The sequence below is a fragment of the Serratia sp. Tan611 genome, from assembly GCF_905188235.1.
Taxonomy (GTDB): Bacteria; Pseudomonadota; Gammaproteobacteria; order Enterobacterales; family Enterobacteriaceae; genus Serratia_B; species Serratia_B rhizosphaerae.
Genome location: NZ_LR994655.1, coordinates 1546234 through 2007606, shown reverse-complemented (window position 1 = coordinate 2007606; position 461373 = coordinate 1546234). Strand labels below are relative to the sequence as shown.

General features: G+C 56.9%; 420 protein-coding genes, 4 tRNA genes, 2 pseudogenes and 1 other annotated feature. Of the genes and pseudogenes, 188 read left to right on the top strand and 238 right to left on the bottom strand.

The features are described 5' to 3' along the window. Positions 1-29: 29 nt before the first annotated feature. Complete coding sequence (locus tag TAN611_RS09475) at positions 30-791, bottom strand: nucleotidyltransferase domain-containing protein (protein WP_234008638.1); 762 nt, start codon at positions 789-791, stop codon at positions 30-32. 262 nt (positions 792-1053) lie between these two features. Here TAN611_RS09475 and TAN611_RS09470 point away from each other — a divergent pair, with 262 nt between their 5' ends. The 4 genes from TAN611_RS09470 (at position 1054) to TAN611_RS09455 (ending at position 3347) form a co-directional block, all read left to right on the top strand. Continuing rightward, positions 1054-1398, top strand: coding sequence for a hypothetical protein (locus TAN611_RS09470; RefSeq protein WP_158684794.1), 345 nt, complete (start codon positions 1054-1056; stop codon positions 1396-1398). Positions 1399-1438: 40 nt separating this feature from the next. Next, complete coding sequence (locus TAN611_RS09465) at positions 1439-1810, top strand: hypothetical protein (RefSeq protein WP_145961138.1); 372 nt, start codon at positions 1439-1441, stop codon at positions 1808-1810. Between the two features lie 1035 nt (positions 1811-2845). Further along, the gene (locus tag TAN611_RS09460) at positions 2846-3034 is read left to right on the top strand and encodes a hypothetical protein (RefSeq protein ID WP_105230689.1); all 189 of its coding nucleotides are present in this window, start codon (positions 2846-2848) and stop codon (positions 3032-3034) included. 97 nt (positions 3035-3131) lie between these two features. Further along, the gene (locus TAN611_RS09455) at positions 3132-3347 is read left to right on the top strand and encodes a hypothetical protein (protein WP_197951788.1); all 216 of its coding nucleotides are present in this window, start codon (positions 3132-3134) and stop codon (positions 3345-3347) included. 384 nt (positions 3348-3731) lie between these two features. Here the strand turns inward: TAN611_RS09455 and TAN611_RS09450 are convergent, their stop codons facing one another. The 6 genes from TAN611_RS09450 to TAN611_RS09425 form a co-directional block, all read right to left on the bottom strand. Next, on the bottom strand, positions 3732-3938 hold the full coding sequence (locus TAN611_RS09450; RefSeq protein WP_203067619.1) for a hypothetical protein: 207 nt from the start codon (positions 3936-3938) through the stop codon (positions 3732-3734). After that, positions 3931-4167, bottom strand: coding sequence for a hypothetical protein (locus TAN611_RS09445; protein WP_203067618.1), 237 nt, complete (start codon positions 4165-4167; stop codon positions 3931-3933). Before TAN611_RS09445 ends, TAN611_RS09450 begins: the two co-directional genes overlap by 8 nt. A 5-nt stretch (positions 4168-4172) precedes the next feature. Next, positions 4173-5177 carry a tyrosine-type recombinase/integrase gene (locus TAN611_RS09440; RefSeq protein WP_203067617.1) on the bottom strand — a complete coding sequence of 335 codons (1005 nt, stop codon included), beginning with the start codon at positions 5175-5177 and terminating at the stop codon, positions 4173-4175. After that, positions 5164-5583 carry a hypothetical protein gene (locus TAN611_RS09435; RefSeq protein ID WP_203067616.1) on the bottom strand — a complete coding sequence of 140 codons (420 nt, stop codon included), beginning with the start codon at positions 5581-5583 and terminating at the stop codon, positions 5164-5166. Before TAN611_RS09435 ends, TAN611_RS09440 begins: the two co-directional genes overlap by 14 nt. Before the next feature lie 254 nt (positions 5584-5837). Then, positions 5838-6482, bottom strand: a complete 645-nt coding sequence (locus TAN611_RS09430) for a hypothetical protein (protein ID WP_203067615.1) — start codon at positions 6480-6482, stop codon at positions 5838-5840. A gap of 16 nt (positions 6483-6498) precedes the next feature. Then, positions 6499-6903, bottom strand: coding sequence for an XRE family transcriptional regulator (locus TAN611_RS09425; RefSeq protein WP_203067614.1), 405 nt, complete (start codon positions 6901-6903; stop codon positions 6499-6501). Between the two features lie 277 nt (positions 6904-7180). Here TAN611_RS09425 and TAN611_RS09420 point away from each other — a divergent pair, with 277 nt between their 5' ends. The 3 genes from TAN611_RS09420 to TAN611_RS09410 are packed head-to-tail and all read left to right on the top strand — an operon-like array spanning position 7181 to position 7854. After that, positions 7181-7384, top strand: coding sequence for a DNA-binding protein (locus tag TAN611_RS09420; protein WP_203067613.1), 204 nt, complete (start codon positions 7181-7183; stop codon positions 7382-7384). 9 nt (positions 7385-7393) lie between these two features. Then, entirely contained in the window at positions 7394-7597 is a 204-nt protein-coding gene (locus TAN611_RS09415) for a DUF4761 family protein (protein ID WP_203067612.1), read from the top strand. Then, the gene (locus tag TAN611_RS09410) at positions 7594-7854 is read left to right on the top strand and encodes a hypothetical protein (protein ID WP_203067611.1); all 261 of its coding nucleotides are present in this window, start codon (positions 7594-7596) and stop codon (positions 7852-7854) included. Before TAN611_RS09415 ends, TAN611_RS09410 begins: the two co-directional genes overlap by 4 nt. A gap of 35 nt (positions 7855-7889) precedes the next feature. Here TAN611_RS09410 and TAN611_RS09405 read toward each other — a convergent pair whose 3' ends face one another. Further along, entirely contained in the window at positions 7890-8360 is a 471-nt protein-coding gene (locus tag TAN611_RS09405) for a hypothetical protein (protein WP_203067610.1), read from the bottom strand. 429 nt (positions 8361-8789) lie between these two features. Here TAN611_RS09405 and TAN611_RS09400 point away from each other — a divergent pair, with 429 nt between their 5' ends. The 8 genes from TAN611_RS09400 to TAN611_RS23645 all read left to right on the top strand — a co-directional run bounded on the left by TAN611_RS09400 (position 8790) and on the right by TAN611_RS23645 (position 13883). After that, positions 8790-8975 carry a hypothetical protein gene (locus TAN611_RS09400; RefSeq protein WP_203067609.1) on the top strand — a complete coding sequence of 62 codons (186 nt, stop codon included), beginning with the start codon at positions 8790-8792 and terminating at the stop codon, positions 8973-8975. Then, entirely contained in the window at positions 8972-9196 is a 225-nt protein-coding gene (locus TAN611_RS09395) for a hypothetical protein (RefSeq protein WP_203067608.1), read from the top strand. Before TAN611_RS09400 ends, TAN611_RS09395 begins: the two co-directional genes overlap by 4 nt. 141 nt (positions 9197-9337) lie before the next feature. After that, positions 9338-9556 (top strand): TraR/DksA family transcriptional regulator, encoded by a 219-nt coding sequence (locus TAN611_RS09390; protein WP_203067607.1) that lies wholly within the window; start codon positions 9338-9340, stop codon positions 9554-9556. Positions 9557-9559: 3 nt separating this feature from the next. Next, positions 9560-10381: a Dam family site-specific DNA-(adenine-N6)-methyltransferase gene (locus tag TAN611_RS09385; protein WP_203067606.1), complete on the top strand. Its 822-nt coding sequence runs from the start codon at positions 9560-9562 to the stop codon at positions 10379-10381. Further along, on the top strand, positions 10378-10665 hold the full coding sequence (locus TAN611_RS09380; RefSeq protein ID WP_203067605.1) for a hypothetical protein: 288 nt from the start codon (positions 10378-10380) through the stop codon (positions 10663-10665). The genes TAN611_RS09385 and TAN611_RS09380 overlap by 4 nt, the downstream gene beginning before the upstream one ends. Before the next feature lie 15 nt (positions 10666-10680). After that, positions 10681-13287 carry a replication endonuclease gene (locus tag TAN611_RS09375; protein WP_203067604.1) on the top strand — a complete coding sequence of 869 codons (2607 nt, stop codon included), beginning with the start codon at positions 10681-10683 and terminating at the stop codon, positions 13285-13287. A 1-nt stretch (position 13288) separates the two neighbouring features. Next, on the top strand, positions 13289-13513 hold the full coding sequence (locus TAN611_RS09370; RefSeq protein ID WP_203067603.1) for a hypothetical protein: 225 nt from the start codon (positions 13289-13291) through the stop codon (positions 13511-13513). Positions 13514-13523: 10 nt separating this feature from the next. Further along, positions 13524-13883 carry a ClpX C4-type zinc finger protein gene (locus TAN611_RS23645; protein WP_304621753.1) on the top strand — a complete coding sequence of 120 codons (360 nt, stop codon included), beginning with the start codon at positions 13524-13526 and terminating at the stop codon, positions 13881-13883. Positions 13884-13940: 57 nt separating this feature from the next. Here TAN611_RS23645 and TAN611_RS09360 read toward each other — a convergent pair whose 3' ends face one another. From TAN611_RS09360 to TAN611_RS09350, 3 genes are all read right to left on the bottom strand, one after another. Further along, entirely contained in the window at positions 13941-15290 is a 1350-nt protein-coding gene (locus TAN611_RS09360) for a P-loop NTPase fold protein (RefSeq protein WP_203067602.1), read from the bottom strand. A 496-nt stretch (positions 15291-15786) separates the two neighbouring features. After that, positions 15787-16836 (bottom strand): phage portal protein, encoded by a 1050-nt coding sequence (locus tag TAN611_RS09355; RefSeq protein ID WP_203067601.1) that lies wholly within the window; start codon positions 16834-16836, stop codon positions 15787-15789. 1 nt (position 16837) lies between these two features. Further along, positions 16838-18559, bottom strand: a complete 1722-nt coding sequence (locus TAN611_RS09350) for a terminase large subunit domain-containing protein (RefSeq protein ID WP_203067600.1) — start codon at positions 18557-18559, stop codon at positions 16838-16840. A 158-nt stretch (positions 18560-18717) separates the two neighbouring features. On the opposite strand from TAN611_RS09350, the gene TAN611_RS09345 reads away from it, so the two are divergent. From TAN611_RS09345 to TAN611_RS09265, 17 genes are all read left to right on the top strand, one after another. Then, on the top strand, positions 18718-19542 hold the full coding sequence (locus TAN611_RS09345; RefSeq protein WP_203067599.1) for a GPO family capsid scaffolding protein: 825 nt from the start codon (positions 18718-18720) through the stop codon (positions 19540-19542). Positions 19543-19566: 24 nt separating this feature from the next. Continuing rightward, positions 19567-20616 carry a phage major capsid protein, P2 family gene (locus TAN611_RS09340; RefSeq protein WP_203067598.1) on the top strand — a complete coding sequence of 350 codons (1050 nt, stop codon included), beginning with the start codon at positions 19567-19569 and terminating at the stop codon, positions 20614-20616. Positions 20617-20658: 42 nt separating this feature from the next. Next, positions 20659-21492, top strand: a complete 834-nt coding sequence (gene gpM / locus TAN611_RS09335; RefSeq protein ID WP_203067597.1) for a phage terminase small subunit — start codon at positions 20659-20661, stop codon at positions 21490-21492. A 102-nt stretch (positions 21493-21594) separates the two neighbouring features. Then, entirely contained in the window at positions 21595-22092 is a 498-nt protein-coding gene (locus TAN611_RS09330; protein WP_203067596.1) for a head completion/stabilization protein, read from the top strand. Next, positions 22092-22292: a tail protein X gene (locus tag TAN611_RS09325; RefSeq protein ID WP_203067595.1), complete on the top strand. Its 201-nt coding sequence runs from the start codon at positions 22092-22094 to the stop codon at positions 22290-22292. Before TAN611_RS09330 ends, TAN611_RS09325 begins: the two co-directional genes overlap by 1 nt. Continuing rightward, positions 22283-22564, top strand: a complete 282-nt coding sequence (locus TAN611_RS09320; protein WP_203067594.1) for a hypothetical protein — start codon at positions 22283-22285, stop codon at positions 22562-22564. The genes TAN611_RS09325 and TAN611_RS09320 overlap by 10 nt, the downstream gene beginning before the upstream one ends. Continuing rightward, on the top strand, positions 22561-23112 hold the full coding sequence (locus TAN611_RS09315; RefSeq protein ID WP_203067593.1) for a lysozyme: 552 nt from the start codon (positions 22561-22563) through the stop codon (positions 23110-23112). Before TAN611_RS09320 ends, TAN611_RS09315 begins: the two co-directional genes overlap by 4 nt. Continuing rightward, positions 23109-23492 (top strand): DUF2570 family protein, encoded by a 384-nt coding sequence (locus TAN611_RS09310; protein WP_203067592.1) that lies wholly within the window; start codon positions 23109-23111, stop codon positions 23490-23492. The genes TAN611_RS09315 and TAN611_RS09310 overlap by 4 nt, the downstream gene beginning before the upstream one ends. A gap of 141 nt (positions 23493-23633) precedes the next feature. After that, a complete protein-coding gene (locus TAN611_RS09305; RefSeq protein WP_203067591.1) occupies positions 23634-24095 on the top strand; it encodes a phage tail protein in 462 nt (153 codons plus the stop codon). Next, complete coding sequence (locus TAN611_RS09300) at positions 24092-24748, top strand: phage virion morphogenesis protein (protein ID WP_203067590.1); 657 nt, start codon at positions 24092-24094, stop codon at positions 24746-24748. Before TAN611_RS09305 ends, TAN611_RS09300 begins: the two co-directional genes overlap by 4 nt. Before the next feature lie 26 nt (positions 24749-24774). Next, on the top strand, positions 24775-25332 hold the full coding sequence (locus TAN611_RS09295) for a phage baseplate assembly protein V (RefSeq protein ID WP_238404530.1): 558 nt from the start codon (positions 24775-24777) through the stop codon (positions 25330-25332). Beyond that, on the top strand, positions 25329-25697 hold the full coding sequence (locus TAN611_RS09290; RefSeq protein ID WP_203067588.1) for a GPW/gp25 family protein: 369 nt from the start codon (positions 25329-25331) through the stop codon (positions 25695-25697). The genes TAN611_RS09295 and TAN611_RS09290 overlap by 4 nt, the downstream gene beginning before the upstream one ends. Further along, complete coding sequence (locus tag TAN611_RS09285; protein WP_203067587.1) at positions 25684-26583, top strand: baseplate J/gp47 family protein; 900 nt, start codon at positions 25684-25686, stop codon at positions 26581-26583. The genes TAN611_RS09290 and TAN611_RS09285 overlap by 14 nt, the downstream gene beginning before the upstream one ends. Continuing rightward, complete coding sequence (locus tag TAN611_RS09280) at positions 26576-27178, top strand: phage tail protein I (RefSeq protein WP_203067586.1); 603 nt, start codon at positions 26576-26578, stop codon at positions 27176-27178. The genes TAN611_RS09285 and TAN611_RS09280 overlap by 8 nt, the downstream gene beginning before the upstream one ends. Positions 27179-27180: 2 nt before the next feature. Beyond that, the gene (locus TAN611_RS23490; protein WP_238404529.1) at positions 27181-30138 is read left to right on the top strand and encodes a hypothetical protein; all 2958 of its coding nucleotides are present in this window, start codon (positions 27181-27183) and stop codon (positions 30136-30138) included. 12 nt (positions 30139-30150) lie between these two features. Continuing rightward, on the top strand, positions 30151-30894 hold the full coding sequence (locus TAN611_RS09270) for a LamG-like jellyroll fold domain-containing protein (protein WP_203067585.1): 744 nt from the start codon (positions 30151-30153) through the stop codon (positions 30892-30894). A 10-nt stretch (positions 30895-30904) separates the two neighbouring features. Further along, positions 30905-31984: a phage tail protein gene (locus TAN611_RS09265; RefSeq protein WP_203067584.1), complete on the top strand. Its 1080-nt coding sequence runs from the start codon at positions 30905-30907 to the stop codon at positions 31982-31984. 72 nt (positions 31985-32056) lie between these two features. Here the strand turns inward: TAN611_RS09265 and TAN611_RS09260 are convergent, their stop codons facing one another. From TAN611_RS09260 to TAN611_RS09235, 6 genes are all read right to left on the bottom strand, one after another. Beyond that, positions 32057-32548 (bottom strand): phage tail protein, encoded by a 492-nt coding sequence (locus TAN611_RS09260; RefSeq protein ID WP_203067583.1) that lies wholly within the window; start codon positions 32546-32548, stop codon positions 32057-32059. 11 nt (positions 32549-32559) lie between these two features. Beyond that, the gene (locus TAN611_RS09255; protein WP_203067582.1) at positions 32560-35256 is read right to left on the bottom strand and encodes a phage tail tape measure protein; all 2697 of its coding nucleotides are present in this window, start codon (positions 35254-35256) and stop codon (positions 32560-32562) included. Then, positions 35246-35332: a GpE family phage tail protein gene (locus TAN611_RS23485; protein WP_235082808.1), complete on the bottom strand. Its 87-nt coding sequence runs from the start codon at positions 35330-35332 to the stop codon at positions 35246-35248. The genes TAN611_RS09255 and TAN611_RS23485 overlap by 11 nt, the downstream gene beginning before the upstream one ends. Positions 35333-35415: 83 nt before the next feature. Continuing rightward, on the bottom strand, positions 35416-35715 hold the full coding sequence (locus TAN611_RS09245; RefSeq protein ID WP_203067581.1) for a phage tail assembly protein: 300 nt from the start codon (positions 35713-35715) through the stop codon (positions 35416-35418). 59 nt (positions 35716-35774) lie between these two features. Then, on the bottom strand, positions 35775-36290 hold the full coding sequence (locus tag TAN611_RS09240; RefSeq protein WP_203067580.1) for a phage major tail tube protein: 516 nt from the start codon (positions 36288-36290) through the stop codon (positions 35775-35777). Beyond that, positions 36291-37472 carry a phage tail sheath subtilisin-like domain-containing protein gene (locus tag TAN611_RS09235; protein WP_203067579.1) on the bottom strand — a complete coding sequence of 394 codons (1182 nt, stop codon included), beginning with the start codon at positions 37470-37472 and terminating at the stop codon, positions 36291-36293. It abuts the gene before it with no gap. 154 nt (positions 37473-37626) lie between these two features. On the opposite strand from TAN611_RS09235, the gene TAN611_RS09230 reads away from it, so the two are divergent. The 3 genes from TAN611_RS09230 to TAN611_RS09220 all read left to right on the top strand — a co-directional run bounded on the left by TAN611_RS09230 (position 37627) and on the right by TAN611_RS09220 (position 39715). Next, entirely contained in the window at positions 37627-38781 is a 1155-nt protein-coding gene (locus TAN611_RS09230) for a phage late control D family protein (protein ID WP_203067578.1), read from the top strand. Between the two features lie 45 nt (positions 38782-38826). Next, positions 38827-39075, top strand: coding sequence for an ogr/Delta-like zinc finger family protein (locus tag TAN611_RS09225; RefSeq protein WP_203067577.1), 249 nt, complete (start codon positions 38827-38829; stop codon positions 39073-39075). A 325-nt stretch (positions 39076-39400) separates the two neighbouring features. After that, positions 39401-39715 carry a YlcI/YnfO family protein gene (locus TAN611_RS09220; RefSeq protein ID WP_203067576.1) on the top strand — a complete coding sequence of 105 codons (315 nt, stop codon included), beginning with the start codon at positions 39401-39403 and terminating at the stop codon, positions 39713-39715. A 269-nt stretch (positions 39716-39984) separates the two neighbouring features. Here the strand turns inward: TAN611_RS09220 and TAN611_RS09215 are convergent. The 6 genes from TAN611_RS09215 to uvrY form a co-directional block, all read right to left on the bottom strand. Further along, a tRNA-Leu gene (locus TAN611_RS09215) sits at positions 39985-40070 on the bottom strand. Positions 40071-40080: 10 nt separating this feature from the next. Then, a tRNA-Cys gene (locus TAN611_RS09210) sits at positions 40081-40154 on the bottom strand. A gap of 55 nt (positions 40155-40209) precedes the next feature. Then, positions 40210-40285, bottom strand: a tRNA-Gly gene (locus TAN611_RS09205). Between the two features lie 144 nt (positions 40286-40429). Next, positions 40430-40978: a CDP-diacylglycerol--glycerol-3-phosphate 3-phosphatidyltransferase gene (gene pgsA / locus TAN611_RS09200; RefSeq protein ID WP_105230637.1), complete on the bottom strand. Its 549-nt coding sequence runs from the start codon at positions 40976-40978 to the stop codon at positions 40430-40432. Positions 40979-41035: 57 nt separating this feature from the next. Then, positions 41036-42868, bottom strand: a complete 1833-nt coding sequence (gene uvrC, locus TAN611_RS09195) for an excinuclease ABC subunit UvrC (RefSeq protein ID WP_105230636.1) — start codon at positions 42866-42868, stop codon at positions 41036-41038. After that, complete coding sequence (gene uvrY / locus TAN611_RS09190; protein ID WP_111737327.1) at positions 42861-43517, bottom strand: UvrY/SirA/GacA family response regulator transcription factor; 657 nt, start codon at positions 43515-43517, stop codon at positions 42861-42863. Before uvrY ends, uvrC begins: the two co-directional genes overlap by 8 nt. A 718-nt stretch (positions 43518-44235) precedes the next feature. Here uvrY and TAN611_RS09185 point away from each other — a divergent pair. Beyond that, entirely contained in the window at positions 44236-44460 is a 225-nt protein-coding gene (locus TAN611_RS09185; protein WP_105230634.1) for a DUF2594 family protein, read from the top strand. A gap of 46 nt (positions 44461-44506) precedes the next feature. On the opposite strand, the gene TAN611_RS09180 is transcribed toward TAN611_RS09185, so the two are convergent. After that, positions 44507-44938 (bottom strand): hypothetical protein, encoded by a 432-nt coding sequence (locus TAN611_RS09180; RefSeq protein ID WP_105230633.1) that lies wholly within the window; start codon positions 44936-44938, stop codon positions 44507-44509. A 636-nt stretch (positions 44939-45574) separates the two neighbouring features. Between TAN611_RS09180 and TAN611_RS09175 the strand changes: the two genes are divergently transcribed. Then, the gene (locus TAN611_RS09175) at positions 45575-45913 is read left to right on the top strand and encodes a hypothetical protein (RefSeq protein ID WP_370446984.1); all 339 of its coding nucleotides are present in this window, start codon (positions 45575-45577) and stop codon (positions 45911-45913) included. 13 nt (positions 45914-45926) lie between these two features. Here the strand turns inward: TAN611_RS09175 and TAN611_RS09170 are convergent, their stop codons facing one another. Genes TAN611_RS09170 through TAN611_RS09150 form a run of 5 tightly spaced genes read right to left on the bottom strand, consistent with a single transcriptional unit; the run spans position 45927 to position 49686 of the window. Further along, positions 45927-46079, bottom strand: a complete 153-nt coding sequence (locus tag TAN611_RS09170; protein ID WP_172606292.1) for a hypothetical protein — start codon at positions 46077-46079, stop codon at positions 45927-45929. A 47-nt stretch (positions 46080-46126) separates the two neighbouring features. Further along, positions 46127-47386, bottom strand: coding sequence for an FAD/NAD(P)-binding oxidoreductase (locus tag TAN611_RS09165; protein WP_187043301.1), 1260 nt, complete (start codon positions 47384-47386; stop codon positions 46127-46129). After that, entirely contained in the window at positions 47379-47627 is a 249-nt protein-coding gene (locus TAN611_RS09160) for a 2Fe-2S iron-sulfur cluster-binding protein (protein ID WP_105230630.1), read from the bottom strand. The genes TAN611_RS09165 and TAN611_RS09160 overlap by 8 nt, the downstream gene beginning before the upstream one ends. Then, complete coding sequence (locus TAN611_RS09155) at positions 47624-48739, bottom strand: FAD-binding oxidoreductase (RefSeq protein ID WP_203067575.1); 1116 nt, start codon at positions 48737-48739, stop codon at positions 47624-47626. Before TAN611_RS09155 ends, TAN611_RS09160 begins: the two co-directional genes overlap by 4 nt. Continuing rightward, complete coding sequence (locus tag TAN611_RS09150) at positions 48736-49686, bottom strand: 4-hydroxyproline epimerase (protein ID WP_105230628.1); 951 nt, start codon at positions 49684-49686, stop codon at positions 48736-48738. Before TAN611_RS09150 ends, TAN611_RS09155 begins: the two co-directional genes overlap by 4 nt. 326 nt (positions 49687-50012) lie before the next feature. On the opposite strand from TAN611_RS09150, the gene TAN611_RS09145 reads away from it, so the two are divergent. The 5 genes from TAN611_RS09145 to TAN611_RS09125 all read left to right on the top strand — a co-directional run bounded on the left by TAN611_RS09145 (position 50013) and on the right by TAN611_RS09125 (position 56242). Next, positions 50013-50849 carry an AraC family transcriptional regulator gene (locus TAN611_RS09145; RefSeq protein ID WP_105230627.1) on the top strand — a complete coding sequence of 279 codons (837 nt, stop codon included), beginning with the start codon at positions 50013-50015 and terminating at the stop codon, positions 50847-50849. A 194-nt stretch (positions 50850-51043) separates the two neighbouring features. After that, positions 51044-51964 (top strand): dihydrodipicolinate synthase family protein, encoded by a 921-nt coding sequence (locus tag TAN611_RS09140; protein WP_111737331.1) that lies wholly within the window; start codon positions 51044-51046, stop codon positions 51962-51964. A 55-nt stretch (positions 51965-52019) separates the two neighbouring features. Continuing rightward, positions 52020-53609 (top strand): aldehyde dehydrogenase (NADP(+)), encoded by a 1590-nt coding sequence (locus TAN611_RS09135; RefSeq protein ID WP_203067574.1) that lies wholly within the window; start codon positions 52020-52022, stop codon positions 53607-53609. A 37-nt stretch (positions 53610-53646) separates the two neighbouring features. Next, positions 53647-55212, top strand: coding sequence for an APC family permease (locus tag TAN611_RS09130; protein WP_203067573.1), 1566 nt, complete (start codon positions 53647-53649; stop codon positions 55210-55212). A gap of 16 nt (positions 55213-55228) precedes the next feature. Next, positions 55229-56242, top strand: coding sequence for an Ldh family oxidoreductase (locus TAN611_RS09125; protein WP_197951778.1), 1014 nt, complete (start codon positions 55229-55231; stop codon positions 56240-56242). Between the two features lie 36 nt (positions 56243-56278). Here TAN611_RS09125 and TAN611_RS09120 read toward each other — a convergent pair whose 3' ends face one another. Both TAN611_RS09120 and TAN611_RS09115 read right to left on the bottom strand, forming a co-directional pair. Then, positions 56279-56707, bottom strand: coding sequence for a universal stress protein (locus TAN611_RS09120; protein ID WP_105230622.1), 429 nt, complete (start codon positions 56705-56707; stop codon positions 56279-56281). Positions 56708-56892: 185 nt separating this feature from the next. Further along, positions 56893-57240: a DUF4377 domain-containing protein gene (locus TAN611_RS09115; protein ID WP_203067572.1), complete on the bottom strand. Its 348-nt coding sequence runs from the start codon at positions 57238-57240 to the stop codon at positions 56893-56895. An 800-nt stretch (positions 57241-58040) separates the two neighbouring features. Between TAN611_RS09115 and cycA the strand changes: the two genes are divergently transcribed. Next, positions 58041-59441 carry a D-serine/D-alanine/glycine transporter gene (gene cycA, locus TAN611_RS09110; RefSeq protein ID WP_105230620.1) on the top strand — a complete coding sequence of 467 codons (1401 nt, stop codon included), beginning with the start codon at positions 58041-58043 and terminating at the stop codon, positions 59439-59441. 48 nt (positions 59442-59489) lie between these two features. Here the strand turns inward: cycA and TAN611_RS09105 are convergent, their stop codons facing one another. Continuing rightward, complete coding sequence (locus tag TAN611_RS09105) at positions 59490-60404, bottom strand: DMT family transporter (RefSeq protein WP_203067571.1); 915 nt, start codon at positions 60402-60404, stop codon at positions 59490-59492. Positions 60405-60481: 77 nt separating this feature from the next. Between TAN611_RS09105 and TAN611_RS09100 the strand changes: the two genes are divergently transcribed. Next, positions 60482-61057, top strand: coding sequence for a helix-turn-helix domain-containing protein (locus TAN611_RS09100; RefSeq protein WP_105230618.1), 576 nt, complete (start codon positions 60482-60484; stop codon positions 61055-61057). Here TAN611_RS09100 and TAN611_RS09095 read toward each other — a convergent pair. Beyond that, the gene (locus TAN611_RS09095; RefSeq protein WP_105230617.1) at positions 61054-61980 is read right to left on the bottom strand and encodes a LysR family transcriptional regulator; all 927 of its coding nucleotides are present in this window, start codon (positions 61978-61980) and stop codon (positions 61054-61056) included. The genes TAN611_RS09100 and TAN611_RS09095 overlap by 4 nt on opposite strands. Before the next feature lie 69 nt (positions 61981-62049). Between TAN611_RS09095 and TAN611_RS09090 the strand changes: the two genes are divergently transcribed. The 4 genes from TAN611_RS09090 to TAN611_RS09075 all read left to right on the top strand — a co-directional run bounded on the left by TAN611_RS09090 (position 62050) and on the right by TAN611_RS09075 (position 67557). Beyond that, a complete protein-coding gene (locus TAN611_RS09090) occupies positions 62050-62670 on the top strand; it encodes a LysE family translocator (RefSeq protein ID WP_187043308.1) in 621 nt (206 codons plus the stop codon). Positions 62671-62796: 126 nt separating this feature from the next. Beyond that, a complete protein-coding gene (locus TAN611_RS09085; RefSeq protein WP_203067570.1) occupies positions 62797-64257 on the top strand; it encodes a TrkH family potassium uptake protein in 1461 nt (486 codons plus the stop codon). Between the two features lie 325 nt (positions 64258-64582). Then, positions 64583-66577 (top strand): choline BCCT transporter BetT, encoded by a 1995-nt coding sequence (locus tag TAN611_RS09080; protein WP_105230614.1) that lies wholly within the window; start codon positions 64583-64585, stop codon positions 66575-66577. Positions 66578-66759: 182 nt separating this feature from the next. Continuing rightward, complete coding sequence (locus TAN611_RS09075) at positions 66760-67557, top strand: DNA/RNA non-specific endonuclease (protein WP_203067569.1); 798 nt, start codon at positions 66760-66762, stop codon at positions 67555-67557. Between the two features lie 47 nt (positions 67558-67604). Here the strand turns inward: TAN611_RS09075 and cbl are convergent, their stop codons facing one another. Beyond that, positions 67605-68558 carry an HTH-type transcriptional regulator Cbl gene (gene cbl / locus TAN611_RS09070; protein ID WP_105230612.1) on the bottom strand — a complete coding sequence of 318 codons (954 nt, stop codon included), beginning with the start codon at positions 68556-68558 and terminating at the stop codon, positions 67605-67607. A 260-nt stretch (positions 68559-68818) separates the two neighbouring features. Further along, positions 68819-69496 (bottom strand): gamma-glutamylcyclotransferase, encoded by a 678-nt coding sequence (locus TAN611_RS09065; protein WP_105230611.1) that lies wholly within the window; start codon positions 69494-69496, stop codon positions 68819-68821. A gap of 375 nt (positions 69497-69871) precedes the next feature. On the opposite strand from TAN611_RS09065, the gene TAN611_RS09060 reads away from it, so the two are divergent. Together TAN611_RS09060 and chaA are read left to right on the top strand one after the other, a co-directional pair. Next, positions 69872-70690 carry a siderophore-interacting protein gene (locus TAN611_RS09060; RefSeq protein ID WP_111737336.1) on the top strand — a complete coding sequence of 273 codons (819 nt, stop codon included), beginning with the start codon at positions 69872-69874 and terminating at the stop codon, positions 70688-70690. 314 nt (positions 70691-71004) lie between these two features. Next, a complete protein-coding gene (gene chaA, locus TAN611_RS09055; RefSeq protein ID WP_105230608.1) occupies positions 71005-72105 on the top strand; it encodes a sodium-potassium/proton antiporter ChaA in 1101 nt (366 codons plus the stop codon). A 65-nt stretch (positions 72106-72170) separates the two neighbouring features. Here the strand turns inward: chaA and lpxO are convergent, their stop codons facing one another. The 5 genes from lpxO to TAN611_RS09030 form a co-directional block, all read right to left on the bottom strand. Then, positions 72171-73073: a lipid A hydroxylase LpxO gene (lpxO, locus tag TAN611_RS09050; protein ID WP_203067568.1), complete on the bottom strand. Its 903-nt coding sequence runs from the start codon at positions 73071-73073 to the stop codon at positions 72171-72173. 228 nt (positions 73074-73301) lie between these two features. Further along, entirely contained in the window at positions 73302-74090 is a 789-nt protein-coding gene (phoH, locus tag TAN611_RS09045; protein WP_105230606.1) for a phosphate starvation-inducible protein PhoH, read from the bottom strand. Between the two features lie 561 nt (positions 74091-74651). Continuing rightward, positions 74652-76802, bottom strand: coding sequence for a TonB-dependent receptor PqqU (pqqU, locus tag TAN611_RS09040; RefSeq protein WP_105230605.1), 2151 nt, complete (start codon positions 76800-76802; stop codon positions 74652-74654). A gap of 122 nt (positions 76803-76924) precedes the next feature. After that, entirely contained in the window at positions 76925-79201 is a 2277-nt protein-coding gene (locus TAN611_RS09035) for an AAA family ATPase (RefSeq protein ID WP_105230604.1), read from the bottom strand. Between the two features lie 910 nt (positions 79202-80111). Further along, the gene (locus TAN611_RS09030) at positions 80112-80867 is read right to left on the bottom strand and encodes an A24 family peptidase (protein ID WP_203067567.1); all 756 of its coding nucleotides are present in this window, start codon (positions 80865-80867) and stop codon (positions 80112-80114) included. A 274-nt stretch (positions 80868-81141) separates the two neighbouring features. Here TAN611_RS09030 and TAN611_RS09025 point away from each other — a divergent pair, with 274 nt between their 5' ends. The 5 genes from TAN611_RS09025 to TAN611_RS09005 all read left to right on the top strand — a co-directional run bounded on the left by TAN611_RS09025 (position 81142) and on the right by TAN611_RS09005 (position 88154). Further along, positions 81142-83361 (top strand): DUF2157 domain-containing protein, encoded by a 2220-nt coding sequence (locus TAN611_RS09025; RefSeq protein WP_203067566.1) that lies wholly within the window; start codon positions 81142-81144, stop codon positions 83359-83361. Next, positions 83351-83884 (top strand): GDYXXLXY domain-containing protein, encoded by a 534-nt coding sequence (locus TAN611_RS09020; protein ID WP_105230601.1) that lies wholly within the window; start codon positions 83351-83353, stop codon positions 83882-83884. Before TAN611_RS09025 ends, TAN611_RS09020 begins: the two co-directional genes overlap by 11 nt. A 225-nt stretch (positions 83885-84109) precedes the next feature. Next, complete coding sequence (locus TAN611_RS09015; RefSeq protein WP_105230600.1) at positions 84110-84583, top strand: (2Fe-2S)-binding protein; 474 nt, start codon at positions 84110-84112, stop codon at positions 84581-84583. Further along, complete coding sequence (locus tag TAN611_RS09010) at positions 84583-86835, top strand: molybdopterin cofactor-binding domain-containing protein (protein WP_203067772.1); 2253 nt, start codon at positions 84583-84585, stop codon at positions 86833-86835. Before TAN611_RS09015 ends, TAN611_RS09010 begins: the two co-directional genes overlap by 1 nt. 23 nt (positions 86836-86858) lie before the next feature. After that, complete coding sequence (locus TAN611_RS09005) at positions 86859-88154, top strand: cytochrome c (RefSeq protein ID WP_203067565.1); 1296 nt, start codon at positions 86859-86861, stop codon at positions 88152-88154. A gap of 33 nt (positions 88155-88187) precedes the next feature. Here TAN611_RS09005 and hpxK read toward each other — a convergent pair whose 3' ends face one another. From hpxK to hpxU, 7 genes are all read right to left on the bottom strand, one after another. Continuing rightward, complete coding sequence (gene hpxK, locus TAN611_RS09000; RefSeq protein WP_105230597.1) at positions 88188-89450, bottom strand: allantoate amidohydrolase; 1263 nt, start codon at positions 89448-89450, stop codon at positions 88188-88190. Next, positions 89447-90688, bottom strand: a complete 1242-nt coding sequence (locus tag TAN611_RS08995; RefSeq protein ID WP_203067564.1) for an alanine--glyoxylate aminotransferase family protein — start codon at positions 90686-90688, stop codon at positions 89447-89449. The genes hpxK and TAN611_RS08995 overlap by 4 nt, the downstream gene beginning before the upstream one ends. A 15-nt stretch (positions 90689-90703) precedes the next feature. Further along, on the bottom strand, positions 90704-91441 hold the full coding sequence (locus tag TAN611_RS08990; RefSeq protein ID WP_105230595.1) for an amino acid ABC transporter ATP-binding protein: 738 nt from the start codon (positions 91439-91441) through the stop codon (positions 90704-90706). Then, on the bottom strand, positions 91422-92078 hold the full coding sequence (locus tag TAN611_RS08985) for an amino acid ABC transporter permease (RefSeq protein WP_203067771.1): 657 nt from the start codon (positions 92076-92078) through the stop codon (positions 91422-91424). The genes TAN611_RS08990 and TAN611_RS08985 overlap by 20 nt, the downstream gene beginning before the upstream one ends. Next, positions 92078-92743: an amino acid ABC transporter permease gene (locus tag TAN611_RS08980; RefSeq protein ID WP_105230593.1), complete on the bottom strand. Its 666-nt coding sequence runs from the start codon at positions 92741-92743 to the stop codon at positions 92078-92080. The genes TAN611_RS08985 and TAN611_RS08980 overlap by 1 nt, the downstream gene beginning before the upstream one ends. A gap of 11 nt (positions 92744-92754) precedes the next feature. Beyond that, a complete protein-coding gene (locus TAN611_RS08975; protein ID WP_111737344.1) occupies positions 92755-93540 on the bottom strand; it encodes a transporter substrate-binding domain-containing protein in 786 nt (261 codons plus the stop codon). Between the two features lie 236 nt (positions 93541-93776). Beyond that, complete coding sequence (gene hpxU / locus TAN611_RS08970; protein WP_203067563.1) at positions 93777-94616, bottom strand: MurR/RpiR family transcriptional regulator HpxU; 840 nt, start codon at positions 94614-94616, stop codon at positions 93777-93779. Positions 94617-94772: 156 nt separating this feature from the next. Here hpxU and hpxW point away from each other — a divergent pair, with 156 nt between their 5' ends. Genes hpxW through hpxZ form a run of 4 tightly spaced genes read left to right on the top strand, consistent with a single transcriptional unit; the run spans position 94773 to position 98332 of the window. Further along, complete coding sequence (hpxW, locus tag TAN611_RS08965; RefSeq protein WP_203067562.1) at positions 94773-96356, top strand: oxamate amidohydrolase; 1584 nt, start codon at positions 94773-94775, stop codon at positions 96354-96356. A 10-nt stretch (positions 96357-96366) separates the two neighbouring features. Further along, entirely contained in the window at positions 96367-96555 is a 189-nt protein-coding gene (gene hpxX / locus TAN611_RS08960) for an oxalurate catabolism protein HpxX (protein WP_105230589.1), read from the top strand. Beyond that, on the top strand, positions 96552-97949 hold the full coding sequence (locus TAN611_RS08955) for an AtzE family amidohydrolase (RefSeq protein ID WP_203067561.1): 1398 nt from the start codon (positions 96552-96554) through the stop codon (positions 97947-97949). Before hpxX ends, TAN611_RS08955 begins: the two co-directional genes overlap by 4 nt. Beyond that, positions 97946-98332 carry an oxalurate catabolism protein HpxZ gene (gene hpxZ, locus TAN611_RS08950; RefSeq protein ID WP_203067560.1) on the top strand — a complete coding sequence of 129 codons (387 nt, stop codon included), beginning with the start codon at positions 97946-97948 and terminating at the stop codon, positions 98330-98332. Before TAN611_RS08955 ends, hpxZ begins: the two co-directional genes overlap by 4 nt. Positions 98333-98728: 396 nt before the next feature. On the opposite strand, the gene puuE is transcribed toward hpxZ, so the two are convergent. From puuE to TAN611_RS08935, 3 genes are read right to left on the bottom strand one after another with little or no spacing between them, the layout of a single operon-like run. Then, complete coding sequence (puuE, locus tag TAN611_RS08945) at positions 98729-99673, bottom strand: allantoinase PuuE (protein ID WP_105230586.1); 945 nt, start codon at positions 99671-99673, stop codon at positions 98729-98731. A gap of 26 nt (positions 99674-99699) precedes the next feature. Further along, positions 99700-100443: an allantoin racemase gene (gene hpxA / locus TAN611_RS08940; protein WP_105230585.1), complete on the bottom strand. Its 744-nt coding sequence runs from the start codon at positions 100441-100443 to the stop codon at positions 99700-99702. Then, a complete protein-coding gene (locus TAN611_RS08935) occupies positions 100443-101159 on the bottom strand; it encodes a GntR family transcriptional regulator (protein ID WP_203067559.1) in 717 nt (238 codons plus the stop codon). The genes hpxA and TAN611_RS08935 overlap by 1 nt, the downstream gene beginning before the upstream one ends. Positions 101160-101301: 142 nt before the next feature. On the opposite strand from TAN611_RS08935, the gene TAN611_RS08930 reads away from it, so the two are divergent. Next, positions 101302-102771: an NCS1 family nucleobase:cation symporter-1 gene (locus TAN611_RS08930; RefSeq protein WP_160027332.1), complete on the top strand. Its 1470-nt coding sequence runs from the start codon at positions 101302-101304 to the stop codon at positions 102769-102771. Positions 102772-103023: 252 nt separating this feature from the next. Here TAN611_RS08930 and TAN611_RS08925 read toward each other — a convergent pair whose 3' ends face one another. The 5 genes from TAN611_RS08925 to TAN611_RS08905 all read right to left on the bottom strand — a co-directional run bounded on the left by TAN611_RS08925 (position 103024) and on the right by TAN611_RS08905 (position 106583). Next, positions 103024-103452, bottom strand: a complete 429-nt coding sequence (locus TAN611_RS08925; protein ID WP_111737349.1) for a hypothetical protein — start codon at positions 103450-103452, stop codon at positions 103024-103026. Between the two features lie 8 nt (positions 103453-103460). Beyond that, entirely contained in the window at positions 103461-104135 is a 675-nt protein-coding gene (locus tag TAN611_RS08920) for a hypothetical protein (protein WP_238404528.1), read from the bottom strand. 258 nt (positions 104136-104393) lie between these two features. After that, on the bottom strand, positions 104394-104726 hold the full coding sequence (gene uraH / locus TAN611_RS08915) for a hydroxyisourate hydrolase (protein ID WP_203067558.1): 333 nt from the start codon (positions 104724-104726) through the stop codon (positions 104394-104396). After that, on the bottom strand, positions 104723-105223 hold the full coding sequence (gene uraD / locus TAN611_RS08910) for a 2-oxo-4-hydroxy-4-carboxy-5-ureidoimidazoline decarboxylase (RefSeq protein WP_160027334.1): 501 nt from the start codon (positions 105221-105223) through the stop codon (positions 104723-104725). The genes uraH and uraD overlap by 4 nt, the downstream gene beginning before the upstream one ends. Further along, entirely contained in the window at positions 105201-106583 is a 1383-nt protein-coding gene (locus TAN611_RS08905; protein WP_187043322.1) for a nucleobase:cation symporter-2 family protein, read from the bottom strand. Before TAN611_RS08905 ends, uraD begins: the two co-directional genes overlap by 23 nt. 345 nt (positions 106584-106928) lie before the next feature. Here TAN611_RS08905 and hpxO point away from each other — a divergent pair, with 345 nt between their 5' ends. Then, positions 106929-108083, top strand: coding sequence for an FAD-dependent urate hydroxylase HpxO (hpxO, locus tag TAN611_RS08900; RefSeq protein WP_105230578.1), 1155 nt, complete (start codon positions 106929-106931; stop codon positions 108081-108083). Between the two features lie 32 nt (positions 108084-108115). Here hpxO and TAN611_RS08895 read toward each other — a convergent pair whose 3' ends face one another. The 24 genes and pseudogenes from TAN611_RS08895 to TAN611_RS08780 form a co-directional block, all read right to left on the bottom strand. Further along, the gene (locus TAN611_RS08895; protein WP_238404527.1) at positions 108116-109468 is read right to left on the bottom strand and encodes a VasL domain-containing protein; all 1353 of its coding nucleotides are present in this window, start codon (positions 109466-109468) and stop codon (positions 108116-108118) included. A gap of 35 nt (positions 109469-109503) precedes the next feature. After that, positions 109504-109959 (bottom strand): type VI secretion system baseplate subunit TssE, encoded by a 456-nt coding sequence (tssE, locus tag TAN611_RS08890; protein WP_105230576.1) that lies wholly within the window; start codon positions 109957-109959, stop codon positions 109504-109506. Between the two features lie 24 nt (positions 109960-109983). Continuing rightward, positions 109984-110169 (bottom strand): annotated as a pseudogene (locus TAN611_RS08885) (phosphatidate cytidylyltransferase); the annotation flags it as partial. 72 nt (positions 110170-110241) lie between these two features. Then, positions 110242-110787: a type VI secretion system lipoprotein TssJ gene (tssJ, locus tag TAN611_RS08880; protein WP_105230575.1), complete on the bottom strand. Its 546-nt coding sequence runs from the start codon at positions 110785-110787 to the stop codon at positions 110242-110244. Next, entirely contained in the window at positions 110765-111850 is a 1086-nt protein-coding gene (gene tssG, locus TAN611_RS08875) for a type VI secretion system baseplate subunit TssG (protein WP_203067557.1), read from the bottom strand. The genes tssJ and tssG overlap by 23 nt, the downstream gene beginning before the upstream one ends. Beyond that, positions 111814-113568 (bottom strand): type VI secretion system baseplate subunit TssF, encoded by a 1755-nt coding sequence (tssF, locus tag TAN611_RS08870; protein ID WP_203067556.1) that lies wholly within the window; start codon positions 113566-113568, stop codon positions 111814-111816. Before tssF ends, tssG begins: the two co-directional genes overlap by 37 nt. A gap of 43 nt (positions 113569-113611) precedes the next feature. After that, complete coding sequence (gene tssA, locus TAN611_RS08865) at positions 113612-115204, bottom strand: type VI secretion system protein TssA (protein ID WP_203067555.1); 1593 nt, start codon at positions 115202-115204, stop codon at positions 113612-113614. Beyond that, complete coding sequence (locus TAN611_RS08860) at positions 115204-118614, bottom strand: ImcF-related family protein (protein WP_203067554.1); 3411 nt, start codon at positions 118612-118614, stop codon at positions 115204-115206. The genes tssA and TAN611_RS08860 overlap by 1 nt, the downstream gene beginning before the upstream one ends. Beyond that, positions 118598-119737 (bottom strand): hypothetical protein, encoded by a 1140-nt coding sequence (locus TAN611_RS08855; protein WP_238404526.1) that lies wholly within the window; start codon positions 119735-119737, stop codon positions 118598-118600. The genes TAN611_RS08860 and TAN611_RS08855 overlap by 17 nt, the downstream gene beginning before the upstream one ends. Then, positions 119734-119991, bottom strand: coding sequence for a PAAR domain-containing protein (locus TAN611_RS08850; protein WP_015671830.1), 258 nt, complete (start codon positions 119989-119991; stop codon positions 119734-119736). Before TAN611_RS08850 ends, TAN611_RS08855 begins: the two co-directional genes overlap by 4 nt. Positions 119992-120004: 13 nt before the next feature. Next, the gene (locus tag TAN611_RS08845; protein ID WP_203067553.1) at positions 120005-122446 is read right to left on the bottom strand and encodes a DUF2235 domain-containing protein; all 2442 of its coding nucleotides are present in this window, start codon (positions 122444-122446) and stop codon (positions 120005-120007) included. Further along, the gene (gene tli1 / locus TAN611_RS08840) at positions 122434-122961 is read right to left on the bottom strand and encodes a T6SS immunity phospholipase A1-binding lipoprotein Tli1-KP (protein ID WP_203067552.1); all 528 of its coding nucleotides are present in this window, start codon (positions 122959-122961) and stop codon (positions 122434-122436) included. Before tli1 (TAN611_RS08840) ends, TAN611_RS08845 begins: the two co-directional genes overlap by 13 nt. A 71-nt stretch (positions 122962-123032) precedes the next feature. Next, complete coding sequence (locus TAN611_RS08835; protein ID WP_187043331.1) at positions 123033-123560, bottom strand: DUF3304 domain-containing protein; 528 nt, start codon at positions 123558-123560, stop codon at positions 123033-123035. Between the two features lie 71 nt (positions 123561-123631). Next, positions 123632-124159: a T6SS immunity phospholipase A1-binding lipoprotein Tli1-KP gene (gene tli1 / locus TAN611_RS08830; protein WP_203067551.1), complete on the bottom strand. Its 528-nt coding sequence runs from the start codon at positions 124157-124159 to the stop codon at positions 123632-123634. A gap of 78 nt (positions 124160-124237) precedes the next feature. Continuing rightward, complete coding sequence (locus TAN611_RS08825) at positions 124238-125002, bottom strand: DUF4123 domain-containing protein (protein ID WP_187043333.1); 765 nt, start codon at positions 125000-125002, stop codon at positions 124238-124240. Next, positions 125003-127381: a type VI secretion system Vgr family protein gene (locus tag TAN611_RS08820; RefSeq protein WP_203067768.1), complete on the bottom strand. Its 2379-nt coding sequence runs from the start codon at positions 127379-127381 to the stop codon at positions 125003-125005. It lies immediately after the preceding gene. Between the two features lie 2 nt (positions 127382-127383). After that, on the bottom strand, positions 127384-130023 hold the full coding sequence (gene tssH, locus TAN611_RS08815) for a type VI secretion system ATPase TssH (RefSeq protein ID WP_203067550.1): 2640 nt from the start codon (positions 130021-130023) through the stop codon (positions 127384-127386). Between the two features lie 275 nt (positions 130024-130298). Beyond that, entirely contained in the window at positions 130299-130790 is a 492-nt protein-coding gene (gene hcp / locus TAN611_RS08810) for a type VI secretion system effector Hcp (protein ID WP_105230571.1), read from the bottom strand. 1 nt (position 130791) lies between these two features. Continuing rightward, entirely contained in the window at positions 130792-132510 is a 1719-nt protein-coding gene (locus TAN611_RS08805; RefSeq protein ID WP_203067549.1) for an OmpA family protein, read from the bottom strand. Further along, positions 132507-133181, bottom strand: coding sequence for a type VI secretion system protein TssL, short form (gene tssL / locus TAN611_RS08800; RefSeq protein WP_111737378.1), 675 nt, complete (start codon positions 133179-133181; stop codon positions 132507-132509). Before tssL ends, TAN611_RS08805 begins: the two co-directional genes overlap by 4 nt. Further along, on the bottom strand, positions 133178-134482 hold the full coding sequence (gene tssK / locus TAN611_RS08795; protein ID WP_238404525.1) for a type VI secretion system baseplate subunit TssK: 1305 nt from the start codon (positions 134480-134482) through the stop codon (positions 133178-133180). The genes tssL and tssK overlap by 4 nt, the downstream gene beginning before the upstream one ends. 48 nt (positions 134483-134530) lie before the next feature. Beyond that, positions 134531-136078: a type VI secretion system contractile sheath large subunit gene (tssC, locus tag TAN611_RS08790; RefSeq protein WP_187043336.1), complete on the bottom strand. Its 1548-nt coding sequence runs from the start codon at positions 136076-136078 to the stop codon at positions 134531-134533. 33 nt (positions 136079-136111) lie between these two features. Next, positions 136112-136609 (bottom strand): type VI secretion system contractile sheath small subunit, encoded by a 498-nt coding sequence (gene tssB / locus TAN611_RS08785; RefSeq protein WP_197951716.1) that lies wholly within the window; start codon positions 136607-136609, stop codon positions 136112-136114. Positions 136610-137493: 884 nt separating this feature from the next. Beyond that, positions 137494-137581 (bottom strand) — tRNA-Ser (locus TAN611_RS08780). Positions 137582-137809: 228 nt separating this feature from the next. Here TAN611_RS08780 and yccA point away from each other — a divergent pair. Next, entirely contained in the window at positions 137810-138466 is a 657-nt protein-coding gene (yccA, locus tag TAN611_RS08775; RefSeq protein WP_015671816.1) for an FtsH protease modulator YccA, read from the top strand. 68 nt (positions 138467-138534) lie between these two features. Here the strand turns inward: yccA and TAN611_RS08770 are convergent, their stop codons facing one another. Beyond that, positions 138535-139620: an NAD(P)-dependent alcohol dehydrogenase gene (locus TAN611_RS08770; protein WP_111737380.1), complete on the bottom strand. Its 1086-nt coding sequence runs from the start codon at positions 139618-139620 to the stop codon at positions 138535-138537. A gap of 145 nt (positions 139621-139765) precedes the next feature. Between TAN611_RS08770 and tusE the strand changes: the two genes are divergently transcribed. Beyond that, positions 139766-140095, top strand: a complete 330-nt coding sequence (gene tusE, locus TAN611_RS08765) for a sulfurtransferase TusE (protein WP_054305514.1) — start codon at positions 139766-139768, stop codon at positions 140093-140095. A gap of 11 nt (positions 140096-140106) precedes the next feature. Here tusE and yccX read toward each other — a convergent pair whose 3' ends face one another. Next, the gene (yccX, locus tag TAN611_RS08760; RefSeq protein ID WP_105230565.1) at positions 140107-140385 is read right to left on the bottom strand and encodes an acylphosphatase; all 279 of its coding nucleotides are present in this window, start codon (positions 140383-140385) and stop codon (positions 140107-140109) included. A 243-nt stretch (positions 140386-140628) separates the two neighbouring features. On the opposite strand from yccX, the gene rlmI reads away from it, so the two are divergent. Both rlmI and hspQ read left to right on the top strand, forming a co-directional pair. Further along, complete coding sequence (gene rlmI / locus TAN611_RS08755; RefSeq protein ID WP_203067767.1) at positions 140629-141819, top strand: 23S rRNA (cytosine(1962)-C(5))-methyltransferase RlmI; 1191 nt, start codon at positions 140629-140631, stop codon at positions 141817-141819. 78 nt (positions 141820-141897) lie between these two features. Beyond that, positions 141898-142215 carry a heat shock protein HspQ gene (hspQ, locus tag TAN611_RS08750; RefSeq protein ID WP_054305511.1) on the top strand — a complete coding sequence of 106 codons (318 nt, stop codon included), beginning with the start codon at positions 141898-141900 and terminating at the stop codon, positions 142213-142215. A 54-nt stretch (positions 142216-142269) separates the two neighbouring features. On the opposite strand, the gene TAN611_RS08745 is transcribed toward hspQ, so the two are convergent. Beyond that, a complete protein-coding gene (locus TAN611_RS08745) occupies positions 142270-142683 on the bottom strand; it encodes a CoA-binding protein (protein WP_105230563.1) in 414 nt (137 codons plus the stop codon). 291 nt (positions 142684-142974) lie between these two features. Between TAN611_RS08745 and TAN611_RS08740 the strand changes: the two genes are divergently transcribed. Both TAN611_RS08740 and TAN611_RS08735 read left to right on the top strand, forming a co-directional pair. Further along, a complete protein-coding gene (locus TAN611_RS08740) occupies positions 142975-143529 on the top strand; it encodes a DUF2057 family protein (protein WP_203067548.1) in 555 nt (184 codons plus the stop codon). A gap of 138 nt (positions 143530-143667) precedes the next feature. Next, complete coding sequence (locus tag TAN611_RS08735; protein WP_105230561.1) at positions 143668-144126, top strand: methylglyoxal synthase; 459 nt, start codon at positions 143668-143670, stop codon at positions 144124-144126. A gap of 36 nt (positions 144127-144162) precedes the next feature. On the opposite strand, the gene helD is transcribed toward TAN611_RS08735, so the two are convergent. After that, positions 144163-146217: a DNA helicase IV gene (gene helD, locus TAN611_RS08730; RefSeq protein WP_187043340.1), complete on the bottom strand. Its 2055-nt coding sequence runs from the start codon at positions 146215-146217 to the stop codon at positions 144163-144165. Between the two features lie 159 nt (positions 146218-146376). On the opposite strand from helD, the gene TAN611_RS08725 reads away from it, so the two are divergent. Then, positions 146377-146829, top strand: coding sequence for a YccF domain-containing protein (locus TAN611_RS08725; RefSeq protein WP_105230559.1), 453 nt, complete (start codon positions 146377-146379; stop codon positions 146827-146829). 26 nt (positions 146830-146855) lie between these two features. Continuing rightward, complete coding sequence (yccS, locus tag TAN611_RS08720) at positions 146856-148991, top strand: YccS family putative transporter (RefSeq protein WP_105230558.1); 2136 nt, start codon at positions 146856-146858, stop codon at positions 148989-148991. A 42-nt stretch (positions 148992-149033) separates the two neighbouring features. Here the strand turns inward: yccS and TAN611_RS08715 are convergent, their stop codons facing one another. Next, entirely contained in the window at positions 149034-149639 is a 606-nt protein-coding gene (locus TAN611_RS08715; protein WP_105230557.1) for a TfoX/Sxy family DNA transformation protein, read from the bottom strand. A gap of 230 nt (positions 149640-149869) precedes the next feature. Between TAN611_RS08715 and sulA the strand changes: the two genes are divergently transcribed. Beyond that, a complete protein-coding gene (gene sulA / locus TAN611_RS08710; protein ID WP_105230556.1) occupies positions 149870-150382 on the top strand; it encodes an SOS-induced cell division inhibitor SulA in 513 nt (170 codons plus the stop codon). Between the two features lie 361 nt (positions 150383-150743). After that, on the top strand, positions 150744-151811 hold the full coding sequence (gene ompA / locus TAN611_RS08705) for a porin OmpA (RefSeq protein ID WP_105230555.1): 1068 nt from the start codon (positions 150744-150746) through the stop codon (positions 151809-151811). A 110-nt stretch (positions 151812-151921) separates the two neighbouring features. On the opposite strand, the gene matP is transcribed toward ompA, so the two are convergent. After that, positions 151922-152380, bottom strand: a complete 459-nt coding sequence (gene matP, locus TAN611_RS08700; protein WP_105230554.1) for a macrodomain Ter protein MatP — start codon at positions 152378-152380, stop codon at positions 151922-151924. A 208-nt stretch (positions 152381-152588) separates the two neighbouring features. Here matP and TAN611_RS08695 point away from each other — a divergent pair, with 208 nt between their 5' ends. Together TAN611_RS08695 and fabA are read left to right on the top strand one after the other, a co-directional pair. Continuing rightward, complete coding sequence (locus TAN611_RS08695) at positions 152589-154337, top strand: Lon protease family protein (protein ID WP_172606294.1); 1749 nt, start codon at positions 152589-152591, stop codon at positions 154335-154337. Positions 154338-154405: 68 nt separating this feature from the next. Continuing rightward, positions 154406-154924, top strand: coding sequence for a bifunctional 3-hydroxydecanoyl-ACP dehydratase/trans-2-decenoyl-ACP isomerase (gene fabA / locus TAN611_RS08690; protein ID WP_015671798.1), 519 nt, complete (start codon positions 154406-154408; stop codon positions 154922-154924). Between the two features lie 98 nt (positions 154925-155022). On the opposite strand, the gene TAN611_RS08685 is transcribed toward fabA, so the two are convergent. The 7 genes from TAN611_RS08685 to rlmKL form a co-directional block, all read right to left on the bottom strand. Continuing rightward, on the bottom strand, positions 155023-155490 hold the full coding sequence (locus TAN611_RS08685) for a hypothetical protein (protein WP_203067547.1): 468 nt from the start codon (positions 155488-155490) through the stop codon (positions 155023-155025). Positions 155491-155889: 399 nt separating this feature from the next. Next, positions 155890-156057 (bottom strand): ribosome modulation factor, encoded by a 168-nt coding sequence (gene rmf, locus TAN611_RS08680; RefSeq protein ID WP_004964703.1) that lies wholly within the window; start codon positions 156055-156057, stop codon positions 155890-155892. Positions 156058-156330: 273 nt separating this feature from the next. Beyond that, entirely contained in the window at positions 156331-156891 is a 561-nt protein-coding gene (gene pqiC / locus TAN611_RS08675) for a membrane integrity-associated transporter subunit PqiC (RefSeq protein ID WP_105230551.1), read from the bottom strand. Next, positions 156888-158534: an intermembrane transport protein PqiB gene (gene pqiB / locus TAN611_RS08670; protein ID WP_111737389.1), complete on the bottom strand. Its 1647-nt coding sequence runs from the start codon at positions 158532-158534 to the stop codon at positions 156888-156890. Before pqiB ends, pqiC begins: the two co-directional genes overlap by 4 nt. After that, entirely contained in the window at positions 158521-159831 is a 1311-nt protein-coding gene (pqiA, locus tag TAN611_RS08665) for a membrane integrity-associated transporter subunit PqiA (protein WP_370576263.1), read from the bottom strand. Before pqiA ends, pqiB begins: the two co-directional genes overlap by 14 nt. A gap of 76 nt (positions 159832-159907) precedes the next feature. Further along, on the bottom strand, positions 159908-161812 hold the full coding sequence (locus TAN611_RS08660) for an ABC transporter ATP-binding protein (RefSeq protein WP_203067546.1): 1905 nt from the start codon (positions 161810-161812) through the stop codon (positions 159908-159910). Positions 161813-161817: 5 nt separating this feature from the next. Then, positions 161818-163938, bottom strand: a complete 2121-nt coding sequence (gene rlmKL, locus TAN611_RS08655) for a bifunctional 23S rRNA (guanine(2069)-N(7))-methyltransferase RlmK/23S rRNA (guanine(2445)-N(2))-methyltransferase RlmL (RefSeq protein WP_203067545.1) — start codon at positions 163936-163938, stop codon at positions 161818-161820. 103 nt (positions 163939-164041) lie between these two features. Here rlmKL and TAN611_RS08650 point away from each other — a divergent pair, with 103 nt between their 5' ends. Next, positions 164042-165145: a YcbX family protein gene (locus TAN611_RS08650; protein WP_105230548.1), complete on the top strand. Its 1104-nt coding sequence runs from the start codon at positions 164042-164044 to the stop codon at positions 165143-165145. Positions 165146-165147: 2 nt separating this feature from the next. Here TAN611_RS08650 and TAN611_RS08645 read toward each other — a convergent pair whose 3' ends face one another. Continuing rightward, positions 165148-165696 carry a cell division protein ZapC gene (locus TAN611_RS08645; RefSeq protein ID WP_105230547.1) on the bottom strand — a complete coding sequence of 183 codons (549 nt, stop codon included), beginning with the start codon at positions 165694-165696 and terminating at the stop codon, positions 165148-165150. A gap of 235 nt (positions 165697-165931) precedes the next feature. After that, entirely contained in the window at positions 165932-166942 is a 1011-nt protein-coding gene (pyrD, locus tag TAN611_RS08640; RefSeq protein ID WP_111737392.1) for a quinone-dependent dihydroorotate dehydrogenase, read from the bottom strand. Between the two features lie 310 nt (positions 166943-167252). Here pyrD and ssuE point away from each other — a divergent pair, with 310 nt between their 5' ends. The 5 genes from ssuE to ssuB are packed head-to-tail and all read left to right on the top strand — an operon-like array spanning position 167253 to position 171572. Continuing rightward, positions 167253-167825: an NADPH-dependent FMN reductase gene (gene ssuE / locus TAN611_RS08635; protein WP_203067544.1), complete on the top strand. Its 573-nt coding sequence runs from the start codon at positions 167253-167255 to the stop codon at positions 167823-167825. 32 nt (positions 167826-167857) lie between these two features. Beyond that, positions 167858-168832 carry a sulfonate ABC transporter substrate-binding protein gene (locus tag TAN611_RS08630; protein WP_370446979.1) on the top strand — a complete coding sequence of 325 codons (975 nt, stop codon included), beginning with the start codon at positions 167858-167860 and terminating at the stop codon, positions 168830-168832. A gap of 16 nt (positions 168833-168848) precedes the next feature. After that, on the top strand, positions 168849-169997 hold the full coding sequence (gene ssuD / locus TAN611_RS08625; RefSeq protein ID WP_105230543.1) for an FMNH2-dependent alkanesulfonate monooxygenase: 1149 nt from the start codon (positions 168849-168851) through the stop codon (positions 169995-169997). A gap of 10 nt (positions 169998-170007) precedes the next feature. Continuing rightward, positions 170008-170799: an aliphatic sulfonate ABC transporter permease SsuC gene (gene ssuC, locus TAN611_RS08620; protein ID WP_105230542.1), complete on the top strand. Its 792-nt coding sequence runs from the start codon at positions 170008-170010 to the stop codon at positions 170797-170799. Then, positions 170799-171572, top strand: coding sequence for an aliphatic sulfonates ABC transporter ATP-binding protein (gene ssuB / locus TAN611_RS08615; RefSeq protein ID WP_105230541.1), 774 nt, complete (start codon positions 170799-170801; stop codon positions 171570-171572). The genes ssuC and ssuB overlap by 1 nt, the downstream gene beginning before the upstream one ends. A gap of 77 nt (positions 171573-171649) precedes the next feature. Here the strand turns inward: ssuB and pepN are convergent, their stop codons facing one another. After that, on the bottom strand, positions 171650-174265 hold the full coding sequence (gene pepN, locus TAN611_RS08610) for an aminopeptidase N (protein ID WP_111737395.1): 2616 nt from the start codon (positions 174263-174265) through the stop codon (positions 171650-171652). A 423-nt stretch (positions 174266-174688) separates the two neighbouring features. On the opposite strand from pepN, the gene TAN611_RS08605 reads away from it, so the two are divergent. From TAN611_RS08605 to TAN611_RS08585, 5 genes are all read left to right on the top strand, one after another. After that, positions 174689-176389 (top strand): GGDEF domain-containing protein, encoded by a 1701-nt coding sequence (locus TAN611_RS08605; protein WP_111737396.1) that lies wholly within the window; start codon positions 174689-174691, stop codon positions 176387-176389. A 256-nt stretch (positions 176390-176645) separates the two neighbouring features. Next, positions 176646-177851, top strand: coding sequence for a nicotinate phosphoribosyltransferase (pncB, locus tag TAN611_RS08600; protein ID WP_111737397.1), 1206 nt, complete (start codon positions 176646-176648; stop codon positions 177849-177851). 203 nt (positions 177852-178054) lie between these two features. Continuing rightward, positions 178055-179455, top strand: coding sequence for an asparagine--tRNA ligase (gene asnS, locus TAN611_RS08595; protein WP_105230538.1), 1401 nt, complete (start codon positions 178055-178057; stop codon positions 179453-179455). Between the two features lie 302 nt (positions 179456-179757). Further along, positions 179758-180858: a porin OmpF gene (gene ompF, locus TAN611_RS08590; RefSeq protein WP_277871614.1), complete on the top strand. Its 1101-nt coding sequence runs from the start codon at positions 179758-179760 to the stop codon at positions 180856-180858. Positions 180859-181104: 246 nt separating this feature from the next. Beyond that, positions 181105-182295 (top strand): amino acid aminotransferase, encoded by a 1191-nt coding sequence (locus TAN611_RS08585; RefSeq protein ID WP_105230537.1) that lies wholly within the window; start codon positions 181105-181107, stop codon positions 182293-182295. A gap of 78 nt (positions 182296-182373) precedes the next feature. Here the strand turns inward: TAN611_RS08585 and TAN611_RS08580 are convergent, their stop codons facing one another. From TAN611_RS08580 to cmoM, 7 genes are all read right to left on the bottom strand, one after another. Further along, positions 182374-183021, bottom strand: a complete 648-nt coding sequence (locus TAN611_RS08580) for an MBL fold metallo-hydrolase (RefSeq protein WP_203067543.1) — start codon at positions 183019-183021, stop codon at positions 182374-182376. A 65-nt stretch (positions 183022-183086) separates the two neighbouring features. Beyond that, a complete protein-coding gene (locus tag TAN611_RS08575; RefSeq protein ID WP_105230535.1) occupies positions 183087-183635 on the bottom strand; it encodes a YcbK family protein in 549 nt (182 codons plus the stop codon). Between the two features lie 185 nt (positions 183636-183820). Further along, positions 183821-185632 (bottom strand): L,D-transpeptidase, encoded by a 1812-nt coding sequence (gene ldtD / locus TAN611_RS08570; RefSeq protein ID WP_203067542.1) that lies wholly within the window; start codon positions 185630-185632, stop codon positions 183821-183823. Between the two features lie 211 nt (positions 185633-185843). Next, positions 185844-190298: a chromosome partition protein MukB gene (gene mukB, locus TAN611_RS08565; RefSeq protein WP_105230533.1), complete on the bottom strand. Its 4455-nt coding sequence runs from the start codon at positions 190296-190298 to the stop codon at positions 185844-185846. Continuing rightward, the gene (gene mukE, locus TAN611_RS08560; RefSeq protein ID WP_203067541.1) at positions 190295-191023 is read right to left on the bottom strand and encodes a chromosome partition protein MukE; all 729 of its coding nucleotides are present in this window, start codon (positions 191021-191023) and stop codon (positions 190295-190297) included. Before mukE ends, mukB begins: the two co-directional genes overlap by 4 nt. Further along, positions 191004-192326 (bottom strand): chromosome partition protein MukF, encoded by a 1323-nt coding sequence (gene mukF, locus TAN611_RS08555; RefSeq protein WP_105230531.1) that lies wholly within the window; start codon positions 192324-192326, stop codon positions 191004-191006. The genes mukE and mukF overlap by 20 nt, the downstream gene beginning before the upstream one ends. Continuing rightward, positions 192323-193108 (bottom strand): tRNA uridine 5-oxyacetic acid(34) methyltransferase CmoM, encoded by a 786-nt coding sequence (gene cmoM, locus TAN611_RS08550; protein WP_015671771.1) that lies wholly within the window; start codon positions 193106-193108, stop codon positions 192323-192325. Before cmoM ends, mukF begins: the two co-directional genes overlap by 4 nt. Before the next feature lie 150 nt (positions 193109-193258). Between cmoM and elyC the strand changes: the two genes are divergently transcribed. Beyond that, complete coding sequence (elyC, locus tag TAN611_RS08545; protein WP_105230530.1) at positions 193259-194032, top strand: envelope biogenesis factor ElyC; 774 nt, start codon at positions 193259-193261, stop codon at positions 194030-194032. A gap of 92 nt (positions 194033-194124) precedes the next feature. Here elyC and kdsB read toward each other — a convergent pair whose 3' ends face one another. The 3 genes from kdsB to TAN611_RS08530 form a co-directional block, all read right to left on the bottom strand. Then, complete coding sequence (kdsB, locus tag TAN611_RS08540) at positions 194125-194874, bottom strand: 3-deoxy-manno-octulosonate cytidylyltransferase (RefSeq protein ID WP_105230529.1); 750 nt, start codon at positions 194872-194874, stop codon at positions 194125-194127. Then, entirely contained in the window at positions 194871-195053 is a 183-nt protein-coding gene (locus tag TAN611_RS08535) for a Trm112 family protein (RefSeq protein WP_105230528.1), read from the bottom strand. The genes kdsB and TAN611_RS08535 overlap by 4 nt, the downstream gene beginning before the upstream one ends. 305 nt (positions 195054-195358) lie before the next feature. Next, a complete protein-coding gene (locus TAN611_RS08530) occupies positions 195359-196585 on the bottom strand; it encodes a winged helix-turn-helix domain-containing protein (protein ID WP_203067540.1) in 1227 nt (408 codons plus the stop codon). Between TAN611_RS08530 and TAN611_RS08525 the strand changes: the two genes are divergently transcribed. After that, positions 196586-196729 carry a hypothetical protein gene (locus TAN611_RS08525; RefSeq protein ID WP_158684790.1) on the top strand — a complete coding sequence of 48 codons (144 nt, stop codon included), beginning with the start codon at positions 196586-196588 and terminating at the stop codon, positions 196727-196729. A gap of 80 nt (positions 196730-196809) precedes the next feature. Here TAN611_RS08525 and TAN611_RS08520 read toward each other — a convergent pair whose 3' ends face one another. Both TAN611_RS08520 and TAN611_RS08515 read right to left on the bottom strand, forming a co-directional pair. Further along, on the bottom strand, positions 196810-197031 hold the full coding sequence (locus TAN611_RS08520; RefSeq protein WP_105230526.1) for a cold-shock protein: 222 nt from the start codon (positions 197029-197031) through the stop codon (positions 196810-196812). 220 nt (positions 197032-197251) lie between these two features. Next, on the bottom strand, positions 197252-197461 hold the full coding sequence (locus TAN611_RS08515; RefSeq protein ID WP_015671765.1) for a cold shock domain-containing protein: 210 nt from the start codon (positions 197459-197461) through the stop codon (positions 197252-197254). Between the two features lie 541 nt (positions 197462-198002). Here TAN611_RS08515 and TAN611_RS08510 point away from each other — a divergent pair. Beyond that, positions 198003-199409, top strand: a complete 1407-nt coding sequence (locus TAN611_RS08510) for a VOC family protein (RefSeq protein WP_203067539.1) — start codon at positions 198003-198005, stop codon at positions 199407-199409. 1 nt (position 199410) lies between these two features. Here the strand turns inward: TAN611_RS08510 and lpxK are convergent, their stop codons facing one another. The 10 genes from lpxK to TAN611_RS08460 form a co-directional block, all read right to left on the bottom strand. Then, positions 199411-200391 carry a tetraacyldisaccharide 4'-kinase gene (lpxK, locus tag TAN611_RS08505; RefSeq protein WP_105230525.1) on the bottom strand — a complete coding sequence of 327 codons (981 nt, stop codon included), beginning with the start codon at positions 200389-200391 and terminating at the stop codon, positions 199411-199413. After that, complete coding sequence (msbA, locus tag TAN611_RS08500) at positions 200391-202139, bottom strand: lipid A ABC transporter ATP-binding protein/permease MsbA (protein WP_203067538.1); 1749 nt, start codon at positions 202137-202139, stop codon at positions 200391-200393. The genes lpxK and msbA overlap by 1 nt, the downstream gene beginning before the upstream one ends. 35 nt (positions 202140-202174) lie before the next feature. Continuing rightward, positions 202175-204229 carry a DNA internalization-related competence protein ComEC/Rec2 gene (locus TAN611_RS08495; RefSeq protein WP_203067537.1) on the bottom strand — a complete coding sequence of 685 codons (2055 nt, stop codon included), beginning with the start codon at positions 204227-204229 and terminating at the stop codon, positions 202175-202177. A 321-nt stretch (positions 204230-204550) separates the two neighbouring features. After that, positions 204551-204835: an integration host factor subunit beta gene (gene ihfB / locus TAN611_RS08490; RefSeq protein ID WP_015671760.1), complete on the bottom strand. Its 285-nt coding sequence runs from the start codon at positions 204833-204835 to the stop codon at positions 204551-204553. A gap of 63 nt (positions 204836-204898) precedes the next feature. Further along, positions 204899-206572, bottom strand: a complete 1674-nt coding sequence (rpsA, locus tag TAN611_RS08485; RefSeq protein ID WP_041411759.1) for a 30S ribosomal protein S1 — start codon at positions 206570-206572, stop codon at positions 204899-204901. A 193-nt stretch (positions 206573-206765) separates the two neighbouring features. Next, positions 206766-207455, bottom strand: coding sequence for a (d)CMP kinase (gene cmk, locus TAN611_RS08480; RefSeq protein ID WP_105230522.1), 690 nt, complete (start codon positions 207453-207455; stop codon positions 206766-206768). 265 nt (positions 207456-207720) lie between these two features. After that, a complete protein-coding gene (gene aroA / locus TAN611_RS08475) occupies positions 207721-209007 on the bottom strand; it encodes a 3-phosphoshikimate 1-carboxyvinyltransferase (protein ID WP_187043354.1) in 1287 nt (428 codons plus the stop codon). A 109-nt stretch (positions 209008-209116) separates the two neighbouring features. Next, complete coding sequence (gene serC / locus TAN611_RS08470; RefSeq protein ID WP_105230520.1) at positions 209117-210202, bottom strand: 3-phosphoserine/phosphohydroxythreonine transaminase; 1086 nt, start codon at positions 210200-210202, stop codon at positions 209117-209119. 342 nt (positions 210203-210544) lie between these two features. After that, positions 210545-211591 carry an L-asparaginase 2 gene (gene ansB / locus TAN611_RS08465; RefSeq protein WP_203067536.1) on the bottom strand — a complete coding sequence of 349 codons (1047 nt, stop codon included), beginning with the start codon at positions 211589-211591 and terminating at the stop codon, positions 210545-210547. Positions 211592-211831: 240 nt separating this feature from the next. Continuing rightward, positions 211832-214249, bottom strand: coding sequence for a membrane-bound PQQ-dependent dehydrogenase, glucose/quinate/shikimate family (locus TAN611_RS08460; RefSeq protein WP_197951694.1), 2418 nt, complete (start codon positions 214247-214249; stop codon positions 211832-211834). Positions 214250-214798: 549 nt separating this feature from the next. Here TAN611_RS08460 and ycaO point away from each other — a divergent pair. The 4 genes from ycaO (at position 214799) to pflA (ending at position 221201) form a co-directional block, all read left to right on the top strand. Further along, positions 214799-216562 (top strand): 30S ribosomal protein S12 methylthiotransferase accessory factor YcaO, encoded by a 1764-nt coding sequence (gene ycaO / locus TAN611_RS08455; RefSeq protein ID WP_105230518.1) that lies wholly within the window; start codon positions 214799-214801, stop codon positions 216560-216562. 422 nt (positions 216563-216984) lie between these two features. Then, positions 216985-217842: a formate transporter FocA gene (focA, locus tag TAN611_RS08450; protein ID WP_105230517.1), complete on the top strand. Its 858-nt coding sequence runs from the start codon at positions 216985-216987 to the stop codon at positions 217840-217842. A gap of 51 nt (positions 217843-217893) precedes the next feature. After that, positions 217894-220176, top strand: a complete 2283-nt coding sequence (gene pflB / locus TAN611_RS08445; RefSeq protein ID WP_203067535.1) for a formate C-acetyltransferase — start codon at positions 217894-217896, stop codon at positions 220174-220176. A 284-nt stretch (positions 220177-220460) separates the two neighbouring features. Then, the gene (pflA, locus tag TAN611_RS08440; RefSeq protein ID WP_203067534.1) at positions 220461-221201 is read left to right on the top strand and encodes a pyruvate formate lyase 1-activating protein; all 741 of its coding nucleotides are present in this window, start codon (positions 220461-220463) and stop codon (positions 221199-221201) included. 50 nt (positions 221202-221251) lie between these two features. Here the strand turns inward: pflA and TAN611_RS08435 are convergent, their stop codons facing one another. From TAN611_RS08435 to lrp, 7 genes are all read right to left on the bottom strand, one after another. Continuing rightward, positions 221252-222403, bottom strand: coding sequence for an MFS transporter (locus TAN611_RS08435; protein WP_105230514.1), 1152 nt, complete (start codon positions 222401-222403; stop codon positions 221252-221254). Positions 222404-222697: 294 nt separating this feature from the next. Further along, positions 222698-223114: an NUDIX domain-containing protein gene (locus TAN611_RS08430; RefSeq protein WP_203067533.1), complete on the bottom strand. Its 417-nt coding sequence runs from the start codon at positions 223112-223114 to the stop codon at positions 222698-222700. Positions 223115-223389: 275 nt separating this feature from the next. Continuing rightward, entirely contained in the window at positions 223390-224682 is a 1293-nt protein-coding gene (gene serS, locus TAN611_RS08425) for a serine--tRNA ligase (protein WP_203067532.1), read from the bottom strand. Positions 224683-224791: 109 nt separating this feature from the next. Further along, positions 224792-226078 carry a replication-associated recombination protein A gene (locus TAN611_RS08420; RefSeq protein WP_158684859.1) on the bottom strand — a complete coding sequence of 429 codons (1287 nt, stop codon included), beginning with the start codon at positions 226076-226078 and terminating at the stop codon, positions 224792-224794. Positions 226079-226145: 67 nt separating this feature from the next. Next, on the bottom strand, positions 226146-226757 hold the full coding sequence (gene lolA / locus TAN611_RS08415) for an outer membrane lipoprotein chaperone LolA (protein WP_015671745.1): 612 nt from the start codon (positions 226755-226757) through the stop codon (positions 226146-226148). 186 nt (positions 226758-226943) lie between these two features. Then, complete coding sequence (locus tag TAN611_RS08410; protein WP_203067531.1) at positions 226944-230573, bottom strand: DNA translocase FtsK 4TM domain-containing protein; 3630 nt, start codon at positions 230571-230573, stop codon at positions 226944-226946. A gap of 120 nt (positions 230574-230693) precedes the next feature. Beyond that, a complete protein-coding gene (gene lrp / locus TAN611_RS08405; protein ID WP_004928318.1) occupies positions 230694-231188 on the bottom strand; it encodes a leucine-responsive transcriptional regulator Lrp in 495 nt (164 codons plus the stop codon). A gap of 660 nt (positions 231189-231848) precedes the next feature. Between lrp and trxB the strand changes: the two genes are divergently transcribed. The 5 genes from trxB (at position 231849) to infA (ending at position 237582) form a co-directional block, all read left to right on the top strand. Beyond that, a complete protein-coding gene (gene trxB / locus TAN611_RS08400; protein WP_203067530.1) occupies positions 231849-232820 on the top strand; it encodes a thioredoxin-disulfide reductase in 972 nt (323 codons plus the stop codon). A gap of 187 nt (positions 232821-233007) precedes the next feature. Beyond that, entirely contained in the window at positions 233008-234774 is a 1767-nt protein-coding gene (cydD, locus tag TAN611_RS08395; protein WP_105230508.1) for a cysteine/glutathione ABC transporter permease/ATP-binding protein CydD, read from the top strand. 2 nt (positions 234775-234776) lie between these two features. After that, entirely contained in the window at positions 234777-236513 is a 1737-nt protein-coding gene (gene cydC / locus TAN611_RS08390) for a cysteine/glutathione ABC transporter ATP-binding protein/permease CydC (protein WP_203067529.1), read from the top strand. 19 nt (positions 236514-236532) lie between these two features. Next, positions 236533-237237: a leucyl/phenylalanyl-tRNA--protein transferase gene (aat, locus tag TAN611_RS08385; protein ID WP_105230506.1), complete on the top strand. Its 705-nt coding sequence runs from the start codon at positions 236533-236535 to the stop codon at positions 237235-237237. 126 nt (positions 237238-237363) lie between these two features. Further along, a complete protein-coding gene (gene infA / locus TAN611_RS08380; protein ID WP_002211347.1) occupies positions 237364-237582 on the top strand; it encodes a translation initiation factor IF-1 in 219 nt (72 codons plus the stop codon). A 213-nt stretch (positions 237583-237795) separates the two neighbouring features. Here infA and clpA read toward each other — a convergent pair whose 3' ends face one another. Both clpA and clpS read right to left on the bottom strand, forming a co-directional pair. Beyond that, positions 237796-240075, bottom strand: a complete 2280-nt coding sequence (gene clpA, locus TAN611_RS08375) for an ATP-dependent Clp protease ATP-binding subunit ClpA (RefSeq protein ID WP_105230505.1) — start codon at positions 240073-240075, stop codon at positions 237796-237798. Between the two features lie 27 nt (positions 240076-240102). Continuing rightward, a complete protein-coding gene (clpS, locus tag TAN611_RS08370) occupies positions 240103-240423 on the bottom strand; it encodes an ATP-dependent Clp protease adapter ClpS (RefSeq protein ID WP_105230504.1) in 321 nt (106 codons plus the stop codon). A gap of 335 nt (positions 240424-240758) precedes the next feature. On the opposite strand from clpS, the gene cspD reads away from it, so the two are divergent. Continuing rightward, positions 240759-240980: a cold shock-like protein CspD gene (gene cspD, locus TAN611_RS08365; protein ID WP_015671737.1), complete on the top strand. Its 222-nt coding sequence runs from the start codon at positions 240759-240761 to the stop codon at positions 240978-240980. A gap of 77 nt (positions 240981-241057) precedes the next feature. On the opposite strand, the gene macB is transcribed toward cspD, so the two are convergent. The 3 genes from macB to TAN611_RS08350 all read right to left on the bottom strand — a co-directional run bounded on the left by macB (position 241058) and on the right by TAN611_RS08350 (position 246326). Next, positions 241058-243004: a macrolide ABC transporter ATP-binding protein/permease MacB gene (gene macB / locus TAN611_RS08360; RefSeq protein WP_105230503.1), complete on the bottom strand. Its 1947-nt coding sequence runs from the start codon at positions 243002-243004 to the stop codon at positions 241058-241060. Continuing rightward, positions 243004-244116 carry a macrolide transporter subunit MacA gene (macA, locus tag TAN611_RS08355; protein WP_203067528.1) on the bottom strand — a complete coding sequence of 371 codons (1113 nt, stop codon included), beginning with the start codon at positions 244114-244116 and terminating at the stop codon, positions 243004-243006. Before macA ends, macB begins: the two co-directional genes overlap by 1 nt. A gap of 221 nt (positions 244117-244337) precedes the next feature. Next, complete coding sequence (locus tag TAN611_RS08350) at positions 244338-246326, bottom strand: hypothetical protein (protein ID WP_238404524.1); 1989 nt, start codon at positions 246324-246326, stop codon at positions 244338-244340. A gap of 23 nt (positions 246327-246349) precedes the next feature. Between TAN611_RS08350 and TAN611_RS08345 the strand changes: the two genes are divergently transcribed. Then, positions 246350-247300 (top strand): VirK/YbjX family protein, encoded by a 951-nt coding sequence (locus tag TAN611_RS08345; protein ID WP_105230500.1) that lies wholly within the window; start codon positions 246350-246352, stop codon positions 247298-247300. A gap of 22 nt (positions 247301-247322) precedes the next feature. Here TAN611_RS08345 and TAN611_RS08340 read toward each other — a convergent pair whose 3' ends face one another. Further along, positions 247323-248981 carry an ATP-dependent endonuclease gene (locus TAN611_RS08340; protein ID WP_111737409.1) on the bottom strand — a complete coding sequence of 553 codons (1659 nt, stop codon included), beginning with the start codon at positions 248979-248981 and terminating at the stop codon, positions 247323-247325. A gap of 187 nt (positions 248982-249168) precedes the next feature. On the opposite strand from TAN611_RS08340, the gene TAN611_RS08335 reads away from it, so the two are divergent. The 5 genes from TAN611_RS08335 (at position 249169) to ltaE (ending at position 255878) form a co-directional block, all read left to right on the top strand. Next, a complete protein-coding gene (locus tag TAN611_RS08335; protein WP_105230498.1) occupies positions 249169-250065 on the top strand; it encodes a lysine exporter LysO family protein in 897 nt (298 codons plus the stop codon). Positions 250066-250227: 162 nt separating this feature from the next. Beyond that, on the top strand, positions 250228-251877 hold the full coding sequence (gene hcp / locus TAN611_RS08330) for a hydroxylamine reductase (RefSeq protein WP_203067527.1): 1650 nt from the start codon (positions 250228-250230) through the stop codon (positions 251875-251877). A 54-nt stretch (positions 251878-251931) separates the two neighbouring features. After that, positions 251932-252936 (top strand): NADH oxidoreductase, encoded by a 1005-nt coding sequence (gene hcr / locus TAN611_RS08325; RefSeq protein ID WP_203067526.1) that lies wholly within the window; start codon positions 251932-251934, stop codon positions 252934-252936. 146 nt (positions 252937-253082) lie between these two features. Next, the gene (gene poxB, locus TAN611_RS08320; RefSeq protein ID WP_105230496.1) at positions 253083-254804 is read left to right on the top strand and encodes a ubiquinone-dependent pyruvate dehydrogenase; all 1722 of its coding nucleotides are present in this window, start codon (positions 253083-253085) and stop codon (positions 254802-254804) included. 57 nt (positions 254805-254861) lie between these two features. Beyond that, entirely contained in the window at positions 254862-255878 is a 1017-nt protein-coding gene (gene ltaE, locus TAN611_RS08315; protein WP_197951680.1) for a low-specificity L-threonine aldolase, read from the top strand. A gap of 10 nt (positions 255879-255888) precedes the next feature. On the opposite strand, the gene TAN611_RS08310 is transcribed toward ltaE, so the two are convergent. Continuing rightward, entirely contained in the window at positions 255889-256233 is a 345-nt protein-coding gene (locus tag TAN611_RS08310) for a DUF1294 domain-containing protein (RefSeq protein ID WP_105230494.1), read from the bottom strand. Between the two features lie 166 nt (positions 256234-256399). Between TAN611_RS08310 and TAN611_RS08305 the strand changes: the two genes are divergently transcribed. Next, complete coding sequence (locus tag TAN611_RS08305; protein ID WP_203067525.1) at positions 256400-257839, top strand: DUF2867 domain-containing protein; 1440 nt, start codon at positions 256400-256402, stop codon at positions 257837-257839. Between the two features lie 154 nt (positions 257840-257993). Next, the gene (locus TAN611_RS08300; RefSeq protein ID WP_187043365.1) at positions 257994-259004 is read left to right on the top strand and encodes an NAD(P)-dependent oxidoreductase; all 1011 of its coding nucleotides are present in this window, start codon (positions 257994-257996) and stop codon (positions 259002-259004) included. Here TAN611_RS08300 and TAN611_RS08295 read toward each other — a convergent pair. Beyond that, positions 258999-259829, bottom strand: a complete 831-nt coding sequence (locus TAN611_RS08295) for an N-acetylmuramoyl-L-alanine amidase (protein ID WP_203067524.1) — start codon at positions 259827-259829, stop codon at positions 258999-259001. The two genes, TAN611_RS08300 and TAN611_RS08295, sit on opposite strands and share 6 nt — an antisense overlap. Before the next feature lie 53 nt (positions 259830-259882). Continuing rightward, positions 259883-260206: a heavy metal-binding domain-containing protein gene (locus TAN611_RS08290; RefSeq protein ID WP_105230491.1), complete on the bottom strand. Its 324-nt coding sequence runs from the start codon at positions 260204-260206 to the stop codon at positions 259883-259885. 250 nt (positions 260207-260456) lie between these two features. Here TAN611_RS08290 and TAN611_RS08285 point away from each other — a divergent pair, with 250 nt between their 5' ends. From TAN611_RS08285 to TAN611_RS08260, 6 genes are all read left to right on the top strand, one after another. Next, on the top strand, positions 260457-261005 hold the full coding sequence (locus tag TAN611_RS08285; RefSeq protein ID WP_111737413.1) for a lipoprotein: 549 nt from the start codon (positions 260457-260459) through the stop codon (positions 261003-261005). A gap of 257 nt (positions 261006-261262) precedes the next feature. Next, positions 261263-261991, top strand: a complete 729-nt coding sequence (gene artP, locus TAN611_RS08280) for an arginine ABC transporter ATP-binding protein ArtP (protein WP_160031330.1) — start codon at positions 261263-261265, stop codon at positions 261989-261991. 36 nt (positions 261992-262027) lie between these two features. Continuing rightward, positions 262028-262759 carry an arginine ABC transporter substrate-binding protein gene (gene artJ / locus TAN611_RS08275; protein WP_105230489.1) on the top strand — a complete coding sequence of 244 codons (732 nt, stop codon included), beginning with the start codon at positions 262028-262030 and terminating at the stop codon, positions 262757-262759. A gap of 9 nt (positions 262760-262768) precedes the next feature. Beyond that, positions 262769-263485: an arginine ABC transporter permease ArtQ gene (artQ, locus tag TAN611_RS08270; protein WP_105230488.1), complete on the top strand. Its 717-nt coding sequence runs from the start codon at positions 262769-262771 to the stop codon at positions 263483-263485. Then, a complete protein-coding gene (gene artM / locus TAN611_RS08265) occupies positions 263485-264153 on the top strand; it encodes an arginine ABC transporter permease ArtM (RefSeq protein WP_105230487.1) in 669 nt (222 codons plus the stop codon). Before artQ ends, artM begins: the two co-directional genes overlap by 1 nt. Before the next feature lie 201 nt (positions 264154-264354). Then, positions 264355-265089: an arginine ABC transporter substrate-binding protein gene (locus TAN611_RS08260; protein ID WP_111737414.1), complete on the top strand. Its 735-nt coding sequence runs from the start codon at positions 264355-264357 to the stop codon at positions 265087-265089. 40 nt (positions 265090-265129) lie between these two features. On the opposite strand, the gene rlmC is transcribed toward TAN611_RS08260, so the two are convergent. The 5 genes from rlmC to TAN611_RS08235 all read right to left on the bottom strand — a co-directional run bounded on the left by rlmC (position 265130) and on the right by TAN611_RS08235 (position 268936). Next, a complete protein-coding gene (rlmC, locus tag TAN611_RS08255; protein ID WP_203067523.1) occupies positions 265130-266260 on the bottom strand; it encodes a 23S rRNA (uracil(747)-C(5))-methyltransferase RlmC in 1131 nt (376 codons plus the stop codon). 98 nt (positions 266261-266358) lie between these two features. Beyond that, complete coding sequence (locus TAN611_RS08250) at positions 266359-266838, bottom strand: YbjO family protein (RefSeq protein WP_111737416.1); 480 nt, start codon at positions 266836-266838, stop codon at positions 266359-266361. 219 nt (positions 266839-267057) lie between these two features. Further along, on the bottom strand, positions 267058-267543 hold the full coding sequence (locus TAN611_RS08245) for a YbjN domain-containing protein (RefSeq protein WP_111737417.1): 486 nt from the start codon (positions 267541-267543) through the stop codon (positions 267058-267060). Between the two features lie 143 nt (positions 267544-267686). Then, a complete protein-coding gene (gene rimK, locus TAN611_RS08240; RefSeq protein ID WP_197951672.1) occupies positions 267687-268604 on the bottom strand; it encodes a 30S ribosomal protein S6--L-glutamate ligase in 918 nt (305 codons plus the stop codon). Between the two features lie 32 nt (positions 268605-268636). Then, positions 268637-268936, bottom strand: coding sequence for a YbjC family protein (locus TAN611_RS08235; RefSeq protein WP_111737419.1), 300 nt, complete (start codon positions 268934-268936; stop codon positions 268637-268639). 230 nt (positions 268937-269166) lie between these two features. Here TAN611_RS08235 and TAN611_RS08230 point away from each other — a divergent pair, with 230 nt between their 5' ends. Continuing rightward, entirely contained in the window at positions 269167-269430 is a 264-nt protein-coding gene (locus tag TAN611_RS08230; protein ID WP_105230480.1) for a GrxA family glutaredoxin, read from the top strand. 28 nt (positions 269431-269458) lie between these two features. Here TAN611_RS08230 and TAN611_RS08225 read toward each other — a convergent pair whose 3' ends face one another. After that, the gene (locus tag TAN611_RS08225) at positions 269459-269848 is read right to left on the bottom strand and encodes an inner membrane protein YbjM (RefSeq protein ID WP_203067522.1); all 390 of its coding nucleotides are present in this window, start codon (positions 269846-269848) and stop codon (positions 269459-269461) included. A 167-nt stretch (positions 269849-270015) separates the two neighbouring features. On the opposite strand from TAN611_RS08225, the gene TAN611_RS23610 reads away from it, so the two are divergent. Further along, positions 270016-270144: a hypothetical protein gene (locus tag TAN611_RS23610; RefSeq protein WP_255414271.1), complete on the top strand. Its 129-nt coding sequence runs from the start codon at positions 270016-270018 to the stop codon at positions 270142-270144. A gap of 10 nt (positions 270145-270154) precedes the next feature. Beyond that, positions 270155-271843, top strand: a complete 1689-nt coding sequence (locus tag TAN611_RS08220) for an aspartate:alanine antiporter (RefSeq protein ID WP_105233250.1) — start codon at positions 270155-270157, stop codon at positions 271841-271843. Between the two features lie 344 nt (positions 271844-272187). Here TAN611_RS08220 and TAN611_RS08215 read toward each other — a convergent pair whose 3' ends face one another. After that, positions 272188-272628, bottom strand: coding sequence for a hypothetical protein (locus tag TAN611_RS08215; protein WP_187043374.1), 441 nt, complete (start codon positions 272626-272628; stop codon positions 272188-272190). A 313-nt stretch (positions 272629-272941) separates the two neighbouring features. Here TAN611_RS08215 and TAN611_RS08210 point away from each other — a divergent pair, with 313 nt between their 5' ends. The 4 genes from TAN611_RS08210 (at position 272942) to idi (ending at position 276142) form a co-directional block, all read left to right on the top strand. Next, positions 272942-273322: a DUF4354 family protein gene (locus TAN611_RS08210; protein ID WP_105230475.1), complete on the top strand. Its 381-nt coding sequence runs from the start codon at positions 272942-272944 to the stop codon at positions 273320-273322. Between the two features lie 219 nt (positions 273323-273541). After that, a complete protein-coding gene (locus tag TAN611_RS08205) occupies positions 273542-274447 on the top strand; it encodes a UbiA family prenyltransferase (RefSeq protein WP_111737424.1) in 906 nt (301 codons plus the stop codon). Between the two features lie 217 nt (positions 274448-274664). Further along, positions 274665-275573, top strand: coding sequence for a UbiA family prenyltransferase (locus tag TAN611_RS08200; protein ID WP_111737425.1), 909 nt, complete (start codon positions 274665-274667; stop codon positions 275571-275573). A gap of 23 nt (positions 275574-275596) precedes the next feature. Further along, positions 275597-276142, top strand: a complete 546-nt coding sequence (idi, locus tag TAN611_RS08195) for an isopentenyl-diphosphate Delta-isomerase (RefSeq protein ID WP_105230472.1) — start codon at positions 275597-275599, stop codon at positions 276140-276142. A gap of 81 nt (positions 276143-276223) precedes the next feature. Here the strand turns inward: idi and eco are convergent, their stop codons facing one another. After that, a complete protein-coding gene (gene eco, locus TAN611_RS08190) occupies positions 276224-276733 on the bottom strand; it encodes a serine protease inhibitor ecotin (protein ID WP_105230471.1) in 510 nt (169 codons plus the stop codon). Between the two features lie 231 nt (positions 276734-276964). Between eco and TAN611_RS08185 the strand changes: the two genes are divergently transcribed. The 6 genes from TAN611_RS08185 to TAN611_RS08160 all read left to right on the top strand — a co-directional run bounded on the left by TAN611_RS08185 (position 276965) and on the right by TAN611_RS08160 (position 283786). Further along, a complete protein-coding gene (locus TAN611_RS08185) occupies positions 276965-277711 on the top strand; it encodes a phosphatase PAP2 family protein (protein ID WP_111737427.1) in 747 nt (248 codons plus the stop codon). 5 nt (positions 277712-277716) lie between these two features. After that, on the top strand, positions 277717-278322 hold the full coding sequence (gene ybjG / locus TAN611_RS08180) for an undecaprenyl-diphosphate phosphatase (RefSeq protein ID WP_197951662.1): 606 nt from the start codon (positions 277717-277719) through the stop codon (positions 278320-278322). Positions 278323-278507: 185 nt separating this feature from the next. Next, entirely contained in the window at positions 278508-279188 is a 681-nt protein-coding gene (deoC, locus tag TAN611_RS08175; RefSeq protein ID WP_105230468.1) for a deoxyribose-phosphate aldolase, read from the top strand. A 147-nt stretch (positions 279189-279335) separates the two neighbouring features. Continuing rightward, positions 279336-280100 carry a DNA-binding transcriptional repressor DeoR gene (gene deoR, locus TAN611_RS08170; RefSeq protein ID WP_105230467.1) on the top strand — a complete coding sequence of 255 codons (765 nt, stop codon included), beginning with the start codon at positions 279336-279338 and terminating at the stop codon, positions 280098-280100. Between the two features lie 930 nt (positions 280101-281030). Beyond that, the gene (locus TAN611_RS08165) at positions 281031-282329 is read left to right on the top strand and encodes an HAAAP family serine/threonine permease (RefSeq protein WP_203067521.1); all 1299 of its coding nucleotides are present in this window, start codon (positions 281031-281033) and stop codon (positions 282327-282329) included. 89 nt (positions 282330-282418) lie between these two features. Then, complete coding sequence (locus tag TAN611_RS08160) at positions 282419-283786, top strand: L-serine ammonia-lyase (RefSeq protein WP_203067520.1); 1368 nt, start codon at positions 282419-282421, stop codon at positions 283784-283786. 46 nt (positions 283787-283832) lie between these two features. On the opposite strand, the gene TAN611_RS08155 is transcribed toward TAN611_RS08160, so the two are convergent. After that, positions 283833-285038: a serine hydrolase gene (locus tag TAN611_RS08155; RefSeq protein WP_203067519.1), complete on the bottom strand. Its 1206-nt coding sequence runs from the start codon at positions 285036-285038 to the stop codon at positions 283833-283835. A gap of 444 nt (positions 285039-285482) precedes the next feature. Between TAN611_RS08155 and TAN611_RS08150 the strand changes: the two genes are divergently transcribed. From TAN611_RS08150 to TAN611_RS08135, 4 genes are all read left to right on the top strand, one after another. After that, positions 285483-286850, top strand: a complete 1368-nt coding sequence (locus TAN611_RS08150; RefSeq protein WP_203067518.1) for a cystathionine beta-synthase — start codon at positions 285483-285485, stop codon at positions 286848-286850. Positions 286851-286864: 14 nt separating this feature from the next. Further along, positions 286865-288010: a PLP-dependent aspartate aminotransferase family protein gene (locus tag TAN611_RS08145; RefSeq protein WP_203067517.1), complete on the top strand. Its 1146-nt coding sequence runs from the start codon at positions 286865-286867 to the stop codon at positions 288008-288010. Between the two features lie 158 nt (positions 288011-288168). Then, entirely contained in the window at positions 288169-288825 is a 657-nt protein-coding gene (locus TAN611_RS08140) for an HAD family phosphatase (protein ID WP_105230461.1), read from the top strand. Positions 288826-288904: 79 nt separating this feature from the next. Then, positions 288905-289525, top strand: a complete 621-nt coding sequence (locus TAN611_RS08135; protein ID WP_203067516.1) for a glutathione S-transferase family protein — start codon at positions 288905-288907, stop codon at positions 289523-289525. Here TAN611_RS08135 and TAN611_RS08130 read toward each other — a convergent pair. Next, positions 289517-290632, bottom strand: a complete 1116-nt coding sequence (locus TAN611_RS08130; RefSeq protein ID WP_370576248.1) for a PQQ-dependent sugar dehydrogenase — start codon at positions 290630-290632, stop codon at positions 289517-289519. The two genes, TAN611_RS08135 and TAN611_RS08130, sit on opposite strands and share 9 nt — an antisense overlap. Before the next feature lie 120 nt (positions 290633-290752). Between TAN611_RS08130 and TAN611_RS08125 the strand changes: the two genes are divergently transcribed. From TAN611_RS08125 to rimO, 3 genes and pseudogenes are all read left to right on the top strand, one after another. Continuing rightward, the gene (locus TAN611_RS08125; RefSeq protein ID WP_203067515.1) at positions 290753-291172 is read left to right on the top strand and encodes a GNAT family N-acetyltransferase; all 420 of its coding nucleotides are present in this window, start codon (positions 290753-290755) and stop codon (positions 291170-291172) included. Positions 291173-291251: 79 nt separating this feature from the next. Beyond that, a pseudogene (locus tag TAN611_RS08120) lies at positions 291252-291350 on the top strand (magnesium transporter); the annotation flags it as partial. A gap of 288 nt (positions 291351-291638) precedes the next feature. Beyond that, positions 291639-292967, top strand: a complete 1329-nt coding sequence (rimO, locus tag TAN611_RS08115) for a 30S ribosomal protein S12 methylthiotransferase RimO (RefSeq protein ID WP_203067514.1) — start codon at positions 291639-291641, stop codon at positions 292965-292967. A gap of 48 nt (positions 292968-293015) precedes the next feature. Here the strand turns inward: rimO and TAN611_RS08110 are convergent, their stop codons facing one another. Both TAN611_RS08110 and speB read right to left on the bottom strand, forming a co-directional pair. Next, on the bottom strand, positions 293016-294404 hold the full coding sequence (locus TAN611_RS08110; protein WP_203067513.1) for a sodium:solute symporter: 1389 nt from the start codon (positions 294402-294404) through the stop codon (positions 293016-293018). A 56-nt stretch (positions 294405-294460) separates the two neighbouring features. Further along, on the bottom strand, positions 294461-295393 hold the full coding sequence (speB, locus tag TAN611_RS08105) for an agmatinase (RefSeq protein ID WP_105230455.1): 933 nt from the start codon (positions 295391-295393) through the stop codon (positions 294461-294463). A gap of 238 nt (positions 295394-295631) precedes the next feature. Here speB and TAN611_RS08100 point away from each other — a divergent pair, with 238 nt between their 5' ends. After that, the gene (locus TAN611_RS08100; protein WP_105230454.1) at positions 295632-296531 is read left to right on the top strand and encodes a LysR family transcriptional regulator; all 900 of its coding nucleotides are present in this window, start codon (positions 295632-295634) and stop codon (positions 296529-296531) included. Here the strand turns inward: TAN611_RS08100 and TAN611_RS08095 are convergent. Beyond that, entirely contained in the window at positions 296524-297348 is an 825-nt protein-coding gene (locus TAN611_RS08095) for an SDR family oxidoreductase (protein WP_197951633.1), read from the bottom strand. The two genes, TAN611_RS08100 and TAN611_RS08095, sit on opposite strands and share 8 nt — an antisense overlap. 228 nt (positions 297349-297576) lie before the next feature. Between TAN611_RS08095 and hisL the strand changes: the two genes are divergently transcribed. The 10 genes from hisL (at position 297577) to TAN611_RS08045 (ending at position 305647) form a co-directional block, all read left to right on the top strand. After that, positions 297577-297624 (top strand): his operon leader peptide, encoded by a 48-nt coding sequence (gene hisL, locus TAN611_RS08090; RefSeq protein WP_101495319.1) that lies wholly within the window; start codon positions 297577-297579, stop codon positions 297622-297624. Further along, positions 297600-297726, top strand: a sequence feature (His leader region). It overlaps the preceding gene by 25 nt. A 69-nt stretch (positions 297727-297795) precedes the next feature. Further along, on the top strand, positions 297796-298695 hold the full coding sequence (gene hisG / locus TAN611_RS08085) for an ATP phosphoribosyltransferase (protein ID WP_105230452.1): 900 nt from the start codon (positions 297796-297798) through the stop codon (positions 298693-298695). A 4-nt stretch (positions 298696-298699) separates the two neighbouring features. Then, positions 298700-300007 (top strand): histidinol dehydrogenase, encoded by a 1308-nt coding sequence (gene hisD / locus TAN611_RS08080; RefSeq protein WP_105230451.1) that lies wholly within the window; start codon positions 298700-298702, stop codon positions 300005-300007. Further along, positions 300004-301092 carry a histidinol-phosphate transaminase gene (hisC, locus tag TAN611_RS08075; protein WP_203067512.1) on the top strand — a complete coding sequence of 363 codons (1089 nt, stop codon included), beginning with the start codon at positions 300004-300006 and terminating at the stop codon, positions 301090-301092. Before hisD ends, hisC begins: the two co-directional genes overlap by 4 nt. Continuing rightward, positions 301089-302156: a bifunctional histidinol-phosphatase/imidazoleglycerol-phosphate dehydratase HisB gene (gene hisB / locus TAN611_RS08070; protein WP_105230449.1), complete on the top strand. Its 1068-nt coding sequence runs from the start codon at positions 301089-301091 to the stop codon at positions 302154-302156. Before hisC ends, hisB begins: the two co-directional genes overlap by 4 nt. Continuing rightward, positions 302156-302746: an imidazole glycerol phosphate synthase subunit HisH gene (gene hisH, locus TAN611_RS08065; protein WP_203067511.1), complete on the top strand. Its 591-nt coding sequence runs from the start codon at positions 302156-302158 to the stop codon at positions 302744-302746. The genes hisB and hisH overlap by 1 nt, the downstream gene beginning before the upstream one ends. A 5-nt stretch (positions 302747-302751) precedes the next feature. After that, complete coding sequence (hisA, locus tag TAN611_RS08060) at positions 302752-303489, top strand: 1-(5-phosphoribosyl)-5-[(5-phosphoribosylamino)methylideneamino]imidazole-4-carboxamide isomerase (RefSeq protein ID WP_203067510.1); 738 nt, start codon at positions 302752-302754, stop codon at positions 303487-303489. Next, positions 303471-304247, top strand: coding sequence for an imidazole glycerol phosphate synthase subunit HisF (hisF, locus tag TAN611_RS08055; protein ID WP_105230446.1), 777 nt, complete (start codon positions 303471-303473; stop codon positions 304245-304247). The genes hisA and hisF overlap by 19 nt, the downstream gene beginning before the upstream one ends. After that, positions 304241-304855 carry a bifunctional phosphoribosyl-AMP cyclohydrolase/phosphoribosyl-ATP diphosphatase HisIE gene (gene hisIE / locus TAN611_RS08050; RefSeq protein WP_203067509.1) on the top strand — a complete coding sequence of 205 codons (615 nt, stop codon included), beginning with the start codon at positions 304241-304243 and terminating at the stop codon, positions 304853-304855. The genes hisF and hisIE overlap by 7 nt, the downstream gene beginning before the upstream one ends. Before the next feature lie 150 nt (positions 304856-305005). Beyond that, a complete protein-coding gene (locus TAN611_RS08045) occupies positions 305006-305647 on the top strand; it encodes a hypothetical protein (protein WP_203067508.1) in 642 nt (213 codons plus the stop codon). 183 nt (positions 305648-305830) lie between these two features. Here the strand turns inward: TAN611_RS08045 and TAN611_RS08040 are convergent, their stop codons facing one another. Next, a complete protein-coding gene (locus TAN611_RS08040; protein ID WP_203067507.1) occupies positions 305831-308032 on the bottom strand; it encodes a glycosyltransferase in 2202 nt (733 codons plus the stop codon). Between the two features lie 169 nt (positions 308033-308201). On the opposite strand from TAN611_RS08040, the gene TAN611_RS08035 reads away from it, so the two are divergent. Beyond that, positions 308202-309008, top strand: coding sequence for a polysaccharide pyruvyl transferase family protein (locus TAN611_RS08035; protein ID WP_203067506.1), 807 nt, complete (start codon positions 308202-308204; stop codon positions 309006-309008). A 64-nt stretch (positions 309009-309072) separates the two neighbouring features. On the opposite strand, the gene gndA is transcribed toward TAN611_RS08035, so the two are convergent. The 30 genes from gndA to galU (TAN611_RS07885) all read right to left on the bottom strand — a co-directional run bounded on the left by gndA (position 309073) and on the right by galU (TAN611_RS07885) (position 345302). Further along, on the bottom strand, positions 309073-310479 hold the full coding sequence (gene gndA, locus TAN611_RS08030) for an NADP-dependent phosphogluconate dehydrogenase (protein WP_111737439.1): 1407 nt from the start codon (positions 310477-310479) through the stop codon (positions 309073-309075). Between the two features lie 137 nt (positions 310480-310616). After that, on the bottom strand, positions 310617-311828 hold the full coding sequence (locus TAN611_RS08025; RefSeq protein ID WP_203067505.1) for a polysaccharide pyruvyl transferase family protein: 1212 nt from the start codon (positions 311826-311828) through the stop codon (positions 310617-310619). After that, positions 311828-312970 carry a glycosyltransferase family 4 protein gene (locus TAN611_RS08020; RefSeq protein ID WP_203067504.1) on the bottom strand — a complete coding sequence of 381 codons (1143 nt, stop codon included), beginning with the start codon at positions 312968-312970 and terminating at the stop codon, positions 311828-311830. The genes TAN611_RS08025 and TAN611_RS08020 overlap by 1 nt, the downstream gene beginning before the upstream one ends. Positions 312971-312984: 14 nt before the next feature. Next, positions 312985-313881: a glycosyltransferase gene (locus tag TAN611_RS08015; RefSeq protein ID WP_203067503.1), complete on the bottom strand. Its 897-nt coding sequence runs from the start codon at positions 313879-313881 to the stop codon at positions 312985-312987. Continuing rightward, positions 313878-315032: a UDP-galactopyranose mutase gene (gene glf / locus TAN611_RS08010; protein ID WP_203067502.1), complete on the bottom strand. Its 1155-nt coding sequence runs from the start codon at positions 315030-315032 to the stop codon at positions 313878-313880. The genes TAN611_RS08015 and glf overlap by 4 nt, the downstream gene beginning before the upstream one ends. Before the next feature lie 5 nt (positions 315033-315037). Continuing rightward, positions 315038-316936, bottom strand: coding sequence for a DUF4422 domain-containing protein (locus TAN611_RS08005; RefSeq protein ID WP_203067766.1), 1899 nt, complete (start codon positions 316934-316936; stop codon positions 315038-315040). A 34-nt stretch (positions 316937-316970) separates the two neighbouring features. Next, positions 316971-317711: an ABC transporter ATP-binding protein gene (locus TAN611_RS08000; RefSeq protein WP_203067501.1), complete on the bottom strand. Its 741-nt coding sequence runs from the start codon at positions 317709-317711 to the stop codon at positions 316971-316973. Further along, on the bottom strand, positions 317711-318478 hold the full coding sequence (locus tag TAN611_RS07995) for an ABC transporter permease (protein WP_203067500.1): 768 nt from the start codon (positions 318476-318478) through the stop codon (positions 317711-317713). The genes TAN611_RS08000 and TAN611_RS07995 overlap by 1 nt, the downstream gene beginning before the upstream one ends. Positions 318479-318799: 321 nt before the next feature. Then, a complete protein-coding gene (galU, locus tag TAN611_RS07990) occupies positions 318800-319681 on the bottom strand; it encodes a UTP--glucose-1-phosphate uridylyltransferase GalU (RefSeq protein WP_203067499.1) in 882 nt (293 codons plus the stop codon). Between the two features lie 451 nt (positions 319682-320132). After that, positions 320133-321155 (bottom strand): UDP-glucose 4-epimerase GalE, encoded by a 1023-nt coding sequence (gene galE / locus TAN611_RS07985; RefSeq protein WP_203067498.1) that lies wholly within the window; start codon positions 321153-321155, stop codon positions 320133-320135. A 206-nt stretch (positions 321156-321361) separates the two neighbouring features. Beyond that, entirely contained in the window at positions 321362-322681 is a 1320-nt protein-coding gene (locus TAN611_RS07980; RefSeq protein WP_370446999.1) for a TolC family outer membrane protein, read from the bottom strand. 59 nt (positions 322682-322740) lie between these two features. Then, a complete protein-coding gene (locus tag TAN611_RS07975; protein WP_105230434.1) occupies positions 322741-324072 on the bottom strand; it encodes an HlyD family type I secretion periplasmic adaptor subunit in 1332 nt (443 codons plus the stop codon). A gap of 48 nt (positions 324073-324120) precedes the next feature. Next, on the bottom strand, positions 324121-325782 hold the full coding sequence (locus TAN611_RS07970) for a type I secretion system permease/ATPase (RefSeq protein WP_370576247.1): 1662 nt from the start codon (positions 325780-325782) through the stop codon (positions 324121-324123). A gap of 445 nt (positions 325783-326227) precedes the next feature. Further along, positions 326228-327625, bottom strand: coding sequence for a hypothetical protein (locus tag TAN611_RS07965; protein ID WP_238404523.1), 1398 nt, complete (start codon positions 327623-327625; stop codon positions 326228-326230). A gap of 226 nt (positions 327626-327851) precedes the next feature. Continuing rightward, a complete protein-coding gene (locus TAN611_RS07960; protein ID WP_203067495.1) occupies positions 327852-328841 on the bottom strand; it encodes a glycosyltransferase in 990 nt (329 codons plus the stop codon). Beyond that, positions 328838-329794, bottom strand: coding sequence for a polysaccharide pyruvyl transferase family protein (locus TAN611_RS07955; protein ID WP_203067494.1), 957 nt, complete (start codon positions 329792-329794; stop codon positions 328838-328840). The genes TAN611_RS07960 and TAN611_RS07955 overlap by 4 nt, the downstream gene beginning before the upstream one ends. Positions 329795-329796: 2 nt before the next feature. Next, complete coding sequence (locus TAN611_RS07950; RefSeq protein WP_203067493.1) at positions 329797-331278, bottom strand: MOP flippase family protein; 1482 nt, start codon at positions 331276-331278, stop codon at positions 329797-329799. 201 nt (positions 331279-331479) lie between these two features. Continuing rightward, positions 331480-332313 carry a glycosyltransferase gene (locus TAN611_RS07945; protein WP_203067492.1) on the bottom strand — a complete coding sequence of 278 codons (834 nt, stop codon included), beginning with the start codon at positions 332311-332313 and terminating at the stop codon, positions 331480-331482. Positions 332314-332455: 142 nt separating this feature from the next. Next, the gene (locus TAN611_RS07940; protein ID WP_203067491.1) at positions 332456-333352 is read right to left on the bottom strand and encodes a glycosyltransferase; all 897 of its coding nucleotides are present in this window, start codon (positions 333350-333352) and stop codon (positions 332456-332458) included. A 161-nt stretch (positions 333353-333513) separates the two neighbouring features. Beyond that, on the bottom strand, positions 333514-334380 hold the full coding sequence (gene rfbD, locus TAN611_RS07935) for a dTDP-4-dehydrorhamnose reductase (protein WP_203067490.1): 867 nt from the start codon (positions 334378-334380) through the stop codon (positions 333514-333516). After that, entirely contained in the window at positions 334377-334913 is a 537-nt protein-coding gene (gene rfbC / locus TAN611_RS07930) for a dTDP-4-dehydrorhamnose 3,5-epimerase (protein WP_203067489.1), read from the bottom strand. The genes rfbD and rfbC overlap by 4 nt, the downstream gene beginning before the upstream one ends. A 1-nt stretch (position 334914) precedes the next feature. Beyond that, positions 334915-335784 carry a glucose-1-phosphate thymidylyltransferase RfbA gene (rfbA, locus tag TAN611_RS07925; protein ID WP_203067488.1) on the bottom strand — a complete coding sequence of 290 codons (870 nt, stop codon included), beginning with the start codon at positions 335782-335784 and terminating at the stop codon, positions 334915-334917. Positions 335785-335806: 22 nt separating this feature from the next. Further along, on the bottom strand, positions 335807-336874 hold the full coding sequence (rffG, locus tag TAN611_RS07920) for a dTDP-glucose 4,6-dehydratase (RefSeq protein WP_203067765.1): 1068 nt from the start codon (positions 336872-336874) through the stop codon (positions 335807-335809). A gap of 22 nt (positions 336875-336896) precedes the next feature. Then, entirely contained in the window at positions 336897-338300 is a 1404-nt protein-coding gene (gene wcaJ, locus TAN611_RS07915; RefSeq protein WP_203067487.1) for an undecaprenyl-phosphate glucose phosphotransferase, read from the bottom strand. A gap of 61 nt (positions 338301-338361) precedes the next feature. Next, entirely contained in the window at positions 338362-339270 is a 909-nt protein-coding gene (locus TAN611_RS07910) for a glycosyltransferase family 2 protein (RefSeq protein ID WP_203067486.1), read from the bottom strand. A 145-nt stretch (positions 339271-339415) separates the two neighbouring features. Continuing rightward, complete coding sequence (gene wzc, locus TAN611_RS07905; protein ID WP_203067485.1) at positions 339416-341590, bottom strand: tyrosine-protein kinase Wzc; 2175 nt, start codon at positions 341588-341590, stop codon at positions 339416-339418. A 17-nt stretch (positions 341591-341607) separates the two neighbouring features. After that, positions 341608-342042, bottom strand: a complete 435-nt coding sequence (locus TAN611_RS07900; protein ID WP_061324536.1) for a protein tyrosine phosphatase — start codon at positions 342040-342042, stop codon at positions 341608-341610. A 20-nt stretch (positions 342043-342062) separates the two neighbouring features. Continuing rightward, a complete protein-coding gene (locus tag TAN611_RS07895; protein ID WP_203067484.1) occupies positions 342063-343199 on the bottom strand; it encodes a polysaccharide export protein in 1137 nt (378 codons plus the stop codon). 262 nt (positions 343200-343461) lie between these two features. Beyond that, positions 343462-344355 (bottom strand): UTP--glucose-1-phosphate uridylyltransferase, encoded by an 894-nt coding sequence (locus tag TAN611_RS07890; RefSeq protein ID WP_203067483.1) that lies wholly within the window; start codon positions 344353-344355, stop codon positions 343462-343464. 47 nt (positions 344356-344402) lie between these two features. Continuing rightward, a complete protein-coding gene (galU, locus tag TAN611_RS07885) occupies positions 344403-345302 on the bottom strand; it encodes a UTP--glucose-1-phosphate uridylyltransferase GalU (protein WP_203067482.1) in 900 nt (299 codons plus the stop codon). A 672-nt stretch (positions 345303-345974) separates the two neighbouring features. Between galU (TAN611_RS07885) and TAN611_RS07880 the strand changes: the two genes are divergently transcribed. After that, positions 345975-347558: a TerC family protein gene (locus TAN611_RS07880; RefSeq protein ID WP_111737447.1), complete on the top strand. Its 1584-nt coding sequence runs from the start codon at positions 345975-345977 to the stop codon at positions 347556-347558. Between the two features lie 33 nt (positions 347559-347591). On the opposite strand, the gene dcuC is transcribed toward TAN611_RS07880, so the two are convergent. The 4 genes from dcuC to udk form a co-directional block, all read right to left on the bottom strand. Next, positions 347592-348950 (bottom strand): anaerobic C4-dicarboxylate transporter DcuC, encoded by a 1359-nt coding sequence (gene dcuC, locus TAN611_RS07875; protein WP_105230413.1) that lies wholly within the window; start codon positions 348948-348950, stop codon positions 347592-347594. A gap of 190 nt (positions 348951-349140) precedes the next feature. Next, positions 349141-350982 carry an outer membrane assembly protein AsmA gene (gene asmA / locus TAN611_RS07870; protein ID WP_203067481.1) on the bottom strand — a complete coding sequence of 614 codons (1842 nt, stop codon included), beginning with the start codon at positions 350980-350982 and terminating at the stop codon, positions 349141-349143. A 34-nt stretch (positions 350983-351016) separates the two neighbouring features. Beyond that, positions 351017-351598 carry a dCTP deaminase gene (gene dcd / locus TAN611_RS07865; protein ID WP_105230411.1) on the bottom strand — a complete coding sequence of 194 codons (582 nt, stop codon included), beginning with the start codon at positions 351596-351598 and terminating at the stop codon, positions 351017-351019. Between the two features lie 125 nt (positions 351599-351723). Further along, positions 351724-352365 (bottom strand): uridine kinase, encoded by a 642-nt coding sequence (gene udk / locus TAN611_RS07860; RefSeq protein WP_015671637.1) that lies wholly within the window; start codon positions 352363-352365, stop codon positions 351724-351726. A gap of 219 nt (positions 352366-352584) precedes the next feature. Between udk and TAN611_RS07855 the strand changes: the two genes are divergently transcribed. Continuing rightward, complete coding sequence (locus TAN611_RS07855; RefSeq protein WP_203067480.1) at positions 352585-353220, top strand: phosphatase PAP2 family protein; 636 nt, start codon at positions 352585-352587, stop codon at positions 353218-353220. Between the two features lie 54 nt (positions 353221-353274). Here the strand turns inward: TAN611_RS07855 and apbC are convergent, their stop codons facing one another. Continuing rightward, the gene (apbC, locus tag TAN611_RS07850) at positions 353275-354387 is read right to left on the bottom strand and encodes an iron-sulfur cluster carrier protein ApbC (RefSeq protein WP_105230409.1); all 1113 of its coding nucleotides are present in this window, start codon (positions 354385-354387) and stop codon (positions 353275-353277) included. A gap of 178 nt (positions 354388-354565) precedes the next feature. Here apbC and metG point away from each other — a divergent pair, with 178 nt between their 5' ends. The 7 genes from metG (at position 354566) to sanA (ending at position 363129) form a co-directional block, all read left to right on the top strand. Next, the gene (gene metG / locus TAN611_RS07845; RefSeq protein ID WP_111737449.1) at positions 354566-356599 is read left to right on the top strand and encodes a methionine--tRNA ligase; all 2034 of its coding nucleotides are present in this window, start codon (positions 354566-354568) and stop codon (positions 356597-356599) included. Between the two features lie 225 nt (positions 356600-356824). After that, positions 356825-358060 carry an MFS transporter gene (locus TAN611_RS07840; protein WP_203067479.1) on the top strand — a complete coding sequence of 412 codons (1236 nt, stop codon included), beginning with the start codon at positions 356825-356827 and terminating at the stop codon, positions 358058-358060. A 111-nt stretch (positions 358061-358171) separates the two neighbouring features. Beyond that, on the top strand, positions 358172-358579 hold the full coding sequence (locus tag TAN611_RS07835; RefSeq protein WP_105230406.1) for a CidA/LrgA family protein: 408 nt from the start codon (positions 358172-358174) through the stop codon (positions 358577-358579). Then, complete coding sequence (locus TAN611_RS07830) at positions 358579-359274, top strand: CidB/LrgB family autolysis modulator (RefSeq protein ID WP_105230405.1); 696 nt, start codon at positions 358579-358581, stop codon at positions 359272-359274. The genes TAN611_RS07835 and TAN611_RS07830 overlap by 1 nt, the downstream gene beginning before the upstream one ends. Before the next feature lie 133 nt (positions 359275-359407). After that, positions 359408-360292, top strand: coding sequence for a cytidine deaminase (gene cdd, locus TAN611_RS07825; RefSeq protein ID WP_105230404.1), 885 nt, complete (start codon positions 359408-359410; stop codon positions 360290-360292). A 221-nt stretch (positions 360293-360513) separates the two neighbouring features. After that, positions 360514-362211, top strand: coding sequence for an NAD-dependent malic enzyme (locus tag TAN611_RS07820; RefSeq protein ID WP_105230403.1), 1698 nt, complete (start codon positions 360514-360516; stop codon positions 362209-362211). 174 nt (positions 362212-362385) lie between these two features. Next, positions 362386-363129 (top strand): outer membrane permeability protein SanA, encoded by a 744-nt coding sequence (gene sanA, locus TAN611_RS07815; protein ID WP_105230402.1) that lies wholly within the window; start codon positions 362386-362388, stop codon positions 363127-363129. Positions 363130-363167: 38 nt separating this feature from the next. Here sanA and yeiB read toward each other — a convergent pair whose 3' ends face one another. From yeiB to TAN611_RS07780, 7 genes are all read right to left on the bottom strand, one after another. Next, positions 363168-364349: a DUF418 domain-containing protein YeiB gene (gene yeiB / locus TAN611_RS07810; RefSeq protein ID WP_111737453.1), complete on the bottom strand. Its 1182-nt coding sequence runs from the start codon at positions 364347-364349 to the stop codon at positions 363168-363170. 149 nt (positions 364350-364498) lie between these two features. Next, complete coding sequence (lhgO, locus tag TAN611_RS07805) at positions 364499-365689, bottom strand: L-2-hydroxyglutarate oxidase (RefSeq protein WP_203067478.1); 1191 nt, start codon at positions 365687-365689, stop codon at positions 364499-364501. A gap of 2 nt (positions 365690-365691) precedes the next feature. Further along, positions 365692-366408 carry a FadR/GntR family transcriptional regulator gene (locus TAN611_RS07800; protein ID WP_187043415.1) on the bottom strand — a complete coding sequence of 239 codons (717 nt, stop codon included), beginning with the start codon at positions 366406-366408 and terminating at the stop codon, positions 365692-365694. Positions 366409-366423: 15 nt separating this feature from the next. Then, a complete protein-coding gene (locus TAN611_RS07795; protein WP_111737454.1) occupies positions 366424-368379 on the bottom strand; it encodes a TRAP transporter permease in 1956 nt (651 codons plus the stop codon). After that, positions 368376-369416 carry a TAXI family TRAP transporter solute-binding subunit gene (locus TAN611_RS07790; protein ID WP_105230397.1) on the bottom strand — a complete coding sequence of 347 codons (1041 nt, stop codon included), beginning with the start codon at positions 369414-369416 and terminating at the stop codon, positions 368376-368378. Before TAN611_RS07790 ends, TAN611_RS07795 begins: the two co-directional genes overlap by 4 nt. A 238-nt stretch (positions 369417-369654) precedes the next feature. Beyond that, complete coding sequence (gene folE, locus TAN611_RS07785; RefSeq protein WP_105230396.1) at positions 369655-370317, bottom strand: GTP cyclohydrolase I FolE; 663 nt, start codon at positions 370315-370317, stop codon at positions 369655-369657. 347 nt (positions 370318-370664) lie between these two features. After that, entirely contained in the window at positions 370665-371822 is a 1158-nt protein-coding gene (locus TAN611_RS07780) for a YbfB/YjiJ family MFS transporter (RefSeq protein ID WP_111737455.1), read from the bottom strand. Positions 371823-371927: 105 nt separating this feature from the next. On the opposite strand from TAN611_RS07780, the gene TAN611_RS07775 reads away from it, so the two are divergent. The 3 genes from TAN611_RS07775 to fghA are packed head-to-tail and all read left to right on the top strand — an operon-like array spanning position 371928 to position 374838. Then, a complete protein-coding gene (locus TAN611_RS07775) occupies positions 371928-372818 on the top strand; it encodes a LysR family transcriptional regulator (RefSeq protein ID WP_105230394.1) in 891 nt (296 codons plus the stop codon). 30 nt (positions 372819-372848) lie between these two features. After that, positions 372849-373976 carry an S-(hydroxymethyl)glutathione dehydrogenase/class III alcohol dehydrogenase gene (locus TAN611_RS07770; protein ID WP_105230393.1) on the top strand — a complete coding sequence of 376 codons (1128 nt, stop codon included), beginning with the start codon at positions 372849-372851 and terminating at the stop codon, positions 373974-373976. 19 nt (positions 373977-373995) lie between these two features. Then, positions 373996-374838, top strand: a complete 843-nt coding sequence (fghA, locus tag TAN611_RS07765) for an S-formylglutathione hydrolase (RefSeq protein ID WP_105233247.1) — start codon at positions 373996-373998, stop codon at positions 374836-374838. Between the two features lie 45 nt (positions 374839-374883). Here the strand turns inward: fghA and gsiD are convergent, their stop codons facing one another. The 6 genes from gsiD to TAN611_RS07735 form a co-directional block, all read right to left on the bottom strand. Continuing rightward, entirely contained in the window at positions 374884-375795 is a 912-nt protein-coding gene (gene gsiD / locus TAN611_RS07760) for a glutathione ABC transporter permease GsiD (RefSeq protein ID WP_105230392.1), read from the bottom strand. A 2-nt stretch (positions 375796-375797) separates the two neighbouring features. Beyond that, positions 375798-376718, bottom strand: coding sequence for a glutathione ABC transporter permease GsiC (gene gsiC / locus TAN611_RS07755; RefSeq protein ID WP_105230391.1), 921 nt, complete (start codon positions 376716-376718; stop codon positions 375798-375800). 56 nt (positions 376719-376774) lie between these two features. After that, the gene (gsiB, locus tag TAN611_RS07750; RefSeq protein ID WP_203067477.1) at positions 376775-378307 is read right to left on the bottom strand and encodes a glutathione ABC transporter substrate-binding protein GsiB; all 1533 of its coding nucleotides are present in this window, start codon (positions 378305-378307) and stop codon (positions 376775-376777) included. A gap of 19 nt (positions 378308-378326) precedes the next feature. Next, positions 378327-380204, bottom strand: a complete 1878-nt coding sequence (locus tag TAN611_RS07745; RefSeq protein WP_203067476.1) for a dipeptide ABC transporter ATP-binding protein — start codon at positions 380202-380204, stop codon at positions 378327-378329. Positions 380205-380219: 15 nt separating this feature from the next. Next, positions 380220-381179, bottom strand: a complete 960-nt coding sequence (locus tag TAN611_RS07740; protein ID WP_105230388.1) for an isoaspartyl peptidase/L-asparaginase family protein — start codon at positions 381177-381179, stop codon at positions 380220-380222. Positions 381180-381501: 322 nt separating this feature from the next. Beyond that, positions 381502-382038, bottom strand: a complete 537-nt coding sequence (locus TAN611_RS07735) for a DUF924 family protein (RefSeq protein WP_105230387.1) — start codon at positions 382036-382038, stop codon at positions 381502-381504. A gap of 113 nt (positions 382039-382151) precedes the next feature. Here TAN611_RS07735 and moeA point away from each other — a divergent pair, with 113 nt between their 5' ends. Then, positions 382152-383390, top strand: a complete 1239-nt coding sequence (gene moeA, locus TAN611_RS07730) for a molybdopterin molybdotransferase MoeA (RefSeq protein ID WP_160027632.1) — start codon at positions 382152-382154, stop codon at positions 383388-383390. A 2-nt stretch (positions 383391-383392) separates the two neighbouring features. Then, a complete protein-coding gene (gene moeB, locus TAN611_RS07725; RefSeq protein ID WP_203067475.1) occupies positions 383393-384154 on the top strand; it encodes a molybdopterin-synthase adenylyltransferase MoeB in 762 nt (253 codons plus the stop codon). A 71-nt stretch (positions 384155-384225) separates the two neighbouring features. Here moeB and TAN611_RS07720 read toward each other — a convergent pair whose 3' ends face one another. The 10 genes from TAN611_RS07720 to TAN611_RS07675 form a co-directional block, all read right to left on the bottom strand. Continuing rightward, a complete protein-coding gene (locus TAN611_RS07720) occupies positions 384226-385857 on the bottom strand; it encodes an ABC-F family ATPase (RefSeq protein WP_370446976.1) in 1632 nt (543 codons plus the stop codon). A 210-nt stretch (positions 385858-386067) separates the two neighbouring features. After that, complete coding sequence (locus TAN611_RS07715; RefSeq protein WP_203067474.1) at positions 386068-386541, bottom strand: DUF943 family protein; 474 nt, start codon at positions 386539-386541, stop codon at positions 386068-386070. Between the two features lie 49 nt (positions 386542-386590). Next, positions 386591-387061 carry a DUF943 family protein gene (locus TAN611_RS07710; protein ID WP_203067473.1) on the bottom strand — a complete coding sequence of 157 codons (471 nt, stop codon included), beginning with the start codon at positions 387059-387061 and terminating at the stop codon, positions 386591-386593. A 49-nt stretch (positions 387062-387110) separates the two neighbouring features. Beyond that, the gene (locus tag TAN611_RS07705; protein WP_203067472.1) at positions 387111-387572 is read right to left on the bottom strand and encodes a DUF943 family protein; all 462 of its coding nucleotides are present in this window, start codon (positions 387570-387572) and stop codon (positions 387111-387113) included. A gap of 61 nt (positions 387573-387633) precedes the next feature. Beyond that, positions 387634-388104, bottom strand: coding sequence for a DUF943 family protein (locus tag TAN611_RS07700; protein WP_203067471.1), 471 nt, complete (start codon positions 388102-388104; stop codon positions 387634-387636). Positions 388105-388153: 49 nt separating this feature from the next. Next, positions 388154-388618 (bottom strand): DUF943 family protein, encoded by a 465-nt coding sequence (locus TAN611_RS07695; protein ID WP_203067470.1) that lies wholly within the window; start codon positions 388616-388618, stop codon positions 388154-388156. 86 nt (positions 388619-388704) lie between these two features. Then, positions 388705-389157, bottom strand: coding sequence for a DUF943 family protein (locus TAN611_RS07690; protein ID WP_203067469.1), 453 nt, complete (start codon positions 389155-389157; stop codon positions 388705-388707). Positions 389158-389207: 50 nt separating this feature from the next. Then, positions 389208-389675: a DUF943 family protein gene (locus TAN611_RS07685; protein WP_197951601.1), complete on the bottom strand. Its 468-nt coding sequence runs from the start codon at positions 389673-389675 to the stop codon at positions 389208-389210. After that, on the bottom strand, positions 389659-390516 hold the full coding sequence (locus TAN611_RS07680) for a YPO3983 family protein (protein WP_197952219.1): 858 nt from the start codon (positions 390514-390516) through the stop codon (positions 389659-389661). Before TAN611_RS07680 ends, TAN611_RS07685 begins: the two co-directional genes overlap by 17 nt. 371 nt (positions 390517-390887) lie before the next feature. Further along, positions 390888-391232 carry an antibiotic biosynthesis monooxygenase gene (locus tag TAN611_RS07675; protein ID WP_203067468.1) on the bottom strand — a complete coding sequence of 115 codons (345 nt, stop codon included), beginning with the start codon at positions 391230-391232 and terminating at the stop codon, positions 390888-390890. Between the two features lie 88 nt (positions 391233-391320). Between TAN611_RS07675 and TAN611_RS07670 the strand changes: the two genes are divergently transcribed. The 4 genes from TAN611_RS07670 to TAN611_RS07655 all read left to right on the top strand — a co-directional run bounded on the left by TAN611_RS07670 (position 391321) and on the right by TAN611_RS07655 (position 395611). After that, a complete protein-coding gene (locus TAN611_RS07670) occupies positions 391321-392001 on the top strand; it encodes a helix-turn-helix transcriptional regulator (RefSeq protein ID WP_203067467.1) in 681 nt (226 codons plus the stop codon). A gap of 75 nt (positions 392002-392076) precedes the next feature. Next, positions 392077-392781: a glutathione S-transferase N-terminal domain-containing protein gene (locus TAN611_RS07665; RefSeq protein ID WP_203067466.1), complete on the top strand. Its 705-nt coding sequence runs from the start codon at positions 392077-392079 to the stop codon at positions 392779-392781. Between the two features lie 445 nt (positions 392782-393226). Then, entirely contained in the window at positions 393227-394813 is a 1587-nt protein-coding gene (locus TAN611_RS07660) for a malate:quinone oxidoreductase (protein ID WP_105230377.1), read from the top strand. Between the two features lie 342 nt (positions 394814-395155). Continuing rightward, a complete protein-coding gene (locus tag TAN611_RS07655) occupies positions 395156-395611 on the top strand; it encodes a helix-turn-helix domain-containing protein (RefSeq protein WP_111737463.1) in 456 nt (151 codons plus the stop codon). Between the two features lie 88 nt (positions 395612-395699). Here TAN611_RS07655 and TAN611_RS07650 read toward each other — a convergent pair whose 3' ends face one another. The 5 genes from TAN611_RS07650 to TAN611_RS07630 all read right to left on the bottom strand — a co-directional run bounded on the left by TAN611_RS07650 (position 395700) and on the right by TAN611_RS07630 (position 401227). Continuing rightward, positions 395700-396314, bottom strand: a complete 615-nt coding sequence (locus TAN611_RS07650) for a fimbrial protein (RefSeq protein ID WP_197951595.1) — start codon at positions 396312-396314, stop codon at positions 395700-395702. Between the two features lie 69 nt (positions 396315-396383). Continuing rightward, positions 396384-397373: a fimbrial protein gene (locus TAN611_RS07645; protein WP_203067465.1), complete on the bottom strand. Its 990-nt coding sequence runs from the start codon at positions 397371-397373 to the stop codon at positions 396384-396386. Further along, positions 397364-399859, bottom strand: a complete 2496-nt coding sequence (locus TAN611_RS07640) for a fimbria/pilus outer membrane usher protein (RefSeq protein ID WP_105230373.1) — start codon at positions 399857-399859, stop codon at positions 397364-397366. Before TAN611_RS07640 ends, TAN611_RS07645 begins: the two co-directional genes overlap by 10 nt. Before the next feature lie 11 nt (positions 399860-399870). Further along, positions 399871-400572 (bottom strand): molecular chaperone, encoded by a 702-nt coding sequence (locus tag TAN611_RS07635; RefSeq protein WP_105233244.1) that lies wholly within the window; start codon positions 400570-400572, stop codon positions 399871-399873. 58 nt (positions 400573-400630) lie between these two features. Then, complete coding sequence (locus TAN611_RS07630; RefSeq protein WP_015671592.1) at positions 400631-401227, bottom strand: fimbrial protein; 597 nt, start codon at positions 401225-401227, stop codon at positions 400631-400633. Positions 401228-401866: 639 nt separating this feature from the next. Between TAN611_RS07630 and TAN611_RS07625 the strand changes: the two genes are divergently transcribed. The 3 genes from TAN611_RS07625 (at position 401867) to TAN611_RS07615 (ending at position 405075) form a co-directional block, all read left to right on the top strand. Next, a complete protein-coding gene (locus TAN611_RS07625) occupies positions 401867-402583 on the top strand; it encodes an EAL domain-containing protein (protein WP_203067464.1) in 717 nt (238 codons plus the stop codon). 22 nt (positions 402584-402605) lie between these two features. Then, positions 402606-403196, top strand: a complete 591-nt coding sequence (locus tag TAN611_RS07620) for a LuxR family transcriptional regulator (RefSeq protein WP_105230370.1) — start codon at positions 402606-402608, stop codon at positions 403194-403196. A gap of 256 nt (positions 403197-403452) precedes the next feature. Next, positions 403453-405075 (top strand): FMN-binding glutamate synthase family protein, encoded by a 1623-nt coding sequence (locus TAN611_RS07615; RefSeq protein ID WP_105230369.1) that lies wholly within the window; start codon positions 403453-403455, stop codon positions 405073-405075. A gap of 99 nt (positions 405076-405174) precedes the next feature. Here TAN611_RS07615 and betA read toward each other — a convergent pair whose 3' ends face one another. The 3 genes from betA to betI all read right to left on the bottom strand — a co-directional run bounded on the left by betA (position 405175) and on the right by betI (position 409093). Then, positions 405175-406842: a choline dehydrogenase gene (gene betA / locus TAN611_RS07610; protein WP_105230368.1), complete on the bottom strand. Its 1668-nt coding sequence runs from the start codon at positions 406840-406842 to the stop codon at positions 405175-405177. A 159-nt stretch (positions 406843-407001) separates the two neighbouring features. Continuing rightward, complete coding sequence (gene betB / locus TAN611_RS07605) at positions 407002-408474, bottom strand: betaine-aldehyde dehydrogenase (protein ID WP_203067463.1); 1473 nt, start codon at positions 408472-408474, stop codon at positions 407002-407004. Between the two features lie 22 nt (positions 408475-408496). Next, positions 408497-409093 carry a transcriptional regulator BetI gene (betI, locus tag TAN611_RS07600; protein WP_105230366.1) on the bottom strand — a complete coding sequence of 199 codons (597 nt, stop codon included), beginning with the start codon at positions 409091-409093 and terminating at the stop codon, positions 408497-408499. A gap of 403 nt (positions 409094-409496) precedes the next feature. On the opposite strand from betI, the gene TAN611_RS07595 reads away from it, so the two are divergent. Beyond that, positions 409497-411536 carry a choline transporter gene (locus TAN611_RS07595; protein WP_105230364.1) on the top strand — a complete coding sequence of 680 codons (2040 nt, stop codon included), beginning with the start codon at positions 409497-409499 and terminating at the stop codon, positions 411534-411536. A 53-nt stretch (positions 411537-411589) separates the two neighbouring features. Here the strand turns inward: TAN611_RS07595 and TAN611_RS07590 are convergent, their stop codons facing one another. From TAN611_RS07590 to ygbI, 8 genes are all read right to left on the bottom strand, one after another. After that, positions 411590-412321, bottom strand: coding sequence for a molecular chaperone (locus TAN611_RS07590; RefSeq protein ID WP_197951589.1), 732 nt, complete (start codon positions 412319-412321; stop codon positions 411590-411592). Further along, positions 412321-413676, bottom strand: coding sequence for a fimbrial protein (locus TAN611_RS07585; RefSeq protein WP_238404522.1), 1356 nt, complete (start codon positions 413674-413676; stop codon positions 412321-412323). The genes TAN611_RS07590 and TAN611_RS07585 overlap by 1 nt, the downstream gene beginning before the upstream one ends. 10 nt (positions 413677-413686) lie before the next feature. Further along, on the bottom strand, positions 413687-416227 hold the full coding sequence (locus tag TAN611_RS07580) for a fimbria/pilus outer membrane usher protein (protein WP_370576261.1): 2541 nt from the start codon (positions 416225-416227) through the stop codon (positions 413687-413689). Between the two features lie 94 nt (positions 416228-416321). Beyond that, on the bottom strand, positions 416322-417056 hold the full coding sequence (locus TAN611_RS07575) for a molecular chaperone (RefSeq protein ID WP_187043428.1): 735 nt from the start codon (positions 417054-417056) through the stop codon (positions 416322-416324). Positions 417057-417107: 51 nt separating this feature from the next. Continuing rightward, complete coding sequence (locus tag TAN611_RS07570) at positions 417108-417641, bottom strand: fimbrial protein (RefSeq protein ID WP_203067461.1); 534 nt, start codon at positions 417639-417641, stop codon at positions 417108-417110. A 613-nt stretch (positions 417642-418254) separates the two neighbouring features. Further along, on the bottom strand, positions 418255-418899 hold the full coding sequence (locus tag TAN611_RS07565) for a response regulator transcription factor (protein ID WP_105230359.1): 645 nt from the start codon (positions 418897-418899) through the stop codon (positions 418255-418257). A gap of 187 nt (positions 418900-419086) precedes the next feature. Further along, positions 419087-419869: a winged helix-turn-helix domain-containing protein gene (locus tag TAN611_RS07560; protein ID WP_187044760.1), complete on the bottom strand. Its 783-nt coding sequence runs from the start codon at positions 419867-419869 to the stop codon at positions 419087-419089. A 453-nt stretch (positions 419870-420322) separates the two neighbouring features. Next, positions 420323-421087, bottom strand: coding sequence for a DNA-binding transcriptional repressor YgbI (gene ygbI, locus TAN611_RS07555; protein WP_105230357.1), 765 nt, complete (start codon positions 421085-421087; stop codon positions 420323-420325). 266 nt (positions 421088-421353) lie between these two features. On the opposite strand from ygbI, the gene ltnD reads away from it, so the two are divergent. The 6 genes from ltnD to TAN611_RS07525 all read left to right on the top strand — a co-directional run bounded on the left by ltnD (position 421354) and on the right by TAN611_RS07525 (position 427028). Continuing rightward, positions 421354-422268 (top strand): L-threonate dehydrogenase, encoded by a 915-nt coding sequence (gene ltnD, locus TAN611_RS07550; protein WP_203067460.1) that lies wholly within the window; start codon positions 421354-421356, stop codon positions 422266-422268. Then, entirely contained in the window at positions 422268-423527 is a 1260-nt protein-coding gene (otnK, locus tag TAN611_RS07545; protein WP_304573722.1) for a 3-oxo-tetronate kinase, read from the top strand. The genes ltnD and otnK overlap by 1 nt, the downstream gene beginning before the upstream one ends. Beyond that, the gene (locus tag TAN611_RS07540; protein ID WP_105230354.1) at positions 423524-424156 is read left to right on the top strand and encodes an aldolase; all 633 of its coding nucleotides are present in this window, start codon (positions 423524-423526) and stop codon (positions 424154-424156) included. Before otnK ends, TAN611_RS07540 begins: the two co-directional genes overlap by 4 nt. A gap of 2 nt (positions 424157-424158) precedes the next feature. Continuing rightward, entirely contained in the window at positions 424159-424935 is a 777-nt protein-coding gene (locus TAN611_RS07535) for an HPr family phosphocarrier protein (protein WP_197951581.1), read from the top strand. A gap of 119 nt (positions 424936-425054) precedes the next feature. Then, positions 425055-426413, top strand: a complete 1359-nt coding sequence (locus TAN611_RS07530) for a GntP family transporter (RefSeq protein WP_111737474.1) — start codon at positions 425055-425057, stop codon at positions 426411-426413. 75 nt (positions 426414-426488) lie between these two features. Next, entirely contained in the window at positions 426489-427028 is a 540-nt protein-coding gene (locus TAN611_RS07525; protein ID WP_111737475.1) for a GNAT family N-acetyltransferase, read from the top strand. A gap of 85 nt (positions 427029-427113) precedes the next feature. Here the strand turns inward: TAN611_RS07525 and ompX are convergent, their stop codons facing one another. Then, positions 427114-427632: an outer membrane protein OmpX gene (ompX, locus tag TAN611_RS07520; RefSeq protein ID WP_105230350.1), complete on the bottom strand. Its 519-nt coding sequence runs from the start codon at positions 427630-427632 to the stop codon at positions 427114-427116. A gap of 398 nt (positions 427633-428030) precedes the next feature. On the opposite strand from ompX, the gene rhtA reads away from it, so the two are divergent. Then, the gene (gene rhtA, locus TAN611_RS07515; RefSeq protein ID WP_111737476.1) at positions 428031-428918 is read left to right on the top strand and encodes a threonine/homoserine exporter RhtA; all 888 of its coding nucleotides are present in this window, start codon (positions 428031-428033) and stop codon (positions 428916-428918) included. Positions 428919-429008: 90 nt separating this feature from the next. After that, positions 429009-429482, top strand: a complete 474-nt coding sequence (nanQ, locus tag TAN611_RS07510; protein WP_105230348.1) for an N-acetylneuraminate anomerase — start codon at positions 429009-429011, stop codon at positions 429480-429482. Positions 429483-429529: 47 nt separating this feature from the next. On the opposite strand, the gene TAN611_RS07505 is transcribed toward nanQ, so the two are convergent. Continuing rightward, complete coding sequence (locus tag TAN611_RS07505) at positions 429530-430738, bottom strand: aldose 1-epimerase family protein (RefSeq protein WP_187043432.1); 1209 nt, start codon at positions 430736-430738, stop codon at positions 429530-429532. A gap of 603 nt (positions 430739-431341) precedes the next feature. On the opposite strand from TAN611_RS07505, the gene dps reads away from it, so the two are divergent. The 5 genes from dps to glnQ all read left to right on the top strand — a co-directional run bounded on the left by dps (position 431342) and on the right by glnQ (position 434797). After that, complete coding sequence (gene dps / locus TAN611_RS07500) at positions 431342-431845, top strand: DNA starvation/stationary phase protection protein Dps (protein WP_105230346.1); 504 nt, start codon at positions 431342-431344, stop codon at positions 431843-431845. Positions 431846-431964: 119 nt separating this feature from the next. Continuing rightward, positions 431965-432231 carry a DksA/TraR family C4-type zinc finger protein gene (locus TAN611_RS07495; protein WP_105230345.1) on the top strand — a complete coding sequence of 89 codons (267 nt, stop codon included), beginning with the start codon at positions 431965-431967 and terminating at the stop codon, positions 432229-432231. Positions 432232-432574: 343 nt separating this feature from the next. Continuing rightward, a complete protein-coding gene (glnH, locus tag TAN611_RS07490) occupies positions 432575-433315 on the top strand; it encodes a glutamine ABC transporter substrate-binding protein GlnH (RefSeq protein WP_105230344.1) in 741 nt (246 codons plus the stop codon). Positions 433316-433418: 103 nt separating this feature from the next. Beyond that, entirely contained in the window at positions 433419-434078 is a 660-nt protein-coding gene (gene glnP / locus TAN611_RS07485; RefSeq protein WP_105230343.1) for a glutamine ABC transporter permease GlnP, read from the top strand. After that, positions 434075-434797: a glutamine ABC transporter ATP-binding protein GlnQ gene (gene glnQ / locus TAN611_RS07480; protein WP_105230342.1), complete on the top strand. Its 723-nt coding sequence runs from the start codon at positions 434075-434077 to the stop codon at positions 434795-434797. The genes glnP and glnQ overlap by 4 nt, the downstream gene beginning before the upstream one ends. Positions 434798-434833: 36 nt before the next feature. Here the strand turns inward: glnQ and TAN611_RS07475 are convergent, their stop codons facing one another. Further along, positions 434834-435721 (bottom strand): LysR family transcriptional regulator, encoded by an 888-nt coding sequence (locus TAN611_RS07475; protein WP_111737477.1) that lies wholly within the window; start codon positions 435719-435721, stop codon positions 434834-434836. Between the two features lie 89 nt (positions 435722-435810). Here TAN611_RS07475 and TAN611_RS07470 point away from each other — a divergent pair, with 89 nt between their 5' ends. Next, positions 435811-436869 (top strand): nitronate monooxygenase family protein, encoded by a 1059-nt coding sequence (locus tag TAN611_RS07470; protein ID WP_187043435.1) that lies wholly within the window; start codon positions 435811-435813, stop codon positions 436867-436869. A gap of 84 nt (positions 436870-436953) precedes the next feature. On the opposite strand, the gene rlmF is transcribed toward TAN611_RS07470, so the two are convergent. Continuing rightward, positions 436954-437919, bottom strand: a complete 966-nt coding sequence (gene rlmF / locus TAN611_RS07465) for a 23S rRNA (adenine(1618)-N(6))-methyltransferase RlmF (protein ID WP_203067459.1) — start codon at positions 437917-437919, stop codon at positions 436954-436956. A gap of 142 nt (positions 437920-438061) precedes the next feature. Between rlmF and TAN611_RS07460 the strand changes: the two genes are divergently transcribed. Beyond that, positions 438062-438697 carry a flavin reductase family protein gene (locus TAN611_RS07460; RefSeq protein WP_105230338.1) on the top strand — a complete coding sequence of 212 codons (636 nt, stop codon included), beginning with the start codon at positions 438062-438064 and terminating at the stop codon, positions 438695-438697. 16 nt (positions 438698-438713) lie between these two features. On the opposite strand, the gene TAN611_RS07455 is transcribed toward TAN611_RS07460, so the two are convergent. Together TAN611_RS07455 and ybiB are read right to left on the bottom strand one after the other, a co-directional pair. Then, positions 438714-440567: a M3 family metallopeptidase gene (locus TAN611_RS07455; RefSeq protein WP_203067458.1), complete on the bottom strand. Its 1854-nt coding sequence runs from the start codon at positions 440565-440567 to the stop codon at positions 438714-438716. 62 nt (positions 440568-440629) lie between these two features. Then, positions 440630-441583 (bottom strand): DNA-binding protein YbiB, encoded by a 954-nt coding sequence (ybiB, locus tag TAN611_RS07450; RefSeq protein ID WP_203067457.1) that lies wholly within the window; start codon positions 441581-441583, stop codon positions 440630-440632. Between the two features lie 167 nt (positions 441584-441750). Between ybiB and TAN611_RS07445 the strand changes: the two genes are divergently transcribed. The 3 genes from TAN611_RS07445 (at position 441751) to TAN611_RS07435 (ending at position 445227) form a co-directional block, all read left to right on the top strand. After that, positions 441751-442680 (top strand): LysR family transcriptional regulator, encoded by a 930-nt coding sequence (locus TAN611_RS07445; protein ID WP_203067456.1) that lies wholly within the window; start codon positions 441751-441753, stop codon positions 442678-442680. A 166-nt stretch (positions 442681-442846) separates the two neighbouring features. Then, on the top strand, positions 442847-444016 hold the full coding sequence (locus tag TAN611_RS07440; protein ID WP_105230334.1) for an MFS transporter: 1170 nt from the start codon (positions 442847-442849) through the stop codon (positions 444014-444016). 410 nt (positions 444017-444426) lie between these two features. Beyond that, positions 444427-445227, top strand: coding sequence for a histidine phosphatase family protein (locus TAN611_RS07435; protein WP_238404521.1), 801 nt, complete (start codon positions 444427-444429; stop codon positions 445225-445227). A 165-nt stretch (positions 445228-445392) separates the two neighbouring features. Here TAN611_RS07435 and TAN611_RS07430 read toward each other — a convergent pair whose 3' ends face one another. Beyond that, entirely contained in the window at positions 445393-446274 is an 882-nt protein-coding gene (locus TAN611_RS07430) for a LysR family transcriptional regulator (protein ID WP_238404520.1), read from the bottom strand. Between the two features lie 90 nt (positions 446275-446364). On the opposite strand from TAN611_RS07430, the gene TAN611_RS07425 reads away from it, so the two are divergent. Beyond that, positions 446365-447321: a nitronate monooxygenase family protein gene (locus tag TAN611_RS07425; protein WP_197951573.1), complete on the top strand. Its 957-nt coding sequence runs from the start codon at positions 446365-446367 to the stop codon at positions 447319-447321. Between the two features lie 106 nt (positions 447322-447427). On the opposite strand, the gene trpS is transcribed toward TAN611_RS07425, so the two are convergent. Both trpS and TAN611_RS07415 read right to left on the bottom strand, forming a co-directional pair. Continuing rightward, positions 447428-448432: a tryptophan--tRNA ligase gene (gene trpS / locus TAN611_RS07420; RefSeq protein WP_197951571.1), complete on the bottom strand. Its 1005-nt coding sequence runs from the start codon at positions 448430-448432 to the stop codon at positions 447428-447430. A 302-nt stretch (positions 448433-448734) separates the two neighbouring features. After that, a complete protein-coding gene (locus tag TAN611_RS07415; protein ID WP_105230329.1) occupies positions 448735-449667 on the bottom strand; it encodes a LysR family transcriptional regulator in 933 nt (310 codons plus the stop codon). Between the two features lie 87 nt (positions 449668-449754). Here TAN611_RS07415 and TAN611_RS07410 point away from each other — a divergent pair, with 87 nt between their 5' ends. Then, on the top strand, positions 449755-450234 hold the full coding sequence (locus tag TAN611_RS07410) for a GNAT family N-acetyltransferase (protein ID WP_105230328.1): 480 nt from the start codon (positions 449755-449757) through the stop codon (positions 450232-450234). A 146-nt stretch (positions 450235-450380) separates the two neighbouring features. Here the strand turns inward: TAN611_RS07410 and TAN611_RS07405 are convergent, their stop codons facing one another. The 3 genes from TAN611_RS07405 to TAN611_RS07395 all read right to left on the bottom strand — a co-directional run bounded on the left by TAN611_RS07405 (position 450381) and on the right by TAN611_RS07395 (position 454524). Next, the gene (locus TAN611_RS07405) at positions 450381-451742 is read right to left on the bottom strand and encodes a NosD domain-containing protein (RefSeq protein WP_203067455.1); all 1362 of its coding nucleotides are present in this window, start codon (positions 451740-451742) and stop codon (positions 450381-450383) included. Between the two features lie 241 nt (positions 451743-451983). After that, entirely contained in the window at positions 451984-453405 is a 1422-nt protein-coding gene (locus TAN611_RS07400) for a glycoside-pentoside-hexuronide (GPH):cation symporter (protein ID WP_203067454.1), read from the bottom strand. Between the two features lie 108 nt (positions 453406-453513). Continuing rightward, positions 453514-454524 (bottom strand): LacI family DNA-binding transcriptional regulator, encoded by a 1011-nt coding sequence (locus TAN611_RS07395; protein ID WP_203067453.1) that lies wholly within the window; start codon positions 454522-454524, stop codon positions 453514-453516. A gap of 842 nt (positions 454525-455366) precedes the next feature. On the opposite strand from TAN611_RS07395, the gene TAN611_RS07390 reads away from it, so the two are divergent. Both TAN611_RS07390 and TAN611_RS07385 read left to right on the top strand, forming a co-directional pair. After that, the gene (locus TAN611_RS07390) at positions 455367-456113 is read left to right on the top strand and encodes an SDR family NAD(P)-dependent oxidoreductase (protein ID WP_004958655.1); all 747 of its coding nucleotides are present in this window, start codon (positions 455367-455369) and stop codon (positions 456111-456113) included. 209 nt (positions 456114-456322) lie between these two features. After that, positions 456323-456814: a nuclear transport factor 2 family protein gene (locus tag TAN611_RS07385; protein ID WP_004958653.1), complete on the top strand. Its 492-nt coding sequence runs from the start codon at positions 456323-456325 to the stop codon at positions 456812-456814. A 98-nt stretch (positions 456815-456912) separates the two neighbouring features. Here the strand turns inward: TAN611_RS07385 and TAN611_RS07380 are convergent, their stop codons facing one another. Genes TAN611_RS07380 through TAN611_RS07370 form a run of 3 tightly spaced genes read right to left on the bottom strand, consistent with a single transcriptional unit; the run spans position 456913 to position 459058 of the window. After that, on the bottom strand, positions 456913-457896 hold the full coding sequence (locus TAN611_RS07380; protein ID WP_004958650.1) for a trans-acting enoyl reductase family protein: 984 nt from the start codon (positions 457894-457896) through the stop codon (positions 456913-456915). Continuing rightward, positions 457893-458297: a VOC family protein gene (locus TAN611_RS07375; RefSeq protein WP_004958648.1), complete on the bottom strand. Its 405-nt coding sequence runs from the start codon at positions 458295-458297 to the stop codon at positions 457893-457895. The genes TAN611_RS07380 and TAN611_RS07375 overlap by 4 nt, the downstream gene beginning before the upstream one ends. Positions 458298-458314: 17 nt before the next feature. Then, on the bottom strand, positions 458315-459058 hold the full coding sequence (locus tag TAN611_RS07370; protein WP_004958644.1) for an SDR family NAD(P)-dependent oxidoreductase: 744 nt from the start codon (positions 459056-459058) through the stop codon (positions 458315-458317). Between the two features lie 95 nt (positions 459059-459153). Between TAN611_RS07370 and TAN611_RS07365 the strand changes: the two genes are divergently transcribed. Next, positions 459154-460104 (top strand): AraC family transcriptional regulator, encoded by a 951-nt coding sequence (locus TAN611_RS07365; RefSeq protein WP_004958642.1) that lies wholly within the window; start codon positions 459154-459156, stop codon positions 460102-460104. 140 nt (positions 460105-460244) lie between these two features. Here the strand turns inward: TAN611_RS07365 and TAN611_RS07360 are convergent, their stop codons facing one another. Together TAN611_RS07360 and TAN611_RS07355 are read right to left on the bottom strand one after the other, a co-directional pair. Further along, on the bottom strand, positions 460245-460637 hold the full coding sequence (locus TAN611_RS07360; protein WP_004958640.1) for a VOC family protein: 393 nt from the start codon (positions 460635-460637) through the stop codon (positions 460245-460247). Between the two features lie 16 nt (positions 460638-460653). After that, complete coding sequence (locus tag TAN611_RS07355) at positions 460654-461253, bottom strand: TetR/AcrR family transcriptional regulator (RefSeq protein ID WP_102991033.1); 600 nt, start codon at positions 461251-461253, stop codon at positions 460654-460656. Positions 461254-461373: the final 120 nt, after the last annotated feature.

The following is a 461373-nucleotide window of genomic DNA, read 5'->3' as shown; positions in this document are numbered from 1 at the left end:
ATGAGTAATATCGCACGTTGAGCATTTCCCTAATTTTCCAACTGAACCAGTTGCCTCATTACCGCCCGCAACCGAGCGATAAATTCACCGTCTCGCCCTGCTGTATTTTTACTTTGCTTAAGGAAGTAATCGATCTCGTCCGTTAGCTCCGGGTATTGACGGATAAACTTTATCGCATGCTCTTCAAGCGTGTCCGGCCAGTCGCTATCACACTCGCCGCGAAACAAACTTGTGGCGCGGATCAGTTTCTTCGCCGCCGACTGCCGTAAGCGCGCGTACTGATTAACATCGTCCGCATGTTCAATACGCGCGATATAGCCGTTCAACACGTTGATATAGTCCCCGTTTACCGCCATGGCAATGGCTCGTGAAGGTTTAAAACGAGGAAACTGCTCGGTCAGATCCACACCATACACACAGCGACAATGATGTTTTAGCCAATAACCCCAACTGTGCCGGTACTCTGCCGCCAATGCCTCTGACAGGATGCCGCAGTCAAAATCAATCTTGCTGACAACGGGGTGCGCCTTCTCAAGCTTCACACGGACAGACGCCAGCGCAGTGTCCTGATCCGGCAGGACCGGGCGATGAAATATGATGCAGAGATCCAGATCCGAGCTCCCCACCGTCGCTTTCCCCCGTGCAACGCTGCCATACACATAGATGCTATGGATAACGCCGCCCAGCGTTTTCGTCAGCTGACGTACCGCGTCATCAATAACGCATCCAAACGCAGGTTGGAAGGTGACCGCACAGGGCGTGGTGATATATCCATTATGATCGACAGCCATTATCATCTTCCGGAAAGGCGTCCGGCGCCTATGGGGAGAAAACGCGTATCCCAATGACTGTATTACAAAGAAGACGAATCATAAACCCAAAACGCTGCCGGGCGCTCACAAAGCAATAGCGGGGTCTTACCTGCGTGGTCTGTCCAGAGCAAGCGCATACCATGAGATAGACTCGGAGAGCCTTCACATTCAAGGCTGCTACTTCTTTTTGATTTTTATATCCTTTATCCAATAACCGACAATACCAGAAGGATCTCCGGCCATGCCGCGCAGCAAAGCGACGCTTATACTCACCTGCATTTTCCTCTCCTCAACCCTCGCCGCCTGCGCCAGGGAGGAAAGCGCCCCCTTCACCCCCGATCCTCAATGCCAATTCACCCACTTGGCAGGCAAACATATCACGGCCGTTCAGCTATGCGCCGATGCAAAAACGGGAAATACGGTTACCGTAATCAAAGACGGGCAAGCCTACGATGTTGCGCACATCGCCTATACCCGCTTCCAACGCTTCAAATTCAGCGCCGATCCCGATGCCTTCTTCAGCAAGGTGATTGAGCCGAACCATACGGTGACGCCTTACCAGGGAAGCACGCGTCCACACGGCTGACCCACCAAGCCATCATCTATTTATTCTGTACGGGGGAAACGTGTTAAAAACATTGAATATCGCCACAGCCAGCCTGATTTGCATCCTGACACCCGTTTTGGGACACACTGCAAGCGTATTACGCCTAGATTGCCCAGAACGGGCCTTGATGACGGTCACGCGCTTTAACTATGGCCTGACCACGTTGGAATGGGCTGAACGCCACTTTCAGGTTGCGGCGGGTGTAAAACGCAATAAAACGGCGGAAGGCTCGCCTTTTCGGGTAATCAGCTTTCGCAATGGCGATGACCTTGTGTACTTCCCCGAGAAGCATCTGCATGTCTTTTTTTATGCCGGCAGCACTAACCCCGTGGTCTGCAAAGACATAGACACCTTTACGACACATGCCATCAAGCTTCCGCGTTATCACTAACATGCCATAGACCAGGAACGACCTTTATTCAACATACAATACGGCATAAAACCTCATACTGCCGATGCATTTTTGCAACAGATTCATTGACATAAATCAAATTCGAAAATATAGACTCCCGTATCATCGTCAGTGAAAGATTTTCCCTGGTGTTGATGCCTTTCCCCTCCTTGCGAGGGGATTTTTTTGCCTCAGACGTTCCACAGACAATAAAAAACGCCTCATGGCACCATCTCTAACGCATTATTACCCATGTTACTGGTTGGCCTGCGATGCCGTTACCCTTTATAAAAAGTTAAGCCACGTTATCACATTCACAAATAATTATTATCGCTATGGATTCAAAGGCTGACCACATAGGCAATCCGAGATAAAAACACGTCGTAATAGGATAGCCAGTAAAGCATAAGGGTGATATATTTTTTATTTATTCAATCAATGTTAATGGATGACAAATGAACTTTAGGATTATAGTTATATTGCTGATGACTGTATTACTCAATGCCTGTTCCAGTGATGGAATATCACTATCATCGCCCTCGCTTTGCCAAGGTTTTGGATGCGAGAAAAAGCCGGGTGAACAACCAGACCAGGCGGCAACGCATAAGCCGACCAAGGATGAAAAAATCCGAGCACGTAGGGGCGAAAACCCTAACTTTGGTTCGGATAACATCACTCTCAGCGGCCCAGGAATATCATTCTGAATGTTGACCCAGCAGGCAAAGACACCGAGGTTTATCGGTATCTCCGCTTGATATAATCCACGCTGGGAACGGCGAGTAAAAAGACTCGGCGTTGACGCCGCGGATCCCCCTGCGGCCACCATCAATCAAGAAATTTTAAACTCACGGCCTATAGACTTAATAACTACACAGGCGATAAGTAACCTATTGAAATAACATTGTTATAAGCCACCTTTGATAACCCGACAGCCCCTCGTACAATAACCAACCATTGAAACCTCCGGCATGGTTGATTATGTTACCACCATACCAATCGCTCAGAATCTCCATCACCCAACCTGGAGTATCAGCAATGATTGGAAGCCTGCTCGGGTTTGTTCTGCTGGTCAGCCCTTGTGGTTATGATGCGTGCGACGCACTATTGGCTACTGAAACGGTTTACCCGACCCGCTCGGAATGCGTGGCGGTCAAAGACGCTATCCAACGGCGTCTTCCTGACGTCGTGCTGTTTTGCACCGAAGCCTATCGATATGAAAACTGATTACAGCCAAGTGAGCTGGCAACCAGATCAAACGCGGCAGATTGAACAATATCACGCTTATCGCTACCCGTGCAGGGAGCGCTAACCTGAGGACTATATGGTCAAGCTTTACTACTCCCTGTGCGGCATCGTTTTTATCATCGGCATCGCCATGTCTATTCTCAGCGTAGAGTTCCCCGGCAGCACCGATAGTGGCGAGATGCCATTAGCTTTTGGTGCCGGCCTGTATATCGCATTTATCGGCATTATCGGCTTTGCCGTAGGCCTGATAGCAAAATGCCTCTCGACGATGGTAAGAAAGAGAAACAGATAACCGCACTCCCGGCGTTGTAAACACGCAGCCGTAGTTCCATGCGCTTTTTAACATCCTGTTCCTATGATGTGGAAGCGAGCTTAAGGCAAACGGCACGATCATCCGGGATACTGACAGCATTTTCTGAATGATGTTTTAAGGGCACAAAAAAACCGCCTTTCGGCGGCTTACGACACTGCTTATTGCTTTGATTATTCTGATGTTTCCCATGGTACCCGGGGCGGGACTTGAACCCGCACAGCCATAAGCCGAGGGATTTTAAAAACTACGACAGACTTTTTAAAATCATAAGGTTATGATTTTTATCATAATAAAATTGCGCATGGTTGCTATTTCTAGCGCTTAGTTGGTTTTTCATCGCCACGGCTCACAGCCAAATTCAGCCTACACACCATCATAAAAACGCATTGCCAGTCGGTATACTAAATAAGCAGGTACAAGTCCTACGCAAGATAGAAAAGCCAAGGTGTATTTGTGTTCAGAGTCGGAGACGAACGCAAAATATCCAGCAATGACTAATGCCATAGCACCAATGGCGTTAGCCACCCCAACAAATGTTTTTGATACAAGTTTGTTTGTCAGGTTAGCCATTCTCCCTTGCCCCCTCATTCATCACTTTTTCAGTAGGTTTCATTGGAATTTTCCAGTATAAAAAACAACCACAAATGAACACACCAACAGGTATCAGAAACGACCAAAAGCCATAGCCGTATGAAAAAATAATAGAGACCAGGACAGCATTAAACGTCAGTATCCAAATCAAAAATCGAAGGAAACCATACAAAAGATGACGGAAGTTAGCTAATTTGCTAGCTTGCATAATAATCAGTCCTTTTGAATGCTGTCGAAAGGATTTAGGGATACAGCCGCATCCAAGTGTTCAGGTGCAAAATGCGCATATCGCATAGTCATCGTGATAGAGCTGTGCCCCAGTATTTGCTGCAGTACCAAAATATTGCCGCCCCGCATCATGAAATGGCTGGCGAATGTGTGCCGTAATACGTGCGTTCGCTGGCCTGCAGGCAGCTCTATATCGGCACGCTTTAACGCATGCTCGAAGGCTTCGTAACACGGCGAGAACAGATTGCCCCGTTTCTTCGGCAGCAACGCCTGCAGCTTCGCCGAAATAGGGATAGTCCGGTTCTTTTTGCTTTTCGTCTGCGTGAACGTCACTCTGCCCGGCATAACCTGAGATTGCTTCAACCCTTGAGCCTCGCCCCAGCGGGCACCAGTGGCCAGACAAACACGCACAACCTTTCCGAGATCTTTATTTGCTGACGCATCACAGGCGTCGAGCAGCCTTCTGATTTCATCGTCATACAGAAATGCCAGCTCCTGTTCGCCCTCTCTAAACTGGCGAATACCATCAAGGGGGTTGTCTCGCTCCCATTCTCCCAGGCGCTTCAGCTCAGAAAAAACAGCGTGCAGGTAGGAATATTCACGGTTAACCGTAGCCTCTTTGAGCTGCTTCTTGCCCTTCTGGTTCCACTCACCACGCAGCCGGCGTTCGCGGTAGACCGCAAACATGTTTTTATCGAAAAGGTCGACATAGGGATCTTCGAGGCGCTCACAAATAGCCTCGAGCTTGTTTTTCCGCTCTTCCCCCGACGTCAGGGATTTACCGTGCATTTCATACCAACGGGAAACCAGATCAGAGAGGCGCTGGGTGCTGCCTTGAACACCGGCACTATTGACGCTATTCATAATGCGTCGTTCGTACGATAACGCCTCTCCTTTGGTCGCTCGCGTCACGCGGATGCGTTTGCCGGATGCTCCATAGGGATAACACTCACACAGCCACTTCCCGTTGGGTAACTTACGAACGGTCACGTTCAGTTACCCTTATGTACATATTCTCCGCTTTATCGAGCAATCTCAGCACATCTTCAGCATTATTTGCTTTAACATCAGCTTTTAACCAAGAGCCATCCTTGGTTTGTATGTCAATGTGAACCTCTTTTTTATGCAAACTGACTAATTTTTGTAATGCACCAATAACAGCTCTAGCCTTTGGGATAATGTTCTCGGCAAGAATTAAAAATTTCTCAAAGCTGGTCGGTGAAAACGTCATGACGCTGCCGACCTCAATAGACTCACTTTTAAGTACGGTGTTAAAATCTTCTACGCTGACATTCTCGACAAAAAACTGGATCTCTTTTATGCGACTCATCTTAGGGCTGTCTCCAAATTTTTGCAGCAAAGTAAACAGTGCTTTTTTCTTCCTTGGGTTGGCCATTAAACAGCTGTTCCCAGGTAACAATACTGTTGTAAGGGTTCAAGTTAATCATCCAGGAACAGGGACAAATTCCATTAGTTCGAACATTAATATGCTCATGATCGATAACGATAAGGGGGAATGGATATCAGTTTGCAGCAAGCAAACCTCACGCTCAGGAGAGCCCATTCCACAGGCCCCATCAGAGTCCGCAGATAGAGCTGCTGCGTTTATTGATATCCTCGGTGAACCACCAAGACTTGAAGAACTAGCCATTAATGACCCAGATAAAAATAATCAATAATAATTTGAACAGCGACACCAGCGAGGAAAGCCAAACCGGTGAATACCGGATATTCCCACGCTACGCGCCACCATGGCATTGCCGGGGCTGGCTCTGCGGAGGCTGGTTCTTCTTTGTGACGCTCGTCATCCAGCCACAATAGAGCCTGCTGCAGATCAGAGCGTCTGAGTGTCTTTAAATGACTGGAGCCAAAACTTTTCCGGCAGTATTGGGTTAGCTTAAAGCGGAGATCACTGCTTGTACTGATCTTCAGCAGAGCGGATATCAACTCTTTTTTATGGGCTCTTTCACGGATCAAATCCATTTGCGCCTGAAGATAACTGCAGGCTGGCTGGTATTGGCCGACCGTCATTTTTTCAATGTTCTCAACACCAATTTCAGCATGTACGCGCCGCCATACCTCGAAGGCCTCTTCATCTCCAGCCTCGGCTACGGATGCAACAAGCTGGTTTAGCTGCTTACGCTGCGCAGGAACTAATGGCCGCGTATCTTTCTCAGCAGCAGGAAAGGCGATGTTGACCTGATGCCCGTCCACAAAATGCTCTGCTGTTACATGTTTCTCATTGAAATCACGCCCAGCAATCCGGTTATCCCTGCCACCAGAGTCATTCCCCATAAAACCCCCATCTACCTCATTTTTTATGCTCGTTGTAGTCCCTGCCGGCAATACGATGGCCGCTGCCGCTAACATTGATTGCCTTCGAATCGGTTTGTTTGCCATCCACTGCGGAAGTTCCAGCGGTTAAAGCAGCAAGGGCCGCAGCTTTAACCGCAAGGGGCGCTTTTCTGAAATAGCCAAGTAACTCTTGTTCGTCATCGCTTAAGTTTTCTGTTGAACGAACTCCGGTCACAACATACAGAGCATCCAAACCGAATTTGGACAACGCAGCCAGATAGGCAGCGTCAGGGCTATGGTCCCCTTTCTCGTACTTGAGCTGGGCCAATTTCTTGACACCGCCAATCTCTCCCATTGCTGTCTGACTCAGCCCCAGGCGCTCTCTTTCCTCTCGCAAACGCAAGCCTATATCTATTTTCATACAAATCTCTTGACTGGTATTTATTTTGATACCAGAATGTAAGTCACAGACACTTAGCAGATCACAATATACCACTATGAAACAAGAACTCCATGAACGGCGCTCACGTTTGCCTCGTGGGATTGCTGCCAAAAACCCGGTTCCAATGCGCCTATCAGAGGTAGAGCGCGCCGAACTGGACGCCATTGCCACACGCGAAAGCCGCTCCAGTTCAAGCATGGCTCGACTGATCTACCTCCGTGGTCTTGAACACTTCACAGCTGAATAAGGCGCAGGGATGGGAAACGTAACTATCAATATTTCTGTTCAAACAGCCTACGTTTCGCTGGAAAGGTATTCAGAGCTGGCGAACATTCCGATCGGCACTTGCCGCCGGATGGTCAGAGATGGGCGCATCATTATCCGCCCGAAAAAGAACGCGAAAGACAAGGTTGAGGTAAACCTCGTCGCGATGCTGAAAGACGCAATCGACAATAGCTGAGGAAGCCGTATGCAACACAACGCCCTGATACAGCTATCAAAGCACACGTTTGTTTACCGCGGGTTCACTATCCAGAAGTGTCCACGCCATAGCGCGACCGAACGCACGGCGTATCAGTTGATGAGCAACGGGGATTATTTCGGTCGGGATTTCGCGCTGGCGGAAGCCATGCGCACCATAGACACAATGCTCAACAGCCGGGGGAAAGCATGAAACAGGCGTATAAAACTCTCATTGAAGAGCTGCTGCAGCAGTACCACACCAAAGCAAAAAATTTGCAGCAAGCATCAGCGGTTGCCGATGCCGTTCGCCAGGTATCAATGAACGATTACGCGTTCCGCCTGAGCATTGGCCTGACTGGATTATTGAGCACTGCGGAGGCCGCCGGCGATGGCGCCACTGCGTTAGTTATCGATCACCTAATATCACGTTGTAGTAACGGGGATATTCCAATAGTTGAGGTTGGCTAAATAAATCAGACCAGTTCCCCGGCCTGATTATTGAATTAACGCGGCACACCGCCAGCTAAACAAGAAACCATGCGTTCTTTAATGGAGAGTTTTTCATGGTGTTTTTTCTTACCAAGAGAAATCATTGCTCTATTCCTCGCCGGATTGAAAAGGCTGGAAAGAGCATTACTGTCAAACTCTTCAAGCATATTCACGCGAGAAATCATCTCGTCAACACTGAGATTATGCATTTCGTTAATCAACGAAAGGTATCGTTTACTTTGCTGACGAGCGGCTTCGGCTTTTTTTCCATGCTGACAAGCCACTCGAATGCCACTAATAACGGCGACAATAGCACCAAACAACTGACTGAGATCACTATTAACAAAAATACCTGCGCCAAGAATAAGCATTACAGCATTACTCGAAATATCAATTCGGCGATTAATTGTTTCCGTCATAACTTCCAACCAATAGCCGTACCAAATACGGAAACGCAAATCATACTCAGTCGGTTGTTTTGTCATGAACCTTACTCCTCGTCGTCATCTTCCGGTGGCGCAGGTTTATGCAGCACATGGAAGTCATCAGATTTATCGCGGGACTGTGAATTATCGTTGTCGCTCATAGCGGCTCCTCATTGTGGTGGGATGGTCGTTATGCCCGTGTTCGGTCAGGAACTTGGCGGGCATAACGAAGATACCACAACGCGGCCGGGCGCGTAATCCCGGCATCTTATTACGTGACAATCGGCAGTATTCGGTCGCGCCCTTATAAAAGAATGGGCTGCATTAGAGCGGATAGGTTGTCACCACCATGAGCCGGCATGGCTAAAAACCGGCATCTATTTCAGTAAGCGCTATGCAGTGCTTACTGAAATAGAGCGACAGAAAGTAATTAAAACTCCGCCTTTCAGGTGGCGGACTTCTTACACCCCAAAACCGAGGGATGATTATATGCATGACGATGAATTGCACGCTGCATTTATAAAAGCCCGCCGCTCTGAGCGGGTCCAGCTTCTCGACCTTTTGAGCAGCAAACTCGATCGCCTGGCTGTCGGAAACATGACCAAAGAACAGATTATCAGCACGCTGAAAGACTGGATCGACAGCCATCAAAGCACCAGCGGAGGTAACCAGTGATTACCCTCGCCGGCACCGCCGCACGTCCTGACATATACCGCAAGGCAATAGCCATGCTGAAGCAATTTCGCCTTGGCCGCCGCGTGTTCACCCGAATCAAGCCTTACGGCTATCTGAAAATCAATATCGGCCACCGCTGGCGCCTGTTGAGTAAGAACGACGGCAGGGACTGGAGGCTAATGACGCACGAAACCTACAACGTGGAGAGCAAAAAACGATGAGCACTCTTCTCATCATATTCGCGTTCTGGGCAACCAGTTCGCTCATCGCCTCAACTCTACTCGTCTGTATTTGTATCAGACGTTACATCGACAACGGTGACAAAACGACCACACCCAACACGGCTAATGAGGAAGGGAGAAATGCCTGATCTTCTCGACGCTGCACAAGAACTCAGTGAGCTGACACTCGCTAACCAAATCGCCAAAGCCCGCCCGCATCAATACGGGCCTTCTGCATATTTCTGCGAAGCATGTGGCGACCTGATACCGGACGCGCGCCGCGTACTTATTCCCGGCGTAACACGCTGTGTTACCTGCCAGGAGATTCACGAAGCCAAAGCACGGCATATCAAGGGGTAATCCATGATCCGCACTCCACTTAAATGGCTCGGTAGCAAAGCCGGCATTATTGACACACTGCATCAGCACCTCCCCGAGGGTAAGCGCCTGGTTGAGCCGTTCGTCGGTTCCGGCTCGGTGTTCCTTAACACCGACTACGACAGCTATCTGTTATGCGATATCAACAGCGACCTGATCAACTTCCACAACGTCGCCAAAGAGCTGCCGGAACCACTGATCCGCGAGACGCGCAATCTGTTCAGCGAACACGGCGACGAACTGGGCTACTACACTGTCCGTGCTGACTTCAATCTGCGCTGCGACAGTAACTTCCTCTATCGCGCTGCGCAGTTCCTTTACCTGAACCGCCACGGGTTCAACGGTATGTGCCGCTATAACCTGAGCGGCAGCTTTAATGTGCCGTTCGGTCATCGAAAATCACCATACTTCCCCGAAGATGAGATCCGCGCATTCTCGGAAAAAGCCAAGGCGAAAAAAGCCGTATTCCTGTGCTGCACCTTTCAAGAGGCAATCAGGATGGCTCGGGCCGGTGACGTAATTTATTGCGATCCGCCGTACGTTCCAGCCAGCACCACCGCCAATTTCACCAGCTATCACACCGACGGCTTTACCAGCGAACAGCAGCAGAAGCTGGCGCGCATGTTGCGCATCGCCGCAAAGCGAGGCCGCCACGTCGTGGCATCAAATAGCGAAACCACCGCAGCGCTGGAGCTGTATTCCGATTTCGATATCACCACCACGACCGCCCGCCGGTCTGTCAGTGCAGCAGCTGCTGGACGAGCTCGCGCCGGGGAGATTATCGCAACTATGAGGGCCTTAGCATGAAACGATGGAGCAGCGCAGAAGATAAGACCTTAAAAGACCATGCCAGCACACTGACAGCAAAACAGATCGGCCATTTGCTCGGCAGAACGGCAAGAGCCATCAGCCAGCGTGCGGCCAGGATTGGAGTTGAGATGAGGAAGCACGGTGACGCATACCACGGCCGAAAATATCCAGAAGCAGATATTGAGACGGCTCGCCAGCTATACAGCTCAGGGATGAGTTTGAAACTGGTGGCGGAAAAAATGGAGATCCCATTCGCATCACTGAAAAATTATTTTTACTAATAACGGCAACGGTACATGACGAAACACACCCGAAGCCGCACAGCCCCTTCCCCGCCGCCGTCCTTCCCGGGCAGCGGCGTAGTTGCTTTTGACTGGCCTTATTCATGGAACGCCCCAAAGAAAGGCATTAACCCATACACCGAAGAGGCCAAAGAAAAGCCGCAACTGACCGCCGCCCAAAAGCGCCGCCAGCGCTGGATAGAGATCACCACTGACAGGGAGCGCGATCGGGAATCGCAGTTATCCTTGCTGGCGCAGCAGCGCCGCGGGGAAGACAAAGCGCAATCTGTACTGGATACGCTTATGGTACAGCCTGATTTCATCCGTTCGCCGCTGCTGGCGAGGATTAACGCTATCCGCAATAGCAAAAAAGGCAACGGTGAGAAGCTGTCGCGCAACTACATTCTGCGCACTATCAAGACGGTTATGACCCGCATAGAAAGAATGCGGGACAAACATCTGACATTTGGTCTGAAGCTGGTCGCGCGCCGCGAACGCCTTGACGACCTGCTGCGCCTGCCGGAACTGGACAAACGCGCGGTGCAGCTGCTTGCCACGTTTACCGCTGCGCACTTTGAATCACTGCTCGATCAGCAGTGCAAAAGCCAACTTTCCTGCGACGCCACCCAGAACAAAATCCTGCGCGTTTACGTCACGCTCGGAACAGAAGCGGAACGCTTCGGCGTGATCCCGCCCAGTTGGCAATCACTGAACCCATACCTGCGCCGCCGCGGGGAACCGCCATACGACAAGATCCCCGGCGCTATCTCCCGTCTGTGCTGCGCCAATTGGTGGTTCAGTAAATTGTGGTCACTTCGGTGCCGCTGGCGTGAGGAGTTGTTGCGCGCGGCGGGCCTGGTGCGCAAACAGGACTCAGCCTACATCAGCGCCGACGCACTGGCGCATTTCCGCGAACAACGCCGCCGTACTCGCGAATTCTTGAAGGCGTTTGAATTAACCAATGATGACGGCTTCTCTATCGATCTCGAAGACGCCTTCTATGCCGGCCCCAGCAATCCGCGCCACCGCCGCATTGAAATGATGACCACCGTCAAAGGTATGCAGGAGATCGCTGAAATGCGTGGTGATTGCGCTGTCTGGTGCACCATCACCACCCCTTCACGCTTTCACGCCACCAAATCCAACGGGCGGCTAAACCCGAAATGGACGGCGCAGACCGTGCGCGACAGCAATGATTACCTGGTCAATCGCTTCTTTGCCAGCGTGCGAAAGAAACTGAACCGCAACGACTTGCGTTGGTACGGCATTCGTGTTGCAGAGCCACACCACGACGGAACGGTTCACTGGCACATGATGGTATTTTGCCGCCCCGATGACCGTGACGACATTATCGGCATCATGCAGACGTTCGCCATTCGTGATGATCGGGCAGAACTGGGGAACGACATCACCCCGCGCTTTAAAACCGAATTGATAACAGCAGAGAAAGGCTCGCCGATCAGCTATATCGCCACCTATATCGGCAAGAACTTGGACGCCGAGCCGTTGCGCAAACCCAACAAAGACACCGGCGCGCCACCGGTCGATCACGAAAGCGGCAAAAGCATGGCCGACACTGTCGAGCATGCACTCGGCTGGGCCAGCCTGCACCGCATCCACCAATTCCAGTTTTTCGGCATCCCGTCACGCCAGGTTTACCGGGAGTTGCGCCGACTAGCGACGCAGCTAGACCGCCAGGGCGTCGACGCCAGGAAAAACCAACGCCTGACCGACAAGGCTATGGATGACGTCATGAGCGCCGCTGATGCCGGTTGTATTGCCACCTACATCATGAAACAGGGCGGCGTCCTGACGCCACGCCGCGATCACGTTGTGCACACCGCCTACCTGCAGGCAGAGAAGCCGAACGACTACGGCGAACACGGCATTCAGATCTTTGGTGTCTGGTCGCCTGTATTGGGTGAGGCATCACGCATTTGCACCCACCCCGACACCTGGACACTTAAGCGCAAACGTAAACCGGCGAGCGGCGAAGCCGAACGCCAGGGGGTTGACCTTGAAGGCGAAGGCGCAGCCGCCGCCCCTTGGACTCGTGGCAATAACTGTCCGGCTGCGCGAAATCCGAGCGATATACTGGAGAATTGCACCACTGAGGAAGGACAGGAATACAAGAGCTTTGAAACAATGCAACCACGTGAACGACGCCAGTTATTAAGGCGCATTAGGTCGCAGTTGCCAGAAACAGGTGCAGCAATACCGACACCGTTCGTTGACTGCTCAACACTCCCGAAAGTTAACCCACGACTGATGAAGCTGCTGACACTTGAAGGGATTGAGTACACGGCCGGAGCAAGTATCCTATTGCAAGGATCCAGGTTGAAAGTCGGCGATCGAACGCTATTCCTGACGCCATCAGGCCAACTTAAGGAACAGCTAACACAACAATATTGCCAGGGTGAAATGTGTTGCGCGCCGTTACATGACGCAGATCTCATCTTTGGTGACGTTGGTCTTTGCCTCAAATGTACAGAAAAACGCTGGGGACGCGAGGAAATTGAACTACGTCAGCGCGAGGTGCAACAGGTAACAAAAGATGTTCAACGCAAAAATGAGGAAGCACTGCTTGGCCGTCTGAAAAGAGCAGTCATGAGAAAGGGGTAAAATGGTGAAAAGTGACAGAAATTACCGTAACAGTGAGTATGAATACCAACAATGGCTGAAATATCGTGAATCTTCGTGGGAAGAGCGAAGCGAACCGGTAGAGCCTATAGATCCTCCGGTGAATGAATCCACCGAAGGTGTGTTCAGAGAATATCCAAAGCATCAAGAAATGATAGAAAAAGCAGAACGTGACTATCTAGAATCAAAAAAGGATATTGAGGAATAAGAGGTTTTTTATGGCACATGAAATTTACCGGCACTGGCTCCCGGAAGAAGAACATCATTCTGATCATGCCAAAAAGCTGGCAGGCATCACCAGCCGCCTTCAGAACGTCATGCTAACAGAGAATATTACCGCCGATGAGCTGGTAGGCTGCGCTCGCGTTGTACGCAGAAATCACGCGAGCTTTAAGGCAATGGAAAAGAACGAACGGCCTCCTGCGGTCTCCCCATCAGAGAACAATGATTACTTCTGCAGCTTCTGTGGCAAAGGCAACAACGAAGTAAGCAAGATGGTTACTGCACCAAAGGTATATATCTGCAATGAATGCGTGGAGCTTTGCGAAGATATCATTACAGGATTCAGAGACAACTAGGCTCAGATTGAGCAACATATATTTTAGCCCCGCTTCTCATGGCGGGGCATAAATGTGTTAACCAACAGTAAAGCCTTCAACTTGCTCATACATAGTATCGAGCCATCTCACTCGTCTGCCAGTCACTCCTGATATATAAGAAAATCTTTCTCTATTCTCAGAAGATGCTAATTCAGAATCATCAAGATAGTGGTAATCCAGAATATCTTTCAAATAGTAAAATTCATGTATGTCATGCATGCTTTCGTTTATCGAAAGTTGGGATAGTACGTCATCAACATTTATCACTTTATTTTTAATATCAATAAGGAGAGATGGATTGTGTACTTTCAGAAAAACAACCAGACCAATGGCCACAAAAAGAAACTCATGCCGATATCTATTTATTTCCCCGGGATCTATCATAACTGCAAACACTGAGTAACAGCGTTCGGCCTCACGTAATGACCCCCCATTAAGCTCCAAAAGATATGAAATAGTTTTAACAAGACAACCACTTCTAGAAAATAGATTATTCCCTACATCCAGAGAGAAGAGGTGCCTCATTATTGTTGATTTCTCATAACCTAACAATCGGCTTGATGAAATTAAGTTCTCTTTAGGAAGAGTAAACCAATAATGAATAAATTTGTTGAGGTAAAGCCTAGAGTTTATATTTCCATACCGGCACTCAATACTCTTTTCGAACTGCTCACGATTAATAACAAGGAGGAATACGAAGCCTTCCACAGAGAATATATGCTTAACTTTCTCCAATAGTTCCAAAGAAAAGTCAGGTCGAGCACGATCAAGCTCGTCAATTATAAATATAATCTTCCTCCCACTCTCTTTATGTATTTCTGTTAGCAAGGAACCAAAGTTTTCAATTGTAGCTAGTTCATTTTCACTGTTCTTTATTTTTTCTTCCACATAAGATTCAATCGGTGCGGTAATGGAGTCAACGATAGCATCCTTTGCTTTCTCAACCGAGGTCCCCGACACTAAACCGCCTGTCAACGCACTGACAGTAAGTTTGGCGCCATTAATAGCAAAAGATGCACCTAATTTTTTACCAAGTGATATTAACCTCTCACCCAAGCTTTTTAGCTTCCCTTCATCTTTTTTTATTAATTCATATATTTTTGAAGTTAGAGCAACAAAAGGATCTGATTGGTAGTCGCTTTCAAATGCATCAAAATAAATAACATCAAGTTGTTCCGAGTGATTTTTATTTATTTCTGAACACATCATTTTTACAAAAGAAGTCTTCCCATTACCCCACTTGTCATCAAGCGCCAAGACTAGGCTTTTATCCGGAGCATTCGTTGCCACTCTAATAATTATGTCATGAAGTTTTTTTCGGTGGAACGTATCATGTTCCTCACTAAAACCATCATTAAATTTTTTTTCAGGAGCAGTCAATCTCATTGCTATTCTACCTCTTCGGTTAAAATAAAAATTCACACCATGAATATTAACAACAATTATTCGTAACAACGGAGTACGAATAGTTACCGTTATTGAATTATGATATCACGACAAAATTTTGTTTCATCATTTGTACAAACATGCACGATTTTGCACAACTTTTCGATCTATGATAATGCGAACCCGCACCAGCAGCGGTGCGGGTTCGATCCCTTTCGATCCTTGCACAAAAACAAACATGTTTTGCGCGCAGGCGAGGCGGGGGAGCAAGCGCGCGGAATGGGGTGCAGGTAGGGTGGCATATACCGCCTGAACAGGTCGCTGAGCGCCCTCACGCTGAAATGGCCGCAGCAGAGCATCACGCAGCAAAAAACGCGGCAGGCGGCCGCTGAGAGCCACTACCGGCGGGTAAAAGATTAATGTTGTGAAGAGATTGCGAGTGAAGGTGCGAGAAGTGGCCGCCATAGATAGCGACGGCCATACTGCAGAGAGAGGATCAATCGACGTCGAGTAAGGCGTAAGGGTTAAAGCGGATCACCTCTTCCCCCATCCAGTCGTTAACATGCTTCATGGCTTCCATGATCGGCGTCAGCTCATTGATGGCAAACACCTTCGCCGCCTTCTCTACGTCACCAAACGAGCCGTTGCCCTCCGGCATTGCCCCCATCAGCTGCGGCGGCACACGGTGTGCAGCAAGGATATCGTCACGCGTTGCGGACTTAACCCCCAGGAATTCATCCTTGGCTGAGATCTGACTAAACGGCAGGATCTGCACCGAGTCTTTACCGCCGTTCGGAGCATGCAGCAGGATATTTTTAAACGCCCCGCCCCGTCGTGTGTCTGTCAGCGTCTTTTGCAGCTTATCCAGACTTTCCTGGTCAGCAATGGCGCTGTTGACGTAGACGATGCAGCCGGCATGGCTGCCGTTGTCGTAATACAGTTTGCGGAACGTATCCGCCGAGTGCGACAGATTGGCAGACAGCAGGCCGGCGAAGTATTCCGGCATACCGTAGATCTCCTGGTGAATATCCGGGTTGATAACGTGACAGATAGCGCCGGTCGGGAACTGGTGATCATCAGCGCCGGCCTGGATAAACCAGTATGTGTCCAGGTCAGCGCCCCGCCGGGTGTACTTGGCCAGCGTATGATGCAGCGCCAGCGGGCCGCCCAGCATGTTGCGACGCAGCTCCAGGTAGGCGTTACCGAACACCACCCAATCCATCGCAAACGCAGAGAACGCCTGGCGAGATAGCAGCTTGTGCGGGATGAAGCAGCCGGCCAGCACATTACGCTTGAAGATAAGCGCCGACTGGTGCCAGCTGGCGTGTCCGAACTGGCGGGCCAATCCGTACCAGCTGATCGGCGTTTCGTAATAACGGCCGTTGTTGGCGCAATACATCGAGTCCAGCAGATCATAGGATGACGTGACCGGCCAGGGACCATCAAAAGAGAAGGTACTGAGGCCGGGGAGCTGTTGCAGCTCGGCCGCCAGATCGGTTTTGGGTTCGCTCTGCTGCCGCGCCCGTGGTGGTTTTCGTTTGCTCACGTTAATACTCCATCACTGTCATCGAATTGCTGCCATCCTGCCCCATCGGCTCGTTCACCACGGCCAGCATCGTCGCCCAGGCCAAATCACCATGGCTGACGCCGCGGGATCGGTCTGTGTCGTAGGTAATCACCCCGCCGGGCGTCACCACTTTGCGCACAGCGCTGAAGGCCGTCACCAGGTCGCGCTCGCTGCGGTCATACTCCCAGCGACCACCGCGGACCATCTGCTGCATCTTGAGTACCAGCATGCGCTTGCTGGCCGGGTTGAACTGATAGCAGACTGCTGCCGGAAAGCGCTTTTTAACCAGTTGCCAGACGGCCTCACCGATACCCTGCCCGTCGATGCCGATGTGTTGCACGTTATAGCGATCGAGCATGCCAATGATCAGATTCGCCTGCTGTTCGAACTCCATGCCGCGAATGCGCTGGGTTTCGATGGTGCGGAACTTACCACCGCCAACCAGCGGCACGGCATTCACCGAGATCGCCCCGCTGTCGCCTTTGCCGCTGGCGCCATTCGGGTCATAACCAATCCAGACCGGGCGATCGGCCATTGGTCGGGCAGCGTACGGTTTCCAATCAAGCCAGTCGTCATAGCCATCCGCACCGCAGCCCAGCAGCATGTTGTAATCAAACGCCGAATCACCGTTGCGGATAAACTGGCAGCCGTAGAGGTTGTCGTATTCTTCCGGGCTGTTCTCGTCGCGGATCTCGTCAATGTCTGTCAAGTCCCAGCCGTGATCGATGGCATCCTGCAGGGTGACAATCTGGCGCCAGGTTTTGTCGGGACACATCAACCCGCTGTTGAGCGTTTTCCATGACGTGTCGAACTCAATACGGCTCTTGCTTGAGCGCCCCTTGTTAAAGGATTCCCCCGTCCAGAACGGGTACGCTTCATGACTTTCTGCCGACGGCGTAGAAAAGTATGTGCGCGTCAGCCCCTTGAGCGTCGCCATGGCGCCGGCAACCTTTTTCAGCTCGGCGAAACGTGCTACCCAGAAGAACTCATCAAAATACAGGTTGCCGGTATACGACTGTGCTGTAGCTGCTGACGTACCAAGAAAATGCAGCTCAGCGCCGTTGAACAGCTGGATCATGTCGCCGCCTTTCAGCTCAACGTCAACTTCAGCCGCAGCCGAGCGAATAAAGTTGCGGAACTGGTACGCCTGCCGGCGGCTGGCCGACAGAAAGATCTGGTTCAGTTGGTGCTTGTACTTCACATCGTCAGACAGCGCACGCAACAGCGCCTCGCGCGCAAAATACCAGGTAGCTCCAACCTGGCGGCTTTTCAGGATCATTCGGTTGCGGTGGTGGTGATTGTCGAGCCATCCCTGTTGATGCCAGTGCAGCGAATCAAGGATGTTGCGCCGCAGCTGCGCGATCTGTGCTTCCGAGAAGTAGTTTTGCTTCTTACGGACCTTCTTTTTCGGCTGCGTTGACGCTGTACCGTCGTCCAGCTTTTTAAGTTGGCGCGTCAGCAAGTCGATTTCTTTAAAGTCTCCGCCGGTCTTTTTGTCTTTGCCGGTCAGTTGCACCAGGCGGGCATCTATTGACGTCGTTACGCGCTGGATCGGCGCCGTGTCGTCCCACTCGTCGCGCTTCTTCCAGGCGTAAACCGTGTTCTGATTGATACCCATCAAACGCGCGATCTCGGCAGGCGGGTAGCCCTGCCAATAAAGCTGCCTGGCGCGATTCCGGGTAAATGTTTCCTGGATTGTCATCGTCTCCCCCATCTCATGCCGGGGAGATTAACCCGCGCGCGCGGAGGCTTTCTTGCAGTGCCGGCTGTCAGCGTTCTGCGACAACAACAACGCGTTGAGGCACGGGTTAACAGCCTGCCATCATCTCCGGGAACTCAACAGATCGTGAGCAAACAGACATGGCAAAAACCCGCAAAAAGTTTCGCGTAATGACTTCCGGCACCACCATTGACGGCCGAAAGGTAACCCGCGATCAGCTCCACGCGATAGCGGCATCCTATAACCCGTCGGTTTATGGTGCCCGCGTCAACGTCGAGCATATCTTGTCCCCGTTCCCAGATAGTGCCTTCTGCGCTATGGGCGATGTGACTGCCCTATCCGCTGAGGATATCTCTGAGGGGCCGTTTGCCGGTGAGGCCGCGCTCTTCGCAGAAATCGAGCCAACGGCCCGCATGACCGCACTGATCGACGACGGAAAAAAGGTTTATTCCAGCGTTGAAATCCACCCCAACCTTGACACCACGGGCGGCCCTTACCTGGTCGGCCTGGCGATGACCGATTCGCCGGCAAGCCTGGGCACGGAAAGGATTAAGTTTGCTGCCGAGAAGCGTGGGGAAATCATGCGCTTTAGCGCCGCAGACGCCGAACCGACGCTCTTTACCGAAGCGGTAGAAGCTGAGCTGATTGAGCTGCACGACCAACGCAGCGATGAGGGGAAGCAGTGGTTTAACCGCGTCATGGGGATCCTTGGAAAAGGCAAGAAGACGGACGATCAGCGCTTTACCCAGGTGCATGAAGCGGTGGAAGCCGTGGCGCAATCCCAGGCCGATATGCAGGACCAATTCAGCCGTACCGAACAGGCACAGGAAAGTAACCAGCAGGCCATTACCAAGCTGACTGCCGACCTCGCTGCGCTGCAGCAGAAGATCGCCGGCACCGACGGCAACTTCAGCCACCGACCGCCTGCCAGCGGGGGTAACAACGTGCAGATGGCCGATTACTGATATTCACAATGAGAGAAGAGAAACATGGATAACAATACCCGCGCACTGTTTGATCAGTACATCGCCCGGCAGGCACAGCTCAACGGCGTATCGCCTGCCGCTATCGCTGCAAAATTTGCAGTATCGCCGACTGCGCAGCAGAAAATGGAAGCCGCAGCCCAAGAAAGCGACTCGCTGCTGAGCAAAATCAACGTGTTCGGCGTCAATCAGCAGATCGGCCAGAAAGTGCTGATCGGCAGTAAAGGTCCGCTGGCCGGCGTCAACAACAGCACCACCACCCGGCGCAACCCTGGTGATAACAGCAAGATGGAGCCGTTCGATTACATGTGCCGCAAGGTCAACTACGACTACGGCATTGGCTACGAACAGCTGGACGCCTGGGCGCACATGCCTAACTTCCAGCCGCTGATCAGCGCGGCCATGGCGCGACAGATGTCGCTTGACCGCATCATGATCGGCTTTAACGGCGTTAAATACGCCGATCCGTCCGACCGCGCAGCCAACCCGCTGCTGCAGGATTGCGGTATCGGCTGGCTGGAAAAAATCCGCAAAGAAGCCCCGCATCGCGTGATTTCTGACGTGACCGTGACCGCTCGCGACGATGACAACAAGATCATCGCCAAAGGCACCTACGGCAACCTGACCTCCGCGGTTTATGACGCCAAAAACAGCCTGATGGACGAATGGCACAAGCGTAACCCGGACAACGTCGTGATCCTGGCTGGCGACCTGCTGACAACCAGCAATTTCCCATCCATCAACGCGATGAGCCAGACCAACCCGAACACCGAAATGCTGGCCGGTCAGCTGATCGTTGCGCAGGAGCGCGTAGGGAACATGCCGACCTTTATCGCGCCGTTCTTCCCGGTAAACGGTGTCTTGATCACGCCGTTCAAGAACCTGTCGCTGTATTACCAGCGCGGCAGCCTGCGCCGCACCATCAAGGAAGAGCCGGAATATAACCGCGTCGCGACCTATCAATCCTCCAACGATGATTTCGTGATCGAGGACTACGGCAACGTCGCGTTTATCGACGGCATCACCTTCGCGCAAGCCGCGGAAACGGGCGAGTAATCAATCGGGCGGGCGATGCCCGCCCCTTTCGGGGATAAAACAATGCTGACACCGGCACAACGTCACTTTCAAAAGGTGATGGCTGAGCGCCACGGGAAAGCCGAAGAACTGTCGGAAACCGCGCGCACGGCACACGAACAGATTTTGCACCGGCTACGCATGGATCAGAGTGCACTCAGGAAAGTGCAGTCTGACCAGGCAAAAGCCGAGATGAAAAAACAGCTGCTGCCTCACTATTCGGGCTGGATCGAGGGAACGCTCGACGGCAACAGCGGCCGCCAGGATGAGGTGATCGTCACCCTGATGATTTGGGCTATCGACGCCGGCGATTATCCGCTGGCCGTGCGCATCGGGCGCTATGTCATCGCGCATGGTCTCAAAATGCCTGACCGTTTTCACCGTACCTCTGCGACCGCACTGGTTGAAGAGTTGTGCGACCCAATCCTGGTACAGGTTAAAGCCGACGACAGTGCCGATATCACCACATATCAGCCCGTACTTGACGAGCTCGCGCAAATTGTCGAGGGGCAGGATATGCCGGATCAGGTAATGGCCAAGCTGTTCAAGGTGCGCGGTTTTGCTCTGCGCAACGGCACGGTTGCCGACCAGACGACGGCGTTGGCGCTGCTGCGCCAGGCGCTGAAACTGGACGCCGGTGCCGGTGTGAAAAAAGAGATTGAGCGCCTCAGCCGCACCGTGAAGAAGGCCAGCCAGAGCGCTGATGCGCCTCAAGATGATACTGCCGCATCGCCGCAAGCGACTGTGGTGGCCACAAAGGCACGCAAACCGCGCAGCACTACGCGTAAGGCGCCAGCCAAAAAAGCCAAGACCGGTAAGGCCGTGGCCAAAAACGCCAAGCCGGCACCGACCGAATAAACGACTTGCGCCCCGTGCGCTGGCGGCGCGGGCGGCAATCTGCAGCGCCTGGCGTCTGCTTTTCGCCGCTCGCCCACCGCCACCCTTTGAGGAGATAAGGCCATGAGTCTTGTTGCCGGGCGAACCGTCACCCCAGCCGCCGACGACGTGCCCGATACCGATGATGGCGGCGAAAAAATCAATGCCGGCAGCTTCTGGCCGGAGATTGCCCTGCGCAATATCCGCGTGGAAATGCGCATTAACGGTGCAGTGACCACCTCACGCCTGAAGCATGCAGCCATTGAGGCGCTCGCCCATGTTGTCGAGCAGTTGACAACCTGGCAGGCGCACCAGAAAGAAGCCGGTTTTGCTCGCCTTGATGAGGTGCCGGCAACGGCAATCAACGGTGAGAGCATCAAGGTGATCCGCTTTCGCCGCGCCGTGTACAGCCTGACCCGTGCCCTGCTTATTGAGAACTACCGCGACGTAGACAGCACCGGCGACGCCGGCGAGAAGCATGCTGCCGGCCTGACCCTGCAGGCGGCGGATCTTTGGCGGGATGTGCGTTGGGCGATCGCTGATATTCAAGGCAATGTGCGCTCGCTGGCGGAGGTGTTTTAGTGAAAGTAAAAGCCATGCAGGGCGACACGCTGGATCTGCTCTGTCAGCGCCATTACGGCACCACTCAGGGCGTTACTGAGGCAGTGTTGTCAGCCAATCCCGGCATTGCCGAGCAAATATTCTTAACCGTTGGCCAGGTCATTGAGCTGCCCGACATTGCGCAATCAACCGAACGGGAGGCGGTGCAGCTATGGACTTGATTGATCGCCTCTGGAGCTGGGTAACGTTCTCCTGGTCAACCTTGCTGATGGGCGTCGGCATGATGACGCAGCGCGAATGGTTGGCTGCCGGCGGTCTGGTGATTGGTGTCATCGCGGCGGTATTGGGTGAGATCCATCGCCGCCGCGTGTCTCGCAGCCAGGATAAGACCAATGCCTTGCTGGCTCAGCTGATCACCGCAGTGCGCAGCGATGCCGAGAACCGGCAGGAAGTTAAGGAGCTGATCAGCTCACTTAAAGGGGGTTCCCGGTGAAAAAACGCTTTATTGCCTGCAGCGTTGGCGCAGTCATCGCCATTGCCGGCGCAACCTGGCCGGAGAAGGTGCGCACCAGCCAGGCGGCGCAGCAGAAAATGGCCAAGTATGAAGACTGCCGTAGAACCCCCTACTACTGCCCCGCCGGCGTGTTGACGGTCGGGATCGGTTCAACAGCTGGCGTCCAAAACAGAACGTACCAGCTCGACGAGATTGCCGAACGCTGGGTAAACGACCTGGTCCGCGCCGAAAAGTGCATTAACCAGAACTTTAACGGCGCAGCTGCACCGCAGTTTGTTTTCGATGCGCTGACCGATATCAGCTTTAACGTCGGTTGCACCGGCATCAGTTGGTTTACCAACCGACAGGGTAACAAACAGAGAACCACCCTCTGGAAGCATGCGCAGGCAAAAAATTGGATCGGCGTTTGTAACCGGCTTACCGACTTCGTGAATTCGGGTGGCCGGCGCATGCAGGGGCTGGTGAACCGGCGTGAAGAGTTTCAAGCCTGGTGCCTGTCCGATCCGACACTGCAGGGGAAAAAATGAAAACGGTATCGGTACTGGTTTTACTGCTGCTGATGGCTCTGGCCGGCATCGCCTGGCAAAAGCATCAGCGGGAACTGGCCGAGCAGGCTCAGGCAAGTGCCGAGCGTCAACTCGGCGATGCCAATGCCGTGATGGCAGAGCTGCGTAGCCTGCGCGCTGACGTGAGTGCGATTGATAACGCCATAAAGACGCTGGGTGATAAGCGCAGCGCAAACGGGGAGAAACGACGTGAAACCATCAAGACCGCGCTGGATAGCGATAGATGTGCTGTTGCTCCTGTGCCTGCTGCTGTTGCTGACAGCCTGCAAAAGCGCGCCGCCGAAGTCCGTGCCGCAGATTATTCACGAGCCTTTGCCGGCCAGCCGGACGGCCAGCACTGACACGCCGGCGACGCCGGTGCCGATGACCTACGGCAGCCTGGCGCCGTGGGCGGATGCATTACTTGATGCGCTGGACAGCTGCAACGCCGACAAGGCAGCCATTCGTGAGTTGGAAATGCGGCGAGCCGCAAGGGGGAGCAAGTGAAAAAAGCCGAGTTATTACGTGAAGCGCTGGTCGCCAGCAACACCTGGTGCAAGGCCAACCCGGAACAATTCACGGTATGGGTGGAAAAAGGCCATATCGAGATCATGGCCACCGGCGAAAGCTCGTTCATGTACATCTACCCGATCCAGGTGCTGGCCATGGATTTTCCCGGCCAGGTTGATGACCTGATGCTGCCCCTGCTGGCATGGGTGTGGGAGAACCAGCCGGATCTGCTGCTGAACCCCGAGGAGAACCAGCGCATTGAGTTCGACGCCGACATTATCAGCGACGACAGCGCCGACATTCTGCTCAAGGTGCCGGTGTGGGAGCGCGTGATCGTCACTGCCGGCGAGAACGGTAAACCTATGGCGCAGCATCTGGCTGAAGATAAGCCGCGTCTGGGCGGTGGCGACTGGCAGGTAGTGTTTGATCCAGAAAGCGGGGAAATGCAGCCATGAATGGCGATGCCGCGCTGTTTCAGCAGCTGGATCAGGTTTTCGGCGCCATCCTCGGCGGCATGACGCCGGCAGGACGCATGCGCACGGCGCGTGAAGTCGGGCGTATGTTACGCCAACGCCAGTCGCGTCGCATTGCGCGCCAGGAAAACCCCGACGGATCTAAATTCGAAAAGCGCCGCAGAAAGGTTGTGAGGTCACAGGCTGGGATCAGCTTTATCTGGGCGCAGCCATACGTCCGCGGAGAGACTCGACGACTTAAAAACTGGCGAACAACAAAAGGCCGCCGAGGCCGCATGATTACCGGGTTTGATGTGGATCGGGGAGCGATTCGCTCATTCTATCGCGAGGATATCAAGCGATATCTTGATATCAATTTTTCACAAACGCGACGCGATACCAGCAAAGCCGATCCGATGTTCCGCCGGCTGCGCACGGCCCGCTACCTGAAAGCGCGCGCCGATGCCAATGGCGCCACTGTCGGTTTTTCTGGCGTCGCCGCCCGCATCGCCCGCGCTCACCAGCTCGGCCTACGCGACAAGGTGAACGAATCCGGCGCCATGGCCAAATACCCGCAGCGGCAGCTGCTGGGACTCACTAAAGCCGACCGCATGGCAATTGCGCGCCAGGTCATCGACTCATTAGGGGTGAAATAGTGGACATTGCCGAACTCATTCGACTGATGGGAAACGTGATCCGCGTTGGCATCGTGACCGAAGTCGACGAGAAAAACTGGCGGGTACGCGTCGCCAGCGGCGAACTGGATACCGCCTGGCTGCGCTGGAGCACACAGCGGGCCGGCGCCTTCAGCGTTTGGGCGCCGCCTTCCGTTGGTGAGCAAGTCTGGCTGCTATGCATCGGCGGCAATCCGGAGACCGCCATTATTGGCGGCAGCCTGTACAGCAGCGAACACCCCGCCCCCGGCACCGGCGTCAGCGAGCTGGTGATCGTCGCACCTGACGGCGCCCAGTTTCGTTATGACGCCAGCGCCGGCGCGCTGGAAGTCAGCGGCATTAAGACGGCCAGCATTGCCGCAGAGAGCAAAATCACGCTGACAACTCCGGTTGTCGAGTGCAGCGAGCTGCTCAGGGCCTCACGGCTTGAGGTCACCGAAGGCGGCGAGATGCACGGCAGCATTACCCACAGCGGCGGCGCGTTTACGTCGAATGGGGTACAGATTGATAGTCATCGCCATGGCGGCGTTCAAAGCGGCGGCTCCTGGACTGAGGGCACGCAATGACCGAGAAATATCGCGGCATGAATGCCGGTAGCACCGGCACACTGACCGATCAGGATCACGTCTGGCAATCGGCCAATGACATTTTGCTGACGCCTATCGGTTCACGCGTCATGCGCCGCAACTACGGCTCGTTGGTGCCAGACCTGCTCGACAGTCCACAAAACGACGTCACACGCATGCAGATCATGAGCGCGGCCGTGATCGCCCTGTCTGCATGGGAGCCACGCATCGCACTGGACACCATCAACATCACGTATTCGCCGACCGGCGCCGTAACAGCCGAACTCTCTGGCCTGCTGACCGAGAGCCTGGAAAAAAGCACCGGTTCGGTGACGCTAAGGAGCAACAGCCATGCCGACGATTGACCTTTCACAGCTGCCAACGCCGGAAATCATTGAAGAGCCAGACTTCGAGAGCATCCTGAGCGACAACAAGGCGATCATGATCGCCGCCTTTCCTGCTGACCAGCGGGAAGCTGTGGCGGCGGCGCTGCAGCTGGAATCAGAGCCGTTAACCGTGATCGCCCAGACCGTCGCTTATCGCGAGATGCTGCTGCGCCAGCGTATCAACGAGGGCGCAGCGGCATGCATGCTCAGCCACGCCAGGGGAACCGATCTGGATAACCTGGCTGCGAACCTGGACACACAACGGCTAACCATCAAACCCGAAACCGATACGGAAAACGCCGTGCTAGAAAGCGACGAGGCGCTGCGCCTGCGCGCGCAGGCAGCGTTTGAAGGCATGAGTGTCGCCGGACCGTCCGCCGCTTACGAATATTTCGCCCGCAGCGCCAGCGGTAAAGTCGCCGACGCCAAGGCAACCAGCCCGGCACCGGCAGAGGTTGTCGTCGCTATCTTGTCGACCGATGGAGATGGAACGGCGTCACCTGAATTGCTGGCTGCAGTTAAGGACGCCGTCAATGACGAGGAAGTGCGGCCGCTGGGTGACCGGGTGACGGTGCGCAGCGCCGATATCGTCGATTACACGATAGACGCAGAGCTTTTTCTGTACCCGGGGCCGGAGTCAGAACCCATCATCAACGCAGCCATGGCATCGCTGCAGCGTTTTCTGGCAGATAACGACAAGAAGATCGGCCGGGACGTTGCCAGATCGGCGATCTCCGCCGCATTGCACGTGCAAGGTGTTCAGCGTGTGGTGCTGCGCGCGCCTGCCGGCGACCTGCAGATCACCGATACCCAGGCTGCGCGGAACACGGGCTACAACGTAGAAAACGGCGGAACGGATGAATAGCAGCCTGTTGCCACCATCCGCCGGCGCCTGGATGCGCAACACCGAAGCGGTGACCGCCAAATTGTCGGCGATCACCGTGGCGCTGCGCACACTGTGGACGCCAACAGATTGCCCGGTTGACCTGCTGCCCTATCTGGCCTGGGCGCTGTCTGTAGACCGCTGGGACAAGAACTGGCCAGCAGAGAAAAAAATCGCGGCAATCAAGCAATCCTACTGGCTGCACCGCCGCAAAGGCACCCGCGCCGCCGTGCGACGCGTGATCGAGGGTATGGGGTTTTCGGCCACGTTTGCAGAGTGGTTCGACACCGGCGACCAGCCGGGAACCTTTCGCCTTGATGTTGACGTTAACGATGTTGGCATCAGCGATAAAACACTGAGCGAACTGGAACGACTGATCGCAGGTAGCAAGCCCGTTAGCCGGCATCTTGCGCAGTTGAACATCGCGACAAAAAGCGCCGGTGTGGTTTATTCCGCTATCGCCACACATGACGGCGACATTGTGACCATTTACCCGGCCGACCATGAGCCGATTAACCAGATTAAATACAACGGACTGCCTGATTTTGGCGGTCTTTATCAGTACACCGGGGTGTAAGCATGACGAACATTACAGAAACCGCCAGTTGGGAAGATCACGTTTACCAGATCAAGCGCGGCGACAGCGTAAGCGGCGGCCGTGATGGCATTGCCAACATTCAGGCGACGCAGCTGGCAAAGCGCACCCGCTACCTCAAACAGGCGATCGACGGTTTCCAGGCGGGCGAAATGCCCTACACCTCCATCGACGCGGCGAACGCCGCTATCGCTGAGGGAAAGCTGCCGCCCGATACGCTGTTTTCCATCCGTTCCGATGAGTCCGGCGTATGGGCGTTCGAGTGCCGTAACGTCGGCGGCGCAGCAGTACCCACCGGTAAGCGCCTGTACTCCGCCGATATGATCGACTACCTGATCGACCGCATGGCGACGCTTAACGACACGGTGCAGGCAACCGATGCCAGCCTGTTTGAAGTGGTCTCCGCAAACGGCATTCGGCCATTCAGGATACGCAACAGTGACGGCGCCTTAGAATTTGCCATGGCCGTCCGCCTGCTGACAGGCGACACCGGCATGAACTTTGCCGGCAATATGCTGGATAATCTGGCGCCACCGGGCTGGAAGTTTCTGATCCAGTCGGCAAACGGTCTGGTTATCGCCGGCGTTAAAGACGATGGCACAAAAGTCGGCTGGGGTAGTGGCAGCGGCAATGGCGGGCAGGCCGGCGGCATTACGCCAGGTGACACCGCGGCGGGCTATGATGACATTCGCAACTATACCGGTGACGCCACTGTGCGTGACGTCGTTGGCGCTCGTATCGGTGGCCGCTTCGTTGCCTACCCTGACCTGACTGATGAGGACGATGGCGGCGGTGTGCTGGTCGGTATAGATGGCCGTCGCTGGGTGCGGCTGACCGATCATGTCACTTACGATATGTTTGGCGCACCGCGCATTCAGACCGAGACATATCTGCGTTATGAAGCCCTGTCGAAGAACGGCGAGGAAGCTGCAGCACAGTCATTGCTGGCCGATATTGAACCTGCAGATGAAGCGATCGCACGCTGCCATGCCTTCGCCAACCGCTACGGCCTGCCTGTGGTGCAGAACGCAGGGGCGTTTCTCTGGGTGGGCGCTGAGTGGATTGTCCGCACGCCGTGCAACCTGACCGGCTCAATCATTGTTACCTGCAACCGCAGCGGCACCAACGAAACGCGCTGGGGCCGGGTTGACGGTGTCGATGATGGTTCACCGGAGCCGATGTATATGTATCGCATCCAGGGAAAAAGCCGCATCGACTTTACCGCCGACGAGCTGGCCGACCTCAACGCCAACTATGCGCAATACATCAAAAAAGGCAGTACATACCTGCCGATGCCTAAGCTGTATCCACACCGCGGCGGCCTGTTCGGTTACATCTCTTCCGCCGTGGAGCTCTTTCGCGGCGGTAACCATGTGAATCCTCGCACGCAGGTAAAATATCGCGACTTTTCGCGGATTGGCCGCAATGGCGCCCTGTCCGATCAGCTCGTCAAAAACACGCCCGCCGGCACGGTTTCAGAAGCCTGGATCCAACCCAAGGAAAACGCCTGGCTCGCCTTCACGCCGCCAGCGTTCTTTGAGGCCGGCAACGGCCGCAAGTTTGTCAATGTGCAGATTGAGCGCTCCATGGTCACCGTCAACGACCTGGTACTCAGCAATTGGGCGAGCGGCAACGTTGAATCGCGCGTTGTGATCGGTGCCTATGGTGTGACGGATATCCGGCTGAATAACGCCACGGCGGAATGCATGCCGAACGCGGTCGGCGGGGCCTATGCTATTTGCTTTCGTAACAGCATTGAGGCGCACGTTACCGGCTATTACGGGTTATATGGCTGGGGATTTCAGGGGCACCACGGCGTCAAACGCCTGTTTATCGATCGCAGCGTAATGAACCGCTTCGATTTCCACTCGTTCGGCTACGACGTGAACATCAGCCGCACGCTGTTCAAAGGCAAGCAAATTTACCTGCAGGGCGGTGGCAAGTACACGTTTGACGACAACACTTTCGTTGTGACGCAGTATTCCGTTGAGCAGGCTGGCGGCACGCTGGAATACCGCCAGGGCTACATGATTGCTATGCGTGAAGACTATGCCGGTGACTGCGAATGTAATCTTACCGTACGCGACCAGGTGATCCGCTTCGATAGCAACATCGATAAAGCCTGGGCTAAGGGCGTGCTGTCGTTTGATGTGGTGCTGATGAACTCCGGCGAAGCGGTAAATTATGGCGTCACGACGAAAAACCCGCATACCGTTGTCGGCGAAAATATCGTGTTCGACCTGGAAGGCTCTCAGGCGCCGCTGCCGGATAACTTTGCGTTCACGTTCTGCCGGGCGTACCGCTCACGATACAGCACCTACAACCGCACCTATTTGCCGTCACTGGTCAGCATTCGCGGAATGACCGCCATCAACGTGCCGGAAGATAAAAACGCCTGCATGGCCATCTTCCGCATCGGTGCCGATCTGGCGAGCAATCCTTATGGCAGCCGCCAGAAATTGCGGCCAGATGGCACCAACGCACGGATCATCGGCGAGAACGTGATCAGCGTTATCAACAACCCGGTGATTGCCGCAAATGCCTGTCCAATGGTGTACCTGCCAGGGAAAACCACAGACTGGGATAAAACCGTTGACGGCACGACGTACCGCCAAAGCCCTTACGCGTGGGTGCCAAAGGTGACGCTGATTAACTGCGACCCGGTGATCATCAACGCCGCCGGCGCGCGAGCAACCTTCGACATTCACGGCGGGCTGCTAGCGCGCTACGACGTCGGCGATACCGGCAACCGCTGCCGCGTCACTGGCGCAGATATCCAGCTTTACCCGGATGCTACCGGCGCAACCTACTTCAACGCGGACAGTGTGCGAACCGCAAGCTGCGACTGGCTCGACCCTGCCGCCGGCGCCACCTACGACGGCACGCTAAACGGCGTCGGTAACGTCAACCTTGGCACCAAAGAACATTCACCAAATATTTAACAGGGGAACCCTATGAGCGGCGTCCGTATTTTCTGCAATGAAATTATCCCAATCACCGATTGGAACCACGACTTTGAAATCATCAGCTCAAAGCTGCAGACCAGGTCACCATTGCCAACCATCGCCAGCCAGGATCTACTGAACCCGCTGGATAACACCGGCAGCGGCTACAATGTGCAACAAGGCGGCGCCCAGGTGCGCGCCTGGGGCGTGCATTTCGAGGATCGCGCCAAGCCGGCCCCCACTGCACTGATTAAGCCAGGGCAAGGCGCGGTGTCATTTTTGACGGCATTCCGTTTTGATGCTCTCAACCGCTACACAAATATCTTCAGCTGTCGCAACGAGGCGGCAGACAGTGGCCATGGGTTTAACCTGTACTGGAGCGGCGGCTTATTTATGGGATTTGCTTATCCATCTGGCGAAGTGCGCAGTATCAGCGGTGGTGACGTCGCTCAGCCGGAAACGGGCAAATGGTATGTGGCTGCCGGCGTATTCGACCCCGTCAACCGCAAGGCCAGCGTGCTGTTCAGCGATCTGGGGCTTCGGTTCGGCGACCTGGGCGAGAATATCGCCCCGGATCAAACACTCAGCACGGCGCTGGCTATCGGCGGCGGGCCGGATGGCAAAACCACCTCATCCATGCGTGGTGATATCGCCTTCCTGGCCATGTACGACGGCGCATTCAGTGCGGACCAACGTACGGCCATGATTGCCGTTGGCCAGGACATTTTGAAAGACCGGAAACTGATTGCTTAACGGGCGGCACATGAACGAGAAGAAATTCACCACCATCATCACTGACACTGGCGCCGAACGCCTGGCCAAAGCCGCGGTAGATGGCACGCCACTGGCGATCAAAGAAATGGGCGTTGGCGACGGCGGCGGGCAACTGCCGACACCCCGGCCAGATGCCGATAAGCTGGTAAACGAACTGTACCGGGGAGCACTGAACAAGCTGGTCATTGCCGATAACAATGCCAGTATTATCGAAGCTGAACTGATCATGCCGCCCACCGTCGGCGGTTTCTGGTTGCGCGAGATCGCCCTGTTTGCCGATGATGGCGCCTGTATCGCCATCGGCAATATGCCAGAGACCTACAAACCTAAGCTTCACGAAGGCTCGGCGCGCTTCCAGGTGATCAGAATGCAGATCAAGGTCAGCAGTACCGCCGACGTCGAGCTGATTGCCGACCCGTCGATCGTTCTTGCCACCGTGGAGGAAACCAGCAAGGCTAGGGATGAAGCGAAGGATTACACAGACCAGGTTGCTGAATCTATCGGCGAAGATACCGCGGCGGCCATCAATGCCGCCGTTGAAAAAGCGATCCGTGAGGCCTGGGAATTGGATAACCCGATCGGCACATCGCGCCTGTTTAACAGCAATATAGACCCCAACACGCGCTGGCCATGGTCAACCTGGGAATATGCCGGCGAACACGTCACGGTCCGCACCGCTGCTGCCGATGGTTCTGATGTTGGTGCGTTCGGCGGCAGTGATACGGTCAATATTGCCAGAGGGAACCTGCCCACAGAAACAATCGGCCTATCCGGCACCACCGAAGAACACGGCGCCCAGACGTTACAAACCAAGCCAGCAGGAAAACACGCCCATATGGCCGGGGTGCGGGCGCCTGGTGCTGAATACTCCACGTCAAACATCGGCACCGATGCCGATCAGCCGCACAAACTAGGTTGGACGAGCGACGAAGGGGAGCATGTTCACGAATATGATATTCCTGCGCATCGGCACCCGTTCAGTGGAAGAACTGAAAATCTTGGTAACGGACAACCACTGCAGATTGTCGAAAGGCACAAACTGCAGATGCTATGGCATCGCGTAGAATAAGCCGAAAAAAAAGCCCCTGGCGCGAGCCCGGGGCTTTTTAGTCTCTGTAGTACAGTCACTTTCGGCTACGCATCACCGGAATAAGCTATTTAACGAGCCATTCACCGAGTTAATCGCCTGGTTGGCGCTGGCGCGCAGTTCGCCGAGCACATCACTCGCAGATGTTGTTTGCAGCTTCTCACGAAAATCACCATCGACACGGCTCAGGCTGATCGTGAATTCGATTTTTTTGGGATTGCCATAGCGATCAAACTCAGATTTACCCCGCTCCAGGCGCGTCATTACGTACATGCCGTAAATACGGCCATCCCCCTCAATCAATGGCCATGGTCGACCGGTAAAGCCGATAGTCTCAAGACTGGCCAGCGACAGGTTACCGCCGGTTATCTCGGGGTAAAGCACACCATCCAGCGTTATGCTGTCCTCCCCCGCACCGATATACTGCCAGCCGGCTGACTGATTAACCCGTTCGTTTTTTACGTGCCGCCACTCCTGCGCGTGACGCAGCTGCTGATAGGGAACTGTGCGCAGCATAAAAACGAACATCCCAAATACCATCATCATGATGGGCCTCCTTAATCTCGGTCGCGGAATGAACCGCGGTTATATCTGGCTGTGCTGGCCATCGCATCACGCAGCGCGTTGCGTACCATCATTTCCAGTTCCTGATCGGTGCGCTTCCCCACGTCATTAAAAATCACCTGGACGACAGGCCCGCCCCCCGGCGCCGACACTGGCGCAGCTGTCGCCGCCGGCGTAGCTGACGGAACGGACAGCACACCGCCAGGCGATGTTGCAATACGCGACGCCGGCTGTGACATAACCCGCGCCTCCTGGTAGGCACCACGCAAAGCCAACGCCCGCGGCAGGTTTTTAAAGACAATGTCACCCGGGCCGATACGCTTGGCCGCTGCTTTGGTGTTATCCGCCGTGGTTTTGGTGTTGTCCGCAATTTGACCCAGCCGGCGCTGCGTCCCTGTATCGCCGGTCAGTATCGGCGGTGGCGGCCCGCCCAGGTTCGGGTTAACCGCTGCCGCTCCCGTAGGCAGGCCGGGGCCGGCCCAGCTCCACCCTTTTTTAACCATTTTTTTCTGCTGGGGATCCCACTCCCACATCGCCGGCTGATTACGTAAACTCTCAGCCTTGCGCCTGGCCTGCTCGATGCCGTCCGGGATCAGGCCCATCTTTTCAAGGAGCCAACCCACGCCATCCATCAATTTTGTTAGCGGATAAAGCAACACCTGTAGCGCAGAGCCAAATACCCGGCCAAACGTCTCGCCTGCGCTGGCACATTTATCCAGCGTTTCCTTGCTGGCCTGCATCGGGCTTAACAGTTTTTTGAACCACTCCCATACCCGTCCGAGCGCATCACCAATGACACCAAAGATCGGTGAAAGCCGGGAAAATGCCTCGCGCAGCGGAGCCAGCGCCTCCATGACGCCGGCACCAAACCCGATGAAAAACGCTTTAATGGGTTCCCAATAGCGCCAGATCAGCAGGCCGGCACCGACAAACGCAGCAACAATTAAACCGACCGGCGTCAGCAGCGCAGATAAAGCACCACCGATCGCCGGCAGCGCACTGGCCAACAAGGAAAAACCCAGCCGGATTTTGGCAAACGGTCCCGCCAGTAGACCCACGGCCAAACTCACAGCCCCCAATCCGGCCACCAGTGCAGTCAGCGCCCCAGCGGCCAGCAATAATGACTGTGCCAGTTTCGGGTTCTCTTTCACCCAACTACTGGTTGCCGTGATTGCGTCGCTTAGTCCCTGCGTCAGTTTGCGTAGTGAGCCGTCGGCCGTTTCTTCAACCTGAATGCGGAATCCTTCCCAGGCACTGTCCAGGTTTTTCAGGTCGCCTCCCAGGTTATCCGCCATCGTCTTAGCAACTTTTGACGCCTCTCCGTTGGCCCCCTTGAGTTCGCCGATTAACTTCTGCAGCTCACCACTGCCGGCACCGGCAACCAGTGTCTGCAGGCCGACAAATGCCTCTTCGCCGGCAATATCTTTAAAGAAGCTGACCTGATCGACCTGACCATATTTTTTCGTGGCATTGTAGAGGTCGAGCAATATTGTTTCCGCCGGCCGCATTTTCCCTGTGGCATCTGCGACCGACACGCCCAGCTCCTGCAATGCCTTGGCCGCTGCTTTTGGTGGCGATGACAGGCGCGCCAAGGATGCACGCATCGCCGTACCTGCGTCGCTACCGCGTAGACCGTTGTTGGCCAGAATCCCCGCCATACCGGCAGCCACTTCCAGACTAATGCCGAGCTTGGAAGCTACCGGGCCGGCATACTTCATCGTATCGCCGAGGTTACGTAAATCGGTGTTGCTGCGAGTAAATGCCGCGGTCAGCACATCGCTCACGCGGTCCATTTCCCCCGCGGGCAAGGTGAACTGTGAAAGGATGTTAGAGCCGATATCTGAAGATTCACCGAGTTCCATGCCGCCGGCCAGCGCCATATTCAGTACGCCAGGCAACGCCGCCTGCACCGCCTGCGGTGTAAAGCCGGCCATCGCCAGGAACGCCTGACCACTTGCCGCATCACGGCTGGTAAAGGCAGTTTCAGAGCCGAGCTTTTTCGCCTGGGCGCGCAGATTGGCCAGCTCGGGCGAGTTTTTCTCCAGGCGAGTCATTGCTTGAACACGCGCCATTTCTGTATCGAAGCCCACGGCTGGCGCCAGGAATCGCCCGCCGGCATAACCAGCAGCTGCGCCGCCGGCCATCATGCCAACGCCAGCCCCGCGCATCTTGCCCGCCATATCCTTGGTGCGGGCATAGCGAGATTGCGCCTGCGTAACCGCTGCTAGCTGGCGCCGCTCGCGTTCAAGCTGCTGGTTGTATTGCTCAGTGCGACGAATGGCACTCTGCACCGCCCCACTGCCTGCGTTTAAGTTGACCCCATGCTGCCGCAGCGCCTGCGCTGTTTCGCGCAGCTTTGTTGTCTGCTGGCCATACGTCTGCGTTAACCGTGATATTTTCCCGCGCAGGGCTTCAAGCCTTGCCGCCTGGTTTTCTGACAGCTGGCCGCCCTCGCGCATCTTCTGATTTAAACCATCAAAGGCGCGCTGTGCTTTGCTGAGTTTTTGGGCCGTATCATTGGCCTGGCTGCGTAATTTATCGAAACTGGTAGCGTGTCTATCCAGATCCTTAACAGCGTTTTGCGTTCGCTTGAGTGATTCAGACAGGCCGCCGACGGCTTTGCCGGCGGCCTTCACGGGGCGGGTAAGTTTGTCAATCGCGCTGAACGCGACGCGAATACTAAGATCCATGCTCGTCCTCGTCGTCATGGTTGCCGCTACGGATGGCGGCGCGCTGGCGCCAGTCCATCAGCTCGCGCAGCTCCATGCCGTACATCTCCGAGGGCGGCCAGTGGAAAATAACGGCTATATCCGCGATGAGATCATCAACGCTGGAAAATAACGGCTCTCTTATTTGCTCGCCGTCTCCGCCGCGCCCGTTACGGACGGCGCCGCTTTGGTCAAAAAAGGCGTGAGCTCTTCAATGAATGCCACAAAGTCGGCAGTATCCAACTGCGCCACGTCCGTCGGCGTCAGCGCTGGCGCAGTGACGCGCGTCAGCAGCGTAGAAATCGCGTCATAATCGAAGTTGAGCACATCAACCAGGCGCAGACCGCGCAGAGAGCCCGCCTGTTTAATGGTGTCAGTGATGGACACTGCAGCGATATCCTGACCGCCGCGCTTGATTGGAGTAGAGAGAGTTACAGCCATGTTTTATGCTCCTGGCGACATTGTCTGCCGCCGTTAACGTGGGTTTAGGGTTAGGTGAATCAGCCGCCCAGACCGAGGGCGGAAACAATGCGATCGGGGTACAGGTTTTTCCCGTCACGTTTGTAGATGAAGTTGAGCAGGTCGATTTCCAGCAGCGCCTTATCATCCACCGACAGTTTGTAATAGGTGTTTTTAATGGCGTAGGTGTGGTTGGTATCCTCGCCCTGCTTGGCTTCTCCCTGGTCGATCTCGGTAATACGGCCGCGCATTTCCACTTCCATCAGTGAACTGGTGCCGCCGCTGTAGATTTCCCCGACAAAGCGCAGGCGCATTTCGTCAATATCGCCGCCATACTTGAGGATCAGCTCTTCAACGACACCGCCAACCACCATCGACGCATCCAGCGCCCCGCCGTCAAGTCCGAGGTCTACCGCCACAGCCCCCTGCATGCCGCCGCCCTGATAGTCCTCCGTCTTGCGGGTAACTTTTGGCAAGGTAACACTGGGGATCTTGCCGATATGGTTGGTGCCGTCCACATACAGGGTAAACAGGCGGAGTTTTTTAGGAATAGCCACTTATGCGCCTCCCAGCGACGCAAACGCCGCTTCATAGTATTGATCGGTGAAGGTCTGAATCATGGTCAGATCCTCCAGTGGCGGCACCGGGCTGTAGTTGTAGCGCACTACCGCTTTCCCTTGGCGGATGCTGGTCGTTGGGTTGTCCACGATATCAAACCAGCATGAAGCGCCAATCAGACGGCCGGCAGTGACCAAGCCCTGCAGTTTTGCGTTGATGCCGCTAACCACATCCTTGACGTTCGCCGGCGTCAGCGGGGTATCTACCGTCGTAAACTGCGCTTCTGCGATGGTGTCCGCCAGGATCTGCGCCGTTCGGGTGTACACCTCAAAAATAAACGCCTCGGTGTCAGTGGTACGGTTACCCCAGAAGCGGAAGCCGTCCCGCTTAATCAGCGTGGTCACTTCGTTGGCGTTCAGCTCGTTAGCGTCGGAGTCTTCCGCCTGCAGCGCCCAGAAAACATCCTTTGAAATGCCGAGCACATTACTTACCGCCACGTTGGAAAGCGACTTGTGCCAGCCCTGCTCGTTATCGATCTGCGCACGCAGGCCCAGCGCATAGGCAACTGCCGGGAACTCTTCGTTCTCGCCGGTCAGCGGGTTATAGGCGATAAAATTCGGCCAGATCAGCATGCCTTCACGTTCGGCAAACTGCTTGCGATAGGCTTTTGCCTCGGAAATCGTCTCGCAGCCGTCGCAGTAGCTGTACGAAAACGCCCGCAACTGTTTGGCAATAACGCGCAGCTGCGCGGTCACCTCTTGGGTGTCGTACATCGGCACGCCGAGGATGCGCGGCCGATAGCCGACCTTTTGCTCTGCAGTCAGCAGCGCAAACATGCCGGTATAACTGCCGTCGGCCTGCGAACCGCCAATAATCAACTGTGACTGCGTTGGGGCGCCCTCTTCCGTGCCAGCGGCAGCAACACGCACCACAATAACGCGGGTGCTGACCTGATCGGAGATGGCCTTGAGTGACTTATAAAGCGAGCCGGTTTTACCGGCCTTGCCGAGTACGCTGATAACCCGCGTAATCAGCACCGGCGTGTCTAAGGGAAAGGTGGTAGCGTCTGCATCATCCGCAACGGCAACCAGGCCGATGACCGTCGAATCAACATCGTTGATCGCCGTCTGCAGCTCGGTGTTCTCTTTGACGCGCGCACCATGGAAAAAATTGTCGGACATACTGTACCGCCATCATGCTTGTGAGTTCGGTTGTGATATTCGCCGAAAATGCAGCGCCCGACACGCGCCGCTGGCTGTCAGCGTTCTGCGACAACAACGGGCAGTTTTCCCCGTCGCGCGCGCATGAAACCATCAGCGCACAAAGGGGGGGATCATGGCACTGACCACTGACGCTATCAGAGGCGCTCATTCACTGCTGAGCGCCGGAGACAACACACCACTGAACCAACTGGCAGAGCTGTCACGCGTGCCGGCATTCGGCGTAATGCTGGGGGGCAAGGCTCTGACGGTGCTGGATGACCGGCTGATCTCAATGGAGATGGTGGACAACCGCGGCTTTGAAGCGGATGAGCTAACAATCGTGGTGGACGATTGCGACGGACAGCTGCAGTTGCCGCCGCGCGGCGCTGAAATATCGGCATCGATAGGCTGGCGCGGTGAAGCGCTGGTATTCAAAGGCGTGTTTATTGTCGACGAAGTGGCACATGCAGGCCCGCCCGACCGCATGACCATCACCGCCCGCAGCGCCGATTTTCGCGACGAGTTCAACGTTAAGCGGGAAGTGTCCTGGCACGATGTCACGGTAGAGCGCGTGGTGTCAGCCATTGCGCGACGCTATGACCTGAAACCCGTGATCTCCGCGCAGCTGATGGAGCTGGAGATCGACCACGCCGATCAGACGCAGGAAAGTGATATGTCATTCCTGACCCGCATGGCCGAGATGCTTGGCGCTATTGCTACTGTAAAGAACGGCAGCCTGTTGTTTATTCTGCCAGGCGGTGGCGTCAGCGCATCGGGCAAGGCCCTGCCTTCGTTCGCTATTACGCGCAGCAGCAGTGACCGGCACGCATTTCGCATTGCCGATCGCGATGCCTATACCGGTGTGCGCGCCTACTGGCTGGATCTGGAATTTGGGAAAAAGAAAAAGGTCACGGTTAAAACCCGACGCGCCAAGAAAGATAAAAAGCCGCGCAGCAGCAACCGGGAAGGTGATTATTTAGAAGGCGAGGATGGAAATGTTTATGTGCTGCGAAAAACCTACAATAGCGAGACGGCCGCGAAGCGCGCAGCAGCTGCTAAATGGCAGCAATTAAAACGCGGTGCTGCTGAGTTTACGCTTACTCTGGCATATGGCCGCGCTGATTTATATCCGGAAATGCACGGTACTGTTTCGGGGTTTAAAACAGATATTAATAATCAGGATTGGATTATTGCCAAGGCAAGCCACACGATCGACAGTAGCGGCTTTATCACTCGCCTGGAACTTGAAGCGAAAATACCGGAATGGATTGCAGAAAGTGAGCAGTGACGGCCATAATAACGATGAGTTCAACTCCCGCCATGGGAGGCCATCATGTTTGTTTGTCCGATCTGCGGCGCCACAGCCCGCACCCGTACCAGTCGCCAGCTCAGCAATATGACAACGCGGCAATATCATCAGTGCCAGAACTTCGAATGCAGCATCACGTTCACCACGTTAAACAGCGTCGAAAAACTGGTAACAAAACGCGGAGGTCGGGAAGAGATACCGCCGGGCTTTATCCCGCAGGACGCGTTCCCCACATCCCACTACGGGCGCGATCAGCTCAATTTGTCACTGTAAAAACAGCCCGCTCGTTTGCGGGCTTTTTTGTTCGTGGCCACTTGATATATAACCCAGAATGCAAGGGGGAACTCGCTTTCGTAGTACTGATAATAAGAATTTCAATAAGTTGATTATGTTGACTAAGCTTGAGCACCATCTACACTTTCCAATGAGGGCAGCTATAGCCTGCATACATACCTACCTGATAACCCGGCTCCGTGGCCGGTTTTTTTTCTACAAAATGTGCGAACAGTATTTCTAGTACGAGGGGTAAACGCCGTTAATCCAACAACCCCAATTAGGTTTTAACTTTGCAATTTCAAAGTTAAGGAGCAGCAATCGAATGGTATCAGACGAGAAAAACACTAAATCAAAGGTTCTGGCATCACGAGTCCCGCGTGAAGTCATTGAAGAAATGGAAGCAGTCAAATTGGAAGGTGAATCGACAACACACTTCGTCGTAGCTGCTATGCGCGCAGAAATTATGCGCAGACGTACTGAAGGCGGGCAGGAAAGCCCTCTTCTGTCTTCCCTAGATGCATTGGCTCGCGTTGAAACCTTAGGGATAAAAGCTATGGGTGAAATTGAGCGCCTTATCAACATCGCTCAGAAAGAAATCGATCGCCGACAAAGCGGGACAATTGAGGGCAAGATGTAGGCCAGCATAATACGAGAAAAATACATATACATTATTACTTGAAGCAATCATTCACATTGAGTATTGTCACTGTGTGAGATAGTTCCTTATCACGCTGTCTATTGCTTTCGATGCAACTCATCATCCCGGCTGTCGTGGCCGGTTTTTTTTGCCTGTCGCCAACTCATCGCCATTTCATCGCCACTTGCCGTTTTTCAGGCACAAAAAAACCGCCTTTCGGCGGCTTACGACACTGCTTTATTGCTTTGATTATTCAGTATTTTTTCCCATGGTACCCGGGGCGGGACTTGAACCCGCACAGCCATAAGCCGAGGGATTTTAAATCCCTTGTGTCTACCGATTTCACCACCCGGGCTCGGGAAAGTTGGAGGCGCGTTCCGGAGTCGAACCGGACTAGACGGATTTGCAATCCGCTACATAACCGCTTTGTTAACGCGCCGTATTCTGTTTGCCTTTTCAGGCTGAAAGCTGGTAATAACCAACCTTCTAAAATTTGGAGCGGGAAACGAGGCTCGAACTCGCGACCTCAACCTTGGCAAGGTTGCGCTCTACCAACTGAGCTATTCCCGCGTCATCAGAACTTACTGATTTTTTTGCTAACTTTCTGCAAATCATCGCTGCCGTCTGATGCGATGCATTCTACTTACCTGACGTGATGAGTCAACAAAATTGTTCACCCACCACGGCCGTTTGCCGATTTTTGCATCGAATCGATCACGGTTCCAGCAAATCGTTACGTGCGGCGTTCAAATATTGGAACATTGACCAGAAAGTCAGCACCGCCGCGATGTACAACAGACCGATAGCCGCATACTCAACGCTACGGTCAGGGCGCCATAACAGCCCCACCAGCGACAACATCTGTGCGCTGGTTTTAACTTTGCCGATCCAGGAGACCGCTACGCTGCTGCGCTTGCCAATTTCCGCCATCCACTCGCGCAGCGAAGAAATAATGATTTCACGCGCAATCATCGTCGCCGCCGGCAGCGTAATCCACCAGGCGTGATAGTGCTCCGCCACCAGCACCAGCGCCATGGCGACCATCACCTTATCGGCCACCGGATCCAAAAAGGCGCCAAAGCGGGTCGTTTGCTTCCAGCGGCGGGCTAAAAAGCCGTCAAACCAGTCGGTTACCGCAGCAAACACAAAAATGACGGCGCAAACCATCGGGGCCCAGTTGAACGGCAGATAAAATGCCAGCACAAAGAATGGGATCAGAACTACGCGAAACAGGGTGAGCCAAGTCGGTATATTCAATTGCATAATGCTACGGTAACTATCTGGCTGGAGTGGAATTAAGAGTATGTTGCTACATTGCCTTCAGTGTTTCAATGCATTATAGATCTTTTCTGCCAATGCTTGTGAAATACCCGGCACTTTTGCAATTTCCTCAACGCTGGCGTTCATCAACGGTTGCAGGCCGCCCATAAATTTCAACAGCGTTTGCCGCCGTTTCGGCCCCACGCCCTCAATCAGCTCCAGCGCGCTGGTATTTTTGACCTTGGCGCGTTTCTGGCGGTGGCCGGTGATGGCATGATTGTGAGAATCATCGCGAATATGCTGAATCACATGCAGCGCCGGTGAATCCGCCGGCAGCGAAATTCCCTCGCCTGCCGGCACAAAGAACAGCGTTTCCAGACCGGCTTTACGATCGGCGCCTTTGGCAATGCCAATCAGCCGCGGTTTGCTTTTATCCCAGCTAACCTCCAGCGAATCGAACACCTCCAGCGCCATGCCAAGCTGCCCCTTACCGCCATCAATAAAGATCACATCGGGAACTTTTTTCTCTTCGAGCGCCTTGCCATAACGGCGCCTCAACACCTGCGCCATCGCTGCGTAATCATCTCCCGGCGTAATGCCCGTGATGTTATAGCGACGATATTCGGAACGCAGCGGGCCGTTTTCATCAAACACGACGCAGGAAGCGATAGTCTGCTCACCCATCGTATGGCTGATATCGAAACACTCCATCCGGCTAATATTATCCATCTGCAGAACCTTCGCCAGTTCCGCCAGACGCTGATGAATCGTCGACTGCTGAGACAGTTTGCTGGTTAACGCCGTCGCCGCATTGGTGCGCGCCAGCTTGAGGTAACGAGCGCGGTCGCCGCGCGGCTTGCTCTGAATGTGGATCTTACGCCCCGCCAGCTCGGACAGCGACGCGGCCAACAGATCCTTTTCCTGCAGGGTGAAGTCCAGCAGAATTTCCGTCGGCAAAGTGCGCGACTGGCTGCCCTGCAGATAAAACTGGCCGACAAAGGTCTGCACTACTTCGCTGAGGTCTGTATCGCCCGGCACTTTAGGGAAATAGCTGCGGCTGCCGAGCACCTGTCCCTGCCGGATAAACAGCACGTGCAGGCAGGCCATACCGGACTCGAAGGCGACGCCGATCACATCCATATCATCACCGTGGCCGGAGACAAACTGCCGCTCGGTCACGCGGCGCACCGCCTGAATCTGGTCGCGCACCCGCGCAGCTTCTTCAAAATTCAGCGCCTTGCTGGCGTTTTCCATCCGCTCAATCAGCTGATGCAATACCTGCTGATCCTTGCCGGATAAAAATAGCCGCACATAGTCAACCTGCTGCCGGTACTCTTCTTCACTCACCAGGCCGGCGACGCAGGGGCCAAGGCAGCGGCCAATCTGATACTGCAGACAGGGCCGAGAGCGGTTGCGATAAACGCTATTTTCACACTGGCGGACGGGAAACAGCTTTTGCAGCAGCGCCAGAGTTTCGCGCACGGCATAAGAGTTAGGGAACGGGCCGAAATATTCGCCTTTGGCGTGTTTGGCACCGCGGTGAATTGCCAGCCGCGGATGGGTATCAGCGCTCAGGAAGATCAGCGGATAAGATTTATCGTCGCGCAAAAGAACATTATATCGTGGCTGATATAGTTTAATGTAGTTATGTTCCAGCAACAGCGCTTCTGTTTCGGTATGTGTAACAGTAACGTCTATTTGCGCGATATTTTTAACCAGGGTTTCGGTTTTACGGCTGCCGACCTGCGTGCGGAAATAGCTCGCGAGGCGTTTTTTCAGGTCTTTGGCTTTACCGACATAGATAACCGTACCGCCGGCGTCATACATACGATAGACGCCGGGCTGACTGGTTACGGTTTTAAGGAATGCTTTAGCATCAAAACGATCATTCACCGCTTAACAACGTCTCCGCATTGAACAATCCATGTCGGATAGCCAGGTGAGTCAATTCCACATCGCCGCTGATGTTCAGCTTGCTGAACATCCGGTAGCGGTAGCTATTTACCGTTTTAGGGCTGAGGTTCAACTGCTCGGAAATTTCGTTGACCTTCTTTCCTTTGGTAATCATTAACATAATTTGCAATTCGCGGTCAGAAAGACAGCTGAACGGCGTTTCGGTTTCCGGCTCGAGCTGGCTTAACGCCATCTGCTGCGCAATGTCGGATGCAATATAGCGCTGCCCGGCATGCACTGAACGTATGGCGTTCACCACTTCCTGCGGCGCGGCCCCTTTGCTCAGATAGCCGGCGGCCCCCGCCTGCATCACTTTAGCAGGCAAAGGATTTTCTGTGTGGATAGTCAACATGATGACTTTGATGTCGGGTGCATAACGCACAATCTTACGGGTGGCTTCCAGCCCCCCGATACCCGGCATATTCATGTCCATCAGCACGATATCAACAACATTGTTGCGACACCATTTTACGGCGTCCTCGCCGCACTGGACTTCACCGACAACCTTTATGCCTTTGATATCTTCAAGAATGCGTCGTATCCCTGCGCGCACCAGTTCGTGGTCATCAACAAGAAGAACGCTAATCAAGGAACAATCTCCAAAAAATAGGGGAGTAACGCAATCAATCTCTGTTATCGCGATAGATATTACTTGTTTTTCAACAAAGAATGAATACAGATTAATATGTATGCTCGATTAACTCTGCGGAACAGGCCTAATTTTTCGTATTTTTACACCTGATGACGCGAGTTTGCGGCGTTGCGGACGGATAAAAATCCGACAGCGCATATACCTGACCGAAAGACCGTTGACAAAACAAAGGATACGGCAAGCGCTCCGCCTGAGTAAAAATCAACGCGGGCAATCATAACCAAGCGTAATAATAACATTCTTTCCGCTGAGAATTAACCCTTTAAAATCACGGCGCTATAATAGCACATGCCAGCCGGCAGCGTTATCACTTTAGGTTTTTGCCGCGATAGGTATCGGCAAAATGGCGCTATTTACAATAAATCCGCCCCTTCCGGCTGCAGGAACATGCATGAAAAGTGCTTATTATGCATTTGGAAATATGCCCGAACGCAACTTTCCTGACTTAATTCGACATACCTATTCACTGCCGTGCAATAAACATTGGATATAATAAATATCATTAATATTCATCAGTTGAAGAGGTGACTGGCGAAACTGCAGTTTATGTTATACTCGCCAGCAGAAAACGGCGCTAACGCCTGCATGATGCGGCGACGGCCCGGCGCAACTGCGCACCTTTTTCCGGCTATGGCCGCAGAGTTCAGGAGATAAAATGAGCAATATCGATTTCACTACGTCCGCAAACCCAGAAACACTGGCAACTGAAGTCGCCTGCCTGAAAGCCGCTTTAACGCTAATACTGAAATCGATTGGTCAGGCCGATGCGGGCAAAGTCATTATCAACCTGGAGCGCTTTATTGCCCAGATTGAAGATCCGACGCAGGCCGAAGTGTTTAAAAACAGCCTGCAGCAGATCAAACACGCATACCGCCAGTAAGCGGTATAGAGGAAACAGGCCGGTCATGCAGCACCGGCCTGAGCAATTAACCGCGTCCTGGCTTCAGGATAAAACCGCTCTGCATATCACCGCCAATCCGCAGGTAGCGGACGTCTCCGGCACGCAGGGTCATCGGTTGCTGCCCGGCGGTTTCGCGCCAGATGCACAGGTGGCTTTCGATCATATCCTGACCAATGCTGACCACATGATTGCCTACCGGCATGCGGAACTCCGCCTTCTCTTTTGTCGCCAGTGACGCGGCAAACTCACCGTCAACGTAGACACCGGTCCGGCAACTTCCGGCCAGCATGCCGCTGTCACGCACCACAACCACCGTGGCATACGGCGTAGTCGGCAGGTTTTGATAAAGCATCAGCCGGCTTGGCGGCGGGGATTTAGCCTCCTGTGGCGGTACAGCCTGGGTAGCGCAACCGGACAATAACACAGAGGAAATAAGTAACGCAGCGTAACGCTTCATCCTGAACTCCTTACAAAAATAGGCCCCGATAATAACAAGATAATCCCTCCCTGCGCTAAGCATCCCGCCCCCAGGCAAAAAAATAAGATTAATCCCTACAACATCTTGATGTTACCTACAGACTGTCGCTCATACCGCATTCAGCAAGGACTCAGAGCAATATCCCGCCCTGTCGGCCGCACCTCTCGCACGGCATTTTTCCAGCCCAGCTATTCAACCTGGAAATACGCCCCTTATTCAGTTTTATCCGAATAACCTTTAATTACCTCGATATTCAAATAGAATTATCTTAACTCCCTGCCATATTTTCGGCACGCCACGATCGGAATGAAGCGGTAAAGTATCAGCCGAATAATATAACCTCCGGTTATTTTTCCTAATAGTTTATTTCACCTATAATGCCCGGGTTTTATCAACACGATACCGGCACGGTGATGTCTGTAAACAATGACGACGGCATAGCCGCTGCCGCATCGATACAAGCTTGGTGCCCTCAGCCGGTTCGGTAACCATTTATAGCACGCCGCTTTTATCAGCGTCAGCAACCCTTGAAGAAGAATATTCTTAGTCGAGACCGGGTCCGTGCGTGATTATAAAATAACTAATAGGGATATAATGAAAACATACGGATTATTAATGATCATACCCGCACTTTTCCTCACCGGCTGCGTACAGTGGGAACGCAGCGATGCCAGCAATAAAATCTGGCAGGCCGAACATGCCAAATGCAAGGAACGCGCCTATCAACAATTTCCGCCCGACGTCGTCAGAGACGTTGAGGTCGATTACAACGATCAATACGTTCCCTGCAAGAAAAACAAGAAAACCTGTCCGGACGGACATCGCTATGAAGCACGGCCAACGCTGCGCACATTACACAGCGATAACAACAAAGATGCCCGCAACGCCGCCATAAAATCCTGCATGTACGATAAAGGCTGGTATGAAAAGGTCTACTATTGGCCGCGCGGCTAATCCCGGTCTGAGCCTATTCGTCGTCGCCGTGCGGCATACCGGTTTTCGGCTTGCTTTTGCTGTCATGCGGCTTATCTTTCGCCGCCGATAATGCCTTGCCCATCAGCCATAGCAGCAGCGGCACCAACAACAGGCATAATATCAGTGTAATCAGCGCATTAGTCATTCATCATCCGCCTGTTTCATGGAGTATTATGCCTGAGTGTAGCAGTTTTATACGTCGGATTCGCGCGCCATGCAGCACAGCAACGTTTCGATGCGCGCTGGCGTCAGCGGCGCCCGGGGCGGAGGCAGCGGCCAGTCGAACAGGTAACGCGCCGCCGTCGCGCAGACTTTCCCCTGGCAGGCGCCCATACCGCAGCGGCTGGCCAGTTTGGCGCTGCGCCAGTCCGCCTGCCCGGCCACCTGCCCCAGCATGACATCTTCACAACGGCACAGCACGGTTTGCGCCGTCGCCAGAGACTTTAGCGAGGGATCCAGGCGAAACGTCGTCGTGACCGCGGTGGCAAAACGCTGCCAGTGCTCACGCACCCGCAACGCCCGCATCGGCGCCGGCGCGCCGCTGGCTGCATAGCCGGCTATCGCCCCCTCCGCCAGCGCCAGTTCGCTGCCCCCGACGCCGGTGCATTCCCCCGCTGCATAAATATGTGCCACGCTGCTCTGCTGCTGTGCGTTAACGGCGACCGCCTGTTGTTCGATCCGACATCCCAGCAACAGCGCCAGTTCGATATTCGGCACCAATCCATAGCCGCAGGCCAGCCGATCGCAGGCCAGACGGCGCACACGTCCGTGCTCTTGCACCTCAATACTGTCCAGCCGGGATTCGCCATGGGCGGCCAGCACGCGGCTGTCGCCGCGGTAACGCGCATTAACCAGCCGCACGGACTGCCGCAGCTTGCCCGGCCAGCGCCATAATTCCCCAACAAAACGCGCCGTGCGCCGCAGCGGCGCCTGTTCAGCCAACAGCACCACCCTACCGCCGGACCTGCGCACCGTGTCCGCCACCGCCAGCAGCAGCGGGCCGCTGCCGGCAATCGCCACCCGCTGGCCGCGTACGTCCAGCCCCTGTTTGATTTGCGCCTGCAACCCGCCGGCGCCGGTCACGCCCGGCAGGGTCCAGCCGGGAAACGGCAACAGCAGTTCACGCGCGCCACAGCACAAGATGAGACGCCGATACTCAATCACCCCGCAGTGCTGCGCATCTTCATACAGCAGTCGCCGCGTGCCGCACAAAGCCACCACCTTGCAGCCGTGCAGCCAGCGGATATTCTTTTGCGCCGCCACCGCCTGGCGATAGCGCCGCGCCAGAACCGGCAGTTCAACCGCTGGTCCGGCGCGCCAGATTTGCCCGCCCGGATGTGGGTTATCGTCCAGCAGCAGCACCGATTTACCGCTTTGCGCGGCGGCCAACGCGGCGGATAATCCGGCCGGGCCGGCGCCAATCACCACAATTTCTCCGTACAAATCAGCCATTGTCGCTCCTGGTAATATGCATTTCGGGTTGGCACAGCGTCTGACAGGCCAGCCGCCGGACGCCGTTAATACTGACGCGGCACTCCTGACAAATGCCCATGCCGCAAAACGGCGTGCGCGGCTGCCCGGTCACCGAACGGCGGCAATGCGGCTGCGGCGTCATACTCAACGCCGCCGCAACGCTGATGCCCGCCCTGACCCAAAAGCGCTCTCCATCGATCGTGATGGCAATCTTGCTCATGCGGAAACCTCCTCAGCCGCCAGCAGCCGGGCCGGCAGGTAGGGCGTATCGTCAATCGCCGGGCGCTGTCGCAACAGGCGGTCAGCGATAAGCGCCGCGCTGCCGAGCGCGGTGGTTACGCCCAGGCCCTCATGCCCCAGCGCCAGCCACAGGCCGTCATGAACCGGATGAGGGCCCAACAGCGGCAGCCCGTCCGCTGACGCAGCGCGCTGGCCGGTCCAGCAGCGGATGATATTCATCTGCGCCAGCGACGGTACAAACTGCGTCGCCCGCTGCAGCATCGTCGCCAGCAGCGACATATCCAACACGTCGTCCGGCACATCAAACTGACGCGAAGAACCGATCAGCAACTGGCCGGTGGGGCGCGTCTGCAGATTAAACGCCACGGAGGTTCCGCCGCTGGCGTGCGCACTGGCGCCGTACCCCAGTTCAACCAGTTGATGACGGACCTGCGGCGGATAACGATCGGTAATCGCCAACTGCCCCTTTTTGGCCCGCAGCAGCGGCTCTGCCAGCAGCGCATTGGCCGCCAGGCCGCACGCCAGCAGCACCGCATCGGCCGTCAGCCGCGTGCCGTCGGCCAGTAGAACCGTCTGCGGCTCCAGCGCCACGGCGCTGCCGCGATAGCGCACGATCGCCTCTTTCCCCTGCTCTACCAGCCAGCGGGCCACATTCGGCGCGTATACAATGCCGTCGCCGGGAACGTGCAGCCCGCCGGCCAAGCCGTGACGCAACTGCGGCTCACGTCGCCGCAGTTCGCCGGCGCTGAGCAGATAACTCTCCGCCTCTGCGGCGGCCAACCGCTGCTGTTTTTGCTCCGCCAGCGCCAGCTCATCGTCATGTTCCGCCAGCCACAGCGTACCGCAGCCGCGCCAGGCGCAATGCTCCGGCATCTGAGCGGCCAGCTCGCGCCACAGGCGCAGCGAATAGGCACAGAGCGCCAGCTCGGCCGGGTTGTCATCCATGCAGACCAGGTGCCCCATTCCCGCCGCGGTCGCCCCCGGCCGGCCGTCATCCACCAGCGCCACCCGCAATCCCCGCCGCGCCAGTTGCCAGGCGCAGGCGCTGCCGATAATCCCGGCGCCGACCACAATCACGTCGGCGCATTTCATGCGCGGATCCCCCAGACAAAGGGATCGCGCGGGTCGAGCAACAGCCGGCTGTCGGCGCACACATAGGCTTCGCCGCGAATCGACGGCCGGATCCCGTGCGCCAACGGCTGATAACTGGCGCGGAACTCGCTGCCGATAACGCTGGCCTGACGCCAGATCTCCCCCGGCGCCAGCTTGCCGTCGGCCGCCAGGCAGGCCAGCTTGGCGCTGGTGCCGGTGCCGCAGGGCGAACGGTCATAGGCTTTGCCGGGGCACAGCACAAAATTGCGGCTGTCGGCGCGTTCGTCATCGGCAAACAGTTCGATATGATCAATCACGCCGCCGTCCTCACCGCGCACGCCCTCCAGATCCAGCGTCTGCCGCACCGCCCAGCTGAACGCGGTCAGCGCGTCAATATTGTCGCGCTCAACCGCCAGGCCATGCCCGGCAATCAAAAAGAACCAGTTGCCTCCCCAGGCGATATCGCCGCAGACGCTGCCATAGCCGGGCACCTCGATGGTCACCGCACGGCGGTAGCGGTAGGCCGGCACGTTCTGCACCGTCACGCTGCCGTCCTGATGCAGCCTGGCGCTGACCGTACCCACCGGCGTCTCAATCTGGTGGTCGCCGGGGCGGATACGGCCCAGATAGGCCAGCGACGCCATCAGGCCGATAGTGCCGTGGCCGCACATGCCGAGATAGCCCGTATTATTGAAAAAGATCACGCCGGCGCTGGCCGTCGGCGAGCAGGGCCGGCACAGCAGCGCCCCAACCAGTACGTCGTTGCCGCGCGGCTCAAGAATAATGGCGCTGCGCCAGTGGTCATGGCATTCGGCAAACAGCGCCTTACGTTCCGCCATACTGCCGTCGCCCAGATCGGGAAACCCATCAACGATCAGGCGCGTAGGTTCACCGCCGGTGTGGGAATCAATCGCCCGCAGTGCGGTGATGGATGTGGAATCGGTCATCGGAATCTCCAGCGAGTTGATGAAATCTTCACGCCAGCCTGACCGAATCTCCCGCCGCCGGCTTGATGCATTTCGGCGCGATGCATGGCGAAATCAGCACAGTCGCGCCCGGCCGACGAGAGGAAAACCATAACAATCTCTTATTTATCATGCTGTTATTTTTATGCTAAATCAGCCAGAGCGTTCGCTGAGCCGCCACAGGCAACCTGGCGACGCAAAATTATGCGGTGATCCGCAGTTTTGGCGGTCGGCGCTTGCCAAGTTAAATAAAAGTTAATATTGATCCAAAACCGTTAAATTCAGCGGCCAACAGGAAAGGTACTGCGATGCGTTTAGCCAGCAATCCCCCGCCAGCGCCCGATATGATGGCAGTAGCGGCCGACGATGATTTTGCCGTCGAAAAACTCAGCCAGCTGTGCGACGGTCTGGCGCAGCAGCGCCCCCACAGCCTGCACAGCGTTCTCAATTCCCTGGCGCTGATTGCGCCGCTGTTAAACGCCATTCCCAACGTGGTATTTTTCCTGAAAGACGCCCAGGCCCGCTATCTGCTGGCCAACCTGACGCTGGCAAAGCGCTGCGGGTTCAAAACGGTGGCGCCGCTGCTGGGAAAAACCTCCGCCGATGTGTTCCCCGCCCAGCTCGGCGCCGGCTATACCGAGCAGGATCTGCGCGTACTGCGCCACGGCGTGCACATTCAGGATCAGCTGGAGATGCACCTGTACAGCGGCCGCGAAACCGGCTGGTGCCTGACGCAAAAGCTGGCGCTGTGCGATACCCAGGGCAAAATCATCGGCATGGCGGGCATCTCGCACGACCTGCAGGAGGCCAAGGCCAACCACCCGGCCTATCAGCGGCTGGCGGCGCTGGATGACTATATCCGCCGGCATTACGCCAGACAGATTGCGCTGGAGGAACTGACCGCGTTGACCGGGCTGTCGGTGGCGCAGATCGAACGCTACTGCAAGCGTATTTTCCACCTGACGCCACGCCAGATGATCCACAAAGTACGGCTGGAAAAGGCCAGCGCGTTGCTGGCCGGCGATACGCCGATTACCGATATTGCCCTGCAGTGCGGCTATACCGACCACAGCGCCTTCAGCCGTCAGTTCAAAGCTATGACCGGCTCGACGCCGCGGGATTTCCGCACTTCATTACACGCCTGAAGCCATCAATATTAAGCCGTTTATCGGCTTTTCGCTCACCGCGACGGCCGGCGTTGTGCCCGCTTACTGTGCTGATTTCGTCATGCCCGGCGGCGAAAAACGTCAAGCCGTCGCCGCGGATTCCGGTCACTCTGTTATCGAATTTCACCAATAACTCACCATCAATTAACACATTCGACGACAGGAAAAACAGCATGAGCCAAAAAGCCATTAACTGGAGCGGCGTGTTCCCCGCGGTCAGCACCCAATTCCGCAGCGATTTTTCTCTCGATCTGGAAGCCACCCACCGGGTGGTGAGCAACCTGGTTGACGACGGCGTCTCCGGACTGGTGGTATGCGGCAGCGTCGGCGAAAACACCTCGCTCAGCGCACAGGAAAAACTGGCGGTGATCGAAGTGGCGAAAGACGCCGCCCGAGGCAAAGTGCCGGTGATTGCCGGCATCGCCGAATTCACCACCGCCTTTGCGCAGGATATGGCGCAGCAGGCCGCCAAAGCTGGCGTCGACGGTATTATGGTGATGCCGGCCCTGGTGTATTCGTCCAAACCGCACGAAACCGCCGCGCATTTCCGCAGCGTCGCCGCCGCCACCGATCTGCCGATTATGGTCTACAACAACCCGCCGATTTATAAAAACGACGTCACGCCGGAGATCCTGATCTCGCTGGCGGACTGCGACAACATCGTCTGTTTCAAAGACTCCTCCGGCGATACCAGCCGCTTTATCGATCTGCGCAACACGGTCGGCGACCGCTTTGTGCTGTTCGCCGGGCTGGACGATGTGGTGGTGGAAAGTATCGCCGTCGGCGCCGAAGGCTGGATTTCCGGTATGTCCAACGCCTTCCCGCGCGAGGGGGAAACGCTGTTCCGGCTGGCGAAGCAAAAACGTTTTGACGAGGCGCTGGCGCTGTACCGCTGGTTTATGCCGCTGCTGCACCTCGACGCCCGGCCGGATTTGGTGCAGTGCATCAAGCTGTGTGAAGAACTGGTCGGCCGCGGCAGCGCGGTCACCCGCCCGCCGCGTCTGGCGCTGGAGGGCGAAACCCGTCAGCAGGTGGTCGCCATCGTCGAACAGGCGCTGGCGCAGCGTCCGGCGCTGCCGGACGTCGGTCTGTAAATCCTGACGCGCCCCTTGCCGCATTCAGGGGCGCCGCAACCACAGCGGGGACACTATGCCTATCACCACCCTCAGCGGAAAGCAGTTTATCGGCGGCCGCCGCGTCGCCAGCGGCACGGCTGAACTTGTCAGCCTGCGTGCCGATAACGGTCAGCCCACCGGCTATCGCTTCCATCAGGCCAGTCGGCACGAGGCCGCTTGCGCCGCACTCGCGGCACAATCAGCGTTTATTGCCTACGCGCAGACCAGCAGCCAACAGCGCGCGTCCTTCCTTGACGCCATTGCCGATCAACTTGATGCGCTGGATGATGACTTTTTTACCGTCGTCCAGCAGGAAACCGCTCTGCCGCCGGCGCGCCTGCAGGGCGAACGCGCCCGCACCAGCGGCCAAATGCGGCTGTTCGCCGAACTGCTGCGCCGTGGCGACGTTATCGGCGCACGGATTGACAGCGCCCAGCCGGAACGCACGCCGCTGCCGCGCCCGGATTTACGTCAGTACCGCACCGCCATCGGCCCGGTGGCGGTATTCGGCGCCAGCAATTTCCCGCTGGCGTTCTCCACTGCCGGCGGCGATACCGCTGCCGCGCTGGCCGCCGGTTGTCCGGTGGTGTTTAAAGCGCACGGCGGCCATATGGCCACCGCAGAGCTGATCGCACAGGCGATCGAACGTGCGGTAGCACAGCAACAGATGCCCGCCGGGGTGTTCAATATGATCTTCGGCGATCGTATCGGCGCCGATCTGGTACAGCATCCGGCCATTCAGGCGGTCGGCTTTACCGGATCGCTCAGGGGGGGCCGCGCGCTGTTCGATCTGGCGCAGCAGCGCCCGCAGCCGATCCCGGTGTTCGCCGAGATGTCGAGCATCAACCCGGTGATCGTGCTGCCGCAGGCGCTGGCGCAGCGCGGACGGCAAATCGCACAGCAGCTGGCGGCGTCGGTTACTCTGGGCTGCGGCCAGTTCTGCACCAAGCCCGGTTTGATCCTCGGCGTGCGCAGTCCGGCACTTGAACAATTTATCACCGCGCTGAGTCAACAGATCGAAGCGGCCGAACCGCAGACCATGCTCAATACCGCCACTTTGCACCATTATCATCAGGGACTGAACGAACTGGAACAGCATCCAGGCATCGCGCACCTGGCCGGCCGGCGTGACGCCCCTGGCCATCAGGCCTGCGCGCAGCTGTATCAGGCGGAAGGCCGGCTGCTGTTGACGGCGGATGCGCGGCTGCAGGAAGAGGTGTTTGGCCCGGTCGCCATCGTGGCGGCGCTGGACGACGAGCAACAGCTGCAGCAGGCGCTGAACGCGCTGCAAGGGCAACTGACCGCCACGCTGCTGGCCGATGACGCCGACCTGACCGCCGCCGCGCCGCTGCTGGCCTGTTTAACGCATAAAGCCGGGCGGGTGCTGTTTAACGGCTACCCCACCGGGGTGGAAGTTTGCGACGCCATGGTGCACGGCGGGCCTTACCCCGCCACCAGCGACGCCCGCGGCACCTCGGTCGGCACGCTGGCGATCGAGCGTTTTATGCGACCGGTCTGTCTGCAAAATGCGCCGCCGTCGCTGCTGCCTCCTGCCCTGCAGGATGAAAACCCGCTTAATTTGCTGCGTCTGGTAAACGGCGTTTACCGGCGCGATCCGCTGTGAACCGCACCTGCAATGAGATAATAAAAGGGTAGCCACCATGACCACACAGGGTAAATTCAAGAAGCAGCTGACGCTCACCGATCTGACATTTATCGGCCTGGGCGCCATTTTTGGCTCCGGCTGGCTGTTCGCCGCCAGCCACGTCTCATCCATCGCCGGCCCGGCGGGGATCTATTCCTGGCTGATCGGCGGGCTGGCGGTGCTGCTGCTCGGCATTGTCTATTGCGAACTGGGCGCGGCGCTGCCGCGCGCCGGCGGCATCATCCGCTATCCGGTATTTTCTCACGGCGAGCTGATGGGCTACCTGCTCGGCTTTATCACGCTGATCGCCTTCTCCAGCCTGATCTCGATTGAAATCGTCGCCGCCCGCCAGTACGCCGCCGCCTGGTTTCCCTTCCTCAGCCAGCCGGATTCGGGCGATCCCACGCTGCTCGGCTGGCTGGTGCAGTTGCTCTTGCTGTGCCTGTTCTTCGCGCTCAACTATTACAGCGTGAAGACCTTCGCCAAATCCAACAACTTCATCAGTATTCTGAAATTCCTGGTGCCGCTGCTGGTGATAGTGGTGCTGTTTACCTTCTTTAAGCCGGAAAATCTGCACAGTCAGGGCTTCGCCCCTTACGGCGCAGCCGGCGTGGAGGCGGCAATTTCCGCCGGCGGCATTATTTTCGCCTATCTGGGGCTGACGCCGATTATCTCGGTAGCCAGCGAAGTGCAAAAGCCGCAGCGCACTATTCCCATCGCCCTGATCCTCTCCGTACTGCTCTCGACGGTGATCTATGTCCTGCTGCAGCTGGCTTTTCTCGGCAGCATTCCCTCCGAGATGCTGAGCGGCGGCTGGTCTGGCATCAGCAAGCAGTTCTCGCTGCCCTACCGCGATATCGCCATTACGCTCGGCATGGGCTGGCTGGCGTTTCTGGTGGTCAGCGACGCGATTATCTCCCCCAGCGGCACCGGCAACATCTACATGAACGCCACGCCGCGCGTAGTCTACGGCTGGGCGCGCGCCGGCACCTTTTTTAAAGTTTTTACCCGCGTCGACGGCGAATCCGGCATTCCGCGCCCGGCGCTGTGGCTGACCTTCGCGCTGTCGATCTTCTGGACGCTGCCGTTCCCGTCCTGGGAGCGGCTGATCGGCGTAGTATCCGCCGCGCTGGTGCTGAGCTATGCCATCGCGCCGGTTACCGCCGCCGGGCTGCGCCGCAACGCGCCGGATCTGCAGCGGCCGTTTTTCGTGCGCGGCTTCTGCGTGCTCGGTCCGCTGTCGTTTATTATTTCCGCGCTGATCGTCTACTGGTCCGGCTGGAACACCATTTCCTGGCTGCTTGGCCTGCAAATCCTGATGTTTCTTATCTATATCCTGTTCAAAAAGCAGGTGCCGACACACGCCGTCAGTCTGCGCCAGCAGGTTTACTCCTCACTGTGGCTGGTCGCCTTCTATGCGCTGATCATTATCATCTCCTATCTGGGCAGTTTCGGCGGCATCGGCGCCATCGGCCACCCGTGGGACACCCTGACGGTGGCGGTGATTGCATTGGCGATCTACTACTGGGGCGCCTATACCTGTTTACCTCAGGCAAATTTTGTCGGGGATGAAGAAGAGTAAATAAGGAGGGTATACCATGACGGCAAGCGTACGCCTGACGCTGGATCAGGCCTACCACTTAGCGCAGCGCGCACTACGCAGCAACGGGTTCAGCGCCGAACACGCCGACGCGGTGGCGCAGAACGTCACCGCCGGAGAGCGTGACGGCTGCGCCTCTCACGGGCTGTATCGCATTCTCGGCTGCGTACACTCGCTGCAGATGGGGAAAGTTTCCGCCGATGCCGAACCGGAGCTTATCGACAGCGCCCCCGCCATTATGCGGGTCAACGCCCACGGCGCCTTTTCGTTGGTGGCCTACCGCCGGGCGCTGCCGGCGTTTGTTGACAAAGTAAAACACAACGGCATCGCCGCGCTGGCGATCAACCACTGCGTACACTTCTCGGCGCTGTGGGCCGATATCGAACCGCTGACCGACCAAGGACTGGTGGCGCTGGCCTGTACGCCCAGCCACGCCTGGGTGACGCCGGCCGGCGGCAGCCAGCCGCTGTTCGGCACCAACCCTATCGCCTTTGGCTGGCCGCGCCCCGGGCAGCCGCCTTTTGTGTTTGATATGGCGACCAGCGCCGCGGCGCGCGGCGAGATAGAGCTGCACCGGCGCGCCGGCAAACCGCTGCCGCCTGGCTGGGGAATCGACAAAGAGGGCCGGCCATCAACCGATGCCGCCAGCGTGCTGGCCGGCGCCATGCTGACCTTTGGCGGGCATAAAGGCTCTGCGCTGGCGGCGATGGTGGAATTATTGGCCGGACCGTTAATCGGCGATATGACCAGTAAAGAGTCACTGGCGTTTGATAATCAGACCGGTTCATCGCCTTACGGCGGCGAGCTGATTATCGCCATGGATCCGCAGCGCTTTTTGGGGGAGCAGCAGGCAACCTACCTGGCCCACGCTGAAACGCTGTTCAACGATATGCGGCAACAGGGCGCACGGCTGCCCGGCGAACGACGTTTTCGCCAGCGCCCGCTGAGCGAGCAGCACGGCATCGAACTGCCGCAGGCGCTGTACGATGAGATTGAGGCGCTGTGCCGTTAAACCGTCCCCCTCTCCCGTCGGGAGAGGGGTTTACGCTTATCTGACCACCATCACCGAGGTTTTGGCATGGCGCACGATCGCCGCAGCGTTGGAGCCGAGCAGATAGGTTTTCACGCTGGGACGCCGTGAGCCGACCACGATCAGGTCAGCGCCGATCTCGTCGGCCAGCTGCAGCACTTCATCACGCGGTGAACCGAAACTGATGGTATAGGACAGACGCTCCAGCGGCAGCTCCATTTCCGAAATGATGTTCTTCAGCTTGTCGATCGCGTTAACTTCCGCCTGATTTTCAAATTCTTTAATGCCGAACGAATAGGCAGTGACAAATGCCGATGCGTCCGGCAACGCATGAAACAGGTGTACCTTGGCGCCCGAAACCTTGGCCAGATACTCCACATGCTTGATTGCGTTGTCCGTCAGTTGCGGCTCTTCAAGATCAACCGGTACTAAAATCATCTGGTACATATGTCATCCCTATTTGGTGGTAGCCCTGTGGCTTCCAGCTTACTGCTGACGACGATGCGGATGAATTGATTTGTCGGTTTTTTGTGATCGGGGGTTAATACTCTTTCACCGCCTGCGCGGCGTTAACAAAAGGCGGGCGAGAAGATCACGCCGGAGGCCGCATACCGCCGCCCCCGGCACAATATTTATGCTTTGGTTTTTTCCAGCTGTTTGACCAGTACATAACGCAACGAGGACGCATCGGCCGGGACATTCTCCAGCTCGCTGACGTTTACCTGCAGTTTATAGCGATAGCCGGGGGTAAACTCGAAACCTTCAATCTGGGTGTAAAACAGCTCCCACTGCGCATCCGGCGACTGACGCACCTGCATGCATTTCATCGGCGCGACGCCCACGCAATCCACCAGACGGCTGTTGACGTATAAGGTTTCGTTTTTGCCGGCGGCCGGCGCTGACGCTTCCGGCGACGTTGACGGCTGGCTGCAGCCGGTCAGACCGGCCAGTAATAAGAGCGCTAATGATTTGTTTTTCATTGTTTGTTTCCTCAGAGATCGAAGCGGCATGATAACAACATAGCTCGCCTGTAAACAAAATAAAAAACCATATTTAACGACATATCCAGCCAATCAGATTGATATGAAGACAAAAGGCAGATTAGCCATCTGGTCGTGCCTGATGCTTGAGTTGCTTAAAATTTCGCCACACCACCACGGGTGCCGTAAATTTTGTGCATGACAAGAAATAGGGATAAAAAGCCGCGCATGCGTTCCCCAAGGCAGTAAATTTGCGCCAGATCACCTTTCTGCATTCACGGTGAAACGCAACGGTCATTTTGCGTGGCATCGCACAAATTTGCGGCCTTCTTGCCAGCCTGATCTTAAAAGAAATTGGCTAAGCTGATGATTTGTAGCGGCCTGCCGTTCCGTAGCCAGCGCCGCCTGACGTAAGCCACATTCCGCTGTCGCCACGTCAAACATCAGCACCTGGCGGTGGAAAGGCGTCGGACATCCATTGCCGGCGATACGTTTTTACGCATTAGTTTTTCTCATGCTAGAAATTTAACCTATTGGTATATCAACAAGATAGCGCCCGCAAAGGCTGTTAATTTGCTATGCCGGAAGGTAACCTTGCGTCCTCTGAAGGTCCGATTTACCTCCTGTGTACAAGAAACAATCAACCTTTCCCCTTGGCGTTAAATGTTGTAAACATGTTGCAAAAGGGTGAATTAGTAACACTACCTTAATTCAAACCGGGCAGCCGGATAAACGTATAAGAAAGAGCCAATTTAGAGCTCATAATTTCACTCATGACAGGTAAGACAGGACATCATCAGATGGTAGACCACTCTAAAATTACCGCCGACGCCGCGGAGGCGTCAGACGATCATCTACGCAGAAACCTGACCAACCGCCATATTCAGCTGATCGCCATCGGTGGCGCTATCGGCACCGGTCTGTTTATGGGCTCGGGCAAGACCATCAGTCTGGCCGGTCCTTCCATCATCTTCGTCTATATGATCATCGGCTTTATGCTGTTCTTCGTGATGCGGGCGATGGGCGAGCTGCTGCTGTCCAACCTGCAGTACAAATCCTTCAGCGATTTCGCCGCCGATCTGCTCGGTCCGTGGGCCGGCTTCTTTACCGGCTGGACCTACTGGTTCTGCTGGGTGGTGACCGGGATTGCCGACGTGGTGGCGATCACCGCCTATGCCCAGTTCTGGTTCCCCGGCCTGTCGCAATGGATCGTCTCGCTGCTGTGCGTGCTGGTATTGCTGACGCTCAACCTGGCGACGGTGAAGATGTTCGGTGAGATGGAGTTCTGGTTTGCGATGATCAAAATCGTCGCCATTATCGGCCTGATTATCACCGGGGTAGTGATGATCGCCACCCACTTCCAGTCGCCGAACGGCAGCGTCGCGTCGCTCTCGCACCTGTGGAATGATGGCGGCATGTTCCCGAAAGGCATCAGCGGCTTCTTCGCCGGCTTCCAGATCGCGGTCTTCGCCTTTGTCGGCATCGAACTGGTCGGCACCACCGCCGCCGAAACCAAAGACCCGGAAAAATCGCTGCCGCGCGCCATTAACTCCATTCCGCTGCGCATCATCATGTTCTACGTGTTCTCACTGATCGTCATCATGTCCGTGACGCCGTGGAGTTCCGTGGTGGCTGACAAGAGCCCGTTCGTCGAGCTGTTTATGCTGGTCGGCCTGCCGGCGGCGGCCAGCGTGATTAACTTCGTGGTGCTGACCTCTGCGGCTTCATCCGCCAACAGCGGCGTCTTCTCCACCAGCCGTATGCTGTACGGCCTGGCGCAACAGGGTGACGCGCCGGAATCGTTCGCCAACCTGTCCAAGCGCGCGGTGCCGGCCAACGGCCTGACTTTCTCCTGTATCTGTCTGCTGGGCGGCGTGGTGCTGATTTACCTGATCCCGAACGTGATGACGGTATTTACCCTGGTCACCACCGTCTCCGCCATCCTGTTCATGTTTGTCTGGACGATAATCCTGTGTTCGTACCTGGTGTACCGCAAGCGACGTCCGCAACTGCACCAAAAGTCGATTTACAAAATGCCGGCCGGCAAGCTGATGTGCTGGGTATGCATGGCATTCTTTGCCTTCGTGCTGGTGCTGCTGACCCTGCAGGACGACACGCGCCAGGCGCTGATGGCCACCCCGCTGTGGTTCGTGCTGTTGGGCATCGGCTACCTGATGGCGCGCAACAAAAAAGCAGCCTGACACTGACTGAAAGGGGAGGCTTAGCCTCCCCTGGTTCTCTGTCCTGCTCTAACTCTCCGCCAGCGCCTCGCGCTTTTTCTTCCGTCGAATACGCAATTCGCTGACGATCACCCCCAGCACGATCAACGCCCCGCCCAACAGCGCCGCTCCCGGCAGACGCTCACCGGCAATGCGCCCCACCACGCCGGCCCACACCGGTTCACCGGCGTAAATGACCGTCGCCCGCGTTGGCGAAATACTGCGCTGCGCCCAGTTCATGGTGAGCTGAATCAGGGCGCTGGCGATCCCAAGACCGACGGCGCAGTACAGTAAATAATCGGAATAGGCCGGCACCTTTTCGCCGCTCGGCAGCATCATCATAAAAGAGAGCAGCGATGCGGCCGCCAGCTGAACCACGGTCACCCGTTTGACGTTCACCTTCCCGGCATAGGCGCTGATAAGTATGATTTCCGCCGCCACCGCCACGGTGCTGATCAGCGTAACGGTCTCTCCCAGGCTAAAGCTGACTTCGCTGCCGTTCGGCCCGGCCAGCAGCATCAGGCCGCTGAAGGCCAGCACAATGCCGATCCACGCCATGACGCCCGGAAAACGCTTGAGCACCAGCCACTGCAGCAGCGGCACCATCGGCACATACATCGCGGTGATAAACGCCGACTGGCTGCTGCTGATGGTCTGCAAGCCAATACTCTGCAGGCTGTAGCCCACCGCAATCGTCACCCCGATCAGCATCCCGGCCTTGCATTCATACCAGGTCAGCCCGCGCAGGCTGTTCAATGAAAACAGTATTAACGCCAGTGCGGCTGCGCCAAAACGCAGCCCGACAAAAAAGAACGGGCCGCTGACCGTCATGGCGTAATGAATCGCCAGGAACGTACCGCCCCAGATCATGGTAATAACAATCAGGATCGCTTCCTGCGGCCTGATTTTCAGCAACAGGCCTGAAGTAGAAGATGTTTTGCTCATAGATGTCGACTTGCCCTTGATCAACACAACGTGCAATATAATGCACAGATCCTGCCAGTATGAGACATCACGGAAAAATGAGCAATATAGTGCACAATGGTAAACCCGACGCTCCCCAGGTGCTGCAATACCTCAGCAGCAACGTGCGCGGTTATCGTCAGCAGGCAGGGCTGAGTCAAATGGCGCTGGCGACGCAGTCCGGCGTCAGCCGCCGTATGCTGGCAGGCATTGAATCCGGTGAGCGCAACGTCAGCCTGGCGGTGTTGGATAAGCTGGCGGCGGCGCTCGGGGTCACTTTCAGCGATCTGATTCAGGCGCCGGCGGCGCGCGGCAGCCATCTGGTCGGCGAACTGGCCTGGCAAGGCGAGCAGGCGGCCAGCCAGGCGATTTTTACCGCCAGCGTGCCGGCGCGTCAGCGGGTAGAGCTGTGGCAATGGACGCTGATGCCGCACGAGCAGTATCACTCACAGCCCGATGCCGAAGGCTGGCGCGAGATCGTTTATGTAATTGAGGGGTGCCTGACGCTGCTGCTGGAGCAGCAAACCCTGACGCTACACGCCGGCGATACCCACGTCTTCAACAGCGATCAGCAGTATACTTACGCCAACCACGGCGAAAGCCCTTTACGCTTTATCCGCAACGTAACCTTTTAGTCATCCGCCGACTGGCCCTGCAGCCAGTGCAGCAAGGTTTCCACCGCGCTGCCCGGTGCCACCGGCTGCGGCATTAGCAGGCTGTAGCCGCTGCCGTCGTGGCGAAAACCAAACGGCGCCGCCAGCAGCCCGGCGCTGATATCGTCACGTACCTGCTGCCACGGCCCGATCGCCACGCCCAGCCCGGCGACCGCCGCCTGCAGGCTGAAGTAAAAATGCTCAAAACGCTGCTGTGGCATACCCTCAATCGATATCCCCTGCGCCTGCGCCCAATCTGCCCAGGCGTTGGGACGGGTGGCGGTTTGCAACAGCGCCGCATCGTGGCGCAAACGCGGCTCTACCTGGCTGCCTTCAATAAAATGCGTCAGCATTTCCGGCTTGCACACCGGGCCAATTTTTTCACTAAACAGCGGGATGCTGTGTACATTCGCTCCCCAGTCAAAATCATTGCGCCGAATCGCCAGCGTAATGCCATCCTGAAAAGTCACCGCTCCGCCGCCGGCCACCAGCTGTATATGCATCGCCGGATGGGCGCGCAGAAACTCCGGTATGCGCGGAATCAGCCAGCGCATCAGCAGCGTCGGCTCACAGGAGAGCACAATAGGTGCGTTTTGCGCCTGCTGATACAGTTCCTGCACGCTCTGTTCAAGAATATCGAACGCCTGCTGGGTAGCCTGCCACAGTTTACGTCCGGCCGCCGTCAGATAGACCCGGCGGTGACGCCGCTCGAACAGCGCCAGCCCCAGTTCATTCTCCAGCCCCCTCACCGCCCGGCTGATGGCGCCATGGGTCAGGCTCAGGCTATGCGCCGCCAGAGTGAAGCTTTCCAGCCTGGCCGCCGCCTCAAAGCAACGCAGCCCTCCCAGCGAAATATTTCTGCCGATTTTGCGTGAGGTAGACTCACCGATATCGTCAGTTTTCATCGTTTGTCTCCCTGTCCGCGACGTTCAACAATGCAGCCCTGTCCGATCAATAACTTATACAGGCTCACTATGACTGAACTTATTGCCGTCGTCACCCTGACTTTACTCGCCGTTATCAGCCCCGGCCCGGATTTCGCCATGGTATCGCGCAACAGCCTGACCGGCTCACGCGCCTCCGGACTCTACTGCGCGCTGGGTATCGGTCTTGGCGTACTGGTCCATGTGGGATACACGCTGGTTGGCGTCGGCCTGTTGATTCAGCGTTCGCTGTGGCTATTCACCGTGCTGAAATTTATCGGCGCGGCCTACCTGATTTATCTCGGCCTGCAGATGTATCGTCATGCGGCGACGGCGCCGGCTCCCGCCGCAACGCCTGCGCACAACATCGGTGAATGGCGCGCACTGAAAACCGGGTTTCTGACCAATGTGCTGAACCCCAAAACCACCATTTTCATCGTCAGTCTGTTTATGCAGGTGGTTAACCCGCAAAGCTCACTGACGGTGCAGATCGGTTACGGGCTGTTTATCTCGGTGACGCATATACTGTGGTTTGGCGCCGTGGCGCTGTTCTTTTCCTCCCCGGCCATCAGCACGCGTTTTCTGCGCCTGCGCAGCGGCATCGACCGTCTGTTCGGCGGGCTGTTAATCACGTTCGGCGCGCTGCTGGCGCTGAGTAACCTGAGCCGCTGACGCTACCCGCGCCGGGACAAACGCAGATAACATAATTTTTATGATATTTTTATATCGTCCGCGCTATTCTATATCTACTTCTATCAATGTGTTGACGCACAGTCCTTCGGCAACCCGGGCGCAAGCATGGTTAAAACAAAACAACTGGTTATTGTTGTTCATCTTTGCAGTTTTTTGGTGGTTCTCTACAGCCTTTCCATGATTCCCCCGTTATTAATGGCGTTGCTCTACAAAGAAAAAAGCATCTTCTCTTTTTTCTATACGTTGGTGATCGCCGCATCGGTCGGCGGCCTCGGCTGGTTCAGTAGCCGCCAGTCGAAGGTGCAGTTGCGCACCCAGGACGGCTTTTTGATCATCGTGCTGTTCTGGCTGCTGTTTTCCATTATCAGCGCCCTGCCGCTGTGGCTCGACGATACGATAAACATCAGCCTGGTGGATGCGATGTTCGAGGGGATATCCGGTATCACCACTACCGGCGCGTCGGTGCTGAACGACGTCTCCTCGGTGCCGAAGTCTTTCCTTTACTATCGCGCACAGCTGAATTTTGTCGGCGGTTTGGGGATTATCGTACTGGCGGTGGCGGTGCTGCCGCTGCTGGGGATCGGCGGTGCCAAACTGTATCAGTCGGAAATGCCCGGCCCGTTTAAAGAGGAGCGTCTGACGCCACGCCTGGCCGATACGGCCAAAAATCTGTGGCTGATTTATCTCGGACTCGGGTTACTGTGCACCCTGGCGTTTCGCCTGGCCGGCATGCCCTGGTTCGATGCCCTGTGTCACGCGCTGTCCACCGTGTCGCTGGGCGGTTTTTCCACCCGTAATGAGAGCCTGGGCTATTTCGACAGCACGCCGATCGAGCTGGTCGGCGGCATTTTCTCCGTGCTGGCGGCCATCAATTTCACCCTGTTCTTCGTCGCCATCAGCCGCCGCAGCCTGAAGCCGCTCCTCCGCAATCCCGAACTGCGCTTTTTCCTGCTGGTTCTGGCCATCATCGTGGCCATTGTGGTGGCCGAACTGTACCGCTCCGGGATGTACGGCATCAAAGACGCGCTGGTGCACGGCTTTTTCCTCACCAGTTCAATGATGACCGATAACGGCCTCGCCACCGCCGACTACGCCAAAACGCCGACCAACGCCATCCTGCTGCTGCTCGGCGCCAGTTTCTTCGGCGGCTGCGTGGGCTCAACCTGCGGCGGGATTAAAGCGCTGCGCTTTCTGATTATGTATAAAGTGAGCCGTCACGAGGTCAACCAGCTGGTGCACCCCAACGCCATTTTCACCATCAAGGTTGGCGACGCCTCCGTGCACGATCGCGTACTGCGATCGGTATGGAGCTTTTTCTTTCTGTACGTGCTGTTCAGCTGTCTGTTCGTCTGGGCGCTGAACCTGATGGGCTATGACATGATGACCGCGTTCGCTACCGTCGCCGCCTGCATCAACAATATGGGCCTGGGATTTGGCGAAACGGCGGCCGGCTTCGGCACGCTCTCCGATCCCGCCAAATGGCTGATGTGCGCCGCCATGCTGCTGGGACGCCTGGAGATTTACCCGATTCTGATTTTATGCTCCCGCACCTTCTGGCGTTTCTGATGGCCACCGCCTGTCGGCATTGTCGACAGGCAACCTTCATTTCAATTTAAAAACAACAAGTTAAAAAACCTCAAAGCCCGTAAATTCAAGTTATGTCAATTTTAGTGTATACTCCTCCAGCACTATTTTTCTGGCGTACTCACGCTATTTTCTCTGGAGTTGTTATTTCCAACTACTCGCTTTATCCCAGATAATTTGGACTTGCATCACGACGGTAAGGGAGCGCATCTCAATGAAGCAATAATTTGGGTGCAACCGTCGGCAACACAGATGCAGTTTCAAGCATAAAGGGGATATCACTCCCTAACGGACTAGAAGGTATTCTATGAGCCAAAACGACACTGAAAACGTGGCACGTCGTAGCCATATCAATCCTCCGGTATTTTTCATTTCCGCCGCACTGATCATCGTCCTGGTGGCGTTTGCCGCGCTCTATCCCGAGCTGGCCGATCGTAAATTCAAAGCACTACAACAAGGAATATTCACCAACGCCAGCTGGTTCTACATCCTGGCGGTCGCGCTGATTCTGCTCAGCGTCACCTATCTGGGCCTGTCGCGTTACGGCAACATCAAGCTGGGGCCGGATCACGCCCAGCCGGACTTCAGCTATGTCTCCTGGTTCGCCATGCTGTTTTCCGCCGGTATGGGGATCGGCCTGATGTTCTTCGGCGTCGCCGAACCGGTGATGCACTACCTTTCTCCGCCGGTCGGCACGCCGGAAACGGTGGAGGCGGCAAAACAGGCCATGCGTCTGACCTTCTTCCACTGGGGCCTGCACGCCTGGGCGATTTACGCCATCGTGGCGCTGATCCTGGCGTTCTTCAGCTACCGTCACGGCCTGCCGCTGACGCTGCGCTCGGCGCTGTACCCGATTATCGGCGACCGCATCTACGGGCCGCTGGGCCATGCGGTGGATATCTTCGCCGTTATCGGTACCGTTTTCGGCGTCGCCACCTCGCTGGGCTACGGCGTGCTGCAGGTCAACGCCGGCCTGAACCATCTGTTCGGCCTGCCGATCAATGAAACGGTGCAGGTGGTGCTGATCGTGGTGATCACCGGGCTGGCGACGCTGTCGGTGGTATCCGGGCTGGACAAGGGCATCCGCATCCTGTCCGAACTGAACCTCAGCCTGGCGATCCTGCTGCTGGTGCTGGTCGGTATCCTCGGCCCGACCGTGCTGCTGCTGAAATCCTTTGTGGAAAATACCGGCGGCTACCTGTCTGAAATCGTCAGCAAAACCTTTAACCTGTACGCTTACGAACCGAAATCCAGCAACTGGCTGGGTGGCTGGACGCTGCTGTACTGGGGCTGGTGGCTCTCCTGGTCGCCGTTTGTCGGTATGTTTATCGCCCGCGTTTCCCGCGGCCGCACCATCCGCGAATTCGTTACCGGCGTGCTGTTTGTTCCGGCCGGCTTCACCCTGCTGTGGATGACCTTCTTCGGCAACAGCGCCATCCATCTGATTATGGCTGAAGGCGCGCGCGATCTGGCGACAACGGTGCAGACCGACGTCTCGCTGGCGCTGTTTAACTTCCTTGAGCACTTCCCGTTCGCCAATATCCTGTCGTTTATCGCCATGGCGATGGTGGTGGTGTTCTTCGTCACCTCGGCGGACTCCGGCGCTATGGTGGTTGATACGCTGGCTTCGGGCGGTTCCGACAAAACGCCAATCTGGCAGCGTATCTTCTGGGCCGCGCTGATGGGCGTAGTGGCGATTGCACTGCTGGTTGCCGGCGGCCTGAGCGCGCTGCAGACGGTCACCATCGCCAGCGCCCTGCCGTTCTCCATCATCCTGCTGATCTCGATTTACGGGCTGCTGAAAGCGCTGCGGGTCGACGCCCATAAGCGCGACAGCCAGACCACCACCACCATCGCACCGACCGCTGCGCGCAACCCGATCTCCTGGCAGCGACGCCTGCGCAATATCGCCTACTTCCCGAAACGCTCGCACGTGAAGCGCTTTGTCAGCGAAGTGGTGCACCCGGCGATGACGCTGGTGGAAGCCGAGCTGGTAAAACAGAGCACCGAATCCTCCATCGACGACTCGCAGGACGACCGTATTCGCTTTGAAGTGGATTTAGGCGACGACCTGAACTTTGTGTATGAAGTGCGTCTGCGCGCCTATATTCAGCCGGCCTTCGCCCTGGCGGGGCTGAACGATGAAGAGCGGGACGAAGAGCACAAGTACTACCGTGCGGAAATCCACCTGAAGGAAGGCGGCCAGGATTATGACGTGATGGGCTGGACGCAAGAACAGATCATCCACGATATTCTCGACCAGTATGAGAAGCACCTGCACTTCCTGCATCTGGTACGGTAAAACGCTACCTCAACCGCCCCTCCCGGGGCGGTTTTTTTTCGCCTCAACGCCTCTCTTTTATGTATCCCCAACAACACATCACCAATATCAATGTGTTGCATTGTTGTATTCATAACGCTGCGATAGGTTAAAAAACACTGTAAATAAATACAGTATTTCTTAACTTATTTGAGGATGCCACCATGCGTTTGAACCAACTTTTCTCCCTGTTCGCCATACTCGTCAGCGCGCAAACCTTCGCCGCTACGCCCGAATCAATCGACAACTGCGCCGTCGGCTGCCCGACCGGCAGCAGCACCAACGTGTCAATCGTGCGCCACGCCTACACGCTGAATAACAACAGCAGCACCAAATTCGCCAACTGGGTGGCCTACCACATCACCAAAGATACGCTGGCCAGCGGCAAAAGCCGCAGCTGGAAAACCGACCCCGCGCTGGAGCCGCAGGACACTCTGGCCCCGGCCGACTACACCGGCGCCAACGCCGCGCTGCAGGTGGATCGCGGCCATCAGGCGCCGCTGGCCTCGCTGGCGAACGTGTCGGACTGGGAATCGCTGAACTATCTCTCCAATATCACGCCGCAAAAATCCGCGCTCAATCAGGGATCCTGGGCGGCGCTGGAAGAACAGGAACGCAAACTGATCGCCCGCGCCGACGTCAGTTCGGTGTATACCGTCACCGGCCCGCTGTATGAGCGCGAGATCGGCAAACTGCCGGGCACCGACAAATCACACACCATTCCCAGCGGCTACTGGAAGGTGATTTTTATCAACAACAGCCCGGAGGTGAACCACTACGCCGCCTTTATCTTTGATCAGAATACCCCGCGCGACGCTGACTTCTGCCAGTTCCGCACCACCGTCAGCGAAGTGGAAAAACGCAGCGGCCTGATTTTATGGGCCGGTCTGCCGGATACGGTACAGGAAAAACTGAAGGCCAAGCCGGGCGTCCTGCCCGAACTGATGGGCTGCCAGGCCTAACCCGGCGGAACCACGGCGGGGGCACATGCTCCCGCCAATCAGAAAACTTAAATCTGGTAATCAATCACCGGTTCAAGCTGCGCGGAAAACACCTGATCTTTAATCTCCGTCAGCGTCAGCGTCGGATTGCACAGCTGAATAAAACGCCAGGCGTAGTTGCGCTGCAGCTGGCTGCGCTTAAGCCCCAGCCAGACGGTATTCGGCTCAAACAGGTGTTCGGCATTGAGGCTGACCAGCCCGCGATCGCGCTCTTTCTCGTACGACATATCGGCCAGCACTCCTACCCCCAGTCCCAGCTCCACATAGGTTTTAATTACGTCGGAATCCTGCGCGCTGAGGGCGATGTCCGGCGTCAGCCCCGCCGCCTTAAACGCCGCATCAAGGCGTGAACGCCCGGTAATCCCCTGCCGGTAGGTAATCAGCGGCTGGGTGCTTAACTGCTCCAGCGTCAGCGGCCCTGCCTGCGTCAACGGATGGTTTTCCGGCACCAGAATTGCGTGGTGCCAGCGGTAATACGGAAACGCCGCCAGCGCGTCATCGTTCATCAGACGCTCGCTGGCAATGCCGATATCCGCCTCCCCGGAAGCCAGCATGGCGACAATTTCTTCCGGCGTACCCTGATTCAGCACCACCCGTACGCGCGGATACAGCGTGCGGAACTCCTTAATCACCCGCGGCAGACTGTAGCGCGCCTGAGTATGGGTGGTGGCGATATGCAGCTGCCCGCTGTCGTTGCTGCTGAACACATCCGCCAGCCGGCGAATATTATTGGCGTCGTTCAAAATACGCTCGGCCACCACCAGCAATTCCTTGCCCGGTTCAGTCATCCCCAACAGGCGTTTTCCGCGGCGAATAAATATTTCGATGCCCAACTCTTCTTCCAGCTCGCGAATATGCCGACTGACCCCCGACTGCGAAGTAAATAAGGTATTGGCCACTTCGGTCAGATTGTAATTACGACGGGCCGATTCCCGAATAATTTTTAATTGTTGGAAATTCATCCTGTCCCCCATTGCACACGATTTCCCAATATTGATACGGGGACGGCGGCAGGCTCACAAATAAGAAATAACCTTTAGTTATGCTTTTTCACGATAAGTCGCCAAGCAAACGCCGCATCCTGTCGGTGTAAAAAACGAGGGCAATAAAAAGTCAGGAAAAATAACGAGATAGATAACCATAAATAAAGGGCGGTTTATTTACCGCCCTTGCTGATGGTTATTAAATATAGAGATTGGATATAATCAAACGCGTCGTCGCTTCAGCCGGCAACCGGCGTATGCTGCTGCAGCCACTGACGCACGCTGCTGGCCAGCTCGCCAATGGCGTCATCACGCATGCCGTGGTTTTTCAATTCGCGGTCGAGCGCAAACAGATACTGGGCGTTGGTGCCCAGCGGGCCGCTGGCGCTGGCAATCAGCGGCGTGACCACCTGATGACAGGTGTCCGCTTCAAACAGCGGATGTTGCGCGTCCATCACAAACGCCAGCGCGGTGATCTTCCGGCCGCCGTCCAGCGCCAGTTCACACCAGGTCGGCAGATAACAGCCGGTCACCATTTCACGTTTCCACAGCAGCGCCAGCTCGTCATCCAGATGCGCTTCCGGCAGGCGGAAAGCCAGGCCGCTTGTCTCCCCGCCGGCTTTCAACGCCAGCATGCGCCCGGGCTGATGCTGGGTGCCGCGCCCGGCGGTCAGGCGCAGACAGAACGCCCGGTGCCAACCCTGCAGGGTAGCGGGCTGCACCTCTTCCGCTTCAAAAATCGGGTTCCACATCAGCGAGCCGTAGCCAAAGACCCAGACCGGGCCGCTGTCCGGCCGCTGCGCCAGCGTGTGCGCCAGCGATTCTGCCCGCTGTTCCGGCGTCAGCAACAGCGTCTCTTCAATCGTACCAAATGCCGTTTTGCAATCTGCCTGTTGCAGAAAATCTCGCGTTAACACCGATCAACCTCCCGGGTAGCAGCACCAGCGCTCCCCTTCGCCACTGATTTAAACATATCGCTATCTGTACGGAATTTTATTAGTTCACTATTTGTCCGCCAGATAATGACACTATTCTTTTCCGCAGCGGCAATCAAGTCTGCGGCGCTTTTTAGCCGGCAAAAGTATTTGTACACAGCAGCAATAATATTTCCCCCCTTGCCAGCCAGACAGATAAACCGCATATATCGGCTCAACGCCACCGGGCAAAATATCCCGCAACGTTATTCGGGAAGTAAACCACGGCCTTGGCAAACGGTGCGCCATTAATTGGCAACGATTCTCATTATCAATGGTCGTGGTATACTGCCGCCACAACGACAACAGGAGAACGCCGTGACTACCGAAGCACCCCGCACCCGCGCCCCCTATTTAATCAGCGTTGCCCGCGTTCATGACGTAACGCCGCACCTGCGTCGCATCACCTTTTATGCCGACGATTTACAGTATTACCCGGCCAACGCCGCCGCGGCGCATATCAAAGTCTTTCTGCCGCGCGCCGGGCAAAGCCAGCCCGATCTACCGCGCCTGACCGAAAATGGCCCGGTCTGGGCGGCAGACGCCGTACGCCCGCTGGTGCGCACCTACTCCGTACGCGCCATTCGCCCGGAACAGGGTGAAATCGATATTGAATTCGCCATGCACGACCATAACGGCCCGGCGGTCAGCTTCGCCCGTAACGCCAAAGCCGGCGACATCATCGGCATCAGCAATCCCGGCGGGCCGAAACCGATGCTGCCGGAGGCTGACTTTTACTGTCTGGCGGGCGATCCCTCATCGCTGCCGGCCATCGCCGCCCTGCTGGAAAATCTGCCGGCGCGCAGCGAAGGACACGCCTTTATCCGCGTCGACAGCAGCGCCGATGCCCTCGACCTGCGCAAACCGGCCGGTTTTGAGCTGAGCTGGATTATCGGCGGCACCGATAAAACCGCAGCGCTGATTACCCAGTTCTGCGCGCAGCCACTGCCCGCCGGCCGCACGCATTTCTGGCTGGCCGGCGAGGATCAACTGGTGGTTACCCTGCGTCGCTACCTTCGCCGCGAGCGTCAATGTGAGCGTAATCAGCTTTATGCAGTACCTTACTGGCGTGAGGGGCTAAATGAAGAGGGTTATCATGAGACACGCCATGAAATCATGGACAATATTGATTCCTGATACGTTCAACCTGCGTGTATTGACGAGGAAATTCTTCGTTAACTGATTTTTTTAGCGGGTTAATGATAAAAAATCGCTTAGCTGCGTAAAAGTAAGTAAAAAAAACCGCATCCCCTGCGGTTTTTTTGTTACCCTATGTCACATAAAGCAAGTTTTTTCTTGCTCATAACACCACAACATCACTATTCCCACGGTGCAATCCAGTCAGCATATCCTATGATTAAGTATCTTCCGTGATACGCGAAATCGTCGGTTATACAGATGATTAGCACACAGCCGGGAACCTGCAGTTCGAGAAAGGAGACGTACCATCCATGAAGTCGCAACACGATCCTGGCCGATCTAAATCCCGCCATACCGAGTATTCCCTGATTTTTCCGATCGCTGCGCTGGTTGTCTTGAACCTGTGGAGCGACACCAGCAACTTCCCGCTGATCGTCGGCATTAATATTCTCGCTCTGTTCGGTATTCTGAGCAGCGCCTTCAGCGTCGTGCGCCATGCCGACGTGTTGGCCCACCGCCTGGGCGAACCCTACGGCTCGCTGATCCTCAGCCTGTCGGTGGTGATCCTGGAGGTCAGCCTGATCTCCGCGCTGATGGCGACCGGCGATGCTGCGCCGGCCCTGATGCGCGACACCCTATATTCCATCATCATGATCGTCACCGCCGGTCTGGTGGGCTTTGCCCTGCTGCTGGGCGGACGTAAATTCGCCACCCAGTACGTCAACCTCGGCGGCATCAAACAGTATCTGATGGCGATTTTCCCGCTGGCGGTGATCGTGCTGGTGCTGCCCAGCGCCCTGCCGGGCGGCAATTTCAGCACCGGCCAGTCGCTGCTGGTCGCCATGATCTCCGCCGCCATGTACGGCGTGTTCCTGCTGATCCAGACGAAAACGCACCAAAATCTGTTTGTCTACGAGCATGAAGACGACGATGGCGACCCGCACCACGGAAAACCGTCCTCCCACAGCAGCCTGTGGCACGCCGCCTGGCTGGTGGTGCATCTGGTGGCGGTGATCGCGGTGACCAAATTCAATGCCGGCCCGCTGGAAGGCCTGCTGACCAAAGTGAACGCGCCGGCTCAGTTCACCGGCTTCCTGGTAGCGCTGCTGATCCTGTCGCCGGAAGGCCTGGGCGCCCTGCGCGCCGTGCTGAACAACCAGGTGCAGCGCGCCATGAATCTGTTCTTCGGTTCGGTGCTGGCGACTATTTCCCTGACGGTGCCGGCGGTAACCATTATCGCCACGTTGACCGGCCAGACGCTGATCTTCGGCCTGCAGGCGCCGCATATGGTGGTAATGCTGACGGTGCTGATCCTGTGCCAGATTTCCTTCTCCACCGGCCGCACCAACGTGCTGAACGGCACCGCCCACCTGGCGCTGTTCGCCGCCTATATGCTGACCATCTTCGCCTGATCCCGACGATAACGGCATGAAAAAAGGGCTGAACGCCACGTTCAGCCCTTTTGTTTTTCCGCCGGCTACAGCGCGCAGAAAATCCCCACGGCGATACCGCCGAACAGCAGCCATTTAATGATGTAATACACCGTTTTATTCCAGGCCTTCAGCCGTTTTCCTACCCGACGGATGGCGTAGATATACTTGAAGGCTTTGTTGACGCCGCCGGTACGGTCGCCCGCTTCATTCGGCGCGGTGGCGGCGCTCATCAGATGGCGTCCCAGCCAGTGGTTCACCCGCTGCGTCCAGCGGTAGCGCATCGGCCGTTCAATATCGCAGAACAAAATCAGGCGGTTCTGCCCGCTTTTGTTTTCCGCGTAGTGCAGATAGGTTTCGTCAAACAGCACGTCCTCACCGTCGCGCCAGCTGTAGCGCTTGCCGTCCACCTCGATAAAGCAGCGGTCGTCGTTCGGCGTAATCAGCCCCAGGTGATAGCGCAGCGAGCCTGCATAAGGGTCGCGGTGACGCGGCAGGCGGCTGCCGTCCGGCAGCTCGGCAAACATCGCAGCTTTGACCGACGGCAGCGTGCGCAGCAGCGCGGTGGTCTGCGGACACAGCGTCATCGCCGAAGGATGGCTGTCCTCATACCATTTCAGATAAAAGCGCTTCCAGCCGGTTTTAAAGAAGGAGTTAAAGCCTGCGTCATTATATTTATCGGACGCTTTGATTTGCTGGATTGCCATCAGCTGGCGGCCTTCATCACGGATGGTCTGCCAATTGTCGCGCAGCGCCTGTAACTCCGGGAACAGCTCTTGCGGCAGATACGGCGTGGTAGGCACGCGGGAAAAGAGGTACATAAAAACGTTCAACGGTGCGGTGAAGGTCGAATGGTCAGCCAGTTGGCGCCAGAAACCGTAACGAACCCGACCACGATAATGCACATAAACCACGCATAAAATAAACAGAATTAAAACGATATATTTCATTGTTTTTCATCAGAATAATATACATAGCCATCCCTGAGCCAGGCCGGCGCAGGACCCGTTCCTTGCCGCGAGACGGCAAGGTGTACAGCCAATCATCATCAACAGTGTAGAAATGATTTTCTATACAATAAACCACAAAAAATTACACAATAACTCAACAAAGTGCAGATTGTTCGCCGGCAATAAAAAAGGCCGCATAGCGGCCTTTTTACTCGGGTTAGCGGGAGGTTAGCTGTAGGCGTGCAGCGTACGCTGACACAGTGCGGAACGTACGCAATCCTGTTTATCAAAGCGAATAATACCGACCATTTCATCTTCCTCGAAACGCTGCAGCGCATCATTCAGGCCCGACTCTACCCCGCGCGGCAGGTCGCACTGGGTAATATCGCCGTTGACGATCACCGTCACGTTTTCCCCCAGACGGGTAAGGAACATTTTCATCTGGCTGGTGGTAACATTCTGCGCTTCATCCAGAATCACCACCGCGTTTTCAAATGTCCGCCCGCGCATATAGGCGAAAGGTGCAATTTCAACCTTGCCGATTTCCGGCCGCAGACAATATTGCAGGAAAGACGATCCCAGCCGACGCTGCAGAATGTCGTACACCGGGCGGAAATAAGGGGCAAACTTCTCGGAAATATCCCCCGGCAAAAAGCCAAGATCCTCATCCGCCTGCAACACCGGACGGGTGACAATAATGCGATCCACTTCTTTATGAATCAGCGCTTCCGCCGCTTTCGCCGCACTGATAAAGGTTTTGCCGCACCCGGCTTCGCCGGTGGCAAAGATCAACTGTTTATTTTCTATGGCTAACAAGTAATGACCCTGAGCCTCGGTTCGCGCCTCGATGGGTGAGCTATCGCGCTTATCCCGCGCCATGCCGATAGACTCAACGCCACCCATTTGCACCAGCGAAGTCACGCTTTCTTCTTCCAACTGGCGATGACTGCGAGCGTCACGACGAATTACGCGTTTCGCTTCACGACGTGCTTTGATCACTGCTTTCTGTCTTCCCATAGTGGCACCTTACAGTTTGTTTCACCTACCGCAGCGTTATTCACGCGCGATGAATGTTTCACACACGTATTAGGTTTTGGCCTCCTTCAAGCCAATATATATCTCGGCCCTGCGGGCGACGGCCCGAAAAGAGCGGGGACAAGCCAATGGATAAAGTAAACCTGCGGCCGCGTTATTATGCCGAGATTCACCGGACGAAGAGACTAAATAAACGGAATGAGCAAGTATGGCGTTGCGCGTGACAGGGTAGAAAGTAGCGAGAAAAAGAGAGTCGGAGAGAGAACCCTCGTTACAACGAGAAATCAGGGAGGTGATGTTATTTTTTCTTTGTAGCCCCAACCAGGACTTTACCATTAGCGATCCCCGCAGTGTTATTTACAGCCTCGGGCTGTGCACCGTGTGAAAACTACCGCCAGATGATTACAGTATAATGACAATACGCCAGTCTGCGTTGCTTAAATGTAAAAAAATTTATTTTTCCAGCATTGGCCCATAGTTCCGCTTATTTTTTGAGCGGCAGTATTAATATAGCATGCCGACCGTCCGGCATGCTATCGGCTATTATTCGAACGAATAGGAAACGCTTACGCCGCCGCCCCAATTACGCCCCGGCGCCGGTTCATAGAAGCGCCCGTTGCCTTCATTAACGATCACCGAGCCCACGTAGTCACGGTCAAACAGGTTATCGACCCGGCCAAAAACGTTGACCAGCCAGTTGCCCAGCGGATAACGGTAACCGCTGTTCAGACCAACGGTAGTATAAGACGGCGCCTGGGCGCTGTTGGCGTCATTCACCTGGATATCGCTCATATAACGCACTTCAGCGCCGGCATACCAGCCCTGTTCCGGCGCCCACGCCAGCGAGGCGTAACCCATATTGCGGGCGATGCCCGGAATACGGTTGCCGCGGCCGATAAACTTATCCGCCGAGCAGGCGGCATCGCCGCAAATATCGTCGCGATAGCGCGCGTCCAGCAGCGTCCACGCCATGTTTAACCGCCACGCCTCGCCAAATTGCTGGTCCAGCGCCAACTCCAGGCCACGGCGGCGTGTCTGGCCGGCGTTTTTGTAGCTGCTGCGTCCGTTGCTGCTGTTGGCGGTGACGATCTCATTACGGGTATCGGTCTGGAACAGCGCCGCGGTCAGCAGCCCGTTGCCGATGCGGGTTTTGCTGCCCACTTCCAGCGTATCGCTGACGGCCGGCTGCAGATCGAAGTTCATGCCGGCTGTGCCATCCGGCCGGTAAGAGAGCTCATTGATGGTCGGCGTTTCAAAACCGCGTCCGGCGGCAGCATAAATATTCCAGCCGTCCGCCAGCGCATAGCGCAGTGCGCCGGCGGGCAACCACTGGTGATAGCGGGCGTTGCCGCTGTCATCGCCGTTGCCGGGGGTAATAAAGTGGTCATTGGAGTCAAAGTTGACGGTGCTGAATCGCACGCCGGCGTCCAGCGTCAGGCGCGGCGTCAGTTGCCAGGAGCTTTGCAGATACGGGTCGAGGTTCCACATCAGGTTACGCTCGTCACGGCGCAGATTGCCCTTCACACCCAGCTGCTGCACGCCGTTCACCTCGGCAAAGTTTTCATAGCCCTTGCGCTGTTCCGTCATGGTTTCGTAGTTCAGGCCGCCGGTCAGGGTATAGGGCACGGCGGCGATGGCGCCGCGGTGCGTCCAGCGCGTATCAATGCCCTGATAGTGGCGCGCCAGCACAATCACCCCGCCGGGCTGCTGGGCACTGCGCTGCTGGACAAATACCGGTATCGACTGGTACTGGGTAGTTTCCCGTTCACCGGCATACATCATCACGCTCAGATCATCGCTGTCGCCGAACTGTCGCTGATAGTGCAGGCCGCCCTGGGTCTGCGACACGGTTTTTCGCGTATTGAACTGCTCGGCGCGCGGCGCCTGGCGCGGATTATCCTGCCACTCTTCCCGCGTCAGGCCGCCGGGATCGTCGGCGTTGATATCGACGCTGTTAAACAGCAGCGTCAGGGTGCTGGCATCATCCAGACGCACGCCCAGTTTGGCGTTGCCCAGATTTTTACGCGCGCCGCTGTGCTCGCGGAAGCCTTCGGTGGTAAAACGCGTCGCGGATACGGCATAGTTGACGTCGCCGGCCTGACTGCCGTCGCCGGTGGCGCCGCTGGCCTTAAGGCCGTAACGCCAGGATCCATAGCTGCCGGCGTACATGCCCGCCTCAACGCGGTTCGGCTGGCGGCCGGTCTGCGTTTCAACGTTGAGCACCCCGCCGGAGGCGTTGCCATACAGCGCGGAGAACGGCCCGCGCAGCACTTCCACTTTATCGGCCGACGCCAAATCGATATTTGAGGTTTGCCCCTGTCCGTCCGGCATGGTGGCGGGAATTCCGTCAACATAAATCCGCACGCCGCGTACGCCGTAGGTTGAGCGCGCGCCAAAACCGCGTACCGACAGCTGCAGATCCTGCGCGTAATTCTGGCGGTTTTGCACCTGCAGTCCGGGCACGACGCCAAGGCTCTCCGACAGGTTGATTTGCGGTTTGGCGTCGCGCAACTGCTCGCCGTTAACCACGCTGACCGCCGCCGGCGTACTCAGTTCAGACAGGCCGCTGCGCTTGGCCGTAACCACCACGGTCGCCTCGTCATCGGCCCCTGACGCCGCGCCGGCGATCGCCGGCCATAAAACAGGCAGCAGCGCCACCGCAGCGGCGCAGGTATTCCCGGAAATAGGTTTCATATGTGAATGCCGTAAAAATAGAGAAGGACGCTGTAACAATCAGATGCAAACGGCAATATATACGAATATTGCCGCAGGCAGTGTACAAATCGTTATGACGCCTCCGTTTTCTCCCCGGCGCCTCAGCACTGATAGCCCGTACCAACGTCAAAATTCAGCACAACGCCCTGCCGTGCGTCATAAGCCAGTTGCAGCTGCTGCGGCTTGCGATGCTCCTCCAGGCGCTGCAGCAACTGGCGTGAGACCGTCGGCAAAATCTGCTGATTCAACACGCTGTCGATATGGCGCACGCCGCCCTCCGCCTGCAGGCCGGCCGACACCAGCGCATCACTCAGGCTGTCATCGACAACGCAGCGCAGATCGTAACGCTGCCGCAGCCGCTGCATAATCTGCTGTAGCCTGCTGGCGACAATCCGCCGCAATGCCTCGACGTCCAGCGGACGGTAGATAAGCACTTGCGCCTGAGCCAGCAGCGCCGGCTGAAAGCGCGCGCGCAGGATCGGCTGCAGCGCGGTGCTCAGCTCGGCGTCCGTCGCATCGGGCTGCGTTGCCAGTTGCTGATGCAATTGCTCGCGCCCCAGCTCGCTGCTCATCAGGAACACCGTATGGTGAAAATCAATCAGCCGCCCTTGGCCGTCACGCAGAGAACCGCGCTCAAACAGCTGACAAAGCAACTTCAACACCTCGCCATGGGCCTTTTCCACCTCTTCCAGCAGCACGACGCTGTAAGGACGCAGCCGCACCGCTTCGGTTAACGTCCCCTCCTCCTCCGCCTGCTCGCCATGCCCCCCGATCAGATGCTTCACCGCGCACGCTTCCTGATACTCCGCCATATTGAGGGTCAACAGTGAGGCATCGTCCGCGAACAGATTCTCGGCCAGCGCCCGCGCGCTCGCCATTTTGCCCACGCCAGCCGGCCCCAGCAGTAAAAATACCCCCAGCGGCCCATTCTCCAGCCGCAGCTGCGTTAAGGCGGTATACAGTCGCTGCGCCAGCGCGCTCATTGCCGACTCCTGTCCGATCACCTGCTCGGTCAGGCGCTGTTCAAGCTGCAGCAAACAGCTGCGCTCATCCTTTAACAGGCTGCTTAGCTCAATGCCGCACCAGTCGGCGATGACCGTCGCCACCATGCGGGCGTCCACATCCAGCGACAACAGAGGAACGGACGCCTGCAGCGCCGCCAACTGCTGCTGCAACACCATGCATTCATCGCTGCGCTCCGCCTGCCGGGCCGTCAGCAGTTGCCGCGCCAGCAGCTGCTCCTGCCGCAGCTGCTGCTCCAGACTTGCCTGCTGCTGCAGCAGCCACTGGCAACGGTCGCAGATATCCGCCAGCCGCGCCGGATCGACCTCGTCACTCTGCGCCTCGTCCTGTTCAATCGCCTGTTGCTCCATCGCCAGCGCCGCCAGTTCCGCGCGGATCTGCGTCAGTGGCGCAGGTTCGACCTCCAGGCTCATCCGCACCCGGGCGCTGGCGATATCCAACAGATCCACCGCCTTATCGGGCAGTTGACGGCCGCACAGATAGCGACGCGACAGCACCACCGCCGCCTTCAGCGCCGAGTCCTGGATGTAGACGCCGTGGTGTTGGGCGTAACGCTCTTTCAGCGCCCGCAGCATCAGGCAGGCGGTCTCATCATCCGGTTCATCGACGCTGACCTTCTGCAGGCAGTGCCCCAGCGCCGTGTCCCACTCGACATGCTGCTGATACTCTTGCCGGTTGGCGGTAATAATCAGGCGCAGCTCTCCCTGCATCAGCGCCGGCTTCAATATCTTGAGCACCTCTTCACTGCCGGCCGACTCGCCGACGCCCACCGGCGTATGCACCTCGTCAATCAGCAACAGTATCGGCTGCGGCGAACGGCGTATGGCGTCAACCAGCTGCAGCAGCCGCAGCGTGAAAGCAGAAAGGTCGCCAGGCCCCGCCTGCAGCAGCGCCACATCCAATCTGCGGATACGCATATTTTTCAGACCGTCCGGCACATTGCCTTCCACAATACGCTGCGCCAGCCCTTCCACCAGCGCACTTTTGCCAACGCCCGGTTCGCCAACCAGGATCGGGTTGTTTTTACGCCGGCGGGAAAGCACATCAACGATCTGACGCAGTTCGGCATCACGGCCCAATACCGGATCGAGCTGTCTGGTTTGCGCTTTCGCAGTAATATCCAGGGTGAATTGATCCAACAGCGCTGAGCACTCACATTCCGTCATATCCGTAATCCTGGCAAAAGGTGACTCCTGGGACGAAAAACCGCAGCTCTGATTACCGTCCGACTGACTATCCGGCCACGACGGTGCACACTTCAGCGGCATATCATCCAGACTCAACAGCGTCCCGGCAGCCGTCCGCATGCTATCGGGGCTCAAGCGTCGCAGCCAATAGGCTAAATGCGTTGTCATAATGCTCTTCCTTGTTTGCTGACGCCGGGCAGACTTCTCCCTACCGGCGCGTTTTGTTAGCGTATAGCGTAAATCCCATTCCATGGGGCACTCTCTGCAGGGTTAAGCGGCGCTTCCCGCGGCTTAACCCAAGACATCGCCGGCCGATCGGTTGCCTGACCCGATTAGCCCTGTGTCTGCGGTCTGAAGTTTTGCGTGGGTAGGAGGCGTGGAGAATAACGGCGGCCCGACGCCTGACCGACACCGTACTCTCGGCCGCACGCGGCGCCCTGGCGAACAGGCTGCCGTCCTGAAATAAAGCGGATACGTCAAGCCAATGGTCTCTGGCAATAAACCGTACAACATGGGCGTATTTCCCCAATCCTGTATCTGATAAACTCGTCAGCCTGCGTGCAGGCTGACTTAATTACGCCAATATGGCGTTCGCCCCAAAAAAATTATTTACCTTCGCTCGCTGGCGGCACCGATAAAAACTTTCATAAATATTATGAATACCGGAAATCCTTTCAGTCCGCCGCGAAGAAAATAATTAGGACAAATACCTATAGACATAAGTTTAAAAAGCTATGACATATGAAAGGAATTGAAAATATGTAAGGAAATATTTCAACACGCCTGCTTTGACCGTTAACACCAGCATTCTGATTATTAAGATTTTCCCCAGACGATATCAGGCAGGGCGCGTGATTACAGGCGTAAAGAGATCGCGTCAGGGTGGTGAGAATCATTAACGAATGCAGGAATAAAACGTTAAATAAGAAAAGTCCTGTTTTTCCCGACAACAATCGCCATGCGTTTTTATTGTTAACAGAAAACTAAAAAAAACGTTATGTATTTAGCCGTGAAATATATAGATCCGATGGATCTGTTTTTTTTATAATTATGCCTGATACGCATCGCCGATAATGCGTTAATAATTTATCGGCACAATAAAAAACAGCAAATTTACCAGTCCACTCATCCCCAGCCAGGGGCCAAACGCCAGCGGCTGTTGCGCGCTATGCTTATTCCAGCCGTATCGCAACAGTTTATACGCCAGGCCGCCGCCTGCCGCCAGCAGCAGCAGGTTCGGCAGGCTTTGCCAGCCGCACCAGGCGCCCAATGCCGCCGTCAGTTTAAAATCGCCGTAGCCCAGCGCCTCTTTACCGCTGCCCAGTCTGAACAGCCAAAACAGCAGCCACAGCGCCATATAGCCGGCAGCGGCGCCGATAACCGCCTGCTCCAACGGTACAAACCAGCCGTTCAGATTGCACAACAGGCCCAACCACAGCAGAGGCAGCGTCAACACATCCGGCAACAGCATTGTATTGAAATCAATAATCGACAGCGTTAATACCAGCGTGCAAAACAGCAGCAGCGCCAACAGCGGCCATCCCGGCGGCTGCCACAGTCCCACCAACATAAACAGCAGCGCATGCGCCAGCGCAGCCGGCGAGCAGCCACTTCCGGGCATACGTTTGCCCACACGCCGCCATAACGCCACCTCCTCATCCGCCGCAGGTAAATTCAACTGCCGCAGCGCAGCTTGCCGCCAGCGGTGTTCCAGTAACAGTGGCAGCTGCCGCGCCACCCGGCTCATCACGCTGCCGACGGCCCAGCCCGACAGCATCAGTAACCCCAGCCAGCATTCCGGGTAAGCAGCGGCCAGGCGAGTGAAAGTATCCATCCATCATCTCCCGTCAATCGTCCCTTCCCGTCATGCTGCCGTATTTTCTCCGCCGTAGGTACGGAGAGAACTCAGTTCAGATGCGCCTTTTACAGCAAATATCCGAGCGCCGCGTTGTCCCATCGCTCTCACCAGCCGCACGATCGTGATTAATAAGGTAAACTGGTAGTTCAGCACGGCGCTGCGAGCACGGCATCTGCAGCGCATTTTTAACCGACAGCGGCGGGGGTTTATGCTCCGCCGGGTCAATCGTCACCACGGCAAGGAAGTCTGTATGGATTCGTCGTATCACCCTGCCCGCATGCCTTCCGGCGCGGCAGAACATGTGTGCCGCACGCTCGGCGCACTGCAACGCTCATCGCCGGATGGCGACAGGCTGTCCGCTAGCGCCTATCAACGTATTCTGCTGTACTGCGGCGTGCGCCCCGATCTCCCCGGCTGGCGTCATTTTCTGCTGGGTGCGCTCACGCTGCTCGGCCTGCTGGCGCTGGTCTGCGGGATAATTTTCTTTATCGCCTGGAACTGGGCGGCCATGCCCAAGATGGCGAAATTCGCCCTGGTGGAAGGTTGGATTCTGGCACTGGCGATCGTCGTCTGCTGGCGCTGGCGACAGACGCTGGCGCGTATGGCGCTGCTGGCTGTCGGGCTGAGTTTCGGCGGGTTGCTGGCGCTGTACGGACAAACTTATCAGACCGGCGCCGACAGCTGGGAACTGTTCCGCGCCTGGGCGCTGGTGCTGCTGCCGCTGGCGCTGCTGGGGCGTCAGAACGGCCTGTGGATCTGCACCTGGGCGGTCGCCAATCTTGCCTTTCAGTTCTACTACGCCAACCAGGCGTTACTGCTGATTGGCGACAACGCCTGGCAACGCTTCCCCTGGTCAGCAGACGGCTTGCTGTACGCCTACCTCGCCGCTCAGTTGCTGTGCCTGATACTGCGCGAGGCCCTGGCCGGCGCCGCGCGCCGCCGGCAGCCGACATCGTGGTTGGCCAAGCGCTGGCCGTCGCGCCTGATGGCCGGCTACCTGCTGCTGACACTCACCTTCTGGGTGGCCGGCACGGTGCTGGACTGGAGCAGCGCGGACAACCGTCTGATAATCGTACCCTGGGCGCTGTTGCTCCTGATAGGTTACGTCTTTTACCGCCACCGCCGACCGGACCTGTGCATGCTGACCCTCGGCATGGCCAGCCTGATGGTGGTGGGCGGCGTAGTGATTCTGCAGCTGCTGTACTTCTCTTGGGAGACCGAAGCTCTGCTGCTTATCGCCTGGGGGGTCGGCCACCCGATGTTGATCTGCGGCCTGATGGCGCTGTGGCTGACGCTGTGCGGAGCGTGCCTGCTGCGCTGGCGGCGTGAGATGTACCCGCAACAGGCGCCGGATATCGCACCGGATGAGGTCGGCGCGCTGCTGCAGGCACTGCAACAGCGCCAGTTGCTGAACGCCCGGCAGGCAGCGGCCGTGGCAAATTTCGACCATTCCGAACGGCTGCCCTGGTATCTGCGCTTCGCGCTGACGCTGGGCGGCTGGCTGGCGGCGATGATTATCCTGATGCTGCTCGTTCTGGTGCTGTATGCGGTTGGCATGCTTGGATCGCTCAACGGCGCTTCACTGGCGTTCTACTCGGCATTGCTGGCCGTGCCGGCCGCTCTGTGGCTGCGCAAACCGACGATCGGTCAGCAGCAGATTGGTATGGCCTGGGCCATCGCCGCCACCTACGGCTTTTATCTGGCGATTATGTTGATCGGCGACGACTATGCGCAACCCAGCATCATGCTGAAAATGCTGTGTTTCCTGCCGGTACTGGCGGTCATGGCGTGGGCGATGCCAAACGCGCTGTATCGCCTGATGGCGGTCTGCCTCGGGGTCTTTCTGCTGGTACAGTCGCTGGGCTATTTTAGCAGCCGCTATCTGCCGTCGGCGCTGGCTATCGGCCTGACGGCGCTGCTGGTCGCACTGCTGCTGGCCGGCTGGCTGCAACAGGTTATCCGCAACGCATCGCGGCCGGCGACGGGCGACGGCGCATGGCGCTACGGCATTCCCGCCGGGCTGATGGCGCTGTGTCTGGCCGCTATCCACCACAACCTGCTGAGCGATATTTTCGGCCCGTCCTCCGGCAGCACCATGCTGGCGACCATGCTCGGCATCGGCATCGCCGTGGGGTTGATCGGCAGCGCGCTGGCCTATACGCAGCGCACCGCCGCCGACGCGGTGCCGGTCTACCTGCCTGCGGCGCTGTTCTGCGGCGTTATCGCCCTGTTCTCTCCCGGCCTGGGTCTGGGGCTGCTGCTGTTGCTGACCGCGCGTTATCTGGGCAGCCGGTTGCTGCTGGCGACGGCGGGCGGCTATCTGCTGCTGTACCTGAGCGACTGGTACTACTTCCTCGGCATCTCGCTGTTGCACAAAGCGCTGCTGCTGATGGTCAGCGGCGTCGTGCTGTTGCTGCTGGCAATGTGGGTCAAACAATGGCAGGCGCAGGGAGGTAACCATGCAGACTAAATCCGTCATCAAATGGCTGACCGCCGCCGTAGTGCTGGCGGCGCTGCTGCTGGTCAATCTGTCGATTTACCAAAAAGAACGGCTGCTCAAACAGGGCCGCGTGGTCATCCTGCAACTGGCGCCGGTCGACCCGCGCTCGCTGATGCAGGGCGACTATATGGCGTTGGACTATGCGCTGGCCGCGCCGCTACGGGCGCAGGTACGCCAGCTGCAGCAAGCCTGCTGGGTCGGTGGCTGCCAGGCGCCGGCGACCAGTGGCCAACTGGTGGTCGAACTGGATGCGCAACGGCACGCGGTCAACGCGCATTTTTATCGCGGGGAACCGCTGAAGCCACAGCAAATCCTGATGCAGTACCATTTGTCCCCCACCGGGCTGCAGATCGGCACGCCGAGCTACTTTTTCCAGGAAGGGCACGGCGATAGATTCGCTCAGGCGCGTTACGGCGAGTTTCGCGTCGATCGGGACGGCACCGCGCTGCTGACCTATCTGCGTGACGCCGACGGCCGGCGCATTCTGCCATAACCTCTCCCCGCGGCTGACGTCACGTCGGCCGCGGGCTTAACATATAAACGCGCCCTATAAAATACTCCTTAATATCCATCCGCTCCCCGTCAACTCCCCACAAATTGTTAAGTTAATTAACGATTAGTTAACGTATTATCTCAAACGCATATAACTCGATAAATCAGCTCGTTTTAGCACTGGCTGGCATTGATGCCGGCATTTTATTGACCAGGAAAATACCCAATGAACATCCAAATCAATGGACGGATGATACCGCTCGACGATAGCCTCCGCGACACTCCCCTGCTTTACATCCTGCGTAACGATCTGGCGCTGAACGGCCCGAAATACGGCTGCGGCCTGGGTGAATGCGGCGCCTGCACCGTACTGATCGACGGCGTCGCCGCCCGCTCCTGCTCCGTTAACGCCGCCAGCGTGGTCGGCAAATCGGTCACCACGCTGGAAGGCATCGGCAACGCCGAACATCTGCATCCGGTACAGCAGGGCTTTATTGATGAACAGGCGGCCCAGTGCGGCTACTGCACCAACGGCATGATCATGACGCTGGTGGCGCTGTTTGAACGCGAACCGCAGGCCGACGAACAGACCATCAAGCAAGAACTGGCCTTCAACCTTTGCCGCTGCGGCACGCATATTGAAATTCTGCGGGCGGCGGAACGCGCCAAACAGATTCTGGCCGAGCGGGGTAACGCGTGATGAACAGCATGGAAATCACCCGCCGCCGTTTACTGCAGGCCGGCGGACTGGTGATGGTCAGCAGCCTGTTGCCGGTCTCATTCGACGCCCTGTCGGCTACGCCGGCCCCACGCCCGGCCTCACCGCCGCCCGACCGCGTCGACAGTTTTATTGCGCTGTCCGCCGACGGTAAAGTCACCGCCTTTAACGGCCACGTCGATCTCGGCACCGGGGTGAAAACCGCCCTCAGCCAAATCGTCGCCGATGAGCTGGATGTCGATCTGGCCGCCGTCACCATGATTCTCGGCGATACGCGCCGCACGCCGAATCAGGGGCCGACCATCGCCAGCGCCACCATCCAGGTCACCTCGATACCGCTGCGTCAGGCGGCGGCGCAGGTACGCCAACACCTGCTGCAGCTGGCGGCGCGGGCGTTCAACCTGCCGGAAAAACAGCTGGCCGCCGAGCGCGGCTATGTGTTCGAGCGCGCCAACCGCGCGCGCCGTCTGAGCTACGGCGAACTGGCGCGCGGCCAGGATCTGCACCTGCCGCTGGATACCACGGCGCCGCTGAAGGAGCACGCCCAAAGCCGCTATGTCGGCCGGCCCGTAGCGCGCGTGGATATTCCCGCCAAAGTTACCGGCGGACTGAGCTACGTTCACGACGTGCGTGTGCCGGGCATGCTGCACGGCCGGGTGATTCGCCCGCCGTATGCCGGCGCCGACAGCAGCGCGCCGCTCGGCAAGGCGCTGGTGTCCGTCGATGCGGCATCTATCGCCCACCTGCCGGGCATCGTCAAGCTGGTGGTGATTAACGATTTTATCGGCGTGATCGCCGAGCGCGAAGAGCAGGCCATCGCGGCGATGAACCAGCTGCGGGTCACCTGGCGCGACTGGCAGGGGCTGCCCGATCTGGCCGCCGGCCTGCACGATACGCTGACGACGCACCCGAAACAGGACCGTATGCTGCAGGACGACGCCGGAATCGAGCAGATTATCAGCGCGCTGCCCACGCCGGTGAACGCCGATTATCTGTGGCCCTTCCATCTGCACGCCTCCATCGGCCCTTCCTGTGCGGTCGCCGACGTGCGCGACGGCCAGGCGGAGATCTGGTCAGGCAGCCAGAATCCGCACGACCTGCGCAAGGACATCGCCAAACTGCTGGATCTGACCGACGAACAGGTGCATATCCAGCGTCTGGACGCCTCCGGCTGCTATGGCCGCAACGGCGCTGACGACGTAAGCGCCGACGCCGCGCTGCTGTCGCAGGCGGTGGGCAAACCGGTGCGGGTGCAGCTGATGCGCGAACAGGAAAACGGCTGGGAACCAAAAGGCACCGCGCAGCTGATCCGGGTGCGCGGCGGGCTGGATGCCGCACATCAGGTGGCCGCCTATGATTTTAAAACCTGCTATCCCTCCAACAACGCCGTGACGCTGGCGCTGGTGCTCAGCGGCAAGGTCGCCAATCAGGCTGACGTCCAGCAAATGGGCGATCGCACCGCCATCCCGCAGTATCGCTACCCGCATATGCGCGTTGTGGCACAGGATGCTGCACCGATCGTGCGCGCCTCCTGGATGCGCGGCGTGTCGGCATTGCCGAACGTGTTCGCCCATGAGTCCTGGATCGATGAGCTGGCCTATCTGGCGGGCGACGATCCCATCGCCTACCGCCTGCGCTACCTTGACGATCCACGCGCGCTGGCGCTGATCGACGCGCTGAAAAAACAGGCCGACTGGCAGCCCGGCCGCGCGCACCGTCATCCGGCGCCCGCCTCGCAGGAGTGGGTCAGCGGCCGCGGCTTCGCCTACGCCCGCTATTTCCACAGCAAATTCCCCGGCTTCGGCGCCGCCTGGGCCGCCTGGGTGTGCGACGTCATGGTCAGCCGCCGCACCGGACAGGTAAAAGTGAAGAAGGTGTTTGTCGCCCATGACTGCGGCCGCATCGTCAATCCGGCCGGCGTGCGTCATCAGGTGCACGGCAACGTGATCCAGTCCACCAGCCGCGTGCTCAAGGAGTTCGCCACCTTTGACGGCGCCGGCACCACCTCACTGGAATGGGGCGGCTATCCGATTCTGCGCTTTGACGAACTGCCGGAGGTGGATGTGCAACTGCTGGATAACCCCGATCGGCCGCCGATGGGGGCCGGCGAGTCCGCCTCGGTGCCCAGCGCCGCCGCCATTGCCAATGCGCTGTTTGACGCGTTGGGCGTCCGCCTGCGGGAAGTGCCGTTCACCCCCGAACGCATTCTGCAGGCCCTGACCTCCGCTCACTGACGCCCGACGGCAAGGAAACCACCATGAAGAGTAAAAGCAAAAAAGTTCTCGGCTGGGGCGCTGCGGTTGTCGCCATCGCCGCAGTTGGCGCCGGCATCGCCAGCTGGCAGCCGTCCATCGCCCCGCTGAGGGAGACGGATCACCAGACGTTCAGCGCCGAACAGATCGCCCGCGGCGAAAAGCTCGCGGCGCTCGGCGACTGCGCCGTCTGCCATACCCGCCCCGGCGGTGAACGCAATACCGGTGGCCTGGCGATGACGATCCCGTTCGGCACCATCTACTCCACCAATATCACGCCGGATCGCGAAACCGGCATCGGCAGCTGGAGCTATCCGGCCTTTGAGCGCGCCATGCGCCACGGCGTCGATCGCGACGGCCACTATCTGTACCCGGCGTTCCCGTACAACTCCTTCACCCGCACCAGCGATGAGGATCTGCAGGCGCTGTACGCCTGGCTGATGTCGCAGCCGCCGGTGCGCTACCAGCCGCCGGAAACCAGGCTGAACTTCCCGTTCAATATCCGTCAGGGGATCGCCGCCTGGAACTGGCTGGTTCTGCAGCCCGGCGCCATGCAGCCCGATCCGGCGCACGACCAGGCCTGGAACCGCGGCGCCTACCTGACCGAAGGGCTGGGCCACTGCAGCGCCTGCCACTCGCCGCGCAATATTCTGTTTGCCGAACAGGGCGGCAAGGCGCATCTGTCCGGCGGCGTCGCCGAAGGCTGGAACGCGCCGGCGCTGACCGCGCACTCCAACGCGCCGATTAGCTGGAATTACGCCGATCTGCTGGGCTTTATGCGCAGCGGCTATTCCGCCAATCACGGCGTGGCCGCCGGCCCGATGGGCCCGGTGGTGAATGAGGGATTGTCGCAGCTGCCGGAAGAGGATCTGCAGGCGATGGCCGTCTATCTGGCCTCGTTCAATCAGCCGCAGCCGGGCGACGACGCGGCCACGGTGCAGCAGCTGCTGCACCGTGAGGCGCAGGCAAAAACGCTGGCCTCGGAGGGCGCACGCCTGTATTCCGGCGCCTGTATGGCCTGCCATGCGCAGTCGGAAGGCGCGCCGCTGGCCGGGGTGCGTCCGGCGCTGGCGCTCAATACCAACCTGAACGACGCCAGCCCCGACAACGCCATCCGCGTGGTGCTGAACGGCATTGCCGCCCCCGCCACGCCGGCGCTCGGCACCATGCCGGCGTTCGCCGGCCACCTCAGCGACCGGCAAATCGCCGTGTTGCTGAACTACCTGCGCACCGAGCAGGCGGGCAAAGCCGCCTGGCCGGATCTGCAACAGCGGGTGACCGCGCTGCGCAACGCGCAGTAATCCGCCGCTCCCGGCCCACAGCGGGCCGGGACGTTACTCTCCCTGCGCCAGATCCGTCACCACCTGACGGTAGGCAGCAATCGCCAACGCCACGTCCGGCGTCGTCACCGCTTCCGCCGGGTGATGGCTGATCCCTCCCTTGCAACGCACAAACAGCATACCGACCGGCCAGCGTTCCGCCATAGCGATGGCGTCATGCCCCGCGCCGCTCGGCAGCGACAATGAACGCCCCTGCACCTGCCGCACCGCCTGCTCCAGCGCCGTCTGCAGCCGCGCGTCGCACGGGGTGGCGCCGATGTGATAATACGCCTGGGCGTCAAAACGCAGCCGACGCCGCCCGGCAATCGCCTCGGCCTCGGCCAGCAGCGTCTGCAGCAGCGCCGCCAGCGGCGCATCCTGCGGGCCGCGAATGTCCAGCGACAGCCTGACCTCGCCGGGGATCACGTTCACCGCGCCGGGCGCGCACTGCACATCGCCGACCGTGGCCACCAGGTTGCCGCCCTGCAGGCCGGCAGTGCGCTCGACAAACACCATCCACTCGGCGGCGGCGGCCAGCGCGTCTTTACGCTGTTGCATCGGCACCGTGCCCGCATGGCCGGCCTCGCCGGTAAAGCAGCAGTTGAGACGGCGCGCGCCGTTGATCGCCTGCACCACCCCCAGCGCCAGCCCCGCCTGCTCCAGGCAGGGGCCTTGTTCGATATGCAGTTCCAGATAGGCGACGATTTCACCGGCGGCGCGCGCCGCCTGATGAATCTGCGCCGGATCCAGCCCGGCGTCGCGCATCGCCTGCGCCACGCTGACGCCCTGCGCGTCGGTCTGCGCCAGCCAATCGTCCGGCCAGCTGCCGGTCAGGCCGCGACTGCCGAGCAGCGTAATGCCAAAGCGCGTGCCCTCTTCGTCGCCAAAGCCGACAATCTCCAGCGCCAGCGGCAGACGACGCCCCTGCAGCTGCAGCGCCTGCACCACCTCGATCGCCGTCAGCACCCCCAGCATGCCGTCATAGCGCCCGGCATTGCGCACCGTGTCCAGATGCGATCCGAGCAGCAGCGCCGGCGCACCGGGCTGTTCGCCCTCGTAACGCCCGCAGATATTGCCCACGGCGTCCTGCCAGACCTGCATCCCCGCCTCCGCCATCCAGCGTCCCACCAGCCGGTTGGCCTGCAGATGCTGCGGCGAAAGGTAGACGCGCGTCAGGCCGTCCGGCGTTTCGCTGAGCGCCGCCAGCCGGTCGGCGCGCGTCATCACGCGCTCGGCGGCCTGCATGTCCGTCGTCTGCGCAGTCAGCGTTTCGCTCATGCCGCATCCCCGCTGCCGTAGTGATCCCACGCCGCCTGCAGCGCCGCGCCCTGCGTGGTGGCGAACTTCAGGTGATTGAGCACCGACTCCAGCGCGCTCAGGGTGGTCATCACGCAGTCTTTACGCGCGTTATAGCCCATGGTGCCGATGCGCCACACCTTGCCGTGCAGCGGGCCGAAGGAGGTGCCGATCTCAATGCCGAAGTCATTGAGCAGCAGCTGACGCACCCGATCGCCGTCGATCCCCGCCGGGATCACCACCCCCAGCACGTTATTCATCTTGTGGCGCAGATCGCCGAAGGTTTCCAGCCCCATCGCCTGGACGCCTTTCAGCAGCGCATCGCCGTGCAGCTTATGGCGGGCGATGCCGTTATCCAGCCCCTCTTCCAGAATCAGACGCGCGCACTCGCGGGCGGCAAACAGCGCCGAGGTGGCCTCGGTATGGTGGTTGAGCCGCTCCGGCCCCCAGTAGTCCATCACCATGCCCAGATCAAAGTAGTTGGAGTAGATCATCTCCTCCTCGCCGTCCTGGTGCGCCGCGGTGCGGATCCCCGCCTCCACGCACCTGCGGCGGCGGATCTCCGCCTCCATGCGCGGGCTGAGAGTAATCGGCGAAGTGCCGGACGGGCCGCCCAAGCACTTCTGCATGCCGGCCGACACCGCATCCAGCCCCCAGGCGTCGCTCTCCAGCGCATTGCCCGCCAGCGACGCGGTGGCGTCGGTATAAAACAGCACGTCGTAACGGCGGCAGATAGCGCCCAGCTCCTCCAGCGGCTGCAGCATGGTGGTGGAGGTATCCCCCTGCACCGTCAGCAGCAGGTGCGGACGCACGCGCTTGATGGCGTCCTCAATCTGATCCGGCGTAAACACCTCGCCCCACGGCACCTCGATGGTGTGCACCTCGGCGCGACAGCGGCGGGCGATTTCACACAGCAAATGACCAAAACGGCCAAACACCGGCACCAGCACCTTATCGCCGGGGCGGATGGCCGACACCAGCAGCGCTTCAATCCCGGCGCGCGAGGTGCCGTCCACCAGCATCGTCCAGCGGTTTTCGGTGCGGAACACGCCGCGATACAGCGCCATCACCTCATTCATATAGTGGGTCATCGCCGGATCGTACTGACCGATCAACTGGCTCGCCATGGCGCGCAGTACGCGCGGATCGGCATTGATTGGCCCCGGCCCCATCAGCAGGCGCGGCGGCGGATTGATTTGCGAATATTGAGCGATAGCCATCGTGTTTTCCTTTCGTTAGTTAAGACCGCGCACGGAGGAGATAAACTGTTTGAGCTCAGGGGTCTGCGGATTGGCGAACAGCGTGTTGCCGTCGCCCTGCTCCCAGACGCGCCCCTGATGCATAAACACCACGCGGTCGCCCACTTCGCGGGCAAAATTCATTTCATGGGTCACCAGAATCAGCGTCATGCCCTCGGCCGCCAGCTGCTCCAGCACTTTCAGCACCTCGCCGACCAGCTCCGGGTCCAGCGCCGAGGTAATTTCATCGCACAGCAGCACCTTCGGCGACATCGCCAGCGCGCGGGCGATCGCCACCCGCTGTTGCTGGCCGCCGGACAGACTGGCGGGGGAGAAATCCAGCCGGTCGCCCAGCCCGACCTTCTCCAGCATGCGGGCAGCCAGTTCGCGGCACTCCGCCGCGCTTTTCTTCAGCACCCGGCGCGGCGCCAGCATCACGTTTTCCAGCGCCGTCATATGCGGGAACAGGTTGAAGCTCTGGAACACCATGCCGACCGAGCGGCTGATTTCCCGCGCCTGCGCGTCGCGGTCGGTAATGGTCATACCGCCCAGTTTGATGCTGCCCTCCTGGTAGCCTTCCAGCCCGTTAATACAGCGCAGCAGCGTGCTTTTGCCGGAGCCGCTGCGGCCGATAATCGACACCACTTCCCCCATCGCAATATCCAGATCGACGCCCTTGAGCACGTGGTTGTCACCGTAATACTTCTGTACCTGATTAATGGTGATGAGCGGCATTGAATTTATTCTCCAGATAGCGGCTGTAGCGGGACAGCGGATAGCACAAAACAAAGTAGCCCAGCGCCACCAGCGCGAAGACCTTGAACGGCTGGTAGGTGACGTTGGTCAGCATGGTGCCGGCCTTGGTCAGCTCGACAAATCCGATGATCGACGCCAGCGCCGTGCCCTTCACCACCTGCACGGCGAAGCCCACCGTCGGCGCGATGGCGATGCGCAGCGCCTGCGGCGCCACCACCCGCCACAGCGTCTGGCCGAACGACAGGCCGAGGCATCGCGCGGCTTCCCACTGCCCCTTCGGCAGGGCGCGAATGCTGCCGTACCAGATATCCAGCAAAAATGCGCTGCTGTAAAACGTCAGCGCCAGCGCCGCCGCCGTCCACGGCGAGACGTCCACGCCGAACAGCGCAACGCCGAAGAATGCCAGAAACAGCTGCATCAGCAGCGGCGTGCCCTGAAACAGGGCGCTGTAGCCGCGGATCAGCAATCCGAGCCGGCGGCCGCCGTTCAGGCGCAGCAGCAACAGCGGCAGCGTCACCAGCGCGCCGCCGATAAACGCCGTCAGTGACAGCAGCACCGTCCAGCGGCCGGCCAGCAGCAGGTTGCGCACGATATCCCAGTCGGTAAAAGAGGCCATCATGCCGCCACCCCCAGCCATTTACGCCCCGCCGCCATCATCAGCTGACGCATGGCGACGGACAGCAACAGATAGAGGCCGGTGGTCACCAGATACACCTCGAAGCTGAGGAAGGTGCGCGACTGGATCAGGCTGGCGGCGAAGGTCAGTTCCTCATAGGAGACCTGCGACACCACCGACGACCCCAGCATCACGATAATGCACTGGCTGACCAGCGCCGGATAAATACGCTGCAGCGCGGGCGGCAGCACCACCCGCAAGAACGTCTGGCCGCGGCTCAGCCCCAGCACGCGTCCGGCCTCCCACTGTCCTTTCGCCGTCACCTGAATGCCGGCGCGGACAATCTCCGTGCTGTAGGCCCCCAGATTGACCACCATCGCCAGCAGCGCCGCCTCGCCCGCCGTCATTTTCAGCCCCAGGTTGGGCAGGCCGAAGACGATAAAGAACAGCTGCACCACAAACGGCGTATTGCGAATCAGCTCAACATAGGCGCCCCACAGGCGGCTCAGCCAGCCGGCGCGCCCGCTGCGAATGGCCGCGCCGACGATGCCGAGCGCCAGCCCGCCGCAGGTCGCCAGCAGCGTCAGCTGTACGGTAACCCACAGCCCCGCCAGCAGCTCCGGCCAGTACGGCCAGAGTGCGGAAAAATCCAATTGTTGCGTCATGACGGTGCGCCTTACAGCGTGAGGCTGGCAGGCAGCGGCGCTTTCAGCCACTTCTCGGACAGCGCATTCAGCGTGCCGTCCTTGATGCCCTGTTCAATCAGCGCGTCGACCTTGGCCTTCAGCGCCGGCTCGCCCTTTCTCAGACCGATAAAACAGGGAGAATCTTTCAGCATAAAGCTCGCCACCGGCGCTTTGGCCGCGTTTTGCCGGCTGATGGCCGCCACCACCAGGTTGCCGGTGGCGACATACTGCACCTGGCCGGACAGATACGCCGACAACGTGGTGTTATTGTCTTCATAGCGCTTAATCTGCGCCGCCGCCGGCGCAATGGCGCTCAGCACCATGTCCTCTACCGCGCCGCGCGTCACGCCGACGCTGTGACCGGCCAGCGCGGCGGCATCGCTGAGCGGTGCCGTTTTCGGGCCGAACACGCCGAGGAAAAACGGCGCATAGGCGCGGCTAAAATCCATCACCTTTTCCCGCTCGGCATTTTTACCGAGGCTGGAAATCACCAGATCGACCTTATCGGTCTGCAGATAAGGCACCCGGTTGGCGCTGCTGACCGGCACCAGCTGCAACTTCAGTTTCATCTGCTGCGCCAGATAGCGCGCCATATCGATGTCATAGCCTTGCGGCTGCAAATCGGTGCCCACCGAGCCAAACGGCGGAAAGTCCTGCGGCACCGCAATGCGGATAGCGCCGCGCTGCTCAATCCGCTGCCACTGGTCGGCCTGCGCCGCGGCAATGTTAGCCAGCAGACAGGCGGCGCCGGCCAGTGCGATGATGATTCTTCTCATTAGCGTTTCCCCGTAAAATTAGCATGAAACAAAAGGTTCCATAAAACCAATTCTGCAACTAATGTGCCAATCACGGCCGACGCGACGCTGACGCCGTAAAGAAACGACGCCCGCAAAGTAAATGGCTGTTTTTCAGTATGGAAGGAGGGTCAGTACGGCAATGCAACGGCACTCATCGTGATGTCCCCCTAACCTTTGCGCACCAAAATAAGGCAAAGCACCATGCTGGCGCCCCGTTAACGCTGTTCCAGCTCGTCCAGCTGCTGGTAAAGGGTGGCGATCTGATGAATACGCGGGCGCCCGCTGTCCAGCAGCTGATGCAACAGCGCATTCGCCAGCAGGTTGATCAGGCTGTTGGCGGCGGCATAGCTGTCATAGGCGGACACGCTGTCCAGCGGCGCGCACAGCTGCCAGCGCGTCAGCGGAAACAGGCTGTGCGCCTGCGGCTCGCACAGCAGCAGCACCGGCACGCCGTCCGCCTGCAACTGCTGCAGCAGCGGGCGGACAATGCGCGGACGGCGGCGGAACGCCACCATCACCACCAGATCCTGCGCCGAGGCGTCCACCAGTTCTTCGCTCAGGCTCTGCCCCGGCTGCGGCAGCAGCAGCACCTGCCCGCGCGCCTGCAGCAGCTGCTGGCGCAGGTGCAGGGCCGCGGGATAGGCATTGCGCATGCCGATAATAATGATGCGGCGCGCCTTCGCCAGGGCGTCGATCGCCTCGGCGAACTGCTGCGCGTCGATGGCGTTGACCCACTGGGTCAGGTTGGCCATTTCCTGCTTATAGTGGCGCGCCAGCAGCGTGTTGCCCTGCACCGCGTCGCGGTTGTCGGTCAGCGGCATGCCGCTCTGGCGCAGGGTGCGTAGCTCATCGCGCATATCTTTGTATTTGTCATAGCCGAGCCGCTTGAACAGACGGCTGACCGTCGCCTTCGACACCCCGCTCAGCCGCGCCAGCTCCGCGCTGTTATAGCTGATCAGGTCATTAAAGTGGTCAAAGATAAAATCCGCCACGCGCTGCTCCTGCGGCGACAGGGCGGCGTACTGCGCCTTTAAACGTTCATCAAGCTGTTGCATCACGGCCTCTGTAACTTTCGTTTCACCGGACTATAGCCGCAAAGGCCGCCATCGTGCACGCCGGCGCGCAAAAAAATTTCGCTGACGCCGCCCGTTGCGCAGAGATGGAACAACTTTTGCAACCTCGACGGCAGACGATAACCACGAGGACGATCCATGCAGAGTAATGTAGCGACCCGCGGGATGGCGGTTACGCCGCACCATCTGGCCAGCCAGAGCGCGCTGGCGGTACTGCGGGAAGGCGGCAGCGCTATCGAAGCGATGGTGGCCGCCGCCGCCACTATCGCGGTGGTCTACCCGCATATGAACGGGCTGGGAGGCGACGGTTTCTGGCTGATCGTGCCGCCGGACGGTGAACCGGTGGCGATCGACGCCAGCGGCGCCGCAGGATCGCTCGCCACGCCGGCGGCCTATGCCGATCTGAAACACATTCCCCATCGCGGCCCGCGCGCGGCGCTGACCGTCGCCGGCACCGTCAGCGGCTGGGATGAGGCGCTGCGCGTGTCCGCCGAGCTGTGCGGACGTTCACTGCCGCTGCCGCACCTGCTGGCGGACGCCATTGACTATGCCGCGATGGGCATTCCCGTCACCGCCTCGCAGGCCGCCGCCAGTGAGGCGAAATACGCCGAACTGTGTGACCAGCCAGGCTTTGCCGACGCCTTTTTGCCCGGCGGGATGCCGCCGAAGGCCGGCAGCCGTTTTCACCAGCCGGCGCTGGCGACCACCCTGCGGCAGCTGGCGCAGGACGGACTGGACAGCTTTTACCGCGGTGCGCTGGCCGAGCGGTTGGCGGCCGGCATGGCGCAGCTGGGTATGCCCGTCACGCTGGCGGATTTACAGCGGCACCGCGCGCGCCGCAGCCGGCCATTGCGGCTGCAGCACCGGCAGGGAGAGGTCTGGAACCTGGCGCCGCCGACCCAGGGGCTGGCGTCGCTGGCGATCCTCGGCATCAGCGATCGATTGGCAATGGCCGACGCGGACGAAGCAACAACCATCCACCGTCTGGTCGAGGCAACCAAGCTGGCCTTCGGCCTGCGCGACGCGCATATCACCGACCCCGACAGTCTGACCGGCGACAGCCAGGCGCTGCTCGCACCGGCGGCGCTGCAGGCGCTGGCGGCGCGGGTGGACGAACGGCAGGCAGCCCCGTGGGGCGCGGGCAAAGGCCCGGGCGATACGGTGTGGATGGGCGTGATCGACAACAGCGGCCTCGCCGTCTCGTTTATTCAGAGTATCTATCACGAATTCGGCAGCGGCGTGGTACTGCCGGACAGCGGCATCGTCTGGCAAAACCGCGGCGCCGCCTTCAGCCTGGATCCGCAGCATTTGCTGGCGCTGGCGCCGGGCAAGCAGCCGTTCCACACCCTCAACCCCGCCGCCGCGCGCCTGAACGACGGCCGCGTGATGGTGTACGGTTCAATGGGCGGCGACGGTCAGCCGCAGACGCAGGCGGCGCTCTTCACCCGCTACGTACTGCAAAACGCGTCGCTGCAGGAGAGCATCAGCCGGCCGCGCTGGCTGCTGGGGCGCACCTGGGGGCAAAGCTCCGAGTCGCTCAAGCTGGAAGGCCGCTTCCCGCCGGAAATCATTACGCGCCTGCGTGCGCTGGGGCATGAGGTGGAGGTGCTTGCCGACTTCACCGAGGCCATGGGGCACGCAGGCGCCATTGTCCGCCACCCGGACGGCCTGCTGGAAGGGGCATTCGACCCGCGCAGCAACGGCAGCGCCGCCGGCTTTTAAGGAGAACAGCATGACTCATTTACCCCCGGACTGGCGCGCCTACCTCGCCCAGATGGAACAGATCCTGATGCTGGAGCTGGACGATGAGCGGCGCGCAGAACTACAGCGCCAGTTTATCCGCATTGCCGCGCTGGCGGAGCCGCTGATGGCGTTTCCGCTCGATGAACGGCTGGAGGTTGCAGGAGTGTATCAGGCATGAAATTACATCAGTTAAGCATCCGCGATATTCAGCGGGCGCTCGGCAACGGCGAACTCAGCGCACAGGAGATCGCCCGCCGCACGCTTGACGATATCGCCCGCGTCAATCCGCAGATCAACGCCTGGACCACGGTCACCGCGCAGCGGATGCTGGCGGAGGCGGCGCAGATTGATACACTGCGGCGGCAACGCCAGCCGCTGCCGCCGCTGGCAGGCGTCCCTTATGCGGTGAAGAACCTGTTTGACGTGGCGGAGCACACCACGCTGGCAGGCGCGCAGCTGTTCAGCGAGCGGCCGCCGGCCGCGGCCGACAGTTGGGCGGTGCGTCAGTTGCGGCAGGCCGGCGGTCTGCTGTCCGGCATGCTGAATATGGATGCCTACGCCTACGGCTTCACCACCGAAAACAGCCACTACGGCGCCACCCGTAATCCGCACGATCTGCAGCGCATCGCCGGCGGTTCATCCGGCGGTTCAGCGGCGGCGGTCGCCGCCGGCACGGTGCACTTCTCCCTCGGCTCCGACACCAATGGCTCCATTCGCGTGCCGGCCTCGCTGTGCGGCATTTTCGGCCTGAAACCGACCTTCGGCCGGCTGTCGCGCGCGGGCACTCAGCCGTTTGTCGCCAGCCTCGACCATATCGGCCCCTTTGCCCGCCGCTGCAGCGATCTGGCGACGGTATACGATGCGCTGCAGGGCCGCGACCCGGAGGACGCCTTTCAGGCAGAACGCCCGGCGCAGTTGACCGCCATGCGGCTGACGCGCGGTATGGAGGGCCTGCGCTGCGCGGTGCTCGGCGGTTATTTCACCACCTGGTGCGATGACGACGCCCGCGACGCGCTGCGGCGTGCCGCCCGGGCGCTGGAAGCGCATGATGAGCTGATGTTCCCCGAAGCGGAACTGGCCCGCTCCGCAGCCTTTATCCTCAGCGCCTCCGAAGGCGGCAACCAGTATCTGCCCGCCCTGCGCCGCGAGCCGGCGCGCTTCGAGCCGCATTCACGCGAGCGCCTGCTCGCCGGGGCGATGATCCCCGCCGCCTGGTACGTGCAGGCGCAGCGCTTCCGCCGCCATGCGCAGCAGCAGTTTATGGCCCTGTTCCGCCATGCCGACGTGCTGCTGGCGCCAGCGACGCCGTGCTGTGCAACGCCGATCGGCGCGCAGGAGATGGACATTAACGGCCAGCCGCTGCCGATACGCGCCAGCATGGGCATGCTGACGCAGCCGATATCGTTTCTCGGGCTGCCGGTGGTCAGCGCACCGCTGCGCACCGCCGCCGGACGCCCCATCGGTTTGCAGCTGATTGCCGCGCCGTTTAACGAACAAGCCTGCCTGCGCGCCGCCGCCGCGCTGGAACAACTGGGCATTGCGGTGGCCGATGCCGCGGAGGTAGCCGCATGATCACGCCCCCAGAGATTAACCATCCCCTGACGCTGGCCGAAGTGACCGCCGCGTTTGACCGCTACGAGCAGGCGCTGGTCAGCAACGATGTCGCCGTGCTGGACGAGCTGTTCTGGCACAGCGAACGCACGGTGCGGCTGGGCGCCGGCGAGAATCTGTACGGCATCGGCGATATCCGCGCTTTCCGCGCGGCGCGCCCCGCCGCCGGGCTGGCGCGCAGGCTGCAAAATACCCGTATCGTGACGTTCGGCGAGGATTACGCGGTCTGCAGCACCGAGTTCACCCGTGAGGGCAGCACGCGCATCGGCCGTCAGCAGCAGACCTGGGTGCGTTTCCCCTGCGGCTGGCGGATTGTTGCGGCGCAGGTAAGTTTAATGGAGTAACCGGGCGGCCTTTGATGTGATGGCACCCAGCGCCAAGCTCTGCATTCTTAACGTCAAAACCCTCAGCCAAATGGCCCGGTAATAACAGATTCGGGTGTTGACCTTCGGCGCGCATCACGGGCTGCCGAACAAGGAACCCGAGCCAGGGGCAATCGGCCAGGGATGGCCGATTGAGGCGGCACAGGCAGGGATGCCTGTAGAGCCGACCCGCCCGGCGACGGTGACGCAGAGAGGGCACCTGCGAAGCAGGCAGAACGTGCCTAAGCGCGGGCGCGGGTGCAGGGGCCGCGCCTACGGCCCCTGCAATTGCCGTTCACGGAAGTCACAGAGAAATGCCGGTCGTTTACGGCAATTCCGGTTACATCAAACTCACAGAATGGAGCATAAACAGCAAAATCATCCCCGCCAGGGATGCACTCGCCGCCAGTGGTCGGCGATCTGCTGACGGGTGCAGATCCACACGCGATCGTGCTGCTGGATATAGTCCAGAAAGCGCTGCAGCGCACGGAAACGCCCCGGACGCCCCAGCAGGCGGCAGTGCATGCCGATCGACATCATCTTCGGCGAGGTCGCCCCCTCCTCATACAGCACGTCGAAGCTATCGCGCAAGTAGGTATAGAACTGCTCGGCGGTGTTAAAACCCTGCGCGGTGGCAAAGCGCATATCATTGGCATCCAGCGTATACGGCACGATCAGATGCGGCTTGCGCGTGCCGTCGCCGCACGTCACCTCGCTCCAGAACGGCAGATCGTCACCGTAGTAGTCGCTGTCATAATCAAAGCCGCCGTGCTCCGCCACCAGCCGGCGGGTATTCGGGCTGTCGCGGCCGGTATACCAGCCGGTGGGCGCTTTGCCGAACAGATCGGTCAGTACCTGCACCGCCTGCTGCAGGTGACGCCGCTCGTCGTCGATCGCCATATCCTGATAGTGGATCCAGCGCCAGCCATGGCTGACCACGTCATAGTCGGCGGCCTTGATCGCCGCGACAATCTCCGGATTGCGCGCCAGCGCCATCGCCACGCCGAACACGGTGAGCGGCAGTTCACGCCGACGGAACTCCTGATAAATACGCCAGAAACCGGCGCGGCTGCCGTACTCATACAGCGAATCCATCGACATATGGCGATCCGGATAGCTGGCGGCGCCGATGATATCGGACAGGAACTGCTCGGAACCCGCATCGCCGTGCAGCACGTGGTTTTCCGCGCCTTCTTCAAAGTTCAGCACAAACTGAACGGCGATACGCGCCTCCCCCGGCCAGGCGGCATGCGGCGGCTGGCCGGCGTAGCCGCGCATATCGCGCGGGTAGTCCGGGTGAAGGGTGTCTGGCTGTTGATTCATACGCTGAGCTGTTGCCCCCTGAATAGTTAGCATGGATGTAATGACTGAAATTTTCCGCTGAGCGCCTTGCGCTCCGGCCAGGCCAGATCGCCGTATTTACTGGTCGACAGCCCCAGCGCCGCCAGCGATTCGACCATTTTCACCGCCGCGCCGACGCCGTCGATCACCGGCATGCGCAACTCCTGCGTCAGCTCCCGCGCCAGGCTGGCCATACCGCCGCAGCCCAGCACAATCGCGCCGCAGCCGTCCTGCCGCATCGCCTGAATACAGCGTTCACGCACCATGTGCTGCGCCCGTCCGCTGCCGTCCTCCAGCGCCAGCACCGGCAGGTCGATGGCGTGCAGCGCGGCACAGTGTTCGCTGAAGCCGTACTGACGCAGCAGATGGCGGGCGATAATCAACGTGCGCGGCAACGTGGTGACGATGGAAAAACGCGTGGCGACCAGAGTCGCCATATGCATGGCGGCCTCGGCAATGCCGATCACCGGCGCCTGCGCCAGTTCACGCGCCGCCAGCAGGCCGGGGTCGCCGAAACAGGCGATCACGTGCCCGTCGACGCCGCGCTCGCGGCCGGCCTTGATCTGTTCCAGCACCCCGATCGCGGCAACCGCCTCATCAAAATGGCCTTCAATCGACGGCACGCCCTCCGCCGGACACACCGCCAGAATTTCGGTGCCCGGCGCTGCAGCGGCGCGGGCGGCCGCGCCAATGGTTTCGGTCATGCCGGGGTCGGTATTGGGGTTGATCACTTGTATACATACTGCGGACATCATTGCTCCTTATAGGCGGCGAACAGCCGGACAAAATCGGGATGGCCCAGTTCCGCGCGTTCAAAGCGCAGGCTGGCGACAATATGGTCAAAATGCTGTTCGACGGCGGCGCTGAGCGCCGGCAAATCCCGCTGCCGCAGCAGTGCAATCAGCCGTTCATGGTCATTGCAGCGGCAGCCTTGCCGCCACGGCGCGCCCCAGGCGGCAATCACCAGCGAGGAGCGCTGGCACAGCCGCGTCACCATCTCGGTCAACACCGCATTGGCGGAGATCGCCTGCAGCTGAATATGGAATGCGGCGGAGAGGCGGATAGCCGCCGGGCCGTCATGCTCCTCGTGCGCCTGCTGCTCATCGCGGATAATCGCCTCCAGCGCCGCCAGATGCGGCGGCTGACAGCGTGCCAGCACGTCCGGCAGGTTCGCCACCTCCAGCAGGGTGCGGGTGCGGAAAATATCTTTCGCCTCCTCCGCCATCGGGCTGGCGACGTATGCACCGCGCTTGGGCGCCAGCTGCACCATTTGCACCGCCGCGAGCCGCTGCAGCACCTTGCGGATGCCGGTGCGGCTGACGCCGAACACCTCGGACAGCGCCTCTTCCGGCAGTTTGCTGCCCGGCGGCAGCTGATGTTCAACGATGGCGTTCATCAACGCCTGATAGATGGACTCATCCTTGTCATGCAGGCCGGACGCCGTTTCCAGGCGGTTTTCGCTTTTCATCACCTCACTCCTGATTAACTATTGCGCATCAAATCGTATACATAAAAATAATTTTTTGTATACAAAATTACGCATTCTGGCCTGAATCCTGCTTCAGCGTAACTATCCCCTCAACAGGGTTTTCATCAGAGGAGCAGGTTTCATGCCAAACAGACAAACTACGCGTCAGGGTTACAGCCCGCGGCTGTGCAATGAGGATCTGGCGCCGACCCGCGATCAGAACTGGAGCTGGTACAATATCTTTTCGTTCTGGATGTCGGACGTGCACAGCATGGGTGGTTACGTGGTCGCCGCCAGCTTCTTTACCCTTGGGCTGGCAAGCTGGCAGGTGCTGCTGTGCCTGCTGGCGGGCATTGGCATTGTGCAGCTGTGCGCCAATCTGGTGGCGAAGCCCAGCCAGATGGCGGGCGTGCCCTATGCGGTAATCTGCCGCCAGGCGTTCGGCGTGTTCGGCGCCAATATCCCGGCGGTGATCCGCGGGCTGATCGCCTTCGCCTGGTACGGCATCCAGACCTATCTGGCGGCCAACGCGCTGATGCTGGTGGCGCTGAAGTTCTGGCCGTCGCTGGCAGCGCTCACCGCCGATTCGCTGCTCGGCCTCTCTTACCTCGGCTGGATCTGCTTTGCGCTGATGTGGCTGCTGCAGGCGATGGTGTTCTGGCACGGCATGAACGCCATCAAGCGCTTTATCGACATTGCCGGCCCGGCGGTGTACGTGGTGATGCTGGCGCTGGCGGGTTGGATTGTGTATCAGACCGGGCCGGACGGCATCTCCTTTACCCTGGCCGGCAAATCCCTGACCGCCGGCGAGCAGGCCTGGCAGATGATTACCGCCACCGCGCTGGTGGTCTCCTACTTCTCCGGCCCGCTGCTCAACTTCGGCGACTTCTCGCGCTACGCGAAGAATATGAATGAAGTGCGCCGCGGCAACCGCTGGGGTCTGCCGTTCAACTTTCTGCTGTTCTCATTGGTGACGGTGGTGATCGTCTCCGGCACCCAGTCGCTGTTCGGCCATATGATCACCGACCCGATTGAAACGGTCAGCCGCGTCGGCAACGATCTGGCGGTGGCGATCGGCCTGCTGACCATGATCACCGCAACCATCGGCATCAATATCGTCGCCAACTTCGTTTCGCCGGCGTTCGACTTTTCCAACTGCGCGCCGCAAAAAATCAGCTTCCGCACCGGCGGCATGATCGCCGCGGTGGGATCGGTGCTGCTGACCCCGTGGAACCTGTTTAACTCACCGGAGCTGATCCACTACACGCTGGACGTGCTGGGCGCATTTGTCGGCCCGCTGTTCGGCATTCTGCTGGCGGACTTCTACCTGATTAAACGTCAGCAGCTGTCGGTGGACGACCTGTTCAACGACACGCCGGCAGGTAAATACTGGTATCGCCACGGCTTTAACCCGAAAGCCATCGCCGCCCTGCTGCCTTCCGTCACCGTCGGCGTTATCCTCAGCTTTATTCCGTCGCTGCATGCGGTCGCCAATTTCAGCTGGTTTATCGGCGTGGCGCTGGGCGCGCTGGCCTACCGCTGGCTGGCGCGCGATGAGCAGCAGGCCGCCGCGCCGCGCTTCAGCGCCAAGGCGCTGCTGCCGAAGGACTAATGCCGCCGGGCCGAACGCCCGGCAATCAGGTGTAAAAAAACCACCTGCTAAGCAGGTGGTTTTTTTACTTTCGGCCCTCATCTCTGACATAACAAACAATGCGCAAAAAGATCCATCGCCTCGTCTGCCCGCTTCACGGGTCGGTTTTAATGCAGTTGCATGAGCACGCTGGATCCGCTCCAGCTCTGGCGGCACACGGCCAGAACGGGCAAACCTGACGCATGCAAAACCATGCAGGGCTAAAATTGAGAATCAACTCGGCCAATTAATGATTTCATCCAGCCCGGAAATGAGTGCGGGAAAGTAACTTTCATCCATTCCCAGACTATCACTGATAACTACACTTTCAGCAGGGTTTTCCGGCCTGAGGGTTAATGTCAGCAGCACGCCTTGCCCTGAAGGTGATGGCGTGAATATCAGATTCAACTGGTTTTCTGTGCTATCAAAAACCACCTCCTGAGCTTTACCGCCATTCACTAAATTTATATGTAACTCTGTGAGTTTATTTTTAAGGATATTAAGCTCGCCAACATTAAAAGATGCCTGATATTGAGCTTTAAGCTCAGGCAGTTCGTACTCCACGTAAGTCTGTATCCAGTCATATTGAGGTATATCGGGCGTATTCTCCCGCTCAAAGGGAGTCACCCGTAATATTTTCCTGTCGTTAACTATTTCAATCATATACCCCCCTATTCCTTGTATAAAAAGTGAGTTATTGTCCAATCCTTCTCACGCACGAGAACCTCTAACGTGTATTTTTTATGGAAATAGGTGCCTTTCTTGGCTCGATTCTCTACGAGTTTATAAAACTCTGATTTATAAAGAAAAAGACCAGGCGTGTTTTTAGGGTCAGGCATTCTTTTACCGTAGCGGATAACTTTTTCCTGTAGTTGCAAAGGAACGTATCGTGCGGGATTAAGCATATGCTTAGCCGGTGTTGCCGTCATCTTAAGGGCACGACCTGATAAGCCCATTTTCAGGCGACCACGCAAGATGCTAATGGTAGCCTGACTAAGTTTTACCGTTACAGCCGTTTTTACGCCACTCTCCAACAATGCTTTACCAACCCGAAAAAGGCGGAATGCACCAAAGGCAATTAAAGCGAGGTCTGTTGGGTCAATCAGGGGAGCTTCTAATGGCGCCTCTTCCAGTCTGACGAACACGCCATCAGCATCATAAATCCGCCACAAACCGGGAGCCTGCGCCACGGAATAGCCAATACACATCCCGCTTTCATCATCTACAATGGGCTTAGCATTCAGGGGAGGGTTACGGGGGCTGAACTCGAAGTATTCACCGGAAGGTAATTTTGACTGGAAGGTGTAAAAGCGTCCTGGCTCATCGGCAATAAATCCAACTGTCATGTCATGATTCCCTGTTGAATGTTTCCTGGGTCATCATAATGGACATTTTTACTGCAATCCACTTTGCCGGACTGTCGTTGCTCGTCTCAGGCTGCTAACGCCCCGCCGTTCTCGTTGTTCACCCCTGCCAGCACTGTTTAGGTGACTGTCGTTGCCTAACGTAATGCTTAACTTTTGTTTCATATAAATTATGCCATTCGGTGCATATAAAAGGCCGCGAAAGCGGCCTTTTTGACATCTTCTGTTTGTCGTTGACGCTCAGCTGCCGCGGTAGGTTGACCAACCGCCGGGGGCGATTAAAAACGGCAGGTGATAGTGCTGCTCCTCACTGAGCATCAGCTCGATTTGCGCGTGGACATAGGGCGTCTGCCGTCCGGCGGCCGTAAACCAGTCGCCGATGTCTGCCGTCAGGCGATAACGCCCCGCCGGCAGCGCCGCCGGAGTAAAGACGGCGATGCGGCCGTTGGCGTCGGTCAGCATGCTCGCCAGCGGCTGGTAGTCGCCGTGTTCATAACGCGCCAGATGCACGACGACGCCGGCGGCCGGCCGGCCGGTAGAAATATCCAGAATATGGCTGCTCAGATTGCTCATGCGCCGATCACTCCTTCCAGTCTGAGTAAGGTAATTTCACGCAGCTGCGCCAGCGATGCCTGCCGCTCCTGCGCCTCGTTATTGTGCAGACGCAGGCGCAACGCCTGCAGAATCTCCGCGCCGCTGCGTCCTTTGGCGCGGATCAGAAAGACCCGGCCAAAGCGCGCTTCATACTGCGTATTGGCCGTGCGCAGCGCCTCGGCAAGCTCTGCATCATGGCGATCCACCGACGCCTGCTCCTGCCGCGACAGGGCGGCGTGTGCCTGACTGCCCGTCGGCCGCTCGCCGATGCGCGGATGGGCGCTCATCGCCTGCTGCAGCTCGGCGTCGCCCCAGTGTTGCATCAGTTCCCCCGCCCGCGCCAGCAGCGCGGCGCGATCGGCATAGGGGCGCGCCTGCACCAGCGCCGACGCCCAGTCCGGGATCGCCACGCAGGGGCTGAGCAGCGCAATGGCCTCATCAAGCGGTAAACGGTTAAAGCGTTCGAGCACGTTCATCGTGACTCCTGTTGCTAACGACTGCGTCATGTTTCTCTTCCGGCATAATCAGGTTAAGGATAATCGCCACCAGACCGCCGCTGGTGGCCGCCGAGCCGAACAGGTTGCCGACCAGCGGCGGGAAATGGGTCAGAAACGCCGGCACCGCCTCAATACCGAGGCCGATGCCGAACGCCAGCCCGACGATCAGCATCGTGCGCCGCGTCAGCGGGTTCTGGGTGATGATGCGGATGCCGGCGGCAACCACACAGCCGAACATCACCATCGTCGCCCCGCCCAGCACCGGCGTGGGGATCTGGCGCAGCAGCTCGCCAAACGGCGGGAACAGCCCCAGCAGGATCAGAATAACGCCCATATAGCGCCCGACATAGCGGCTGGCGACGCCGGTCATCTGAATCACGCCGTTGTTCTGCGCAAAGGTGGTGTTCGGGAAGGCGCACAGCATCGCGGCGATCATACAGCTCACGCCGTCGGCCAGAATGCCGCCCTTCAGCCGGCTGCGGAAGGCGGCGTTATCGATCGGCTGCCGGGAGATCAGGCTGTTGGCCGTCAGATCGCCGACCGCCTCCAGAATACACACCAGCGACACCAGCGCGATAGGCAAAAAGATCGCGCTGTTGAACTGGAAGCCGAACGGGAACAGCGCCGGCAGCCGGAACCAGGTTTCACCGATCGGCGCCGGATGGAAGTTGCCGGTCAGCGCCGCCGCCAGGCAGCCCGCGGCGATGCCCACTACGATCGACGCCAGCCGCAGCCAGCGGTTACCGGCGCAGCTCAGCAGCACAATCACCCCCAGCGTCAGCCCTCCCAGACCGATATTGCTCATGCTGCCAAAATCCTTTGCCCCCTCGCCGCCGCACCAGTTGATCACGCTCACCTTAATCAGGCTGATGCCGATCAGCGCAATCACGCTGCCGGTGATCACCGGCGTAAAGATTTTCTTCAGCGGTTCAATAAAACGGCTGACGACCACCGGCACCAGCGCGGCGACAAAATTGACGCCGAACAGCATCGCCATAATGTCCTCAGGCCCGCCACCCTGCTGTTTCACCCACAGACCGCCGGCCACCGACACGCCAAGAAACGCAAAGCTGGTGCCCTGCATGCAGATCATGCCGGCGCCAATCCCCCATACCCGATTAGACTGCAGAAACGTGCCGATGCCGGAGGCCAGCAGCGACATGCTGATCAGGTAGGGCATCCACGCCTCCAGCCCCAGCGTGGCGCCGATCAGCAGCGGCGGGGTAATAATGCTGACCAGCCCGGCCAGTACGTGCTGCAACGCGCTAAAAAATGCCGGCAGCGGCGGAATGCGCTGTTCAAGACCGTAAAGCAGCGTGCTGTTTTTCTCGTCTGACATGCCATTATCCCTCAGTAAATACGCTTTCCCCTGAGGTGTGCACAAAACAGGCCAGCTTGTCGCCGGTGCAGCGGATCGGGCGTCAAAAAACCATATTTTTATTTTTTATCAATCGATTAACCTCGAAAATAGCCGTTCCCTCTCTTTTTCTCCGCCACTGAAACGTTGGATTCACAAACTAACATCAAGAAACTTATGGTTCATAAACAGGCAAAGCCTACCCCGGAATGCTGCTTTATGGTGCAACGCTGCCGCATCCGCCGCGCTGACGGCGCGCTGCGACGGCAAATGCCGATGTGGTACGCAAATTGCTCGGGCCTATGACCGGATCTACAGGAGAACATCATGAAAGCATTGGTCATTGGCGCCGGCATCGGCGGGCTCAGCGCGGCGGTCGCGCTGCAACAGGCGGGTATTGAGTGTGAGGTTTTTGAAGCCGTAACGGAGATTAAACCGGTGGGCGCGGCCATTTCCATCTGGCCCAACGGGGTGAAATGCATGCAGCATCTGGGGATGGGAGAGATTATCGAAACCTACGGCGGCCCGATGCGTTCAATGGCCTATCAGGAGTACCGCAGCGGCGCGATTATGACGCGCTTTAGCCTGGCGCCGCTGATTGAACGCGTCGCCGGCCGCCCCTGCCCGGTATCGCGCGCCGAGCTGCAGCGGGAGATGCTGGACTTCTGGGGCCGTGACCGCGTGCAGTTCGGCAAACGCGTCACCGAGGCGCAGGAAGATGCCGACGGCGTAACCGTCCGCTTCGGCGACGGCTCCAGCGCGCGCGGCGATGTGCTGATTGCCGCCGACGGCAGCCGTTCGGCGCTGCGTCCGGCGGTGCTGGGCTATGCGCCGGAGCGACGCTACGCCGGCTATGTCAACTGGAACGGACTGGTGGAGATTGATGAAGCCATTGCGCCGGCCGATCAGTGGACGACCTTTGTCGGTGAAGGCAAGCGGGTGTCGCTGATGCCGGTGGCCGACGGACGCTTCTATTTCTTCTTTGACGTGCCGCTGCCGGCCGGGCTGGCGGAAGACCGCAGTACGTTGCGCGCCGATTTACGCCGTTACTTCAGCGGCTGGGCGCCGCAGGTGCAGCGGCTGATCGCCGCGCTGGATCCGGCCACCACCAACCGCATCGAGATCCACGACATTGAACCGTTCGAGCGGCTGACGCGCGGCAGGATCGCGCTGCTGGGGGATGCCGCCCACAGCACCACGCCGGATATCGGCCAGGGCGGCTGCGCTGCCATGGAGGACGCGGTGGTGCTTGGCGACGCGTTCCGCACCCACCGCGATATCGCCGCAGCGCTGCAGCAGTACGAAAGCCGGCGCTGCGAACGGGTGCGCGATCTGGTGCTCAAGGCGCGTAAGCGCTGCGATATTACCCACGGCAAAGATATGGCGCTGACGCAGGCGTGGTATCAGGAGCTGCAGCAAGAGAGCGGCGAGCACATTATCAACGGCCTGTGCGACACCATCCAGGGCGGCCCGCTCGGCTGAGAACAGAATGCGCCCGGCGGCGTCGCGCTGCGTTACCGCACCTCGCCCGGCCTCTTTTCCGCGCCGGCGGACTGTTGTAAAAAGTAGCGCGTCTGCAGCTGCTCAAGCGCCATTGCCGCCTGTTTGCGCTGCGCCTCTGAGCGGCCGGCGCTATAGCGCCGCAGGCGTTCTTCCACCGGCGGATGGTGGTTAAACGCCTGGGTGATGGCGAACACCGACGATTTCAGCTCGCTGACGGTCATATATTTACCGTGCTTTTCATCCAGCCCGTTCAGCCGGCTGGTCAGCTGCTGCAATTTCTGCATCCCGTCGCGCCAGCCGAGGAGCGAGGTTGCCGGCAGCGCGTTGGCCTCCAGATGCTGCCGCCACGCCTGCTGCATTTCCGCCACCTCGGGATTATCCGGCCACAAGGCCTGCGCCTGTTCAATCAGTTGCTGACCATAACGCAGCGGCCAGTCCGGCGGCAGCGCCATCAGCCACTGCAGTTGCTGACGGGTTTGCTCCGTTAACGCATCGGCCTGCGGCGGCGACGTTAATGAAAGATGACGCAGCGCGCCTAGCTGCTCCCTGCTTAGCGTGCCCGGCAGCGGCGTCAGCGAGGCGGTCAGCTGTTGCTCCGCCGCTGACGGCGCGCTCAGACTGTGCCAGCCCCACAGCAGCAGCCCGCCCGCCAGCAGCGCGCTACAGGCGCCGGCCAGAAACGCCCTGACGGGGCGCACGCCGCGCGGCGCTGTTGCCACCCTCTCCTCCGCCGGCTCCGGCGGCACCACCAAGACCAGAGGCTCCGCAGCGGCCGGCTCATCGGCGTGACTGACCACCGCCTGCGGCGGCAGCGCGACGGCCGGCTGCTGCCATGCATCGCGCGGCATATTTTCCAGCCGGGCAATCGCCTGCCGGATCCGCAACTGCATCCCTTCCGTACGGCTGGCCTGTTGCAGCTCATGGCGCGCCAGCGTCTCCGCCAGCCGTTCCAGGCTCTTTTCCAGCTGATACAGCCGTTCCAACTCATCGCGGTCGTCCAGCGCCAGCGTGCGGAACACATTCTGCAGCCGCTGGTTGAGGCCGGTAATAATCTCCACCCGCGTATGCACATTGGTCGGCCACATCACCGACCACTGGTAGGCCGTCAGCACATTGACCAGCGCCAGCCCTTCCTGCATGCCCGCCAGCCCGGCAATATGCACCCGCGCCAGCGTATACCAGGCTGCGGTTTGCAGATCCACGCCGTTATGTTCAAACAGCCGTAGGCACAGCGACTCCACCGTGCGCCATTCAACGTCCGGCCGCGCCGGGTGGGACAGTTTCATCAATTCATCGCGCAGCACGGCGTAGTCCGGCAGCGCGCGCGGGTCGCCGCCGATTTTAAGGTGTTTATCCTTGTTCACGGGAATGGTTCCGTTAGAAATTAGAGAGAGGAAAATTAATAAGCGGGCGTGGTATTAATGCGTTGTTGTTGCTTCAGATGCCGCAGCAAGACTTTGCCCTCCGGCATAAATTCGGTGCCGTAGCGCACCAGCCCGAGGCCTTTCAGCTCGGCGTCGATGGCGTAGCGCAGTTCACCGGGCGCCGTCTGTTCCAGCATGACGACGCTGATGCTCTTCAGGCGCGGCTCATACTTCAGCAGCACCTCAGAGAGCGTGGTCATCAGCTGATGCGCCGTGCCGGGCATGCCCTGCAGAATTTTGCTCATATCCGGCAGGCCATAATCCGGCAGATGGGCCAGCGTACCGGCCCGGGCGTTGAGGATGCGCTGCAGATTATCCAGCACCGACAAAATCACCTGGTTTTCTTCGCTGACCAGGGGCAGGTCGAGGCCGCCGGTAAAATTGCCGTAGAGCATGTCGTATAAAGAGGGGGCGTTGTGGGCCTGTGTCATAGGTTCTCCTTACGGGTGGCCACATCAGGTGAAGTAAAATCTGACGAGGTGGAAAAATACCGGCGCGGCAAAGCACAGGGAGTCGATGCGGTCCATCATGCCACCGTGGCCTTCTATCATCGCGCCGAAATCCTTGACGCCGCGATCGCGCTTAATCGCCGACATACACAGCCCGCCGGCAAAGCCCAGCAGAGCGATCAGGATTCTCAATGTCTGGTGGCCGCCGGTGCCAACGACGGCCTTTCGTTTACTCACGGGTGATAGCCGCACGACGCGTTGCCGCTATGTCTCCCGCTCCGACAACAGCGTCAGGCTGTTGCCATCCGCCGCTAAAACGCGCGCCGTATCCGGATCCAGCGCTTCGCGTGGCAACACCAGCCGCCAGCTGTTTTTCTCCATATCCGGCTGGCGGAACAGCCCGACGACGGCCACAAATTTCGCTGCGGCATCCATTGGCATATCAAGAATGGCGGCATTGCCCGGTTTGAGCACCACATCGCGGCGGGCGAGCAGATCGCCGGTCAGCAGCGTTTCATCCTCCTTCAGCAGTTGCCGGTAGACCAGCGTGTCGAAGGCTTTACGATCCCGCAGTTGATAAACGCGAATCATCAGCGGTTGTGACGCGGAATTGCTCTCGCGCGCATCGGTATTCAGCGCCTCACGGGCAACAAAATCCAGATGCAACACCTTTATTTTTTTATAAAAAATGGACGTCACGGTCGATTTGGCGCCATCGGTAACGCTCTGGGTCAGGCCGCACCCTGCAAGGCCGAACGCCATGACGGGCAGCAGAAGACAAGCGGTTTTAGTCAAATTGGTACGCAACACGTCGGTTTCCTTGTATTGTGACTGCCGGCTGCAGGCCGCTGTAACAGCCGAGTTCCGTGGTAAAAGTCCGGGGAATATCTGCGGGAAGCGCCTCGTCTTCCACACCGAGCACGCCGTTCATTCCCAGCCAGAGCGGCGCTTCGCCCAGCGCCGGCGCCGCCAGCAGGCCGGTGCTGACGGCAAGCCGGATGCGGGCCTTAAAACGCCAGCCCAGATAAACCCGCAGCATCACCAGAAAATCCTGATAGAGCTGTCCGTCCGGCATCCAGCCCAGAACCTCCCGCTCGCAGTCGGTAGCTAGTTCAATCAACAAGTGGCTGCTGGTGTCCATCGCTTCTTCACCCAGCACCTGGTTGCCGTCCAGCAAAAAATCGTCATCATCCGCAAAGCCGAGCGGCCGCTCGACCGCCACCGCCCGCAGGCAATAAGGACTGACGCGCACGCGGGTGTGCGGCGCCAGCAGCTGCACCAGCGCCTGCAGACCCTCCTGGGTTTTCCCCGGCAGGCGCAGTACGCCCAACAGCGCCAGAAAGCGCGAGACCGGGGTGGCAATATGATGTGCCGTGCCCGGGATCCCCAGCCCCACCAGCCCCAGCAGCGACTGAGAGATGGCGTCGGCGCCGCCGGACTCAAAGGTGGCCGGGTAGGAATACTTGCGCCAGATGCGGTAAAACTGAGTCAGGATCCTGTGGTTGAAAATATCAAGGAACCCCTGCAGCGCCTCATGCCCTTCCCTGCGCTGCGTAATATCGTCCAGATAGGCGGTCGGCAGCGGTGAATCGACGCCGTACAGCCCCATAAAGGTGGTGCGCACCTTCGGCGGCGCATGCGCATCCTCTTCATGATATTCAACGGCTTTCAGTTCACTGGCCGGAAACCCCATGCCCGGATGGGGCACCAGCCGCAGCGGATCGTCACCCGGTTTACTGGTCGCCCCTAACGGCGGACGCTGCGGATGGCGCTTTTCCAGCAGCTGGCAGAAACGATAAAAATTTATTCGCGTCAGTTCGGCTTCCAGGCGGGGAGTCAGCCGGGAATGCGGCGATTGTGTTTCTCTTCCCATTCCAGACGTTCTCCGGTCGGTTGCAAAATGATGATCAGGCGGTTAAACAGATAGATATCGGTATAGAGGGCAAAAAAACGGCTCAGCATTTCACCGAACAGACAAATATCCCCGTGGCCGGCAAAGCCCTGGCTGTCAAGCGTTACCTCAATCTGCACGCCCCGCAGCAGGTGTCCCTGTTCAAAACGCGCCGTCTCGCCGTGGCGGACATCGACAATCGCCTCCAGCCGGCGGCGGTTCATCTCGCTATCGCTCCACTCATACAGCGCCAGAGTACCGCGCAGCACCTCGGCGTTATCCATCATCGACAGGAAATTGCTGCCCAGATGGCTCAGTACGCGCCAGTGAAAACGGTCCCGGTCCGGCGGATAGCAGGGCTGCGTCGGCGCACAGAGGTTGCGCACCCGAATGCTGGCCGCGGTGGTTTTCATCACCGTATCCAGCACCGTGCTCTGCAGCGCCCGCCGCGGCAGCTGGCCGTTGGTGCCGGTAAGCGCCAGCGACAGACTTTCGTTGGCCGGCACCGTATGGTTATCGAACGCCTCGCCGCCCAGGATCAGCCAGGTGTTATACAGCCCGGACGGCCCCCGGCGCACGCGGGTGTGGTAATAATATTCCGGCGCCTCATGGCGCAACATGCCGCCCTTATGGCGAAAACTGGCAAACGGCACATAGGTATGGTTGCCGGACGACACCACCGCATCCACCGAGTAAATCTCGGTATGGCCGTCCTGTACCCGCATCGGGCGCAGCAGGTATTCGGTCTGCAGCGAATCGAGCGTCAGCGGATCGGACTCCAGCGGAAACAGGTTGATCACCGGCACGCAATGTAACCGCAGGTGCTGTTCCGTAAAGGTAAAGTCGTGTTGCCAGCGCTCGGCCAGCACCACCTCGATCTCGAACCACGCCAGCTGCGCCGGAAGCGCCACGGCGTCCATCCCCTTCAGACCGGTGAACATGAACTTCTCGCGGAAGGTGAAATACTCCAACAACAGCTGATAGCCGCTGAAACTGCTGTTGCCCGCCGGCCACAGGGCGTCATCATCACCAAAGCCCAGCGCCGTAAAATGGCCTTCCAGTGGCCGGCTGTCGGTCTCACCCGGCAGCCGCAGCCGCATACGGGAGACATTCATGGTGAAAGCCTGATGCATGGCGCAGGCCAGCGGCGCGTCGGCGTTCAGGTAGAGCGGGATGCAGCGGAGGTCGATACGGCTCCAGTCCGCCAGCCTGCTGCAGTTAAAGCGCAGCCGCACCAGCGAGCGGCCGTCCGGGTCCGTGGTCAGCGTCGCCGTTTCCAGCGACAGCGGCTGCAGGCACAGCTCCTGCGTGGTGGTGTAGCGACAACGCGTGCCCTTTTCGCCAATCGGCCGGGAGAGCACCTCAAAACCTTTGGCAATGCCCATTTTCTCTTTCATTTCCCGCCAGTCCGGGGTGAACTCCACCACCGACATCGACGGGATGGTACGCAGATAATGCGGCCACAGCAGGCTGACCAGCCCTTCGGTCAGCTCCGGCAGGTCATCATCCAATTTCTCGCGCAGCCGCCCCATCAGAAAGGCAAAGCCCTCAAACAGACGCTCGACGTAAGGGTCGCGCGCGCCGGTCCTGTCCAGGCCAAGCATCGCCGCGCGTTCGGGGTGAGCCTGGGCAAACTCTTCGCCGGCTTCCAGCAGGTAGCGCATTTCGGCGTCGTAATAACGCAGGGTTAGATCGTCCATAAAAACCTGATTATCTGAGGTGAGTGTGATTGCAAAAAAGCGTTCAGCCGCACAGTACCGCGGCGCGCGCCGGGTCAATGGCGATCAGGCCGGCCAGCAGCGCGTCCATCTCCGGCTGCTGACGGACTTTATCCGCCTCGCTGCGCGCGGCCTTCTGGCGCAGCAGCTTCAGACGCCGGGCTTTAACCTCAAAGACCATGTCCGGCGACCACTGGCTCAGCGTCAGCGCCTGAGCGCTGTTGTCCAGTTCGCCCAGCAGATGCAGCGCCATCTCGTTTTTGCCGTACTGCTCCGTGACTCTGGCCATCAGCAGGCGCTGCAGCCAGCGATCGCGCGGCGACGTGACGCCCGGCCGCGCCTGCAGCCAGCCCAGCGCGGCTTCAATGCCGTCGCTGTCGGCTCTGGCCAGCACTTCCGGCTCCAGCGTCAGCAGGTCATCATCCGCCACCGCAACGCTGAGCGGCCCCTCATGCCAGCCCGTGGGATCGTCCAGCACCTGCTGGTTAATCCAGCCCAGCGTCACTTCATCGGCAAAGGGCGTGCCGTCATTAAATGCCAGCGACTCCAGCCCCGGCAAACGGCTAAGCAAGCCCCGCAAATCGCGGCTGATAATGTCCGCCCGCACCGTGTCCGCATCGGTTTTCTGCAGCGCCTGCCAGATGTACCACTGCACATCCAGCCACAGATGGTTAACTCCCTGAGCAAACAGGTTGTCCGCCAGTTCCAGCAGTTCCGCCCAGCTCTGCTGGAGGTACAGCCGCTTGAGGTGCGCACGGTGATCCGGCTTGGGCGCAGCGAGGCGCGTGCGGCCGCTGGCGTCCAGCGGCGGCAGCGCCGTTAAGGTATCCCAGCGGACGCTTTTCATCAGATGGTGGCCGGCCAGCCAGCCCCCTTCGCAATCGCGCAGATACTTCGCCAGCATTTTTGCCTGATCAAGCAGATCGCGCCCTGAATTCACGGCATGCGCCGTCGGCAGCGCCGCGCCGGCGGACGCCGGCTCCGCGTTTTCTTCACGGCTGGTCTGCGGCACCAGCGTGCCGGCGCCGCCATTTTGCGCCAGTCGCGTTTCCAGCGCCTGATACAGCGCTGACAGCCGGGGGCGGCTCGCCTCATCCCACCGTTCCATGGCCTGCTCGACCAGCAGCAGCGCGCCCGTCACGCGCCGCATCGTGGCCGGATCAACCTCCGGGTACAGGAACAGACTGTCGAGCATCCGGCCGCTGCCCAGCCACTCCAGCGCGCTTTTACGGCTGCGCTCGCGCTGCGGGTGCAGCCCGCCGTCAAACTGCTGCAGCATCGCGGCCAGCAGTTCCAGCCCCTGCGCTAGCCCCGCCTCGCCGTCCTGGTGCAGGCGCGCCCAGATGTAGAAGGTCACGACACGAATATCCTTGCAGCGCTGCGTCAGCAGCCTTTCCGCCAGTTGGCAAATCAGGCCGGTATCAATGCCAGACAGCTGATTGACCTCCTCGCGGATACGCTGAAAATCATCGTCGTAGCCAGGGTCTTCCCCCGTGGGATTTTCGGCAGAGAGCGGCAGTAGCCAGCTTTGCCACTCTTGCACATAGCGACGCGCCTGCTGTATCAGCTCACCGTCATCCGCCTGGCAGGCGGCCACTAAATTTTGCAGCTGGCTCATTACTTCACTCCGTTCATCTCAACATCATCCATAGATTCCGCCAGCGCCTGCTCAGCCACGCGGAAGATCTGCCCCGGCAGGGTAAAGTTGCGCAGTTGCAGCAGCGCCAGCGGGCCGCTGCCCAGCTGTGAGCGCAGCACCCACTGCAGCGTGCGGCCATCCGGCGCGCTGAAGCTCATCATCCACCGGCTGCGATCCAGCTGACTCCGTTTGCCCTGTTCCAGCCAGCGGATAAACCCCCAGGTGCCGCCGTAGTCACCAAACAGCCGGGCGCCGGCGTTGGTGCTGCTCCAGGTCAGCATGGTGCCCGGCTTATAGGTATCTCCCGGCCAGCGGAAAGCCTGCCATTCAGCCATCTGATTGAAGTAACGCAGTTTCTGGCCGTCAATAGTCAGCGTGGTTTCCACCACCTGAGGCGTCGGACGGGCCTGAAGCTCAAAGCCGATCCCCTGGCTGCCGTCGGTAAACAGAATGTCCGACAGCTGGCTGAGCTGGTTAACCGCTTTCAGAAACGCCGGGTTCACGTTCAGCCCCTGACTGTTGGTTTTATCCACCACCCACCGGCTGCCCTCTTTATGCAGGACGCCGCCCAGTTCCTGCGTCAGAAAACGTTCAATGCGGCCGGTGTCCTTGCGGATAAACTCCGCCAGCATCGGCAGCGAGGCTTCGCTTTTACTGGCGGCGAACGGATAGCGGCCATCGAAGGCACTCTGCCAGTTGCTGACCACCGCCCTGCGCCACTTGCCGTTCAAGCTGGCGGCGGACGGTTGCAGCACGGTTTCCCAGGCCTGCGTCAGCGGCTGGACGAACATCGTCTGCCCGAAGCCGCTCCACTCCTCGCCGAGGCTGGCGGCCATCAGGCTGCCGTACTGCTGGGTGTCGGTCAGATCGACGCTTTTGCCCTGAAATACCGTCTGCGCCAGCGTCTGCATCTTTTCCTGCGGGTCCGAGGCGCTGGCCACCTGCTGCAGCCGTAACCGCACGCGGGTGATGCGGGTCAGGTAGATTTGCAGGCTAAGGGTGCCATCGGCCGCCATCACCTGACCGGCCGGATTTTTGCCCATCAGGGTCAGCAGCGGGCCGAAAGCCTCATCCAGCGGGCCAACCGGCCCGGCCGCGCTCTGATCGATGGCCGGCCGGCTGTCGCTGTGGATCAGCTCTTTCGCCGATTTGAGCAGCGAATCGGACAGCGCCTTGCTCTTCTGCCCGGTTTGCCCCTGCCAAGCCAGCGTATTCATCAGGGCAATCAGCGGCGACTGTCGTACGTCGCCCATCAGCGTCAGTTGGTCGGTCACATCGGCAATGGTGCTGGCCGGCTGCCAGTGCAGACCGTTGAGGAAACCGAGCCAGCTGCCGGCAAAATCCGTGAAGTAACGCTGCGTCAGGCGGGCCTTCAACGCTTCCGGCGAAATATCCGCCGCGACGCCCTGGCTGCTGTCGCTCAGCACCCAGTCGATTTCATCGCGCCGGGCGTTGGCCGCCTTCTCTATCGCCTGCTGAATGCCCCCTTCCCAGGCCTGACGGGTGAACATGCCCGGCACCACCTCCCGGCTGTCGAACAGCCGCCGGGCATCGGTGCCGCCGGTCATATCTTCCAGCCGCAGATCGGCAAAGTTACGGCGCACCGATTTGAGCATATTTTCATACAGCGTACTTTCGGCGTTGCGGCGCCCGATCTGCTGTAACAGCACCTGACGACTCTGGCTGACCAGCGCCGCATCCGGGGTGATTTTCCAGCCGGGCTGATGGGCCAGTTCGGCGATATAGAACGCCCACAGATCCGGCGTCAGGCTCTGCCACAGCCCGGTGGAGATGCCCCGGGGCGCAGGCTGCACCGCCTGCAGGGTTTGCGCATAGAAAGCGGCGTCGATCTTATCCGGGCGCGCCATCATCAGCCAGGCCTTCAGCCGATCGTAGCCGGGTTTGGCCAGCGCGATGCGCTGCGGGCTGTTGGGCGGAGAATTCACCAGCTGGGTCAGCTTTTGCCGCAGCGCATCACTGGCCGGATCGCGGATCAGGCGGTTATTTGCCACGCCGTACCAGGGCAGCATCGCGGCCAGCAGCTGCGGATTGTGATCCAGACCGAAACGCTGATACCAGGGCGCGCCTGCGCGGCTATGCTGCTGCAGACGGCCGGCGTCGTTGCGCAGCGCATGCAAAGCGCCGAGCTGCTCATCCGTCACCGCCGGCCGGGCGACCAGCGCCTGCGCTTTGTCCGCCACCGTGACGATTTGCTGGCGGTTGGCAACGAAGGAAATCGTCATCCCCACGGCCCACAGCCCGATGCCGGCCATCACCGCCAGCGCCAGCGTCTGTTCCCAGGCCATGCCGACCCGGCGGCCGCGGACGCGGTCATCAAGGATGCCCTGCCAGGCGTCCGAGAAGGTAACGGCATGCGGGGGCAACGCCGTAGAGACGCTCTCCCTGCTCCCTTGAGCCTGTTCGTCAACCGCATCCGGCAGGCTGAACATCAGACCGCGCAGCGGCACGCGCTGCTGCGCGCCGTACAGCCACGGTGCCAGCGCATTTTTCCAGCGCACGCCACCGCCCTGTTCAAACCACTGCGCCAGACGCAGCAGAAAATCAAAGGCCCGGTTTCCCGCCACCTGGGATAGACCCTGTTCACGCAGCTGCGGCAGCAGCTCGGCGAGCCGGGCCGCCGCATCGTCCGTGCTGCCCCGCGCCGGCAGCGTGATGCCTACCGGCTGGGGTTTCCGGCCCGTCTGCAGCCAGTCGCTATCACACAGCTGCCACAGCCAGACCGGCGGCTGATAGCGCAGCAGGTCGCCGATTTTTTCCAAGCCGCGCAGATCGCTGTCGCTCAGCTGCGGCGTCAGCGACTGGTCTTTATTCAGCACGCGAATGATACCGTCCAGCGGGCGGCCGCGGCGCAGCGTGCGCAGGGCGGCGTATTTTTCGCGTTCGGGTTCCGATGTCAGGCTACCGCCATAAATCAGCACGGTGCGGCTACCCTCGAGCCAGCGATGGGATTGCAGGCCAGGAACCAGTTGTTCAATCGCGGCGTCATCACCGCAGATCAACAGCAGACGCACGTTACGGCGCCAGAACGGGCCGTAGCGAGAGCGGAGATGTTTTTTCAGCGCGACATACGCGGTTTCACGCTCACTTGCCGTTGTCGGTTGACGCTTGCGGGATGTCGACGGGCTAACCTTGTCCTTAATCAGCAAGCGGAAAGCCATAAAACCCAGCGTCAGCAGGCTGAGCGCCGTTCCCCAGACGATAAAACCGGCGACGATCAGCGGACGCAACGCATCCCATTGCGTAGCACGTTCGCTCCCCCATAGCCACCATGCCAGCCCGCCTAGCAGGACCAGTAGCGTGGTCACAGCAATACAGACGGCGGCCGTGGCTGCCACAGAAATGACAGCAGGTTTATTGACGTTGTCCATCAGGTTTTACAATTCCAAGTGCGAGGGTGTTGATCGGGTCGCGGGCAATCCAGCCACACGGTTGTTGGTGGTGCGCGGCGTAAATTGCCGCCAGCGATAAAACGATCAGAGCGTCCATATCGCCGATATCTCCCCAGTAGGCATCCTGCAGATGCTGGCTGACGTCCCAGCCACTGGACGCCAGCGCCTCCAGACCGGAGTGGGAAAACAACGGGCAGGCCTCGGGGGGGGCTTCCAGTTCACTCTGTTCCAGCGCACGGGCACAGACCGCGGGCAAAGCATCCCCCCTCTCGGCCGAGAAAGCTTCTCCACGCGTCATTTGCACCGGGCCGTGCCGCCCGGCCAGCCACAGGACGGCGGACTCCCCGACGGGACGTTTGCTCCCGGACTGCGCGGCGACCACCTGACAGCCGGCGATCAGCACCGTGTCTTCAGGCCCGGCGTCGGCGAGGTAGCTGGCGATAGCCATCAGGCTGGCTTCCCCTTGCCAGGGGGCTGGCCGCGCCGGCAGCTGGAGCGCCGGGAAAGCGGCAGCCATTTGGGTGCGGAATGCCTGCCAGGCAACGTCGGCTCCCTGCCAGTAGCAGCGCAGCGGCGCGGTGAGCGTGCTTTCGCCACGCTGCCTTTGCCACTCAATAACCAGCAGTTCCGCCAGCCGCTTCTCACGCATACCGGCGTCAGCGGCAAAAATTTGCGGCAGTCTCAACGTGTTACCGCCACCTTCTCTTTTTTCTTCCGGAGGACGCTGCTCACGATTAAGCACCCGCAACCAGTCGGTTGTGCGCGTACCCGCAGGCCCCAGCAATACGCCTTCCCTTAACCAGAACGGCTGGCGATGCTGCGCCCACCACCGCTGCCGTTCATAGTCCACCAGTTGGTCGTAGAAAGCGGCGTTATGCACGCTGATACGATAGTACAGCAACCGGGCCAGCCAGCCGGTACCTGCCAGCAGCAGTGCCAGCAGGATACCGGTGGCGACCAGTAAACGGTTCCCTTGCGCAGACGCCAGCAGTGCGCTGGCGCTGCCGCACAGCAGTACCAACAGCGCCGCAGCCGACAGCCAGCGGGCGGTACTGGGCGGACGCGCCATTTTGTACTGCGGATAGTCAGGAACGCGCCTCACTGGTCAATACCGCAGTCGGGAAACGAGCTGACCAGCGTACAGCCGCAGGCGCAGCGATGGCCGTGCAGCGCCACCGGCTGCCCATCGATCGTGGTGCGCGAGCTGCCTTCCGCAATGGTGGTCATACCGTGTTTATTACAGCTCACCGGATCGCCCTTACAGGCAAACCCCTGACCAAAGCACTGATAACGCCCCGCCAACACCCTGCCGCCGTATTCCCGCAGTCGGTCCCCTTTACGGATGACTTTATTCATCGACAGCTCCTTCTCAGGCGATCGAGGTCAGGACTTGTTCAAGCCAGCTGGCCGGGATCGCGGCCTGCGCCCGCGCCAGCTGCTGTTCCGCCACCCGTGCTTTTTGCTGGGCGACCACGACGCCCGGCTCCCGGGTAAATGCCCGCAACTGTTCCCCGCCCGGCAGCTGCGGCACGGGTTCCCGGGTGATCCGATCCAGTACTTCAACCTGCAGCGCCCGCACAGCCCCGGTTGCCGCCAGTCCTGACAGTTTGCCGCTCAGGCTCTTTTGTTTGAAGCTCAGCACCACGCCGGTGGTCAGGGTGGCAAACCCTACCAGGTTGCCGGCGATCACCAGCGGCGACAGCGACTTATTACACTTGTCGCTGAAGTAAATCATGCGGTAGCGGAAGTAGCCGCCCCACATCTCGCGCGAACCCAGCGCGGCGTGCATAAACCAGGCGCGCGAGTCATGCACGTGATCGTCAAACAGCGCCCTGACCAGCCCGGCAGGCTGCTCCGCGTTGCTGGCCTCACCGGCTTCGGGGAACAGGATAGCCACGCGGGCCTCCCCGGCTGCCTTCATCCGCCGGTATTCCTGCGGCTCATCATCGGTATTGAGCACGAAAATCATCGGCTGCAGCACGGTATCCAGCACCGCCTGCGCCAGATTCTCCGGAATGCGGTAGCCGTCAAAGTAATCCTTGCCAAACTCCTTCGCCGCTTCAAACAGCTGGGTCTGCGCCATGTCCGGGTCGAAATCCTTGACGCCCGGATAGAGCACCAGATCGTCCATCTGGTCGGCGGGCTGTTTTGCAATCTGATCGTTGCGTAATTCAATAATATCTTGCTGTTTTTTATTCCGTGCCTTTTCAGCCGCCTTACGTGCGGCAGGCAACGCTTCGCTGTTCGTGGCGCGCTGGTAAAATGGCGTTTTCAGCATCGTTCCTCTGGCATAGCGGTCGATGCGCCAGGCGGTGAGCCAGGCAATCTGATTTTCGACCAGGCTTTCCAGACTGCCGCTGGCGCGCGGCGGATCGTAGCTGGCAGCCTCTTCAGCCGTAATTTTTTCTGGCGTGGTCAGATTCAGGGTAAGTTCGCGCCAGGCGTTGAAGCGTTTAACAAGTGTCCCATTAGTACCAAATTGCTCAATAAGATCAGGGGGCATAGCACGCCATGCATCTTTTTTAAGGTCTTCAGGCAGCGAGTCAATAGGTACTTTTAACGGTGATCCAGCTTGGAAACTTGCCACATAGAGTTCATTTAAAACTATCTGTGAAAGTAACAAACGGTCATCAATACCACTCGCCTTCCCCTGATCCCCCGGCGGATAACCGCCGCCCAGATCCGAGTGCATCCCCGGATACACCACTTCGGTAGCATAAGGCGGGTACTTGCCGTTACCCCGGCGCACCGAGTCCATCGGAAAGCAGAGGCGCTGTTCATGGCCGGACACCAGATGCACGCATTTTTTTATCAGCCCCGGGTAAGTTTCATCGCTCGGCAGCTCCATCGTGCCGTCCGCCCAGGACATATGCCCCTCGGCAATCGGCACTACGTGCGCCACCCCGACCGAGGCCACGGTGTCCAGCAGCCCGAGAAACTCCACGCTGATGGGCAGCTGCATTTCGCCAATCTGCAGGCACTGCGGGGGATTTTCCCCTGCCGCCGCCGGCGGCGGCAGCAGCTCGCTCAGCCAGCGCACAAAGGCGCGCGCCGCCGCCGCGCCGCGGGAAAAACCATAGACGTACAGCTTGATCCCTAACAGCTTCGGTTTGCCCGGCTCCGGCTGGGTCAGCAATGGCCTCAACTGCGGGGCTAACTCATTCAGTAAACGACAAAACTCCTCATAGCGGTTATGGCTGCCGCCAAACCACAGACGGTCCCAGCTGGTGCCCATGTTGCTGATGGACCGGCGACTCTCCGCAGTGGTCAGCCATTTTTCGGTGGCAGTAAACTTCAGCACATCAATAATACGCAGCAACGCCCAGTTAATACGCTCCTCCCCCTTGGTTGCGGCCACCAGCCCGAAGAGGGAATAATCCGGGTCGTTCACTTCCGGGAACGGGGTACCCACGCCTGGCATATAGAATTTAAAATATTTCCCCTCACCGTCTTCCGCCCCATCCAACAGCGCGCTCTGATCGTCGGTCGGTACTCCGCCAGCCGTACCGGTCCCGATAGTGGTGCGAAACAGGCGGGCAATATTGGTCGGGTGCTTCGGGTTTGACAGAAAAAGATCATTATTCAGGTTATTGCCGGTGCCGTCGAAAAACAGGCTGATATGCAGCGTTTTACAGCACGGCGGCTCCACGCGCCGTCCGGCGGCCAGACACAACTCCTGCCGGTAGAGCCGCTCGGCGCTGTTCTGCTGATAGCAGTTCTGCCCGACCTGCAGCGCCTGGGTCGGCAGGCGTCCCTGCGCCGGAAACGGCGGCGGCGCCCAGGCCAGATCGGTTTCTTTCACCTCGGACATACTTTCGGCTCCTTCATCCTGATGGGCTCTTTTATCGGGTAGTTGGCATTTCTCGGTGACCAGCAACTGGTTGTCACCTTCACCTCGTCGCAGGGCAAAAAGTGCACCGTAATACCGCAGACATCCTGGCCGTTATAGTCGGGGACCGGCACGGTTTTGCTGTGCTGGCGCTTTTGCGCATCAATGTTTTTTTTCCAGGCAAGATACTTTTCCTCATCAGCAAATCCGGGAAAACCAGCAGATGAACCCTGCCCAGTTTCCCATTCAATACGCACCGTCATGCCCGGCGTCCAGCGGGCGGGTACGCTGTAACAGCAGCCGCCACCGCCGCCCTGAAACGGGCCGATAATGTCGATACCCGACTGGTTATTGACGCTGAAATGGTTAATCGCCCATTTGGTGTGGTTGATGGCTTTGATGGTGCCGCCCCCGCCGCCGGCCTGCGCGACGGGCTGTGAACAGCCGGTTAACAGCAGCAGACCCGCCAGCAGCGGGCTTAACAGTGAATGTTTCATCTGACTTTCCTTGTATCACGCGTGCAGTCACGCTGAAATGAAGACGGGCGCCCAGGCCAGATCGGTTTCTTTTACCTCGGACATACTTTCGGCTCCTTCATCCTGATGGGCGCTTTTATCGGGTAAGCGGGGCTGCCGTAGGTGTAGCAACTGGTTGTCACCTTCACCTCGTCGCAGGGCAAAAAGTGCACCGTAATACCGCAGACATCCTGGCCGTTATAGTCGGGAACCGGCACGGTTTTGCTGTGCTGGCGGTGGCTGGCTTTGATTTTTTTTTCCCATTCCAGATACCTATCCCAATGTTCATACCCTGGGAAATCATCTGTCGATGCCTCCCCGCTTTCCCAGTCAATACGCACCGTCATGCCCGGCGTCCAGCGGGCGGATACGCTGTAACAGCAGCCGCCACCGCCGCCCTGATACGGACCGATAATGTCGATACCCGACTGGTGATTGACGCTGAAATGGTTAATCGCCCATTTGGTGTGGTTGATGGCATCAATGGTGCCGCCCCCGCCGCCGGCCTGTGCGGCGGGCTGTGAGCAGCCGGTTAACAGCAGCAGACCCGCCAGCAGCGGGCTTAACAGTGAATGTTTCATCTGACTTTCCTTGTATCACGCGTGCAGTCACGCTGAAATGGGGGGAGATTCCCAGTCCGGAGCAGTTTCCGTTACCGCGGACAGACTTTCGGCTCCTTCATCCTGATGGGCTCTTTTATCGGGTAGTTGGCATTTCTCGGTGACCAGCAACTGGTTGTCACCTTCACTTCGTCGCAGGGCAAAAAGTGCACCGTAATACCGCAGACATCCTGGCCGTTATAGTCGGGGATCGGCACGGTTTTGCTGTGCTGGCGATTCTGGGCTTTCATTTTCTTAGCCCAAGCAAGATATTGTTCCCTGTTCTCATAACCGGGAGATCCATCCATATCTCCAGCCCCTGTTTCCCAGTCAATACGCACCGTCATGCCCGGCGTCCAGTGGGCGGGTACGCTGTAACAGCAGCCGCCACCGCCGCCCTGATACGGACCGATAATGTCGATGCCCGACTGGTTATTGACGCTGAAGTGGTTAATCGCCCATTTGGTGTGGTTGATGGCTTTGATCGTGCCGCCCCCGCCGCCGGCCTGCGCGGCGGGCTGTGAGCAGCCGGTTAACAGCAACAGACCCGCCAGCAGCGGGGTTAACAGTGAATGTTTCATCTGACTTTCCTTGTATCACGCGTGCAGTCACGCTGAAATGGAGACGGGTGCCCAGTCCGGAGCGGCTTCCCTTCGCCATCAGTCAGTTTCTGCTGCACCAAGCCATTTTTGCATCACCCAGGCTTCACGCGCATCATCCAGAATAATGCCCTGATTGGTAGCCTCCACCATGCCCTGGTAGCAATCAGAAAACAGCGCCTGCCGCGATGCATAAACGCCCGCTGGCGGTGCGCGGTGCGCCAACAGCACCATGACATCACAGACGCACATCAGGTACTCCAGTTGGCGATCGCTGAGATCGATTTTATGGTTTTTTTCATCGCGAGCCTGAGGCGTGCCGCAACCTTTTATGCCCCTCGGGTGACCATCCATATCCTGCCATGCCCAGAACAGGGCCGGGCGCAACAAAGGCTGCTGTTGCTCCTCACTGAGGATGTGTGTAAAAAGCAGGGGAAATATCCGCGTATCGTAAAATCGCAAAATGCCGCCCCTTCCCTCCTGCAACACGTCCATGCACTGTGTTAACCAGGCCGTCAGGGCAGAGAACGGCCAGGGTGAACACAGCAGCAGCAACGGTGCCTGTACGGCAACCTGCCGGCTAATTTCCTGCAGCCACTGCTGCTGCTGGACATTGTCAAGCGTTATGCGCGCAATCAGCGGAGCATCATCGACAATAAACGCTTCCGGCAGCCCACGGTACAGCGATTGCCACTCTATCGACAACGCGTTCAGTGCCGGGATAACACTAAAATCCAGCCCGGCCTGATCAATGATCATATCCAGATAATCGATCCCGGATGCCCGACAGGCAGCGGCCACTTCCTCAATCCATGACGTAGTCATTTATGCCTCCCTTGGCACGAAGCCCTGCGCCAGCTGCTGCGCTTTTTTCAGACACTCTTTACACACCGATGCCGGTAGCTCAGGCAAGGGAAACGTCTCACTGGCTGGCCCCTGCAGATCGTGCTGACCTTTCAGGCTGATTAATCCCGGACCGTGAATTTCCACCACGCCCTGCGGCGTGAGGCGAATATAAGCCCCACCGCAGCCCAGAGTGATGCCATTTTTAGCCGTCAATTGCAGGTGTCCCTGTGTGGACTGGACGGTAATATCTTTCAGGGAGGTCAGCGATAAAATATCGCCATGTGACTCCATCTCCAACGGACCCTTGGCGGATACCAGCCGCATACCCTCGCTCTGCGCCAGCAGCGAGACGGCCTGACTGGCGTTTGCCGACAGGCGCTGTGCGCTGGTGAGGTTTACTTCGCCAAGGCTCTGCATATACAAACCGTTACCGCTGTGCAGCAACATCGTTTCAGGGGTCATGGCGCCCAGCCCTTTCGGCGCGCTCATTAGCAGTAACGGATCTTTCAGTTTGTCTGCGCTGTCCGCCAACTGTTTCAGTCCGCTGACCGCAGGGCTGTGGCTACGGTGGATCTGCGTAATACTGCCCCACTCGGCGACCTGATGCAGCGCGCCTTTCAGCAGGCTAATCACAGGCTGCATCGCCAGCACTTCGCCCTGCGCCTTTGGCTGGCCATCGGCGCTGATGAACAGCCCCTTCTGCGCCCGGATGGCACCCCAGCTGTCGGTGCGCAGCTCAAAGCCCTCGCCGCGCTTCTGCTTTTCCGCATCGACCAAATGACCGAGGTTCAGCTGGCTCTTGCCGCCGTACTCGGTGGAGACCTTGATATGCTCCTGGCCCCGGCTGTCGTCCAGGCGGATTTTGTTGTTCGCCGGCGTGCGCAGCACGTTGCGTTTGTAGTTGCGGATGGTGACCGGGTCCGGGTGCGCCGAATCATGCAGCACGCCGGCAATGTACGGGCGGTCCGGGTTGCCGTCCTCAAAGCCGATCGCCACCTCGGTGCCCGCCAGCAGCGGCAGGTGCAGGCCGTAGGTCTCCCCGGCGTAAGGCCGCGACTGGCGCACCCACAGGCTTTCAAAGCCGGTTTCCCAGTTCGACCGGTCAAACAGCATGTTGACCCGGTAGCGGCCGTCGCGGTCGATATGCCCGTAGCTGTCGTTCTCGGTGGTGCTGGTCACCCGCGCCGGCAGCGTGCCGGCCATCACCGGCCGCAGCGGCACGCCCGGCCGGTAGGCGTAGTCCGCACCGTCCGGGATCGCCTCAAAGCCGATCTCCAGACTTTTATCACGCCGCGCCGTACTGATCGTCCGCACGATCGCCACACCCCGGCGGAATACCTCCGCCACCTCCGCGCCGCCGCTCACCCTGACCACCTCGCCCGGCACCAGCGTCACGCTGCTGCTGACGCCGAACAGCCGGGTCTGACGGTTCAGGTAGCGTTCATGACGGATGCGGGCATAAAACGCGCCGCTTTCCGCAGCCGGATGGCGTTCCTCGCCGCAGCCAGCCGTCAGGTAGTTATCCGCATAGTGATAGGCATCGCCGTAGGTAGTACCGTCGCCGGCGCCAATCTCCGCCTGCGCATCCATCGCCTCCAGCGCCTGCCGGTAGTTGTAATCCCGCAGGCTGACCTGTTTTTCCACCACCTGATGGCGACTCTCCAGCCCCCAGCACGACTCTACGCCCTCGTCATGCTGGCCGGAGGGCGGCACCGACGGCAGCGTCAGCCCCGCGCCGTAGCCCTGACGGCCATCGCAAAACTCCACCACGTCGATATTCAACCGGGTGTCGGCGGTGAAGCGAAACCAGATGCCCAGCTCCCCCAGCAGCCGGGTGATAAAACGCAGGTCGTCCTCGCCGTACTGCATCACCTGCTCGCGCCGCGGGTAGTCCTGCGTCAACGAGAACAGGAAATCCTGACCGCGCATGCCGTGGCGCTCGCGCAGGATTTTCTCCACGATCTGCGGCGCAGACATATCCTGATAGATGGCGTTCTGCCGGCTGTGGGCCAGCAGCGCCAGCCGCGGCGACAGGGTCAGAGCGTAGCGACTCTCATCGTTGGTGGTGCCCAGACGCTCGAAGCCGGTAACCACGCCCTGGATCACCCGCAGCGGCTGCTGCAGTTTAATCGCGGCGCCCTGATTGAGCGGCGCCTGCAGCGTCAGCGACGCCGCCTTCATCAGCATCGCCTCCCGATGGATGCCGTGGTCGGCGCTGGTAAATTCAATCCGGTAGCTGAACGGTTTACTTAGTTCCTCCTGCCCCTCAAAGGCCAGCACGTCCAGCAGCGCGTCGCAGTCCGCCACCTGCAGCAGGTGGTGGCTGTGGCTGAAAATCACCGCAAGCGGATTTGCCATCATCACTCTTCCTTATCGTTATCAAACGCCAGCACAATCCCGTCCTCGCCATGCCAGTCGAGCGTCAACGTCTGCGGCTTCTGCTTCGCCGCCATCTGGCTTAACAGCTGCTGGCTGAGCACCGGCAACAGCTGCTGGTTGAGCAGGCTGTCGACGTTGCGCGCGCCGGTATCCGGCAGCAGACAGGCGGCGGTCAGCGCGTCGTACAGGCCGTCGCCAATCCGGGTGGCAAGGCCGTAGTGGCGCTGCAGCCGCCGGCTGACCTGCTCCAGCTTCATCTGCACGATGGTGCGCATCGCTTCCGCCGCCAGCGGCCGGTAAATCACCGTCTGGAAACGGGCCAGCAGCGCCGGCTGGAAGTGGTCGCGCAAGATCGGGCGCAGCAGTTCCTGTAAATCACCTTCGCTGGCGTCCGGCTGTTCGTCCAACCGCTGCATAATGTGGTCGCTGCCGAGGTTGGAGGTCATCAGGATCACGGTGTTGCGGAAGTCGATTTCGCGCCCCTCGCCGTCGCGCATAAAGCCGCGATCGAACACCTGATAGAACAGGTTCATCACGTCGCGGTGCGCCTTTTCCACCTCATCCAGCAGCACCACGCTGTAAGGGCGTTTGCGCACCGCCTCGGTCAGAATTCCGCCCTGGCCGTAGCCGACGTAGCCCGGCGGCGAGCCTTTCAGTTGGGAAACGGTGTGCGGCTCCTGATATTCGGAGAGGTTGATGGTGATCAGCGATTTCTCGCCGCCGTACAGGCAGTCGGCCAGCGTGAGCGCGGTTTCGGTTTTACCGGTGCCGCTCGGCCCCACCAGCAGGAACACGCCCTGCGGCCCGTTTTCACTGGTCAGGCCGGTTTTGGACGCCCGCAGCCGCTGGGCGATGGCGTGCAGCGCCGTATCCTGCCCGACCACCCGCCGGCCGATTTCCGCCTCCAGGCTCAGCAGTTCGTTCTGTTCGTCCTTCATTAATGAGGAGAGCGGCACCCCGGTCCAGTCGGCAATCACGTTAGCCACGCTGCGGGCGTCCACATCCGCCGTGAGCAGCGCCTGCTCGTGGGGAAGCGCCGCCAGCGCCTGCTGGACAGCCGCGATCTCCCCCTGACGCGCGCCGTCCGTACGGCACGCCAGCAGTTGCTGAATCAGTTCCTGCTCCTGTCGGTACTGGCCTTCTAACTGCGCCAGACGCTGGTTCAGCTCTGCGGTCTGGGCGGCGATGGCCGTCAGCCGTCCCTCTTCTTCCGGGTTGCCGACGGCGATATCCGCCAGCAACGCCTGCTCTTCCAGCGCCAGCGCGGTAACGGCAGCCTGTGCGTGGACGATCGCTTCCGGCACGGTGTCCAGACTCATGCGCACCCGGGCGCTGGCGGTATCCAACAGATCCACCGCCTTATCCGGCAGTTGGCGGCCGGTGAGGTAGCGGCGGGAGAGCGTGACGGCGGCGCGCACCGCCTCATCGGTAATATGCACGCCGTGGTGCTGCGCATAGCGGGATTTCAGGCCGCGCAGCATCAGGCAGGCAGTGGCGTCGTCCGGTTCGTCCACTTTCACCATCTGGAAACGACGCTCCAGCGCCGCGTCGCGCTCGAAGTACTGTTTGTATTCGCTCCAGGTGGTGGCGGCGATGGTGCGCAGTTCGCCGCGCGCCAGCGCCGGCTTCAGCAGGTTGGCAGCATCGGCGCCGCCGGCCTGATTGCCGGCGCCGATAATGGTGTGGGCCTCGTCGATAAACAGCAGCACCGGCGTCGGCGACTGCTGCACCGCATCGATAATGTTTTTCAGCCGCTGTTCAAACTCGCCCTTCACGCCGGCGCCGGCCTGCAGCAGCCCGAGATCCAGCGTGCGCAGCGTGACCGGCTGCAGGCTGGCCGGCACGTTGCCCTCGGCAATGCGCAGCGCCAGCCCTTCCACCAGCGCGGTTTTCCCCACCCCCGGTTCGCCCACCAGGATCGGGTTGTTTTTACGCCGGCGGGAGAGAATGTCCACCATCTGGCGGATCTCGGTATCGCGGCCGAACACCGGGTCGATCGCGCCGGCCCGCGCCTTGGCGGTCACGTCGAGGGTGAATTTATCCAGCGCGCCCTGTAGCGCCGGGGAGAGTTCGCCCGCCTTTAGGTCGGCGTCCGCCGCAGGCTCCGCCACCTCGGCGCAAGTCTGCGCCAGCCCGGCCTCCTGCTGCACCTCCGGACGCTCTTCCGACTGCGCATCCAGCAGCGGGCGCAGGCGCTCCAGCTGGCTCTGCCCCAGCGTCAGCAGCGGCCACAGGCCGTCGCAGCGCGCCAGCGCGGGCTTGCCTACCAGCGCCGTCAGCAAGTGAACGCTGCGGATCTGCGTCTCGCCGGCCAGCGAGGCCAGCAACCAGGCCTCCTGCAACAGCGTCAGCAAACTGTCCGCCAGTTCCGGCCGCCCACGCACCGAGCGCGGCAGGCCATCGAGCCAGTTCAGCAGCGCCTGCCAGATCTCATCCATATTCCATTCGTAACGCCGCGCCAGCACCGTCAGGTCACCCTCGCCCTGCTCCAGCAGCTTCAACAGCCAGTGTTCCGGCTGGATCTGCGCATGCGCGCGGGTCTGGCACAGCGACGCCGCCCCTTCCAGGGCGCGGGCGCAATAAGGGTTAAGACGACGTAACAGAACGGCTGAATTTTCCATAATTCTCTCTCTTGATTAATCGGTTCCCGGGCACGCTACCGCCCATCGCTGTGTACCAAAGCGCATCAGGTCAGATTGCCGGATTGTGATCTCTTTGCTGAACGCCCGGATGCCGGATGCTCAGGAAAAAAAGCGGACAGGAAACCTGTCCGCACAGGCTGTTAACCTCATCATTCGTGTCGCAGGGAGACGGCAGGTTTGCCTATCCCAGGGATTCTGTGACCGGAGTCAGCAAACGCTGCCAGCACTCCTGCGGCGCGAAGTATGACGGGGCATTACGCGGTAGCGCGTTCGTTCCAAGAGTCGGAATGAATGATGTTGCCGTCTTTGTAGGTCCAGGTGATTTTTTCGTAACGCAGCTCGATCCGCTCGAGGTGGTTATGCTTTTCAAACGACGGATCCTTGATGTCGTGCATCAGCGGATTCACCTTCACCACCTTCACGTTCTCCAGTTTGGTGTTGAAGTACTCCACTTCCTGGCCGGCATCGTTAATGCGGTACCATTTGAACTCCGCCGACTTCAGGGTCTGCCCGGTGGTGACCGCCTTGTACAGGTACGGGCTGGAGGCATCGATTTCCTTGGTAAACAGGAACGGCGTATGGATGCGGGTACCGGTCAGCTTGCCGGTGTTGTTATCGGTCGGGATGTACAGGTTGTGTTCCTGCGCCACCACCTCGATGCTGCCTTCGCGATCCTGAACGTCCACCGACCCTTTGATGTCCGCGCCGCCGTCGTCTTTCAGCCAAAGATAAACAGGAATTGCCATTTCATTTTCTCCACTCGTTGTTATCAACGCCGTCACCTTCCAATGATGACGGCGGGGTTGCGTCCGGCAGCCGGCAGGCGTCCGCCTGCGGCACCAGACTGATTTCGACACGTCGGTTAAGCGCACGGCCTTGCGACGTATCGTTGTCGGCGACAGGACGGCTTGCGCCATAGCCCTGCACCGCAAAACAGCTTTCCGGCACGTCGCCGGTATCACGCATCCAGTTGCGCACCGCCTCGGCGCGCTGCAACGACAGCCGCTGGTTCAGCGTTGCCTTGCCGGTGTTGTCGGTATGGCCGCTGACCACAATCAGCCAGCCCGGTTTGGCCTTGATGTCCACCAGCGAGTTGACCAGCATTTTGGTCGAACCGGCTTTCAGCTCCGCCTTGCCGGAGTCAAACAGCGACATGCTGTCGAGGCGGACAATTTTCGGCGCCGGCGCCTCGGGCTTAACGTCTGGCGGCGGCGCCGGTGGCGGAACATACGACCGAATCGCGTCCAGCAGCGGCGTTCGCAGGCGTTCGCCGCGATACAACCCCAGCCCCAAACGCTGCGGTTCGCCGTTGCGCGCATAGTCGTCCAGCAGTGAGGCGTTCAGACGCAGCCTGGATACCGCCTCCGCCTTCGGCCCGTAATCCTCCATGGCGATGCGGTGATAGTGGCGGATATCAAAAGCCAGGCGCTTTAGCAGCTGCGCGTTACTCCAGGCGCTGCCGCACAGCGCGACGGCCACCGCCAGGGTAAACATCGCCAATCCGCTGCGCCCTGCCCGCTGGCGCGGCGTTAATCCGTCTCCTGCAGGCAGTAAAGGCAAAATAAAATCGGGCAGCGGCATTCGCGCCGGATCTGTGGCTGCCGCTGGCTGCCAGCCGTCAACCTGACTCAGCGCGGTATGGCGGCGTAACCACTCGCGCCACAGCGATGCCGGCAGCGCACCGTTAACTGACGGCCCCAGCCCCCATAAGACAGCCGTCGGCGCAACGGCGGGCGCGTCCGGGTTTTCATGGGTAAACAGCGCCGTCACAGACTGTTCAAACCATGCCATCAGGCCGTTGAGTACAATCTGCTGCCGCGCCGCCCTCTCACCGCCGCTGTTCATCCAGGTGGCGACCGAAACGGGCGCCGCCGATTCCCGCCATACGCAGACGGGTTCACCCGCCATGGCCGCCTGCCAGAGCGGCTCGGGCGACATGGCGCAGCCAGCCTGAGCATGCAGCACCAGCGGTATGGCATGGCGGCTCTTTCTGCGCAGTTGGCTTATCTGCCAGCGCAGCGCCAGCAAATGGCTGGTCAAGCGTTCCGTATCGTTATGTCTCTGCGGACACAGGGTGACCATCACCGCAAGCTGACGCCCCCAGGCCGGCCGCATCTGCAGCAGCTGGCGGGCGGTCCGCAGCAGCTCCTGATGCGACTCAATCCGGATCCAGCAGCCTTCCGCCATCGTCAGCACCGCTGATGCTGCCGGCCATTGCCGGGGCAAATCGCCGCACACCAGCACCACCGGCCGTTTCCAGCTCGCCTCAGGCAAATTTTCCAGCGAGGCGGCGATCTCCTGCTCCGGATGGCGACGCGTCAGCCAGAGCGTCGCCATCAGCGCGCCCCCGACCAGCAGCGTCAGCAGGAGCGCGACCGGCCAGGAGACGGGTAAAAAAACCAGGCTCACGCTCGCGGTCAGCAGTACGCACCACAGCGCCAGCCCCCGCCGTAGCGCGGAACTCATTGCACCGCTCCCGGCAGCAGCGTGACCAACAGCGTATCCAGCCAGCGATCAAGCCCCCACCACAGCGCGGCCAGCGCCAGCAGCGCGCAGCCGATGCGCACCGGCCAGGCGGCAAACCAGCCGCTCATCCCGCGCCCGCCTTTAACCCCGGCCAACACCGGCGTCGTCTGTGGATAGCCAAACGGCGGAACACGGTCGTGCAATGCCTGCAGCAGCTTCTCCCGCTCGGGATCGTTCAATGAACGGTATCCGCCCAGGAACCCCAGCAGCATCACCCGGTGGAAACAGGTCAGCACCGCGCTGTCGGGCGCCGGCTCACGCAGCACATCGCGCATCCGGTCACACAGCGTGTCGCCGGCATCGATGGTGCCGAGAAAATGCCCCTGCAGCGGCATGTCATACCACTGCACGCACGCATCATCCTGTACGCCGCGCCCTTTGACCGCCTCATCAATCAATGCGCACTGGGCATAGAGAATATGCCGGCGGCTTGCCTCGTCGCAGCCGCCCTCCCGCAGCGCCTGCTGGACCTGCTCAACGTCCGCCACGCAGCGCTCCCACAGCACGCGGCCGTCCCCATCATTAAACGACGGACCATGGCGCAGGCTGATGACCTGCAGCCAGGTGTTCTGCAACAGCGCATCGATGTCGCACTCTTGTTTTTCACTCATGTTCTCAGCACCGCAAATAGTTCAAGCTCAGGCTCGCCCAGCGTGCCCGGGACGTAAAACATACAGCTGCCGCTGGCCAGCATCTCCTGCGCTGCGGGGTGTGCCAGATCAAGCGAGAAGTACTGGTTCTCCAGCCGCAGCGGGATGGCCGCCGGAACATGGCTCAGCGGTTTCAGCGGGATCCCCTGACGGGAGGTATTCACCAGGCTGGTCACATAATCGGGGCTGCCCACTTTGCACTGACGCGGAAACTGCTCCTGCAGCTGCGCCGCCGGCAGTGGCGAACGCACGGAAAGGTAGTAATCCGCCCCTTCATGCAGACGCGGCTCCTGCAAGCGCGCCTGCCACTGGCGCAGCCGTTTGTCGTGCGTCAGCGCAATCGCCATCACCCGTGACGGCAGGCTGGCTTCCAGCAGCTCGCCGAGCAGCGCGAACAGCGGCGGGAACACCGCATTCAACTGCTCATGCCGCCAGGCAGGAATGGCGCTGAGCTGATGATCCAGAGAAAAAGTCAGCAGGCTGCCGGCCAGACGCGCCAGCTCCGGATAAAGCCGCTCCGGCGCGCTTTGCGGAAAATGCTGAAACTGCCCCAGCACCGGTTCCGCGCTGTTCAGGGCATTGAGCAGCCAGAACAGCGAGACGTCCGCCACGGCAAAGTCCGCCATGCGCTCGTTACTCTCCCGACGCATGGCCATCAGGCGGATCAGACGGGCGCGTAACTGCGTCATCAGCAGTTCCAGTTGGGTCATCAACCAGCGGCTGCCCCGCATCGCTAACAGCGGCGGCAGATACGCTTCGTCAATTACCCAGTTTCCCTGCGAATCCTGCAACAGGCGCGCCACCGGGCAGGTCAGGTAATCGCCGTTATTCTGATGGGCAAAGCGCAGGGTAAGCTCTGCCTGCATCACGGCGATCTGGCGATCGTCGTCGCCGTATTGGTTACGCACGTCACGCCAGCGCTGGCGGTAGCGCACCGGACGCTCCGCCGTCTCATCCGGCTTCAGGCAGTTGCCGCCATTAGCGCGCAGCAACGGCAGGGCCAGCACTACCACGGCGTCCTGACGTTCGCCGTCAAGCGCAAGCGCCGGCGGCAGCGGATCGGCCTGTGCCGTGTCAACCAGCGTGCCGTCCTGAAAGCGCAGGTGTAAATGCTGGGCCTGCAGGCGGCCCAGTTTCAGCATATCCGCGTCGAATACGGCCTCGAACACCCCCCATGGGTGATTCAGCCCCATCTGAGCGATACTTTCAGCGCTCCAGGCCGCATGCGCCGCCTGCTGTTGAAAATGCTGGGGCGAGATCATGATCCCCCGCCCCCATAGTGGCTGTTCAATCTTCACCGGTTGCCCGCCTTATGCTTTCGCCTTCGGCATCTGGGATACCAGCGACAGGTTGACGTCCATCCCTTCCACCTGGAAGTGCGGCACCGCATACAGCTTCACGCGGAAGAAGCCCGGGTTGTCTTCGATATCTTCCACCGCCACCCTGGCGTCGCGCAGCGGGTGCGAAGCCTGCAGCTCGTCGCCCGGGTCGGTCATTTCGGTCACCAGGCTGCGCACCCAGGTGTTCAGCTCCAGCTCCAGCAGACGGCGATCCTTGGTGGTGCCGATGTTTTCGCGCTGGATCAGCTTCAGGTAGTGCGCAATGCGCGACAGCAGGAAGATGTACGGCAGCCGCGCGTTGATGCGGCTGTTGGCGGTGGCGTCCGCGGTGTCGTACAGCGCCGGCTTCTGCGCGGAGTTGGCGGAGAAGAAGCACGCGTAGTCGCGGTTTTTGTAGTACGACAGCGGGATAAAGCCCAGGTTGGCGAACTCAAATTCGCGGGTTTCCGGGATCATCACTTCCGACGGGATTTTCACCTGGTTGCCGGTACCCAGATCGTAGAGATGGATTGGCAGGTCCTGCACCGCGCCGCCCGCCTGCGGGCCGCGGATTTGCACGCACCAGCCGTTGTTGATAAAGCTGCGCACCATATTGGCGGCGAACGCGAAGGAGGCGTTGGTCCACAGGTATTTATCGTGATCCGGGCCTTTTACCTCTTCCACATAGTTGAAGCTGCGCACCGGCACGGTGTCCGGGCCATACGGCAAGCGGCCCAGCACCCGCGGCATCACCAGGCCGATATAGCGCGCGTCATCGGTTTCCCGGAAGGCTTTCCACTTGAGGTATTCGGCGCGGTCAAAGTAGTTGCCGATATCCTTAATCGCGGCGACGTCTTCCATCTTGTCTTTCAGGAAGAATTTCGGCCCGGCGGAACCGATAAACGGCATATGCGCCGCGGCGGACACCTTGGAGATATTGCGCAGCAGCGCGATATCCTGGGCGGAGGCGTCGAACTCATAGGCGGAGATCAGCGCGCCGATCGGCTCGCCTCCCGGCGTGTCGTATTCGGCGACGTAGGTCTGCAGGTAAAGCCCGCTTTGCACAATTTCCGGCGCGTCTTCAAAGTCCTGGCGCAGATCGTCTTTCGACAGATCCAGCAGTTCGATTTTGACGTTCTGACGGAAATCGGTTTTGTCCACCAGCGACTTCATGCCGCGCCACAGGGATTCCACCCGCTGGAAGTCTTCGTGGTGCATCACCGCGTCCAGCTGGCGGCTGATTTGCTGATCCAGTTCGGCAATGTGGTGATCCAGCAGGGTTTTGTCCAGCTTTTCCACCCTGGTGCCGGACTGCTTCAGACGCTCCAGAAAGATCTGCATCGCGGCGGTGACGCGTTCGTCCGCCGTGGCGTCGGACATAATCTGGTTATCCTGCCAGCTGTCCAGCGCGCTCAGCGACGCCACCGGGTTCAGGTTGATTTTTTCAAACAGGGACGCATACACACCGCCCGCCTGCGGACGTTCCAACACCACGTTTTCGCCGCCGGCAGCATTTTCATTTTTTACAGACATCAGCATTTTCTCTCGTTAATCCGTTAAATATCGCGGCCGTTACGGCTGCTCCGGCGCCAGGGCGGACAGTTCATCGCGCAGTTCCGCGCTCAGGGCGGGATCCCGCAGAATGGTTTCCAGCTCTTTACGGAACGTCTGGTTATCCAGCAGGTTGGCTTTCAGGTCGCGCAACAGGTTGCGCATGGCCAGCATGGCTTTCAGCTGAGGGATCTGGCGGGCGACCTGCTCCGGGGTAAAGTCGTTCATCTCGCGGAACGTCAGGCTGATGTTTTCCTCGCTGCCGTCGCCGGCCAGGGTGTTTTCCACCGCCAGGTTGACCGACGGAGAGAATTCGGCCAGTACGCTGTCAAAATTGTTTTTGTTAACGTTGATCTTCTCGCGCTCGGACAGCGGGCGTTGTTCACTGCCGTTGCTGTAATCCCCCACCACCATCAGCTTGAGGGGCAGTTCGACTTTTTTCTGGGCGCCGCCGGTATGCAGGTCCAGCTTGATATTGACGCGGGCCTTGGGGATCTCGGACTGGTATGAGTTAGACATTGGCTATCCCTGTTCTACAAAATAAATAGAAACGCTCAATGCCGTTGATGAATAGAAAGAATAAAGCTGAGTTGCCAATATGGCATATCCCTGTAGAGGTCCTGCGGCGCAGATAAATAACCGGGCCACAGCAAGCGCATTCCATCCATGAACGACACGTGGTTACAGGCTTTTTTTTCTGAAAAACAAAATTTCAGATAATTACCTATGGGCCAGAGTTTAAAAATGTTAGAGGTATTATTGAAAATCATTATATGTAACAAGATGTTTCTTTAAGCCCCAACAACAAGAAAGGAATCATCAATTTGATTTACAAGAAAAATCTTACCATTACCCACCTAACCCCTGTGGGATAAGGGCGGAGGTAAAATGATCAATTACTCTTAACCTCACGAATTGTACAAACTATGCTTAATAAAAAAGAAATATCCTAGATTTCATTTTTTTCAAAAAATGAGACATCGATTCCTATTTTTATTGTCCTTAACGATAAAACTAAAAAAAACTATTCCATCGCCACCTCATCTCGCTATTCCATTTAATGAGATTAATCGTTTTTCATCTAAAGAAAGCTTATTATTGCTGCCGATATGATTAGCCCTATCACGAATGTAATTGCCGGCTATGGAAAGGAAAGGCTGATGCGTTTTTTATGGCAGGCAGATGCCGGTTTTAAACGGCGGGGTTTTGGTGAGGGGAAGAAATAGGCTCATTCCGCCCTGCACCAATAGCATGCATACGCAGCGGTGATATTGTTGTCTGCAGGCTATCAACGTTCGAAGATAAAGCAGCCCGGGCGGGCGTCGCGTAGAGTCTGCGCAATGGCTGGCGGCAGACCATAAAGAAAACCCCCAGGCTTATCGCTAAGCCTGGGGTCTGTAATATGGCGGAGGAGCAGAGATTCGAACTCTGGAACGGTTTCCCGTCGACGGTTTTCAAGACCGTTGCCTTCAGCCACTCGGCCACCCCTCCGTAATGAGGCGAACTATAAACACAGTATGTTGGCTTGTAAAGTCCACGTCCGTTCAACCGCGCGAAAAACCAGCACGCCGCCGCCGCCCGCCGAATAAAGCGGCAAATCGTACACCGTTGCGCCAATGATGACTAAGGGTAAAGATTGGTAAACAAACTTTAATCAATCGCTTGCACTATTTATCATCGTAACTAATTTTGTGATGACCTGATAAGAGAGATCATTATATGGACCGCACTGTCGTCTCATCCTCGCGCGATTCGTTGCTCAGCACCCACAAAGTGCTGCGCAATACCTACTTCCTGCTTTCCCTGACGCTGGGCTTCTCCGCGCTGACCGCTACCGCCAGCACCATGCTGGGGCTGCCGGCGCCGGGTCTGCTGCTGATGTTGGTCGGTTTCTACGGCCTGATGTTCCTGACGCACAAGCTGGCCAACAGCCCGGCGGGCATCCTGGCCGCCTTCGCGCTGACCGGCTTTATGGGTTATACCCTGGGCCCGATCCTCAGCTCGTTCCTGAACGCCGGCGCCGGCGACCTGATTATGCTGGCGCTGGGCGGCACCGCGCTGGTGTTCTTCTGCTGCTCGGCCTACGTGCTGACCACCCGTAAGGATATGTCGTTCCTGTCCGGGATGATGATGGCGGGCTTTGTGGTGCTGCTGGTGGCGGTGATCGCCAACCTGTTCCTGCAGATCCCTGCTCTGCACCTGGCAATCAGCGCGCTGTTTATTCTGTTCTCCGCCGGCGCCATCCTGTGGGAAACCAGCAACATCATCCACGGCGGCGAAACCAACTACATCCGCGCCACCGTTGGCCTGTATGTCTCGCTGTACAACATGTTTATCAGCCTGCTGAGCATTCTGGGCTTCGCCCGCAGCAACTGATGCGGCAGCCAGCACGATGATAAAAGCCTCCGCCTGTGCGGGGGCTTTTTTACGTTTAACGACCGGCGTCAGGCGCTAATCGCCAGCTTAATCACGCCGTCGCGTTTTTCTGCAAACAGCCGGTAGGCGTCAGCGATCTCATCAAGCGGGAAACGATGGGTGATCAGCGGCGTCAAGTCCAGGCCGCCATGCTGCACCACGTTCATCATTCGGCGCATCCGCTCTTTGCCGCCAGGGCACAGCGCGGTGCGGATGGTGTGATCCCCCAGCCCATTGGCAATGGCGCTGACCGGCAATTGCAAATCGTCACTATACACGCCCAGGCTGGACAGCGTGCCGCCCGGTTTGAGCACCCGCAGCGCCTGATTAAAGGTGCGCTGCGTGCCCAGACACTCAATGCTGGCATCCACGCCGCGCCCGCCGGTAATTTTCAGGATCTCATCCACCACGTCGACCTGTTTGTAATTCAGCAGCACATTGGCCCCCAGCCGTCCGGCCATCGCCAGCTTCTCCGGCGCGCTGCTGACGGCAATCACCAGGCTGGCGCCGCGCAGACGCGCGCCTGCTGTCGCGCACAGGCCAATCGGCCCCTGAGCAAACACCGCCACGACATCGCCTATCTTGATACCGGCGTTTTCCGCGCCCTTAAAGCCGGTGGACATCACGTCCGGACACATCAGCACCTGCTCATCGGACAGGCCGTCAGGAATCGGCGCCAGGTTTGCCTCGGCATCCGGCACCAGCACGTACTCCGCCTGGGTGCCGTCAATCACGTTGCCAAAGCGCCAGCCGGCGGTGGCCTTATAACCGTGGCAGGCGCATCCCGCCAGATGCGAGCCATCCTGCGCGGGGTAGCCGTCCTGGCAGGGATAGGAGGTAAACGAGGGGCAAATAGCGCCGGCCAGCGCCCGCTGTCCCTCGCGGTAGCCCTTCACGTTGCTGCCCAGTTTTTCGATAATCCCAACCGGCTCATGGCCCACGGTCAGCATCCTGGACACCGGATATTCCCCTTTCAGAATATGAATATCCGTGCCGCAAATGGTGGTGGTGGTAATTTTCAGCAACGCATCATTCGGACCGGGGGCAGGAATAGGCTTATCAACCAGCTCAATACGCCCTTTCTCAATAAAGGCAGCGGCTTTCATCATACTCATGTCAGCTTCCTTAACGCTCAGGTGAGTGGGAGGCAGTCGGGCACATAAGACGCCCAACCTGAGTGTAGTCAACGCCGGCGCTGGTGTTTGCTGCCGTTAAAATTTGCTAGACTGCGCAACGTGATCAGTTACCCGTTGAGGCAGTATGTTGGAGTTTGAAGGTCAGATTATTGATACCGATGCGCAGGGCTACCTGAAAAACAGCGCCGACTGGCATGAAGGCCTGGCGCCGCTGTTAGCAGCGCAGGAAGAGATTGTCCTGACGGACGCGCATTGGGAAGTGGTGCGTTTTGTACGTAATTTCTATCAGGAGTTTAATACCTCACCGGCAATTCGCATGCTGGTGAAAGCCATGGCGCAAAAGTACGGCGAAGAGAAAGGCAACAGCCGCTATTTATACCGTTTGTTCCCGAAAGGCCCGGCCAAACAGGCGACCAAAATTGCCGGCCTGCCCAAACCGGTCAAATGTATCTAATCCGCCGGTGCTCAGTAGCGAATCGTAAACCCCTGTAGGGCCTGCTCGCCGCTTGGCTCCACCAGCACGCGGTCAACGCGCGCGCTGCGTGGGCCGCCCTGCTTCAGCCAGTCGATCAGCGCCTCAACCTGCAGCTGTTCCCCGCACGCCAGCACTTCCACGCTGCCGTCATCCAGGTTGCGCGCATAGCCGTTCAGGCCCAACGCCGTCGCCTTAACCTGTGTGTTGTAACGAAAACCCACGCCCTGCACCATGCCGTAGACATACGCCACTCTACAAATCTGCGTCATCACTGCCCCCTTTGCTGCAACTTCACCGGGTTATTCCTTAGTCATTTCCCGCCGCCGCCGGCGGGATACCACAACGTAGTCGGATTATTCTAACAAATCACGTAAACTAGCCCGACATGATGGCCGTTGCGCCCTGCGCCGGACAGCCATCCAACATCGTCAGTGGCGTCCTTGCCCGGCGATGATGATGTCATTTTGACTGATAATGACCTATCCGTCGTCATCCACCGTATTGAAAGAGTAATCATAATGCGCCTGTTTCTCGCCAAAGGACGTGAAAAATCCTTACTTCGTCGTCATCCCTGGGTCTTCTCCGGAGCGGTTCAACGCATCGAAGGCAAGCCGCTTTCCGGTGAAACCATCGATATCCACGACTGTCAGGGAAAATGGCTGGCCCGCGGCGCCTATTCGCCGGAATCGCAAATCCGCGCGCGCGTCTGGACTTTCCAGCAGGATGAAGCGGTTGATATCGCGTTCTTTATCCGCCGTTTACAGCAGGCGCAAAACTGGCGTGACTGGGTCGCCAAACGCGACGGACTGGACGGCTACCGCCTGATCGCCGGCGAATCTGACGGCATGCCGGGCATTACCATTGACCGCTTCCAGAATTTCCTGGTGCTGCAGCTGCTGTCCGCCGGCGCCGAATATCAACGCGCGGCGCTGCTCTCCGCCCTGCAGCACTGCTACCCGGAATGTGCGATTTACGACCGCTCCGACGTGGCGGTGCGTAAAAAGGAAGGCCTGCCGCTGACGCAAGGCCCGGTGCTGGGCGAACTGCCACCGGCATTGCTGCCGATTACCGAACACGGAATGAAGCTGCTGGTCGATATTCAGCAGGGACACAAAACCGGTTTCTATCTCGATCAGCGCGACAGCCGCCTGGCCGCGCGTAATTTTGCCGCCGGCCGCCGCGTGCTGAACTGTTTCTCCTATACCGGCGCCTTTGCCGTCTCGGCCCTGATGGGCGGCTGCCGCCAGGTGATCAGCGTTGATACTTCGCAGGCAGCGCTGGACGTGGCCCGCCAGAACGTCGAGCTTAATCAGCTGGATGTCAGCAAGGCGGAGTTCGTGCGCGACGATGTGTTCCAACTGCTGCGCAACTATCGCAATCAGGGGGAAAAGTTCGATCTGATCATTATGGATCCGCCGAAATTCGTCGAAAATAAGAACCAGCTGGCCAGCGCCTGCCGGGGCTATAAAGATATCAATATGTTGGCACTGCAGCTGCTGAACCCAGGCGGGATCTTGCTGAGTTTCTCCTGCTCGGGGCTGATGGCAACCGATTTGTTCCAAAAAATCCTGGCTGACGCCGCTGTCGACGCCGGTTGTGATATACAATTTATAGAGCAGTATCGGCAGGCTGCCGATCACCCGGTGATCGCCACCTATCCGGAAGGGTTGTATCTGAAAGGGTTTGCATGCCGGGTGATGTAACTTGAAATAGACCGTTTTGCCCCCATATCGATGATATGCAAAGGAGCGGGCAAAAAAACTGTTTCTCAGGAGGTCACCATGATTGCCAGCAAATTCGGTATCGGACAACAGGTTCGTCATAAACTGCTGGGGTATCTGGGCGTCGTGATTGATATCGACCCGGAATACTCTTTGGAACAACCTAAAGCTGACGAAATCGCCGCCAACGACGATTTACGTTCCGCGCCGTGGTACCACGTCGTGATGGAAGATGAAGAAGGCCAGCCGGTTCATACCTATCTGGCGGAAGCGCAACTGGCGGGTGAAGAACAAGATGCGCATCCGGAGCAGCCGTCGCTCGATGAGCTGGCGGAGTCCATCCGCAGTCAACTGCAGGCGCCCCGCCTGCGCAACTAAGCATCACGGCCTGAGAAACCTGCAGGGCCCGGTACTACGCCGGGCCCTGCGTTTTTATCGCTCCAGCCCCAAACGCGGGATTTCGATTTTCGGGCAACGGTCCATCACCACCTTAAGCCCGGCCGCCTGCGCCAGCTCTTCCGCCTGGCTATTAATCACGCCAATCTGCAGCCACAGTACCTTGGCACCGATAGCGATCGCCTCCTGCGCCACGCCATAGGCCGCTTCCGCATTGCGAAAGACATCGACCATATCAATAGGATGGGGGATATCATCCAGGCTGGCATAAACCTGCTGCCCCAGCAGCGTCTGCCCGGCCAGCTTCGGGCTTACCGGCGTAACCTGATAGCCCTGCGACAACAGATAGGCCATGACGCCATAGCTCGCACGCGCGGGTTTATCACTGGCGCCGACCAGCGCAATACTTTTCACCTGCCGCAACACCTCGGCAATCTCACGATCGTCCATCTCGCTCTCCTGATTATTGGCGGGTAGTGCCTGCCGTTTAGTCTATACCCAAAAGCGCGGCTTGGCAGTCGATAAACCTGTGCGATAAGCCTCAGATAAAAATGACAAACGCTGCAACCCTGAGGATTTTTTGCGGTCTGAAGGAATCAACCGCTCGTCGGCTGCGGATTATGTGTCCAAACATCAATAAAAATGACAAAATGTAACCCGTAGCGGCTGACGGAAAAATTTTGACACACTGTGTCCGCTCCTCAACAATAGAAAGCATGCCTGCAGATAAGGAGATAACGAATGAAATTTGGTCTGGTGGTTACGGGATTGCTCGGCGTTTGCCTGAGCCTGTCGGCCGTAGCTACGACCCTGAAACTCTCCCCGGATATCGAACTGTTGGTCGTTGACGGCAAACAGATGACCGGCTCGCTGTTAAAAGGCGCTGACAGTCTCGAATTAAACGGCGGGCAGCATCAACTCCTGTTTAAGGTCAGTAAACCCCTGCACGTGGCAACGCAGCCGCCTTCGCTATACACGTCGCCATTGATGCTGGTGGCATTCAACTCGCATAACGTCAGCGCGGTGGCGATTAAACTCCCCCCGATCGACAGCCAGCAGGATGGCCAGCGCTTTGAGCAGCAGCAAAATTATCAGGTGATCGATCAACAGGGAAAGGCGCTGCCAGCAAAACGCGATATTCTGCTCATTACCCCGCCGTACGCCAATGAGCGGCTGGAAAAAACCGTCGCCGACTATAACCGCCAGCCGCACCCGGCCGCCGTCCCGGCCTTTGCCAGCCAGAGCGCCAATGACCAGGATAACTTATCCCCCGGCAAGCCCTGGCGTACCCCATAATGGCGCTTTTGCCGGACAAAATGACGGCAAAGGCTGGCGAATGTCACTTTATCATGATTTTCAACGCGTAAACGCTAGGCAGAAAAATGCAGTTTCAGTAATCTGCTGAGTATGATTCGGTAAGCCAAGGATATTGCAATGGAAGTGACTACCCGCACGATTGAGGAACGTAAACATATCGCCCTGGTGGCGCACGATCACCGCAAACAGGATTTGCTGCGGTGGGTCGAAGAACATAAATCGGCGCTGGCCCAGCATCAGCTTTACGCCACCGGCACCACCGGCAACCTGATCCAGCGCGCCAGCGGCATTCCGGTACAGAGTATGCTAAGCGGCCCGATGGGCGGCGACCAGCAGGTCGGCGCGCTGATCTCGGAAGGCAAGATTGATATGCTGATTTTCTTCTGGGATCCACTGAATGCCGTGCCGCATGACCCCGATGTCAAAGCCCTGCTGCGTCTGGCGACGGTGTGGAATATCCCGGTGGCCACCAACCGCGCCACCGCCGATTTCCTGATTGGCTCTTCACTGTTCACGCAGGCTGTGGACATCACCATTCCCGACTATCAGCGTTATCTGCAAGAACGCCTGAAATAACGGTTAACTGCCGGGCCGCCTGCCGCAGCCCGGCGATTACGGTTTTTTCTGCAGCGGCACGCCCAGCTCATGCAGCTGTTCGACAAATACCGACGGCCGCTCGCGATCCTGCAGCAGCCACACCTGATGTTTGGCGCGCGTCAGCGCCACATACAACAACCGCCGCTCTTCCGCGTCCGGGAAATCTTCCGGCTGCGGCAGCAACACGTCTTCCAGCACCGACTCACGCGCCACTGCCGGGAAGCCGTCGTTGCCGTCATGCAGCCCGACGATAATGACATACTCCGCCTGCTGACCTTTACTGGCATGAATGGTCATAAAGTCGAGATTGAGCTTCGGCCAGCGGGTGGCGGCCTTCTGCAGTACCTCCGGCTTTAAATGGTGGTAGCGCGCCAACAGCAAAATGCGCTCGTCAGGCTTAGCGTAACCGCTGAGCTTATCCAACAGATTTTCCAGTTGCTCCTGCGGCAATATTGCCACCGACTTCTTGTTGCCCTTGCTTAAGCTGTTGAGCGGCTTTTTCAGCTGATGCGGATTCTGCTGCACAAAGCGGTTGGCGATATCGCCGATACGTTCGTTGAAGCGATAGGTGGTATCCAGCGCGCACTGCGCCCCGGCGCCAAAGTTATCGGCAAATGCGGTGGTCAGGCTGAGCTCCGCCCCGCTGAAACGGTAGATAGCCTGCCAGTCGTCGCCGACGGCAAACAGACAGGTCTGCGTGTTTTGTTTACGCAGTGCGGCCAGCAGTTGCGCGCGCTGTGGCGAAATGTCCTGAAACTCGTCCACCAGAATATGCTTCCAGGGACTGACGAAGCGCCCTTTCTCCAGAATGGAGACCGCCTGATGAATCAAGCCGGAAAAATCAACCGCTCCCTCCTCCTTCAGCGCGCTTTTCCACGCTTTCAGCAGCGGCGCCATCAGCCGGATACGTTTGGAGAACAGATCGCGGTTTTCGTCATCCGCCTGCTCGATCATTTCCGCCTGGCTGCCGCCGTGCATACGCATCAGCCCCAGCCAACGCTCCAGACGTCCCGCCAAACGTGACGCCAGACGCCGATCCTGCCAGAAATCCCCTTCGGGAACTTCCCATTCCAGTTCATCCGTCAGCCATTGGCGCCAGCCTTTCGCCTGCGCTTTTTTCTCCGCGCACTGCTGCTGCCAGCTGGCGATCAGTAATTCACGCCGGGCCTTGCTGTCGGTTTCCAACTTGCTGATGACGGGGACTTTGCGGCTGCCCTGCTGGATAATCTGCAGCGCCAGCGCGTGAAAGGTTTTCGCCTGAATCGTGCTGACGCCGAGACGTTCTTCTATGCGCTGGTTCATCTCTTCGGCCGCCTGCCGGCCGAACGCCAACAGCAGGATTTGTTCCGGCGCGGCCTCCTGTCGGCGCAGCAACCACCCGGCGCGCGCCACCAGCACGGAGGTTTTGCCGCTGCCGGCCCCGGCCAGCACCAGCACCGAGTCTTCACCATTAACCACCGCCCGGCTTTGCGAGACGTTCAGCGGTGAAGTTTCCACCGTTTGGAAGAAATCAGCATGTTCCGCCAGCATCCGCTCCGTCCACTGCCGGTTACGTTCGGCGACGCTGTGCGGCCCCTGCTGCAGCCACTGTTGGCAGAGTCGGTAATCATCACGGCAGTTGTCAAAACTTTCCAGACGTGCCGCCGGCATCGGCAGCGCGCCGAAGGCTTCGCGGATCTGCTGCTGCAGTTTGCCCAGCGCCGAGCGCTTGAACCACTTATCCTGCTGCTCAATTCGCTGGATATTTTCCACCTGCTGTTGCAGCACGCCAGCGCTGATTTCGCTCATTTCGGCGCTCCAGCGCTGCCAGGCCTGCAGCATATAGTGGTAGAAACGCTGCGTTTCCTGCCATTCGGTGCCATGCAGGCGCACCACTTTTTCGTCCGGCAGTTCGAACTCCAGTTCGCCCCAGACAATGCCGCGTTTACAACGGACCTCAATCAGTTGATTGAACGGGATCAGATATTCATGCTTTTCACCGCTGACCTCAACGCCGGCATGCAACAGTCGTACTCTGTTATAAGGATGCTGAGCCAGGTGTTTTCCCAGCGATGTCGCTTTAAGTTCCATATCGGCGTGCCATGACTCTATTGAGATTGGAGAGTTGCCAGTTTACCTGTGATAAGCAGTGACACTCTAGCGCTAAAAAAAGGGTAGAATAGTTTCTACGTTTTGATAGCAAACGCAACCGCCTGGCGGTTTGACCATTATTAGAGCAGAGTCCCAACCATGCGTACTGTACTGAATATTCTGAATTTTGTGTTAGGCGGTTTTTTCACGACCCTGGCGTGGCTGTTCGCCACCCTGGTCAGTATCGTCTTAATCTTTACCCTGCCGCTGACACGCTCCTGCTGGGAGATCACCAAGCTCTCGTTCCTGCCTTACGGCAATGAGGCAATCAGCGTTAACGAACTGTACCCGGAAAAAAGCAATGCGCTGCTTTCCGCCGGCGGTTCGCTGCTCAATGTGTTCTGGCTGATCTGCTTTGGCTGGTGGCTGTGTCTGTCGCATATTACCGCCGGCATCGCCCAGTGCATCAGCATTATCGGTATCCCGGTAGGCATCGCCAACTTTAAAATCGCCGCCATTGCGCTGTGGCCGGTCGGACGCCGGGTGGTTTCCGTCGAAATGGCTCAGCAGGCCAGAAGCGAAAATGCGCGTCGCCAATATCAACAACGTTAATTTTTTCTCCGTCTGAGGAGTTTTTTGTGCTTGCTTTTGCACCGGCGCTGCGTCGTTATGCCTACAACAGCAGTCTGCTTTACAACCTGCGTATTTTTATCGCTCTGGTCGGCACTACCGCCGTTCCCTGGTGGCTGGGCGTTCCCAAGCTCACCATTCCGCTGACGCTGGGAGTGGTTGCCGCCGCCCTCGCCGATCTGGATGACCGGCTCGCCGGCAGGTTGCGTAATCTGCTGATTACGCTGGTCTGCTTTTTTATCGCCTCCGCGTCGATCGAACTGTTGTTCCCCTACCCTTGGCTGTTTATTCTGGGCCTGGCGCTGTCTACCTGCGGTTTTATTCTGCTGGGCGCGCTGGGGCAACGCTATGCCACCATCGCGTTCGGCGCCCTGTTGATCGCGGTGTACGCCATGCTCGGCACCTCGATGTACGACATCTGGTACCAGCAACCTATTCTGCTGATTGTCGGTGCGGTCTGGTATAACCTGCTGACGCTGGTAGGCCACCTGCTGTTTCCTATCCGTCCGCTGCAGGAGAACCTGGCGCGCTGCTATCAGCAACTGGCCAACTACCTGGACGCCAAGGCCAACCTGTTCGACCCGGACGCCGAGAAAGACGCCGACCTGCCGTGGATGGACGTCGCCATGGCCAACAGCAGCCTGGTCAGCACGCTGAATCAGACCAAGATGTCGCTGTTGACGCGCCTGAAAGGCGATCGCGGTCAGCGCGGCACCCGCCGCACGCTGCATTACTATTTTGTCGCGCAGGACATCCATGAGCGCGCCAGTTCATCGCACGTTCAGTACCAGGCATTGAGCAAACAGTTCCGCCACAGCGATATTCTGTTCCGCTTCCAGCGGCTGCTCAGTAAACAGGCCCGCGCCTGCCAGCAACTGGCGCAATCGATTCTGCTGCGGCAGAAATACCAGCATAACAGCCGCTTTGAGCCGGCGTTTACCCGTATTGAAGAAGCCCTGTCGCGCATCGCCGTCAATGCGGATAACCGCGAACTGACCAAGGCGCTGTCTCACCTGCTGAAAAATCTGCGGGCGATTGACGCCCAACTGGCAAATATTGAATCGGAACAGGCGCTGGCCAACGGCCAGGAGGAAGAGAACAGCCTGTCGGACGACCGACTGACCGGCTGGAGCGATATCCGCCTGCGCATCAGCCGCCACCTGACACCGCAATCGGCGCTGTTCCGCCATGCCATCCGCATGTCGGTGGTGCTGTGCATCGGTTATGCGTTTATTCAGTTGACCGGCATGCGGCACGGTTATTGGATCCTACTTACCAGTCTGTTTGTCTGCCAGCCCAACTATAATGCCACCCGGCGGCGGCTGGCTCTGCGTATTATCGGCACCCTGGCGGGGATTCTGATCGGCCTGCCGATCCTGTACTTTGTCCCGTCGATCGAAGGCCAACTGGTGCTGATCGTGATCAGCGGCGTGCTGTTCTTCGCCTTCCGCACGGTGCAGTATGCACACGCCACCATGTTTATTACCTTATTAGTGCTGCTGTGCTTCAACCTGCTTGGGGAAGGCTTCGAAGTTGCCGCCCCACGCGTTTACGACACGCTGTTGGGCTGCGCCATCGCCTGGGCGGCCGTGACCTTTATCTGGCCGGACTGGCGTTTTCGTCAGTTGCCCGCCGTCGTCAGCAAAACGCTGAATGCCGACTGCCGCTACCTGGACGCGATTCTGGTTCAGTATCACGAAGGTAAAAATAACGGTCTGCCTTACCGCATTGCCCGCCGCGACGCCCACAACAGCGATGCGGAACTGGCGTCGGTGATTTCCAATATGTCTGCGGACCCCAAAGCCGATAAAGCAACGCAGGAGGCGGCCTTCCGGCTGCTATGCCTCAACCATACGCTCCTGAGTTATATTTCGGCGCTGGGGGCTCATCGTGAACGGCTGACCAATATCGACGTGTTCAACGTGCTGAACGATGCCGTTTGCTACGTAGACGGTGCGTTGCAACACGACGCAGCCGATGCTCAGCGCATCAACCTGGCACTGGAAAAACTGTCCGCGCGCATCGCGCAACTGACGCCAGAACCAGAAAGCAAAGAGCAATTGGTACTACAGCAAATAGGACTGGTTGTTGAACTTCTGCCGGAGCTGACGTCATTGAACGCGCAGATCGGGCAATCACAATGAGCCTGTAACCATGGTAAGGCGCGTTACAGCAGCTAACGCGCCTTACGACACTTCTTTATTGAACCACTCGCTCAGTTCTCCGCGAATCTCTTCAGGCAACGCAGCGTGATGATAACCGGCAATCGCGCCGGCCAACGACAGCAGCGCCTTCAGCCCCAGGTTCTTTTGCTGCAGCATCAGCTTCAGAAACGATCCTCTGGCCCCCTGCAAACGTAAATCATAGACGTCGCGTATCCCCACCCGCCACAGCAAACGCTCCAGGCCGGCATCAATATTCGGCAAGCCCTTCAGGCGCCTGCTGCCGCGACTGCGGCTCTGTAGCTCTTTGCTCGCCTCGCGTTTCGCCTGCCAGGCGAGCGCAAACAGCGCCTGCGGCTCCCCCCACAGCTGATGGTCGACCCAGTAATAGCGCATAATGATCGGCACGCCGCGCTTTGAGTACACCATATTGACCATGCCGCGCGAGCGAAACTCGGGCTCCAGGCTTTTTGTGGCGCGCAAATACATCTCGCCGTCGGCAACGACGGCGAACATGACGCCGTCAGCCAGTAATCCATAGCCGCCAAACTGCGAGCGGGTAGTAATATTGCCCAATGCGTCAAAACAGGCTTTCGCCTGTGCGACTCTTGCTATGGTTCTTCCATGCATAACATTCTCCTATGTGGCTTCTCAGTCAATCATAATTAAAATCAATAAGATAAAACTTACGAGAACACGTAATAGAAAAATACGCATTAATGTCTGCACTGCCAATCACAAATCCATTGCGTACAAAAAGCGTTCACAAATATGCGAGGCATGACGAAAAATTGACTTGATCTCGGGATACGTTGCGGATACTGTATATACATACAGTACAACTACAGGCGGGATATCACATGCGTACTCAATCACTTCACAAAGCCCATCGCAGCCATAACGCGTTTACCCTGAATGGTGCGCCGGATGCCTCTGCGGGCAGCGCCAACGAAAATGGCCTGATCGGTGAATTTGTTTACAACGAGCATCAGCCCGCGGTCACTCAGCTTCTATTATTGCCGCTGTTGCAGCAGTTAGCCACCCAGTCGCGCTGGCTGCTATGGCTGACGCCGCAGCAGAAACTCAGCAAGCTGTGGCTACAGCGCTCTGGCCTGCCTGCAGATAAAGTCGTACAATTAAGCCAGATCAGCCCGGTTAACACGGTCGATGCGATGGAAAAAGCGTTGCTGACGGGGAACTACAGCGCCGTGCTCGGTTGGCTTCCTGAGCTAAGCGCTGAAGATCGTCTAAAATTACAGCGAGCGGCTGAACAGGGTCATGCATACGGCTTTATTATGCGTCCTCAGCGTGACACTATCCCGGCTCAGGGACAGTTTCCGACCCTAAAAATTCACTCTTCTTTGTATCATTAAGTAAATTTAGGATTTTTCCCATCATTTTTATCCCCCGAAAATGGAACCTTTGGGGGATCATGCACAAAGCGAGAGCAGACGCGGTTCCACGCCCCTGTCTGAACAAAAAATCGGCTAAAAATACGCCTAAATTTGTTAGCAAATATGACTATTTCTGCGTTTTTTTTTAGAGCTTTATCACATCACACTTGTAACTTTCGCGCCACGTTGTAGACTTTACATCGCCAAGGTTGCTCTATAACGCCAGTAAAAAACTGGAGAGTAACAAACGAGGGCACAAACCTTGGCGAAGGAATTTAACCAAGGGCTTAAAAATCAGCTTTAAAGCTCATTGCCTATTTGGATGATAACGAGGCGCAAAATGAAAAAGACAGCTATCGCATTAGCAGTGGCACTGGCCGGTTTCGCTACCGTAGCGCAAGCCGCCCCAAAAGATAACACCTGGTACACCGGTGCTAAACTGGGCTGGTCCCAGTATCATGACGTAGGTTTCTATGGCAACGGCTACACCGGTACCGGTAACGGCCCTATCCATGAAAACCAATTGGGTGCTGGTGCGTTCCTGGGTTACCAGGCGAACCAATACCTGGGCTTCGAGCTGGGCTATGACTGGCTGGGCCGTATGCCTTACAAAGGCAGCGTGAACAACGGTGCTTTCAAGGCACAGGGCGTTCAGCTGGCAGCTAAACTGAGCTACCCAATCGCTGACGATCTGGACATCTACACCCGTCTGGGTGGTATGGTATGGCGTGCAGATTCCAAAGCTAACTTTGGCAATGGCACCCGCATCAGCAACCACGACACCGGCGTTTCTCCGCTGGCTGCGATTGGTGTTGAATACGCACTGACCAAAAACTGGGCTACCCGCCTGGATTATCAGTTCGTTAGCAACATCGGCGACGCAGGCACCGTGGGCGCACGTCCAGACAACACCATGCTGAGCCTGGGCGTTTCTTACCGTTTCGGTCAGGACGAAGCAGCTCCAGCACCAGCGCCAGCTCCAGCTCCAGTTGTTGAAACCAAGCGTTTCACTCTGAAGTCTGACGTTCTGTTCAACTTCGGTAAAGCAACTCTGAAACCAGAAGGCCAGCAGGCTCTGGATCAGCTGTACAGCCAGCTGAGCTCTATGGATCCTAAAGACGGTTCCGTAGTTGTTCTGGGCTACACTGACCCAGTTGGTAAAGATGCATCCAACCAGCGTCTGTCTGAAAACCGCGCTCGCAGCGTAGTTGACTACCTGGTTTCTAAAGGCATCCCTGCAGACAAAATCTCTGCACGTGGCATGGGCGAAGCTAACCAAGTTACCGATAGCTGCGGTTACAAAAACGGCCGTGCTACCAAAGCACAGATCGAGTGCCTGGCACCGAACCGCCGTGTAGAAATCGAAGTTAAAGGCGTTAAAGACGTTGTAACTCAGCCACAGGCTTAAGTTACCTCTTCTTAATAAAAACCCCGCGCTGCGGGGTTTTTTTTCGTCTGTATCCGGTTAGCGCCACAAAAAAACCGGCGCGCGGCCGGCTTTATCGTTCGCTGCTATCCCTACTCTTCGTCTTTGCCCAGGATCGCTTTCAGATCCTGTTTTAACGACGACATCTGACTGGCATACTTCTCTTTTCGCTCGGCATCTTCAATCAGCTGCACCACCGTTTCCGACAGTGTCACGCCGCGACGACGGGCTAACGCCGCCAAACGCTGCCACACTAAAAACTCCAGATCGATGGATTTTTTACGCGTATGCTGATGCTCGGAATTAAAATGGCGCTTGCGTCTGGCGCGAATAGTCTGTTTCATCCGGTTATCAAGCGCAGGGTTCATATGTGCATGAATCCAGGCCAGGACTTTAACCGGCTCGTTTTCCAATTTCAGCAGCTCGTCAACCGCGTCCTGCGCAGCGCTGTTTTCAATGTAGCGGGTGATAAGTTCCCCTTCCCGGTGCTTCTTCACCAGGTATTTCCATTTCCAACCGCTCTCCAGGTTTTCCAGTTGCTGATATTTCATCGTGAGCTCTTCAGTGACCGCGTAACTTCAATAAGCATAACAGCTTTACGCCGAATTTCCCCGGCAATTAAAACCTCTGACAGACTGTTTTTTACACAGTCGTCGCCCGATGTCAAACTCCCGGACATCAAGCGGCACTCCACTGTATCAAGCTGACGTTATTCTTGTATAATCGCTGTTTCACTTTTTGATAATTGCATCTAACACTTTGACCAATAACCGACTTGAATGGCAATCTTTGTTGCCTGCCGTTGCGCCTTACCAGGCGATATTCGATTCTGCTGCTCAGTTGGCGCCCGTCACCTTTGCTGCGCTGCAGCCCCGGCTGGATAATGCCCTGACGTTATTCTGCCATCCACGTTCTCAACCCCGTTTTATGCTGCTTAAGGCGCAGGAAAACCGTGAATATCTGGCATTAATTGCGAGTGCGGTCACACAGCGCCAGCCACAGCAGCCAAGCTGCCCCGGCAGCCATTACACCGTGCACAACGGTCAGGTTCAGGTAGAGCCGGCCAGCCAGGGCGATGAGCCGTTTGCCGCCGGCGGCGCCTGCATTTTCCAGGAATGGGTTGAGCCTGAACAGTTGTTCGGCTGCGCGCGTCTGCAGCAAGGCAACATTACCCTGGCGCCTGGGTTGATACACCGCGCCAACGGCGGCGTACTGATCCTCTCCGCGCGTACCCTGCTGGCACAGCCCCTGATGTGGCTGCGTCTGAAGCAGATGATCGGCCAACGCCAATTCCAATGGTTCTCCCCGGATGAAACGCGTCCGCTGCCGGTCACTATTCCTCCGATGCCGTTGGAGATGCGTCTTATTGTGGTGGGCGACCGCCTTGGGCTGGCCGACTTCCATGATATGGAGCCGGAAATCAGCGAGCTGGCGATGTACGGCGAATATGAAGAAGAGCTGCAGCTCGCCGACGATGAAGATATGACGCTGTGGTGCGGCTATGTGAATACTCTGGCGGCCGAACGGCAGTTGCCGGCGCTGGCCGCCGACGTTTGGCCCCCTCTGCTGACTCAGGCGATACGCTACAGCGGCGATTGCGCCAGCCTGCCGCTCTCACCGACCTGGCTAGGCCAGCAGCTGTCTGAAGCGTCGCTCTATGCCGAAGAAGGCCTGATTACCGCCAAAGCACTCAATGCCGCCCTGACCACCCGCCAATGGCGCGAAAGCTACCTGGCCGAACGCATGCAGGATGATATCGAGCTAGGCCAGATCCTGATCCAAACCGAAGGCGAAGCGATCGGCCAGATTAATGGCCTGTCGGTGCTGGATTATCCCGGACATCCCGGCAGTTTCGGCGAACCCTCGCGTATTAGCTGTGTGGTTCACCTCGGCGACGGTGAATTCACCGACGTCGAGCGCAAGGCGGAGCTGGGCGGTAACCTGCATGCCAAGGGCATGATGATTATGCAGGCATTTTTGATTTCCGAGCTGGAATTGGATCAACAGTTGCCGTTTTCCGCTTCTATGGTGTTTGAGCAATCGTACGGTGAAGTCGACGGCGACAGCGCTACGCTGGCCGAACTGTGCGTACTGATCAGCGCCCTGTCGCAGCAGCCGATTAACCAACAGATTGCCGTCACCGGCTCCGTCGACCAGTTTGGTAACGTCCAGCCTATCGGCGGCGTCAACGAAAAAATCGAAGGTTTCTTCGACGTCTGTCAACGTCGTGGTCTGACGGGCAAGCAAGGCGTTATTTTGCCAGCGGCCAACGTCCGTCATCTGTGTCTGCGTCAGGATGTGGTCGATGCGGTGCGCGAAGAACAATTCCACCTGTGGGCGGTGGACAGCGTAGCGGAAACCTTGCCATTATTAACGGGTTGCCTCTATGCCGATGAACAGCAGCCAAATTTACTGGCGGCGATTCAGGAACGGATAGCGCAGGTGAACCCGCAGGAACGGCAACGTCCATGGTGTTTACGCTGGCTCAACTGGTTTAACCACGGCTGATCGGACTTGTTCGGCGTACACGTGTTCGCTAATCTTCGTCCTTCATTAAAATAAGGTTTACTGAGAACATGGTAGATAAACGCGACTCCTATACGAAAGAAGACCTCGAAGCATCCGGCCGTGGCGAGCTGTTTGGCGCCGGCGGCCCGCCGTTGCCGGCAGGTAACATGTTGATGATGGACCGCGTGGTCAAAATGACAGAAGAAGGCGGCACACACGGTAAAGGCTACGTTGAAGCAGAGCTGGATATCAATCCGGACCTGTGGTTCTTCGGTTGCCACTTTATCGGCGATCCGGTCATGCCAGGCTGCCTGGGTCTGGACGCCATGTGGCAGCTGGTAGGCTTCTACCTCGGCTGGCTTGGCGGCGAAGGCAAAGGCCGTGCGCTGGGCGTCGGCGAGGTGAAATTCACCGGCCAGGTTCTGCCTACCGCGAAAAAAGTGACCTACCGCATCAACTTCAAGCGCGTTATCACCCGTAAATTGATTATGGGCGTAGCCGACGGTGAAGTACTGGTCGACGGTGAAGTCATTTACACCGCCACCGATCTGAAAGTGGGCCTGTTCAAGGACACCACGGCGTTCTGATGGCCAGACGGCGGCTTCCCCAGCCGCCGCACTGCACAAACGCATGCGATACAAGAAAGCCTCGCTTAGCGAGGCTTTTTTAATGCGCAATTACCGCACTACCAATCGCTGCCGTAGTGAAACTCAATCCGCGCCTCAATCATCCCCGGCCTGACCTGGTCATTTAATGAGACCAGCATCGCCTCAAACACCAGCATATCGCCAACCAGCGGGAAGTTCTGCCCCTGTTCCGGAAAGATGGACATGCCGATACAAGAGAGTCGGATGCCGATATCCGGATGCGACGTGGCAAATAGCGTATCATCCGCCACCGCCCGCGCCCCGCTAAAGTAGCCTACCATCGTCTTACATGCCTGGCTGAACACGATCTGCCCCTGGATAGCCGCAGCGCTGCTGCCGGCCGCACTGAATATCGAGTCAGACACCTTCGCCATCATAATCTCTACGTCGGCCGGGCCAGAAACATGCGGCGGCGCCGCAAAAGGCAACAAACCGCCGCCCAATTCGGGGACGGTCAATGGACTCTCGAGTACTTCCGCGCGAAAACGAATTGATTTAATCGCCATGTTATTTTCCTATCTAAGTTTCCCTTCTCTGTATAAAGCCCCGTTCTCACCAGGCTTTACGCGTTCTCCATCAGGCCGGGGATAGCGTTGACTGCGTTAATTTTCAGCATCGCGCCCCTTACCACCGTCATCTTTTTGTTAGACATTATCACTGCATCATATAAAGCCGACACGGCAATTCACCGTGCAAATCATTGTTATATAATAACTTTGTATGACCTTGATAACATAAAAGGGGAGTTAAGTAAGGGTGGTGAAGCAAATTATTCGGCATTTTTTGCGAGGAGGTGTGGAAAGGCGGTTTAAATGACGATCGCGTACGGTAGCGTTGCCCGGAGGCAGAAACGAAAACCTCCGCGCACCGGCGGAGGTCACTCCTTCTTCATGACAGAGAGCCGCTTAAGCGGTCACAGCCCTGTCTTCCATGGCTTGTCGCCAACCTCCCAGCCAATTGGCCCGGGCGTCTAAAGACTGGTAGGGACAAAGTTCCCTGGAACGCCCTGAAAGACCTGCTTGGTAACCACGGGACTGTGCCCGTTCCAGACGATCTCGCTTCTGTCTCTTCATGCCTCGTTTCCCTCATTCTTGGTCTGCTGGAAAGAAAACAGCGGCCACTTTTTGTGCAGCCACGAATAACCAATAGCGCGATTTGACGTGAAGATCAATGCGCAAATTTCACGCCAGTGTCATATTTGTGAGCTATATACACAGAAATCGCTAAGTGGCTGATAACGCGAGAATCGCACTAATATATTGAAACTTATCAAAAAAAACGCCAGCGGGTCATCAAGCAATGAGCCGCTGGCGTTCGCTTAGAGCATTTAAGCTGCACTTATGCCATCAAAAACGACCAAGCTGGGCGGCAATGGTCTGCGCTTCCTGCTGCCAGCCGGTGGCCAGCGTACGAACTAACGCATCATAGCCATCTTCGCTCTGCGTCAGCGCCAGACTAAACGGCCGCTTGATCATCTGTCCGTGGCGGTTCAGCACCCATTCGCCGCGAATAATCGCTTTACCGTCATAGCGACCGTGAAAACCGGTGATCGTCACGTTCAGTACATCCTGATCGCTGCTCATCGGCTGCGAGGAAACCAGCCAGCCCGGCAGCGCATTGCTCAGGTTAGTGACCAATGACTGCTGCAGCTGCTGATCCAGCGGGCTGGCCCACAGGTTGTTCTGACCAATCACGTACTGCACGTCATTGGTCTGATACACCACGCCGTTCTGCGCCAGATAATCCGCCACGCCGACGTGCTCAAGCCACAGCTGGCGCGACGCCGAGGCGACGCTTCCCTGCTGCGCCGGCGCGCTCATCGCCGGCAGCTGATAGTAGGTTTTCTGTGGCGTACTGCTACAGGCGCTGAGCAACAGCGCCAGAGTTACCGGAATCCATTTCATCATTGTTTGGCCTTCTTCGGCTGAGGATCGTCGCTGCTCTTGGCTTCAAACACCAATGCATTGCTCTTGTCATTCAGGGTGCGCAGCACCGGCTGCAGTTCGCGCAATACCTGATCCAGACGCTGCATGTCGCCCACCATTTTATTGTAGGCAGGAGAACCCGGCTGGAAGCCTTTCATACTGCGGTTCAGTTCCTGCAGCGTTTTCTGCATATCCTGCGGCAGATCTTTCATCGCCTTGCTGGACATAATCTCGTTCAGCGACTTCATGGTTTCCTGCGTTTCACGCATGGTGCGTTGGCTTTCCGCCAGCGTTTTGGTCGCTTCGTTGATCATCGGGTTCAGCGGCATCGCATTGATCTTGTCCAGCGTCTGCATCAGCTTCTGCTGAATTTGCGCCAGGCCACCACTGGTGGTCGGCAACAGCGGATAACCGAACATTGTATGCGGCCCTTTCCACTCTTTTTGCTGCGGGTAGAAGTCCAGATCGATATACAGCGAACCGGTCAGCAGGTTGGCGGACTTCAGCGACGCACGCAAACCGCGGGACTCGGCGTCCTTCAGATGCTGCTCCATATCGAAGTCTTTACCCAGCTGTTTCTGGAAGCGATCCGGCTCGATGCGGATCAGCACCGGAATACGATAATCGTTGTTCAGACTCTGCTCCAGGCCTTCTTTATAGAACGGCACCTGAGCAACGGTCCCCAGACGGATACCGCGGAACTCAACCGGCGCGCCAGGCTGCAAACCACGTACCGAATCAGAGAAGAACATCAGGTAATCTTTATGCACGGTATACAGCGAATCCTGGATACTGCGCTGATTCTCGTACAGCTCGTACACGGATTTCTCTTTCGCCTTCGCGCCGCGCTCCCAGCCCTGCGGTACGTCAAAGCTGACGCCGCCGCTGAACAGCGTAGTCAGCGATCCCATCTCAACCCGCATGCCCTGCGCCGACATGTCGAACGTCACCCCGCTGTCTTTCCAGAAGCGGACATTGGTGGTCACCAACTGATCGTAAGGCGCGGAAACAAACAGCTGATAACGCATGGCGCGAATTTTCGGGTCGAAGTAGCTGGTTTCCACCGAGCCGACGCGATAGCCGCGGAACAGTACCGGATCGCCGGCGTTCAGCTGGCCGGACTTATCGCTGTCGAGCACAATACGCAGCCCTTTGGCATCCGGAGAAGCCAGCGGCGGCGCATCCAGTAATTGATACTCGTCTTTACCCGCATCGCCCTTGCTGCCAGGCTGCAGCTCAATATAGGCGCCGGAGAGCAAGGTGCCGAGGCCGGTGACCCCCTCACGGCCGATTTGCGGCTTCACCACCCAAAAGGCGGAATCCTGACGCAGCAGTTTATTCATGCCAGCGTTGAGCCGCGCCTTCACCAGCACCTTATTCAGGTCGTCGCTCAGCGTCACGCTCTCGACGGTGCCGACATCTACGCTGCGGCTTTTGATTTTGGTTTTACCCGCCTCCAGCCCTTCCGCCGTCGTGGTATATAAGGTCACCACCGGCCCCTGATGGCTGAAATGGTAAAACAGGATCCAGGCGCCGATCAGCGCGGTGACGATCGGAATAATCCACACCGGCGACCAGCGCTTAATCTTTTCAACATCCGCGATGCTATGATTACTTTCCGTCACCTTGCGGCTCCTTCTTTATTGTTTCATTTACGCGGTCCCAGCTCAGGCGGGGATCAAACGTCATGGCGGCAAACATCGTGAGGATCACCACCAGGGCGAACAGCAGTGCGCCGGTAGCAGGATAAATACTCATCAACTGTCCCATTCGTACCAACGCCGAAAGTACGGCGATGACAAACACGTCGATCATTGACCAACGGCCAACAAACTCTACGACTTCATAAATCAGGTGCATGCGTTCACTGTCCGCACGCTGTTTTCCTTTAACGTTGGCATCCCAGCACAGCCAGCCGATCGCCAGCATTTTCAGACTCGGCACCATAATACTGGCGATGAAAATCACCATGGCGACCGGATAAGAGCCGTCGCTCCACAGCAAAATCACCCCGGCCATCACGGTGGACGGCATTTTATTGCCCAGCGCTTCCGTCACCATAATCGGCATCAGCATCGCGGGGATATACAGAATAAATGAGGTGATCAGCAGCGCCATAGTCCACTGCAGGCTATTATTGCGCCGAACATGACCCTGCGAGTGGCAGCGCGGGCAACGCAGCTGCTCCGCCGGCAGAATCGCGGTGCAGCAGCGGCAGGAACGCAGCCCCTGGCGCATACCGGTCTTGCCGACCGTGACCGGCTGTGCGACAGGCGGCGCCGCTTCAATGTCCTGCCACAGCCAGCGGCGGTCCACACACTGGAAAGCGCGCACCTGCAACAGGCAGAACAGGCAATAAGGAATAAAACTGGTGCCGATGCCGATATCGCCGTACGCCATCAGTTTGACGAAACTGACCAGCACCCCCGCCAGGAAAATCTCCACCATGCACCAGGTTTTGAACTGGAACAGCACTTTCGCCATCCACACCTTCAGCCCCTGCGGCAGTCTCACCCTGCCGCACAGCAGGATAATCGCCAGCATGCAAAATGTCGGGATCAGTTGGACAAACACCATAAACAGCGTTGCCATGCTGGCGTAATCTTCCGCCACCATCACTTCAGGAATATGGATAAGTTTGATTTCGCTGACGATGCCGGCCACGCGCATATTGACGAACGGGAACAGGTTAGCCACCAGCAGCATAAACAGCGCGCTGAGCGCATAGCCGATCGGCCGTTTACGCGGTTCATCCCAGCGGGTGCTGAGCTGAGTTTTACAGCGTGGACATACCGCTTTGCTGCCATAGGGCAAAGGCGGCATAGCCACCAGCATGTCGCATTGCGGACACAAAATCAGGCCATCTTGCTGCTCGCCGTGCAACGAATGGCTATGCTGCTGGTGATTTTCGTGGGAACACACCATTTTCCTCCTTAACAACATCAACGCTCAATGCTGTAACCCGGCCCGCAGCAGCTCGCGGGCCGGATTGAGCCAATCAGCCGTTTTTCATCGCTTCCAGTTCTTCCCAGCGGGCAAACGCGCTTTCCAGCGCCTGCTCGGCGGCGGCCAAATCGCTCAGCACCTTTTGCGTCTCCTCATGGGGACGCGAGAAGAAATCAGCATCGCTGACTTCGGCCTGTAACGCCTCAATGTCCTTTTCCAGCTGTTCGAGACGCTGCGGCAATTGTTCCAGCTCACGCGTCAAGTTATAGCTCAGTTTGGTCGCAGACTTCTTCGGCTGCTCGTTTTTTTTCTCCGCCGGCTTGCTCTGAGCTACCGGCGCGGCCTGACGGATCGGTTTGGCGGTGGCGCGCTGATGGTGGGCGTCATAATAGCCGCCGACAAAGGCGTTAATCACGCCGTTGCCTTCAAAAATCCAGCACTCGGTCACCGAGTTGTCCACGAACTGACGATCGTGGCTCACCAGCAGTACGGTGCCCTGATAGCCGTCGATCAGCTCTTCCAGCAGCTCCAGCGTTTCTACATCCAGATCGTTGGTCGGTTCATCGAGGATCAGCAGGTTGCTTGGTTTCAGGAACAGCCGCGCCAGCAGCAGGCGGTTGCGTTCACCGCCCGACAGCGCCTTCACCGGCGTCATCGCCCGTTTCGGATGGAACAGGAAGTCCTGCAGATAGCCGAGCACATGGCGTGAACGACCGTTGACCATCACTTCCTGCTTGCCTTCCGCCAGGTTGTCCATCACCGTACGTTCAGGATCCAGCTCCGCGCGGTGCTGGTCGAAATAGGCCACTTCCAATTTGGTGCCGCAGTGCACGCGGCCGCTGTCGGCCTGCAACTGGCCGAGCATCAGCTTCAGCAGCGTGGTTTTGCCGCAGCCGTTCGGCCCGACCAGCGCAATTTTGTCGCCGCGCTGCACCTGGGCGGAAAAATCGCGCACCAGCACTTTATCGCCAACCTGATAGTTGACGTTCTCCAGCTCAAAGACGATTTTGCCGGAGCGCGTCGCCTCTTCCACCTGCATCTTGGCGGTGCCCATCACTTCGCGACGCTCGGCGCGCTCCATACGCAGAGCCTTCAGCGCGCGCACGCGCCCCTCATTGCGGGTACGGCGCGCCTTGATGCCCTGACGGATCCACACCTCTTCCTGCGCCAGTTTGCGGTCGAATTCGGCGTTTTGCAGCTCTTCCACCCGCAGCGCTTCCTCTTTGCCCAGCAGATACTGATCGTAATTGCCCGGCCAGGAAACCAGCTTGCCGCGGTCCAGATCGATAATGCGCGTCGCCATATTGCGGATAAACGAACGGTCGTGGGAGATAAAGATGATGCTGCCCTGGAACTCTTTCAGGAAGCCTTCCAGCCAGTCGATAGTTTCAATATCCAGGTGGTTGGTCGGCTCATCCAGCAGCAGCACGCGCGGCGAACTGACCAGCGCGCGCCCCAGCGCCGCCTTACGCAGCCAGCCGCCGGAAAGCGATGACAGCTGCGCTTCGCCGTTCAGCCCCAGCTGCGCCAGCACTTCGGCGATCCGGCTGTCCAGTTGCCACAGCCCGTGGTGATCGAGGATCTCCATGACCTTCGCCATCTTCGCCAGGTTCTTTTCGCTGGGATCCTGCTCTACCTCGTGAGAGATCGCGTGATAGGCTTTCAGGTGTTCGGCCTGTTCGGCCACCCCTTCCGCGACAAAATCAAACACCGTGCCGCCGATATTGCGCGGCGGATCCTGCTGCAGGCGCGCAACAATCAGATCCTGTTCGTAAATCACCCGGCCGTCATCCAGCGGCTGCTCTTTGCCGAGAATTTTCAGCAGGGTGGATTTACCGGCGCCGTTGCGCCCGACCAGACACACGCGCTCGTTGTCTTCGATATGAATTTCGGTGTTGTCCAGCAGCGGCGCATCGCTGAACGACAGCCAGGCGCCGGACATGCTAATTAACGACATAGTAATTATTTTCCTTCGCCGGCATGGGTGACCAGCCAGCAGTTGTGAATCTGACGGTTACGGGCAAAATCCTGCGACAGCGTCTGAGCGGTGATCTCTTTCGCTTCCAGCCCCAATGCCTGCAGCCCGTCCAGATCCATGCGGAAACCGCGCTTGTTATTCGAGAACATGATGGTGCCGTTACGGCGCAGCAACCGTTTTAAATCCGTCATCAGCGCCACATGATCGCGCTGAACGTCAAAGGTGTTCTCCATCCGCTTGGAGTTGGAGAAAGTCGGCGGATCGATAAAGATCACGTCGAACTGTTCGGCAGCATTATGCAGCCATGACAGGCAATCTGCTTGTATCAATCGGTGCTGCCGGCCGGTCAGTCCGTTGGCGCGCAGGTTTTTCTCCGCCCATTCCAGATAGGTGCGCGACATATCGACCGTGGTGGTGGAGCGTGCGCCGCCCAGGCCGGCGTGGACGCTGGCGCTGCCGGTATAGGCGAACAGGTTGAGGAAATCTTTCCCTTTGCTCATCTCACCCAGCATACGGCGCGCGATACGGTGGTCCAGGAACAGGCCGGTATCCAGATAGTCGGTCAGGTTGACCCACAGCTTGGCGTTAAACTCTTCCACCAGCAGGAACTCGCCCTTCTGCGCCAGTTTCTCATACTGGTTTTTGCCCTTCTGCCGTTCGCGGGTTTTCAGTACCAGCTGGTTGGACGGCAGATCCAATACCGCCAGCGTGGCATTGATCACGTCAAACAGTCGCTGGCGCGCTTTTTGCGCATCGACCGTTTTCGGCGGCGCATACTCCTGCACCACCACCTTGCTGCCGTAGCGATCCACCGCCACGTTATATTCCGGCAGATCGGCGTCGTACAGGCGATAGCATTCAATCCCCTGCTGCTTCGCCCATTTATCCAGCTTTTTGACGTTTTTACGCAGCCGGTTGGCGAAATCTTCCGCCACCTGAATGCCGCCGCTGCCCTGCGGGCTTTCCGCCAGCTGATAGTTTTTCTGCACGCAGTCCAGCGGGCCGTTTTTGGCCTTGTACTGGCGCTCGGCGCGCAGCTGCAGGCAGCTCAGCAGTTCCGGTGAAGCGCTGAACAGCGACAGCTGCCAGCCGCCGAATCCGCTCTTCATAACGCGCCCCAGCATGTTGTGCAGCGCAATCAGCGCCGGTTCGCTTTCCAGGCGTTCGCCATACGGCGGGTTGCTGAGTACGGTGCCTGCCGGGCCTTCCGGCAGCGGGTTGTGCAACTTGCTGACGTCATTGACGTTAAAAGTAATCAGTTCAGCGACGCCGGCGCGGCGGGCGTTGGCGCGCGCCATGTCAATCACCCGGCGATCGATATCCGAACCGAAGAAGCGCGAGGTCGTTTCCTGCAGTCCGCGGCGGGCGCGCACCTGCGCTTCCGCCACCACTTCACGCCACAGCTCGGCGTTATGGCCGTTCCAGGCGCTGAAGCCCCAGTGCTGGCGATGCAGCCCCGGCGCGCGGTCGGCGGCGATCATCGCCGCTTCGATCAGTAAAGTACCGGAACCGCACATCGGATCCAGCATCGGCGTGCCCGGCTGCCAGCCGGAGCGCTGCACGATCGCCGCCGCCAGAGTCTCTTTCAGCGGCGCCTGGCCGGTCAGATCGCGGTAGCCGCGCTGGTGCAGGCCTTCGCCGCTCAAATCGAGCGCCACGCTGGCCATATCGCGCTGCAGGAAGACGTTTATCCGGATGTCCGGCTGCTGTTTCGCCACGGTCGGGCGCTGGTCGATTTTGCGGGTAAAACTGTCGACGATGGCGTCTTTCACTTTCAGCGCGCCGTACTGGCTGTTGCGGATCTCTTCGTTCACGCCGCTGAAGTGGACGGCGAAGGTTTTATCCACGCCGAAAATCGACGTCCAGTCAATCGCCTGCACGCCAAGGTAGAGATCCAGATCGCTGTGCACGCGGAATTCATTCAGCGGCAGCAAAATGCGTGAAGCCAGGCGGCTCCACAGCAGACTTTGGTACAGAAGACGATCGTCGCCTTGAAAATGTACCCCGCCCTGCACGACTTTACAGGCGTGGGCGCCAAGCCGCTCCAGTTCGCTTTTTAACAGTTCTTCCAATCCACGCGCTGTGCTAGCAAACAAAGAGTTCATATCGTACTTATCACCAAAAAGAAAATTGTTGCGCATTATAGCTAATCCGCACCGCTTGTCATAAAGTTGCTCCTCCCTATTTACAAAACCCACGGAGGCAAGGGTGATCACGCTTTCTCGGCTTTACGTCCATCCGGTGAAATCTTTACGCGGTTTACAGCTCTCCCACGCCCAGGTGGCGAACCACGGGCTGGCGTTCGATCGCAGCTTTATGATCACCAGCCCCGACGGAACCTTTATCACCGCGCGGCAATATCCGCAGATGGTGCTGTTCACGCCGGCGCTGCTGGCGGACGGCCTGTATCTGACGGCACCCGACGGCGACAGCGCGACGATTCGCTTTGACGACTTTGCCGCCGAGCAGCAGCCGACCGAAGTGTGGGGCAACCATTTCACCGCCCGGGTAGCGCCGGCGGCCATCAACCAGTGGCTGAGCGGCTATTTCCAGCGAGACGTACAGCTGCGCTGGCTCGGGCCGGAACTGACCCGGCGCGTCAAAAAACACCCGGAGGTGCCGCTGTCTTTTGCCGACGGCTATCCGTTCCTGCTGATAAATGAAGCCTCATTCCGCGATCTGCAACAGCGTTGCCCCGCCGGCATCAAGCTGGAGCAGTTCCGTCCGAATCTGGTGGTGAGCGGCGCAGCGCCCTGGGCCGAAGACGGCTGGCAAGTGATCCGCGTGGGCGAGGTGATGTTCGATCTGGTCAAACCGTGCAGCCGCTGCGTGCTGACGACCGTCAGTACCGAACGCGGACGCAAGCACCCGAGCGGCGAGCCGCTGACAACGCTGCAGGGCTTCCGCACGGCGGATAACGGCGATGTGGATTTCGGTCAGAATATGATTGCCCGCAACAGCGGTATTATCCGCGTTGGCGACGCGGTAGAGGTCTTGTCGAATAAACCACCGCGTCCTTACCACGCCGGCAAGGTGGCCGAAAAGGTGCAGGCACCGCAGAACCAGGCGCAAAGCCTCACCATCGACTATCAGGGTCAGGTGTTTAGCGGCAACAATCAGCAGATTTTACTGGAGCAGTTGGAACAGCAAGGCATCCGCGTTCCCTACTCCTGCCGGGCGGGGATCTGCGGAACCTGCCAAATGACGCTGGTCAAAGGCGAAGTGGCACCGCTGACGAAAAGCGCGCTGGCGAATGACGGCACGATTCTGTCTTGCAGCTGTATACCCAAAAGCGATCTGACGTTAAGTTAGGCTCAGACCGCTCTGTCGTACGCCGGGGCGGTATCGGCATCGTGCGAATAGGGTTTCAGGCGGTCGTGCATCACCTTGATGGCGTCGCCGAATGCCATGGTGCGTCCTGCTACCGTCAGTTGGCCCTGCGCCAGTAAACACAGGCTGGCGTTATCGCCGGCTTCCACCACCAGCAACCGCGCGTCATGTCCGCTGTCCATCACTTTCACCGCCACCAGCTCGCCGTTTTTCGGCTGCAGCGGGAAATGCTGCTGGGCAAAATGCCAGCTCTTCGGCATCAACGGCTTGAGGAAACGGTAGGCCACCAGCGCATTCAGCACCAGCTCCGCGCGCTGCTCATGGCTGAGTTTGGTGCGTTTGCACTGCTCTTCATAGGTAAAGTACAGCGCGGCGTCCTCAACGCAAAACGCGCATTCGTCAAATGCATCCGGCGTCAGCATCTTGGCCGGAAAACGCGAACGAAAGATCATCCCGTTGGCCAAATCAAGCATCAGCCGGTCGTGTTCGGCGTCGAAATACCAACGCCAATTATCGTCAGGTTTTATCTTCATCGTTTGTCCTTTATCGCCACTCGCCAACGAATATGCCCGGCACAAAAAGAAGCCGCGCTCGCTATGCGCCGCTTCTCGCCTCAGGCATATAATTTACCCCAAAGGGTGATTCTACCACCTAAAATCTTGCCTAAACATCGGATAATTCCGCGAACGATATTTAGGCTAATGAACAAAATATAGACGAGCCGGGAGAATAAATAAACCCCCGACAAGGTCTGAAAGGAAAAAAATATTAGATATGGTTAACGATATCTTTAATCAAACGCGGACCATGGTAGATAAAGCCGGAATAAATTTGCACCAGCGTCGCCCCCGCCGCTATTTTTTCTCGCGCGGCGGTCAGAGAATCAATTCCGCCGACGCCGATAATCGGCAGCTTGCCCTGCAGTTCCTGCGACAGGCGACGGATCACCTCGGTGCTGAGCGACTGGACGGGACGGCCGCTCAGCCCGCCCATCTGTTCGCAGTAATTTAATCCCTGCACCAGTTTACGATCCAGCGTGGTATTGGTGGCGATGACCCCATCAATATTATGGCGAACCAAACTGTCGGCAATTTGGATCAACTCTTCCTCAGAAAGATCCGGCGCGATCTTTACCGCTACCGGCACATATTTGTGATGGCGCTCATGTAACTCCGCCTGCTTATTTTTAACCGCTGCCAAAAGATCGTCCAGCGCTTCACCATACTGCAGGGATCTTAATCCCGGCGTATTCGGTGAAGAGATGTTGATCGCAATATAACCGGCATACGGATAAACTTTATCCATACAGATCAGATAATCGTCTTTACCCTCTTCTACCGGCGTATCTTTATTCTTGCCGATATTAATCCCCAGGATGCCGCCAAAATGGGATTTTTTGACGTTCTCAACCAGGTTGTCCACACCGTGGTTATTAAAGCCCATGCGGTTAATAATGCCTTCCGCTTCAACAATGCGGAACAGCCGCGGCTTGTCGTTGCCCGGCTGCGGGCGCGGCGTCACGGTGCCGATTTCAATAAAACCGAAGCCCATCGCGCCCAGCGCGTCGATGCATTCGCCGTTTTTATCCAGACCGGCGGCCAGCCCTAGCGGATTCTTAAAAGACAGCCCCATACAGGTTACCGGTTTGGTCGGCACCGACTGGCGCACCAGAAATTCGAAAGGGGTGCCGGTCACACGGCGCAGTTGCTGGAAGGTCAATTCATGCGCGCGCTCTGGATCGAGCTGGAACAACGCTTTCCTGATGAGGGGGTAGTACATGTACTCTCCTGATTTCCCGGTTATCCCCAAGATGCGGAAGTGGCCGCCGCATCCCGAACGCTATTGGGTTAGTTACAAACCGGGGGCATATTATCCGGGATCCCCGACGTAATTGGAATTGATTCCGCGCAAAAAAGGCGTTTTTTACGCAACCGTTTTCCCGCCGCTCCCGCCGCGCATCGCCAATGCGTATTTCCGCATAACCAAAGCCAAAAATGAGATTTAAAAAACCGGCCGCTTTGCTGTTAGCTTTAAAACACTTACTCATCTTTTACTCATTAAACCTAACTTTTAGTTATAAGGATTGGTTATGCACGTTATAACCCTGGCCGGCAGCCCGCGCCTCCCCTCCCGTTCTGCGGGGTTACTGAATATTGGCCAACAGTGGCTGCAGCGCCGCGGCGTTGAAGTGACGCCCTACACCCTGCATGACTTCAACGCGGAAGACTTGCTGCGCGCCAACTTCAACAGCCCGACGATTAAAACTTTTGCCGCCCGCCTGGCGCAGGCCGACGGGCTGCTGATCGCCACCCCGGTGTATAAGGCATCGTTTTCCGGTGCGTTGAAAACCCTGCTGGATCTGCTGCCCGAACGCGCGCTGGAACACAAAGTGGTGCTGCCGCTGGCCACCGGCGGCTCTATCGGCCACATGCTGGCGGTGGATTATGCCTTAAAGCCGGTGTTATCGGCGTTAAAAGCCCAGGAGGTATTGCACGGCGTGTTCGCCGATGACGGCCAACTGACGTCACAGGGCGAGCGGTTAACGCCCAGCGATGCGGTGGCGCTGCGGCTGGAAGAGGCGCTGGACAACTTCTATCTGGCATTGAGCCGTCGCCAGCCTGCGCCTTCTCCCGCGCCAGAGCTGCTGCCGGCGCAATCCTGACCCTGGCGATTAACACCACCATAAGGAAAATAATGATGACGCGATTTTCTTCCTGGCGCCGCTGGCTGCACACCACGTCGCTGACGGCCATTCTGGCGCTGGGCGTTGGTGCCCACAGCGCCATGGCCGATCCCGGCCCCCAGCAGCTGCGCATCGGTTACCAAAAAGGTTCCGTCAGTCTGGTGCTGGCAAAAAGCCACCGTCTGCTGGAGCAGCGTTTCCCGGATACCAAAATCAGCTGGACCGAATTCCCCGCCGGGCCGCAAATGCTGGAGGCGCTGAACGTCGGCAGTATTGATGTCGGCAGCACCGGCGATATTCCGCCGATCTTTGCGCAGGCCGCCGGCGCCGATCTGCTGTACGTCGGCGTCGAGCCGCCCAAACCCAAGGCGGAAGTGATTCTGGTGCCGGAAAACAGTCCGATCCATGACGTCGCCGAGCTGAAAGGGCATAAAGTCGCCTTTCAGAAAGGCTCCAGTTCGCACAACCTGCTGCTGCGCGCCCTGCAGCAGGCCGGCCTGAAATTTACGGATATTCAGCCGGTATACCTGACCCCGGCAGACGCCCGCGCCGCCTTCCAGCAGGGTAACGTCGACGCTTGGGCGATTTGGGATCCCTACTACTCTGCGGCGCTGCTGCAGGGCGGCGTGCGGGTGCTCACCGACGGCAGCAAGCTCAACCAGACCGGCTCGTTTTATCTGGCCGCCCGGCCGTATACCGAAGCCAACGGCCCGTTTATTCAGCAGGTGCTGAAGGTGCTGACGCAGGCTGACGCGCTGTCCCGCAGCGATCGCGAACAGAGTATCACCCTGCTGGCCAAGACCATCGGCCTACCGCAGCCGGTGATCGCCGCCTACCTGGATCATCGGCCGGTGACCACCATTACGCCGCTCAATGCTGACACCATCAAAGCCCAGCAGCAAACTGCCGATCTGTTCTATGCCAACCGTCTGGTGCCGGTAAAGCTGGATATTTCACAACGCGTCTGGCACCCCAGCGCCCAATAATTGAGGAGAGCTTCTTATGAGTCTGAATATCTTTTGGTTCTTGCCCACTCACGGCGACGGCCACTATCTGGGATCAAGCGAAGGGGCGCGCAGCGTCGATCATGGCTATCTGCAGCAGATCGCTCAGGCAGCAGACCGCCTGGGGTTCGGCGGCGTCCTGATCCCGACCGGACGTTCCTGCGAGGACTCCTGGCTGGTGGCGGCGTCTCTGATCCCCGTCACGCAACGGCTGAAATTCCTGGTGGCGCTGCGTCCCGGCATTATCTCCCCGACGCTGGCGGCGCGGCAGGCGGCAACGCTGGATCGCCTCTCCAACGGCCGTGCGCTGTTTAATCTGGTCACCGGCGGCGACCCGGACGAACTGGCGGCCGAAGGGCTGCACCTTAACCATGAGGAACGCTATGAAGCCTCGGCGGAATTTACCCATATCTGGCGTCGGGTGCTGGAAGGTGAAACTGTCGATTTCAACGGCAAGCATATTCAGGTAAAAGGCGCCAAACTGCTGTTCCCGCCGGTGCAGCAGCCGCGACCGCCGCTCTATTTCGGCGGATCGTCGGCTGCCGCGCAGGATCTGGCCGCCGATCAGGTGGAACTGTATCTGACCTGGGGTGAGCCGCCGGAGCAGGTGAAACAAAAACTGGACGAGGTGCGCGCCAAAGCCGCAGCCAAAGGACGCAAAGTGCGTTTCGGCATCCGCCTGCACGTGATCGTGCGTGAAACCAACGAGGAGGCCTGGCGCGCCGCCGATCGTCTGATCGCCAATCTTGACGATAAAACCATCGCCGATGCGCAGCAGGCGTTCGCCCGCTTCGATTCGGTTGGTCAGCAGCGCATGGCGGCGCTGCACGGCGGCAAGAAAGATAACCTGGAGATCAGCCCGAACCTGTGGGCGGGCGTCGGTCTGGTGCGCGGCGGCGCCGGCACCGCGCTGGTGGGCGACGGCCCGACGGTGGCGCAGCGCATCCAAGAGTATGCCGATTTAGGCATCGACACCTTTATTCTTTCCGGCTATCCGCATCTGGAAGAGGCCTATCGCGTAGGCGAACTGCTGTTCCCGCATCTGGACGTAGCACAAAACGCCGCGCCGACGCCGCTGCGTCCGGTCACGCCTCAGGGGGAAGTCATCGCCAATATCTACGCGCCGCAGCGGGCGTCGCAAAGCTAAGGAGCATGCTATGAGCCATCGCACACAACGTCTGCTGCACCGTCTGGCACCCTGGGTCCTGCCGATCGCCCTGCTGGTTTTCTGGCAGATCGCCGTCGAAGCCGGCTGGCTTTCCAACCGCATTTTACCGGCACCCAGCGCCGTGGCGACGGCGTTCTGGACGCTGACGCAAAACGGTGAGCTCTGGCAGCACCTCACCATCAGCAGCTGGCGTGCGCTGATCGGTTTTAGCATCGGCGGCAGCCTTGGCTTACTGCTGGGCATGATCAGCGGCCTGTCCCGCTGGGGCGAACGCCTGCTGGACAGTTCGGTGCAAATGCTGCGCAACATTCCGCATCTGGCGCTGATCCCGCTGGTGATCCTGTGGTTCGGCATTGATGAATCGGCCAAGATTTTTCTGGTGGCTCTCGGCACCCTGTTCCCGATTTATCTCAACACCTATCACGGCATCAAGAATATCGACCGCGGCCTGTTGGAGATGGCGCGCAGCTATGGCCTGAGCGGCTTCCGCCTGTTTACCCAAGTGGTGCTGCCCGGCGCGCTGCCTTCCATCATGGTCGGCGTGCGTTTTGCGCTGGGGCTGATGTGGCTGACGCTGATCGTCGCCGAAACCATTTCGGCCAATTCCGGCATCGGCTATCTGGCGATGAACGCACGCGAATTTCTGCAAACCGACATTGTGGTGGTGGCCATCGTGCTCTACGCCCTGCTCGGCAAACTGGCGGACGTCAGCGCACAGTGGCTTGAACGCCTGTGGCTGCGCTGGCACCCGTCTTATCAACTGAAACAAGGGGATGCATGATGACGACGCCAACCCGAATTCCTCAGGGGACTCCCGTCACCCTGGAGTCCATCGCTAAACGTTACGGCAACCGCACGGTGCTGGATAATCTGCAGCTGCGCATTAGCGCCGGCCAGTTCGTCGCCGTGGTCGGCCGCAGCGGCTGCGGTAAAAGTACCCTGCTGCGTCTGCTGGCCGGGCTGGAAAACGCCAGCAGCGGCGCATTGCTCAGCGGCAGCGCGCCGTTAAGCAGCGTTAAAGAGGATACCCGGCTGATGTTTCAGGATGCACGTCTGCTGCCGTGGAAAAAGGTCATTGATAACGTCGGCCTCGGTCTGCGCGGCGACTGGCGCAATGCGGCGCTGCAGGCGCTGACGGCGGTCGGCCTGGCGGAACGGGCCGACGAGTGGCCGGCGGCGCTCTCTGGCGGCCAGAAACAGCGGGTCGCCCTGGCCCGCGCGCTGATCCACCGGCCGCGTCTGCTGCTGCTGGACGAGCCGCTGGGCGCGCTGGATGCACTGACGCGTATCGACATGCAGGGGCTGATTGAAAACCTGTGGCAACAGCATGGCTTTACGGTGTTGCTGGTCACCCACGACGTCAGCGAGGCCATTGCCCTGGCGGACCGCGTAATCCTGATTGAACAAGGACGCATCGGCCTGGATATGGCGATCGATCTGCCGCGACCGCGCCGCAAAGGCTCGGCCAGGCTGGCCGAATTGGAGGCACAGATTCTTGAACGGGTGCTATCGCCAGCAACCGCTGCGGAACCGGCGCGCCGGGCAGCGAACTGATTTTCCTGCCGCTAAAAAAAACGCCCGATGGTCACATCGGGCGTTTCTATCATACCGGGCAACCGCAGCCCGACAAATTAGGCATCTAACGCCTTGCTAATCTTCTCAAACAGATCGCCGGACAGGTTTTCCAGCCCTTTCAGCTGTTCCAGCGCTTTACGCATCAGCGCCTGACGGCCGGCGTCATAACGCTTCAGACGGATCAACGGTTCAATCAGACGCGCCGCCACCTGCGGGTTGCGCGTGTTGAGATCGCTGAGGATTTCCACCAGGAACTGGTAGCCACTGCCGTCAGGCGCATGGAACGCCGACGGGTTCGCCGAAGCAAACGCTCCCACCAGCGAACGGGTGCGGTTCGGGTTGCTCAGGCTGAACGAACGGTGCTGCAGCAAGCCGCGCACCGTGCTCAACACGTCAGCCGCCGGGCTGGTGGCCTGAAGGACAAACCACTTATCCATCACCAGACCATCCTGGTGCCAGCGTTCGTCGAACGCCGTCATCAGCGCGTCGCGGCAAGGCAACTGTGCGCCCATCGCCGCCGCCAGTGCCGCCAGCGAGTCGGTCATATTATCCGCCTGGCGGAACTGCGCGGCCACCAGCTTATCGGCCTGCTGCACATCGCCAAAGGCCAGATAGTGCAGGCAGGTATTGCGCAGCGCACGTTTGGCGATATCACCATGCTCAACGCGATAGCCGTCGGTTTTATTGGCATGGTATACCGCCAGCCACTCGTCGGCCATCTCCTGCGCCAGGCAGCGGGTTATCGCTTCATGCACCGCAGCGATCGCATCCGGATCGATTTCGCTGAACAGCTCAGCCATCTCATTTTCCGTCGGCAGCGTCAGGATCTGTGCGGCCAGCGCCGGATCCAGTTTCTCATCCAGCAATACCGCCCGGAACGCATCCACCACGTGCAGCGGCAGCGACAACGGCTGTTGCTGCTGATGTTTGGCCACATTCAGTTTGATGTAGGTCGCCAGCAGGCTTTGCGCCGCATCCCAACGTGCGAAGTCGTTGCGTGCATGCTGCATCAGGAAGGTCAGTTGCCCGTCGCTGTACGGATAGTCCAGCTTCACCGGCGCGGAGAATTCGCGCAGCAGCGACGGTACCGGACGCTGCTCAACGCCGTCAAAAATAAAGGTCTGCTCCGCCTCGGTCACGTTCAGCACGTTATTAACCGGCAGGCCATCCTTCTGCAGCGCAATCACGTTGCCTTCAGGATCGTACAGCTCAATATCCAGCGGAATATGCAACGGCTGCTTCTGCGGCTGATCGGCGGTCGGTGCGGTATGCTGGCTGACCTGCAGACGATACTGCTGCTGCTCGGCGTCGTAATCATCGCGCACCGTCAACAATGGCGTGCCGGACTGGCTGTACCAACGGCGGAACAGGGACAGATCGACATTAGAAGCATCTTCCATCGCCTGCACGAAATCGTCACAGGTCGCCGCGCTGCCGTCGTGACGTTCAAAATAGAGCTGAATCCCCTTCTGGAAGTTCTCCTCACCCAGCAGCGTGTGCATCATGCGGATCACTTCAGAGCCCTTCTCATACACCGTCAGGGTATAGAAGTTGTTCATCTCGATCACTTTGTCCGGACGAATCGCGTGCGCCATCGGGCTGGCGTCTTCCGCAAACTGCGCGCCGCGCATTACGCGCACATTATCGATACGATTGACCGCCCGCGACCCCAGATCCGAACTGAACTCCTGATCGCGGAATACCGTAAGGCCCTCTTTCAGGCTGAGCTGGAACCAGTCGCGACAGGTAACGCGGTTGCCGGTCCAGTTATGGAAATACTCATGCCCGATCACCGCTTCAATATTCAGGTAATCCTTATCGGTCGCGGTTTCCGCTTTCGCCAGCACGTATTTGGAGTTAAAGACGTTTAACCCTTTATTTTCCATTGCGCCCATATTGAAGAAGTCCACCGCGACGATCATATAGATGTCGAGGTCGTACTCCAGGCCGAAACGGGTCTCGTCCCATTTCATCGAGTTCTTCAGCGAGGTCATCGCCCAGTCGGCGCGGTCAAGATTGCCGCGATCGACAAACAGTTCCAGCGCCACCTCACGCCCTGAACGGGTCACGAAGCTGTCACGCAGCACGTCGAAATCGCCGGCGACCAGTGCAAACAGATAGCAGGGTTTCGGGAACGGATCCTGCCATTGTACCCAGTGGCGACCATCGTCCAGTTCGCCTTCGCCGATGCGGTTGCCGTTGGACAGCAGGAACGGATAACGCTGCTTATCCGCCGTGATGCGGGTGGTGAAGCGCGCCAGCACGTCCGGACGATCCAGATAGTAGGTAATGTGACGGAACCCTTCCGCCTCACACTGGGTGCACAGCGCCTCGCCGGACAGATACAGACCTTCCAGCGCGCTGTTCTGCGCCGGGTGAATATCGTTAACGATAGTAATAGTAAATTGTTCTGGCAAACCATCAATGAGTAGCTGGTTGTCCTGTAGGCGATACGCCTCCCAGGGTTGCCCGTCAATTTGCAGACTCACCAGCGTCACATCTTCACCGTCCAGCACCAGCGGTGCGCCAGCAGCGCCCTGACGTTTCACTTTGCTGACGGCGGTGACGCGCGTGGTGTCGGCGTGCAGATCAAAATCCAAATCAATGTCGGTGATGGTGTAATCCGGCGCGCGATAATCATGGCGATACTTCGCCTGTGGCTGTTGTGTCATACAAACCCTTTGACGTCTCAGTGAGTAACGGATAACGGACCGCGATTCGCCTGCTCGGCACGGCGCGCTAGCGCCCGGCGTAGCCGCGGCCCGGATTGTAAATAAACTGTATCACAGCCACGGAAAAAACCCAGAGACCACCACCTCCGGACGAGAGAAATGCGCAGCGGATCATCCTCTGTCAGCGGCTGTTGGCCAGTCTGACGGCACGCAAAGACAAAAACAGCACGTTATGCTAATAATCTCATCATGCGCAGCCATTCGTTCAGGTAAATCCGCCGGCGGGCAGGCAATCATTGTATAAACCACGCCGCCTGATTGTTTATCGGTATTATTTTCCGATCCCGATGATTAAGATGATTAAACACATGCGCCACGGCGGTGGTATCATTCTGACTCCAGGCACGAGGACGCACGGTTGTTATGAAAGTTAAATATCTTATTTATTTTTTTACTTTTCTATTAACCGCCTCGTTCACCATTTCAATTTGCGATGAGTGGTCAGAGGCCAAAGAGCAATATAATGACAGCGCCTGGAACCTGAGTAAGACTCAGCACTCAGAAGACGTTTCCGGAGCATTTCAAAATAGTCTGCGGCTGCATAGGATAAAACGCCTGAGTCTGGTTAACCCGGCGCTGGAACCTGCGCTCTGGCAGGAAACCGAACGGCAAACGCGTAACAAAATCCAGCAGATACGCCGCTATGCCGACTCTGACGCCCGACAACAATTAACAACCCAGCAAAAAATCGACATCCGCTCAATGCTGAATCTGCTGGAAAAAATGTTGAATAACGACACGCAACAATTAGCGCCGATGAATAATCAAATTCGTAATTTATTCAATATCAACAGCGCTTATTACATTACTCAGTCCAGCATGGATTATTACAGCTATACCTATGAAAGCCGCATCCTGAATGCCGATGCTTTTTTATTCCTTGAGTCCATACGCCTGAACAACCAGCTTAATATCACCCTGACCGAGATCATCGATCAACTTGTTGATATCAAACTCAACGGACTGAATGACAAAGAATCCTACCTGAAAACCATCCAGCTGACCGGCGTACTGAACGTGCTGAGTTCACGCCTGCTGTTTATGGAAATGGTCTATAGCGACCCGCAGGTCAGCCGTATTATCAACCAACTGCTGGAAAATCTTTCTCCACAGCAGACCAACGGCCTGGCCGGCGAGCTCTATGCGTCGATGGCCCATGGCAAAGAGCTCGATGCCACACGCATTTACGCCTACGTCAAAGAGCTGGACCGGCTGTCTCAGCAGTTCTTCCAGCGCAGCTTTGATCTGGAAATCGAGAAATGCCGCAAAAAAATGTATCAGAGCCAGACGGCAATTAACGGCCTGATCGCCTTTGCCGGGCTGCTCGCCCTGTTTCTGCTGATGCCAACCCTGATTTTCTGTTCCAACATCAGCCGCTGGCTGACTAAAACGCAAGGCAATATCCAGCATCTTTCGCAAGGCAACATGGCGATTGATGCGCCGGAAGTGTTTTACAGCCAGGAGCTGATCGCCATCACTGATGCCATCAATCAGCTCAAGCAATATCATTTGGAAAAAGTGCGTCTGGAGCAGGAGAAACACGCGCTGATTAAAGAGCTGGAGTCCTCCTCCTATCTCGACCCGCTCACTAACATTTACAACCGTCGCCGCTTCTTTCGTGAAGCCGAACAGCTGCCCGCCGCCGGCTATCCGCTGGCCTTTTGCCTGATCGACATCGATAACTTCAAAGCCCTTAACGACACCTACGGCCACAACATCGGTGACCTGGCGCTGGTGGCCTTTGCCGATCTGATGCGCCACGCCTTCCGCGCCGAAGATATCTTCTGTCGCTACGGCGGTGAGGAGTTCGCCATCCTGCTGCACCATTGTGCGCTGCCGGACGCCAGAGCGGTGCTGGAGAAGCTGCGCCATAGGGTTCAGCGGCTGCGGCTGCCGGTGCCCGACGGGCAGCCCGTCCGCTTTACCATCAGCTGCGGCATCGCCGCAGTCGCGTCCCCGCATCAACTGCAAAGCGCAATAAAACTGGCCGATGAGGCGCTCTACTTTTGTAAGAAAAACGGCAAGGATCGAGTGGCGATCAACACCGGTTCGGGCTGCCGGTAAAAGCGTTGTTTAAAATAATTAACCTTATAATTTTTATCGCTAATTAGACTAAGTGATTCACTTTTATTGGTTTATCCGCCTTTTCTTTTCACCACTGCGACACACCGGCGCATAAGCGCACGTTTAATCCTCGACCCGTTCCCCTGATTTATGGTGTGATGGCGCTTCAATAACAGGATAATCCGGGTATACTCCTCCATCTTTTATGATTATCCGGATTTGGAGACGCGCCCTGACGAGGATGCTGTAACGCGCTATGACTCAATACGCTTCCCCGATTTTGACATCACTGCTTGATACCGATGCTTATAAGCTTCATATGCAACAGGCAGTATTCCATCGCTATCCCGCGATCGATGTCGCTGCAGAATTCCGCTGCCGTGGCGACGAACTGCTGGGCGAGTACGCCGACGAAATCCGTGCGCAGGTTGCGCTGATGGAGCAATTGGCGCTGACCGAGGCGGAATATCAGTATCTCTCCGGTCTGCCTTTCTTCCGACAGGATTACCTTAACTGGCTGCGCGATTTCCGTTACGATCCGCAGCAGGTCACTATCGACAACCGGGATGGCAAACTGCAGATCCGCATTGCCGGGCCGTGGCGCGAAGTGATTATGTGGGAAGTGCCGCTGCTGGCGGTAATCAGCGAAGTGGTGCACCGCCACCGCTCGCCGGAGGTCACGCCTGCGATGGCGGTCGCGCAACTGCGCAGCAAACTGACACAGTTCCAGCAAATGACGCAGGATATTGATATTTCGCGCTTCAAACTGATGGACTTCGGCACCCGTCGCCGCTTCTCACAGCCGGTACAGCAGGCGATCGTCAGCACGCTGCAGCAGGAATTCCCTTATCTGGTCGGCACCAGCAACTACGATCTGGCTCACCAACTGGGGCTGGCGCCGGTAGGTACCCAGGCGCATGAATGGTTTCAGGCGCATCAGCAGATAAGTCCGGTGCTGGCCAACAGCCAGCGCGCTGCCCTGCAGGCCTGGCTGGACGAATATCCGGATCGGCTCGGCATTGCCCTGACCGACTGCATCACCATGGACGCTTTCCTGCGTGACTTCGGGCCGCAGTTTGCCGAGCGCTATCAAGGGCTGCGCCATGATTCGGGCGATCCGTTCGAATGGGGCGAGAAAGCCATCGCCCACTACCAGAAGCTGGACATCGACCCGATGAGCAAGACGCTGGTGTTCTCCGATAATCTCGATCTGGAGAAAGCGCTGGCGCTTTACCGCCGCTTCGATCGCCGCATTAATCTGGTATTTGGCATCGGTACGCGCCTGACCTGCGATATTCCCGGCGTCAAACCGCTGAATATCGTGATCAAACTGGTGGAGTGCAAGGGCAAACCGGTGGCGAAACTCTCCGACAGCCCGGGAAAAACCATCTGTCAGGATCAGGCGTTTGTTAAAGCATTGCGCAAGGCCTTTGACCTGCCGCTGGTGAAAAAGGCCAGTTAACAGTATTAAGCCGGGTGAGTTTTCAGCCGGCTTTCTCTTCTTTATTACCCTTCCCGCCCCTATCCGCCACGACAAGACAGAAATGTTGCGCCAATCTGGCGATTTCTACTTGTGCTCTGCACTGCGGCAAGTAACATAGCAAGACCCCCATTGTCTTGGGTTGTAAGCTATTTCTTTATCAAATCAATTTAAGAGAGAAATTTATGAGCGTAGTGCCTGTATGCGACGTGCTGCAAGGGCGTGCTGCGGTTGACAGTGAAGTCACCGTGCGCGGCTGGGTGCGTACCCGAAGAGATTCTAAAGCCGGTATCTCCTTCCTCGCCGTTTATGACGGCTCCTGCTTTAATCCGTTACAGGCCGTCGTTAATAATTCTCTGCCGAATTATCAGGATGAAGTGCTGCACCTGACCACCGGCTGCTCGGTTGAAGTGACCGGCAAAGTTGTCGCCTCGCCTGGCGAAGGCCAGAGCTTTGAGCTGCAGGCGACTGAAATCAAGGTGGTCGGCTGGGTCGACGATCCGGATACCTATCCGATGGCCGCCAAACGTCACAGCATCGAATATCTGCGTGACGTGGCGCACCTGCGCCCGCGTACCAACCTGATCGGCGCCGTGGCGCGCGTACGCCATACGTTGGCGCAGGCGATCCACCGCTTCTTCCATGAAAACGGTTATTTCTGGGTTTCTACCCCACTGATCACCGCATCCGATACTGAAGGCGCCGGTGAAATGTTCCGCGTGTCCACGCTGGATCTGGAAAACCTGCCGCGCGACGATAAAGGCGCGGTCGATTTCAGCGAAGATTTCTTCGGTAAAGAAGCGTTCCTGACCGTTTCCGGGCAGTTGAACGGTGAAACTTACGCCTGTGCGTTATCGAAAGTTTACACCTTTGGTCCGACATTCCGTGCAGAAAACTCCAACACCAGCCGTCACCTGGCGGAGTTCTGGATGATTGAGCCGGAAGTCGCCTTCGCAACGCTGGATGATTCCGCAGCGCTGGCCGAATGCATGCTGAAATATGTCTTCCAGGCGGTCTTGGACGAGCGCGCCGACGACATGCAGTTCTTTGCCGAGCGCGTAGACAAAGACGCCGTTGAACGTCTGAAACGATTTGTATCTTCTGATTTCGCTCAGGTGGACTATACCGACGCCATCGATATCCTGCTGGCCTCCGGTCAGACCTTCGAAAATCCGGTATCCTGGGGTATCGATCTGTCTTCCGAGCATGAGCGCTATCTGGCGGAGAAACACTTCAAGGCACCGGTGGTCGTCAAGAACTATCCGAAGGATATCAAGGCGTTCTATATGCGCATGAACGACGATGGCAAAACCGTCGCCGCCATGGACGTACTGGCACCGGGCATCGGCGAAATTATCGGTGGTTCCCAGCGTGAAGAGCGTCTGGACGTGCTGGATCAGCGCCTGGCTGAAATGGGGCTGAATAAAGAAGACTACTGGTGGTACCGCGACCTGCGTCGTTACGGCACCGTGCCGCACTCCGGCTTCGGTTTGGGATTTGAGCGTTTAATCGCCTATGTGACCGGTGTGCAAAACGTGCGTGATGTGATTCCGTTCCCGCGTACCCCACGTAACGCAAGCTTTTAATTAGCAACGCTAAACAAATTCACTACCATTTTGTTACAAAACAAAGGCCAGCTCTGCTGGCCTTTCGCATTTTTTATTCTTGACGCAGCTCACAAAGTTCCGTTTCATTAATATTTAGTTACATATATTTTCTTTTGGAAACATTTTTAAGACATTAGTAGCATCTTAACCCTAGATTAACCCTGCGCTGAATGGAACACTGCCTTCAGACACAGGACGACACCAATCTATCAACAATAGTTCCCTAAAGAATTATTGGCGGCAGTGGCAAAGGTGTCCGAATAACACCAATGAGGGTAATAATGATGAAGCGCAACATTCTTGCAGTGGTAATTCCTGCGCTGCTGGCTGCTGGTGCAGCAAACGCAGCGGAAATCTATAATAAAGACGGTAACAAGCTGGATCTGTACGGTAAAGTTAACGGCCTGCACTACTTCTCTGATAGCAAAAGCGATGATGGCGACCAGTCTTATGTTCGTTTCGGCTTCAAAGGTGAAACCCAAATCAATGACCAACTGACCGGTTACGGCCAGTGGGAATACAATATTCAAGCCAACAACAGCGAAGGCGGCAGCGACGCGCAAAACGGCAACAAGACCCGTCTGGGCTTTGCCGGTCTGAAATTCGCCGAGTATGGCTCCCTGGACTACGGCCGTAACTACGGCATCGTTTACGACCCAATGGGTTGGACCGATATGCTGCCTGAATTCGGCGGCGACTCTGCCGGCAGCGACAACTTTATGGTTGGCCGTTCTACCGGTCTGCTGACTTACCGTAACAACGACTTCTTTGGTCTGGTTGACGGCCTGAACTTCGGCCTGCAGTACCAGGGCAAAAACGAGCGTAATGATGATATCAAACGTTCCAACGGCGACGGTTGGGGTATCTCCACCACTTACGAACTGCCGGTTGGCGTAGGCTTCTCTGCTGCATACGCGTCTTCTGACCGTACCGACAAACAAACCAATGCCACCTATGGCCGTGGCGAAGGCCGCGCCGAGCAGTGGGCAGCGGCGATGAAGTATGATGCCAACAACGTCTACCTGGCGGCAATGTACGGTGAAACCCGTAACGCGACTTATATTGAAAATGACAAAGTCGGCAGCTCGCACCGTGGCTTCACCGGTTTTGCCAACAAAGCGCAAAACCTCGAGCTGGTTGCTCAGTACCAGTTCGACTTCGGTCTGCGTCCGTCCATCGCCTACGTGCAGTCTAAAGGCAAGGACATCGAAGGCATCGGCGATGCTGACCTGATCAAATACGTTGATGTTGGTGCGACTTACTACTTCAACAAAAACATGTCCACCTACGTTGATTACAAAATCAACCAGCTGAACGACAACAACCCACTGGGCCTGAACACCGACGACATCGTTGCCGTTGGTCTGGTTTACCAGTTCTAATTGTTGTTCCGCCTGCCGGCCATCAACCTCCGGCAAAGTTAAAAACAGGGCTTCGGCCCTGTTTTTCTTTTTCCGCCGCCGACAACTTTTTATGCTGCCTGCCGCCCCTTTACCGTCATTTTTCGTGCTGAATCTGCCTTCCTCACAAGTTCGAGGTGTTTTTCTCGCAAACGGTTGGCAAAGCGCACGACTGGCGCTACCCTGATGCCTCTATCCGCTTAACGCTAAGCTATGGAAGCATCTGACATGTTTGAAAAAATCGCTGCAGCACCTGCCGATCCGATTCTGGGTCTGACCGACATTTTCCGCGCGGACGCCCGTCCGAACAAAATCAACCTGGGTATCGGCGTCTATAAAGACGAAACCGGCAAAACGCCGGTGCTGACCAGTGTGAAAAAAGCGGAGCAATACCTGCTGGAAAATGAGACCACCAAAAACTACCTCGGCATTGAGGGGATCCCTGCGTTTGCCAGCTGCACACAAGAGCTGCTGTTCGGCAAAAACAGCCCTATCATTACCGACAAGCGTGCACGCACCGCGCAAACGCCTGGTGGTACCGGTGCCCTGCGCGTAGCGGCCGACTTTATCGCCAATCAAACCGACGCCAAACGCGTGTGGGTCAGCAACCCAAGCTGGCCAAACCATAAGAACGTCTTCTCCGCCGCCGGTCTGGAAGTGTTGGAATACAACTACTATGACGCCGCCAACCACGCGCTGGACTTCGACGGATTGCTGAACAGCCTGCAACAGGCGCAGGCCGGCGATGTGATCGTGTTCCACGGCTGCTGCCACAACCCGACCGGCATCGACCCAACGCCGGAGCAGTGGAGCCAGTTGGCTGAGCTGTCGGTAAGCAAAGGCTGGCTGCCGCTGTTTGATTTCGCCTACCAGGGCTTTGCCAAAGGTCTGGAAGAAGACGCGCAGGGTCTGCGTATCTTTGCCGCCAAACATAAAGAGCTGATTGTCGCCAGCTCCTACTCGAAAAACTTCGGCCTGTACAATGAACGCGTCGGCGCCTGCACCATCGTCGCCGCCGATGCTGAAACCGCCGATCGCGCCTTCAGTCAGGTTAAAGCGGCAATCCGCGCCAACTACTCCAACCCACCATCACACGGCGCGGCGATCGTTGCCACCATCCTGAGCAACGACGCGCTACGCGCCATCTGGGAGCAAGAGCTGGCCGATATGCGTCAGCGTATCCACCGCATGCGTCAGCTGTTCGTGAATACCCTGCAGGAAAAAGGCGCTCAGCAGGACTTCAGCTTTATCATTAATCAAAACGGCATGTTCTCGTTCAGCGGCCTGACCAAAGATCAGGTACTGCGCCTGCGCGAAGAGTTCGGCGTTTATGCGGTGAACTCCGGCCGCGTTAACGTCGCAGGCATGACGCCGGATAATATGGCGCCGCTGTGCGAAGCCATCGTCGCCGTGCTGTAAGCCATAATAAGCATCAGATGTAACAAAGGGGCGCTCTGCGCCCCTTTTACTGTTATTCACGCCGGAAAATACGGCTTATTACCACGCCTCTGGCTGCTCACGCAAAAACGGATTGGTCTGCCGTTCATGGCCGAAGGTCGACATCGGCCCATGCCCCGGAATAAAGTCCATATCATCCCCCAGCGGCAACAGTTTATTGCGGATAGAGGCAATCAGCGCCTGATGGTCGCCGCGTGGGAAATCGCTGCGCCCCACGCCACCGTTGAATAATACGTCGCCGACCAACGCCAGCCGCGCCTTATCATTGATAAACACAATGTGCCCCGGCGTATGTCCCGGGCAGTGCAGCACATCCAGCGTCATATCGCCCAGCTGCACGCTGTCGCCTTCGGCCAGCCACTGGGTCGGCGTTAACGGCGCGCACTCTTCCAGCCCGAACATCCGGCTTTGCGCCGGTAGGCCGTCGAGCCAGAACGCATCCTCTTTATCCGGCCCGATAATCGGCACCTGATAATGTTCCGCCAGCTCCGCCGCCGCACCGACATGATCGAGATGTCCGTGCGTCAATAAAATCTTCGTCAGCTGCACGCCGGCATCCCGCACCGCCGCCTTCAGCTTTTCCGCTTCGCCGCCGGGATCCACCAGCGCGGCCTGCCCCGTATGCTCACACCAGATCAGCGTACAATTTTGGCTAAACGCCGTGACAGGGATAATTTGGTATTTCATAAAGCTCCAACGACAACGGCGCCGGACCTTGCGGCCGGCGCTCTCTCAATCCAGAGGCACAGCGATTACCAGGTACGCACCGGCCCGGTATCGATGTGAACGAAATTGCTACGCGGATAATAGCCTACGCCACCCGCCCGCATTTTTAACGCCGCCTTGCGGATATTGCTCAGCTGAATGCCTTCGATATGGAAATCCATCGCCTGGCCTTTGGTGTGGTAGCTATGTTTGGCAACGCCACGACTGCGCGCACGCAGTTCGTTGTTCGTCCCCAGGGAACGGTAACCGGAAATCAGCTGTACCGGTTTAGTGGTGCCCAGCATCCCCTGCAGACGATAAAGATGATCAAACAACTGCGGATCGATCGATTTAACTTTATTCGCACGGAAATCGCGGAACAAGTGATTTAAGCGCACCAATTCTTCTTTATTATAATTTTTACCATCGAAGAATTCGGCTTTAAGTGATTCGCCTGTATGCAGGTTATTTACTACAAGAATACGAGGGCGAGAAGTAGAAAGGCTGGCAAATGCTTGACCCGGAAGTAAAGCCATGCCCATCGCGGCGCCACCCAACGCCAGCCATTTACGGCGGTGAAGATCAATTTTGTCCATGTTTCTATCAGACCCGGCAAGAATATCAAAAAAATATGCACAAAAAAGCGCACTGCCTGAACCTTAACCGCCCACGCCGCCTGAGTCAACCCATGATGCGGCGCGGCTTACAGGCACTCTGACAGCGAGTGCCTGTATCAGGTTCGAATATTCAGACCGTTACTTAGTTAAAATTACTGCATTTATTACAGCAATTTTTCTGCCTGGGACAAAATTTGTGCGCTCGATCGCACAGTATTATCGTAATTGTAAATATCTGTACGGAATTGTGGCTGTCCGTCATCGGCAACCCACGCCGTTAAATAATACAATTTAACCGGAATACGCCCTCGTACATTAACGAAAGTGGTATTGCCCTGCTTCAGGGTGGAAGAAACACGGCTATCGTTCCAACCGGCATCCTGCAACAACATATTGGCTAACACCGAGGCTTTATTTACCCGTACGCAGCCTGAACTGAGCGCACGAATATCTTTTTTAAACAGACTGTGATTCGGCGTGTCATGCAGATAAATAGCATCCGAACTTGGCATATTAAATTTAAAACGGCCCAGCGAGTTAGTGGCACCCGGCGCCTGACGAATACGATACGGGAAATTGCGGGCGGAGATCGAACTCCAGTCAATCGTTGACGGATCAATCACCTGCGCATCATTGCTCCAGCCGGACAACAGCGTATAGCCGTGTTTCTGGAAGTAATTAATATCACGCATCGCCTTCGGCACAATATCTTCACGCACCAGCGTCGTCGGCACATTCCACGGCGGGTTAACCACCACGTTATTCAGCGCGCTGCTCATCAATGGCGTTTTACGACTTGGACGGCCGACGATTACCCGCGACGAAAGCACTTCACTCCCATCACGATAATAAACCAGCGAGTAGTTGGGAATATTCACCATAATACCGTTGTTCACCCGCCCCGGCAGAATACGCAAACGCTGAATATTCAGCGCCAGCAATGCGGCACGGGTTTGCGGCGACACGTTCAGCCATTCACGCGTGCGCACCCCGATCAGACCATCCGCACTCAGCCCCTGCCATTTCTGGAAGCGTTTGACGCCTTCAACCAGCTCGTCGCTGTACAGGCTGTCGCCGCTGGCGGCGGACTGCAGCATGCCGCCTTCATCCGAGCTCACCGACGCCGATGATGGACTCACCACCGCAGCACGGTTCTCGCGCAGCTTTTCTTCATCAACCGACTGGTCATCATCCACCACCGGCGCGGTGCTATTCACCATTGCCGGCTCCTGACTCTGCGGCATGTTGCCAGCGCTTGCGGACAACATGCCGGTGCGCTGCAGAATTTCACGCAGCGCGGGGATGTCGCTGCTGGTTTGCCCCGGACGCAGCGTCGGGCCGCTGGCCAGATGCGGCCAAGGACGGCTGTCGGTCAGCAGGTCACGTAGCGCCTGATGCATCTTCGCGTATTGCGGATGCTGCGGCGCCAGTGATTCAATATAAGGCAGCGTTTTGCTCTGGCGCACCGCCAGCTGCCACTGGTTAATCACGGTTGCCGGCGGCGTGGCCAGCTTATAAGGAATATTGCTGTACAGCCATTGATTGCCGTTGGCGCTGATGGAAGAGACAAACTGCAAATAGCCAAGCATCGCATCCGACAACACAATGTCACGCCCCATGTCGCTAATCGCCGGGTCGGTCAGCTGTTTCACCCATTGATTAAACTGCGGCTGAATACCGGAAATCGCCAGCTCGGCCAGCTGCTGCTGGAACTGCTGCACCGTTTCACGATCCTGCCACATCGGTTGCATCTGGTTGGCCGCATACAGCGGGGCCAGCGCGGCAAGGTAGTGCGGCGTAACGCCGCGCGGCAGCGCCGACATCAGCTCTGCACGGCTTTGCGCCACTGTCGTGGCGGAGGAACCCGCGGACAATCCGGACGTAGTTGCCCATGCGGGTAGTGACGCGGCAAAACTACATGCGATAGCGCAGCTCAGCGCCAAACGTCGTACCCTGTTACTTTCTTTAAGCAACATCCCTTGCCCCCTCTCTGCTCACAAAAAATATGATAAAAATTACTGATTAATTTAAGTATATACCTAAAATAAATGGAGTTGCATCAAGCCGACAAAAGCGTCCGCCGGATACGGCCCGTCCCAGAGCGCCAACACTGGAAAACGCACTATCATCCATAGCCAATAAAAAATAGCCACCCTGGGGCGGCTATTTTCAGATTTTTAGGGTGTTTTAAACCTGCGGCGTCTCTGCCGGGCTGGCCCCCAGTGCCGGCGGCTCATTGGCAAAACCGCGCAGCCCCACCACGTGCACATGCTCCTGATTCTGGAACACCTTACGCACCAGTTTATAGGTGGTGCCTTTTTCCGGGCTGATATTTTCCGGCGCCGCGATGATCAGCTGCATTTCCAGACGGTCACACAGCTCGAACAGCGTGGCGATAGATTTAGCATCCAGACGCGCCGCTTCATCGAGGAACAACAGGCGGCACGGAGAAATATCCTTGCCGCGCAGGCGACGGGATTCTTCCTCCCAGCTCTGCACCACCATTACCAGAATCGACATACCGGTACCGATCGCCTCACCGGTCGACAACGCGCCGCTTTCCGCACGCAGCCAGCCGTCAGAGCCGCGGAAGACTTCCACCTCCAGCTCCAGGTAATTACGGTAATCCAGCAGCTCTTCACCAATGGTCTGCGGCGTGCGCTGACCCATATCGATCTGCGGATTCAGGCGCTGATACAGTTTAGCCAGCGCCTCGGAGAAGCTCAGGCGGTTGCTGTTGAACAGATCCTGATGCTGCTCCTGCTGTTCGGACAGCACGTCCAGCAGCGTCGCATGCGCTTCACGCACGTTGACGTTCAGACGCACGCTCTTCACCTGGCCGAAGGATACGGCCTGCAGCCCCTGGTTCAGCATGCGGATGCGATTCTGCTCACGCTGAATGGTCTTGCGGATGATATTCGCCACGCTTTTGGAACTGATCGCCAGTTTCTGCTCGCGGCTGGTCAGCTCTTCGGTCAGACGACTCAGCTCGATCTCCATCTGTTCAATGGCTTCAATCGGGTCGTCGGTGCGGATAATATCCTGACGGATACGCTCGCGCAGATGCTGATACACCGCGATATAGAACTGGATTTTGCGTTCCGGCCGCTTCGGATCTTCCGACAGACGCAGCACGTCGCGCAGATGTTCGTTATCCGCCACCGCCAGACGCAGCGCACCCAGTGCCTTATCCGACATTGAGCGCAGCTCGTCGCCGTCCATATAGGCCAGCTCGCGGCGGTGCAGGCGACGCTCCACGCCGTTATCTTTCACCATGCGCATCACCGCGCACCAGCCCGCCTTGGCGGTCACCACCTGCTCACGCAGCTGATGATAGTCGCGCTCCAGCTTGCGCAGTTTTTTCTGCAGGCTGTCCATTTCCGCTTCGCAGAAGGTCAGCTGTTTCTCCAGCTGATTACGCCGCGCGCGGTTGTTGCTCAGTGCCGCATGCAGCTCGTCGCGGCGCTGACGCGCGCGCGCTTCGGCGTTGGCATCGGCCTGTACGCCGATATCCACCAGCTCCTGGCTCAGCTCTTTGAGCATATCGCGCTTGGCTTCATAAGAGCTTTTCAGCGAGGCCAATACCTGGCTGTACTGCGTAAACTGGCTCTGATACTGACGCAGTTGCTCACGGGCGCTGCTGCGCTCCGCTTCCGCCTGCTCCAGTCGATGGCGCAGTTTGTCGTTGAGATCGTTATTGGCGTTTTGCATACCGGCCGAGTCGGTATAGCTAAAGTGCGCGCGGCGCTGCACCACCTCGATCAATGCAAAGGCCTGCTGCTTCGCCTGGCGCTGAGTATTCTGCGCCTGCTGATAATCCTGCTGCAGCTGTTCATGCTGCTCCGGATCGTTTTGCAGCACGGACACCAGCGGCTCCAGTTTATTCAGGGCAACGCCGTGCTGCTGCAGGTAGCGCGCAGCCTCCTGCGCCTCGTCCAGCTCGTCCTGAATTTCTTCCACCCGGTCCTGCAAGGTGTCATCGTTCAACAGCGAAACCAGCGGCGTCAGGCGATGCAGCGCAGAAAGCCCCTCTTTCGCCTGCTCGTACTGCTGACGCTGCTGCTGGTTCTGCGCTTCATGGTTGTTCAGCGCACGTTCGATCTCCGTGCGACGACCGTTCAGCGTACGGATTTCCGCTTCCGGATCGGTATCAAAGGCAACGCCCAGATGACTACCGATAAAGCGGCTGAACGCCTGATGAGAACGCTGGATTTTCTGTACGTCGAACGATAGCGTCGCGTAGCGTTCCGCCAGCGTTTCACGTTCGGCATGCAAGACTTCCAGACGTTTTTCACGCGCGGCGCGGCCAAACAGCGGCACTTCCGGGAAGCGGGAGTAACGCCACTGGCGGTCGGCGATTTTCACCACCACCGCTTTTTCTTGTTCTTCAACGGCGAAGACGCTGTCATCGAACGACTGCGGATCCCCTTCGATCAGGTAGAGATCTTCCGGGCAGTCTTCCAGTCCTTCCAGCATTTCGCGCACCAGCGACAGGTCCGGCACCACGATGGCGTGGCGGGACGGGCCATACAGCGCGGAGAAGTAAGGCGCATCGTCGATGGTGACATCGTCGTAAATTTCCGACAGCAGTACGCCGCCGAAACGTTCGGCCAGCGTCACCAGACGCTGATCTTCCGCGCCGCTCGGCTGGCTAAGACGCTCAATCTGCGCGTCGACTTCGCGTTTGCGGGCTGCTACTTCGTCGCGTTCAACCGTGGTTTCACGCTCACGCTCCAGCAGCTGCTGCATATATTCGGTAACCTGCTGGCTGCTTTCCAGCGGTTCGCCGCTTTGTTCACTCAGTTGGCTGAGCGCGTCCTGCGCCGTCAGCCACACCGGCGCGCGGGCGGTCAGTTCGCGGATGCGCTGCTGGAGATGCTCCAGCTCCTGACGCATTTCCATCCGCCGTTCGCCGGCTTCGCTGACGTTCTGCGACAGCGACTCCAGCCGCTCTTCCAGCTCTTGTTGCAGCGCATCGAGGTCGTCTGCCTGATAGTCCTGGCCATGGCGTTTACAGAATTCCTGCAGCAGACGCTCGGCGTCCTGCTGAGAGCGCAGACGCTGCTCCAGCTCGCTCAAACGCATACGCAGCGGCTGCACGCGCTCCGCCTGGTGCTGCTGCGACGGCCAGTCGCGCAGCACTTCGCGCGCGGTCTGCCAGGCATCGCTGCGGCTGACTTCACCGGCAATTTTACACACCAGCTGGTAAGCCTGTTCAAAACGGCCGTGCGCGGCATCGGCCACGCTCAGCTTCTGTTCCAACATCAACAGCGCTTCGGTGGCTTCCTGCTCGCGCGCCTGGAAGGTTTCCAGCCACTGTTCGGCATTGTCCGCGCTCAGCTCCGGCAGCTGGCACAGAGAACGCGCGCGCTCCAGCGCCTGCAGCGCCTGTTGATACTGAATGGCGCGGGTCTGCTGCACGTCGAGCGCCTGCTGGTAATCGGCCAGCTGACTTTTCAGCTCATCCACTTCCAGCTCGGCCGCCTCGGCGCGCGCGCTGTACTCTTCCTGCTGTTCGCCGGCTTCGGCCACCACTTCATTCTGTTCTTCCAGCCGGTAGGTCAGCTCTTCCAGATCGGCTTCATAGCGCTCGATCTTCTCCTGCTGACGCATCGCGGTCTGCACCAGGTTCAGATGATCGCTGGCTGCCTGATAATCGGTTTCCAGATCGGACTCCGCACCGCTCTGCTCCGCCAGCTCACGCGCCATCTCTATGTGGCGGTACTGCTCCGCCGCCAGCTGTTTCCGGCTGCCGAACAGGTCGTTACGCAGCACCAGCGTGCTGTCCAGATGGATACGCCGCTCGTTGGCATGGCGCATATAGTCCGCCGCCACATAGGACGTCGCTTCAGAAATCAGGTGTTTGAACAGGTCGCGGTCGGACTGGGTGACGCGGATCGCTTCCAGCGTCATGCGGTTTTCCCGCAGCGCGGCTTCCATATCCTGGAACGCCTTGCGCACGCCGCTGTTTTCCGGCAGCAGGTAGTCGCGCAGCGAGCGGGTAATGGCGCTGGAAATACCGCCGTACAGCGAGGCCTCGATCAAACGATAGAACTTGCTGCGGTCGGCGGAAGAGCGCAGGCGTTTTGGGATAATCCCCAGATCAAACATCAAAGAGTGATAATCGGTGATGGAGTTGAACTGCTTGAACTGCACCCCTTCAATCTCTTCCAGCCGCTCTTTCAGCTCCGGCAGCGACAGCACGCGCGCCTGGCGCTCGCCGACCGTCTGCGTCAGAATTTCCGTCGGCTGCACCGAGGTCGGCAGCCCCTGAATGGTGAACGGCTTGATATCGACCTTACGGTCACGGCCGGCAACCTGCTGCAGACGCACGCCGACCACCACGCGCTGATGACGCGAGTTGACCACGTCGAGCGTCGAGTAACACACCCCGGCGCGCAGCTTGCCGTGCAGGCCTTTATCGCGCGAGCCGCTGGTCGCGCCGGCTTCGGTGGTGTTACGAAAATGCAGCAGCGTCAGATCGGGGATCAGCGCGGTGACGAAGGCCGCCATGGTGGTGGATTTCCCCGCCCCGTTACCGCCGGACAGCGTGGTGACCAGCTCATCCAAATCAAAGGTGCGGGCAAAGAAGCCGTTCCAGTTAACCAGCGTTAGCGAGCGAAATTTACCGCGTTCAATCATTCCTGTTCATCCTCTACGCTATCCGGCGTGTTATCTGCCGTTTGCTCTTCGCCTTCTTGCTCATCATTCAACAACAGGCTGTTTTCAATCGGCATGGCCTCGCCGTCGCGGATCATACGCAGCTGTGCTTCACGCGGATCGTCACCGCTGCGCACATCTGCGCCGAAGCGGAATACCGCCTCGGTGATGCGGAATTTACTGCTGTCGCCGCCCATAAAATAGACCATGCCCAGACGGCGCAGACGGTTCAAGGAAGTACGTACCTTTTCGTGCAGCTTCTGCCGGTCAAGGTCAGAGCCGGTGGAGCGCTGGTTGACGAACTTCAGCAGCTTGTTTTCATCCGCCAGGCTCAGCAGCTCGTCGTACAGCTCCTGATGGCTGAAAATGCCTTCGTGCGCCAGACGTTCCGGGCTCAGATAGAGGTAACAGAGAATTTTACCGACCATCATATCCAGCTCGGACAGCACCGAACGCGGGATCAGCGTCGTGGAACGCGGGCGCAGATAGAAAAAGCCTTCCGGCGCACGCAGCAGCTCGACGCTGTAGCGCGCGTAGAACTCTTCCAGTTCATCCTGAAAATCCATCAGAAATGCGTGGTTGTCCAGCTCGTCAATGCCGATATGACGCCCTGCGCGCAGTTGACTGTCCAGCGCCGGAAACAGCGGGTTGGACAATGCCTTCGCCAGTTTTACTGGCATAATGTGTTCAATATTTGTCGATGACATGGGCCTGTACCTTGGCTCCGTAATCATTGATTACCTGCCACTCGGCCGGTAACCCTGAAAAATCAGCTTCAGCCACACCAAGGCGCACCGCCTGGTCGACCACTAAACGCGCCACGTCGAAGTGACGGGCGCGCGGATATTGCGCCAGATAATCGCGCATGACCGCCCCTAAATTGAGCGGCAACTGTTGTTCCTGATAAACCTTCAGCGCCTGTTCGATCATCGCCGCCAGCTGTTCGCGGATTTCGCTGAACTCTTCATATTCCAGATCCGGCGGCAGTTCCCCGGTCACCTCATCGCTGCGCAGCGCCAGTTCTTCATCGCGCATATCCAGCAGGCGATCGGCGCTGGCATGAGTCAGCGCCCACGGGTTGTCGAAATAGTTTTGCACCGACTGGCGCAGACGCTGCGCAAACACACGGTTTTTATCCATGTCGATCGCGGTACGGATGAATTTGTGCACGTGGCGGTCATAGCCGATCCACAGGTCGATCGCCTGCTGCCCCCAACTGACGATGCGATCCAGTTTGCTTTGCAGGTCAAACACCAGTTTGTCGACAAAGGCCAGTTCGGCATCGCCCAACGTGGATTCCTGAATACGCAGCAGATTCGCCTGCAGCTTGTCGCCGGCGGCTTCCAACGTATCCTGCAGTTCACGCAGCGTACCGGAGGTTTCCGACAGCAGCATCTCACAGCTGGAGATCGCGGCGCGCCAGTCCTGGTTCAGCAGCGCGGCGATATCTTCTTTCACCCCCTGCTGCTGCTCATCCATCACGCGCTGGGTCATATCGATGCTGTCGAAGATCTCCGCCACCGAATACTTCAGCGGCGCAAAGACGTTGCGATGCCAGTGGAAATCATCGCCGCCCTCTTCAGCGGCGTCCGCCGCGCGTTTCAATTCCTGCGCGACGATCGACAGCTGCATCGACAGGCGCAGCGTTGAGAATTCACGCTGACGAATATAGTAGTCGGTAATGCCGATGCCCAGCGGCGTCAGACGGTAAATGGCATTGCCGTCCGCCAGTTCGCTGGTAAAACGGTTCAACAGGCGCTGGCGCACCATGTCGTTAATCGCATTATTGGCGCGGATCGCCACCGTTTCATGCGTCTGTTCGAAACCCTTGCTGACATGGCGAAATGCATCAACCAGCTCACCTTCGCTCATCTCGCCGTCCAGCCGCTCGCCGTTTAACGTGGCGATCGCAAGCAGAAACGCAAGACGCTCCGTAGGGAGCGAAATAGAGAAATCATTTTTCCGTGCCCAGGCGACCAGTTCGGGTACAGTCTGGGAAAATTCACTCATAGTTCGTCCTTCAGGTTTGGTTTATGCGCCATGACGTGAATATAGCGCCCCAAACTCACGTACGGCTCCTGCCGACAATAGTGCTGTTCAAGCGCCAATAACTCTTCAAATTTTTGTGTCTGCAGTTGCCTGCTTTGCAGGTAATCATGAAACACGCGCACGCCGGTTTTACCGCTGATGCGCATGCCCAGCTGTTCCAGCCAGCCATAGACCAACGGCGGACTATGCGGGTATTGCGGCGACAGCGAACGCTTGCGGCGCCGTCTCACTTCGGGATTGACCAATTGAAAATTACCCAATACCACGTTACGCATCAACAAGCCGTTGGCGTTGAAAAACATCAGCGACAGCGCGCCGCCGGGCCGCAGACAGTCATACAACGCCTGCAATGCCGCCTGCGGTTCTGCGATCCATTCAAGCACAGCATGGAACAATATCAGATCGACCGGCTGTTCCAAATGCTGACCGATCTCCTGAGCCGAACTTTGTATAAATTGCATGTTCTGGCTCACACCTTTCTGCTGCGCCAACTGCGCGGCGCGTTGGATCATCTCACCAGAAAGATCGCACAACAACACCTGATGTCCTAATTCCGCCAGCTGGCAGGCCATATGGCCTTCGCCGCCGCCGGCATCAAGTATACGCAATGGACGCTGCGGCAGTTGCGCCAGCAGCGTATTCAGATCCTGCCAAACTACCGCCTGGCGGATTTTGCCTTTCGTGGTGCCGTAAATATTACGCGCAAACTTTTCCGCAATATCGTCAAAATTGCGATCCTGCATTGGACTACGGCTCCGTTGATCTTATCCTGCCGGGGGCAACACGCTCCCCACCAAACCTGCTATTTTGGCACAGACTGGCATAGAATAAATCTTCTTACGGCCGGAATGTGCCCGGATGTCGTTTTTTCGCCCAAAAGGACCGGATTTTTAATGCTGTTCAACCTGAAAAAGTTTATTGGCGGCATCATGATGCCGCTGCCCGCCCTGCTGTTACTGATGGCGCTGGCGCTGTTGCTGCTGTGGTTCACCCGCTGGCAGAAAAGCGGGAAAGTAATTCTCAGCCTGAGCTGGCTGTTTTTACTGCTTTTCAGCCTGCAGCCGGTCGCCGATCGGCTGCTGCGGCCGATTGAATCCACCTACGCCACCTATCGCGGTCATGACCCGGTCAATTATATCGTGGTTTTAGGCGGGGGTTACACTTTCAATCCGGACTGGGCGCCCAGCTCAAACCTGATCGGCAACAGCCTGCCGCGGGTTACCGAAGGCGTACGGCAGTATCTTGCACATCCCGGCGCGAAAATGGTGTTTACCGGCGCGCGCGGCGCCAATACCTTGAGCAATGCGGAAACCGCAGCGCGGGTGGCGGAAAGCCTGGGCGTGCCGCGCCGCGATATCGTGGTGCTGGATCGCCCGGTGGATACCGAGCAAGAGGCGGCGCAGGTCGCCAAACTGATTGGCCGGCAGCCGTTTCTGCTGGTGACCTCCGCCAACCATCTGCCGCGCGCCATGCGCTTTTTCGAGGCGCAGGGGCTGCGGCCAATTCCGGCACCGGCCAACCAACTGGCCATCACTTCACCGCTGAATATCTGGGATCGGGTACTGCCTTCCGCCATGTTCCTCAGCCATAGCGAACGCGCCTGGTACGAAACCCTGGGCAGTTTGTGGCAGCGTTTAAAGGGAAATGGCGAGAAGATTGAAGAATAAGAGCAAATGACTTCGCTTTACGCAAACGCGGGTGGAAACTAAAACGGTGAGCAAGCTTACCGGCACCGAACGGCCGGTAAGCTCAGGGAAATCTACGTGTTAAGGCTGTCGCGCACGCGCTGCAAGTCTTCTGCGGTATCTACGCCGACGCTCGGGATGGCCTTTGCCACCGCAACGTGAATCTTTTCGCCGTACCACAGCACCCGCAGCTGCTCCAGCAGCTCGATTTTTTCCAGCGGGCTTGGCGCCCAGCTGACATAGCGGCGGACAAAACCGGCGCGGTAGGCATAAATACCGAGATGACGCAGCAGGTTATCGCCAATCGCGCTTTTAGACTGCGCAAAACGCTCACGATCCCAAGGGATGGTGGCACGGGAGAAATAGAGCGCGTAGCCCTCGGCATCCATCACCACTTTCACCGCATTCGGATTAAACGCCTCTTCCGCCGTTTCAATCGGCGCGGCCAGCGTGGCCATACCGGCGCTGCTCGCCGCCAGATTTTCCGCCACCTGACGAATAATCACCGGCGGCACCAGCGGCTCATCCCCCTGCACATTGACGATGATCTGGTCATCGGCAAAACCGTAATGCTCGATCACTTCCGCCAGACGCTCGGTGCCGGACTCATGATCTTCGCGGGTCATGCACACCTCACCGCCGGCGGCCTCGACCGCACGGGCTACGTCGGGATGATCGGTGGCGACAATCACCCGCTCGGCACCGGATTCACGCGCGCGCTCCATCACATGCACCACCATCGGCTTCCCGTGGATATCCGCCAGCGGTTTACCCGGCAGGCGAGTCGATGCATAACGAGCCGGAATTATTGCGATGAAACTCATGCTTGCTTCTCATCCGGCGACAGCGTGCGCGCTTCGTTTTCCAGCAGCACCGGAATACCATCGCGTAACGGGTATGCCAAGCCGTCCAGCTTGCAGACCAATTCCTGATTTTCTTTATTAAAGTACAGTTTTCCGTTGCAGACCGGGCAAGCAACGATTTCAAGCAAACGGTGATCCATGCTTCCTCCATGGGGAGAGATATGACTGTGGGGAATGTGCATGAGAATAACATAACGCGCCAGCGCAGGTTAATCATTGCTGGTTTTACTGCTGTGCTTTTCGCCAAAATGGCGTGGGGGTTGTGTTGCCCGCCAAGCAGGCGTAATATTTGTGACGTAAGTCACACAATTATGCAAACACCTGCCAATGATGAAACGTATCAATAAAATTATCGCCCTGTTCGCTAATTTCAGCGCCTAAGGGGCCAAGCCTGTAACGAACGGCGATGTCACTCGTTTTACCCCCCCAGAAACAACGCCGTTCGTTATCCCACTTGCCAAATTTCGCCATACTGCTCACGCAATGCTCCCGGTACCGCCCTCAGTCTGACTCGCCCAGCGCCGTGCCACTTCGCCATACGGCTAATAGCCTGAAACAGATCCTGACAGCGCTGCTTGCCCATACGAACACCGGGCTCCAGATGGAAACTGATCACCTCAAATTCCCCGGTTCGCCGATGCATTTTCGCATCGATGCGCCCAATCAGTTCGCCGCGATTGAGCACCGGTAACGTAAAGTAGCCATACTGCCGCTTTCCTTTCGGCGTATAGCATTCCAGTCGATAGTCGAAATTAAACAATTCCAGCGCCCGGCGGCGATCCCACACCACGGGATCAAACGGCGAAAGCAGCGTGGTGACCCGTGAGCGCAGCTTGTTCTGCTCGGCCAGCGGCAGCGCCTCAGCCAGTGAATGGTGCAGATAAAAATCGCCCGACAGCTGTGCAACCTTTATCGGCAGGATCTCGCCCTGCAGCTGCAGCTGCTGGAGTAGTTTTTTAGGCGCAACGCGCTTCAGGCGATAATAGTCAGCCAGCCACTCCGCTTTAAAAATCCCCAGATAGCGACAGGTACGTGCCAACATAACCCGGCGCGCCTCTTCTTCGGACAATGCCTGTCTGGCATCATCCCAGTCCGGCAACAGGCGTTCGGTCAAATCATAAACCCGGTGAAAATTACGTCGCTCGGCCACCATCAGCTTGCCGGCGGTAAACAACGTTTCAAGGTGACGCTTCTCCGGTTTCCACTCCCACCAACCGTTACCGCCCTTCTTCTGCGCGTTAAAATCCGCCGAGCGCTGCGGCCCGTTTGCAGCGATATGGCTCAATATATCGTTAATCGCACCCTGATGCTTTTCCACCCACTCCTGCGAATACTTCCATCCCATCCCCTGCGGGTTCAGCATGCGATGACGCAATAGGGCGAAGTCTTCAATCGGCAGAAAACAGGCTTCATGCGCCCAGTACTCAAAGAGCTGTCGGCCGGCCAGCGCCTGCTCCAGCCACTGTGGCGCATAATCCCCCAGCCGGCTGAATAACACCAGATAAGGGCTGCGGGCAACAACGCTGATGGTATCAATTTGCAGTAGCCCCATGCGTTGAATGGCGGCGACCACATCTTCTGGCCCGGCTTTGCGTTTCGCCGGCGTCAACAACCCCTGAGCGGCCAGATGCAGCACACGGGCTGCGGCCAGTGAAATAACCGGAACGGACATATGGATATCCAGGTGATTAATCAATCGCTTGAGAATAGTGGAAGTTTGCTCATTTTTCTTCAGCGTGTGCATCAGGGAGATGCGAAAATATCAGGGCTAGGCGGCTGCTTGCCAATGATCATGGCAATGGTTAAAGAGCTATGATGGAATGAAGAAGAGTTTGATGTTTTCTTCGCCAGTGCGAGGGGGTGGCGACACCGGCACTGGCGAGGAAGGAGGATGCCTTAGAACGCGATAACGTCTGCGGCGGACAGCCCGTGTGAGCTGCGACAGATCGAGAACTCAACGTTCTGACCTTCATTTAATGACTTGTTTTTCGTATTGGCGATAGCGCGACGGTTCACATAAATTTCATCGCTGCCGTCAACCGGTAAAATCACACCGTAGCCTGCGGCTTGGTCATACCATTTTACACGGCCCATTTTTAACATTGTATTTTTAAACATAATTATTTCCTTTCTTTCGGGCATCCGTAACAACGCTATTTGTTATTATTGTCTGGATGCTAACCGCCCATCCTAAAGTTTTTCGTAACAAACCTCTCATGAGCAACAAATAAAAAACCCGCACAACGGCGGGCTTATTGAACTTAATATCTTCCGCATGACTCGGCAAGCGCCTCATCAAGGTTGTATCAAGATCTCTATACGCTATTTCCTGTAAAACTTACAGAGCAACAACGTTGGCGGCAGCCGGCCCGCGCGGGCTGTCTTCAATGGTATACTCAACGCGCTGGCCTTCAGCCAGGGTCTTGAAACCATCGGTCATGATTGCGGAGAAGTGTACGAATACATCTTTGCCGCCGTCTTGCTGCTCAATGAAACCAAAACCTTTACTCTCATTGAACCACTTAACCTGACCGGTCTTCTTAGACATTACATTTACCTTTTAAATATTTACAAAACCTGCCATAAGGCAATTTTGGCCATTGCAGAAACATTACTTATGGGAGGTACTTAGAAGGTTCGTCTTTGAAGCGGAATCGAATGATAACGTTTATGGAGGAACTGCTTAGTAAACTGATTACCTAAACTTCTAAATCTTGTCTCGTACATAAATAGGTCTGAATCACAGGCCGAATTCATTTACTCATAAAACCCCAGATTACACAAGGGGGTTTTCACACTATTTTTATCCCTGCGTGTCATTTAATTTTATACCCATGATTAGTATCGAATTATTTTTTGCAAAGTACGGTAAAGAAAACCCGCCTCGCCGTTTTTTTGATGCTTGAATGGCGCTCCCGATGCCGCAAATGAGAGCTAACGCATAAAAATCTAATATGGTTACGCAACATATAACAAATCCATAACCCGATGACTAAACTTGGAGTGATAACAAGGTGAACGGCATGATCGGCAGCACTTTCACCGGAACCGTCATTTTTCAGATAAAACTGAACAAAGGAGCGATGCGCATGACTGCCCAGCAGTTCGTTTCACCCAATGAAATCCGCAGCCGGTTCTCTCTGGCGATGTCGGAAATGTATCAAAAAGAGGTGCCGCTCTATGGTGAGCTATTAAGTCTGGTAGCTGAGACCAACCGCCAGGTACTGAGCAGCGATAGCGAATTGGCACATCAGTTACAAATCACCGGTGAAATAGAGCGCCTGGCCATGGAGCGTCATGGCGCCATCCGCGTCGGCACGGCTGAAGAACTGACGACATTGCGCCGGCTGTTTAACGTGATGGGCATGTCGCCCGTTGGTTATTACGATCTGGCGCCCGCGGGCGTACCGGTACACTCCACCGCCTTTCGCGCCGTTCACGAACAGGATCTTCAGGCCAGCCCTTTCCGCGTATTCACCTCATTATTACGTCTGGAGCTGATTGATCAGCCTGAACTGCGTGCGCTGGCGCAACGCCTGCTAGAACGCCGCTATATTTTCACCGACCGAGCGCTGGCGCTAATCGAGCAACATGAAAACCAGAGCGGATTGACCGCTGAGCAGGCAGCCGAATTTGTTGAACAGGCGCTGGAAACCTTCCGCTGGCACAGCCAGGCTACCGTCAGCGCCGCCGAATACCAGCAGTTACACGATCAACACCGGCTGATTGCCGATGTGGTGGCCTTTAAAGGGCCGCACATTAACCATCTAACGCCGCGCACGCTGGATATTGATGCGGCGCAGAGCACCATGCCGCAACGGGGGATCACGCCTAAAGCCGTTATCGAAGGCCCGCCCCGTCGCCGCTGCCCGATTCTGCTGCGGCAAACCAGCTTTAAAGCACTGGTGGAACAGGTAGCTTTTGTTGAAAGCGACGGCGCCGCCGTAATGGGACAACACACGGCGCGCTTTGGCGAGATAGAGCAACGCGGCGTCGCACTGACGCCCGAAGGCCGCGCTCTGTATGATCGCCTGCTGCAGGCAACCAACGATGCGCTGCAGGCCACGCCAAGCGAAGGCAATGCGGCGCATTATTACCAACTGTTGCAGGACAACTTCCGCGCATTCCCGGATGACTATCCGACGCTGCGCGAGCAACGCCTGGCCTGGTTCCGCTACTTCCCTACCGAACTCGGGCTGGCGGCGAAGGAACGTCTGGATGACAGCTGGACGCTGGAGCAGTTAATCGCTGAGGATTACATCCGCTTCCAGCCGCTGGTGTATGAAGATTTTCTGCCGGTCAGCGCCGCCGGCATTTTCCAGTCAAATTTGGGAGACAACGCGCAGGCACATTATAATGCCACTTCCAGCCGCAGCGCTTTTGAGCAGGCGCTCGGCATGAAAGTGGTGGATGAACTGACGCTGTACCGGCAAACGCAGCAGCGTTCACTACAGGCCTGCGCGCAAGCGCTGGGGCTTGGCGCGCTGGAGGCCTGATTTACTTCTTCAGATGGGATTCGATACGTTGCAGCAGTGATGCGGCCTGTTCTTCGGGAAAAACGGCGTCAACCGGCAAATACCACCAGTTATCCTGAGCAAAGGCGCGGCATTTAACCGCGTCTTTTTCCGTCATCAACAGCGTCTGACCCGGTGAGGCCAGCGCCTGCAGCTGCTCTGGGCTATAGTCCTGATGATCGGCAAACGCCACTTCCCGCGCGACGTTAACGCCCAGCTTTTCCAGCGTGGCAAAAAAACGCGGCGGGTGGCCAATGCCCGCCATCGCAACCGCCTGCGGCAGCTGCGCCGCCGGCAACCGTTCGCCAGTAGCAATATTTACCGCGTCACGCGCCTGTAGCTTCATGGCGATCTCACCCGGCTGCGCCACCCCGCCGTTGGTAATGCAGGCATCAACGCTCTGCAAACGGCTGGCGCGCTCGCGCATCGGCCCGGCCGGCAGCCACCAGCCGTTGCCAAAACGCCTCACGCCGTCAATCACCACCAGCTCAACGTCGCGCTGCAACGCATAATGCTGCAGGCCGTCATCAGTAATCACCAGATCAAGATCGTGCTGCGCCAACAGCGCCTGTACCGCTTCCGTACGCTTGGGCGATACCGCCACCGGAGCCGCGGTGCGCTGATAGATCAACACCGGCTCATCCCCGGCCTGCCGGGTCGTCGTCTGTGCATTCAGCACCAGCGGATAAACCGCCGATTTGCCGCCATAGCCGCGGGAAACCACGCCAACCCGGTAACCACGCTGCTGCAGCTGTTCGACCAGCCAGATAACCGTTGGCGTTTTGCCATTGCCGCCGGCGGTCAGGTTACCCACCACCACCACCGGCACCGGCGCGCGCCAGCTTTTACGCCAGCCGAGCCTGTAGCTCAGCCGAATAAGCCCGCTCACCAGGCCATACAGCCAGGAGAGCGGTAGTAACAGCAGGTAGAGCAGCGAACTGCCGGACCAGATACGTTCGATCATTATTCACCAAACTGCATGCGATGCAGCTGCGCGTAAGCACCCTGCTTCGCGAGCAAATCAGCGTGCTCGCCACGCTCGACGATACGGCCGTCCTCAACCACCAAAATCTCATCCGCTTTTTCAATAGTGGACAGGCGGTGGGCGATAACCAGCGAGGTGCGGTTCTTCTGAAGTTCGTCCAGCGCCGCCTGAATCGCACGTTCGGATTCCGTATCCAGCGCCGAGGTAGCTTCATCCAGGATCAGTATCGGGCAATCGCGCAGCAGAGCACGGGCGATGGCGATACGCTGGCGCTGGCCGCCGGAAAGCATCACGCCGTTTTCACCGATCACCGTATCCAGACCCTGATCCATTTTCTCGATAAAGTCCATGGCGTAAGCCATTCGCGCCGCTTTCTCAATATCTTCACGGCTATAACGGTCTTCACGCGCATAGGCGATATTATTGGCGATAGTATCGTTAAACAGATGGACGTTCTGCGACACCAGAGCTACCTGATCGCGCAGCGACGCCAGCGTGTATTCACGCAAATCGTGCCCATCCATCAGGATCTCGCCTTGCTGAATGTCGTAGAAGCGGGTCAGCAGATTGGCAATCGTCGATTTACCCGAACCGGAGCGTCCGACCAAGGCGACCGTTTTGCCTTCCTCAATCGTCAGGCTGATATCACGCAGCGCCGGCGTATCTTTCCCCGGGTAGTAGAAGGTGACATTACGCAGCTCGACATCCCCTTTGGCGCGCTTGATTTCGCGCGTGCCGGTATCTTTTTCCTGTTCCATATCCAGAATGGAGAACAGCGTCTGGCAAGCCGCCATGCCGCGCTGGAACTGAGCATTGACGTTAGTCAGCGATTTCAGCGGACGCATCAGTGCAATCATGGAGGAGAACACCACGGTAATGGTACCCGCTGTCAGGGTCGCCATCACACTAGGGAAGCTAGCGGCGAACAAGACGAAAGCCAGCGCCAGCGAGGCAATCAGCTGAATAATCGGGTCGGAAATCGATGAGGCGGAAACCAGTTTCATCCCCTGTTGGCGCATACGGTTACTGACCGTGTTAAAACGTTCGGTCTCCACCTGCTGGCCGCCGAAAATCAGAACTTCCTTATGCCCTTTCAGCATCTGTTCAGCGCTGGTGGTCACCTGCCCCATCGTATTTTGCATGCTTTTACTGATATTACGGAAACGCTTGGAGACCATGCGGATAGCGATAGAAACAATCGGCGCCAGTACGATCAAGATAAGCGACAGCTGCCAGCTGTAGTAGAACATCATGATAAACAGGCCGATGATTGAAGCGCCTTCACGCACCACGGTCACCAGCGCACCGGAAGATGATGAGGCCACCTGTTCGGAATCGTAGGTAATACGCGACAACAATGTACCGGTAGACTGCTGATCAAAGAAGGATACCGGCATACGCATCATATGACCAAACAGCCGCCGGCGCATATGCATCACGACCATCCCAGATACCCAGGAAATACAATAACTTGAAATGAAGCTGGTTACGCCGCGCATCAACATCAGCCCGATCACGGCCAGCGGCATCCACACCAGAACGCTGCTGTCTGCTTTACCAAAGCCGTCATCCAGCAGAGGTTTGAGCAAGGATAGCATCAGGGTATCGCCTGCTGCGTTCAAAACCAGCGCAATAGCAGCAACAACTAACCCTGCCTTGAAAGGGGTGATCATCGGCCATAAACGACGGAATGTCTGCCAGGTCGAGAGATCTTTATCATTCATCATGCAAATACCAGCATCGGAAGAAATAGCGGCCCATTTTACTCATTATCCCCCCTTTCTCCAAACCGCTGATGGTACCAACGGGGCATTAATTGCTCACGAAAGCCTTTAATTTGCCAATCATTGTCGAAAAACAGCACGCTCAACTGCCCGGAGCGTGAAGTGTCATGCCATGCAATGCGATAGGAACGGTAACGCCCGATGATTTTTTCCGCAGGCAGGCGCCACTGATTGTAGCGGGAAGCGGAGGCTAACGCCGCGGCCGGCGCCACCGCCCGCAGAAATGGCGGCGTAGATGAGGTCTTACTGCCATGGTGCGGCACCTGCAGCAAGGTGGACGGTAACTCGGCGCGCTGTTTCAGCAATGCCGACTCCCCTCGGGCTTCCAGATCGCCGGTTAACAGCAGGCTGAATCTTCCATCATCGACGCGAATCGTACAGGAATCATCATTGCCCACATGCTTCAGGCGCTGCGGAGGCCACAACACGCGGAAATTAAGCCCGCGCCATTGCCACTGCCGTCCCTGTACGCAGGCATAATGGCCGGCGGCATGCAAAGGAGAATACACCGCCGCTTTGCCGTCACGTTCGATCACCACCGCCAGGCCATGCCCCACATCCAGCATATCGACACGCCAACGATAATCTGCCTGACGCTCACGCCACGTCAGGCAACAGAGCAATACGGCGATACAACCACCAGGAGAACTGACCCAACAGCGTAAACGCCAGCCGAGCACGCTTAACCACCCCAGCACACTGAACGGCAGCAGCGCACTGCCTACGCGCAGCCATCCCTGCTCCAGCCATGGCAACGGCCAGATGGCCCATGTCAGCGACAGATTGGCCCAGCTCCAGAACCAACCCGCCGCGGCGCTCCCGGCCCCGGCGATAATAGCAAACAGAATCATGGGGACACTGAGCAACGATACAATCGGCACCGCCCAGAGGTTAGCCGGCAATGACGTCCAGGTCACGCCGTGGAACAACCCGAACTGCATCGGCATCAGTAACAATGTCATACCGAGTTGGATATGCAGCCAACGCAGCGGTGCCCAATACCAACCAGCATTGAAAGGTGATGGCAGCGCCGCCCATTCAAACCAGAAGATCAAGGCCGCTACCGCCAGTGCCGACAGCCAAAAGCTGTCGGACAATATTGCTAACGGATCGCTCAACAGAATCAGACAAACGCACCACAGCCAAATCTGCCATGGGGTACAGCAGATGCCCCGCAAACGCACCAGCGTCCAGAGCGTCAGCGCAAGCAGCGCACGCACCGCCGGCGGCTGAGCGCCAGCCAGCCATACGTATCCCAGCGCCGCCAGCACGCCGCCAACCAAAGGCAAGCGATAGCCAATCCAGCCGACCGGCAACGAGAGCTGCATCAGCCGCAGCAGGCACCACGCCAGCACGGCCGCCAGTGAAATATGCAGGCCAGAAATCGCCATTAAATGCGCGATGCCCGTTTTAAGAAACAGATTCCGTTCCGTCTGGTTCAGCAGAGCGCGTTCGCCAAACGCCAGCGCCAGTAAAGTACTCTGATGAGATAATCCTTCCGTACGCCGCTGCGCAGCGCTGACAATACGCTGGCGCCAGCTGCACTGCGCATCAAGCAATGCGGCGGACTGTACATAACCACTCAATGGCTGACGACGCGCCATCGCCCAGCGTTGGCTGTCAAAGCCGCCTTGATTCAAGCGGCTGTGTACCGGACGTAAACGCGCTTTAAGCTGCCAGCGTTGCCCGGCACACCACGGCGAATATTTCCAATAAGCGCTAAATGACAACGCCGGGAACAGCCAACGGCCATTAACCTGCTCAATGCGAAACAGTACCTTTCCCGGCTCGTGGTCAGCCAGCGCGACGCTGACAACGCTGACCGTCAGATTAAGCGGCTTACCGCTTAACACAGAGATCTGGCGCGTAAGCTGCTGCGCACTGCCGCAGGCCAACATAAACCCGCACAGCAGCCAGGCGGCATACTGACAATACGCCGATGGCGTTTGTCGCCAGCAGTACACCATCACCAACGCCAGGCCCGCAATCAACAACGGTGCCGGCAACTGCGGCAAGAACAGCAGCGGCGCCATCCCCAGCACCAGAGCAATGGCGGCAATATCTACGGAAATTTTGATAATGCTCTCCCGGTAAACACATCATGATTGCAGGGAGAGTACGTTGATACTCCGCCGGTTATCGGCCAAAAAACGAGTAACGGAATACACAGCGCAGGCTTAATTTCTATTGAGCAAGCCTTACGTTAAGGATGCGCGACAATGCGCAAAATCAGGAGGTAACCACAGGAGAAGCTGGCGGTATATCGTCTGTCATCAGACTGCGTTAGAGGTAAAAAAAAACGGCGCCAACAGGCACCGTTTTATATTCTTTACAAGCAATAACGCTATGGGCAATTAGCCATAGATATTGGCGCGATCGCGCAACTCTTTACCCGGTTTAAAGTGAGGAACGTACTTGCCGTCCAACTCAACCTTATCGCCGGTTTTTGGGTTACGACCAACGCGCGGGGCACGGTAGTGAAGAGAAAAACTGCCGAATCCGCGGATCTCGATGCGCTCGCCATCAGCCAATGTCGCAGCCATATGTTCTAGCATCTCTTTCACTGCATCCTCAACGGCCTTCGCCGGGATATGAGATTGCTGGCCAGCAAGTCTTTCAATAAGTTCAGACTTGGTCATAGTTCCTCCAAGCTTTGCAGCTAAACTACCGTATCGGGGGCGGGAAACACCGCCCCCCCGTCATTACTCGCCTTTAGCCGCTTTGAAAGCTTCAGCCATTGCGTTAGAGAAGTTGCCTTCTTCCTGTTTGTTGTTAACAGTCGCGATAGCATCTTTCTCGTCAGCTTCGTCCTTAGCACGTACGGACAGGCTTACAACGCGGTTCTTACGGTCAACGCCGGTGAATTTAGCTTCAACGTCGTCGCCTACGTTCAGAACCAGAGTTGCATCTTCAACGCGGTCGCGAGAGGCTTCAGATGCACGCAGGTAACCTTCTACGCCGCCTGCTAATTCAACTGTAGCACCTTTAGCGTCAACTGCGGTGACTTTACCAGTAACAATAGCACCTTTCTTGTTCATAGACAGGTAGTTATTGAACGGGTCTTCAGCCAGCTGCTTAACGCCCAGGGAGATACGCTCGCGCTCTGCGTCAACCTGCAGAACAACCGCTGCGATTTCGTCGCCTTTCTTGTATTCACGTACTGCTTCTTCGCCTGCAACGTTCCAGGAGATGTCAGACAGGTGAACCAGGCCGTCGATGCCGCCGTCCAGGCCGATGAAGATACCGAAGTCAGTGATAGACTTGATTTTACCTTCAACACGGTCGCCCTTGTTGTGGGTTTCCGCGAACTGCTGCCATGGGTTAGATTTGCACTGCTTCAGGCCCAGGGAGATACGACGACGTTCTTCATCGATGTCCAGAACCATAACTTCCACAACGTCGCCCACGTTAACAACTTTGGACGGATGGATGTTTTTGTTGGTCCAATCCATTTCAGAAACGTGTACCAGACCTTCAACGCCTTCTTCGATTTCTACGAAGCAGCCGTAATCAGTCAGGTTGGTGACACGACCAGTCAGCTTGGTGCCTTCTGGGTAACGTTTCGCGATAGCAACCCATGGATCTTCGCCCAGCTGTTTCAGGCCCAGGGAAACACGAGTACGCTCGCGGTCGAACTTCAGTACCTTAACGGTGATTTCATCACCCACGTTGACGATTTCGCTTGGGTGCTTAACGCGTTTCCAAGCCATGTCAGTGATGTGCAGCAGGCCGTCAACGCCGCCCAGATCAACGAATGCACCGTAGTCAGTGAGGTTCTTAACGATACCTTTAACTTCCATGCCTTCCTGCAGGTTTTCCAGCAGTTGATCGCGCTCTGCGCTGTTCTCGGATTCGATGACCGCACGGCGAGAAACAACAACGTTGTTGCGCTTCTGATCCAGCTTGATCACTTTGAATTCAAGCTCTTTGCCTTCCAGGTGCAGCGTATCGCGTACTGGACGCACGTCAACCAGGGAGCCTGGCAGGAACGCGCGGATGCCGTTCAGCTCAACAGTGAAACCACCTTTAACTTTGCCGTTGATAACACCGGTCACAGTTTCAGCGTCTTCGTAAGCTTTTTCCAGCGTGATCCAAGCTTCGTGACGTTTAGCTTTCTCACGGGACAGCAGGGTTTCACCGAAGCCGTCTTCTACTGCATCCAGAGCAACGTCAACTTCGTCACCAACCTGGATTTCCAGTTCGCCCTGGGCGTTTTTGAATTGCTCTGCCGGGATGGCGGACTCAGATTTCAGACCGGCGTCAACCAGTACTACGTCTTTGTCGATAGCAACAACAACGCCGCGCACGATGGAACCTGGGCGGGTTTCGATTGATTTCAGGGATTCTTCAAAAAGTTGAGCGAAAGATTCAGTCATGTTGATAATCTTCAGGGTTCTTTGATTTAACGTCCATTTAGCGTCCCGCCGAATGGGGTTGTTTAACATACCCCGCCATTGGCTCCATGCCGACAGGGTTATAAGGTTACAGGGGTAAAATTTTACCCGATATATCATGATACTGCTATGTCAATCAGATGACAAATTTGCAAATAACGCTACGTCGCCGCGCTTATTGCTGCGGCAACGCCAGTGTTTCCTGCGCATATGTCAGCGCCTGCCGGATAACGTCGTCGATCGACATGCTGGTCGAGTCCAGCACCAGAGCGTCGGAAGCCGGCACCAGCGGCGCTATCGGCCGATTACGGTCACGGTCATCCCGTTCCTTTATCTCGGCTAAAAGACGTTCAAAGTTAACATTAAAGCCCTTCGCCTGCAACTGAAGCATACGGCGATGCGCGCGCTCTTCAGAACTGGCGTCGAGGAAAATTTTAACCGGCGCATCGGGGAAAACCACCGTACCCATGTCGCGACCGTCGGCGATCAGGCCCGGCGCTTCGCGAAACGCGCGCTGCCGACGCAGCAGCGCCTCGCGCACCCGCGGGAATGCCGCCGCCTGAGAGGCCGTATTGCCAACGGTTTCGGTGCGGATTTCATTACTGACGTCCTCACCTTCCAAAATCACCTGCAGCTTGCCGTTCTCCGCGACAAACCGGACGTCAAGATGTGCGGCCAGCGGAACCAGCGCCTCCTCTGACGTGATATCAACCTGATGATGCAGCGCAGCCAGGGCCAGCACGCGATAAATCGCGCCGGAATCCAGCAGGCGCCAGCCAAGCGATTCGGCCAATGCCTGGCACAGTGTGCCCTTGCCTGCGCCGCTTGGTCCATCAACGGTAATCACCGGGGCTGTAGCCGTCATGTTGCGTTCTCCTTCGGGTAAAAAACCTCGCAGAGTCCGAGCCGCCGCCACTGCTGTAACACTGACCGGCGCCGGACCAACCTGCTACCCAGCCCAGTCGGGGCGGGTTCGGTGGCGTATTATACGCTGCAACGGCCTGAACTGTTACCCTGCATACGCCCGGTTGCCGAAAATAAGGCCACCAATGGGCAAAAAGTATAGAAGAAACGCCGGGCTTCGCCGCCGTAAAATACAAGAAAGGCCCCGAACGGGGCCTTGATAAGGATTATGCCGGCTGGCTGATGCTGGCCAGCCGCTCGAAATAGTCGGGGAAGGTTTTCGCGGTACATTTCGGATCGAGAATGGTCACCGGGGTATCCGACAGCGCCACCAGGGAAAAGCACATCGCCATGCGGTGATCGTTATACGTGCCGATCTCGGCGAACTGCAGTTTGGCCGGCGGCACGACGTGGATATAGTCTTCGCCTTCATCAACCGTCGCGCCGACTTTGCGCAGTTCGGTGGCCATCGCCGCCAGGCGATCGGTTTCCTTCACCCGCCAGTTATAGATATTGCGGAGAGTGGTCGGGCCGTCGGCAAACAGCGCGGCGGTCGCAATGGTCATCGCCGCATCCGGGATATGGTTCATGTCCATATCAATGCCTTTCAGCTCGCCGCGACGACACTCAATGTAATCGTCCGCCCAGGTGATATGCGCGCCCATTTTTTCCAGCACGTCGGCAAATTTGGTATCGCCCTGCACGCTATTGCGGCCAATCCCGGTCACGCGCACCGTACCGCCCTTGATCGCCGCCGCCGCCAGGAAATAGGACGCCGAAGAAGCATCGCCTTCCACCAGGTAGTCCCCCGGCGAGCGGTAGGTCTGGCCCCCGGCGATACGGAACACGCGGTAGTTGTCATGGCTGACGTCGACCCCGAAGGTTTTCATCAGGTGCAGCGTAATATCGATATACGGCTTGGAGACCAGATCGCCTTTAATATGGATATGGGTATCCTGCTGCGCCAGCGGCGCGGTCATCAGCAACGCGGTCAGAAACTGACTGGATACGCTACCGTCAACGGTGACATCGCCGCCACGGAAGCCGCCGCGCAGGCGCACCGGCGGATAATCGGTCTGCTCCAGATAATCAATCTGCGCGCCGCCCTGGCGCAGGGCATCCACCAGATGGCCGATCGGCCGCTCTTTCATCCGCGGTTCGCCCGTCAGCACCACGTCCCCGGCGGCCAAACACAGCGCGGCGGCCAGCGGACGCATGGCGGTGCCGGCATTACCGAGGAACAGCTCCAGCGGCTGTGCAGCCTGCAGCGGCCCGGCAACGCCGGTAACCGTGCATTCAGTGCGATCGGCAGAGAGCTGATAGCTGACCCCCAGCGCCTGCAGCGCGTTCAGCATATGCCGCACATCGTCGCTATCGAGCAGGTTGGTCAAACGGGTCGTACCCTGCGCCACTGCCGCCAGCAGCAGAGCCCGATTGGATACGCTCTTGGAGCCGGGTAAGTTGACGGTGCCATTGACCAGGGCAACCGGTTGTAACGTCAGGGAATCCACCATGTGAAAAAATACTCTCCAAATCTGATAAACGAAACGGCTCCGGTAATAATGCCGGAGCCGCTTGCATGCAACAACAGCCAATGTTCCCGTCATAGACGGGAAACGGCAATTAACCGTGGCGACGCTCGAAGTCTGCCATAAAATCGGTCAATGTCTGTACGCCGGCCAGCGGCATCGCATTGTAGATAGAGGCGCGCATGCCGCCTACCACGCGGTGCCCCTTCAGCGCCTGCAGGCCAAGGGCCTCGGCTTCGCTGAGGAACACGCTGTCCAGCGCGCCGTCGGCCAGTTGGAACGGCACGTTCATCCAGGAACGGTTGGACGGCGCCACCCGGCTGCGATAGAAGTCGGAATTATCAATCGCGGCGTACAGCAGCTCGGCCTTGGCCTGGTTGCGTTTTTGCATTTCGATCAGGCCGCCCTGCTCTTTCAGCCATTTAAACACCAGACCGGACAGATACCAGGCAAACGTCGGCGGAGTATTGAACATCGAGCCATTCTCGGCCAGCACGGTGTAGTCCAGAATGGACGGTACTTCACGCCGCGCTTTGCCCAGCAGGTCTTCACGCACGATAACCAGCGTCAAACCCGCCGGGCCGATGTTTTTTTGCGCGCCGGCATAGATAACGCCGAAGCGGCTGACGTCCAGCGGGCGGGAAAGAATGGTGGAGGAATAGTCGCCGATAACCACTTTGTCACCGAAGTCCGGCGTTTCATCGATGGCGATGCCGTCGATGGTTTCATTCGGGCAGTAATGCACATAGGCCGCATCGTCGCTCAGTTGCCATTCGTTCATCGGCAAAATAGCAGACAGGCCGTCGACCTCGGTCTTCACATCAATAGCATTCGGCGTGCAATATTTCCGTGCTTCTTTGATAGCGCTCTGCGCCCAGTAGCCGCCGTCGATATAGTCGGCGCTGGCGTTGTCGCCCAGCAGGTTCAGCGGCAGCGCGGCAAACTGTGCACGGGCGCCGCCGTGGCAAAACAGTACCTTGTAGTTCGAGGGGATTTTCAGCAGATCGCGCAGATCCTGTTCGGATTGCTCGGCAACCGCAATAAACTCCTTACTGCGGTGACTGATTTCCATCACCGATGTTCCGAGGCCGTGCCAGTTACAGAGTTCCTGTTCCGCGCGACGCAAAACTTCCACCGGCAGCATTGCCGGGCCAGAACTAAAATTATAAACCTGAGTCATTTCCCCTCACCACATTCACTTATTTCGCCAAATTTGCCTGGCTGACTGAATACGCCCGACGCCGGATAAGTGTGACATCCAGCACATCGGTTTTATCACTCGCGCCCCCCGGCTGCAACGCTTATTCATCCACGAAAAGAAAACGCCCAGCGCCCTTCTCAGCGATGTCACCCTGTGAACCACTTTTTTTATACCAAAAATCAATGATGGCGGCTAATTCAGCGGTTTATCACAGATTTTTGTGCTGCATTTTCGCGTAAGGCTGGCTCATTTATTATCCGTCCGCCACGCTCGCCGGAGCGGCGAAAAAAGGGCCGGCGCGGCCCTTTTACATCATGACTGTCAATATTGGTTAAACATCTGCTGAATCTGCGCCGCATCCCGGGTTTGCGTCAGCGCCAGTTGCAACAAAATACGCGCTTTCTGCGGGTTCAGGGTGCCGGCAGCGACAAACCCGTATTTGGCGTCGTCAATTTCCGCATCCTCCGTGGTGGCGCCGGTCGGCACGCGGGAGGAGCGAACGACGGCCACGCCCTGATGCGCCGCGGTCGCCAGCGTATCAAACAGCGTTTTATAAAGGTTACCGTTGCCGACACCGGCGCTGACGATGCCCTGATAGCCGTCATCAATCAGCGCCTTGGCCGGCGCATCCGACGCGTTGGCATAGCTGTAGACAATACCCACTTTCGGCAGGCTATCCAGTTTACTGACATCAAACGGCGTAGCGCGGGTATGTTTACGCTGCGGCGTACGTTGGTAGTCTATCTTACCGTTATGAATGAACCCCAACGGGCCGTAGTTTGGCGACTGGAAGGTCTGTACCGCCGTGGTGCTGGTTTTGGTGACGTCGCGCGCATCCAGCACGCTGTCATTCATCGCCACCAGCACCCCGCGTCCGGCCGACTGCTTGTCCGCCGCGGTCACCACCGCATTGTAAAGGTTGAACGGCCCGTCGGCGCTCATCGCCGTCGCCGGACGCATGGCACCGACCATCACCACCGGTTTGTCGCACTTCACCGTCAGATCGAGAAAATAGGCGGTTTCTTCCAGCGTGTCGGTGCCGTGGGTAATCACAAAACCATCGGTTTTAGCGCAGTCGGCATTGATTTTCTTCGCCAGCTTCAGCCAAACCTCATCGTTCATATCCTGCGAACCGATATTAACGATCTGTTCCCCCTGAACGTTTGCCACCTCTTTCAGCTGCGGCACGGCATTGACCAGCGCCTCTACGCCCAGTTGGCCCGCCTGATAATTGGATTTGGTTGCCGATTCACCGCCGCCGGCGATGGTGCCGCCGGTCGCCAGAATAGTGACCGTCGGCAGCGCCAGCGCCGAACCGCTGATTCCAGCCAGCAAAAGCGCCAAGAGACTACGTTTGAACGTTTTCATTACATCCCCCGAATTAATTAACCCGCTGAATTATCGCCTTTATCATAATAAAAACCGTGATAGATACGGCGCTTTATAAGACATGTTCCTGATCCAGCGGCAAGTTTAGTTGACCAGAATGACATGATGGATGGGCGGGCGTACGGCGTGGGGAAAGACAGGAAGGAGATGCGGCTTGGCGGCTAGATAAACGAAAAAAACCGCCAAACGCAGACGCGTTCGGCGGTTGCTGACAGGCGATTAATGCTGCGGCAAGGCGTAGGCAATGATGTAATCGCCCACGTCCGGCGAATGGCTGCTGCCCCCGGCGGAAATCACCACATACTGCTTACCGGTTTTCGGTGACTGGTAAATCAGCGGCGCGGCGACGGCGCCGACCGGCAGACGCGCTTTCCACAGTTCCTTACCGGTTGCCGAATCCAGTGCGCGCAGATAGTAATCCTGCGTGCCGGCAAAGAACACCAGTCCGGAGGCGGTGGCAGTCGGGCCGCCCAGGGTTGGCATCCCCAGCGGGATCGGCATATGGGTTTTCATGCCCAGCGGCCCGGTATCCTGTACCGAGCCCATCGGTACCTGCCATACCAGCTTTTTGCTGTGCAAATCGATGGCGGTCATGGTGCCGAACGGCGGCGTATTACACGGCACGCCCAGCGCCGACTGCAGGATATCGATACGTACGCCGCCGTAAGGCCCGGCGATCTGCGGACGCACCGTCCCCATAAAACCGGGGACTTCGTCGGTGGAGATTTTATATTTCGCAACGTCCTCTTTTCTGACCAGCGACATACGCAATGGCATACGCATATCGTTGACAAACATCAACCCGCTACGCTCATCAATTGAGATACCTCCCCAGTTCATTCCGCCGAGCAGGCTTGGCCACTCGATATACGGCTTCTCCGACGGCGGTGTGTACATACCATGATAAGCCGACTCTTTAAAGCTGACGCGGCACAACAACTGGTCAAAGGACGAGACGCCCCACATCGATTTTTCCGTCAGCGGCTCGACGCCGATTTGCGGCATGCCGACCGAGAAAGGCTGCGTGGCAGACAGTCGTTCTCCTTCCGCCACACCTTCCTGCGACACGGCCCGCTCTTCCACCTGCGTAACCGGTTTGCCGGTACGGCGATCCAGCACAAAGATCTGGCCGGTTTTGGTGGTCTGAATCAGCGCGGGAATAGTTTCCCCCTGCTCATTCTTCACATCAAACAGCACCGGCTGCGACGGTAAATCGTAGTCCCAGACATCATGATGAACGGTCTGGTAAACCCATTTGGTCTGACCGGTACTGGCATCGACCGCCACGATGGCCGAACCGTATTTCTCTTTCGCTTCGTTACGATCGCCGCCCCAGTAATCCGGCGGACCGTTGCCGGTCGGCAGATAGACCAGGTTCAGCGCTTTATCGAAACTTGGGATCGTCCAAACGTTCGGCGTTTCCAGCGTATAGGCGCGCCCTTTTACCGGATCGGTGACATTTTCCGGCTGGCCGACGTCCCAAGCCCAGGCCACGTCGCCGGTACGCACGTCAAACGCGCGCACCACGCCGGAAGGCTCGCCGTGCACAATATCACGCACCCAGCCGCCGATAATGGCGATATGCCCCATCACCACCGGCGCCGCCGTCGGGTGATAGCGTTTGCTGTTTTCGGTATCGCCCATGCCTTGCTTCAGGTCGACGCTGCCGTTATCGCCAAATCCCGGGCACAGTTCGCCGGTACGGGCATTCAGCGCCATAAAACGTGCGTCAACGGTGGAAACCAGGATACGCTGCGGACACTGCTGCAACGCTGGCGTGCTCTTTTCGCTCGCGCTCAGGCTGTCGTCTTTATTAGCGTCGTAATAGCCGACGCCGCGGCAGGTGACATGCTCCGCCGTTTTTGCCTGCGGGTCGAATTTCCACAGCGCTTTACCGCTGTCCGCGTCCAGCGCGGTGATCAGGTTTTCCGGCGTACAGGAATAAAGCACATTGCCCACCTGCAGCGGTGTATTTTCATCCACGCCGATGCCGCTGCCGGTGGTACGACGACCGGTGTGGTAAACCCAGGCAACGTCGAGATCTTTAACGTTTTCCGGCGTGATTTGCGTATACGGCGCAAAACGCGTGCCGGACGCACTACGCCCGAAGAATTCCCAATCATCCTCACCCGTTGCCGGCTTGGCCTGCGCGTCAGGCTTGCTCAGCGTCACGTCGTTGCGAATAACATTATGCGGATAAAACGCCGCCACCAACGTCGCCAGCAGCACCACAAAAATGCCCAGGCCACCCCAGTTCGCCAGACGGCGTCGGCCGTTGCCGGTTTGCGGCAGCGTCGGGATGAGCCATAGGCTCAGCATCAATAACAGCGCCGGTACCACCAGCCGCGGCACCAGGCCCCAATAGCTGAACTGTACTTCATACAGCGCCCAACAGAGCGTCAGGAAGAAGGTGATGAGGGAGAGCCAGAAGGTATGTTTACTGCGGACGAGAAAACAAACGGCGATAATCAGATAGGCCAGGCCGCCAAGCAGGTAATACGCACTACCGCCTAACGAAACCAGTTTTCCTCCCCAGATAACAAAAAACAGACCGATACAAAAACTGAGTATGACAAAAAGCAGGCGATAAGCGGTAAAGAACCAGCGCTTACCGGTGCTCTGCTGTGGAGCGTGCATTTTTCTTTCCTTTTACCAACATCGAATAACCGTCAATTTCGCTCACAATGTTATGAGAAAATTAACATTCACGGCGCACACCGTGAGATATTTGTAATACAATTATACATAGTTGTTATTTTTGTGTACATTTATTTGTATTACAAATAAAACATAACAAACCAGACAGTTAGCGTATCCCCCTATCATTTAGCACTCTCAACCACGTTGCGCGCACGATGACACGCCAGGAAAAACCGCTCCGCCAGGCAAGTCCACACTCCCCCTGCGGCGCTGACGAAAAAAATGCCCGGCCAGTGGTTATAAATTCAATAACATAGAAATATTGCCGCGACTGAGCCTACCCTTTGCTGCCCGACGTATGAGAAGATAACGCCTTATGATCCAAGGCGCCGGCGTGTGCGCCGCCTTGCCTCCACCTCGCACGCTGCTGCACGGATGCGAGTCTCGGAAAACACTGACACCTGGCACCTCTCTGCTTGTTCATTACCGGCAAAACAGAGAAATGGTTAAGATCACCTGCTATCTCCAAACATTTAAGTGAAGACAATGACGCAAACTTTTATCCCCGGTAAAGACGCCGCGCTGGAAGATTCCATCAGCCGTTTCCAACAGAAACTGAGCGATCTGGGTTTCAATATTGAAGAAGCCTCCTGGCTCAACCCGGTACCGCACGTCTGGTCAGTGCACATCCGCGACCGCGACTGCCCGCTGTGCTTCACCAACGGCAAGGGCGCCAGCAAAAAAGCGGCGCTGGCGTCGGCGCTGGGCGAATACTTCGAACGTCTGTCGACCAACTATTTCTTTGCCGACTTCTACCTGGGCAAACAGATCGCCAACGGCGATTTCGTCCACTATCCGAACGAAAAATGGTTCCCGATCCCGGCGGACGACTCGCTGCCGGCGGGTATCCTCGATCCGCGCCTGCACGCCTTCTACGATCCGGAACAGGAACTGAGCGCCGGCGATCTGATCGATCTGCAGTCCGGCAACGGTGAACGCGGCATCTGCGCCCTGCCGTTTACCCGTCAGTCCGATCAGGAAACGGTTTATATTCCGATGAACATTATCGGCAACCTGTACGTGTCCAACGGCATGTCCGCCGGCAACACCGCAAACGAAGCGCGCGTACAGGGACTGTCTGAAGTGTTTGAGCGCTATGTGAAGAACCGCATCATCGCCGAATCCATCAGCCTGCCGGAAATTCCGGCCGAGGTGCTGAACCGCTACCCTGGCGTGGTTGAGGCCATCGCCAAGCTGGAAGAGGAAGGCTTCCCGATCCTTTCCTATGATGCTTCGCTGGGCGGCAAGTACCCGGTAATCTGCGTAGTGCTGTTCAACCCGGCCAACGGCACCTGTTTCGCCTCCTTCGGCGCCCACCCGGACTTCGGCGTCGCGCTGGAGCGTACGGTGACCGAACTGCTGCAGGGCCGCAGCCTGAAAGATCTGGACGTGTTCACCGCGCCAACCTTTGATGATGAAGAAGTGGCGGAACATGCCAACCTGGAAACCCACTTTATCGATTCCAGCGGCCTGATCTCCTGGGATATGTTCAAACAGGACGCCGACTACCCGTTCGCCGACTGGAGCTTCAGCGGCAGCACGCAGGAAGAGTTCGCCACGCTGATGGCCATCTTCCAGCAGGAAGACGCCGAAGTGTACATCGCCGATTACGAGCACCTTGGCGTTTACGCCTGCCGTATCATCGTGCCGGGCATGTCCGATATCTACCCGGCGGAAGATCTGCTGCTGGCCAACAACAGCATGGGCGCTCATCTGCGCGACACCCTGCTGGCGCTGCCTGACAGCGACTGGCAGCCGGAAGAATATCTGGCGCTGCTGCAGCAGTTGGATGACGAAGGGCTGGACGATTTCACCCGCGTACGTGAACTGCTGGGCATTGCCTCCGGCAAAGACAACGCCTGGTACAGCCTGCGCGTCGGCGAACTGAAGTCCATGCTGGCACTGGCCGGCGGCGATATGGAGCAAGCGCTGATCTGGGCGGAATGGACGCAGGAGTTCAACGCCTCGGTATTTACGCCGCAGCGCAGCAACTATTATCGCTGCCTGCAAACGCTGCTGCTGCTCGCGCAGGAGCCGGAGCGCGACCCGGCTCAGTACCACAGCGCGTTCGTCAAAATGTACGGCCAGGACGCCGTGGATGCCGCCTCCGCCGCCATGAGCGGTGAAGAGCGCTTCAACGGGCTGTTCGCCATCGACAGCGATCTGCAGGCGCTGCCGGCGCATCAGGCGCTGCTGGCGGCCTATGAGAAGCTGCAGCAGGCCAAGCGTCGCCACTGGGCAAACGCCTAACGCCTAAGCCGGGTGGCATCATCACTGCCGCCCGGCTATTTTCCCCTCTCACCCTCGATTTTTAACCTGAACAACGCCATGCATTTTTTTGCGTAAACCGCCATAAAACATCACGACGATGGATTTGTTACGTGAAGGTGAAATAATAATTAACACCCATTTCTTAAATATGCATTTAGTCCCTATTTAATGAAATTATTTAACCGGCAGATAACCAGCCAAAGACGCTAATTAAAAAATAACTGCAAAACTTAAAAAATATTTTTTATAAAAAATTCAATAAATTAACCACAAAAACCACGTAAATAATATGCCTTTACGCCGTTTTACTTCGGCGCCTCATGATCCAAATCAACTTTTACCCCATACCGCTTTGCTAGTATCTCATTGCGTTGTTATAACCCTTTTGAGCGAGAACTGGCGTGAAAGCTGACAACCCTTTTGATTTGCTGTTACCTGCCGCGATGGCGAAAGTCGCCGAAGACGCCGGCATCTATAAAGCGACCAAACATCCGCTAAAAACGTTTTATTTAGCGATCACCGCCGGCGTTTTCATCTCTATCGCATTCGTGTTCTACATCACCGCCACCACAGGCACCGCCGAAGTCCCGTTTGGCCTGGCTAAATTGGTCGGCGGCATCTGTTTCTCACTGGGGTTGATGCTGGTTGTCGTCTGCGGCGCGGATCTGTTCACGTCCACCGTGCTTATCGTTATCGCCAAGGCCAGCGGCCGCATCACCTGGCGTCAATTGGCGGCCAATTGGCTTAACGTCTATATTGGTAACCTGATCGGCGCACTGTTCTTCGTCGCCCTGATCTGGTTCTCCGGCGAATATATGACGGCCAACGGCCTGTGGGGGCTGAACGTGTTGCAAACCGCCGACCACAAGCTGCACCACACATTTATCGAGGCCGTCTGCCTCGGCATTCTGGCTAACCTGATGGTCTGCCTGGCGGTATGGATGAGCTACTCCGGCCGTAGCCTGATGGACAAAATGTTCGCCATGGTTCTGCCGGTCGCCATGTTCGTCGCCAGCGGTTTTGAACACAGCATCGCCAATATGTTTATGATCCCTATGGGTATTGTGGTTAAACACTTCGCCACGCCGGAATTCTGGCAAGCCGTAGGGACTGCACCCGAGCACTTTGCTCATCTGACCGTAAGCAACTTTATCTTCGACAACCTGATTCCCGTCACCCTCGGCAACATCATCGGCGGCGGTCTGCTGGTTGGTTTGACTTACTGGGTAATTTATCTGCGTGGCGACAAGCAGCCTTAAACCGCATCGCCACGTCGGATCCGAACTCCACAATTAGAAGGTAGGTGTAACATGACCGAACTTAACGAGAAATTAGCCCAAGCCTGGGAAGGTTTCAGCAACGGTGACTGGCAGAACGAAGTCAACGTCCGTGACTTCATCCAGAAAAACTACACGCCGTATGAAGGCGATGAGTCCTTCCTGGCCGGCGCTACGCAGGCGACCACCACGCTGTGGGACAAGGTCATGGAAGGGATCAAACTGGAAAACCGCACCCACGCGCCGGTTGATTTCGACACCGACGTCGCCTCCACGATTACCTCTCATGACGCCGGCTACATCAGCAAAGAGTTGGAAACCATCGTCGGCCTGCAGACCGAAGCACCACTGAAACGCGCGCTGATCCCGTTCGGCGGCATCAAAATGGTTGAAGGCTCCTGTAAGGTTTACGGCCGCGAGCTGGATCCACAGCTGAAAAAGGTCTTTACCGAATACCGTAAAACCCACAACCAGGGCGTGTTCGACGTCTACACCAAAGATATCCTGAAGTGCCGTAAATCCGGCGTGCTGACCGGTCTGCCGGACGCCTACGGCCGCGGTCGCATTATCGGCGACTACCGCCGCGTGGCGCTGTACGGCATCGACTTCCTGATGGCGGACAAATTAAACCAGTTCAACTCCCTGCAGGATAAACTGGAAAACGGCGAAGACCTGGAAATGACCATCCAGCTGCGCGAAGAGATCTCTGAGCAGCACCGCGCGCTGGGCCAGATTAAAGAGATGGCCGCCAAATACGGTTACGACATCTCCGCACCGGCGAAAAACGCCCAGGAAGCGGTGCAGTGGACCTACTTCGGCTATCTGGCCGCGGTGAAATCGCAAAACGGCGCCGCCATGTCCTTCGGCCGCGTATCCACCTTCCTGGATGTGTACATTGAACGCGACATCAAGGCCGGCCAACTGACTGAAGAGCAGGCACAGGAGCTGATCGACCACCTGGTGATGAAGCTGCGCATGGTGCGTTTCCTGCGTACCCCTGAGTATGATGAGCTGTTCTCCGGCGACCCAATCTGGGCTACCGAATCTCTGGCCGGTATGGGCGTCGACGGCCGTACGCTGGTGACCAAAAACAGCTTCCGTTTCCTGAACACCCTGTACACCATGGGGCCGTCTCCGGAACCGAACATGACCATTCTGTGGTCGGAAAAACTGCCGCTCAACTTCAAGAAATTCGCGGCGAAAGTGTCTATCGACACCTCTTCCGTACAGTATGAAAACGACGATCTGATGCGTCCTGACTTCAACAGCGATGACTATGCCATTGCCTGCTGCGTCAGCCCGATGGTGGTCGGTAAGCAAATGCAGTTCTTCGGCGCACGCGCCAACTTGGCGAAAACCATGCTGTACGCCATCAACGGCGGCGTTGACGAAAAACTGAAAATGCAGGTCGGCCCGAAAGAAGCGCCGATGATGGACGAAGTGCTGGACTATGACAAAGTCATGGATCGTATGGACCACTTTATGGACTGGCTGGCGAAGCAGTACGTCACCGCGCTGAACATCATCCACTACATGCATGACAAGTACAGCTATGAAGCGGCGCTGATGGCCCTGCACGACCGTGACGTCTACCGCACCATGGCCTGCGGCATCGCCGGTCTGTCCGTGGCGGCCGACTCCCTGTCTGCCATCAAGTACGCGAAAGTCTCCACCATCCGCGATGAAGACGGCCTGGCGGTGGACTTCAAGGTTGAAGGGGAATATCCGCAGTTCGGTAACAACGACCCGCGCGTCGATGACATCGCCTGCGACCTGGTGGAACGTTTCATGAAGAAAATTCAGAAACTGCGCACCTACCGCAATGCGGTGCCGACCCAGTCCGTGCTGACGATCACCTCCAACGTGGTGTACGGCAAGAAAACCGGTAACACGCCGGACGGCCGCCGCGCCGGCGCGCCATTCGGTCCGGGCGCCAACCCAATGCACGGCCGCGATCAGAAAGGCGCCGTTGCCTCTCTGACCTCGGTGGCGAAACTGCCGTTCGCCTATGCGAAAGACGGTATTTCCTATACCTTCTCCATCGTGCCGAACGCACTGGGTAAAGATGACGACGTGCGTAAAACCAACCTGGCGGGCCTGATGGACGGCTATTTCCACCATGAAGCCGCTATCGAGGGCGGTCAGCACCTGAACGTGAACGTGATGAACCGCGAAATGCTGCTGGACGCGATGGATAATCCTGAGAAATATCCTCAGCTGACCATCCGCGTATCCGGTTATGCGGTGCGTTTCAACTCGCTGACCAAAGAGCAGCAGCAGGACGTTATCACCCGTACCTTCACGCAAACCATGTAATTCCTTGCCAATGCCGGGCTGCAAGGCCCGGCCGGCACAGGCAACCGGGGCCGGGATAACCGGCCCTTTTAACATGCAATACTCCTGACTCCCGCGAGTCTGTTTTGCCAGGTATCTATACTCAGTGGACATCCGGCAAAACAGTGATCCGGCAAACGGCCGGTCAACAGGCATCTCTCCCCTCCGGCAGCCGGATTTCCCGCTGCTGCATCGCTGATACCTGACTGACGACCGTAAGCCTATTTTTAGACTGCGCCTGACAGTCAATATTGGAGAAACCCGCAATGTCAGTAACTGGCCGTATCCACTCTTTCGAATCCTGCGGCACCGTTGACGGCCCAGGCATTCGCTTTATCGTCTTTTTCCAGGGCTGCCTGATGCGCTGCCTGTACTGCCATAACCGCGATACCTGGGATACCCACGGCGGCAAAGAAGTGACCGTGGAAGAGCTGATGAAAGATGCCGTCGCCTACCGCCATTTTATGAATGCTTCCGGCGGCGGCGTAACGGCCTCCGGCGGCGAGGCGATTCTGCAGGCTGAATTCGTCCGCGACTGGTTCCGCGCCTGTCATCAGGAAGGCATCAACACCTGTCTGGATACCAACGGCTTCGTGCGCCGTTACGATCCGGTAATCGACGAGCTGCTGGACGTTACCGATCTGGTGATGCTCGATCTGAAACAGATGAATGACGATATTCACCAGAACCTGGTGGGTGTTTCCAACCACCGCACGCTGGAATTCGCCCGCTATCTGGCGAAGCGCAACCAGCGCACCTGGATCCGCTATGTGGTAGTGCCGGGCTGGTCAGATGACGATAAGTCCGCCCACCTGCTGGGCGAATTCACCAAGGATATGACGAATATCGAAAAGATCGAGCTGCTGCCCTATCACGAACTAGGCAAGCATAAATGGATCGCCATGGGCGAAGAGTACAAGCTGGACGGCGTGCATCCGCCTAAGGCCGAGACCATGGATCGGGTCAAAGGCATTCTGGAAGGCTACGGCCACAAAGTGATCTATTAATTACGCAGTACAGCATAAAAAACCCGGCGCATCTGGCCGGGTTTTCGCTATCAGGCCGCAGCAAACGGCGTGTGGTGATGGTCCGGCTTCTGTTTCTTCAACAGCATCACCAGATAGACCAGCGCCACCGCGGCGATCATCACAAACAGCAGCTGATCGGAGTAATTCTGCATCAGCATCGCCGTCATCGACGGGCCAAGCAGGCTGCCGATGGTATAGCTCATTAACAGTGCCTGATTCATCGCCACCAGCTCATGAGACTGCACTTTTTCGCATGCCCAGGACATCGCTACCGGATACAGCGTAAAGCCGGCGCAGCCCAGAATAAACAGTGAAGGCGCCATCGCGTAGCCTCCGAGCATCGCCATACTGGCGATAATCACCACAAATACCTGAACGCGTAACACCAGCAGGCGTCCATAGCGATCGGCCATTTTACCGACCGGCCACTGGCCGATAATGCCGGAACTAACCAGCAGCGCCATCCAGTAGCCAACATCCGCATCGCTGAAGCCCTGATGAGACAGGTAAAGTGGCATCAGGCCATACAGCGAGCCAAGTACAATACCGGAAATCACGCAGCCGTTAATTCCCAGGCGCGCGCTGCGGCGTTTCAGCATCGGCAATACCGCCGCCTGCTGCGGTTCGTCATCGGCGCTATTTACCCGGGCAAACAGCATCGGCAGCATGGCACTAATCACGATCGCCGTCACCCATGGCAACACGTTCCACAGCTCGGAAGAGACCATGCCAAGCAGCAACTGGCCCACCACCGTACCGAGATAATACACCGTCATATAGGCCGCCAGCAGCTGACCACGGTTGGTCTGAGTGCCGCTGCGCAGCAGCGCACTCTCAACGATCACCCAAATCCAGGCGCAGCCGATGCCGGCAAAGAAGCGCCATCCCAGCCAGCTCCAGAAGTCGAGCGACAGCGTCATGCCCGCCGTCGCGACGGCAAACAGCAGACAGGAAAGATGGTAGCTGCGGGTAAAGCCAATGCGCTTAATCAGCTTACCGGCCAGCATGGTACCGACCAGGTTGCCGGTAAAATAAGAAGAACCGATCATCCCCACTTGCCAGGTTGACAATTGAGCATGGGTTAACCAAAGAGGGACTAACGTATTCAGTACGGCAATAGAAACCGTGAGCAACAACAAGCCGCAGAGCAAGAGGAGCACTGGGCGGGAGTATGCGTACATAGTGAACTTGAGACCGAGCAAGCTAATGAGAGTGCGCGCATCATGCCACTGGCGATAAAAAAGTCAATCAGCAGTTAGCGTTCGACCGCACGATTTGTTTTCAGCTACGGCCTGTTGCCTGAAATCAGCGGCAAGAAGTGGTGAAACACGGTTAACCAAGCGGGTTACTCTTAGATGTAAATACGTTTCGCCACTCCCTGATGCCGAGCGACACAGTGACGGCTTACGCCGCCACGTGGCGTGCTTATCGCTATCGCATGCGCCATAGATTAGATCAATACAGAAGAAATACAGTCAGTCAATCAACTGCATGTCTTTTAACGCATTCAATACCTGTACCGAGACGACAGAGCAACGATGCCGATCCGCATACGTGAGCCAGGCGATCTCTTCAATCTCGGCGTTAGCCTTAAGCTCGCCGTTAAAGTCAGCGGTAAAACAGCGTATATTCACCACCACGCCTTCCGCCTTACCGTCGGCCTGCCCTTTGAACTCCCCGAGCAAAACAATACTGTCATTAATTAAATCGACGGAGAGCTCTTCATTAATTTCTCTGACCAGCGCCGCCTGGTCACTTTCTCCGGCTTCCCGCTTACCGCCGGGAATATAAAAAGCAGCTTTGTTATATGAACGCGCCATCAGAATTTTTTTATTCTGGATATAAACCCAACCCAGTTTATCAATATTCTTGGCTGCAACATTGTTATTCATTTTCAGACCTCTCAATCCAGATCAGATACATGTTCAAACGACGCCGGTGGCCCAGGGCAGAGAACGCAGACGGCACCAGGCACGATACGCATCACGATGGTAACGTCAACAGAGGCAAAAGCGGCAGAAATACCGTACATGGTGGAGACGAACGCATTATGGTCCGTTTATTCGCTGACAAGGGTTCATGCCCGAAGACATGAACCCTTGTTAAATAGACCGGTCAAGCAAAACTTCAGCGCCGAACATTACCCTCAGCGCTTTCAATTCCGCTATCAGCCGATAAATTCCAGACCGCCCATATACGGACGCAGCACTTCCGGCACCTGAATACGGCCGTCTGCCTGCTGATAGTTTTCCAGTACGGCAACCAGCGTACGGCCAACCGCCAGGCCTGAACCGTTCAGCGTGTGCACCAGACGTGGTTTTTTCTCGGTCTTGCTGCGGCTACGCGCCTGCATACGCCGTGCCTGGAAATCCCACATGTTGGAACATGAGGAGATTTCGCGGTAGGTGTCCTGTGCCGGCAGCCACACTTCCAGATCGTAGGTCTTACAGGCGCCGAAGCCCATATCACCGGTGCACAGCAGCACTTTACGGTATGGCAGGTTCAGCAGCTGCAGCACTTTCTCCGCATGGCCGGTCAGTTCTTCCAGCGCATTCATGGAGTCTTCCGGACGTACGACCTGCACCATCTCAACCTTGTCGAACTGGTGCATACGGATCAGGCCACGCGTATCACGGCCGTAAGAACCCGCTTCGGCGCGGAAACACGGCGTATGCGCGGTCATTTTCAGCGGCAGCGCTTCCTCTTCCAGAATCTCATCGCGAACCAGGTTGGTCAGCGGCACTTCCGCCGTTGGGATCAGCGCATAGTTGCTGCTGTCGGACTCTTCTTCCAGCGGTTTGGTGTGGAACAGATCGTCACCGAATTTTGGCAGCTGGCCGGTACCGTACAGCGTTGCGTGGTTAACCAGGTAAGGGACGTAGGTCTCCAGGTAACCGTGCTGCTCGGTATGCAGATCCAGCATAAACTGCGCCAGGGCGCGGTGCATGCGGGCAATCTGCCCTTTCATCACCACAAAGCGGGAGCCGGTCAGTTTTACCGCGGAGGCAAAGTCCAGCCCGCCGGCCATTTCACCCAGGTCAACGTGGTCGCGCACCGAGAAATCATAAGCGCGTGGTTCACCCCAGCGGCTGATTTCTTGGTTTTCACTGTCGTCTTTGCCATTAGGCACAGAGTCGTCCGGCAGGTTCGGCAGCGTCAGCGCGTAATCGCGAATGTCGTTCTGCAGCTTGTCCAGCTCCGCCTTGGCGGCGTCCAGCTTGTCACCCAACTCGCTTACTTCGCGACGCAGCGGCTCGATATCTTCCCCACGCGCTTTCGCTGCGCCGATGGATTTCGATCGGGAGTTACGTTCTGCCTGCAGCGCTTCTGTTTCTACCTGCAAAACCTTGCGGCGCTCTTCCTGAGAACGCAGCAAATCCAGATCGAGTTTAAAACCACGGCGAGCCAGTTTTTCGGCGACTGCGTCTAGCTCATTACGCAGCAGATTGGGATCGAGCATGCTAATCCTGTGCTTGTTGTTATTGAAAGAAAATTTGTTGTCTTATACGGCGGATTGAGCGCCGTATAAAAGGAAAGTGATACCCGCTAACCTTACCGCAACGGCAACGCTAGCGGTAGCGTTTTGTCGGGCTATTTTGATCCTGCTCCGCAAGCCACGCCAACTTTTCACCAATTTTACCTTCCAGCCCGCGACGGGTCGGCTGGTAGTAGCGCGTATTGGCCATTTGCGGCGGGAAGTAGTCCTCGCCGGCGGCGTAGGCGTTGGGCTCATCGTGGGCGTAACGGTACTCCGCGCCCAACCCCATCTCTTTCATCAGCTTGGTCGGTGCGTTGCGTAAATGTTCCGGCACATCATAATCTGCCATCTCTTTCGCATCGCGCATCGCGGCTTTAAAGGCGGTGTACACCGCATTGCTTTTCGGCGCGCAGGCCAGGTAGACAATCGCCTGGGCGATGGCGCGCTCGCCTTCCGCCGGCCCGACGCGGGTAAAACAGTCCCAGGCGGCAATCGCCACCTGCATGCCGCGCGGATCGGCATTGCCGACGTCTTCCGAGGCGATCGCCAGCAAACGGCGCGCCACATACAGCGGATCGCCGCCGGCGGTAATAATACGAGCATACCAGTAAAGCGCCGCATCCGGCGCCGAACCGCGCACCGACTTATGCAGCGCGGAGATCAGGTCATAAAAACGGTCGCCCTTATTATCAAAGCGCGCGCTGCGTTCACCGGAAACCTCTTTCAGCAGCTCAGGGGTGAGTACCCGCACGCCCTTGGCATTGAGTTCCGCCATATCAGCCATCATTTCCAGGCTGTTCAGCGCCCGCCGGGCATCCCCGCTGACCAATTCAGACAGCATATGTCGCGTATCGTCCGGCAGCTCGATATTCTGGCCGCCAAAGCCACGCTCTTTATCGTTCATTGCCTGATCCAGCACCTGGCCGATATCGTCAGCGGTCAGCGCCTTGAGCAGATACACGCGCGCACGCGACAGCAGCGCCGAGTTCAGTTCAAACGAAGGGTTTTCGGTGGTTGCGCCGATAAAGGTGATGGTACCGTCTTCAATATGCGGCAGAAACGCATCCTGCTGACTCTTGTTGAAACGGTGCACCTCATCGACAAACAAAATGGTGCGACGGCCGGCATCACGGTTTTGCCGCGCGCGCTCAATTGCCTCGCGGATCTCTTTAATGCCGGACGTCACGGCGGAAATACGCTCGACATCGGCCTGCCCGTAGCGGCCGATCAACTCTGCCAGCGTCGTTTTTCCCGTTCCCGGCGGCCCCCACAAAATCATCGAGTGCAGCTGTCCCGCTTCGATGGCGCGTGGCAGCGGCTTACCCGGCGCCAGCAGATGCTGCTGGCCGATATACTGCGCCAGCGTGGTTGGCCGCATACGTGCGGCCAGAGGCTGGAATTCATTTTGGGAAAAATCGAGCGACAAATTATTACTCACGCATACCTCACTGCCGCTGGTCGTCCAGCGTCACCCCCTTCGGCGGGGTAAATTTAAACTTGCCGGCGTCAACCGCGGTATTTTGCTGGCTTTTCAGCGTATAGGCGCTGCGCTGGCCATCCTGCTCCACGGCGGCGAAGCTGTTGATGGTGCCGCTGTTGGTCACGGAGATCGCAAACTGCTTCAGATTGCCGCTGCTGCTTTTCGGCGTCAGTTCGAAATCATCACCTTTCTGCTTAATGTTGTACTGCTTCCAGTCGCTTGGATTGTTGCGAGTGATCAACATAAACGGCGTATTGCCGGTGGCGCTCTTCAGCCAGGTTGCCGTTACCTGCTCAACAAACGGATTATAGAACCACAGCGTTTCGCCATCGGACACCAGCACACTCTCATCAGGTGAGGTCATATGCCAGTTAAACAGATTAGGGCGCTTGACCCACAGTTCGCCTTCCCCCTGCTGCACGGCGGAACCGTCGCCGCCGGTGACGGTCTGGCTGAAGCTGGCATGGAAGCTATTCACTTTCGCCAGACGGCTCTGCAGATCGTGCGCCGCATCGGCCAGCACGGAAGTGGAAGCGAACCCCGAAAGCAGACAACATGCAACTAACAGTTTTTTCATTATTCCAGATACCTTTTCAAATGCGTTGACCGCCAAACGGCGTCATCAGGAAAACTTTTCACGCCTCCACTTTACCGGAAGCCGGCGGCGGGCTGAACGCGCAATATTCCGAGAAAAGACGGGTTTACCCTTCTTTGCACAAGGGCCGCAAAGCGGCCCTTGAATTTCTCAATGTATCCTCGGCAATCATTCGTGCCGCGGCGGAGCCAGCACCTCACGGTTGCCGTTATGCCCCTGCTCGCTGACGATCCCCTGCGCTTCCATCTGCTCGATGATGCGCGCCGCGCGGTTGTAGCCGATGCGGAACTGACGCTGTACGCCGGAAATTGAGGCGCGGCGCTTATCCACCACAAACTCGACCGCCTGATCGAACAGCGGATCCAGCTCTTCGTCACCGTCAAGACCGCCGCCGCCTTCGCCATCGTCGCCGCCGCTGATAATACCTTCCTTATATTGCGGCCGCTCACGCGCTTTCCAATCCTTGACCACCGCATGCACTTCCTGATCGCGCACAAAGGCGCCGTGCACGCGCACCGGAATCGACGAGTTCGGCGCCAGGTACAGCATATCGCCCATCCCCAGCAGCGACTCTGCGCCGCCCTGATCGAGAATGGTGCGGGAGTCGATCTTGCTCGATACGGTAAAGGCGATACGCGTCGGGATGTTGGCCTTGATCAGGCCGGTGATCACATCCACCGACGGACGCTGAGTCGCCAGAACCAGGTGAATCCCCGCCGCACGCGCTTTCTGCGCCAGTCGGGCGATCAGTTCTTCGACCTTTTTACCGACGGTCATAATCAGGTCGGCAAACTCGTCGACCATCACCACGATATACGGCTCTTTCTCCAGTACCGGCGGCGTAATATCCATGCTGTCCGTTGGTTTCCAGAACGGATCCGGAATCGGACGTCCCATAGCTTCCGCCTGATCGACGCGCTCGTTATAGCCGGCAATGTTACGTACGCCCAGCGCGGACATCAGCTTATAGCGACGCTCCATTTCCGCCACGCACCAGCGTAACGCATTGGCCGCATCTTTCATGTCGGTCACCACGTCGGTCAACAGGTGCGGAATACCTTCGTAAACCGACAGCTCCAGCATTTTCGGATCGATCATGATAAAGCGTACGTCTTTCGGCGTGGCTTTATACAAAATGCTCAGAATCATGGCGTTAACGCCGACCGACTTACCGGAACCGGTGGTACCGGCCACCAGCAGGTGCGGCATTTTGCCCAGATCGGCCACCACCGGCTCGCCGGAAATATCCTTGCCCAGTACGATGGACAGCGGCGACGGGTTATCGCGGAATGCCGGGCAGTCCAGCACTTCACGCAGATAAACCGTCTGGCGCTTGGCATTCGGCAGTTCCAGACCGACATACGGCTTGCCCGGAATGACTTCCACCACGCGCACCGCCGGCGTAGACAGCGAACGCGCCAGGTCACGCGACAGATTGGAAATACGCGCGGCCTTCACGCCCGGCGCCAGATCCAGTTCGAAACGGGTGATTACCGGCCCCGGCAGAATATCCACCACCTCGGCCTTCACGCGGTAATCCGCCAGGCTGGCTTCCACCAAACGCGCCTTCTGTTCCAGCGCGAACGTATCCACCGGCTCAATATCTTTCGGCGCTTCAGTCAGCAGTTCCAGCGTCGGCAGCGGCGTGGTCGGTTTCTCCAGCGGCTGATCGTTACGCATCAGGAACGGGTGAATCAGGCTGTCCATTGCCGGCTGCTGCGGCGCGGCCGGTTGAGCCGGTTGCTGCTGCGGCTGCTGATACGGTTGCTGAGCTTGCTGCTGCCCGTGATAAGGCTGCTGCTGCCCCTGAGATTCCGGCGCCTGAGGCTGTTGATAAGCCTGTTGCTGAGTCTGGTAGGGCTGCTCATGCGGCGGCTGCGCCACGCTGCCGTCATACGGCGACGGTGCGGCGGGCTCTTCGTGCGGCGACAGGGTAAACAGCGGCTCATCAGGGCCGTTATCCACCAGATCATCGACCGGCGAGAAGCTGAAGGCGTTGTTGGTTTCTACCGGCTGCGGGGTAACCGGCGCTTCCGGCTGCGGAGTCGCGCCGTAGCGCGCCTGCTGCTGCTCGGCGAACGCCTTGCGCAATGCCTCTTCCTGCAGAGCATCCTCGTCATCAGCGGCGTTCGCGACAGGATCGACATGGTCATGCTGATAATCCGCGCCGTAACGCTGGTTCTGCTGTGCGGCGAACGCCTGACGCAGCGCTTCTTCCTGCATCGCCTCGTCATCCTGAGGGTTCACGGCGGCGTTATTCGGCGCAGGTTCTGCAGTCTGCTTGCGCTGCTCCTGTTCTGCCATCCGCTGCGAAGGCAGTTTGATGCCGTAAGAAGCCAGCTCGCGACGCGTCGGGATACGCACCGGATTAGGGCGCGGCAGCTCAGGGCCAATACCCTGTTTTACCTGGGTATTGCCTTCACTGGTGGCGCTGAACGCCGGCATAAACGTATTGGCCGCGGCTGCTGCTGCCGCCGCCGCAGCAGCGGCATCCATTGCAGGTTTGGTAGCGGCGGCGGATGATGCAGCCCCGTCAGTAACGTCCGGAACTGCATTATTGTGCCCGCTCTCTGCCGGCGCCGCCGAGAAATCAAACGGCGAGGCGGCAGGCTGCTGAGGCGCCGTTGCCCGGTTCCAGTCCCCCAGACGCGGCTCATCATCGCCCTGCTGAATCTCTGCCGGACGCGGGGTTTTCGGCACCGGCGTTTCTTCAGGAATTTCAAACGAGTACAGCGGCGGCGCGTTATCTTCCGGCTGCGCACTCATCGGATGCTGATTCACGGAGGCCGGCGCGGCTGGCGCCGTCGTCACCGCAGGCGCAGCTGCCGGCGTCGCCGGAGCCACGGGAGCCGAAGCCTCTGCGGAAGTAGCAGCGGCCGGTGCGGCCGGCGAAATCTCTTCAGACGCCGGCGCAGCAGCGTTGGTCGCCGCGTTAGCCACGTCCGCGACCTCATCGTCGTCATTAGCCCGCAGGCCGCTGAGCAGCGGATCCGCCGTTTCATCGGCATCGGCAGACGGCTGAGCGCTCTCTTTTACGGAAGGCGCGCTGAACAGCACGTCATCGGCATCGGCCGTATGCGCGGCAGCTGCTGCGCTGGCGGCGGCCGCTGCGCCCTTGCCGTCGTTTTCCGGCGTTTCGGCGTACAAGTCGTCTTCATCGTCACGATAGCGATCGTCACGGCGCGAACGGTTGGTCATAAAGGTGGCGATGCCCAATACGGCCCCACCGATCTTCTCGGCAATCACCAGCCATGACCAGCCGGTAAATAGCGTCAGGCCCGCGGCCCACACGCACAGCAACGCCAGCGTCGCGCCGATGCCGTTGAACCACGGCAGCATCGCGTTGCTCAGCAGGCTGCCGATCACGCCGCCGGAGGCAAAGTAATAGAGATCGTCGACATTCAGCGCCGCCAGCCCGCACGAGGTGAGCACCAGCGCCAGCGTGCCGATCAGGCGCAGTGAAAGCGCAAAATAGTCAATATAGTCGCGGGTATCGCGCTGCCGGTAGGCAACCCAGCACAAGATCAGCGCGATCGGCGGGATCGCGTAAGCGAGCACCCCGAAGGTGAAGAACAGCGTATCGGCCAGCCAGGCGCCCACGCCGCCGCCAAGATTATGAATCGGCTCATGCCACGCCGTCTGCGACCAGCTGGGATCAGACGGGTTGAAGCTGACCAGCGCAGCCATGAGGTAAACGGCAAAAATCGCCACCACGATCAACGCAGCTTCCAGCAACCGACGGCCACTGCTGAGTTTCTTCAAGGTAACTTCTTTATCTTCTGTGTATTCCTGGCTCAAGAAAGGCTCTCCAGGTTCCTGTTAGCGGATAGAGTAACAGCGCCGAGTTGTTTCCCCGGCGCCAAAACTGTATGAATAAACAGGAGTGTAACGAATTTAATCAGGTTTTGCACCTGCACCTTACCGTGTTTTGATAACCAGACGGTTACTCTGTTTCACTTCTTCCATCACCACATAGGTGCGGGTGTCGTTGACCCCCGGCAAACGCAGTAAGGTTTCGCCAAGCAGCTTACGGTAAGCTGACATATCCGGCACGCGGGTTTTCAACAGATAGTCGAAATCACCGGACACCAGATGACACTCCTGAATCTCTTCAAGCTTCTGTACTGCCGAGTTAAATTGCTCGAACACATCTGGCGCGCCGCGGTTCAGCGTGATTTCCACGAAAACCAGCAGTGATGCATCCAGATAGTGCGGGTTCAGCAATGCAGTATAGCCATGAATGAACCCCTGACGCTCAAGACGACGTACGCGTTCCAAGCATGGCGTTGGGGATAACCCCACGCGCTTAGAAAGCTCAACGTTCGAAATACGCCCATCCTTCTGTAACTCATTGAGGATGTTGCGGTCGATACGGTCAAGATCTTTACCCGGGCGTTTCTTATTGTCTGCCATTATTATTGTCTCTCTTATTTCTTCCTTACACTTGCCAAACCCTAGCCAACGTCACTGTGTAGGGACTTGTTTCAAGCGAAGACCCGATTTTTGTTATATGCAGTCGATTGCGCAGAGCAATCTGCCGCACACAATGCTTCTTCACTATCCTCTTTTGCCGCGTCACAGCCTGTCTGTCAAACTCTGCGCGCGGCGATAAAACGATCTTCATCGTTAAGAAAGAAGCGCGCCTGTTTAAGGCGCAATCCCCCCTGCCCTGCCCGGCGCCCGCCTGATGATGAAAAGGCGAACGATCGGCTGTTGCTGCGGGGATAATTTCTTCTTCCTCTGATGTTTTCGCAAATGCGCAGCGGATTGTCAAAGTAAAAGAAGCAAAATCAGAAGAACGTACCGTCGAGAAAAGCGTTAACCCCTTTTTTAGTTATGAACCGCTGGGTTAAAAAGCGCCGCCATCGCGGCATGACGCAGAGAAAAGCACCGTTTTTAGCCCTCGTAGGCCAGAGTGCAGTAATGACACCGGTGTTTTTTACCTCGATATTAGAATTAATAGTCCGCAACTATCAGACAAATCGATAACAACCGTTACAGGTGCTTTTTTTACTTCACTATTTTCCCTACAATCGATGCCATTGTCCGCCATCGTGGGAAAAGAGGTTATTCATGGGCACGGCTAAACATAGCAAGTTATTGATTCTGGGCTCCGGCCCGGCGGGCTACACCGCAGCGGTGTACGCCGCGCGTGCAAACCTGCAGCCGGTGTTGATTACCGGCGTAGAGCAAGGCGGTCAGTTGACCACCACGACCGACGTGGAGAACTGGCCGGGCGACGCCAACGACCTGACCGGCCCGGCGCTGATGGAACGTATGCGCGAGCATGCGGAAAAATTCCAGACCGAGATCGTCTTCGACCATATCAACGGCGTTGATTTGCAACAGCGTCCGTTCCGTCTGACCGGCGACAGCGGCGAGTACACCTGCGACGCGCTGATTATTGCTACCGGCGCCTCCGCACGCTATCTGGGTCTGCCAAGCGAAGAAGCCTTCAAGGGCAAAGGCGTTTCCGCCTGCGCAACCTGTGACGGCTTCTTCTACCGCAACCAGAAAGTCGCCGTGGTCGGCGGCGGCAACACCGCCGTTGAAGAAGCGCTGTATCTGTCCAATATCGCCTCGGAAGTGCATCTGATCCACCGCCGCGACAGCTTCCGTTCAGAGAAAATTCTGATCGACCGGCTGATGGAGAAAGTGAAAAACGGCAACATCGTGCTGCATACCGATCATCAGCTCGACGAAGTGCTGGGTGATGAAATGGGCGTTACCGCCGTACGCATCCGCAGCACCAAGCAGGAAAACGAAACGCAGGAGCTGGCCGTTGCCGGCGTATTTATCGCCATCGGCCACAGCCCGAACACCGCCATCTTCGGCGATCAGCTGGCGCTGGAAAACGGTTATATCAAGGTGCAGTCCGGTATTCACGGCAATGCGACCCAGACCAGCATTCCGGGCGTGTTCGCCGCCGGCGACGTGATGGACCATATCTATCGCCAGGCGATTACCTCTGCCGGCACCGGCTGTATGGCGGCGCTGGATGCCGAGCGTTATCTCGACGGCATCGCACAGGCGGAAGTCTGCTGATCCCAGCCAAACATGACCTAACTTGACAAATAAGGCGGCCAAAAGGCCGCCTTATTTCTTTTCAGCCTGCACGGTGACGAGGTAACATTGAGCTTCACTTGTGTCCTTCAACGTTGAAGAAAACACTTTTTTAACAGCATGTTAACCTGGCCTGTACCAACAGGCGTCGGCGACGCAGATACTCCCAATGAAAAAAACCAGACAGCACCAGTTGACCCAATGGCTTAAAACGCAAAGCACGCTGGCCAAGCGGTGGTTGCGCCTTTCCATGCTGCTGGGGTTGTGCAGCGGCCTGTTAATCGTAGCGCAGGCCTGGCTGCTGGCTTCACTGCTCCATGCCTTAATCATCGACCATACGCCCCGCGAACAGCTGACCTCATCATTTATCTGGCTGGCCGCCGCTTTTGTCCTGCGCGCGCTGTTCAGCTGGCTGCGGGAACGGGTGGGTTTTATTGGCGGCCAGGTACTGCGGCGGGAAATACGCCGGCAGGTGCTGGACAAACTGCAGCAGCTTGGCCCGGCCTGGGTGCAGGGTAAACCGGCCGGCAGTTGGGCGACGATAATCGTCGAACAGATCGAAGATATGCAGGATTATTACTCGCGCTACCTGCCGCAAATGTATCTGGCGGTGTTTATCCCTCTGCTGATCCTAATCGCCGTTTTTCCGATTAACTGGGCCGCCGGGCTGATCCTGCTGGCGACCGCGCCGTTAATCCCGCTGTTTATGGCGCTGGTCGGCATGGGCGCCGCCGATGCCAACCGCCGTAACTTTGTCGCGTTGGCGCGCTTGAGCGGCAGCTTCCTCGACCGGCTGCGCGGGCTGGACACCCTGCGCCTGTTCCACCGCGGGCAGGCGGAAACCGCGCAGATCGCCCGCTCCTCCGAAGACTTCCGCCGCCGCACCATGGAAGTGCTGCGCATGGCGTTTCTCTCCTCTGCGGTACTGGAATTTTTCGCCTCCCTGTCAATCGCCGTGGTCGCGGTCTATTTTGGCTTCTCTTATCTGGGGGATCTGAACTTCGGCAGTTACGGCCTCGGCGTGACGCTGTTTTCCGGCTTTTTAGTGCTGGTGCTCGCGCCGGAATTTTTCCAGCCGCTGCGCGATCTGGGCGCGTTTTACCACGCCAAGGCGCAGGCGGTCGGCGCCGCAGAGGCGTTGGAAACCTTCCTCAATGCAGAAGGCGAACAGATCGGTCAGGGCACACTGACGCTGGACGATGCAATCCCGCTCACGCTGGCCGCCGATCGGTTGGAAATTCTGTCGCCGCAGGGCGTCGTACTGGCAGGGCCGCTGACCTTCACCCTGCCCGCTAATCAGCGCATCGCGCTGGTAGGCCTCAGCGGCGCGGGCAAAAGCTCGTTGCTGAATCTGCTGCTGGGGTTCCTGCCCTACCGCGGCTCCCTGACGGTAAACGGCAACGAACTGCGCGAACTGAACGCTGAGAACTGGCGGCGACAGCTGGGCTGGGTCGGGCAAAACCCGCATCTGCCGGCGCAAACGCTGCGCGACAATATTCTGCTCGGTAATCCGCAGGCCGATGAACCGCAATTACTGCAGGCGGTGGAACAGGCTTACGTCAGCGAGTTCTTGCCGCAGTTGCCACAGGGGCTGCAGACGGAGCTTGGTGACAGCGCCGCCCGCCTGTCGGTCGGCCAGGCGCAGCGGGTGGCCGTCGCCCGCGCGTTAATCAGCCCGCGTCGGCTGCTGCTGCTGGATGAGCCGGCCGCCAGCCTGGATGCCCACAGCGAGCGTCTGGTGATGCAGGCGCTGAATGCCGCGTCACGGCGCCAAACTACCCTGCTGGTCACCCACCAGCTGGAAGATACCGAGGATTTCGACCAGATTTGGGTCATGGATAACGGAAAGATCGTTCAACAGGGCGACTACGCCAGCCTGAGTGCCCAGCCGGGGCTGTTCGCCACCTTAATCGCACACCGCAGCGGGGAGCTATAATCATGCGCGTTTTACTGCCGTTTCTGGCGCTATACCGCCGCCATGGGTTCCTGATTGCGCTGGGCATCGTGCTGGCGATTATCACTCTGCTGGCCAGCATCGGCCTGCTGACCCTGTCCGGCTGGTTCCTCGCCGCCTCGTCGCTGGCCGGGCTGGCGGGACTGCTCACCTTTAACTATATGCTGCCTGCCGCCGGCGTACGCGGCGCGGCGATCTTCCGCACCGCCGGCCGCTACGCCGAGCGCGTGGTCAGCCACGACGCCACCTTCCGGGTGCTGGCGCACCTGCGGGTCTTCACCTTCAGCAAGATTCTGCCGCTATCGCCCGGCGGCATCGCCCGCTTCCGTCAGGCCGAGGTGTTAAACCGGCTGGTGGCCGACGTTGATACGCTGGACCATCTGTACCTGCGGGTAATGTCGCCGTTAATCAGCGCGGCCGTGGTGATCGTGGTCGTCACCTTTGGCCTGAGCTTTGTCGACCAGACGCTGGCGCTGATCCTCGGCGGCATTCTGCTGTTATTGCTGCTGCTGGTGCCGCCGCTGTTTTACTCCGCCGGCAAACCGATCGGCAGCGAACTGACCGCCCTGCGCAGCCAATACCGCACCGGGCTGACCGCCTGGCTGCAAGGCCAGGCCGAGCTGGTGGTGTTCGGCGCCGTAAACGATTTCCGCCACGCGCTCGATCAGATTGAACAGCGCTGGCAGCGCCGCCAGTGGCAGCAGGCATCATTAGGCGGTATGGCGCAGGCGCTGATGATTTTAGCCGGCGGGCTGACGGTGACGCTGCTGCTCTGGCTGACCGCCGGCGGCGTCGGCGGCAATAGCCAGCCCGGAGCGTTGATCGCGCTGTTCGTATTCGCCGGACTGGCCTCGTTTGAAGCGCTGATGCCGGTTGCCGCCGCGTTTCAGCACCTCGGACAGGTGATCGCCTCCGCCACCCGGGTAAAACAGCTGATCGAACAGCAGCCCACCGTCGATTTCCCCGTAGCCGGCCCTGCAACAGCGGCCAGCGCGACGCTGCAACTGCGCCACATTGATTTTACCTATCCGAGGCAACCGCAGCCGGTACTGCAGAATGTTGAACTGGAAGTCGCCGCCGGGGAGCATATCGCCCTGCTGGGACGCACCGGCTGCGGCAAGTCCACGCTGCTGCAGCTGCTGACGCGCGCCTGGGACGCCGACGGCGGCGATATTCTGCTCAACGGCGAGCCATTAGCCCGCTACGATGAAAGTACGCTGCGCGCCATGACCACGGTGGTGAGCCAGCGGGTGCATGTCTTCAGCGACACGCTGCGTGAAAACCTGCGGCTGGCGGCGCCGGAGGCGGACGACGAAACTCTGCAACAGGCGCTGAGCCAGGTCGGGCTGGACAAACTGCTGGAAAACGAAGGGCTGAACGCCTGGCTCGGTGAAGGCGGCCGTCAGCTGTCCGGCGGCGAACAGCGGCGTCTGGGCATCGCCCGCGCGCTGTTGCATTCAGCGCCGCTGTGGCTGCTGGATGAACCAACCGAAGGGCTGGACGCCGAGACCGAACAACAGATTCTGGCGCTGCTGCGTCAGCACTGTCAGGGCAAAACGCTGATCCTGGTGACCCACCGCCTGTACGGACTGGAGCATATGGACCGCATCTGCGTGATGGACGGCGGCCGTATCGTCGAACAAGGCGATCACGCCACGCTACTGCGCCAGCGCGGGCGCTATGCCCAGTTCCGCCAACGTATCAGCAACGTCTCGCTGTAACGCGACGCTAAGAGGTGATATGCGCATAGTGAAACTGTCGCCGCACTCCGTCGCCTTCCCTTCAGCGGAGGGCGCGCTGCGCGATCCTAACGGCCTGCTGGCGATTGGCGGCGATCTGAGCGCGCCACGCCTGCTGGCCGCTTACCAGCGCGGCATTTTCCCCTGGTATTCGCCGGGCGAGGCGATCTTGTGGTGGTCGCCGGATCCGCGCGCGGTGTTATACCCGGCCGAGCGCCATATCAGCCGCAGCTTCAAACGCTTCCTGCGCGCCGACCCGTTCCGCATTACGCTGAACCATGACTTCGCCGCGGTGATTGCCGCCTGCGCCGAACGGCCACAGGACGGCACCTGGATCGGCCCGGAGGTACAGCGCGCCTATCTGCATCTGCACCGTCTGGGCTACGCCCATTCGGTCGAGGTCTGGCAAGATGACGCACTGGTCGGCGGCATGTATGGCGTCGCTCAGGGCGCGCTGTTCTGCGGCGAGTCAATGTTCAGCCGCGTCACCAACGCCTCAAAATGCGCGCTGATGGCGTTTTGCCGTCATTTTGCCGCTTTTGGCGGGGAATTGATTGACTGTCAGGTGTTGAACGCGCACACTGCCTCGCTTGGCGCGAGGGAAATTTCCCGGCGCAGTTTTTTACAGCAGCTCAGCGAGCTTCAGCGCCGACCGTTGGCGGCAGAGTGCTGGGCAGCGCAAGTGATACCCCCACAGCAGGTTTAACCGTCCTCACCGACAAACTAATTTGCGGAAACGGTGCATTGTTCACCGACACATCTTTACATAATGTGGGTTTTTCGGCATTATCTTGCCGGTTAAAAACTAAGGTAGTTACACCTAGAGGATTCGATGGCCAAAGAAGACAATATTGAAATGCAAGGCACCGTTCTTGATACGCTGCCGAACACCATGTTCCGCGTTGAATTGGAAAACGGGCACGTGGTTACCGCTCATATCTCCGGTAAAATGCGTAAAAACTATATCCGCATCCTGACGGGCGACAAAGTCACTGTAGAGCTGACCCCGTACGACCTGAGCAAAGGCCGCATTGTCTTCCGTAGCCGTTAATCGGCTGACCGGTCGCCAGTCCGTGGCGACGCTGAGGATGTAAATCCCGCCCTGAGCCCTTTCCGTTTACCCCCGCCGCAGCGTTCAGCACTGAGTTGCAAGTGCGTAGGTAAACTGAGAGGGCTCACTCATATTCATTGCGCGCTGTCCGGCGCATAAAAAAGCGATGCCGAAGCATCGCTTTTTTTATTACCGCATCATACCGTTGCCGGATTAATGCACGCCTTCATCCGCTTTACGCTTCTGGGCGCTGAGGAAGTGATAGGTCAGCTGTTGGGTATCCGGATCCAGCTCAACCTTCACTGAACCACCATCCACCAGAGAACCGAACAGCAGCTCATTCGCCAGCGGTTTCTTCAGGTTTTCCTGCATCACCCGCGCCATCGGACGCGCGCCCATCGCACGGTCATAGCCTTTCACCGACAGCCAGTCGCGCGCTTCATCGCTGACCTCCAGCGAAACGCCTTTGGCGTCCAGCTGCGCCTGCAGTTCGACAATAAACTTGTCGACCACTTGCTGGATCACCGCCGTTGACAGATGGTTGAACCAGATAATGTTGTCCAGACGGTTACGGAATTCCGGCGTAAACACTTTCTTGATCTCTTCCATCGCATCGGTGCTGTTGTCCTGCTCAATCAGGCCAATGGATTTACGTTCCGTTTCGCGCACCCCGGCGTTGGTAGTCATCACCAGGATCACGTTGCGGAAGTCGGCCTTACGGCCGTTGTTATCGGTCAGCGTACCGTTATCCATCACCTGCAGCAGCAGGTTGAACACGTCCGGGTGCGCCTTCTCGATCTCATCGAGCAGCACCACTGCATGCGGATGCTTAATCACCGCATCGGTCAGCAGGCCGCCCTGATCGTAGCCGACATAGCCCGGAGGCGCACCAATCAGGCGGCTGACGGTATGACGTTCCATATACTCGGACATATCAAAGCGCAGCAGCTCGATATCCAGCGCCTTCGCCAGCTGTACCGTAACCTCGGTTTTACCGACGCCGGTCGGGCCGGCGAACAGGAAGGAACCGACGGGCTTACGCTCATGCCCCAGACCGGCGCGGCTCATTTTGATCGCTTCGGTCAGCGCTTCGATAGCCGGATCCTGACCGAACACCAGCATCTTCAGGCGGTCGCCCAGGTTTTTCAGCACATCGCGGTCGCTCGCCGAGACGGTTTTCTCCGGAATGCGCGCAATGCGCGCCACCACGGATTCAATATCCGCCACGTTGACGGTTTTCTTGCGCTTGCTGACCGGCATCAGACGGCTGCGCGCGCCGGCTTCATCAATCACGTCGATCGCCTTGTCCGGCAGATGACGGTCGTTGATGTATTTCACCGAAAGCTCCACCGCCGCGCGCACCGCTTTGGCGGTATAGCGCACATCGTGATGCGCTTCGTATTTGGTTTTCAGACCGTTGATAATCTGCACGGTCTCTTCCGGCGTCGGTTCGGTAATATCGATCTTCTGGAAGCGGCGCGCCAGCGCGCGATCCTTCTCAAAGATATTGCTGAACTCCTGATAGGTGGTGGATCCGATCACCCGGATCTTGCCGCTCGACAGCAGCGGTTTGATCAGGTTGGCGGCGTCCACCTGCCCGCCGGAGGCTGCCCCGGCGCCGATGATGGTGTGGATCTCATCGATAAACAGGATGCTGTTCTGATCCTGCTCCAGCTGTTTGAGCAGCGCCTTGAAACGCTTCTCGAAGTCGCCGCGGTATTTGGTGCCCGCCAGCAGCGAGCCGATATCCAGTGAATACAGGGTGCAGTCCGCCATCACTTCCGGCACGTCGCCCTGAACGATACGCCACGCCAGCCCTTCGGCAATCGCGGTTTTACCCACGCCCGATTCCCCCACCAGCAGCGGGTTGTTCTTGCGGCGGCGGCACAGTACCTGAATCGCGCGTTCCAGTTCGCGGTCGCGGCCGACCAGCGGATCGATGCCGCCTACCCGAGCCAGCTGATTGAGGTTGGTGGTGAAGTTTTCCATACGGTCTTCCCCTCCGGACTGCTCTTCGTTGATCGGGTTCTCCGCGTTGTTCGGCGCCTGGCCCGGTTCGTCTTTACGCGTACCGTGCGAAATAAAGTTCACCACGTCCAGACGGCTGACGTCATGCTTGCGCAGCAGATAGGCCGCCTGCGACTCCTGTTCGCTGAAAATCGCCACCAGCACGTTGGCGCCGGATACTTCACTACGGCCGGAGGATTGCACATGGAATACCGCACGCTGCAGCACGCGCTGGAAGCTGAGCGTCGGCTGGGTGTCGCGCTCTTCTTCGCTGGCCGGCAGCGTCGGCGTGGTTTGTTCGATAAAGGCTTCCAGCTCCTGGCGCAACGCCGCCAGATCCACCGTACATGCCTCAAGCGCTTCTCGCGCGGCAGGGTTGCTCAGTAACGCCAGCAACAGGTGCTCCACGGTCATAAACTCGTGTCTGTGCTCACGCGCTCTGGCGAAAGCCATGTTGAGACTGAGTTCCAGTTCTTGATTGAGCATAAGCACCTCCCCAATAGATTGCCTTAATCAGGCTTTTTCCAGCGTACAAAGCAACGGATGCTCGTTCTCCCTCGCGTAACGGTTCACATGAGCGACCTTGGTCTCCGCCACCTCGGCGGTAAACACACCGCAGATCGCCTTGCCTTGATAGTGCACCGTAAGCATCAGTTGCGTTGCGCGTTCAATATCATAAGAAAAGAACTTTTGCAGAACGTCAATCACAAATTCCATCGGAGTGTAATCGTCGTTGTTAAGTATAACTTTATACATTGACGGCGGTTTTACCGCATCGATTTGTTTTTCTTCGGCCAAGTGTTCAAAATTCAGCCAATCGTTGCTATTGCCCATCGCTGCTCATCTTCTCTTGTCTACCCCAAGATATGGGGGCGCATTCAGGTTATTCAAACGGGGATCTCTACTATTTTATCATCTTCGCCCTCTCTTCGCCGCAGGGAAAGCGCCGATAAAAACGGCGGCGATCGACGTCGATTGCATGGCAATAGCGTTACCTGCTTCAAACTTTGAGGAACTGCCGCCCCCTGTCAAAAGCCGATCGCTTGACGTGATGATCAGATGTTCTAGAGTGTAATTTCGTGAGCTGCTGGTCTTTTAACCACTTTTTGGCTCATCTGAAAATCAGTTATTCATCTCACTTAAAATAGCGTTGCGAGGGATGTAGAAACATGGAGACGGGTACTGTTAAATGGTTCAATAACGCCAAAGGTTTCGGCTTTATCTGTCCGGAAGGCGGTGGCGAGGATATTTTCGCTCATTATTCGACGATCAAAATGGATGGTTACCGGACGCTGAAAGCCGGTCAACAGGTCAGATTCGACGTGCATCAAGGCCCGAAGGGCAACCACGCCAGCCTGATTGAGCCGCTGGAAAGCGAAGCGGTAACCTGAAGGCGGCGCACGCCGCCGCCCTACCAAAATGCCAGCCACATCGGTGACTGGCATTTTTCATCACCGCCGGACGGCCCTTATTCTCGCGCCAGCGCATCAATCGGGTTAAGACGGGCGGCATTGCGCGCCGGCAGATAGCCGAACACTACGCCGATACCGGTGGAACAGATAAACGCGCTGAGCAGCGCCGCCGGCGGGAAGCTTATCTGCCAGCCCGGCAATACCAGCTGCACCAGCAGGCCGATGGCGAACGACAGGCCGATGCCCAGCGCACCGCCCACCAGACACACCAGCACCGCTTCAATCAGAAACTGCTGCAGCACGTCGCCGGAACGCGCGCCGACCGCCATGCGGATGCCGATTTCACGCGTACGCTCGGTGACCGACACCAGCATGATATTCATCACCCCGATACCGCCGACCACCAGCGAAATCACCGCCACCAACGTCAGGAACAGCTGCAGGGTGCGGGTGGTTTTCTCTGCGGTCTGCACCAGGCTGTCCATGTTGTAGGTAAAGAAGTCTTTCTTGCCGTGGCGCAGCGTCAGCAGGCGCGTCAGCTGCTGCTCCGCCTCCTGGCTGTTGTAGCCGTCGCGGATGCGTACGGTGATCGAATCAAAATAGGCATTGCCCATCAGCCGGTTGGCCATGGTGCTGTACGGCACCCAGACGCTCAGGGTTTTGCTGCTACCGAACATCGACTGCTTCTCCTGGGCGACGCCCACCACCGTTGCCGGCATATTGCCGACCAGAATCACCTCGCCGACCACCTCTTTCTGATGCGGGAACAGACGGCGCTTGGTATTGGCGTCGATCACCACCACCTGCGCCTGCGACTGCACCTGCAGCTGGTCGATGCCGCTCCCCTGGTTGAATGTCATACCGTAGACGCGGAAAAACTGTTCGCTGATGCCGGTCACATTCGCCGCCGCATCCACATTGCCCATGCGCAGCCGCATGCTGCTGCCGATGGTCGGTGACAGCGCGCCGACGTACGGCTGTTCACGCAGCGCATCGAGATCGTCATACTTCAACGACTGGCGATAGGCCGGATCGTCATCGCCAAAATCTTTGCCCGGATAGATATCGACCGTATTAGTGCCGATCGATTTGATATCCGCCAGCACCATCTGTTTGGCGGCGTCGCCGATCACCAGAATGGAGACCACCGAGGCGATGCCGATGATAATCCCCAGCATGGTCAGCATGGTGCGCATTTTATTCGCCGCCATCGCACGCCAGGCCATCACCAGCGCTTCGCGAAAACGTCCGCTCGCCTGCTGCCAGGAGGGCGCCGGCGTCGCCAGATCCAATGACTTGGCCTGCGGATTCGGCATGCCTGCCGGCCGGGAGTCGTTAATGATCTCGCCGTCGCGAATTTCAATGATCCGCTCCGCCTGCTGCGCCACCGTCGGATCGTGCGTGACGATAATCACCGTATGCCCCTGCTCGCGCAGCTGCTTGAGGATCGCCATCACCTCTTCGCCGGAGTGGCTGTCCAGCGCCCCGGTCGGCTCATCCGCCAAAATCACCTGGCCGCCGTTCATCAGCGCCCGGGCGATACTGACGCGCTGCTGCTGCCCGCCGGACAGCTGGCTCGGCTGGTACGCGACGCGCTCCCCCAATCCCAGCCGCTGCAACAGCGCCGTGGCGCGTTCGCGCCGTGCCGCTTTGCCCAGCCCAGCATACACCGCCGGCACCTCGACATTGTGTGAGGCGCTCAGATGCGGCAGCAGATGGTAGCGCTGGAAGATAAAGCCGAAATGTTCACGCCGCAGCGCCGCCAAGGCATCACCGTTCAACGTGGCCACATCCTGCCCCGCCACGCGGTACGTGCCGGCGCTCGGCTTATCGAGACAGCCGAGAATGTTCATCAGCGTCGATTTGCCGGAGCCGGAAGCGCCGATAATCGCCACCATTTCGCCGGCGTCGATGCTCAGCGTCACGTTCTTCAGCACCTCGACGGTCTGTTCGCCAGACTGATAGCTGCGGCAGATACCGCTCAGCTCAAGCAGCGTTGCCATCAGTTGGCCTCCGCGCCGCCGCGGTTAACGATAACCTCGTCGCCGACCCCAAGCCCTTTGACAATCTGCACGTCTATATTGTTACGCATGCCGATGGTCACTTCGCGCTTCTCTTCCTTGCCCTGCTTCAGCACCGCCACATAATAGCGGTTATCGGCAATTTGCTCGCCCAGCGCCGCCAGCGGGATCGCCATCGCCTGGCTGATGCCGCCCAACTGAATGTGCACCTGTGCGGTCATCTGCAGACGCAACAGCCCCTGCGGGTTCGGCACCTCAAAACGGGCATAGTAGAAGATGGCGTTGTTGACCTTCTCCGGCGTCGGCTGAATGTCTTTCAGCACACCGTCAAAGCGTTTGTTCGGGTCGCCCAGCACGGTAAACCAGGCCTTTTGCCCCGGCTTCAGGTGAATAACGTCGGCTTCGGACACCTGCGCCTTCACCAGCATGGTGCTGAGATCGGCCAGCGTCAGAATGTTCGGCGCCTGCTGCGCCGCAATCACCGTTTGCCCCTGCAGGGTGGTGATCTGCACCACGTCACCGTCCATCGGCGCTTCGATGCGGGTGTAGGCCAGGTTGATTTTGGCCGTATCCAGGCTGGCCTGATTACGGGCGATTTGCGCCTTGATACTCTCCACCTGCGCCTTTTTCACCGCCAGTTCGCTGGTGTATTTATCCAAATCCTGACGCGATACCGCCTGCACACGCGACAGCGCGCGATTGCGCTGCAGGGTGACCGCCGCCAGATGCTGCTCGGCCTGCGCCTGCTGCAGCTGTGCATGCAGTTCGCGCAGCATCGCCTCGCTTTCGCGGATGCTGTTTTGCGCCTGCTGCGGATCGATCACCCCCAGCAGCTGGCCCTTCTTCACTTTATCGCCAATTTCAACCATCAGGCTTTCCAACTGGCCGCTGACCTGCGCGCCGACGTCAACTTTGCGTACCGCATCCAGCTGACCGGTCGCCAGTACGTTTTGCTGCAGGTCGCGCTTGGCCACCTTCACCGTTTTATAGTCCACCGCTGCCGGCTGACGGAAAAACCAGAATGCCGCCACGGCGATAACCACCAGTCCCACGATGACGATCGTCCTGCGTCGTAGACGTCCCATAAACTTCATAAAGTGGTATATCCTTTTGTTTTTACCGGAGATGATCGCGCATTGTGAACGCTTCAGCGGACAAATTCCCACGATCCCGGTATTTCATCCCGCCGTTACGCGCGCTCTTTAGTCAATTAACGCGCACTATAACCGATTATCCGCGATCAAATCACATATTCCCGACGCGAAAAAAAGACGGCCGGGATCGCTCCCGGCCGTGATTCAGTGCGATAAACGTCTTATTTTCGCGTAAAAGTAAAATAGAGGGGGAAGGTATGCGGCGAATCTTGCTGCGCTCGCAGAACCATAGGCGCATCCTTGTCACCATAGATAAGTTTTAATCGGGCACTGTCTTTGATCGTACTGTCAAAAATCTCCAAACCTGCTGACGACACCGCCACCTTAAAGCTTGAACAGACGCCACTTAGGTTGGTGGGGCCAAACACCTGAACTTCATAGATATCTTTTACCCCAGGCGCATTGTTGATGCCAATATATTTAAATGTTCGAATGGTGCGAGCCTGGCCCGGCGCAAACGTGGCGGCAAAGTCCGTACCATAAGCCCGATAATTACGCAGATATAAATCTTCACCCGGGGCTATAAATGCCGAGGTGCAATCAAACAGGTTTTTATTGAGGTAGCTGTCTCGCAACGTTAACGTAGTACCAGAATGCAGCCACTGTGCACCGTTCACCGAATTTGTCGCGACGCTATACGAGTTCTTATAATTAAGGGTGCAGCTATACAGCGAATGACCAACCAGGCCGCCGATATACCCGCAGTCAACATCAAGCCGGGCAAAAGGCGCGCCATAAAAGTCCAGGATAATATCAAAGTAGAAATTTTCACCCTGCTGCGCGGTACGCACTGCGGAAATAGCGCTGCGCCATGAGCCGGAAGTTAATGTATCACCCGCAGCGAAAGCACTTTTTCCACCGGAAACATCATTTTTTTCAATGATAAGCACCTTATAGACGCCGGCCGTTGGCACATAAAAAGCCAGAACCTCGCCCGTCGCCGTGCCGTTGGTAATCTCCGCACCGCGCGTCAGACCATTAAACGATTGACTGGATAACGTCACTTCACAGAGGAAACGCCCGTTGAAGTCCGCATCGCCAGAAATCTGGCCATATTGCGCCCCATTACGCCATAGCGAACCACCATAGCGCATCTGCGTAATAAACCCGACAGAAAGCTTGTGCCCTTCGGCAATGGGGTAATCACCGGATGTTCCCTTGGCAAAATAAGCTCCCATATTGCCTTGATACCAATAATCGCCGGTAATAAAGTTAGACGCCGACGCATGTATTTGCTGGCTGCAGTCATAAACAATATTACAGCCAATCGCCTTGCCAATATGGAGTCGTGAACCGCCGCATCCTTTCCCACGGATAGAAATACCATTGGCACGCGCCCTGCCATTTATAGAACCGATATGGATCTCAAGACCTACCATCGAGCCGCCTTCCTTGCCAATCATGATCAGCGGTGTAGCATTTTTCCAGTCCGTATAAGCCGGGAAGCTTGCATGCGCTTCCAGCGAGGCAAAACGCATTTCCAGGCCGTGAGTCCAGTTATCAATAATCAACGGCGACTTAAACGCCAACTGTTGGAACGACCACACTTTATTGAGATCATGATTGATGGCATAAGCCAATGCCGCCTGCGCCGCCTGCGTCCAGTCGCCATCGGCAGTGACCAGATGATAGAAATCTTCCACCAGCACCATATTATTAAGCTTGAACGACGACGCCATGCCGCTCACTTCGACCCAGGCGTCGGGGGCAAAACCGCCCGTTGCTTCCGGCGTTGTATTTGGAGCGACCACTTTCGGCAACGCGCCCCGCCATACAACATATCCCAACGTGCTTTCCAAATAGAGCGCCTGATTAGCGGACTCCAAGGTAAAGCCATTTTTAAAATAACCAACGGGAAGATATCCGCCGCGACGAATCGCGTCTTCACGACTTACCAGTGTTTGTTTCAGCTCTTTTGGCTCTGCCATATATTGTTCCTGTCTTACTGCGTTGAGTGAGATAACAATGTAAACAGACGCCGCAATATTTAATACAAAATGGAAACCTACCATTAACCACACAACAACATCGCATTCAGAGCCTTGGCACACAGCGATCGTTAAACCGCAGCTCAACATAATGAATATTCCTAATACCGCACCGGCAATATTGAACTGCCGTTTAGTCACCCCTTGATGAAATAGCGCCATTCAATATCGTCAAGGACTTCACCATGTCACAATTCAGCTTTCCGCTCGTCGCCAGCCAGCCGATGAACGGCCAACGGTTAATCACCGCGCTGCTAAGCGGCAGCATGGCGCCCGCCCAGTGCTGGCGCAAAACCTCGTTTCGCCTGAAGTTCCTCAGCCGTTCTCTGTTGAACTGGCAGACCACCAGCGGGCTGATGAACACGCTGGCGGACAACCCGCTGCTGGAAACCATCCTGCGCGCGCAGCCCAACCTGCCGTGCAAACTGCACCGCCCGTATCTGGCGGCCAATATGAGCAAACTCGACGGCCTGTTTGCGCTGCGCGACCACTACGATCTGATTGCCCAGCGCATGCCGGGGAAAATGCTGCACGGGCACCTGGGAACACAGCCGCTGGTGTTAAGCCACGCGACGGATAAAAACGGCGAGACGGTGACGCTGGAACTGGCGGCGATCGATAAGCTGAACAAGGAGGGAGAAACTACGCTGCTGCTGCGCAACGCCGCGGGCATTATGCTGGCGGAAATCACCTTCACCCTGATGCATTTCCGGCAAAAGAGTACGCTGTTTATCGGCGGTCTGCAGGGGGCAAACGTTGACGTGCCGCACAGCGAGATTCAGCACGCGACTAAAGCCTGCCACGGCCTGTTCCCCAAACGGCTGGTGCTGGAAGGGGTGTGCCACCTGGCGCGCCATCTGGGGATTCAGCAAGTGGTGGCCGTCGGCAACGGCAGTCATATTTACCAGAACTGGCGCTATAAAAACAAAAAGCGCGACCTGCTGCATGCCGATTATGACCAGTTCTGGCTGTCGATGGCGGCTCGGCCGCTGCCCGGCGGCTACTTCCTGCTGCCGGAACGCATCGCCCGCAAACCGCTGGAGGAGGTCGCCAGCAAAAAACGCGCGGAATACCGCCGCCGCTATCAACTGCTGGACGCGTTGGAACAGGGGCTGGCCGCGCATTTTTCCCGGTGAGAGCATGGCTGGCGGCTGCGGCTTAGTCGGCCCGGCCGCGCGCCAGCCAGATCACCCGTGAGAACATTTTTTTCAGCAGCGCCGGCACCGCGTCGGTGCCCCACTCGCCCGCCTGCATCGCCACTTCGATCGCCAGATCCGGCTTCGAGGCGCGGTGCACCGCTTTCAGGATCACCTTGCGCATCGGCATCTGAGCGTTAACCGGCACCGAGGCCACCCGGTGATACACCGGGCTGAATCCCTCTTTATACATAAAGTGTTCCATGTCCGCCGCCGGCAGCGCCGTCAGACGGTCACGTTCATTATCCTCATGATTGTCCAGCATGCTGCGCACGGTATTGGCGTACTTTTTGCCGGCCTCGTCGCCATCCACCAGCGCATGCCACTCAATCCCCATCCGCCGGGCAAACTTCAGCAGCGGTTTTAACCCGCACTGGGCAAATTCAATCACCCTGACGCCCTCGGCCTGAAAATTATGCCCGCACTGCCGCGCCAGCTCGTTCAGCAGCCATACTTCGGTCTCCCCTTCCACCAGCAGCCAGCAGCGGGCGAACAGCGAAGAAGGACGGTTAAACCGGATATGGAAGGCGATACGCCGGCTGTCTTCCGGCCCGAGACCGCGTGACCCAAGGCGATAGGTCGCCACCCGGCCGGACTCGCGCACCAGCCGGCAGACGTGCACCACCGGCACCAGCGATACCAGTTCGCTGGAGTTGGTGGTAGTGATGCGCTGCAGCGGCAGCTGATTCAGCAATCCCCAGGCGACCGACAGCATAATCGGATGCAGGCGGGTTTCCGGATCCTCCACCAGCAGCAGCGGGCGCGCATGAGGTTCCAGCTTCACATTCCCCTTGGCCTGCAGCAGCGTCGAGAACATGCCCAGCAAAATCAGCCGCATGCTGCGGCTGTTCGGCTCGGCCACCATGCGGTTGATATTATCGAGCGAACGCCACGCCTGCTGCTCCTGCTGCCGGCGCTGTCGTCGCGGCCCGGCGACGTGTGAACCCTGCTCGGAAAAATAGTGCTCCAGCAGTTGCTGCATCGCCGCCAGTCCCTGACGCAGCTCGCCATTGGTCAGTTTCTGCGGGTTGCGCACCAGTTCACGCGTCAGTTGGTCAAGCTGCTGCGCCAGCGCCTCGTTATCGGCAGGCAACCGATCGCCGAGCGAGCTGGGGCGTAAACGCCGGATAAAGCGCGCATCGCGCAGCCGCAGCACCGGGTGAATGCGAATAATGCTGCGCACCAGCCGGTCGATATGATGCAGCAACAGCGGGTTGCCGTCGGCATCCAGAAAGCTGCGCCAGGTACACACCGTGTCATCATCGGTCATCTCCCCTTCGCAGCGATAATGGATGCGGCTCAGGCCATCCTCCGCCTTGACCCACAGCGGCGATAGATGGCGATAGCGCGGCAGATGGGCATGCCCGATGTCCTTCTCACAGAACGTAAAAATGATCTGCAGGTAGCGCTCCTTGGCCGCTTCATCACCGGGCGGGAAGTGGAAGTCATGCGTTTCGAAGCGGTACAGCGTCTCTTCCGGCGCCAGCAGCAGCGTCAGCGCATCCAACAGGCTGGATTTACCCCAGGCGTTTTCTCCGAGCAGCAGCGTGTTGTCATCCAGCGTCAGCGACAGCCGATTAATGCCACGGAAACCTACAATCTCAATGCGTTCTAAGTACATCTGTCGCCTCCCGTGCGAACCTTCGCCACTCTCTGTCGAATGACGACTCTGAGCATGGTCAACAATCCCCCCGCAGGTCAAGCAAACGCGCGTAAATCTGCTACTTTACTCTGAAGAGGGTTTTGATTAGCCTGTTGCGGTCGCACGGCACTTGCCGTGGCGATTTGAGCAAGGAAATTTTGTCGTCATGTATTCAGGACTGTTGATCATTCTGGTGCCGCTGATCGCCGGCTACCTTATCCCGCTGCACAGCCATCGCCTTATCCAGAGCATCAACCGTCTGCTCAGCCGGATGGTGTACGTTATTCTGTTTTTAATGGGCATCAGTCTGGCGTTTCTGGAAAACCTCAGCAGTAATCTGCTGCTGATCTTCCAATACACCGCCGCGTTTTTCCTCTGCATCTTCCTCGCCAACGCGTTGGCGCTGTACCTGCTGGAGCGCAAACTGCCGTGGCGCAGCACGCATAAACAGGAGAAGCTGCCCTCACGCCTGCATATGGCGTTAGAGTCGCTGCAACTGTGCGGCGTGGTGCTGATTGGCTTCCTGCTCGGCCTGACGCAGTGGCCCTGGCTGCACTACGCCACTGCCGGCAGCGAGTACGCGCTGATTTTCCTGCTGTTTCTGGTGGGGATTCAGCTGCGCAACAGCGGTATGACGCTGCGGCAGATCATTGTTAACCGCCGCGGCATGCTGGTCGGCGTGGTCGTGGCCATCAGCGCGCTGGCCGGCGGTGCGCTGGCGGCCTGGCTGCTGGGGGTGCCGGTGAAAGCCGGGTTGGCGGTGGCCTCCGGCTTTGGCTGGTATTCGCTGTCCGCCATTTTGATCAGCGACGCCTACGGCCCGGTACTCGGCAGCACCGCCTTCTTTAACGATCTGCTGCGCGAACTGGTGGCGATTATGCTGATCCCCACGCTTATCCGCCGCAGCCGCTCGACGGCGCTGGGCCTGTGCGGCGCCACCTCGATGGATTTCACCCTGCCGGTGCTGCAGCGCAGCGGCGGCCTGGAGATCGTACCGCCGGCCATCGTCCACGGCTTCCTGCTGAGCCTGATGGCGCCGGTACTGATCGCCCTGTTCTCCTGACCGTTTCCGGGGGCATTCCCCCCGGAATCGTTCTCATCCGCACGCGATTTTGCGTTAAATCAAACTTACGTCACTTTTCCGACAAAACGCTTTTGCCCCGGCAGTTGCCGATCTATGCTCCAAAACAAGCATTTTAAATGCAGCTTTAAAAAGGACGCGATTATGTTTTGTGTGCAATGTGAACAAACCATCCGAACCCCGGCCGGCAACGGCTGCGCCTATGCGCAGGGCATGTGCGGCAAAACCGCCGAAACCTCCGATCTGCAGGATCTGCTGGTCGCCGCGCTGCAGGGCCTGTCCGCCTGGGCGCTGCAGGCGCGCGCGCTGGGCATTATCGACCACCAGATCGACAGCTTCGCCCCGCGCGCTTTCTTTTCCACGCTGACCAACGTCAACTTCGACTCGGCGCGCATTATCAGCTACGCGCGGGAGACCATCGCGCTGCGCGATACGCTGGCGGCGCGCTGCCGCCTGCTGGAACCGTCGGTCACGGTCGACCATCCGCTGGCGGCGCTGCAGTTGGCCGGCGATGATATCGACAGCCTGCTGCAACAGGCGGCGCAGTTTGCTCTCGATCAGGATAAGGCCGAGGTGGGGGACGACGTACACGGCCTGCGTATGCTGTGCCTGTACGGGCTCAAAGGCGCCGCAGCCTATATGGAGCACGCCCACGTTCTCGGCCAGTACGATGACGCGATCTATGCCCAGTATCACGGGCTGATGGCCTGGCTGGGCACCCAACCGCGCGACGTCGACACCCTGCTAAGCAATGCCATGGCCATCGGCCACATGAACTTCGGCGTGATGGCGATCCTCGACCGAGGAGAAACCGACGCGTATGGCGATCCGCAGCCCACCTCGGTCAACGTGCGGCCGGTGGCCGGTAAAGCAATTTTGATTTCCGGCCATGATTTAAAAGATTTACGCATGCTGCTGGAACAGACTGAAGGCCAGGGCGTCAACGTCTATACCCACGGCGAAATGCTGCCGGCGCACGGCTATCCGGAACTGAAAAAATTCAAACATCTGGTCGGCAACTACGGCAGCGGCTGGCAAAACCAGCAGGTGGAGTTTGCCAAATTCCCCGGCCCGATCGTCATGACCTCCAACTGCATTATTGACCCGAACGTCGGCCATTACGGCGACCGTATCTGGACCCGCAGCATCGTTGGCTGGCCGGGCGTCAATCACCTGGACGGCGATGACTTTTCCGCCATCATCCGCCAGGCGCAGGGCATGGCCGGCTTCCCCTACAGCGAGATAGAGCACCTGATCACCGTGGGCTTCGGCCGCCAGACGTTGCTCAACGCCGCCGATACGGTGATCGATCTGGTCAGCCGCAAAAAACTGCGTCATGTGTTTCTGGTCGGCGGCTGCGACGGCAGCCGCGGTGAACGCAGTTACTACACCGACTTCGCCCGCGCGGTGCCGCAGGACTGCCTGATTATGACGCTGGCATGCGGCAAATACCGCTTTAACAAACTGGATTTCGGCACGCTGGAAGGCCTGCCGCGCCTGCTGGACGTCGGCCAGTGCAATGACGCCTATTCTGCGATTATGCTGGCGGTAAAACTGGCTGAGAAACTAGGCTGCGGCGTCAACGATCTGCCGCTCAGTCTGGTGCTGTCGTGGTTTGAGCAAAAAGCGATCGTCATCCTGCTGACGCTGCTGGCGCTGGGGGTGAAAAACATCTTTACCGGCCCGACCGCGCCGGGCTTCCTGACCGACAACCTGATGACGATCCTCAACGATAAATTCGGTATGCGTCCGATCACCACCGTCCAACAGGATCTGCAGGCCATTCTGGGCTGATTCCGTCATTTTTACGGGGCGGCAAAATGCGCCCCGTCCGCAGTGAGGTGCCTTATGACCCAACCCCATTCTTTGTGTCCGAACCGCATGCAGGTGCATTCCATCCGGCAGGAAACCGCCGACGTCTGGACGCTGAACCTGATCTGCCACGATTTTTACCCTTATCAGCCCGGTCAGTTCGCGCTGGTAAGCATCCGCAACAGCGAAGATACCCTGCGCGCCTATACCCTCTCTTCCTCACCGGGGCTCAGCCCGTTCCTCAGCATCAGCGTGCGCTGCCTGCCGGACGGCGTCGGCTCGCGTTGGCTGACGCAGGAAGTACGCCCTGGCAATACGCTATGGCTGTCCGACGCGCAGGGCGAGTTCAGCTGCGTGCAGCACCCCGCCGAACGCTATTTAATGCTGGCCGCCGGCTGCGGCGTCACGCCGATTATCTCGATGTGCCGCTGGCTGGCGGCGAACCGCCCGGCGTGCGATGTGCAGGTGATCTTCAGCGTCCGCAGCCCGGAGGCGGTGATCTTCGCCGAACAGTGGCGACAGCTGTGCGCCGCACACCCGTCGCTGAAACTGACGCTGATGGCCGAACACCGTGCGCAGCCCGGTTTTCTCAGCGGACGCATCAGCGACGCAGTACTGCGGCAGCACGTACCGGATATCGCCGAACGCCGGGTGATGACCTGCGGCCCGGTCCCCTATATGGCGCAGGTTGAACAGCTGTGCCTGGCGCTGGGCGTACCGCCCGCACGCCTGCATAAAGAGCAGTTTCACACGCCGGCGGAAAACGCCGGGCAAGCGGACAATACGCTGGCGCTGCGCATCGGCCGGCCGCTGCGTGAGTTCCGCGCACCGGTCGGCAGCACGCTGCTGGCGGCGCTGGAATCCCATCGGTTGCCGGTAACCGCCGCCTGCCGCGCCGGCGTCTGCGGCTCCTGCAAAACCCGCGTGCTCGACGGCGACTACACCACCACCAGCACCATGACGCTGACGCCGGAAGAGATCGCCCAGGGCTACGTACTGGCCTGCAGCTGCCAACTGCACGGCGACGTCACCCTCGCCTGATCCCGCGCCCCGTTTTTCGCGGGGCACTTATTGGCGAAAACTATTCCTCATCCCGTTCTATTGTAATCCCCGAAGCTTGCTAAGCTGAGAAGACCTTTATATCCCCGTAGTTAAACGCCGGGGATACCACCATCACTGGGGGAACTATGAAGCAAACCGTAGCGACATTGATTGCCAAAACCCTGGACCAGGCGGGCGTCAAACGCATTTGGGGCGTCACCGGCGACTCGCTGAACGGCCTGAGCGACAGCCTGCACCGCATGGGTACGATTGAATGGCTGGGCACCCGCCACGAGGAAGTGGCCGCCTTTGCCGCCGGCGCGGAAGCGCAGCTGACCGGCCAGTTGGCGGTGTGCGCCGGCTCCTGCGGGCCGGGCAACCTGCATCTGATCAACGGCCTGTTCGACTGCCACCGCAATCACGTGCCGGTTCTGGCGATCGCCGCCCATATTCCTTCCAGCGAGATCGGCAGCGGCTACTTCCAGGAGACCCATCCGCAGGAGCTGTTCCGCGAGTGCAGCCACTATTGTGAGCTGGTCTCCAACCCGGAACAGCTGCCACGCGTGCTGGAGATTGCCATGCGCAAGGCGATCCTTAACCGTGGCGTATCGGTGGTGGTTCTGCCCGGCGACGTGGCGCTGCGCATGGCGCCGGAAGACGCCGAAGTAGTCTGGCAGACCCCGGCGCTGCCGCTGGTGCAGCCGCCGATGAGCGAGCTTAACCGACTGGCGGAAACGCTGAACGGAGCGAAAAATATTACCCTGATGTGCGGCAGCGGCTGCGCCGGCGCTCATGATGAAGTGGTGAAACTGGCCGAACTGCTGCAGGCGCCGATCGTGCACGCGCTGCGCGGCAAAGAGCATATTGAGTGGGACAACCCGTACAGCGTCGGCATGACCGGCCTGATCGGCTTCTCCTCCGGCTATCACGCCATGATGAATGCCGACACGCTGGTGCTGCTCGGCACCCAGTTCCCCTACCGTGCCTTTTACCCCACCAACGCCACGATCATTCAGGTGGATATCAACCCCGGCAGCATCGGCGCGCACTGCCCGGTAAATATGGCACTGGTGGGCGATATAAAAACCACCCTTTCCGCCCTGTTGCCGCAGTTGGAGGCCAAGAACGACGCCAAATTCCTGAATAAGGCGCTGGAGCACTACCGCAACGCGCGTCAGGATCTCGACAGCCTGGCAACCTGCAACGATAGCCAGCCGATTCACCCACAGTATCTGGCGCAGCAAATCAGCCGCCATGCCGCCGACGACGCCATTTTCACCTGTGACGTCGGCACGCCTACCGTCTGGGCGGCCCGCTACCTGCAGATGAACGGTAAACGCCGGCTGCTTGGTTCGTTTAACCACGGCTCCATGGCCAACGCGATGCCGCAGGCCATCGGCGCTCAGGCCACCGCGCCGGATAAACAGGTGGTGGCGCTGTGCGGCGACGGCGGCTTTACCATGCTGATGGGCGACTTCTTATCGCTGGCGCAGCTGCAGCTGCCGGTCAAAGTGGTGGTGTTCAATAACAGCGTACTGGGATTTGTGGCGATGGAGATGAAAGCCGGCGGCTACCTGACCGACGGCACCGATCTGCATAACCCTGATTTTGCCGCCATCGCCAACGCGGCCGGCATTAAAGGCTTCCGGGTTGAAAAAGCCTCAGAGCTGGATGGCGCTCTGCAGGAGATGCTGGCGCACCCCGGTCCGGCGCTGCTGGACGTGGTGACCGCCAAACAGGAGCTGGCGATGCCGCCGCAGATCAAATTCGAACAGGCCAAAGGCTTCAGCCTGTATATGCTGCGCGCCATCATTAACGGCCGCGGCGACGAAGTGGTCGAACTGGCCAAAACCAACTGGCGGCGTTAATCCGCCCTGTCGGCGGCGCGGCCTGCTGCGTCGCCCTTAACCATTGCAAGGATACTCATGCTGATCGATCTCCGCAGCGATACCGTCACGCAACCCACGAGCGCCATGCGCCAGGCGATGGCCAATGCCGAAGTCGGCGACGACGTTTACGGCGATGACCCCACGGTCAACGCGCTACAACATGAAGCGGCGCGGCTGGCCGGCAAAGAGGCGGCGCTGTTTTTACCCAGCGGCACTCAGGCCAATCTGGTGGCGCTGCTCAGTCACTGCCAGCGCGGCGATGAATACCTCGTCGGCCAGCAGGCGCATAACTATAAATATGAGGCCGGCGGCGCGGCGGTGCTGGGCGGCATTCAGCCGCAGCCGATCGAAGCCGACGACGACGGCACGCTGCCGCTGGACAACGTTGCCGCCGCCATCAAACCCGACGATATTCACTTTGCCCGCAGCCGGCTGCTCAGCCTGGAGAACACCATCAGCGGTAAGGTACTGCCGCTCGCCTATCTGGAACAGGCGTGGCAGTTCAGCCGCGAGCGGCGGCTGGCGCTGCATATCGACGGCGCGCGCATTTTCAACGCCGCGGTGGCGCTCAACGTGCCGCTGCACAAGATTGTGCAATACTGCGATACCTTCACCCTCTGCCTGTCCAAAGGCCTCGGCGCGCCGGTGGGATCGCTGCTGTGCGGCAGCGCCGAATTTATTCAGCGCGCCATTCGCTGGCGCAAAATGACCGGCGGCGGCCTGCGTCAGGCCGGCATTCTGGCGGCGGCGGGCCGCTATGCGTTAGAAAATAACGTCGCCCGGCTGCAGGAGGATCACGACAACGCCCGCTGGCTGGAACAGCAGCTGCGCGATCTCGGGCTCACGATCGTCGAACCGGGCGCCCAGACCAACATACTGTATATCCGTCAGTCCGCCGAACAGGCGGCGCAGCTCAGCCCGTGGATGCGCGAGCGCGGCGTGCTGATCGGCAGCGGGCCGCTGACGCGTCTTGTCACCCACCTCGACGTCAGCCGGCAGGATCTGCAGCAGGTGGTCGAGCTATGGCGCGAGTTTTTACAACGGCACGGCTGAGCCTCGCGGGTTAGAGGAAGCGGCCGTATACGGCGTACCACACCGCGCCGCACGCCGCCACGTTGAGCAGGACGCTGACGATAAACCAGGTTTTAAACGGCTGTTTCTGCGTCTTGTGCCGGAACAGCCGCTGGCCGCACAGCGCTCCCGGCCAGCCGCCGATCAAGCCAAACGTCAGCAGCGTGATCTCCGGCACCCGTTGCCAGGCTTTGATCGCCGCCAGCTTATCGGCGCCATACAGCGCCAGCGTCAGCCCATTCAGCAGTAACAACCCCGCCCACCAGGGGTGCGGGAGAAATGCGCTAACCGCCAGGGCTAACGCCAATAAACCATAACACACCGCATTAAGCCGCATGATTCACTCCAGCTAAAGCAACGGCGCGTAGTGTGACGCCTGCGACGGGTCGTTGCAATACGCCATTTATCCCTACAAAAAGTGCATTTATAGCCCGGTTTTGGCATGCTATAACCCACAGCATTCAGGATACCGTTCCCTACTTTCACTGCATAAGGTCGTGCTGATGAGCCATCAACGTATTCTGGTCCTTGGCGCCAGCGGTTATATCGGGCAGAACCTGATCCCCCACCTGACGGCGCAGGGGCATGAGGTTATCGCCGCCGCCCGTCGTCTTGAATGGCTGCAGGCGCAAAACTGGCCGCATGTGCACTGCCAGTACGTCGACGTCTGTCAGCCGGACACGCTGCCGCCGGCGCTGTGGCAGATCGATACGCTCTACTATCTGGTCCACGGTATGGGTGACGGCCGCGACTTTATTGAAAAAGAGCGCCAGGCGGCGCAGAACCTGCGCGACGCCCTGCGCCAGTCCGGCGTCAGGCAGGTGATCTTCCTGGGTGCGCTGCAGCCGCAGAAGGACAGCTCGCCGCACCTGATTGCCCGCCGTCTTACCGGAGAAATTCTGCGCCAGAGCGGCATTCCGGTCACCGAACTGCGCGCCGGCATTATCGTCGGGCCGGGTTCAGCGGCGTTCGAAGTGATGCGCGACATGGTCTATAATCTGCCGCTGCTGACGCCACCGCGCTGGGTACGTTCAAAGTCTTCCCCGATCGCCCTGCCGAACCTGCTGACCTATCTGAGTGAACTGCTGCGGTACCCGGCCGACGATCACCGCACTTTCGACGCGGCGGGGCCGGAATACATCAGCTATCAGACCATGCTCAAACGCTTTATTGCCATCAGCGGCCGCAGACGCTGGCTGATCCCGATCCCGCTGCCGACGCGCCTTATCTCGGTCTGGTTCATCAGCCTGATCACCTCGGTGCCCACCTCGATCGCCCGCGCGCTGATCCAGGGGCTAAAGCACGATCTGCCCGCCGACGGCCGGCCGCTGCAGGCATTGATTCCGCAGTCGCTGCAAACCTTTGATGAAGCGGTGAAAGAGACCCTGCAGCGCGAAGCGGAAATAACAGACAGCGCCGACTGGGGCTACGATCCGGCCGCGCGGGCGCGCTGGCGGCCGGGGTACGGCTTTTACCCGAAACAGGCCGGCCATACGCTGGAGACGCAGGCCTCGGCGGCCGCCCTTTGGCAGGTGGTGCAGCAGCTGGGCGGCAAAGAGGGCTACTTCTACGCCAACCCGCTGTGGCAGATCCGCGCGCGCATGGACGACCTGATCGGCAACGGGGTGATCTACGGTCGCCCGCCGCGCCAGACGCTGCAGCTCGGCGATATGATTGACGGCTGGAAGGTGATCGCTCTGCAGCCGGAACGCACGCTTTCCCTGCTGTTCGGCATGAAGGCGCCCGGCCTTGGCCGGCTGACGTTCAGCATCAGGGATTACGGTAACCGCCGTACCCTCGACGTGCGCGCCTGGTGGCACCCGGCCGGTTTTAGCGGCTTGCTTTACTGGTTCGCCATGATGCCGGCCCACCTGTTTATTTTCCGCGGCATGGCCAAACGGATCGTCCGGCTGGCGGAGCAGGAAGACCACAATTTGCCGTGACCTGTTCATTTGTCGATCGACCGCACAGTTTACCGCGGTGGATCGTCCCTTTCCGATTGCATAGCGCGCCAAATCACGAAAGAATGGCACCTTATTTGCTGGGAAACGGCAATACGCCGCCAGCGCTTTGTTTTTTGGTGAGAAAGAGTTTGTTATGAAGGTATTGGTCACCGGTGCATGCAGTGGACTAGGCCGTAACGCCGTGGAATATCTGCGTCGCCAGGGCATACAAGTACGTGCCACCGGTCGCAACCGGGCCATGGGCCGCCTGTTGGAAAAAATGGGCGCCGAATTCATTCAGGCCGATCTCACCAACCTGGTTTCCTCGCAGGCGAAGGCGATGCTGGCGGAAGTGGACGTGCTGTGGCACTGCTCCAGCTTTACCTCTCCCTGGGGCACCGAAGAGGCTTTTGAGCTGGCCAACGTGCGCGCCACCCGCCGGCTGGGCGAATGGGCGGCGGCGTATGGCGTCTCACAATTTATCCATATCTCTTCGCCGGCGATCTACTTCGACTACCACCACCACCGCGATATCCCGGAAGATTTCCGCCCGGCGCGTTACGCCAATGAGTTTGCCCGCAGCAAGGCGGCCGGTGAGCAGGTTATCCAGCGGCTGGCGCTCGCCAACCCGCAGACCCATTTTACCATTTTACGCCCTCAGGGGCTGTTCGGGCCGCACGATAACGTGATGCTGCCGCGCCTGCTGCATATGATCAAACACTACGGCAATCTGCTACTGCCGCGCGGCGGCGCGGCGATGGTGGATATGACCTATCTGGAAAACGCAGTGCACGCCATGTGGCTGGCGACCATGAAACAGGATACGCCGTCCGGCCGCGCCTATAACATCACCAACCAGCAGCCTCGGCCGCTGCATGACGTGGTGCAGCTGTTAATTGACGAACTGGGCATGAAGTGCCGCATCCGCTCCGTCCCCTACGCAATGCTCGATATGATGGCGCGCGGTATGGAAAAGCTCGGCAGCAAAAGTGAAAAAGAGCCGGTACTCACCCACTACGGCGTCGCCAAGCTCAACTTCGACCTGACGCTGGACACCAGCCGCGCGCAGCAGGAACTGGATTATCGGCCGGTGGTGTCGCTGGAAGAAGGCGTAATGCGCACCGCGCGCTGGCTGAAAGAGCACGGCAAGCTGCACGGCCTATAAGCCGTGGTATTTATGCAGTAACGCGTCGATAATCGCCTCGCTTTCCGCATCCGGCTCGCCACGGTAATCGGCGGGCCGAAAATGCATTTGGAATGCCGCCAGCACCCTTTTCTGTTGCCGCTCATCCCACTGCGGGTCAATACCGTAGCCATAGCGCGCCAGCTTATCGAGCAACGCCGACAGCGCCACCGGCGCATGAGGGTCACGCCCCGCCAGATAACGCTGCACATCCGTCTGCTCCGGCCAGGCGCCGATGCCGGCTTCCGCCAGAGTTTTCCAGGGGAACAACGGGCCGGGATCCTGCTTGCGCTGCGGCGCAATATCGCTGTGGCCGACGACATCCACCGGCTGAATATCGTAGCGGCGAATAATATCGCGGCTTAAGGGGATCAGCAGCGCAATCTGTTCGGCGCTGTAAGGCTGCCAGCGGGTGAATAACATGCTGCGGCTGAAGCCGCGGTTGACGATCTCAATGCCGATCGAGGTGTCATTCAGCTGGGTACGGCCGCGCCAGCTGCTGGCTCCGGCGTGCCAGGCGCGCATCGACTCCGGCACCAGCTGATAAACCGTCGGCCTGGCGTACTCGCGCCGCGGATGGGCCGGCAGCAAGTAGTGGGCGCTGACGTGCTCGTCGGTCAGCGTCTTCAGCGAGGTATGGAAATCTTCCGCCGTATAGTGCATCACCAGAAAACGAATGCGCTGGTCGGCGCCCTGCGCCTGGTACAACGTTTCCAGCTGATAGTCGCCGCGGTCGACGGTGGTGCCCGGCCCTGAAGCCTGGCAGCCCGCCAGCAGCACCGCGACGATCCCTATCCATCTAGCCATGCTTCACTCCTTGTGGCACGCAAAGCCCGGCGCACGCGCCGGGCTGACAGATCTTAACGGCTGATTTTTACCGCAGTGCCGCTGACGCTGACCATCAACATGCTGCTGTCCTTACCCACCGTTTCATAGTCGATGTCCACCCCGACCACCGCATTGGCGCCCAGCTCCTTTGCCTGCTCCTCCAGTTCTTTAAACGCGATCTGGCGCGCCTTACGCAGCTCTTTTTCATAAGCGCCGGAACGGCCGCCGACGATATCACGCACGCCGGCGAAAAAGTCGCGGAAAATGTTGGCGCCCAAAATCGCCTCACCGGTGACGACGCCGCAGTATTCGGTAATGGTGAACCCTTCCAGGGTCGGGGTAGTAGAAATTTGCATCAAAAACTCCTTGCTTGATTCATGGTCGTGCTCGCCAGGATAATAGGCGCTATCTGCAGTTACCGGGAAAAACCGGACAACCCAGTGTAACTCACGCGGATACAGCTTCAAGCCTGCAAAAAATATGACCGCCGGTTTTACAGTATGTTCTGAAAGCGGATGGCACAGAGTACGAATGCAAGGCTGAAAAACGCATTTATACTGTAAGCTATCGCTCTTCATGGTAGAGACTTTCACATAAGGTAGTGAGATGAAAACAAAAACGATTGCGGCTGTTTTACCTTTAGCGCTGGCGCTGAGCGCCTGTACCACCGTAGAACCGGCTTATAAGGACATCGGCGCGCGCAGCGGCGCATGCATTGAAGGCGGCCCGGACAGCGTGGCGCAGAAATTTTACGATCTGCGTCTGGAACAGGGCAGTACCACACTGCCGGACAGCAACCGCCTGGCGCAACTGGAGCCTTACCTGAGCCAGCCTCTGTATCAGGAACTGCTGGGCGCTAACCAGAAAGCAGCGCCGCAGACCGGCGCTGGCGCACTGTTCACCGGCAATGCCGAAGGCGCCACCAGCGCCAGCGTAGCCAGCGCGTCTTCCATCCCGAATACCGACGCCAAGAACATCCCGCTGCGCGTACAGCTGAGCTATAAGAAAGATGGCGACAGCAGCGCCAAAGAGTGGCAGAACGAGGTGCTGATGGTGCGCGAAGGCACCTGCTGGGTGGTGGATGATATCCGCTACCTGAACGTGCCGCAGCACGCCGCCAGCGGCACGCTGCGCCAGGTGCTGGAACACGACTGATTGCTCTACCCGGGCCGGCGCCGCGTCGCCGGCCGATTAACCACCTTGATTTCGCTCATTTTTTGAGCGAACACATCAAATTCGCTAGCCACTTCACACACTGCGCGACAAACCGCCCCTTCCCGCTTGCACTGCGGTATGTTGTGCTATTCTTTTACTATCCCGCCGTACATTAATAAATTTTAACTCACAATGATTGCATAAGTATTCTGTGGAAGTTAACATTTGCGGCATCAATGTCTATTCAATTCCAGCGCATGAGTATTCAACTAAAAAATATAAATTGCTTTTACGGCGCACACCAGGCGCTGTTTGACATCACGCTGGATTGCCCAGCAGGGGAAACCCTAGTGCTGCTTGGCCCAAGCGGCGCGGGGAAAAGTTCATTGCTGCGGGTGTTGAACCTGTTGGAAATGCCGCGTTCCGGCCAGTTGCAGATCGCCGGCAACCAGTTTGACTTTAAGCAGTCGCCGGGCGAAAAAGCCATCCGCGAACTGCGCCAAAACGTCGGCATGGTATTCCAGCAGTACAACCTGTGGCCTCACCTCACCGTGGTGCAAAACCTGATTGAAGCGCCGTGCCGCGTGCTGGGCCTGAGCAAGGCGCAGGCGATGGCGCGTGCCGACAAACTGCTCAAGCGTCTGCGCCTGAGCGATTTTGCCGATCGCTTTCCGCTGCATCTGTCCGGCGGCCAGCAACAGCGCGTCGCCATTGCCCGCGCGCTGATGATGGAGCCGCAGGTTCTGCTGTTTGATGAGCCGACCGCCGCGCTGGATCCGGAAATCACCGCGCAGATCGTCAGTATTATTCGCGAGCTGGCCGGCACCGGCATTACCCAGGTGATCGTCACCCACGAGGTAGAAGTGGCGCGCAAGACCGCCAGCCGCGTGGTGTACATGGAAAACGGCCGCATCGTGGAACAGGGTGACGCCAGCCGCTTCGCACAGCCGCAAACCAGCGAATTCGCCAGTTATTTATCACACTAATTTTTCTACACCAGACCAGTTTTAGGGGAGTTTGCGATGAAAAAACTAATAATCGCCGCCGTATTGGCCGGCATCAGCGTTTCCGCCTCTGCCGCCGACAAGATTCGTTTCGCGACCGAAGCCTCCTACCCACCGTTTGAGTTTATCGGTGCCGACAACAAAATTCAGGGCTTCGACGTTGATCTGGCCAACGCGCTGTGCAAAGAGATGCAGGCGGAGTGCTCCTTCAGCAATCAGGCGTTCGACAGCCTGATCCCGGGCCTGAAGTTCAAACGCTTTGACGCGGTAATGGCCGGTATGGATATCACGCCGGAGCGTGAAAAACAGGTGCTGTTCACCAAACCTTACTACGACAACTCCGCCCTGTTTATCGCGCAAAAAGGTAAAGTGGCCGATGTCGCCGCGCTGAAAGGCAAACGCGTCGGCGTGCAAAACGGCACCACGCACCAGAAATACCTGACGGATCAGCACAGCGACATCACCACCGTACCGTACGACAGCTACCAGAATGCGGTGCTCGATCTGAAAAACGGCCGTATCGACGCCGTGTTCGGCGATACCGCCGTGGTTAACGAATGGCTGAAGCAGAACGCCCAACTGGCCGCAGTGGGCGACAAGGTGACGGATAAAAACTATTTCGGCACCGGTCTGGGCATCGCCGTACGTCAGAAAAACAGCGATCTGCAGGGCAAGTTCAACGCCGCCCTGGATAAGATCAAACAGGATGGGACCTATGAAACCATCTACAAAAAATGGTTCCAGCAGTAATCGATCCCAATGAATGAAATTCAACCTTTAGCAACCGCCGCCGGGATGACCGTCGGCCTTGCCGTTTGCGCGCTGGCGCTCGGGCTGGTCCTGGCGATGCTGTTCGCCATGTGGGAGTCCGCGCGCTGGAAGCTTGTCAGCTGGCTCGGCACCGCCTGGGTCACGCTGCTGCGCGGCCTGCCGGAAATTCTGGTGGTGCTGTTTATCTACTTCGGCTCCTCACAGCTGCTGCTGACGCTGTCTGACGGTTTTGAACTGAACTTCGGCCTGTTTGCCGTGCCGGTGCAGGTCGACATTGAAAGCTTCGAAGTCAGCCCGTTCCTGTGCGGGGTGATCGCATTGGCGCTGCTGTATTCGGCCTATGCCTCGCAGACGCTGCGCGGCGCGCTGAAAGCGGTGCCGCAGGGGCAGTGGGAGTCCGGCCAGGCGCTCGGGCTCGGCAAGGCGGCAATCTTCTTCCGGCTGATTATGCCGCAGATGTGGCGCCATGCGCTGCCCGGCCTCGGCAACCAGTGGCTGGTGCTGCTGAAGGATACCGCGCTGGTGTCGTTAATCAGCGTGAACGACCTGATGCTGCAGACCAAAAGCATCGCCACCCGCACGCAGGAGCCGTTCACCTGGTACGTGATCGCCGCCGCCATCTATCTGCTGGTCACCCTGTTGAGCCAATTTATTCTCAAGCGGATCGAACTGCGCACCACACGTTTTGAGCGGGGGCCGGTCTGATGCTGGAATACTTACCGGAAATCATCAAGGGCCTGCACACCAGCCTGACGCTGACGCTGGCGGCGCTGCTGGTCGCGCTGGTGCTGTCGCTGATCCTGACGGCGATCCTGACGCTGAAAACGCCGCTGCTGTCGTCGCTGGTGAAGATCTACATTACGCTGTTCACCGGTACGCCGCTGCTGGTGCAGATCTTCCTGATCTACTACGGGCCAGGACAGTTCCCGGCGATCCGCGACTATCCGTGGCTGTGGAATCTGCTGTCGCAGCCCTGGCTGTGCGCCATGATTGCGCTGGCGCTGAACAGCGCCGCTTACACCACGCAGCTGTTTTACGGCGCGGTGCGGGCCATTCCCGCCGGCCAGTGGCAGTCTTGTGAAGCGCTGGGCATGTCGCGCCGGCAGTCGATGCGCATTCTGCTGCCGTTCGCCTTTAAGCGCGCCCTCTCCTCCTACTCCAACGAAGTGGTGCTGGTGTTTAAAAGTACCTCACTGGCCTACACCATCACGCTGATGGAAGTGATGGGTTACAGCCAACTGATGTACGGCCGCACCTATGACGTGATGGTCTTCGGCGCCGCCGGCCTGGTTTACCTGGTGGTCAACGGCCTGCTGACGCTGTTGATGCGTCTGGTTGAACGCCGCGCGCTGGCCTTTGAACGCCGCAACTAAGCCCGCTTACCCAGCCCTGCCGCCGTGCAGGGCTGTCTTACCCGCCCCGCCAGTAACAATTTTTAATCATTTTTATTGCATATTAATTCACTCAATGGCATGGTTATCGCCAGCACCGTCAGCGTCCCTCCTCGGGATATTGTCAGAAAAATCAAACGATGGCGGCGATAATAAAATCAATGTTCAGACAGGAGTTTCCGCATGAAAAAATTACTGCTTGCCGCCGCCGTACTGGCCGGCGTGACCTTCAGCGCTCAGGCGGCCGACACCATCCGTTTCGCCTCCTCCGCTACCTATCCGCCGTTTGAGTCATTAGACGCCAATAACCAAATCGTCGGCTTTGATATCGATCTGGCGAAAGCGTTATGCAAACAGATGCAGGCGGAATGCACCTTCACCAATCAGGCCTTCGACAGCCTGATCGCCGCGCTGAAGTTCAAAAAGTTCGATGCGGTGATCTCCGGGATGGACATCACGCCGGAGCGCAGCAAGCAGGTGAGCTTTACCCAGCCGTACTACGCCAACTCGGCGATTGTGATCGCGCAGAAAGGCAAGTACACCTCGCTGGCTGAACTGAAGGGGAAAAAGGTCGGGATGGAAAACGGCACCACCCACCAGAAATATATGCAGGATAAGCACCCGGAGATTAACACCGTCTCTTACGACAGCTACCAGAACGCCATTCTGGAGCTGAAAAACGGCCGTATTGACGGCGTCTTCGGCGATACCGCGGTGGTGAATGAGTGGCTGAAAAACAGCCCGCAGCTGGCGCCGGTCGGCGAGCATATCACCGATGCGCAATACTTCGGTACCGGCCTGGGGATTGCGGTGCGTCCGAATAACAAGGCGCTGCTGGACAAGCTGAACGCGGCGCTGACGGCGATCAAGGCCGACGGCACCTATCAGGCCATCAGCGACAAGTGGTTCCCGCAGTAAGCGCAAGTGCCGCCCTTCTCAGCCCGCTTCGCCGGGCTGATTACTTCTCCCGCACCAGCAGCGTCAGCACCTCGTAGTGCGCGGTATGCGGGAACATATCGAACAGCTGCACCCGTTCAACCCGATACCCCGGCAGCTGCGCCATATCCTGCGCCATGCTTTGTGCATTACAGCTGGAATAGAGCAGATAGTCCGGCGCCATCCGCTGCAGGTAATCGCACAGTTCCTTGCCAATGCCGCGTCGCGGCGGGTTCACCACCACCAGCTGCGGCACGTCTCCTTCCGCCGTGGCGAAACGGGTGGAGTCCAGCGCCTGGAAATCAACCCGCTGCAGTCCCAGCGTCGCCGCTGACTGGCGCGCACAGCGAATCGCCTCCGCGCTGATCTCAATCCCGGTCAGACGCGTTTCCGGCTGTGCGCAGTGTAAACCAAAGCCACCGACGCCGCAGAACAGATCCCACATGCTGTCGATGCCCAGTTCACGCACCCAGTCGCGCGCCGTGGCATACAGCGACGCCGCCACCTGCGGATTGGTCTGGAAAAAGCCCTGCGGGCGGATATACAGCGGCACCTGGTTGAAGCACTCTTCCAACGCCTGTTGCTCGGTCAGGATGATTTCCCGATCGCCCTCCATAATCGCCATATGCACCGGCTGAATATTCACGGAAATCACCCGCAGCTGCGGCAGCTGTTGCTGCAGCCATGGCAGCGCGGCGCGCAGCTGCGCCAGTTTGCTCTCCGAACGCAGAACAAAACGCAGCATCACCCCGCCGTTACCGGTGCTTTCCGTCAGCAGCAGATATTTCAGCTCGCCGCGTTTGCGCGCCACGTTGTATGGCGTCAGCCCGGCGCGGGCGATAAAGGTTTTCAGCACGTTGAACATCGGCGCAAAACTGGCGGGATACAGCGGGCAGGCACACAGATCGACCGGCGTACCGTCGCGGTGCAACATCCCCAGCAGCGGGCGCTCCACGCTGCCGCTGACCACCATTTTCGCCTTATTGCGGAATGCGCTCAGCGCGCCGGCAACCGGCGTCAGCCACTGCCCGACTTCGCGTTCGCCCAGCAGGGCCTGCAGATGCTGCTGTTTATCAACCAGCTGCTGCGGATAAGGCTTTTCCAGCCACTGACAGGAACGGCAACTGCCGGCCGTATACAACGCGCAATGCATAGATTAACCGTAGGGATCGACGAATAAAAAAATAAGGGCGCAGAGTTTAGCACCCTACGCCCTTATCCCCAACCTTCTTGACGCTATCCGCGCGGCCCTCAGCGACGGGAAAAATAGCGGCGGCTGGCCGCCGGCAGGAACAGCAGCCCGAGAATCACCACGTCGGGGATTTTTTCCAGAATCAGGGTATGCATAATCTGGGTGTTGGTTTCGCCGTCCACGGTAAATACCTCGGGAAAGACGCTGCCGATGGTCGCCAACAGCAGATAGCCCACCACCAGCGCCTGACAGACCACATAGCCCCAGCGCCCGCCATTTTTACCGCGCATCACGGCAAAGCCGCAGTAAATTTGCAGGCAGAGCATCACAATACCGGCCAGAAAAATCAGCGTAGAATCCCAAGCCTGCGCGCTGGTGCTGACAAACTCGCTCAGGCCGGACAGCCCCAGCTCCCCCAGCAGCAGCAGGATGCTAATACATTTAATCGCCACCATTGCCGTACCGGCGATCAATACCGCCACCGGGACATCCGTTTGCGCTCTCAGGGTTCCCTGCTTGCTTTTCAGCATCTCTGACATATCCGTATTCCGCGATGAAATATCAGTAATAATCGGTATAAGAGCCAGTTAATTCATTTGCAATAATAATTACAAAAAATAGCAGGTTTGACAGGATTCAGCTACGGCAGGCCAGGATAAAACGCACGATCGCGATGTAACGTGAAGATTGGCAATAGAGGGATAACGGGGTAGCGTCAACGCATCGCCATACCGGGCGATGCGTCGTCAAAGACAGAATTAGTGCAGCATCGGCTGGCGCATGGCGGCGGCCGGATTTTCTTCTTCCTCGCCCTCGCCCATAAACAGCAGATCGTTGGCGCGCGCCTCAAGAATCACCATCGAGACCTGCTCTTCGCCCTGCTGCATAAAGTGCGCGAACTGTTCCAGCGTAATGCCGACGGCCACGCTCAGCGACTGACAGACGATCAGCTTGGGCAGGTTGTCGTCCTGAACATCCACAAACGCTTTGATGGTCAGCGAACTGGCATTGATCTGGCTGAGGTCGGCAACCAGCGGGATCAGCGCGGTCGGCTTCACCTCCGCCAGCGCGGAGAACAGGATCACCCCGTCCACCAGATCGATCTTGGCGTCGAAAATGCCGTCAAAGTTCTGCATATGCGGCAGATGCAGCGCCTGGCAAGAGTCGCATTCAAAAAATGAAATGCCCAACTGGTCCAGCCAACGTCGTAATAACGCCAAATCGGGGACGATGAGTGAATCCATAGGGTACCAGCCTCACAATATTCAAAAACGCGAAAGGCGCATAGCTTACGGAATATTCATCCATGATGCCACGATCAATCAGGCTTAATTCAATAAAGGCGCGCTTAGCCATGTAAAAAACACGGGTAAATAGCGCTATTCCCTTATTTTTTACTGGTTATAGGCGTAATTTCAGGGCAAATACCGCGTGCTGCACGCTGTTCAATATAGGCGATCATCATCTCGGCGATATCCAGCCCGGTGGCGGTTTCTATCCCCTCCAGTCCGGGTGAGGCATTCACCTCCATCACCAGCGGGCCGCGATCGGCACGCAAAATATCGACGCCGGCAATATCCAGTCCCAACGTTGCTGCCGCCTTGATGGCAACTGCGCGCTCTTGCGCCGTAATGCTCACCTTGCGCGCCGTGCCGCCGCGATGCAGATTGGAACGGAACTCCCCCGCCTTGGCCTGACGTTCGATCGCCGCCACCACCTGTCCGCCGATCACCAGACAGCGAATATCCCGTCCCTGCGCCTCGCGCACGTACTCCTGCACCAGAATGTGCGCCTTCAGCCCGCGAAACGCATCAATCACGCTTTCCGCCGCCTGCCGCGTTTCCGCCAGCACCACGCCGATGCCCTGTGTACCTTCAACCAGTTTCACCACCAACGGCGCGCCGCCGACCAGTTCGATCAGATCGCCGGTATCATCCGGCGAGTGGGCAAAGCCGGTAATCGGCAGATCGATCCCCTGACGCGCCAGCAACTGCAGGGAATGCAGCTTGTCGCGCGCCCGGGTAATCGCGGCGGACTCATTCAGCGAATAACAGCCCAGCAGTTCAAACTGCCGCAGCACGGCGCTGCCGTAAAAGGTAATGGCGGAGCCGATACGCGGAATGACCGCGTCATAGCACGCCAGTTGACGGCCGCGATAGTGGATGGTGGGCGCGGCCGGGTTGATATTCATATAGCAGGAGAGCGGATCGATCACCTCAACGCGGTGCCCGCGCCGTTCCGCCGCGGCGCGCAGGCGCCGGCAGGAGTACAACGTGCTGTCACACGAAAGAATGACAATGTTCAATTTATCTCGTCACCCCAAATCGCCACCGACGCTTAATCGCGCGGATCGCGTTTCTGTTGCTGTTGCGGCGGCTTGCGCCGATCGTTTTCCGGCGGCAGTCCGCCGCGCATCAGCGGGCCGAACCCATGCGCCACGCGCCAGACCAGCAGGGCCGCCGCCGGCAGCATCAGCGCCACGCCGAGGAAAATCATCGCCACCGCAGCAGCCTGCGATGACAGCGCCCCCGGCAACTGAACATAGTCATGAATGCTCAGATAAGCCAGAATCAGCAGCACGATCCCCAGCCCTTCCAGCACCAATATCGGGCGGGGTAACTCACCAAATGAACGCATGTTTTCATCTCCAGACATATTGCGCACAGTGTAGTGAATTCCTGCCGACGAGGCCATCCGATAGGCGGCGTAAATCAGATTAACAGGCAAATCCTGCTTTTTTTTAGCAACGCCAACAGGCATAGTAGGCGCCATTGCACCTGAGTAATGCGTTGACTGAGGTCTTTTTCTGACCGACGGGATGTCGTTGCAATAGCGGTAAATTCTTGAATAACAACGAGGAGTATCTCATGTTTGCAGTAATCTTCGGGCGTCCTGGCTGTCCTTATTGTGTCCGTGCGAAAGAGTTGGCGGAAAAACTGACTGAAGAACGTGACGATTTCAACTTCCGTTATGTTGATATCCACGCGGAAGGCATCACCAAGGCCGATCTGGAAAAAACCGTCGGTAAGCCGGTAGAAACCGTGCCGCAGATCTTCCTGGATCAACAGCACATTGGCGGCTGCACCGAGTTTGAAGCATACGCGAAAGAAAACCTGAACCTGTTCCAGTAAGCCGGTTCACATTCTATATTAAGGCGCCTCAGGCGCCTTTTTTATTGCCGGGGATTCTTTGCCGAAGCTGTAACATCTGGCGCAGGCTGCGGAAAAAGAGAAACAGCAGCGCACCGCACAGGCACCAGAATACCGAGCTGGTGGCGTAGGCCAACTCCTGCCAGAACGACTGGGTCGACATCAGCCAGAAGTGGCGCACCACCAGGCACAGCGGCAGCGCGCACAACGCGCCGAGCAGCGGACAGATCAGGCGTTTTTTACTGGCAAGGTAACTGGCGATAAAGCCGGGAATGGTAAACAGCAACAGGCCGGTTTCGCCATGATGCGGCTGCTCCAGTGAATTATTCTGACCAAGAAAGATCAGGCAGAACAACAGAAAACAGCTGCTGAACCCGCCCCAATACCGATAGCTAACCATCCTGCTCCTCCCAGAAATGCAACAACGGGCGCCATATCACGACGACGCACGCGAACCACGGCGGCCTGAGCCGACAAATTTTCCTTGGTAAAAAGAGAGTTAAATGCAAAAGGCAGCGTTCATTTTCAGCTTAATGCTGGCTGTCCTGCGTCAGAGAGACTAGAATAATGCCGCTGATCGAGGAAGCGATGCACCTTTCGCGGGTTGGCGATGGGTATCGTTTTTATCCAACTATTTATATGGCTGAATTTATCTTTTATAGCCAGCCATATCAAGCACTTACTGGTAAACAATAAGTTACATCCTGTGAACATAAACGTCGCTAGTTTGTTAAACGGCAACTACATCCTGTTGCTGTTTGTGGTACTCGCCCTGGGGCTCTGCCTCGGAAAACTTCGCCTTGGCTCTGTGCAACTCGGCAGTTCCATTGGCGTTTTGGTCGTCTCCCTGCTGCTTGGCCAGCACAACTTCGCCATTAACACCGAAGCGCTCAGCCTGGGCTTTATGCTGTTTATCTTCTGCGTCGGCGTCGAAGCCGGGCCGAATTTTTTCTCGATTTTTTTCCGCGACGGCAAAAATTACCTGATGCTGGCGCTGGTGATGGTCGGTACGGCGATGGTGATGGCCGTCGGCCTCGGCAAGCTGTTCCACTGGGACATCGGCCTGACCGCCGGTATGCTGGCCGGCTCCATGACTTCGACACCGGTGCTGGTCGGCGCCGGCGATACGCTGCGCAATACCATTACCAACGGACCGGCGCTGCTGTCCGCACAGGATCATCTTAGCCTGGGCTATGCGTTAACCTATCTTATTGGTCTGGTCAGTCTGATTTTCGGCGCGCGCTATCTGCCCAAGCTGCAGCACCAGGATTTACCGACCTCGGCGCAGCAAATCGCCCGCGAGCGCGGTCTGGATACCGACAGCCAGCGTAAAGTCTATCTGCCGGTCATCCGCGCCTACCGCGTCGGTCCGGAGCTGGTGGCCTGGGCAGACGGCAAAAATCTGCGCGAACTGGGCATTTACCGCCAGACCGGCTGCTATATCGAACGCATCCGCCGCAACGGTATTCTCGCCAACCCGGATGGTGACGCCGTGCTGCAGGTCGGCGACGAAATATCGCTGGTGGGCTACCCGGACGCGCATGCGCGCCTGGATCCCAGCTTCCGTAACGGCAAAGAAGTGTTCGACCGCGATCTGCTCGACATGCGTATCGTCACCGAAGAGATCGTGGTAAAAAACAGCAATGCGGTCGGCAAGCGCTTAAGCCAGCTGAAACTGACCGACCACGGCTGCTTCCTGAACCGGGTGATTCGCAGCCAGATTGAAATGCCGATTGATGACAGCATCGTGCTGAATAAAGGCGACGTGCTGCAGGTCAGCGGCGACGCGCGCCGGGTGAAAAGCGTGGCGGAGAAGATCGGCTTTATCTCCATCCACAGCCAGGTGACCGATCTGCTGGCCTTCTGCGCCTTCTTTATTATCGGCCTGCTGATTGGTCAGATCACCATCCAGTTCAGCAATTTCTCGTTCGGCATCGGCAACGCTGCCGGGCTGCTGATGTCGGGCATCATGCTCGGCTTCCTGCGTGCCAACCACCCGACCTTCGGCTATATCCCGCAGGGGGCGCTGAATATGGTGAAAGAGTTCGGCCTGATGGTGTTTATGGCCGGCGTAGGCCTGAGCGCCGGCGCCGGTATCGGCCACAGCCTGGGCGCCGTGGGCTGGCAAATGCTGGTCGCCGGCCTGCTCGTCAGCCTGGTGCCGGTGGTGCTCTGCTTCCTGTTCGGCGCCTACGTGTTGCGCATGAACCGCGCCCTGCTGTTTGGCGCAATTATGGGCGCACGCACCTGCGCCCCGGCGATGGACATCATCAGCGACACCGCCCGCAGCAACATCCCCGCTCTCGGCTACGCCGGCACCTATGCCATTGCTAACGTATTGTTAACGCTGGCAGGTTCGCTGATTGTGGTGCTATGGCCGGGGATACTGGGCTGACGGCGCGAGCGCAGAGGAAATTTAGCGGCGAAATATTTTTGAAATTTTTATCATTCGGCAGAACTTTTCGATCGGGTGGTAGTCTTAATTAGTGCCACTGCTTTTCTTTGATGTCCCCATTTTGTGGAGCCCGATAATCCCGCCTTTTTAGGTTCAAGATTATCGGGTTTTTTGTTGCCTGAAAACTACCGGGAAAGCATTTTGCCTGGGAAACTCACTGGAAGGTCGGGAAAAATATCGCTCCAGCTCAGAGGTGGAGCGATGCAACAGGCTGGCGTCAGCACGTGCGATAGTGCTTTCGATCCCCCGCCCGTGCAGCAGGCGACCGTAAAAGTTACGACCGGCTAACCAGGGAAAAAAGCGAACAGAAAACATAATACTGCGACCAGTATGATGATACTGAAGATCAGCCCGGCGCCGAACAATATCGCATGGAAGGCCAGCGTCCCCCCGCCAAAAAACAGCGCTCCGCCAACTCCCCAGCCGTTCTCTTTGCGAATCCCTCCGATAAAAGCAAGCACCAACGCAACGATCGCCAGACCGATGGTCGCGCTATTCAGTATGTTATCTATATCGATAGTTCGTTTCTCTGTCACCGGCGGTTCCTGACCTTTCAGGCCGGCTAAAATGCCGTTTTTGATAGATGAAACTTTCTCCGCCACGCTGACTTCCAGCGGCGGCTTGGTCGCTAACGGATAATTGAAATGAAACAGGCTAATAAGCAAGGCCAGCGCGCCAAGCAGCATGCCGTATAGGCTGATTTGATATTTATGTGTTTTGCTCATGCCACATACCATTTTTTTATGTTTTATTAAGATGCGCGCCAATGCGCGATCGGCCCGTGCCGGATAGTTCCAACAGTGCGATAGCCGCCATTCCATCGGCATAATCATTACGCCGCAGGATCATACCATAGGATGCTCCGCTCTCCATGCAACGGGCTTACTACCAGCCCTACCCCGCAGAGGGTTATGCCAGTGTGTAATGTACAAACATTCCCCTTTTACCCACGGTTTAACCCAGACCGGATATCATTAAGAAACGTATCCTGCATACGTAGTGTGTGACTGAGACATAAATCAACATAAAGGACTAGCTATGAAAATTTCTACGATGGTTGCATCTCTCGCCCTGGCCGGCTTCTGTTTCGCGGCAAACGCGGCTACCCCTGGGAATATTGCGGTATATGCGACAGAGAAGTCGACCGGCTCCATATCCATTGGCGGCAAAGACGCCTACACCAAAACCTTTGACGTCGCCCTGGCAAAATTGTCCGGGGACGATATCGATTTATCAACACTTTGCCTGAAGGCCTACTCGCCGGATAACAAGGCCTTCAAGCTCGATACGGTTGATGAGGCATTAACCACCGGCACCTTGAAGGACGGCAAGCTGGTGAAGGGCATCGCCGTATTTGCCGCTGACAACGCCGCGGTCTACAACGCAGCCCTGGTAAAAATTACCGACGATTGTCAATAATCCGCTCAAGCAGCCTTGCATGGCTGCTTTTCCCTTTCCTTCCCGTAGTTTTTTCGGTCTTCTTACCGCTACAAGCCAAATAATAAGCAGATTCATTATCCCGTCCCGGGATAGCTTGACACATAAATATTACTCACCTAAAACTGTGATAAATTTTATGTTAACAAGATGAGAGTCGCGCTATGGACCATGCGTCTATCGCTTCGCCGGGGATGCAATATGGCTGAAGATATCAGCATCCAAAAACGTCGCGGGGTGATGTTTGAACTATGGCTGTCCTGGCGCTTTGTCAAAAACAATATCTGGGCGGGCGCCGTGGCGCCGACACTGTTTACTTTGGCGCTCTGTGCAGCCAAAGGTCTGCCCGGTATGGAAATCGCCATCAGCACCCTGGCATCATTTGTTTATGCCTATCTTCATCTCTACGTCTTTGATATCAACAGCCAGATATTTGGCATTGAAGAAGATAAAATCAATAAGCCGGATCGCCCGCTGGCGGCAAAAATCATTACGCTGGCGTCGGCGAAAATCAGGGCTGTCATTTTCACACTGTTGTTTTTTGCCTACGGCATCTGCCTCGGCGTCATTGGCTGGACCCTGCTCTGGGTACTGTTCGTCCTGCTGTACAGCTATACACCGTGGAGCAATAACTGGCTGCTGAAAAATCTCTTTGTCGCGCTGGGCATACTGACGCTGCTGCCGGTCGCCGCCCACAACGCCAGCGTACCGTTCATAGAAGTTGCTCACTGGCTACTGTCGCTGCTGGTGATGACCAGCTATATGATCACTACGCAGGATCTCCGCGATGTAAAAGGTGATGCACGCATCGGCAGGAAGACTTTTCCCTTGGTTTACGGCATGCGTACGGCCAAGATCGCCCTGTCGCTGGCTTACCTACTCTCTATCGTTATCGCCCACTATACGCTGTTTATCCCAGGTGAAAACGGCAGCAGCGGCGCGCTGTTGCTCTTCGAGAGCGGATCCGCGTTAATTTTATTATGTGTCGCAGCGCGGTTGTGCAAACAAAACGCCGACTGCCGCTATGACCATTTTACCTACCGCCTGTGGGAATATTGGTACACGCTGGTGTGTATTTCCATGTTTGCCTTTTATATCAGCCGGTAGCCAGCAATCGCACTGCTCAAGACGCCCCCTTCCACCCAGCGCACAGGTTCCCCGGTATCATTTTCATTTCAGTTCAAATAATAATCAGATTCATTATCCCATCCCGGGATAGCTTGACACATAAATATTTCTAAACTAAATGTTTTATCATCCGCATTTCCGCCATGAGGGACTCCCGCTATGCACCGCACGTCTGCCGCTTTGCCAAAGATGCAGCATGATTGAAAATGTCAGCATCCAAAAACGCCGGGACGCGGTGTTTGAGCTGTGGTTATCCTGGCGTTTTGTCAGGAACAACGTCTGGATCGGCATTATCGCGCCAACGTTATTTACGCTGTCGCTCTGCCTCGCCCGGGGGATGGGAACGCAGGCAATAATATCCAGTATTCTGGCTACCTTTATTTATGCTTATTTTCATATCTATATCGCCGATATCAACAGCCAGATATTTGGTATTGAAGAAGACAAAATCAATAAGCCGGACCGTCCGCTGGCGGCTCAGGTCATTACGCTGAAGTCGGCCAAAATCCGCGCCGCCGTTCTCGCCCTGCTGTTTTTCGCCTATGGTCTTTACCTCGGCGTGATTGGCTGGGTGCTGTTCTGGATACTGTGCTCACTGGTATACAGCTATACGCCGTGGAGCAATAACTGGCTGTTGAAGAACGTCTTTGTTTCGCTGGGCATACTGACGCAGCTGCCGGTCGCCGCTCACAACGCCGGCGTGCCGTTCAGGGAGATTGCCGACTGGCTGCTGCCGCTGTTGCTGATGACCAGCTATATGATCACCACGCAGGATTTCAGGGACATTAAAGGCGACGCGCGCATCGGCAGAAAAACCTTTCCGCTGGTGTACGGCATGCGCAAGGGAAAAATAATCATTGCCGTCGCCTATCTGCTTTCCATCGTTATTGCCCACTACACGCTGTTTATGCCCGGTGAACAGAGCGGCAACGCTAGCGCCCTGTCCCTGTTTGAGATAGGATCCGCGCTTATTTTATTGTTCATCTCAGCGCGTCTTTGCAAAAGAGATGCCGACAGCCGCTATGACCATTTCACCTACCGACTGTGGGAATACTGGTACACCCTGGTGTGTATTTCCATTATTGCCGTTTATATCAGCCGTTAACCGAGCACACCATGGAGAACACCATGCCTGAACATCATGAGCAGGTTATTTTGCTGGATGAGCATTTCCATCAGAGTGGGACAATGGATAAAGCCGTGGTGCATACCAATCAGACGCCTCTGCATCTGGCCTTTTCCTGCTATGTGCTTAACCGCAAAGGGGAACTGCTGATTACCCGGCGGGCGCTTAACAAAACCGCCTGGCCCGGCGTCTGGAGCAACTCGTTTTGCGGCCATCCGCAGCCCGGTGAAAGCCAAAGCGATGCAATAGCGCGCCGCGCCGCCTTCGAGCTGGGCCTGACCATCAGCCTGCCGGAACTGGTGGTTTCCCACTTCCAGTACTGCGTCACCGATGCCTCCGGCGTGATGGAAAATGAATTTTGCCCAATCTACGTCGCGCGCAGCGATGCGCAGCCGCAGCCTAATCCGCTTGAAGTGATGGAGTATGCCTGGGTCGGTATCGAACAGGTGATAGGCGCCATTAACGCCGTTCCTCAGGTGTTTTCCCCGTGGATGGCGCTACAGCTGCAGCAGCCGGAACTGCTGAAAAGAATCGGCGCGTTAGCCTGATATGCATCGGTAGGAAACGGAGACGGGAACAAGGCCCGCCTCACATTTAGCTGGAGCGATAAATACGCGCCGGCAAGGCAGTTACTTCTTCACCGCGTCGCTGACCGCATCCTCAGCCTTCCAAACACGATACTTCACTTCCGCGTCCTGCGGCACATAGACCACGATCGGCAGACGGCTGTTGTAACGCTGCATGGCGGCATCGCCCAGATTTGCCGTCACGAAGGCTTCGCGCTTGGTGTTGTCCGGGCAGGCCATCATGGTGCTCATCGGGCCGGAGAGTTTATCCAGCACCAGATAGTCGTAGCCCCAGCCGGACAGGGTTTTGCTTTCCAGCTTGCCGCCCAGCCCATGATGGTTGCAGTCAACCTGCAGCGTTTTACCGATCAGCAACTCAACCTTATAGTTTTCTTCATGCTCCTGTTTCGGCAGGTAAATCACCTGACGCGTCATGCCTTTTTCCGCCTGCGGGTAAGGGGCAATCTTTTCCAGCGGCTGCTGGCTGATGTCGGCCTTTTCAGTCGCGTTAGTCGCCGCACCGGCAGAAGCAGCCATCATCATGCCGGCTACTAACAAGGAGATCTTTTTCATGTTCTTTCCCTATGATTCATACTGAAAACCAGACATAAACTAATACACTATAGCAACACTTTCCAATGGTTTAATCTTCTTTACATTGATAAATCAAAAGGAATAACCACTGAAACGATGAGAAATGGCAGAATAAAAACCATTCGCATAGTCAATATATTGCCACACTAAGGTTTTCTTAAGCCGGGGGATTTACCGTAATCTGACCGATGACTAACGACAGGCTGACGCATGGCGCCCGAAAAACCATCCCAATCTTTATTAAATCAACCCTCAACGGCCCAACACTTTAAGAATGGCTCTATTTACTCCTTGGCGCCATCCTTTTACCGTTGGCAAGTTTTTAGCTTAATTGTCAGTGGGTTGCTATTTTTATGGCTGTCGCGTGATGAAAGCCTGGATTGGGCCATCAGCAATAGCTGGTTCGACAGCGCCAGCGGGCATTTCCCCTGGCAGCATAACGCCTGGCTGGACGCGATCAACCACCGCCTCCTGAAGATCGGCGTGATCGCCGCCTCGGTGCTGGCGCTGCTGTGGGGTATTTACCGGCGCCATGCCCGGCTGATCCTGTGCATGGCGCTGGTCGGCGTCGGGCCACTGGTGGTCGGCATCCTGAAGTCCACCAGCGCGCACTCTTGTCCGTGGGATCTGGTGCAATACGGCGGGCAGGCGATGTCATATCCGCTGTTTGGTGCCTTGCCGGCCAATCCCGGTCCCGGCCGCTGCTTTCCCGGCGGGCACGCTTCCAGCGGCTTTGCAGTGATGGCGCTGTTTTTTCTGTTTTATCCCCGGCGGCCGAAAGTGGCTTATGCCTGCTGGGGCGCCGGCATCGCCCTGGGGCTGCTGATGGGCTTTGGTCAGGTGATGCGCGGCGCACACTTTTTTTCCCATAACCTGTGGGCAGGTTGGTGGGTTTGGTTCAGCCAATTGGCTGTTTATTGGTGGGTTAGCGGCATTGTTCGCCGCAAGACGAGGTAAATATCATGGAGCAGTTGAACTATCTTCTTTTCGCCTGGATTAACGCGACCCCGGCCTCACCCAAATGGTCGCTCGATGTCGCGATCTTCCTGGCGCGCGATGTGATCGCCATCGTTCCGCTGTTGATCGTCGGCCTGTGGTTCTGGGGGCCGAAAGACGCGCTGGTTTCACAGCGCGAAGTGGTGGCTAAAACCACCATTGCACTGGCGTTCGCCATTCTTACCTCCGCCGCCATCGGTATGCTGCTGCCGCACGAACGTCCCTTCGTCGCCGGCATCGGCTACACTTTCCTGCATCATGCGCCGGACAGCTCCTTCCCCAGCGATCACGGTACCGCCATATTCACCTTTGCCATGGCATTTTTATGCTGGCACCGGCTGTGGTCCGGCATTGTGCTGATGGTTATCGCCGTCGCCATCGCCTGGTCGCGGGTTTTCCTTGGCGTACACTGGCCGCTGGATATGGTAGGTGGTTTCCTGCTTGGCATGGTGGGCTGCCTGGTGGCGCAGCTGGTGTGGAACCTGTTCGGCAGCGCGATCGCCGTCCGGCTGGAACGCCTGTACCGTTTCCTGTTCGCCTTCCCTATCCGTAAAGGGTGGATCAAAGAGTAATCCCGCGCGGGGCCGTTGGCCCCGCCGTTATATCCCCCTGCCGGTTTCTTCCCTTCAGCACCGCAATGTTATTTAAATAACAAAATCCCGCTAAAAATGTGGTAAAAACTCGAATCATGGCTATAATTACGGGCAGCGGGTGTTATTATTCTAACATTCAGCACTAACCATTCAGAGGAAGCGCAATGACTAGCGAAAACATTGATTACGCCAGCTACATCGACCATACCCTGCTGGCGATGGACGCCACCGAGCAGCAAATCAGCAAACTGTGTGAAGAAGCGCAGCAGCACAATTTCTACGCGGTATGCGTGAACTCCGGTTACGTCCCGCTGGTTGCACAGTTACTGCAGGAAAGCACGGTGAAAGTCTGCTCGGTGATCGGTTTCCCGCTGGGCGCGGGCCTGACCGTCACCAAAGCCTTTGAAGCGAAAGCGGCGATTGCCGCCGGCGCGCAGGAAATCGATATGGTCATCAACGTCGGCTGGCTGAAAAGCGGCATGCTGGAGGATGTCAAAGCCGATATCGCCGCCGTGCGTGAGGTTTGCGCAGCTATCCCATTGAAGGTAATATTGGAAACCTGCCTGCTCAGCGACGCGCAAATCGTGCAAGTGTGTGAAATGTGTCGTGAACTTGACGTCGCCTTTGTCAAAACCTCAACCGGCTTCAGCACCGGCGGCGCTCGTGAAGAGCACGTTAAACTGATGCGCGCTACCGTGGGCAGCGAAATGGGCGTGAAAGCCTCCGGCGCAGTACGCGACCGCGCGACCGCCAAAACGATGATCGAAGCCGGCGCCACGCGTATCGGCACCAGTTCCGGCGTAGCCATCGTATCCGGCGAGCAGGCCGCCGCCGGCAGCTATTGATAGCAACGCCCCCGGCGCACTTGCAGTAACCGGGCGCATTTGTTGACTGATGCGGGGTAATGCGTAGTACGCACTGCTCCGCATTGTTGTATCTGGCCCTGGGCCGCCACGGATATCTCTTTATCTCTAAACCGACGGGAGCAACGAATGGAAACGCGGCGCGAAGAACGCATCAATCGATTAGTCCAGGTGTTAAAGCGTTCTGACAAGATCCACTTAAAAGAAGCCGCAGCGCTGCTGGGGGTATCGGAAATGACCATCCGTCGCGATCTCAGCGCCGAACCTGCGGCGGTGGTGTTGCTGGGCGGCTACGTGGTGACCGATCCGCGCAACAACGGCGTGACCCATTACTTTGTTTCTGACCAAAAAGCCAAGCAGGTGAGTGAGAAACGGCGCATCGGCCTGCTGGCCGCCCCGCTGATCGCTGAAAATGATACGGTGTTCTTTGATTGCGGCACCACCACGCCGGCAATTATCGACGCCATTGCCGACGACCTGCCCTTCACCGGCGTCTGCCACTCGCTGAACACCTTCCTGGCCCTGCAGGATAAACCGCAGTGTAAAGTGATCCTGTGCGGCGGCGAATTCAAGCCGAATAACTACATATTCAGCAGTATCGGCCAGCGCAACGAAATGGACAGCATCTGCCCCAATATCGCCTTTATTTCTGCCGCCGGCCTCAGCCTGCAGCAGGGTGCCAGCTGCTTTAACTTTGACGAGCTGGATATGAAGCACCGGGCGCTGGCGACGGCGCAACGTAAGGTGCTGGTGGCCGATCACAGCAAATTCGGCAAGGTGAAGCCGGCCTGCATCGGCCCGCTGACCCTGTTTGACCAAGTGATCACCGACCAGCGCCCCGACGCCGAATTCAGCGATTTCTTCAATCAGCACGCCATCCCCCTTCGCTACTGAGCCGTTCAGGCCGCTGAGCACGGCTCAGCGGCCCTCTAGTACAAATTATCCGCAATTAAATTACCAATAATCCCATCCTGATTGGCCAATACGTTAATAAATTGCAACCGGTAACGGCAGTTATTATTTTCTCTGCGCGGAATAATGACAAAATAGTGTACGACGGCATAAGCGGGCGGTGAATTTTTCGCCTGATTTCGATCGTTGATAATTGGTCGGTATAACACCAAAAAAGTGATTTATTACCAACCGTGGCGCCAACAGCACAAATTTATATGATGAATGTTTAAGCATTCCCTGCCGGGAATAAACCATTCCTCCCGTTTGCACCAACACAAAAAAATCCAATTTATACGTTAATAATCAATTAGTTAATAAAACACCATCTAATAGCATGATGTGATCGCCATCACTAAACCCGCTTAATCCTCGTTTTTAGCTAGATCCCGACCACTGCTTAAAATATATTGCTCATCTTCTGTGCACAGGCAGCGTTTTATCCGGTCATGACGGTAAAGAGCCGGATAAAGCATGCAGTAATAAAAAAACACAATAAAGCATAATGCTTCACGAAGGCGAACATTTAATAAATAAAATTTTAACAAAATGGGTATTTACCGCATATATATCGCATTTGAGAGCGTGATCACGGTTGTTTATGCTGGAAATCGCTATCTTTCTGCCATCAAAAACGGGAGACAAGAATCTTCCGAGTTAATACTCTATTTTCCGCCTAACCTGGGCGGCATGATTTTTAGTGTTAGTTCATCGCCACGATAATTAGCACAATAAACAACCAGGGGGAGGTTCCTTTATCCCCGCAAGAAACGCCTGATTTAACCGGCAGCCGTTGACTGATTTACGGCTTTCGGCTTTAACGTAAATTTTTGACTTTGCTTTTAAATTAACGTGTTCACTTCGGAGATATTTATGGACACTACACAGACCGGCACGATTGTCTCGGCAGCATCGGGTTCCAGCAGTACCTGGCGTAAAAGCGATACCATGTGGATGTTGGGCCTGTACGGCACCGCCATCGGCGCAGGCGTGCTGTTCCTGCCCATCAACGCCGGGATCGGCGGCTTAATCCCGCTGATTATCATGGCCATCATCGCGTTTCCGATGACGTTCTTCGCCCACCGCGGCCTGTGCCGTTTTGTCCTGTCCGGCAAAAATCCGGGCGAAGATATCACCGAGGTGGTGGAAGAACACTTCGGCATCAGCGCCGGTAAGCTGATTACCCTGCTCTACTTCTTCGCCATCTACCCTATCCTGCTGGTTTACAGCGTCGCCATCACCAACACCGTCGACAGTTTCATTACCCATCAGTTGGGCATGGCCTCTCCGCCGCGCGCCATTTTGTCACTGATTCTGATCGTCGGCCTGATGACTATCGTGCGTTTTGGTGAGCAGGCCATCGTCAAAACCATGAGTATTCTGGTGTTCCCGTTTGTTGCCGTGCTAATGCTGCTGGCGCTGTATCTGATCCCTAACTGGACCGGCGCTATCTTCGAAAACGTCTCCCTGTCAGGCGCCGGCACCGGGATGGGCCACGGCCTGATGATGACGCTGTGGCTGGCGATCCCGGTGATGGTGTTCTCCTTTAACCACTCGCCGATTATTTCCGCCTTTGCCGTGGCGAAACGCGAAGAGTACGGCGCGGACGCCGAGAAAAAATGCTCACGCATTCTGGCCTACGCACACATCATGATGGTGCTGACCGTGATGTTCTTCGTGTTCAGCTGCGTACTCAGCCTGTCGCCGGCCGACCTGGCGGAAGCCAAGGCGCAGAACATCTCTATTCTGTCGTACCTGGCCAACCACTTTAACAACCCGATGATTGAATACATCGCGCCGGTTATCGCCTTTGTCGCCATCACCAAATCGTTCCTGGGCCACTACCTCGGCGCACGTGAAGGTTTCAACGGCATCGTCAGCAAGTCGCTGAAAACTCGTGGCAAAACCATCAGCAGCGGCAAACTGAACCGCATCACCGCCATCTTTATGCTGGTCACTACCTGGATTGTCGCCACGCTGAACCCAAGCATTCTGGGCATGATCGAAACCCTGGGCGGCCCGATTATCGCGATGCTGCTGTTCCTGATGCCGATGTACGCCATCCGTAAAGTACCGGCGATGCGTAAATACGCCGGCCATATCAGCAACGCCTTCGTGGTGCTGATGGGCCTGATCGCCATGTCGGCCATCCTGTACTCTCTGTTTAGCTAAATACACTCCCGCCGGCGCGCCATGCGCCGGCTTGCACCATCCCCTTATTCTGTATTTACCGCCTGACACCTGAAGAAGGAGGCGAGACTATGGTCAGCGTTTTCGATATTTTCAAAATCGGTATCGGTCCATCCAGTTCCCACACCGTCGGCCCGATGAAAGCCGGCAAGCAGTTTATCGACGATCTTATCGCTCATCAGCAGCTGATGGACGCCACCCGTCTGGTGGTGGACGTTTACGGCTCGCTGTCCCTGACCGGTAAGGGGCACCACACCGATCTGGCGATTATCATGGGGCTGGCGGGCAATTTACCGCATGACGTCGATATCGACGCCATCCCCGGTTTTATCCGCCAGGTGGAACAAACCGGCCGCCTGGCGCTGGCGAACGGCTGCCACGAGGTGGATTTCCCGCTGGCGACCAGCATGAACTTCCACCGCGATAACCTGCCGCTGCATGAAAACGGCATGCGCATCCGCGCTTTCGACGGCGAGCGGCTGCTGCATGACAAAACCTACTATTCCATCGGCGGCGGTTTTATTGTCGATGAAGCGCATTTCGGCCAGGCCTCTGCCGAGGCGCTGCCGCTGCCCTATCCGTTCCGCTCCGCGCAGGATCTGCAGCAGCACTGTAAAGACACCGGCCTGTCGCTGTCTGGACTGGTAATGCAAAACGAGCTGGCGCTGCGCGACAGGGAAGAGATTGAGACCCACTTTGCCGCCGTCTGGCAGGTGATGCGCACCGGTATCGAACGCGGGATGAATACTGAAGGTTTGCTGCCCGGCCCGATGAAAATACCACGCCGCGCCGCCGCCCTGCGCCGCATACTGGTGACCGGCGATAAGAACAACACCGACCCGATGAACGTGGTGGACTGGCTCAATATGTTCGCCTTTGCGGTCAACGAAGAGAACGCCGCCGGCGGGCGGGTGGTGACTGCCCCCACCAACGGCGCCTGCGGGATTATCCCGGCGGTGCTGGCCTATTACGATAAATTTATCCGGCCGGTTAATACCAATTCCTATAGCCGCTTCTTCCTCGTTGCCGGCGCGATCGGCGCGCTCTACAAAATGAACGCTTCGATTTCCGGCGCGGAAGTCGGCTGCCAGGGCGAGGTCGGCGTCGCCTGCTCGATGGCCGCCGCCGGGCTGGCGGAGCTGATGGGCGGCAGCCCGGCGCAGGTATGTATTGCGGCGGAGATCGCCATGGAACATCATCTGGGGCTGACCTGCGATCCGTTGGCCGGTCAGGTGCAGGTGCCCTGTATCGAACGCAACGCCATTTCCGCCGTGAAGGCGGTCAATGCCGCACGGATGGCGCTGCGCCGCACCAGCGAGCCGCGGGTGTGCCTGGATAAGGTGATTGAAACCATGTATGAAACCGGCAAGGACATGAACGCCAAGTACCGCGAAACCTCACAGGGCGGGCTGGCGATCAAGGTGGTGGCCTGTAATTGATCGCAAAGGGCGCATCATGCGCCCTTTTTTATTTCCCCGTTAGCGGTCAGCCGAAAATGCTGCCGAACCACTGGGTCACTTTCATCATTACCATATCCCAGATGCGGCTGAAGAAGTTGCCCTCTTTCACTTCCTCCATCACCACCAGCGGACGCTGATCGACGGTCTTACCGTCCAGTTGGAAATCAATGGTGCCCACAACCTGATTCTTCGCCAGCGGCGCTTCCAGCGTGGCGGAATTCAGATTATAGCTGGCCTTCAGGTTTTTCATCTGCCCTTTAGGAATGGTGATCGCCGCGTCTTTCGCCACGCCCAGCGGCACTTCGCTCTGCTTGCCGTACCAGACGCGCTGGGTGATAAACGGTTTATCCGCCTTGATTGGCGTTACGGTTTCAAAGAAACGGAAGCCCCAGGTCAGCAGCTTCTCGCTCTCGCCGAAACGCACGCGGTCACTCGGCGCGCCCAGCACCACAGAAATCAACCGCATCGGCCCTTCGGCCGCCGAGGCCACCAGATTATGGCCGGCACCGCTGGTATAACCGGTTTTAATCCCGTCCACTTTCAGATTAGAGCTCCACAACAGGCGGTTGCGGTTCACCTGGCGGATTTTATTGAAGGTGAACTCTTTTTCTTTATGCAGCGCATACTCATCCGGCACATCGCGGATCAGCGCCTGGCTCAACAGCGCCATATCGCGGGCGGTGCTGTATTGCCCTTCCGCATCCAGTCCGTGCACCGTCAGGAAGTGGGTATTTTTCAGCCCGAGGTGTTTGACGTAGTTGTTCATCAGCCCGACAAACGCATCCTGGCTGCCGGCCACGTAATCCGCCAGCGCAATGCTGGCATCGTTGCCCGACTGGATCACGATACCTTTGTTCAGTTCCATCACCGGCACCTGATCGCCCGGTTTGATAAACATCAGGGAAGAGCCGCGCAGCGTCGGGTTGCCGGTCGCCCAGGCGTCTTTACCGACGGTGACCGAGTCGGTCGGCTTGATTTTGCCGGCCTTAATCGCCTGGCCGATAACATAGCTGGACATGATTTTGGTCAGGCTGGCCGGGTCGAGCCGGGTATCCGGGTTGCCTTCCGCCAGAATGGCGCCGCTGTTGTAATCCATCAGAATAAACGCCTTGGCGTCAACCTGCGGAGCCGCCGGCGGCGCGGCGGCCTGCACGGCCGGCGTTGCCAATAACAGGAAGCCGACGCCGAAGGTCAGCTTTTTCATCGGAGAAGCTAAATGTGTTTTCATCATGTCGTCGCCAGAGTGTCCATTCAATTTATTGAAATCGCGTTACCGTTCAAACTCGTTACATCAGCCAAATCAGCGAGAGGTCCCGGGCACCCGCGCCCTGCCGCGTGTTCCCTTGCTACGGGTTATCGCCCGGCCAAGGCTGTGCTAAGAGTTTATTAGATTCGTCTTATTTTTGCAGGGATTAGCATGAAATTTCAGCATTTTTACATAACTGTACGCTTTCGCGCGCAAATTGTCGAAAAAGCTATCCGGACGCTGTTTTTTCACCCCGCTGACGGCTACACGGCCAAGCATCCAAACATCTTTATGCCTAAACGGCCAAAAATCGAATTAATATATTCTATAATGGCATATATAGCAGTTATTTGTTCTTTTAACCGGACAAACAGGCAGAGCTATCATCCAAATAACGGCGAGTAACGCACATTATTCTGGAGGGAAAACATGGCCATCGCACAATCGGCGCTCGCGACGATCGGTAATACGCCGATGCTGGAGTTGACGCACTTTGATACCGGCCCCTGCCGGTTGTTTATCAAACTGGAGAACCAAAACCCCGGTGGATCTATCAAAGATCGCGTCGCGCTGTCGATGATCGAACAGGCCGAACGCGACGGGAAACTGCAGCCCGGCGGCACCATTATTGAAGCCACCGCCGGCAATACCGGATTGGGGCTGGCGCTGGTCGCCGCGCTGAAGGGCTACCGCCTGACGCTGGTGGTGCCGGATAAAATGAGCCGCGAGAAAATTTTCCACCTGCGTGCGCTGGGGGCCAACGTGGTGCTGACCCGTTCAGATGTCGGCAAAGGGCACCCGGCCTATTACCAGGATTACGCCCAGCGCCTGGCGGACGAAACGCCGGGCGCCTTATATATCGACCAGTTTAACAACCCGGCCAACCCGGCGGCGCACACCGCCACCACCGCGCCGGAACTGTGGCGGCAGATGGATCACGACGTTGATGCCATCGTGGTCGGCGTCGGTTCCGGCGGCACCCTGAGCGGGCTGAGCCGCTACTTTTCCGAGGTTTCCCCCACCACCCGTTTTGTGCTGGCGGATCCCGCCGGCTCCATTCTGGCGGACTATCTCGACAGCGGAAATGTGACGGAGGCAGGCAGTTGGCTGGTAGAAGGTATCGGCGAAGACTTTGTACCGCCGCTCAGCGACTTTCGCCAGGTGGCGGCCGCCTACCGCATCGACGATCGGGAAGCCTTCACCACCGCACGCCAGCTGCTGCAGAGCGAAGGCATACTGGCCGGCTCATCCACCGGCACCTTGCTGGCCGCCGCGCTGCGCTACTGCCGGGCGCAGACCGAGCCGCAGCGCGTGGCGACGTTCGTCTGCGACAGCGGCAATAAATACCTGTCCAAAATGTTCAACGACCGCTGGATGCAGGAGCAGGGGCTGCTGGCCACTTCCCAGTTTGGCGATCTGCGCGATCTGATCGCTTACCGCCACGATGAACACGCCGCGGTAACCGCCGCGCCGGACGATACGCTGGCGGTGGTGCACGCCCGCATGCGTCTGTACGACATCTCTCAACTGCCGGTGTTGGACAACGATCGGCTGGTCGGCCTGATCGATGAGTGGGATCTGCTGCATACCCTGCAGGCCGACGCCGGCAACTTTCGTCTGCCGGCCAGACAGGCCATGACCCGTCAGGTGCAGACGCTGCAAAAAGACGCCGACCCGCAGGCGCTGCTGGCAACCTTCAACCACGGCCACGTGGCGGTCATTCTCGACGGCGAGCGCTTCCTCGGCCTTATCACCCGCACCGACGTTCTGAACGCCTGGCGCCAAAAACTCCGTTAATCAAGGACTCTGCTATGACCAAGTTTGCCACCCAGACCGTACATGCCGGCTATACGCCGGACGCCACCGGCGCGGTGATGCCGGCCATTTATGCCACCTCCACCTATGCTCAGCCGGCGCCGGGCGAACATACCGGCTATGAATATTCGCGCAGCGGCAACCCGACCCGCAGCGCGCTGGAAAATGCGATTGCCGAGCTGGAAAACGGCAGCCGCGGCTACGCCTTCGCCTCCGGGCTGGCCACCTGCTCCACGGTGCTGGAACTGCTGGATCAAGGCAGCCATCTGGTGGCAGTCGACGACCTGTACGGCGGCACCTACCGCCTGCTGGAAAAAGTGCGCAGCCGCACGGCCGGACTGCGCGTCACCTATGTCGCTCCGGGTGACACGACGGCGCTGGAGCAGGCGATCGAAGCCGACACCAAAATGATCTGGGTGGAGACCCCGACCAACCCGCTGCTGAAGCTGGCCGATCTGGCGGCCATCGCCGCGATCGCCAAGCGGCACCGTCTGATCAGCGTGGCGGACAACACCTTCGCCTCGCCGTATCTGCAGCGCCCGCTGGAGCTGGGGTTCGACGTGGTGGTGCACTCCGCCACCAAGTACCTGAACGGCCACTCCGATGTGGTGGCCGGCCTGGCGGTGGTCGGCGATAACCCGCAGCTGGCGGAGCAGCTCGGTTTTTTGCAAAACGCGGTGGGCGGTATCCTCGACCCGTTCAGCAGCTTCCTCACCCTGCGCGGCATCCGCACCCTGGCGCTGCGGATGGATCGCCACAGCGCCAGCGCGCTGCACATCGCCCAATGGCTGGAACAGCAGCCACAGGTGGAAAACGTCTACTATCCGGGCTTAACCAGCCATCCGCAGCACGCGCTGGCCGGCCGGCAGATGCGCCAGTTTGGCGGCATGATTTCACTGCGGCTACGCGGCGATGATGACTACGCGCGACGGGTCATCCAGCGGCTGACCCTGTTTACGCTGGCGGAAAGCCTGGGCGGCGTGGAAAGCCTGATCGGCCAGCCCGCCAGCATGACGCACGCCTCCATTCCGCTGGAACAGCGGCTGAAGACCGGTATCACGCCGCAGCTGCTGCGCCTGTCGGTCGGCATTGAAGACGCCGAAGATCTGATTGCCGATCTGCAGCAGGCGCTGGCGGAATAAACTTTTTACTTTACCCTCCCCACGCTCCCCGGCCGCCCGGCCGGGGACGCCGGCCGTCATATCAGCGTCATCAATATTCCTTAAGCTCGGCGCAATTTTATCGTCAGCGGCGAATCCGCTATCCTTAAGCGCACTGCCACCCGACCGGAGAAAAACCGATGGACTTAGCCCTGTTCGACCTGGATGAAACCCTGATTAATGAAGACAGCGCCAGCCTGTGGATCCGCTGGCTGGTTTCCCAGGGGTTTGCGCCGGAAGAGCTGGCCACGCAGGAACAGCAACTGATGCAGCACTATTATCAGGGCAAACTGTCGATGGAGCAGTATATGCAGGCCACGCTGTCGCCGCTGGCCGGGCGCAGCGTCCAGACCGTCGCCGGCTGGGTGGCGCGCTACATCCGCCGTGATATTCTGCCGCGCGTCTACCCCGCGGCGCATGAGCGTCTGCAGTGGCACCGCAGCCGCGGCGACCACATCCTGGTAATCTCTGCCACCGGCGAGCATTTGGTGGCCCCCATCGCCGAACAGCTGGGCGCCGACGGCGCGCTGGCGATCGGCGTTGAGGTGGACGACGGCCGCTTTACCGGCCGCACCTACGGCACCATGACCTATCAGCAGGGTAAAGTAATCCGCCTGGAGGCGTGGCTGGCGCAGCATCCGCAGCGGCATTTCGGGCAGCTGTACGCCTACAGCGACTCGCTGAACGACCGGCCGATGCTGGAGTATGCCGACCATGCGGCGGTGATTAACCCCGACGCCGAGTTGCAGACGCTGGCGCAGCAAAACGGCTGGGAAATCTGCCGCTGGACGCGCTGACGTAAACTCCGGGTGACAAATGCCAGATTGTGGCGTAGGAATAAAGCACGCAATCACACCGTCTATCTGGAGGCATAGCATGCTGACGATCTGGGGCCGAGAGAACTCCAACAACGTGCGCAAAGTGCGCTGGTGCGCCGCCGAGCTGGGGCTAAGCTACCAGCATATCAACGCCGGCGGCGCCTATGGCAAAGTCAATGAACAGCAGTACCGCGCGCTCAACCCAAACGGCCTGGTGCCGCTGCTGCAGGACGATGATTTTGTGCTGTGGGAGTCCAACACCATCGTGCGCTATCTGGCGGCGAAATACGGCGACGCGCCGTTTTACCCGCAGGATTTGCAACAGCGCGCGGCGGCGGAGAAATGGATGGACTGGAACACCGCCAGCGTGACCGAACCGTTCCGCACGGTATTTTGGGGATTGGTGCGCACCCTGCCGGAACAGCGCGATATGCTGAAGATTGAGGCGGCGATCGGCGCGCTGGAAAAGTGCTTTGATATCGTCGAACAGGAACTGGGGCAGCAGCCCTATCTCTCCGGCGAGGCGTTCGGCATCGGCGATATACCGCTCGGCAGCTTTATTTACGCCTGGTTCGAAATGCCGATCGAACGGCAAGAGCGCCCCAATATGGATCGCTGGTACCAACAGCTCTGCGCCCGCCCGGCCTACCGCAGCGGCGTTATGACGCCGTTAACCTGACGGGCCTTCCCCTACGCGCAGCAGTTTGCCGTTGCTTTCATCGGTTAACAGATACAGATAACCGTCCGGCCCGCTGCGCACCTCACGGATCCGCTCGCCGCGATCCTCCAGCAGCCGCTCTTCCGCCACGATTTTATTGTCCACCAGCGTCAGTCGGATCAGCGCCTTCTGCGCCAGCGCGCCGATAAACAGCGAATGCTGCCAACCGCCAAAGCGCGGGTTATCATAAAACGCCATGCCGCTGATGCCCGGCGACACCTGCCAGTAGTGCGCCGGCGCCTGCGTTCCCGCTGCATATTGCCCCTTGGCCTCCGGAATCGGCTGCCCGGAATAGTTGATGCCATAGGTGGCGATCGGCCAGCCGTAATTTTTCCCCGGCTGCAGAATATTGATCTCATCGCCGCCGCGCGGGCCGTGTTCATGTTCCCACAGCGCGCCGTTCCACGGATTGATCGCCAGCCCCTGCGGGTTGCGGATGCCGTACGCCCAAATCTCCGCCTTTTTACCCTGCTGGCCGGCAAACGGGTTGCCCGGTGCAGGCTTGCCCTCGGCGGTCAGCCGCACCACCTTGCCCTGCAGCTTGTCGAGATCCTGCGCCGTCGGCCGCTGGTTGTTTTCCCCCAGCGCGACAAACAGCATCCCTTGACGGTCAAATACCATCTTGCCGCCGAAATGGTTACCCACCGACAGCTTCGGCTGCTGGCGGAAGATGACGCGGAAACCCTCAAGCCGGCGCTTATCGTCGCTCAGCCGGCCGTAGCCCACCGCAGTGCCGGCTTTACCGTCGTCCCCGGCTTCGGCAAAGCTGAGATACACCCGCCGGCTGCTGGCAAAGTCCGGCGCCAGCACTACATCCAGCAGGCCGCCCTGTCCCTGCGCATAGACCTGCGGTACGCCGCCAATCGGCGCCGACAGCCCGTTGTCCTGTTGCCACAGGCGTAAACGGCCGGGCCGCTCGGTAATCAGCATCCCCTGCTGGGCGGGCAAAAACGCCAGCGACCACGGGTACTCCAGCCGCTCCTGCAACTGGGTCACTTCAGGTGCGGCCTGTACGCCGCCGCTCAGCAGCAGGCCGGTGAGTAATGTCGTTCGGGTCAGTCGAAACATGCATCCTCCTTATTTATCAGCGCCTTTTCAGTGTAGCCCAGCCTCCCCGCGCTGCCGCCGGCCGGTCGTTTATCTTTGGCTTTATCTGTGCTTAAGTTAAGAAAAGCACAAGGAGCAAGCATGAATATCACCGTAACAGAAACCATGAGTGACGAGACGCTGGACGCCGTGCGCCAGGGGCTGATGGCGTACAACCGGCCGTTTATCGATACCAGCCTGCGCAAGCCGCTCAGCGTTTACGCCAAAGACGATGACGGCCAGGTGGTGGCCGGCCTGACCGCCGTCACCTGGGGCAACTGGCTGAGTATCGACTGGCTGTGGGTGGCGGAATCTCAGCGCGGCAGCGGCCTGGGGCGCCAGGTGATGCTGGCGGCCGAACGGCAGGCGATGACGCGCGGCTGCCGCTATGCCCGCGTGGATACCTTCAGTTTTCAGGCGCGGCCGTTTTACCAGAAGCTGGGCTATCAGGTGCAGATGACATTGGAAAACTATCCGCTGGAGCACCAGTGCTATTTTCTGACTAAAACGCTGATTGATTAACGGCGGGCAAATGGACAGCAAAACCAGGGTGGTCAACAGCGTCGCCTATAGAGCGGGCAAGCGCTTAGGCGACGTCACCATCGACGATATGCGTGAAATGCTGACCAATGCCACGCACGTCAATCTGGCGCTGTTGACGGTAAAACAAAACGAGGTGGTGAAAAAGCTGGCCTGCTGGCTGTAAGCCCCCTGAAAAATGAGGGCGTCAGGACGATGCCCCATCATGTTGCGATGGGCAGCATCGGGTGTCTCCGGAACGGTCCTCACCGGCGGGGGATAATCCATTCTCCGCCATCAGGCGTTCGCCGGTTTATTAGGCTGTCACGGCCCTATGGATATTCGCTCAGCTAGGAATTTTCTCTAAGCCTGACGCCCACTTAGCCCACTGCAGATAGAACTGGAGCTTTATTTTTAACCTGGTGTAAAATCCCGCAACCTAACCATAATAACGATTTATTTTTGACCTATGAGCAATGTAGCAAGCAAGCCGCCTAAAGTTGGATTTCTTTCGTTAGGTTGCCCAAAAAACCTGGTGGATTCGGAACGCATCCTCACTGAACTGCGTAACGAAGGCTATCAGGTGGTGCCGCGTTACGATGACGCCGAGCTGGTGATCGTCAATACCTGCGGCTTTATCGACAGCGCGGTGCAAGAATCGCTGGAAGCCATCGGTGAAGCACTGCATGAGAACGGCAAGGTGATCGTCACCGGCTGCCTCGGCGCCAAAGAAGACCAAATCCGCGAAGTGCACCCCAAGGTGCTGGAAATTACCGGGCCGCACAGCTACGAGCAGGTTTTGTCGCACGTTCATCACTATGTGCCGAAGCCGCCGCATAACCCGTTCACCAGCCTGATACCGGCGCAGGGCGTCAAACTGACGCCGAAACACTACGCCTACCTGAAAATCTCCGAAGGCTGCAACCACCGCTGCACCTTCTGCATTATTCCGTCGATGCGCGGCGATCTCGACAGTCGTCCTATCGGCTCGGTGCTGGATGAAGCCAAACGCCTGGTGGAGTCCGGCGTCAAAGAGCTGCTGGTGATCTCCCAGGACACCTCGGCCTACGGCGCGGACGTCAAACAGCGCACCGGCTTCTGGAACGGCCAGCCGGTCAAAACCAGCATGGTCAGCCTGTGCGAACAGCTGGCCGGCCTCGGCGTTTGGGTGCGTCTGCACTATGTCTACCCGTACCCGCACGTGGACGAGGTGATCCCGCTGATGGCCGCCGGCAAGATTTTGCCGTATCTGGATATTCCCCTGCAGCACGCCAGCCCGAAAATCCTCAGGCTGATGAAGCGTCCGGGCGCGGTCGAACGCACGCTGGAGCGCATCAAGCGCTGGCGTGAGATCTGCCCGGAACTGACGCTGCGCTCCACCTTTATCGTCGGCTTCCCGGGGGAAACCGAAGAGGATTTCCAGCTGCTGCTCGACTTCCTGCAGCAGGCCAGGCTGGACCGCGTCGGCTGCTTCAAGTACAGCCCGGTGGAAGGCGCCGCAGCCAACGAACTGGCGGACCCGGTGCCGGAAGAGGTCAAAGAGGCGCGCTACCACCGCTTTATGCAGCTGCAGCAGCAGATCTCGGCGCAGCGCCTGCAGGAAAAAGTGGGCCGCGAACTGCTGGTGCTGATCGATGAGGTCGACGCGGAAGGTGCGATTGGCCGCAGTATGGCCGATGCGCCGGAGATCGACGGCGTGGTGTACCTGAACGGCGAAACCGACGTGAACGTGGGCGATATCGTCAAGGTGAAAATCGACCACGCCGACGACTATGATCTGTGGGGCAGCCGCGTCTGACCTTAACGATACGGGGCGGCATCATCCAACGCCGCCCCGCTCCGTCGCTTACTTGGACAAAATCGCCTGCCCCGCCGCCGTCTGCGACCGCGTCGCCAGACTGCCGATCACAAACGCCAACGCGCCGGCGATCAGGCCGCCGTAAATCGGGCTGTTCGCCTGTATGCCCTGATAACACATAAAGCCAATCGCCGTCAGGCTGCCCGCCAACATGCTGGCTATCGCGCCGGCGCTGGTGGCCCGCGGCCAGAAAATCGCCCCCACCAACGGTACCAGCATGCCGCCCACCAACAGGTTATAGGCCAGCGTCAGCGCCGCCAGCACATCGTGCACCAACAGCGCCAGCCCCAGCATCAGTACGCCCATCAGCAAGGTGATCCAGCGCCCGCTGCGCAGGCCGGCCGCCGGACGCCGCCGAATCACCGGCAAGACGTCCTCCAGCGTAATGGTGGCGGACGCCAGCAGGCAGGCGCTGGCGGTGGACATCAGCGCCGCCAACGCGGCGGCGGCCACCAGCCCGCTGACCCCGGCTGGCAGTACCGCCTGCGTAATGGCGGCAAAAGCGCCGTCGGCATTCTCCAGCGACGGCAGCACGATTTTTCCCGCCATGCCGATCAATGCGCCGCACACGCCGTACAGCACGCAGTAAATGCCAGCCCCCAGGCCGGCGTAGCGCGCCACCGTCGGACTGCGGGCGGTAAAGACCCGCTGCCAGATATCCTGCCCGATTAAAATGCCGAAGAAATAGATCATAAAGAACAGGATGATGGTATCGCCGCCGATCGACGACAGCTGGTAATAGCTGTCCGGCAGGCGCTGGCTGAACGCCTGCCAGCCGCCGGCTTTACCGATGCTCATCGGCAGCAGCACCAGCATCATGCCGACGGTCATAATGATAAACTGAATAATATCGGTCAGCGTCAGCGACCACATGCCACCCAGCGTGGAATACAGTACCACCACGCCGCCGCCCAGCAGAATCGCCGTCACCAGCGACAGGCCGAACATCACCTGCATTACACTGCCGATGGCAATCGCCGAGGTGACCGCCACCATCAGATCGTAGGCCAGCATAATCACCGCGCTGGTCACCCGCGCTGCCGGGTGATAACGCCGGGCGAACACCTGGCTAACGGTATACACCTTCAGCTGCAGCAACGGTTTGGCCAGTAGGGTGCTCAGCACCACGATGCCCGCCCCCAGCGATGCGCACAGCCAAACGCCGGAAATGCCGTAGCTGTAACCCAGCTTGACGCTGCCGATGGTGGACGCGCCGCCCAGTACCACCGCAGACAGCGTGCCGAGATACAGCCCCGGCCCCAGATTGCGCCCGGCAACCAGATAATCCTCTTTGGTGGCGGCTTTGCGTATGCCTAGCCAGCCCACCGCGCCGATAACCAGAAAATAGATGGCGATGGTCAACAGATCGAGATTCATAGACCCCTCGTCTTATCAGGATAGATATGGGTTTTCCGCCCGTAACGGCTGCCGGCTCACTGCCCCGGCAGCACGCACAGCATCTCGTACAGCAAATTCGCCGCCAGCAGCGCGGTATTGCCGGAACTGTCATACGGCGGAGAAACCTCGACCAGATCGCCGCCCACCAGCGAAAGCCCGCGACAGCCGCGCACAATTTCCAGCCCTTGCCAGACCGACAGCCCGCCCACTTCCGGCGTGCCGGTGCCCGGCGCAAATGCCGGATCCAGGCCGTCGATATCAAAGCTGAGATACACCGCACCGTCGCCCATTTGCTCACGCACTTCCGCCATCAGCCCCTCCAGCGAGCGGTGCCAGCACTGCTGCGCCTGCACCACGCGGAACCCCTGACGGCTCGACCAGTCGAAGTCATCGGCCGCGTAACCGCTGCCGCGCAGGCCAATCTGCACCACCCGGCGCGCGTCCAGCAGCCCCTCTTCATGGGCGCGGCGAAACGTCGTGCCGTGCGCCAGCTGTTCGCCGAACATGCTGTCGTTAGTATCGGCATGCGCATCCACATGAATCAGCCCCACCGGCCCGTGCCGGCGCGCCATCGCGCGCAAGATCGGCAGCGTCAGCGTATGGTCGCCGCCCAGCGTCAACGGAATGCAGCCATGCTGTATGATGGCGTCGTAGGCCTGTTCGATGCGCCGCACGCTGTCCGCCAGGTTATACGGATTGGTGGCCACATCGCCCAGGTCGGCCACCTGCAGCCGCTCGAACGGCGCCGCGCCGGTGCCCATGTTGTACGGGCGCATCATCACCGACTCCTGGCGAATCTGCCGCGGCCCGTAACGCGTGCCGCTGCGGTTCGAGGTGCCGATATCCAGCGGCACGCCGACAAACGCCGCATCCAGTCCCTGCGCGCTCTCGGCGGCCGGCAGACGCATCATGGTCGGGGTGCCGGCAAAGCGCGGCATCTCATTGCCGCCCTGGGGTTGGTTGAACATAGTTTCTCCTCACATTAGCGCTGTAATTGCAACATTTAAGTAACATTCACACGCTAACCGGCGTATCTGCGAGTTACCATCCTCAGATACCAATGTAAGCATTGATAAAATCGATGCTTTATAACGTCTTATTGCTTTTCATTTCCGTTATATGACATAAGAAGACGCTTGGGGCGGGGTTTTCAGCACTGATGAGGATGTTATTTGATGGTTAAACGCGGTGGCGAGCGGAGGGGCGATGCTGACCAATCTTAGCGATATCGATCTCAAACTGTTGCGGGTATTTGTCGCGGTGGCGCAGGCGCAGGGCGTCAGCGCCGCGCAGGAACCGTTGCAGATGAATCAGTCGACCATCAGCACCCACCTCTCCACGCTGGAAACCCGCCTTGGCTTTCGCCTGTGCCAGCGCGGGCGTTCGGGGTTTATGCTCACTCCCAAGGGAGAACGTATTCTGATCGCCTGCCGGACGCTGTTCAGCGCCGCCCGTGATTTCACCCGCGTCAGCCAGTCGCTGAACGGCCTGCTGACCGGCGATCTGCAGATCGGGCTGGTCGATAACCTGGCGTCGCTGCCCGGCAGCCCCTTCAGCCAGGCGCTCAAACAGTTTTTGCAGCGCCGGCAGGACGTGCAGTTGCACTGCCGCATTTGCTCGCCGGGCGAAATTGAACAGGGATTATTGAACCGCCAGCTGGATCTGGGCATCGGCTATTTCGGCCAGCAGTTGGCGGCGTTGAGCTACCGCCCCTGGCTGGCGGAAACGCAGGCGGTTTACTGCAGCAGCGATCATCCGTTATTTACCCAGCCTAACCCCGGCCGGGAACAAATCGAGAATGCACGCTGGATACAGCGCGGCTATCTGCTGGCGCAGCAGCTGTGCCCGCTGGCGCCCGCCGATCTCGGCGCCGTCGCCTTCCATATGGAGAGCGTGGTGCATCTGATCCTCAGCGGCGAATATGTCGGCTACCTGCCCACGCACTACGCCGCACGCTGGGTGGAACGGGGCGAGCTGCGCCAGCTTGGCGGCCCGCCGCTGAGCTATCAGGCGACGCTCAGCCTGGCGACCCGCCCGCAGCCGACGGAGGATGCCCTGACGGCGCTGCTGGAGGATCTGCAGCGCCAAGGCGGCACGCTTAGCTGACCGGCATCCGCGCCGGATCCGGGTGCTGATAAACAAACCCCAGTTCCCGGCAAATCCGGCTGCCGTCCACCAGCCGCGCCGGCTGATCCGCTTCTGCCGCGAACTGCGGCGGCGTAAGCTGCAATTGCGCCGCCAACTGAGGATAAAACTCGCGTTTCTGCGGGTGGCGCGGCGCGCACAGGTTATAAATATGCCCGCCCTGCGGCAACGTCAGCAGCAGCTGAATAGCGGCAATCACATCATCCTGATGCACCAGGTTGACCCCCTGCGAACCGCCTTTCACTTCTACCTTACCGGCCAGAAAACGGCCCGGATGGCGTTCTGCGCCCACCAACCCGGCCAGGCGTAGAATGTCCACCGAAGTATTGGGCAACTCATGCAGCCAGCGCTCCAGCTCCGCCAGCACGCGGCCAGAAGGGCTTATCGGATTGACGGGCGAATCCTCACTCAGCATGCCGGCGGCGTCGCCGTACACCGAGGTTGAGCTGGTGAAAATAATCCGCGACACGCCGTAGGCCATCGCGCTGTCCACCAGCATGCGCACCGCGTTGAAGTAGTTTTCACTGCCTTCGACGGTGCGGCGCGCCGGCAGCGTGATCACCAGCGCATCGACCTGCAGCAGCGCATCCAGGTCGTCCGGCTCGCATTCCAACTCCGGCGTCAGCGCCAGCGGATAGCATTCAATGCCGCTCATACGCGCGGCTTCCACGCCGTCCGGGGTGGTTTTACTGCCCACCACCTCAAACCCGCGGCTTATCAATGACAGTGCCAACGGCATGCCCAGCCAGCCAAGGCCAACAATGGCGACTTTTTTCATCTCTTCCTCTCCTGAAGATTACGGCGCACTTCGGTTATCAAGGCTACGCCAGTCGCGGCAGCGTGGCAATCAGCGCCCTGTCGGGTTAGGTCAACCGGCGTATAGCTAATAACTGAACCTGTTTCAATAAATTAAATTTATGACCGTAAAAAAGAGTTGCGCTCTCCATAACCTATAGTTTAGGTTAATTAGCAATTCAGTTATTCATGACCTAAAACGAGATTACACATGACGCGCATTCAGTTCAGCCACCATCATCACCATCATCCTGACTAGTCTTTCAGGCGATGAGTGCTGGGAGACGGTTTTTAAATCTTCCAGCGGCGCGCAGATTGTAAGAGAGAGCCCTCGGAAGATTTCTTCCGAGGGTTTTTTTTTGCCCCCGGACAGACAGAAAAGTATTTTTTACAATAAATTCATAAAATTACAGATTAAACAGAGGTTACCATGCTGGACAAAACACGCTTACGAATCGCCATGCAGAAGTCGGGCCGCCTGAGCGACGAGTCGCAGGAGCTGCTGGCGCGCTGCGGGATTAAAATCAACCTGCAGCAGCAACGCCTGATCGCCTTCGCGGAAAACATGCCGATCGATATTCTGCGGGTGCGTGATGACGATATTCCCGGCCTGGTGATGGACGGCGTGGTTGACCTCGGCATCATCGGCGAAAACGTACTGGAAGAAGAGCTGCTGACCCGCCGCGCACAGGGCGAAGACCCACGTTATACCACCCTGCGCCGTCTGGATTTCGGCGGTTGCCGCCTGTCGCTGGCCGCTCCGCTCGATACCGACTACACCGGCCCGCAAAGCCTGCAAGACGCCCGCATCGCCACCTCTTACCCGCACCTGCTGAAACAGTACCTCGACAAACAGGGCGTACGCTTTAAATCCTGCCTGCTGAACGGTTCGGTGGAAGTCGCGCCGCGCGCCGGCCTGGCGGATGCCATCTGCGATCTGGTGTCAACCGGCGCCACGCTGGAAGCCAACGGCCTGCGCGAAGTCGAAGTCATCTACCGCTCCAAGGCCTGCCTGATTCAGCGCGACGGCGACATGCCGGCCGCCAAGCAGCAGTTGATCGACCGCCTGATGACCCGTATTCAGGGCGTGATCCAGGCGCGGGAATCCAAATACATCATGCTGCACGCGCCAAGCGAACGTCTGGAAGAGATCGTTGCGCTGCTGCCGGGCGCCGAGCGCCCGACCATTCTGCCGCTGGCCGGCGCGCAGAACCGCGTGGCGATGCACATGGTCAGCAGCGAGACCCTGTTCTGGGAAACCATGGAGAAGCTGAAGGCGCTCGGCGCCAGCTCGATTCTGGTGCTGCCAATCGAAAAGATGATGGAGTAACGCCATGGCTGACTTCAATACCCCCATCAACTGGGCCGACTGCAGCGCCGAACAGCGCGATGCCCTGCTGATGCGTCCGGCAATTTCCGCCTCGGACAGTATCAGCGCCACGGTGCGCGGCATCCTCGACAATGTAAAAAGCAACGGCGACCGCGCCCTGCGCGAGTACAGCGCCAAGTTTGACAGCGTCGAGGTCGACGCCCTGCGCGTCACGCCGCAGCAGATTGCCGCGGCCGCCGCCCGGTTAGATGATGATATCAAGCAGGCGATGGCCGTCGCCGTCGGCAACGTGACCACCTTCCACAATGCGCAGCAACTGCCGCCGGTTGATGTTGAAACCCAGCCTGGCGTGCGCTGTCAGCAGGTGACTCGGCCGATTGATTCGGTCGGCCTCTATATTCCCGGCGGCTCCGCGCCGCTGTTTTCCACCGTGCTGATGCTGGCAACCCCGGCGCGCATCGCCGGCTGCCGCCGCGTGGTGCTGTGCTCGCCGCCGCCGATCGCCGATGAGATTCTGTATGCGGCGCAGCTGTGCGGCGTGCAGGAAGTGTTTCAGGTCGGCGGCGCGCAGGCGATTGCCGCCATGGCGTTCGGCACCGAGTCCGTACCGCAGGTCGATAAAATCTTCGGGCCGGGCAACGCCTTCGTCACCGAAGCCAAACGCCAGGTCAGCCAGCGTCTCGACGGCGCGGCGATCGATATGCCGGCCGGCCCGTCAGAAGTGCTGGTGATCGCCGACGGCGGCGCCACGCCGGCGTTCGTCGCCTCCGATCTGCTGTCGCAGGCGGAGCACGGCCCGGATTCGCAGGTGATTCTGCTGACGCCGGACGCCGCGATGGCGCGGGCGGTGGCGGAAGCGGTGGAACAGCAGCTGGCGGCGCTGCCGCGTGCGGAAACCGCCCGTCAGGCGCTGGCCGCCAGCCGTCTGATTGTGGCGCGCGATCTGGCCGAATGCGTCAGCATCAGCAACCGCTACGGCCCGGAGCACCTGATCATTCAGACGCGCAACGCGCGCGATCTGGTCGACAGCATTACCAGCGCCGGCTCGGTGTTTCTCGGCGACTGGTCGCCGGAATCCGCTGGCGATTACGCCTCCGGCACCAACCACGTGCTGCCGACCTACGGTTACACCGCCACCTGCTCCAGCCTGGGGCTGGCGGATTTCCAAAAGCGCATGACGGTGCAGGAACTGACGCCGCAGGGCTTTATGAATCTGGCCGCCACCATTGAGCGGCTGGCCGCCGCCGAACAGCTGATCGCCCACAAAAACGCCGTGACCCTGCGCGTCGCCGCACTGAAGGAGCAAGCATGAGCATTGAAAATCTGGCGCGCCAGAACGTGCGCGATCTGACGCCCTACCAGTCGGCGCGCCGTCTCGGCGGCAGCGGCGACGTGTGGCTCAACGCCAATGAATATCCGCTGGCGCCCGACTTTCAGCCGGCAGCCGCAAACCTGAACCGCTACCCGGAGTGTCAGCCGGCGCAGGTGATCGCCCGCTATGCCGAGTATGCCGGCGTCAGCCCGGATCAGGTGCTGGTCAGCCGCGGCGCGGATGAGAGTATCGAACTGCTGATTCGCGCCTTCTGCGAACCGGGGAAAGACGCCGTTTTATATTGCCCGCCGACCTACGGCATGTACGGCGTCAGCGCCGAAACCTTTGGCGTCGAGCGCCGCACCGTGCAAACCACGGCAGCGTGGCAGCTCGATCTGCCGGCGATTGCCGCCAGCCTCGACGGCGTCAAACTGATTTATGTCTGCAGCCCGAACAACCCGACCGGCAACCTGCTGGACCCGGATTCGCTGCGTGCGCTGCTGGAGATGGCCAAAGGCAAAGCCATTGTGGCGGTTGACGAAGCCTATATCGAGTTTTGCCCGCAGGCCAGCGTAGCCGGCTGGCTCAGTGATTATCCGCACCTGGCGATCCTGCGTACCCTGTCCAAAGCCTTTGCGCTGGCCGGACTGCGCTGCGGCTTTACGCTGGCGAACCCGGATCTGATCGCTCTGCTGCTGAAGGTGATCGCCCCCTACCCGCTCTCCAGCCCGGTGGCGGATATCGCCGCCCAGGCGCTCAGCGCCGAAGGCCTGCGCCTGATGCGCCAGCGCGTCGGCGAGATTGCCGGCAACCGTCTGTGGCTGCAGCAGGCGCTGGAAGCGTGCGACTGCGTCGAACAGGTCTTCACCAGCGACAGCAATTATTTGCTGGTGCGCTTCACCGCCGCCAGCAATGTGTTTAAAACCTTGTGGGATCAGGGCATTATCTTACGAGACCAAAACAAACAGCCTGGGCTGTCCGGCTGCCTGCGCATCACCATAGGCACCCAAGATGAATGCCAGCGCGTGATTGACGCGCTGCGCCCGCTGCCCGGAACCACCACGACTCGCCAGGAGCCACTGTGAGCCAGAAATATCTGTTTATTGACCGCGACGGCACGCTGATCGCCGAACCCCCTGAAGATTTCCAGGTCGATCGCCTGGATAAACTGGCGCTGGAGCCGGCGGTGATCCCTTCCCTGCTGGCGCTGCAGGCGGCAGGTTATACCCTGGTGATGATTACCAATCAGGACGGGCTCGGCACCGCCAGCTTCCCGCAGGAAACGTTCGATCCGCCGCACAACCTGATGATGCAGCTCCTGAGCTCGCAAGGGATTCGCTTTGAAGAGGTGCTGATCTGCCCGCATCTGCCGGCGGACAACTGCGAGTGCCGCAAGCCAAAGACCGCGCTGGTGGAACGTTACCTGCAGCCGGGCGTGGTCGATAGCGAACACAGCTATGTGATCGGCGACCGCCAGACCGATATCCAACTGGCGGAAAATATGGGCATTCAGGGGCTTTTGTACCAGCGCGGCGCTCTGGACTGGCCGGCGATTACCCGCCAGCTGACCCAGCGCGATCGCCATGCGCACGTTAACCGCGCGACCAAAGAAACGCAGATCGAAGTGGATGTCTGGCTGGATCGCGAAGGCGACAGCAAGATCAAGACCGGCGTCGGTTTCTTCGATCATATGCTGGATCAGATCGCCACCCACGGCGGCTTCCGCATGAACATTCAGGTCAACGGCGATCTGTATATCGACGATCACCACACGGTGGAAGATACCGCGCTGGCGCTGGGTGAAGCGCTGCACAAGGCGCTGGGCGACAAGCGCGGCATCGCTCGTTTCGGCTTTATGCTGCCGATGGACGAGTGCCTGGCGCGCTGCGCCATGGATATCTCCGGCCGGCCGCACCTGGAATATAAGGCCGAGTTCAACTATCAGCGCGTCGGCGATTTAAGCACCGAGATGATCGAACACTTTTTCCGTTCGCTCTCCTACACCATGGGCTGCACGCTGCACCTGAAAACCAAAGGCAAAAACGATCACCACCGGGCTGAAAGCCTGTTTAAAGCCTTTGGCCGTACCCTGCGCCAGGCGATTCGCGTGGACGGCAATACGCTGCCCAGCTCGAAAGGAGTGCTGTGATGAACGTGGTCATTCTGGATACCGGCTGCGCCAACCTCTCTTCGGTCAACTATGCGGTCAGGCGGCTGGGTTACCAGCCTGAGGTCAGCCGCGACCCGGAGATCGTGCTGCGCGCCGACAAGCTGTTTCTGCCCGGTGTCGGCACCGCCAAAGCCGCGATGGAGCAGCTGGCGCAGCGCGAGCTGATTGATCTTATCAAAGCCTGCACCCAGCCGGTGCTGGGCATCTGCCTCGGCATGCAGCTGCTGGCGGACAGCAGCGAAGAAAACGGCGGCGTCGACACGCTGGGAGTGCTCGACGTACAGGTGAAACAGATGGAGGCCGGTGGCCTGCCGCTGCCGCATATGGGCTGGAACCAGGTTTCCGCCCGGGCCGGCAGCCACCTGTTCCGCGGCATCGATGACGACGCCTATTTTTACTTCGTCCACAGCTACGCGATGCCGGTATGTGCAAACACTATCGCCCAAGCGGACTACGGCGCGCCCTTCACCGCCGCCGTGCAAAAAGACAACTTCTTCGGCGTGCAGTTTCACCCAGAACGTTCTGGAGCCGCCGGCGCGCAGTTAATGAAAAACTTTCTGGAGATGTAGGCAGCATGATTATCCCCGCATTGGATTTGATCGACGGCAAGGTGGTACGCCTGCATCAGGGCGATTACGGCCAGCAGCGCGACTACGGCAGCGATCCGCTGCCGCGCCTGCAGGATTATCAACAACAGGGGGCGCAGGTGCTGCACCTGGTGGATCTCACCGGAGCGAAAGATCCGAGCGCCCGTCAGCTGCCGCTGTTGCGCCAGCTGCTGAACGGCGTAACGGTGCCGGTACAGGTCGGCGGCGGCATCCGTAGTGAGCAGGACGTGGCGTCCCTGCTGGAAGCCGGCGCCAGCCGCGTGGTGATTGGCTCCACCGCCGTGAAACAGCCGGCGCTGGTGCAAAGCTGGTTTGAACGTTACGGCGCGGACGCGCTGGTGCTGGCGCTGGATGTGCGTATTGACGCCTCCGGCAGCAAGCAGGTGGCAATCAGCGGCTGGCAGGAAAACTCTGACGCCACGCTGGAACAGGTGGTCGAGCAGTTTCTGCCCTATGGCCTGAAACACGTGCTGTGCACCGATATTTCACGCGATGGCACCCTGGCCGGCTCCAACGTGGCGCTGTATCAGGAAATCAGCCGTCGCTACCCGCAGGTGGCCTTCCAGGCTTCCGGCGGCATCGGCGGGCTGGATGATATCGCGGCGTTGCGCGACAGCGGCGTGGAAGGCGTGATCGTCGGCCGGGCGCTGCTGGAAGGTAAATTTAGCGTTGAGGAGGCCATCGCATGCTGGCAAAACGGATAATTCCCTGTCTGGATGTGAAAGACGGGCAAGTGGTGAAAGGCGTGCAGTTCCGCAACCACGAGATCATCGGCGATATCGTGCCGCTGGCGCAGCGCTATGCCGCAGAAGGCGCAGACGAACTGGTGTTCTATGATATTACCGCCTCCAGCGACGGCCGCGTGGTGGATAAAAGCTGGGTGTCGCGCGTAGCGGAAGTGATCGATATCCCCTTCTGCGTCGCCGGCGGCATTAAAAGTGCCGATGACGCCAGCCAGATCCTGTCGTTCGGCGCCGACAAGATCTCCATCAACTCGCCGGCGCTGGCGGATCCGAGCCTGATCGGCCGGCTGGCCGATCGCTTTGGCGTGCAGTGCATCGTCGTTGGCATCGACACCTGGTATGACGAAAACAGCGGTAAGTACCACGTCAACCAATATACCGGCGATGAAAGCCGTACCCGCGTCACCCAGTGGGAGACGCTGGACTGGGTGCAGGAAGTGCAAAAGCTGGGTGCCGGGGAAATCGTGCTCAACATGATGAACCAGGATGGCGTTCGCAACGGCTACGATCTGGAACAGCTGCGCCGCGTACGTGAAGTGTGCAATGTGCCGCTGATCGCCTCCGGCGGCGCCGGCACCATGGCCCACTTCCTGGAGGCCTTCCGCGACGCCAACGTCGACGGCGCGCTGGCGGCATCGGTGTTCCATAAACAAATCATCAATATCGGCGAACTGAAACGGTTCCTGGCCGATAACGGCGTGGAGATTCGCGTGTGTTAACCGAACAACAGAAAGCCCGGCTGGACTGGGAAAAAACCGATAACCTGATGCCGGTCATCGTGCAGCACGCCGTTTCTGGCGAGGTGCTGATGCTGGGCTATATGAACCGGGAAGCGCTGGCCACTACCGAGAGCAGCGGCAAGGTGACCTTTTACTCCCGCACCAAACAGCGCCTGTGGACCAAGGGCGAAAGCTCCGAGCATTTCCTCAACGTGGTCAGCATCACGCCGGACTGCGATAACGATACGCTGCTGATTCTGGCGCAGCCTATCGGCCCAACCTGCCATCTGGGCAACAGCAGCTGCTTCCACCCGGCGGCCAGCGACTGGACCTTCCTGTATCAGCTGGAACAGCTGCTGGCGGCGCGCAAGGATGCCGACCCGCAAAGCTCGTATACTGCCAGTCTGTACGCCAGCGGCACCAAGCGCATCGCGCAGAAAGTGGGCGAAGAAGGCGTGGAAACCGCGCTGGCGGCGACGGTGAATGACCGCGAAGAGCTGACCAACGAGGCCTCGGATCTGATTTATCACCTGCTGGTGCTGCTGCAGGACCAACAGTTGGATCTGAGCACGGTGATCGGCCGGCTGCGCGAACGGCATCAGAAATAATAACCGCCTATACAGGCACGGATACTACCGTGCCTGATCCTTTCCCCACTTCATCCAACACTCCCTGCTTCACATTTAAAAAGACTTCTGTCAAAATTTTATATGGCTAAAATGAAAAGCAATCTATACAACATGATTAGGATGAGTGATATGGAAAATGAAAAAACGCTTCATTTTGAAAGCATGGGTGACAACTGTGAGTTCGGCTTTTATCTGCGCAGTAAAGGTATTGAAAATGGCAGTTTGTTTCGCTGGTCACTCATCAAAGATCATCAAGATCTTCTCAACCTGATTTCCAGTAACTTTGAAGGTTTTTATCAGTTAAATAACCTCCAGCCTACCTGGAGAAACATGTTGGTTGATAAAGCCAATGGCGTGATATTTCATACTGAGCTTTATAGCCAAGAAATTAATGGACACTGGGAGTTTGAAGAGAATGATGAAAAAAGAAAGGAAATATATTTAGCAGAGAAAGAAAAAATTGATTATTTAGTCAAAAAATTCAAAAACTCTCTGAAGGAAGGAAACAGAATTTTCGTCATCAAGAAAAATAACAATGAAATTGACATGTCGGTTATTGAAAGGTTGTCAGCAGCACTTGAGCAATATGGAAAAGCAAAAATATTAGTCGTATTTCAAAGTAACGAAAGTGATAAACTAGGAAAGATTGAGTATGTAAATGATAACATACTAATTTCCTATATTGATCGATTTGCCGAATATAGCCAAGCTGATGACATATCCGTTGAAGGATGGGATAAGATAATTAGCAATGTTATGAAAGAACTATAACTGTTATACACAGCCACCTGCATAACAGGTGGCATTGATGGATTCCCAGAGGACATTACCAACCTTTGTCCGTGATGATACATGTGACTTTTAAAGAAAAAAGGGAACGTCACGGGCCGTATACATTTCTTGGGAACCCTTATCGTGCGTACATAAAACGCCGAGAAACACAACGTTTTATATCTATTTACCCCGAAGAGTATTAACTAATTTTCTGCTGAACCGATATAATATTCCTTTCTTATTCACCGCAGCAAAAAGCACATTAAACCGGTCGTGAGCCCAACCATCACGTTGCTGAGAGATAAGATAATCAATTTTTTCATTGAGAACACCGATCTCGGTAGCGGGGTTACTACGATAGAAGGCCAGATCACGCTCCAAACGATTAATCTTTTCAATATAAGAAGGTATCAACCCCATAGTATACTGAATACGATTGTCTGGAGACATGAATGGGCGATAGCTACGGAAGTTATTTCTACCTTTATTACCGCTGATTAGCATCCCCGTATTTGCCACGCGATACCAGAATAACGCCTCAGGTATCAACTGTATTTTATGACCAGCCAACGCAACCCGGCAGAACAGCTCCCAGTCTTCATGCCCAATACCGTAGTCCTCGGTAAATCCACCCACGCTTTCGAAAACGCTTTTTCTGATCATTGCATTCGCATCGCCAAAACAGTTGGCAAAGCTGGCGACATTCAGATCTGCACCCAGCGGCAACCAGCAATCTTTCATTTTGCGGAACGGAGATGGGAACTCATCGCCATAAATCAAATCACTTGGCGTTGTGAGAAGATCACTACCAGAATTAATTGCCGCACGTACAAACGTTTCTAGCTCATGCGGCTTCGCCACATTGTCATCATCCATGAAGACCAGATATTCACCAGATGCAGATCTTGCGGCCAAATTGCGCGCAGCCCCCAAGTAATTATTGGAGCTTTTTATAATTTTCCATCCCTTATCAGCAAAGTCTTTATGCAATAGATCAAGATACTGACGAGACTCTTCTTTAACACTGCCATCATCAACAAGAATTACTTCAAAGTTAGAATACGTTTGTGCTTTTAAAGATGCGATGGCCTGCTGCAACAAATGGCTTCGATCATGATGAACCAGACATACACTAACTAATGGCTCCTGGTTTTCATCATTATTAACACGACAAGGCTCAAATGACTCTTTGAATTTTTCAACCCAGGTAGCTTCAATAGCTTCAACATTCTGTACTAATTGAGTTTTTACCTGAAGGTTATCAATTCTAAAAGTGATCTTCTGATATAATGAGCTCGGTGTTGGTTCGAATATTATTTTTGAATGCTGCTCAGCAGGGATAAGCTCTTTTATCCCCCCTACTGAAGAAGCAATGAAATTAATGCCGCCTATCAAACTTTCATAAACCGTATAAGGTGAGTTCTCCACCAAAGATGGAATCACAACCAACACGTTGTCCCTTGCTATATAAGTGTCGGCCTGGGTACGGTCATAATCTGTAATAATATTAACGTTTAAAGTCAACGAATCCGTTTTGGTTCGAATATGTTCAATAGAGTTAAAGCCTTCACTTACAACCCCTTTCCCCATAAATGTAACCGCAGAGATTTTAGCTAACTCATCGTTTTTCAAATTATGTAAAGCACGAAGAAAAATATCTAATCCTTTACGGGTTTCCAAACGACCAAAGAAAACTAATTCAATTCCCTCTGCCATTTTCTTGGGGGGCTTAGGTATGGCTGAGTCATTGACAGAATTAATAGAAAACGGTTCGCAGTTAAGAATAACATGACTCTCAGCGGGCAGTACCCACTTTTTATCCCGCATCCAATCAAGTAAATATTGTGAAGGGCTAATAACCTCATCAGCCATTTCAACGACCTTTTGTTCCATGAAATAGAGTTCCATGTGATTTTGGTCGTAGGGAAGCTGATAATTCCCCTCATCAGCCCAGAGAGTAGAACTATGCGTATTGATAATGAACTTTGTATCAGAGAAGAAAAGCCCCTGTTCCTTAGCCAGCAATGTATAATACAAATCTGCCTGCCATTCACAACTTATCACAACATCATAACGTACTCTGCTGCTATCTTTCAGCCAGTGGTAAACGGTATAACTTTTTCTTCTAAAATATGGTGCATCGATATTTACATCTGTCAACATTGGGAGCACCGTTAACTTTACGCCGTGCTCCTCATACACCGAGATCCAATGTGCCATATCTCTGTCAGCGGACTCTGAGTAGTCACCGCAGGTATAAAGTACCTCGATATCAAAACCCGACTTTGCCATGTTTATAGCCAAAGAAGTAAAGGCCGTACCAATGCCACCATTACGGATCGGGCCTTCTATGTCTGGAGTGACTATAAGAATTTTTTTCATACAAACCTATCCTTTGATTTATTTTAATACCATTTGTTGATTATTTTATCGCGATCTTTACACTACGATCATCTTGTCGATCAACAAATCTTTCTGTAAGGTTACTGGAAAGTGGAGTAAGTGTACATTTTCAAGGCTCATCCGCCATTCAAACCAACGAGGTCAAGAAATGCCCCATACAAGCGGAAACCAGTTCACCTCAATGCTGCGAGAGCTTTACAAAAAATATAACTTTATCTATAAAGCCAACCCTGGAAATGCAGGAGATGGAGTTATTGCAGCCGCAACATATGACTATCTGGAAGCTAATGGTTTCGTTTATTCTCCGTTCAGCGCCTCGGCAACCTATAGCCCCGAGAAAGATGTTTTGCTTTTCGGGGGCGGCGGTAATTTAATCGAAGGGTATTACGCTGAAGGACGTGACTTTATCAAGAACCACCTTGGTACCTTCGCGAAGGTTATTATATTTCCCTCAACTATTTTCGGCTATACCGAATTCTTCAAAGAAAATATAAAACACCTTTTTGTCTGCTGCCGCGAAAAAACCTCATACGATCGCTTACTGAAACTGGGTTATATCCCTGGCGAATCACTTCTCCTAACACAGGATATGGCATTTTATCTAGATAAGGAAAAATATATTAGCGAAGTAATTCCTACCAAAGGAACGGCATCTTGTTATCGTACCGACTCAGAGTCATTAACAAAATTACAACGAGAAAATAATCATGATATCTCTTTAACATGGAATGGCGATTATTGGGATAATGCCAACCTGGCGAGAAACTCAACGCGTTCACTCATCAGTTTTTTACAAGAATATAAAGCCGTCAATACCGACCGGTTGCATGTTGCAATTTTAGGTTCATTATTGGGTATGGAAGTGAACTTTTACCCGAATTCATATTACAAAAATGAATCCGTTTACGATCACTCCTTAATGAATTACTACCCGAATACCTATTTCATAAAATAAATAATTTATAATATAAAAAACCGCCGTGCTCAGCACGGCGGTTTTTTTCCTACAACAGAAGGGATTATTCCATCCACTCGGTGTGGAACACGCCTTCTTTGTCGATACGTTTGTAGGTATGCGCACCGAAGTAATCGCGCTGAGCCTGGATCAGGTTAGCCGGCAACACCGCAGAACGGTAGCTGTCGTAGTACGCGATGGCCGCGGAGAAGGTCGGCGTAGGGATACCGTTCTGCACCGCATAGGAGACCACGTCACGCAGCGCCTGCTGATAGTCGTCGGCAATCTGCTTGAAGTACGGCGCCAGCAGCAGGTTGGCGATGTCGGCGTTCTCCGCATAAGCATCGGTGATTTTCTGCAGGAACTGGGCGCGGATGATGCAGCCGGCACGGAAGATCTTGGCGATTTCGCCGTAGTTCAGATCCCAATTGTTCTCTTTGGAAGCCGCTTTCAGCTGAGAGAAGCCCTGTGCATAGGAAACGATTTTGCCCAGGTACAGTGCGCGACGCACTTTCTCGATAAACTCGGCTTTATCACCGCTGAAGGCCGCAACCTGCGGGCCGGTCAGCACTTTAGAGGCGGCAACGCGCTGATCTTTCAGTGAGGACAGGTAACGCGCGAAAACAGATTCGGTGATCAGCGACAACGGTTCGCCCAGATCCAGCGAGCTCTGGCTGGTCCACTTACCGGTGCCTTTGTTTGCCGCTTCATCCAGGATCACATCAACCAGGTATTTACCTTCTTCATCTTTTTTAGTGAAGATGTCTTTGGTGATGTCGATCAGGTAGCTGTTCAGCTCGCCTTTGTTCCACTCGGCAAAGGTATCCGCCAGCTCTTCGTTGCTCAGGTTCAGCGCCTGCTTCAGCAGCGAGTAGGCTTCAGCAATCAGCTGCATATCACCGTATTCGATGCCGTTGTGCACCATTTTCACATAGTGACCGGCGCCGTCTGCGCCAATGTAGGTCACGCAAGGCTCGCCTTCGGCGACGGCAGCGATCTTCTCAAGGATTGGCGCAACCAGCTCGTAAGCTTCTTTCTGGCCGCCAGGCATGATGGAAGGGCCTTTCAGCGCGCCCTCTTCACCGCCGGAAACGCCGGTGCCGATAAAGTTGAAGCCCTGGTCAGACAGCTCGCGGTTACGACGAATGGTGTCCTGATAGTAGGTGTTGCCGCCGTCGATCAGGATGTCACCTTTATCCAGGTGCGGAGTCAGGGAAGCAATGGTTTTGTCAGTCGCTTCGCCCGCTTTTACCATCAGCAAAATGCGGCGCGGTTTTTCCAGAGACTCAACAAACTCTTCAACGCTGTAGTAAGGCGCCAGGTTTTTGCCTGGGTTCTCAGCAATCACTTCATCAGTCTTATCGCCTGAACGGTTGAAGATGGAAACGGTGTAGCCACGGCTCTCGATGTTCAGTGCCAGATTGCGGCCCATTACCGCCATGCCGACAACGCCGATTTGTTGCTTGGACATTTAGTAACTCCTGTCTGAAGATAACCCTGCTAACAGCTCTCGGCTAACAGGTTTTGTGATGTGGCCCACATGTTAACTCAGGTTTGCGGGTGGTGGGTAGTGATTGGTGCGATAGGTTTTGTATCAGACTGCATCCGTTAAAAATTGTACAACTGCGCCAACAACCGAGCCTTGGCCTGTTGTATCAATTCCTTACCCTGCCGTCGATTCACCGAAGGAGAAGATGCAAACAACTGCGAAGTCAGCACATCCGGAGCAACATCCGGCCTCAATATTGGCCAATCTGACATAGGCTGCAGGCTGGAAAACTTATTGTCATAATAATCTGACCAAGAGAGCGCTACCCCCGCCACCCCAAGGCTGGCAGCAATTACTTGAAAATGAAAACGCGAACTAATGCAAAAATCATGACTGGAAAACACCAGACCGTCTTGCCAGATCTGTTCAAATGACACGAATTCCACTGCAGGTAATCGTTCTCGAACCTGCTGGAAAAACACACCATCCGAGCCAGGCCGGAATTCATAAAAGCGTATTGCTGCGTTAGCATACTGCTGAGAAAAACGCTCCGTAATCTGTTGTAATAGCGCCAGTAGATTCGAAGTCAGCATTTCATTTTCAGATAACTCCGTATGGATGCAAAGATGCAAGGTCACTGATTCGCGTTGAACAATACGGCCTAATGGACGTTGAGGGAAAGCAAAATAGTCATCCCCTGAAAAACTCAGCGTGGGGAGCTCAAAAGGAACCAGTACATCATAACTCGCCCGATCACGAACATCGAACTGCGTAAACTGCCGGATGAAAGGCGCCAGCCTGGCGGCATTTTCCGGAGAAAGTGGCTGTAAACCCAGTCCGGTGGCATAACAACGAAGTTGATTTTTTTTCGCAAAATAGGCTACCAGCTCCACTAATCTGCTATTGGCGCCCCAAAGTTCATTGATATAACCGCCGCCAAGCAAGTGAATACTGTCTACGGAATTAAACAGCGCGGACATTAAGCGTTCACGCACAGGCATAGCATAGCGGTCGCTAAATTTATGCTCCACAGAACCCTCATTGCCTAACGCCTGTGCCAGTCGCCATAAATAATCGACACACTTAACATCAGGGAACAACTCAGCCGCCACCACAGCATCAACAGCGTCGAGATAAATAGTACAGCCGGGGAAGCGTCGCTGTAATTCCTCAACCCAATAACGCGTCAGCATATCATCGCCAAAATTAGGCATGCCAGCAGCAGAAATCAAATAAAAATTTTTATGCTCTGTCAGGTTTGTAAGAATACTTTTACGACTCTTTCTTTTCCATAGCTGAGTGAAAAAACTCAAAATATTCATCTCCGCCATTAATAATTTACTGCCGTGATCGCTCTCTGATAAAGTTTCAGCGTATCATTAATAATCAATGATGACGCGAATTTGCTTTCAATACGTTCACGACTGCGAACCCCCATCTCTATACGCTTGGCAGGGCTGACCAGAAGTTCTTCCAGTTTTTTGGCAAGTAATTCAACATTACGCTTTTCAACCAGGCTACCTGTATACTCATCAATAATCAGACTTTGGCATCCACCTACGTCATAAGCGATGCAGGCTCGTCCTACAGATGCAGCTTCTAACAGAATCCTGGGAACACCTTCTGAGTACGTCGAAGGTAATGCAACAACATTAGCAGCTTTAATTAAACTATAAACGTCGTTACAACGTCCGAGCCAGTTTATTACCCCTTGCTGATGCCATGACTCAATCTGTGACAACGGGATAGCATCAGCGTCCCCCGCACTTAGAATGCCAGCCACGTTAAGTTCAAAATCAACACCTTTCGCGGCTAAACGTCTTTTCACCTCAACCAGGTCGCCAAGACCTTTACTCCATAACAAACGGCTGGCGAATAACACAATTGGCTTTTCTCGATTCACTTCCAGTGAATAATGATAGATATTCGGATTAATTCCCGCCCCATCAATCACGACCGTTTGCTGTTTTTTTGCATGACTCAGAGCAAGTAATTTCTCACGATCGCTCTCATGCTCAAATGCCAGCAGACACCTTTTATTTTTGAATATATAGTTATAAGCACGCAGCGTAAAGAAACGAATAACGCTCATCAAAAAACCATTATCCATGAAAACGCGCCCCAGTCCTACGAACCCCAAAATAATCGGTTTGTTATAGAAACGGGCAAAAACGCCTCCCATCAGGCAGGGTTTAATCGTAATACAATGTAAAACATCCGGTTCGATTTTCTTAAGCAAACGCCAAACCTTCACCCAAGAACCAAGAAAACTGAGTGGATTAATAGACTGCTCAGAAACGAAAGAATTATGACAAAGAAAACCTTTCTCTGTTAATTTTTTCCTGATGTCGTCACCAATAAAATGACTAACCACATGGATCTCATAACCCGCAGCTTTAGCTGCCAAGGCTCTTTCTACCCAATGTAGTTCAAAATACCAATCTGAATTGATAAAGTAGCATATCTTTTTCATTTAACTCTTACCGGCTAATGTTGCTTACCATTTTTACACAAGATGCCATCTACAATACCTTTAGTCACATATTTAATGTATTTCCACTTATTGCCTTGAGAAAGGGTCGCCATTAAATATTTAGCAACCCGCAACGCGATAGCGCCGAAAGAGTAAGGCCTTTCGCCTTTTTCAAAAAAAACTTTTGAAAGCAATAAGTTCCTAGTCAAATAATAGACTTTCCATGGCGGTGTGCCACCTCGATTAGGAGCCGGCACATCATGTAGAAACAACAGTTCAGGGGAATAACGAAGCCGATATCCCTGTTGACTCAACCTGTAAGAAAAATAAAGATCATCATAGTAAATAAAAAGTTCAGACCAAATGGCCTGGAGATTGGCAGCTAAAACGTCTTTGCGAATTATGGCGCCAACAAAAGAAAATGTGACAACATCCGACGCCTCATGCTCTACAGGAACGTAACGCTCCGCCCTGACCATGTAATCTAACGTTTGAATCATTGAAGTCGGCATTTGACTAAACGGCACATTCATTTTACATAACGCGCCTTGCTTATCTAAAACACGACAACAGTATGCACTATAACCAGAATCTTCCAGCTCAGCAAAATGTGTCAACAACTCCGCATCAGGATAAGCATCATCATCAAACATGAACACCCAATCGGTGTCTATGTGTGTTGCAATGAACTCCGCACCTAATTTAAACCCACCCGCACCGCCACTATTTTGAGTAGAGCGAATGACCTGTAGCCGTACATCGTCAAGTTGACTCAGCCAGGCGTGCGTATCATCTGTCGACGCGTTATCAACAATAACAATATGCTCAAACGGCAACGCAGCGGTTGCCGCCCAAGCTTGCTTTAACTTGTCCAGGCGATTGAACGTAACAATTAACGCCGTGGTTTTCATCTGATGTCAACCGTAAATACAGGCATTGAATCACCTTGTTGCAGGCTAGCCAGATATGTCTCAGCCGTTTTTAATGCCTCCGCGATCGTCACATCCATATCCAGATAACGATAGGTACCTAACCGGCCGATAAAGGTGATGTTATTTTCTTTTTCAGCCAGTTCGATATATTGATCCAACACACTCATCTCACCAAGCAAACGGATAGGATAGTAGGGAATATCATTTTCTTCACATGCCCGGCTGTATTCTTTATAGCATACCGAACCTTCATGCTGTTCCCATGGAGAAAAATATTTATGCTCAGTGATACGGGTATATGGCACCGTTTGCGCGCAATAGTTCATCACAGCGCATCCCTGATAATCACCGTCAACAGAAAACTTTTCGAAATCGAGAGTACGATAGCCTAAACGACCAAACTGGAAGTCATAGAAGGCATCCAGCGGGCCGCTGTAAAATACATGGTCATACTCTTCACGTTCCTGAGGCTGGAACGTTCTGCCCAGTGACACAGAAATATTTTCATGATTCAAAATATTCTTAACCATTTGGGTATAGCCATCTCTCGGCATCCCCTGAAATTTATGATTAAAATAGTTATCATCATAATTAAAACGGATAGGCAGTCGTTTCAATATAGAGGCCGGCAATTCTGCAGGTGACATTCCCCACTGTTTGATGGTATAGCCTTTGAAAAAGGCTTCGTAGAGTTCTTTGCCAACAAATCGAAGAGCCTGTTCTTCAAATGACTGGGGCTCAGTAATGGTGCTATCCCCCTTCTCTGCAATCAGTGCTTTGGCTTCTGAAGGCGAGCAAGTCTTATTAAAGAACTGATTAATCGTATGAAGATTTATCGGTAAAGAGAAGACCTGGCCATTCACCGTTGCTTTCACGCGATTAATATAGGGCATCATAACCGCATAATGATTAACAAAGTTCCATACCTGTTCATTATCAGTGTGAAAGATATGCGGCCCATAAGTATGTACCATGACCCCCGTCTTCGTATCACGAGCATCATAGCAATTACCGGCAATATGGTCGCGACTATCAATAATTTGAATGAGATGTCCCTGCTCAGCCAATTGACGCCCAATGACTGCACCGGAGAAACCGGCGCCAACAATAAGAATTTTTTTGCTAGTCATATAAATCACCCAATAATTACGCGTCTAACTTTATAATAATACTTGGTCATAATATTACGACGAGAGCTTCCCTTTGGCGCCAGGTGGTTAACAATTGGCATCAGCGCACGTTTCACTCTGGTCTGCAGCAATATGGGTGCATTATTTGTCGCCAAATTTCCATCCGACGAGACGACATACCCTTTAATCAAGCGTTCATAGGCTTCCAATGCCCATGGTGTTTTCACAACATTCTTATGATAATTATCAAAGAAATCTACATGTCGCGTATTCCATGGCTTATTTTCACCGGCAAAGTGAATCATCTTGGGTTTTTTTCTAGCTTCAAGAAAACGCATATACGTAGCAAATGGCAGGTTGGGGAAGAACTCATCCGTATTGCCGTTACCATGATAGACATTCCATTCAAATGGCAGATAATGCACACGCCCATGAAACACTTTATTCATGATATCCTGGTCCAAGAACCAATATTCTTTTTCTCTCATTGCCAGCATCAGTGCCTCGAAAGTATTCTCCTGGCGCATCTGTGCAATATTGAAGACTAAAATCCCCGCCTGAAAATACCCATCGGGATCTTTCATGCCTAGACTTCCAGACAGATATTCTTTTGCCGGCATCACTCCGTCACTGGATTGCGACATGGCACCAAACAGGATAAATCCTTCCATGACGATATCTTTTACCGCCGCCACCAGATTGTTCCCCAATGATACGGTCATTAACTCTGCAATATCACTTTCGACCACAGTATCGGAATCGATAAAAATGACCTTATCAAACTCTGAAAAAAGTTTAGGGATAAACAAACGTGCATAGGTGGTCGCACTAAAATGCGCGCGCGTAAATACAGATTTAATCTCGGAAAATGCATTAACATCAAAAAACCTGATACTAATGTTTTCAAACCCATCAGCCAACGAGATAAAGCGTCTTTTATTCTTCAGGGAGATGCCATTTTCAAGCACCACCAAGTCATAATTCAATTCTGGACTTACATTCTCGACGATAGAGTTAATTAATGCGGCACCGCTGATAGCATAGTTGTCATCGAAACAAATTACCACAGGAACATTATTGTTTGGAAAAGCTGGCTTCAACTTGGCGTTGAAAGTCTCCGTCTGTACGAAGGTTCGCTGCAGTTCCTTTATCTTAAGCGCTCTCTGCTCCAGTTGGTAATTGATATAAATATTCAATAACCTTTCGGAAATATGCCCAACAACGCGCTGCTCCTGTGCATTGTAATTCTTAAAGCAAATTTTGCCTTCCAGTTTATCTAAAATATTAAACAACCAGGAAGAATAATCCTCGAATATATCCTTGCGCATAACGAACATATTCGTATAGTAACCATCTGTAGCGCTGTTAAATTTATCCGCTGCTGATTGGTATTCAGGGTAAATATCCGCCAAAACCTTTAATGCTGCATCGTAATCTTCAATGTGCAAATAATTAGAGACTTTATAGTGATGGTAATTGTTTTTACTACCTGCAGCGCCGACATCCCATTTCTTTGGCAAAATGATATCTACACCAGCCAAACAATGAGTGATACCTTCGTCATTTAAGCCAAACGTTTCATGGTACGATGCATCAATCTGCTCATGGTTAACAACGCCCCAATTATCTTCAGGCATGCATTGTTCTTCAGAGAAATTAAAATGGCGACGATAATGCATAAAACCGATATAATCGGCCAGTTTACTATTTTTCCATACCCAATAGTGAGCAGTCAGTTCACAGTAGAATGGATTTTTGAAAGAAATATTATCACCGCTATCATCACCTGGACATCCAATATCATTTAGATTATTGGCCTTACCGACATGAATAGGTTGAACCAGCGTAGAGTCTAAAAAAGCGCTAGGTTTATGATGACAGGTATATATTTTAACACTACTCATTTTTTCAATCACCAAATTCGCATTATCATGAAAATCATGCCATAGCCTCTCGATACTGAGAGATAACAGAGTGGGCTTCCCCCATATTCTTCATTTTATGATTTTCAATCCAGATAACCTTGTCACATATTTTCTCGACATCCTCAAGATTGTGGCTGACAAAAAGGATTGTCACGCCTTTTTTCTTGAATTCGTTGATAGTCTCTAAACATTTCTTTTGAAATGCGATATCGCCGACGGCCAGCACTTCATCAATAATCAAAATGTCCGGATCAACCTGAGTGATAACGGAAAAGCCCAACTTTGCTAGCATACCGCTTGAGTACACTCGAATAGGCTCATCAATAAATTCACCCAGTTCAGAAAACTCGATGATTTTATCCAGTCGGCTCTTCAGCTCTTTCCGGCGTAAACCTAGCAAAGTAGCATTTAAACGAATATTTTCTCGGCCAGTTAGTTCAGGATGAAACCCTCCTCCCAGTTCAAGCATTGAGGCAACACGTCCAACAACATGAACTGAACCAGAAGAAGGTTTCATTACGCCAGCCACCAGCCCAAGAGATGTGCTCTTCCCTGCACCGTTGCGTCCAATAAGGGCTACTGATTCCCCTGTTTTCACCTGGAAGCTGATATCTTCAATGGCTAAGTAACTTCGTCCGCTGAGTAAACTCAATGCACGACGTGGATTAAATATTAACTCTTTAATGCCGGATCCAATATGATGATATAATGGATAGCGTTTGGTGACATTTTTAAATTCTATAGCTACACTCATTATAATATCTCTGCAAACCTGTACTTTAACTTATTGAAAATGCAAACCCCAACAACAACAAAGAATATCGCATAGCCATAAAGGAAGGCTATTCGCTCATAGTCAATCACGCCATTCATAAACAAGTCTCTCCAGCTAAGAATCATATTAGCCAAAGGATTAAAGTCGATCATGAAATGATATTCTCTGGGAATCATATCGCCGGAATAAAGAATTGGCGTGCAATAGAACATCAGCATAATTCCTAACGTAATGAATCTTTCCAAATCGCGGAAGAAAAGATTCAACGTCGACAGCATCATGGAAATCCCGAATGTCATCGTCATTTGAGCAATACCAATTAGAGGCACCCCCCAGATCCAATCAACAGAAGGTTTCATTCCATAAACATATAAAAAAACAACAATTACTGGAATAGTGCATAGAAAATGCAAGCACTCCATCAGAACATTGCTAAATGGGATAACAGAACGAGGAAAAACTGTTTTCTTTATTATTTGTGCATTGGCAATAAAAGAGTAGAGGGAATTGGTCGTTGAACTTGCAAACCATTGCCATGGGAAAAGTCCCGTGATAATAAATAAAGTATAATTCGGTATCTGTACGCGCATGACCAACTTAAAAATAAAATAGTAGATCATAGCAAAAAGTAATGGATTGGCTATCGACCATAAGTATCCAAAAAAGCTACTTTTATATCTTACTTTTAATTCTTTCTCTGTGATGACCGTAGCCAAATCCCAGAGATATCCTAAGCTATACTTCATAGACAAACTCAATTTAAGATTAAGATTCCCCTACCTCAAAAAGCAAAGGCCGCTTCCAACGAGGCTCATTAAGGGACACTGAGTAATCAGAGTTCAAAGAACTCGACGATTTAACCAAAATATCAATTAGTTAAGACCATGCTACCGCCCCTAGCAATGCGGCAACCAGAGTACACTTCACAACCTGTAGATTTTGACTTATCCCTCATGCACTCACAAAAAACCTTACAATGGTACACGAGTGAACGCTACGTTACATCCAGCCTCCGCCCTTTACTCTAGGAAAATACTGGATTCCTTCTTCAGACCCTTATGTCCATCTTAGATAAAACCTTCCAGCCACGCGGCAAAATCTTCGCCTTGTTTTGGATGACGTAGACCATACTCAACGAACGCCTTCATATAGCCCATCTTATCACCGCAGTCGTGGGATCTCCCCGAAAGGGCAAAAGCATCCACAGGTTTTTGCTCCATCAACATGGCAATGGCATCCGTTAACTGGATCTCATCACCGGCACCATAAGGCGTTTTCTCAAGCAGCGGCCAGATATCAGCAGCCAATACATAACGCCCCACCACAGCCAAATTCGAAGGCGCGCTATCAACATCAGGTTTCTCCACAATTGCGTGCATCGGCACACTATGCCCCGGGAGAACAGCAGCATTGTCGCAGGCAACAACACCATACTTGGACACATCTTGCTCAGGCACCGGCTCAACCATCACCTGGCTACGTCCGGAAAGCTCGAATCGGGTTATCATACTCGCCAGATTATCTTTGCTAAGATCGCAAGCGGCATCATCCATCAGCACATCGGGCAGCAGCACGGCAAAAGGCGCATCGCCAATCAACGGACGAGCACATAGTATGGCATGGCCCAAACCTTTAGACTGACCTTGACGAACATGCATCAACGTGACGCCTTTAGGACAAATAGCCTGGACCTCTTCCAGCAGCTGGCGCTTAACACGCGATTCCAACATGCTTTCCAGCTCAAACGAGGTATCAAAGTGGTTTTCAATGGCATTCTTTGATGAATGCGTCACTAAAATGATTTCTTTAATGCCTGCGGCAACACACTCATCCACAATGTACTGGATAAGAGGCTTATCAACTATCGGTAACATTTCCTTAGGGATGGCTTTAGTCGCCGGCAACATGCGGGTACCGAGACCTGCAACAGGAATAACAGCTTTTAGCATTTATATAACAACTCCCAATCGTTGGGCTTTATTGATAGAACACGTAATAATTATTACAACGGCGTATCATATACTATGATGCCCTTTTGCACGCGGTCAAAATGATATCCGTCTTCCTTGACCGAAAGTATACACCTATGCGGATTGCTAATACATTATTCATCAGTATACAAATCAATTATTCTCGCTAAGCCCCCCTCAAACAAAAAAACATAACACACTGAATTAAATGACATAAGTTAGGATAAAATGAATCACCACCTTCCCTCTGTTAGTATAACGGATCTTATTATTAGCGTGATAACTATAAAAAAGTGAGGCTAATTATTCATTTTTGTATTATAAATGACCTGGGAAATAAAAAAAGCCACCTGTATCACAGGTGGCTTTCAGGCAACTGATAAAAGTACGATAACTATTGATCAACGTACTATTGTACAGAGAATAGGACTTACTTCAGGCCGCTATAACCCTGCGGATTGTTACTCTGCCAGTTCCAGGTATCACGCATCATCGCGTCAATACCACGCTGTACCTCCCAACCCAGCTCACGTTTCGCCAGATTGGCATCAGCCCAAAACGCCGGTAAGTCGCCATCACGACGCGGCAGGATCTGGTAAGGAATCGTTACGCCTGAGGCTTTCTCAAACGCCTTCACCATTTCCAGCACCGAGTAGCCCACTCCCGCGCCCAGATTATATGCTTTGAACCCATTGATATTGTTTAAATGGTCCATCGCCATCAGGTGGCCATCGGCTAAGTCCATCACATGGATATAATCGCGCACGCCGGTGCCGTCTTTGGTTGGGTAATCGCCGCCGAATACGCCCAGCTTTTCCAGCTTACCGATGGCAACCTGGGAGATATAAGGCAGCAGATTGTTGGGGATACCGTTAGGATCTTCGCCAATCAGCCCTGACTCATGGGCGCCGACCGGGTTGAAGTAACGCAGCGCAATGATTGAGAACTGCGGTTCAGCCTTGGCAAAATCCTGCAGTACCTGCTCAACCATCAGTTTTGACGTGCCGTAAGGGCTGGTAGTGCCGCCGATCGGCGTAGTTTCCACATAAGGAACCGGAGAGTTGGCGCCATACACCGTAGCCGAAGAGCTGAAAATAAACTGGTGTACGCCGGCGTCACGCATCGCCTGCAGCAGCACTAACGTACCGGCCACATTGTTTTGATAGTATTCCAACGGTTTACGCGTCGACTCACCAACGGCCTTCAGACCGGCGAAATGGATAACGGAGGTGATTTGATGAGTGCCAAAGATATGCTTGAGGCATTGTTCATCAAGAATATCGCCCTGATGGAACACCGCGGCTTTGCCGGTCAACTGCTCCACACGATGCAGGGATTCTTTTGATGAGTTGGACAGATTATCCAAAACAACAACCTCTTCCCCACGCTCAAGCAATGCCAAAACCGTGTGCGAGCCAATATAGCCAGCCCCACCGGTAACCAAAATTGCCATGATCGCTCCTTAAAATGTGCGCTTACCCGCGCCAAGATTGAAGGTGTACCGTTACTACTTTACACCCAACGGTTATTTTGGATATTAAACACGTCTGAAACCGGTGGCTACTATAACCGTTCGTGTTACTAACCGGGGTGATAAAGAGAGGTTTTCAGATAAGACCGAATGACCAGGCAATCGTGCCCCGGCCATTCGGATACTGGTCAAGATGAATGGGTGAAATATTGCGCAATGCGCTTGATGTCTTTCTCATCAAAGGTTCCGGAGTCACTCAACAGCGAAATCCAGGACTTGATGTAGGTATATTTTGCCGACGCGAGATCGCGCTGGGCGGAGTACAGTTGCTGCTCGGCGTTCAGAACGTCCACGTTAACGCGCTGCCCGGCCAGCACGCTTTTACGCGTAGCTTCAACCTGGGTGGTGGCCGATTTCACCGCCAGCTCGTAAGCTGCCAGCTTCGCGCGACTGCTGATACACAGATTATATTGCTTACGCAAATCATTGAGCGTCGTACCTACCTGCGCATCCATCTCATACATCGCCTGACCATAGCGGGCCGCCGCCTGACGCGTCGAGGCAGCAACTCCACCGCCGGAGTAAAGCGACATGCTGACACGCAGACCGATGCTATCAGTACGGTATTTTTGGTTAATGGTGTTATCGCTGCTGGAGTCGTTTTCCGAGTGCGATGCATACAGCTGCACCTGCGGCATAAAGCCGGCGCGATTGCGCTCCACGTCATACTTGGCCGCATCGACCCCATGACGCGAGGCCGCCAGCTCGGGATTATTTTTCAGCGCCAGTTTCTGCCAGTCCTCAAACTTTGACGGGCTCAGGGGAACCACGTTGAACTTGCCGGGTTTTAGAATCTGCAGGCCGTCCAGCTGTTCCAGCGGGACGCCGATAATCACTTCCAAATCCCGCTGAGCAGAGTCCAACGCATCGCGCGCTTCAATCTCCTGCGCCACCGCCAGGCTATAACGCGCCTGGGTTTCAGACAGATCGGTTACCGTCCCCTCGCCAGCAGCAAGCAGGCGATCGTTGAGCGCCAGCTGTTCTTGATAGGCGGTTTTCTGCGCTACCGCCAACGCAATCTGATCCTTGGCATACGCCACTTCCACGTACGCCGTGATGACCCTGACCGCTAAATCGAACAGCTTGCCGCGATAGCGTTCATCCGACACCAAGGTCTGCGCAATGCCAGCCTTATAACGTGCATAGGCTTCATAGTCGAATAATGCCTGCGTCAGGGTGACCGAGCCAGCATAACTGCGGTACTGCTGCCGCTTGGTGACATCAGAAACCCGACCAAAAATATCCGACTGCTGATACTTTTGTGTCTGCCAGTTACGCGGTGCATTTTGATAACTCAGTGAAACCTGAGGCAGCAGTCCTGCCCGACCGATCTTTTCATTCTCATCTCCGGCCTGCTTCTCCTTCAACGCCGCCTGATAAGTCGGGTCTTTCTCAAGTGCTAACGCATAGGCGTCCAGTATCCCCAATGCATGGGCCGGCGCAGACATCGCCAGTAATAAGGGACCGACCGCCAGGCCGGTCACCTTCCATGGAAATCGAATCAAAATTATTCCTCAGTCAATGAAGTATGAGCGCGATCCAAAATAGGTTTGAACAAATAGCTCAACAGAGAGCGAGAACCCGTTTTCACAAACACTTCCACCGGCATACCAGGCCTGATTTCCTCAGTGTTCAACAGTTTCATCCCTTCCGGCGTCACCGTTGCCCGCATCTGGTAGTAAGGTTCGCCATTGGCTTTATCCACCAGACGGTCTGCGGAAATCAGCGTCACCGTGCCGGGGATTTTCGGCGTTTTATTTTGATTAAATGCCGTAAACATCAGGTCGACCGGCAGGCCGTTATAGACTTTATCGATCAGATCTACCTTCAGACGGGCATCCACCACCAGTGTCGCCTGGCTTGGCACCACATCCAGCAGATGATCGCCCGCCGCCACAACGCCGCCCTGGGTAAAGATATTCAGCCCCACGACAGTGCCCGTGACCGGGGCGGTGATCTCGGTGTTGCCCAAATCGAAGTTCGCCATTTGCAGCTTGTTGCGATATTCGCTGGTATCCATCTGCGACTGCGCCAGCTGCGTTCTAACTTCCCGCTGATAATCGGCCAAACGCTGGTCAATTTTTTGCTGCGACTCCAACAGCTGTTTTTCCAACTGACCAATACGTCCCAGAGTCTCGTCAATACCACCGTTGACTTCGGCAAACTGACGTTGAATTTCCAGATAGCGGTTGCGCGGCAAATAGCCGTCGGCCGCCAGCGACTTCATGCTGTTCATCTGTTCGCGCAGGGTGGACAGCTGAATTCTTTTATTGGCCAGAGAATCCTTCGAGCCTTTCAGTTGGAAGCGGATGCCGTCCATCGACTGCTTATAACCATCGATTTCACTTTTCAAGCCCTGACGACGGGAGGTAAACAGCTGCTGCTGCAGCGACAAAATCTCTGCTACGCGCGGCTCTTTTTGCACCGCCTTCAGTATCGGGGAGAAGGTGACGTTCTCATGGCCATCGCGCTCGGCCAGCAGTCGCCCTACCGACGCCAGCGTGGTGTAATATTGATCGCGCAAAGAATCCACCTGTGCCTGAACCTGCGTCTGGCTGAGCTTCACCAGCACCTGACCGGCTTTGACCTTCTCACCTTCGCTCACCAGAATATTTTTGATGATGCCGCTGGCCGGCGCCTGTACCGTTTTACGGTTGCCGGAAACAATCACCGAACCGGAAGAGGCCACCCCTTTATCCAGCGGCGCCAGCGCTGCCCAGGCTAAAAAACCCACCACCCCAATCAGAATGACCATCCACCCCATCCGGGTGTAACGCCGTTCATCCAGAGGAAGCAGGCCGTTATTCGCTCTCCCTGCATCACTAATTTGCGTAGACATTACCACTCCTTCAAACACATCCGGCCGCTGCCGGGATGTACACCAATTTTAATGAGTCTGTGTTTTTGCCGTATTTTCTTGCTCAAGTTCGCCGTTGACCGCCTGGGCATTCGGCTGCACCGGCGATTTTTGCGCTTGCGAAAGCGCCTGAATCACCTGCTGAGTACCGCCAAACGCATTAACCTGACCGTTGGTCAGCAACAGCAATTTATTAGTCATTGAGAGCAAATTGGTACGGTGGGTAATTAACACCACGGTGGTTTTACGCTGATGAAGCGTCTGAATCGCGTGGTTAAGCGCTCGCTCCCCGACATCATCCAGGTTGGAGTTCGGTTCATCGAGCACCACCAATGACGGCTCGCCATACAGCGCCCGCGCCAGGCCGATCCTTTGTTTCTGACCGCCGGACAGTCCGGCACCGCCATTACCGATAATAGAATCGTACCCTTTGGGGAAACGCAGGATCATGTCATGCACGCCGGCCAGTTTGGCTGCCTCCAGGACTTTCTCGGCATCAACCTCATTAAAACGGGCAATGTTTTCAGCGATAGTGCCGGCAAACAGTTCAATATCCTGAGGCAGATAGCCGATATGCGGCCCCAGCTCATCTTTGTTCCATTGGTAAATATCGGCGCCATCAAGGCGCACAATGCCGGAAGATACCGGCCATATTCCCACCAACAGACGCGCCAGCGTTGATTTACCTGACGCGCTCGGGCCGATGATGCCCAGCACATCTCCCGCCTGCAGAGCAAAACTCACGTTATGCAACACGGCCGGCACCTGCGAACCTGGAGGCGCCGCGGTGACGTTCTCCACGGACAGTTCACCGACCGGGCGTGGTAACGACATTCCTTCGCCGCGTTGCGGATGAGCGTCCAACAGCTGCACCAGACGGTTATAAGAAAGCTTGGCTGAACTGTAACTTTTCCAGACGTTAATCACCTGTTCAATCGGTGCCAGCGTTCGCCCCATCAGAATGGAACCGGCAATCATCATGCCGGGAGTGATATGCCCGTCAATCGCCAGCCAGCCGCCCAGGCCAAGCACCAGCGACTGCAAGGAGAGACGTACGAATTTGGTGATCGACGTAACACGCGCCGAACGTTCACTGGCAATACGCTGATTATTCAGAAAACGCTGGTGCAGACCAAACCAGCGGCGCTTCAGATTCGGTAACATCCCGAGAGCTTCAATCACCTCTGCGTTGCGTAAGTTGGTGCTTGCCAGGTTGCCGGACATAATCGACAGCTTGCTGGCCTCCCCTAAGGGTTTCCGGGACAGCACTTCGTTCATCACGGCCAACGCAATCAGCAGCAGCGAACCAATCAGCGCAAACAAACCCAACCACGGATTAAAGAGGAAAATAACGAGGAGATAGATGGGGAACCAGGGAGCATCAAAGAAGGCGAAGAGCGCGCTGCCGGTGAGAAATTGGCGTACGGTGGTCAAATCATTCAACATTTGCCCTGCGTCTGAGGAGCCGTTTTTCAGATTAGACTCAAACGCTGCGGTATAAATTCGCGTATTCAGCTGCATATCCAACTGGCTGCCTATACGTATGACCACCATGCTACGCACATACTCCAGCAATGCCATTACGCCAAACATGGATAACATAATCAGCGTCAGCATCAATAACGTAATTTCGTTACGGGAAGGCAACGCGCGATCATAGACTTGCAGCATATAGATTGATGGCACCAACATCAGTAAGTTGATTAATGCGGTGAATATGCCAAGAGTCCAGAACACCTTGCTACGCGCGCGTATTACAGCAGCTATCTCATTATAGGGTAACGTTGGGGTCACACTAATCCCTCTTACAAACTACGGTTATGGTTGGTAGTTTAACTGACGGCACTGCGTTGCCCGGTTATAAAATAACCAGACAACGCAGTGCGCAAGAACTGAGATTAACTATGGTAGAGGGATTGGGATATGGCAAGGTTTCAGGAAGGAAAAATTTCAAAAATAAAGATTTACAACTTAATGATTAGTCTCACAGCTAAAAATGATGAATAAAAAAACATTTTATATATGTTTCAACCGAAAAAAGAATAAAAAATAGGCAGAGTAAAAACTCTGCCTATCAAGGGGTAACGCTAAAAAATTTTGTTTTTACAAACTATGAAACTAAAAAAAACAATACTGTTTATTTATCATTAGGCATCGGCGCATAACTCGCCGCCATTTTCGGCAGATTTGAAGAGAAGTATTGCCCCTTCACCGTTTTCCAATCAGGTTTTTCATTGGTATAAATGGCTATCGGTTTATCATCCAGACTAATGCCTTTCGAAATATCCGCTTTTTTCTCAACGTCAAGATTCCAATGTTCGATGGTCACATCGCCCCGGATGCCAGTAACGTTCACCGGTTGTACCTTTGCATGCTTCGGTGGATTCTTCCACATCAAGATGGTGTATTTTTTGTCAGTATTGTTACGGTTCGATTGCAGAACATAAGCTTCAACATCTTTTACCGGGTTAGCCATATACAACAGATGCTTCCCTTTCATGGCGTCAACCGCCATTGCATAGGCCAACAGACGGATTTTCGGCTGCCAGTCGTCATCAAACAAACCAAAATAATACAGTTTATTGTTGATGTAGCGATCCTTAGCCAAGAAGTAATCGACACGCTTCATGTCATAGACATAGAAACCGCGAGCGAATAGTTTGATCAAATCATAAGGATTGGATTGATAACGTCCGGAAGAGTTGGTATCAAGCTGTTCCGTATCTAATAATGGCTTGCCTTTCACACCATATTTCGCCATAACGGAACGCATATACCCCGGTAAATCATCCGCACCAAATACAAAATGGTGCATAGAATACGCATCTGCGTATTTATCAATACCTAACTTAAAGCTTTCATCGATAAAACGCCGGCCGCCACTCAAACCGCCTTTTATTGGTGAGCGCGCATATGTCGCTGCAAAAGCCACCGTTTTAATATCTTGTCCGGACTTTTGTATCTGCTCCTTGAGCATTTTCATCTCTTTGACATACATGCCCGGCGTCGACTTCATCCACCATATGCTTGGCGCATCAACTTCATTACCCAGCTCGGCATATTTAACATTATAACCTTCCAGATGTTTTAACGTCACATTGAGATAATTTCTGTATTTCCCATAATATTTCGGATCCACGCCGGATAACTTATTATGCGCGACCGTGAACTGGGCCGGCGGGTAGCCAAACAGGAATAAATGGCTCATGCCATACTTTTTCGCCATCTTGAGTTGGAAATCCACCTCGGTAAAATTGGTGGGGTTACCGTTTTTATCCGCCACCCGATGCCAGGCTGTTTCGGCACTACGCAAGCTGTTGACGCCAACACGAGACAACAGTTCGTACGCTTTTTCAATTTTTGCCCGATCACCGGTAGATTTTACCGCTGGAATCTCCATTCCATGCAAACCAAAATCAACGCCATCATCCGCAGAGGCCTGCGAAAGTTTACGTTTCATCAACTTATCGTACACATATTTTGATGAATTATCGCTCAAGTCTTCACGCGTTTTTTTCATTTCCGTGTAATACATTGCCGTATCCGGTGCTGCATACACAGAGGCAGACGTTAATGCAATACATAGACAGGACAATCTCAGCACGTTACTTCCGGCAGTGGGGTACAATCTCATATCACCTCTCCAAAAAATTTGTTTACCGTAATCAAAGCACTCCCCCAAAGGTCCATCACGTTGAAAATATCCATATTTCAAATGGCCCCAACAATGAAACCATCATCAGGGCCACTCCGTTTAGCATTTAAGCATAGATAATTCTATTTATTCTGCGCTTGATGAACGCAGCCAGCTTGTAGAGGCGCGGGCAGGTATCCGCCAACGTCACAGCCAGCGATTTGTTCCGTCTTTTCAACTCATTAAACTGTTTTGCGACATCAGCGCTCAGCGTTACCTTGTCATTTTTAATGATGTTAAGAATTGATATAATATTGATGGAAATCCTATCGCCGAGATGTTTGCGGTTTTTGGCATCGCCAGCGTTGGCTTTCAGCTGTTCCAGCGCTTTAATCCCTGCGATATACCCCACTACGTTACGCTCACCGCGGTTGGTTTGCATAATCGAACCGGCACGCACTCTACGTTTGAACAAAATAGCGCGGGAAACGGCAACTTTTCCGGCTTTAAAGAATAAGCGTGGTGTAAATTCTTCATCTTCATGAATAATTGGTTTAAACCAAATATTATTATCCGTGATCAGGCTGGAGCGGAAAACATACATCCAAGCGTTAGGATAGAAAGAGCCGTAGCCGGACATGGTATTGAACGCCGATATAGCATCAGGAAATACCCGGTCCATTTTTCGGTTATAAAACGGCAGCGGTTGTTGCACCGTCGGTGTCGTATCGAAAAACGAGTTAGCCGAGAAACAGAAGATATCCAGATCGGGATGGCTGCGATAGGTATTTAAAAAGGTTTCCAACAGCGTTGGCACCGCAACATCATCCGAATCAAAATAATAGGTGAAGTCCCCGGTAACATGGCGGCTGCCTTCATTACGCGCCTCACCCAACCCATGATTGGTGGTATGGACGATCTTGACAATATCAAGATGTCCATAATGTTCATCCAGCAGCGCTCCGGAACCATCGGTAGATCCATCATCGATAATAATCACTTCATACGGTGCAATGGTTTGCGCCAGAATCGAATCCACCGCCTCCTGAACGTATTGCTTGACGTTATATACCGGTATAACGACGGATATTTTAACCAGATCGTTCGCTATCGTCATAATTTAACCAACTCGCAGCCAGGAACACCTTTGGTCCATGATTCGTAGTAGCCTGAATTTTTACCGTAGGAATTATCAATCAGCTGAGTATTCATCTTCAGCAGGCAGCATAAGATATGGCCGTGCATACGTGAAGTAATCACCGAGTCATGCGACATAAAGCGCTGGTTAACGCGATCCACCAACTTATCGGTATATTGATACCACATATTGTTGGTCGGGAATAAATTTCCTGGAATCTTCCGGTTCAGTTTTTCAAACAGATGCATAAACTTCATAAAACGACGGTCGGCATCGGTACAGATATCGTGCCAATCGACAAAATTATTCGGATCGGCTTCCGCTCCCAGCGCAGACAAATCTGTCTTTTCGATATCGCGGCGAATCATCCACATCGCCTTTTGTTTGATATCACCGCTTTTCTGCTGTGGGAAAACGTTCCACAGCGATTGCGCCATATCCGGGCAGAGGAAGACATTATCGCAAAAATGCTCTTTCAGAATTTCTTCGCTGTTAGTATCACGGCAAAAAATGGTCAGATTTGGATGCTGTTTAAAGATTGCACCGGATTTAAGCAGGTTAGCTTTATCTTTAAAGTGGACGGTTTGTGGTAAAATTACCACCTGATTGTTTTTGTATTTTTTAATAACGGCTTCACGCAATCGCTGGTGAGCCGGGTAAAGGTCACCAAAGTTGCCGCCGCCATGCAATACGATGACAACATGTTCAGGAATTGAATCGGTTTTCTCGACAAAATTCATGCTGGTGTGATCGGAGTGGCGTGTGATGACCTTATAGTTGTTTTCCTTGAAGAACTGCTCTGCACCTTTAAGGATTAACAAATCACCGACGTTCAAATGCAATGGATAGTCTAGATAAATAATTTCGCTACCGCGAGGAACCACCTTCTCAATAACAGACAAATTGTCTTTCAAAACTTGCATTCTTTCCATCTTTAACATTCCACTCTAAATATTTTACGTAATTTTTCGCTTTTGATTAGCTGTAACTTCACCTCATTAATTAGAGGTGCTTTACTGAAATAAATGACTATAGCAAAAGCAAAAAGACCAAACAGTATTTGCGTAAATAAAGTTACAGCCGTTGACACTGTCTCAGGCATAAAATAACCAATACACCAACTTATCACCACCGTTGGAATGGTGAGTTTAAACGGCAACCATAAACTATTAATATATTGGCGATAGCTCTCCCCAAGCACTGGCTTTATCAAAATGAAATAACTCAAATAAGTATTGATAGCCTGCACGGCCAGGAAAGCCAAGGCGACACCAATCGCTCCACCGAGCTTAACACCAAGCATCATACTAGGAATAAAGAGTAATGTTTTAAACACATTAAACTTAAAACTGATATCAACGCGAGCTTTCGCCATCAACAACGAACCAATCGGGTTGCCAATAGAGCGCAGCAGGCCAACTATGCACAGAATTTGCAATATCGGCGTAATAAACTCCCAACGTTCGCCGAAGACAAACAGTACAAAATTATGCGAAACCACCATCAACCCTAACAGCGCAGGGAAATTAATAATCCCGACAAGAGAAAGCAGCTTATAGAATGAGTCCTTGAGTTTTGCACTATCATCCTGAATTTTTGCGAAAGCCGGGAACAATACCCGCGTGATAATCGGGTTCAGTTTAGTTGGCGGCATCACGGCGACGTTATAGGCCAGATTATAGCCACCGGTAACAATCGTCCCCAGACTCCGCGCCAGAATTGCCGTCGACACGTTGGTATTAACAAAGTTTACCAAGCTGTCTGCGGTTAAATAAGCGCCGAATTTGACGTTGGATTTAATCTCAGAAAATGCGAAACGCATGCTGGGACGATAAATTTTTCTCCCGGCATAGGCAAACAACAGGGTTCTGACGGAGGCATTAATCAAATAACCGTATATCGCCACAATGGCAAACGGGTAGAAAGTAGCAAGCACCAGCGTCGCCGCAAACCCCAACAGATAAGAGAACGACTCAATTTTACCGATACTGGCAAAGTTAAGCTCTTTTTGCATCAGGGCGCGGAACTGCTGCCCATGTGGAATCAGCAAAAAGGCGATAGAGATGAGTTGCACCAGCGGCTCCAGGCCTGGCGCATGCAGCGCATTGGCAATCACACCGCTCAAGACAAACGTCGCAGCGCTTACCGTAAAGCCAATCCCCACATTCAGCCAATACAGCGTGGTAAGCTGGGTATTGGTAATATCCTTTTTCTGGACAATTGAGTTAGAGATCCCAAAATCGGAAATGGTATCAGCCAAAGCAATGACGACCATGGCGATGGTTAATAAACCAAACTCGCTGCGGTCAATCATGCGCGACAGCAACGTCATCTGCAAAAAGCTCAGACCGATAATAATTACCGTTGAAATGGCGGACCACTTAGCCCCTCGGACCGTTTTCTCGCGTAGACTCATAGTGATTTTATGACCTGTAAAATTCCCATCTTGAATTTACTCTAAGCATAAATTCAAGGCCGGTTTTCCTTGCGATTATTTCAATAAATAATCTTGGCATAAACAAAAATAGCCTTGTCATGGATATGCAATGGTCATATCACAGCTGAAGCGCTAAGCATAAGCTGCCAAGGTTATCAAACATGATATAAAGAACTGTATTTATTTTTTCTCAAAAAACTTAACCCAGGCAAGCTTGGTCAATGCATACGGCAAAGCCCGCCATTTGTAGCGCAGAGCAACATCGACGTCATTGATAGCTGAATGCCAGCGCGCCCAGTAAGGTACATCCTTACGATCGCCATTCCATCCACGGCAGTGATAAGCCGTAACATCGTTGTAAACAGACACACCCCATCCCTGCCGTTTCAAACGTAGAGACAGTTCAATATCCTCTTTATACATATAGTAGGAGCTTTCAAAGCCAACTTTCCCCTGCTTATCGCGACACTGCAACAGGGCCGGCACGCGCAGCAGCATAAATGCGCCGCATACCGCATCCACCGCCGTCGGCTGTTTATCCAACGCGGTGACCGGCTGATTGGCGTCAATGTCATACCAGCGCCCTACCGGGCTGCAGGCAATGCCGACAGAATCAAAAATAGGTAGTGGTTTTTTCTCATCGATATTAAAACGCACCAAAGGCACGGAAAATAACCCTATTTTATCCTGCTCTTTCGTCGCAGCAAAGGATAAGAGACGATCCAGGTTTTCCCCTTCAATATGCGCATCCGGATTAAGCAATAATACCCAACCGTAAGACTCTGCATCAAACATAGCCTGATTGTTGCCAGCCACAAACCCCACATTGTTAGTTTTCACGATATCCAGCTGATGCTTACTCTTGACTGCGTCCAGATAATCGCTGTTTGTTGAACCTGAATCAATAATTCTAACTACGATGTCATTTTGTGATGACTCTAATCCGTCCAGCACCCACTGAATATGTTTTTGACTATTGTAGGTGACGATCACCACCAAACATTTATGCGACATTTTTACACCTTAAAACTTAGATTATATTTATCAGAGCAAGGATGAAATCATGAGATAGCACCGCGCGGCACTCACTGTCACCCGCACAGAGCAAATCCATTTTCAAATTATTTACTCAGAGACAAACATCTCATGCTCAGGATTATGATTTAATCAATCCAAGATTCAAATTCATCTTATTAAGAAGATATTTTACAATATATTTTGGTGCTATTTTCTTCACCGTCCAGTAGAGGCTTTCAGAAAGTGAGGCGCTTTTGTCACTGGATGCCACAATAAACTTCATAAATTTGGCATCATCACCGACATAGATATTCTGATTTCGCTGCAGCAAATCGTGCAGTGCGCTGCTCAACGGATAGCTCTTGGATACCCGCTGCTCATTTTTTGCATGATCATGGTGCATCAAGTATTTGTATTCAGGGAAACGCTTGAACGGACCGTGGGAGAACGCCAGCCTCAACCAGGTATCCCAATCCTGCAAGCGACGTACCCGCGTATCGAAACCGCCGATATCCTGCAAATTCTTGGTTAATGTGAAGATTTGGTTTGACGCGATATTATCGAAAAGCAACGCGCGGTAGTCCGCAACCAGAGGCTCATCCTGTTTGTAATAAATATTGTGCGAGCCGTCTGAATACACCTCTTTAAAGTTACAACAAAGGAACGAATATCGATCATCCCAGTTTTTCACCAGAAATGAGATACGATCCGGAGTAAACTCATCGTCGTCATCCAGGCCGGCAATAAATTTACCGCTCGCCGAAAAAATGCCAAGGTTCCTGGTGGCGCAGGCGCCCATATTCTTTTCATTACGCAAATAGTGAACGCGTTCGTCTTTCGCACACAATTCCGCCATATAGTCTGCGGTGCCATCAACAGAGGCGTCATCACAGACCAGCACTTCGATATTAGGATAGTCCTGATTTAAGACGGATTGAACCGCTCGTTTCAACCGGTCAACACGATTGCAGGTTGAGATATAAATACTGACCTTAGGCAACGTACTCTGGTCAATAACACCTGATTCAGCAGTCATAGTACCTCTAAATATTCCTAATTCATTCGGACATGGCCTGTTTTATAAAAACAGACGATATTGAGCAGCGCATAAACAAAGCCAACATGCGCAGCCCAACATCCCCCCGGCCATCAGTCCGGCCAGGGTTCGGTCATGCTTATAAAAATATTTTACCCAGACTACTGATTGTTTTTAATATCAATCAATACCTTACGCAATCCTTCTTCCCACGCGGATGATGCGATGCCTGCAGCATTTATTTTACGGCAAGACAGGGTTGAATATTGCGGCCTTTCCGCCGGCGTCGGGTAGTCAGCCGTGGTAATCTCGGCCACCTGCGGCACCTTGCTGAGCAGTTGCAGCTGATGCGCATGCGTAAAGATCGACTTGGCGAAGTCACTCCAGCTCACTTCTTTATCGCCGCAGAAGTGATAAACGCCGCCTTCGGCATTTTGTTTCAGCAGATCGATAATTGCCTGTGCGATATCGCCGGCATAAGTTGGGCAACCACGCTGATCGGCAACAATCCCCAAGCTATCGCGATCTTTCGCCAGACGCAGCATGGTTTTAACGAAATTATTGCCGTATTCGCTGAATACCCAAGCGGTACGGACAATCAATGACGCGGGTAAAACCTCTGTAACGGCGATTTCACCATCCAGCTTGGTTTGTCCATAAACGCCCAACGGGTTGGTCGCATCGGCTTCGCTATAGGCGACGCTGGCTTTACCGTCAAAAACATAGTCGGTTGAGACATGTACCAACCGTGCTCCCGCTTCTTTCGCCGCCAGCGCCAGATTTTTCGGCCCGACAACATTAATCAACGCCGCCAGCTCACGGTCTTGCTCAGCTTTATCTACCGCAGTATAGGCGGCCGCATTGACGATAGCATCTGGCTGAAACTCCGTTACCGCCGCTTTGACCTTTTCCAAATCGGTGATATCAAGCACATCCGCATCCGTTGCCCAAACCTGCCATCCCTCAGGAAGACGATCCTGGAAACAGCTGCCCAGTTGCCCTTTCGCGCCCGTCAGCAATACTTTCATTTTGCCAGCTCCTTGAGCAACTTGCCCACTTTGTCTTTTTCAGACAGCAGCGGATTATCGATTGGCCATTCAATGCCTACCTCTGGATCATTCCACAGCAGGCAACCTTCGTGGCTAGGGTTATAATAATCGGTGCATTTGTACTCAAAATCAGCAATGTCAGACAACACCACAAAGCCATGCGCCAAACCTGGCGGCACCCAAAATTGGGTCTTGTTCTCTTCCGACAGGATCACTCCTTCCCACTGGCCGAATGTCGGCGAGTCAGGACGAATATCGACGGCGACATCAAAGACTTCTCCCCGTACCACGCGCACCAGCTTGCCCTGAGGGTTCACCTTTTGGAAATGTAAACCTCGCAACACGCCCTTGGCAGAACGTGAATGGTTATCCTGCACAAAATCAAGGTCGATATTCAGCATTTCCTGGTAGCGTTTTTTCTCGAAAGTTTCCAGGAAAAAACCGCGCGCGTCGCCAAACACCTTAGGTTGAATAATTTTGACGCCGCTAATTTTGCTATCAGTTACTTGCATGTTATTTCTCCCGGATGATATGTGCGAGATATTGCCCATACAGCGTTTTACTCAGGAGCTTAGCCTCATCGGCTACCTGCTCACGTGACAGCCAGCCCTTGCGGAAAGCAATCTCTTCCAGACACGCCACTTTGAAGCCCTGACGCTTTTCAATGGTGTGGATAAACTGCGACGCCTCGATCAGGCTGTCGTGGGTACCGGTATCCAGCCAGGCAAAACCACGGCCCAGCAGCTCAACGTTCAGCTTGCCCTGATCCAGGTACATCTGGTTCAGCGTGGTGATTTCCAGTTCACCGCGTGAAGAAGGTTTTACCTGCTTCGCCATTTCAACAACGTTTTCGTCATAGAAATAGAGGCCGGTCACCGCCCAGTTGGATTTTGGCACCACCGGTTTTTCTTCCAGCGACAGCGCGCGGAACTGATCGTCAAACTCAACCACGCCAAAACGTTCCGGATCCATAACTTGATAGCCGAATACGGTAGCGCCTTCATTACGCGCCACCACGTTTTCCAGCTTGGCGCCGAAGCTCTGGCCAAAGTAAATGTTGTCGCCCAGAACCAGCGCACAACGATCGCCGTTGATAAACTCTTCGCCAATCAGGAATGCCTGCGCCAGGCCGTCCGGGCTTGGTTGGATTTCATAGCTCAGATTGATGCCGAAACGGCTGCCGTCGCCCAGCAGACGCTGGAAGGAAGGCATATCTTCCGGCGTGGAGATAATCAGGATATCGCGGATCCCAGCCAGCATCAGCACCGAGATCGGGTAATACACCATCGGCTTATCATAGATAGGCAGCAGCTGTTTTGAGACACCGCGAGTGATGGGATATAAACGCGTGCCGGAGCCACCCGCTAAGACAATACCTTTCATATAAAAACTCCTTACTTAAAATTTAACGGGTCAGGCCCAGGCGTTCACCGGCATAAGAACCATCTTTAACGCGACTCCACCAGGCTTCATTCGCCAGATACCATTCCACGGTTTTTTTGATGCCGCTTTCGAAGGTTTCCTGCGGTTTCCAGCCCAACTCACGGTCAATTTTGGACGCATCGATCGCATAACGCATATCGTGACCAGGACGGTCAGCAACGTAGGTGATCAAATCTTCATAAAGGGTGACGTTTGCTGGCTTGTTCGGCACCAGCTCATCCAACAGACGGCAGATAGTTTGCACAACCTCGATATTTTTACGCTCGTTATGCCCGCCGATATTGTAGGTTTCGCCGACTTCACCTTCGGTCACCACTTTGTACAGCGCACGCGCGTGGTCTTCCACATACAGCCAGTCACGAATCTGAGCACCGTTGCCATATACCGGCAGCGGTTTGCCATCCAGCGCGTTCAGAATAATCAGCGGGATCAGTTTTTCCGGGAAGTGATAAGGACCATAGTTATTTGAGCAGTTGGTCACGATAGTCGGCAGGCCATAGGTACGCAACCATGCGCGCACCAGATGGTCGCTGGAGGCTTTTGACGCAGAATACGGGCTGCTTGGCGCATAAGGCGTGGTTTCTGTGAACAGGTCATCGGTACCGTGCAGGTCGCCGTAAACTTCGTCGGTAGAGATGTGGTGGAAGCGGAAAGCCTGCTTCGCATCACTATCCAGCGTATTCCAATACTGGCGTGTCGCTTCCAGCAACGTGTAAGTGCCAACGACGTTAGTTTCAATAAACGCCGCCGGGCCGTCAATTGAGCGGTCTACATGGCTCTCGGCCGCCAGGTGCATAACCGCATCAGGTTTGAACTCGCTAAAGATGCGATCCAGTTCGGCACGGTTGCAGATATCAACGTGCTCAAACTTAAAACGGGCGTTGTCAGCAACCGTTTTCAGTGATTCCAGGTTGCCTGCATAAGTCAGGCTGTCCACAACCAAGATTTCATCCGCGGTGTCGTTAATAATATGGCGGGCCACAGCAGACCCAATAAATCCTGCACCACCGGTAACGATAATTTTCATAATATCCTCAATCTTGAACTATCAACTAATAAGCCGACTTACTGATAAAACCTTTGAAAACGGTCAGAAAAATAATTTTCAAATCCATCCACAAACTCCAGTTCTGGATATAGTAGAGGTCATATTCAACCCTTTTTTCCATTTTCTCCAACACATCCGTTTCACCACGCCATCCATTTATTTGGGCCCAGCCGGTAATTCCCGGTTTCATTTTATGGCGCAGCATATATCCCTTGATCAGTTTACGGTACTGTTCATTGTGTGCTACGGCGTGAGGCCGTGGACCAACAATAGACATATCCCCTTTGATCACATTGAAAAACTGCGGTAACTCATCCAAGGATGTTCTGCGTAGCAGACCGCCAAACGGCGTAATCCGACTATCCCCTTTCTTCGCCTGAATAACCTTATCGCCATTTTCCATTACAGTCATGCTACGGAATTTCCAGACTTTAATTGCGCGCCCGTCAATACCATAACGTAACTGTTTGAACAGCACCGGTCCCGGTGAAGTTATTTTGATAATTAGCGAAATTGTCAGCAGAACTGGTGAAATAAAGAGCAAAATACAGGTTGAAAAGATGATATCTTCAATACGTTTCAACACCATATTCACACCACTCATCGGCGTGTCATATAAAGAAATAACCGGTACGCCATAGATCATTTCACTGCGTGAGTGCAATACATTAAACGTAAAGATATCCGGTATAAGCATCACGGTACAGGTGCTGTCAGCCAACGCAGAAAGAATATAATTAATTTCTTTGGACTGCTCCATCGGCAAAGCGATGTAAACCCTATCAATATTATTCTTGTTCACCTGAGCAATCAAAGCATCAATATCGCCCAAGTGATTCATATCGAGTTTATCGTACCCCTGCACCTTGCCGGTCGTCGAGAAGTAACCAACCAGATTCAGTCCCAGCCATGGCGCATTTTTAATGCTTTCGGCCAAATGTACGCCGGAAGCAAGATCGCCAATCATTACAACCTCACGATTGTTATAACCGACCTTGCGCAGGTGTCCCAGAATCACGCGAATGAGGGTACGGAAAAAGACAAACAGCACTAATGAGAAAAATGACCATAAAGCATAAAACTTGATGGAGATATTAATTTCATTAATAAAGGCAATGATACCTGCGGTGAAAATTACGCTAAGCAGCCAGTTTCTTAATAAGAACTGCAATTCCAGGCGAAAGCTTACCCCACGCCATGAGCGATAAAAATCGGTCATTCCACCGATCATCTGGAACAGTACAAGACAAATTAAAGCAACAATGCCATGAACAAGACCTATTTGTTGGTGACTGATATACCCAACCAGTATCATGCCAAGCAGCATGCTGAATATATCGGAAAACCGCTGTAGCATTGAGATAATGGAAGCGTTGGAGTGAGTCATGCTTCTACTTGATTCATTCATTATGTATCTCTTTCCCCATTAATCTACCAAGCCGATATGAATCCATGCTGGTTTACATTTATTATTTCCAGAATCGGCTATGCATACTTAACTTTGGTAGCCATTTCCGTGGAATTTTGGAGTACTTCATCCCCAACTTATACCCCACGATCTTCAGGAAATTGTGTACACAAGCTCTCGGTATCCATAACGGATGATTTTTTAGTAAGAAAGATAACTCTGATTTAATAAAACGCATCCCTTCACCGCCAGCCCCGCCAAACTTGTCCCTGATCCAGGATTCGTCATAATGAAACACGCCAATATCAAAGTACCTTTTAAACTCTTCAATCGGAGTATAATTATGGGAATGACGGACTTCCGCCCCGGCGCAATAGCCCACTTTATAGCCGGCCATCACTGCCTTCGCCGCAAAATACATATCCTCAGAAAGAATTGTATTCGAAGGAAAGCCACCTAACTCCTTAAAAATTGAAGTGCGGTATGCTGCAAAAGAGTTAGAGGTGAAAACGGTCTTTATGCCCAACTTTTCTTTATCTTTAAATTCGCAGGTATAACCTTCCGCACCATAGTTAAACATCCTGGCATGCTTAGCCAAAGGATTAGCATCTTTGTGAGGAAGCTGTCGTCCGTAGGCACAAGCAACCTTAGGATCGTTGAATACTTGCGTGATTTCATCCAAGAAGCCCTGCTGCGGAATAGCGTCTTGGGTAAGAAAAATTATAACATCGGCACGATCAATATTATTTTCAACCGCTTGATTCCTAGTCCCACCATGGTTGAAATCTTTAGAATCAATAGAGAGTGTTTCAAAACCATGTTGCTCTGCGATAGCCAGCGTGTCATCCTTACTACCTGAATCTACCACATAAACCATAGCCTTGTTTAGATTGAATTCCGATATTCCGTCAGCGGATTCCTGCCACACCTTCCCCCCATTATATGTGGGAATGGCAATTAGATATTTCATCGTGTTCACCCGATCTTTATTATATTGCAGTACATGACATGCAATGCGCCCTATAAAATAGAGACGACAAATCTTGGATAGTAAATTTAATTTCTTGGAGTAACAGCTGGCTATATTTATATAGCCAGCTTTATATCGGAGAGGATTATTTTTCAGAATCGTAGTTATAACTATAGTTATCGTAACCATAGCTATAGTAATTCGACAGTTTGCGCACCACGGCGTTCAGAATGACGCCTTTAATCTCAATGCCGTTCTGTTCAAAGCGACGAATACTGACTTCAACTTCTTTCGGACTGTTCAACTCAAAACGGGCTACCAACAGCGATGTGCCGGCATGCTTACCGATAATAGCCGCATCGGTAACCGCCAGAATCGGCGGCGTATCCACCAGAACCAGATCGTAATTCTCTGACGCCCATTTCAGAACTTCTTCGAAACGACGGTGCATCAGCAATTCTGAAGGGTTTGGCGGGATTTGGCCGCGCGAAATAAAGTCGAATACGTTAGATTGAGTATGCTGCACGCTCTCATTAATCGACAGCTTACCCGCCAACACATTGGACAGACCTTTTTTACCATCGGCACCAATCAGCTCATGCACATAACCTTTACGCATATCGCTATCGATTAACAACACACGCTGACCGGTTTGCGCCACAACGGCCGCCAAGTTGGCGCTGATAAAGGTTTTACCGATGCCAGGGCTGGCGCCGGAAATCATCAACACGTTATTTTTGGCTTCCATCATCGCAAAGTGCAAGCTGGTACGCAGGCTGCGAATAGCCTCAATCGCCAGGTCAGCCGGGTTACCGAAGGCCAGCAGCGAATCAGCATCAGCATTCTGTTTCCGGCCTTTGATTTTAGAAATCAGCTCCATATCACGTTTCCGCTGCCATTCGGAAAGCGGAACGCTCGCATAAACATTAATGCCCAGTTCTTCCAGCTGTTCAGGGCTTTCAATACCGCGATGCAGGTAACTACGCGCCAGAACATAACCACAGGACACCATGCCGCCCAGGACCAGACTCAACAGCATAATAATCGCTTTACGCGGCTGTACCGGGCTGTCGCCGGTCATTGCCCGGTCCACAATACGTACGTTACCGATGGTGCTGGCTTTAGAAATGTTCAGCTCTTGCTCACGGTTAAGCAGTTGCATATACACTTCTTTACCGGAGTCAACATCACGGCTTAAACGCACCACTTCCTGCTGCGTTTCAGGCATCGCATTTACCCGTTTGTTTAAACGATCGCGCTCTTCCTCCAGCGTTTTTCGCTTCTCAAGCAGGGAACGGTAAGCCGGGTGTTCTTTGGTATACAGCTTGGAAATATCAGCTTCTTTAAAGGTCAGTTCATTCAACTGCCCTTCTACCGCGACAATACTATCGAGGATAGACTTCGCTTCCATCGTCAGGTCGACAGAATCTTTCTGCTGACGATAGTGGCTCAATTTATCTTCAGCGCTATCCAGAGAAGCACGCACCTTAGGCAGCTGCATACGCAGGAAGACCAGGCTTTTCGCATCTTCTTCAGATTTGCGCTCAATATTTTGCTCAAGATAGTTGCGCGTGATGCTATGGAGAATCTTTTGAATCATTACCGGGTTATCGCCGGTCAAAGTCAGACCCAATACGCCGGTATCTTTACCCTGGTCGACCACTTCGTACTGATCGGCCAACTGATTGATGGCAGATAAATACGTTCTGGAGGTGATCGTAAAGGTCGTCCCCGGTTCGGCGACAATATCACTGACCAGGATAGAGACGCCTTTCTGCTGCGCAAACACGCCGACTTTACCTTTGAACAACTCGTCGCCATCTCTGCTGATGGTATAGTCCGTTGCGCTGTCAACGGTCAGCTTTAGCGACGGTGAATCCCAGCTTTTCGGCAGACTAAACTTGGACACCGACAGTTGACCGGGTTCTTTGTGCATCAAACGTGCAAAACCACGACCAAGAACCGGGAAGTAATCCTGTTGAATATCCGTGGTCAGATTGAGATCTTCAACGGTTTTTCCCAGAATCATTCGCGACTTCAGCAACTCGATTTCCGGCGCCGACTGCGGCTGGCCGGAGGGCAACATCTGGTTGATGTTGCTTAACAGCTTATTACCAACATTTTGCTCAACCTGAACAATCGCGTTAGCGCTGTATATCGGCGTCGCAAACAGGCAATAGATGATGCCGAAGGTCAGGAAGATGGCGGTAATACCAATAATCAACCAACGATTGTCAATCAGCTCGCCAACCAAACGTCCAATATCCAGCTCATCCGAACTATCGTTTTGAGACACATTAACTCTATTCTTATCTGCCATTGGTAATCCTGATTGACTTAGCGGCTTAAAGCATGAGCCCATTTTTGGGCTGATTTATCAAGAAGCTCATACACAAACTCGAAGGCTTCGCGAGATTGCCTATAGGGATCGGCGATTTCTCGCTGTCCAATCCAGTGCCCATAAAGCATGGTCTTCCCCCTGACCTCAGGCGCCAAACGGCAAACGGAATCAATATGTTCCTTTTCCATCACCAGAATCAGGTCGTACTCACGGCACATCTTTGAAGTGAGCTGCCGAGCCTGATGGCCATCAAGTGAAGTTCCTCGCTGCAGCGCAACATCCGCTGCGGTGGCGTCAGCCGGCTTATCTACCAGCGCGCCTAAACCGGCGGACGCTATTGTTTTATTCGGCAGTAGATTTTTCAATAACCGCTCCCCGGTTGGGGAGCGACAGATATTGCCGACACAAACGACCAATATCGAATTAAACATAAACGTTACCTATCTACACGCTACGGCCAATTACGCACGCGCAATGTCCCTTCGGTGAGGTTGTTGAAACCAGTGATCGTCGGCACCAGCTGACTGATGACTCGGTTCCAACGGACGATAGGAGCGGTCGTGACATAAACGATATCGTAAGGCTGCAGATGGAATTCAGTGCCCATCACCATCGCCGCCGCATCAGAGGCATTGAGCTGATAGATATTTGCCAGTTTGCTGCCTTCGCTACCATGCAATGGACGGATAACGAAGATGCCAGTAGCATCAGAGAAGGTTTGATCCATCCCTTCCGCATTACCCAAAGCCTCGGTCAGCGTCATGCCGCTGCGATCCATCTTCAGGGTGGTCTGTTTTTTCACTTCGCCCATTACGAACACTTTCAGATCGTCATTGCGCGGTATATAGAGGATGTCACCTGGATAAAGCAGATGGTTTTGCGTCAGATCGCCTTTTTGCATCAGCGCCTGCAGTGAAATACGCTTTTCCTTGCCATTATGCGTCAGGATCACGTTGCGCCAGTCGGCATTTTCTGACAAACCACCCGCAGCGTTGATCGCATCCATAACGGTCAGCGGCACGTTGGTGATCGCCTGCTGACCGGACTTGGAGACTTCACCGGTTACATAGGCTTTTTGCGAACGGAAAGCAGCAACGCTGACGTCAACCTGTGGGCTTTCAATATATTGAGCCAGGCGGTTGGTGATATCAGTACGCACCTGCTGCAAGGTTTTACCGACCACTTTCACTTTGCCGATATAAGGATAGAAGATGGAGCCGTCAGAGTTTACCCAGTTGCCGGTATCGCTGGCGCTACGGTATTGACCCGCTGGCGTGGTCAATTCCGGGTGATCCCAAACGGTCACCATTAACACATCGCCAATACCAATCCGGTACTCGTAGTTCTGCAACTCACGTTCCAGCGATTTGTTCGGCTGTGCCACAACGCTCTGCGGCCGCATTTTATCAACCAGGCGCGGCGTTAACGGATAGATATTAACCAGTTTATCAAGGTCGTAATCGCTATCCTGCTGCTTAACAACATCTTTTCCGCTGGTAGAAAGGTGGGATCCGGGGAAAACCGTACAGCCGCTAATCACACTGATCGATACCAAAAGAGGTATCAGTTTCCATTGTTTTTTTGCCATCGAGTTATCATCACTTTCAAAGTAAACATGTTTGCTGTGCCAAGTCCCCTGCCAACCATGGCGCCATTACGGCACTTAGCAAAAATTAAGAATTTGTCAAAATTCCACTCATGCATTACCAACAATGCATTACGTTGAGCGTTTGTTGAAACCGAACTTGCTATTATCACTGTCATTCAGCGCGGTGGTTATGTGCTGGCCGAAACGGTTCCGGCAGCACATAACTATAAAGCTTATTCCATGTTATGCCAGAATAAAGTTCTTAAAGCGCTAGCTGTTCAGCCCATTCGCGAAACGCCTTCCCCTGAGTCGGGTGACGTAAACCGTAGGTGACGAATGCGCGTAAATAACCCATTTTTTCACCGCAGTTAAATGACTGCCCAACCAGTTCAGTGGCTTCTACCGGCTGCTGCTGCAACAGCTCGGCAATCGCGTCCGTCAGTTGCACGCGTCCCCAGGCGCCCGGCTCGGTTCTTTCAAGAATCGGCCAGATATCTGCGTTAAGCACATAACGGCCCACGGCAGAGTAATTAGACTTTAACTGCACATCAAGACCCGGTTTTTCAATAATGGACGTCATCCGGGAGCTCTCGCCCGGCTCCAGCGTGTCCGTCTCACATTCAACAACCGAATAATCATGCAGCACATGTTCGTCCGCCGTCTGCACCAGTACCTGACTCAGTCCTGTCTGTTCGAAACGGGCGATCATATGCGGCAGATTATCCTTGCTCAAGTCGGCTTGCGCATCATCAAGCAATACATCCGGCAACAACACGACGAAAGGAGAATCCCCGACCAATGGCTTGGCGCACAGCACTGCATGGCCCAAGCCTTTCGGCTGTCCCTGGCGAATATGCATCAGCGTTACCCCTTTCGGAGTGATTGACTGTACTTCATCAAGCAACTGGCGTTTGACGCGCGCTTCCAGCATCGCCTCCAGCTCAAACGAGGTATCGAAATGATTCTCAATGGCATTCTTTGACGAATGCGTAACCAAAATGATCTCTTTGATCCCGGCGGCTACGCATTCATTAACGATATACTGAATGAGCGGCTTATCGACGATCGGCAACATTTCTTTTGGAATAGCCTTGGTTGCCGGCAGCATGCGCATACCGAGGCCGGCAACGGGAATGACAGCTTTCAACTTCGTCATGGTAATCCTCTTTCAATCTTGTGATCGTTTTTAAGCCAACAGCGAAACTATTTGCTTTCCAGAGTCTGCTTCAGCCACTGGCTGAACCCTTCACCTTCGGAAGTATGGCGTAACCCGTATTGTACGAAGGCCTTCATATAGCCCAATTTATCACCGCAGTCGTGTGACTTGCCACTCATATGGAAGGCTTCCACGGTTTCCTGCCCCATCAGCATGGCAATCGCGTCGGTCAGCTGAATTTCGTCACCGGCGCCCGGAGGCGTTTTCTCCAACAGCGGCCAGATATCCGCCGACAGCACATAGCGCCCGACAACAGCCAGGTTAGACGGTGCTTCTTCACGAGCTGGCTTCTCCACTACCGCTGTCATTGGCGCGCTTTCACCAGCCGCCAGCGATGCGCCGCCGCAATCTACCACGCCGTATTTGGATACATCTTTCTCCGGCACTGGCTCAACCATAATCTGGCTATAGCCCGTCTGCTCGAAACGCTGCAGCATTTTAGCCAGGTTTTCTTTACGCAGATCAGCCGTAGAATCGTCCAACAAAACATCCGGCAGCAAGACAACGAAAGGCTCATCGCCTACCATCGGTTTAGCACACAATACCGCATGGCCCAAGCCTTTAGCCTGCCCCTGACGCACCTGCATCACCGTCACATCCGGCGGGCAGATCCCCTGAATTTCCGCCAACAGTTGACGCTTGACCCGCGATTCCAACACCGCTTCCAACTCAAAAGAGGTGTCAAAGTGGTTTTCAATCGCATTTTTGGAAGAGTGGGTAACTAAAACAATGTCTTTGATCCCAGCCGCCACACATTCACTGACGATATATTGGATAAGTGGCTTATCGACCACCGGCAACATTTCTTTAGGAATGGCCTTCGTTGCAGGCAGCATTCGCGTACCCAATCCAGCTACCGGAATCACTGCTTTCAGTCGTTTTTGCATGCTTTAATCCACCAACAAATAACAAAATATAGAGTCACGCATACAGGCTAAATCAGCACTCCAGCGGGGGACATCGGAAAAATCCATGTCACAAAGGGAGAGAATCCGAATTTTTCGAGGAAAAAGCGTCCAGGCACGCTACCGCCCTTGGCTTTCAGCTACCAATGCACTGTATACACGTTCATGTGGCAGGCGGATGGTTCCCATCTCGCCTGGTCAGTCAACTCATGTGCTCTGGGGCATTTAATGCCGAGCATGTCACAAAAAAGTAAAAAAGCTCTACGTCCTTTATAACGAAACGGTGATACTTGTTCACTTTTATATATGGCTAAGATTCTTATACTAATGACTAACTGAAACAAGCCTTAGATAGGCTCAGACAAGTCTTTTCAGAATAAGACTACTTATTGCTAAAAAATCTAGGGTTTTACCCCCTCAATATAACCGTAACCAGATGATAAATATAATTTTATTTTGCCATAAAAGCCTTAAAAAGGTCATTGGTTAACCGTTAATCGTGCGGATAAGCGCCAATTGTTTTCGGTATATGCCGCGTAACCTCTCCCCGTATTCCCCCAGCCCAATACCAGATTCACAGTTGAATTTTGCCGACGCTGCACGCATCCTTCTTTATGGGGATAGCCCCGCAAACTCAAAGGTATAATCAGACTTATGGAATGGATCGCCGATCCGACAATCTGGGCAGGTTTGGCCACGCTGGTGGTGTTGGAAATCGTCCTGGGGATAGACAATCTGGTGTTTATCGCCATTCTGGCGGAGAAGCTCCCCAAAGAGCAGCGCGACAAGGCGCGGGTGGTCGGCCTGTTGCTGGCGTTGCTGATGCGTCTGGTGCTTCTCGCTTCCATTTCCTGGCTGGCTACCCTGACCAAACCCCTGTTTGCCGTACTCGGCCATCCGTTCAGCGGCCGCGATCTGATCATGCTGGTCGGCGGTATCTTCCTGCTGTTTAAAGCCACCATGGAGCTGAACGAAAGGCTGGAAGGAAAAGACGAAGAACAGCATGGCCGGCGTAAAGGCGCCCGCTTCTGGCCGGTGGTGGCGCAAATCGTAGTATTGGATGCGGTCTTCTCACTGGATTCGGTGATTACCGCAGTCGGCATGGTCGATCACCTGGCGGTGATGATGCTGGCGGTGTGTATCGCGATCGGTCTGATGCTGTTGGCCAGCAAGCCGCTGACGCGCTTTGTCAATGCACACCCCACCATTGTGATTTTGTGCCTCAGCTTCCTGCTGATGATCGGCTTCAGCCTGGTGGCTGAAGGTTTCGGCTACCACATTCCGAAAGGTTACCTGTACGCCGCCATCGGCTTCTCGGTGATGATTGAAGCGCTTAACCAGCTGGCGCAGTTTAACCGTCGCCGCTTCCTGTCGCAGGTGCGGCCGCTGCGTGAACGCACGGCGGAAGCGGTATTGCGCATGTTAAGCGGCAGGCATGAAGATGCGGAAATCGACCGCGACGCCGCGCAGCTGATCCCTGACAGCGACGAAGGGAAAGAGATTTTCAACCAGCAGGAACGTCATATGATTGAGCGGGTGCTGGGCATGGCGCAGCGCACCGTCAGCAGCATCATGACCTCGCGTCATGATGTTGAATACCTGGAGCTCAACGATCCGCAGGAAAAGCTCAGGCAGCTATTGGAAAGAAACCAGCACACGCGCATCGTGGTGGCCGAAGACAGCGCCAGTGACGAACCGCTCGGTGTGATACACACCATCGACGTATTGAAACAGCAGTTGGCTCAGCAGGAGCTTGATCTGCGCACGCTGATCCATCAGCCGCTGATCTTCCCGGAACAGCTGACGCTGCTCGGCGCGCTGGAACAGTTCCGCCAGGCGCAAACCCACTTTGCCTTTGTCGTCGACGAGTTCGGTTCGGTGGAAGGCGTAGTCACCCTCACCGACGTGATGGAGACCATTGCCGGCAATTTGCCGGAGGCTGGTGAAGAGCTGGATCCACGGCATGATATTGAGCAATTGGAAGACGGCAGCTGGATAGCCAACGGCTATATGCCACTGGAAGATCTGACAATTTATCTGCCGCTGCCGCTGGAGGAAAAACGAGAGTACCATACGCTGGCCGGGCTGCTGATGGAGCACTGTCAGCGTATTCCACAGGAAGGCGAGCAGTTGACCATCGGCGACTATCTGTTTGAGCCGCTGGACATCAGCAGCCACCGCATTATCAAGGTGAAAATCACCCCGCTTCAGCAGCCGGACCCTGATTACGAAGTGTAAATAGCCGGGCGCCGCACGCCCGGCGCAAGAACGTTACAGCCGTACCGGCACCAGGATTTCAGTGGCGACAATCACCACAATAAGCCCGACGATCACCGGCACCGAGGTGCGTTTGACCACTTCCATCGGCGAGATTTTCGCCATCCCCGCAACCGCAACCACCACGCCGGAAACCGGCGACAGCGTGCGGCCAAGGTTGGAAGCCTGCAGCATTGGGATTACCAGGTAAGCCGGATTGACGCCCATTTGCGCGGCGAGTTTGGGGATCAGCTCCACAAACGCGTAAAACGGCGCATTACCGGAACCGGTGGCCATCGCCGCCAGCATGGTAATCGTCACCAGCACCAGCATCATGATAATGCCGCCGGTACCGAAGGACTGCGCGGTATCGATCAGACCGCTGATAAAGCCGACGGTGCTCAGCCCTTGGGCAAAGACGCCCGCCGCCACCAACAGCATCACCACGCCGGCGAACGCATCCGCCATGCCGCGGTAAGCCACTTCCAGCCCGCTGAACACGGCTTTGGCGTCAAAGCTGCGGATAAACTCAATCAGCGCGGCCAGCAGCATGCACAGCACCAGCACGGTAATAATATGCAGTTCCGGCCCCCACTTGCCGTCGAAAACCAGCACGCCGAGGATCGGCGTAAAGGGCAAAATGGCGTAAAAGCCGGGCGCCGTCGTCACAATCTCGCTGACGTCCATCACGTGATGCTGTTCGTTGCTTTTCCTGTCCAGATAGCGCTGCCAAAAGAAGTGTGCAATGGCCATACAGGCAATGGCAGCCACGGAGATCGGCAACGTGGTTTTAAAAGCGAAGTCCACCAGCGGCATTTCCGCTGCTTTGGCCGCCAGCACCACATCGCCGGAGGTCGGAGCCAGAATGATCGCCGCCGGCGAGGCGCAGATCGCCGCCGCCGCGCCGCGGCTGATGCCCACATTGACCATCAGCGGGAACAGCGTCGCCATCAGCAGCACGCCCAGCCCGGTCGCCGACGACACGGCCAGCGACATCAAACAGGCAACAATATAGGCGGCCACCATCAGTACATAAGGGGAGTTGATCATCTGCAACGGGCGGGAGGCCAGCTTGACCACCATATCGTTAGCGCCGATATGCGTCATATAGGCGGCAAAACCGCACAGCATCATGATCATCATGCCGAGATCGCCACCGCGGCTCATCAGCAGGATTTTGACGTACTCAATAATATCCGTGGCGCGCCAGCCGGTTGAACTTGCGCTGGCCGGCAGCACGCTTTTACCCATCAGCGCACTGATGATCAACAGTATCAATCCGCCGACCAGCAGCACGCCGGTGGCCGAATACCCTTTGATGATATAGCGCACGACGCCTGCCGCTACCCCAACCCCAATCAGAAGCTCAATCATAAACCCTCTACGTATAATTATTAGCTGCCCATGACGGCCCGCAGAACCACGCTCCACTGTGCCCAAATTAACTATACGGGAATATGATTTTTATCAAAGTTGCAATCAGAAACTATCAGGGAAAAACGATAGATGGCGGGAAAACTGTACGCCGATGCGGGCCGTAGTTCAGCCCGCATCGACAGAGGTCTTACAGCTTATCGAGCAGTTTTTTCAGATCCTGCCCGCTGCGGGACTCTTTATTCTTTTCGGCCCATTTGTTCAGCGCATCCTTGGCGCGATCCTGCAAGGAGTTACGCAGAACCTGATCGACCTTCAGCTGATAGTTCAACTGCTGCCACGGCCCGTACACGCGCAACGGGATCGGCGTTTTCTGCAGCTGTTCTATCAGTTTGCTGCTTCCCTGCCAGCCGCCGGTCACCTGTACGTTCAGCGTAATGTCGCACTGCTTCTCCGGCAGGTTCAGCTGGCCGCCGCCGTTAAAGTTCAATAGCGATGACTGCGCATTCAGTTCACGCAGCGTCACCGCTCCGTGGTTCAGGTTCGCCTTGGCCGCCAGCTGTTGCACCTCGGTATAGCGCTGGTACTTATCCTGCCCACGCACGCCCCGCTCATTGCGCGCCACCGCCTGCTGAATCAGTTGCTGAATATTCAGCCCGTGCAATTGGGCATTGGCCACCGCCAGCTGCGCGCTGCCCTGCCAGCTATGCAGCAAGGCGTCGACGGCCAGACGATCGCCGCTCAGTGCGCCGTTCATCGTCAGGGTTCCGGTCATAAATGATGGAATATCAAACGCTTTAAATACTGTCGCCAGGTCAATCTGCTGCAAACGCGGCTGTACCTGGGCGACGGTTTTATCGCCACGCACGTCCAGCGAGCCAGGTAAGGAGAAATCACCGCCGGCAACCTGCCCTTTCAGGGTTGGCATCGTCACGTTGCCGCGCTGATTATCGGCCTGCAGTTTCAGATGCTCGATATCCATACCGCGGTAAGTCAGCCGCTCGGCACTCAAGTCAAGCTTGGCATCAAAATCACGCAGCGCCTGCAGATCCCGCTGCTGCTCCGTGCCGCTGGCAATCACCGGCCCGGCGGTCATCGCCCGCACCGGCTGCGCGTCGCTGCCGCCGCTACTGTTATGCCAGCCGGAAAGCGCGTCCAGATTCAGGTTCGGCGAACTCAGGTTCAGGACATAGTCAGGAATATCGCCAAGACCGACGCTGGCGCTGCCTGCAAACTGGCTGTCGTTAGCGCTAATCTGCAGCTGGTTGAGCGTCACCCGGCGCGGCGTCTGCTGATACAGCGCCTGTAGCGTCCCCTGACCTTTAATGCCGCCCACCAGAATATCGGCGCCTTCAAGCTGATAGTTGAACTGGCTGACCGTGGCGCTGGCCTGACGCGGATACTGGCTCAGATCCAGCTCGGCCGTCAGGTTGACGCTCAGATCGCGCTGATCGCGATTGATACGGCTGTTCAGTTCCAGCTCTGCCTGGCGGTCGCCGCTGCGCTGCAGCGAGAGGTTGATATCGCGGACGTTAATCTGCTCATTATTGGCGCGCTGCCAAATCAGCAGGCTATCCACCACCTGCAGATTACCAATATCGAATTTCCAACTCGCGGCGGGTGACTCTTCAGCATTGTTGCCGCCCGGCGCAATCGGCGCATCCGGCAGGCTCTGCTCTTCAGAGTCCGGCGTAAGACGAATCACCGCGTTCTTCAGCATCACCTGCTTTACGAACAGCTGGTGAGAGATCAGCGGCAGCAGTTTGACATCCAGACGCATATTGTCCGCACTGACAACCGGTGCTTTGGCGCCCGGCGCGGTCAGCGTCATGCGGCCGGACAGAATGCTCAGCTGCGGCCAAACGTGCCAGCGTAAATCACCGTCTAATGTCAGGTGATACCCGCTGCGCTGTTCGACCTTTTTGATCATGTAGCTGCGGAATTCATTCGGGTTGACCAGCAGCACCAGCGCAGACATCCCTGCCACCAGCACTACCAGTAAAATCACCAAAGTCGTCAGTAATCGTCTCATGCCTTCCTCTTGTCAGCACGGCGTCCGCACGCCGTTAGTCCTTGTCGATGCGGCTGGCTACAGCACCCTGCTGGTCCTTATATTTTGCATCTTCGCGGCTGTGGTAAGGCCGGGCGGCAGGGCCGGAGAGCGGCTCAAAGCTCAGCGCGCCGATCAGCATGCCCGGACGCAGCGCCAGCGGCAGCTTACCTGAATTATAGAACTCCAGGACAATGCGTCCGTGCCAGCCGGGATCGATACGGTGCGCGGTGACGTGCACCATCAGCCCCAGACGCGCCAGTGAAGAGCGGCCGTCCAGCCAGCCGACCAAATCATTCGGCAGCATGACCGATTCCAGCGTCACCGCCAGCGCCAGTTCGCCCGGGTGCAGGAAGAACGCTTCCCCTTCAGGCAACACGATTTCATCGCTCATCACGCGATCCAGCGCCGCGCTGACTTCATCCTTCGGCCCGCTCAGATCGATAAAAGCGGCGGTATGGCCACGGAATACGCGGAACTGGTTGCCCAAACGGACATCCACTGTGGCCCCGCTAATGCGCTCAATCGGCGGTCGCGGCGTAATCGCCAGTTTCCCGCTATCCAGCCAGGCTTCGATATCGCGGTCGCACAGTCTCATCTCTATTCTCTCCATCAAGAAGGCGCGTAAACAACAAAAATTGCCATACAAAGGGCGAAAGGTCTACGTCAGGACGTAAATAGTTGACGCCGGACCAGAAAACAACGCTCCGGCCCGGCGACGGATTATTCAAAGAACTGACTGATTTTGGCTTTCAGAATATCGATCGCAATGCGGTTCTTACCGCCGCGCGGCACGATAATGTCGGCATACTGTTTGGAAGGTTCGATAAACTGCAGGAACATCGGGCGCACGGTTTTCTGATACTGCGCCATCACGGAATCCATCGAACGGCCGCGTTCATTGACGTCGCGCTTCATGCGACGCATCAGGCAGATATCCAGCGGCGTGTCGACGAAGATGGAGAAGTTCATTTCCTGGCGCAGACGCGGGTCGGTCAACAGCAGGATCCCTTCCAGGATAATCACCTTTTTCGGCTCCAGATGCACCGTTTCGGTTTTACGCGTGTGTTCGGTGTAACTATACAGCGGCAGCTCGATCGGCTTGCCCGCCTTCAGCATCTGCAGATGCTGGAACAGCAGGCTGTGGTCCATGGCGCTCGGGTGGTCGTAGTTGGTTTTGACCCGCTCTTCCATGGTCAGGTGGGTTTGGTCTTTGTAGTAACTGTCTTCAGGGATCACGCCGATGTGTTCATCGCCGACCTGTTCGCGGAGTTCACGATACAACGTACTGGCGATAAGGCTTTTCCCGGAGGCAGATGCGCCAGCTATACCAATAATGACGCACTGATGCGGCTTGTCAGTCATAAAATTAAAGACCTGAATTCGTAGTGTGTTAGGGGGGGACATAAAACGCGACAATTATAGGGAGTAAGCGCCCGCCGCGCCACTCTATTGTCGCCTTGCGGCGACGAAATGCCGTGTTTTTTCAGCCGTATTTAGGAACTTTGTCGATTGGGCGACGCTGCAACACAGGGTAAACTCACGGCCAAACGCATTATTCCGATTAGCGGGATAAGTGAGTAAATGGAGAATTTCCCGTTGGATTGGCATTTTCTGACCTTTTTCGGCGACAGCATGCTGCTGCTGCCCACCGCTTTCATTTTGTTCCTCGTCTTGCTCTCTTCGGCCGCGACCCGCCGCGCCGGCTGGCAGTGGGGCTTTATCTTCGGCGGCGTCGGCGCAATCGTCTGCGCCTCCAAACTGGCCTTTATCGGCTGGGGCATCGGCAGCGCCGAGTACGACTTTACCGGCTTCAGCGGCCATTCGGCGCTCTCCGCCAGCATCTGGCCGGCATTTCTGTGGCTGATAAGCGCCGGCAGCCGCCCGCTGCTGCGGCGCATCGCGGTGCTGCTGGGCTATCTGCTGCCGCTCGCCATCGGCTGGTCGCGGCTGGTCATCCACGTCCACTCCACCTCTGAAGTGGTCACCGGCCTGATACTGGGGCTCTCCGCCAGCACGCTGTTCCTGCTGCTGCAGCGCCGCAGCAGCCCGCCGCGGCTTGGCGCGGTCAAAACCCTGATTCTGCTGGCGCTGCCGGTGCTCTTGATGGGTCACCGCCAGCCGGCGCCAACGCAAAGCCTGCTGGAAAAAATAGCGGTCACCCTGGCGGATCGGGAACGCCCCTATACCCGAGCAGATTTGCATAACCTTCTGAAATAATTCAGCATAAAAAAACCGGCGCGCAGCCGGTTTTTTTATTTTGTTGCAGGCGGCTCACACCGCGCGGAACGCAATCTCCGTCGGGATCGCCTCTCCCTGCCAGTACATCTGCGCCGCCACGCGTCCTGCCAGTTGGCGATACATCTCGGCAAACTCGCTGTCCGGACGGCTTACCACCGTCGGCTGGCCGCGGTCCAGATCTTCACGCAGCGAAATATGCAGCGGCATCTGTCCCAGCAGGCGGCTGTGGTATTTCTCCACCAGCTTCTCCGCCCCGCCGGTGCCGAAGATCGGCTCATGATGTCCGCAGTTGCTGCAGATATGCACGCTCATGTTTTCCACAATGCCCAATACCGGCACCTGGACTTTTTCAAACATCACGATGCCCTTCGCCGCATCCAGCAGTGCGATATCCTGCGGGGTGGTGACCACCAGCGCGCCGGTGACCGGGATATTCTGCGACAGCGTCAGCTGAATGTCGCCGGTGCCCGGCGGCATATCCAGCACCAGGTAATCCAGATCCGGCCACAGGGTATCCTGCAACAGCTGCATCAGCGCCTTGCTGGCCATCGGCCCGCGCCAGACCATGGCGTTGTCATCGGTCACCAGATAGCCGATGGAGTTGGTCGCCAGGCCGTGCGCCATAATCGGCGCCATATGCTGGCCGTCCGGCGAGGTCGGGCGTTCATGTTCCGTACCCAGCATGTTGGGGATCGACGGGCCATAGATATCCGCATCCAGGATGCCGACCTTGGCGCCTTCCGCCGCCAGCGCCAGCGCCAGGTTTACCGCGGTGCTGGATTTGCCTACCCCGCCCTTGCCGGAGCTGACGGCGATGATATTACGCACGCCGTTGACGCCGGCCTGCGCGTTGGCGCGTTTCAGCGTGGCGATGTCATGTTTCAGTTTCCAGTCGATAGCCTGCGCGCCGGTCACGCGCAGCAATTCCGCGCTCACGCTGTCCTGCAGCGCCGCAAAGCCGCTGTTCCAGGCAAACGGCATGGCGAGTTCGATATGCAGCACGTTGTCCAGCAGCGCGCAGTGGTGAATCGCTTTCAGCGCCGTCAGGTTATTTTTTAATGTCGGGTGTTCAAAGGCGGCCAGTACACCGGTCACCAGGGCGCGCAGAACTTCGGGGTTGGTCTGCTCAGGGGATTTTGCGTTCATCCCGGCTCCTCGATTGAAATAAATGCAAGTGAATAGCGTCAATCTCAAGCATACCAGAACTCAGGCGCGCTGACTCGCACCGCAACGTCGCCATCGTGGTATAGCCCTAGCCGCGAGGCGTGCGATCGGTTAACATCGAAGGCCCTTTTTACTCACTACAGAAAGCAAGTTCTTAACTATGGCTCAAGTCGCGAAAAAATTATTGGTGACGTGCGCGCTACCGTACGCAAATGGTTCCATCCATCTCGGCCACATGCTCGAGCACATCCAGGCAGATATCTGGGTTCGTTACCAACGAATGCGCGGCAACGAAGTTCATTTCATCTGTGCGGACGACGCGCACGGCACGCCAATCATGCTGAAAGCCCAGCAGCTGGGCGTTTCGCCGGAAGATATGATTGCCGAAATGAGCCAGGAGCATCAGCAGGATTTCGCCGGCTTCAACATCAGCTACGACAACTACCACTCGACGCACAGCGATGAGAACCGCGAGCTGTCCAGCCTGATCTACCGCCGCCTGAAAGAGAACGGCTTTATCAAGAACCGGACGATTTCTCAGCTGTACGATCCGGAGAAAGGCATGTTCCTGCCGGACCGCTTTGTCAAAGGCACCTGTCCGAAGTGTAAATCACCGGATCAGTACGGCGACAACTGCGAAGTGTGCGGCGCCACCTACAGCCCGACCGAGCTGATCGAGCCGAAGTCTGCGGTTTCCGGCGCCACCCCGGTGATGCGCGACTCCGAACACTTCTTCTTCGACCTGCCGTCCTTCAGCGAAATGCTGCAGGCGTGGACGCGCTCCGGCGCGCTGCAAGAGCAGGTGGCGAACAAAATGCAGGAGTGGTTCGAATCCGGCCTGCACCAGTGGGACATCTCCCGCGACGCGCCCTATTTCGGCTTCGAAATTCCCGACGCACCGGGCAAATACTTCTACGTCTGGCTGGACGCGCCAATCGGCTATATGGGCTCCTTTAAGAACCTGTGCGACAAGCGCGGCGATCTGGACTTCGACGAGTTCTGGCGCAAGGATTCCACCACCGAGCTGTATCACTTTATCGGCAAAGACATCGTCTATTTCCACAGCCTGTTCTGGCCAGCGATGCTGGAAGGCAGCAACTTCCGCAAGCCAACCAACCTGTTCGTTCACGGCTACGTGACGGTTAACGGCGCCAAGATGTCCAAATCGCGCGGCACCTTTATCAAGGCCGGCACCTACCTGAAGCATCTGGACGCCGACTGCCTGCGCTATTACTACGCCGCCAAGCTGTCTTCACGCATCGACGACATCGACCTCAACCTGGAAGATTTCGTGCAGCGCGTCAACGCCGATATCGTCAACAAGGTGGTCAACCTGGCGTCACGCAACGCCGGCTTTATCAAGAAGCGTTTCGACGGCCGACTGGCGGACCAACTGGCGGATCCGGCGCTGTATCAGACCTTTACCGACGCAGCAGCCAGCATCGCCGACGCCTATGCCAGCCGCGAGTTCAGCCGTGCCGTGCGTGAAATCATGGCGCTGGCGGATCTGGCCAACCGCTACGTCGACGAGCAGGCGCCTTGGGTAGTGGCGAAGGAGGAAGGCCGCGACGCCGACCTGCAGGCCATCTGCTCGATGGGCATCAACCTGTTCCGCGTGTTGATGACCTACCTGAAGCCGGTGCTGCCGTCGCTGGCGCAGCGCGCCGAAGAATTCCTGAACTGCGAACTGAGCTGGGACAGCGTGCAGCAGCCGCTGCTGGATCATCAGGTCAACGCCTTTAAGGCACTGTTCAATCGTATCGAGCTCGACAAGGTTAACAACATGGTCAACGCCTCCAAAGAAGATATGGCCGCCAGCCAGGCGCCGGCAGTCACCGGTCCGCTGGCGGACGATCCTATCCAGGACACCATCACTTTTGACGACTTCGCCAAGGTTGATATGCGCATCGCGCTGATCAAAAGCGCCGATTTCGTTGAAGGCTCGGACAAACTGCTGAAGCTGCAGCTGGATCTGGGCGGTGAAAACCGTCAGATCTTCTCCGGCATCCGCTCCGCTTACCCGGATCCGAAGCAGTTGGAAGGGCGTCTGACCATCATGGTCGCCAACCTGGCGCCGCGCAAAATGCGCTTTGGTATTTCCGAAGGCATGGTGATGGCCGCCGGCCCGGGCGGGAAGGAAATCTTCCTGCTGAGCCCGGACAGCGGCGCACAGCCGGGCATGCAGGTGAAGTAACGCCGTTATCACACACCAAGGGTCGAGCCAGCTCGGCCCTTTTTTATGGCCGATAAATAGCCATATTTTCACCAAAAAAATCCCCCTGAAAGGGATGTTTTATCCTGCCATTCCCCTCCACGCCGGAGATTGCCACCGTTTCTCACTTTCCGTACCGCCAGCCGCCGCCAATGGGCTATGTTATCAACTCCAATTTGACGACCGTATGCATCCACAGGTGCTGTTATGAAGGGATTCCCCCCGCTGATCAATACGCTGTTGGCCACCTCGCTGGTGCTGACCATCGGCCGCGGCATCACGCTGCCGTTTATCGCCATTTACCTGAGCGAACACTTCCGTCTGTTGCCCACCGGCGTTGGCATCATCCTCGGCTGCAGCCTGAGCATCGGCATCATCACCAGCCTGTACGGCGGCTATCTGGTGGACAAGTTTAGCAAAAATACGCTGATGATCGCCGCCATCCTGCTGTACGGGCTGAGCTTCTTTCTGATGCCGTCGATCGCACGGCCCGGCGGCATGGTGGCGATTCTGGCGGTATTGCATACCACCTATTCGGTGCTGAATATTACCATCAAGGCCTGTTTTGCCGAATGGCTGCCGGTTGCGCAGCGTACGCGCGTCTTCTCCATCAACTACACCCTGATCAACGTCGGCTGGGCGGTCGGCTCCTCGCTTGGCGTCTGGGTAGCCGGCTTCGGGGTTCTGCTGCCGTTTTACCTGTCCGGCGGCCTGACGCTGCTGGTGGTTATCGTGCTGCATTTCCGCCTGCGGCAGCCGCAACAACCGCCGAAAACGGCAGGCACCACCGCGCCCCTGCCTGCCAACTTTCGCCAGACGTTTGGCATCCTGCGCCGCGACCACCGGCTGCTCTACTTTACCCTCGGCAGTACGCTGGGCGCGGTGGTATTCGGTCAGTTTACCGGCTATCTGTCGCAGTATCTGATTATCGCCACCAGTGCAGAGTTCGCGTACCGGGTTATCGGGCTGGTGATGCTGGTTAACGCCTGCATGGTGATCGCGCTGCAGTATCTGATGAGCCGCGGTATGCGTCAGGACAATATGCTGCGCTGGCTGGCATTCGGCACGTTATTCTTCGCGATCGGCCTGCTGGGCTTCGCCCTGGCCGGGCACTCGTTGTGGCTGTGGGCGCTGGCGATGGCGGTCTTCACCCTGGGCGAAATTATCGTCATCCCGGTGGAATACATGTTTATCGACTTTATTGCGCCAGCACACCTGAAAGGCAGCTACTACGGCATGCAGAACCTCAGTAACCTCGGCGGCGCGATCAACCCGGTGCTGTGCGGTTTTCTGCTCAGCTACGCCGCACCGCCGCTGATGTTTGCCATGCTGATCGCCGCAGCGCTGTTCAGCCTGTTGTTCTTTTGCCTGGGCCACCGGCTGGCGCAGCGTCAGTCGGCGCAGCCGTTGGTCGAACAGGAGTCATCTACAATTAACCCATAACGTCAATAGCCCGGATGGGCATGGTTGAGATAACGATTATTCATGGTTGGTTATGTGGCGTAGATCACAGTTTAATTGTATGATGAATGCATCCGTTAAACAGGAAGGCTTATGAACAAGATGCTCACATCATGTTGGCAATACCTTAGAGCATTCGCTTTGATTTATCTGTGTCTGCTGGTCGGCAATGCGGTTTCCGCCCTCCTGCCGATCGCCATTCCCGGCAGTATCCTCGGCATGCTGCTGCTGTTCGCCCTGCTGGCCTCGCAGCTGCTGCCGGCCGCCTGGGTGCGCCCCGGCTGCAACCTGCTGATCCGCTATATGGTGCTGCTGTTTGTGCCCATCGGCGTCGGCGTGATGCAATATTACCGGGAGATCTTCGACCATCTGGCGCCGCTGGTGGTTGCCTGCGCCGTTAGTACCCTGATCGTACTGGTGACAGTGGGCTACTCCTCCCACTATTTCCATCGTGAACGGCCTCTGGTCGGCAAACAGGATAATGCCGAGGGGGATAAGTAATGCTGCATAACCTCTGGTGGTCGTTGCCGTTAACCCTGGTGGTGTTTTTCGCCGCGCGTAAACTGGCGCAGAAACTGAAGATGCCGCTGCTCAATCCGCTGCTGGTCTCGATGGCGGCGATCATTCCGCTGCTGCTGATAACCGGCATCCCCTATAAAGATTATTTTCAGGGCAGCAAAATCCTCAACGATTTGCTGCAGCCTGCGGTAGTCGCGCTGGCGTTCCCACTGTATGAACAGCTGCATCAAATCCGCGCCCGCTGGAAATCGATTATCGCCGTGTGCTTTATCGGCAGCATCACCGCCATGATAAGCGGCGGCGCCATTGCCCTGTGGATGGGCGCTACGCCGGAAATCGCCGCATCGATTCTGCCTAAATCGGTCACTACGCCAATCGCCATGGCGGTAGCGGAGTCGCTCGGCGGCATTCCGGCCATCAGCGCGGTGTGCGTGATTTTTGTCGGTATCCTCGGTGCCGTGCTCGGCCATACGCTGTTCAACGTGCTGAAGATCACCACCAAATCCGCCCGCGGTCTGGCAATGGGCAGCGCCTCGCACGCGCTGGGCACCGCCCGCTGCGTGGAGCTGGATTATCAGGAAGGCGCTTTCGGCTCACTGGCGCTGGTGATCTGCGGCATCATCACTTCGCTGCTGGCGCCGTTTTTATTCCCGGTGCTGTTGCACCTGTTTGCCTGAGGCAAAAACTTGCGATATATCGCGCAAATTCATCACTCATTACATCAATTTCATCAATAAGTAGATGTAAATCACATTTTATTCGATAAAGGCTGCCTAGAATGTCCTCCCGTTAACACTGGAGAGACGTTCTATGCATCCACGTTTTCACACCGCTTTCAGCACCCTGCCCGACACATTGCAATCCGCCCTGCAGCCTTATCTGGACGCACCTGACTTTCCGGCCATGTTCAGCGCCGATCAGGTTGAAGCAATCAAGCAGCACAGCGGGCTGGACGATGATGCCCTGGCGTTTGCCCTGCTGCCGCTGGCCGCGGCCTGCTCGTTAACCCCGATTTCTCAGTTTAACGTCGGCGCCATCGCCCGCGGCGTCAGCGGCAACCTCTATTTCGGCGCCAATATGGAGTTCGGCGGCGCGCCGATGCAGCAGACGGTGCATGCCGAGCAGTGCGTCGTCACCCACGCCTGGCTGCGCGGCGAAACGGCGCTGGCCGCCATCACCGTCAACTACACCCCGTGCGGCCACTGCCGCCAGTTTATGAATGAGCTGAACAGCGGCGGCGATCTACGCATCCAGCTGCCGGGCCGTCCGGCCGCCACGCTCAGCCACTATCTGCCGGATTCATTCGGCCCGCGCGATCTGGATATTCACACCCTGCTGATGGACCCGGAAGATCACGGTCACCGGCTGGCGCTGAGCGACGCGCTGGAGATCGCCGCGCTCGACGCCGCCAACCGCAGCCACGCGCCCTATAGCCAGGCCCACAGCGGCGTAGCGCTGGAAACGGCGGACGGCAACATTTACGCCGGCCGCTACGCGGAAAACGCCGCCTTCAACCCCAGCCTGCCACCGCTGCAGGCCGCGCTGGTTCTGCTGAACATGTCCGGCGGCGACTGCCGGCAAATCCGCCGCGCGGTGCTGGCGGAAGCGCAGAACGCCGTTTTCAGTCAGCAAGACGCCACCCGCGCCCTGCTGGCCGCGCTCGGCTGCCAGACGCTGCAACATCTCACCTTCTAATTCTGTCATCGCGGGGCTGTCCGGCCCCGCAATTAACAGTCCTTCCCGCTGAATACAATGCCATTTACGTCTGAAAACACTTTTTTTAGTTAAATAAGTCTTTGATCGTCGATAATTAGCACAACTTCCCTCATGATCCGGTAACAATTACTGTACATATTTCCCGTATCTTTTAGGATCTGCGGTGATAAAAACAATCTGATACGTCTAAGAGTGAACTGATGGAACTTGAATACGAAAGCAAACGCCCGCTGTACATCCCCTATGCCGGCCCGATTCTGTTGGAATTTCCGTTACTTAACAAAGGCAGCGCCTTCACCGAAGATGAACGCAGCCACTTCAACCTGCACGGCCTGCTGCCCGAAGCGGTAGAAACCATCGAAGAACAGGTCGAGCGCGCCTACCGCCAGTATCAAGATTTCAAAAACGACAACGACAAACATATCTACCTGCGCAACATCCAGGACACCAACGAAACGCTGTTCTATCGCCTGCTGGACTCGCACCTGAGCGAGATGATGCCAATCATCTACACACCGACGGTCGGCGAGGCCTGCGAACACTTCTCCGATATCTATCGCCGCGCGCGCGGGCTGTTTATCTCGTACCCGAACCGCGACCGCATCGACGACATGCTGCAAAACGCCACCAAGCAGAACGTGAAGGTGATTGTTGTCACCGACGGCGAGCGTATTCTCGGCCTCGGCGATCAGGGCATCGGCGGCATGGGCATTCCGATCGGTAAACTGTCGCTGTACACCGCCTGCGGCGGCATCAGCCCGGCCTATACGCTGCCGGTGGTGCTGGACGTCGGCACCAACAACCCGCAGCGCCTGAACGACCCGCTGTATATGGGCTGGCGCCACCCGCGTATCTCCGGCGAGGAGTACCATGAGTTCGTCGAAGCATTTATTCAGGCGGTCAAACGCCGCTGGCCGAACGTGCTGCTGCAGTTCGAGGACTTCGCGCAGAATAACGCCACCCCGCTGCTGAACCGCTACCGCGACGAAATCTGCTGCTTCAACGACGATATTCAGGGCACCGCCGCGGTCACGCTCGGCAGCCTGATCGCCGCCAGCCGCGCCGCCGGCTGCCGGCTGCGCGACCAGACCGTCACCTTCCTCGGCGCGGGTTCCGCCGGCTGCGGCATCGCCGAGCAGATTATCGCCCAGATGAAGTCGGAAGGCCTGAGTGAAGACGAAGCGCGGGCGCGCGTGTTCATGGTTGATCGTTTCGGCCTGCTGACCGACAAACTGCCGAACCTGCTCGACTTCCAGAGCAAACTGGTGCAAAAGAGCGAAACGCTGGCGCACTGGAACGTCAGCAACGATGCCATTTCACTGATGGACGTGGTGCGCAACGCCAAACCAAGCATTCTGATCGGCGTTTCCGGCCAGCCGGGGCTGTTCACCGAAGAACTGATCCGCGAAATGCATCAGCACTGCCCGCGGCCAATCGTCATGCCGCTGTCCAACCCGACCTCCCGCGTTGAGGCGCGCCCGGAAGATATCATCAACTGGACCGACGGCGCCGCGCTGGTAGCCACCGGCAGCCCGTTCGCGCCGGTCAGCTACCGCGATCGCCAATATCCGATCGCCCAGTGCAACAACTCCTATATCTTCCCGGGGATCGGTCTCGGCGTGCTGGCTTCCGGCGCGTCGCGCGTCACCGACTCGATGCTGATGGCCGCCAGCCGCGCGCTGGCCGACTGTTCGCCGCTGGCGACCGACGGCTACGGCGCACTGCTGCCGGATATCGACGATATTCAGGGCGTATCGAAATGCATCGCCATGGAAGTGGGCAAGGCCGCACAGCTGCAGGGCGTGGCGGTGGTAACGTCTGAAGAAGCGCTGTCCAAAGCGATTGAGCACAACTTCTGGCGTCCGCAGTACCGCAGCTACAAGCGTACCTCGTTCTAATCAACACCCCGCCGGCCAGCATTCGTCTGGCCGGTTTTTCCTCTCCCTGAGTCCGCCGCCAACAAAAAGTGCCATGCACTCCCCGCATCGGCAGGTGGAGCGCTTGCGTCAAATTGTCAGGTAAAGTAGCCTTGATCCACCTTTTTTTCAGATTTATGCGCGTAAGGCCAAAACATGTGGAAACGCCTGATAATTAGCCTGTTCGTCATCGCCGTGGCGCTGATGTTAGCGGCTATCGCGCTCGATCGCTGGATCAGTTGGAAAACCGCGCCCTATATCTACGAAGAGGTGCAACAGCTGCCGGATCGCCAGGTCGGCGTGGTGCTCGGCACCGCCAAATATTACCGCACCGGGGTGATTAATCAGTATTACCGTTACCGCATGCAGGGGGCAATCAACGCCTACAACAGCGGTAAGGTGAAGTATCTGCTGCTGAGCGGCGACAATGCGCTGCAGAGCTATAACGAACCGATGACCATGCGGCGCGATCTGATCGCCGCCGGCGTAGCACCCAGCGATATCGTGCTCGACTACGCCGGTTTCCGTACGCTGGATTCGATCGTGCGGACGCGTAAAGTGTTCGACGCCAACGACTTTACCATTATCACCCAGCGCTTCCACTGCGAGCGGGCGCTGTTTATCGCCCTGCATATGGGCATCCAGGCGCAGTGCTTCGCCGTTCCTTCGCCCAAGAATATGCTGACGGTGCGCGTGCGTGAAATCTTCGCCCGCCTCAGTGCGCTGAACGACCTGTACATCCTCAAGCGCGAGCCGCGCTTCCTCGGGCCGCTGATCCCGATCTCCGCCATGCATAAAGTGCCGGAAGATGCCCAGGGTTATCCGGCGGTATCGCCGGAACAGCTGGTGGAACTGGAGCAGAAACTGGCGGCGGAAAAGCAAAAAGCGCAGGCCAAATAAGCCAACGGCCGGCATAATGCCGGCCGTTTTTGTCTTCCTTATCGCCGCAGATGGCGCTCTCCCTCGCCGGCGCCGAGCGCGGTCAGCCGGCGCCACAGCCACTCTGCCGGCCCCTGTTCAAAATAGCGCAGCCACAGCTGTGAAAAACACAGGTTCGCCAGCCACACCAGCGGCACAATCGCCACCAGCTGCCAACGGTCAAGCTGCTGGTAGAGGCCAAAACGGTAGAACAGCGTGGTGCAAATCAGCGTTTGCAGCAGATAATTGCTGAGCGCCATACGGCCGACCTGCGTCAGCCAACGTCCGACCGGCCATCTTGCCAGATGTCCCCAGAAGCCGTAGCACAGCGCCAGATAGCCCATCGCCTGCAGCGGCGCGCCCAGCTCGCGCGGCACCTGCAGCAGAAAACCGCTCCAGCGGTAATCCCACTGCAGGTGCCACTGCAGCGCCACCGCCGGCAGCTGGATCAGCAGCGACAGCGGAATCAGCCAGGCCGCCTGCCGCCGATAGTACGCCGGCGCAAAGTGGCCGCGCAGCCAGCCGCTGCGCATCAGACCGGCGCCGAACAGCATCAGCCCCGCCAGTTCCCAGCCGTACTGCGCGCCGATCGCCAGCAGGCTGGATGAGAGCAGATCCACCCGGTTACGCCAGGCCTCAAACCCGCCCTGCAGTTTCCACAGCTGTTCATACTGCAGCTCGGCCGGGCTTGGCTGCCAGAAACTGCCCGGCGTACCATCGGTGGCAAAACTTAACAGCAGCAGCAGCGTAACGCCGATGCCATACAGCACCGCGCCGGTTTTCAGCAGGGTAAAGGTGTCTTTCGCTTCGCGGATCATCCGCCAGCACACCAGCCCGATCAGGCCGTACGCCAGCAGAATATCGCCGTCCCATAAAAAGATGCCGTGCCCCAGCCCGAACAGCACCAGCCAGGTCAGACGCGCGCGGATCCAGCCTTTGCCGCGGTGCAACAGCAGCTGCAGCCCGGCGCCGAACAGCAGCGCAAACATCGCCAAAAATTTGGCCTGGGTAAACAGATCCAGCAGCGCCCAGGCCCAGGCGTCAGACAGTGCAGGCTGGCCCTGATAGGCCGGGTTAAGATACGCCGCTTTCGGCAGCCCAAAGGCGCTGATGTTCATCAGCAAAATACCGAGAATGGCGATGCCGCGCGCGCAGTCCAGAGTGGCAATACGCGGCAGCGGCGCCGATGCAGGAGGGTTCATGGGATACCGCTGTTATTCAATCCGATAAAAATACGCCCGCAGGCGCAGGGCCATACCGGCAAATTCGCCCCGCACCCGGCGGGATGGGGGCGCTATATTAAGCATTAAAAATAGCGTATATGCCATCCTTTCGCTGGCGCTGCGGACAATTACAGGTGAGCAAGATGCTGACGTACGATTTCGCGGCCAATCTCCAGCGAAGCGGTCGCCGCCGGGGAAGGCGCATTGCACACGTGCAGCGAACGGCGGCCGGTCACGAAGTGGAAGTCGTCCACCAGCTTGCCGTCAGCGGTCAGCGCCTGCGCCCGGACGCCGGCGGGGCCGGGTTGAATATCTTGCTCTTGCAGCGCCGGAATCAGCTGGCGGGCATTTTCCGTAAACCGGCGGCGCGACAGCGAGCGCCGCACCTCCGCCAGCCCTTCCCCCATATACTGGCCGGCAATCTTCCAAAAGCCGCGATAGCTCAGCACTTCGCCCAGATCGCGCAGGCTGACGTCACATTTGCGGTAACCCTCGCGCTTGAATGCCAGCACCGCGTTCGGCCCCACGTCCCGCTTGCCGTTGTGCATGCGGGTGAAATGTACGCCGAGGAAGGGAAAGTCCGGGTTCGGCACCGGATAAATCAAGTGATTGACCAGATAATTTTTTTCACTGTTCAGCACAAAGTATTCACCGCGAAACGGCACAATTTTCATGCCGGTGTCATAGCCCGCCAGTTTGGCAATGCGGTCGCTGAACAGCCCCGCGCAGTTGACCAGCCATTTTCCCTGATAGCTCTGCCCCGGCGTCTGCACCTGGACGCCGTCGCTGCGCTCCGCGATCCCCACCACCTGCCGGTCAAAGTGAATCTCACCGCCGCGCTGCCGGATGATGTCCGCCAGTTTGGCGGCCACCTGCGCGTAGTTGACGATGCCGGCGTCGGGCACCAGCAGCGCCTCCAGCCCGTTGACATGAGGTTCTCGCTCGCGCAGCTCGGCGGCCGACAGGCGGTGCACCGCCAGGCCGTTCTCCAGACCACGCCGGTAGATATTCTCCAGCAACTCCAGCTCCTTCAGCTGTGTGGCGACAATCACCTTGCCGCAGCGGTCATGATACAGCTCATGCTGACGGCAGAAGGCAAACATGCTCTGGTTGCCCTGCCTGGCCAGGCGCGCCTTCAGGCTGCCGGGCTTATAGTAGATGCCGGAGTGCACCACATTGCTGTTATGGCCGCTCTGGTGGGCCGCCGGGCCGGACTCTTTATCCACAATCAGCAATTTCAGGTGCGGATTGTGTTCCTGCAACGCATGGGCGACGCCCAGCCCCACCAGCCCGCTGCCGATAATGATTACGTCATACATGGTTATGCCTTTCCCTCTTGTTCCAGCCTGCGCAGCTTGCCGCGCACGTTACTCAGGTGATGTTGCATATTGCCGGCCGCCGCCGCCGCATCGCCGGCCTCAATCGCCAGCCACACCCGTTCATGTTCATCGATCACCCGCTGACGCTCGTCGGCCCGTCCCAGGTTGTGACTGAGCGAATACACCAGCACGCCGAGATACAGCTCATGCATGTTGTCGAGGATTTGGACAAAAAACGGATTGTGCGAAGCCTGCATAATGGCGCGGTGAAACAGATAATCCTGCTGATGGCCGATCTGCCCTTCGTGCAGCGTGGTATGGCGGAAGTCCAGGAAAGCCTGCTCGATATTCTGCAGGTCCTGCGCATTGCGTCGCTGCGCGGCCATGGCCGCCGCCTGCTGTTCGATCACCTCGCGCATCTCCAGCAGCGACTCCACCTCGCTGCGGTCAGCGACCTCCATCACCAGCGGTTCGTACTTGCTGAGCAGCGAATGCTGCTCAACCCGGTGGCCGCCGCCCTGGCGGGAAGAGATAATGCCGCTGACTTCCAGAATACCCAGCGCCTCGCGCACCGGCGCACGGCTGACGCCGAAGGCGTCGGCCAGTTCATTTTCCGACGGCAGCTTGTTTCCCACCGGATAGGTACCGTCATGGATGCCCGCCTTGAGCTGCGCCAGTACCTGGTGAGACGCTTTTCGTCTGGTGACTTTATTGATCATACTCCTCCCCGTAAATCATGCCGACTCCTCCGGCGCGGCCGAACGCCGTCTGAAACGCAGCAGGTGCAGGGTGCCGGCAGAGATAATCAGCGCCAGCCCGCCAAGGTCGGTCATCAGCCCCGGCTTAATCAGCAGAATGGCGGCGCAGGTAAACAGCACGCGCTCCAGCCAGTGGGCCTTCATCAGCCAGAAGTTGGCGCTGGCAATGGAGAGCGCATAGATGCCCACCAGCGCGGTGGCCACCATATGGATCACCGACAGCACATTCACCGCGTCCCCCTGCATCAGCAGCATCGGGTTATACACCAGAATAAACGGGATGATAAAACCGGGCAGCGCCAGCCGCACCGCCTCCCAGGAGGTTTGCATCGGATCGGCGCGGGCAATGCTGGCGGCGGTATAGCTGGCCAGCGCCACCGGCGGCGTGATATTGGACAGCGCGCCAAACCAGAACACGAAGAAATGCGCCGCCAGCGGCATCACGCCGGCCTTGATCAGAATCGGCGACACCGTTACCGCCACCACGATATACAGCGCGGTGGAGGGCAGCCCCATACTCAGCACGATGCACACCAGCATCACCACCAGCAAAATCATCCACAGCGTGTTGTTGGTCATCGACACAATATTAAACGCCAGGGTCGAGCCGATGCCGGTCATGGTCACTACGCAGATGATCACCCCGATCGCCGCACAGGCGATGGTCACCTGAATCGATCCTCTGGCCGCTTCATTCAGCGCCTCGGCGATTTTTCTCGGCGTCATGCGCACCGCGCTGTCCGGCGTCAGCCAGCTGGCGGCGATAATGGCGACGATCCCCAGAAAGCCGGCGTAAATCGGCGTTTTACCCAGCAGTAAGGCGCCAATCACGATAAACAGCGGCAACAGCAGCAGCCCGCGCGCCTTCAGCACCGCTTTCACCTGCGGGATATTTTCCTTACTGATGCCCTTCAGCCCCTGCTTTTTGGCCTCCAGATCGATGGCGATAATCAGCGCCGCGTAGTACAGCAGCGCCGGCACGATGGCGGCAATCACGATGGTGGTGTAAGAGATGCCGAGGAAGCCGGCCATGATAAACGCCGCCGCGCCCATAATCGGCGGCATGATCATGCCGCCGGTCGACGCCGTCGCCTCGACCGCGCCGGCGAATTTTGGCGTGAGTCCGATGCTTTTCATCAGCGGAATGGTAAAGGTGCCGGTGGTGGCGACGTTGGCGACCGCGCTGCCGCTCAGCGATCCGGTCAGCGCCGAGGAGATCACCGCCACCTGCGCCGGGCCGCCGCGACGACGCCCGGCCACCGCCAGCGCCAGATCGTTAAACAGCTGCGTCGCGCCGCTGACGCTGAGGAACGCGCCGAACAGAATAAACACCGCGATCGCAGTGGCGGCGGTCGACAGGGTAATGCCGAAAATCCCTTCGCTGGTCATAAACAGCCGGTACAGCAATCGCTCGACCGAAAAACCGCTGTGGCCGAAGATGCCCATAAAATACTGGCCAAACAGCGCATAGATAATGGCGAACGTCGCCAGGCTGGGAATAAACAGGCCGGTGGTGCGGCGTGCGGCCTCAAACAGTACGCCGATGCCCAGCGCCGCCATCAGGTAATCGGTGGTATTGGGCAGGCTCTTGCGCACCACGTGCAGGTCGAGATAGTTAAAATAGAAATAGCCGTAGCCGATCAGCGTCAGCACGATAAACAGATAGTCCCAGGCGTTAAATTTGGCCGTCGCGTGCTTTTTGGAGAACGGGAACAAAATAAAGCCCAGCACCAGAATCCCGGTCAGGAAAGTGGTATTGCGATAAAACTCCTGGGTATTGGCCAACGCGTTGGAATAAACGGCGTACAGCGAAATCGCGATCGCCAGCACGGTGGCGAACAGCGCATAGCGTCCGGCCAGCGGGCGGCTGCCGGCGCCCGCCTCTTTATCCAGCGAGGTATCCGGCTGCGGCGTCAAGGGCGTGGTGTTCATAGCGCCTCCGTAGCGCGATCGGCGCGCGCTTCTGGTGGAATAAGCTCGGCGGGGATATTAACCCCGGCTTCACGGAAATAGGTGTACGCCCCCAGATGCAGAGGCACCGACACCCCTTTCAGGGCATTTTCCAGCGAGATGTTTTTGGCCGCGCTGTGCACCTGATGCACTTCCGGCAGGTTCTCAAACATCGCCTTGGTCAGGTCATAGACAATCTTGTCATCAATGCCGCGCGTGGTGACCAGAATATTAGGCTGCGCGATGGTCGCCACCGCTTTGGTTTGCCGCGGGTAGGTATCCGCCGCAATCACGAAGCGGAACCAGGCGTTGGCGACGGCGTTAATGCTGGCCATCTGCTCATCGGTCACTTCCAGAATGCGCGAGGGCACGCCGCTGGCGTACATATCGGTCACCGCGGCGGCAGGCACGCCGGCAGGCAGCGCGCCGCCGTCAAGCCGCCCGTCTCGCATCGCCGAGACGGTGTCGCCATAGCCTAGGTATTCCGGCGAAATGTTTTTCTTGCTCATGTTGACGCCGCGCAGGATAACCAGCGTCGACTGCTCCGTGCCGCTGGCCTGCGGCCCTACCGAGAAACGGCTGCCGGCGATGTCGTTCAGCGTGCCGTCCTTGACCTTACTTTCCAGCATCACAAAATGCTCGACGTTGGGCCACAGCATGGAGATAGAGCGCAGGTCGCCGTAGGCGCGCCCGGCAAAGTTCCCCACGCCCTGATAGGCCTCAACCGCCAGCAGGCTCTGCAAAATGGCCAGTTGGGCCTCATCCTTCTGCAGCAGATCGATATTCTCGATCGAGCCGGCGGAAGACTGCCCGGTCACCTGAATACCATCCGGCTTCAGCCGGGTGCTCCAGACATTAGCCAGGCCGACCCCCATCGGGTAATACGTTCCCCCGGTTGAGGCGGTCGCTACGGACAGGAATGTCTTGTTTTCATTCTCTATTTTGCCGACGACCGCCAGTACCGCCACGGCAACGGCCGCAGAGGCGAACAGCAACAGTTTGATTTTTCTATTTTTCATTAAATTCACCCGATGTTTTGAAACAAATAGAAAACATTTACCTAAACTTGTATACAACATGACAAATTCGTTTAGCTAACCGCCATTGGCGGATTTGTGATCGGGATGAGCAAAAAATGGGCGATGCGGCGACAAGAATGTGACGCAGATAAAAGATCGGCAGCGGAATTGAAAATGCGGGAAAAAGCGGGGAAAAACGGCCGGCGCCCTCAGAACGAGCGCGCCGGTTTATCGTGCGTTACTGGTGGTGACGCACCGCGCGCAGGAACTCCTGACGCGTGTTCTGGCTGGACTTGAACAGCCCGCCCAGTGACGTGGTGGTGGTGGCGCTGGTGGCGTCACGGATGCCGCGCGCCTTCACGCAGTAGTGCACCGCGTCAATGGACACCGCCACGTTGTTGGTGCCAAGTAGCGTCTGCAGCGCGATCAGGATCTGCTGGGTCAGACGCTCCTGCACCTGCGGACGCTGGGCGAAGAACTGGACGATACGGTTGATCTTGGACAGGCCGATCACCCCGTCTTTCGGGATATAGGCCACGGTGGCCTTACCGTCGATGGTGACAAAATGGTGTTCGCAGGTACTGGTCAGGGTGATATCACGCACCGTCACCATTTCATCTACCTTCATTTTGTTTTCAATGACGGTGATCTTCGGGAAATTGGCGTAATCCAGACCGGAAAAGATCTCATCGACATACATCTTGGCGATGCGATGCGGGGTTTCCGCCAGGCTGTCATCGGTCAGATCGAGGTTCAGCAGCTGCATGATTTCCGTCATGTGCTCCTGAATACGCCGCTTACGCGTTTCGCGATCCAACATTTCACCGCGCAGCGGGGTTTCCAGGCCGCGAGCCTCCAGCGCTGCGTGTACCAGAGCCGCTTCTTTACTGAGTGTCGTCATTTGTGTGTCTCCAGCAGGTGGCCCTTGCGCAGGTGGCCGGCCGGCCACCCAACGTTCGGGGCTACTCTCTTTATAACTGCAAGGGTTCCGCATGGCTTCTGTCCGCCAGACTCCGGATGCTGGCGGCTGGCAAACAAACTTTCCTCAGCCGCTTAGCGCACTAAACAGCAGGGAATAAGAAGCGCAGCCAACGCGCCGGCAACTTGAAAGGAGGAAGAATAGAGCGTGAACCCGATCAAGATTTTGCCCCCACTGTAGAGGAGAGTGAGACGTTTATCCAGTGATTGTGTTTCAACCAGCGATGAAAAATCCGCATCTGCCCGGCAGAAATACCTGCCGCCGCTCCCTCACTCCCCCGCCAGCTGGCGTCGCGCGGCGCGTGCGGGGATTTTGATCACCAGCAGCCCGGCCACCACCAGCCCCAGCGTCGCCACATACAGCGCCGGCTCCAGGCTCTGGGTCAGCGCGGTGGAAAGCGCGGACAGCATCGGCCCCGCCAGTTGGCCGACGGCGTAGCCGGTGGTCAGTAGCCCGGCCATATAGCGGGCATGGTTCGGCGCCAGCTCGCGGCCGTGCTGAATCGACAGCTGCACCACGCTGAGGAAACCGCCGCCGGTTAACAACGCCCCCAACAGCAGCCCGCTGACGCCTGGCAGCGCTTCGGCGCACAGTACGCCCAGCGCCTGCACCCACAGCGTCAGCGCCAGCCGGCTCTGGGTGGTCAGGCGATGGCGGGTCAGGATGCCGATGATAATCCCCAGCACCGCCGCACCGCCGAAAATCGGCCAGACGAACTGGGCGAACAGGCTGCCGGGAAAACGCTCGGCGGCCATCTGCGACAAAAAGGTCGCTGGCAGAATATAGCCGAAGCCCGCCAGGCTGTAGCTCCACACCAGCCGTTTCAGCGCCGGCGTCAGCCGCAGCGGCTCCGCCGCCGCTTCAGCGCGCTGCATCTCCCCCGCGCGCGGCAGGCTGAAGCTGATAGTGGCTACCAACACCAGGGCCGCCACGCCGTACAGCAGCCAGGCCTGCGCCGCGCTCAGCGCCAGGCTGTGGATGGCCACCGCCAGCATGCCGCTGATAAAAATTCCCGCGCCGGGGCCGGCGAAGACCGCCGCACTCAGCGCCGGGCGGCCGTAGTGCGCCAGACGCTCGTTGGTCCAGGCCGCCACCAGCACCATCGCCCAGCCGCTGGCCCAACCGATAACAAAACGCAGCGCGCCGTGCCACACTGCGCCTTCCGCCCATGCCGACAGCAGCGTCAGCGCCACCGCGCCCCACACGCCCAGCCACAGGCGGCGTTCAACGTGGCGGCTGGCGCGCATCGCGTCATAGGCGCCGCACAGGTAACCCAGATAGTTCAGCGCCGCCACCAGCCCGGCGCTGGTCAGCGTTAACTGGTGTTCGACAATCATCAGCGGCACCTGCGGCGTAAACGCGAAGCGGCCGATGCCCATTGCTACAATTAAAGCGATAAAGCCGCTTAAGGCTATTTTGAGCGCCATAACATTATCCCGATAGTGAAAAGAAAGTTGCCACTATCATGCCGTCGCATTACACTCACAAAAACTGAATAATCATCACAAAGTTGCTTACGAAAAGAGAACGGTATGGATCTGACCCAGCTTCGTATGTTTTGCAGCGTCGCCGAAACCGGCTCTGTCGCCCGCGCGGCCGAACTGCTGCACCGGGTGCCGTCGAACCTGACCACCCGCCTGCGCCAGCTTGAACAGGAGCTGGGCACCGATCTGTTTATCCGTGAGAAACAGCGCCTGCGGCTGTCGCCGATGGGGCACAACTTTCTGTGTTACGCCAACCGTATTCTGGCGCTGAGCGAAGAAGCGCTGAGCATCACCCACGCCGGCGAACCGGCGGGCACCTTTGCCCTCGGCTCAATGGAAAGCACCGCCGCCACCCGTCTGCCCACTCTGCTGGCCGCTTACCACCAACGCTATCCTCAGGTTTCCCTGTCGCTGGTCACCGACACCTCCGGGGAGATTACCGAGCGCGTGCGCGCCGGCACCCTGGCGGCGGCGCTGGTGGACGGCCCGCTCCAGCATGACGAACTCAACGGCTGCATCGCCTTCGCCGAACATATGGTGGTGATTTCCAGCCTTGACCATGCCGATATCCACAGCGCGCAGGACGCGCGCGGAGAGACGCTGTTCGCCTTCCGTCCCAGCTGCTCCTACCGACTGCGGCTGGAAGCCTGGTACAAACGCGATGGCGCGCAGCCCGGTCAGGTGATGGAGATCCAGTCCTACCACGCGATGCTGGCCTGCGTGGCCAGCGGCGCCGGGTTGGCGATGATCCCGCATTCGGTGCTCACCCTGCTGCCCGGCCATGAGCGGGTAAAGGTGCACACGCTGCCCGACGATATCGCCGAGACCGCCACCTGGCTGCTGTGGCGGCGCGACGCCTTCAGCCCCAACGTGCGCGCGCTGAAACAACTGATTATTGAACTGGCTGAAATGCCGCAAACACAACATGAACCTGCCTAACCCTTACCCAAGATCACTGAGGAGACGATGATGGAGATGATCAAAACCCGCGCGGCCGTAGCCTGGGGCCCCAACCAACCGCTGAAGATCGAAGAAGTCGATCTGATGCCGCCGCAAAAAGGCGAGGTGCTGGTGCGGATCGTCGCCAGCGGCGTCTGTCATACCGACGCCTATACGCTGTCCGGCAAAGATCCGGAAGGCGTCTTCCCGGCGATCCTCGGCCATGAGGGCGGCGGCGTGGTGGAAGCGGTCGGCGAAGGCGTCACCAGCGTCGCCGTCGGCGATCACGTGATTCCGCTCTACACGCCGGAATGCGGCGAGTGTAAGTTCTGTAAATCCGGCAAGACCAACCTGTGCCAGGCGATCCGCACCACTCAGGGCAAGGGCCTGATGCCGGACGGCACCACCCGCTTCTTTAAAGACGGCCAGCCGATCTTCCACTATATGGGCACCTCCACCTTCTCCGAGTACACCGTAGTGCCGGAAATTTCGCTGGCGAAAATCAGCAAAGAAGCGCCGCTGGAAGAAGTGTGCCTGCTGGGCTGCGGCGTCACCACCGGCATGGGCGCGGTCATCAACACCGCCAACGTTCAGCCGGGCGATACGGTTGCCATTTTCGGCCTCGGCGGCATCGGCCTGTCGGCGATTATCGGCGCGCAGATGGCCGGCGCCGGCCGCATTATCGGCATCGACATCAACACCAGCAAATTCGATCTGGCGCGCAAGCTGGGCGCCACCGATCTGATCAACCCGCAGGATTATGACAAGCCGATTCAAGAAGTGATCGTCGAGCTGACCGACGGCGGCGTGGACTTCTCCTTTGAGTGCATCGGCAACGTTAACGTGATGCGTTCCGCACTGGAGTGCTGCCACAAAGGCTGGGGCGAATCGGTGATTATCGGCGTGGCCGGTGCCGGCGAAGAGATTGCCACCCGTCCCTTCCAGCTGGTGACCGGGCGCGTCTGGCGCGGCTCTGCATTCGGCGGCGTCAAAGGCCGTTCACAGCTGCCGGGTATCGTGCAGCGCTACCTGGACGGCGAATTCGCACTGAACGACTTTATCACCCACACCATGCCGCTGGAGCAGATTAACGACGCCTTCGATCTGATGCACGAAGGCAAATCGATCCGTTCCGTGGTGCATTTCGCTAAGCGCTGAGCAAGGAGGCGAATTGATTATGACGACGTCACTCGAACTGCTTGAAGAACACCGAATGTTCGGCGGCTGGCAGCAACGCTACCGTCATACGGCGCAGACCCTGAACTGCCCGATGACCTTCAGCATCTACCTGCCGCCGCCGCGTGATGACAACCCGCCGCCGGTGCTGTACTGGCTGTCGGGGCTGACCTGCAACGATGAGAACTTCACCCTGAAAGCCGGCGCGCAGCGCATCGCCGCCGAGCTGGGGCTGGTGCTGGTGATGGCCGATACCAGCCCGCGCGGCGACGACGTGCCGGACGACGAAGGCTACGACCTCGGCCAGGGCGCCGGGTTCTATCTCAACGCCACCCAGGCGCCGTGGGATCGTCACTTCCGCATGTATGACTACATCAGCGAGGAGCTGCCGGCGCTGATCCGCCAGCACTTCAGCATCAGCGATCGCCAGTCGATCTTCGGCCACTCGATGGGCGGCCACGGCGCGCTGATTATGGCGCTGCGCAACCCGCAGCGTTATCGCTCCGCCTCGGCATTTGCGCCAATCGTCAACCCTTGTCAGGTGCCGTGGGGGCGTCGCGCCTTCCGCGCCTATCTGGGCGATGACGAAAGCCAGTGGCTGCAATACGACAGCTGCCACCTGCTGGCAAGCGGTGCGGAAAAACTGCCGGTGCTGGTCGATCAGGGAGACGACGATCAGTTTCTGGCGGATCAGCTGCAGCCGGCCAAGCTGGCCGAACTGGCGCGCCAGCGCGACTGGCCGCTGACGTTGCGCATCCAGCCGGGCTACGATCACAGCTACTTCACCATCGCCACCTTTATCGAAGACCACCTGCGCTTTCACGCCGAACACCTGTTCCGCTGATGCGCCGGCCGCCGCCCCGTCCGGGGCGGCGTTATTCCTGCCGCGTTACCCTTTCAGCTTCGGATCCAGCGCGTCGCGCAGGCCGTCACCCAACAGGTTAAACGCCAGCACGGTCAGAAAAATCGCCAGACTGGGGAAGATCGCCACGTGCGGCGCGATCACCATATCGGCGCGCGCCTCATTCAGCATCGCCCCCCACTCCGGCGTCGGCGGCTGCGCGCCCAGCCCGAGAAACGACAGGCTGGCGGCGCTAATGATCGAGGTGCCGATACGCATGGTGAAATAGACCACGATCGACGAGAGGGTGCCGGGCAGAATATGCCGCAGCAAAATGGTGCGGTCAGAGGCGCCGATACTGCGCGCTGACTCGATATAGGTCAGCCGCTTCAGCACCAGCGTATTGCCGCGCACCAGCCGGGCAAACGCCGGAATGCTGAAAATCGCCACCGCCACGATCACGTTGGTCATGCCGCTGCCCATCACCGCCACCACGCCGATCGCCAGCAAAATACCCGGAAAGGCGAACAGCACGTCGCTGATGCGCATCACAATGCGGTCCCACCAGCCCTCGTAATAGCCGGCCAGCAGCCCCAACAGCGTGCCGATCGCGCCGCCGGCCAGCACGGAAAACACGCCGGCGGCCAGCGAAATGCGGGCGCCGATCAGCACCCGGCTGAAAATATCGCGACCCAGCGAATCCACCCCCAGCCAGTGCACCAGCGACGGCCCTTCGTTCAGCCGGTCGTAATCGAAATAGTTTTCGGCGTCATAGGGCGCCAGCCAGGGCGCAAACAGCGCCGCCGCCACCAGCAGCAGCACAAACAGCCCGGCAAGCAGCGCCACGCGCTGACGGCGGAAACGCCGCCAAAACTCGTGCCAGGGAGTGCGCACCGCGTGCGGATCAAGCTGCGGCATCGCCTTGAGCGCGGCATTGCGTCGCCAGTTAATCATGCGCATCCTCACTGGTAACGTATCGCCGGGTTAATTGCCGCATACAGCATGTCCACCAACAGGTTAATCAAAATAAACTCCAGCGAGAACAGCAGCACCTCGGCCTGAATCACCGGGTAGTCGCGCATCTCCACCGAATCCACCAGCAACCGCCCCAAACCGGGCCAGTTGAAGACCTTTTCCACCACGATCGAACCGCCCAGCAGAAAACCAAACTGCAGCCCCATCATGGTCACCACCGGGATCATCGCGTTGCGCAGCCCGTGTTTAATCACCACCCGGCTTTCGCGCACCCCTTTGGCGCGCGCGGTGCGCATATAGTCTTCCTGCATCACCTCAACGAACGACGCGCGGGTAAAGCGCGCCATCACCGCGGCCACCGCCGCCCCCAGCGTGATCGACGGCAGAATATAGTGCCGCCAGCTGTCGGCGCCCACCGTCGGCAGCCAGCCCAGATCGACGGAAAAGATCTGCATCAGCAGCATGCCGAGCGCGAACGCCGGAAACGAGATGCCGGACACCGCCAGCGTCATGCCCAGACGATCCGGCCAGCGGTTGCGCCAGACGGCGGACGCCACGCCGATCGCCATGCCGAAGATCACCGCCCACGCCATACTGGCGACGGTCAGCCAGAAGGTCGGCATAAAGCGCGTGGCGATCTCTTCGCTCACCGGCCGTTTCGACACCATCGAATGGCCGAAGTCGCCCTGCAGCGCGTTGATAAAAAAGTGCGCGAACTGCTGCGGCAACGGCTTGTCCAGCCCCAGATCCTGACGCACCAGCTGCACCACCGCCTCGTCGGCGTCCGGGCCGGCCGCCAGCCGCGCCGGATCGCCCGGCAGCAGATGCACGAACAGAAAGACCAGCACCGCGACGATCAGCAGCGTCGGGATCAGCCCCAACAGTCGTTTAATAAAATAATTCAGCATCACAGATTCCAGCAACAGCCGGGGCGCAGGGGCAAACCGCGCCCCTGCGCCGCACGTTATTTCAGATCGGCGTCGTCAAAGCTGAACGAGGTGTCCGGCATCACGTAGAACCCGCTCAGCTGCTTGCTGTTCGCCGACAGCAGACGCTCGGTCGCCAGGAAAATCCACGGCGCGTCGGCCCAGATGCGATCCTGCGCGTCCTTATACAGTTGCTGCTTTTTGCTGCGGTCGGTGGTCGCCAGCGCATCGCTCAAGTCCTTATCCACCTGCGGATTGCTATAAAACGCGGTGTTGAACTGTTTCGGCGGCGCCGCCTGGCTGGCAAACAGCGGCGACAGCGCCCAGTCCGCCTCGCCGGTGGAGGCCGACCAGCCGGTATAGAACATCCGCACGCCGGTGTCCTTCACCCCGACGCTCTCCACCTGCGCCGCACGCTGGCCGGCGTCCATCGCGGTGACCTTCACCTTCACGCCCACCTGCGCCAGCTGCTGCTGGGTAAACTGCAGCACCTTCTGCGCGGTGCTGTGGTTATGGGATGACCACAGCGTGGTGCTGAAACCGTTCGGGTAACCGGCCTCTTTCAGCAGTTCACGCGCCTTAGCCGGGTCATACGGCCACGGCTGATAGCGGGCGGCGAAGTCGATGGTCGGCGGCAGCGGCCCCTGCGCCGGCGCGGCATAGCCGGCAAAGGCCACCTTGATCAGCGCCTCTTTGTTGATGGCATAGTTCAGCGCCTGGCGCACCTTCGGGTTATCGAACGGCTTTTGCGTCACATTCATGCTGATGTAACGCTGCTGGATCGACGGCGCGACCACCAGATTGAGCTTGGCGTTTTTCTCCAGCACCTTGGCCTGCTCGTACGGGATCGGGAACGCAAAGTCGGCCTCGCCGGTTTGCAGCATCGCCGCGCGGGTGTTGTTATCCACCACCGGACGCCAGGTGATGCTGTCCAGCTTCGGCTGCCCCGCCTTCCAGTAGCCGGCAAATTTCTTCACTTTAACGAAGTCGGTCTGGTTCCAGGTTTCAAACTGGTAAGGGCCGGTGCCCACCGGATGGAAACCGATCTGTTTGCCGTACTGCTTCAGCGCCGCCGGCGAGATCATCGCCGCCGCCGGGTGCGCCAGGTTGTTGATAAACGCCGAGAACGGCGTCTTCAGCACGATCTTCACCGTCAGCGGATCGATCACCTCGGTCTTGTCGATCATCTTAAACAGGTTATAGCGCTTGAGGTGGCTGTCCGGATTGCTGGCGCGGTCCAGGTTCGCCTTCACCGCCTCAGCGTTAAAGTCAGTGCCGTCGTGGAACTTCACCCCCGGATGCAGCTTGACGGTATAGCTCAGGCCGTCGTCGCTGACCTGATAGCCGTCCGCCAGCACGTTGACCAGCTTCATATCCTTATCAAAACCAAACAGCCCCTGATAGAACGACTTCGCCACCGCCTGCGATAGCGTGTCGTTAGCATCGTAAGGGTCGAGCGAGGTGAAATTGGACGCCACGGCGATCACCGCATCCTTCGCCGCCCACGCCGGGCTGCTGCCGACCGCGGCCAGCAGCACGGCAACGGCCAATACACTACGTTTCTGAGTCATGTTGCTTTTCTCCTGGGAGCTAATAGGCACCGGCAATCGGGTGGCGCGCGACAAAATGTCCCGGGCCAACCTCCACCAGCGGTGCGGTAACGGGTTCATCCCCCAGCTCGCGGATCGGGCTGGGAATATCATCTGCCAACAGCGGTTGGCGATGTTGCACATGACGCGGATCGGCCACCGGCACCGCCGCCATCAACTTACGGGTATAGGCATGCTGCGGGTTGGCGAATACCGCCCGCCGCGGGCCAATCTCGACAATCTGGCCGAGGTACATCACCGCCACGCGGTGGCTGACGCGCTCCACCACCGCCATATCGTGAGAAATAAACAGGAAGGCGATGCCGAACTCCCGCTGCAGATCGAGCAGCAGATTCACAATCTGCGCCTGAATGGAGACATCCAGCGCCGATACCGCCTCGTCGGCGATCACCACTTTCGGGTTCAGCGCCAGCGCGCGCGCAATGCAGATACGCTGGCGCTGGCCGCCTGAAAACTCGTGCGGATAGCGCTGCGCGTGCTCCGGCCGCAGCCCCACCCGTTCCAGCAGCCAGGCCACCCGCCGCTGCGCCTGCTCACCGCGGGCGATGTTATGCACCAGCAGCGGCTCCATAATGGAAAAGCCCACCGTCAGGCGCGGGTCCAGCGAGGCATACGGATCCTGGAAAATAAACTGAATATCGCGCCGCAGATGCTGCAACGCAGAGCCTTTAAGCTGATTGACGGTTTGTCCGTCAAAGGTAATGGTGCCGTGCTGGCTGTCCACCAGCCGCAGCAGCGAACGCCCGGTGGTGGATTTACCGCAGCCGGATTCCCCCACCAGCCCCAGCGTTTCGCCGGGATAGAGATCGAAACTGACGTTCTCCACCGCATGCACCCGCCGCGTCACCCGGTTGAAGATGCCGCTGCGCAGGTCAAAGCGCGTCACCAGGTTCTCTACCTGCAGGATCGGCGCGGCGCCCGGCGGCACGCTGTCCTGCACCGCTCCCTCCTCCGCCTCGCCCGGCAGGGGGAATTTGGCCGGCAGGTCGCGCTCGGCCATCGCGCCGAGCTTCGGCACCGCCGCCAGCAGCGCCTGGGTATAGGGATGCTGCGGCGCGCTGAACAGCGGGCGCACCGCGTTTTCTTCAACCTTTTCGCCCTGCCGCATCACCAGCACGCGGTCGGCCATTTCCGCCACCACGCCCATATCGTGGGTGATAAATATCACGCCCATCTGCATTTCCTGCTGCAGCAGACGGATCAGCTGCAGGATCTGCGCCTGAATGGTGACGTCCAGCGCGGTGGTCGGCTCATCGGCGATCAGCAGCGCCGGCTTGCACGACAGCGCCATGGCGATCATCACCCGCTGACGCATGCCGCCGGACAGCTGGTGCGGATAGCGGTCAAGCACGTTTCTCGCTTCGGGAATACGCACCAGATCCAGCATGCGCAACGCCTCCTGACGCGCGCTACGGCGATCCATGCCCTGATGCAGACGCAGGGATTCGGCGATCTGCTCACCCACCGGAAATACCGGATTCAGCGAAGTCATCGGTTCCTGAAAGATCATCGCCATATCGGCGCCGCGCAGCGTGCGCAGGGTACGCGGCCGCGCCGCCGCCAGATCCAGAATGTCGCCGTTGCGGCGCCGCAGCGTCATACTGCCGCCGACGATTTGCCCGCCGCCCTGCTCCACCAGCCGCATCAGCGCCAGCGAGGTGACGGACTTGCCGGAGCCGGACTCGCCGACCACCGCCAGCGTTTCGCCCCGGTCGACGTCAAAACTGACGCCGCGCACCGCCTCCACCACCGCGTCTTCACTGTGAAAACGCACACGGAGGTCACGCACCGACAGCACCCGCTGCGGTGGCAATATCAGGCTGCCGGCCGACGCCGGTTCGAGAATGTTTTCGCTCATACCGCCTCCTGCCGGTTAACGGTAGATGCCCACCGAAGGGGCATCGCCGACATAGCCGAAGCCGCGGTACATGCCTTCGCTGTTAAACGGCAGCGCGATATTGCCGTGGCGATCGACGGCGATCAGCCCGCCGCTGCCGCCCAGCTGCAGCAGTTTCTCCATCACCACTTTGTCGGTCGCCTGTTGCAGGCTGAGGCCGGCGTACTCAATCAGCGCGGAAACGTCATAGGCCGTGACGCCGCGCATAAAGGTTTCGCCGGTGCCGGTGGTGGAAACCGCCACCGTGGCATTGTTGGCGTAACAGCCGGCGCCGACGATCGGCGTATCGCCGATGCGCCCCGCCTGTTTGTTGGTCATGCCGCCGGTCGAGGTGGCCGCCGCCAGATTGCCGGCGGCGTCCAGCGCCACCGCGCCGACGGTGCCGAATTTGCGATCGGGATCGATAGGATCGTCATGCAGCGCTGCGGCGCCGTCATGATCGAGCAGCACCCGGCCGTGCTCCGCCTGAGCGCGGTGCAGTTGATCGAAGCGTTCCTGGGTAAAAAAGAATTCCGGCTCCACCATTTCCAGACCGTGGGCGGCGGCGAATTTTTCCGCCCCGTCACAGGCAAACATCACGTGCTGGCTCTGTTCCAGCACCGCGCGCGCCGCCAGCACCGGATTGCGCACCCGGCTGACGCCGGCGACCGCCCCGGCGTCGCAGCCGCGGCCGTCCATCACGCAGGCGTCCAGTTCATGGGTGCCCTGATGGGTGAACACCGCGCCCTTGCCGGCGTTGAACAACGGGCACTCTTCCAGCAGCCTGACCGCCTCGGTCACCGCGTCCAGCGCGCTGCCGCCGTCGGCCAGCACCGCCTGCCCGGCCGCCACCACGGACGATAATGCCTGAATATACTGTTGCTCTTTCTCCGCATTCATTGCCGCACGGCTGATTGCGCCCGCGCCGCCGTGAATGGCAATCACTGGTTTGCTCATGGCCTGTCACCCTGTCTTAACGCTCAGATCCCATTGATATGACGGGACGATTATTATTCTTTTTTGACTATATTTAGCGCAGCGGGTGATGTAAAGCCTTTCATCCCCGTGGCGTACCGCCTAACTTTTTATTAGATTCTTTTGCGCATAAATATTTTTTTATGGAATAAAAACAGCGGGTTAATTAAACAAAATGGCACAATCGCCGGCCACAGGGCTTTATTGGCCGCGCGTGCAGACAAATATCATGGCACTACGTCCCTCCTGCCGAAAAACTATTCGCCGGGCGGGACGTGGGGCATTATTTTGCCTCTTTATGCCGTCAAAATGACGAGCCGGGCTGGCGTAAAAATTCCTCTTCTTCCGCCGTGCTGCGGCGGCCTAAAATGGCATTGCGATGCGGATAACGACCGAACCGATCGATAATCGCCTTATGGCGCACTTCATAATCCAGCTGTTCGGGGTTATTTAATTCCTGATACAGCGCCAGCGCCTGCTGATGAATCAGCGGCGATTCCGAATGCATAAACGGCAAATAAAGAAAGCCGCGCTGCACCGGCGTCAGCTGTTCGCACTCGCCGCTGCGTATCGCCTCCTGCGCCAGAATCAGCGCCATGCCGTCGCAGGAAAATGAGCGCGGCGTACCGCGGAACAGATTGCGGCTGAACTGATCGAGCACGATCACCTCCGCCAACCGGCCTTCGATGCTATCGCGCCAGGCGGCCAGCTCCCCCGCCGCCGCCGCATGCCACAGTGCGGAAAAACGCTGATGCAGCTGACGATCGAAGTCATCGTCTTTGCGGAACCACATCGCCGGATCAATCTCTTCAAACCAGAAATCTATCACCTGTTTATGCATCTTTTTCTCCTTCACGCGTGATTAGCCGGGTCATTCTCCCGTCAGGGGTTATCTGCCATAATAGACCCACTTCGCCGATATTTTCGCGCCCTCTGATTATGGAGTTCTTTTTTATGGACCATTGCCATACTGCCGATCTGATTTCCCTTGAACAGGCGCTGGACAACATGCTCAGCCAGGTGACGCCGCTGAGCGAAACCGAAGCCGTGGCGCTGACCGACGCCGCCGGGCGCATTACCGCCACGCCGGTGATCTCACCGCTCAACGTGCCGCCGTTCGCCAATTCGGCGATGGACGGCTACGCGGTGCGCCTGGGCGACCTCAACGCCAACGCCCCGCTGCCGGTGGCCGGCAAGGCGTTTGCCGGCGCCCCTTTCAATGACGCATGGCCCGCCCACAGCTGCGTGCGCATCATGACCGGCGCGCCGCTGCCGGCCGGCGCCGAAGCGGTGATTATGCAGGAGCAGGCGGAAGTGACCGACGACGGCGTGCGTTTCAACGCCGTGGTACACGCCGGGCAGAATATCCGTCTGGCGGGCGAAGATATCCGTCAGGGCGCCAGCGTACTGCCCGCCGGGGTGAAGCTGGGCGCCGCGCAGCTGCCGCTGCTGGCCTCGCTGGGGATTGCCGAACTGCGTGTGATGCGCAAACTGAAAGTGGCGGTGTTTTCCACCGGCGACGAGCTGCAGCCGGTCGGCCAGCCGCTGCAGGAAGGCCAGATTTACGACACCAACCGTTTTGCCGTGCGCCTGATGCTGGAACAGCTGGGCTGCGAGGTGCTTGACCTCGGCATTATCCGCGACGATCAGACGGCGCTGCGCGCTGCCTTCAACCAGGCCGACAGTGAGGCCGATGTGGTGATCAGCAGCGGCGGCGTCTCCGTCGGCGAGGCCGATTACACCAAACAGATGCTCGACGAACTGGGCGAGGTCGGCTTCTGGAAGCTGGCGATCAAACCGGGCAAACCGTTCGCCTTCGGTAAACTGCAGCACGCCTGGTTCTGCGGCCTGCCGGGCAACCCGGTCTCCGCGGCGCTGACCTTCTATCAGCTGGTGCAGCCGCTGCTGGCAAAACTGGCCGGCCACAGCGAATGGCGTATGCCGCCACGCCTGCGCGCCCGCGCCCTGACGCCGCTGAAGAAATCGCCGGGCCGCCTCGACTTTCAGCGCGGGCTGTTCGCCAGCAATGCGCAGGGTGAACTGGAGGTCAGCACCACCGGCCACCAAGGCTCGCACGTATTCAGCTCCTTCAGCCAGGGCAACTGCTTTATCGTGCTGGAGCGTGAACGCGGCGCCGTTGCCGCCGGCGAGATGGTGGAGATCGAGCCGTTTAATGCGCTGCTGAGGAGCTGATCATGCTGCCGGAATTAACCGATGCCGAAACCCTGCGCTATAACCGCCAGATCGTCCTGCGCGGTTTCGACTTCGACGGGCAGGAGCAGCTGAAAGCCTCCCATGCGCTGATCGTCGGCCTGGGCGGGTTAGGCTGCGCGGCGGCGCCTTACCTGGCCGCCGCCGGCGTCGGCCGGCTGACGCTGGTGGATTTCGACAGCGTGGCGCTCTCCAACCTGCAGCGCCAGATCCTGCACAGCGACCAGCGCATCGGCATGAGCAAGGTGGCCTCGGCCCGACAAACGCTGGCCGAAGTGAATCCGCACGTGGCGATCGACACCGTGGACAAGCAACCGGACGATGAACAGATGGCGGCGCTGATCGCCGCCTGCGACGTGGTGCTGGACTGCACCGATAACGTCGCCACCCGCGATCAGCTGAACCGCCTGTGCCACGCGCAGCGCAAGCCGCTGGTTTCCGGCGCGGCCATCCGTATGGAGGGCCAGCTGAGCGTGTTCACCTATCAGCCGGGCGAGCCATGCTACCGCTGTCTGAGCCGGCTGTTCGGCGACACCGCGCTGACCTGCGTGGAAGCCGGCGTGATGGCGCCGCTGGTCGGCACCATCGGCAGCCTGCAGGCGATGGAAGCCATCAAACTGCTGACCCGTTACGGGCAACCGCTGGTGGGAAAACTGCTGATGTTTGACGCCATGAGCATGCAGTTCCGCGAAATGAAACTGCCGAAGAACCCGCAGTGCGAGGTGTGCGGCGCAGAGGCCGAATAAGCGGGGAAAAGAGAGAGACGGCGCGGCGGGCGCCTGAAGTGCACCCGCCGCGCCGTTAATCCGTCAGAGGATTAGGCAATACCCTGGCTACGCAGATAGTCTTCGTAGTTGCCGGTAAAGTCGATCACCTTGTTCGGGGTGATTTCCAGAATGCGCGTTGCCAGCGAGCTGACGAACTCACGGTCGTGGGAAACGAAGATCAGCGTGCCTTCATACATTTCCAGCGCCATGTTCAGCGATTCAATGGATTCCATATCCAGGTGGTTGGTCGGCTCATCCATAATCAGGATATTAGGACGCTGCATCATCAGCTTGCCAAACAGCATACGCCCCTTCTCACCACCGGACAGCACCTTCACTTTCTTCTTGATATCGTCCTGGCTGAACAGCAGACGGCCAAGCACGCTGCGCACCGCCTGCTCGTCTTCGTTCTCCTGCTTCCACTGACTCATCCAGTCGAATACCGTCAGCGTCTCATCGAACTCATATTCGTGATCCTGGGCGTAGTAACCAATCTTGGCGTTTTCCGACCATTTGACGCTGCCGTTGTCCGGCTGCATATCGCCCACCAGCGTTTTCAACAATGTGGTTTTACCGATACCGTTGGTCCCCAGCACCGCGACCTTCTCGCCGACTTCCAGCATCAGGTTCAGCTTGTTGAACAACGGACCGTTGTCGAAGCCCTTGGTCAGCGCTTCCACTTCCAGCGCGTTGCGGAACAGCTTCTTGTTCTGCTCGAAGCGGATAAACGGATTCTGACGGCTGGAGGCTTTTACCTCGTCCAACTGGATCTTATCGATCTGACGTGCGCGCGAGGTGGCCTGCTTGGACTTGGAGGCGTTGGCGCTGAAGCGACTGACAAACGACTGCAGCTCGGCAATCTGCGCCTTCTTCTTGGCGTTGTCCGCCAGCAGACGTTCGCGCGCCTGGGTGGCCGCCGTCATATATTCGTCGTAGTTGCCCGGGTAGACGCGCAGTTCGCCGTAGTCCAGATCCGCCATATGGGTGCACACCATATTCAGGAAGTGACGGTCGTGCGAAATGATGATCATGGTGCTGTTGCGTTCGTTCAGCACCTGCTCCAGCCAGCGGATGGTGTCAATATCCAGGTTGTTGGTCGGTTCATCGAGCAGCAGAATTTCCGGATCGGAGAACAGCGCCTGCGCCAACAGCACGCGCAGTTTCCAGCCCGGGGCGATCTCGCTCATCGGGCCGTAGTGTTGTTCCACCGGAATGCCGACGCCCAGCAGCAGCTCGCCGGCGCGCGCTTCGGCGCTGTAGCCGTCCATCTCGCCGTAGGCAACTTCCAGATCGGCCACTTTATAGCCGTCTTCTTCGCTCATTTCCGGCAGCGCGTAGATGCGGTCGCGCTCTTCTTTCACTTCCCACAGCTCGGTGTGGCCCATGATCACGGTATCGAGCACGCTGTACTGCTCAAAGGCGAACTGATCCTGACGCAGCTTACCCAGACGCTCATTCGGGTCGAGCGCAACGTTGCCGCCGCTCGGCACCAGATCGCCGCCGAGGATCTTCATAAAGGTGGATTTGCCGCAGCCGTTGGCGCCGATCAAACCGTAACGGTTACCGCCGCCAAACTTGACGGAAATGTTTTCAAACAGCGGCTTACTGCCGAACTGCATAGTGATGTTGTTAGTACTTAACACAACGCTCGCTCTTAATTGGGAATGTGATTTGGCGCGCATTATGCCACAACGGGCCGCCGGGATCGCCCATAGTGTGTTCATTTTTACCACACGCGGCCAGTGAGGGGGGAATGACGCATGGCTGACAATGTGGATTAGCCGACGGTGAGCGACGAAACGTGCTGCCGGTGGCGTGCTGCTACGGAGGCTGACGTGCGATTGGTTGCTGGCCGATCCAACGGGGAAGTTCGCTCGCGATAAAAGCGTTAATCACCGGTACTCATAGCTAACCACTTCGCCATTCTCTTTAAGCAAGTATTTCCCCCCACCATATGCCGTGAAGTGTATTCTATTTCGACTATCATTATTTACTGAAAAAAACGCATGTTTTTCAATGCAGTTAAGTTTTGTATCCATATCATCGAAACACAGCCTGTCATACTTACCCTCTTCTTTATAACCATCACCAAACAGCCAAAATGTGATGGTGAAACTACCATAAGATGCAGGCTTAGGGATTCCGTAGCGAATTTTCAGCATATCTTTATTCTTCAGCCACCAGGATATTTTACCTTGATCGGTAAGTGGAAAGCTCTTGACTAACACAGCGCTGAAATTATTCCGCTGATTAACGGCAACAATCTCTACCGGTCGCAAAAGAAGCCAAAAAGCATAACCAATTAAAACACCGGCCGTCACTAACAGGACTAACTTAACCCTCATATCCATAGATCTTATCGACATGGTTTTCCTCCCTGGTTCCCCCATGCAGAATAAAGATAAATCATCATCCTTAGTCTATATTCACCTTTGCTATCTTACCGTTTTTATCGATTCGGTAGATCCCGTGTTCTACAACAAAAATAACGCCCAGATTCTCACTTTTACTTACAGAGAAAGTGATATCTTTTTCAATACAGTTCACCTTGGTTTTCATATCATCAAAGCAGCGTCTGTCGTACTTGCCCTCCTCTTTATAGCCGTCACCAAACAGCCAGAAAGTGATGCTAAAATCACCATAAGATGCCGATTTGGGGATGCCATAGCGCTCTTTTAGCATATCCTTATTCTGCAACCACCACTCTATTTTCCCCCTGGTGGTAAATGGAAAGCTTTTGACCAACACTGAGCTAAAGTGCCCATCCTCATGAACCGCCACGATTTTAACCGGGCGTAATAACAACCAGGAGGCATAACCAATTAAAACACCGGCTATCACTAACAGGACTAACTTAACCCTCATATCCATAGACCTTATCGACATGGCTTTCCTCCCTGATTTTCCCGTGCAGAATAAAGATAAATTATCATCCTTAGTCTATATTTACCTGTGTTATCTTACCGTTTTTATCGATTCGGTATATTCCTCCATTCGCAAAAAATACAACACCCATATTTTTGCTATTGCGCACATTGAAAACGATATCCTTTTCAATACAATTAACCTTGGTCTTCATATCATTAAAACAGCGCCTGTCGTACTTACCTTCCTCTTTATAGCCGTCACCAAACAGCCAGAAAGTGATGCTGAAATTACCATAGGATGCCGGTTTGGGGATGCCATAGCGCTCTTTTAGCATATCCTTATTCTGCAACCACCACTCTATTTCCCCCCTGGTGGTAAATGGGAAGTTATTGACCAACACTGAGCTAAAGTGCCTATTTTCATGAATCGCAACGATTTCAACCGGTCGTAACAATAACCAAGAGATATAAAAAGTTAGAATGCAGAACATTAGTAGTGAAAATAATCTTTTCCTATTCATCATTGCCATGAAAATCTTCCAAGAAACTTAACGGTAAATAATCTCACATAAAAAATGGAATAAACATCTATTATTCCCTATTTATTTTTATAGTTTCACCACTTCCCTTCATCAGATATCTGCCATCGTCAACAGTAAACAATAATTCTTTCCTTTTATTATTTTCAACGGTAAGTAACTTATTTTTATCGATGCATTTTTTATTTGTCGGTATATCATTGAAACATAACCTATCGTACTTACCCGCCTCTTTATAACCATCACTAAAATCCCAGAAGGTAATGACGAAAAAACCAGAGGATGTAGATTGAGGAATACCATATCGTTGTTCCAACATGTCTTTATTATCCATCCACCAATCGATCTTACCCTTGTCGGTAAGAGGGAAATTTTTCACCAACACAAAGCTAAAATCATCATACTGATGAACGGCAACGATCTCTAGCGGTCGCAAAAGAAGCCAAAAAGCATAACCAATTAAGACACCGGCCATCACTAACAGGACTAACTTAACCCTCATATCCATAGATCTTATCGACATGGTTTTCCTCCCAGAATCCCCCATGCAGAATAAAGATAAATCATCATCCTTAGTCTATATTTACCTTTGCTACCTTACCGTTTTTATCAATTCGGTATATCCCACCATCCGTAAAGAAAACAACACCCAGGTTTTTACTTTTACTCACAGAGAAAACGATATCCTTCTCAATACAGTTAACCCTTGTCTTCATATCATCAAAGCACAACCTATCGTACTTACCCTCCTCTTTATAGCCGTCACCAAACAACCAAAAATTCACGCTAAAATCACCATAAGATGCCGGTTTGGGGATGTCATAGCGCTCTTTTAGCATATCCTTATGCTGCAACCACCACTCTATTTTTCCCCTGGTGGTAAACGGAAAGCTTTTGACCAACACTGAGCTAAAGTGCCCATCCTCATGAATCGCCACTATTTTAACCGGGCGTGAAAACCACCAGGCGATATAAACGGTTAGAACGCCGCCCCCCAGTAGTAAAAATGCATTTCGTTTTTTATTTATAACAGTCATTGATATATTCCATGATACTTATCGATATTGTTATTAATATGGTTTTCATTAATTCAATACCGATCCTGTACAGTAGATGAGTATATCTATTTATATTTCTCTTTTATCATTTCACCATTTCCCTTTATGCGATACACCCCACCATCCAACCGAAAAGACAGGCCGGTACTTTTAGCGTACCTGACCATCATCAGCAAGTTTTTATCAATACAGCTTTTATTGGTTGGCATATCATCGAAACACAGACGATCATACTTACCTTCCTCCTGATAGCCATCACCAAACAACCAGAAGGTCACGGTAAAGCCACCGTAGGATGCAGGCTGTGGGATATTATACTGATTCTTTAGCTTATCCTTATTTTCAAACCACCACTGTATTTTCCCCTTATCGGTAACAGGGAAACTCTTAACTAAAACATCACTGTAGTTATCTCTCTGATGGACGGCGACAATCTCGACCCGACTACATCCCAACAGATAAGCATAGATAATTAAAATACATAACATCAACAACAATATTATTCTATACTTAACCATTAAATTACCTACGACCGCAGAAAATAAATATAAAACCCCATCATTGTTATTTATTTGTACTCATATTTAACCACTTCACCATTATTTTTAAGTAAATAATCACCACCATCAAATACAGTAAAGTGAACTCTATTACGGCTATCATTGTTCACTGAAAAAACTGCATTTTTTTCAATGCAGTTTACCTTTGTTTTCATATCGTCAAAACATCTCCTGTCATACTTACCTTCTTCTTTATACCCTTCACCAAAAAGCCAGAAGGTAATATAAAAATCACCATTGGGATAAAACTCTGGTATGCCATACCTATTTTTTAGCATCTCTTTATTTTTCAACCACCAATCTATCTTCCCCCGATCGGTAAATGGAAAATTTCTTACAAGTACGGAACTAAAATGTCCATCTTTATGAACCGCAACGATCTTCACTGGGCGTATCAGAAACCATAGAAGATAGCTAAGGAAAGCACAGATGCAAACCAATATAAAAAACCTTGTTTTTTTAACTTTTACTTTCATCTACGCTCCATGTAATTTCTATAGTAGATTCCATATTAGTCATAAACGGTTTAAACCCAAAATAATTGTATCGCTGCAGTACAAACCAGATTCGAAAAAAGCGAAACTGACTAAATCCAAGCTTTAATATATCATTATCATCCAACCCAAAGTGATCTTGCACTTTGTAATGGATTACAGCACGATAGTGTCCATGATCAATGTGTAAAGACTTTATTACGATATGTGTAGCCCAAGTATCATGGACAGTAATCCCCATACCGTTAAAGTTATCCTGAAAGCGATTAAACTTAGGGAGTTTTCCATCGCAAATAGCTTTATGTATATAAGTCAGTTTATCTTTAGGATAAAAATTCCGTTCCCAATTAATATAATCTGACAGTACCCTTTTTATTCGTAGTAATGAACTACTTTTAGAGTTATCCCCCAAAATATGCTCCCTCAACGCCCTGTCCAGATGCGGGCTGGCAAACGGTGTGCCGTTGCCGTACTGCAGATGGTCGATCATTTTGCCGATCAGGTACTTATAGGGGCCATAAAGGGCAAACATCCGCGACAGCTGGCGCAGCTCATCAAATAGTATGGCGGCGCACTCCCGTCGGGTCAGCGTCTGTTGCGGGGCGGACAGACGGCTGACCATCGCATAGGCGCGCGGGTGCGTCTGGTGAAGACGTTTTCTGGTCAGCGTCCACGGGTCTACGGTGGCGGAAACGTCCGCCAGTCGAAAATGCGTTTTTAGCTGTGATGCGGACAGGTCTCCACAACGCATATCGCTCGCTCCGTAATCGTCCATGCGCTTTTGCGTTTTAAATATCGTGCAGGGGAACTGCAGTGCAGCCATCATGATACATTCCTTGTGTCATCGTCCAATGATCGTCACAAGCGAATGATACTCAGCAGCCAAACTTAGTATAGATATTGCACACAACTGCAGCGAAAAACAGGATTCATGCTGCTATTAACACCAAAAAGATAAGTTTATTCCTGGATTTTCAGCGCCTCCGGAGGCGGCTCTTCCCCCTGACGCTTCCTTATTAAGAAACAACGGGCAACGTTTCATTACTGCAGCATGGGGAAACCGTGGTTATTTTCAGAAACACAGGGCGGCCGATGTTTCTCTTGCCGCCACCGATGCCTCCTTTTCCCCATCACTGCGACGCCGTCGATGCGCGCCGCTGCGGCAACCGCCCTCCTTCTTTTGCGCGTGCGCAATCAGCCATGCGCCTGCCGGCTGTCCGCCGGCGCCTGCTCACGTTGGCTGTCGCCGTAATCACGCACCACCTGCGCTACCCGCAGCCGGTAATCGTGTAATACGCCATCGCGGCCGCGCGCCTGCGCCGCACGGTGCGCCTCCAGATTGCGCCACTGCCGCACCGCCTCTTCATCACGCCAAAAGGAGAGCGACAGCAGTTTGTCCGGCTCGGCCAGGCTTTGGAAACGTTCGATGGAAATAAAGCCGTCAATCTGCGCCAGCAGCGGCTTCAGCTGCGCCGCCATCGCCAGATAGGCCTCCTGCCGGCCTTCGGCCGCGTGCAATTCAAAGATTACCGCAATCATCTTTTCCTCCCGGCGCAGCGCGCCTTGTCGATAAGCTGACGCCAGCCTAAACTCATCCGTACCACGACACTTCGCCATGGAGCGAAATATGCATCACGATGAAATCGACCAGCGGCTGGCGGCAATCGGCGCCGCTATCGCCGACCGTTCGCGGGCGCGCATGCTGTGCCTGCTGATGGACGGCCGCGCCTATACGGCTACGGAACTGAGCGTCGCGGTCGATGTAGCGCCGTCGACCGCCAGCAGCCATCTGGCGCGGTTGCAGGATCAGCGGCTGATCGCCTGCGTCAAACAGGGGCGCTACCGCTATTTTCGTCTGGCGGACGGCGAAGTGGCCGCCGCGCTGGAATCGCTGATGGCGCTGGCGGGCGCGCCGCGACCGGTGGTGAAAAGCAGCACGCCGACGGCGCTGCAGCTGGCCCGCACCAGCTATGACCATATGGCCGGCGAGGTAGCGGTCAGCCTGCATAACCGGCTGTTTGCGCAGGAGTGGCTGTGCGGCGACGACTATCAGCTAACGCCGCAAGGACGCAGCGCGCTGGAACGGTTGGGGGTCAACTGTGCGCTCCCCGCCTCCCGCCGCCGTTTCGCCTGCGGCTGCCTGGACTGGAGCGAACGACGAGAACATCTGGGCGGCGCGCTGGGCGCAGCGCTGCTGGCCGCCTTCGAACGGCGCAGCTGGGTGCGCAAACAGCTCGATAGCCGTCAGTTGCACATCACGCCGGCGGGAAAAAAAGCGCTGGCCGCACATTTTGGCATATCGCTGTAACGGCGCGCTGCGCTAGCCTTATTACTGTACCCTGCGGGCGCCGACCTGTGCCCCCGTCTAACGTGAGGAGCCACTATGTTTGATGCCACCGAATTTCCCATCACCACCCGCTGGCCGGCGCAGCATCCGGAACGGCTACAGCTCTATTCCCTGCCGACGCCCAACGGCGTCAAAGTGTCGATCATGCTGGAAGAGACCGGCCTGCCTTATGAGGCGCATCTGATTGATATCGGCCAGAATGAAACCTGGACGCCGGAGTTTCTGTCATTGAACCCCAACGGCAAAATCCCGGCGATCCTCGATCCGGCCGGGCCGGACGGCAAACCGCTGGCGCTGTTCGAATCCGGCGCCATTTTGCTGTATCTGGCAGAGAAATGCGGTGAGTTCCTGCCGCAGGATCCGGTACAGCGCATTGAAACCATCCAGTGGGTATTCTTCCAGATGGCGGCGGTAGGGCCAATGTTCGGCCAGCTCGGCTTCTTCCACAAGTTCGCCGGACGCGAATATGAAGACAAACGCCCGCTGCAGCGCTATCAGAAGGAGTCGCAGCGCCTGCTCGGCGTGCTGAATGACCGGCTGGAAAACCGCGAGTGGATCATGGGTGCAGATTACACCATCGCCGATATTTCCCTGCTCGGCTGGGTGCGCAACCTGATTGGCTTCTACGAAGCGCGCGAACTGGTGTCGTTCGACAGCTTCCCCCACGTCGGCGCCTGGCTGGAGCGCGGTCTGGAACGCCCGGCGGTGCAGCGCGGCCTGAACATCCCGGCGCGACCATAAGCCGTATCACCGGTCGCCTGCCCGGCGGCCGTTATCTTTTTGTTACCTGACGCGGCTGGCAATTAGACGCCGCATACGCTTCACCGCTTAATTTGCCGGCAAAGAGGGGATGCTTAGCCGGCAAATAATACAATTACTGCAAAACTTAAATTAAATTCGCATTAAACCTTATATTTTCTGTAAGTTTTGAAACTTTTTTTAGTTACAAAAGTAGTTTTTAACATTCCTGTAAAGAATAATACCCCGCCAGTAAACGTGAACCGCACATTTGCTCTTCAGCGTCGCTACGAATAAGCCACTTTTCGTTAAATACCCTGTTAACAAAAAGGGCTTATCGCTATTTACGCGCCGAGGACAATGCGCGTTTTCACGAATATCCAGGGTTATTACCGATAAATTCTTTCACCTGCAATGAGTAGAATTTACACAAAAGAGATTTAATTTAATGAGAAAATTACTCGTTCTGTTTTTCTGCGCCAACCTGTTCGGCCTTGGCCAGCAGGCCGTCGCCGCAGAAAATAAAAACGTCGACGTTATGCTGATCGGCGGCGGTATCATGAGCGCCACGCTGGGCACTTACCTGCATGAACTGGAGCCGGACTGGACCATCGATATGGTCGAGCGCATGAACTCCGTGGCGGAAGAGAGCTCCAACGGCTGGAACAACGCCGGCACCGGCCACTCCGCGTTCTGCGAAATGAACTACACCCCGGAAAAAGAAGACGGCACCATCGATATCAGCAAAGCGGTGACCGTTAACGAATCTTTCGAGATCTCCCGCCAGTTCTGGTCTTATCAGGTCAAAAACAACGTCCTGGGCAATCCGAAATCCTTTATCAACAGCGTGCCGCACATGAGCTTTGTCTGGGGAGACGATAACATCAACTTCCTGCGCAAACGCTACGCCGCGCTGCAGCACAGCACCCTGTTCCGCGGGATGGAGTACTCTGAAGACCCTGCGCAGATCAAACAGTGGGCGCCGCTGATGATGGAAGGCCGCGATCCGGCGCAGAAAATCGCCGCCACCCGCATGCCGCTGGGCACCGACGTTAACTTCGGCGTGATCACCCATCAGCTGGTGGACAGCCTGTCCAAAGACAAAAAATTCAACCTGAGCCTGGGCCATGAAGTACGCGATATCAAACGCAACCCGGACAACAGCTGGGCGGTGACCATCGCCGATCTGAACAACGGCGGTAAAGAAACCACCACCAACGCCAAGTTCGTGTTTATCGGCGCAGGCGGCGCGGCGCTGCACCTGCTGCAGAAGTCCGGCATTCCGGAAGCAGACGGCTACGGCGGCTTCCCGGTCGGCGGTCAGTTCCTGGTTACCAGCAACCCGGAAGTTGCCAATCAGCACCTGGCGAAGGCCTACGGCCTGGCCAGCGTCGGTTCCCCGCCAATGTCGGTACCGCACCTGGATACCCGTATGCTGGACGGCAAACGCGTGCTGCTGTTCGGACCGTTCGCTACCTTCTCCAGCAAATTCCTGAAAAACGGTTCGCTGTTTGATCTGATCGTTTCCATGAACAGCTCAAACCTGATGCCAATGACCCACGTCGGTCTGGATCACTTCGATCTGGTGAAATACCTGGTCGGTCAGCTGATGATGAACGACGACGATCGCTTTGCCGCGCTGAAAGAGTACTACCCGGACGCCAAGCAGGAAGACTGGAAACTGTGGACCGCCGGCCAGCGCGTACAGATCATCAAGAAAGATGCTGATAAAGGCGGCGTGCTGCAGTTCGGCACCGAAGTGGTCAGCTCGCAGGACGGCAGCATCGCCGCACTGCTGGGCGCGTCACCGGGCGCTTCCACCGCTGCGCCAATCATGCTGCACCTGATGGAAAAAGTGTTCAAAGACAAAGTGGCAACGCCGCAGTGGCAGGCCAAGCTGAAAGAGATCATCCCGTCCTACGGCCAAAAGCTGAACGGCAACGTGGAAATGACCAACAAGATCCGCAGCTACACCAGCAACACGCTGCAGCTGAACTATGTTGAAGTGAAACCGGAAGCTGCTGAAGCGCAGTAAACCTACGCGGCCGGCAACGGCCCCGCTCCGGTAACCGCACATGCCAGTCAGTCAACGCTGACTGGCATTTTTTATGCCGTATTATCTCGCCGGATTCGCGGGAATATTCAATGCCACCGGCAATCACTCATATCGCCTTGATATGCCCCTACCGCCAGCGGAGCATTTTTCGCTCCCCTGATTTACCAAGTTCCCTCTTGCGTAATGGATTTTGCCCGCCTATTATCAAAGCACAAACTTGGATAATTAGCCTGTTCATACCTGAAACACCGGTTTTACGTATGAATGGCGACGCCTTATCTCTTGAGATCTGAATGTCGTACCTGCGGGAGAATTTAAATAATGGATCGCGCCAATATCATTCACGACTTACTGGACTGGATTGAAACTCACCTGGACCAACCGCTGCTGCTGGATAACGTGGCGGCAAAATCGGGCTACTCCAAATGGCACCTGCAACGCATGTTCCGCAGCACCACCGGCCACGCCCTCGGCAGTTACATCCGCGAACGCCGGCTGTCGAAAGCCGCTCAGGCGCTGCGATCGACGCCGCGCCCGATCCTGGATATCGCCCTGCAATATCATTTTGATTCCCAACCCTCGTTTTCCCGTGCGTTCAAAAAACAGTTCGGCAAAACGCCGGCGGTTTACCGTCGCAGCGACTGGGGCAGCTTTGACGACACGCCGCTGCCTGCCGCTGCGCAGCCGGCACAACATCAGGATTCGCCTGGGCTGCAGCTGCTGTACGCCAAACAGTGCGTCGACGGCAAATGCAGCAACTGGATGGGGCAGCGCTAGCCTCACCCGCCGTATCCGCCGATAAAAAAGGGCGCCGTCATGATAACGGCGCCCTGATTGTTTGCGGCTTACGCGGCCGAACGATCAGTTAGTTATAGCGAATCTCATAGGTAGCGTAGCTATGAATCGGCCCGGAGGTGGTTTTTTTCGGCGCCTGCGTCACATAGCCGATGTAATAGGTAAAGGTGCCGACGTCCTTGGCGCCGATCTCCGGCTGCACGCTGTTCTGATCCGGATCGGCCGGAATAATTTTATTCGACTTGTCCAGGGTATCGTTACCGTTTACCGACAGGGCCAGCGCAATATTACTGGCGCCGTCGCTCAGGCTGTTCGCCAGATAGCCGGCGTCCTCATTCGCGCCCTGCAGCAGATTGCCTCCCACCCAGCTGACGCTGATGTTACGCAGATCGGCCTCCGAGAGCGTTTCCGCAGAGCCTTCCATAATCTGGCAGTTGCTCAGCTGAATGGTAAAAGACTTCGGCTTCAGATAAGCACCGGCGCCACGGTTATGCACTTCCTGCAGCGAGACCGGCGCCAGATAAACGTTGGCGTCGCTGCCCTGGCCGTTGACCGAGACGGAGCAGGAGGTATCGGTGATTTTGCCCAGAAAATCCACCCGGCCGCCGTCGGCATCCGGCGTCGCAGCCTGTGCCAGCGCGCAATACCCCATTCCGGCAATCAGCAATGATACACAGCGTTTCATGATAGCGTTCCTTATATACAGGGGCGCAGGCAGAGGCGCTGCGCCCGGACGGAGGCGAGTCCGTTTCCGTTAGTCGTAGGTCAGGTTAAACACCATATGGGCTTCAACCGCGCCGGAGGTAATCTTCGACAGGTACTGGTAAAAACGCGCGGTGTACGACAGGTCGATATACTGCATCTGGTTATTTGCCAGACGGCCGACGTTATACGCCTTTTTAAACTGCAGCGGGTTCATCCGGCTGTCCAGCACCTGCACGCCGACGCCCTGCGCCGCGCTGCTGTCGGTTCGCTCATTTTTCAGCACCCCCTGGCTCAGCGCAGTGCCGGTCGCCAGGTTGCCGTCAAAGGTCATATTGACGTTGGCATAGCCGGCCACGCTGACGCCGCCGCTGCACTGCAGCTGAATCGGGAATTTTCGCCCGCCGGCAAAGGTGCCGACGCCGTTCAGGTCGCTGGTTTTAATCGCGCCGATATCCACGCTGAAGTTATTGCCGCCCATCACCGTGCAGGACGGCGAAACGATGGTCAGCGCATTGGCGCTCAGGTAAGTTTCCAAGAGCGGGTTGGAGCCGTATACATAGTCGTACGAGGTATATTTACCGCTGGCAACGCTGCCGCTGCCGGTTACCGCCGCGGTCTTGATCACCTGCAGAGTAAAGGTGGAACCCGCCAGGTAGTAACTCGTACCACGCCCGCCATCAAAGTTTTTCACCTCCGGATAGGTGAACTGGATCGCCCCGCCGCGACGGAAACGCAGCCCGATACCCGGCACGTTGGTGGAATATACCTTGTTGCCCAGATCCTGCACGCCGGTGGCGACAATTCTGGCGGAAAAATCGTTACGGCCGGTGCAGTAGTAATACTGCCCACCTTGTCCCATGGTCCAGCTTTTTTCATACAGCACCGAGCCAATCGGCGCGTTCGGGTCCACCACCACGCGGCCGACCACCATATCCAGCTGCACGGTCGGCGTATTGTAGCGGGAACAGGCGGCATAGGCCTGCCCGGCGGCCAGAGCGGCAATCACCACCAGCCAACGACAGAGATTTTTTACTGACATACCGCATCCTTAGTTGAGGCCGGGTTCAGGGCGATAGTGCACCGACCGTTGCTCCAGGTGATTACCGCCTGCTTCGCGGTGTCCGAGGAGATAAACAGCGTGCTGCCCTGGCCCACGACGCCAATATATTTACCGTTTTCGTCCACGATATCCGCACCAAACGGCAGCGGTTCGCCATTGCTCTGCCGCGCGCGGAAGTTCAGGTTCTTCTCAACGGTGGTGTTGAATTTCACCTTCACGATGCTGCCCTCATACGGCACCACCTGCGCAACGGTCTTCTCAAAGTTGATGTCTTCCGAGCTGCCTTTCGGGTTAATTTCCACCGCATTGATACGGTACGGCCGCAGATAAGGCAGCACCGCATAGCCGTTGCCGTCCACCCGGGTGCCCGGCGAGCCGGGCAGCATCGCGCCCTTGGCGTCTTTGGCTTCGATCAGCGCCATGGTGGTGCCGGTTTCCGGCGACAGCGTCACCCCGCCGCCGTGGGCAATCAGTGAGCCGCTGGCGCCCAGGCCGCTCTGACGATAGCCTTCGCCCTGGCTGTAGCTGGCGGTCAGCGTCGAATAAGGCGCGCGATAGCTGCCGTTCAGGCCGACATTGTGGTCGCCGCCGCGTGCCACCGAGGTGGTCACGCCGTAGCTCAGGTTGTTCTCTTCACCGAAGGAGCCGTTCAGACCCACCTGCGAGTTGCCGAAGTGCGAATTGTTGAAGACGGTGTTCGAATTCAGGTTCGCCCGGCGGTTTTCGCCGAAGTACAGCGGATAGCTGAAGTTAAGCGAAATGCGATCGTCTTTGTTGTTACCGCCGTTATTGGCCGAGTAGACACGCTGCACGCCGACGTTATACGTCATGCGGCCCCACATGTTGTTGTAGCTCAGCTGATACTGCTTCTCGGTGCCGCTGCGGTTCCAGTAGTCGGCAATCCGCCCGGTAAAGTAGAAGCCGCCCCAGCCTTCCGGCAGATCCTGGTTGACGGTATAGCTGAAGCCGTTTTTCTCCCGCCAGATTTCGCGGTTATTACCGCTCTTCTCCCTGTCGATGGTGTACAGCGCATCGCTCAGGTTGTAATAATCCTTGGTGGAGTAGCGGTACGCCGCCAGTACGATGCTGGTCTGCGTGCTGGAGAACATGCGGTTAAAACTCAGGCGGAAGCTCTGGCCGGTTTTATCTTCATCTTTCAGCTTCAGGCGCGACTGCGTCATATCCAGCGACAGCGCGCCGATACCGGTATTGATACCGCTGCCCAGCAGCACCGACTGATAGTCGTTAAAACCGCTGACGCCGAAATAGCCGGTGAACAGGTTATTCACGCCATATTGATAGGTGCCCTGCACAATCGCCGGCTTATTACGCAGGTCATCGGCGTCGGCCTTACCGACGGCGAAGGTATAGCGCATCATGCCCGGACGCAGCAGTTGGGTAACGGACGAGTAAGGCACGTTAAAGTGCTGCTCGGAGCCATCGGCCTCTTTGATCGTCACTTCCAGATCGTTGCCATAGCCGGACGGATACACATCGTTAATGTTAAACGGCCCGGGCGGCACCGAGGTCTGATAAATGATATTGCCGCTCTGGCGCACGGTGACCAAGGCGTTGCTTTGCGCCACGCCGCGAATCTCCGGCGCATAGGAGCGCATGCCGTCCGGGAACATGTTGTCGTCGGTCGCCAGGTTCACCCCGCGCAGCCCCACGCTGTCGAAGAACTCACCGTTGGTAAAGAACTGGCCGCCGGTAAAGATCGACTTCATCTGCGGGATCGGCCGCTGCAGGTAGGTCTGGTTGGAGTTCCAGCGCGTGCTGCCCCGCTGCTGCTGCCAATCCAGGTTGCCGATGTGTTTCAGCAGCCAGCCGTCATAGGAGAAACCCGCATTGATGCCCAGATAAGCGCTGGAGTCATCTGAACCCTGCGCGGAAGAGACATGGTTGTTGTAGTAGTTGGCGGTATAGGCCAGGTTCAGCGCCGGGACGCCTTCGTCCCAGAACTCCGGCGCTACATAACCTTTGTACATGCGGTTTTCATAGATCTGCGGCACCGACAGATCCAGACGCAGCGAAGACTGGTTAAAGTTGTCTTTCAGGTTGTCATCCTGGCGCCACTCGCTCAGGCGGCCGCAAAACTCAGGATTTTTGCTCAGCGCCTCATTGAGTTTCTCCACCGCCACGCCAAACTGCGACAGCATTTTGGCGGTGTAGCAGACGCCCAGTTTGGACTGTTTATCGCGGGTGATCTGCAGGTCATAACGCCCGCGCCACTCATCATTGGTGTAGACATCGACGGAATAGGTTCCCTCGCTGATCGCTACGGTGCTAAAGCGCGTCAGGTCGACCTTCTCCTTGCTGCCGACGATAAAGCCATCGTTAAATTGATACAGCGGCTGTTGATTTTCCTGCGGCTCCGCCGCGCCGGCCGGAGAAATACAAGCCGAAACCACGATCGTCACAGAGAGCTTGCAACCCAATGCTTTTATCGGCACCCACTGTTTCATCTGAAATATCCCTATTTTACCGCGAGTTTAATGGCAACATCTGAGCCGTAATCATTGATATTGTTAATAACCAGAGTTTCGCCCGCTTTGAACGCCGTCTTGGTGTTCAGCGTTCCGCTGCTTTGCGGCGCCAGCATCAGAGTGCGTTCGTTCAGCGCCGTTTTGCCATCGCGTGAAACCTTGGTCACGGTGATATAAAACGGCGTCGGATTATTCAGCGTCAGGCTATTACCCGCCGCCTTCAGCACCAGCTGCTGCGGCGCGGCGTCGCGATTGCCCAACCCGCTCGGACGATAGAAGAATTTAAAGCGTGAGCGAATCGCCAGCTGCAGTACGTTCTGCCCTTCCTGCTGGCGCTCGGTATTGCTTGGCGGGATCTCCAGAATATTCAGCCACCACAGGCTCTCTTTATTCGTCGCCAGGCCAGATTTATTCGCCAGCTTAATACGCAGGGTCTGACCGCTTTTCGCATCCACACGGGAAATTGGCGGCGTAATTAAAAAAGGCGTCACGATAGTATCCGGCGTGGCATTCGCGTCGCCATTATCCAGCCAGGCCTGCGCCAGCGCCGGTCGATCAGCTGAGTTGGACAGCTGCACCGTTATTTCTCTTTCATTTCCCGGATAAATAAAGCGCGTGCCGTTAGCGATAATATTGTTGGCGGAAGCAGAGAAACTGAAAATGAAACAGAAAAAAAGGGCAATAAATTTCATCATAACCTCAGAAATGAAAGCGGCAGACGCGCTGCCGCTTTTGTTCAGCAAAAGATTATTACTGATAGGTAATTTCGTAAGTCGCGTAGCTGTTGACCACACCGCTGGTTACGGTGTCTGGGGTCGCAGTAGCGTAGCCTACGTAGTAGGTGAAGCGCTTGCCGCCGTCCAGGTCAGCAACGCTGGTCGCTGCTTTCTGGTTGGCATCGCCCGGGATGATTTTGTTGGTCAGGTTTTTCGCATCGTCGGCAGACAGCACCAGTTGGATGTTCTGCGCACCGGTACCTTCGGTGTTGGCCAGGTAGCCTGCGGTGGTGCCGCTTGCGCCGGTCAGCAGGTTACCGCCGGTCCAGTTAACGCCCAGTTTGTCAGCGCTGACTTCGGTATCGGCCGCCTGGCAGTTGGTGACGTCAATGGTGAAAGACTTAGGTTTCAGGTAGGTATTGGCGCCTGCATTTTTCACTTCGTTCAGGCTTACCGGCGACAGGTAAACGCTGGCGTCGCTGCCTTGACCGTTAACAGAAACAGTACAAGATACGTCGGTTACTTTACCGTAGAAGTCAACCTGACCGCCGCCAACATTTTCGGATGCAGCGTGTGCGGCAGACATTCCCAGAAAAGCGGTCGCTACTGCGGAGAGTAATACTTTGTTCATTGTAATATCCTATGTCGGAATTTATCGAAAATGATTGATATAGTCGTTAGTCCGCACAGAAGATTAAGGAATACAATCTTGCCGTCCCGTCACTATGCGTTAACTAAAATGGAAATGCTGACTGTCACCCAGGCAATACATTAAATATCCATATTTGCAGGCAATATTTGTCACTACCTATAGGTAGAATTCCGAAGTTATAAACGACAGAATCACGAGGAATAGATTTAATTCCGCCGCTAACATGTTCCATTTCGGAAGTATCCTAGTCTCACCACCCCAATAAATTAAAATCGTTTATAACATTCATAAATGCCTCCTTGATAGGAAAAATCTATCAACGATTACCCATCGATCGATATTGACGATTCTAAAAGATAGGAATAGTCTGTATTTTACACGGGAGATAAACAAAACTAACGGCAAGTTAACGTTAAATCAGTGCATTACGGCAGAGCGATGAGTGCAACTTTTCTGATTTTAAAAGAGAAGTGAAAATCAGGCATGTATTTTGACACCCACTTCACCAAAGAAAAGGCAAAGGCGGTTATAAATAAGAATCTTACCAATAAAACCTGCCAAAGAAATTATTAACCAGTTAAAAAACAATGAACTGTAATTCAATCCAAGGATTGGTAAATGAGCACTTCTTTTATAGAGAGAAATAACGGTATCTATTTTACCTTTCAGCCGATGTTCACCAGAACGGGGCAGTTGATCGCCGTTGAATGCCTGTCGCGTTTTACCCTGGACAGCGTATTCGCTCATTGCTCGCCGGAGCAGTTCTTCAAAAGCGCGGACGGCCTGACCCGCATCGAAATCCTGCAAGAGCAGGTCGAACTGATAGAGAAATATCAGGCCTGGTTCAATCAACATCAGGTGATTGTCACGCTAAATGTTGACGATCACTCACTGGCTTCATTAGCCAGCAGCCAGTTTGCAGAAAGAATAAAGTCCATACGTTGCATCCATTTTGAAATCAGCGAAAGCGCGACGCGCCTGATAAAAGATCGCGTCCACCTCGATCCGACGCTGGAGGGATATTCGTTTTGGCTTGATGATTTTGGTTCCGGCTACGCGGGCTTTTCCGCACTTTATAACAGCCGTTTCCGTTTCGTTAAACTCGACCGCTTCCTGTTGTGGAATTTTATGCAACGGCCCGGCGGCGAAGGTTTAATGCGCGCATTACTGCGTTTTTTTTACCTGAATAATTATAAGGTCATTATCGAAGGTGTGGAAACGCCCGACCATAAAAGGTGGTTGAACGAAATGCCCTATTACGCACTGCAAGGAAAGCTGTGGAAGGAGTCCGACATCAGGGACTTAAATTCGCTTCTGACAGCTGAATACTTCTAACTTATTGTTGGGGTCAGCCCTTATGCCTAAAAATAATGTCCTTGTCATTAGTGAGTGTAAATACAGCTACGTCGGCCTGTCCGTGCTGTTGAAAAAACATTACGGCCAATATGATATCCGCCTGTTTTCCGACTTTATGCACGGCGGCGCCAAGGCGGAGAAGATCGTCAAACATGACATCGCGCTGATCTTTACCTCGCAGAACCTGGAGCAGAGCGTCAATGTTATCGAGAGCCTGGTCGCCATGCACAACGGTTATCGCAGCAATACCCGCATTGTGGTGTTCTACGATGATGAACGGGTGGTCAATCTGCTGTCGGTGCTGGGGATCACGGTCGAACTGATCTCCGCGCGCATGCCGCTTTATTCGCTGCAAGAAAAATTGCAGCAGCTGTTCGACAGCCCGATGGCCGGCGGCATCCGGGTGCAGAAAACCCGTGAGCTCAGCCCGGCGGAAAGCGACGTGCTGTTTAACCTGCTGCGCGGCGACAGCCTGTTGTGTATCGCGCAAAAGCGCGGCACGCATCCAAAAACCATCTTTTCTCAGAAATACAGCGCCATGCGCAAGCTGCGCCTGCGCAGCATGAGCAGCATTTTTGTTGCGGCCAAATAATCTGAAGGGGCGTCTTCGCGCCCCCTTCCTTCTTACCCGCCTGCCAAGCATGCGGATCGATGCCTTCTCCAACGCCACCGATTAAGTTAAATTAATGTAACAACAAGTAAACAAGCAGTAACAGCCACATCCTGTCGCCGCAATTTGGTTACTCTTCCACCACGGGATTTCCCGCTGGCATGATGGCGTTTTTCGCTTTCTTCGCCGCTTCTATCAGCATTGTCGTCTGGATTAAAAATAAACATCAGGAGATGTTATGAAATCATCCTTATTCAGCCGTTATACCTGCTTTATGCTGAGCATTATCTTGGCGCTGGCCTTCTTCTTTATGGCCCTGGAACAGCCCTGGTTCTGGCTGCCCGCCCTGGCGTTTATCGCCCTGACCGCGCTGGGCCTGTATGACCTCAGCCAGCAGCGCCACGCCATCTGCCGTAACTACCCGATTATCGGCCGGCTGCGTTTCTTCTTCGAATTTGTCCGCCCTGAACTGCGCCAGTATCTGCTGGAAGAAGATGACGAGCAGATCCCCTTTTCACGCACCCAGCGTTCGCTAGTCTACCGCCGGGCGAAAAACCAGATGGGGGATAAACCCTTTGGCACCATTATCGACGTGTATAAAACCGGCTATGAGTGCATCGGTCACTCCATGTGCCCGGTGCCGGTCGCCGATCCCACCAGCTACCGCATCACCATCGGCGGCCCGGACTGCACCCAGCCCTATTCGGCCTCCATCTTCAACATCTCCGCCATGAGCTTCGGCGCGCTGTCTGCCAACGCTATCCGCGCACTAAACCTCGGGGCGGCCAAAGGCAACTTTTACCACGACACCGGCGAAGGCAGCATCAGCCGTTATCACCGGGAACACGGCGGCGATCTGGTCTGGGAACTGGGCAGCGGCTATTTCGGCTGCCGCACCGCCGACGGACACTTCGATCCGCAGCGCTTCGCCGAACAGGCCGCCAGCCCGCAGGTGCGCATGATTGAAATCAAGCTCAGCCAGGGCGCCAAGCCGGGCCACGGCGGCATTCTGCCGGCGAAAAAGGTTGATGCGGAGATCGCCGCCACCCGCGGCGTGCCTGAAGGGCAGGACTGCATTTCCCCCTCTTCGCACAGCGCCTTCCGTACGCCGATCGAAATGATGCACTTTATCCAGCAGCTGCGGCAGCTCTCCGGCGGCAAACCGGTCGGCTTTAAATTGTGCATCGGCCACCCGTGGGAGTTCGTCGCCATTGTCAAAGCGATGCTGCACACCGGCATTCTGCCGGACTTTATCGTGGTTGACGGCAAAGAGGGCGGCACCGGCGCCGCGCCGCTGGAACTGTCCAACTATATGGGCATGCCGCTGCGCGAAGGGCTGTTGTTCGTGCACAACACGCTGGTTGGCTGCGGCCTGCGCGACAGCATCAGGATCGGCGCCAGCGGTAAAATCATCAGCGCCTTTGATATCGCCAGCGTGATGGCGCTCGGCGCCGACTGGGTGAACTCGGCGCGCGGCTTTATGTTCGCCGTTGGCTGTATCCAGTCGCAAAGCTGCCACACCAACCACTGCCCGACCGGCGTCGCCACGCAGGATCCGCTGCGGCAGAAAGCGCTGGTGGTGCCGAATAAAGCGGAGCGGGTGTACCACTTCCACCAGAATACGGTGAAGGCGCTGGCCGAAATGCTGGCGGCGGCGGGCGTCAGCCGTCCGGAACAGCTAACGTCGCACCATATGCTGCGCCGCATCACCCCGACGGAAATCAAGGTCTACGCCGATATCTACTACTATCTGGAACCGGGCGCGCTGCTGGAAAAAGAGATTAAAAGTGAGTTTTACGCCCGCATGTGGCGTATGGCAACGCCAAGCAGCTTCGACCAGGCGGTCGCCCTGTCGGCTTAACGTATCGGTGATGCCCCGGGTAAAACAGGGAAATAACCCCGGTGCAGGACGCGCCGGGGGAATATTCCCTCCTCGCCGGGCGGCGAAGAGGGAAATTGATTACTGCTTGCGCACCGGCGCGTCGCCGGCAACGTAGTAATCCGCCGTGCTGCGCGGCAGCGGCGTGCGCTGACGGATACGGTCGGCGATTTTCTCGGCGATCATAATGGTGGTGGCGTTCAGGTTGCCGGTAATGATCTGCGGCATAATGGAGGCATCCACCACGCGCAGCCCTTCCATACCGTGCACCCGACCCTGGCCGTCTACCACCGCCATCTCATCTTCGCCCATTTTGCACGAGCAGGACGGGTGGAAGGCGGTTTCTGCATGTTCACGCACGAAGGCGTCCAGCTGTTCGTCGGTCTGCACCTCCGGCCCCGGGCTGATCTCCCGGCCGCGATACTCATCCAGCGCCGGCTGCGCCATAATTTCGCGCGTGATGCGGATCGCATCGCGGAACTCCTGCCAGTCCTGTTCGGTCGCCATATAGTTGAACAGAATGCTCGGATGCTGGCGCGGATCTTTCGATTTCACCTGCACCCGGCCGCGGCTCGGCGAACGCATGGAACCGACGTGCGCCTGGAAACCGTGTTCTTTCACCGCGTTGCTGCCGTTGTAGTTAATCGCTACCGGCAGGAAATGGTACTGAATATTCGGCCAGTCAAACTCTTTGCGGCTGCGGATAAAACCGCCGGCCTCAAACTGGTTGCTGGCGCCGACGCCGGTGCCGTTGAACAGCCATTCCGCACCGATTTTCGGCTGGTTGAACCATTGCAGCGCCGGATACAGCGATACCGGTTTCTTACAGGCGTACTGCAGATACATCTCCAGGTGATCCTGCAGATTCTCGCCGACGCCCGGCAGATCGTGCACCACATCAATATCCAGCTGCTTCAGCAATGCCGCCGGGCCTACGCCGGAGCGCTGCAGAATTTGCGGCGAGGCAATAGCGCCGGCGCACAGCAGCACTTCTTTGCGCGCACGCGCCGTATGCAGTTCATTGCCGTCGCCCTTCAGGTAGCTGACGCCCACCGCACGCTTGCCGGCAAAATCGATATGATCGGTCAGCGCATGGGTAACGATGGTCAGATTCGGCCGCGGGCGCGCCTGGTCCAGATAACCACGCGCGGTGCTGGCGCGGCGGCCTTTCGGCGTGACGGTGCGGTCCATCGGCCCGAAGCCTTCCTGCTGATAGCCATTCAGGTCGTCGGTGCGCGGATAGCCGGCCTGTACGCCCGCTTCGATCATCGCGTGGAACAGTTCATTATTGCCGGCCTTCGGCGTGGCAACGCTGACCGGGCCGTCGCCGCCGTGGTAGTCGTTCGGCCCGATATCGCGGGTTTCCGCCTTGCGGAAGTACGGCAGGCAGTCCAGGTAGCTCCAGTCTTCCAGACCCGGCGCTTTCGCCCAGTTGTCAAAATCCATCGCATTGCCGCGAATGTAGCACATGCCGTTAATCAGCGAGGAGCCGCCCAGCCCTTTGCCGCGCCCACACTCCATGCGGCGGTTGTTCATGTGCGGTTCAGGATCGGTTTCATACGCCCAGTTATAACGGCGGCCCTGTAACGGAAAGGCCAGCGCCGCGGGCATCTGCGTACGAAAATCCATCCGGTAATCCGGGCCGCCGGCTTCCAGCAGCAGGACGCTCACGTCGGCGTCTTCGGTTAAACGGGTGGCTAATACGTTACCGGCGGAACCGGCCCCGATAATGATGTAATCGTATTCCATCAATTATCTCCTTTCATTGATATAGCTGAGTGATGCAAACGGCCTGCAGGCCCGCATACTGTGCAGTCAAAATAGCGTTGCTTGACGTAAAAAGACGGGCATAGCCCGGGTATTCAGGCTGCGGCGCACGGCGCCGCAGCCTGAATGCGACGGTGGGGATCAGAACACGGAACCGAAGTCGCCCAGTTCAACCTGCACCGATTTGATTTGCGTGTAGTGCTCCAGCGTGGTCAGGCCGTTTTCACGACCGACGCCGGAGTGTTTGTAACCGCCGACCGGCATTTCGGCCGGTGACTCACCCCAGGTGTTGATCCAGCAGATGCCGGCTTCCAACTGGTGAATCACCCGGTGGGCGCGCGCCAGATCGCGGGTCACCAGACCGGCCGCCAGACCGTAGGTGGTGTCGTTGGCGCGTTTGATCACTTCCTCTTCGCTGTCGTAGCTGAGGATGCTCATCACCGGCCCGAAGATCTCTTCGCGCACAATTTCCATCTCGTCGCTGCAGTCGGTAAACACCGTCGGCGCCACGTAAGCGCCCTTGCCGAACTCGCCGTCGGTTACGCGTTCGCCGCCGCACAGCAGGCGCGCGCCGCTGTTCTTGCCGCTTTCAATAAAGCGCAGCACGGATTCCATATGCGGGAAGCTGACCAGCGGGCCGAAGTTGGTCGCCGGGTCGGTTGGGTCGCCCAGGCGAATACGCTGCACGCGCTCCAGGATTTTGCTTTCAAACTGGGATTTCAGCGCCGCCGGCACAAAGACGCGCGTGCCGTTAGTGCACACCTGGCCGGAGCTGTAGAAGTTGGCCATCATGGCGATATCCGCCGCGCGATCCAGGTCGGCGTCGTCAAACACGATCAGCGGCGATTTACCGCCCAGTTCCATGGTGACTTCTTTCAGCGTCGAGCTGGAAGCGTTGGCCATCACCTTCTTGCCGGTTTTTACGCCGCCGGTGAAGGACACTTTGGTGATGCCCGGATGGTCGGTCAGGTACTGGCCCACTTCCGCGCCGCTGCCGGTCACCACGTTGAACACACCGTCCGGCAGGCCGGCTTCGGTGTAGATTTCCGCCAGCTTCAGCGCCGTCAGCGAAGTGACTTCGCTCGGTTTGAAGATCATCGCGTTACCAGCGGCCAGCGCCGGCGCCGATTTCCACAGGGCGATCTGGATCGGATAGTTCCAGGCGCCGATGCCGGCAACCACGCCCAGCGGTTCGCGGCGGGTGTAAACAAATGAGGAGTCGCGCAGCGGGATCTGCTGGCCTTCGATCGCCGGGATCAGGCCGGCGTAATACTCCAGCACGTCGGCGCCGGTGACAATATCCACCGCGGTGGTTTCCGACAGCGCCTTCCCGGTATCGAGGGTTTCCAGCGCCGCCAGTTCGTCATTGCGCTCACGCAGGATATCCACCGCACGGCGCAGAATGCGCGAACGCTCCATCGCCGTCATCGCCGCCCACACCTGCTGTCCGCTGGCTGCACTCGCCACCGCCCGGTTGACGTCTTCAGCGCTGGCGGCCTGAACTTCGGCGATCGTTTCGCCGTTGGCCGGGTTGACTGCGTTGAAAGTTTTACCCTCGGTACTGTCTACATAGGCACCATGAATATAGAGCTTCTGTAAGCCAAAACGGGACATAGGTTCTCCTTTATTGCTGTCCTCAGGGCGGCGTATGCCCCCGGAGCTGAAACATAATGTATTCGCTGGTCAGCGCGATGGCCTTGGCCTGATTAAACTCGCTGCCGCGCAGCGCAGCGCGCAGCCACAGGCCGTCAATCAGTGCCGCCAGCCCTTTTGCCGCCAGCCGCGCCTGCGCTTTGGGCAGCGCGCGCTGAAATTCGGCGCTCAGATTGGAATACAGCCGGCGTCCGTTAACCTGCTGCAACCGGTTGAGCTGCGGCTGATGCAGACTGCTGGCCCAAAAAGCCAGCCAGGTTTTCATCGCCGCGCTGTTGATCTGGCTGTCGTCAAAGTTGCCGGCGACAATCGCCTGCAGACGCGCAGCCGGACTCTGGTCTGTCTGTGCCTGTAATCGCCGCCTGACTGCCTCGCCCAGATGGCTGATCAGATAGCGCATCGTCGCTTCCAGCAGGCCGTTCTTATCCTTGAAGTAATGACTGATAATGCCGTTCGACACGCCGGCCCGACGCGCAATCTGCGCGATAGTGGCATCATGCATTCCGACATCGTTTACTGCGGCCAACGTGGCATCAATCAACTGCTGCCTTCGTATCGGCTGCATTCCTACTTTTGGCATGGCTCCGACTCTCAAAACAGGTCTTCTGTAAGACGGCGTTTCCTGCCCAAGTATGGCAGTTTTTAGCAAAAATTAAGAAACGTCGCCTGACTATTAAACTTTTTTTTGATTGAACGTTCAATAAAAATTGCATATATTTTATTACCGCTTGGTTACTAAAGTGTAATATTCGGTTGTGGAACTGGCTGATTTTTGTGAGGTATTTAACAAACCTGACCAAAATCAGTGGCTGTAAGCGGTTCCCGCCGCGCAGTGTTTTTTGCTGCGCTAAAGAGTTGCGGCGGTAATTTTTAGAAAGCAAAGGTAATGATTGCCGTCGGGCTGTCTGCCGTATTTCGCCGGAGGTGAACGCCGCCGACGAAAGGCTCGATTCTACTCAGTTGTTAAACACCAGAGGAAGACGATGACAACACACGACACCTCCTCAAAACCGCAGCAGGACAGACTGAACCCTGTGGTTTTCTTCGTCTCGGCGGGGCTGATCCTGGCCTTCTCGCTGATGACGATTTTCTTCACTGATTTATCCGGAACCTGGCTTACCCGCACCCTGAACTGGGTGTCCAAAACCTTCGGCTGGTATTACCTGCTGGCCGCCACCCTGTATATCGTATTCGTGGTATGTATCGCCGCCTCGCGTTTTGGTTCGATCAAGCTCGGGCCGGAACAGTCCAAACCTGAATTCAGCCTGATGAGCTGGGCGGCGATGCTGTTCGCCGCCGGTATCGGCATCGACCTGATGTTCTTCTCGGTCGCCGAACCGGTCACGCAATATATGATGCCGCCGGAAGGCCAGGGCCAGACGCTGGAAGCCGCACGGCAGGCGATGGTCTGGACGCTGTTCCACTACGGGCTGACCGGCTGGGCGATGTACGCCCTGATGGGGATTGCGCTCGGCTACTTCAGCTACCGCTATAACCTGCCGCTGACCATCCGCTCGGCGCTGTACCCGATCTTCGGCAAGCGCATCAACGGCCCGATCGGCCACAGCGTGGATATCGCCGCGGTGGTCGGCACCATCTTCGGTATCGCCACCACCCTCGGCATCGGCGTGGTGCAGCTGAACTACGGGCTGAAAGTGCTGTTTGACCTGCCGGAAAACCTGACGGTGCAAAGCGCGCTGATCCTGCTGTCGGTAGTGATGGCGACCATCTCGGTGACCTCCGGGGTGAATAAAGGCATCCGCATCCTGTCGGAGCTGAACGTCTGGCTGGCGGTCGGCCTGATGGCGTTCGTGCTGTTCTTCGGCGACACCGAGTTCCTGCTCAACGCGCTGGTGCTCAACGTCGGCGATTACATCAACCGCTTTATGGGCATGACGCTCAACAGCTTCGCCTTTGACCGCCCGGTAGAGTGGATGAACAACTGGACGCTGTTCTTCTGGGCCTGGTGGGTTGCCTGGTCGCCGTTTGTCGGCCTGTTCCTGGCGCGTATTTCCCGCGGCCGCACCATCCGCCAGTTTGTGGTCGGTACGCTGATCATCCCGTTCGTGTTTACCCTGCTGTGGCTGTCGATCTTCGGCAACAGCGCGCTGTACCAGATTATCCACGGCAACACCGCGTTCGCTCAGGAAGTGATGCAGTACCCGGCGCACGGCTTCTACAGCCTGCTGGCCCAGTACCCGGCCTTCACCTTCAGCGCCTCGGTCGCCACCATCACCGGCCTGCTGTTTTACGTTACCTCGGCGGACTCCGGCTCGCTGGTGCTCGGTAACTTCACCTCACGGCTGAGCGATATCAATAACGATGCGCCGAACTGGCTGCGTATCTTCTGGTCAGTCACCATCGGCCTGCTGACCATCGGCATGCTGATGACCAACGGCGTCTCCGCGCTGCAGAACGCCACGGTGATTATGGGGCTGCCGTTCAGCTTTGTGATCTTCTTCGTGATGGCCGGGCTGTATAAATCGCTGAAGGTTGAGGATTACCGCAAGGCCGGTGCGCTGAGCACCTCGGCGCCGACGCCGGCCTCCAGCAATGAAGTGCTGAACTGGAAACAACGCCTGTCGCGCGTGATGAACTATCCGGGCACCAAGTACACGCAGAAAATGCTGGATCGCGTCTGCCTCCCGGCGATGCAGGAAGTGGCGCGTGAGCTGGAGCTGCGCGGCGCAAAAGTGGAGTTCAACGAAGTGCCGCCGATGGAAGAAGAGCGCCTGCCGCACCTGGAGCTGCTGGTGCATCTGGGGGAAGAGCAAAACTTTATCTACCAGATCTGGCCGCAGCGCTATTCGGTACCGGGCTTCACCTATCGCGCTCGTTCCGGCAAGTCGCACTACTACCGTCTGGAAACCTTCCTGATGGAAGGCACCCAGGGCAACGACCTGATGGACTACAGCAAAGAACAGGTGATTGGCGATATTCTCGACCAGTACGAAAAACACCTGAACTTCCTGCATATTCACCGTGAAGCACCGGGCAATACCCTGACCTTCCCGGATATGTAACGCCGCCATCCGGCTGCGATCGCTAAAAGGCGCGTCTTGATGACGCGCCTTTTTTATGGCTTCAGTACGGCACGCTCGGCGACGCCGTAGCCGTCATCGTCGATCAGCACATAGCTGACGCTCGCCGGCCGGCCGTCGCGTTGCTCATCCACATCAAGCGTTTTGCTGGCGAACGGCGCCAGCATGCCGATCGCCAACGCCGTCTGTCGGCCGTCGCCATTCAGCTGCGCCTGACCGTAGGTGGCGTACAGCGGCGTCGGGTTACTCACCGTCAGCATCAGCTTGCCCGGCAGCCGCGTCAGGCTGAAACGCTGACGCGCCGCCAGTTGTTCCGCCTGCCCCTGCAGCCCGTCCGGCCGGTAGAACAGCTTCAGCTGCAGCCGCACCGCTACTTTGAGCGCCGATACGCCCGGCGGCAAATGCGCATCGGTCGGCGGGATTTCATACACGTTCAGCCAGTACAGCGATTCACGATCCGACGGCTGCGCCACCTGCGTCGCCAGCAGACGCAGGTTTTTCTTCTCCCCCGGCTCCAGCCGGAAAATGCCCGGCAACGGCATCACCGGCACCTCGCCCGCCGTTTCCGGCGTTCCGTCCGGCGCGCCGTCGTCCACCCAGGTCTGCACCACCACCGGATAGTCGTTGCCGTTGACCAACAGCAGCGAGCGTTCACGATCGGCGGCGGCAAATACCACGCGCGACGACTCGACAATCACCCCGGCATATGCGTAACCGCCAAGGCCCAGCCAGGCGCACAAAGCGGCCTTCAAACATTTCATCATCATTATTGCACCTGAATAATCACCTGGGCGCTGGCGCTCACGCTGCCGGCGGTGACCGTTTTTCCCGGCAGCGCCTGCAGCGTGGCGGTCAGGGTTTTGCTGTAGCGGGTCACCCCGTTGGTTACCGCCCCGGCGCTGGCGTCATCCAGCACCGGATACCAGCCGGCGCGGTTGCCGCCGGCCACCGCACCGCTCAGCGTGCTGAGCAGGTTTAATATCGCGCCGCCGGGGCGGGAAATCCGGATGCCGACGCCGGTGGCGACGTTCGGATCGACGCCGTAGCCGTCCGACAGCAGATAGCTGACGCCGGAGCCGGCGGTGCCTACGCCTTCCGCCACCGCCGCAGCGGCATTCGCCGGGTTGACCAGAATGCCCATCGCCGTCTGGTTGGCGGCGATGCCGCTGGCAAACGCACCGACGCCGCTGGTCGCCGGCGTACCGGTCTGGCAGTCAAACTGAATGGTGATCGGCATCTGGCGGGTTTCACCGGCGCGCAACTGGGTGGCGGTAATCGGCGTAAAGCGCACCAGCGGCGTCACATTGGTTACCGAGCAGGTGGCGGAGCGGCGAATATATAACCGGTTATACAGGTTCACCGCGCCGGGCCAGGCGCCGTACCAGCCGCTGAATTGCGATAGCGAATCCGCGCCGACGCTCAGGGACGGCGACAGCCCGCCGCCCTGAAAAGCGATATAGGTGGCCGGCTGCGACTGGGGATAGACGCCGGTGGTGGTCATCGGCCCCGTGGAGTTGCTCAGGCGGAACAGCTCCACCTTCGTATCGCTGAAGTTCTTGGCTTTCACCAATATCCATCCCTGCGAATCCGTTTCCAGGTTGGTTAACGGCCGCGCTTTCCAGTAGCGGGAATAGTATTCGCCGGTCGCCAGATTGGTGGCCCGCAGCGCCATGCCGTTGGCATAGGTGCGGTAGGTTTCCGGCAGGCCGGACGCCGCTCCGACCTCCACCTTGCCGGCCCACTCCGAGTCGCCGTTGGTGGCATAGTATTCATACAGCTTACCGGCCTCATCGGCGGTACAGCGGAACAGGATCTGATCGGCGCTGTAGCTGCCGGAACCGGCCTCCAGCGCGCTGACGGTGCCGCTGGCGATCGGCGTACCGTCCGGCTGAAACAGGCTGTTATTGATATTTACCGTCGTCGGCAGTGTGCCGATAGAGCCGGAGGTATCGGTCGAGCCGCTCCAGGCGGCGCCGATGCCTTTACTCGGATCGGTATAATAGTTCGAACTGGCGTTAGTGTTGGTGGCGGTAATCCGGTAGCAGGTCGCCTGCGCCTGACCGAGCCACATGCTGCCGGCCAGCATCAGCAGCGCGGCGCGCGAGAATATGTTCATCATCATTATCCGTTCGTTACTGGTCCGCGCATGGCAACGCCAGACGATAAAGCGACTGTTTCACAGCCTGAGCGCGTAAGTCGTAGCGCAGCGTGCACTGCGCGCCGGCCGACTCACCCCATTTCACCCGCAGCTCGCCACGGGCTTTCTGCGCCCGGGCATAAACCTGATTCCCCTGGCCGACCAGACCGACCACCGCATTGTTCTCGTCATACACATTAGCGCCGAGCGGCAGCACGCCGCCGGACGGGCTGAGTCTGATCAGCAGCGGGTAGCCTTCCAGCGTTTTAAAGCGCACTTTCACCGCCGCCCCGGCGTACGGCGCGATGCGCTGCTGGTTCTCCGTCAGTTCGGCGTTGACGTTTTCCGCCCCTTTGGCGTCCAGCGTGACGTCGTTGTAACGGTAAGGCACCAGCGACGGCACAATGGCGTAGCCAAAACGGTCGATCTTCGCCCCCATGCCGTTCATCACTTCCGCACCGCTGACGCCTTCCGCTTCCACCAGCGCAAAGGTATCGCTCAGGTACGGCCCGAGGGTGACGCCGCCCGCATGCGCCACCAGCGCGCCGCGCGCGCTCAGGCCGCCCTGGGTGTAATGTTTACCGTGGGACAGGTTGCCGCCCAGCGTGGCGACCGACGTCTGCTTGGTCAGGTTGGCGCCGAAGCTGCTGCCGGCGCCGGCCGTGTCATACGCGCCGTTCAGCGCATAGCTCAGGCTCTGGTCGTCGCCCAGCGTGCCGGACAGCGCCGACTGATAATGGCTATAGCCGCGATCGCCGCTCTGATGGCTGACGCCGGCCGACAGAATCGGCGAGCGCGAGCCACTGCCCAACGGCAGTGATACCGACAGCATCACCACGTTTTGCGTCGTGCCGCTCGCAACATAGGTCGCATCCTGCAGGCCATAGCGGGTGCTGCCGGTCTGCTGACGGCTGAGCGACAGGTTATAGCTGAGGCTGCGGTAGCTGTGCGAATACGCCAGTTGGTATTGCGTGTCGCGTCCGCGCCCGCCACGGTAGCTGCTGGTCGAGCCGGAAAAATAGAGCTGGCCGTACGCCCCTAGCCCCTGACTGACGGTGGCGACAAACTGCTCGCTCTGCTGATAGGTGCTGGAGCTCCAGACCGCGTCGCGATCGCGCGCGTTGCGCAGCCCCAGCACGTCGCCCAGATCGCGGTAGCCTTCGGTGGAATAACGGTAGCCCGCCAGCGCCAGAGTGGTGTTAGTGGGGGTAAAGGTACGGCTGTAGGTGGCACCGACGCGCCAGCCGTCCAGCGTATCGCCCCACATATCGGCGCGCGAATACACCGCGTTGATCCCCAGCGCGCCGTAGCGGCTGGCCAGCACCGCGCCGCCGAGCAATGCCTGATAGCCGTCGGCAATGCGTACGCCGCTATTGGCGGTTACAGCGTTGCTCAACCCGCTCTGGTAGCTGAGTTCGGCGAACATATCATCGCTGTCGCCCAGGTTGCGCACCTGCCCGGCCGACAGGTTGAAGCGTGAGCGCCCCGGGCGCAAAGAGTCCGGCACCGCCGAAAACGGCACGGTAAATGACGACACCCGGCCGTCGGCTTCCTGAATTTCCACCACCAGATCGCCCTGATAGCTGGTGGGATAGAGATCGTCAATCACAAAGGCGCCCGGCGCCACCGTGGTCTGATAAATCTGCGTGCCGGCCTGGGTGATGCTCACTTTGGCGGTGGTCGACGCCACGCCGCGGATGGTCGGCGCATAGCCGCGCTGCGACTCCGGCAGCATGCGATCGTCGGTTTCCAGCCGCACGCCGCGAAAACCGAGGCTGCTGAACAGGTTGCCGGAAGTAAAACTGTCGCCCAGCGTCAGCTGGCTGTTCAGCGCCGGCAGCGGCCGTTGCAGGTAGGTGCGCACCGACTTCCAACTGCTGAGCGTAGGGGCATGGTCGCTGGTGTAGCGGGTATAGCTCGACTGCTGACGCAGCTGCCACAGCCCCAGGTTAAAGCCGGCGTTCAGCCCGAGATAGGTCGAGTCACTGGTCGTACCGCTGCTTTTACTGCGGTAATAGTTGCTGTCGTAATTGACGAACCCCAGCGTTTCGCCAACGGACAACTCCTCAGGCGGCACTGAACCGCGCGCCACACGCTTCATCAGCGCCTGCGGCACGGACATATCCAGCCGCAGGCGGGCAAAATCAAAGCGGCTGCCGGCGCCGGCGACCTGCTGTTCCAGAGGCAGGCAAGGATTGGCAGTGGCCTGTTCGGCGCTGCTTTTAATATTGACGGCTAATATGCCGGCGGCAATCAGCGCGTCGCGGCTAAAACAGGGGAAAACGACGTCCTGACCGGGTTGCGCGGTAAACGTCAGCGTCTGGCGGGAGAGAAAAGCGCCGTTGATAAAAATATCGACCTGATAGTCGCCCGGCGTCACCGTATTTGCACGGCTGAAGCGGGCAAGGCTCTGCTGACCCGCGCTGCCCACCAGCATACTGTCGTCAAATTCAAACTGCCCGGCGCCGGCCGCAAGCGGCGTCAGCAGCCCCAGCGTCAACGCCAGCGGTTTAAGACGCGCGCCGCAGCCAGGCATCACGCCTGGCGACGCACTCTTCCGCGCGCTGCCGGAATATGTGATTGTTGTTTGCATCCCTTCAGTCCCTTACGTGCAAAACGCACCGCGCGTTTTATTGACTCAGACGCGCTTCCGCCTTGATATGGCCACCGTAGTCATTGATCAGGGTAAATGTGACTTTCTGCGCGCCGGCCGGCGACGGCGTACGCGTCAATAACGGCCAGCTGGCCTGTGATTTAGGTGCGATCATGTCCGTTTTGAACGGCACGGCCCGCTTGCCGACCAGCACCGCTGCGCCAATTACCGAGGCGTAATAGCTGGAATCGTTATAGGCATTCAGCCGCCACTGCCCGCCCTGCTGACGCAGGGAAAAGCGCAGCTGTCCGCCGACGCCGTCTGCATTGCCCGGCAAATTCTTCGGCCGATAGAAAATTTTCACCCGGTTACGCAGCACCACCAGCATCTGGTTCTCGGCGCCGTTGACGGCGTTTTTCGGCGGGATTTGCGCCGAATTCAGATAGAACACCGACTCACGGTCCTGCGGCAGATCCTTGCCGGTAAACACCAGCCGGACCGACTGGCCGGTCTTCGGCTCAACGCGGAACAATGCCGGCACCGTGACAAACGGCCCGTCGGCATTTTCCGGCGTTGACGACGGATTATTCACGTCGGTCCACATCTGCATTACATAGGGGATGTCGCTATGGTTGGTGAACTGTACGGTCTGCGACTGAGCGTCCGCCGGATAAATCACCCGCGTATTCAGCATCACCACGCTGGCCATCGCCGGCCCGGCCAGCAGCGCGGCGGTGAGACAAAGTGACTGACAAAATCCCTTGTTCGTCATATAAACGGCCTCTCAAAACCCCCTTCCGCACTGGCGGAAGGGGAAATACGCTTACTGATACGACACCGCGTACTGCACGCTGCCCAATACCGACCCGGCGGTCGCGCTGCCCTCAGAGTAGTAACGCACGGCAAAGTCATAAGAGCCGGAGGTCGCGCCGGCCGCCAGGCTCAACCCCGGCGTCCCCGCCTGGCCGCTCAGATCCAGCGGCGCAGCCGGCGTTGCCGGATCAATCAGCTCCAGCGAAACGTTGGTCGCGCTGCCGGTGTTGCCCATCCGGCCGTCGGCGGTCAGGTTGTTGGCGACGAATACCGTTTTAACGGCGGTGGCGTTCGCTGCATCGGCGGTGCAGCCGGTCAGGCCGATGGTAAACGGCGTCTGGCCTGCGGTGGCGCCGGCGGCCGCCAGGTCAGCCTTGGATACCGTCGGCAGCAGCACCACCGGGGTGGAGGCATTGCCGTTGATGCTCACGGTACAGGTCTGGTCTGAGACTTCGCCCTGAAACTGAATGGTATTGTTGGCGGCGGCGGCGACGCCGGACAGCATCATGGCGGCAACAGCGAGAGCGATTTTGGTGATAGTCATAGAATGTAATTTCCCTTCAAGTTGAGTATGAGGCGGGTCGTTGAACAATGTTCCCTTCCGCCGATTCCTAGAGTCATGCACTTTCCTTTGGCGACATACGGCTTATCCCCGCTACAGCACGCTGAAAAACGGGAATAAACTGACTACATCGCGGCCAGCCAATCTTTGAAAATGCGCCAAGCGCCCCTTGTATTGATTAGCCTGCCTTGACGAGAAAAATCTTATATCGAAACTCAATCAATAGATTCATTAACTATAAAAACGCAAATGTTTAGATTTAAATATCGACAATAAGCGATTATCTTCGGATATTAATAAATAAATTCCATCAAATGGGATTTCACCGTAGATTCCGCTTCTGCTGTTTATGCTTAATTAACCGACATGTCGGTCGTTTTTTTCAGCCGCCGACAGAGCGGCCTTCCGGTCATGAATAGCGCGCATGTCGTTCAGATAAAACGGATATTATGGCAAGCCAATCCCGCGCCATGGCGAACCCATGGCCGGAACGGTGATGCGCTGGCGCACCGAATGCAGGAGAAGGCAGCAGGAGAAAGGAAGGCAAGCGGGGCAACGCTATCACACCGGAAGCCCCCGCAGTATTAGCGACCGTTCAGCACGGCCAACGCGTACGCAGAGAAAGCAGCAGGTGGATAAAGCCGCTCTGATTAAGGCCAAGTTTATGCATGATATTCAGTTTATGCGTGCTCACCGTTTTGTAGGAACGATAGGTGGTGGTCGCGATGCTTTTGGCAGAGAAGCCCGCCGCCATTAACGCCAGGATGCGCCATTCACTGCCGGACAGGTGCTTGAACGTTCCGCTCTCCTGCTGGCCGGCGATACTGCGCCGGATGGCCGGACTGAGATAGTGCACGGCATGATGCGCCGCAGAGATGGCGTCCAAAATCGCCTCTAAGCCGTCGCGTTTGGATACCAGTACGCTATCCGGTATCGACGCCAGCAGGCGCAAAACGCTGTGATTCTCGATATCCGTCAGCACCACCCAGGGGGTATTCGGCCAGAAGGCTTTCTCATGCAGTATAAAATAGAGGCCGTCATAGAGGCACTCCTGCGCACCGTACAGCTCCATAATCACCGTTTGCCGGGGCTGCTGCATCAGTATCGCCTTCAGCTCGCTGAGGCTGGCAACCGGTTGAGTCGTCGCACTCAGCGGGCGTAGAAAAGCCTCCAGCCCCATGCCAACCCACGGCATCGCATCATATAAAATAAAATGGCGGCTCCGATCGTTATTTTTCATTTTCCCCTCGTGCGATAAAACTTATCGGCCACGGTACGTTAGCCTACGGTCATATAATAAATACAGCACCTGAAAACAAATAATATATACCTGAAGAATGGTTTGCCGTTGACAGCCGGCGCAATGTTAATAATTCGTTATAATGAGATCTATAAAACACGGTAAATGTGTTATTCCGCTGCGTGGACTAAAACAGCGGTCCGTCTTTCTGACTGCGGCACACCTCAACACGGTATTCTCGCGCCACCCGGCATTTCAAAATAAACAGCCGGGAAACGCCTTTAATATAGGACCCTACCTGATTACTGCTGAGCAATAGTAAATATTCGCCGCTCTTACACGATTCAGGATTGGCATTAATATACGCGAGCATATCGTTAACCTGATCCGCATTACCATTCAGCGCAGCACGCGGCGCCGATAAAAATACCTTGCAGTTATTCACCTCACCAATTAAATGCTCCTGTCTGACCGCACTGTTACGATAAATCAGCCAGATGCCAACGCTGATAACCAACAAAAGCAACGCACCAAGCGCCACGCCCGTACGCAAACGCCGCCCGGCGTTGCGCCAGGATACGGCGCGCCGCTCACCCTGTTCGGCGGCTATGTTCTGCGGCGGCGTGATGTGCGGTTCATCCGTCTCCAGCGTGATATTATGCGCCAGCATAAATCCGACTTTGGGTACGGTAATAATGACTTCGTCATCAATACCTAACGTTTTCAGCACCCGCCGTAATTTGCTCACGCATTGGTTAAGGTTATTATTACTGGACACCATGCCATAATCATCCCACACCTTGCGGAATATCAACTCGCGGCTGACCTGCTCGCCGTGGTGCGCAATAAGTAAAAGCAATAGCCGCTTTGACGGATTAGAAATAGCCAGCGATTCTTCCGGGAATCCCTCCAATCCCAGGCTGCCGCTGTCCGTATCAAAAAGAATCTGTCCATTAATTCTATATTTCATATTGCCTACTATATTCAAGCATTCACCGTTAGCAAAAAATGCCAGGCGGATGTTAACCCAAAACCACGTTAAATGCGTTGCCGGCCGCGTTGATGATAAGAGAAAACGTTGCGTTCAAAATGAATAAAAACGGGAATTTAATACCTGTAATCACCACCGGCAACAATAGGAATTTTCTTGCCACATTCGGGTAGAGTATACAAAGGCAATCCGAATGGATATATTCAAAAACCAATATCGGTAAAGTTAGTTTTTTATAGGGCATTTAATAAAATTTAAGCTAAAAAGTAAGGTTAATCCCCCATTAACCACAAAATTTAATATAAATATCGCGCACGGCTTCATGCGTTCAGCCCCTGGCGCAGCAGAAAATGCGGCCGCGCTGGCCCGTATCTCCACAACCGCCTGCAACGCGCTCATGGTCGGGCCAGAAAGCACCAGAATATTGCCCGGCTACTCGCCGGTCATATGCAGAGTGATATTCGCCTGCTGAATAGCAGTTTGGGCGGTGTCGGGCAGATGGCTGTCGGTAATAATGGCGTCAAACACCGCGATCGGCAGCGCCAGATAGGTGGCCACCTTGCCGTATTTTGACGTGTCGCTCAGCAGAATACGCCGCCGGCTGGCGTCAACGATGGCCTTTTTCACCGCCACCTTATCCTCGCTCGGCGTCGACAGGCCACGCATGCTCCAGGAGGAGGCGGAAATAAAGGCCAGATCGATAAATAACTGGCGCAGCGCCTGCGCCGCGGCCTCTCCCACGCAGGAGCGGTTTTCCCGACATACCGTGCCACCGGTGTGAATCAGCTCACACTGGCTGTTTTCCAGCAGGTAAGCCGCTATCACAAAATCGTTGGTGACCACCGTTAAATCGCCGCGCTCACCGATCTGCTTTGCCAGCGCCAGCGTGGTGGTGCCGGCATCCAGATAAATACAGCTGTTGGCCGGAATCAGGCTGGCCGCCAGCGCACCGATCGCCGCCTTCTGCTGGCTGAACATTCCTTCCTTATCCTGGTGCGACGGTTCAATCGCCAACCGTTCGGCCGCCTGCACCCCGCCGGATACTGCGATCACCGCCCCCTGCTCTTCCAGCTTCTGCAGATCGCGCCGGATGGTCATATGCGACACCGCCAGCCGCTCCGTCAGCTCGGCGATACTGACCACGCCGCGTTCGGCAACCAGGGCCAGAATTTGTTGATGGCGTTCTACCGGAATCACAGGGCTTCTCCTTACGGCTGATAATTATTGTGATTTTACGTCAATTTTCGTTCTGCGGCAGCAAACGTCGCACCGGGTATAAAAGTATGGCAAACCCATAATTTGTCAATTAAACAAATAATTACCACTTTCAGCCTGATACATCGCCGTTAATCCCGCGCCATTATTCGTTAAATTTTGTGAAGACGGTCACCATAAACGCGCTTAAAAACGCTTACATTTAACACATGAGAACAAAATATCACTAAAATTAACACGGAGTCAGTATGACACAAGCCGCTAACTATACCGTTTGCATCGTGGGCCTCGGCTCCATGGGCATGGGCGCCGCGCAATCCTGTATCAACGCCGGCTTAACCACCTACGGCGTCGATCTCAATCCGCAGGCGCGCGCCACCCTGCAACAGGCAGGAGCAAAACAGGTTGCCGCCAGCGCCGATGATTTTGCCGCCGAACTGGACGCGGTGATGCTGCTGGTAGTGAATGCCGCCCAGGTCAAACAGATCCTGTTTGGCGAGCGCGGTCTGGCCGGGCAGCTGAAACCCGGTACGCCGGTGATGGTCTCCTCAACCATTTCCGCCGCCGACGCCGCCAATATCGCCGAACGTCTGGCCGCGCAGGGGCTGGCGATGCTGGATGCGCCGGTTTCCGGCGGCGCGGTCAAAGCCGCCGCCGGAGAGATGACGGTAATGGCCGCCGGCAGTGAAGCCACCTTCGCCCGGCTACAGCCGCTGCTCGACGCCGTGGCGGGCAAAGTGTACCGCGTCGGCGACGAAATCGGCCTCGGCGCTACGGTGAAAATCATTCACCAACTGCTGGCCGGCGTGCATATCGCCGCCGGCGCCGAAGCGATGGCGCTGGCCGCCCGCGCCGGTATTCCGCTGGATGTGATGTATGACGTCGTTACCCACGCCGCCGGTAATTCCTGGATGTTTGAAAACCGTATGCGCCACGTAGTCGACGGCGACTATACGCCAAAATCGGCGGTGGACATTTTCGTCAAGGATCTGGGACTGGTAGCCGACACCGCCAAGGCGCTGCACTTCCCGCTGCCGCTGGCTTCCACCGCGCTGAATATGTTTACCTCCGCCAGCAACGCCGGCTACGGTAAAGAAGACGACAGCGCAGTGATCAAAATCTTCACCGGCATTGAACTGCCGCAAAAACAGGAGTTGCCATAATGTTGCTTGGCGTAATTGCTGATGATTTTACCGGCGCCACCGATATCGCCAGCTTTCTGGTGGAAAATGGCCTGTCGACGGTACAGCTGAACGGCGTACCGGACAACGACGACGCCGTGCACGCACAGGCGGTGGTGATCAGCCTTAAATCGCGTTCCTGCCCGGCCGAACAGGCGGTCGAACAATCGCTGCAGGCGCTGGACTGGCTGCGGCGTCAGGGGTGCCAACGGTTTTACTTCAAGTATTGTTCCACCTTCGACAGCACCGCACGCGGCAATATTGGCCCGGTGACCGATGCGCTGCTCGATGCGTTGGGAGAGAGCCAAACGGTGATCTCACCGGCGCTGCCGGTTAACGGCCGCACCGTCTATCAGGGCTACCTGTTCGTGATGGATCAGCTGCTGTCTGAATCCGGCATGCGCAACCACCCGGTCACGCCGATGACCGACAGCAACCTGCTGCGGCTGATGGAAGCGCAGGCCAGCGGCCGTTGCGGACTGATCGACGCCGCCGCCATGGATACCGGCGCCGACGGCGTGCGCGAGCGGCTGCAGCAGCTCGCGCAACAGGGCGTACGCTATGTGGTGCTTGATACGCTGAATGAACAACACCTGCTGACCCAGGGCGCAGCACTGAAGGACATGAAACTGGTCACCGGCGGCTCCGGCCTGGCGATCGGCCTGGCCCGCCAGTGGGCGCAGCCGGGCCAGACGCAGGCTCAGGCCGCCGGCGCGCCGCAGGGGGAGAAGGCCGTGGTGCTGTCCGGCTCCTGCTCTACCATGACCAATAAACAGGTCGTCCGTTACCGCCAGCAGGCGGCGGCGCAGGCCATCGATGTGGCGCGCTGCATCAGCGACGCCGAGCGTGAGCGCTACGCCCGCGAACTGAGCGACTGGGTGCAGCAACAGAGCGGCGATCTCGCGCCGCTGCTGTATGCCACCGCCGAGCCGGACGCGCTGCGGCAGACCCAGCAGCAATACGGCGTCGAGGCCGCCAGCCAGGCGGTCGAAGCGCTGTTCGCCGCGCTGGTGCGGAGGCTGTATCAGGCCGGCTTCCGGCGCTTTATCGTCGCCGGCGGCGAAACCTCCGGCGTGGTGACACAGGCGCTGGACATCCGCGGCTTCCATATCGGCCCGTGCATTTCTCCCGGCGTACCCTGGGTGCGCGCCATTGAACAACCGGTCTCCCTGGCGCTGAAATCCGGCAATTTCGGCGACGAAAACTTCTTTGCCAGAGCACAAACGGAGTTCCCGCTATGACGCACACCACCGAACAACAGGCGCGCGAAGAGATGGTGCGCCTCGGCGCTTCGTTCTTCCAGCGCGGCTACGCCACCGGCTCGGCGGGCAACCTGTCGCTGCTGCTGCCGGACGGCAACCTGCTGGCCACGCCGACCGGCTCCTGCCTGGGCGAACTGCAGGCAGAACGCCTGTCCAAGGTCAGCCTGCACGGCGAATGGATCTCCGGCGACAAGCCGTCGAAAGAGATCAGCTTCCACCGCGCGCTGTACCTGAATAACCCGGAATGCAAAGCGGTGGTTCACCTGCACTGCACCTATCTGACCGCCCTCTCCTGCCTGCAGGGGCTGGACACCCGTAATGCCCTCAAACCCTTCACCCCTTATGTGGTGATGCGCGTCGGCCAGGTGCCGGTGGTACCTTACTACCGCCCCGGCGATGAACGTCTGGCCGAGGATCTGGCACGGCTGGCGCCGTCCTACCGCGCCTTTTTGCTGGCCAATCACGGGCCGGTGGTGACCGGGAAAGACCTGCGCGCCGCGGCGGATAACACCGAAGAGATGGAGGACGCGGCGAAGCTGATTTTCACCCTCGGCGACCGCCCGATCCGTTATTTGACCGATGATGAAATTGCCGAGTTACGGAGCTGATCATGCCTAAATTTGCCGCCAATTTATCGATGATGTTCACCGAACTGCCGTTTCTGGATCGCTTCGCCGCCGCAGCCGACGCCGGTTTTAAAGCGGTCGAGTTTCTGTTCCCCTATGACTACCCCGCCGAGCAGCTGGCGGAACAGCTGTGTCAGCACGGCCTGCAGCAGGTGCTGTTCAATACCGCGCCGGGCGATGCCGCCGCCGGCGAATGGGGCCTGGCGGCGCTGCCGGGCCGTGAAGCCGAGGCGCGCGCCGATATCGACCGCGCGCTGGAGTATGCGCTGGCGCTGGGCTGCCCCAACGTGCACGTGATGGCCGGCGTGGTGCCCGCCGGCGCGGATCCGGCGGCCTATCGCACGGCCTTTATCGACAACCTGCGCTATGCCGCCGACGCGTTCGCGCCGCACGGCGTTAACGTGATGATTGAGGCGCTCAGCCCGCAGGTGAAGCCGAACTATCTGTTTTCCAGCCAGCATCAGGCGGCGGTGCTACAGGCGCAGGTCGATCGCCCTAATCTGTTTATCCAGTTCGACTTTTTCCACGCACAGCTGGTGGACGGCAACATCAGCGGCCTGATGCAGGCGCTGGCCGGGCGCTACGGCCATATCCAGATCGCCGGGGTGCCGGATCGTCACGAACCGGACAGCGGCGAGCTGAATTACCCCTGGCTGTTCGAACAGCTGGACCGCCTCGGTTACGGCGGCTGGATCGGCTGTGAATACCAGCCGCGCGCGGCAACCGACGCCGGGCTGGCGTGGGTCAGACCCTATCTGTAACCGTTAACGCAGCCACACCCTATAACAATACGTGCGCCCGTATCGCCGGTTCCCCGGCGATCGCGGCGCCTGGGCTTCTGTACCCCGAAAATGCGGGGATCCTGCTTAAAGGCAACACCATGTCTACCACAATGTTACTGTTAATTGCGCTGTCCGGCGTCATGCTGCTTCTGCTGCTGGTGATCAAGGCCAAGGTACAGCCGTTTATCGCGCTGTTGGCGGTCAGCCTGCTGGTGGCGCTGGCCGCCGGCATCCCTACCGGCGAAGTGATGGGCGTAATGACCGCCGGTATGGGCGGCGTGCTTGGTTCGGTCACGATTATTATCGGCCTGGGGGCGATGCTGGGGCGCATGATCGAGCACTCCGGCGGCGCGGAGTCGCTGGCGCAGCGCTTCAGCCAGGCGCTGGGGCCAAAGCGCACCGTCGCCGCGCTGACCATGGCGGCTTTTATCCTCGGTATTCCGGTGTTCTTCGACGTCGGCTTTATTATTCTGGCGCCGATTATTTACGGCTTCGCCAAGGTGGCGAAGGTGTCGCCGCTCAAATTCGGCCTGCCGATGGCCGGCGTGATGCTGACGGTGCACGTGGCGCTGCCGCCGCATCCCGGCCCGGTGGCGGCCGCCGGCCTGCTCGGCAGCGATATCGGCTGGCTGACCATTATCGGCCTGGCGATCTGCATACCGGTCGGCATTATCGGCTACGTCGTCGCCGGCTACCTCAACCGCAAATCCTACCCGCTGTCGGTCGAGGTGCTGGAACAGCTGCAGCTGGCCGCACCGGAGAACAGCGCGCCGCTCAGCGACCGCCTCAACCCGCCGGGCGCCGGGCTGATCTCCGCGCTGATTATCATCCCCATCGCCATTATTATGTCCGGCACCGTCTCCGCCACGCTGCTCGAGCCGGGTTCCGGGCTGCGCGATACGCTGGCGCTGCTGGGGTCGCCGGCGGTGGCGCTGATGATCGCGCTGGCGCTGGCCTTTTATTTTCTGGCGGTGCGTCGCGGCTGGAGCCTGCAGCATACCAGCGACGTGATGGGCGCAGCGCTGCCGACCGCCGCCGTGGTGATTCTGGTGACCGGCGCCGGCGGGGTATTCGGTAAAGTGCTGGTGGAATCCGGCGTCGGCAAGGCGCTGGCCGAGGTACTGACCACCATCGGCCTGCCGCTGATCCCGGCGGCGTTTATCATCTCGCTGGCGCTGCGCGCCTCGCAGGGTTCCGCGACGGTGGCGATTCTGACCACCGGCGGGCTGCTGTCGGAAGCGGTCGGCGGGCTCAATCACCTCCAACTGGTGCTGGTGACGCTGGCCACCTGCTTCGGCGGGCTGGGGCTGTCGCACGTAAACGACTCCGGCTTCTGGATCGTCACCAAATACCTCGGCCTGTCGGTCGCCGACGGGCTGAAAACCTGGACGGTGCTGACCACCGTACTCAGCGTCAGCGGTTTCCTGTTTACCTGGCTTTTATGGCTGCTGATATAGCATACTGAATTCACACCTTATCTTTCCCCAGCGGGCGCGCCGTGTGCGCCCGCAACGTTTCAGAGAGAAGGAATCATGAATTCACCCCGCTTGACTGCAGCTCCCCGCCTCACCACCGAACGCTTAATCCTGGACACTTATACCCTGAATGACTTCGACGCCGTGGCGGCGATGAGCGCCGATCCGCAGGTGATGCGCTATATTGGCGGCGGCGCCGCGCGCGATCGAGAAGAGAGTTGGGGACGCCTGCTGCGCTATATCGGCCACTGGCAACTGCTGGGTTACGGTTACTGGGCGGTGCGGGAGAAACACGGCGGCCAGTTTATCGGCAGCCTCGGCTTCGCCAACTATCAGCGCGATATCACACCGGCGCTGGAGGCCCCGGAGATGGGCTGGACATTGTGCTCTGCCGCCCACGGCAAAGGCTACGCGACGGAGGCCCTGCGGGCGGTGCTGGCCTGGGGCAAAAGCGCGCTGCCGGGCGGCAGAACGCAGTGCATCATTTCACCGCACAACCAGCCTTCGATTAAGCTGGCGCATAAGCTGGGCTTTCGTGAAACCCACCGCGCCGAATACCATCAGCGGACGGTGTTGGTGATGGAGCAGACGCTCTGAGCCGATCCGCAGGCAAAAAAAATCCGCCCGAAGGCGGATTTTTTGTCGTAAACGGCTGCCGATGGCAGGCCGCTAACGATAATTCTTAGAAACGGTAGCCTACGCCAACGCTCCAGATACCGATGTCGGTGTTGCGGATACGGCTCTGCTCGTAACCAACATCCAGAGCAACTTCCTGGATTGGGTTGAACTGCAGGCCAGCACCGTAGGTGAAGCCGTAGTCGCTGCTGCCGCCACGGTGAGAACCGTCTTGTGCGTTAGCAACGTTTTTACCGTAGCCCACACCGATCACGCCGTAGATGCTTGCCCAGTCGTTGAAACGGTAAGCAGGACCTGCAGTGATAGAGTTGTACTGAGCTTTGTTGTAAGTACCGTTCTCAGCACGGTCTTTCTCTACGTGAGTGAAAGAGCCGATCACACCCAGTGGGTTGTTGTCGAACTCGTAACGGTATTTCAGGTTGAAGCCGTCAGCTTTGTTAGCAACGCCTTGGAAATCGCCCTGAGCGTAGCCACCGGTTACGGTGCTCTGGCCAGCGAACGCGGTACCTGCGGTCACTGCTAATACACAAGCTGCTACTGCTGAAAGACATGCAATTTTTTTCATAACCACCTCAAACGCGTTTTATTATTAAGTACATCCATTTGTCTATACGATGAAAATATAACAAAAATTAGCGTGAAACTCTGCCCCGATTTGAGTGTCTAACACTTGATATCGTGTAACAGAAAATTACAAGAACATTGTATCCGCTTCTTTTCGCTTAATTTTCGGACGTATTCTATCCTCAAGCGTGACAAAAATCACCTACTTAATATCCAGATTTTTCTTAATAAAATGCGCACTTTTTGTGCTAACGCACCAGTTTTACTTAAACAAACCGTTTAAAAATCTCCTCAGTACGCTATTTCGCAGACAGAACGTCGGCGATTCATTACACTGAGGCCTGTCTGGTTTTTCTCCGATCTCCCCTGCTGCGGGAATGCATAATAAGGCTTAAAAGGATGTCCTCGTCGGTTTCTGCAAAAGCGTCTTCTATACTGCTGCCGGTGTGTTTACTGGTGGTCGCCATGGTGTCGATTCAGGGCGGCGCCTCGTTGGCGAAAAGTCTGTTTCCCCTGGTCGGCGCCGAAGGGATCACCACGCTGCGTCTGTGCATCGGCACGCTGATCCTGTTTATTATCTTCCGCCCATGGCGCATGCGTTTTTGCGCCGGTAACCGCCTGCCGCTGCTGATTTACGGCCTGGCGCTGGGGGCGATGAACTATCTGTTTTATCTGTCGCTGCGCACCGTACCGCTGGGCATCGCCGTAGCGCTGGAGTTTACCGGCCCGCTGGCGGTGGCAATGTTCTCATCCCGCCGGGCGATCGACTTTGTCTGGGTAGCGCTGGCCATCACCGGGCTGATCTTCCTGCTGCCGTTCGGCCACGGCGTCGGCGGCATCGACCCCCTTGGCGCCGCCTGTGCGCTGGGCGCCGGCGCCTGCTGGGCGGTATATATCATTTTCGGTCAGAAAGCCGGCGGCGATCATGGCCCGGGCACCGTGGCGGTCGGCTCGCTGATCGCCGCCCTGGTGTTCGCGCCCATCGGCGCCTGGCACACCGGCGCGGCGCTGCTTAACGTGGATATCCTGCCGCTGGCGCTGGGCGTCGCTATTCTGTCCACCGCGCTGCCCTACTCGCTGGAGATTATCGCGCTGCCGAAAATCCCGGCGCGCACCTTCGGCACTTTAATGAGCCTGGAGCCGGCGATGGCGGCATTTTCCGGCATGCTTTTCCTTGGCGAGCACCTGACGCAGGTGCAATGGCTGGCGCTGAGCGCCATTATCACCGCCTCCATGGGCGCGACGCTGACCATCAAGCCCAAACCGCGTATTGAAAGTCTGCCTTAAATCATCGGATTGCGGACGGCTTAACTGTTTTTCGTCGATAAAATAGCCACAATAAGTATAGGAATTTTATCGACGGAACGGAGAAGCTGAATGATTTTAAATAGTTTATTTAATCCCCGTTATGGACAGGGACTGTCTTCAGATCTGGCTGACATTCTGACGCAGGTACGTCAGCAAGATCTGCCTAATCTGCCCCTGGGACGCCATAACATTGACGGCGATCGCATCTTTATGGAAGTGGTCGAACTAACCACCGAACCTGCCGAACAAAAACGCGCCGAACTGCACTACCAGTATCTGGATATCCAGATACTGCTGAGCGGTGAGGAGCGTATCGACTACGGCCTGCCGGGCAGCGAGATCCACTGTGAGGCCTATCAGCAGCAGCAGGATTGTCAGCGGGCCGATATCCGCCGCCCGTGGCAGACGCTGCATATGACGCCCGGCATGTTCGTGCTGTTCTTCCCGTTTGAACCTCATAAAGCCGGCTGTCAGCTGCAAAGCCCGCAACACATCAAGAAAGCGATCGTCAAAGTGCTCTATGAACCGCCGTATGATTTCTAACGCCATGCCGTCAGGCCAGCCGTTACGCCGGCCTGACGGCGTTTTCCTTATTCCACCGCTATCGGCTGCGCCACCAGTTTGACATCGCGGTCGCCCTGCAGCGCCTTGACCCGCTCCTCGGCCTGCTTAACCTGCTGCGCATTCTGCAACAGGGTGTAGGTCAGCGCGAACTGCGTGCTCTGCCCCGGCTGCAGCTGTTTGATACGCCCCTGTTCGCGCTCGATGTTTACCGGATAAGCGTAATTGGTGCCTGGCTCAATGCCGGTGACGTAGCCCTGCCGCTCGGTATCGGTGTTTTTCCACAGCGTCAGCAACGGCAACTGACGGGTATTAAAGCCGATAGAAACGCCGCGATCGCCCTGCCGGTTGCTGAGCATCGCCAGGGTTTTCCCCTCGGCATCGGCGTAAGGCACGATGTTAAACACCATCTCATCAAAGCCTTTGGTCGGCCCCTGATACTGCGACCAGTTTTTCAAACCGGCGCGGGCATAGTCATTAAACGGCGAGATCTCCTTGATCGGCGCGTTGAATCGCGCACCTTCCTCCAGTAACGGCTTGCCGAAATTGCTGTGGTAGATGATCTGATAGTCCCGCGGGTAGTCCGCACGGTTGGTCAGGCTATCTTCAATGGTAAAGGCGGTGCTTCCCGGCACGTAGCGCAGCTCGGTCCAGGTTTCCAGGTTGCTTTTCTTAAAGGTGTTTTCCTTCAGCAAACCGCGGATGCGCACCGTATATGGCGCTTTTTCATCAATCTCCACCAGCACTTTGGAAGCCGGCGTATTGCCGGCGCGGCCGTGTAGCGTATAAAGCGTGCCGTCCTCAACGCCCGGGTGCCCCGTCCATGCAAAGCCGCAGCGCACCATCATTTCGTTAAAGCCGTCCAGCCAGCCCAGACCGTTGCGGCTTTCCAGATTGATATAGGCCGGGTTAACCACCTCGTCAACCGGCGAATCCCACCCCAGCCGTACGCCGGCGCCGTTGACATGCAAAATATCCATGCCGCGTGTCGGACTGAGCGCGATGGTCAACCCACCGGGGCTGGTCAGGGTAATCACTTTCGACCCCTCCTGTTTGCCACCGTGCAACACCTGCTGACGCAGGCTGAAATCGGCGCCGCCCAGCTTCAGCTTGTGGCTGTCGGTCTGCCAGTTACCCTGTTCAATGCCTTTTTCACTGTCGGTCAACACGATGGTTTGCGCAGAGGCATAACCTGAAATCAAAGAGATAGCGATTGAAACTGCGGTTAGCGTCTTCATTATTCTGCCCTTGTGGTTAGCTGAAAGGTTTTAGCTAAAGCAGTAACAAAGTAGATTTTCACCGGTGCTGAAAATGCGAAGCGAGTCACTCTTCCTATAATGGGCGGCAGGCAAGGCGTTCAGACGTTATCTGATGCAAGTTTTATTGTGAATGGAAATGACCTGTTGCAGATAAAACGTGCCAAATATCACCATAAAGCTGAACGGTGTCAGCGCTGCGCCGCAGCCTGACGTCTCGGACGCGCACGACGCACGGAGAGGATGTTCTCAAAAACAGCATATCGCCTTGATGCTGGTTTAAAAAACATAACCAGGATGATTAACCGTGGGAGAAGAACTTATCCGTTGATTATCAACGAGTCATTAAACATCGTGCCAAAGCAACACCCGATAAATAATGCCTCCACATACCACTTAAAATAAAAAAATCACTATTTATCAATAACTAAAATCGAGTCAGTATTAACATTGATTTAACACCAACACGCCATTACATCGCCTCCGCCTATTTAATCCATAGCCTTTATCAGCCGATAAAATAACCCGACGCTGCTATAATTATTCCGTAATGAATTTGGGACAACAATTTAAGAGGATATCTTTATGAGTACCGCAAAACTGGTGAAAACGAAATCTTCTGACCTTCTGTATACCCGCAATGATATGGATGACAAAACCAAGCTGGCAACTATCAGCATCCTGAACCACCAGCTCACACAGTTTATTGACCTGTCGCTAATCACCAAACAGGCGCACTGGAACATGCGCGGCGCCAACTTTATCGCCGTACATGAAATGCTCGACGGCTTCCGCACCGCGATTACCGATCATCTGGATATCTTCGCCGAGCGCGTGGTCCAATTGGGCGGCATTGCGCTGGGCACCGTGCAGACCGTCAACGCGGCCACGCCGCTGAAAAGCTACCCGACCCATATCCACAGCGTACAGGAACACCTGAAAGCGCTGGCCGACCGTTACGGCATCGTGGCGAACGACATCCGCCAGGCAATCAGCGCCGTGGATGACGAAGACACCGCGGATATCTTTACCGCCGCTTCGCGCGATCTGGATAAATTCCTGTGGTTTATTGAAGCCAATATCGAATAACCCTGCTTATACAGGCTGTCGCTGCGGCGTCAGCCTGTTGTCATCTGCGAACCACGCTTGAAATCGGCGAAAAAAACACCATATTCTGTTGAGAGGTCTTTTACGGCAGGAGGTGGCTTATGGCAAGCGGATGGGCGGCAGACGGCGCGGTTCAGGATCAAATCGACTCCACCGTCGACGACGCCGTACAGCGCGCCCGGCAGGCGCTGGGACACGGCGAAAGCGAACAATACTGTCAGGAGTGCGGGGAAGCAATCCCGCTGGCGCGCCGCCAGGCTTTACAAGGCGTACGCTACTGCCTGAACTGCCAGAACGCGCTGGATAAAAAACACGCTGCCGGCAGTTTGTACAACCGCCGCGGCAGTAAAGACAGCCAACTACGCTAATCTTCCCCCGCTCAGGGCCACCTGAGCGGTTTTTTTGCGCTGCGACATCCCCTGCGTTGCGCCAAAAAGTTAGATTTAGTTATCAGTATTGATGCGTAATTGTTAACTTTCGGTTGTTTTGCCACCACTTTTTAGTTAATCATAAGCCAACGCACCAACGGCGATCGCCCGCATCATTATTGGGCACCCATTGAGAGCGTAATCATAATAACTCGCCGTAACGGCACAACATCACATCTTAACCCTTTGTTTTTATAGAAATCGCAGACGTGGCACGATTATTTCATGGCGATAATGCAATAAAAAAATGGGTCAATCACAACCTGTACAGGAAATTCCTCTCATGAAGTCAATATTTAAAACCTCGCTGGCCGCCCTGTCGCTGGCCTTTGCCGTAAGTTCTCACGCAGCAGACAAACTGGTGGTCGCCACCGACACCGCCTTCGTTCCTTTCGAATTCAAACAGGGTAACCAATACGTCGGTTTCGATATCGATCTGTGGGCCGCCATCGCCAAAGAGCTGAAGCTGGACTACAGCCTGAAGCCGATGGACTTCGGCGGCATCATCCCGGCGCTGCAGACCAAAAACGTTGATGTGGCGCTGGCCGGCATCACCATTACCGAAGAGCGCCAGAAAGCCATCGATTTCTCCGACGGTTACTACAAAAGCGGCCTGCTGGTGATGGTCAACGCCGATAATGACGAGGTGAAAAACGTCAACGACCTGAACGGCAAAGTGGTGGCGGTGAAAAGCGGCACCGGTTCGGTGGATTACGTGAAGGAACACGTCAAAACCAAGGATCTGCGCCAGTTCCCGAATATCGACAACGCCTATATGGAGCTGGGCACCAAGCGCGCCGACGCGGTGGTGCACGACACGCCGAACATTCTGTACTTTATCAAGACCGCCGGCGCCGGCAAATTCAAAACGGTGGGCGACTCGCTGGAAGCACAGCAATACGGCATCGCCTTCCCGAAAGGCAGCGATCTGCGCGAGAAGGTCAACGGCGCGCTGAAAACGCTGCGTGAAAACGGCACCTACAACGAAATCTATAAAAAATGGTTCGGTAGCGAACCCAAATAATCACGTCTGACCGCGTGTTCATCGCACACGGCGGCGTCGTCACCCGGCCCGCCGTGTGCTGTTGTCTCTGATCCCCCATTGGGGAACACCGGGAGTAAACACCATGCAGTTCGACTGGAGCGCCATCTGGCCCGCCCTGCCCATTCTGTTAGAAGGCGCCAAGATGACCCTGTGGATTTCGGTCCTCGGTCTGATTGGCGGCCTGATTATCGGCCTCATCGCCGGTTTCGCCCGCACCTACGGCGGTTGGATCGCCAACCATATCGCCCTGGTCTTTATCGAAGTGATCCGCGGCACGCCGATCGTGGTGCAGGTGATGTTTATTTACTTCGCCCTGCCCATGGCGTTTACCGACCTGCGCATCGACCCGTTCACCGCCGCGGTGGTGACCATTATGATCAACTCCGGCGCCTATATTGCCGAAATCACCCGCGGCGCGGTGCTGTCAATTCATAACGGCTTCCGCGAAGCCGGGCTGGCGCTCGGCCTGTCGCGACGCGAAACCATCCGCCATGTGATCATGCCGCTGGCGCTGCGCCGCATGCTGCCGCCGCTGGGCAACCAGTGGATTATCAGCATTAAGGACACCTCGCTGTTTATCGTCATCGGCGTCGCCGAACTGACCCGTCAGGGGCAGGAAATCATCGCCGGCAACTTCCGCGCGCTGGAAATCTGGAGCGCCGTCGCCGTCATTTATCTGATCATCACGCTGGTGCTGAGCTTTGTGCTGCGTCGTCTGGAAAGAAGGATGAAAATCCTGTGATTGAATTTAAAAACGTCTCCAAGCACTTCGGGCAAACCCAGGTGCTGCACGATATCGACCTGAAGATCGATCAGGGGGAAGTGGTGGTGATTATCGGGCCGTCCGGCTCCGGCAAATCCACCCTGCTGCGCTGCATCAATAAACTGGAAGAGATCACCGCCGGCGATCTGATCGTCGACGGCTTAAAGGCCAACGATCCGCACGTCGACGAACGGCTGATCCGTCAGGAAGCCGGGATGGTGTTCCAGCAGTTCTACCTGTTCCCGCACCTGACGGCGCTGGAAAACGTCGCCTTCGGCCCGATCCGCGTACGCGGCCTGAGTAAAACCGACGCCGATAAACTGGCGCGTGAGCTGCTGGCAAAGGTCGGGCTGGCGGAGCGCGCGCATCACTATCCGTCCGAACTGTCCGGCGGCCAGCAGCAGCGTGTGGCCATCGCCCGCGCGCTGGCGGTGAAACCGAAAATGATGCTGTTCGACGAACCCACCTCGGCGCTCGATCCCGAGCTACGCCACGAGGTGCTGAAGGTGATGCAGGATCTGGCCGAGGAGGGCATGACCATGGTGATCGTCACCCACGAGGTCGGCTTTGCCGAGAAGGTGGCCTCGCGGCTGATCTTTATCGACAAAGGGCGCATCGCGCAGGACGGCGATCCGCATCAGTTGATCAATCACCCGCCAAGCCAGCGCCTGCAGGAGTTCCTGCAGCACGTTTCCTGACGCCGGTACGGGGCCGGCATACGGCCGGCCCCCTCATCACCGTGACATCTCCGCCATATTGGACGTCGCCAGCAGCGTGCGGCGCAGACTTTCCACCGCCGGCGAACGGCTCTCCGACCGCCAGATAAACTGGGTAACGGCCGTTCCGGCAGGCGTCACGCTCAGCCCCGCCGGCAGCGACAGCAGCTCAAGCACGCTTTGCGGCAGCACACAGCAGTAGCTGCCCGACGCGACGCAGGCCAGCATCGCATGGTAAGAACCGACTGCCTGCACCTCAGGCGGTCGATCGCCCGTGCCGCCGGCCAGCAGGCGCAGAGCAATTTCCCGGTAGGTGCAGCCGTCAACAAAGGCGGCCAGCTTCCGGGCGGTGCGCCCATTCCCGGCGTCGCAGCCTTCCGCCGTCTGCAGCAGCATCAGCCGCTCGACAAACATCGGCTGGCAGGCAAGTCCGTCAGGGCACATCACCTCCCCTTCTTCATCAGCCGGCAGCGCCACCAGCGCGCAGTCCAGTTCCCACTCTTGCACCTTTTCCGTCAGCTGGCGCGTCGGCAGCGTGGTAAAGCTCAGCCGCACCGCCGGGCAGGCCTGGCTGAACGTCGCCAGCGGCTGCGTCAGCCGGCTGGCGGCGGTGCACTCCATCGCGCCAAACGCCAGTTGGCCGCTCGGGCTGTGGGGATGCAGAGACTGGCGCGCTTCCTCCGCCAGGCTGAGCATTCTTTTGGTATACGCCAGGAATTTCTTGCCCTGCGGCGACAGCCGCAGCGCCCGGTTCTCACGGATAAACAGCTGAACCTCCAGCTCTTCTTCCAGCTGCTGGATGCGCGTTGTGACGTTGGACTGAACCCGCCCCACCCGTCGGGCGGCACGGTTAATGCTCAGCTCTTCCGCCACCACTTTGAAGATTTCCAGTGAAGTATGGTTCATCTTTCATTCTCATTTTGAAAACGATATTGATTTTTAAGTCTCTACACGAGATTTTATCTACCTTACCGTGAACTCAAGCAGGTGTAACGATGAAAACCATTTTGTGTACCCGGCTTAATCTGCAGTACCCGTTGGTTCAGGCGCCGATGGCGGGCGTCTCCACCCCTGAGCTGGCGGCGGCAGTCAGCAACGCCGGCGCGTTAGGCTCCATCAGCGTCGGCGCTTCCACGCCGGAGCAGGCGGAAGTGATGATCGGCAAAACGCAGGCGCTGACGGCCGGGCCGATAAACGTCAATGTATTCTGCCACCCGCCGGTGCAGCGCGATGCGGCGCTGGAGCAGGCGTGGATCCAACGCTTCGCGCCGCTGTTCCGCCAGTACGGCGCCGAGCCGCCCGCTGAATTAAGCGAGATCTACCAAACGTTCCAGGATAACGCGCGCATGCTGGAAGTGCTGTTAACCCTGCGCCCGGCGGCGGTCAGCTTCCACTTCGGCATCCCGTCCACCGCGTTTATCGCCCGGTTAAAAGCGCACGGTATCGTCACCTTCGCCAGCGCCACCACGCCGGAAGAAGCCAGCCGGATTGCGGCCAGCCAGATTGACTTTATTGTGGCGCAGGGGATTGAGGCCGGCGGGCACCGCGGCCAGTTTAATCTGCAGGATGACGACCGCCGGCTAACCACCTTTACCCTGGTGCAGGCGATACGGCGGGTCACCGACGTGCCGGTGATTGCGGCCGGCGGCATTATGGACGGCGCGGGGATGGCCGCGATGCTGAAGCTGGGCGCGGCCGGCGTCCAGATGGGCACCGCGTTTATTCTGTGCCCGGAGTCCGCCGCCAATCAGGCTTACCGCCGCAGTTTGCAAAGCCCGCAGGCCGCCGATACGGTGATGGTCTCCGCCATCTCCGGCCGGCCGGCCAGATGCATCAATAACGCATTCTGCCGGTTTACCCGCGACGTCGCGCAGGACAGCATTCCGCCCTACCCGCTGACCTATGCGCTGGGCAAAGCGCTTGCCGCCGCTGCCGCCGCCCGGGGCGAGCCGGGGTTCGGCGCCCAGTGGGCCGGCCAGGGCGCAACGCTGGCGCGGGAAATGCCCGCGGCGCAGCTGGTGCAAACGCTGGTCGCCGAGTGGCAGGCCGGCTGAGTATCATCCAAGCCGGCGAAAAGGAAAGAACAGTCAGGACACTATTTGCGCCGGCGAGGATGCCGGCGCGTAAACGGGACAGGATCAGCGCCAGCGTTCGGCGGCCCAGGCGGCCTGCTGCTCCGCCGTGTGGAACGTCCAGGCGACAAAGCGGCTGATTTTTTGCCCCTGCGCCATCTCAACGGTGCGCACTTCCACCGCCCCCGCCTGCCGCAGCGCCTGATAGACCGCCGGCAGCGTGCTGCTTTTGGAAATCAGCGAGGTGAACCACAGGCAGTTTTCCGCTTTGCCGACGCTCTCCGCCACCATCGCACACACGAAGGCTTCTTCGCCCCCCGCGCACCACAGCTCATTGTTCTTGCCGCCAAAATTCTGCACCGGCTTCGCCGCCACCTCGCCTTTGCCCAGCTTATGCAGCTTGCGTCGGGTACTGGCGCGCGCTTCCTCGGCGGAAGCGTGGAACGGCGGGTTGCACAGCGTAGCATCGAAGCGCTCGGCAGCGCCGATGATGCCGTCAAAAATCCGCTCCGGCTGTTTTTGCTGCCGCAGACGCACGCTGTTTTTCAACTGCGGGTTCATCGCGACAATCATTTTGGCCGACTGCAGCGCCCCGCTCTCGACCTCGGAGCCGGTAAAACGCCAGCCGTATTCGCGCACGCCGACGATGGGGTAAATGCAGTTGGCGCCCACGCCGACATCGAGGATCGCCACGCCCTTACCGCGCGGGATCGCGCCGCCGTTACCGGCCGCCAGTAAATCCGCCAGATGATGCAGGTAGTCGGCGCGGCCGGGGATCGGCGGGCACAAATAGCCGGCCGGAATATCCCAGTGCTCGATGCCGTAAAAATGCTGTAGCAGGGCGCGGTTCAGCATTTTCACCGCCGCCGGGTCGGCAAAGTCTACCGACTCATCGCCCCACTGATTCGGCGTGACAAACGGCGCCAAGGCCGGACAACTGGCGATAAGCTGCGGAAAATCATAACGGGAACGGTGGCGGTTGCGGGGATGCAGGCCGTTTTTCTGCTGCGGGAAGGTTTTCTTTTTTTGCACCTGACGTACTCTTACTGGCGGGAACTGCGGCATAAGATAGCATATTCGCCGGGTAAACTTGCAGCCTGCGGGAAACACGCCAGAATAAAGGGGTTTTTATCCGTCAGGATGCCGCCATTCAGCCCGGGAGGGCACAGACAGCATGAGCAGTGAATCACGTTATTACTATGAACCCGCCGCCGGCCACGGTCTGCCGCACGATCCGCTGAACGCCATTGTCGGGCCGCGCCCGATCGGCTGGATCTCTTCCGTCAGCGCCGACGGGCAGCGTAATCTGGCGCCCTACAGCTTCTTTAACTGCTTCAACTACCGGCCGCCGATCATCGGCTTCGCCAGCTCCGGCTGGAAAGACAGCGTGGCCAACATCGTGGAAACCGGCGAATTCGTCTGGAATCTGGCGACCCGCCCGCTGGCCGAGGCGATGAACAACAGCTCGGCGTCGCTGCCGCGCCACGAGGATGAATTCGCCTTCGCCGGCCTGACGCCGCTGGCCGGCCGCAAGGTCAAGGTCGACCGGGTGGCGGAAAGTCCGGTGCACTTTGAGTGCCGGCTGAGCCAGTGCATCCAGCTGCAGAGCGCGGCCGGCGACAAGGTCGATACCTGGCTGGTGCTGGGGGAAGTGGTGGCGGTGCATATCGAGCGCGCGCTGCTGGATGAGCACGGCGTCTACCAGACCGCCGCCGCACAGCCGATCCTGCGCGCCGGCGGCCCGACGGCGTACTACGCCATCGAGGAAAGCCACCGTTTCGATCTGGTGCGGCCGGACGCGCTGAAGTAGCGCGCCCGCGCGCCGCTTACGAGCGTTCCTCTATCGCTGCGGCAAAGTCGCGGCACATCTGCGCGTCGCCGTCGGCGTTATCCGCCAGCACGCGATCGCCATCCACCACGCGGATATGCGCCTGCAGATTGAAATCCGCCGCCGGCTGCGGACGCGCCGCCGCCGCGGCCATCGTCTGCTGCGCCGCCTGCCAGGCCTGCTCCACCGTCTGGTTGCAGGCCGTCGCCAGGTAGTCCGGGTTAAAGCCTTCGCCGGTCAGGCTGCGCAGGGTGTCGTCGTGGCTGACGCTGTTGCCCGGCAGCCAGTAGTGATGCGCCAGATCGGGGCCGATGGCCGGGTTATCGGTCAGGTAGCCGTCACGCTGCAGGAAGAAGTGGCGCGTCTGCTCTACCGCCATCAGCGCCAGCAGGTAACCCTGATACGAACAGGCCGACTCCAGCGACAACAGATGCGGAATTGCCAGCGTCGGGCGCGGGCTGCCGCTGACCCCGAGGATCCGCTGCTCAACGTCGCGCGCCAGCTGTGCTATCGCCTGCGGCGTACGCTGCGCATCATCCCACTGATACAGCGCCCACTCAAAGTAAGGCACCAGCAGAATATGGCGTTCGTTAAAGGCGCGCATCGGCTGGCGCGCGTCGATGCCGGCCTTGATCAGCGCATCCGGCACCGCCTCGCCGGCGGCGTTTTTCGCATAGCGCTTCAGCCAGTCGGCGTCGTCCAGCAGGCTGTCGCAGAACATCGACTGGGTTTCCGCATAGGCCATCGACGTGGGCGGAAACTCCTGCGAGAAGCACGGCGCGTTCTGCGCGATATTGGCAAAATGCGCCGCATGACCGCCCTCGTGGAACAGGGTATTCAGGCCGTAGGCGCCGCTGCCCACCTGCCCCGGCTGCGCCAGGCTGGTGAAGTTAATCTGCGCCGGCAACCACTGCCCCTGCTGCACGAACGGCGGCACCGGGCCGTGCATAAAGCCGTTTTCGTATTTGCCCGGCCGCACCAGCAGATCCAGATTCAGCGCTGCGCCGCGGAAACTGATATGCAGCCGCTTGAAGCTGTTCACCCAGCGCTCCAGCGACTGCGAGAACGGGAAGTAGGGATCGAGCTGCCGCGTAACGTCGCCGGCGCTGGCAAAACGGATGTTCCACGGCTGCAGCGCCTGTTCGCCCTGTTGCTCCGCCAGCTGCCGCAGGCTGTGCGCGTTAGCCTCGCGGGTCTGCTGCTCAAAGCGGTCGAGAATGGCGAACAGCTGTTCCGGCGTCATGCGCTCGGTTTTATTCACCTTGTAATCGAAGTAGTTGCGGTAGCCCATCTGGCGCGCAAAGCGGTTGCGCAGGCCGATCAGTTCCGGCAGGCCGTTGTGCAGCAGCCACTGTTCCAGATCGCGCAGCGCGTCCTGTGAACTGCGTCGGTACGCCTCATTTTCGTTGGTCGCCTGATTGGTCAGCAGCTCGCCCAGCGACGCCGCCACCCGCTCGCCCTGCGCGTTCAGGTGCGTGACCGGATAGGCTTTGCGACGATCGAACAGATCGGCCTCGGCGGCGATGATCTGATCCAATAAATTCTGCGCCTCGGGATCTTCCACCGCGTTGCAGTCAAAGAAACGCAGCCAGCCGTTCAGGCCGTGCTGCAGCGCGCGCAGCGCCTCGCTTGGCGTTTCCTCTTCCAACTGCGCCAGCAGCTGACGGATTTCCGCCAGGCGGCGCGGCTCGCCGATAAAGCGCTTATAGGCGCTTTCCGCCGCGGTAAAGCGCGCCGACACGTCATCGGCGCCGGTGCCCATATACTGCTGCCAGAACAACTCCTCCTTGGTCTGGTGCACCTGAAGATAGTCCTGATTTAACTGATTAAAGTAATCGAGAGCCTGTTGCATAACCGTCCTTTCCTGTGGCGAAGCGGGACACGCCCGCCCCTGAGGTGAAAAGCAAAATGGCGTTACGCCAGCCGCGCCAGCCCCTGTTCCAGCGTCGTCGCCTGCCCGGTCGCCACCAGACAGCAGGCGACCTGCAGCGCCAGCGCCTGCGGGATCGCCACCTCGCCGGCCAGGCAGCGCTCAATCCAGCCCGCGGTGGTCTCGGCGTCTTTCGCCGCCGGTAAGGCCGGCGTTTCATTCAGCGCCGGACGCTCCAGCAGCACGCGCTGTTCACCGTCGGCGATAAAATGAATCTGCGGGCAGCGCTGCGGGTTGGCGTAGGCCTCGCCTTCGGTGCCGTGCATCAGCAGGCCGCGCGCGCCGATCTGACGGAAAAACGAGCCAACGCGATCCACGTATTCCGGGTGAGAGACGCTGGCAAGGCGCAGCACGTCATGCTCGCCGAACGGCGTCGCCAGCTTGGCCAGCGTATGGGCGCTGTTGCGCACCCCCATGCGCCAGCGTAAACCGAGCTGACGCTCCAACGCCGGCGACAGCGCGGTCACCGGCATAAATACCGCCTCGCCGCCATCAAGCTGCTGCTGCGCCGTTGCGGCGTCCGCGGCGGCCTTGATCCCCAGCGCCTGAAAGATTTCCCCGCTGGTAACGCGCGTGGCATCGTCCACCACGCCGTGCACCACCACCGGCAGCCCGACCCGCGCCAGCAACAACGCCAGCAGCGGCGTCAGGTTGGCCTGCTTGCGCGCGCCGTTGTAGCTCGGCAGCACCACCGGCATCGGCCGCCCCGCCGGCGGCTGCAGCTGCGTCACCTGCTGCTGCATCGCCTGGTAAAAGCCAAGCATCTCCTCTTCCGCCTCGCCCTTGATGCGCAAAGCGATCAGCACGCCGCCCAGCTCCAGCTCCGGCACCTCGCCGGCCAGCATCGCCTGGTACAGCTGGCGCGCCGTTTCCCGGTCCAGACTGCGCGCGTGCAGTTTGCCGCGCCCTATTTCTTTGATAATTTTGCTGTAATCCATAAGGCTTTCCTTCAATGCGATAATAATTAGCATACGCTATCTGCCGTCGCGCTCAACCTCATCCCAACACTCCGGCAGTGGCCGGCGCGTTGTTTACGCACTGACTCAGGCCTGGTATAGAATTACACATCGATAAATGCGTTATTAACCACTCCTGAGTCAACATTATGTCTACCGGATTTACAGCAGAATCCCTGCGGGGCATTACACATTTTGTCATTACGGCAAAATCGAGCAGTTTTACTGAAGCCGCAGAGCAGCTGGGCATTACAAAGTCCGCGGTCGGTAAAAGCGTGGCCAGGCTTGAGGCGCGGCTGGGAACGCGACTGTTTCACCGCTCCACGCGTAAACTGAGCTTGACCAGTGACGGGGAAGCCTATCTCACAAGCTGCCTTTCGGCGCTGGAAATCCTGGACTCTGCGGAAAACACGCTCAGCAAGCGTCAGGACAACCCCGCAGGTACCGTCCGGATAGATATGCCGGCGTCATTTGGCCGGAACCTGATGATGCCGGTACTGCTTGAGCTGATTAGCCGTTATCCGGCTCTGCGACTCGCTCTGACTTTTAACGATCGTCTGATCGATCCGGTGGAGGAAGGCGTTGACCTCGTGCTGCGCCTGGGAGAACTGCAGAGTACCGATGCGTTGATCGCCCGGCGCCTGGGCCGGCAGCGCCTCATACTGTGCGCCTCTTCCGCTTATCTTGAGCAGTACGGTGTGCCCGGGGACACGGAGGCGCTAAAAGCGCACAGCTGTATTATGGGCTACCGGCGGGGAGCCCCCCTTGCCTGGCGGCTGCGCCCGGTGGGAGAACGAGAAGTGAAATTTATCTCTGCTGCGGCGCACCAGATCAGTGACGGAGACGCCATGCTCCAGGCCTGCCTGGCGGGAGCGGGTATTGCGCAGTTTCCGGAGTCGATGGTGAAGAGTCATCTCGACGCGGGCCATCTCGTGACGGTAATGGCGGATCATATGCCCGACCCGGTTGAGCTTAACGTCATCTGGCCCCGAACCCGGCATCTTATTCCCAAGGTGCGGATCATCGTTGATGAACTGCTTACAAAATCTTCTGAGGGGTATTTTGGCGACCTGAAGTAGAATTTTTGTCAACGCTCAGGCGATTTCAGAGCTGTTTATCAACTTTCGGCAAACTTATATTCTGACTGCCCTGCTGCCACTGCGGCGCCCACCCGGTTTTTGCCGGAGGCCGGCCCAATGACGACGGGCAGCTTAACGCAAATATTTTACTGACAGGATATGTGTTATGCCATTTGCTCTCTGGGCTCTGGCGATAGGTGCATTCGGTATTGGTACCACTGAATTCATTATTGCCGGCCTTCTCCCCGTGATCGCCACCGATTTTAACGTCAGCATTCCCGTTGCCGGCAACCTGGCTACGTCCTACGCGCTGGGGGTGTTTGTCGGGGCGCCAGCCCTGATTATTCTGGGCTCCAAAGTACCGCGTAAAGCCATGCTGGTCTTCCTGATGGCGTTATTTGTCGCCGGTAACCTTGTTACGGCATTTGCGCCCACGCTAGGCATCGCCATTTTGGGCAGAGTGATTACCTCTATGACCCACGGTGCATTCTTTGGTATCGGCTCGATCATTGCGGCAGATATGGTTACGCCCTCGAAGCGCGTGCGGGCAATCGCATTCATGTTTATGGGCCTGACCGTAGCCAACCTGATCGGCGTGCCCGCCGGCACCTGGATTGGGCAGCACCTTTCCTGGCGTGACGCCTTTATGGCGATTGCGGTCATTGGCATCGTTACCGTTATCAGCATTGGTATGCTGATCCCGCACCAGCCCCGTCCGCAGAACCATAACTTCGCCCATGAGTTTAATGCCTTCAGAAACGTCAATGTGCTGCTTGCCATGGGCATTACCGTCTTCGGGCCGGGCGCGTTCTTTACCTCCATAACCTATATCGCCCCCATGATGACGGAACAGGCTGGCTACAGCGAAAGCAGCCTTGCCTGGCTGATGCTGCTGTTCGGACTGGGGCTGTTTGTCGGCAACCAACTGGGGGGCAGATATGCAGACCGTGCTCTGATGCCGATGCTGTATATCACGCTGGCGGCCCAGGCCATAGTGCTACTGATTTTTAACTTTACCACCCACAGCCAGGCCATGTCGGCCGTCTGTATTTTCCTGATGGCCGCGTTCGGCTTTGCGACCGTTTCTCCGATCCAGAAGCTGGTGATGGATAAAGCGCGGGCAGCGGGTGCGCCCACGCTGGCCGCCGCCGTTAACATTGGCCTTTTCAACCTTGGTAACGCCATTGGCGCCTGGCTGGGCGGCGCCGTTATTGGCGCGGGTTTCGGCCTGCAGTCGCCTAACTGGGCGGGCGCTGGACTTTCCGTCGTTGCGCTGATCTTGGCCGTATTATCCGGCCTGACGGACAAAACCGGGCAAACGGCAGAGCTGCATTAATCGAGTCACACCGCTGGCCAGTAAAAGCGTCTTAATAACTTACTGGCCAGAACGGGTATGCGCAATTGCGCTGAACGTTACCCATTAGATGCTGACAGAACCGCTTTAAAACCGGCCTTACGTAAAATTAACGTATACCGTTGTATCTCACCCACAATAATCACTTGGAAAAATTATTTAAATATACTGAATCTTAGAGGAATGCCTTAAAACTAAATGGCACGCTCATCGCTGAAACATATCGCCATAAAGAGCACCACGTCATATTTATTACACACCAGTTCCCCACGTGATAACGGGGGGTAATTATAGATTTACAGCGACACATTCATTTTTGTGATCTCAGTTGCAGCCCTCTGTAATTTATTATTTTATATTACATTTTTATGGCAAACATCCTGGATATAAAAATGAAAAAAACAGCATCTGTTCTGGCAACGTTAATGTTGCTATCGGGTTCGGCCATGGCAAAATTGCAGGATTATGGCAAAGGCAATGTGGATATCTATTTCGTCCGTCACGGCCAAACAATATTTAACCTGTATGACCGCGTTCAGGGATGGTCAGATACACCGTTGACACAAGCAGGCGAAAAAGTGGCCCGTCAATTCGGCGCCGGCAGCAAAGACATCGGTTTCAAAAAATACTATTCCGGCGATCTTGGAAGACAGCGGGAAACATTATCGTTGATCATGCAAAGCCAAAATAGCCAGGCGGCTCCTAAAGAACTTAAAGCATTACGCGAAGTATTTTTTGGCGGCTTCGAAGGCTTACCCAATAACGAAATGAATACGGCGGCAGGTAAAGCGCTGGGCTTAAAAAGCGATAGTGCAATGACTGAACTGCGTCAGCAAGGGAAAATGTCCCTGACAGAACTGGCGGATGCTATCAGTAAGGCTGATGAGAAGCATGATGCTGAAACCGCAGGCCAGGTCAGAGACCGTATGCAATCGGCGCTGGGCATGATGGTCAAAGATGCGCTTCAGCACCATGATAAAAATGTATTGGCCGTATCCTCCGGGATGTCTATCGGTATTATGATTTCAGATATGACAAACGATCCGCTGAAAAATAAAGGGATGGGGAATGCGGCCGCCGTCAAAATAGAATACCGCGATGGGAAGTATCAGGTTAAAGATATCGGGGATATGCGTTATGTCGAAGCCGGGAAAAAAATTATCGACGCCGCCGACGCCAAGCGTTCCCATTAAATAAACACCGAGCCGGATTGCTCATAGCGCGTGGGCCCGGCATGCTGCCTCGGCCATCCGCCGGCGATCTTGTCTGTCACACGCCATGATAATGCCTGAAGGCACAGCACCTTCAGGCAACGAATGGAGCGGCGGTCATAGCGAACGGACATCGTTGTTGCAACGCTATTTCAGCTTTCCCACCCACTCAGCACAAAAATCCAGATAAGCCCGCACAAGTGCTGAAGGATGTTTATGGCGGGCATAGATAAGGTGTAACGGCAGGGTTTGTTTAACCGTCCCGGGTAAAAGCTGCACCAGCTCCCCGCTTTCCAGCCAGGGCCTGGCTGAAAAATCCAGTAGCTGTGAGACGCCCATGCCACTCAAGGCATAATGAATCAATGCCTGTGCATTATTGGTGGAAAAGAATGGCTCGTATTTAACCTTTTCTGAGCCAGAGTCCCATTCAAAAAAACCATGGTTCAGACTTTCCCAGCCGGCAACGGGCAACCGGGCCATTTCAGCCAGCGTCTTTGGCGTGCCGTAACGCGCTAATAGTTTGGGGCTTGCCACAAACAAGGACTCTACCGTCATGACAGGTTTGGCAATCACATCATCGATATTTAAGTTACCCATTCTGAGCGCCACATCGACGCCATCCTCAAACAAATCGACGACTCTTTCACTTGAATGACAAAATACTTTTATATCAGGATAACGCTGCTGAAATTCGAGCAGTAAATCCCACCAGAGTGAGAAGTTAGGGGGGACAGACAGACGTAATTTGCCCTGTAATTTGTGGGCTGAGGTTACCGATTTTTGTGCATCCTCCAGCAGCTCGACGCCCAGACGCGCCTGTTCAAAGAACTGTTGTCCTTTATAGGTTGGCTTAACCCCATGCTTCGACCGTTCCAGGAGCTGTACGTTTAACGCCTGCTCAAGCTCATTGATTTTTCGGCTCAAAGTTGAGATCGGCACACCCATTCTGTCACTGGCCGCAGAAAAACTGCCTGCATTCACCACCGCGATGAACAATTTCGTTGCGTTAAAGTCCACTTTACTTTCCATATTTGGAAATCATGTATTCATTTTTGGTGATTCCATTCCATTTTGCAAAGGGTAATATTTCACCTGTCTGATTTTTACCAAGGTTGAACAATGAATAACCGCATCACTGAACGCTTGCATATCCGCTATCCGCTCATACAGGCCCCCTTGTATTTTCTGACCAATGCTGAACTCGTCGCTGCCGTTTCAAACGCCGGGGGGCTGGGCACGCTGGGGCCACACGCCGGGCAAGACAGCCTGCCCGGCTCGCGTTATGTCGCACTGGATCGCATGCGGGAGGAGATCAGAAAAGTAAAAAAACTGACGGAAAACCCTTTTGCCGCAACGTTAATTAACGGACCTGATATGAGCTTCTGGCGAGCAACCGCAGAAATGCTCGTTGAAGAAGGCGTGGAAGTAGTACTGATCAATGAAGTGCTGGACGCTGAAATATATGATTTTTTTAAAAGTCACCGCATAAAAATGCTTTACCGTGCCCTGACGCCCACTATCGCCAATTCGCAAGAGGCAGAGAAATTAGGGGCCGACATCATCATTGCAACCGGTTTTGACGAAGGGGGCACCGTGCCATCCCGCGTGACGGGGACGTTCAGTATCGTGCCAATGATCGCGGATAGCGTAAAAATCCCGGTCGTTGCCGCCGGCGGTATAGCTGATGTGCGGGGTGTGCGTGCCGCCATGGCATTGGGAGCGGAAGGGGTATTTGCCGGCAGCCTGTTTTTGACGGCCCTGGAAAACCCCGCAGATGAGAAAGTCAAACGCCTGATTGTAGAGTCGAGTGCTGAAGATCTGCTGCTTTTCCGTACGCTGCCGGCGTATTACCGCACCCTGCCCACCACTCTGAGCCCGAAGCTGGCAGAATTAGAAGCGCAGGGCACCGACCGTGAAACCATGTTTAAGGTAATGAACGGATACCACTCTTTGTGGCAGGCCATGCGGCTCGGCAATTTTGATCAAGGGGTCGTCTCCACAGGCACGGGTATTTCCGTCATCAAATCGGTTCGTCCGGCCGCAGAAATCGTTTCCGATCTTATGCAAGACTTTTAAGGCAGCGTCCGCTTTGCGAAAAGCGGACCTTTACGCTCCCTCACATCACCAGCATTGAGCCGTCTCACCACTATTCAGACGCCTGGCTAAACGGCTCGACTCACACTCAGAATACCGGCACGCCCAGCCCCCGCTTCACTTCCTGTAAGGTGCGCTGCGTGACTTCATGCGCTCGTTCGCTGCCCTGTTTCAACAGTGCCATCAGCATGCCTTTGTCCTGAATATAAGTCGCACGCCGCTCGCGCATAGGAGCAATCAGCTCCTGCAAACACGTCTCCAGCTCATTTTTGCATGCCCGATCACCCAGTCCGCCCCGTTGATAATGCGCTTTCATCTCTGCGACTTTCGCTTTATCCGTGTGAAACGCATCCAGATAGGTGAATACCATGTTGCCGGTTATCTGCCCCGGATCGGTCACCTTTAGGTGTTTTTCGTCGGTGTACATTGCGCTAACCGCGCGATGGATGGTCTCCTCGCTGGCGGAAAGAAGCAAAGTATTGCCCAGCGATTTGGACATTTTGGCGTTGCCGTCGATCCCCGGCAGGCGGCCGGTGTCGCTCAACATGGCCTTGCAGTGGCGTAATACCGGTTCGGGAAACAGGCTGTTCATCTTATGCACGATTTCGTTGGTCTGTTCGATCATCGGTAATTGATCATCACCGACGGGAACCCTGCTGGCCTTGAAAGCGGTAATATCCGCCGCCTGGCTGATGGGATAGACCAGAAAGCCGACCGGTAATGAACGGGCAAAACCTTTCTGTGCAATCTCATTTTTTACCGTTGGATTACGCTCCACGCGCGCCACGGTAACGATGTTCATATAAAGCGCGGTCAGTTCGGCAAGGGCGGGCAGCGCAGATTGCAGACAAATGGTCGTGAGCGAGGGATCGATACCCGCAGCAAGATAATCGGCCAGCACTTCGGGAATATTGTCCCGAATTTTTTGCGGATTGCTGCCATTATCTGTCAGCCCCTGGAGGTCGGCGATCAATACAAACTGTTGATAATCATGTTGCAGGGCCACACGCTGGCGCAGCGAGCCGACAAAGTGGCCCAGATGCAGCGGGCCGGTTGGGCGATCGCCGGTAAGAATAATGGTTTGGTCATTCATATAAGACTCCTTAAGCCTCAGGCCGAAAAGGGGTCTTATCAAAGCAAATAACCGCCCTTTCGGCGGTTATTTGAAAATGGGGAATACACATTCAGGCCGCCTTTAAGAAGGCAGCCACCACAGGTTATGACTGAAAACGCTGATAACGTGTTTTGTATTCATCATCCGAACTTATCATGACTGGATATAGGCGTAAAGTGACCGGAGATGCTCTATCTTTTAAAGCCGCCGTTCGTGGTGCCCAGACACGCCGCTTCCGCGACCAAACGACTCACGCCCGGTGCCCCACAGACTTTCCGCATTCACCGCCCTGCGTTAACCTCTTGCGCCAGCATCTGCAGTTTCTCTTTCAGCCAGTTCGTCGCGCCGCGCTTACCACTCCGTTTATGGGAATAAATCTTCACTTCAAACGGGCGTATCGCAAACGGTAATGCAAAAATCCTGATATCCGTTGCCGGCATCAGCGTCTCTGCGGCAAACCGGGGAATCGCCATCAGCAGATCGCTTTGCGCAACGATAAACGGCGCGCTGAGCATCGATGGCGTTTTGATCGCTATCTGCCGCGTATAGCCCATCTGCTCAAGCTGTAAATCCAGCACGCCCCGTTTCTCATTCCAGGGCGTCACCACCAGATGCCGGGCGGCGAGATAATCCTCCAGCGTCAGCCGTGTCCGGCGGGTGTTGCTGATGACAACATACTCATCTTCAAACCAACCGATCTCTTCCAGTTCCGGATGGCGGATATCATCCGGCGTGCTGAACCCAAGCGCCAGATCCACTTCGCCCGCCAGCAATTCCGTCAGCGCCGGGCTGTGCGGCAAATAGAGTAGCTCAAAGCGCAGGCCGGGCGCTTCGTGCTGCAGTTGCTGCATCAGGACGGGGAAAATACACAACGCGGTAAAATCCGTAATCGCAATTTGTAAACACTCCGTACTGGCGGCGGCGGCAAACTCCGGCGGCGGCGTCAGCTCCTGATTGAGGAATTTCAGTGCCGAAGCGATAGAAGGCGCGAGCTGCGTGGCATATACGCTGGGGCACATACGGTGGCCTTCGCGGTAAAATAACGGATCGTTGAGGGCAATACGCAACCGCGACAGCGCATGGCTCAGCGCCGATGTGCTCATCGCCAGTTCATCCGCCGCCAGACGCACGGAACGGTGACGATAAACCGCGTCAAAAACCGGCAGAAGGTTTAAATCAAGACGCCTCAGCGCCGGATGCATAATATTCATCATTGGGTGATTTCATTGCACTTAATTCTTCTGACAATACCCCTTATGCTTAGCGCCATCAATGTCCCCCGCAGAGAGAACAGGAAACCCATGAGTATCACGATTCGTCAGGCCCGCCCGGAAGATGCTGCCGCCATTTACGCCATGATCTATGAGCTGGCGGTGTATGAAAAAGCCCCGGAAGAAGTGGTCACCACGCCGGATGAAATCCGGGAAACCCTTTTTGGCGCAGGCAGTAACACCGAAGCGTTGATCGGTGAGATGGAAGGTAAAATCGTCGGGTATGCCGTTTTCTTCACCAGCTATTCCACCTGGCTCGGACGTAACGGTATTTATATGGAAGACTTGTATATTTCCCCTGACTATCGCGGCCAAGGTGCGGGCAGCGCGCTGCTGAAGCATATCGCGCAATGCGCGGTGAAACGGCAGTGCGGCCGCCTTGAATGGAGCGTGCTGGACTGGAACCAGCCCGCCATTGATTTTTACCAGAGCATCGGCGCGCTGCCGCAGTCCGAATGGGTACGCTATCGCCTTGATGGTGAAGCGCTGCTGAAATTTGCCGAATCGTAAGAACGGTGCGGCAATAAAGTCCCGCAGCGGGAAGCGTGTTCGGACTTTGCTATTTTTATAAGCCGTTGAGAGCGGGCACACCGCCCGCCTTTTTGAGAAAGTTTGTGCTGCTTTTCAGACTCCGGTATCCGTACGGACAACCCCCATTAACAGCTCTGGCCCGGAACGGGAGTGGCCCTGAAGGCATTCACCGCCCTGTCCAGCACGACCTGAGCATCACCGCCTGAATCCAGGACAATATTTTGCCGGGACTCTTTTTCGATCCGCACGGTGATGACATCAAGCGCTGCCAGTCCGTCAGTCGCCAGCAACGCGCTTACCTGCGTGGAGAAACAAGCACTTGCGGCCGCATCATGGGCTTGTGACGTTTCGGTGGTGGCAACGATATGATTATCTGAAATATGATTCCCCTGCCCGGACACCACGCGGATTATCACCGGGGTAGCGCCTGACGGGGTAATATACTGGGTATCTATAGTCTCCGATATATGATTGGCAATAATCGAATTATTGTCGCCACTGATATAAAGGAGTCCGTATAAATCATCCAAGCCGTTGTTGTAAGCCTGCATCGGAGCCCAGGGTTCGCGCTCACGGAAGAAATGGTTGGCCGACACCAGGTTTTCTGCGCAGTTGTCTTCAAAGACCAGCATGCCCGGATAAAATGAATGGAGCCGATTATTGCTGACAGAGGAACGCACTACGCCGGAAAAATGAATGCTGCTTTTCCCGCGCGGGAAAATATTATTGGCAGTGATAAGCAATCCGCCAAAATTTTGTGCGTAAATGGAATATCCCCTGTAACCGGCACCGATGAGATTGTCGGTTATTTTCGATGCCTGCCCCGAGCCGCGCAGCTCAATGCAGTGGCCACATTCAGCAATGAAGTTATTATGTATCGCCAGCGCGTCAGCGTTATAAATAGTGACACCATGCTCTAAATACACCAGCCCCATGCCGCTGATACGGAATGAATCCTGCGCACTGGCAATATAAATACCTGTTTTACCATTGAGATAAGTATTTTCAGGATCGTCATTCCCTGAGCCATCGTCCACAAAGTGCAACCCATCAATACAGAAATCAGCAAACTCGACAGAACTTATCCGCGGGTCTCCGCTGCGTTCGATATAGAAGGCAGCCCCGGCAGACGCCTCCCCGCCTGCTGCCGGTTGCATCTCAACGAGTATGCGGCTGCCTCCCGGCCACACTTCGTGCCAGTTTTTCCATTCACTCTCCGGCGTATTAAAACGGATACTGGAAGAGGTGAAACCATGCCCGGACCCCATGATTTTCAGATAGCTGATATCTATCACCACTTGGGTAAGAAGAGGATAATCACCCGGTGGAATATAGATGACTGCACCGGGCTTTCCGCCGTTATTAATGTCGGCATCCGTTTGCCTGGCTTTAATATCTGCGATAATGCTATTAATGACCTCACCAATATCCTGATACGGATTCCCTTCCTTCCACTCGGTGACATCGTAATAGTTGCTACTCGACATGTGTTAAATCCTCCTGTGACGGTAATACGAAAAACATGCAGTGCGCGATGCGATCTCTTCGCGTAAGGCCAGTGATATTGAGGTAAGGTTCCCCGATGCGCCGCATGGCAGGCACTCTCATCCCGCCATGCGCCCCAGACAATACGCATAATGATCCAGGGCCATGTTTATTTTGAATAACCCGCTTACTTTCAGATCTTGTTTCTTTTAGCCATACGTCAATACGCGGCGTTGCTTGACCTTAATGGACGGGAACATCTTTAAGCGCCTGCGGTTGAAGCGCACCCTTTTCCAGTTCGCGTTTGGCGAGATCGCCTTTTATCTTTTCGATAAAAATGTTGTTCAACTTGAAGTAGCGCACCATAAATGCGCTGATAAAATAACTCACCATCGGCAGTAGCGAGAACATGATAATAATGCCCTGGATAGTTTGTGCATTTTGCTCCGGCTTATTGGCGATATAACCGGTATATGACAATATCCAGGCAACGATCGCCCCGGCTACCGCCAATCCCATTTTCAGCATAAACAGATTACCGGCAAAAGAGATACCGGTCAGGCGCTTGCCGAACTTCCAATCGCCGTAGTCGTCAACGTCTGACATCATCGCCCACAGAATAGGGCCGGACTGGATTAAATGCAGGATATTAATGATCACAAAGAGCGTAAGCAGTGGCACCAGGGATTTCGGGTCGACAAACCACAGCGCGAAGGAAAGAATACCGAGAATAATATTAATATTGCGGAACAGCTTAACCTTATCAAAACGGTCGGTCAGCGGTTTGGCGATGACACTGCCCAGCATATTGCAGGCGACGCCGAGCGCCATAAAAAAGGTAATAAAGCCGACGGAGGCCTGCATCACGTAGGTCGCATAATAAATGGTGACAGCGCCACGAATGAACGCCGGGAAAACATTCAGAAAGGTAATTGAAATCATCAACAACCATTGGTCGTTTTTAGCGATATCTTTCAGGTCTTTCATTAACGAGTCGTTGGACTTAATCGAAACAACGCGCTCTTTAATACTGGAAAAACAGAACAGGAACATCAGCGTCGCGGCACCACCCATGATCATCATCGTCAGCTGAAAGCCGGATGCGCGATTGCCGTTACCCAGCCAGTCGGTTAACGGCAAAATGGAGGAAGATACAATAAGCGTCGCCAGGCCATTCAGAAAGAAACGCCATGACAAACAGCCCAGCCGCTCCTGTTGGTTCAGTGTAATCACGCCCGCTACCGAGCAATAGGGAATATTGATAGCGGTATAAATCAACGACATAATCAGATAAGTGAGCCAGGCATAGATGATTTTTCCGTTCATGCTCAGGTCGGGCGTGGTGAACATCAGTATGGCGCCCAGGCCAAATGGCACCGCCATCCACAACAGCCAGGGACGGAATTTACCCCATCGACTTTGTGTACGATCGCAAATCGCCCCCATGATCGGATCGCTGAAGGCGTCAAAAATACGGATCACCAGAAATAATGTTCCTACGACGCCGGGAGCCAGCCCATAGACATCGGTATAAAACCATGTCAGATACAGCGCCAGTACGCTCCAGATCATACAGGATCCGGCGTCACCCATACCGTAACCGATCTTTTCTTTCAGACGCAGCTTTCCGTAAGCGCTTTGCTTTTCCATGGCAGTCGCAGACATAAAATCACCTCAATAGTGCCCGGTCATAAAATTTAGACGCTGGTTATTATCACCAGAGTCAGTGCTGGTAATAAATTTCCAACAACATTAAATGGAGACATGCAGATATTAAAGCGTCGTAATATTAATAGTCACGCTACTCTCGCGGATAATCAGCCGGGAGACAATTTCATACATTTCGATGCTCTCCTGTTTCTTCTCGTTATTAACCATCTGAAATGCCAGGTGTGCGATTTCTTTTATCGGCTGGGCAACGCTGGTTATCCCTTTCGTTTGCGCCAGCAAGGTATTATCGAAACTGGCAATAGCAATATCCTGAGGAACAGCCACGCCTTTTTCTTTTAACCCGTCGATAATATAACTGGCGGCAACGTCATTATAGACCCAAAGAGATGTGCACACATTTTTCCGGGCAGACAGCTTTTCGATAACCTCATCCAGTATACCGATATGGCCAGATGTTTTTTCCCCTTCACCTTTCGCTATCCAGAATTGATTTTCTTTAGCCAGATTTAACCCCTGCCCGGTAATTTTTTTACTCCAGGCGTAAACCTTGCGATTATCGACACCTTCCTGGGCAACAAAGCCAAATGTGGTATGCCCGCTTTGTATGAAGTGTTCCGCGATACTTTCCGCACCTTTACCCTGGTTAATAGAGACGGAATTAAAAAAGCGTGAAACCTGTGTCACCACCGCAACCGGAATATGGGTGGCGGTTAACCACTCCGAAAGTTCGGCCTCTGCTTCTGTCGGAACCCACAGCAAACTGTCGATCCCCATACCAATTAAAGCGTGGATGATCTGCTTATCCTGCAGAGGTTGATTCTGGTGGGTCTTAACGATCACCGATTTTCCAATGTACCTTGCTTCCTCTTCAAACGTCGCCAGTAACTCGCAAAAGTGAGGATTGACAAGGTTTGGCACAACCACGGCAATCAGCCCGGAACATTTACCACTCAACTGAAACGCGCTCTTACTTGACACATAACACAGGAAATCCATTGCATCACGTACTGCTTGACGTGTTTCCGGCATCACACTGGGGTGGTGATTCAACACTCGTGATACGGTAGCAGTAGAGACCCCCGCTTTTTTTGCTACGTCCTTAATCGATGCCATGTTAATGAGATGCGTCGTTTAACCATGGCGTCACTATAAATTGTGATGAAGGTCAAAAATGTAAGCCAGTTCACATGTTGCCGCGTTACATGAATCCGCGCTTAGTCGCGCAATTCAGCTTGGGGTGCCGCCGCTTATCCAGGCACCCAGGCTGTGTTGAGGAGCGGCCACAGCTTCGCAGCCCAATGATGAAGTCAGCTTCTGGCACAAAACCGCCGTCGAATCGCTCTTGGTCTGCTATGAGCGAGAAGCGGACGTCAAAATCATGGCGATAGGGTAGTTATGCCACATTAGACATAAAATTCCTTGGGCGGCCCCCTGCAGAGCGCCTTAGCGTCATTTTGAGGCGAGATAGCCGTTTCTGCTACCTTTACTCCGGCAAGAATCCTGAAAAAAGCTCCTGATGATTTCGGCACGTCTGAATGGTTTTACCGGATTTGGACTGTTTTACGTCACGTTTGACCGTTGTCTTGTATGGACCCTCATGATTATCGATGAATAGTCAGGTGTGTACCTTGATATCCGTCGGCTTGATATTCAGCGCCCGCTTCAGGTCAGCAATTCTGACAGCGTCATAGCCATGTTCATGAAAGTGTGCCTGTGCAATTGCGACTAATGCTTCGCGATCAAATGCAGTTCATCGCAACCTGTTTTCTTATTTCAATTTGCTTCCTGAATCCATTTTTGTAGTAATCACTAAAATTATCAGCATAAAGTTATATATCCATATTATTGATATAAAATATTTTTTTAATTTATGTTAATTTTTTAACTTGCAGTGTTTTACTTTTACGTGTAGTGATCACTATACACCTAACTCACGGCAATGAGGAGAATACACAGTGACTCACTCTTTTCAGAACAAAATCGCGGTTGTGACCGGCGCATCATCTGGCATTGGGCTTGGGATCGCACAGGAATTAGCAGCACTCGGTGCAACTGTGATCATTACCGGGCGGGACAAGAATAAACTTGAATCTGCACTCAGTACTCTTGGACCGGATGCGAGTCAGTTTCAGGTGAATGTATCCAGCCTCTCCGAACTGGATAATTTTTATAAGCAAATATTGTCCCGGTTTGGTCGCATTGACATTCTGATAGCAAATGCCGGCATGGGCGAATTTGAACCCCTCGGGCAGATTACCCCGGAGAAGTTCGATCGTCAGTTCACAACGAACGTAAGGGGTGTCACGTTTACCGTTCAGAAAGCATTACCACTTATGAAACCAGGAAGCAGCATTATTATCACGGGCTCAACGGCATCCATTAATCCCGGTCAGGGCCTCAGTGTTTATGGAGGCACCAAGGCTGCTTTACGTGCAATGGTACGCAGCTGGATTGTGGACATAAAAGGTGCTGGCGTTCGCATTAATATCCTCAGCCCCGGACCGGTGGATACTCAATCCTTACACGATTTCCTTCCTGATCCCGTTGACGCCATCCTGCAGTCTTTGCGTGACCGCAGCCCGATTGGCCGCATCGGCCAGACAGAAGAAATAGCAAAAGCTGTTATCTTCCTCGCCAGTGATGATGCCAGTTATATCAACGGCGCGGAAATTTTTGCCGATGGCGGCGCATCTCAGATCTGACTGTTGTTACTGGAGAAGGAATATTTTTGGGCAACATAGCAGTCCTCCCTTCTGCGGGAACCGGCCCTGCTGCCACGATTTGGTCCGGCACAGATGCTTCCTGTCGGCAGTGGACCTGTTGCGCTGATTTTCAACGGCAATATTTAATGTGGTTCGCCTAGTTGGTGCGTGGCGGATCCATTTCAACCCTGACCTTAGGAGTTCAAATTATGATTAATTCCGTTCGTGCAGAAAATGAACAGCATTATTTCGATGAGTTAGAAATTCAGCGGTTACTCGCTACCTATGCCCACAACCTGGATGACGGGAAATTTGCTGAGAATGCCGAATTGTTTAAACATGCTGAATTTATTGTTCTTAGTGATATGGCTCATGGTAGTGAAGAGGTTGAGCAGTTTCTTAACCGTGGCGTTCAGCGTCATAAGGACGGAACTCCCCGGACGTGGCATAACGTTTCTAATGTGCTGATAGATGTTTCACCTTCCGGTAATTCAGCTACCTGCGTCAGCTATTTCACCGTGCATCAGGAACTGGAGGGGTTTCCTTTGCAGCCCGTATGCACAGGACGGTATTACGACAGTTTTGAAAAACACGACGGCCAGTGGCGGTTTACATCGCGCAACGTGGTTCCCCGTTTGATGGGTGCACTTCAGTTTCATGTGGGCACGCCTATCGACAGTTCGCAGACTGAGAGAGCGTAGTAGACTTCACTTTTTTATACCCGTCAGCCATCAGTGCCAGAACGGCAATGCGGGGCACCGGCCAGCTCAATGCTGACCGGTGCAGCTTATTAATAAAGTCAGGACAGTTGGAGCCACGTACCCGGAATACTCAGCGCAAACTCACTACCGAAAACGATCGCCGGTGTCTGAAAACCGGGAAAACTGTCACCGTTCAGGACACGCCTCGCAGCCTCTGTGGCCGCAAGCGGCGTATAGGAATATCCGTTAACCGTCCCGATCACAGCCCGGTGGACCCTCCCGTCAGCCCCGGTGACCTCAGCAACAGCGCGTGCGCGATTTGCATCGCGTTCATCCTGCCCGGGTCCTTCAGGAAGCAGGGACAAATCACCCTGCGGAAAGGCATCCCCTGTTACATGCACAAACATCTCAATATTCGGAATACCGGTTGAATGCCATGCCGTCACCAGATCGCCAAAGGAAAGCGGCGCACAGGCCACAGGGCCTTCACCAAAATCAAACCAGCCGGGCTGCGCATCCTCTTTCGTCATCAGAATACCGTTAACACGTTCCAGCAGGCCGGCTGCGATTATTTCGCCTGCGCTGACGGCAGACCCCCGGGACATCGTTCCGGCCACCTGTAATGCTATACGCAACCGTCGTGGTTCCGGTACATGTCGTGCAAGGCGAACGGCCAGGCAGTCGGTAGGTACCACGTCCCAGCCCACGCCCGGCAGTAGCATACTCCCGGCCCGCGCCGCTCTTTCTCCCAGTGACTCAGCCAGCCTGTAAATGTTAATTTCCGCTGTGATATCAAGGTAATGAATACTCTGGTCTATACAGGCTTTCATCAGCGGTTCTGCCGTAGCAGTAAACGGCCCGGCGCAGTTCAGCACAATGTCGACGCCTGCCAGCTGCAGCGCGGTTTCAGCAGCGTCCTCCAGGCCGAATACCCGCATACTGACGTCAAGTTCACCGGCAAGTGCGGCCAGTCGCTGCCTGTTTCTGCCGGCAATAATAATATTCAGGCCGGCACTTTTAGCCTGCGCGGCGGTCATGCGTCCCGTGTAACCGGTGGCGCCATAAATCAGTAATGTTTTCATGGTTGAGGGTGCTGCCATTCTTTATAAACAAATTCCAGGCTGTAGCCATCGGGGTCGAAAACGCCGGCGGCGTAGTAGCGGGGATCGTAGTGAAGCCGGGCACCGGGTGCGCCATTGTCAGACGCGCCGGCACGCATGGCTGAAGCATAGGCTTCATTCACCATTGTCTGATTTCGCGCGACAAACCCGACATGTACAGCAGCTGGCGCAACAGTTCCTTCGCGTAGCCAGAAAAAGATCCGGCCCTGAGCACCGAACCCTTTCAAATCCGGGTGGCCGGGCGGCCCCTCTTTTCCGTCATAATCATGACGAACCGTGATGCCGAGAGGGGCAAGCACTTCCGTATAGAAACGGACAGAACGGTCTGTATCGCTGACCGTTAAAAACAGATGATCGAGCATAAAACCTCCGGAAGGATTCAGATTTGGTAGCCGCCGGCAACCTCGATGGATTGTGCGTTAATCCAGACGCTGTCATCAGAGACCAGGCCTGCGATAACCCGGCCGACATCATCCGGCTCTCCCACGCGTTCCAGCGCGGTCTGTGAGGCGAGCAGAGTCTCAAATTCATCATTCAGTCCTCCGCCAAGCGGCGTACGGATTGCACCCGGAGAGACTGCGTTTGCCCGGATGCGCCGCGGCCCGAACTCTTTGGCCATATAGCGGGTCAGTACTTCAAGGCCGCCTTTAAAGGCAGCGTAGGGCGCAACACCTGCCGTAGCCACGCGCGTGGTGGCGCTGGTAACGTTGATGATGTGCCCTCCATCGCAAATCAGAGGCAGCAGCTTTTGGGTCAGGAAAAAAGGGCCCTTCAGGTGTACGGCAAAAAGACTGTCGAACTCACTCTCCGTCACCGTTTCAATCGGGTTGAAGAGCCCAAACCCGGCGTTGTTGGCCAGCACGTCAATATGCTCACGTTCCCAGGTGACACTCACTATGTCCAGTAAGGCGTCGCGGAAAGTGCCGAAAGTTTCGGTGCGAGCCACATCCAGATGCAGCGCAACGGCACGGCCGCCTGAAGCCTCAATCTCCTTCACAACCCTCAGGGCAGATTCAGGATGGCTGTTATAAGTCACAATCACCCCCATCCCTTTAGCCGCGCACTGTTGCGCCACGCTGGCGCCGATCCCGCCACTGCCGCCGGTAACCAGTACAATTTTCATGATTTCATCCTTTCTGTCTGCGATAGAAAAAGGATAAAACTTCCCGGACAGGTCAACCTCTGCGTTCCTGCTCGATTCTTGCCTTTTTCTGCTTTATGCTCGCTTTAATCATCATACTGAGGAGGCTGACTTTGATACTGGAACCCCTGCTTGACGAGCTGCGTCTTCTGGCCGCTCATGCCCGAAACTGGCGAACCGAAACCGGTATCCCCCGTGTGGCCATGGTGCAGGGTAACGTTCCCGCACATGCACTGGCTGCGGTCTATGAGCCGATGGTTAATCTCATATTGCGAGGCAGTAAATCCATGACGGTGGGAGACCGGGTATTCAACTACAATCCTGCTTCTTACTTTGTTATGTCAGTAGATTTGCCAGCCGTAGGCGAAGTCCATCCCGAGGCAACCGGTGAGCCGTATCTCGCGGTCAGCCTGACCCTGACGCCGGAACGGATTGCGACACTGCTGGCTGATTTACCTCCCGTGAAGGCTGATTCACAGTCGGGTGCTTTTTCCGTTGCTGCCGTCACGCCCGAACTGCTGGATGCCTGGGTAAGAATGCTTCGCCTGATGAAAAGTCCTGAAGATATCCCTGCTCTCGCACCGGTGTATGAACGTGAAATCCTTTATCATGTTCTGAAAGGCCCACATGGCTGGATGCTGAGGGATATTGCTTCACCGGGAACCATGCTGGCGCGGATAGGTAATGCGATTCGCTGGATAAGACATAATTTTGCTGATGAATTTGTGGTTGAATCACTGGCCGGGCAGGAGGCCATGAGCGTATCGGCCTTTCATCGTCATTTTAAGTCTGTGACAAACATGAGTCCGGTCCAGTATCAGAAGCGCGTCCGTCTTCTTCATGCCAGAACCAAATTACTGGCGCGTCAGCAGAGCGTCACGTCTGTTGCCATGGAGGTGGGTTATCGCAGCGTGCCCCAGTTTAATCGTGAGTACGCCCGTTTCTTTGGCCGCTCTCCTTTAAAAGACGCTGCAAGTCTCCGGAACGACGCTGATGATGCAGAAAGCTCTCTGAATCACCACGTTTAATGCGACAGTGAATTTTGCTGTCGCAACGAGGCAATAACTCACCTCAAGATATTTCACTCCGTGGGTAGCAGCCAGGAAAACCCAACACGCAGTAACTCAGACGTAGTTCAATTTCGCAAAGTGACGGCCGGCACTCTTACTCATCCTTCCTGACAGACGACTTCGATGTTATTACCGTCAGGATCAAGGATGAAAGCCGCATAATAGTGTGAATGATAATGATCGCGAATTCCCGGCGCGCCATTGTCTATACCGCCTGCCTGTAGAGCGGCACGCCAGAATTCGTCGACTATGTCCCGCTCACTGGCAGCAAAAGCCAGATGTGTTGAAGCGCCAGTTATGTCTTTATCATGAAGCCAGAGCCTCGGATATCCCTCCGGGCCCAGCCCGTACCGGGCACCTCCCGATAAAGTACGCTCCGGAGGCACAGAAATAATCAGGCTGAACCCCAGCGGAGCGAGAGCTGCTTCAAAGAATTTGAGCGATACCTGAGCATTTTTTACAGCAATTTCAACATGGTCGATAACAGACATAACTTTTATTTCCTAGTTAAACATTTTTTGGCTCCAGGAGAGCGCTGAATGCCTGACCGGCCAGCTGAGCCACGGCAGTTAACCTGGCTTTTGACAGTCCCGTTACTGCGGCTGCAGAAAAGCCCCGCAGCGTTGTCACGACATAATCAGAAAGCTCGCGGGCCCGTGCAGGTTCATACTGCCGGATATAATTTCTGATAAACTGAATTCCTGCCTCACCATAGCGACTTGCCAGCTCCCGGGCCTGCGGATCGTCGGCACGCATACCTTCAGCCACAAGACAGCCTCGCTGGACCGGGGATCGGGCGTATAAACGTGCAGCAGTCATAAAAAGATCTGCAACCGCCTCATCCAGCGGCCTGCCCGGAGTCAGAATTTTGTCAGCCGGCAGGTTTCCTTCTGCAACATAGAGATCCAGGCAGCGTTCAAACAGCCCTGCTTTACTACCGTAAGCGGCGTAAAGGCTGGGAGGATTTATGTTCAGCGTCTTTGTCAGTTCCGTGATACCTACAGCATCATAACCATGCTGATGAAACAGCGCTTTAGCCGTCTGCACGCCAGACTCTCTGTCAAATATCCGCCTGGGTGCTTTTATTGTTTTTTCGGTATCGCTCATAGGTTTTTTCCCTTGCATCAGAAGTATTTCTGAATGCCATCTTAAAACTTTTTTGTAGTGAACGCTACAATCAGTTAGTGACAGCCTGTTCAAGGTTGAATATAGTGACCACTACAACAA

What these genes read in the sequence shown, in the direction of transcription:
- TAN611_RS09475 (WP_234008638.1), bottom strand. Translation starts at nt 791, where the DNA reads ATGGCTGTCGATCATAATGGATATATCACCACGCCCTGTGCGGTCACC.
- TAN611_RS09470 (WP_158684794.1), top strand. Translation starts at nt 1,054, where the DNA reads ATGCCGCGCAGCAAAGCGACGCTTATACTCACCTGCATTTTCCTCTCC.
- TAN611_RS09460 (WP_105230689.1), top strand. Translation starts at nt 2,846, where the DNA reads ATGATTGGAAGCCTGCTCGGGTTTGTTCTGCTGGTCAGCCCTTGTGGT.
- TAN611_RS09455 (WP_197951788.1), top strand. Translation starts at nt 3,132, where the DNA reads ATGGTCAAGCTTTACTACTCCCTGTGCGGCATCGTTTTTATCATCGGC.
- TAN611_RS09450 (WP_203067619.1), bottom strand. Translation starts at nt 3,938, where the DNA reads ATGGCTAACCTGACAAACAAACTTGTATCAAAAACATTTGTTGGGGTG.
- TAN611_RS09445 (WP_203067618.1), bottom strand. Translation starts at nt 4,167, where the DNA reads ATGCAAGCTAGCAAATTAGCTAACTTCCGTCATCTTTTGTATGGTTTC.
- TAN611_RS09435 (WP_203067616.1), bottom strand. Translation starts at nt 5,583, where the DNA reads ATGGCCAACCCAAGGAAGAAAAAAGCACTGTTTACTTTGCTGCAAAAA.
- TAN611_RS09430 (WP_203067615.1), bottom strand. Translation starts at nt 6,482, where the DNA reads ATGGGGAATGACTCTGGTGGCAGGGATAACCGGATTGCTGGGCGTGAT.
- TAN611_RS09425 (WP_203067614.1), bottom strand. Translation starts at nt 6,903, where the DNA reads ATGAAAATAGATATAGGCTTGCGTTTGCGAGAGGAAAGAGAGCGCCTG.
- TAN611_RS09420 (WP_203067613.1), top strand. Translation starts at nt 7,181, where the DNA reads ATGGGAAACGTAACTATCAATATTTCTGTTCAAACAGCCTACGTTTCG.
- TAN611_RS09415 (WP_203067612.1), top strand. Translation starts at nt 7,394, where the DNA reads ATGCAACACAACGCCCTGATACAGCTATCAAAGCACACGTTTGTTTAC.
- TAN611_RS09410 (WP_203067611.1), top strand. Translation starts at nt 7,594, where the DNA reads ATGAAACAGGCGTATAAAACTCTCATTGAAGAGCTGCTGCAGCAGTAC.
- TAN611_RS09405 (WP_203067610.1), bottom strand. Translation starts at nt 8,360, where the DNA reads ATGACAAAACAACCGACTGAGTATGATTTGCGTTTCCGTATTTGGTAC.
- TAN611_RS09400 (WP_203067609.1), top strand. Translation starts at nt 8,790, where the DNA reads ATGCATGACGATGAATTGCACGCTGCATTTATAAAAGCCCGCCGCTCT.
- TAN611_RS09390 (WP_203067607.1), top strand. Translation starts at nt 9,338, where the DNA reads ATGCCTGATCTTCTCGACGCTGCACAAGAACTCAGTGAGCTGACACTC.
- TAN611_RS09385 (WP_203067606.1), top strand. Translation starts at nt 9,560, where the DNA reads ATGATCCGCACTCCACTTAAATGGCTCGGTAGCAAAGCCGGCATTATT.
- TAN611_RS09380 (WP_203067605.1), top strand. Translation starts at nt 10,378, where the DNA reads ATGAAACGATGGAGCAGCGCAGAAGATAAGACCTTAAAAGACCATGCC.
- TAN611_RS09375 (WP_203067604.1), top strand. Translation starts at nt 10,681, where the DNA reads ATGACGAAACACACCCGAAGCCGCACAGCCCCTTCCCCGCCGCCGTCC.
- TAN611_RS09370 (WP_203067603.1), top strand. Translation starts at nt 13,289, where the DNA reads ATGGTGAAAAGTGACAGAAATTACCGTAACAGTGAGTATGAATACCAA.
- TAN611_RS23645 (WP_304621753.1), top strand. Translation starts at nt 13,524, where the DNA reads ATGGCACATGAAATTTACCGGCACTGGCTCCCGGAAGAAGAACATCAT.
- TAN611_RS09360 (WP_203067602.1), bottom strand. Translation starts at nt 15,290, where the DNA reads ATGAGATTGACTGCTCCTGAAAAAAAATTTAATGATGGTTTTAGTGAG.
- TAN611_RS09350 (WP_203067600.1), bottom strand. Translation starts at nt 18,559, where the DNA reads ATGACAATCCAGGAAACATTTACCCGGAATCGCGCCAGGCAGCTTTAT.
- TAN611_RS09345 (WP_203067599.1), top strand. Translation starts at nt 18,718, where the DNA reads ATGGCAAAAACCCGCAAAAAGTTTCGCGTAATGACTTCCGGCACCACC.
- TAN611_RS09340 (WP_203067598.1), top strand. Translation starts at nt 19,567, where the DNA reads ATGGATAACAATACCCGCGCACTGTTTGATCAGTACATCGCCCGGCAG.
- gpM (WP_203067597.1), top strand. Translation starts at nt 20,659, where the DNA reads ATGCTGACACCGGCACAACGTCACTTTCAAAAGGTGATGGCTGAGCGC.
- TAN611_RS09330 (WP_203067596.1), top strand. Translation starts at nt 21,595, where the DNA reads ATGAGTCTTGTTGCCGGGCGAACCGTCACCCCAGCCGCCGACGACGTG.
- TAN611_RS09320 (WP_203067594.1), top strand. Translation starts at nt 22,283, where the DNA reads ATGGACTTGATTGATCGCCTCTGGAGCTGGGTAACGTTCTCCTGGTCA.
- TAN611_RS09310 (WP_203067592.1), top strand. Translation starts at nt 23,109, where the DNA reads ATGAAAACGGTATCGGTACTGGTTTTACTGCTGCTGATGGCTCTGGCC.
- TAN611_RS09300 (WP_203067590.1), top strand. Translation starts at nt 24,092, where the DNA reads ATGAATGGCGATGCCGCGCTGTTTCAGCAGCTGGATCAGGTTTTCGGC.
- TAN611_RS09295 (WP_238404530.1), top strand. Translation starts at nt 24,775, where the DNA reads ATGGGAAACGTGATCCGCGTTGGCATCGTGACCGAAGTCGACGAGAAA.
- TAN611_RS09290 (WP_203067588.1), top strand. Translation starts at nt 25,329, where the DNA reads ATGACCGAGAAATATCGCGGCATGAATGCCGGTAGCACCGGCACACTG.
- TAN611_RS09285 (WP_203067587.1), top strand. Translation starts at nt 25,684, where the DNA reads ATGCCGACGATTGACCTTTCACAGCTGCCAACGCCGGAAATCATTGAA.
- TAN611_RS09280 (WP_203067586.1), top strand. Translation starts at nt 26,576, where the DNA reads ATGAATAGCAGCCTGTTGCCACCATCCGCCGGCGCCTGGATGCGCAAC.
- TAN611_RS23490 (WP_238404529.1), top strand. Translation starts at nt 27,181, where the DNA reads ATGACGAACATTACAGAAACCGCCAGTTGGGAAGATCACGTTTACCAG.
- TAN611_RS09270 (WP_203067585.1), top strand. Translation starts at nt 30,151, where the DNA reads ATGAGCGGCGTCCGTATTTTCTGCAATGAAATTATCCCAATCACCGAT.
- TAN611_RS09265 (WP_203067584.1), top strand. Translation starts at nt 30,905, where the DNA reads ATGAACGAGAAGAAATTCACCACCATCATCACTGACACTGGCGCCGAA.
- TAN611_RS09260 (WP_203067583.1), bottom strand. Translation starts at nt 32,548, where the DNA reads ATGATGATGGTATTTGGGATGTTCGTTTTTATGCTGCGCACAGTTCCC.
- TAN611_RS09255 (WP_203067582.1), bottom strand. Translation starts at nt 35,256, where the DNA reads ATGGATCTTAGTATTCGCGTCGCGTTCAGCGCGATTGACAAACTTACC.
- TAN611_RS23485 (WP_235082808.1), bottom strand. Translation starts at nt 35,332, where the DNA reads ATGGAGCTGCGCGAGCTGATGGACTGGCGCCAGCGCGCCGCCATCCGT.
- TAN611_RS09245 (WP_203067581.1), bottom strand. Translation starts at nt 35,715, where the DNA reads ATGGCTGTAACTCTCTCTACTCCAATCAAGCGCGGCGGTCAGGATATC.
- TAN611_RS09235 (WP_203067579.1), bottom strand. Translation starts at nt 37,472, where the DNA reads ATGTCCGACAATTTTTTCCATGGTGCGCGCGTCAAAGAGAACACCGAG.
- TAN611_RS09230 (WP_203067578.1), top strand. Translation starts at nt 37,627, where the DNA reads ATGGCACTGACCACTGACGCTATCAGAGGCGCTCATTCACTGCTGAGC.
- TAN611_RS09225 (WP_203067577.1), top strand. Translation starts at nt 38,827, where the DNA reads ATGTTTGTTTGTCCGATCTGCGGCGCCACAGCCCGCACCCGTACCAGT.
- TAN611_RS09220 (WP_203067576.1), top strand. Translation starts at nt 39,401, where the DNA reads ATGGTATCAGACGAGAAAAACACTAAATCAAAGGTTCTGGCATCACGA.
- pgsA (WP_105230637.1), bottom strand. Translation starts at nt 40,978, where the DNA reads ATGCAATTGAATATACCGACTTGGCTCACCCTGTTTCGCGTAGTTCTG.
- TAN611_RS09185 (WP_105230634.1), top strand. Translation starts at nt 44,236, where the DNA reads ATGAGCAATATCGATTTCACTACGTCCGCAAACCCAGAAACACTGGCA.
- TAN611_RS09180 (WP_105230633.1), bottom strand. Translation starts at nt 44,938, where the DNA reads ATGAAGCGTTACGCTGCGTTACTTATTTCCTCTGTGTTATTGTCCGGT.
- TAN611_RS09175 (WP_370446984.1), top strand. Translation starts at nt 45,575, where the DNA reads ATGATCATACCCGCACTTTTCCTCACCGGCTGCGTACAGTGGGAACGC.
- TAN611_RS09170 (WP_172606292.1), bottom strand. Translation starts at nt 46,079, where the DNA reads ATGACTAATGCGCTGATTACACTGATATTATGCCTGTTGTTGGTGCCG.
- TAN611_RS09165 (WP_187043301.1), bottom strand. Translation starts at nt 47,386, where the DNA reads ATGGCTGATTTGTACGGAGAAATTGTGGTGATTGGCGCCGGCCCGGCC.
- TAN611_RS09160 (WP_105230630.1), bottom strand. Translation starts at nt 47,627, where the DNA reads ATGAGCAAGATTGCCATCACGATCGATGGAGAGCGCTTTTGGGTCAGG.
- TAN611_RS09155 (WP_203067575.1), bottom strand. Translation starts at nt 48,739, where the DNA reads ATGAAATGCGCCGACGTGATTGTGGTCGGCGCCGGGATTATCGGCAGC.
- TAN611_RS09150 (WP_105230628.1), bottom strand. Translation starts at nt 49,686, where the DNA reads ATGACCGATTCCACATCCATCACCGCACTGCGGGCGATTGATTCCCAC.
- TAN611_RS09145 (WP_105230627.1), top strand. Translation starts at nt 50,013, where the DNA reads ATGCGTTTAGCCAGCAATCCCCCGCCAGCGCCCGATATGATGGCAGTA.
- TAN611_RS09140 (WP_111737331.1), top strand. Translation starts at nt 51,044, where the DNA reads ATGAGCCAAAAAGCCATTAACTGGAGCGGCGTGTTCCCCGCGGTCAGC.
- TAN611_RS09135 (WP_203067574.1), top strand. Translation starts at nt 52,020, where the DNA reads ATGCCTATCACCACCCTCAGCGGAAAGCAGTTTATCGGCGGCCGCCGC.
- TAN611_RS09130 (WP_203067573.1), top strand. Translation starts at nt 53,647, where the DNA reads ATGACCACACAGGGTAAATTCAAGAAGCAGCTGACGCTCACCGATCTG.
- TAN611_RS09125 (WP_197951778.1), top strand. Translation starts at nt 55,229, where the DNA reads ATGACGGCAAGCGTACGCCTGACGCTGGATCAGGCCTACCACTTAGCG.
- TAN611_RS09120 (WP_105230622.1), bottom strand. Translation starts at nt 56,707, where the DNA reads ATGTACCAGATGATTTTAGTACCGGTTGATCTTGAAGAGCCGCAACTG.
- TAN611_RS09115 (WP_203067572.1), bottom strand. Translation starts at nt 57,240, where the DNA reads ATGAAAAACAAATCATTAGCGCTCTTATTACTGGCCGGTCTGACCGGC.
- cycA (WP_105230620.1), top strand. Translation starts at nt 58,041, where the DNA reads ATGGTAGACCACTCTAAAATTACCGCCGACGCCGCGGAGGCGTCAGAC.
- TAN611_RS09105 (WP_203067571.1), bottom strand. Translation starts at nt 60,404, where the DNA reads ATGAGCAAAACATCTTCTACTTCAGGCCTGTTGCTGAAAATCAGGCCG.
- TAN611_RS09100 (WP_105230618.1), top strand. Translation starts at nt 60,482, where the DNA reads ATGAGCAATATAGTGCACAATGGTAAACCCGACGCTCCCCAGGTGCTG.
- TAN611_RS09095 (WP_105230617.1), bottom strand. Translation starts at nt 61,980, where the DNA reads ATGAAAACTGACGATATCGGTGAGTCTACCTCACGCAAAATCGGCAGA.
- TAN611_RS09090 (WP_187043308.1), top strand. Translation starts at nt 62,050, where the DNA reads ATGACTGAACTTATTGCCGTCGTCACCCTGACTTTACTCGCCGTTATC.
- TAN611_RS09085 (WP_203067570.1), top strand. Translation starts at nt 62,797, where the DNA reads ATGGTTAAAACAAAACAACTGGTTATTGTTGTTCATCTTTGCAGTTTT.
- TAN611_RS09080 (WP_105230614.1), top strand. Translation starts at nt 64,583, where the DNA reads ATGAGCCAAAACGACACTGAAAACGTGGCACGTCGTAGCCATATCAAT.
- TAN611_RS09075 (WP_203067569.1), top strand. Translation starts at nt 66,760, where the DNA reads ATGCGTTTGAACCAACTTTTCTCCCTGTTCGCCATACTCGTCAGCGCG.
- cbl (WP_105230612.1), bottom strand. Translation starts at nt 68,558, where the DNA reads ATGAATTTCCAACAATTAAAAATTATTCGGGAATCGGCCCGTCGTAAT.
- chaA (WP_105230608.1), top strand. Translation starts at nt 71,005, where the DNA reads ATGAAGTCGCAACACGATCCTGGCCGATCTAAATCCCGCCATACCGAG.
- lpxO (WP_203067568.1), bottom strand. Translation starts at nt 73,073, where the DNA reads ATGAAATATATCGTTTTAATTCTGTTTATTTTATGCGTGGTTTATGTG.
- phoH (WP_105230606.1), bottom strand. Translation starts at nt 74,090, where the DNA reads ATGGGAAGACAGAAAGCAGTGATCAAAGCACGTCGTGAAGCGAAACGC.
- pqqU (WP_105230605.1), bottom strand. Translation starts at nt 76,802, where the DNA reads ATGAAACCTATTTCCGGGAATACCTGCGCCGCTGCGGTGGCGCTGCTG.
- TAN611_RS09035 (WP_105230604.1), bottom strand. Translation starts at nt 79,201, where the DNA reads ATGACAACGCATTTAGCCTATTGGCTGCGACGCTTGAGCCCCGATAGC.
- TAN611_RS09030 (WP_203067567.1), bottom strand. Translation starts at nt 80,867, where the DNA reads ATGGATACTTTCACTCGCCTGGCCGCTGCTTACCCGGAATGCTGGCTG.
- TAN611_RS09025 (WP_203067566.1), top strand. Translation starts at nt 81,142, where the DNA reads ATGGATTCGTCGTATCACCCTGCCCGCATGCCTTCCGGCGCGGCAGAA.
- TAN611_RS09020 (WP_105230601.1), top strand. Translation starts at nt 83,351, where the DNA reads ATGCAGACTAAATCCGTCATCAAATGGCTGACCGCCGCCGTAGTGCTG.
- TAN611_RS09015 (WP_105230600.1), top strand. Translation starts at nt 84,110, where the DNA reads ATGAACATCCAAATCAATGGACGGATGATACCGCTCGACGATAGCCTC.
- TAN611_RS09010 (WP_203067772.1), top strand. Translation starts at nt 84,583, where the DNA reads ATGAACAGCATGGAAATCACCCGCCGCCGTTTACTGCAGGCCGGCGGA.
- TAN611_RS09005 (WP_203067565.1), top strand. Translation starts at nt 86,859, where the DNA reads ATGAAGAGTAAAAGCAAAAAAGTTCTCGGCTGGGGCGCTGCGGTTGTC.
- hpxK (WP_105230597.1), bottom strand. Translation starts at nt 89,450, where the DNA reads ATGAGCGAAACGCTGACTGCGCAGACGACGGACATGCAGGCCGCCGAG.
- TAN611_RS08995 (WP_203067564.1), bottom strand. Translation starts at nt 90,688, where the DNA reads ATGGCTATCGCTCAATATTCGCAAATCAATCCGCCGCCGCGCCTGCTG.
- TAN611_RS08990 (WP_105230595.1), bottom strand. Translation starts at nt 91,441, where the DNA reads ATGCCGCTCATCACCATTAATCAGGTACAGAAGTATTACGGTGACAAC.
- TAN611_RS08985 (WP_203067771.1), bottom strand. Translation starts at nt 92,078, where the DNA reads ATGGCCTCTTTTACCGACTGGGATATCGTGCGCAACCTGCTGCTGGCC.
- TAN611_RS08980 (WP_105230593.1), bottom strand. Translation starts at nt 92,743, where the DNA reads ATGACGCAACAATTGGATTTTTCCGCACTCTGGCCGTACTGGCCGGAG.
- TAN611_RS08975 (WP_111737344.1), bottom strand. Translation starts at nt 93,540, where the DNA reads ATGAGAAGAATCATCATCGCACTGGCCGGCGCCGCCTGTCTGCTGGCT.
- hpxU (WP_203067563.1), bottom strand. Translation starts at nt 94,616, where the DNA reads ATGCAACAGCTTGATGAACGTTTAAAGGCGCAGTACGCCGCCCTGTCG.
- hpxW (WP_203067562.1), top strand. Translation starts at nt 94,773, where the DNA reads ATGCAGAGTAATGTAGCGACCCGCGGGATGGCGGTTACGCCGCACCAT.
- hpxX (WP_105230589.1), top strand. Translation starts at nt 96,367, where the DNA reads ATGACTCATTTACCCCCGGACTGGCGCGCCTACCTCGCCCAGATGGAA.
- TAN611_RS08955 (WP_203067561.1), top strand. Translation starts at nt 96,552, where the DNA reads ATGAAATTACATCAGTTAAGCATCCGCGATATTCAGCGGGCGCTCGGC.
- hpxZ (WP_203067560.1), top strand. Translation starts at nt 97,946, where the DNA reads ATGATCACGCCCCCAGAGATTAACCATCCCCTGACGCTGGCCGAAGTG.
- puuE (WP_105230586.1), bottom strand. Translation starts at nt 99,673, where the DNA reads ATGAATCAACAGCCAGACACCCTTCACCCGGACTACCCGCGCGATATG.
- hpxA (WP_105230585.1), bottom strand. Translation starts at nt 100,443, where the DNA reads ATGTCCGCAGTATGTATACAAGTGATCAACCCCAATACCGACCCCGGC.
- TAN611_RS08935 (WP_203067559.1), bottom strand. Translation starts at nt 101,159, where the DNA reads ATGAAAAGCGAAAACCGCCTGGAAACGGCGTCCGGCCTGCATGACAAG.
- TAN611_RS08930 (WP_160027332.1), top strand. Translation starts at nt 101,302, where the DNA reads ATGCCAAACAGACAAACTACGCGTCAGGGTTACAGCCCGCGGCTGTGC.
- TAN611_RS08925 (WP_111737349.1), bottom strand. Translation starts at nt 103,452, where the DNA reads ATGATTGAAATAGTTAACGACAGGAAAATATTACGGGTGACTCCCTTT.
- TAN611_RS08920 (WP_238404528.1), bottom strand. Translation starts at nt 104,135, where the DNA reads ATGACAGTTGGATTTATTGCCGATGAGCCAGGACGCTTTTACACCTTC.
- uraH (WP_203067558.1), bottom strand. Translation starts at nt 104,726, where the DNA reads ATGAGCAATCTGAGCAGCCATATTCTGGATATTTCTACCGGCCGGCCG.
- uraD (WP_160027334.1), bottom strand. Translation starts at nt 105,223, where the DNA reads ATGAACGTGCTCGAACGCTTTAACCGTTTACCGCTTGATGAGGCCATT.
- TAN611_RS08905 (WP_187043322.1), bottom strand. Translation starts at nt 106,583, where the DNA reads ATGTCAGACGAGAAAAACAGCACGCTGCTTTACGGTCTTGAACAGCGC.
- hpxO (WP_105230578.1), top strand. Translation starts at nt 106,929, where the DNA reads ATGAAAGCATTGGTCATTGGCGCCGGCATCGGCGGGCTCAGCGCGGCG.
- tssE (WP_105230576.1), bottom strand. Translation starts at nt 109,959, where the DNA reads ATGACACAGGCCCACAACGCCCCCTCTTTATACGACATGCTCTACGGC.
- tssG (WP_203067557.1), bottom strand. Translation starts at nt 111,850, where the DNA reads ATGGGAAGAGAAACACAATCGCCGCATTCCCGGCTGACTCCCCGCCTG.
- tssF (WP_203067556.1), bottom strand. Translation starts at nt 113,568, where the DNA reads ATGGACGATCTAACCCTGCGTTATTACGACGCCGAAATGCGCTACCTG.
- tssA (WP_203067555.1), bottom strand. Translation starts at nt 115,204, where the DNA reads ATGAGCCAGCTGCAAAATTTAGTGGCCGCCTGCCAGGCGGATGACGGT.
- TAN611_RS08860 (WP_203067554.1), bottom strand. Translation starts at nt 118,614, where the DNA reads ATGGACAACGTCAATAAACCTGCTGTCATTTCTGTGGCAGCCACGGCC.
- TAN611_RS08850 (WP_015671830.1), bottom strand. Translation starts at nt 119,991, where the DNA reads ATGAATAAAGTCATCCGTAAAGGGGACCGACTGCGGGAATACGGCGGC.
- TAN611_RS08845 (WP_203067553.1), bottom strand. Translation starts at nt 122,446, where the DNA reads ATGTCCGAGGTGAAAGAAACCGATCTGGCCTGGGCGCCGCCGCCGTTT.
- tli1 (WP_203067552.1), bottom strand. Translation starts at nt 122,961, where the DNA reads ATGAAACATTCACTGTTAAGCCCGCTGCTGGCGGGTCTGCTGCTGTTA.
- TAN611_RS08835 (WP_187043331.1), bottom strand. Translation starts at nt 123,560, where the DNA reads ATGAAACATTCACTGTTAAGCCCGCTGCTGGCGGGTCTGCTGCTGTTA.
- tli1 (WP_203067551.1), bottom strand. Translation starts at nt 124,159, where the DNA reads ATGAAACATTCACTGTTAACCCCGCTGCTGGCGGGTCTGTTGCTGTTA.
- TAN611_RS08825 (WP_187043333.1), bottom strand. Translation starts at nt 125,002, where the DNA reads ATGACTACGTCATGGATTGAGGAAGTGGCCGCTGCCTGTCGGGCATCC.
- TAN611_RS08820 (WP_203067768.1), bottom strand. Translation starts at nt 127,381, where the DNA reads ATGGCAAATCCGCTTGCGGTGATTTTCAGCCACAGCCACCACCTGCTG.
- tssH (WP_203067550.1), bottom strand. Translation starts at nt 130,023, where the DNA reads ATGGAAAATTCAGCCGTTCTGTTACGTCGTCTTAACCCTTATTGCGCC.
- hcp (WP_105230571.1), bottom strand. Translation starts at nt 130,790, where the DNA reads ATGGCAATTCCTGTTTATCTTTGGCTGAAAGACGACGGCGGCGCGGAC.
- TAN611_RS08805 (WP_203067549.1), bottom strand. Translation starts at nt 132,510, where the DNA reads ATGAGTTCCGCGCTACGGCGGGGGCTGGCGCTGTGGTGCGTACTGCTG.
- tssL (WP_111737378.1), bottom strand. Translation starts at nt 133,181, where the DNA reads ATGAGTGAAAAACAAGAGTGCGACATCGATGCGCTGTTGCAGAACACC.
- tssK (WP_238404525.1), bottom strand. Translation starts at nt 134,482, where the DNA reads ATGATCTCGCCCCAGCATTTTCAACAGCAGGCGGCGCATGCGGCCTGG.
- tssC (WP_187043336.1), bottom strand. Translation starts at nt 136,078, where the DNA reads ATGCTGATGTCTGTAAAAAATGAAAATGCTGCCGGCGGCGAAAACGTG.
- tssB (WP_197951716.1), bottom strand. Translation starts at nt 136,609, where the DNA reads ATGTCTAACTCATACCAGTCCGAGATCCCCAAGGCCCGCGTCAATATC.
- yccA (WP_015671816.1), top strand. Translation starts at nt 137,810, where the DNA reads ATGGACCGCACTGTCGTCTCATCCTCGCGCGATTCGTTGCTCAGCACC.
- TAN611_RS08770 (WP_111737380.1), bottom strand. Translation starts at nt 139,620, where the DNA reads ATGAGTATGATGAAAGCCGCTGCCTTTATTGAGAAAGGGCGTATTGAG.
- tusE (WP_054305514.1), top strand. Translation starts at nt 139,766, where the DNA reads ATGTTGGAGTTTGAAGGTCAGATTATTGATACCGATGCGCAGGGCTAC.
- yccX (WP_105230565.1), bottom strand. Translation starts at nt 140,385, where the DNA reads ATGACGCAGATTTGTAGAGTGGCGTATGTCTACGGCATGGTGCAGGGC.
- hspQ (WP_054305511.1), top strand. Translation starts at nt 141,898, where the DNA reads ATGATTGCCAGCAAATTCGGTATCGGACAACAGGTTCGTCATAAACTG.
- TAN611_RS08745 (WP_105230563.1), bottom strand. Translation starts at nt 142,683, where the DNA reads ATGGACGATCGTGAGATTGCCGAGGTGTTGCGGCAGGTGAAAAGTATT.
- TAN611_RS08740 (WP_203067548.1), top strand. Translation starts at nt 142,975, where the DNA reads ATGAAATTTGGTCTGGTGGTTACGGGATTGCTCGGCGTTTGCCTGAGC.
- TAN611_RS08735 (WP_105230561.1), top strand. Translation starts at nt 143,668, where the DNA reads ATGGAAGTGACTACCCGCACGATTGAGGAACGTAAACATATCGCCCTG.
- helD (WP_187043340.1), bottom strand. Translation starts at nt 146,217, where the DNA reads ATGGAACTTAAAGCGACATCGCTGGGAAAACACCTGGCTCAGCATCCT.
- TAN611_RS08725 (WP_105230559.1), top strand. Translation starts at nt 146,377, where the DNA reads ATGCGTACTGTACTGAATATTCTGAATTTTGTGTTAGGCGGTTTTTTC.
- TAN611_RS08715 (WP_105230557.1), bottom strand. Translation starts at nt 149,639, where the DNA reads ATGCATGGAAGAACCATAGCAAGAGTCGCACAGGCGAAAGCCTGTTTT.
- sulA (WP_105230556.1), top strand. Translation starts at nt 149,870, where the DNA reads ATGCGTACTCAATCACTTCACAAAGCCCATCGCAGCCATAACGCGTTT.
- ompA (WP_105230555.1), top strand. Translation starts at nt 150,744, where the DNA reads ATGAAAAAGACAGCTATCGCATTAGCAGTGGCACTGGCCGGTTTCGCT.
- matP (WP_105230554.1), bottom strand. Translation starts at nt 152,380, where the DNA reads ATGAAATATCAGCAACTGGAAAACCTGGAGAGCGGTTGGAAATGGAAA.
- fabA (WP_015671798.1), top strand. Translation starts at nt 154,406, where the DNA reads ATGGTAGATAAACGCGACTCCTATACGAAAGAAGACCTCGAAGCATCC.
- TAN611_RS08685 (WP_203067547.1), bottom strand. Translation starts at nt 155,490, where the DNA reads ATGGCGATTAAATCAATTCGTTTTCGCGCGGAAGTACTCGAGAGTCCA.
- rmf (WP_004964703.1), bottom strand. Translation starts at nt 156,057, where the DNA reads ATGAAGAGACAGAAGCGAGATCGTCTGGAACGGGCACAGTCCCGTGGT.
- pqiC (WP_105230551.1), bottom strand. Translation starts at nt 156,891, where the DNA reads ATGATGAAATGGATTCCGGTAACTCTGGCGCTGTTGCTCAGCGCCTGT.
- TAN611_RS08660 (WP_203067546.1), bottom strand. Translation starts at nt 161,812, where the DNA reads ATGTCGTTAATTAGCATGTCCGGCGCCTGGCTGTCGTTCAGCGATGCG.
- rlmKL (WP_203067545.1), bottom strand. Translation starts at nt 163,938, where the DNA reads ATGAACTCTTTGTTTGCTAGCACAGCGCGTGGATTGGAAGAACTGTTA.
- TAN611_RS08645 (WP_105230547.1), bottom strand. Translation starts at nt 165,696, where the DNA reads ATGAAGATAAAACCTGACGATAATTGGCGTTGGTATTTCGACGCCGAA.
- pyrD (WP_111737392.1), bottom strand. Translation starts at nt 166,942, where the DNA reads ATGTACTACCCCCTCATCAGGAAAGCGTTGTTCCAGCTCGATCCAGAG.
- ssuE (WP_203067544.1), top strand. Translation starts at nt 167,253, where the DNA reads ATGCACGTTATAACCCTGGCCGGCAGCCCGCGCCTCCCCTCCCGTTCT.
- TAN611_RS08630 (WP_370446979.1), top strand. Translation starts at nt 167,858, where the DNA reads ATGATGACGCGATTTTCTTCCTGGCGCCGCTGGCTGCACACCACGTCG.
- ssuD (WP_105230543.1), top strand. Translation starts at nt 168,849, where the DNA reads ATGAGTCTGAATATCTTTTGGTTCTTGCCCACTCACGGCGACGGCCAC.
- ssuC (WP_105230542.1), top strand. Translation starts at nt 170,008, where the DNA reads ATGAGCCATCGCACACAACGTCTGCTGCACCGTCTGGCACCCTGGGTC.
- ssuB (WP_105230541.1), top strand. Translation starts at nt 170,799, where the DNA reads ATGACGACGCCAACCCGAATTCCTCAGGGGACTCCCGTCACCCTGGAG.
- pepN (WP_111737395.1), bottom strand. Translation starts at nt 174,265, where the DNA reads ATGACACAACAGCCACAGGCGAAGTATCGCCATGATTATCGCGCGCCG.
- TAN611_RS08605 (WP_111737396.1), top strand. Translation starts at nt 174,689, where the DNA reads ATGAAAGTTAAATATCTTATTTATTTTTTTACTTTTCTATTAACCGCC.
- pncB (WP_111737397.1), top strand. Translation starts at nt 176,646, where the DNA reads ATGACTCAATACGCTTCCCCGATTTTGACATCACTGCTTGATACCGAT.
- asnS (WP_105230538.1), top strand. Translation starts at nt 178,055, where the DNA reads ATGAGCGTAGTGCCTGTATGCGACGTGCTGCAAGGGCGTGCTGCGGTT.
- ompF (WP_277871614.1), top strand. Translation starts at nt 179,758, where the DNA reads ATGATGAAGCGCAACATTCTTGCAGTGGTAATTCCTGCGCTGCTGGCT.
- TAN611_RS08585 (WP_105230537.1), top strand. Translation starts at nt 181,105, where the DNA reads ATGTTTGAAAAAATCGCTGCAGCACCTGCCGATCCGATTCTGGGTCTG.
- TAN611_RS08580 (WP_203067543.1), bottom strand. Translation starts at nt 183,021, where the DNA reads ATGAAATACCAAATTATCCCTGTCACGGCGTTTAGCCAAAATTGTACG.
- TAN611_RS08575 (WP_105230535.1), bottom strand. Translation starts at nt 183,635, where the DNA reads ATGGACAAAATTGATCTTCACCGCCGTAAATGGCTGGCGTTGGGTGGC.
- ldtD (WP_203067542.1), bottom strand. Translation starts at nt 185,632, where the DNA reads ATGTTGCTTAAAGAAAGTAACAGGGTACGACGTTTGGCGCTGAGCTGC.
- mukB (WP_105230533.1), bottom strand. Translation starts at nt 190,298, where the DNA reads ATGATTGAACGCGGTAAATTTCGCTCGCTAACGCTGGTTAACTGGAAC.
- mukE (WP_203067541.1), bottom strand. Translation starts at nt 191,023, where the DNA reads ATGTCATCGACAAATATTGAACACATTATGCCAGTAAAACTGGCGAAG.
- mukF (WP_105230531.1), bottom strand. Translation starts at nt 192,326, where the DNA reads ATGAGTGAATTTTCCCAGACTGTACCCGAACTGGTCGCCTGGGCACGG.
- cmoM (WP_015671771.1), bottom strand. Translation starts at nt 193,108, where the DNA reads ATGCAGGATCGCAATTTTGACGATATTGCGGAAAAGTTTGCGCGTAAT.
- elyC (WP_105230530.1), top strand. Translation starts at nt 193,259, where the DNA reads ATGCTGTTCAACCTGAAAAAGTTTATTGGCGGCATCATGATGCCGCTG.
- kdsB (WP_105230529.1), bottom strand. Translation starts at nt 194,874, where the DNA reads ATGAGTTTCATCGCAATAATTCCGGCTCGTTATGCATCGACTCGCCTG.
- TAN611_RS08535 (WP_105230528.1), bottom strand. Translation starts at nt 195,053, where the DNA reads ATGGATCACCGTTTGCTTGAAATCGTTGCTTGCCCGGTCTGCAACGGA.
- TAN611_RS08530 (WP_203067540.1), bottom strand. Translation starts at nt 196,585, where the DNA reads ATGTCCGTTCCGGTTATTTCACTGGCCGCAGCCCGTGTGCTGCATCTG.
- TAN611_RS08525 (WP_158684790.1), top strand. Translation starts at nt 196,586, where the DNA reads ATGGATATCCAGGTGATTAATCAATCGCTTGAGAATAGTGGAAGTTTG.
- TAN611_RS08520 (WP_105230526.1), bottom strand. Translation starts at nt 197,031, where the DNA reads ATGTTTAAAAATACAATGTTAAAAATGGGCCGTGTAAAATGGTATGAC.
- TAN611_RS08515 (WP_015671765.1), bottom strand. Translation starts at nt 197,461, where the DNA reads ATGTCTAAGAAGACCGGTCAGGTTAAGTGGTTCAATGAGAGTAAAGGT.
- TAN611_RS08510 (WP_203067539.1), top strand. Translation starts at nt 198,003, where the DNA reads ATGACTGCCCAGCAGTTCGTTTCACCCAATGAAATCCGCAGCCGGTTC.
- lpxK (WP_105230525.1), bottom strand. Translation starts at nt 200,391, where the DNA reads ATGATCGAACGTATCTGGTCCGGCAGTTCGCTGCTCTACCTGCTGTTA.
- msbA (WP_203067538.1), bottom strand. Translation starts at nt 202,139, where the DNA reads ATGATGAATGATAAAGATCTCTCGACCTGGCAGACATTCCGTCGTTTA.
- TAN611_RS08495 (WP_203067537.1), bottom strand. Translation starts at nt 204,229, where the DNA reads ATGGCGCCGCTGCTGTTCTTGCCGCAGTTGCCGGCACCGTTGTTGATT.
- ihfB (WP_015671760.1), bottom strand. Translation starts at nt 204,835, where the DNA reads ATGACCAAGTCTGAACTTATTGAAAGACTTGCTGGCCAGCAATCTCAT.
- rpsA (WP_041411759.1), bottom strand. Translation starts at nt 206,572, where the DNA reads ATGACTGAATCTTTCGCTCAACTTTTTGAAGAATCCCTGAAATCAATC.
- cmk (WP_105230522.1), bottom strand. Translation starts at nt 207,455, where the DNA reads ATGACGGCTACAGCCCCGGTGATTACCGTTGATGGACCAAGCGGCGCA.
- aroA (WP_187043354.1), bottom strand. Translation starts at nt 209,007, where the DNA reads ATGGTGGATTCCCTGACGTTACAACCGGTTGCCCTGGTCAATGGCACC.
- serC (WP_105230520.1), bottom strand. Translation starts at nt 210,202, where the DNA reads ATGACTCAGGTTTATAATTTTAGTTCTGGCCCGGCAATGCTGCCGGTG.
- ansB (WP_203067536.1), bottom strand. Translation starts at nt 211,591, where the DNA reads ATGAAAACGTTCAAACGTAGTCTCTTGGCGCTTTTGCTGGCTGGAATC.
- TAN611_RS08460 (WP_197951694.1), bottom strand. Translation starts at nt 214,249, where the DNA reads ATGCACGCTCCACAGCAGAGCACCGGTAAGCGCTGGTTCTTTACCGCT.
- ycaO (WP_105230518.1), top strand. Translation starts at nt 214,799, where the DNA reads ATGACGCAAACTTTTATCCCCGGTAAAGACGCCGCGCTGGAAGATTCC.
- pflB (WP_203067535.1), top strand. Translation starts at nt 217,894, where the DNA reads ATGACCGAACTTAACGAGAAATTAGCCCAAGCCTGGGAAGGTTTCAGC.
- pflA (WP_203067534.1), top strand. Translation starts at nt 220,461, where the DNA reads ATGTCAGTAACTGGCCGTATCCACTCTTTCGAATCCTGCGGCACCGTT.
- TAN611_RS08435 (WP_105230514.1), bottom strand. Translation starts at nt 222,403, where the DNA reads ATGTACGCATACTCCCGCCCAGTGCTCCTCTTGCTCTGCGGCTTGTTG.
- TAN611_RS08430 (WP_203067533.1), bottom strand. Translation starts at nt 223,114, where the DNA reads ATGAATAACAATGTTGCAGCCAAGAATATTGATAAACTGGGTTGGGTT.
- serS (WP_203067532.1), bottom strand. Translation starts at nt 224,682, where the DNA reads ATGCTCGATCCCAATCTGCTGCGTAATGAGCTAGACGCAGTCGCCGAA.
- TAN611_RS08420 (WP_158684859.1), bottom strand. Translation starts at nt 226,078, where the DNA reads ATGCGGCCAACCACGCTGGCGCAGTATATCGGCCAGCAGCATCTGCTG.
- lolA (WP_015671745.1), bottom strand. Translation starts at nt 226,757, where the DNA reads ATGAAAAAACTGTTAGTTGCATGTTGTCTGCTTTCGGGGTTCGCTTCC.
- lrp (WP_004928318.1), bottom strand. Translation starts at nt 231,188, where the DNA reads ATGGCAGACAATAAGAAACGCCCGGGTAAAGATCTTGACCGTATCGAC.
- trxB (WP_203067530.1), top strand. Translation starts at nt 231,849, where the DNA reads ATGGGCACGGCTAAACATAGCAAGTTATTGATTCTGGGCTCCGGCCCG.
- cydD (WP_105230508.1), top strand. Translation starts at nt 233,008, where the DNA reads ATGAAAAAAACCAGACAGCACCAGTTGACCCAATGGCTTAAAACGCAA.
- cydC (WP_203067529.1), top strand. Translation starts at nt 234,777, where the DNA reads ATGCGCGTTTTACTGCCGTTTCTGGCGCTATACCGCCGCCATGGGTTC.
- aat (WP_105230506.1), top strand. Translation starts at nt 236,533, where the DNA reads ATGCGCATAGTGAAACTGTCGCCGCACTCCGTCGCCTTCCCTTCAGCG.
- infA (WP_002211347.1), top strand. Translation starts at nt 237,364, where the DNA reads ATGGCCAAAGAAGACAATATTGAAATGCAAGGCACCGTTCTTGATACG.
- clpA (WP_105230505.1), bottom strand. Translation starts at nt 240,075, where the DNA reads ATGCTCAATCAAGAACTGGAACTCAGTCTCAACATGGCTTTCGCCAGA.
- clpS (WP_105230504.1), bottom strand. Translation starts at nt 240,423, where the DNA reads ATGGGCAATAGCAACGATTGGCTGAATTTTGAACACTTGGCCGAAGAA.
- cspD (WP_015671737.1), top strand. Translation starts at nt 240,759, where the DNA reads ATGGAGACGGGTACTGTTAAATGGTTCAATAACGCCAAAGGTTTCGGC.
- macB (WP_105230503.1), bottom strand. Translation starts at nt 243,004, where the DNA reads ATGGCAACGCTGCTTGAGCTGAGCGGTATCTGCCGCAGCTATCAGTCT.
- macA (WP_203067528.1), bottom strand. Translation starts at nt 244,116, where the DNA reads ATGAAGTTTATGGGACGTCTACGACGCAGGACGATCGTCATCGTGGGA.
- TAN611_RS08350 (WP_238404524.1), bottom strand. Translation starts at nt 246,326, where the DNA reads ATGGCGCTATTTCATCAAGGGGTGACTAAACGGCAGTTCAATATTGCC.
- TAN611_RS08345 (WP_105230500.1), top strand. Translation starts at nt 246,350, where the DNA reads ATGTCACAATTCAGCTTTCCGCTCGTCGCCAGCCAGCCGATGAACGGC.
- TAN611_RS08340 (WP_111737409.1), bottom strand. Translation starts at nt 248,981, where the DNA reads ATGTACTTAGAACGCATTGAGATTGTAGGTTTCCGTGGCATTAATCGG.
- TAN611_RS08335 (WP_105230498.1), top strand. Translation starts at nt 249,169, where the DNA reads ATGTATTCAGGACTGTTGATCATTCTGGTGCCGCTGATCGCCGGCTAC.
- hcp (WP_203067527.1), top strand. Translation starts at nt 250,228, where the DNA reads ATGTTTTGTGTGCAATGTGAACAAACCATCCGAACCCCGGCCGGCAAC.
- hcr (WP_203067526.1), top strand. Translation starts at nt 251,932, where the DNA reads ATGACCCAACCCCATTCTTTGTGTCCGAACCGCATGCAGGTGCATTCC.
- poxB (WP_105230496.1), top strand. Translation starts at nt 253,083, where the DNA reads ATGAAGCAAACCGTAGCGACATTGATTGCCAAAACCCTGGACCAGGCG.
- ltaE (WP_197951680.1), top strand. Translation starts at nt 254,862, where the DNA reads ATGCTGATCGATCTCCGCAGCGATACCGTCACGCAACCCACGAGCGCC.
- TAN611_RS08310 (WP_105230494.1), bottom strand. Translation starts at nt 256,233, where the DNA reads ATGCGGCTTAATGCGGTGTGTTATGGTTTATTGGCGTTAGCCCTGGCG.
- TAN611_RS08305 (WP_203067525.1), top strand. Translation starts at nt 256,400, where the DNA reads ATGAGCCATCAACGTATTCTGGTCCTTGGCGCCAGCGGTTATATCGGG.
- TAN611_RS08300 (WP_187043365.1), top strand. Translation starts at nt 257,994, where the DNA reads ATGAAGGTATTGGTCACCGGTGCATGCAGTGGACTAGGCCGTAACGCC.
- TAN611_RS08295 (WP_203067524.1), bottom strand. Translation starts at nt 259,829, where the DNA reads ATGGCTAGATGGATAGGGATCGTCGCGGTGCTGCTGGCGGGCTGCCAG.
- TAN611_RS08290 (WP_105230491.1), bottom strand. Translation starts at nt 260,206, where the DNA reads ATGCAAATTTCTACTACCCCGACCCTGGAAGGGTTCACCATTACCGAA.
- TAN611_RS08285 (WP_111737413.1), top strand. Translation starts at nt 260,457, where the DNA reads ATGAAAACAAAAACGATTGCGGCTGTTTTACCTTTAGCGCTGGCGCTG.
- artP (WP_160031330.1), top strand. Translation starts at nt 261,263, where the DNA reads ATGAGTATTCAACTAAAAAATATAAATTGCTTTTACGGCGCACACCAG.
- artJ (WP_105230489.1), top strand. Translation starts at nt 262,028, where the DNA reads ATGAAAAAACTAATAATCGCCGCCGTATTGGCCGGCATCAGCGTTTCC.
- artQ (WP_105230488.1), top strand. Translation starts at nt 262,769, where the DNA reads ATGAATGAAATTCAACCTTTAGCAACCGCCGCCGGGATGACCGTCGGC.
- artM (WP_105230487.1), top strand. Translation starts at nt 263,485, where the DNA reads ATGCTGGAATACTTACCGGAAATCATCAAGGGCCTGCACACCAGCCTG.
- TAN611_RS08260 (WP_111737414.1), top strand. Translation starts at nt 264,355, where the DNA reads ATGAAAAAATTACTGCTTGCCGCCGCCGTACTGGCCGGCGTGACCTTC.
- rlmC (WP_203067523.1), bottom strand. Translation starts at nt 266,260, where the DNA reads ATGCATTGCGCGTTGTATACGGCCGGCAGTTGCCGTTCCTGTCAGTGG.
- TAN611_RS08250 (WP_111737416.1), bottom strand. Translation starts at nt 266,838, where the DNA reads ATGTCAGAGATGCTGAAAAGCAAGCAGGGAACCCTGAGAGCGCAAACG.
- TAN611_RS08245 (WP_111737417.1), bottom strand. Translation starts at nt 267,543, where the DNA reads ATGGATTCACTCATCGTCCCCGATTTGGCGTTATTACGACGTTGGCTG.
- TAN611_RS08235 (WP_111737419.1), bottom strand. Translation starts at nt 268,936, where the DNA reads ATGCGTTCATTTGGTGAGTTACCCCGCCCGATATTGGTGCTGGAAGGG.
- TAN611_RS08230 (WP_105230480.1), top strand. Translation starts at nt 269,167, where the DNA reads ATGTTTGCAGTAATCTTCGGGCGTCCTGGCTGTCCTTATTGTGTCCGT.
- TAN611_RS08225 (WP_203067522.1), bottom strand. Translation starts at nt 269,848, where the DNA reads ATGGTTAGCTATCGGTATTGGGGCGGGTTCAGCAGCTGTTTTCTGTTG.
- TAN611_RS23610 (WP_255414271.1), top strand. Translation starts at nt 270,016, where the DNA reads ATGCCGCTGATCGAGGAAGCGATGCACCTTTCGCGGGTTGGCGATGGG.
- TAN611_RS08215 (WP_187043374.1), bottom strand. Translation starts at nt 272,628, where the DNA reads ATGAGCAAAACACATAAATATCAAATCAGCCTATACGGCATGCTGCTT.
- TAN611_RS08210 (WP_105230475.1), top strand. Translation starts at nt 272,942, where the DNA reads ATGAAAATTTCTACGATGGTTGCATCTCTCGCCCTGGCCGGCTTCTGT.
- TAN611_RS08205 (WP_111737424.1), top strand. Translation starts at nt 273,542, where the DNA reads ATGGCTGAAGATATCAGCATCCAAAAACGTCGCGGGGTGATGTTTGAA.
- TAN611_RS08200 (WP_111737425.1), top strand. Translation starts at nt 274,665, where the DNA reads ATGATTGAAAATGTCAGCATCCAAAAACGCCGGGACGCGGTGTTTGAG.
- idi (WP_105230472.1), top strand. Translation starts at nt 275,597, where the DNA reads ATGCCTGAACATCATGAGCAGGTTATTTTGCTGGATGAGCATTTCCAT.
- eco (WP_105230471.1), bottom strand. Translation starts at nt 276,733, where the DNA reads ATGAAAAAGATCTCCTTGTTAGTAGCCGGCATGATGATGGCTGCTTCT.
- TAN611_RS08185 (WP_111737427.1), top strand. Translation starts at nt 276,965, where the DNA reads ATGGCGCCCGAAAAACCATCCCAATCTTTATTAAATCAACCCTCAACG.
- ybjG (WP_197951662.1), top strand. Translation starts at nt 277,717, where the DNA reads ATGGAGCAGTTGAACTATCTTCTTTTCGCCTGGATTAACGCGACCCCG.
- deoC (WP_105230468.1), top strand. Translation starts at nt 278,508, where the DNA reads ATGACTAGCGAAAACATTGATTACGCCAGCTACATCGACCATACCCTG.
- deoR (WP_105230467.1), top strand. Translation starts at nt 279,336, where the DNA reads ATGGAAACGCGGCGCGAAGAACGCATCAATCGATTAGTCCAGGTGTTA.
- TAN611_RS08165 (WP_203067521.1), top strand. Translation starts at nt 281,031, where the DNA reads ATGGACACTACACAGACCGGCACGATTGTCTCGGCAGCATCGGGTTCC.
- TAN611_RS08160 (WP_203067520.1), top strand. Translation starts at nt 282,419, where the DNA reads ATGGTCAGCGTTTTCGATATTTTCAAAATCGGTATCGGTCCATCCAGT.
- TAN611_RS08155 (WP_203067519.1), bottom strand. Translation starts at nt 285,038, where the DNA reads ATGATGAAAACACATTTAGCTTCTCCGATGAAAAAGCTGACCTTCGGC.
- TAN611_RS08150 (WP_203067518.1), top strand. Translation starts at nt 285,483, where the DNA reads ATGGCCATCGCACAATCGGCGCTCGCGACGATCGGTAATACGCCGATG.
- TAN611_RS08145 (WP_203067517.1), top strand. Translation starts at nt 286,865, where the DNA reads ATGACCAAGTTTGCCACCCAGACCGTACATGCCGGCTATACGCCGGAC.
- TAN611_RS08140 (WP_105230461.1), top strand. Translation starts at nt 288,169, where the DNA reads ATGGACTTAGCCCTGTTCGACCTGGATGAAACCCTGATTAATGAAGAC.
- TAN611_RS08135 (WP_203067516.1), top strand. Translation starts at nt 288,905, where the DNA reads ATGCTGACGATCTGGGGCCGAGAGAACTCCAACAACGTGCGCAAAGTG.
- TAN611_RS08130 (WP_370576248.1), bottom strand. Translation starts at nt 290,632, where the DNA reads ATGTTTCGACTGACCCGAACGACATTACTCACCGGCCTGCTGCTGAGC.
- TAN611_RS08125 (WP_203067515.1), top strand. Translation starts at nt 290,753, where the DNA reads ATGAATATCACCGTAACAGAAACCATGAGTGACGAGACGCTGGACGCC.
- rimO (WP_203067514.1), top strand. Translation starts at nt 291,639, where the DNA reads ATGAGCAATGTAGCAAGCAAGCCGCCTAAAGTTGGATTTCTTTCGTTA.
- TAN611_RS08110 (WP_203067513.1), bottom strand. Translation starts at nt 294,404, where the DNA reads ATGAATCTCGATCTGTTGACCATCGCCATCTATTTTCTGGTTATCGGC.
- speB (WP_105230455.1), bottom strand. Translation starts at nt 295,393, where the DNA reads ATGTTCAACCAACCCCAGGGCGGCAATGAGATGCCGCGCTTTGCCGGC.
- TAN611_RS08100 (WP_105230454.1), top strand. Translation starts at nt 295,632, where the DNA reads ATGCTGACCAATCTTAGCGATATCGATCTCAAACTGTTGCGGGTATTT.
- TAN611_RS08095 (WP_197951633.1), bottom strand. Translation starts at nt 297,348, where the DNA reads ATGAAAAAAGTCGCCATTGTTGGCCTTGGCTGGCTGGGCATGCCGTTG.
- hisG (WP_105230452.1), top strand. Translation starts at nt 297,796, where the DNA reads ATGCTGGACAAAACACGCTTACGAATCGCCATGCAGAAGTCGGGCCGC.
- hisD (WP_105230451.1), top strand. Translation starts at nt 298,700, where the DNA reads ATGGCTGACTTCAATACCCCCATCAACTGGGCCGACTGCAGCGCCGAA.
- hisC (WP_203067512.1), top strand. Translation starts at nt 300,004, where the DNA reads ATGAGCATTGAAAATCTGGCGCGCCAGAACGTGCGCGATCTGACGCCC.
- hisH (WP_203067511.1), top strand. Translation starts at nt 302,156, where the DNA reads ATGAACGTGGTCATTCTGGATACCGGCTGCGCCAACCTCTCTTCGGTC.
- hisA (WP_203067510.1), top strand. Translation starts at nt 302,752, where the DNA reads ATGATTATCCCCGCATTGGATTTGATCGACGGCAAGGTGGTACGCCTG.
- hisF (WP_105230446.1), top strand. Translation starts at nt 303,471, where the DNA reads ATGCTGGCAAAACGGATAATTCCCTGTCTGGATGTGAAAGACGGGCAA.
- TAN611_RS08045 (WP_203067508.1), top strand. Translation starts at nt 305,006, where the DNA reads ATGGAAAATGAAAAAACGCTTCATTTTGAAAGCATGGGTGACAACTGT.
- TAN611_RS08040 (WP_203067507.1), bottom strand. Translation starts at nt 308,032, where the DNA reads ATGAAAAAAATTCTTATAGTCACTCCAGACATAGAAGGCCCGATCCGT.
- TAN611_RS08035 (WP_203067506.1), top strand. Translation starts at nt 308,202, where the DNA reads ATGCCCCATACAAGCGGAAACCAGTTCACCTCAATGCTGCGAGAGCTT.
- gndA (WP_111737439.1), bottom strand. Translation starts at nt 310,479, where the DNA reads ATGTCCAAGCAACAAATCGGCGTTGTCGGCATGGCGGTAATGGGCCGC.
- TAN611_RS08025 (WP_203067505.1), bottom strand. Translation starts at nt 311,828, where the DNA reads ATGGCGGAGATGAATATTTTGAGTTTTTTCACTCAGCTATGGAAAAGA.
- TAN611_RS08020 (WP_203067504.1), bottom strand. Translation starts at nt 312,970, where the DNA reads ATGAAAAAGATATGCTACTTTATCAATTCAGATTGGTATTTTGAACTA.
- TAN611_RS08015 (WP_203067503.1), bottom strand. Translation starts at nt 313,881, where the DNA reads ATGAAAACCACGGCGTTAATTGTTACGTTCAATCGCCTGGACAAGTTA.
- glf (WP_203067502.1), bottom strand. Translation starts at nt 315,032, where the DNA reads ATGACTAGCAAAAAAATTCTTATTGTTGGCGCCGGTTTCTCCGGTGCA.
- TAN611_RS08005 (WP_203067766.1), bottom strand. Translation starts at nt 316,936, where the DNA reads ATGAGTAGTGTTAAAATATATACCTGTCATCATAAACCTAGCGCTTTT.
- TAN611_RS08000 (WP_203067501.1), bottom strand. Translation starts at nt 317,711, where the DNA reads ATGAGTGTAGCTATAGAATTTAAAAATGTCACCAAACGCTATCCATTA.
- TAN611_RS07995 (WP_203067500.1), bottom strand. Translation starts at nt 318,478, where the DNA reads ATGAAGTATAGCTTAGGATATCTCTGGGATTTGGCTACGGTCATCACA.
- galU (WP_203067499.1), bottom strand. Translation starts at nt 319,681, where the DNA reads ATGCTAAAAGCTGTTATTCCTGTTGCAGGTCTCGGTACCCGCATGTTG.
- galE (WP_203067498.1), bottom strand. Translation starts at nt 321,155, where the DNA reads ATGGCAATTTTGGTTACCGGTGGGGCTGGCTATATTGGCTCGCACACG.
- TAN611_RS07980 (WP_370446999.1), bottom strand. Translation starts at nt 322,681, where the DNA reads ATGTCTGCGCCGGCCCATGCATTGGGGATACTGGACGCCTATGCGTTA.
- TAN611_RS07975 (WP_105230434.1), bottom strand. Translation starts at nt 324,072, where the DNA reads ATGTCTACGCAAATTAGTGATGCAGGGAGAGCGAATAACGGCCTGCTT.
- TAN611_RS07970 (WP_370576247.1), bottom strand. Translation starts at nt 325,782, where the DNA reads ATGTTGGTGCCATCAATCTATATGCTGCAAGTCTATGATCGCGCGTTG.
- TAN611_RS07965 (WP_238404523.1), bottom strand. Translation starts at nt 327,625, where the DNA reads ATGTATTACACGGAAATGAAAAAAACGCGTGAAGACTTGAGCGATAAT.
- TAN611_RS07960 (WP_203067495.1), bottom strand. Translation starts at nt 328,841, where the DNA reads ATGACGATAGCGAACGATCTGGTTAAAATATCCGTCGTTATACCGGTA.
- TAN611_RS07955 (WP_203067494.1), bottom strand. Translation starts at nt 329,794, where the DNA reads ATGGAAAGAATGCAAGTTTTGAAAGACAATTTGTCTGTTATTGAGAAG.
- TAN611_RS07950 (WP_203067493.1), bottom strand. Translation starts at nt 331,278, where the DNA reads ATGAGTCTACGCGAGAAAACGGTCCGAGGGGCTAAGTGGTCCGCCATT.
- TAN611_RS07945 (WP_203067492.1), bottom strand. Translation starts at nt 332,313, where the DNA reads ATGTCGCATAAATGTTTGGTGGTGATCGTCACCTACAATAGTCAAAAA.
- TAN611_RS07940 (WP_203067491.1), bottom strand. Translation starts at nt 333,352, where the DNA reads ATGACTGCTGAATCAGGTGTTATTGACCAGAGTACGTTGCCTAAGGTC.
- rfbD (WP_203067490.1), bottom strand. Translation starts at nt 334,380, where the DNA reads ATGAAAGTATTGCTGACGGGCGCGAAAGGGCAACTGGGCAGCTGTTTC.
- rfbC (WP_203067489.1), bottom strand. Translation starts at nt 334,913, where the DNA reads ATGCAAGTAACTGATAGCAAAATTAGCGGCGTCAAAATTATTCAACCT.
- rfbA (WP_203067488.1), bottom strand. Translation starts at nt 335,784, where the DNA reads ATGAAAGGTATTGTCTTAGCGGGTGGCTCCGGCACGCGTTTATATCCC.
- wcaJ (WP_203067487.1), bottom strand. Translation starts at nt 338,300, where the DNA reads ATGAATGAATCAAGTAGAAGCATGACTCACTCCAACGCTTCCATTATC.
- TAN611_RS07910 (WP_203067486.1), bottom strand. Translation starts at nt 339,270, where the DNA reads ATGAAATATCTAATTGCCATTCCCACATATAATGGGGGGAAGGTGTGG.
- wzc (WP_203067485.1), bottom strand. Translation starts at nt 341,590, where the DNA reads ATGGCAGATAAGAATAGAGTTAATGTGTCTCAAAACGATAGTTCGGAT.
- TAN611_RS07900 (WP_061324536.1), bottom strand. Translation starts at nt 342,042, where the DNA reads ATGTTTAATTCGATATTGGTCGTTTGTGTCGGCAATATCTGTCGCTCC.
- TAN611_RS07895 (WP_203067484.1), bottom strand. Translation starts at nt 343,199, where the DNA reads ATGGCAAAAAAACAATGGAAACTGATACCTCTTTTGGTATCGATCAGT.
- TAN611_RS07890 (WP_203067483.1), bottom strand. Translation starts at nt 344,355, where the DNA reads ATGACGAAGTTGAAAGCTGTCATTCCCGTTGCCGGCCTCGGTATGCGC.
- galU (WP_203067482.1), bottom strand. Translation starts at nt 345,302, where the DNA reads ATGCAAAAACGACTGAAAGCAGTGATTCCGGTAGCTGGATTGGGTACG.
- TAN611_RS07880 (WP_111737447.1), top strand. Translation starts at nt 345,975, where the DNA reads ATGGAATGGATCGCCGATCCGACAATCTGGGCAGGTTTGGCCACGCTG.
- dcuC (WP_105230413.1), bottom strand. Translation starts at nt 348,950, where the DNA reads ATGATTGAGCTTCTGATTGGGGTTGGGGTAGCGGCAGGCGTCGTGCGC.
- asmA (WP_203067481.1), bottom strand. Translation starts at nt 350,982, where the DNA reads ATGAGACGATTACTGACGACTTTGGTGATTTTACTGGTAGTGCTGGTG.
- dcd (WP_105230411.1), bottom strand. Translation starts at nt 351,598, where the DNA reads ATGAGACTGTGCGACCGCGATATCGAAGCCTGGCTGGATAGCGGGAAA.
- udk (WP_015671637.1), bottom strand. Translation starts at nt 352,365, where the DNA reads ATGACTGACAAGCCGCATCAGTGCGTCATTATTGGTATAGCTGGCGCA.
- TAN611_RS07855 (WP_203067480.1), top strand. Translation starts at nt 352,585, where the DNA reads ATGGAGAATTTCCCGTTGGATTGGCATTTTCTGACCTTTTTCGGCGAC.
- apbC (WP_105230409.1), bottom strand. Translation starts at nt 354,387, where the DNA reads ATGAACGCAAAATCCCCTGAGCAGACCAACCCCGAAGTTCTGCGCGCC.
- metG (WP_111737449.1), top strand. Translation starts at nt 354,566, where the DNA reads ATGGCTCAAGTCGCGAAAAAATTATTGGTGACGTGCGCGCTACCGTAC.
- TAN611_RS07840 (WP_203067479.1), top strand. Translation starts at nt 356,825, where the DNA reads ATGAAGGGATTCCCCCCGCTGATCAATACGCTGTTGGCCACCTCGCTG.
- TAN611_RS07835 (WP_105230406.1), top strand. Translation starts at nt 358,172, where the DNA reads ATGAACAAGATGCTCACATCATGTTGGCAATACCTTAGAGCATTCGCT.
- TAN611_RS07830 (WP_105230405.1), top strand. Translation starts at nt 358,579, where the DNA reads ATGCTGCATAACCTCTGGTGGTCGTTGCCGTTAACCCTGGTGGTGTTT.
- cdd (WP_105230404.1), top strand. Translation starts at nt 359,408, where the DNA reads ATGCATCCACGTTTTCACACCGCTTTCAGCACCCTGCCCGACACATTG.
- TAN611_RS07820 (WP_105230403.1), top strand. Translation starts at nt 360,514, where the DNA reads ATGGAACTTGAATACGAAAGCAAACGCCCGCTGTACATCCCCTATGCC.
- sanA (WP_105230402.1), top strand. Translation starts at nt 362,386, where the DNA reads ATGTGGAAACGCCTGATAATTAGCCTGTTCGTCATCGCCGTGGCGCTG.
- yeiB (WP_111737453.1), bottom strand. Translation starts at nt 364,349, where the DNA reads ATGAACCCTCCTGCATCGGCGCCGCTGCCGCGTATTGCCACTCTGGAC.
- lhgO (WP_203067478.1), bottom strand. Translation starts at nt 365,689, where the DNA reads ATGTATGACGTAATCATTATCGGCAGCGGGCTGGTGGGGCTGGGCGTC.
- TAN611_RS07800 (WP_187043415.1), bottom strand. Translation starts at nt 366,408, where the DNA reads ATGATCAATAAAGTCACCAGACGAAAAGCGTCTCACCAGGTACTGGCG.
- TAN611_RS07795 (WP_111737454.1), bottom strand. Translation starts at nt 368,379, where the DNA reads ATGAACACCACGCCCTTGACGCCGCAGCCGGATACCTCGCTGGATAAA.
- TAN611_RS07790 (WP_105230397.1), bottom strand. Translation starts at nt 369,416, where the DNA reads ATGAAAAATAGAAAAATCAAACTGTTGCTGTTCGCCTCTGCGGCCGTT.
- folE (WP_105230396.1), bottom strand. Translation starts at nt 370,317, where the DNA reads ATGACGACACTCAGTAAAGAAGCGGCTCTGGTACACGCAGCGCTGGAG.
- TAN611_RS07780 (WP_111737455.1), bottom strand. Translation starts at nt 371,822, where the DNA reads ATGGCGCTCAAAATAGCCTTAAGCGGCTTTATCGCTTTAATTGTAGCA.
- TAN611_RS07775 (WP_105230394.1), top strand. Translation starts at nt 371,928, where the DNA reads ATGGATCTGACCCAGCTTCGTATGTTTTGCAGCGTCGCCGAAACCGGC.
- TAN611_RS07770 (WP_105230393.1), top strand. Translation starts at nt 372,849, where the DNA reads ATGGAGATGATCAAAACCCGCGCGGCCGTAGCCTGGGGCCCCAACCAA.
- fghA (WP_105233247.1), top strand. Translation starts at nt 373,996, where the DNA reads ATGACGACGTCACTCGAACTGCTTGAAGAACACCGAATGTTCGGCGGC.
- gsiD (WP_105230392.1), bottom strand. Translation starts at nt 375,795, where the DNA reads ATGCGCATGATTAACTGGCGACGCAATGCCGCGCTCAAGGCGATGCCG.
- gsiC (WP_105230391.1), bottom strand. Translation starts at nt 376,718, where the DNA reads ATGCTGAATTATTTTATTAAACGACTGTTGGGGCTGATCCCGACGCTG.
- gsiB (WP_203067477.1), bottom strand. Translation starts at nt 378,307, where the DNA reads ATGACTCAGAAACGTAGTGTATTGGCCGTTGCCGTGCTGCTGGCCGCG.
- TAN611_RS07745 (WP_203067476.1), bottom strand. Translation starts at nt 380,204, where the DNA reads ATGAGCGAAAACATTCTCGAACCGGCGTCGGCCGGCAGCCTGATATTG.
- TAN611_RS07740 (WP_105230388.1), bottom strand. Translation starts at nt 381,179, where the DNA reads ATGAGCAAACCAGTGATTGCCATTCACGGCGGCGCGGGCGCAATCAGC.
- TAN611_RS07735 (WP_105230387.1), bottom strand. Translation starts at nt 382,038, where the DNA reads ATGCATAAACAGGTGATAGATTTCTGGTTTGAAGAGATTGATCCGGCG.
- moeA (WP_160027632.1), top strand. Translation starts at nt 382,152, where the DNA reads ATGGACCATTGCCATACTGCCGATCTGATTTCCCTTGAACAGGCGCTG.
- moeB (WP_203067475.1), top strand. Translation starts at nt 383,393, where the DNA reads ATGCTGCCGGAATTAACCGATGCCGAAACCCTGCGCTATAACCGCCAG.
- TAN611_RS07720 (WP_370446976.1), bottom strand. Translation starts at nt 385,857, where the DNA reads ATGCGCGCCAAATCACATTCCCAATTAAGAGCGAGCGTTGTGTTAAGT.
- TAN611_RS07715 (WP_203067474.1), bottom strand. Translation starts at nt 386,541, where the DNA reads ATGTCGATAAGATCTATGGATATGAGGGTTAAGTTAGTCCTGTTAGTG.
- TAN611_RS07710 (WP_203067473.1), bottom strand. Translation starts at nt 387,061, where the DNA reads ATGTCGATAAGGTCTATGGATATGAGGGTTAAGTTAGTCCTGTTAGTG.
- TAN611_RS07705 (WP_203067472.1), bottom strand. Translation starts at nt 387,572, where the DNA reads ATGGCAATGATGAATAGGAAAAGATTATTTTCACTACTAATGTTCTGC.
- TAN611_RS07700 (WP_203067471.1), bottom strand. Translation starts at nt 388,104, where the DNA reads ATGTCGATAAGATCTATGGATATGAGGGTTAAGTTAGTCCTGTTAGTG.
- TAN611_RS07695 (WP_203067470.1), bottom strand. Translation starts at nt 388,618, where the DNA reads ATGACTGTTATAAATAAAAAACGAAATGCATTTTTACTACTGGGGGGC.
- TAN611_RS07690 (WP_203067469.1), bottom strand. Translation starts at nt 389,157, where the DNA reads ATGGTTAAGTATAGAATAATATTGTTGTTGATGTTATGTATTTTAATT.
- TAN611_RS07685 (WP_197951601.1), bottom strand. Translation starts at nt 389,675, where the DNA reads ATGAAAGTAAAAGTTAAAAAAACAAGGTTTTTTATATTGGTTTGCATC.
- TAN611_RS07680 (WP_197952219.1), bottom strand. Translation starts at nt 390,516, where the DNA reads ATGGCTGCACTGCAGTTCCCCTGCACGATATTTAAAACGCAAAAGCGC.
- TAN611_RS07675 (WP_203067468.1), bottom strand. Translation starts at nt 391,232, where the DNA reads ATGATTGCGGTAATCTTTGAATTGCACGCGGCCGAAGGCCGGCAGGAG.
- TAN611_RS07670 (WP_203067467.1), top strand. Translation starts at nt 391,321, where the DNA reads ATGCATCACGATGAAATCGACCAGCGGCTGGCGGCAATCGGCGCCGCT.
- TAN611_RS07665 (WP_203067466.1), top strand. Translation starts at nt 392,077, where the DNA reads ATGTTTGATGCCACCGAATTTCCCATCACCACCCGCTGGCCGGCGCAG.
- TAN611_RS07660 (WP_105230377.1), top strand. Translation starts at nt 393,227, where the DNA reads ATGAGAAAATTACTCGTTCTGTTTTTCTGCGCCAACCTGTTCGGCCTT.
- TAN611_RS07655 (WP_111737463.1), top strand. Translation starts at nt 395,156, where the DNA reads ATGGATCGCGCCAATATCATTCACGACTTACTGGACTGGATTGAAACT.
- TAN611_RS07650 (WP_197951595.1), bottom strand. Translation starts at nt 396,314, where the DNA reads ATGAAACGCTGTGTATCATTGCTGATTGCCGGAATGGGGTATTGCGCG.
- TAN611_RS07645 (WP_203067465.1), bottom strand. Translation starts at nt 397,373, where the DNA reads ATGTCAGTAAAAAATCTCTGTCGTTGGCTGGTGGTGATTGCCGCTCTG.
- TAN611_RS07640 (WP_105230373.1), bottom strand. Translation starts at nt 399,859, where the DNA reads ATGAAACAGTGGGTGCCGATAAAAGCATTGGGTTGCAAGCTCTCTGTG.
- TAN611_RS07635 (WP_105233244.1), bottom strand. Translation starts at nt 400,572, where the DNA reads ATGAAATTTATTGCCCTTTTTTTCTGTTTCATTTTCAGTTTCTCTGCT.
- TAN611_RS07630 (WP_015671592.1), bottom strand. Translation starts at nt 401,227, where the DNA reads ATGAACAAAGTATTACTCTCCGCAGTAGCGACCGCTTTTCTGGGAATG.
- TAN611_RS07625 (WP_203067464.1), top strand. Translation starts at nt 401,867, where the DNA reads ATGAGCACTTCTTTTATAGAGAGAAATAACGGTATCTATTTTACCTTT.
- TAN611_RS07620 (WP_105230370.1), top strand. Translation starts at nt 402,606, where the DNA reads ATGCCTAAAAATAATGTCCTTGTCATTAGTGAGTGTAAATACAGCTAC.
- TAN611_RS07615 (WP_105230369.1), top strand. Translation starts at nt 403,453, where the DNA reads ATGAAATCATCCTTATTCAGCCGTTATACCTGCTTTATGCTGAGCATT.
- betA (WP_105230368.1), bottom strand. Translation starts at nt 406,842, where the DNA reads ATGGAATACGATTACATCATTATCGGGGCCGGTTCCGCCGGTAACGTA.
- betB (WP_203067463.1), bottom strand. Translation starts at nt 408,474, where the DNA reads ATGTCCCGTTTTGGCTTACAGAAGCTCTATATTCATGGTGCCTATGTA.
- betI (WP_105230366.1), bottom strand. Translation starts at nt 409,093, where the DNA reads ATGCCAAAAGTAGGAATGCAGCCGATACGAAGGCAGCAGTTGATTGAT.
- TAN611_RS07595 (WP_105230364.1), top strand. Translation starts at nt 409,497, where the DNA reads ATGACAACACACGACACCTCCTCAAAACCGCAGCAGGACAGACTGAAC.
- TAN611_RS07590 (WP_197951589.1), bottom strand. Translation starts at nt 412,321, where the DNA reads ATGATGATGAAATGTTTGAAGGCCGCTTTGTGCGCCTGGCTGGGCCTT.
- TAN611_RS07585 (WP_238404522.1), bottom strand. Translation starts at nt 413,676, where the DNA reads ATGATGATGAACATATTCTCGCGCGCCGCGCTGCTGATGCTGGCCGGC.
- TAN611_RS07580 (WP_370576261.1), bottom strand. Translation starts at nt 416,227, where the DNA reads ATGCCTGGCTGCGGCGCGCGTCTTAAACCGCTGGCGTTGACGCTGGGG.
- TAN611_RS07575 (WP_187043428.1), bottom strand. Translation starts at nt 417,056, where the DNA reads ATGACGAACAAGGGATTTTGTCAGTCACTTTGTCTCACCGCCGCGCTG.
- TAN611_RS07570 (WP_203067461.1), bottom strand. Translation starts at nt 417,641, where the DNA reads ATGACTATCACCAAAATCGCTCTCGCTGTTGCCGCCATGATGCTGTCC.
- TAN611_RS07565 (WP_105230359.1), bottom strand. Translation starts at nt 418,899, where the DNA reads ATGAAAAATAACGATCGGAGCCGCCATTTTATTTTATATGATGCGATG.
- TAN611_RS07560 (WP_187044760.1), bottom strand. Translation starts at nt 419,869, where the DNA reads ATGAAATATAGAATTAATGGACAGATTCTTTTTGATACGGACAGCGGC.
- ltnD (WP_203067460.1), top strand. Translation starts at nt 421,354, where the DNA reads ATGACACAAGCCGCTAACTATACCGTTTGCATCGTGGGCCTCGGCTCC.
- otnK (WP_304573722.1), top strand. Translation starts at nt 422,268, where the DNA reads ATGTTGCTTGGCGTAATTGCTGATGATTTTACCGGCGCCACCGATATC.
- TAN611_RS07540 (WP_105230354.1), top strand. Translation starts at nt 423,524, where the DNA reads ATGACGCACACCACCGAACAACAGGCGCGCGAAGAGATGGTGCGCCTC.
- TAN611_RS07535 (WP_197951581.1), top strand. Translation starts at nt 424,159, where the DNA reads ATGCCTAAATTTGCCGCCAATTTATCGATGATGTTCACCGAACTGCCG.
- TAN611_RS07530 (WP_111737474.1), top strand. Translation starts at nt 425,055, where the DNA reads ATGTCTACCACAATGTTACTGTTAATTGCGCTGTCCGGCGTCATGCTG.
- TAN611_RS07525 (WP_111737475.1), top strand. Translation starts at nt 426,489, where the DNA reads ATGAATTCACCCCGCTTGACTGCAGCTCCCCGCCTCACCACCGAACGC.
- ompX (WP_105230350.1), bottom strand. Translation starts at nt 427,632, where the DNA reads ATGAAAAAAATTGCATGTCTTTCAGCAGTAGCAGCTTGTGTATTAGCA.
- rhtA (WP_111737476.1), top strand. Translation starts at nt 428,031, where the DNA reads ATGTCCTCGTCGGTTTCTGCAAAAGCGTCTTCTATACTGCTGCCGGTG.
- nanQ (WP_105230348.1), top strand. Translation starts at nt 429,009, where the DNA reads ATGATTTTAAATAGTTTATTTAATCCCCGTTATGGACAGGGACTGTCT.
- TAN611_RS07505 (WP_187043432.1), bottom strand. Translation starts at nt 430,738, where the DNA reads ATGAAGACGCTAACCGCAGTTTCAATCGCTATCTCTTTGATTTCAGGT.
- dps (WP_105230346.1), top strand. Translation starts at nt 431,342, where the DNA reads ATGAGTACCGCAAAACTGGTGAAAACGAAATCTTCTGACCTTCTGTAT.
- TAN611_RS07495 (WP_105230345.1), top strand. Translation starts at nt 431,965, where the DNA reads ATGGCAAGCGGATGGGCGGCAGACGGCGCGGTTCAGGATCAAATCGAC.
- glnH (WP_105230344.1), top strand. Translation starts at nt 432,575, where the DNA reads ATGAAGTCAATATTTAAAACCTCGCTGGCCGCCCTGTCGCTGGCCTTT.
- glnP (WP_105230343.1), top strand. Translation starts at nt 433,419, where the DNA reads ATGCAGTTCGACTGGAGCGCCATCTGGCCCGCCCTGCCCATTCTGTTA.
- TAN611_RS07475 (WP_111737477.1), bottom strand. Translation starts at nt 435,721, where the DNA reads ATGAACCATACTTCACTGGAAATCTTCAAAGTGGTGGCGGAAGAGCTG.
- TAN611_RS07470 (WP_187043435.1), top strand. Translation starts at nt 435,811, where the DNA reads ATGAAAACCATTTTGTGTACCCGGCTTAATCTGCAGTACCCGTTGGTT.
- TAN611_RS07460 (WP_105230338.1), top strand. Translation starts at nt 438,062, where the DNA reads ATGAGCAGTGAATCACGTTATTACTATGAACCCGCCGCCGGCCACGGT.
- TAN611_RS07455 (WP_203067458.1), bottom strand. Translation starts at nt 440,567, where the DNA reads ATGCAACAGGCTCTCGATTACTTTAATCAGTTAAATCAGGACTATCTT.
- ybiB (WP_203067457.1), bottom strand. Translation starts at nt 441,583, where the DNA reads ATGGATTACAGCAAAATTATCAAAGAAATAGGGCGCGGCAAACTGCAC.
- TAN611_RS07445 (WP_203067456.1), top strand. Translation starts at nt 441,751, where the DNA reads ATGTCTACCGGATTTACAGCAGAATCCCTGCGGGGCATTACACATTTT.
- TAN611_RS07440 (WP_105230334.1), top strand. Translation starts at nt 442,847, where the DNA reads ATGCCATTTGCTCTCTGGGCTCTGGCGATAGGTGCATTCGGTATTGGT.
- TAN611_RS07435 (WP_238404521.1), top strand. Translation starts at nt 444,427, where the DNA reads ATGAAAAAAACAGCATCTGTTCTGGCAACGTTAATGTTGCTATCGGGT.
- TAN611_RS07430 (WP_238404520.1), bottom strand. Translation starts at nt 446,274, where the DNA reads ATGGAAAGTAAAGTGGACTTTAACGCAACGAAATTGTTCATCGCGGTG.
- TAN611_RS07425 (WP_197951573.1), top strand. Translation starts at nt 446,365, where the DNA reads ATGAATAACCGCATCACTGAACGCTTGCATATCCGCTATCCGCTCATA.
- trpS (WP_197951571.1), bottom strand. Translation starts at nt 448,432, where the DNA reads ATGAATGACCAAACCATTATTCTTACCGGCGATCGCCCAACCGGCCCG.
- TAN611_RS07415 (WP_105230329.1), bottom strand. Translation starts at nt 449,667, where the DNA reads ATGATGAATATTATGCATCCGGCGCTGAGGCGTCTTGATTTAAACCTT.
- TAN611_RS07410 (WP_105230328.1), top strand. Translation starts at nt 449,755, where the DNA reads ATGAGTATCACGATTCGTCAGGCCCGCCCGGAAGATGCTGCCGCCATT.
- TAN611_RS07405 (WP_203067455.1), bottom strand. Translation starts at nt 451,742, where the DNA reads ATGTCGAGTAGCAACTATTACGATGTCACCGAGTGGAAGGAAGGGAAT.
- TAN611_RS07400 (WP_203067454.1), bottom strand. Translation starts at nt 453,405, where the DNA reads ATGTCTGCGACTGCCATGGAAAAGCAAAGCGCTTACGGAAAGCTGCGT.
- TAN611_RS07395 (WP_203067453.1), bottom strand. Translation starts at nt 454,524, where the DNA reads ATGGCATCGATTAAGGACGTAGCAAAAAAAGCGGGGGTCTCTACTGCT.
- TAN611_RS07385 (WP_004958653.1), top strand. Translation starts at nt 456,323, where the DNA reads ATGATTAATTCCGTTCGTGCAGAAAATGAACAGCATTATTTCGATGAG.
- TAN611_RS07380 (WP_004958650.1), bottom strand. Translation starts at nt 457,896, where the DNA reads ATGAAAACATTACTGATTTATGGCGCCACCGGTTACACGGGACGCATG.
- TAN611_RS07375 (WP_004958648.1), bottom strand. Translation starts at nt 458,297, where the DNA reads ATGCTCGATCATCTGTTTTTAACGGTCAGCGATACAGACCGTTCTGTC.
- TAN611_RS07370 (WP_004958644.1), bottom strand. Translation starts at nt 459,058, where the DNA reads ATGAAAATTGTACTGGTTACCGGCGGCAGTGGCGGGATCGGCGCCAGC.
- TAN611_RS07365 (WP_004958642.1), top strand. Translation starts at nt 459,154, where the DNA reads ATGCTCGCTTTAATCATCATACTGAGGAGGCTGACTTTGATACTGGAA.
- TAN611_RS07360 (WP_004958640.1), bottom strand. Translation starts at nt 460,637, where the DNA reads ATGTCTGTTATCGACCATGTTGAAATTGCTGTAAAAAATGCTCAGGTA.
- TAN611_RS07355 (WP_102991033.1), bottom strand. Translation starts at nt 461,253, where the DNA reads ATGAGCGATACCGAAAAAACAATAAAAGCACCCAGGCGGATATTTGAC.